Here is a 459,242-nt window from a genome sequence, read left to right as displayed (position 1 = left end):
TGGTCACATCGCCGGCGCCGTCAGGCTGGACTGGAAGACCGAGCTGCAGGACCAGGTCAAGCGCGACTTCGTCGACCAGCAGCAGTTCTCGAAGCTGTTGTCCGACAAGGGAATCAGCAACGACGACACGGTGATCCTGTACGGCGGCAACAACAACTGGTTCGCCGCCTACGCCTACTGGTACTTCAAGCTGTACGGCCACAACGACGTCAAGCTGCTCGACGGCGGGCGCAAGAAGTGGGAGCTCGACGGGCGCCCCCTGGTGACCGAGGTCCCCACCCGTCCCGCCACCTCGTACACCGCCGCGGCACCGAACAACGACATCCGCGCGTTCCGCGACGAGGTCATCGCGGCGATCGGCGAGAAGAACCTCGTCGATGTGCGCTCCCCCGACGAGTTCTCCGGCAAGATCCTCGCGCCCGCGCATCTGCCGCAGGAGCAGAGCCAGCGCCCCGGCCACATCCCCGGCGCCATCAACGTGCCGTGGAGCAAGGCGGCCAACGAGGACGGCACCTTCAAGTCCGATGAGGACCTGGCCAAGCTCTACGCGGCGGCCGGCCTGGACGGCGAGAAGGAGACCATCGCCTACTGCCGCATCGGCGAGCGTTCCTCGCACACCTGGTTCGTGCTGCAGGAGCTGCTGGGTCACCAGAACGTCAAGAACTACGACGGCAGTTGGACGGAATACGGCTCCCTGGTGGGCGCCCCGATCGAGTTGGGAAGTTGATATGTGCTCTGCACCGAAACAAGGTGTGACGCTGCCGGCAGGCGTCGACCTGGAGAAGGAAACCGTCATCACCGGTCGTGTGGTGGACGGATCGGGCCAGACCGTCGGCGGCGCGTTCGTGCGGCTGCTGGACAGCTCGGACGAGTTCACCGCTGAGGTGGTGGCCTCGGCGACCGGCGATTTCCGCTTCTTCGCCGCACCGGGCACGTGGACCGTGCGCGCGCTGTCGCCCGCAGGCAACGGCGACGCCAGCGTGACGCCGTCCGGCGCCGGGATCCACGAAGTCGACATCAAGGTCGCCTGACGCCGATCGAGTGCCGCTGCGCTCGGGCCTCGGTTCGAGCGCAGCGGCTCCCGGCAGTTAGACTCCTGACGTGGTTCTCTTCTTCGAATTCATGCTTGTGGCGGCCGTGGTCGTCATCACCTGGTTTGCGCTCTACGCGCTGTACCGCCTGATCACCGACGAGGCGTGAGCAACGACGACGCCGTCGAGCCGGGGTCGGGCGACCGGGCCGTAGCCGCAGCTGCGGAGCGGGCCAGGATCACCGCCGCCCGCAACATCCCGACGTTCGATGATCTGCCCCTTCCGGCGGATACCGCGAACCTCCGGGAAGGCGCCGACCTCAACCCCGCACTGTTGGCGCTCCTGCCGCTGGTCGGCGTGTGGCGCGGCGAGGGCGAGGGTCGCGACACCCACGGTGACTACCGTTTCGGCCAGCAGATCATCGTCTCCCACGACGGTGGTGATTACCTGAACTGGGACAGCCGCTCCTGGCGGCTCGGCACGGACGGCGAGTTCGAGTCGACCGGGTTCCGCGAGTCGGGATTCTGGCGCTTCGTGAATGACCCAGCCGACCCCTCCGAATTACAGGCCATCGAGCTGCTGCTGGCCCATTCCGCGGGCTACGTCGAGCTGTTCTATGGCCGCCCGCGCAACCAGTCCTCCTGGGAACTGGCCACCGACGCCCTGGCCCGCAGCAAGTCCGGCATGCTCGTCGGCGGTGCCAAGCGGCTGTACGGCATCGTCGACGACGGCGATCTGGCCTATGTCGAGGAGCGGGTCGACGCCGACGGCGGGCTGGTACCGCACCTGTCGGCGCGCCTGAGCCGCTTCGTCGGTTAGCCGCGCAGGCGCATAACCTACGCCCAGGCTAGGGATACCGCGCGCCCAGCAACGGCCCATACCGTCGTCTCCGTCAATTCGAGAACGGAGAATTCATGGCTCTGACAGCACTACGCACCGCGGCGATGGGCATCACCGGTGCGGCCTTGATCGCCGGCGTGGTCGGTTGTTCGTCGGGTGGAACGTCAACGGAATCAACGACTTCGGCGACGGCATCCACCTCCTCCAGCGCGACGTCGGAATCCACGTCGGCGGCGGCCGCACCCGACGGTCACGATGCTTTCACCGCCTGCATGACAGAGCACGGCGTGCCCGCTCCGCCGGAGGGCGGTCCGCCCGCCGGAATGACCCCGCCGCCCGGGATGACGCCGCCGAGCGGTCCGCCGCCCTCGGGCGCTCCCCATCCCGGCGAGGGTAAGACACCGCCGGCCCCTCCGGGCGTCGACCAGGGCACGTGGGATAAGGCCAACGAGGCCTGCGCGTCGCTCGCCCCTGCACCCCCGAAGTAGCCCAGACATGGGGCGGCCCCCGAGCCGTAGTTCTTGGTGGGACAAAACCAAGGGCTCGGGGGCCGGGTGGCTGCTTGGAATTCGCCAGCGCTCGCAGGTGGATTCCTCGCGCCTGCAGCTGCTAGCGAGCAGCCACCTCACTTGTCCGTATGCCAATCAATGTGTCGGACCACCTCCTTCCCTGTGTACCGACGAAAGTACTCGCGCCCCGCGGACCCGACAACCGAATTTCGTCAGGATTCGCGGCCGACGGCGGTGTCCACCCACTCGGCCAGCTGCGCCGCGAGCGGCGCCAGCGGCAGGGCGACACCGTCCAGGGTGTGCACACGCGCGGCCAACGTCACCGCCGAGAGCAGCCAAACACCTTGCGCTGCAAAGAGATCGGCGACGGCCAGCGGACGGTACACGACCCGCGGCGCGGTCTGGAACAACGCGCGCACGGTGGTGCCGGGCAGGATCGCCGGCGTGGCCGGCGGGCTGATCAGGGTTTCGCCCTCAGCGATCACCACCGACGAACGCGGGCCCTCCAGTACCAGCCCGCCGGCGCCGACATAGATCGCGTCGCCGGCGCCGCGGCGGGCGGCCTCCCGTAGCGCCGCGGCGTTATCGGCGTAGGACAACGACTTCGCCGCATGCAGGGGACCGTCCGGTCCACGATCCAGCGTCACCGCAGCCACCCCGTCGCGGCGGGCCGCGGCCACCCGGTCCGGCACCGGCGATATCGCGGCGAAGGCCGCGCCGCGGCCGTACACCAACCGCAGCACCGCGTCGTCCCCGGCCCACCGCGAGACCGCCGTCGCCGCCGCCGTGCGGAACAGCGCGAGGTCGACGGGCGGCAGCGCCGCGATACGCGCGGAATCGGCCAGCCGGCTCAGATGGGCTTCCAGCAGACAGGCCCGCCCGCCGCGCACCAGGGTGGTCTCGAAGACCCCGTCACCGTGGGTCAGCACCGGGTCGGTGACCCGCACCAACGGCTCGTCGAGACCGTGCACGTCGCCGTCGAGCGTCACGACGAGACCGGCGGGCATGACGCCAGAGCCTAGTGACCGCTGCGCCGTAGGCTTGGGGCATGTCTGCAGTTCCCGCCCCTGAACACGGTCCCGACGCCGGCGCCGTCTGGCACTACGGCGATCCCTTCGGCGAGCAGCGCGCCGCTGCCGACGGTGCCGTGGTGGTCGACCGGTCGCACCGGGCGGTGCTCGCACTCACCGGCGGCGAACGCCGCTCCTGGCTGCACACCATCTCCAGCCAGCACGTCAGCGACTTGACCGACGGCACCGTCGTGCAGAACCTCAGCCTCGACGGGCAGGGCCGTGTGGAAGATCACTGGCTGCAGACCCAACTCGACGGTGTCACCATTTTGGACACCGAGCCGTGGCGCGGCGAACCGCTGCTGGCTTATCTGCGCAAGATGGTGTTCTGGGCCGACGTGGTGGTCGAACCCGCCGATCTGGCCGTCCTCTCCCTGCTCGGGCCGGCACTGGCCACGCCCGAGGTCCTGGCCGCGCTCGGCGTCGACGCTCTGCCCGCCCCCTGGACGGCGGTCGGGCTGCCCGGTGGCGGCTTCCTGCGCGGCGTCTACCCGGGCGAATACGACCTGGTGGTGCCGCGTGACATGGTCGGCGACCGGCAGCGCACCCTCGCGGCGGCCGGTGTCCGGCCGGCCGGAATCTGGGCCTATGAGGCCCACCGGGTGGCCGCCCTGGGCCCACGGTTGGGGCTGGACACCGATGAGCGGACCATCCCGCACGAGGTCGGCTGGATCGGCGGCCCCGGTGAGGGCGCGGTGCATCTGGACAAGGGCTGCTATCGCGGCCAGGAGACCGTCGCCCGAGTCCACAACCTGGGCAAACCGCCGCGCGCTCTGGTGCTGGTGCAGCTGGACGGCTCCGGGGACCGGCCCTCGACCGGGGACCCACTGACCGCCGGCGGCCGGCCGATCGGGCGGCTGGGCACCGTGGTGGATCACGTCGACGACGGTCCCATCGCGTTGGCGCTGGTCAAGCGAGGCATCCCGGCCGACACGGAGCTGAGCACCGGCGGCGAGGTGGCCGTGGCCGCGGTGATCGATCCGGATTCGGTGGCCGCCGATGACCACGTCGGCGCGGGCCGAATCGCGCTGCAGCGGCTCCGCGGCGGTGACCGTTGAGCTGCTCGGGCCGCGCCGACGACCTGTGACAGGCAGGGCCTACCAGCGCGGCGCCGCGCGGCACGGTAAAGTGACCGCAGGACAATAAAGACACACAGATCGGAGCCGCCTGCGCGTTGGGCCGCTCCGTTATTGCGCGAGGGGGTCCCCCATGGGCCGCGGCCGGGCGAAGGCGAAGCAGACGAAGGTCGCACGCGACCTCAAGTACAGCTCGCCACAAACCGACTTCGACAGGTTGCAGCGTGAGCTGTCACATGCCGAGTCTGAGAATGACTTCGGGGGCAGTGACGGCTTCGCCGATCAACACGCCGACGAAGACGACTGGCGGCGCTGACTCACGCAGAGGTGTAGCCCCGCGGTTCTGACTTCCGTCAGAACCGCGGATGCTGACCGACGAGGTGTGCGCGGGCCTCACCTTTGCCGCTCTTGGCAACGGTGCCCAGCGTCCAGCAGTTCAGATGACGTGCGGTGAGAATCGCCAGTGCGCGGTCGGTGTCCTCCGGCGCGACGATGGCGACCATGCCGACGCCCATGTTGAACGTCTTCTCCATCTCGGCACGCTCCACGCGACCGCGCTGGGCGATCATGCCGAAGACCGGCGCGGGCGTCCAGGTGCCGCGGTCCAGCTCGGCGACCAGTCCGTTCGGGATGACCCGTTCGAGGTTGCCCGCCAGCCCGCCACCGGTGACGTGGCAGAACGTCCGGACCTGGGTCTCCGATGCCAGCGCCAGGCAGTCCTTGGCGTAGATGTAGGTGGGTTCGAGCAGTTCCTCGCCGAGTGTGCGGCCGAACTCCTCGACATGGCCGGCCAGATCCATCCGGTCGATCTCCAGCAGCACCTTGCGGGCCAACGAGTAGCCGTTGGAGTGCAGGCCCGTGGACGCCATGGCGATGATCACATCGCCGGGCCTGACCAGTTCCGGCCCCAGCAGGTCGTCGGCTTCCACGACGCCGACACCGGTCGCGGAGATGTCGTAGTGGTCGGGCTCCATCAGTCCGGGGTGCTCGGCGGTCTCCCCGCCCAGCAGCGCGCAGCCGGCCAGGACACAGCCGTCGGCGATACCGGACACGATGGCGCTGACCCGCTCGGGGACCGTACGTCCGACGGCGATGTAGTCCTGCAGGAACAGCGGCTCGGCCCCACAGACGACGAGGTCGTCGACGACCATCGCCACCAGGTCCAGCCCGACCGTGTCGTGCTTGTCCATCGCTTGTGCGATGGCCAGCTTGGTGCCGACGCCGTCTGTCGACGAGGCCAGCAGCGGTTCTCGATACCCGCCGCGCAGCGCGAACAGTCCGGCAAACCCACCCAGACCGCCTCGGACCTCCGGGCGGGTGGCTTTCTTGGCCAACGGTTTGAACAGCTCGACGGCGCGATCCCCCGCCTCGATGTCCACCCCGGCCGTTGCATAAGAGATGCCGTGTTGTTCGGCGCGACCCTGACTCATCAGGCTAAAGGCTACCGCTCCCGGTCCGGCCCCGACACCGCTGGTAAGGCCCGGGCATTCTGCCGGGGCCACACGCAACGAGGTGACGTATGACACTCTGGGCGCTCATGAACCGATTTCGCTGGTCGGCGCTGGCCGCCGGGGCTGTCGTGGCGTGTGCCGCGGGCCAGCCCGCACCGGCGTCCGCCACCGCCGGAGTGGGCGTGGAGGCGCAGATCCTGGCGCAGGCCACCCGGGACGGACACGACTACATCACCAAAGAGATCACCATCGCCCCAGGCGGCGGTACCGGCTGGCACTGGCATCAGGGCCGGGTGTTCGGCGTGATCGAGTCCGGGACGCTCACCCACTTCCGGGCGGACTGCTCGGTGGACGGGGTGTACCCGACCGGAGCGCCGATCACCGAGGAGAGCGGTCCGGTGCACAACGGCCGCAACCTGGGTCCGGACCCGCTGGTGATGTGGGTGGTCTACATCGATCCGGCCGGCGCCCCGCCGGCCACCGATGCGCCGGATCCCGGCTGCGGTTTCTAGTGTTGGACGACGGCGGAGCCGTCAGGGCCTTCTGATCGCGGAGGCGTTGTCGTTGGCCGGCTCCAGCGGGATCCCGCTGCGCGCCGCGTTGGCCAGCATGTGCTCGATGACGTTCTTGCCCAGGGCGCTCTCGCCCGGGAGCTCGATCGGGTAGTTGCCGTCGAAGCACGCCGAGCACAGCCGCGATGACGGCTGCTCGGTGGCGGCGACCATGCCCTGCTGGCTGATGTAGCCGAGGGTGTCGGCACCGATGGCCCGACGCACGTCCTCCAGCATCTCGTCCTCGTCGCCGCTGGAACCGTTGGCGATCAGCTCGGCGGGGGTGGCGAAGTCGATTCCGTAGAAGCACGGCCACTTCACCGGCGGCGAGGCGATCCGGACGTGCACCTCGAGGGCACCGGCCTCCCGCAGCATCCGGATGAGGGCACGCTGGGTGTTACCGCGCACGATCGAGTCGTCGACGACGATCAGCCGCTTGCCGCGGATGACTTCCTTGAGTGGGTTCAGCTTGAGCCTGATGCCGAGCTGACGGATGGTCTGCGACGGCTGGATGAAGGTGCGCCCCACGTAGGCGTTCTTCATCAGGCCCTGTCCGTAGGGGATACCCGAACCCTGCGCATAGCCGACCGCCGCGGGGATCCCCGACTCGGGAACCCCGATCACCAGGTCACCCTCCACGGGGTTCTCAGCGGCCAACCGACGGCCGATCTCCACGCGGGTGGCATGCACGGACCGGCCACCGATCACGCTGTCCGGCCGGGCCAGGTAGACGTATTCGAAGACGCAGCCCTTGGGGGTCGGATTCGCGAATCGGGTGGAGCGCACCCCGTCGGCGTCGATGGCCAGCAGCTCGCCGGGCTCGATATCGCGTACGAAGGACGCGCCCACGATGTCGAGTGCCGCGGTCTCCGAGGCCACCACCCAGCCGCGGTCCAGCCGGCCCAGCGACAGCGGGCGCACGCCGTGCGGATCGCGCGCCGCGTACAGGGTGTTCTCGTCCATGAAGGTCAGGCAGAAGGCACCGCGCACGGTCGGCAGCAGGTCCAAGGCGGCTTGCTCCAGGGTGGCATCGGCCGCGCCGTGGGCCAGCAGTGCGCCGAGGATGTCGGAGTCGGTGGTGGCAGCCGGGGCGCCACGGGTTTCGATCAGCCCGGCTTCACGAGCCTGGCGGGCCAGCTCCGCGGTGTTGACCAGATTGCCGTTGTGTCCCAAGGCGACACCGGTGCCGGCGGCGGTGTTACGGAACACCGGCTGGGCGTTCTCCCAGGTGGTGGAGCCAGTGGTGGAGTAGCGGCAGTGTCCGACGGCAACGTGGCCGGGCATGGCCGCCAGCGTCTGCTCATCGAACACCTGACTGACCAGACCCAGATCTTTGAACACCAGCACCTGCGAACCGTCGGCGACGGCGATACCGGCCGCCTCCTGGCCACGGTGTTGTAGCGCATAAAGGCCGTAGTAGGTGAGTTTGGCCACATCTTCGCCGGGAGCCCAGACGCCGAAGACGCCACATTCTTCTCTCGGGTCTTCTTCGGTCTGTTCGATCTGCTCGGCGGTCACGATCAGTCTGCTCCCTAGGGGCTGTGGGTGACGTAACACAGTTTACGGGCAACCCCCGTCATTGGCTGAATCGAACGGCGGATTACCCACTCACGAACGTCAACGTCCTTGGCGGGTGAACACATTCCGGTGCCGGAACCGCACGCCACTACGGTGGACGGACGTGAGCCAAGACACCGTCTCGGGCGACCCGATCACCGGGGAACCCGCCGACTGGCACCCGCTGACCCGGGTCGCGTTCCGGTTCTGCGTCGTGTACTTCGGATTGTTCTGCCTGTGGTTCGCCCAGATCACCTTCGCCTTCGCCGGGCCGGTGGCGATGCTGCTGCCCGAGGGTTCGGTGCAGTGGCAGATGCTGGTGACCGATCCGGTCACCAGTTGGGTGGGCCGGCAGGTCTTCGGTGTCGACGCGCACCTTCGCCCCGGCTCCGGCAGCGGCGATCAGGCCGCCATCTGGATCGCGATGTTCTGTCTGCTCGTCGTCGCCGTGGTGGGCACGGCCGTGTGGTCCGCACTTGATCGGCGAGCCACCGGCTATCCGCGACTGGCCGCCTGGTTCGCCGTCTTCCTGCGGCTCTGCCTGGCCGGGCAGATGTTGTTCTACGGTGTCGCCAAGGTCATTCCGACGCAGATGCCGCAGCCGCCGCTGACCGCCCTGCTGCAACCGTTCGGCGAGTTCAGCCCAGCCTCGGTGCTGTGGCTGCAGGTGGGTAGCTCGCCGCCGTACGAGGTTCTGCTCGGGGCCGTCGAGATGCTCGCAGGCCTGCTGCTGTTCGTGCCGCGCACCGCCACCCTGGGTGCGCTGGTCGCCCTGCTCAGCATGGCGCAGGTGTTCATCCTCAACATGACCTTCGACGTGCCGGTCAAGATCCTGTCCGGACATCTGCTGCTGATGAGTCTGGTGTTGCTCGCACCCCGGGCCCGGCGGTTGTTCGACGCCGTCGTGCTGGAGCGCGCCTGCGGACCCGTCACCGTGACGCCGTTGTTCAGCAGTGCCCGGGCCAATCGATGGACCACCAGAGTGCAACTGGCCCTGTGCGTCTGGGTATTGGCCGGGTTGCTGCTGCAGGGCTGGCAGGCCTGGAGCAGCTACGGCGGCGGGCGACCCGAGCCCGAGCTACACGGCGTCTGGTCAGTCAGCTCGTTCAGTCTGGACGGTCAGCCGCTGCCGCCGCTGACCACCGACGCGAGGCGTTGGCAGAAACTGGTTTTCGATCAGATCGGGGCCGCGACATTCCAGGCGATGGACGGCTCGCTGCATACCGCACCCGCCGATGTCGAGGCCGGCGCCCACACCCTGGTGCTCACGACTCCTCTGCCCCCGCCCGACGGCACGTCCGCCCCCGCCCCGGACCCGACACCGTTCGCGAGGTTCACCTACGCACGGCACGGCCCGGACCGGCTGACACTGACCGGCACGTTGCGGGGCGCACCGGCGATCATCGAACTCGACCGGTTGGACCCGGACAGCTTTCCGCTGCGTAACCGCGGATTTCACTGGGTACAGGAGTACCCGTACTTCCGCTGACTCGTCAGTCCGGTAGCGGCACCAGTGGCAGCCAGCCGGCGATCTCGCGGGCCCGCGAACCGGACATCGTCATCCCGGGCGCCGAGTCGATATCGAGCAGCCCGGTGGCGAGCAGCAGCCAGGTGCGCGGATCCGCCTCGACCACATTCGGTGGGGTGCCGCGGGTGTGCCGGGGGCCGGCGATGCACTGCACGGCGACATACGGCGGCACCCGGACCTCGACGCTGGCGCCGGGGGCCAACGCGGCCAGGGTGCGCGCGGTGAGCCTGACCGCAGCGGCGAGAACGGGCCGCTCCGGGGCCGGACGGCTGTCATCGCGCAGCCAGTCCGCGACCGCGAGCACCGCGGCCCGCGTCTGTTCCGGATCTGCCGTTCGGCGCGCCACCATCCCATTAGTGTCGCAATGTGGCAGCCGAGCGCTTCGCACCGCCGTATCGGGCGGTCGGTGCGGTCGCGCTGGCACTGTTGACCGGCCTGGCCGTCGTCATCTCTCTGCAGTTCCGGGGCGAGTTCCGATACCGCGTGGAACTGACCGTGCTGTCGCCGCGAGCCGGCCTCGGAGTGGATCCGGGATCGAAGGTCACCTTCAACGGGGTGGAGATCGGCCGGGTGCGCGCGATCTCCCCCGCCGATGTCGACGGGACGCCCCGTGCCCGGCTGGCGGTGCAGATCGAACCGCGCTACCTGCCGCTCATCCCGTCGAACGTCACCGCCGATATCAACGCCACCACCGTGTTCGGCAACAAGTACATCGCACTGAGGTCGCCGGAAACCCCTTCGCCACAGCACATTTCACCTGACGGCGAGATCACCGCAACGTGGGTCAGCACCGAGTTCAACACCCTGTTCGAGACGGTGATGGCCATCTCCGAGCAGGTCGACCCGGTGAAGCTGAACCTGACGCTGACCGCGGCCGCGGAGGCGCTGGACGGGATGGGCGCCAAGTTCGGGAACTCCCTGCAGGACGGTAACGCGATCCTCGCGGATTTCATCGCCCGCACCGACGAGTTCGGGCATGGCACCCGGTCATGGGCCACGCTGGCCGATCGCTACACCGACGCCGGCCCCGACCTGTTCGACGGACTGGCCGCCGCGGTGCGCACCGCCGCCACGCTCAACGACCAACGCGGCGCCATCGATCGGGCGCTGCTGGCCGCGGTCGGGTTCGGCGACAACGCCGGCGACATCCTGGAGCGAGGCGGACCGTTTCTGTCGCGCGGCGCCCAGGATCTGATATCGACGTCGAAGGTGTTCGACGTCTACAGTCCGCAACTGCTGTGCACCATCCGGAACTACTACGACGTCGCACCGCTGATGGCATCGACGTTCGGCGGCGACAACGGCTACTCGCTGGACTCGGCGGGCACGGTGTTCGGGTTCGGCCTGCCCAACCCGTACGTGTACCCGGACAACCTGCCCCGGGTGAACGCCCACGGCGGTCCGGAAGGCAAGCCCGGCTGCTGGCAGAAGATCACCAAAGACCTCTGGCCCGCACCATATCTGGTGATGGACACCGGCCTGTCCATCGCGCCGTACAACCATTTCGAGTTCGGCTCGCCGATCTTCACCGACTACGTGTGGGGCCGCCAGGTGGGCGAGCCCACCATCAATCCGTGAGGGTTGACCTCAACCTTCATTGAGCTCCTAGCGTGGGTTCATGACATTCACACCGCACGAGATCGCGTTCCTCGACAACGCGGAACTGGGTCGCCTGGCGACCATCGGGCCGGACGGAACACCGCAGAACAGCCCGGTCGGCTTCACCTACAACGCGGAGCTGGGCACCATCGACATCGCCGGCTACCGGATGTCGTCCAGCCGCAAGTTCCGCAACCTCGCCCGCAACGACAAGGTCGCCTTCGTCGTCGATGACATCGCCTCGCGCGAACCGTGGCGGGTGCGCTGCCTGGAGATCCGGGGCACCGCGGAACAGGCGACGGTCCCCACCCGCACCGGGCCGGCCGGCGACCCGTTGGATTCCGCCATCATCAGGGTCACGCCACGGCGGATCATCAGTTTCGGCATCGCCAATCAGGACACCGAACCGCACGACCTGGTGCCCGATATCCGCGACGCCTAGCGATGACGCCGCTGGACCACCAGCGCGGCCACCGCGCCCGCCTCATTGATGGCCAGGTGCGCCAGCATCGGTGCCAGTAAGCTGCCCGAGCGGCGGTACAGCCAGTCGAAGGCCCATCCAGCGGCGGCCGTCACCAACACGGTGGCCCACACGAGTCCCTCCCCCGAGTCGCTACGCTCCCGCCCGCCGGGGTGCCGGGCGTCGCCGATATGGCTGAGGCCGAACGCGATCGCCTGCACCAGCCGGCCGGTCCGGGGGCCGAAAGCCGCCGCGGTGACGGTACCGAGCCCGCCCCGAAACGCCGCCTCCTCGGCCCAGACGGTGGCCACCGGGATACGCACCAACAGCCAGCGCGCCGGATCGGCGGGTAGTTGCCGCGCCGCCATGCCGGCCCGCACCGGTGGCAGCGCCGCCGCGACCGCGGTACCCACCGCGATCGGGGCGGCCACGGCCAGGCCCAAGCGCATACCGGACCGCACCGCCGGGCCGCGCAGCCCGACCCGGGCCCCGCTCCAGGTCACGAGGGCGGTACCCGCCGCGACGCGCACGGGCGCGCGGGTCAGCGCGGATTTGCCCGCCGCCACGGTGGCCGCCAGCGCAATGGCCCGAATTATTCTGTGGGACATCAGTATTGGTCGGATGCGTCGTCGTGGTGCAGGGCGTCGCGGATCCGCTCGGTGTCCGCCGGGGTCCAGCCCTGCGGTGCGGCGACGGCCACCCAGCCGTCCAGCACCGAGTCGCCGTAGTTGTGGCCATGCCCGCCGGGCACCCCGGACGCATTGGTCATATCGGCACCCACCTGCCAGAACGTCACGATCGGATACCAGCGCATGGACGCCGTGCGATCGGCACCGGGCGGTTCGGTGAGCCAATCCGGCCGGGAGAACAGGAGTTTCGGCGACCACCAGACGATCGGGTCGGATGCGTGCTGCAGGAACAGCACCCGGGTGCCGTCCCACGGTGCCGCGGCCACCCGCGCGATCTGGTCCGCATTCTGCGCCTGCGAGAACCGCACCGTGCGGCCGTTGTCGTAGCGCGGTTCGACCTCGCGGGTGCCCGGGTCGCGCCGCTGCACCAGACCGCTCCACAACGCGCTCTCGTTCGGGGGCCCGACCCACAACACCGAGGAGAAGTCCATCGCGGCGATATCGGGCAACCAGCCGAAGGCGCCCTGCCCGGCCAGCGACCCTAGGCTCTCGCCGTACAACGCCAGCCTGGGCCGGTGCTCCGGCGGCAGTTTCGACCAGCGGTCGTGGATCGCGTCGATCATCATCCGGCCGGTCTGCACCGACTTCTGCCGGTCGCCGAGAAACGAAATCCAGCTCGGCAGATACGAATACTGCATACCGACCAGGGCGGTGTCGCCGTTGTACATCAGCTCGATGGCACGCGCCGCAATCGGGTTGATCCATCCGGTGCCCGTGGTCGGGATGATCACCAGCAGCTTACGGTCGAAGGCATCCGTGCGCTCCAGCTCGCTGAGCAGCACCGCCAGCCGGCCTTCATCGGTGTCGGCGGTCTCCAGACCGGCGTACACCCGGATGGGTTCCTGAGCCGGGGTGCCGTTGACCCGGGTGAGTTCGCCGGCATCGGGGCCGCCGGCGACGAAGTTGCGCCCCTGGTAACCGAGGCCGTCCCAGGACGCGAAAGAGGTGGGGCTGCCCGATCTCTCCGGCTCCAGCGGTTGGCTGACCCCGGCCCGTGTCGCCGAGTTCTGCGGCTGGAAGACGCTGCTCGCGCCGATCAGGAAGCCGCGGTACAGCACACCGTTGACGAGGGTGATGATCAGCACCACGACGATGGCGGTTCCGATGAAGAACGCCACCTCGTGGTGCAGGTGCCAGCGCCGGATCAGCAGCCGGGCCAGCAGTTTGACCGCATCGATGAGCACTCGCCAGGTCCCCACACAGGCCGCGCCGACCAGCAGCGCGATGATCAGCGTGCGCAGGTAACTGGCGGTGCCCGGGCCCGCGATGCCCATCGCCGCCGACACCTGCCGCTGCCACGCCGCGGCCGGGATGAGCACCAGCAACGCGGACCCGACGGACGCGGTCACGATCACGGCCTTGAGCACCCGGGTCACCCGCGGAGACGGCGGCCACCAGGATCGGTGCCGAAGCACGAAGCGGTACAGCAGCTTTCCGACGCCGACACCGATGCCGTAACCGATCGCCGAGTTGATGCCACCGATCAGGCCGGCGAACAGCCAGTCCCGCGGCAACAGTGACGGGGTCAGCGACAGACAGAAGAACAGTGCACCGAACGCGACGCCGACGAAATCGAGGCGGACCAGGCTCCAGGCCCACACCAGAAGGGGGTGGTGGTAACCGGTCCGCTCGATCACCCGAACAACCCGGGCAGCACGCCCTCGGATGTCCTGCGCAGTTCGTCGAGCGTCACGGTGAACTGACCCTGCACCTCCAGCGAGTCGCTGCCTTCGTCGGCCACCCCGATGCGCTGCACCGGCAGGCCACGCGCCTCACACATCGACCGGAACCGGCTCTCCTCGGTGCGCGGCACAGCGACCAGCACCCGGCCCGACGACTCGGAGAACAGGAACGTGAACGGACCCGTGCCTTCCAGGAATTCGTCGGGAATGATGATCCGGCAACCGGTTTCGCCGGCCAGCGACGCCTCCACGACGGCCTGGATCAGACCGCCCTCACTGAGGTCGTGCGCGGCCGAGATCAGTCCGTCGCGCGAGGCGGAGGTCAACACCTCCGACAGCAGTTTCTCGCGGCCCAGATCAACCTTGGGGGGCACGCCGCCGAGGTGGTCGGCGGTGACCTGCGCCCAGATCGAGCCGTCGAACTCGTCATGGGTGTCGCCCAGCAGCAGCAGGGTTTCACCGGGCTCGGCGCCCAGACCGGTGGGGATCCGGCGGGTCACGTCATCGATGACACCGAGCACCCCGACCACCGGGGTGGGCAGGATCGCGGTGCTGCCGGTCTGGTTGTAGAAGCTGACGTTGCCGCCGGTCACCGGAATCCCAAGGGCGGCACAACCATCGGCGAGCCCCCGGACCGCCTGCGAGAACTGCCACATGACACCCGGGTCCTCCGGCGAGCCGAAGTTCAGGCAGTTCGTCACGGCCACCGGCGTGGCGCCGGTGACGGCAACGTTGCGGTAGGCCTCCGCCAGCGCGAGTTGCGCTCCGGTGTACGGGTCCAGCTGGGTGTAGCGCCCGGAGGCGTCGGTGGAGACCGCGACGCCACGGCCGGTGGCCTCGTCGATGCGCAGCACACCACCGTCGGCGTGTTCGGCGAGCACGGTGTTGCCCCGCACGTAGCGGTCATACTGCTCGGTGATGAACGCGCGGCTGCACAGATGCGGACTGCCCACCATCGCAAGCAACGTGGCGCGCAGCTCATCGCCCGTCACCGGGCGGGGCAGCGCGGCGGTGGTGTCGGCGATCAGCGCGTCCTGGGTGTCGGGGCGCGCGACCGGCCGCTGGTATACCGGGCCTTCGTGGGCGACGGTGCGTGGCGGCACGTCGACGACGGTCTCACCGTGCCAGGTGATCTCGAGGCGGTCGCCGTCGGTGACCTCCCCGATGACGGTGGCCAGCACCTCCCACTTGCGGCAGACGGCCAGGAACGCTTCGACGTTCTCCGGTGTGACGACGGCGCACATGCGTTCCTGGGATTCGCTCGACAGGATCTCGGCCGGGGTCATGTTCGCGGCGCGCTGCGGCACCGTCTCGAGCTCCACCCGCATACCCCCGTCTCCGGCCGATGCGAGTTCGGATGTGGCGCAGGACAATCCGGCGCCACCGAGGTCCTGGATACCGACCACCAGGTCGGCCGCGTAGAGCTCCAGGCAGCACTCGATGAGCACCTTCTCCATGAACGGGTCACCGACCTGCACGGCGGGCAGTTTCTTGCGGCCCGGGCCGGATCCCTCGTCGCCGCCGAAGGTCTCCGATGCCAGCACCGACACACCGCCGATACCGTCCAGACCGGTGCGGGCGCCGAACAGGATGATCTTGTTACCGGTGCCCGAGGCGAACGCCAGGTGCAGATCCTCCTTGCGGAGCACGCCCACGCACAGCGCGTTCACCAACGGGTTGCCGGCATACGACGCGTCGAACACCGTTTCGCCGCCGATGTTGGGCAGGCCGAGTGAGTTCCCGTAGCCGCCGACACCGCGGACCACCCCGTCGAGCACGCGCCGGGTGTCGGGCGCGTCGGCCGCCCCGAACCGCAGCTGATCCATCACGGCCACCGGGCGGGCGCCCATCGCCATGATGTCGCGGACGATCCCGCCGACGCCGGTGGCCGCACCCTGATAGGGCTCCACGTACGACGGGTGGTTGTGCGACTCGACCTTGAAGGTGACGGCCCAGCCGTCGCCGATGTCGACGACGCCGGCGTTCTCGCCGATGCCGGCCAGCATCCCGGCCCGCATCTCGTCGGTGGTCGTCTCCCCGAAGTAGCGCAGGTGCACCTTGGAGGACTTGTAGGAGCAGTGCTCGCTCCACATCACCGAGTACATGGCCAGTTCGGCATCGGTGGGTCGGCGGCCCAGGATCTCGCGGATGCGCTGGTACTCGTCATCCTTGAGACCGAGCTCACGGTAGGGCTGCGGATGTTCGGGGGTGGTGGCTGCCCGCTCGACGGTGTCTACTTCGGGACTGTTACCAAAGGTCACCGGCATAGTTTATTCGTTCTTCGCGTAGCGGCCGACCAGCACCGGCCCGAGCACTCCCCAGAGCAGCACGCTGCCGAGCACCACCAGGATGGTGGACAGCAGCACGGCGCGTTCGGCGGCGTCCTCCAGCACGTTGAACGCCAGCAGGCCCAGCACGATGGTCGCAGCTCCACGCGGCGCGAGCACGGCCACCAGCCGCCGTTCCGACCGGCTCAAACCCGACCCGGTCAACGACAGCACCACCGGGACGAACCGGACCACGGTGACCACCAGCACACAGAACACCACCAGCCCGATCGACACACCCTCTTCGAGGACGTACCAGGCCACCGCGCCGAAGACGAACCACAGCACGGCCGACAGCAGGAACGCCACGTCGTCGAGCAGTTCCATTTCCCGCCGCTCATCGGAATAGCGCCGCAACCCGTTGAACGCGATACCGCAAACGAAGGCCGCCACGAACCCGTTCCCGTGCGAGGCCACGTTGAGGGTGTAGGCCAGCACCGGTGTGCACAGCAGGATCAGCCGCCGGGCCCGGTCGGTCATGAACCCGCGGCGGTCCACGGCGTTCGCGGCGACGGCGGCCACCGCACCGATCGCCAGTCCCAGCACGACGGCACTCAGTAGATGCGGGACGGCGTCGCGCACGGCGTGCATCAGACTCTCGGCGCCGGCTTGTTGGCCCCCGGTGATCGCCAGCGCGAAGACCAGGATCGGCGCGACCACGCCGTCGCTGTAGCCCTCCTCGACGTTGAGCAGATTGCGGACCCGCGCCGGGATGCGGTCGTCGTGCAGGAAGGACGCCACCGGCGCGAAATCGATGGGTACCACCACGCAGGCGACCGCAAGCAGTGCGGCCCACGACAGCCCGGGCAGCAGCCAACTGCCCAGCAGCACCGACAGGCCCATGCTCATCGGCAGCGCGATCACGATGAGCCGGAACGCGGGCCCGAACATGCCGCCGAAGAAACCGCCGCGCACATGGGTCGCATGACCGAACAACAGGATGGCCAGGATCACCTCGATGATCGGCAGGATCACATCGGTGTCGAGGCTCGCCGCCAGCGCGTGATGGGTACTGACACCCACCCCCGCACCCACCACGACAAGCACCATTGCGGGCGTGATGCGCCAGCGCTCCAGCTGCCGCGCGAACAACGCCCACACCGCCAGCGCCGCGCCGATACCGACGACCGACCACACCATGCCCGCGGACACCCGTCAGGAAGCGGCAGTCAAGCAGAAGGCGTTTCCGTCCGGGTCCGCGAGCACCACCCAGCGGAACTCCGCGCCGAATTCATGCCGGCCGGTCTCACGAGCGCCCAGCGAGACCAGGCGAGCCACCTCCGCCTCCATATCGGCGGCGCTGAAATCGACGTGCACCCGGTTCTTGCCGGGCGTCGGATCCTCGACCCGCTGGAACCCCAGCCGCAACCCGCTCGGCAAGGCGACGAACACGAATTCCCCTGGCATCACCGGGGTCAACTCACCGCCGGTGGCGGTGGCCCACCACGCCGCGAGGCGATCGGGGTCGAGTGAGTCGACGGTGATCATCTCCACGCCAAGGCCCATACCGGGAGCCTAGCGACTACCCCCGACGTCTACGACTCAGGAGGAACCGGCGGGCGCCAGGAACGCCTGAAGCGCCGCCGAATACGCCGCGACGTCGAGGGCGCCCATCATCTCGCGGGCCGAATGCATGGCCAGCTGCGCCGCGCCCACGTCGACCGTCGGGATACCGGTACGCGCGGACGTCATCGGTCCGATGGTCGACCCGCACGGCAGGTCGGCTCGGTGCTCGTAGCGTTGCAGCGGCACCCCGGCCTGCCGGCACGCGAGCGCGAACGCCGCCGCGGTCCGGCCGTCGGTGGCGTACCGCAGGTTGGGCTGCACCTTGAGCACCGGGCCGGCGTTGACGGCGATGAGATGACCGGGTTCGTGCCGGTCCGGGTAGTTCGGGTGGGTGGCGTGGGCCATGTCCCCGGAGGCCACCATCGACTCGGCGCAGCGGCGCAGGAAATGCTCCCGACCGTGCCCCGCCGCCAGCACGATGCGCTCCAGCACGGTCGGCAACAGCTCGGACTGGGCGCCGTGATCGGACTGCGAGCCGACCTCCTCGTGGTCGAACAGTGCGAGCACCGGGATGTGGCCGGTGGGCTGCACCGCGAGCAGCGCCTCGACCCCGGCGTAGCAGGTGACCTGGTTGTCCAGCCGCGGGGCGCTGACGAATTCGCCACCGGCGCCGGTGATCGCCGACGCCGCCAGGTCGTGCGTCATCAGGTCGAAGCCCAGGACCTCGGAGGCGCGCACCCCGGCGCGTTCGGCGACGAACTCGAGGAACGAACCCTGCTCCCCCAGGCCCCAGATCGCGTTGACGTGGCGCTGCGGGTCGGGGCTGACACCCTTGCGGTCATCGGACAGGTGGATGGCCAGCTGCGGCACCCGCAGGATCGGGTCGTCGATGCGGACCAGCCGGTGCTCCACCCCGCCGGCGGACCTAATCCCCGAGTCGCTGCGCTCCTGCCCGCCGCCGGACCCACTGCCCGCGTCGCTGTGCTCCCCCGCGCCGACGACCGACAGCCGGCCGCTGATCCCGAGATCGCGGTCCAGCCAGGAGTTCAGCCACGCACCGCCGTAGGGCGCCAACGCCACCACCTGCCAGCCCGCGACCGCCCGGTCCGGGTGCTGCTTGACGCGCAGGTTGGGGCTGTCGGTGTGGCCGCCGACGATCCGGAACGGCACATCGCCGGGCGTCGAATCCCAGGCGACCAACGAACCCGCCCGCACCGTGAAATAGCGGCCCGAGGCGGGCCAGGCGTCCGCCTCGGACAGTTCGGTGTATCCGGCGGCCGCCAGCAGGCGCGCGGCCGTCGCGCACACATGGAACGGCGACGGTGAGGCGTCGATGAATTCACACAGGCTCTGGGGGCTAGCTGGCATCTTTTCATCTTGACCGGTGTGCCGAGCGTCGGCCGCGCTAGGGTCTGCGATGTGCCCGATCTTGTCCCGCAGGCGGTGCTTGCGCCTCTGACGCCGGCTGCCATCTTCTTGGTCGCCACCATCGACGACGGTGGCGAGCAGACAGTGCACGATGCCCTCGGCGATATCTCGGGGCTGGTTCGCGCCATAGGTTTTCGCGATCCGGCCAAGCATCTGTCCGTCATCACGTCGATCGGCTCGGACGCCTGGGACCGGTTGTTCAGCGGGCCGCGGCCGGCCGAACTACACCCGTTCGTCGCGTTGGAGGGCCCGCGGCACAGCGCCCCGTCCACCCCCGGAGATCTGTTGTTCCACCTCCGCGCCGAGTCGCTGGACGTGTGTTTCGAGCTGGCCGGCAAGATCGCCCAGGCAATGGACGGCGCCATCACCATCGTCGACGAGGTGCACGGGTTCAAGTTCTTCGACAACCGCGACCTGCTGGGCTTCGTGGACGGCACCGAGAACCCTGGTGGCCAGGTGGCACTGCACGCCAGTCAGATCGGCGACGAGGATCCCGACTTCGCCGGCGGCTGCTACGTGCACGTGCAGCGCTACCTGCACGATATGTCGGCCTGGAACGCGCTGTCGGTCGAGGAGCAGGAGCGCGCGATCGGCCGCACCAAACTCGACGACATCGAACTCGACGACGCCGTGAAGCCCGCGAATTCGCATGTGGCCCTCAATGTGATCGAGGATGACGAGGGCAACGAACTGAAGATCCTGCGCCACAACATGCCGTTCGGTGAGATCGGCAAGGGTGAGTTCGGGACCTACTACATCGGGTACTCGCGCAGCGCCGCGGTCACCGAGCGCATGCTGCGCAACATGTTCATCGGGGATCCGCCCGGTAACACCGACCGGATTCTGGATTTCTCCACCGCGGTCACCGGGTGTCTGTTCTTCACGCCGACCGCCGATTTCCTCGACGATCCACCCCCGTTACCCGGTGACGAGAACGCCGCACCCACCGTGGTCGTCACGCCCCCCGCCCCCGCATACTCCGGTTCACTGTCGATCGGCAGCTTGAAAGGACAACCCCAATGAACAACCTGTACCGCGAACTGGCGCCGGTCACCGACGAGGCGTGGGCCGAGATCGAGCAGGAGGCCACCCGGACCTTCAAGCGCCATATCGCCGGACGCCGCGTCGTGGACTGCAGCGGGCCCAGCGGCGCCACCACCGCCGCGGTGTCCACGGGACATCTGCTCAACGTGGCCTCGCCGGGCGACGGTGTGCTCGCCCACCTGCGGGACAGCCGGCCGCTGGTGCGGCTGCGGGTGCCGTTCACGATCACCCGCGAGGCGATCGACGACGTGGAGCGCGGCTCGCAGGACTCGGACTGGGATCCGGTCAAGGAAGCGGCCAAGAAGCTGGCCTTCGCCGAGGACCGGGCGATCTTCGAGGGCTACGCGGCCGCCAACATCCAGGGCATCCGGGCGTCCAGCTCCAACCCCGGCCTGGCCCTGCCCGAGGATCCCCGCGACTACCCCGATGTGATCGCCCAGGCGCTCTCGGAGCTGCGGCTGGCCGGCGTCGACGGACCGTACTCGGTGCTGCTGTCGGCCGACGCGTACACCAAGGTCAGCGAGACCACCGAACACGGCTACCCGCTGCGCGAGCACCTCAACCGGGTGGTCGACGGGGACATCATCTGGGCCCCCGCCATCGATGGCGCGTTCGTGTTGTCCACGCGCGGAGGCGATTTCGATCTGCAGCTGGGCACCGATGTGTCGATCGGCTACCTGAGCCACGACGCCGAGACCGTGCAGCTGTACCTGCAGGAGACGTTCACATTCCTGAACTACACGGCCGAGGCGTCGGTCGCACTGTCCGCCTGAGTCAGGCGGACAGGACCGCGTCCAACGCGGAGTAGAACAAGCCGAGCCCGTCATCGGACGGGCCGGTGAGCGGTTCGGTGGCGTGCTCAGGGTGCGGCATCAGCCCGACCACGCGGCCGTCGGCCGAGCTGACCCCGGCGATGCCGCGCATCGACCCGTTGAGGTTGTCGCGGTAGCGGAACACCACGCGGCCCTCACCCTCGAGTTCGTCGAGCACCGCCTCGGAGGCGACGTACCGGCCCTCGCCGGATTTCAGCGGCACCAGCAGATCGGCGTCCTGCTCGTAGCGGGTGGTCCACGCCGTCGAGTTGGACGCCACCTGCAGCCACACGTCGCGGCAGATGAAGTGCAGTCCGGCGTTGCGGGTCAGCGCACCCGGCAGCAGGCCGGCTTCACACAGCACCTGGAAGCCGTTGCAGATGCCGAGCACCGGCAGCCCGCCCCGGGCAGCGTCGACCACCGAGCGCATCACCGGCGCGAAGCTGGCGATGGCCCCGGCGCGCAGGTAGTCCCCGTAGGAGAACCCGCCCGGCACCACCACGGCGTCCACACCCTTGAGGTCGGCGTCGGCATGCCACAGGGCGACGGCCTCGCCGCCGGCCAACCGCACCGCCCGGGCCGCGTCGACGTCATCGAGCGTGCCGGGGAAGGTGATCACGCCCACACGCGCGTTGCTCACGACTGTTCCCGGCTCACGACGAAGTCCTCGATGACCGTGTTGGCCAACAGCGATTCGGCGATTTCGGACAGCGCCGCGTCGGATACCGAATCGTCCACCTCGAGCTCGAAACGCTTGCCCTGGCGGACGTCCGAGATACCTGAGTGGCCGAGACGGCCCAGCGCGCCGACGATCGCCTGCCCCTGCGGGTCGAGGATCTCGGCCTTGGGCATCACGTGCACTACGACGCGGGCCACGGGTACTCCTTCGAAAGTTTGCACAAATCGGTCCTGATCGGCTGTAACTCTACCGACGTAGATACAAGCCACAATGGAGCCATGCAACTCGTGCATTTCGGCCACTCCTGCCTGCTGGCAGACTTCCCGAACGTCGGCGGCGGCAGCACCAGGGTGCTGTTCGATCCCGGCAACTTCTCACACGGCTTCGAGGGCATCACGGGTCTGGACGCGATCCTGATCACCCATCAGCATCCCGATCACGCCGACACCGCCAGGCTGCCCGCGCTGCTGGACGCGAACCCGCATGCCAAGCTGTACGCGGATCCCCAGACGGCGGCGCAGCTGGGAGCACCGTGGACGGCGGTACACGCCGGCGACGCCTTCACCGTCGGGCATCTGTCGGTGCGTGGTGTGGGCGGCACGCACGCCACGATCCACCCGGAGATCCCGGTGATCGACAACACGTCGTACCTGATCGGCGACGGCGACCACCCGGCCCGGCTGATGCATCCGGGCGACGCCCTGTTCGTCCCCGGTGAGCCGGTCGACGTGTTGGCCACCCCGGCTGCGGCGCCGTGGATGAAGATCTCCGAGGCCGTCGACTACCTGCGCGCCGTCGCTCCGGCCCGGGCCGTGCCCATCCACCAGGGCATCATCGAGCCGGCCGCGCGCGGTATCTACTACGGCCGGTTGTCGGAGATGACGGACACCGACTTCCAGGTGCTCGCCCCGGAGAACGGAACGACATTCTGAACGCGCGAACCCTGCTGCTCTGGTGGCCGCCCGTCGGCATCACCGCCATGGTGGTGCTGGGCCTTCTGGTCGGTCCGAACAACACCCCCTTCGACACCGCCGCGCTGAATGCGATGAACCGGGTCCTCGGCCCGGATCCCCGCTGGATGCTCTGGTTCACCTGGGGTATCGCGATGGTCGCCCTGCTGTTCTGCGCGGTGGTGGTCGCACTGTGGCAGCGGCGCTGGCGGGTGGCGGTGGCCGCGGCCCTGTGTCCGGTCCTCGCGCTGCTCGGATCGCGGGCGCTCAAGAAGCTGTTCGGTCGTTCCAAAGGGGACGGCGACTACTGGGCCCACGCCTACCCCAGCGGACACACCACGGTGGTCACCACCGTGACGGCGATGTTCGTGCTGGCCATCGGCTACACGGTGTGGCGAGCGGCGCTGGCCGCGGTGATCAGCGTGATCGGTGGCATCGGGATGGCCGCGACCGACTACCACTATCTGACCGATATCTTCGGCGGCTGGCTGTGGGCCACCGCACTGGTGTGCCTGGCGATCCTGGCGGCCGGGCCTCAGGCGGTGTCGCGGGCTGCCGCCCTGCCCGCGGCCCGGCCGGAGAACACGCAGCCACCCAAGAAGGTGCCTTCCAGCGACCGGTAGCCGTGCACGCCGCCCCCACCGAAGCCGGCGGCCTCACCGGCGGCGTACAGGCCGCTGAAGGCGCTGCCGTCGGCGGTGAGAACCCGCGATTCCAGGTCGGTGTGCAGTCCACCCAGCGATTTGCGGGTCAGGATGTGCAGTTTGACGGCGATCAGCGGGCCGGCCTTGGGATCGGTCAACCGGTGCGGGGCGACGACGCGAGCCACCCGGTCCGGCAGATAGTCGCGAGCACCCCGGATCGCGGTGATCTGCCCGTCCTTGCTGAAGCGGTTGACCACCTCGCGGTCGCGCGCGGTCACTTCTGCCTCGACGGTCGCGTAGTCCAGGGACGCCACCCCGTCGACGCCGTTCATTGCGGACACCAGGTCACGCAGTGAGTTCGCGGTGACGAAATCGACGCCCTTGTCCACGAATGCGCGGACCGGGGCGGGGCCGCCGTCCCGGCCACGGGACAGCACGGCGCGGACGCTGCGCCCGGTCAGGTCCGGGTTCTGCTCCTGCCCGGACAGGCCGAACTCCTTGGCGATGATGCGGGCGTTGAGCACGAACCAGGTGTAGTCGTAGCCGGTGGCGGCGATGTACTCCAGCGTGCCGAGCGTGTCGAATCCCGGGTACAGCGGCACCGGCAGGCGTTTCCCGGTGGCGTCCAGCCACAACGAGGAAGGCCCGGGCAGGATCCGGATGCCGTGGTTGGGCCACACCGGGTCGTAATTGGTGATGCCTTCGGTGTAGTGCCACATCCGGTCGGCGTTGATCACCTGGGCGCCTGCGGATTCGGCGATCCCGATCATCCGCCCGTCGACGTGCTCGGGTACACCCGAGAGCATCGTCGTGGGTGGTGTGCCCATCCGGGCCGGCCAATTCTTGCGCACCAGATCGTGGTTGCCGCCGATGCCGCCGCTGGCGACGATCACGGCCTGCGCCCGGAAATCGAATTCCCCCACGGTGTTACGCGAGGACGCGACACCACGTGCGGCGGCCGACGGCTCCAGCACCGCGCCGCGCACACCGACGACGGCGCCCTCGGCGACGACGAGCTCGTCGACGCGGTGCCGGTGCGCGAAGGTCACCTTCGGGTGGCCGAGCAGGCGGCGGGCGAAGATGTCGACCAGCGCCGGACCGGTGCCCCAGGTGATGTGGAAGCGCGGGACCGAATTCCCGTGTCCGCGAGCGCCATAGCCGCCGCGCTCGGCCCAGCCGACCAGCGCGAAGGTCTGCAGCCCGCGCTCGCGCAGCCAGCGGCGCTTCTCCCCCGCGGCGAAGTCGACGTAGGCGTGCGCCCACTGGCGGGGCCAGTGGTCCTCGGTGCGGTCGAAGCCGGCGGAGCCCAGCCAATCCTGTAACGCCAGCTCGTGGCTGTCGCGGATGCCGAGGCGGCGCTGCTCGGGGCTGTCGACGAAGAACAACCCGCCAAACGACCAGTAGGCCTGGCCGCCGATGTTGGCGGCGTTCTCCTGGTCGACGATCAGGACCGTACGGCCCCGTTCGACCAGTTCGCATGCGGCGACCAGCCCGGCCAGCCCAGCACCCACCACGATGACATCGGCGTCCATGACGCCAAGGCTAGCCCGCCTCCAGCGCGTCAGGCCGCGTCGGTGAGCGCCGGATACGGGGTCCAGCGGTACACCGCAGGCACGCACTGGTGCATGAGGGCCAGGTCGATGGCGTCCAGGATGGCCTGCCGAGTCCCGGTACGGCGGAGCTGGCGGGCCGAGACGGCCAGTCGCACCATGCCGCCGCGGCGGGCGCTGCGTTCGGCGGACAGCACCAGGGTGCGGCACCACCATGGTTCGGTCAGAAATCCCTCGCCGATGCCGAGCACCCGGGCCCGCACGGTGGTGTCGCGGATCAGATCGCTGATGCCCGCGACGCCGATGAGCAACCGGAATCCGTTCCGCGGCAAGGCCCCGACGGTGCCCTGCGAGACCGTCCAGCCCGGCGCGGCGAACAGCCGGGTACGCAGGCCGAGATGTTCCAGAACGCGGTCGGCGCCCGTCAGCCGAAGATTCGCCTCGTGCGCGGGCAATACGGCGAACTCGCCACGACGGGTCTTGGTGGCGGCCTCGTCGAAACCATGCAGGACCAGGGCGTCGCCACGGTTGCGACGGTCGCCGAGCCATTCGACACTGGAGCCGTCCTGCTCCAGGCGGTAGTCGCCCTTGAGCCGGGGCGCCACCATCAGCGACACCGGAACACCGCGTGTGTCCAGCTCACCGCAGAACGCGTCGACCTCGGTCAGGGTGCGATCCCTGATACCGGAAATGGAGACGATCAGTTCTCCTGCCACATTCACAGTGTGGCAACGTCAGGTGTCGCGACGGTTGCGAACACCCGGACGCAAGTTGACTTTTGGATCGGCTATTCGGCCAGTACCGCTTCGATCGCCGCGATCACCTCGGGTGCATCGGGTTCGGTGCGGGGCCGGAACCGGTTGACCACCTCACCGCCGGGCGCGAGCAGGAACTTCTCGAAGTTCCACTGGATGTCGCCGGCCGCACCGTCGGCGTCGACGGTCTCGGTCAGCGCGGCGTACAGCGGATGCCGGTCTTCGCCGTTGACGTCGGTCTTGGCCAGCAGCGGGAAGCTGATCCCGTAGGTGGTCGAGCAGAACGTCTGGATCTCCTCGGCGGTGCCGGGCTCCTGTCCCATGAACTGGTTGCACGGCACGCCGACGACGGTGAGCCGGCCGGCGTAGTCCTGTGCCAGCTTCTCCAGCGCGCTGTACTGCGGTGTCAAGCCACACTTGGAGGCGACGTTCACGACGAGCGTTGCGCCGTCGGACAATTCGGCCAGCGTGGTGGGTTCCCCGGCGAGGGTGGTCAGCGGGATCGTGTTCAGGCTCACCGGGACGACGCTAGCCGTCGAACAGGATCGCCGCCAGCCTCTCGACCGTGGCGATCGGATCGCCTGCCATGCGCGTCTTGTCGAAGGCGTCGTTGAGCCACAACTGGGCGAACCCGTGCACCAGCGACCACGCCGCCAGGGCGGCCCCGTCGGGATCGGCTTTGGCGTGCGGATCCGCCAGGGTGCCGACGCCGCGGCTCAGTTCGGCACCCGCGGCGGCCGAGGCGCGTAGCAGGTCGGGGTCATCGTCGTCGTAGAGCGACTTGTCGAACATCACCTCGTAGTGGCCGGGATGATCCAGGGCGAACCGGACATACGCTTTGGCGGCGTCGATGAACTGTGGCCGGGCGTCGGCCAGGGCCGCGGCCAGCAGGCCGAATCCTTCGGCCGCCAGCGCGGTGAACAGCCCGCGCCGATCGGTGAAGTGATGCGCGGGTGCGGCGTGTGAAACGCCTGCGGCTCTGGCCAATTCACGTAGCGAGATGCCGTCCGCGCCACGTTCGGCGACCAGCGCCGCAGCCTGCGAGAGGATCGCCGCCCGCAGGTCGCCGTGGTGATAGGTCTGTTTTCCCACCCCTGCATCCTATCTTGACATCGTCTAGTTTCTCGATATTCTCATCTTGACAATGCCTAGATAAGGGAGGCGCGATGGCGGTTTTCCTCGCGCTGGTGCTCGGCAGCCTCGCGGCCCGCGCCACACTCGCCGACACCTGGCCGGCCGCCATCGCGTGCGGGCTTGCCGTGATGTTCACCCTGACCGGGATCGCGCATTTCGTGCCGGGAATGCGCCGGGACATGATCGCCATCGTGCCGCCACCGCTGCCGGCGCCGGCCCTGCTGGTCACCGTCACCGGCGTGCTCGAACTTGTGGGCGCGGTCGGGGTGGTCTATCCACCCACGCGGGTCGCCGCGGCAGGGTGTCTGTTCGTGCTGATGCTGGTCATGTTCCCGGCCAACATCTACGCCGCCCGCATGCCCGACCCGCCGGCGTCGATCACGGCGAACCTAGGTCTGCGGTCCGCCGAAGAGGCTGTGTACCTGGCCGCTGCCGTAGTTGTCGCGGTCTGCGGTGGCCAGTAGCCAGGCGTACTGGAACGCCGCTTCCTTCCAACGTTCGTAACGTCCGCTGATACCGCCGTGCCCGGCGGCCATCTCCGTCTTCAGCAGCACCGGGTGGTCATCGGTCTTGACATGACGCAGCGCGGCAACCCATTTCGCGGGTTCGACGTAGTACACCCGGGTGTCGTTGAGTGAGGTCATGGCCAGGATGGCCGGGTAGTCCTTGGCCTCGACGTTCTCATACGGTGAGTACGACTTCATGTACTCGTAGACGCTCTTGTCCTCCAACGGGTTTCCCCACTCGTCCCATTCGGTGACGGTCAGCGGCAGGGACGGGTCCAGGATGGTGGTCAGGGGGTCGACGAATGGCACCTGGGCCAGCACCCCCGCAAACGCCTGCGGGGCGAGGTTGGTGACCGCGCCGATCAGCAACCCGCCCGCACTGCCGCCGAGGGCGACGAGATTCTGCGGCCGGGTCACGTCGGTGTCCACCAGATGCGCAGCGACAGCGATGAAATCGGTGAACGTGTTGCGCTTCTGCAACAGCTTGCCGTTCTCGTACCAGGGCCGGCCGAGCTCCCCGCCGCCGCGGACATGTGCCACCGCGAACACCATCCCGCGGTCCAGCAGGGACAGGCGCGCGATCGAGAAGCGGGGGTCCTCGCAGGATTCGTAGGCACCGTAGCCGTACAGCAACGCAGGCGCGGGAAAGGCCAGCCCGGCCCGGTGCACGATCGAAATCGGGATCCGGGCACCGTCTTCGGCCACGGCCCAGTCCCGGCGCTCGACGTAGTCCTGCGGCCGGTAGTCGCCGAGCACCGGCTGCTCCCGCAACAGGGTGCGTTCACCGGAGGTCAGGTCCAGGTCGTAGATGCGCACCGGGATGACGAACGAGGTGGCCCCCACCCGCAGTTTGGGCGACGACCAGTTCGGGTTGCCGGACAGGCCCGCCGACATCAACTCGGATTCGAACGCGATCTCCTCGGGCGCGCCGTAGGTGCCGTCGGCGCCGATGGGCCACAACTGGATTCGCGGTAGCGCTTCGCGCCGATAGCTCACCACCAGGTGCTTCTCGAACGCGTCGACACCGTCGAGGCGGACATCGTCGCGAGCCTCGATCAGGGTGCGGAAGGCGGTCGGGTCACTCACCGGAGCATCGACCAGGGTGAAGTTCATCGCCCCGTCGTTGTGCATGATCAGGAAGCGGTCCTCGCCGCCGACCACGGCGTGCTCCACCGAATACTCGACCAGGTCGCGGCGCGGCAGCACGACGGTGAACGCGGCCTCCGGGTCCGCGGCGTCGGCGTAGTGCACTTCGGTGGTGACCGCACTGCCCGCCGCGATCAGCACATATTTGTTACTTCGGGTACGCCCGACGGCCAGCCAGAAGCGCTCGTCGGGTTCGTGGAACACCTTCTGCGACGGCAGACCTGCAGCCAGCCGGTGCCGCCACACGGTATCCGGGCGCCAGGCGTCGTCGACCGTCACGTAGTAGACGGTGCGGTTGTCGGCGGCCCAGGTGACTCCGGAGCCGATCCCGGTGATGGTGTCCTCGTACAGTTGCCCGGTCCGTAAGTCCTTGAACCGCAGGGTGTACCGCTCGTCACCCTTGACATCCACCGAGTACGCCAGGATGTTCCCGTCGATACTGACACTGATGGCCCCGAGCGAGAAGAAGTCGTGCCCGTGGGCCTCGTCGTTCTCGTCGAGCAGGATCTGCTCACCGGGGATCGCGGTGTTCTCGTCGAGTTCCGGTGGTGTCCAGTCGTCGGGACCGGCGATCGGGCACCGGCACTGCACGCCGTACTGCTTGCCCTCGAAACTGCGTCCGTAGTACCACCATTCGCCGCGCCGGGTCGGGATCGACAGATCCGTTTCCTTGGTGCGGGCCTTGATCTCGTCGAAGATCTTCTGCCGCAACGGCGCCAGATGTTCGGTGGCCTTCTCCGCGTATTCGTTCTCCGCCTCGAGGTGGGCGATGACCTCGGGGTTGTCCTTGTCACGCAACCACTCGTAGTGGTCGACGAAGACATCGCCGTGATGTTCGCGGCGTTTCGCCACCCGCTTGGCGACGGGAGCCCCTGTCATGCGCCGATCCAATCGTTGAAGTTGAGCCCGGAAATACGTTCGTAGGCTTCGATATAGCGCGCCCGGGTCGCCGCGGCGATCTCCTCGGGCAGCGGCGGTGGCGGGGTGTTTCCATGCCGGTCCCAGCCGGAGTCCGGACCGGTCAGCCAGTTGCGGACGAACTGCTTGTCGTAGCTGGGCTGCACCACGCCCGGCTGGTAGCTGTCGGCGGGCCAGTACCGCGACGAGTCCGGTGTCAGGACCTCGTCGGCCAGCACCAGCTCGCCGTCGCCATCCACCCCGAACTCGAACTTGGTGTCGGCGACGATCACCCCCTTGCTCAGGGCGTGGTCGGCGGCTTTTGAGTAGATGGCCAGGGTGCGGTCGCGCAGTTGGGCGGCGCGGTCTTCGCCGACGAGCTTGACGACGGCGTCGAAGGCGATGTTCTCGTCGTGGTCGCCGAGCTCCGCCTTGGTGGCCGGGGTGAAGATCGGCTGGGCGAACTTGCTGGCCTCGACCAGACCGGGGGGTAGCTCGATCCCGCACACGGCCCCGGTCTGCTGGTAGTCGATCAGCCCGGATCCGGTCAGGTAGCCGCGGGCCACGCATTCGACCGGCAGCATCTCCAGCTGGCGCACCACCAGGGCGCGGCCCAGCACCTCGGCCGGGATGCGTTCGTCGTCCGCCGGGCCCGCGAGGTGGTTGGGCACGCCGAGGTGGTCGAAGAAGAACACGCTCATCGCGGTCAGGATCCGACCCTTGTCGGGTATCTCGGTGTCCAGGATGAAGTCGAAGGCCGAGATGCGATCGGAGGCCACAAACAGCAGGTGGCCGTCGTCGATGCGGTACAGCTCGCGAACTTTGCCGCTGGCCAGATGCCGGTAGTCGGTCAGAGCGGGGCGCATCCGCCCACCCTATGTGCTGGGATCAGGGCCATGAGTTCGCGGTACCTCCCCTATGCCACCAAACCCGGCCGATTCCTGGCCCAGCTGCTCAGCGATATCGCGGTGATCATCTGGATCGTCATCTGGGTGATGGTCGGCGGGGCGGTGTACTCGGCGGTCGCCACCATCTCCGAAGTGGGTCGTCGAGTGCAGAGCGGCGCCGACGGGGTATCCGGGAATCTGGCGTCGGCCGGGGACAGCACCGATGACGTGCCGTTCATCGGCGGCACCCTGGCCGGGCCGCTGAAGGCGGCCAGCAAGGCAGCGGGTGAGATCGCCGGCGCCGGTCACAGCCTGGATGTCACCGCGAGCTGGCTGGCGTGGGTGCTGGCCGTGGCCGTGGCCGCGACGCCGATCCTGGCCGTGACGATGCCCTGGCTCTTCCTTCGGCTGCGGTTCTTCCGCCGCAAGCTGGTGGTGCTGTCCCTGGCCTCCAGCCACGCCGGCCAGGAACTGCTGGCCATGCGGGCCCTGGCCAACCGGCCGCTGGCCAAGCTCACCGCGATCGATCCCGACCCGATCGGCGCGTGGCGCCGCGACGATCGGATGGCCATCCGCGGCCTGGCCCTGCTGGAACTGCACGCGGCCGGCATCCGGCTCAAGTCCTGAGCGATTTGTGGAGCGCGAGCCGTAACTATTACGGCTCGCGCTCCACAAATCGCTGAGGTTGGAACCGATCGGCGCTGGACCGCGTCGGAACCGACATGCTCCAGGATCTACTGCGCGACCACGACGGTGTCATCACCCTGGCACAGGCCCGGATGGCGGGGCTCAGTCAGGACGACGTCGACTACCGAGTTCGCAGTGGCCAGTGGCGGCGGTGCGCACGTGGCGTCTTTTTCGCCGACGACCGGCAGTTCACCGACGCCGCGCGTGTCCGTGCCGCCGTCTGGTCGTACGGGGATGACGCAGTCGCCAGCGGGCTTGCCGCAGCCTGGTGGCATCAGCTGACGCGGTACGCGCCCGAAGTGGTCGAGGTGACAGTGTCCAGAAGTCGGCGTCTCCGATTCCAGCCCGGCACCAGACTTAGGCGCCGAGATCTCGACCCGGCCGAGGTCATCGAAAGATCGGATCTCCGCGTCACGGCCCTGCCGCTGACCGTCGTCGAGGCCGCGGCCCGGCGCGGGGGCGGCCCCAAGATCATGGACACCGCCCTGCAACGACATGTGGAATTACCCGAACTGTGGAAAAGCCATCTCAACAACAAGGGCCGGCATGGGTCACCGCGTGCTCGCATCCTCTTGCTCGGAGCTGCAGACGGCACCCGATCCGAAGCCGAAAGGCTGCTCAGGAGGATATTGCGACAGGCCGGCATCGTCGGCTGGATCGCCAACCATCGCGTGGCCGGTTACAAAGTCGACTACGGGTTTTCTGCCGCGAAACTCGCCCTGGAAGTCGATGGCTGGGCCTTCCACAGTGACCCTGATGACTTCAATCACGATCGCGTCCGGCAGAACGCGCTGATTCTCGCGGGCTGGCAGGTGCTGCGGTTCACCTGGCTCGACCTCAACGAGTACCCCGAACGCGTGGTTGCGGAGATCAAGGCAGCGCTGAAGCGGCGATTTGTGGAGCGATAGCCGTAATGGTTACGGCTATCGCTCCACAAATCGCAAGAACAGGTGGCGTATACCGGTGTGCCGGTTGCTGCGGGTCCATTCCACCGGCGACGCCAACTCGGCACCGGAGAACCGCGTCAGCAGCTCTTCGAACATCACCCGCAATTCCAGGCGGGCCAGGTTGGCACCCAGGCAGTAGTGCACGCCGTACCCGAATCCCAGGTGTGGATTGGGCTTACGTGTGATGTCGAACGTGTCCGGATCCGAGAAGACCAACTCGTCGCGGTTGGCCGACCCTTCCCACACCTGGACCTTCTGTCCCGCGGCGATCGTCACACCGCCGAGTGACACCTCTCGGGTGGCGGTGCGCCGCTTCGACGGCGAGGGTGTCGTCCACCGCACCATCTCCTCGATCGCGTTGGGCAGCAACGACATATCCGCACGCAATGCCTGGAATTGGGCGGGGTGCTCGATCAGCGACAGCAACCCGCCGGCGACGGCGTTGCGCGTGGTCTCGGCGCCGGCGCTGAACAACAGGCTGAAGAACAGATACAGCTCGAGATCGGACAGTTCGGCGTCGGTGTCATGCAGGCCGGCGTTGGCCACCACCGAGAGCATGTCATCCGTCGGCGCCGAGCGTTTGGCCGCGATCAACTCCATGCCGTAGGTGTACATCCGCGACCCGGCCTCCTCGGCCGTCAGCTGCCCCACCTCGGCACTGCGCCCGGAGAAGTCGAACTGTGGCTCGATGGCATGAAACAGCCAATGCCGTTCCGATTCCGGGATTCCCAGCAGGATGCAGATCATCTGCATCGGCAACTCGGCGGCCACCTCGACCAGGAAGTCCACAGTGACACCTGGTTGCACCGTGTCCAGCAGGCTCCGGGCCCGCCCGCGCAGGTCGGTTTCGACCCGGCTGATCATCCGCGGGGTCAGCCCGGAGGACACCAACCTGCGGATCTGCGCGTGCCGCGGATCGTCCATCATGTTGAGCACCTGACCCGCGATGGACAGGTCCTGCAGCAGCGTCCCGCCGTACGGCCGGGAACCGCCGGTGACGGACGAGAACGTCACCGAATCACGAAGCACCGCAAGCGTTTCCGCGTGCGTGGCGACGGACCAGAAGCCTTCGCCATCGGGTGTATGTTCGGTCGGCTCGTGCCAGAACACCGGTGCGGAACGCCGATGCTCGGCGAACAACTCATGGGGGAACCCCTGAGCGAAATTATCCAGATCTGTCAGATCTGCGGACGTCACAAGATGGCACCCGAGGTGTACTTGGCCGCCTCCGGGTAGCGGCTCACCAGTTCGTCGACCGCACTCACCACCGCATCCACCTGCGCCGACGCCGCGCCACTGAAGGCGGCACGGTCGGCCAGCGCCGCGTCGAGGGCGACCCGGTCCAGCGGCAGCCGCGGGTCGGCCGCCAACCGATCCAACAGGTCTGGTTCCGCACCCTTTTCCCGCATGGCCAGCGCGACGGCCACCGCGTGTTCCTTGATCACCTCGTGGGCGGATTCGCGTCCCACCCCGGCACGTACCGCGGCGATGAGGATCCGGGTGGTCGCCAAGAACGGCAGATAGCGGTCCAGCTCGCGCTGGATCACCGCCGGGTAGGCACCGAACTCGTCGAGCACCGTCAGGAACGTCTCGGTCTGCCCGTCGATGGCGAAGAACGCGTCCGGCAGCGCGACCCGGCGCACCACCGAACAGAACACATCGCCCTCATTCCACTGGGCTCCGGCCAACTCGGCGGCCATTGACGCATAGCCCCGCAGCACCACCTGCAGACCGTTCACCCGCTCACAGGAGCGGGTGTTCATCTTGTGCGGCATGGCCGAGGACCCGACCTGCCCGGGCGCGAATCCCTCGGTCACCAGCTCATGTCCGGCCATCAGCCGGATGGTGTGTGCGAACGAGGAGGGCCCCGCGCCCAACTGCACCAGCGCCGAGAGCACATCGTGGTCCAGCGACCGCGGATACACCTGCCCGACGCTGGTGAAAACGTCTGTGAATCCGAGGAATTGGGCGACCCGGCGTTCCAGTTCGGCGAGCCGATCGGTGTCGCCGTCGAACAGGTCGAGCATGTCCTGGGCGGTGCCCATCGGCCCCTTGATCCCGCGCAGCGGGTACCGGTCGATGAGCTCACGCAGCCGCTGCAACGCCACCAGCGTCTCCTCGGCCGCCGAGGCGAACCGCTTGCCCAGCGTGGTGGCCTGCGCCGCGACGTTGTGCGAACGCCCCGCCATCACCAGTTCGCGGTACAGCGCCGCCCGCTCGGCCAGCCGCGCGACGACGGCCACCCCGTGGGAGAACACCAGCTCCAGCGACTGCCGGATCTGCAGCTGCTCGACGTTCTCGGTCAGGTCGCGGCTCGTCATGCCCTTGTGCACGTGCTCGTGACCGGCGAGTGCGTTGAACTCCTCGATGCGAGCCTTCACGTCGTGCCGGGTGACGCGCTCGCGCGCGGCGATGGACGCCAGGTCCACCTGCTCCAGCACGCGCTCGTAGTCGGCCACCACGCCGTCGGGCACCGGCACCCCGAGTTCCGCCTGCGCACGCAGCACCGCCAGCCACAACCGGCGTTCGGCGACGATCTTGGCTTCGGGTGACCAGATGGCCACCATGTCATCGCTTGCGTAGCGGCTGGCCAGGACATTCGGGATGCTCACGAACACACAGCTTACGAGTCAGTCGAACGGCGCGAGAACGTCGATCACATCAATCAGGGTCGCGCGGGCGGTCTCACGCGGCGTATCGCCGTCGTCGACGAGCGCGGCGACCACCGCACCGTCGACGGCACGGACCAGCGCGGTGAGCAGTTCGGTGTGCACCGTCCGCCCTGAGCGCTCGACCACCTCGACGACGGCATCGGTGCGTTCGCGCAGGATCCGGCGCTGGATATTGCGCAATTCCGGCTGCCGCGCGCACGCGATATAGCGCTCGTAGCGGGAGATCAGTTCGGGGACCCGGGCCCCCGGGTCGTCACCGACCAGAAGGTCGACCAGCAGGTCGGCGGTGGACTCCGCGCCGCGGCGCCGCCGGGACAGCGTCGCGACCTGTGTCTTGAGATGTTCGGCCTCGCGGGTGCCGACGTGTTCGACGGCTTTGGCGATGAGGTCGTCCAGGGAGGAGAAGTAATACGTCGTCGACGCCAGCGGCAGACCGGCCCGACGCGCCACCGCGCGGTGGCGCACCGCGTCGAACCCGCCCTCGCACAGCAGATCGGCGGCGGCGCTGACGAGAGCGCCCCGCCGCCGCTCTCCCTTGGGGGTCACTGCCGCCGTCACGCCTTGCATGCTGCCAGCAAATGGCCTGCTGTATGGGGGTTTTGCGGCAATCGCCAAGGCACTGCACAAGAACGTCACCGGGCCGATGGCATGATGGCCCGCATGCCAGACGTCACTCGCCGGACTGTTCTACGGCTGGGCGTCGGCGCCGCCGTCGGAGCGGCAGGCGCCTACGCACTGGGCTCGCTGCCCTCCGCTCCGCAGGCCACCACTCCACCGGTGGCGATGACGAGCGTGGGCGCGCCACTCGCGCCGCCTCCCCCGAGCGCACCGGCCCCGACCTACGTCAGCGGATCATTCGTCTCGGCGGCCCGCGGCGGGATCACCACCAACTGGGCCATCGCCCGCCCGCCCGGCCAGACGGCGCCGCTGCGTGCGGTGATCGCGCTCCACGGGAAGGGCAGTGACGCGGCGACGGTGATGGCCGGCGGTGTCGAGGACGGCCTGGCGCAGGCCGTGGCCACCGGAATCCCGCCGTTCGCGGTGGTCGCGGTCGACGGCGGCGGCGGGTACTGGCACAAGCGTGCCGACGGTGACGACGCCGGCGCGATGGTCCTCGACGAGCTGATCCCGATGCTGGCCGGCCAGGGCCTGGACACCTCGCGGGTGGGTTTCCTGGGCTGGTCGATGGGTGGGTACGGCGCACTGCTGCTGGGCGCGCGGCTGGGGCCGGCCCGCACCGCGGCGATCTGCGCCGTCAGCCCGGCGCTGTGGACGTCCTCGGGGGCCACCGCACCGGGCGCATTCGACGGCGCCGACGACTACGCGGCCAACAGCGTGTGGGGTCTGCCCGCGCTGGGGTCCATCCCGATCCGCATCGACATCGGCAACAGCGATCCGTTCGCCTCGGCGACCCGGCAGTTCATCGCGCAGCTGCCGGCACCGCCGTCGGGCGGCTTCTCCCCCGGCGGCCATGACGCCGGGTTCTGGAGCTCGCAACTGCCGGCCGAGGCGGCCTGGATGGGGCCGTTGCTGGTCGCCTAGTTATAGGCTGATCCGGCCCTGCGCCGCGGCCAATCCGATATCGGTACGGAAATGACTGCCCGGCAAGCGGATTGATTCGATCCGCCGGTAAGCATCAGCGCGCGCAGCGGAAAGGTCGGCGCCGGTGCCCACCACCGACAGCACCCGCCCACCGGAGGAGACGATGGCACCGTCGTCACGACGGGTGGTGCCGGCGTGCAGGACACCGTCGGCTTCCGAACCGGTAATCACGTCACCGACGCGCGGCCGGCCCGGATAGTTCTCGGCGGCGATCACCACGGTGACGGCCGAACCGTCCCGCCACTGCAGCGGCGGATGGTCCGCCAGTGTTCCCGTGGCGGCGGCGTGCAGCAGCGTCCCCAGCGGTGATTCCAGCAGGGCGAGCACGGCCTGGGTCTCGGGATCGCCGAATCGGCAGTTGAACTCGACCACAGCGGGCCCGTTCGAGGTGATGGCCAGGCCCGCGTACAGCAGGCCGGAGAATGAGCTCCCGCGCGAAACAAGCTCGGCGGCAACAGGTTTGACAACCTCGTCGACAATCTGCGTGAGAACCTCGTCCGGCAGCCACGGCAGCGGGGTGTAGGCACCCATCCCACCGGTGTTGGGGCCGGTGTCGTTGTCACCGACGCGCTTGAAGTCCTGGGCCGGCAACAGCGGCACCACCGTCTCGCCGTCGACGACACAGAACAGCGACACCTCGGGGCCGTCCAGGAACGACTCCAGCAGCACCGGGTGCCCGGAGTCGAGCAGTGCCGCCGCGTGCGCACGAGCGGCCTCACGGTCGGCGCTGACCACCACACCCTTGCCCGCGGCCAGACCGTCATCCTTGACCACCCAGGCCCGCTGACCGGCGGGCGGCCCGAAGCGGTCCAGGGCCGCGTCCAGGCGGGCGGGGTTGTCGACGATCTCGCTGGTGGCCGTCCGCACTCCGGCGACGGTCATCACGTCCTTGGCGAACGCCTTGGATCCTTCGATGCGGGCGGCGTCCTTGGACGGGCCGAACGTGGCGATACCGGCCTTGCGCAGGGCGTCGGCGACCCCCAGCACCAGGGGCACCTCCGGGCCGATGACCACGAGGTCGGCGTCCAGACGCCGCGCCAGGGCGACGACCGACTCACCGGACGTCGCATCGACGTCGTGCTGCTCGGCGACCGCGGCCGTCCCGGCGTTACCGGGCGCCACGGCCAGATAGTCGACGCCGGGATCGCGGCTGAGCGCCAGTAGCAGGGCGTGCTCACGGGCACCGGATCCGATTACGAGGACGCGCACGAGTGATCACCTTATCGGCCCACCGCGAGGCCCGGCCCGAAAGCCACGGCCATACAGTTGACATTGCAGTGTATGGTCGATGCAACGAGTGCGGTATGTCACACCAGGAGGCCATAATGACGACGCTGGAGAGCGCCTGCCCGTTCGGTAAGGGTTACGACTTCACCGATCCCGACGTGCTGCTGCAGGGCATCCCGGTCACCGAGTTCGCCGCGCTGCGCAAGACGGCGCCGGTGTGGTGGAACGAGCAAGGCGAGTCGATCTTCGACGACGGCGGCTACTGGGTGATCAGCCGCCACGAAGACATCAAGGCCATCTCCCGCAACGGCGGCGATGTGTGGTCCACCAACGCCAAGGGCGCGGTCATGCGCCTACCCGACGGCATCACCGCCGATCAGCTCGACCTCACCAAGGCCCTGCTGATCAACCATGACGCCCCCGAGCACACCCGGTTGCGCAAGCTGGTGTCCCGGTTGTTCACCCCGCGCTCCGTGGCCGCGCTGGAGCACAAGCTCGCGGTGGCCGCGCGCGAGATCGTGGCCGCCGCCAAGGAGAAAGACACCGGCAACTTCGTTGACGATGTCGCGATGGGCCTGCCGTTGCTGGCCATCGCGGATCTGATCGGCGTCCCGGAAGAAGACCGGGAGAAGATCTTCCACTGGTCCAACTGCATCATGAACACCGACGACCCGGATTTCGACGCCGATCCCACCACGGCCAACGCAGAGCTGATGGGCTACGCCTACAACATGGCCGAAGCCCGCCGGAAATGCCCGGCCGACGATATCGTCACCCGGCTGGTGCAGGCCGATTTGGGAGATGAAGCCGGCGAAGGCATCACCGACGTCGAATTCGCGTTCTTCGTGATCCTGCTGGCCGTGGCCGGCAACGAGACAACCCGCAACGCCATGACCCACGGGATGAACGCCTTCTTCGAAAACCCGGACCAGTGGGAGCTTTTCAAGCGCGAGCGGCCCGACACCGCCATCGAGGAGATCATCCGCTGGGCCACACCGGTGCACTGCTTTCAGCGCACCGCACTCGTCGACACCGAGATCGGCGGGGTGACCATCCGCAAGGGCCAGCGCGCCGGGCTGTTCTACAGCTCGGCCAACTATGACGACGAGGTGTTCGAGAACCCGTTCACCTTCGACATCCTGCGCAACCCCAACCCACACCTGGCCTTCGGCGGCAACGGTGCCCATTTCTGCATCGGCGCCAACCTCGCCCGCATGGAGATCAAGCTGATGTTCAACGAGATCGCCGACCAGATCCCCGATATCTCCAGACTCGCCGAGCCACTTCGCCTACGCTCCGGCTGGATCAACGGGGTGAAGGACCTGCAGGTTTCCTACAAATAGTCCTTTAAGATTCCCGGGTGCGAACCCACGGCTGGTCCGGCGCCGCCCCGGCAAGCGATGAGGAGGCGGTCGCGCGCATTCTGGCCGCCGCCGGCAAGGCCATCGACGAGCGTGGCGCAGACTTCTCGATCGCCGATGTCGCGCGCACGCTGGGTGTCACCCGCCAGACCGTCTACCGGTACTTCCCCAGCACCGATGCGCTGCTGATGCAGGCCGGTGTGGTCGCGGCCGCCGATTTCCTGGAGCGCCTCGCGTCCCACATCCAGGGCATGACCAATCCGATGGACGCCGCCGTGGAGGCGATCGCGACCGCATTGGAGTGGCTGCCCAAGGACAAGCACATCGGGTTGCTGCTGGCGCCCGGTCGCTCCCCTGCCCTCACCGAATCGATGACCTCGGATATCGCCCTGCAGTTCGCACAGTCGGTGGTGCGACGTTTCGACGTGGATTGGGCGGCCGCCGGGTTCGACGACGCCGATCTCGACGAGCTCGCCGAGTACCTGCTGCGCATCATCCAGTCGTTCGTCGTCGACCCGGGGCGCCCCCCACGCACCGGGGCCGAGTTGCGCGCCTACCTGCGACGCTGGGTCGCTCCGGCACTGAGGCCGGCGTGATGGACGCCGACGTCTGGCTCACCGTGGGCAAGATCGCCCTGCTGAGCTTCCTCGTGCTGGGCCCCGCGACCGTCGTCATCACCTACATCCGGCGTAGCCGCAGCGGCGTCACCGGATGGCGGCCACCCAACGGCAGTCAGTATCCCGATGCGCTCGGTGGCGCCGTCCCCTCGATACCGTCCCCCGACGGGCGTCCCTGGGAAGAAGTGCCCCACCCGGACGACCAAGCCGTCCTGCTGGACTGGGATTACGACGTCGCTGCGGACCTGATCGCCCACACCGAGGAGGTGATCGCCGCGACCCTGACCAGCCGCCGGGTCCCGGGCGAGGTCGACGGAAACGACATCGGCGGCGGCGCGACGCGCATCTATCTCTACGGGCCGGACTGCCATGCGTTGTGGTCGGCGATCGACGCCGTGGTTCGCGCGCTGCCACAGCCGCCGACATCGGCGGTGTTGCGCCCGGGCGGCCCGGGGAGTCCGAGTCGCACGGTGACTCTGTGATCGCCTGATCACACGACGGTCAGCGGCAGCGACTTACGCTCCTCGAACACCCAGGACGCACCGCCACTGAACTCGCACACCTCGACCTCGGGTTGTTTCTTGGCCGCGGTGTCGGTCTCGATGACGCGCACGGTCCAGTCCGACTCGGTACCGAACACCTCGGCGCGCAGATGAGGATCGACCGCCGCCACGATCGCCTGCAGCGGGGCGTCGGCCACCGGTGAGACCAGCGAGATCCATGAGCCGTCCTCATAGGCCGGCGAGCGGCGCACGTGCACGAAATCCTGGTCGACATCGGCGGACACATAGGCGGCCGGGTTGAGCAGCGGGTGCAGTTCGAGCACCCGCAACGCGCCGCGTACGTCCGTGCTGAGCTTGAGCGCCTTGTGAATTCGCGAGGCGGCCACACCGGCGATACCGATCAACTGCTTCGTACGAATCGACCGCGCGAGGGCCACATCGTCCTTGGCGCGCTTGTCCACCGCAATCGTGAACGACTTGACCAGCAGGTGCATCTGGATGCAGACCTCATCCGCGATCCGGACCAGTGCCGAGTGGGAGAACGCGCCGAAATCGACATCCGCGAGCAACTCACCCGAATAGTCGGCCATACCTTCGTCGTTCGGGTCGATCGGATCCAACTCGCACGCGTAGGCATGGGTCGCACCGACGATGTCCATCGCCGGGATGAACGGCACCTCGGGGTAGGACTCGTCGATGATGACAGTCCAGGCGCAGTGCGGGTGCCGGTCCGACGGCGTCCGCGGAGGCCGATGAATGGGCCGGACCTGCGCCTTGCGGTTGGTGGCCAGCGCGGTGGCATCGAAGGTGGGGTCCTCGATGTCGTGGCACATACCCTTGACGTAGTCCTCGCCCATCGGTTCGACATCGAGCAGCGCACCGCAGTGATCCAGATAGAACTCGCCGTGCCAGCGGTCGTGCACGATATAGCGGAAGTCCATGAACTGCGGCGGCGCACCGATGTCCAGCTGCAGGCCCTTGAACAGGGTGAAGATGTCCACGCCCTCGTACTTGAGCGCCTTCTGCATCCGCTTGGTGTACAGCGGACTGGAGGCCGCCCACTCCTCGATGGCGATCTGCAGCATTTCCTCACGGCCGAACGACGATATGCACCACGCCATTCCGGACCGGTCGATCAACTGGCCGATCAGCAGCAGCTCAGGGACCAGGGTCGCCAGCTCCTCGCGTGTCAGCGCGGCATATCTACTGTTCATCGACGCTGCCCCCGGAATGCATCTTCACCGCGGCGTTGACATTGCCCTTCTTGTCCTCGCCGGCACCGCGCTCGGCCGCCTTCTTACGCTGCCGCACCACCTTGCTCACCGCGCCGTCCAGCTTGGAACCCAACGGGAACCCGAGGTAGTGGGTCAGGAACACCGACACCTCTTTGAGTTCCTCCGCGGTGATCTCCCCGTTGTGCAGCGCGGCGTTGATCTGGATCTCGGCCAGATCCGAATTTCCCACCGCCGTCACCGCGGCGAGCGTCAGCAGGCGCTTGTCCCGCATCGACAACCCCGGCCGGGTCCAGATGGTGCCGAAGAGGTGTTCGACGGTCAGGTCGAAGTACGGGTCGCCCTGGATATCGGGCATCTCCCAGCCGTAGACCTCGTTCATCTTCTGCAGGCCCTGTTGGCGACGATCGTCAGAACTCACTGCGTCACTCCTTCGTGTGCGGTACGCCGAGGCCGTCGGCCAGGCGGTCCAGCGCCACCCTGGCCAGCGGAAGATCCACTCCCACAACCTCGCCCAGTCCGAGTGCGAGCGTCAGGTCCTTCTCCGCCAGACCGCGGGTGTGGATGAACATGTCATATATCCAGTGGTCGGGAGTCAGCTGCTTGGTGTCATCGCGCACCATGATGGCCCCGGGCCCGCCGCTCTGCGCGTCGCTGTGGCGCACCACCCGGCCCAGCTTCTGCAGATCGATACCGGACGCCTCGGCCAGTTGCTGCGCCTCACACGCGGCCGCGAACCCGATGAACGTGAGCATGTTGCGAGCCAGCTTCATCCTGGTACCCGAGCCGGGCTCGCCGGCACGCACCACCATCGACGCCCACTTCTTGAACACGGGCTTGACCAATTCGTAGGCTTCGTCGCTCGCGCCCACCATGACAGCCAGTTCGCCCTTGTCGGCGGCACCCGCACCACCACTGACCGGCGCGTCGACCACATGGATGCCCTTGGGCTGCAACTGCTCGGCGAGCTCAGCTGCGGTAGTCGGCTCGATCGTGGAGTGGATCGCGATCACCGTCCCCGGCGTGGCGTGCTGGGCCAGCCGGCCGACGACGTCACGCACCTGCGCGTCGGTGAGCACGGTGACACTGATGACATCGGCCTTGGCCACCTCGGCGATATCGGCCGCCGCCGTCGCGCCCGATTCGGCGAACGGTGTCATCGCGTCGGTGCGCACATCGAACACCGTGAGTCCGCCTGGCCAGTCGACCAGCCTTCTGGCCATCGGTGCGCCCTGGTTGCCCAGCCCGATGTACCCCAGTCTCAGTTCGCTCATGCCCGGAAGATCTGTCCGCCATCGACGTTGAAGATCTGGCCGGTGATCCAGCTGGCTTGATCGGAGAGCAGGAACAGAAGCATGCCGACCAGGTCCTCGGGCTGCCCCATCCGCGACAGCGGGATGGCCTTGACGATATCCGCGACCATCTCCTGCGGAGTGGTGCTGCGGTTGGCTTCGGTGTCGATCGGTCCCGGGGCGATGGCGTTGATCCGGATGTTCTGGCCGCCGAGCTCGCGGGAGAGCTGCTGGGTGAGACCGTTGATGCCGACCTTGGCCAAACCGTAGAAGTTTGAGTAAAGCCATGCCGCCGTGGAGGACTGGTTGACGATCGCCCCGCCACCGCGCTTGGCCATCTTCTTGTAGACCGCCCGGGTACACCACAACGCACCGTCGAGATTGACGCTCATGAACTTCTTGTAATACTCGGGGTCGACGGTGAGCAGGAAGTCCAGCTTCATTCCGCCGAAGATGGCGGCATTGTTCACCAGGTGGTCGATACCACCGAATTCGGCGAGCGTCTGGTCCGCCATCGCCTTGGCCGACACCGGATCCGACACGTCGACGGGCAGCGCGAGCGCGGTCCCGCCCTCCCCTTTGATACCGTCGGCGACCTTCTGGGCGCCCTCGAGGTTGATATCGGCGACGACGACCGCCGCGCCTTCCCGGGCCAACGCCTCGGCGTAGGCCTGGCCGATACCGCCGCCGGCACCGGTGACGATGGACACTTTATTGTCGAACTGCCCCATGATTTCCTCTCGCCACGCCGGCGGGGCCGGCAATGTTGGTGTGCGTATTCGCTCTAGGTCGCGATGGTCGCGATGAGCTTGGTTTCCAGATATTCCTCGAAGCCGGCCACGCCCATCTCACGGCCGATTCCGGACTGCTTGTAGCCACCGAACGGCGCGTCGGCCGAGTACCAGACGCCACCGTTGACATTGACCGTGCCGACGCGCAGCCGCGAGGCGACCGCCTGCGCACGCGCGTCGTCACCGGAGAACACCGTGCCCGACAGGCCGTAGGGCGAATCGTTGGCGATGCGTACCGCATCGTCGTCGCCGTCGTGGGCGATGACCGTCAGTACCGGACCGAAGATCTCTTCGCGGGATACCCGGGCCGAATTGTCCAGGCCGGCAATGACGGTCGGCTCGATGAAGTAACCGGTGTCCAGGTCCGCGGGCCGTCCGCCACCACAGGCGAACCTGCCACCCTCGGCGATCGCCGAGTCCAGATAGCCCTGGATACGATCGCGCTGCCGGGCCGAGATCACCGGGCCGCAGACGGTGCGCTTGCTGTTGGGATCGCCCGGCTTGATACCACCGAGGGTCGCCGCCGCCGCCTCGACTGCGGCGTCGTACTGGGCCCTCGGCACGACCAGCCGGGTGGTGATCGCGCAGCCCTGTCCGGCGTGCATGGCAACGGTGAAAGCTGCCATCGCGCAGGCGCCACCCAGGTCCGCGTCGTCGAGCACCAAAAACGCCGACTTGCCGCCGAGTTCGAGGAACACCTTCTTGATGGTGACCGCGGCATCGGCCATCACGGCGCGTCCGGTGTTGGTCGATCCGGTGAACGAAACCATGTCCACCCGTGGGTCTTTGGACAGCAGCGCGCCGACACCGTGGTCATCGGAGGTGACGATGTTGAACACGCCGGGCGGGAAATCGGTGTGCTCGGTGACGATCTCGCCGAGCACCGCGGCCGCCCACGGGGTATCCGGGGCCGGCTTGAGGATCAGGGTGTTGCCGGCCGCCAGCGCCGGTCCCACCTTGGCGAGATTGATCTGGTGCGGGAAGTTCCAGGGAGTGATCGCACCGACGACGCCGACAGCCTCCCGGGCGACGGTGCGGTTGGTCGGAATTCCCTGTGGTGTCGCGTATCCGAGCTCGGTGCGCCACTGGTAGTTCTCCGCGGTGTCGGCGCAGAACGCCAGGTCATCGACCGGCCCCTCCAGCTGGGCACCCGAGGTCAGCATGCGCGGCGCACCCACCTCGGAAATCGTCAGCTCCCGCAGCTCTTCTATGTTCGCCTGCAGGGCCTCGCGCAACTGGCGCAGGCAACGCACCCGCAGCTCGGTGTTGGTCGACCAATCGCTGTCGTCGAAGGCCGCACGGGCCGCCCCGATCGCAGCCGACATATCCGCTTGATCGGCGTTCGCCGCCACCCCGAGGACTTCCTCGGTGGCGGGGTTGACGGTCTCGAACGTGCCCGCACTTCCGGTGACCAGCTTGCCGTCGATGAGCAATCGGCTCTCGCGGTCGGCGATCAGCGACATCCGCACTCTCCCCTTACATCCATCCAGCCATCCCAGCCGGTCTGTTCCTGGACAACTGTCCGGTCACACTCCTTCGAACCATAACCTCAGCCGAGTCGCAGTGGCAAGACCGGATTACTTCCACATTGCAAATAGCGCTATTTTCCTGCAACTTTGCCCCTGGAACTTGCCCTAAACCGGCAATATCGGATAACTTGGACATGTGTCCAGCGATGCCGTGGTAGCCGCCACAAGCGAGACGGCGGAGACGCCGCGTAACCGCCGCCAGGAGGAGACCTTCCGCAAGGTCCTGACTGCCGGTATGGAGATGCTGCGCGAGTCGTCCTACTCGGATCTGACGGTGCGCGCCGTCGCCGCCCGCGCCAAGGTCGCCCCGGCCACGGCCTACACCTACTTCTCGTCGAAGAACCATCTGATCGCCGAGGTCTACCTCGACCTGGTCAAGCAGGTGCCCTACTTCACCGACGTCAACGACAGCCTGACCAGCCGGGTACAACAGGCGCTGCGCAGCCTGGCCCTGGTGGTCGCCGACGAACCCGAGGTCGCCGCGGCGTGCACCGCGGCCCTGCTGACCGGTGGCGACCCGACGGTACGCAAAGTACGTGATCGGATCGGTTCCGAGATCCACCGGCGCATCCGGTCGGCCGTCGGACCGGACGCCGACCCCCGCGTCGTCTCCGCCCTCGAGATGACGTACTTCGGCGCGTTGGTCAATGCCGGCAGCGGCGCCTTCACCTACCACCAGATCGCCGATCGCCTGAGCTATGTGGTCGGCCTTCTCCTCGGAGATGACACATGAGCCTCAACACCGTCGAGCCGATCCTCGACCCCTACGATTACGACTTCCACGAGGACCCGTACCCGTATTACAAGCGGCTGCGCGATGAAGCCCCGCTGTACCACAACGAACAGCGCAAGTTCTGGGCGCTGTCGCGACACAGCGACGTGCTGGCGGGTTTTCGCAACAGCGTCACCCTGTCCAACCGCCATGGCGTGTCCCTGGATCCGATCTCACGCAATGACGAAGCCCACCGCGTGATGTCCTTTCTGGCACTTGATGATCCCGGGCATCTCCGACTGCGCACGCTGGTGTCCAAAGGCTTCACGCCACGGCGCATCCGCGAACTGGAGGGCCGGGTCACCGAGATCGCCCACCAGCATCTGGACGCTGCGCTGCAGAGCACCACGTTCGACTATGTCGATGACTTCGCGGGCAAGTTGCCGATGGACGTCATCTCCGAACTGATGGGGGTGCCGGACGAGGACCGGGTGCGGATCCGCGCGCTCGCCGACGGCGTGATGCACCGGGAGGACGGTGTGCCCGACGTACCCGCTTCGGCCATCGAGGCCTCCGGCGAACTACTGGTCTACTACGCCGACATGGTCAAACAGCGCCGCAAGAACATCTCCGACGATCTGACCTCGGCACTGGTCGAGGCCGAGATCGACGGCGACCGGCTCACCGATGACGAGATCATGGCGTTCCTGTTCCTCATGGTGGTTGCCGGTAACGAGACGACCACCAAATTGCTTGCCAACGCCGCATATTGGGGTTACAAGAATCCCGACCAACTGGCCCCGGTGTTCGACGACCACGACCTGGTCACCCCGTGGGTCGAGGAGACACTGCGTTATGACGCCTCCAGCCAGATCCTGGCCCGGCTGGTCAGCGAGGACCTCACCTTCTACGACACCACCGTTCCGGCGGGCGATGTGCTGGTGCTGCTGATCGGCTCCGCCAACCGCGACGAACGCGTCTTCGAGAACCCCGACGAATACCGCATCGACCGTGAGATCGGTCCGAAGCTGGTGAGTTTCGGCAGCGGCGCCCACTTCTGCCTCGGCGCACACCTCGCGCGCATGGAGGCCCGGGTGGCACTGACCGAGTTGTTCAAGCGAATCCGTGGGTACGAGGTGGATGAATCCGCGTCTGTGCGGGTGCATTCCAGCAGCGTCCGCGGATTCGCTCACCTACCCATCACCGTCCAGCCCCGCTGAAAGGCCCGCTGAATGCCTCGTTTCGATCCCCTACCCGCCCGTCGTCCGGCACTGGTCGCCGGCGCCTCCTCCGGTATCGGCGAGGCGACCGCGATCAGGCTCGCCCGCAACGGTTTTCCGGTGGCACTCGGTGCCCGCCGAGTGGAGAAGCTCGATGAGATCGTCGGCAGGATCCGCGCCGACGGCGGCGAGGCCATCGCCGTGCACCTCGATGTCACCGACCCGGATTCGGTGAAGGCCGCCGTCGAGCAGACCACCTCCGACCTCGGCGAGATCGAGGTGCTGGTGGCCGGCGCCGGCGACACCTACTTCGGCAAGCTCGACTCGATCAGCACCGAACAGTTCGAGTCCCAGATCCAGATTCACCTGGTCGGGGCCAACCGGCTCGCCACCGCGGTGCTGCCCGGCATGATCGAACGCCGGCGCGGTGACCTCATCTTCGTCGGATCCGATGTGGCACTGCGTCAGCGGCCGCATATGGGCGCCTACGGAGCCGCCAAGGCCGCCCTGGTCGCGATGGTGACCAACTACCAGATGGAGCTGGAAGGCACGGGCGTGCGCGCCTCGATCGTGCATCCCGGACCGACCAAAACGTCGATGGGCTGGAGCCTGCCCGCCGAGTTGATCGGACCCGCGCTGGAGGACTGGGCCAAGTGGGGTCAGGCGCGTCACGACTACTTCCTGCGCGCAGACGATCTCGCGCGGGCCATCACGTTCGTCGCCGAGACGCCCCGCGGCGGCTTCATCGCGAACATGGAACTCCAGCCCGAGGCTCCGCTGGCCGACGTCAAGGACCGCCAGAAGCTGGCTCTCGGCGAAGAAGGCATGCCTGCTTCCGCGGGCGGGAGCGAACCGACAGGGGGGTCAGCACTGTGAGTGATCTCAAAGAGGTGGAACGCGTTTCCGGTGGCGAGGAGGAACACGGCCATCTGGAGGAGTTCCGCACCGACCCCATCGGGCTGATGTGGCGGATCCGCCAGGAGTGCGGTGACGCCGGCTGGTTCCAGCTTGCCGACAAGCAGGTGGTGCTGCTGTCCGGCGCGGAGGCCAACGAGTTCTTCTTCCGGTCCACCGACAGCGAGCTCAATCAGGCCGAGGCCTACCCGTTCATGACGCCGATCTTCGGCGAGGGTGTGGTGTTCGATGCCGACCCCGAGCGCCGGGCCGAGATGCTGCACAACACCGCCCTGCGCGGTGAGCAGATGAAGGGCCACGCGGCCACCATCGAGAACGAAGTCCGCAAGATGATCCAGGGATGGGGCGAGAGCGGCGAGATAGATCTCCTGGAGTTCTTCGCCGAACTGACCATCTACACCTCGACGGCCTGCCTGATCGGCCAGAAGTTCCGCAACCAGTTGGATTCGCGGTTCGCGAACTACTACCACCTGCTCGAGCGCGGTACCGATCCGCTCTGCTACGTCGACCCCTACCTGCCCATCGAGAGCTTCCGCATTCGCGACGAGGCCCGGGCCAGCCTGGTGGAGTTGGTGCAGGAGGTCATGAACGGCCGAATCGCGAACCCGCCCACCGACAAGAGCGATCGTGATCTGCTGGACGTGCTGGTCTCGATCAAGGATGAAGAAGGCAATCCGCGCTTCACCGCCAACGAGGTCACCGGGATGTTCATCTCGTTGATGTTCGCCGGGCACCACACCAGCTCGGGCACGTCGAGCTGGACACTGATCGAGCTGCTGCGCAACCCCGAGTTCTACACCAAGGTCCAGAACGAGCTCGACGAGCTGTATGCCGACGGCCAGGAGGTGAGTTTCCATGCGCTGCGCCAGATTCCGAACATCGACAACGCGCTCAAGGAGACCCTGCGCCTGCATCCGCCGCTGATCATCCTGATGCGGGTCGCCCAGGACGAGTTCGAGGTCGCCGGACACCCGATCCACAAGGGCCAGATGGTGGCCGCCTCGCCGGCGATCTCCAACCGGATCCCCGAGGACTTCCCCAACCCGGATGCCTTCGACCCGGACCGCTACAACAAGCCGCGCCAGGAAGACCTGATCAACCGGTGGACCTGGATCCCGTTCGGTGCCGGCCGGCACCGGTGCGTGGGTGCGGCGTTCGCGCAGATGCAGATCAAGGCGATCTTCTCGGTGCTGTTGCGCGAGTATGAGTTCGAGATGGCGCAGCCTCCGGAGAGCTACCAGAACGACCACTCCAAGATGGTGGTGCAGCTGGCCCGGCCGGCGAAGGTGCGCTACCGCAAGCGCGTGAAGGACTAGTTCGGTGGGCTGCTACCGAATCGAACTCGACGAGGACCTGTGCCAGGGCCACGCCATGTGCGAGCTGGAGGCCCCCGACGTCTTCAAGGTGCCCAAACGCGGAGTCGTCGAGATCCTCGACCCGGAACCGCCCGACGAGCTCCGCGAGGATGTCGAACGGGCCATCGACATGTGTCCCACCCGAGCACTTTCCCTCATCGAAAAAGACTGAAAGGCAACGACAATGGCGTCATCGTCAACACGCGAGGCACTTGAGGACTGGACCCAGCGCTGGCTCAAGGCCAACCAGGACGCGGAAGCGGCCGGCGACTGGAAACCGTTGGCGGACTTCTACACCGAGGACGCCACCTACGGCTGGAACATCGGCCCCAAAGAAGACGTCATGTGCATCGGCCGGGACGAGATCCGCGATGTCGCCCTCGGTCTGGAGATGGAAGGCCTGGAGAACTGGGTCTACGAGTACCAGAAGGTGCTCATCGACGAGAAGCAGAACGAGATCGTCGGCTTCTGGAAGCAGATCGCCAACAAGTCGGACGGCAGCACCGATGAGATCTACGGTATCGGCGGCAGCTGGTTCCGGCTCAACGACCAGCTGCTCATCGAATGGCAGCGCGACTTCTTCGACTTCGGGCACGTGCAGAAGGCGTTCATGGACCTGATCACCTCGGGCGACCTCACCCCGACCATGCAGAAGCGCATCGAGCGCTCACTGGCCGGCGAGAAGTTGCCCGGCTACTACCCCCTCGGCGAGGCGCCCGTTCCGCTCTGGTGAATCACCACCAAGCAGTTGCTTGGGGGCAGTGTGATGTGGCTAACTAGAGGCTCTAGTCTGGAGTTCGAGGCTCTCGTCGAAAGCAGGAGATATGAAGACCAAAGGCGCTCTGATCTGGGAATTCAACCAGCCGTGGTCGATCGAGGAAATCGAGATCGGTGACCCCGTCAAGGACGAGGTCAAGATCCAGATGGAAGCCTCGGGCATGTGCCATTCGGACCATCACCTGGTCACCGGCGATATCCCGATGGCGGGATTCCCGGTGCTCGGCGGCCACGAGGGCGCCGGCATCGTCACCGAGGTCGGCCCCGGGGTCGACCACATCGCACCCGGTGACCACGTCGTGCTGTCGTTCATCCCCTCCTGCGGTGAATGTCCCGCGTGTCAGGAAGGCCTGCGCAACCTGTGCGACCTGGGCGCGGGACTACTCGCCGGCACCGCGGTGTCCGACGGCACGTATCGCATCCACGCCGCCAAGAACGGCCAGCCGGTCATCCCGATGACCCTGCTGGGCACCTTCAGCCCCTACATGGTGGTGCACAAGAGCTCGGTGGTGAAGATCGACCCGTCCATCCCCTTCGAGGTGGCCTGCCTGGTCGGCTGCGGCGTGACCACCGGCTACGGGTCCGCGGTTCGCAGCGGTGACGTGCGCCCCGGTGACGATGTCGTCATCGTCGGTGTCGGCGGTGTCGGCACCGGCGCCCTGCAGGGTGCGCTCATCGCCGGCGCGCGCAACGTCTTCGCGGTGGACCCGGTTGAGTTCAAACGCGACAACGCACTCAAGTTCGGCGCGACACACGCCTACCCCGACATCTTCAGCGCGATGGCCGGAGTCGCCGAGGTCACCCAGGGCCGGATGGCGCACAAGACCATCGTCACGGTCGGTGAGCTCAAGGGCGAGGATATCGACCACTACATGAACATCACCGCCAAGGGCGGCACCGTCGTGGCCACCGCGGTCGCGAACATGGCCAGCAACGATGTGAAGTTGAACCTGTCGATGTTGACCCTGCTGCAGAAACGCCTGCAGGGCACCATCTTCGGTGGCGGCAACCCGCATCACGACATCCCGCAGCTGCTGTCGATGTACAAGGCCGGCCGGCTCAACCTCGACGACATGGTCACCCGCCAATACAAGCTGGAGCAGATCAACGACGGCTACGCCGACATGCTGGAGGGCCGCAACATCCGCGGTGTCATCCGCTACACGGACGCCGATCGTTAATCGTGATTTCGGCGCGCTTACCTGCGAGGACCGCGGGTAAGCGCGCCGAATCGCTGAAAGGACACCATGACCGAGTCACCCGTCGTCATCGCATCCGAGGCTTCCTGGCGTTGTGTGCAGTCCGGCGACCGCGAAGGCTGGCTGGCTCTGATGGCCGACGACATCCTGGTCGAGGACCCGATCGGGGAGGCGGTCACCAATCCGAGCGGTACCGGGGTGCGCGGCAAGGAAGCGCTGGCAGCGTTCTACGACACCAACATCGGGCCCAACAAGCTGACCGTCACCCGCGAGGCGACGTTCCCGTCCAGCTCGCCGGCCGAGATCGCCTACATCCTGGTGCTGCGCACCGAATTCCCGAATGGCTTCGTCGCCAGTGTGCGCGGCGTATTCACCTACCGGGTGAATGACGCCGGCCTGATCACCAATCTGCGCGGCTACTGGAACATGGACGCCATGGAGTTCACCGAGGCGAAGGCCGATTAGCGCGCTGCTGGCCGGCCGCGCCGCCGTCGTGGTCGGCGGGACCCGCGGGATCGGCCTGGCCGTCGCCGAACTACTGGCATCTCAGGGTGCGTCGGTGGTGGTCAACGGCCGCGACCGGGAAGCCACCGACGAAGCGGCACAGCGTGTCTCGGGCCTCGGCATCGCCGGATCGCCGACCGACCCGGACGTCGCCGACGGCCTGATCGACGCGTGCGTGGCCGCCCACGGACGCATCGACATCCTGGTCAACTGCGCCGGCACGGCAGAGCCCACCGGATCATCCATCCTCAACGTGACCTCGGCGCAGTTCCGCGCACTACTCGACGCACACCTGTTGACGGCATTCGAGACCTGCCGGGCCGCCGCACCGCATATGGTCCGGCAGGGCTCCGGCGCCATCGTTAACACCAGTTCGTTCGCTTTCCTCGGCGACTACGGCGGTACGGGATATCCGGCAGGCAAGGGCGGGGTCAACAGCCTGACGCTGGCCATCGCAGCCGAACTGAAAGAGCATGGGGTGCGGGCGAATGCGGTCTGCCCGGGTGCGCGCACCCGGCTGTCCGAGGGCGCGGACTACGAGCAACACATCGCCGAGCTGAACCGGCGGGGACTGCTCGACGATGTCAACGCCCAGGGTGCGTTGGACGCCGCCCCGCCCGAGTATGTCGCCCCCACCTACGGCTATCTGGCCAGTGACCTCGCCGCGCACATAACCGGCCGGATCTTCATCGCCGCCGGCGGATTCGTCGGTGAGTTCGCCCGGCCCGAAACAGGCTTCATCGGCTACCGGGACCACAAGGACACGCCGCCGTATGCGATCGAGGATGTGCACGCGTTGATCGGCGGTTAGTTCGCACGGATCAACCGGCCGTGCGCGATCAGCGAACCGACCTGTTTGAGCCGTTTGCTGCGGATACTGACGTCATAGGCCAGGATGTGGTCGACGGTGGCCAATCGCTCGGCCAGGTAGCGATATAAGTGCTCGACGTCGCGACATATCACCACGACCATCAGGTTGGCCGAGCCACTGATCGCGACGACCGAGGCCACCTCGTCGTGCACCACGATCTGTTCGGCCGTCGCGGTGAGATGCCGGGGTGGGGTCGAGATCCAAATGGTCGCGTTGAGCGTGTATCCGAGCAGTTCGGGTAGCACATCGAGGTCGTAGGACAGGGTGTCAGAGTCCTGTAGTGCCGCCAACCGGCGCTTGACCCGCGCCGGTGACCATCCGGTGAGTGCGGCCAACGCACTGTCGGAGATCCGCCCGTCATCGGCCAACGCGTCGATCAGCCGTTGGTCATCGGGGGACGGTGCGCCAGGTCGATTCGGGCGTGCGGTCTCCGGTGGTTGCAACGCGGCGATCTGCTCCGCACTGAGCGGGCGGCCGTGGCCGGTCCAGTGACCACTGGATGCCTGCCCGAACACCTTGAGCACCAAGTTCACTCGGACATCGAGAACCGCAGACGTGCGGGGCAACCGGTGCAGCAATCCGTCGCCGGTATCACCGATCGGCGCACGGACAACGCAGATCAGCTCGGTACCGCCGGACAGCACATTGGCGTGCGTCACCTCGGGCCAACGAACCAGCGCCTCCGCCAGCTTGGGGACGTTGTCCGGTTTGGCGTGCACCCGCACGATCCACTGACACTCGCCGTAGACCCTCGGGTTCACCACTGCGATCACCCTGAGCACGCCGTCGCGGCGCAGCGCCCGATAGCGCCGGGCGACCGTCTGCTCGCCGGCGCCGATGACCTCGGCGATCCGCCGGAAGGGCGCCCGCGGAGCGATCTGCAACGCGTGCAGAATTTGACCGTCGAGACGCTCCATGGTGTCAATAACACTACGCATGTGATGTCTTTGTTGCCCATTTTTGCCGTCTCGATGCGAATACCTGGCCTGGATTCGCTCAACCGGCCAATGCTGAACACCATGAATCTGACCGGCAATGCCGCGCTCAACACGATCGAAACGAAGGACGTGCTGTGAAACTGGGAATCGGGTTGCCGAACCACATTGCCGGAGTGGCGGGTACAGGCATCACAGAATGGACGCGCCGCGCCGAAGAACGCGGATTCGAATCCGTCACCACGATCGACCGGCTGCGCTACCCGGGTCTCGACTCGCTCATCGCACTGGCCGCCGCGGCCGGTGCCACCACCGACGTGACGCTGGTGACGAATGTCCTTCTCGCCCCGGTGTATCCGGTGGTGCCGCTGGCCAAGCAGATCGCCGGCGTGGCGCAGATATCCGGCGGACGACTTGTCGTCGGCCTTGGTGTGGGCAACAGACCCGACGACTACGCAAGCACCGGAACGGACTTCGACCGCCGAGGGAAGATCCTCGACGAGCAGGTCGAGCGGATGCGCCGGCTCTGGACCGGCGCCGGCGATGCGCCGTTGTGCGCACCCGTATCGGTTCCTTTGTTGTTCGGCGGACGGTCGGCGGCCACGGTCCGGCGGGTGACGACCGTCGGCGACGGCTGGGCCGCCGGCGCTGTCCGCCACTATGACGTCCAGGCCGAACTGGTCGGCCGCATTCGCTCCGGCTGGGCGGCCGCCGGCCGTAGGGGCCGCCCGTATCTGCAGGCTTCGGTGAACTTCGGGCTCGGACCCGAGCAGGCGATCGCCGCCGGAAAGGACCACCTGGCAAGGTATTACGGGTTCAGCCCGGAGTACGCGCAGGTGAACGTCGACGATATGGTCAGCTCGCCCGATGAGGCCCGTGACACGGTCCGACGGTATCGGGATCTCGGGTTCGACCGGCTGCTGTTCCATCCGACGACCGCCGGGGTCGAGCAGCTCGACCGTCTCGCCGACGCGATTCTCTAGCCCGGCTAGCGCCGATGCACCCCGAACGCCCGGCGCAGCGCGACGAAGCGCACCAGGGTGGCCACCAGGTTCGCCACCACCAACACGGACAGTTCGACTGCCTTGTCCTTGGTGAGACCGAAGTGGTGCAACACCAGCAGTGACCCACTGGTGATCGCCAACCCGAAGAGGAAGACCAGCAGGCCGCCGGCCTGGTGGCGGGCCGCCCCGGCGCGACCACGGATGCCGAAGGTGAACGCCCGGTTGGCCGTCGTGTTCCCGATCGCGGTGAGCAGCAAGGCCGTCAGGTTTGCGGCTTGAGCGCCCATCGCCGCGTGCAGCGCCATGAACAGCAGGGCGTAGGCGACCGTGCTGATCACGCCGACGATGCAGAACCTGGCCAGTTGGCCGACCATGCCGGGCGGCACGCCGGGTACCAGCGGCTCGCGCCCGAGACTGGCCTGCAGTTCGCGCAGCGGCAGGGCACCGGTGGCCAGCGCTCGTCCCACCCGCCAGCAGCCCTTGAGGTCGTCGATCGCGGTCGCGAGGATGTCGACGCGGGAGTCGGGATCGTCGACCCAGTCGACCGGGACCTCGTGGATGCGCAGCCCGGCCCGCTCGGCGATCACCAACATCTCGGTGTCGAAGAACCATCCGGTGTCGGCCACCAAGGGCAGCAGCTGACGGGCCACGTCGGCGCGCACCGCCTTGAACCCGCACTGCGCGTCCGAGAACCGTGCACCGAGGGCGCCGCGCAGGATGAAGTTGTAGGAGCGCGAGATGAATTCGCGCTTCGGGCCGCGCACCACCCGCGCCGACGCGGCCAACCTGGATCCGATCGCCACATCCGAATGCCCGGAGATCAACGGCGCGACCAACGGCATCAGCGCCGAGAGGTCGGTCGAGAGGTCGACGTCCATATAGGCCACCACGGTGGCCGGTGAGGCCATCCACGCGGTGTACAGGGCGCCGCCCCGGCCCTTGCGGTCCAGATGGATCACTTCGACACCGGGCAGTTCGGCTGCCAACCGGCGCGCGACCTCAAGGGTGGAATCGGTACTTGCGTTGTCCGCGACGGTGATCCGGGTGGCGTACGGCACCTGCTCGGCGAGGTAGCGATGCAACCGGGTCACACACCCGGGCAGATCGTGTTCCTCGTTGTACACCGGGATGACGATGTCCAGAACGGGGGTTTCCCGCGCAGGCTGGAACAAGCCCCCGTCCGCCTGGGCGCGAGCCAGCTCGGTCATATCGTTCACACTCCCGTAACGAGCTGCCACGGCACTGCCGTCGGCCTGGGAGCTTGCTGCGCCCTGACTATGCTCGGTACTCATGGCGACCGTCTTCACCATGATCATCAACGGGGATCTGCCCGGCCGTTTCGTCTACGAGGACGACGAGGTGGTCGCGTTCCTGACCATCGAACCGATGACACAGGGGCACACACTGGTGGTGCCGCGGGCCGAGGTGGACAACTGGCAGGAACTGGATCCCGCGGTGTTCAACAAGGTGATGTCGGTGGCGCAACTCATCGGTAAGGCGGTCACCACGGCGTTCGACGCCGAACGCGCCGGCCTCATCATCGCCGGGCTTGAGGTGCCGCATCTGCACGTGCACGTGTTCCCCGCCCGCAATCTCAGTGATTTCGGCTTCGCCGGCGTCGACCGCAATCCGTCGGCCGAGTCGCTCGATGAGGCCCAGGCCAAGATCAAGGCCGCCCTGGCTCAGCTGGCCTGAGCGGTACCCGCGACGGTCGTGGCGGTCACCGCCGGGGCGGCTCCGGCCACCTCCGCGATGCGCGGCAGGTTCACCCGGAACTGACAGCCGTGGCCCGGGGCGGTACGCACCGACACCGTGCCGCCGTGGGCGTGCACCAGCGAGTCGACGATCGACAGGCCGAGCCCGGTGCCGCCGCTGGCGCGCGTGCGCGACGAGTCGGCGCGATAGAACCGCTCGAACACCCGTTGGGCGTCCTCGCTGCTCATCCCCGGCCCTTCGTCGCAGACCTCGAGCACCGCGTGTTGCTCGTCGGTGCCCACCCGCACCGTGATGCCCGCGGATTCCGGGGTGTGCTGCAAGGCGTTGGCCACCAGATTGCTCAGCACCTGACGCAGCCGGGCTTCGTCACCGAGCACCTCGGGTGTGCCCGGTCCGTCGAACACCTCCATCCGGATGTGGCGGGCAGGCGCCACCGATTGGGCGTCGTGCACGGCGTCGCTGGCCAGGGCCAACAGATCGACCCGGTTCTGTTCGAGCGGGCGCTGCACATCCAGACGGGCCAGCAGCAGCAGGTCCTCGACGAGCAGGCCCATCCGTCGGGCCTCGCTCTCGATACGGCCCATCAGCATGTCCACATCTCGTGCGGCACCCTGCCGGTACAGCTCGGCGTAGCCGCGGATGGTGGTCAGGGGCGTCCGTAACTCGTGGCTGGCATCGGTGATGAAGCGCCGCATCCGTTCCTCGGAACCGCGGGCAGCTTCCGCGGAGGAGTCCGACGAAGCCACCGCACGCTGGATCTGCGCGAGCATGCCATTGAGCGCGAGCGAGAGCCGGCCCACCTCGGTACGCGGATCACGTTGCGGCACACGCCGTTCCAATTCACCCGCGGCGATGGCCGCCGCGGTCTGCTCAACCTCGACCAGGGGCCGCAGGCTGCGATGCACCACCGCGAAACCGGCCACACCGAGCACCAGCAGCACCGCCAGGCCGATGCCCACCTGGGCGTAGATCAGGGCGCGAACGGTCGACTGCACCTCGGAGAGGTCGATGGCGACGGTGGTCAGCTCACCATGCGGACCGCGCACGGTCATGGCGCGCCATTCCACTCTGGATCCGTCGACCGAGCCGACCGTGACCGGTACCGGGCCGACGTTGTTGTCATCGGGCAGATCCGGTTCGGCGTCGCGGTCGTTGACCGCCATCCAGGTGCGGCCGTCCGGGCCGATGCCCCGGACATAGAAGTTCGACGGCGGCCGGCCCGGATTCGGATCTTCGGGTGTCAGCGTGGGCTGGCTGGGCATCCGCCGGGGCGCCTGCGCCCAGCTGCGCGAGGCATCCAACAGGGTCTGGTCGATCCGGTCGACCTCGGTGTGCGACATGATCGAGGTGACCGCGATCCCCGAGGCGAGCAGGCCGAACGCCACCAGCACCAGGGTGGCGGCGACCAGGCCCACCCGCAGCGGTACACCGCGGCGGCGTTGTTCGGTCATGTACTCATTGTTGGCCGGGATGGCCCGGCCGTCCGGACGTTGGCGAATCAGCGGGGCTCGCGCAGCACGTAACCCACACCGCGCAGGGTGTGCAGCAGGCGCTTCTCACCGGTGTCGATCTTGCGGCGCAGGTAGGACACATAGGACTCGACGACGTTGACGTCGCCGCCGAAGTCGTAACGCCACACATGGTCGAGGATCTTGGGCTTGGACAGCACCGTGCCGGCGTTGATGATGAAGTAGCGGAGCAGCGTGAATTCCGTCGGCGACAACGAGACGGGCTCACCGGCCTTCCATACCTCGTGGGTGTCCTCGTCGAGTTCGATATCGGCGAACGTCAGCCGGGCATTGCGGGGTTCCTCGATACCGCGGCCGGTGCGGCGCAGGATGACCCGCAGCCGGGCCACCACCTCTTCCAGGCTGAACGGCTTGGTGACGTAGTCGTCGCCGCCGAGCGTGAGTCCGGCGATCTTGTCCTGCAAGGTGTCGCGGGCGGTGAGGAACAGCGCCGGGGCGTCGATACCGTCGGCGCGCAGCCGGCGCAGCACGCCGAAGCCGTCCATACCCGGCATCATCACGTCGAGGATCACCGCGTCGGGCTTGACCTCGCGTGCCTTGTCCAGCGCGGCCGGTCCGTTGGATGCGGTGTGCACCTCGAAGCCTTGGAACTTCAGGCTCACCGAGAGCAGCTCGACGATGTTCACCTCGTCGTCCACCACGAGGATCCGCGCTTCGGGAATGCTTTCAGGTACCGCCGCCATAGCCATACAACTACTGTCCACCCGCCGTTTGGACTCATCCTGCATACCCACTGTGAGATTACTGTGAACCTGGGAGTCCCATGTGAGGATAACCCCCTCGACCGGCCGCGCGGCCCGTGCGCACGCACCTAGACTGGCGCCATGAACCTCGGCAACACCGTCGTGCAGTTTGCCACGGCTCCGGTCCGGCTCGGACTCGCTATTGCCGACCTGGGATTGAGCATTGCCGGCGGGACACTCAAGACCGTCCAACGTTCGCTGAACGACCCGAATCAGATGAGCGGCGCCACCTCGTTCGCCGGCATGCTCGGCCTCGACGAAGCCGTCAACCGGGCCAACCGGCTGGCCAGGCTGATGGATGACGACGCCCCACTCGGTCGTGCGCTGGCCCCCGAGGGCCCGGTCAATCAGCTGCTGCGCCAGGGCGGACTGGTCGACCAGCTCACCGCCCCGGGCGGGCTCATGGACCGGCTCACCGCCGAGAACGGGCCGGTGGCCCGCGCGCTGGCCAAGGACGGGCTGATCGATCAGCTCACCGCGGAGGGCGGCCTGATGGACCGGCTCACCGCCAGCGGTGGCGTGGTGTCCCGGGTGATCGAGCCCGGCGGTCTGGCGGACCGGTTGCTCGCGCAGGACGGTGTGGTCGAACGGGCCTTGCGCCAGGACGGCGTCGCCGATCAGCTGCTGTCCGAGAACGGCCCGGTCGGACGGGCTCTGGCCCCGGGCGGCCTGGTCGAACAGGTGACCGCCGAGGGCGGCCTGATCGACCGGCTCACCACCGACAGCGGAGCGTTGTCACGGCTGATCGCACCCGGCGGCCTGGCCGATCAACTGCTGGCCGACGACGGGCTGATCGAACGGGTACTGCGCGAAGAAGGGGTTGCCGACCGACTGCTCGCCGAAGGCGGCCTCCTGGACACCCTCACCGACCCGGACGGCCCGCTGCTCAAACTGGCCGATGTCGCCGACACCCTGAACCGGTTGACCCCCGGGCTGGAAGCCCTCGCACCCACCATCGATGCGCTGCACGAGGCGGTCATCACGCTGAGCCAGGTGGTCAATCCGCTCAGCAATATCGCCGGCCGCATCCCGTTGCCGCGACAGCGCAACCGTCGTGGCAACACCGGGCCGCGGGCAGTGGTCTCCGAGCGGGTCATCGACGAGGACCGCTAAGCTATCGCGCGTAACAACGCCTCCTTAGCTCAGTGGTAGAGCACTCGCCTTGTAAGCGAAAGGTCGTCAGTTCAATCCTGACAGGGGGCTCAAACTCCACCGAGCTGCCTTGTCGGGCCCACGTCGTAGCGTGCGTTCATGAGACAGTGTCGGGGCTGCGGAGCCGAACTCACACGGCGCAGCCAAAAGCTCTACTGCAGCAATCCATGTCAGATCGCGTCCCGCCGCAGGACGCGCACAGATCTGTGGCTGGAGTCCGGCGAGGGCCGCGCCGGTTCTCTCCCGGGTCATTACATCCGCGCACACGTGGCTGCTGAACAATCCGACTGCTGCGCAATCTGCGGCGGGGCAAGCACGTGGCAGGGCCTCCCGCTGGTCTTGATCCTGGACCACATCGACGGGAACCCCACCAACAATCGCCGCGAGAACCTGCGACTCATCTGCCCGAACTGCGACTCTCAGCTGCCGACGTACAAGAGCCGAAATCGCGGCAACGGCCGCAGTTACCGCAGGCAGCGCTACGCCGACGGGCTGTCGTACTAGCGGTAGTCGATGACAACCCGGCCGTCGATCTGACCGGACTCCATCCGGGCGAAGATCTCGTTGATGTCCTCCAGGCGCGCGCTGTGCACGGTCGGATGAATGAGCCCACGCGCGTAGAAGTCCAACGCCTCCACCATGTCCTGGCGGGTTCCCACGATGGATCCGCGGATGGTCAGACCCTTGAGCACGATGTCGAATATCGGGGCCGGGAACTCGCCCGGAGGCAGCCCGTTGAACACGATGGTGCCGCCACGGCGCGCCAGACCGATCGCCTGGCCGAACGCTTGCGGGTGCACCGCGGTGACCAGCACCCCGTGGACCCCGCCGGTGGCCTTCTGGACTTCGGCCACCACATCGCAGGTGCGGGCATTGACGGCGACCTCGGCACCGAGGCGGGTGGCCAAGTCGAGTTTGGTGTCGTCGATGTCCACCGCCACCACCCGCAAACCCATCGCGCGGGCGTATTGCACGGCGATGTGGCCGAGCCCGCCGATCCCCGAGATGGCCACCCACTGACCGGGCCGGGTGTCGGTGACCTTCAAACCCTTGTACACGGTGACGCCCGCACACAGGATCGGCGCCAATTCCAGCGGGTCGGCACCCTCCGGGAGTCGTGCCGCGTAGGCGGCGTTGACCAGCATGTAGGAGCCGAAGCTGCCGTTGACGCTGTAGCCACCGTTGCGCTGACCTTCGCACAGCGTTTCCCACCCGGTACGGCAGTAGTCGCAGTGCCCGCATGCCGACCAAAGCCAGGCATTTCCGACCTTGTCGCCGACTTTCAGATCCTCGACGCCGTCGCCGATCGCCACGACGGTGCCGCATCCCTCATGCCCGGGAACGAACGGGGGCTGCGGTTTGACGGGCCAATCACCATGTGCAGCATGCAAATCCGTGTGACAGACACCGGAGGTTTCGAGTTTGACCAGCACCTCCCCGAGACCCGGTGTGGGCAGGTCGAGACTCTGCACCTCCAGCGGCTCACCGAACGCGGTGACGACGGCGGCGCGCATCAAGTTGGTGGCTGCACCGGTCGCAGGACTGCTCAGTGTTCTGGTCATGTAGTGATTCCAGCCCGGAACGATCCCGCTGCGTAGGGTCTTTGGGCCTTGGCCGAAGAACCCGAAGGCCTTCCGCGACGAGCGGACGACACCGAATGATTCAGTGGAGGGTCTCACCCAGTCGACCGCCGAGCTGCTCGTCCGCCCGCTCGTAGGTCGACGCGGCGGCCGCCAACTTGGTGGCGTAGCCGGACATGTCATCGGCCACGTGCTGTGCCTGCGCCGCGAACGACTCTCCCGCGAACCGGCACGCCGCACCGGAGGACAGATTCGCCACACCTTCGGCGGCAGCGGCCATAGCACCGCCGACATCAAGCCCGGCGACCGTCGACGCGAGGTGTGCCTGCGCCGCCGACGCGGCCCGCAAGGCCGCAGGATCGACGGACAACGGAGCGGTCATGCACTCGAGTCTAAGGTCGCTGCCGAACCTCGCTGCGCATCGATCGTGTGTAGCTTCGTCGACATCCGACAGAGAGGAACCGTCATGGCCGAGGCCGGATTCTGGGTGGCATGGGGGCTGCCGTCGCGGGGTCGCGAGACCAACGCGTTGGATGTGTTGCGGAAGTCCCGCGACTACCTGCAGGCGGCGGCCCGCGACGGGCGGATCGAGCGGTTCGACACGGTGATCCTGCGCCCACAGAGTGTGGAACTCGGGGGCTTCTTCCTGATCCAGGGCAGCACGGCGCAGCTCGATGCGCTGCGCCGTGATCCGGGCTTCGAAACGTGGGTCAACCAGGTCCAGCTGGTCGCCGACCGGGTCGCGGCCGTGGACGCCTGGGTGGACACCGGCATCGACGAGGCGATCAGCCTGTACGAGGACGCACTGCGCGAAGCCGGCCTGAGTGACTGATGGGATTCGTGTAACAAATGTGGTCTCCGCTGCGAAGATGAAGCGGGTTGCACTGACGAGTGCCCCGCGCGATTGACGGAGGACGCAGGCATGGGCGCAGCGGCGTATATCGGCCGGATCGGCGGCCTGGCCATGGCCTTGGGTGTGGGCACGGCGATCGCCACAGGTCACGGCATCGCGGCGGCCGACGACACGAGCACCGCAGGCACCCAGACCGCCACCTCGGACACGAAGACCGCCGACAACACCGACCCCAAGACCGGTACCGACCCCAAGACTGCCGAGACCAAGGAGTCGACCGACACCGAACCCGCGGGTTCCAAGGACACCGACCCCAAGACCGGTACCACCACCCAGCCCGCCGACGGCGTGGTGGTCAGCGCCCAGACCAATACCGGCTCAAGCACGGGCACCAAGACACCCGAGAAGACGCCCGAGCCCGAGAAGCCGGCCAAGCCGAAGAAGACCGCGCGCACCGCCGCGACCACAACCACCAAGACGGCGAAAACCACCACCGCGACCACCGCTGCCGATCCGGCTCCTGCCGACACGAAGTCCGCAGCCACCACCGCCTCGGCCGTGTCCTCGACGGTGCAACCCGCGGCCTCGGTCGCGGTCTTCGCCAATGCCCTGACCATGGCCTCGCAGACGGCAGCCCCGGCCACGACCGCCCCGGTACCGGTGCCGGCCGTACTGCGCAAGCCCGTCACCGCCGTCCTGAAGGCGGTCGCGGGTGCACTCGACTGGGCGCTGAACAACGCCGCGAATTCCCCGGTCCAGCCGGTACTGAGCTGGACACTGCTCGCGTTCGCCCGCCGCGAGGTCGACCACCTTCTGACGGCCATCAACCCGCGCAGCGCAGCGGCCACCGGCGGTGTCGCCACCGACACCACCAGCCTCGCGCTGGCCGCGACCACCCTGAACCCGCGCCCCGGCTTCCCTTATCCGGGACAGCAATTGAGTCCGTCGACCAGCTTCGTCGACTGGGTCACCGGCAATTTCGCCCCGAACGACACCTACAACCGGTTCGGCATCTGGGGCACCGATGTCGGCACCATGTGGGACAACGGAATCCCCGACGATCCGACCACCCCGATCAACGAACACCAGGTTCTCATCGCCTTCGGCGACACCTTCGGCGGCCCTAACATGACGGGCACGTGGCGGCTCAACACCCTGTTCCGCAGCTCCGACACCAACCTGTCCGACGGGATGACCATTCCGGCCGGACAATGGCTCAACGGCAACATGTTCGGCGGCTCGCCACTGTGGGGTGAGACCTACGCGCGGCAGATCATCCTGCCCGAGCGGCTGCCGTCCGGCCTGCCCACCGGCGTGACACTGATTCCCACCGCGGGCATCTCGGTCCCCACGCCCGGCACGAAATACGGTGCCACGCAATATCTGAGCTTCATGTCGGTCAAGCAGTGGGGCGCGGCCGGGCAGTGGACCACCAACTACTCGGCGATCGCCTACTCCGAAGACAACGGCGAGAACTGGTACATCTCACCCAAGAGCGTGCGGACGAACTTCGGTGGCAACGCGAAATTCCAGCAGGCCGCCCTGATCCGACCCGGTGACGGCTACGTCTACTCGTACGGCACCCCGAACGGCAGGCAGGGTTCGGCCTATGTGTCACGGGTGGCGGAGAAGGACATCCTCGACGCCAGCAAGTACGAGTTCTACAGCAAGGGCAGCAAGGGTGGGATCTTCGGTATCGGCGCCTACAAGGCCGGCTGGTACAAGAACGATCCGTCCAAGGCCACCCCGGTCTTCGGCCAGGAGAAGGGCGCCTGCGGAATCGGCAAGCCGGGCAACCAGGTCAGTGAGATGTCGGTGCAGTACAACCAGACGCTCGGCAAGTACGTGGTGCTGCACGCCGACCAGTTCAACAACATCATCCTGCGCACGTCGGACAGCCCGGAGGGCACCTGGTCGGCGCCGACGGTGCTGATGACCCAGCAGAACGGCGGCATCTACGCCCCCATGCTGCACCCCTGGTCGCCGTCCACCGTCGGCACCGGCACGGACCTGTACTGGAACCTGTCGCTGTGGAGCCAGTACAACGTCATGCTGATGAAGACCGACCTCACCAAGCTGTAGCGATGTCCCGACTCGTCGTGCTCTGCGCCCTGCTCGCCGCCGCGCTGGCTGTCCCGCCGGTCGCGTCGGCCGATCCCGCCGCACCGCAACCGGATTCGCCGTGTCCGGCCGAGTTCACCGGCGCCACCACGATGCCGCCCGGACAATCCCTGCCGCTGGTATGCCAGGGACAACAATGGCAGGCCGTCACCGCGCCCGGAGATCCCAGCGATCGCTGGGTCAGCTTCGGTCCCGCCATGGCGCTGCATGGCGAAGGCCTGCGCAACCCGAACCTGGCCTCCGGCGCCTGGACGGCGACACCACTGGACCCCGATGTCCGGTGCGCCGCCACCCAGCACGCCGTCGTGAGCGCGGGTGTCGTCGGACCCCCGATGACCGCGGAAGGCTCGCCCGGACAACCACTTTCACTTCAGGTGCTGCCCAGCCTGTTCGATATCTCGATGGCCGGGTACTGCCTGTGGACACGTACCGGCTAGCGACAGACGCCGGCGTCGCGATCTGCGCCTCACCCGTCACGAGCGCTTGCCCGCCGTCGCGCACCTAGACTCGGCCTGGTGCGCGAGGTTCTCGACGAGCTGATGACGATATGGCGGGCCGGTGGCACCGCCGGTCTGGCCACCGTCGTGCGCACGATCAGGTCGGCACCCCGGCCGGCCGGGGCCGCCCTGGTGGTCGATCCCGACGGCGCCGTGGCGGGCTCGGTATCCGGCGGCTGCGTCGAGGGTGCGGTCTACGAGCTGGCGACCGAAGTGACCGCCACCGGCAGGCCCGAGCTGCAGCGCTACGGAATCAGCGATGACGACGCCTTCGCCGTCGGCCTGACATGCGGCGGAATTCTCGATGTCTTCGTGGAGCCGGTGTCACAGAAGACTTTTCCGCAACTGGACGAGGTGGCCGACGCCATCGGTGCACACCATCCGATCGCGGTGGCCACAGTGATCGCCCACCCGGACCCGTCCTGGCTGGGCCGCAGGCTCATCGTCGACTCCGAGCGCTGCACCGGATCACTGGGATCCGCACGCGCCGATGCCGCCGTCGCCGACGACGCCCGCGGTCTGCTGCTGGCCGGGAGCACCTCGGTGCTGTCGTACGGGCCCGACGGGCAACGCGTGGACGAAAGCTCCGGCGAGACCGATACCGGCATGGAGGTGTTCGTCGCCAGTTACGCGCCGCGGCCCCGCATGCTGATCATCGGTGCCATCGACTTCGCTGCCGCGCTGTCTCAGCAGGCAACCTTCCTCGGCTACCGAGTGACCGTCTGCGATGCCCGGCCGGTGTTCGCCACACCGGCGAGGTTCCCGTCCGCCGACGAGGTGGTCGTCGATTGGCCCGATCGCTATCTGCGTGGCCAACAGGATCTCGGTGCGATCGACGGCCGCACCGCGATCTGCGTGCTGACCCACGATCCCAAGTTCGATGTGCCCGCACTCGAGGTCGCCCTTCGCCTGCCTTCGGTCGGCTACGTCGGGGCCATGGGCTCGCGGCGCACTCATCTCGACCGTCTCGACCGGTTGACCGCCGCCGGACTCACCGACACGGATCTGGTCCGGCTGTCCAGCCCCATCGGCTTGGATCTGGGCGCCCGCACGCCCGAGGAGACGGCGGTGTCGATCGTCGCCGAGATCATCGCCCGACGCTGGGGCGGTGGCGGCCGCCCGCTGGCCGCCGTCGACGGGCGAATCCACCACGAGCTGGTCGAACGACCCTCGGTCACCAGCGCCGACGGCGCGGGATGATCAGTCGACGACGCCGCGCAGAGCAGCCTCGCCGAACACCGGGCCCAGCATCGAGGACATGTCCGGCCCACGGCGCAGGCAGTGACCGCCGTCGACATTGATCAGCTGACCGGTGATCCACGCGGCGGCGTCGCTGAGCAGGAAGATCGCCGCGTTGGCGACATCGGAGACCTCGCCGGGCCGCGGCAGTGGCGTGCAACTGGCGTAGTCGGCGCTGATCTCCGGTGACTCCAGGATCGGCGCCACCATCTCGGTCTTGATCAACCCGGGGCGAATGCCGTTCACCCGGACCCACGACGGGCCGAGCTCGTCGGCGGCCAGTTGGAGCAGATGGTCGAGCGCGGCCTTGCTCGGTCCGTAGGCGGCGAACCATCGGTGGGTGTTGCTCGACGCGATGGACGAGATACCCACGAACGATCCGCCGCCGCCGCGCACCATCGCGCGGGCGCTGTGCTTGAGCACGTACATGGTGCCGTTGACGTTGAGGTCGACGGTTTGGCGCCACAGCTCGGAATCCACCTGGGTCAGTGGGCCGATCGTCAACGATCCGCCCGCACAGTGCACGACACCGTGCAGGCGCCCGTTCCAGGCCTCGGCGGCGTCGACGACGCCGGCCACCTCGTCCTCGTCGGTGACATCGGCAGGTTCGTAACGGACGCGCCCGGATGCACCGGCGGCCTCGATCTCGTCGACCACCGCCGAGAGACGATCCGCGTTGCGGCCCACCAGCATTGCGTTACCACCGCTGGCGACCACCGCCGCCGCGACGCCCTTGCCGATACCACTGCCACCGCCGGTCACCAGTACCGTCCGACCCGCCAAGGAGAGCTGCACCGCGATCCCTTCGACACCAAAACTGCAACACGTTCTCGCCATAGAACCACGCCGCACCACCGGCGCACAGGAATTCGCCGTCCAGCACTTACGCAGCGATCGTCCAGACCTTTCCCAGAATTGGCACTGGCGCACCAATATTCACGCTCTCGCCAGGGTTTTTCGCCCCCGTCAGCGTATTCTGGCCCCCAGGAGTCACATCCCTCCGAACTGGATCAGCCCGATAGATCCGGCCGGCACATCACAGAAAGCGTGACGCTCATGGCGACCTTCGCGTTCCCTGCCCGACGAATGATCCTTGCCGGCGGATTCGCCGCAGCGGTCATCGCGGCCCCTGCCCTCGCGGCGTTCGCCGTCGAGGCACCCGCACCGGGCCCCGCCCTTGCGTCGTGCCCGTCGGGTGAATCCGAGGACACGTTCACCGGCGCGTGCACTCCGGAGCTGGTGCCCAACTCCCCCGAGTTCGGTAACACCTCGACGGGTGGCGGTGGCCTCCCGTCCGTGGACGGCATCCCCTGCACCGGCGGCAACTCCGGTCAGTGCATCGGCCTGTCCGAGGATCAGCCGCAGTTCGTCGAGCCGCACACCAGCGTGAGCTCCAGCCCCTAGCGCGGTCGCGCAGCGACAGCCGGGGCGCCCTGCCGGGCGTCCCGGCTGTTTTCTTGCGCCCGCACGGTCCACGCCGCGACGACCTGCACTGATTCCGGCTCCCAGACAACTCATGGAACTCATGCAGATTCCTCTCAGCTTCCTTAGACTCGGTCCGACGTGTCGGTCAATAACTACAGAAAGCGTGACGATGGCGAGCTTTGAGTTATTCGTTCCACGACTGGCCCTTGCCGGCGGATTCGTGGTCGCAGCGGCCGCCGCCCCGGTGGTCGCCCTCCTCACCACGGTCGGCCCCGCCGGCACCACGGTCTCGGCCTGCCCATCCGGCGAAGAAGAAGACCTCTACACCAGCGAGTGCCTGCCGCACACCGTGCCCAATTCGCCGGCGTCGCCGTTCAGTTCCATTCCCGGCAACCCCGACCTGCCTGCCATCAACGGCATCCCCTGCACCGGCCACAACTCGGGGCAGTGCATCGGCCTGTCCGAGGACGCGACGCAGTTCCAGCAGCCGCAGACCAGCGTCAGCTCAAGCCCGTAACCATCCGAAGTAGCGCCTGGTGACCTCGCGTTTCGCGGGGTCACCTAGAGTGGGTAGATGCCTGCAAAATCTGAGACCGCCGAAATCGGCGAAGTCGAGCCGGTCGCCGACGACACCGCCAGCCAGGCCCGTCGAGTGGTGGCCGCCTACGCGACCGACGCCGACGAATGTCGGACCTTCCTTTCCATGCTCGGTATCGGTCCGGCGAAGCAAGAGGCCTAGGTGGCGCCCGGAGACGGGAAATTGACCGACTCCGTCCCCGCCGAGGGCGCCTCCGACTTCGTCGTGGTCGCCAATCGGCTGCCGATCGACCAGGTGCGCCTGCCCGACGGCACCACCACGTGGAAGCGCAGCCCAGGCGGTCTGGTGACCGCACTGGAGCCGCTGCTTCGTAAACAGCGCGGTGCCTGGATCGGGTGGCCGGGCGTACCAGACAGCGACCAGGAGCCCATCGTCCAGGAGGGCCTGAAGCTCTTCCCGGTGCGGCTGTCCGCCGAGGATGTCGCCGAGTACTACGAGGGTTTCTCCAACGCCACGTTGTGGCCGCTCTATCACGACGTCATCGTCAAACCCATCTATCGCCGCGAATGGTGGGAGCGGTATGTCGATGTGAACCGGCGCTTCGCCGAAGCCACATCCAAAGCCGCGGCACCGGGAGCGACCGTCTGGGTGCAGGACTACCAGCTGCAGCTGGTGCCGAAGATGCTGCGCATGCTACGGCCCGACCTGACCATCGGGTTCTTCCTGCACATCCCCTTCCCTCCGGTCGAGCTGTTCATGCAGATGCCCTGGCGCACCGAGATCATCGACGGCCTCCTGGGCGCCGACCTGGTGGGCTTCCACCTTCCTGGCGGGGCACAGAACTTCCTCATCCTGGCCCGCCGGCTGGTGGGCGCGAACACCTCGCGCGCGACGGTGGGCGTACGGTCCCGGTTCGGTGAGGTCCAGGTCGGTTTCCGCACCGTGAAGGTCGGTGCGTTCCCGATCTCCATCGACTCGGCCGAACTGGACAGCAAAGCGCGCGAACGGTCGATCAGGCAGCGCGCCAAGGAAATTCGTGCCGAACTCGGCAATCCGCGCAAGATCATGCTCGGCGTCGACCGATTGGATTACACCAAGGGCATCGACGTTCGACTCAAGGCGTTCTCCGCGTTGCTCGCCGAGAAGCGTGCCGACCGCACCGACACCGTGCTGGTGCAGCTGGCCACCCCCAGCCGGGAACGCGTGGAGAGCTACATCGAGATGCGCGAGGACATCGAACGCCAGGTCGGCCACATCAACGGCGAGTACGGCGAGGTCGGCCGGCCCGTGGTGCACTATCTGCACCGCCCGATCCCCCGCGATGACCTCATCGCCTTCTTCGTCGCCGCCGACATCATGCTCGTCACCCCGTTGCGTGACGGCATGAACCTGGTCGCCAAGGAGTACGTGGCCTGCCGCAGCGACCTGGGTGGAGCGCTGGTGCTGTCCGAATTCACCGGCGCCGCAGCGGAACTGCGCCAGGCTTACCTGTGCAATCCGCACCACACGGACGGGGTGAAGGAAGCCATCGAGCAAGCGCTGACCCAGTCACCGGAAGAGGGCAAGCGACGGATGCGGGCCATGCGCCGCCAAGTGCTCGCCCATGACGTGGACCGCTGGGCACGTTCGTTCCTGGACGCGCTGGCCGGGGCGCGCGACAGCTGAACGGTTCTACACCGGCTGGATGTACTTGATCAGCCACCTGCCGTCGATCTTCTGGTAATCGACGCGAAGCCGGCTGCCGTCGTAGACGGGCTGCTTGGACTTGTCGGTGACGGTGCGGTTCATGAACACCAGCACCGAGGCGGAATCCCGTTGCGCGCTCAGCATTCCCGCGCCGACGACATGCGCCTGGCTGACCACCTGGCGGTCGCGCGCCTGGGGGATGATGTCCTTTGCGGCCCGATCCTCGAACTCGCGGCGGTAGTCGGGGGTCAGCAGCGTCGCCGCGTCGGTCAGACTGCGCTCCACCGTCTGATAGTCGTAACCGAAGATCTTCGGTATCTCGTCGGTCGCCTGCGACGGCAGGTCTGCGCTGGCCTCCTGCACGGCGCGGGTCTGCACCCGGTCCCAGTAGAGAGCTCCGCCCACCGCGGACAGCCCGACCAGACCAATCGCGAATACCAGAACCACCAGGGCAATGAGCTTGCCGCGCATCAGTTTCCACCCTCGGGGTACTTCAGGTCGTATCCGGTCATGTGGCCGTTGTCATCCTCGTGCACGATGACCCGCATCCGATAGGCCTGTGACGGTTTGTTGACACCGTCGATATCGGTGACGGTGACGCGTACCGCGACCAGTACCGCGGCATTACTCCCGACGTCGTCGATCTTCTCCAACGCTGCGCCGCTGATGACGGCTTCCGACGTCGCATTGGTGTCGCGGAAGATGGCCTTGAGGTTGTCGACGTTGTTGTTCTGGCTCATCATGTCGCGAAGCGGCCCGCTGATCCCATTCACGAATCGGTTCACGCTGTCGTCGATGTTGTTCTGGTCATAGCTGAACATGTTCAGCACGGTCTGCTCGGCCGTGTCGACGAACCTCTGCTGCCGGGCCGTCGCCGCTTCTGCTTGGCGGTATTGCGTGAGCAGTACGAGGACCACGGTCACGAGGACGGCCGCCGCGACGACCGCCGCGACGGCCGACACCAAGGCCACCCGACCGCGGTTGGGCTGCCGCCGCGCCAGCGGCACCGCCCCCATCGGCTTCCCCGAGGGCACCCCAGCGGGAACGCTCATGACCACCGGTCCAGGCGCCTGCCCGAGCTCGCTACCCGCCGGGCCGGCCGCACGCGAAGCACGCCGACGGACCGGCTTCGTGCCGTCCTCAACCATCTACCAAACCTGCCTAAACCTGCTTCGGCGCCATCATCAAATCCACCCAGTTCTCCGCCGGTGAGAACTTCTCGGCTCCGGAGGCGAATACCCCGGTACCGCCCGCAGGGTCCGCGAACACTCCGGTCCTCGGATCGTAGGTGGTGCTCGTGGGAGCACTGGCCTGGGGTTGGGGCGCCTCGGCCGGCAACGGTGCCGGAGGCGCGTCGGGCGCGGGCGCACCGGCCGGGGGCGGCGGTATGCGCCCATACGGCGGCACCACCTGATCCGGCGGCGCGTAGAACGTCCCGGGCGGCGCCGGCGGGTTGTCATTGGGCGGCACCGGCAGCGGGAACGGCGCGTTCGGGGCCGGGCCTGGCCCTGGCTGCACTCCCGGCGGCAATTGCACCGCCGGCGGTCCCGGGTCGTAATCCGCGCTGGGCGGAATGTTTGGGAACTTGTTGGGCGGCAAGACATTGCGCGGGTCTTCGACCGGGGTGCCGTAGGGCACCGGCGGCCCGCGCCATGGGTTGCTGCCCAACGGCACGTAACCACGGGGGTCGCGGCACAGTTGGACCGTGGGCGCACGCTTGCCCGGGAACTCCTGGCACGGGTAGTTGCGCGCGCCACGCACCACCGAAGGATCGTTCTGCGCGGTCTTGCAATACAGATCGGTGGGCAGATCACGCAGTGTCGTATCGGCCGGTGTCCTGATCTGAGTCGGAGGCAGGAATCCCGTCGCACAGGGCGGTGGATCGCCAAGGTCGACCTTGAAGTCCAGCTTGGCACCCTCATCGGCGGGCACACCTCCAGCGGAGGTGTTCAGCGCCGCGAACAGAGCCGGGAAGATCACCAGAGCCTGTTCGATGGACTTGTGATAGATCACCCCGATCCGGCCGAAGTTGGCCAGATTGGCTGCGAGCTGCGGAAACGTCGGACGGATGCCGGCGAAGGTGGTGTTGGCTTCGGCAACGGCTCCTGGCACCGTCCGCAGCACCGAACGCAGCTGCGGATCGGCCTTGCTCAGCTCGGTGGTGAATCGGGCCAGACCGTCGACACTCGACTTGATGTCGTCGCCGGCGCGGATCTGGGCGTCCAGGAACGGCCCGGCTTGGTCGATCAGCTGGGTGGTTTGCCCGTAGTTCGCGTTGGCCTCGTCCACCAGCTGGCGAGAAGACTGGATAAGCCGGGACAGCTCGGGGCCGGATCCGTTGAACGCCTTGAAGGTCTCCTTGAGCAGATCCTGGATGCGGCTGTCACCGACGCTGCTGACCAGATCGTCAGCCTGCTTGAGCAGACCAGCGATGTCCTGACCGATCGCGGTGTGCGCTACGCCGATATTGGAACCGTCCCGCAACAGCGCCTTGGCGGGCGCCTCGCCGTTTCCCGGCGGAACCAGGTCGATGTACTGCTCACCGACCGCCGACACGCTCTTGACCGTCGCGGTCACGTTCTCCGGGACGCTGGTGTCGGTGTTGAGCCGCATGTGGGCGATGACGCCGTCATTGGTCAACCCGACCGACTCCACCCGGCCGATCGTGACGCCGCGGTAGGTGACGTTGGCGTTCTCGTACAGACCACCGCCGGCCACGAAATTCGCGGTGATGTTGTAGGTGCCGATTCCGAGAGCCGCCGGGACATGCAGATAGAACGCAGAGATCGCAGTCACGGTGAGCACGGTGACGACGGCGAAGATCGACAACTGAAGTCGGGTCAGCCGGTCCAGCATTACGGCGTACCTCCATGCTGCGTGGCGGTGCCCGGCGGGATCTTGAACGGATCGGCAGCCTGACCGGACAGATTCGACATCGCGCCGGTGAGGAAGTCCGGCGGGTTGATTACCTCGTTCAGGTGCTTCATGTTCGGGTCGAAGAACGAGGTGGTGAACACCGATTCGCCGAACCGCCGCACGGTGAGGTCGAACGTCACGAACACGTTCAGGTAGTCACCTCGGACCGCGTTACGCAGATACTTGTAGTGGAACGGGAAGGTCGGCAGAAGTTCCAGATCCTTGATGAAATCGTCGGCATTGTCGTTGAACGCCTTGATGACCGGGAACAGATCCTTCATGTCGGCGGTGAAGTCGGCCTTGGTCTCGGACAACACCCTCGAACCGATCGCCGCGAACTTCTGCAGCGCCCCGAACGCGTCGACGATATTGGACCGGTTGTCGTTGAGCACCTTCAGCGCATTGGGCAAGCTGTCCAACGTGCGGCCCAGGTTGTCCTTGCTGCGCGCCAGCATCGACGCGAACCGGTTCAGTCCTTCGGCCGCCGAGATGATGTCGTTGGTCTGCTGATCCAGCGAAGCCGTCAGCTCAGCCAGCCGGGGGAACAGGTCCGCGAAGCTGCCCGCGCGGCCGGCCACCGCCGCGTAGGCCTCGTCGGTGATATCTTGCAGCGCCCCGAGATTGCCCTTGTTGACCACCACACCAAGCGAGGACAGCACTTCCTCGGTGGTCGGGTACCGGCCGATGCTGCCGAGTGGGATGTTCGAACCCTGCTTCAGCTTGCCGACACCCTTACCCTCCGGGGCGGTCAGCTGCACATGCTGCGAGCCGAGCAGGGAGGTCTGCGCCACGGTGGCCGTCGAGTTGGCCGGCAGGTTCACATCGCCGTCCAGCGAGAGCTTCACCGCGGCGAAAAAGGTGCCGTCCGGACGCTGCACGGCCTCGATACCGGACACGCTGCCGACGGTGACGTCATCCACCATCACCGGTGAGTTCTGCGGCAACGTCGCGACATCCGGCAGCTCGACGGTGATCGTGTAAGACCCGGCACCATGCCCTGCGGTACCCGGCATGTCCAGCGAGTTCAGCCCGCCGAACTGGCAACCGGCCAGCAACAGCGCGCCCGACCCGAGTGCCATACCCCGCACAATCATCGGCGTCATCCCCCTGTTCCTTCCGCCGGGGGCGGTGGTGCTGGTGCCGCAGCCGGTGCGGCGGGTCCGGGAAGCGGACCCGCACCCATCGGCGGCGCCGGGGGAACCGGGCCGGCCGGTGAGATCTGCCCGGTGACTGCCGGCGGCGGCAGGATCAGATCGCTCAGGCTGCCGTCGGGCGCCACCACAGGCGGTGTGACGCCGGGTGCCGGCTGCCACTGGAGATACGGCACCGGGGTCTGGGCCTTGGCCTCGGTCTCCGGGGTGTCGTAGATGATCTGTCCCTTGTACGCGGTGATGCTGTCGATCGGATGGAACAGCACGGGCGGGTAGTTCATCGTGATGCGCTTGAGCACCGGCCCCATCCGCTGCCTGCAGATCTCGGCTCGCTTGTAGTTGTCCGGGTTCGCGCCGATATCGAAGGTGCCTCCACAGATGAACTGCACCGGGTTGGCGAAGTTCGGCAGGGACAACAGGCCACCGACGGTGCCCTGGGCGGGGTTGTAGATGTTGTAGAAATTGGCCAACCCGTTAGGCGTGACGTGCAGAATCTGTTCGATGTCGTCGCTGTGATCCGTGAGTATCTGGGTGAAGTCAGCCAACTTGCCGACAGAGTCGATCAGCGATTTGTTCGAATCATGCAGCAACCCCTTGACATCCCCGAGGGCCTGGTTCAGCGCGCCGAGGGTGGCGTCCAGATCGGCAGAGCTGGCCGCCAGCACCTGCGACACCGAGGCCACATGATTGGTGAACTGCACGATCTGCTCGTTGCTGTTGGCCAGCGCGTTCACCAGCACCTGCAGATTACGCACCGTGCCGAACAGGTCGGTCCGCGAGTCGCCAAGCCGACCTGCGGTCTGCGACAGTTCACGCAGGGCCTGCCGGAACGAGTCGCCGTTGCCGTCGAAGGTGTCGGCGGCCTGGTTGACCGCGGCCACCAGCGGTCCCTGTACACCACCCTGTTTGGGACCCAACTGGGCAGACAGCTGGGTGAGCTGCTCTTTTACCTCGTCCCACTCGACAGGGACGCCGGTGCGATCGAGCCCGATCTGGGCGTTGTCGGCGAGCGCGTCGCCGCCGGTGTAGGCAGGGGTGAGCTGAATGAACCTGGCGGACACCAGGTTCGGCGCGATGATCAGGGCACGCGCGTCAGCCGGCACCTTGATGCCGTCATCGAGCGTCATGGAGATCTTCACATCGGTGGCGCGCGGCTCGATCGAGTCGATGCGGCCGATAGGCACCCCCACCACCCGCACCTCGTCACCGGGATACAGGCCGACCGCAGTGGTGAAGTAGGCGACGATCTTCTGTCCGCCGCGGTTCGGCCAGACTAGATACACGCCTACGGCGAGCAGCGCCACCAGCGCGACGGCAAGTCCGCCACGCAGCCACTTCGCTCGGCGTGATTTCGAATCGGGTCGGTTCATGACGACTTGGGCCTCACCAACAGACGCTCAGAGATCAGGCCACGCAAGTAGTCGGCCAGGCTGTCCGGCAGCTTGCCGGGCTGGAAGTAGGTGTCCAGCAGCACTTCGGAGATGGTCGCCGGGGGCAGGCCGTACAGGTTGATGTTGAAGCCCGATCCGTTGCCGACCACTTCGCCGAGAGCCGTCGCATAGGGCGGCAGCCGCTTGAGCGCCTCGCCGATATGCTCGCGCCGCTCCAGCAGGTTGTCCATCACTGCATTGAGCCTCCGCAGCACCGGCTCGAACTCACGCTTGTTGTCGGCGACGAGGCCCGAAAGCTGGTGCGAAACATCGTCGATGCCGGCGATCAGGGAGCTCAGCGCCTGCCGACGCTCATCGAGTGCGGCGAACAGCAGGTTGCCATCGGTGACCAGCTTGTTCACCTGATCGGCGCGCTGCGCCAGCGTGTCGGACACGTTCTTGGCATGTCGCAGCAGCTCTTCGAGAGCCTCATCGCGTTTGTTCAGGCTGCGGCTCAGGCTAGCCACCCCGTCCAGGGCACCCCGCAATTGCGGAGTCGCGTCGTGCAGCGTGTCGGTCAATGTCTGCAGTGCCTGTTCGAACTTCGGCTTGTCGAGGGCGCTGACATTGCCACCGAGATCCTGCAGCGCAGTGTTCAAGGTGTAGGGAGTCGTGGTGCGCCCCACCGGGATCACCGTCGAATCACCGCCGCCTTTGGGTGTGACCGACAGGGACTTCTGGCCGAGCACGGTATCGGTCTTGATCGCCACCAAAGTCTGGTTGCCGACCTTGATGTTCCGGTCGACGGTGAACCCGACCTTGGCCTGGTCACCGGCCAGCGTGACCGAGGTGACCTTGCCGACCTTGATGCCGGACACCGCCACGTCGTTGCCGGGCGAGATTCCACCGGCGTCGGTGAAATAGGCCTCGTAATTGCGGCCCTGCGGCCACCACGGTAGGCCGGTGTACCCGAAGGAGATCAGCACCAGACACGCCACCACGAAAATACCGAGGATGCCGGTCCGTAAGGGGTTGTCGCCCTTGGGGCTAGCCATTGTCCGAGCACCTCCCCTTGGTCGGATCGGCGGGACCGCCGAACGGGATCAGGATGTCACTGCCGGCCGGCCCGTTGATCTTCAGCCGGATGGAGCAGTAGTAGATGTTGAAGAACGCGCCGTAGGCACCGAGCGCATTGAGGCGTAGGTAATTCTCGGCCAGCGGCTCGATGACCTTGTTGACGTCGGCCTTGCGCTCATCCATCCGTTGCAGGAACGGCCGCGAGTTCTCGATGACCCCCTGCAACGGCCGTCGCGACGCCTGCAGCATCTCGGTCAGGTCGTTCTCGGCCGAGGCCAACGGTCCGATCGCCCCGGCGATCGGGTCACGGCCGTCGGCGAGCCCGGAGATGAGCTTCTGGAGCTCGTCGACGCTGGCGTTGAACTGGGTGCCCTTCGCATCAACGGTTCCCAGCACGGTGTTGAGATTGTTGATCACGTCGCCGATGAGCTGGTCCCGGTTGGCCAGGTTCTGGCTGAAAGAACTGGTATTGGCCAACAGGTTCTGGATGGCACCGCCCTGGCCCTGCAGCAGTTCCATGACGGCACTGCTGATCTCGTTCACCTTGGTTCCGTCGAGACCCTTGAGCACCGGTTTCAGTCCGCCCAGCAGCGCATCCAGATCCAGGGCCGGCTGGGTGTTCTGCCGCGCGATCGTGCTTCCGGGCGGGAGCTTGCGCAGTTCGCCCGGACCGGAGGTGATCTCCAGATAGCGGTCACCGACCAGGTTTTCGTAGCGCACCACTGCCCTGGTCGAGGTGTACAGCTGATAGCGCTTGTTGACGTCGAACGCCACGTCGACGCTGTTGTCCGGATTGAGCTTGACCGCGTTGACGGTGCCCACCGGCACACCGGAGATGCGCACGTCCTGGCCAGCCTTGAGCCGGGAGGCCTCGGCGAAGTTCGCGTGGTACGAGGTGCTGGAGGCGAACCGGAACTGCCCGAACACCACCACCAGGCCCGCGGCGACCAGGACCATCGCCACGGTGAACACCACGACGTTGATCAGCGTGCGTCTCTGGCTACCCATCAGCAGCCCATGTTCTTGGGCATCGACTCTTCGCGTAAACGCTCATCGCGGCGCAACCTGATCATCAGAAATCATCCCGTTCGGCGTACGCACCGTTGAACAGGAACTGCAACGTCGACGGCGCATTGAACTGCACTTCGGTGTTCGGCTGGTACGGCACATAGGCGTTGTCGGTGACCAGGAATGGTGCGCGGTACCACGATCCGCCGTATTGCTTCGTCGGCATATTCGGCAGGCCCCGACAGTTCGGACCGCCGGAGGCGTTCACTATCGGTAGGCTCTCCGGGTAGGTGTAGGCCGGCGCGCCGGGCAGGAAGTTGGAGTCCACGAACAAACCGGGCCGGATGCCACCGATCACCGGTGCGAACCTGTCGACGCCGATCGCGATGCCCTGCAACAGACAGCCGAACTCAGGAGAGTAATCACCCAGCACCTTGAACGGCGCCCGCAATCGCTTGATCGCGGCGATGTAGTCGTCGGCGGCCGGCGCCAGTGTCGCGGTGCCGTTCTCGGCGAATCCGGTGGCGGCCAGCAGTGCGGCGTTGAGGTTGTCCTGTTCGTCGACGATGGTCTTGGACAGCCTGGGCGCGTTGTCCAGGACGGTGGCCAGGTCGGCACCGGCGTCGCCGTAGATATTGGCGACCACGCCGGCCTTGGCGATATCGGACTGCAGGGTCGGCAATTTCGGATTGAGCTGCGCCAGATACGAGTTCAGCCCGGCCATGGTGGCGCCCAGGTCATCACCGTGACCGCGTAGACCTTCGCCCAGGGCGGTCAGCGTGGCGTTCAGGTTGATCGGGTCGATCTTGTGCAGCAGGTCGGTCAGGGTCTGGAACAGCGTGTTGACTTCCAACTGCACACTGCTGGCCTCGATGTTCGCACCCGGCTGCAATGTCGTCTTCTTCGGATCCTGCGGGGGCAGGAATTCGACCGACTTGGCACCGAAAACCGTTGTCCCGCCGATCTTCACCAACGCGTTGGACGGGATGAAACGCATCTGGTTGCGGTCGATGTCCAGGGTCAGCTTGGCCTGCTCGCCGGTGAAGGCGATATTGGTGACCTTGCCGATCTGAATGCCGCGATACTTGACCTTCGCGTCGGTCTCCATCACCAGGCCGGCCCGCTGTGACGTCACAGTGACGGTGTCGGTCTTGGTGAAGGCGGCGGTATAGGAGAGATAGGTGAACACCACCGCGGCGACCACGATCGCGGCGAGGATCGCAGCGGCGATCCTGACATGACTGCGCTTGGCACTTCCGGAGGACACTGGCGGCCTACCCGGAGAGGTTGAAGTTGCCGGACGCGCCGTAGACGGCGAGTGAGATGAACAGCGTGATGGTCACGACGACGATCAGTGAGGTGCGCACGGCTTGGCCCACCGCGATACCCACACCCACCGGACCACCGGAAGCGTTGTACCCGTAGTACGTGTGCACCAGCATCACGGCGATCGACATGACGATCGCCTGCAGGAACGACCACAGCAGGTCGGTCGGGATCAGGAACGTATTGAAGTAGTGGTCGTACAGACCCGCGGACTGACCGTTGATGAACACCGTGGTGAACCGTGCGGCGAAGAACGCGGCCAGGACCGACAGTGAATACAACGGGATGATGGCGATGAGTCCGGCGATCAACCGGGTGGACACCAGATACGAGACGGCATGCACCGCCATGGCTTCCACCGCGTCGATCTCCTCGGCGACACGCATCGCGCCGAGCTGCGCGGTGGTGCCGGCGCCGATCGTGGCGGCCAAGGCGATACCGGCGATCACCGGCGCCACGATGCGCACATTCAGGAAGGCCGACAGGAAGCCGGTGAGGGCCTCGATACCGATATTGCCCAGCGAGGAGTAACCCTGCACGGCGATGACGCCGCCGGAGGCCAGGGTCAGGAACGCCGCGACGCCGACGGTGCCGCCGATCATCACCAGAGCGCCTGCGCCCATGGTCATCTCGGCGACCAGTCGGATGGTCTCTTTGCGGTAGCGGGTCAGTGCGTTGGGGATGTAACGCATCGTCTCGCCGTAGAACAACGCCTGCTCGCCGATGTTGTCGACAGTTCTGGGCACGCCGCGGAAGAACCGGCGCACGCGCAAGGTCACGTCATAACTCATCGGTGGGCCGCCTCACCGCTCCAGGACCCGGACGCCGACAGCGGTCAGGATGACATTGATGACGAAGAGGCAGATGAAGGCGTAGACGACCGTCTCGTTGACGGCAATGCCCACGCCCTTGGGTCCGCCCTGCACGGTGAGCCCGCGATAGCAGCCGACCAGACCGGCCATCAGACCGAACAGGACGGCCTTGAACATGGCGAGCACCAACTCACCCAATCCGGTCAGGATCGTCAGCCCGTTGATGAAGGCTCCGGGATTCACGCCCTGCAGGAATACCGAGAACACGTAGCCACCCGCGAGGCCGATCGCGCAGACCAGACCGTTGAGCAGCAAGGCCACGAAGGTGGAGGCCAGCACCCGCGGGACCACCAGCCGCTGGATCGGATCGATACCGAGCACTCGCATCGCGTCGATCTCTTCACGGATGGTGCGCGCACCCAGATCCGCGCAGATCGCGGTGGCGCCGGCACCGGCGACGACGAGCACCGTCACCACCGGGCCGAGCTGCGTGATGGTGCCGAACGCCGTGCCGGCTCCGGACAGATCGGCCGCGCCGATCTCACGCAGCAGGATGTTGAGCGTGAAGGCCACCAGCACGGTGAACGGGATGGATACCAACAACGTCGGGACCAGCGAGACGCGAGCGATCATCCAGGTCTGGTCGAGGAACTCGCGGAACTGAAACGGCCGCTGGAACATCTTGACGAAGGTGTCGATGGTCATCTCGAAGAATCCACCCACGGCCCGCGCCGGAGCCGCAAGCTGTTCGATCAACCTCGGCTCCGTTCTCGGTGAGGGGCGCGAAACACCCGCGTTGGCGAAGAGCCCGAATATAACGGGAATCTGTTCGCTCCGGCGGCCTTTCCACCCCTGGTCTACACGCTTGGCTTAGTGAGCGGGCTCATAGTAACTAGAACACGTTCACAGTGTCAAAGAACCGCAATCTTCACCAAAACTTCTTATTTATGCAGGTCAAGGACCGTGTGACCGATATCATTTTAGAACGTGTTCTAATCCTCACAGGCCCCATGAATATGGAATTCTCAAATCTAAGAACCCATAAGCGCAGTTGCCGAGAATCCCGTTTCCAGATCCCTCTCAGCAAAGAAACCGCCCAGCGCCGAGCTCAGCGCGGCCGGGTCCCAGGCATCGCCGGTGGCCTCGAAGCGCTGCGCGACCGTCGGCGCGGCCACCAACGTGACCGTCGGGCCGTAGACGATGAACAGCTGTCCATTCACCGCATCGGACGCCGGCGAGGACAGATACGTCACCAGCGTCACCACGTGTTCGGGCGAGAGCGCGTCGACCTGGCCGTCGGACAGCTCCGGAGCGTCGCCGAACACATCGGCGGTCATCGCCGTGCGGGCCCGCGGCGCGATGGCATTGGCCCGCACACCGTAGCGACCCAGGCCGCGCGCGGCCGTGAGCGTCAGCGCCGTGATGCCGGCCTTGGCGGCACCGTAGTTGGCCTGCCCCACCGGGCCCGCCAGCCCGGCCTCCGACGAGGTGTTGACGATCCGCCCGTACACCCGGCCGTCCGCCGAGTCCTTTGCCTTGGCCCGCCAGTAGGTGGCCGCGTTCCGGGTCAGCAGGAAGTGTCCGCGCAGGTGCACGGCGATCACCGCGTCCCAGTCCTCGTCGGACATGTTGAACAGCATCTTGTCCCGGGTGATACCGGCGTTGTTCACGACGATGCTCAAGCCGCCGAGGCCGTCCGCGGTCGACACCAGTTCGTCGGCGGTGCTGCGGGCGCTGATGTCACCGGCAACGGCCACGCCCTTGGCGCCGGCCCCGGCGATCTCGTCGAGCACATCCGATTTGTCCAGCGCGGCGGCGATGTCGTTGACCACGACGGTGGCGCCCGCACGGGCCAGACCCACGGCTTCCGCGCGGCCCAGACCGGCCGCGGCACCGGTCACGACGGCGACCTTTCCGGACAGGTCGAGCGCGGCGGTGTTGTCAGCGGATATCGAAGATGTTTCGGCCAATTTATGAATACCTCTAGTCTTTTCGGATCAGGGCTGCGCGCGGGCACTCGGCGACGGCTTGTTCGGCCAGGTCCTCCTGGTCGGCCGGCACCGGGTCGGCCTTGATCACCGCATAGTCGTCGTCATCCAGATCAAACAGGTCGGGGGCGATACCGACGCAAACCGCGTTGCCTTCACAACGATCGCGGTCGACTTCCACACGCATGACAACCTCCTCGGGCTCTTCATATCCATGCTCGGCTCAACTTCGCCAATGTGCCGGCTAACCATACCGCCCTGGACCTCGAGACTAGAACGTGTTACAACCGGTTGGGAAAAAGGTGCCGTTGAGCACCTTCGATACAACACGGCATGCCAGCGCCGCCCGATAGTGAGGATGTCAAGATGCGGATCGGTTACACCGCCGAGCAGGAGGAGTTGCGCCGCGAACTGCGGTCGTACTTCACCAAACTGATGACACCCGAGCGAGCCGAGGCGCTGGCCGCCAGCGACGGCGAGATGGGCCGCGGCAACGTCTATCGCGAAACCGTGTCCCAGATGGGCAAGGACGGCTGGCTGACGCTGAACTGGCCCAAGGAGTACGGGGGCCAGGCCCGGACACCCATGGAGAGCCTCATCTTCAACGACGAGGCCGCCATCGCCAATGTCCCGGTCCCGTTCCTCACCATCAACAGCGTCGCACCGACGATCATGCACTTCGGCACCGAGGAGCAGAAGAAGTTCTTCCTGCCCAAGATCGCCGCCGGTGATCTGCACTTCTCCATCGGCTACTCCGAGCCGGGCGCGGGCACCGACCTGGCGTCCCTGCGCACCACGGCCGTGCACGACGGCGACGACTACGTCATCAACGGCCAGAAGATGTGGACCAGCCTCATCGCCTACGCCGACTATGTGTGGCTGGCCGTGCGCACCAACCCCGAGGCGAAGAAGCACCGCGGGATCTCGATGCTGATCGTCCCCACCACCGCCGAGGGCTTCTCCTGGACGCCGGTACACACGATGTCCGGTGTCGACACCAGCGCCACCTACTACCAGGACGTCCGCGTTCCCAAGACGGCGCTCGTCGGCGAGGAGAACGCCGGCTGGAAGCTCGTCACCAACCAGCTCAACCACGAACGCGTCGCCCTGGTATCGGCGCAGCCGATCTTTGTGGCGCTCAACGGCGTTCGCGAGTGGGCACAGAACACCAAAGATGTGCACGGCAAGCGGCTGATCGACTCGGAGTGGGTGCAGCTGAACCTGGCCCGCGTGCACGCCAAGGCCGAGGTGCTCAAGCTGATCAACTGGGAGCTCGCCTCCGCCGATGATGTCGCCCCCTCCCCCGCCGACGCCTCGGCGGCCAAGGTGTACGGCACCGAGCTGGCCACCGAGGCCTACCGCCTGCTCATGGAGGTGCTCGGCACCTCGGCGACGCTGCGGACCGGATCACCGGGGGCGCTACTGCGCGGGCGGGTGGAGCGGCTGCACCGCTCCTGCCTCATCCTGACCTTCGGCGGTGGTACCAACGAGATCCAGCGCGACATCATCGGCATGGTCGCACTCGGCCTCCCACGAGTGAATCGATAACGGAGGAGATTTCACATGGATTTTTCTGCAACCGAGGCATCACTCGATCTGGGCGGCTTGGTCCGCACCATCACCGAATCGGTGTGCACGCCCGAACACCAGCGTGTCCTCGACGGACTCGACCAGCGGTTCGACCGCGACCTGTGGGCCAAGCTGATCGACGCCGACATCCTCTCCACCGCTGCACCGGAGTCGGTGGGCGGCGGCGGATTCGGTGTGCTGGAACAGACCGCCGTGCTGACCGCGCTCGGCCGCCAACTGGCAGCGGTGCCCTATCTGGAATCCTCGGTGCTCGCCGGGGGGGCGTTGGCCAGATACGGGTCCGAGACGCTGCGACAGGATTGGGCGGTACCCGCCATCAACGGCGCCAAGATCGTCACCGTCGCCCTCGACGGTGAGATGGGGCAGGGCCCGGTGCAGGCCACCGCTGAAGGCACTGACGGACCCGGATTCCGGCTGACCGGAACGCGCACCCAGGTGAGCTACGGCCCGGTGGCCGACGCCTTCCTGGTGCCCGCCGAGACGCCGTCCGGGGTGGAGGTTTTCCTGATCACCGCCACCGATCCCGGCGTCACGGTGAGCACATTGGACACCACCGGTCACGGCGCCATGGGCCATCTGGAACTCGACGGCACGGGTGTGGATGCCTCCCGTGTCATCGGCGGCCGAGAGGTCCTCGACTGGCTGACCGTGCACACTGCGCTGGGCCGCACCGCGTTCCAGCTCGGGGTGCTGGAGCGCGCACTGGAACTCACCGCCGTCTATGCGCGCGAACGTGAGCAGTTCGACCGGCCGATCGGCAGCTTCCAGGCCGTGTCCGCGCGGTTGGCCGACGGCTACATCGACGTCAAGGCGCTGCGGTCCACGCTGACCCAGGCCGCGTGGCGGCTCTCCGAGGACCTCCCCGCAGATATCGACGTGGCCAGCGCCGCCTTCTGGGCCGCCGACGCGGGACACCGGGTCGCACACACCACGGTGCACGTGCACGGTGGTGTCGGCATCGACATGGATCACCCGATCCACCGCTACTTCCTGGCCGCCAAGCAGACCGAGTTCGCGCTCGGCGGAGCGACCGGGCAGCTGCTGCGGATCGGCCGCGAACTGGCCGACACCCCGGTCTAGATGGCCGACACCGTTGGCGCGTTATTGGCGCCATTGGTCGGCGTCACCGACCGCGGCGTGCACTACGGCGACGAGTTCACCAGCTGGCAGGACCACATCGCCGCCGGGGCTGCGCTGGCGGCCGCGTTGCGGGCCCGACTGGACGCGGACCGGCCGCCGCATATCGGTGTGCTGCTGGGCAATACGCCGTTCTTCTCCAGTGTGCTGGTGGCGGCGGCGCTGTCCGGGCTGGTGCCGGTCGGGCTCAACCCGACCCGGCGCGGGGCGGCACTGGCGGGCGACATCGCCCGCGCGGACTGTCAGCTGGTGCTCGCCGACTCGGGCGCCGAGGTGCCGGACGGGGTCGAGTTCATCGACGTCGAATCCGCGCAGTGGGCCGCCGAACTCGCCGGCCATGCCGGCGCCGCGGTGACCTTCGCCGAGCTGTCCCCGGACGACCTGTTCATGCTGATCTTCACCTCGGGGACCAGCGGTGACCCCAAGGCCGTTCGAGTCACCCAGGACAAGGTGGTTTTCCCCGGAAGGATGCTGGCACAGCGGTTCGGGCTGGGACCCGCGGACACGTGCTACCTGTCCATGCCGTTGTTCCATTCCAACGCGATCATGGCCGGCTGGTCGGTGGCCGTGGCGGCGGGGGCTTCGATCGCGTTGCGGCGCAAGTTCTCCGCCTCTCAGTTCCTCCCGGATGTCCGCCGGTACGGTGCCACCTACGCCAACTACGTCGGCAAGCCCCTGTCCTATATCCTCACCACCCCACCGCAGCCTGACGATGCCGACAATCCGCTGAAGTTCCTGTACGGCAATGAGGGTGCGCCGCGGGATCTGGTGCGCTTCGCCGATCGGTTCGGCGTGCGGGTGGTCGACGGATTCGGCTCCACCGAAGGCGGTGTGGCGATCGCGCGCACCCCGGAGACCCCCGAAGGGTCCCTGGGCCCGCTCACCGATGAGGTGGCCATCGTCGACGTGGAAACCGGGCAACCGTGCCCGCCCGGAGTGGTCGGGGAGATCGTGAATCCGACTGGTGCCGGTTGGTTTCGCGGCTATTACAACTCACCCGAGGCCCAGACCGAACGGATGGCGGGCGGGGTCTACCACTCCGGGGACCTCGCCTACCGGGACGAGGCGAACTTCGTGTACTTCGCGGGGCGCCTGGGCGATTGGATGCGAGTGGACGGTGAGAACCTGGGCACCGCGCCGATCGAACAGATTCTGCTGCGCCACCCCGATATCGCCGAGGCGGCCGTCTATCCGATCCCGGACCCCGCGGTGGGCGACCGGGTGATGGCCGCGGTGGTGCCAGTCCCCGGCGCTGCGTTCGATGTCGAACGGTTCGCGATGTTCTTGGCCGAACAACCCGATCTCGGCCCCAAACAATGGCCGTCTTTCGTCAGGGTCAGCACCGCACTGCCACGTACCGAGACGTTCAAGGTGCTCAAGCGCGAACTCTCGGCCGAGGCCACCGACTGCGCCGATCCGGTGCACACCGTCGAACGGCCAGCGCTGCGCGGTTAGCCCGTCGCCGCTATTGGAGACCTCCGAGAACGGCTGGGATGCGCTGTGCCGCGATACGGATCAATGCCCTGGCCCCTGATTTCTCCATGCCCGAAGGATTGGCCAGAATGGCATCACCGGAACGCCTGAAATTGCCGAACTGATGTCCCTTTGGGGCGCCCCGGCAATGTCGATGAAATGGCCGGAGCCGCGGTATTCCTGGCGTATTATCTGTCGAGCTACGTGACGGGGCGGACCATTCATGCCGACGGCGGCACTCACGCCGCCGGTGGCTGGTATCGGCACCCTGAAACCGGTTCGTACACGCTGGGTCCGGGCTGACTGCGGGCAATCATCGTATGAGGATTTGCTGGCCGCGGTAAGACTTTCTCCACCTCGAATTCGAGTAGTTCTACTCAGCACGGCGAACGCCGCGCTGAGCTACGCTTCCGATCGGAAATGCATGGCGGTGACCTTTGCCGTAATTGCACCGGAAGACTTCGACCTCCGAGGAGTTATGTCATGAGAGCATCTGCGCTCACCGGTTTGGCGGCCGCGGCCACCGCCCTGGCCGTGGTCCTTTCCGGCTGCGGCTCGGACACCAAGACCGCCGCGAGCAGTAGCGAGAAGACCACCGCGTCGTCGTCGGAGAAGACGTCGACCAGTAAGTCCGAGACCCCCACCAAGAAGCCGAAGGTCGCGCCGCGCGACGAGGATGCGGCCGGGCCGAACGAGACCATCGCCGGCTACATCAAGGCGAACAACATCCAGGAGACTCCCGTGCACCGGGGCGATCCCGGCTCACCGACCATCGACCTGCCGCTGCCCGAGGGCTGGGAATCCGCCGGCACCGACACCCCGGACTGGGCCTACGGAGCGATCGTCTACACCGGCCCCGAGGCCGCCGAGTACACCCCGAGCGTCGTCGCGATCGTGTCGAAGCTGACGGGCAACGTCGATCCGCAGAAGATCCTCGATCTGGCTCCGGGCGAACTGCAGAACCTCTCCGGTTACGAGCCACTCAACGAGGGCGCGGCCAGCACACTCGGCGAATACCCCGCCTTCCAACTGGGCGGCACCTGGGTCCAGGACGGCCAGAAGAAGATCGTCGCGCAGAAGACGGTCGTCATCCCCGGCAGCGACGGCCTCTATGTGCTGCAGCTCAATGCCGACGGTCTCGAGGACCAGGTGGACATCGTGGGCGCGGCGACCGACGCCATCGACTCGGGAACCACCATCACGCCCTGACCTGAACGACGACAACGCCTCCACGGGTACGCCCGTGGAGGCGTTGTCATGTTCATCACCGCAGGTCAGGATGACCCGCGGCGGCTTCGTGAACAAATCGGACGGGCACCCTGGTCGATACCGCAGGTACCGGGTAGGTTTGCCCTAGCCGTTTAGTTACTCACCAGTAAGGGAGAGTCGACCATGCCCGCTCCATCCGCCGCGGACTTCGCTCGTCTGCGCACGCTGGTCGCCATCGACGATGTTGACGCGCGCCCGTCCAAGCCGATCGACGAGGTGTTCACCGGCAGGGCACTCACCACCATCCCGGTCGGCAATGCCGACGACGTCGCCGCCGCGTTCGCCAAAGCCCGTGCCGCGCAGGCCAAATGGGCCCAGCGCCCGGTTGCTGAGCGGTCCGCGGTCATCGAACGGTTCCGCGATCTGGTGATCGCCAACCGCGATTTCCTGATGGATGTCGCGCAGGCCGAAACCGGAAAAGCCCGCTCGGCCGCTCAGGAAGAGATCGTCGACATGATCCTCAACGCGCGTTACTACGCGCGGGAGGCGGTCAAGCTGCTGGGCACCAAGCGGGTGCAGGGCCTGTTGCCCGGCCTCGTCAAAACTGTGGTCAACCACCACCCCAAGGGCGTCATCGGTGTCATCTCGCCGTGGAACTACCCGATGGCGCTGTCCATCTCCGACTCGATCCCCGCGTTGCTGGCGGGCAACGCCGTGGTGGTCAAACCCGACAGCCAGACTCCCTACTGCACACTGGCCAACGCCGAACTGCTGTACCAGGCCGGGCTACCGCGCGACCTGTTCGCCGTCGTGCCCGGGCCCGGGTCGGTGGTCGGCACCGCGATCGTGGCCCACTGCGACTACCTGATGTTCACCGGTTCCACCTCCACCGGGCGGACGCTGGCCGAACAGTGCGGCAGCCGGCTCATCGGCTTCTCCGCCGAGCTCGGCGGCAAGAACCCGATGATCGTGACCAAGGGCGCCAACCTCGACGTCGCCGCCAAGGCCGCCACCCGGGCGTGTTTCTCCAACGCCGGGCAGCTGTGCATCTCGATCGAACGGATCTATGTCGAACGTTCCGTCGCCGACGAGTTCGCCGCCAAGTTCGCCAAGCAGGTCAAGGCGATGAAGCTCTCCACCGCCTACGATTTCAGCGCAGATATGGGCAGCCTGATCTCCGAGGACCAGATCAAGACGGTGTCCGGACACGTCGATGACGCGAAAGCCAAGGGCGCCAAGGTGATCGCCGGTGGCAACGCCCGCCCCGACATCGGCCCGCTGTTCTTCGAACCGACCGTGCTCACCGATGTCAACGACGAGATGGAGTGCGGCCGCAACGAGACCTTCGGGCCCTTGGTGTCCATCTACCCCGTCGACTCGGTGGATGAGGCGATCGCCAAGGCCAACGACACCGAGTACGGGCTGAATGCCAGTGTGTGGGCGGGCAGCAAGGCCGAGGGTGAGGCGATCGCGGCCCGGCTGCAGGCCGGCACCGTCAACGTCGACGAGGGCTACGCCCTGGCCTTCGGCAGCACCGCTGCGCCGATGGGCGGGATGAAGGCCTCCGGGGTGGGGCGCAGGCACGGCGCCGACGGCATTCTCAAATACACCGAGTCCCAAACGGTGTCCACCGCGCGGGTGATCAATCTCGATCCGCCGCTGGGCATTCCGTCGGCCTGGTGGCAGAGGGCACTCACCCCGATGATCCAGGCGGTGCAGAAGCTGCCCGGCCGGTGATCCCTTCCGCGCCCAAACGCACGTTTGGGCGCGGAAGGGCGGGTAGATCACGCCATTGCGTCGATCTCGGCGGTTAGGACCCGGCGATATCGTCCAACCGCTTCGTGGCCTGCTCGAATCCCGCCACCAGCTCGGCGATGATGTCGGCGACGGGGCGGATCTCGTTCATCCGGCCCACGATCTGGCCCACCGGCATGGACACCGTATCCGGATTGTCCGACTCGTTCATCCGTTGGTGCGCCTCGCTGACCAGGATGTTCTGCAGCGGCATCGGCAGCGGCTCCGGAGCGTCCGGCGCATCCCAGGCATCGGTCCACTTGGTCTTCAGCAACCGGGCCGGCTTGCCCGTGTAGATCTTGCGGCGCACCGTGTCTGCGGTGGTCGCGCGCAGTAGCGCGTCCTGGATGGTCGACGTGCCACCGGGCAACCGGTGACCCAGATCGTATTCGGCCGCAGTCAGGAAGGCCGAGCCCATCCACACGCCCTGGGCGCCGAGCGCCAGCGCGGCCGCCACCTGGCGGCCGGTGCCGATACCGCCGGCGGCCAGGACGGGCGCCCTGCCGTCCAGTGCATCCACGATTTCCGGCCAGAGCACGACGGAACCGATCTCACCGGTATGTCCGCCGGCCTCATGCCCCTGCGCGACGACGATGTCGACACCGTTCTCGACATGGCGCAACGCGTGCTTGGCGCTGCCGGCCAGTGCGGCCACCGGCACGCCGGCCGCGTGCGCCTGCTCGATGACGTCGACAGGTGGCGAGCCCAGCGCATTGGCGATCAGCTTGATCGGATGCTTGAGCGCCACGTCGACATGGCTACGCGCCACCGAATGCAGCCAGCCCAGCACGCCCTCGTTTTTCTCCTCGTCCTCGGGCAGCGGCGGAACACCCAGATCGGCAAGGGTTTTCGCGACGAAGTCGCGGTGGCTCTGCGGGATCAGCTTGTTGATGTCGACGGCCGTGCCCTCGGTGGGGATCTTGGCCGGCATCACGATGTCCACGCCGTACGGCTTGCCGTCGGTATTGGCGTCCATCCACTGCAGGACTTCTTCCAGATCGTCGGCGTCGTTGAACCGTACGCAGCCCAGCACGCCCAGGCCGCCGGCCTTGCTGACCGCTGCGGCCACCTTCTCCGACGGAGTGAACACGAAGATCGGGTATTCGATCCCAAATCGTTCGCAGAGTTCGGTACGCATCTATATTTCCCGTCGCTTCGCTCGCCCTGGCATCATTTCGCTCCTACATGCTTGGCATGCACCTCGTCGGCCGGACGCTCTTCGGTGGTGTCCTTGGCCCACCGGTAGTCGGGCTTACCCGCCGGGGACCGCTTCACCTCGTCGACCAGCCAAAGACTGCGCGGCACTTTGTATCCCGCGATCTCACTGCGGACGAACTCATCCAGCGAGGCGAGCGTCGGCCGGGTCCCTTCGCGCGGCTGCACCACGGCCGCCACGTGATTGCCGAAGCGTTCGTCGGGCACGCCGACCACCAGCGCGTCGAACACATCCGGATGGCCCTTGAGCGCTGCCTCCACCTCTTCGGGGTAGATCTTCTCGCCGCCACTGTTGATCGACACCGAGCCGCGCCCCAGCATGGTCACGCTGCCGTCGGCCTCGACGGTGGCGTAGTCACCCGGGATCGCGTACCGCACACCGTTGATGGTCCGGAACGTCTCGGCGGTCTTCTTCTCGTCCTTGAAGTAGCCGACCGGGATGTGACCGCGCTTGGCGAGGATGCCGCGCACCCCGGATCCGGGGACCACCGGGTTGCCGTCCTCGTCGAGCACCGCGGTGTTCTTGTCGATGGTGACCCGCGGTCCACCGGTGTGCGACTGCCCCTTGGCCACCACGCTGGTGCCGCCGAAGCCGGTCTCCGAAGAGCCGATCGAGTCGGTGATGACGCGGTTGGGCAGCAGCTCCAGGAACTTCTCCTTGAGGCTGGTGGAGAACAGGGCCGCGGTGCTGGCCAACAGGAACAGGCTGGACAGGTCGTAGGTGTTGCCCTCCTCCTGATGTGCGAGCAACGCATCCAGCAGCGGCCGGGCCATCGCGTCACCGGTGAAGAACAGCAGGTTCACCTTGTGCTCGTGGATGGCCCGCCACACCTCGTCGGCGTCGAACTCCGGCACCAGCAGCACCGTACCGCCGGAGAACAGCGCCATCCACGTGGCGGACTGGGTGGCGCCGTGGATCATCGGCGGAATCGGGTAACGCACCATGGGACCGCTGGTGGCGGCCTGCTTGGACAGGTCGTATTCGTCGGCCAGGGGTTCACCGGTGGCGAAGTCGGTGCCGCCCAGCAGCACTCGGTAGATGTCCTCGTGGCGCCACATCACGCCCTTGGGGAAGCCGGTGGTGCCGCCGGTGTAGAGCAGGTAGATATCGTCCGCGCTGCGCGGTCCGAAGTCGCGTTCCGGGGAGTGCTCGGCAATGGCGGAGTAGAACTCGACACCGCCGTATCTGAGGAAGTCCTCAGCTGGACCTTCTGTGCCATCTTCTACGACCAGCACGGTCTTGATATTCGGTGTCTCGGGCAGCACGTTGGCGACCCGGTCGGCGTAGCGCCGCTCGTGCACCAGCGCGACCATGTCGGAGTTGTCGAACAGGTACTTCAGCTCACCCTCGACATAGCGGAAGTTGACGTTCACCAGGATCGCGCCGGCCTTGACGATGCCCAGCATCGCGATGACGATCTCGATGCGATTGCGGCAGTACAGGCCGACCTTGTCGTCCTTCTGGATGCCCTGCGACTGGAGGTAGTGGGCGAAGCGGTTCGCCTTCTCCTCCAGCTGGGCATAGGTGAGTTGATCGTCCGCACTGATGAGGGCGACACGGTCCGGCACAGCGTCGATGGCGTGCTCGGCAAGATCGGCGATATTCAGGGCCACGGAACCTAAACTAGAACGTGTTACATTTCGTGACAAGTCTGGGGTTGTCGAGCAGAGAGGCTGGGACGGGTGACGGAGAGCGAAAAGGGGCCTGACGCCCTCATTGAGCAGCGCGGACACACGTTGATCGTGACGCTCAACCGCCCGGAGGCGCGCAATGCCCTTTCTGGCGAGATGCTCTCGATCATGGTCGAGGCGTGGGACCGCGTCGACAGCGATCCGGAGATCCGCACGTGCATCTTGACCGGCGCGGGCGGTTACTTCTGCGCGGGTATGGACCTCAAAGGCGCCACCAAGAAGCCGCCGGGCGACTCGTTCAAGGACGGCAGCTACGACCCGTCGCGCATCGACGGTCTGCTCAAGGGCCGCCGGCTCACCAAGCCGCTGATCGCCGCCGTCGAAGGGCCGGCCATCGCGGGCGGGACCGAGATTCTGCAGGGCACCGATATCCGCGTCGCCGGCGAGAGCGCCAAGTTCGGGATCTCGGAGGCCAAGTGGAGCCTCTACCCGATGGGCGGTTCGGCGGTGCGCCTGGTACGCCAGATCCCGTACACCATTGCGTGCGACATGCTCTTGACCGGACGGCACATCACCGCCCAACAGGCGCTGGACTACGGACTCATCGGTTACGTGGTGCCCGACGGCACCGCACTCGACAAGGCCCTGGAGATCGCCGAGGTGATCAACAACAACGGGCCGCTGGCCGTGCAGGCCATCCTCAAAACCATCCGCGACACCGAGGGTATGCACGAGCTGGACGCCTTCAAACCCGATACCGCCAACGGCATCCCGGTGTTCCTCTCCGAGGACGCCAAGGAAGGTCCACTGGCGTTCAAGGAGAAGCGGGCACCTCAGTTCAAGATGCGCTGACCCCGGTCCTCGGCTGTCGGCAGGAACGCGTCCCCCTGCTCCCGGTCGAGGTAGGTGGTGGCCTTGTTCTTGAGGACGAACAGGTACACCGCCAGCGACAACGCGATGCAGACCGTGACGTAGCCGATGAACAGGGGAACCTGGTCGCGGGCCTTGAGCGCCTGATAGATCAGCGGCGCGGTGCCGCCGAACGCCGAATTCGCCAGTGCATATCCGACTCCCACGCCGAGTGCCCGCACGCGGGCGGGGAACAGTTCGGATTTCACCAGGGCGTTGATCGACGTGTAGCCGGTGAGGATCACGTAGCCGACGGCGACCAGCAGGAACGACAGCAGCGGTGAATGCGTCTGCGGCAGATAGGTGTACAGCACGTAGGTGTACACCACACCGCCGAAGCCGAAGAACAGCAGCAGCGGCTTGCGTCCCACCCTGTCGCTGATGATGCCACCGACGGGCTGCAGCAGCATCAGGAAGATCAGACTGATCAGGTTGATCCAGGTGGCCGTCATCGCCTCGTTCTTGTAGGTGGCCTTGACGATGGCCGGGGCATTCACGCTGTAGGCGTAGAACGCCACGGTGCCGCCGAGAGTGATCAGGAAGCACAGCAGCAGCGGCCGCCAGTAGCGCGTGAGCAGTACCCGGATGGACCCGGCGCCCGTGTCCTTGCCCTCCCTGATCGCCTCCAGTTGCTCGGCGGACAGGGATTCATCCATGGTGCGCCGCAGCCAGAACACCACGATCGCGGCCGCACCGCCGACGGCGAACCCGATGCGCCAACCGAATTCGTGCACCTGCTCGGTGCTCAACGTGGTCAGGATGATCAGCAGGGTGAACTGAGCGAGCACATGACCGCCCACCAGCGTGACGTACTGGAACGACGAGAAGAAGCCGCGCCGCCCCCGCGTCGCGGCCTCCGACATGTAGGTCGCCGAGGTGCCGTACTCACCACCGGTGGCGAAACCCTGCACCAGCCGGCACAGGATCAGCACGATGGGAGCGGCGACGCCGATGGTCTCCCGGCCGGGCACCACCGCGATCACCAGGGAGCACAGGGCCATCAGCGAGACGCTGATGGTCAGCGCGGCGCGCCGGCCCCGCCGGTCGGCGAACCTGCCGAAGAACCACGAGCCCAGCGGCCTGGTGAGGAACGTGACCGCGAAGATCGCGTAGACGTAGATCGTCGAATTCTGGTCTGCCGGATCGAAGAACTGCTTCTCGAAGTACGTCGCGAAGACGGTGTAAACGTAGACGTCGTACCACTCGACGAGGTTGCCCGACGATCCCCTGATGGTGTTCCAGATGGCGCGGCGGGTGTCCGCCCTCGATGTGGTCATACCCCATCTTTAGCGTGCACACGTGCCCACAGTGCCGGCTCTACCGGATTTGCCGCCGAATTCTTACCGGTATCTAGTCCAGGAGCCGAGGGGTCGGGGTGAACACCACCGGCATGGCCTCGGGGCCGCTGACGAAGTTGGCCGGCCGCAGCGGAACCTCGGCGCCGTCGGCCAGCCGCAGATCCGGCAGCCGGCGCAGCACCCTCTCGGTCATCAGTTTGAGCTCCAGACGGGCCAGCTGATTGCCCAGGCAGAAGTGGCTGCCGAAGCCGAAGGCCAGGTGGCTGTTCGGGTTTCGGTCGATGTGGAACTCGTGCGCGTTCTCGAACGCCGATTCGTCGAAGTTGGCGGACTCGAACATGAGCATGATCTTCTCGCCGGCTTTGAGCTCGGCGCCGTGGAACTCGGTGTCCGCCGTGACGGTGCGGCACATGTTCTTCACCGGTGAGGTCCAGCGCAGCATCTCCTCGATGGCGCCGGGGAGCAACGACACATCGGCGACCAGTGCCTCCCACTGGTCTCGGTGCCGCAGCAGTTGCTCGGTACCGCCGGACAGGGTGTGCCGGGTGGTCTCGTCACCTCCGATGAGGATCAGCAGCGTCTCGAAGACGATCTCGTCGTCGCTCATCCGCTGCCCCTCCACCTCGGAGTGCACCAGCACGGAGAACAGGTCCTCGGTCGGGTCGGCGCGCCGCTTGGCGATGACGTCCATGGTGAACGCCGTGTATGCGGCGAAGGTCTCCATCAACTTCTGCACGGCCGATTCGTCGACATGCGAAGACAACCCGCACACCAGGTCATCGGACCACTGCAGCAGCATCTCGCGTTCTGTCGGCAGGACGCCGAGCATGTCCCCGATGACCGCCATCGGCAGCGGCGCCGCGATCTCGCGGACGAAGTCGGCCGTACCGCGCTCGCACACACCGTCGATCAAGGTGTCGCACAGCCGCTCGATGGCGGGCAGCTTGTCCATCACCCGCTTACGGGTGAATCCGGCGTTGACGAGCTTGCGTCGCATCAGATGCGCCGGATCGTCCATATCGATCATGTACGGCATGCCCGGCTGGTCGGGCCGGATACCGCCGGCGCTGGAGAACAGTTCCGGGTTGCGTTCGGCGTCGAGCACCGCCTGATAGCTGGCGGCGGCGGCAAGCCCGTTGCGGTCCCGGAACACCGGTTGGTGGGCCCGCATCCAGCGGTAGGCCTCGCGTGCCGCGGGTCCGTCGGCGTAGAAGCGGCCGTCGGCCAGATCCACATCGGGTTTGGCGACGACGGTCGTCATGCGATCTCCTTGGCGTCACCGAAGGTCATGTCCACGTTCTGCGCGGATCCCGAGAACATCGCCCGTCTGGGGAAACCGAGGTCGGCGAGTTCCCTGGCGTAGGGATGGCCACCGAGACGCACCCGCACCCCGCCCGGCCGGTAGCGCACACCGGTCATCCGCATCTCGCCGGAGGTCACGCGGGTGACGCCGTCCAGATGCGAGTAGGTGGGATGGACCTGAGGGCGCGAGGTGAACAACGCGGGCACGGGCAGTCCCGGGCTGAAATCCATGCCGACGGCGTGGATGCCGTCGATGCTGACATCGAAGGAGAACGACCCCCCGTCGCGGATACGGCGGGCAGGAGCGGAGCGACCCGGGGATCGAACAGTGAAGTCCGCCATCACCTTCGGGTAACCCCAGATGGTCCGGCCGGCCTCCAGCGTGAAGGCCTGATCGACGGGCAGGTGGTGAATGAACGCCCCGGCCGACCGCAACGCCTTCCACCCCGAGGCCTGCTGCCCCGGTGGATTGACCATCACGTTGGTGCCGTACTCGTAGTACTGGCCCAGATCGGTGTCGAGGTAGTGCATCAGCATCAGCACGACGACGGCCTTGCCGGGCCGGTAGCGGCAGACCTGCAGGCCGCTGTAGTCGATCATCCGCTGGGCGGCATCGGCATTCACCGAGAACATGGCCATGTGCTGCTGCGCGGTGCGGACCCGCACCGGCATCGTCAGGACGGTGCCGGCGACCGTGTGTTGCGATGAGCGCTCGCGCGCAGAGCCAGTGGCGGGGGTCACACGCCAAATCTAGAACGCGTTCTAGACAACTGCAAGAAAGTGTCTACACCAATGCCGCGAGATCACGGATCTGCTCGACCGACCGGGCGCCGACCACCATCATCGTGACGCCGGACGCTTCCCAGGCCTTGATCTGCTCCTTGACGTAGTCGAGGTTGCCCACGATCGCCGAATCGTCGACGAGTTCGTCCGGGATGGCCTTGGCCGCCTCGTCCTTGCGATCGTTGCGGAAAAGTTTGGTGACGTCGTCGACGACCTCGGCGTAGCCCATCCGGCGGTAGACGTCGGCGTGGAAGTTGGTGTCCTCGGCGCCCATTCCGCCCATGTAGAGCGCCAGGTGCGGCTTCATCAGCTCCATGATGGCCGGGCGGTCGTCGGTCACGACGACCTGCGCGGTCGCGCAGATCTCGAACGTCTCGCGGGTCCGGCGCGCGCCGGGACGGGCGAAGCCCTCGTCGAGCCATTCGTTGTACATACCCGCGATCCGCGGCGAGTAGAAGATCGGCAGCCAGCCATCGGCGATCTCGGCGGCCAGTGCCACGTTCTTGGGTCCTTCGGCGCCCAGCATCACCGGGATGTCGGCGCGCAGCGGGTGGGTGATCGGCTTGAGGTTCTTGCCCAGCCCGGTGGTGCCCTCACCGGTCAGCGGCAGCGGGTAATGCGGGCCGGCGCTGTGCACGGGTGCCTGCCGCGCCCACACCTGGCGCAGGATGTCGATGTATTCGCGGGTGCGGGCCAGCGGCTTGGGGAATTTCGCGCCGTACCAGCCCTCGACCACCTGCGGGCCGGACACGCCGAGACCCAGGATGTGCCGGCCACCGGAGAGGTGATCCAGCGTCAGCGCGGCCATCGCGCACGCGGTCGGGGTGCGCGCGGACAGCTGGATCACCGAGGTGCCCAGCCGCAATTTCGTCGTTTCGCGGCCCCACCAGGCCAGTGGGGTGTAGGCGTCCGACCCCCATGCCTCGGCGGTGAAGACGGTGTCGAAGTCCGCCTCCTCGGCCGCCGCGACGAGTTCGGCGTGGTTGGTCGGCGGCTGCGCGCCCCAGTAACCAAGCTGCAAACCCAGTTTCATTTAGCCCACCTTCCGACCCATGGTTGAAACCATTCTTAGAACCTGTTCTACTCGATGCCGTGACCACAGGCCAAAGCAGCCCGGTGCAGATCGACGAGCATGAGCGGCCTCTCTCGGCGCCGTTGAAGCTCGCATTCGACTACACCCGTTCAGTCGGACCACTCCTGTCCCAGTTCTTCACCGCCCTGCGGATGCGACGCATCGTCGGCGTTCGCGGGTCGGATGGCCGGGTACACGTACCGCCCGCTGAGTATGACCCCGTCACCTACGCGGCCCTGACCGAGGTGGTGCCCGTCAGCAGTGTCGGCACGGTGCAGTCCTGGACCTGGCAGTCCACCCCGCTGGAAGGCCAGCCACTGGACCGGCCGTTCGCCTGGGCGCTGATCTTGCTGGACGGCGCGGACACCGCGCTGCTGCACGCCGTCGATGTCGGAGGCGCCCCGGACATCAAGACCGGTGACCGGGTGCATGCGCACTGGATCGACGAACCGGTCGGCGCCATCACCGATATCGCCTACTTCGTGCCCGGTGAGGAATCCGAGCCGGCGGGCGCACCCGACGCGGGTGATCCCAGGGACCCCGTCACCGTGCAGGTGACGCCCAGCTTCATCGAGATCCAGCACACCGCGTCGCTGCCCGAGACCACGTTCCTCAAGGCGCTCCAAGAGGGCAAGCTACTCGGCGCCCGGACCAAGCACGGCCGGGACGGACAGCCGGGCAAGGTCTACTTCCCCCCGAAGGAAGCCGATCCCGCGACGGGTCTGGAGCTCGACGAGTTCATCGAGCTGCCGGACCGGGGCACCGTCACCACCTTCGCGATCATCAACATCCCGTTCCCGGGGCAGCGGATCAAGCCGCCCTACGTGGCCGCCTACGTGCTGCTCGACGGCGCCGACATCCCGTTCCTGCACCTGGTCGTGGAGATCGACCCGGCGGATGTCCGGATGGGCATGCGGGTGCAGGCCGTGTGGAAGCCGCGCGAGGAATGGGGTCTGGGTATCGACAACATCGACTACTTCAAGCCCACCGGCGAGCCGGATGCCGACTACGACTCCTACAAGCACCACCTGTAAAGGGCCCGAACTGATGACCGAAATCGCAGTGGTGGGCTTCGCACACGCGCCCCACGTCCGCCGCACCGACGGCACCACCAACGGCGTCGAGATGCTGATGCCGTGCTTCCACCAGCTCTACGAAGAGCTCGGCCTCAAGCAGACCGATATCGGCTTCTGGTGCTCCGGATCCTCGGATTACCTTGCCGGCCGCGCTTTCTCGTTCATCTCCGCGATCGACTCCATCGGCGCGATCCCGCCGATCAACGAGTCGCATGTCGAGATGGACGCGGCGTGGGCGCTGTACGAGGCCTACATCAAACTGCTGACCGGGCAGGTGGAGACCGCGCTGGTGTACGGCTTCGGCAAGTCCTCGGCCGGAACCTTGCGGCGTGTCCTGTCGCTGCAGACCGACCCGTACACGGTCGCGCCGCTCTGGCCGGATTCGGTGTCGATGGCGGGACTGCAGGCCCGGGCAGGCTTGGATGCCGGCAAATGGACTGCCGAGCAGATGGCCCAGGTGGCACTCGATTCCTATGCAGCCGGGGGCCGTACCGACCGAGAAGAGGTCACCGGCAGCATTGACGACCTGCTGTCCCGGCCGTACTTCGCCGACCCGCTACGCCGCCACGACATCGCACCGATCACCGACGGCGCGTCGGCGATCGTGCTCGCCACGGGTGATCGGGCCCGCGAGCTGCGCGAGAACCCGGCCTGGATCACCGGTTTCGAGCACCGCATCGAGACGCCGATCCTGGGCGCCCGTGACCTGACCACCTCACCGTCCACGGCGGCGTCCGCGAGGGCGGCAACCGGCGGTGATACGGGTTCGATCGAGGTCGCCGAGATCTACGCCCCGTTCACCCATCAGCAGCTGATCCTCACCGAGGCGATCGGGCTGGGGTCGAAGACGTCGGTGAACCCGTCGGGCGGGGCGCTGGCCGCCAACCCGATGTTCTCGGCCGGGCTGGAGCGCATCGGTTTCGCCGCGCAGCACATCTTCAACGGTTCCGCCCAGCGCGTACTGGCGCACGCCACGAGCGGCCCTGCGCTGCAACAGAACCTGGTTGCCGTCCTGGAGGGAGAAGCCTGATGGCTCCGAAATCGGGTAAGAAACTCGCCGCGGTGCTGGGTACCGGGCAGACGAAGTACGTCGCCAAGCGTCACGACGTGTCGATGAACGGCCTGGTGCGTGAGGCCATAGATAGAGCGCTCCGGGACTCCGATTCCACATTCGACGATATCGACGCCGTGGTGGTCGGCAAGGCGCCCGACTTCTTCGAGGGCGTCATGATGCCCGAACTGTTCATGGCCGACGCGACCGGCGCGACGAACAAGCCGCTGATCCGGGTGCACACCGCCGGTTCGGTGGGCGGCTCCACCGCCATCGTCGCGGCCAGCCTGGTGCAGTCCGGCAAGTACAAGCGCGTGCTGACCATGGCGTGGGAGAAGCAATCCGAGTCGAATGCCATGTGGGCGTTGAGCATTCCGGTGCCGTTCACCAAACCGGTCGGCGCCGGCGCAGGCGGGTACTTCGCTCCCCACATCCGCGCGTACATCCGGCGCTCCGGCGCCCCCAATCACATCGGTGCCATCGTGGCGGTCAAAGACCGGCTCAACGGCGCGAAGAATCCGTTGGCGCATCTGCACCAGCCCGATATCACCGTCGAGAAGGTGATGTCCTCCCCGATGCTGTGGGATCCGATCCGCTACGACGAGACCTGCCCGTCCTCCGACGGCGCGGCGGCCATGGTGATCGGCGATGAAAGCTCAGCAGAAGCTCATATCGCCAAGGGAAATCCCGTCGCCTGGATCCACGCGACCGCGCTACGGACCGAACCGCTGGCCTACGCCGGGCGCGATCAGGTCAACCCGCAGGCCAGCCGGGATGCCGCCGCCGCGCTGTGGCGTGACGCCGGGATCACCTCACCCATCGACGAGATCGACGCCGCCGAGGTCTACGTCCCGTTCTCCTGGTACGAGCCGATGTGGCTGGAGAGCCTCGGTTTCGCACCCGAGGGCGAGGGCTGGAAACTCACCGAGGCCGGCGAGACCGCGATCGGCGGCCGCATCCCGTTCAACGCCTCCGGCGGCGTGCTGTCCTCCAACCCGATCGGCGCCTCGGGCATGATCCGGTTCGCCGAGTCCGCGATCCAGGTGATGGGCAAGGCCGGTGACCACCAGGTGCCCGGTGCGCGCAAGGCACTCGGGCACGCCTACGGCGGCGGTGCGCAGTACTTCTCCATGTGGGTGGTCTCCAGCGACAAGCCGGCGGGTCAGTCCTGATGACGGCCCCGGTGACGGTTGCCGGGCGGCGGTCGCGGGAAGCGGCCGTCGCCCGCGACAAGGAAGCCTGGCTCGCGCTGTTCGCCGATGACGCGATCGTCGAGGACCCGATCGGTCCGTCGCATTTCGACCCCGAGGGCAAGGGCCATCGCGGCAAAGCGGCGATCGCCGCGTTCTTCGACAAGGCGATCGCCCCGAGCCAGCTGGAATTCCACTTCGAGAAGACCTACGTCTGCGGTAACGAGGAGGCCAACGTCGGTCACATCGTGATCGTCGCGGGCGGGTACCGCGTGCAGGCCGAAGGGGTGTTCACCTACCGGGTGAACACCGACGGCAAGATCGCGGCGCTCCGCGCCTACTGGGAGGTGGCGGCGGCCACCGCGGGCGCACGCAAGATCTGAGTGGTTCGCGTACCGTTGGGGACATTCATCGTCCAGTTCCCAAGAGTCAACAGACCACCTTGCGCCGCTTCATTTTCCCCACCGTCCTTTCAGCCCTCACCGCCTTCCTGATCAGCGGTTGCGCCGGTACCGACGGCAGCACACCTGCCGCGACCAGTCTCCCCGGCTTTCCCGCACAGCCCTCGTCATCGACCACCACGCCCTCCTCGAAGAGCAAGGCCGCACCGCAGTACGAGCGCCTGTTGCTCACCGCCGACGACCTCAGTGACGAACAGGACACTTTCCACCAGCAGTCCACGCAGTCACAGCCCGACGGCCAACCCGGCGCCAGCGCGTTCTTCGTCAACGACAAGGACGACCGCGCGATCAGCACCGTGGTGTTGATCTACCCGGACGCTGCCACCGCCGCGGCGACCCTGAAGCAGGCGGAGGCGACGCTGCCCTCGCTGGTGGCAGGCGGCACCCCGCAACCCATCGCGGTGGGCAACGGCGGCGTCGTCGTCAAAGGCGCCAAGCCAGAAGAGGACAAATCGGTCACCTTGATGTTCTTCACCGTGGACCGGGCCCTGGTACGGCTGGAATTCCAGAGCGCGATCGGGGACGTCACCACCGACCCATTCATCACCAAAGTCGGCAAGATGCAGGCGATCGCCCTGCGGACCGGCCTGGCTACACAACCTTGAGGCCCTCGCGGTAGCGGCGGGCCAGATCCTGGTAGGCCTGGGCGTTGGTGTCGATCCAGACCTGCGCGCCGGTGCCGGCGATCGGCCCCCTGACCTTGGCCGGCACCCCGGTGACGAGTACCTCGTCGGGAATCTTGGTGCCACCGACCACCAGCGCGTGGGCGGCGACCAGGGTCCGCGCACCGATGACCGCCCCGTCGAGCACCGTCGCGTGATTGGCGATGAGGGCGTGGCTGCCGATGTGGGCACCGTGGATGACGCAGCCGTGGGCGATGGTGGCTCCCGGGCCGATGTCCACCGGAATCCCCGGCGGTGCATGCAGAACAGATCCGTCCTGCACATTCGCCCCCTCGCGGATGATGACGGGCGCGTAGTCGGCCCTCAGCACCGCGTTGAACCAGACCGATGCACCTGCCGCGACGTGCACGTCGCCGATGAGGGTGGCGGTCGGAGCGACGAACGCCGTCGGGTCCACCACGGGAGTTCGGCCCTCGAATTCATAAAGAGGCATGGTTCACATATACCGCAGGTAGGCGTGCATGCATTGCGCGAACGAGGACCAAAACTGTAACGTGTTCTAGTTAGAAGACTGATACGGGAGGCCCACCGTGACTACTGAAACCACCGGCACTGTCGGTGTCAGGGAGATCGACACCGGAGCGCTGCCGGACCGCTACGCACGCGGCTGGCATTGCCTTGGTCCGGTCAAGGATTTCCTCGACGGCAAACCACACGGCGTCGAGATCTTCGGCACCATGCTCGTCGTGTTCGCCGACTCGAACGGCGAGGTCAAGATCCTCGACGGCTACTGCCGCCACATGGGCGGCAACTTGGCGCAGGGCCAGATCAAGGGCGACACCGTGGCGTGCCCGTTCCACGACTGGCGCTGGGGTGGGGACGGCAAATGCAAGCTGGTCCCCTACGCCAAGCGCACACCGCGCCTGGCCCGCACCCGCGCGTGGGAGACCGATGTGCGCGGCGGCCTGCTGTTCGTGTGGCACGACCACGAGAACAACCCGCCGCAGCCCGAGGTCCGTATCCCCGAGATCCCGGAATTCGCCAGTGCCGAGTGGACCGACTGGCGCTGGAACTCGATGCTCATCGAGGGCAGCAACTGCCGCGAGATCATCGACAACGTCACCGACATGGCGCACTTCTTCTACATCCACTTCGGTCTGCCGACGTACTTCAAGAACGTGTTCGAGGGCCATATCGCCTCTCAGTACCTGCACAACGTGGGCAGACCCGATGTGAACGATCTGGGAACCTCCTACGGTGAGGCTCAACTGGATTCCGAGGCGTCGTACTTCGGCCCGTCGTTCATGATCAACTGGCTGCACAACAACTACGGCGGCTTCAAGGCCGAGTCGATCCTGATCAACTGCCACTACCCCGTCAGCCAGGACTCGTTCATGCTGCAGTGGGGCGTCATCGTCGAAAAGCCCAAGGGCCTGGACGAGGCGACGACCGACAAGCTCGCTCGGGTGTTCACCGAAGGCGTCAGCAAGGGCTTTCTGCAGGATGTCGAGATCTGGAAGCACAAGACCCGGATCGACAATCCGCTGCTGGTCGAGGAGGACGGTGCCGTCTACCAGATGCGCCGCTGGTACCAGCAGTTCTACGTCGACGTCGCCGATGTCACCGCGGACATGACCGACCGTTTCGAGATGGAGGTCGACACCACGGCCGCCAACGAGAAGTGGCATGTCGAGGTGGAGGAGAACCTCAAGGCCCAGGAAAGTCAGAAGGTCCAGGAAGAAACAGTTCAGCCGAGCTGATGACCACCCACGACGAGCGGGCCCAGACGCCGGACGTTGATCGTCTGGCCCGGTCGATGCTGGAGTTGCTCGGTCACGACGACGATCACGATCATCCGGCCGGCGACTCCACTGCACCCGGATCTTGGTCGAAGGCACCGGATTTCGCCGGCGATCCACACCGCGCCGCTGCCATCCGGGAGGCCACCGCGCGCGACCGGGAGCGTTACCTGACCTCTGGCCTGGTGTCGGTGGACTGCCGGTTCTGCCATGTCACGGTGCAGGTCAAGAAGCTCGGCCCGGAACAGACCTCGGTGCAATGGAGTAGCGGGGCAACGCAGCGGTGTGCGGTGTTCAGTGAGATTCGGTCCACCGGTGGGGATCCCGCCCGTGCGCGGTCCTGTCCGAAGCTGACAGATAGCATCAGGCATGCCGTCGCTGAAGGCTGTCTGGAAGAGGTGTCGAGCGCACCGTCGCCCGGTGACGGCTGACGTCGCCGTTGCCCTAGTTCTTGCCGGTGGCCTCACGGTGAGTGGCTGCGCCCGAATCATCGATACCGCGACCCCGCACCCGGCCCCCCGGGTCGGCCCCATCCTCGCCAATCAGGTGGGTGACCTGCTCAGCAAGCAGGCCCAGAACGACAAGGACGGCAACCGGTTCGTCAGCGTGGTGCCCGATTCCTGCGCCGGTGCGGCCCGGGAGAAGGATGCCCCGTTCATCGTCGACCATCATCCCGAGGCCACCGACGGTGGGCACTGGGTGGCCGCCGAGGGCCGGCCGGTGTATGTCGAGGAGATCGTCGCGGTGTACGCCGCAGATTTCGATGCCCGGTCGGCGATCGCCAGCGCCCGCAGCGCGCTGGAAGGGTGCCGCACCCCGTTCACCGTCACCGATATGAAGGGGCGGGAGTACCACTTCAGCATGGGTGTCGCCGGCCAGGGCTCGCCGCATTCGGTGATCTGGTCGTTCCACGCCGCCGACTGGGCATGTGACAACGCGTTCGTCGCTGCCCACAACGCCGCGATCGAGATCACCACGTGCGGATCGGTCGGCGGCTACAACGTGAGCGCCTTGGCCCGCGATGCCCTCAAACTCATTGAGTCGCTGGCCAATACGAAGGCCTAGGGTTACCGCGACTCGTCGGTGTCGAAGCGCCGGCGCGCCTTCTCGATCTCCGGCGTGTGCGTGGCAGCCCAGGCCAGCAGCACCTCGATGGGTGGGCGCAGCGTCTTACCGAGCGGTGTGATCCGGTACTGGACGGCGACCGGTCGTGTGCTCAGCAAGTCACGCGCGACGATGCCGTTGCGTTCCAGCTTGCGCAGCGTCGCGGTCAGTGACTTCTGTGTGACGGCGGGGAGGGCGCGGCGAAGGTCGTTGAACCGGCAAGGCCGTTCGCAGAGCTCGTTGAGAACGCTCAACGACCATTTGTCCAGCACCTGATCCAGCAGTTCGCGGTGCTGAGCGCTGATCACGAAATCCGGTGCGGTATCGGTCATGAAACCTGGTCTCGTTGAAGTGTCCTGCGTATACCAAGTATCAATGCTGCACCACGTCATCACCGATCGGCAGGAGAATTCGATGTCCGTGCACATGTTCAGCCCGCCGGGCCTGCTACAGCCCGTCCCTTATCACCATGTCGCGGTGGGAACCGGTACCCGGCACGTCCACGTCAGCGGTCAGATAGCCAGACTCGCCGACGGAACCCCGGTGGCTCCCGGCGACCTCGCCGGCCAAGTCGCCCAGGCACTACGGAACACCGCGACCGCCCTGGCCGGCGCGGGCGCCGGCTTCGGCGATGTCGTCCGGCTGACTTTCTACGTCACCCAATGGGTTCCCGAGCAGATGGAGGCCTTCATGGCCGGCATGAATCTGGTGGCCACCGATATCGGACTGCCCTCGCCCATACCGCCCGCCTCGCTCATCGGCGTGGACGCGCTCTTCGAACCGGACGTACTGGTCGAGGTGGAAGCCACCGCGATCCTGCCCTGACCCTAGAGTCCCTGGAACCGCTCCTTGACCTGCTCGGCGGTCAGTCCGTAGTCGCTCAGCGAGTAGGTGTGCTTGGGCGCTCGCGGACCCTTCTTGCTCTCTTCATGCGAATCGACCATGGCCTGGCGGGCGGCATCGGTGAAGTCGATGCCGAACGTTCGGTAGATGCCTTCCACCGCGCCGATCGGATCCTTGATGAACTCGAAATAGTCCACATCGCAGAACTGAGCCGGATCATGTTTGGCGCGTTCGGCATCGAAGAGTTCCAGGCCGCGCGACCAGGTTTCCATCGAATCGGCACCGATGACCTCGCCGCGGAACGTGTCCGACCAGCCCTCGGTGGTGTGCTGAGCCAGGGAACACATCGAGGCCATGATGGTCTCGGCGGGCCGGTGGCACTGCACCACCAGCGCGTCGGGGTAGGTCGCGAACAGGGCGTCGAGCGCGAACAGGTGACTGGGATTCTTGAGCACCCAGCGCTTCTCCGGTTCGTTGAGCCCGATCAGCTGCAGATTGCGGCGGTGCCGCTGATACGACTTGGTCCAGTCCTGCCCCGCCAGCCACCGGGAGTAGGTCGGGATGTGGGCCAGCGTCTCGTAGGACACCGAGTGCAGCGACTGACGCAGCAGCTGCCAGCACTCCTCGACCTCGTCGGCGGTCATGTAGTGCAGGCCGGTGTAGTCCGGGTTCTCCTCGTGCGCCTTGGTGAACTGCGCGTCGAGTTGGGCGAATACCGGATTCTGCGACCAGGTTTCGCGCGGCGGGCGGGGTTGCGGAAACTCGGCGAGCCACAGTTCCAGACCCTGGTGCCGCGGGTCCGCGGTGAGCAGCCGGTGGATCACCGTGGTGCCGGTGCGCGGCAGGCCGGTCACGAAGATCGGCCGCTCGATCGGCACGTCGGTGTGCTGCGGGTACTGCTTGAACGCCGCCTCGGAGACCAGACGGGCGACAAGGGCGTTCCGCACGAAGAAGCGCTGCATCTTGCTGCCGAGCTCGGTGAGATCGGCATCGCGTTGATAGGCCTCCAGCAACACGCCGAGCGCCTCTTTGTAGTTGTCGTCATCGGGGCCGAAATCATCGAGGCCGCAGGCCTTCACGGCCGAGGCGTGCAGGTCCTCGACGGTCCCCACATTGGTGCGCGTCATCAGTACTTGTACTCCCCGCAGTTGACATCCAACGTCTGCCCGGTGATACCGCTGGACAGGTCACTGGCCATGAACAGGATGGCCGAGGCCACCTCGTCCTCGGTCGGCAGCTTCTTCAGATCGCTGTTGGCCGCGGCCGCCTTGTAGATCTCGTCCACGGTGGTGCCGTATTTGCCGGCCTGGTGTTCGAAGTAACCCTGCAGGGTTCCGCCCCAGATATAGCCGGGAAGTACTGAGTTAACCCGAATACCGCTGCCGCCCAACTCACTTGCCAGCGACTGGGACATGGCCAACAGCGCCGACTTGGCCAGCTTGTAGGCGCCCTGCTTGGGATCGGAGTGCCGGACCACCATCGAGTTGACGTTGACCACCGACCCCTTGGCCTCGGCCAGCGCCGGAGTGAACCCCTGGATCAGACGCAGCGCGCCCAGCACCGTGAGCTCGATGGTCTCGCGGATATGCTCGAAAGTGGTGTCGGCGAACGGTTTCATGGACGGCACCCGGAAGGCGTTGTTGATCAGCACATCGACCTTGCCGTACGCCTGCACCGACTCCTCGACCAGATTGGCGACCTGCGCCTCATCGGTGATGTCGGTGCCGATCGCGACGGCTCGGCGTCCCAGCCCGGTCACCTCTTTCGCGACGCTTTCCAGCCGTTCCACGGTGCGGGCGGCCAGCACCAGATCGGCCCCCTCCTCGGCACATCGCCGCGCCAGCGTGGTGCCGAGCGCCGGCCCGACACCGCTGATCACCACGACCTTGTCCTGCAGCAGTCCACCCAACGCGCCGGCCATCGTCAACCCACCATTCTTTCGCCGATCAGCTTCTGGCGCAGCGCGATCCGCGCCCGCCAGTCATCGTCTGAGATCTTGTTCGAGTCGTAGTACGGCAGCGCCCCCGCCACGTCGGCCAGGTCGACGATCTGCGCGGTCGGGCCGTCCGCTTCGGTCAGCTGGCGCGACACCCGCTGCCAGCGGAACTGGAGATATCCCTTGCCGTGCCCCAGGGTTTCACACCAGTTCGTCACGCCGGGGTTCGCATCGGAGACCACGATGCGGACCTTGCCGTCCGGATCCGCCTGCGCCTGAGTACCGTTCAGCGACGTCTGATGGTTGATGTAGTCCAGCGAGATGTACCACAGACTGCCCAGCTGGAAGCCCACGTACGGCGCATCGGTGACCGGCACAGTGATGACGACGGCCTGGTCCGGCGCAAGATCATAGTGCCCCACCGAGGAGTACTGGGTGGCCAGCCCGCCCGGTGTCAGCCGCGGTGCGGTCAGCGTGTTGACCGGCAGATTGTCGTAAAACCATTTCGGGAACTGCAGCCACGTCTTGACGCGCTGCACGAGTTGCTTGCCCGCCACCGTATAGCGCTTCTCGAGCAGCTCCTTCGTGAGCGCAGCCGGGGCGGTGCCGGCGGTGTCGGTCCGCGCGATGGCGAACGTGCCGCGCTGGGCCGCCCAGTCGTTGTAGACCTCGCGGATCACCAGTTGTGACGGGGTGGCCGGGGTGAAGCGCCATTCGAAGGTGCCGTCGGCGGCGATGTCCAGCTTGCGGTCGTCGAAGGCCGTCTCACTGTCGGGCACCACCTCGTCGGTGTATTCACCGCCCAGCAGTTGGAAGCTGACGTCGGTCGTGGTGCCGCGCCGCCCCGTCACCACATATTCGTGGCCGGGCTGCACCCGGGTGCCGAAATACATGGTGTCCGGGTTATCCAGCCCCATCTTGGTGAACGGACCGGTGCCGCTGTGCAAGAACGGGTGGTCGCGGTCGTAGTCGAAGGCGACGTGCGTGCAGGCCGCGATGCAGCCGGCCAGATACTGCAGCCCTTCGAGCAGGTCGGCTTCGGATTCGATGAACGGGGCTTCGGTGACGAGACGTTCAGCCTCGGCGACGGCGTCCAGGAAAGGTTGTGCGTACATCCTCACCCCTTCGTTGCGTTCCAATATTGGACCGTAGTGGTAGAGTTTCCGACCTGAGACTAGAACGCGTTCTAGTTCGCGTCAACGATGGGGGCCCAGTAGCGATGCCACTCGGGGAACCGGCCGGGCGCGCCTCACCGCCCACCGCCCGCGTGGTCGCGATCCTGGACTTCCTGGCACGCCATCCGCACGACCGGTTCGGCCTGTCCGAACTGGCCCGCAGGGTCGGGCTGAGCAAGCCCACCTGCCTGGGGATCGTCACTACCCTGGCCGAGGCCGGCTACCTGGTGCGCGAATCATCGGACAAGACCTACCGGCTGGGCCCGGCGCTGATCGCGCTCGGCCATACCGCCCAGGAGTCGATGCGGGTCAGCCCGGCCGCACGCACCGAGTTGGGACGACTCAGCGAGAAGTTCGATGCCACCGCGGCGCTCTCGGGTGTCGTCGACGACCGCATCACCCTGCTGGAACTGGTGGCCCCGACGGGCACGCCACCGGCGGTGCGGGTCGGTCAGAGCTATCCCTTCGCCCCGCCCGTCGGACTGATGTTCGTGCTGTGGGACGAACGAGCCGTCCGCGAGTGGCTGGCCAAGGAACCCACCATCCCGCTGCGCACCGATAGCGAACGCCTGGAACGGGTGATCACCGAATGCCGTGCCGCGGGTTACCTGGTGGAGCGGCTGACTCCCGGTGGCCGCCGGCTGTATGCCCTGATGGCCGGGATGTCGAGCACGCTGCCCGACGAATTACGAGCGCTGCTGGGCGAATTGGTCTCCGATATCGGCGAACGCGTCTACCTGCCTGACGACAGCGAGGCCGGGCCACAGACCCGGCACGACATCAGCGTCATCGCCGCGCCGGTCTTCGACCATCACCGACGCCAGGTCATGGTGGTCTCACTACAGATCGGGCATGCCCTGACCGACAGTGAGATCGCCGAACGAGCCCGCGAGGTGATGACCAGCGCGGCCGCGCTGACCGCCCAGCTCGGCGGGTCGAAGCCGGGTACTGACCGCAGTTCTGGGGCGTAGCGTTCCCGCAACGCGACCGCGACTGGTCTCCCGGCCGAATCATCGTCCAATGGGCGGCAACTCATGGTCTGCCCGGTATCGGCTACGAGGGTCCTTTCAGGTGACGGCGGCGGCAGAGACGACGACTGGATAGACACGCCGGCGGCGGTCATTGGTCAGGTCGACGTGGATGAACTTCGGCTCGGTGTACTCGTCGAGGGCGTCGGATCCGAGTTCTCGTCCCAACCCGCTCTGCTTGACCCCGCCGAACGGGAATGCGGCACTGAGCATGTGCCAATCGTTGACCCACACGGTGCCGGACTCCAGCCGCCGGGCGATGCCGAGCGCACGTGTGTTGTCGGTGCTCCAGACCCCGGCCGACAGCCCGTATTCGCTGTCGTTGGCGATCGCTACGGCCTCGTCGTCGTCACGGTAGGTCAGGACCACCAGCACTGGACCGAAGATCTCCTCACGCGCGATCCGCATGTCATTGGACGCACCGATCAGGATGGTCGGTGCCACCCAATGACCTTCCACCAGTGCGGGATCGGTCGGCGTATCGCCCTGAAAGACGAGCTTGCAGCCCTCCTCCTGCCCGAGCGCGATGTACTTTTCCACCCGCGCCTTCTGCTCGGCCGAGATCAACGGTCCGAGATCGGTGGCCGGGTCCATCGGGTCCCCCAGCACCACTGTTCGGGCACGGGCGACGAGTCGCCGAACGAACTCGTCGTGGATGGATTCGGGTACCAACAGACGGGTCCCGGACTCGCAGGCCTGCCCGCTCATCAGCAGGAAGCCGAACAGCGTCCCGTCCACGGCGAGGTCCAGGCCGGCGTCGTCGAGCACGATGTTGGCGCCCTTTCCGCCCAGCTCGAGGGTGACCTTCTTGACGTTGCTCGCGGCGGCGCGCATGACGCTCTTGCCGACTTCTGTCGAACCCGTGAAGGCAACCTTGCGGACGTCGGGGTGCTCGGCCAGACGGGCACCGACCACCGGTCCGGGACCGGTCACCACATTGAGCACCCCGGCGGGTAGGCCGACTTCGTCTGCGGCCCTGGCGAGTTCGAGTAGCGTCAATGGGGTCTGATCGTCGGGCTTGAGCACGACGGTATTGCCGGCAGCCAGTGCCGGACCGAGCTTCCAGACCGCCAGCAACAGCGGGAAATTCCACGGAATGATCCCCGCGCACACACCCACCGGATCCTTGACGATCAGGCCCGCGGCCAGAGTCGGCGCTTCGGAAAGCGGTCCGCTGGCCTGGAACGCATACGACCGGGCCAACGACGCGAAGTACCTCAGGTGGTCGACCGCGTAGCCGATCAGGAACGCCCCCGCGGCACGGACGGTGGCACCGTTCTCCCTGACCTGAAGGGCGGTGAGTTCGTCGGCGCGGGCGGCCAAGTTGTCGGCGATCGCATCGAGGACGTCGGCGCGCGCCCGTGGCGGAGTCGTTCGCCACACCCCTGACTCGTGCGCGGCCTTGGCCGCCGCCACCGCATCGTCGACGGCACCCAGGTCGCCGTAGGCGACGGTGGCGACCAGTTCACCGGTTGCCGGGGAACGGACCTCGATCGACTCCACGGCGTCACGCCAGGCACCGTCGACATACATCCGGTAGTGCGGAAGGTTCGTCATCTACTGCTCACTCTCACTGATTGGTCAGAACCTGATCAGGCCACGCAGGTTGAGCCCGTTGTGCAGGTCCTCATAACCCTGGTTGATGTCATCGAGGCTGTACTCGCGGGTGATCAGCTCATCGAGTTTGAGCCGGCCGGCCAGATACAGCTCCAGCATCCGGTGAATATCGATGCGCGGGTTGGATGATCCGAAAAGGCATCCTCTGACCTGCTTTTCATACAGGGTGAGGTCGAACAACGACATGTCCACCTGGGTATCGGTGGGGTGTGGAATCGCGGTCATCACCACCCGACCCCGCTTGCCGACGAGGCTCAACGCCTGTGCCACGTACGCACCTTCACCGCTGTCGGTGGTCACCACGCAGACGTCGGCCATGGCCCCCCGTGTCAGATCGGAGATGACCGCGTGCGCCTCCGCCACCGACGTGGCGGCGTGGGTGGCGCCGAATTCGATGGACCGTTCCCGCTTGTAGGCGACCGGGTCGAGGGCGATCACGTGCCGGGCGCCGGCGATCGCCGCGCCTTGTATCGCGTTGATGCCGAGCCCGCCGACGCCCATCACGACCACGGTGTCACCGTCGCCCGCCCCACCGGTGCGGACCGCGGCTCCGTATCCGGTGGTGACGCCGCAACCGACGAGGGCGGCCTTGTCCAGCGGAATGTCCTTGTCCACCTTGACCACCGAAGAGACCGGGACGACGGTGTACTCGGAAAAGGTTCCGAGTACACACATTTGGCCGATGTCCTGGCCGAGTCCGTGGAAGCGGAAGGTTCCGTCGAGCTGCGGTCCGGCGACGATGGCCGCGCCGTACACGCACAGGTTGCTCCTGCCGCGCGCGCACTCGCGGCAACGTCCGCAGGCCGGGATGAAGCTCAGCACCACGTGGTCGCCCACCTCGACCTCGGCGACCCCCGGTCCGACCTCGACCACCACACCGGCACCCTCGTGTCCGCCGACCACCGGCAGGTTCATCGGCATATCGCCGGTGACCAAGTGGTCGTCGGAGTGGCACAGGCCGCTGGCGGTCAGCTTGACGAGCACCTCCTGCGCCTTTGGGCCGTCGAGCTCGAGTTCGGTGACCTCCCACTTCCGGTGCAGTCCCCACAGCACAGCGGCTTTGGTCTTCATGCATTCTTCCTTTCGGGGGTCCAGGTGGCGGGCAGGCTGTTGATGCCGTTGATGAAGTTGGCGACCTGGAAATGTGGCTGAAGCGCCGAGATGTCCGGGATCCTTGTGTAGACCTCCGTCAGCAGCGAACGCAGCATGGTTCGGGCCAGTCCCGCGCCGAGACAGAAGTGTGGTCCACCGCCGCCAAAGGCCAAGTGCGGGTTAGATTTACGTTGGATGTCGAAGGTGAAGGGATCGTCGAAGACCTCTTCGTCGCGGTTGGCGGAGGCGTACCAGAGCACCACCTTGTCGCCGGCCTTGATCTCCGATCCACGAACCGTGACGTCCTGGGTTGCCGTGCGTCGCATGTGGATCAGCGGGGAGGCCCAGCGCAACGCTTCCTCGACCGCGGAATCGACCAGCCCCTCGACGTCGGACACCAGCAGGTCACGCTGCTCGGGAAACTGCGAGAACGCGTAGATCGCCTGTGCCGAGGCGTGCCTGGTGGTGTCGTTGGCCGCTACCGCCAGCAGCGTGAAGAACGCCTTCAGTTCGTCATCGGTCATCTTCTCGCCGTCGAACTCGGCCTGCACCATCCACGACAGCAAGTCGTCGCCGGGGTTGGCCCGGCGCTCCGGAAGCAACGTCGTCACCGTCTCGTGCAGATCCATCACGGCGCCGGCGAACAGCTCGATCGCGGTGCACTCCCCCCGCACCTCGGGGTCGGTCCAGCCCAGCGTCCGCTGTGCGGCGTTGATGGTCTTCTCGTGGATCTCCCCCGCGGGAAGCCCGAAGAAGCTGCCGAAGATACGCCCCGGCAGCTTGATCGAGACCAGCTCGACGAAATCGCCCTCTCCGAGATGGGACATCTCGGAGATCAGGTCACGGGCATGGCCCTGGATCCAGCCCTGCAGCCGGCGCATGTTGCGCGGTTTGAACGCTTCCAACGTGATGCCGCGCAACTGGGTGTGCCGCGGAGCATCCATGGCGATGAACGACTGCGACATCAGCAGGATCTCCTGAGGGAAGTCCTCCATGGTGATGCCCTGCTGTGAGGAGAAGATCTCGGGATGCCGGCTGGCGTAGCGGATGTCCTCGTGTTTGGTCAGTGACCAGAAACCCCTGAGGTTCTGCTCGGGCGGCAGCAGGTCGGATTCGGCGGGCCGGCTCCAGGCCACCGGGTTCTCCCGGCGCAACACCGCAAAGGCCTTGTCACGCTCAGCAGGCGCCTTGGCCCAGAACTCCCGGGCGCTCAGGTCGATGTCGCCATGCGTGGTGGCGGGAAAGACGGCGGTCATCGCATGTCCTTTCGGGATCGTCCGCGGGAGTGTGGTCCAGCTCACTCAGCGGCTCCTTGCCAGTTTTGGCCACGAAGCGCTGCAAAAGGCCCGACGTACGGGCCAACCCGCGGCCCGTGCGGGCCACGTCTGCGCGTGCGCGGGCCGCTATCCGACCGGCACCGTGAACGAGGCGGTCAGCCCCCCGCCGTCCCGCGCGGCAAACCGCAGCGTCCCGCCCAGCGCATCGATGATCTGCTGCACGATCCACAGCCCCAGCCCGGCGGTGCCGCGACGATCGGAGAGGCTGACGAATTTGGCCGTCAGTTCACCGATATCCTCTTCCGCCACACCGGGTCCGCGATCCAGGACGCAGATGTTGAGCTCATCGGCGCGCAGCGCACAGTCCACATCGATGGGTAGTCCGCGGCCGTGCCGGGCCGCGTTCTCCAGCAGGTTCGTCAATACCCGGCGCAGCCCCTGCACATCAACCCGCACCGCGGACACATCACCGGTGATCGACAACCGCAGCCGGAGCGGATCGATACGGGCCGAGTCCGCGGCCTCGGTGATCAGGTCGGTCAGGTCGACGCTGCGGACCCGACCGGTGGAGAAGGCGGGTCGCCTGCTCAGGCTCACATCCGCCAAGGCGTCGAGCATGTCGGAGAGGTGGCGCGCATGCCGGCCGGCGAGCCGCATCGCGGCTTCGCGATCCGCGGGCGTGGCCGCCGTGGTGGCGGTCAGTGCATCGAGTGAGGACACCGGCGTGCGGAACTCGTGCAGCAGGACTTGCAGCCCCTCCTGCTGGGCCTCGTAGGAACGCAACAGACGGGCCCGCAGGTCGCGTTCCTCCTCGGCTGCGGCATGCTCGGCCTCGGCCTCGACGAGAGCGCGCACCCGCGACTGGTGTTCCCCTTCGAGCAGCGTCGCCAAGCCGCCGCTCAGCACCGCGATGAACACTGCGTACAGCGCCCACCACAACCCCAGGACCCAGGGCGCCAGCGCAGCGTCGGCCCGAACTGGGGCGTCGTTCGCGTGCATCAACACAACAGCGAGGTATCCGGCCCCGACGAGCGCGGCCAGCACCAAGCATCCGGTGAACGTCAGCCGGGCCGCCGACGCGATCACCAGCAGTGCCAGCACCGAGACGACCGGACTGGCTGCCCCACCCGTCAGACCGATGAGTGTCAGGGTGAAGGTGGCATCGAGCGCCGATACCAGCCAGCCGAAGCGGGTGCGGCGGACCTCGTAGCGGGGTACGACCATCAGCACGCCGGCATAGCTCAGGGCGGCACCCAGCACGACGGCGGTTCCCAGGGTGTGCTGCCTCATCCACGCCGGTCCGATCACGGCCAGCGCGGCGACCGACAACACCACCGCCAACCGGACCGCGACGACCACGCGGGCCAGCCCGTATCCGTCGGTCGAGGGCATGAACAGAGACCGGAACCGCTGCGAACCGCCCACGCGCCCGACCCTAGACACCGACCGAGCCCTCGTCGGGGGAATCGCCAACGACCGCCGCACCACCGTCACTACGATCCTGCGGATGAGTCGAACGCCCGGCCGGCGACCCAGTGTCGTCGTGATCGTCGACGATCACGAGCTGTTCGCCGAGGGCCTGGAGCTGCTCCTGACGCGCGATTGGGGCGAGGAGTTCGTGATCGGCGGCCGGACGACGTACGTCGAGGAGGCCGCCGAACTCGTCACGTCCTGCGACGCCGACCTGGCCATCGTGGATCTGACCATGCCGCCGCTCGGCGGAGTGGCGGCCATCAGACACATCAAATCCCGTCACCCCCGAACCCGGATCCTGGCCTTGTCCGGCACCGGGGACGCGCAACTGGCCGAGGAGGCGCTGCGTGCCGGCGCCGACGGTTTCCTGTCCAAGACGGTGCGGCCCGAAGCTCTGGTGGGGCCCCTGACCACCATCGCCGCCGGTCTGCGGGTACTCGATCCAGACGTTCTCGACGCGATGCTGTCTGGAACGCGCCGGCCTGCGACCGAGTTGCTCGCCTCGTTGACACCCGCGGATATCAAACTGTGGGTTCTGCTGTCGACGGGCATGGAAACGGGCGATATCGCCGACCGGATGGTCGTTTCCGAGCGCACCGCCAAGCGAATGGTGGCGGCCTTACTACGCAAGATCGGAGTGGCCAACCGGGTTGCGGCGGCCGCACTCGCCGGCCGGTGCGGCCTGCTCGACGACACCTCCGCCGGCTGAGAGCTAGTCGAGGACCTGCAATGCCTGCGCCGGACACATCGCCGCGGCACGCACGACCGCCGCATGGTCACGTTCAGGAGGATTCGCATCCAGTACGACGACCTGATCGGACCCATCAGGGAGATCGAAGACATCAGGCGCGGCCAAGAGGCACTGACCGTGCCCTTCGCACAGCGCGTAATCGACGTTGATCTTCATGGCTGCTCTCCTGTTCTGCTGAGACCCGAGTATGGGGTCGCCGCCGAATCCCAGAGCAGGGCTGCACGCGCCAAATCTGGCCTGCACGTGCCAACCGCCGGCCTAAACTTCGGCCAGCACCGCCAGCGCATCGGTCGGCGCCACCTGCAGACCGCACCGGTCCTTGTAGGCGGTCAGCGGCGCCTGGATGGCACGCAGCTCATCGGCCTCTTGCGGATGATCCTTGAAGTAGCCGTCGAACTGACCGACCGCCACGAATGCCGGCTGCCGGGTGAAGTCGATGAGCGCCGCGTTCACGTCGGGATGCGCGGCGAAGTACGCCGACAGCTCCTTGGTGACCGAACTGATGGTGTCGGCCAGACCAGCCGCGTTGCAGTCGCCGGCTACGGGCGCCGACGTCGTCGGAGTCGCCGGGGCGGGCGTGCTGTCCGAGTCCTCCGGATCAGCCCAGGCGGTCGGCATGCCCAGCATGGCGCCGGCGGCACCGGCAGCGATGAGACCGAAGGTGGCGCGCCGGAAGGTGGCGATACGGGCCATGTGTGTACTCCTTTGCAGCGGATCGGCCGGCATCCCGGCCCTGTAGAGCACGTCGCCTCGGCAAACACGGCTGTTACACACGTGGCGGAAATTCACTTCTGTCCGCACGGCGCGATGTGTTGCGATGGCAGTCATGACGGACCCGATCTGGCCGTTGGCGGACTTGGAAGTGACCACTCCGACCCTGGGCCTGCGCTACATCACCGACGAGCTGGCCACCGAACTCGCGTGCCTGGCGGCCGAGGGGATTCACGATCCTGCCACCATGCCGTTCTCGGTGCCGTGGACCGACGTGCCGTCGCCCCAGCTGGAACGCAACAGCCTGCAGTACTTCTGGCGCTGCCGCGCCGAGGTGACCCCCGAACACTGGGACCTGCCACTCGCCGTGCTCGCCGGCGGGCGGCCCGTCGGGGTGTGCACGGTGCACGCCGAGCAGTTCCCGGCCCGCCGATCGGTGACGACGGGGTCGTGGTTGGGCCGCGCACATCAGGGCCGCGGCCTCGGGCGGGAGATGCGCCAGGCCGCCCTGCATCTGATCTTCGCGGGCTTCGGCGCCAGCGAAGCCACCACCCGCGCGTGGCACGACAACGCCGCATCGCTGGGTGTCACGCAATCGCTGCCCTATGTGCGGACCGGCACCTCGCAGGAACAGCGCCGTGACCGGACCGACACCATGCTTGCCTTCACGATGCGCCGTGCCGCATGGAACCCGATCCGCCGCAACGACATTCATCTGAGCAACGTGCCGGCCGTCGCGGCGCAGCTGGGCTTCTCACCGCACTGCGGCGAGCGCGAACGGGAGAACGGCTGACGCACCGGCCGCCCGCACCACGCGTGCCGCCATGGTCAGCGTCCACCCGGTATCGGTGACATCGTCGACGAGCAGCACCGGTCCCGCATCCACGTGGACCGGCACCTCCCACGCATCCCGCAGTCCCGCCACCCGGTAGGCCGAGTTCGCCGCGGTGACGGGCCGGTGCTGGGGTGTGTACCGCAGCACCCCGAGATCGGTGAGCCTGCCCAGCTGGGCCAGCCGGGCCGCGGTCGAGCGGATCAGCTGCGGCCTGGTGGCCGAGTCCAGCGCCAGCACCGCGGTGGGCCTGGTCTTCCAGTCCCAGGCCTTGAGCACCGCTATGGCGGCCTGCACCAGGTCATCGGGGACTTCACCGTCGGGCTCGTCGAGCAGTCGCCGCAGCCGGGTGCCCCAGCCCAGGTCGGTGAGCCGTCCGATCACCCGGCCGGGTTCCGGGCCGTCCCCGATGCGGCCGGACAGGTCGACACCCAGGGACGCCAGCCCGGTGGGCCATTGGCGGCGCGGGGCGATCTCCACCCCGGGGCGCATCAGCTGCTCGCGGGCCGATTCGGCCGCCGACACGTCGACCGCGTTCGGGTAACGGGAGCCGACACAGTTGTCACAGCGCTCGCACCGATGATCGGCCGCCAGGTCGGGGTCATCGAGCTGACCCCGCAGGAATGCCATCCGGCACCCGGATGTCGACTGGTAGTCGAGCATGGCCTGCTGCTCGCGCTGCCGGGCCTCCGCCAGCTTTCGGTACCGCGGTTCGTCGTAGCCCCACGGTTGGCCGGTGCTGATCCAGCCGCCCTTGACCCGGCGCACCGCGCCGTCGACGTCGAGCACCTTGAGCACCATCTCCAGCCGCGACCGGTTGAGGTCGACCAGCGGTTCCAGCGCGGCGGTGGACAGCGCCCGGTCCGGCTCGAGCGCGCCGATCACGTTGCGCACCATCGCTTCCGACGGGAACGCCACCGAGGAGAAATACCGCCACACGTCGGCGTCCTCGCGACCGGGCAGCAGGATCACCTCTGCGCTGGCGGTGGCACGACCGGCGCGGCCCACCTGCTGGTAGTAGGCGATCGGTGAGGACGGCGCGCCCAGATGCACGACGAACCCGAGATCGGGTTTGTCGAAACCCATCCCCAGCGCCGAGGTGGCGATCAGCGCCTTGACCCGGTTGGCCAGCAGGTCGGCCTCCAACTGCTCGCGTTCGGCGGCCTCCGTCGAGCCGGTATAGGCCGCCACCGGGAATCCGCGTTCCCGCAGCAGCGCGGCGATATCGTGGGCCTGTGACACCGTCAGCGTGTAGATGATCCCCGACCCGGGTAGCGAATCCAGTTGCGCAGCAACCCATGCCGCGCGTTGAGCCGGTCCCCCGGCCTGCACCACCGACAACCGCAGCGACTCCCGGTCCAGTCCGCCGCGCAGCACCAGGGTGTCCGCTCCCCCGACGCCCAACTGGGCGGCGACATCGTCGACCACTCGGTCGTTGGCTGTTGCCGTCGTCGCCAGAACGGGTATATCGGACCCCAATTCGGCGATCAGTGTCCGGATCCGGCGGTAGTCGGGGCGGAAATCGTGGCCCCAGTCCGAGACGCAGTGCGCTTCGTCGACCACCACCAACCCCGCGTCGGCGGCCAGCGCGGGCAGCACGGCGTCCCGGAAGTCCGGATTGTTCAACCGCTCCGGGCTGACCAGCAACACATCGAGTTCACCCGCGGTGACCCGTCGATGCACGTCCTGCCATTCGGTCACATTGCTGGAGTTGATCGTCGCCGCGGCCACCCCGGCTCGCTGCGCCGCCGCCACCTGGTTGCGCATCAGTGCCAGCAGCGGCGAGACGATGACCGTCGGCCCGCGTCCGGCGGCCCGAAGCAGCTTGGCGGCGATGAAGTACACCGCCGATTTGCCCCAGCCGGTGCGTTGCACGACCAGCGCACGCCTGCGCCCGACGACCAACGCTTCGATGGCCGTCCATTGATCATCGCGCAGTACCGCCTCCTGGCCTGCGAGCTGTTCCAGGATGGCCTGCGCGTCAGTACGCGTAGGTGTTGGCAGGCTTGGGGATCGGGGTGGCACGGGTGACCTCCAGGGTCGGGATGAAATGGGTGGAAGGATTCGAGGACCCCGGGATGACACGCCCTTCGATGCGCAGCCAGGTGTCATCGGGATGACCAGAGATGTTGCCGGACAGATGGACCCGGGCAAGCTGCGCATCCGCGGCGCAGCAGATGATCACCACCCGGGCCAGGTCATCGCCCATGACGAAGCCGGTGGTGCTGATCGATCGGTTGTCCAGGCTCTTCGTCGAGTCGGCGGCCGCGCGCATCAGCAGTTCGGGCAGGGAGACGGTGCCGTCCGGGGGCAGCGGCGGGAACGGCCGCAGGTGCGGCTGCGCGGCGGCCGGCGACTCCGGAGTCGCACCGACCACGCCCATGGCCGGTACCGCCACGAATGCGGTGAGCGCCACCGGGAGCAGCAGCAGCCAGGCCGTACCGCCGTGGTGGTGGTGCTCGGCTGCACCGTGGCGCGCATCGGCGAGGAATCCGGCCAGTCCCAGCACCACCAGCAGCACCGCGGCCGCGATCAGCCACGGCAGCAGACCCGGTTTGACGAAGTTGAGGTAGGTGCCTTTCACCACCAGCAATCCCGCACTGAGCCCGATCAGCAGCACCAGCGTGTTCTGCACGACCCGGCTCATGACGCGGTCCCCAGCACCAGCAGTCCGACCACGGTGGCACTGGTGGTGGCCACCAGCAGGGTGAGCGGCGCGAACCGGACCGCGAACGCCCGGCCGAACATCCCGACCTGCATGGCGAACAACTTCACGTCGATGGCCGGGCCGACCACCAGGAACACCAACCGGGGCAGCAACGGCAGCATGGTGAATCCGGCCGCGACGAAGGCGTCGGCTTCCGAACAGAGGGCCAGCACCACCGCCAAGACCGCCATCGCGAAGATCCCGACCACCAGATTTCCGGCCACGTGCTCGAACACCCATGCGGGCACGAACGCCCGCAGCAGGGCCACCGCCGCCGCGCCGATCACCAGGTACCCGGCGGACTGCAGGAAGTCGTGCCGGGCAGCACCGGTGAACACCGCCCAACGCGGGGCCGAATCATCGTGCGGGGTCGGCAGGCTGCGGGTCACCCACGCGGCGCGGCCCCAGCGCTGCCACAGCAAACCCATGGTCACCGCCGTGAGAAGCGAGGCGGCGCAACGGGCCGCCACCATCTGCGGCTGACCGGGGAACGCGACCGCGGTCGCGACCAGTACCACCGGGTTGATGGCCGGCGCCGAGAGCATGAACGTCAGCGCGGCACCGCCGGTTTCGGGGCTGAACAACCGGCGCGCCACCGGGACCGAGCCGCATTCGCAGCCCGGCAGGGCAGCTCCCCCCACCCCGGCGGCGGCCACCGCGAGCACCGGGCGCCGCGGCAGCCAACGCTGCAGCCGCCCAGCGGTCACAAAGGCGGCGACCAGCCCGCTGACGATGACGCCCAGCACCAGGAAGGGCAGCGCCTGGACGAACACCCCGCAGAAGATCGTGGCGGCGGCGGCCAGCCGCGGGTGGGTGGATAACACGCCGCTGACCGTCCCCGCCGACAGCGCCAGCACGATGAGACCGACCAGCAGGAACTCCAGCGAGCCCGCCCTGCGGCGCGTTGTCGCAGTGGTGGCCATGGCCCTATCTTGCCCGGGACTCCTGACAGTTACCCAGATCGACGTTTTGGCCGGTTCTTCTCGACCTTTCACGCCCGTTTGATCAATTGGGCGGATAGGGATCAGGCAGAAGCGGCTTCCTGCTCCCGCTTGATTTCCAGGGCGATGTCGATGAGTTGGTCTTCTTGGCCGCCGATCAGTTTGCGTTGGCCGGCGCGGTGCAGCAGTTGGTGGGCCGGCACGCCGTAGCGTTCGGACTGGCGGATGGCGTGTTTGAGGAAGCTGGAGTACACCCCGGAGTACCCCATGATCAGGGCGTTGCGGTCGAGCAGGCATTCGGCGGGCATCGCGGGGGCGACGACCTCTTCGGCGGCGTCGGCGATATCGAAGAAGTCGATACCGGTCTTGACGCCGATCTTGTCGAACACCCCGATCAACGCCTCGACGGGCGCGTTACCGGCACCGGCACCGAACCGGCGGCACGAGCCGTCGATCTGCTTGGCCCCGGCACGCACCGCCTCGATGCTGTTGGCCACCCCGAGCCCGAGGTTCTCATGCCCGTGAAATCCGACCTGGGCGTCGTCGCCGAGCTCGGCGACCAACGCGGCGACCCGGTCGGCGACCTGATCGAGCACCAGCGCACCGGCCGAATCCACGACGTAGACACACTGGCAGCCGGCATCGGCCATGATGCGGGCCTGGGCGGCCAGCTTCTCCGGGGCGATGGTGTGGCTCATCATCAAAAACCCGACCGTCTCCAACCCGAGTTCACGGGCCAGCCCGAAATGCTGGATCGACACATCGGCCTCGGTGCAGTGGGTGGCGATCCGGCAGATCGAGCCGCCGTTGTTCTGGGCTTCCTTGATGTCTTCCTTGGTACCCACCCCGGGCAGCATCAGGAAGGCGATCTTGGCGTTCGTCGCGGTCTCGGCGGCGAGCTTGATCAGTTCCTGCTCAGGGGTTTTCGAGAAACCGTAGTTGAAACTCGACCCACCCAGCCCGTCACCGTGGGTGACCTCGATGACCGGCACCCCGGCCGCATCCAAAGCGGCGACGATCGCCTGCACTTCGTCTTTGGTGAACTGGTGACGTTTGTGATGGGACCCGTCGCGCAGCGACGTGTCGGTCATCCGCACATCCCACACCGGGTTGAAGAAAATGTCTGCGGTGCTCATGCCTGCGCCCCTTCCGAAACAGAAGCACGTTCCTTGGCTATTTCCTCGCCCACCTTGGTGGCCGCGGCGGTCATGATGTCCAGATTCCCAGCGTACGGCGGAAGATAGTCCCCGGCACCTTCCACTTCCACGAACACGGTCACCACATGGTTGCCGCCGTTGACCACCGACGGCTCGTCGAACTGCGGTTCGTTGAGCAACCGGTAACCCGGCACATAGGTCTGCACCTGCGCCACGACCTCCTTGATCGACGCGGTGATCGCATCATGGTCGGCATCCTCGGGGATGGCGCAGAAAATGGTGTCGCGCATGATCATCGGCGGCTCGGCCGGGTTCAAGATGATGATCGCCTTACCCTTGGCGGCCCCACCGATATCGCGCACCCCGGCGCTGGTGGTCTTGGTGAACTCATCGATATTGGCCCGGGTACCCGGCCCGGCTGACGCCGAGGACACCGACGCCACGATCTCGGCATAAGGCACCTCCACCACACGGGAGACGGCGTAGACCATCGGGATGGTCGCCTGGCCACCGCAGGTCACCATGTTCACGTTCGGCGCATCCAGATGCGCACGCAGATTGGCCGGTGGGATCACCCCGGGCCCGACCGCCGCCGGGGTCAGATCGATCGCCCGGATCCCGGCCGCCTCATACCGCGGCGCGGCAGCACGATGCACATACGCACTGGTCGCCTCGAACACCAGATCCGGCAATTCGCTCTGCCCCAGAAGCCAATCCACACCCTCATGGCTGGTCTGCAGGCCCAGCTTGCGGGCTCGGGCCAGGCCCTCGGACTCCGGGTCGATACCGATCATCCAGCGTGGTTCCAGCCAGTCCGACCGCAACAACTTGTACAGCAGATCGGTACTGATATTGCCCGACCCGACAATCGCCACTGAGGCCTTACCTGAAGCCCTATCGGCCATCTGAACAGCTCCCCTATTCGAAACTCAGTCGGACTGAACCTAGTCCGACGAAATCTGCTACGAAATCGTCACCCGGACGTGCATCTATCGCACGCATGCACGCCCCCGGCAGCACGATGTCGCCGGCCTTCAACCGCACCCCGAACTGGTCGACCTTGCGGGCCAGCCAGGCCACCGACGTGACGGGATTGCCCAGCACCGCGTCGCTGCGACCCTCCGCCACCACCTCACCGTTGCGTTTAAGCACAGCGCTGATGTTCTTGATGTCAATATCCTTGGGCGACACCCGTTCCGGCCCCAGCACCCAACCGGCCGACGACGCGTTGTCGGCGATGGTGTCACATAGCTTGATCTTCCAGTCGGTGATACGCGTGTCGATCAACTCGATCGACGGGGCGAAAGCCGCGGTCGCGGCCAGCACATCGTCCTCGGTGCAACCGGCCCCCGGCAGGTCGTCGGCCAGGATGAAACCCACCTCGACCTCGACGCGCGGGTAGAGATACTTCGCCGTCTTGACCGGGCTGTCCTCGAAGACCTCCATATCAGCCAGCAGATGACCGTAATCGGGCTCATCCACGCCCATCATCTTCTGCATGGCCTCCGACGAAAGACCCACCTTGTGCCCGATCACCCGGGCGCCTTCGGCGACCCGCTGCCGGATGTTGATCAGCTGGATCTCATAGGCATCCACGACGTCGATATCGGCGTAACGGTCGGTCAACGGGGTGGTGGGTATCCGGCTGCGCTCAGCCTGGGCGAGATCCGCCGCGAGTTCATCGCGTACCTGCACACTCAGCATCTAGGTGAATTCCCCTCATTACCTCGTCAAGCCCTCGACCGGCACAGTTACGGGCCTGTTGTCGAAAGGCGCTGCAATTCTATAACGTGTTCTACATGACTGGACAGGAGTACGACGTTGTCGTGGTCGGCAGCGGGGCTGCCGGCATGGTCGCCGCACTTACCGCTGCTCACCAGGGCCTCTCGACAGTAGTCGTTGAGAAGGCTCCGCACTACGGTGGTTCCACAGCGCGGTCAGGCGGCGGCGTGTGGATCCCGAACAACGAGATCCTCAAGCGTGATGGGGTCAAAGACACCGCCGACGCGGCCCGGAAGTACCTGCACACGATCATCGGCGACGTGGTGCCCGCGGAGAAGATCGACACCTACCTGGACCGCGGTCCGGAGATGCTGTCGTTCGTCCTCGCGAACTCCCCGCTGAAGCTGTGCTGGGTGCCGGGGTACTCCGACTACTACCCGGAGACCGCGGGCGGCAAGGCCACTGGACGGTCGGTGGAGCCCAAGCCGTTCAACGCCAAGAAGCTCGGGCCCGACGAGTCCGGCCTGGAGCCGCCGTACGGCAAGGTGCCGCTGAACATGGTGGTGCTGCAGCAGGACTACGTCCGACTCAACCAGCTCAAGCGCCACCCGCGTGGTGTGCTGCGCAGCATCAAGGTGGGCGTGCGTTCGGTCTGGGCCAACGCGACCGGTAAGAACCTCGTCGGCATGGGCCGCGCACTCATCGCACCGCTGCGTATCGGCCTGCGCAACGCCGGGGTTCCGGTGTTGCTGAACACCGCGCTGACCGATCTCTACGTCGAGGACGGCGTGGTCCGCGGGATCTACGTGCGGGCCGACGGCGCACCGGAATCTGCTGAGCCACAACTAATTCGGGCGCGCAAAGGGGTTATCCTGGGCTCCGGCGGCTTCGAGCACAACGAGCAGATGCGGGTGAAGTACCAGCGCGCACCCATCACCACCGAGTGGACGGTCGGCGCCAAGGCCAATACCGGCGACGGCATTCTGGCCGCCGAGAAGCTCGGTGCGGCATTGGAACTCATGGAGGACTCGTGGTGGGGCCCGACGGTCCCGCTGGTCGACGCGCCGTGGTTCGCCCTGTCCGAACGCAACTCTCCCGGGTCGATCATCGTCAACCTCAAGGCCCAGAGGTTCATGAACGAGTCCATGCCCTACGTCGAGGCCTGCCATCACATGTACGGCGGTCAGTACGGTCAGGGTTCGGGCCCGGGCGAGAACGTGCCGGCCTGGCTGATCTTCGACCAGCAGTACCGGGACCGCTACATCTTCGCGGGACTGCAGCCGGGACAACGGATTCCGAAGAAGTGGTTGGAGTCCGGCGTGGTCGTCAAGGCCGACACGCTGGCCGAGCTGGCCGAGAAGACCGGCCTTTCCGGCGAGGCCTTGGCCGCCACCGTCGAGCGCTTCAACGGGTTCGCCCGGACCGGTGTGGATGAGGATTTCCACCGCGGCGAGAGCGCCTACGACCGCTACTACGGTGATCCGACCAACAAGCCCAATCCGAACCTGGGTGAGATCAAGAACGGCCCGTTCTACGCGGCCAAGATGGTGCCGGGTGACCTCGGCACCAAGGGCGGCATCCGCACCGATGTGCACGGCCGGGCCTTGCGCGACGACGGCTCGATCATCGAGGGGCTCTACGCCGCAGGTAATGCCAGCTCACCGGTGATGGGCCACACCTATCCCGGCCCGGGTGGCACCATCGGACCCGCCATGACCTTCGGATACCTGGCCGCCCTCGCCGTAGCCGGAGCCGCCCCGGCGGCGACATCAGAGTCAGGAAGGGTTGGTTAATGCCCATCGATGTCGAAAAGGCGCTCGCCGCCGACCTGGAGCCCATCGAATTCTCCTGGACCAGTAGCGATATCCAGCTGTACCACCTGGGGCTCGGTGCGGGTGCGGACCCGATGGACGAGCGCGAGCTGCGCTACCTGACGGACAACACCCCGCAGGTGCTGCCCACCTTCGGCAATGTCGCGGTCAGCTTTCATATGACCGAGGCGCCGACGGTGCAGTTCCCGGGGATCGACATCGAGCTGTCCAAGGTGTTGCACGCCAGCGAGGGTGTCACGGTGCCGGGTCCCATCCCCACCAGCGGTAAAGCCTGGTCCAAGCAGCGCTTCACCGAGATCTGGGACAAGGGCAAGGCCGCCGTCATCGTCAGCGAGTCGACCGTGACCGACGAATCCGGCGCGGTGCTGTGGACCACGAAGCGCTCCATCTTCGCCCGCGGCGAGGGCGGATTCGGCGGGGAGCGTGGACCGTCGACGTCGGCGGAGCTGCCCGACCGGCCCCCCGACGCCGAGATCGCGCTGCCGACGCTGCCGCAGCAGGCGCTGCTGTACCGGTTGTGCGGTGACCGCAATCCGCTGCATTCGGATCCGGCGTTCGCCAAGGCCGCCGGGTTCGATCGGCCGATCCTGCACGGGCTGTGCACCTACGGCATCGGCGCGAAGGCTATCGTCGATCACTTCCTCGACAGCGACGTGTCGCAGGTGGCTTCCTACGGTGCCCGGTTCGCCGGCACCGTCATCCCGGGTGAGACGTTGCAGGCCAATATCTGGAAGCAGGACGGCAAGTTCCTCGGTGTGCTGACCGCACCCAGCCGGGACAACGCCGTCGTACTGTCCGGAGTGGAACTCATCCCCGCTTGATCACACGCGGCGGGCCGCGTCGTCTCCGGCGGTAGGCCTGCCGTGTTCGTGCGGTGAGACCGGAGCCGGCGCCGCCGTGCCCGGCGCCGGGCCCGCCGCACCGTGCTGCGGCGCCGCCGCATCGCGCGCGTCCTGAGCGGCCTGCCGCTGGTCCTGCTGGTGTTCGCGTTGGTCCTGTTCGGCCTGACGCTGATCCTGCTGCGTCTGGCGCTCGTTCTGCTGCTGCTCGCGCTCGTCCTGCTGCTGACGGTCGTCCGGGCGGCCCTGGTCCGTGGGTATCTGTCCGGCCAGCTGAGAGCCGAGCGACCCGAGCGAACCCAGCCCGCCCGCGCCGCCCCCGGCACCCGACCCCGAGCCACCGCCCTGGCCGGCACTTCCCATGGCCTGCTGCATCATCGAGCCGAAGCTGCCGGTCTGCCCGCCCAGGCCACCGGCCGCCTGCATCGGCGCCTGCATCATCTGACCCATCTGGCCGAGCATGCCGCCCAGCTGCCCGACGGACTGGCCACCCTGCTCATCGGCGTTCTGATAGGCCGACTGCGCCGCGCCGACCTTGCCGGAGAACTGGTTCTCTTTCGCCGACAACGCGGTGACATTGGCCGTCAGGGATGCTTCCAGGGCGGGCAGTACCGACGCGATGGTCATGCTCATCGCGTCGGCGCCGGGCGGGATCGTCGGCATCGGCGGCAGTTCGACCGACGCGGCATCCCAGGTGAGTCCTTCGGGTTTCTCCAGCGGACTCGTCATCGGCGGTCACCATTCATCGTCATCGACCTCGTCCTCCCCGTAGTCCAGGGATGGCGGTAGCGCCAGACCCTGTTTGGTGCCGCCACCCTCGGTTCCGCGGTGGCCCATCATCCCGCCACCCATGCCACCCATGCCACCGCCACCAGCCGCGACGGGCGCGACGCCACCGACGACTGCACCGGCTGCGGCCTCGGCCGGCGCCACCGAGACGGGCAGCGTCTTGCCGACCAGGCTCGCCATCAACGGGGTCTGCGGCGACCCACCGCCGGCGCCCGGCAGCCCCGCTGCACGCACCATGCCCGCGCCGCCACCCGCGCCGGAGCCGCCCGCCAGTGGATGGTTGGAGAACGCCGAGAACGGCGAGGGCCCCATCCCGGCACCGCCGGGCGAGCCGCCCTTACCGAGCATCGAGGTGAGCTGCTGCAGCGGCTGCGTCATCTGCTGCAATGGCTGCATCAGCTGCTGGGGGGCCTGCCCGAGCGCCTGGCCGAGCTGCTGCGGCAGTTGGGTGAGCATGGATCCCATCTGGCCGAGCATCTGCATCGCCTGCTGTGGGTCCTGACCGGCCAACTGCTGCGGGCCCACCGCGGGCGGACCCGAGGCCGGCACACTGGGCGGCGCCCCGATGGTGTTGGCCAGCTCGGTGGCATTGGCGGTCACGGTCGCGGTGTTCTGTGACAACCCCAGTTTGATCCGGGCCTGCACCAGCTCCTGGGCGTTGCTGTAGGGCATGGACTGCAGTGCCATGCATTCCGCGTTCGTCTCTTCGGCCATCGTGTTGACCAGCGTCTTGGTGGCTACGACGGCGGCCTCCATGCTGCGCAGTTTCGCGGCGATGGCGGCGGCCTGGGCGCCGTTGGACTCATGACCGCCGATGATCGTGGTGGCCTCGCCTGCCGCGGCGACCGCCGAGCCGCCCTGCCACACGTCGGCGAGCTTCATCAGCTGACCTGATTGCTGAGGCACCACGGTGCCGGTGATCTTGGCCGCCAGTGCCTCGTACTGTGCGGCCGCGGCACCGAGCGCGTCCTCATCGACGTTCGGCCAGCCCGGTCCGGTGACCGTCTGCGAACCGAACGGGCTCATATCGGGCTGTATGCCCATGCCAAGGCCCCCCTCGAGCGCATATGAACAGCAGTCTCGAGGTTACCGTGCGCCGGGCAGGCGGCTGAACACTTGTCGGGCGAGACGCCTGAACGGCTGCACGCCCCAGCGACGGTCGGACCGCCGCGTCCCGTGGGCTGAGCCTCGCAGCCCGTCATACCTGTCGCAGGTATCCGATAACAGCAAATAATCGAGCCAGGACCGCCAATACTCGGCATTACCGCGCGCGCTGCCGGTCGGCCCGCGTCCGCCGAAGGGATGATTCGGTGCGATTTCGCGACGAAACCAGGCACTCTCTCCTAAAATTGACGCAGCAGTGATCGCAAGGGGGGCCCTCGATAGGGGATATGCGACGCCGCGAAGAGCTGGAGTTCATTCCGTTCAGGTTCGGGGGAACCAATTTCAGCGATCTTTCGGCCTCGCAGATTCGCGTACGGAGACGGGCGCCGCCCCGCAACGGGGACGGGAGCGGACGGGCGTGGACGAGAGGGCTGAGCTTCGACGAGCCGTTGACGCCGCAGCGGATCATGCCCTTGCGCGCCCGACTGCACCCGAACACGAGGGTGACCGGTACCGGTATCGACCGGAACGGTTCGACGTGCACGTCTGATCGGGGGAGGGCAGATGATTTCCACATGGAAGCGCCGCATCGAACAGGTTCGCAGGCGGTGGTGGGTCGTTGCCGCGGTCACCGTGCTTGCCCTGGCCGGCGGGGCGTTGTCTGCGTTGACCACACCCACCACCTATGTGGGGAAGTCGACGCTGGTGTTGTCGGGGCGAACCCCCGAACAAGATGCGGTGATGATGGTGGGCTACCTCACCATCTTCCGGGAGCCGGCGACGATCCCCCGGTTGCGCGCCGGGACGTCCATACCCGCCGATGTCACCTTCGATGCCCAGACGGTCGCATCGAGTCCCATTCTGACCATCGAAGCGACCGCAAGCGACCCTGCGACCGCGCAGAGCGCGGCCACGGCCATGGGAGTGGCGTTCAGCGATGACATCAACGCGGTTCAGAAGGAGGGCATTCAGGACAACGTCACCGATCTGGAGCATCAGCTGGGGCAGATACCCCGGGTGGATCCCAACGGTGCGACGAACCCGTACTACGCGTCGCTGCAGGAACGCATCGACGCGGCCCGGGCCAACCTGGCCGACCAACTGACCGCCCTTCAGCCCGAGGCGGGCGTCACCGAGGTCGCGCCCAACATCGTGTCGGCCCTCGGCCGGGCCGCGATCGGGGGTCTGGTTCTCGGCATCCTCGCCGCGTTGGGCCTGGCGGCAGTGTCGTCTCGCGTGACCAGCGAGGACGAGCTGCGGGAGAAGACCGGGATCGAGCCGTTGGTGGAACTGCCCGGCCCCCGGTCCGGTGAGTCGGCCAGAGTTCACCGAGATCGGTTGCGCACCTTGACCAATCTCATCAGCCTTGAAGATCTTCCCAAGCCGACCGTCATCGCACTGACCGCCGGCCACGGCACCTGGGGATCCCGGAACATCGCCGCCGAGCTCGCCGAGCTGTCGGCCCGACGAGGCGAGCGAACCGTGCTGGTCTACGCGGACAACGAGCCGGTGCAGTCGGGCGGTGAGGCCGGCTTCAACGAGGCACTCGCCGACCCGCGCCGGATACCCGATCTCTTGAAGGACGGCGACATCCCCTCGCTGAAAGTCCTCGCCGCGGGTGCGCATCTCGCCGATCGGTACCCGCTGGCGACCCGCGACAGAATCCTCGCCGTCCTGGACGAACTCCGCTCGCACGGCGACATCGTCCTCGTCGCCGCCCCGGCGATATCGGACGGCGGTGACGCGTCACTGCTCTGTGCCGCAGCAGATGCCGCGCTTCTCGTCGTCGCTGCGGGGTCGCGCGCCGGTGATATCAGCGCGGCCGCCGAGGCACTGGAACGGGCACACGCGGCCGTGCTCGGGGCGGTGCTGATCGACGCCACCCAGATCTCCGCGCACACGGTGGCCCTGGACCCGTCGGACTTGATCGGGTTGGGACAGCGGCCGGCCCACGATTACCGCCCGCCGGTGCACAGCGCCGATACCAGACCACACTCGTGGTCGGTGCCCGAACAAGATCACGCGTGAATCGACGCCTCTGATGACCGGTTCGCCTCGACAGGCGGGATACCGACTCGGGGACGGCCGGCACAGGGCGTGGACGACCGCCCCGATCCTCGCCGCACTTCTGCTCCTGGTGGCGACGTTTCTGCATTCGCCGCTCGCGGACGACCTTCCCGGCAACACCTTCGCGATACTGATAGCTCTGGTCATCGGCGCCACCGTGTTGTGGATGGACGTATCGCCCACCAGGTTGCGCGGTGTCGGCGCGGTGGAATGGGCGATGGCGCTGTACCTGATGTGGAACGCCTACTCGGTGATCGCTCCACACGAGTACTCGACGGTGGTACCGCTGGACGGCTTGGACTACCCGCCCGCCCGGTTCATCATGACCGGCACGGTGATCCCGTTCCTCATGTACGTCGTGGGTCGCTACGCTTTCGACCGGCCGGCGGCCGTCCGGCTGTCGCTGTGGACCGTCCTGGCGTTGGCGGCGTACTCGGCCTGGGTGAGCATCCTCGAATTCACCGGCCCGGCGAGTTGGGTCTGGCCCCGTTCCATCGTCGACGGGTCACTGCCCGCCGATCAGACCTGGGTCGGCCGCGCGGTGGGTGTCGTCAATCAGCCAGTGGTCAACGGTTTGATCCTGATCTTGGGCTTCGCCATCGCGATCACATTGATGGGCCGGCACGGCGAGCCGATGTGGCGCCGGTGCCTGCTGCTCGTGGTGGCGGTGGCTTGCGGATACGGGCTCTACCTGACGCACACCAGGGCCGCCTGGCTCAGCGGCGTGGTCATGCTCGTCCTCGGTGCACTGCTGGCCAAGGGCTACCGTTCCGGATTCACCGCGGCGCTTGGACTCATCGCCGCAGTCGTCGCACTCAACTGGTCGGTGTTCATCAGCTCCGACCGGGCGGCCGGCGGCGTGGGCTCACAAAGCGAGGTGTGGGACCGGCTCAACATGATCCGCACCGCACTGTGGGCTTTCGGCCAAAAGCCCATCGAAGGCTGGGGAATCAACCGGTTCAGAGCGGTCAATACCTTCCACCACCAGCAATGGGCGCCAGAGGTGCCGTGGCGCAACGGCTATGGAATGCCCTCACACATGAATGAACTCGGCATCCTCGCCGAACTGGGCCTGATCGGGCTGGCCCTCTGGATCGGCGTGCTGGCGCTCATCGCCCACCGGTTGTGGGACGCCTACCGAACGCTGCCCGACGGCGATATCTGCGGCAAACCTCTCGCCGTGATCGGGATCATCGCGTTGGCGACGCTGCTGTGCACCGGATCCACCGTGGACCTCCGGTTCCTCGACTTCCCCACCGCCGCAGTCTTCCTGCTCGTCGGAATCGCCGTCGGGTGGTGCGACCGGCACAAGCGGGAGCAAGCGGCGATCCGGGACAAGGCGGTGACTCATGCCGTCTCGGCTGCCCACCCGCGATGAGACCGTCTTCGCCACACTGACGCTCGCCGGATTCTCCTTCTGGTTCCTGCTCGGCTTTCCTTACGCCAACCACAACGAGTCCTTTGCGATCGTCGCACAGCTCAAGGAGATCGGGATGGTGCGCGCGCTCACCAGCGTCGTCGAGCCCGTGGCGAACTACCGTCCCCTCGGCCAGGCGCTCGCCTGGCTCGGCTATCGGTCCGCGGGCGCGATCTACCCCGTCGAGATCTTCAATTATGTTGTCGCCGTGGCCGCCTGGGTGCTCCTGTTCACGGCCTCGCGGGAACGGAAGCTGTTTGCGGTCACGGCATTGATCACCGGCGGGGTGTTCTTCACCGGGTACATCTACCTCTTTCACCTGCACGGGGTGTTCTACAGCCCACTGCTGTTCGTGACGGCGATGCTGTTCTGGCTGGACCGGGACTTCTCCCGCAACCGGTTCGTCGCCCTCACCCTCTGTACACTCGTGGCCGCCTTGTTCCATCCCTATTCGCTGCTGGTCTATCTCGCCGGCGTCGGCGGCATGGCGGTCGAGCGATGGCGAACCCTGGCGGGCCTCAGGGCCATGGTCGCCGGCGGCCTCGCGGCGGCGGTGCTGCTGTTCGTGGCACTGCTCGCCACCCAGTCCAACAAGAACGTCCTCACCGCCGGTGAGATGCTCGACGGATTGCTCGCCTCGTACCGATTTGCCGAGATCAACCTGATCGCCTCGCTGGTCGCCCTGTGTCTTGCCATCGTCACATCGTTGAGCCTGCCTGTCGGTGTCAGACCGCGCAGGATCGTGGCCATCGGTTCAGGCATCGCGGGATTGTTGTTCATCCATGCGGGCCTACCTGTGCTCCTGCTCTGGATCGCCGTCTGCCTCACCAAGACACTGCTGATGCGGAAATGGTGGATGGCGCTCGTATTGGGCTGCGCCACCTTGTTTCCCGCGCCGACCGCGACGGGCTCGCCCACCTATGCGATCTTCGCCCTGATGATCTGTACGGCCATTCTTCCCTATGGCAAGTCGGCGTGGGAAGAACGGCTTCGTGTGCCGGCCCGAAGGGCAGCGGTCGCCGCTGTTGCCGTCGCCACGGCACTCCTGGTGCTTCTGCGTGTCGGGGTGGATCTACCTGTCGTGACACACCTCGCACAGCCCTTGATCGCCGAGCAGGAGAAGACGTTCCAAATGGAGCAGATCGCCCGATGGCTGGCGTCATCGGACTACTCCGGGTACACACCGCGGTTCGTTCGTGCGGTGCGCAACCCGAAGGACGCCTCCGACTCCGTCGACCGGACATTTCGGCCGCCCACCACCGACGAGGATCTGGCCATGTACATGCGCGCGTTGCGCGGCTCCTCCGCGCCGCCGCCGGCGAAGGACAAGATCGTCCTGGTCGGATTCGGCGGCGACGCGATGCCGCCAGGTGCCGTGCTGCTGACGGTGCCGAGCGCACACGCCGGAGTGGCACGGGTGGTACTGCCGGAGAACAGGGCTCGCGATGTCACGTGATGCCGGAACGGTGCGGTGATGTGCGGCATCTGCGGCATCAGCAGTACCTCCGATCGGGCGTCGGCGCGCCTGGACCGGATGCTGGATGCGATCGTGCACCGCGGCCCCGACGGCGAAGGCCGGCTGCAGCGGCCGGGACTCGTGCTCGGCATGCGCCGGCTGGCCGTCATCGACCTCGCCGGCGGTGACCAACCCATCTTCAACGAGGACGGCTCGGTTGCGGTCGTGTTCAACGGCGAGATCTACAACTTCCGCGAGCTGCGCGCCGAGCTGGAACGCCACGGACATCATTTCGCCACCCGTTGCGACACCGAGGTGCTCGTGCACGGTTACGAACAATGGGGCGACGAAGTCCTGCACCGCCTCGTCGGCATGTTCGCGTTGGCACTCTGGGACGAGAACCGCCGCCGGCTGCTGGTCGCCCGGGATCGCTTCGGCAAGAAGCCGCTCTACTACTCACGGGATGCGGGCGAGGTGGTATTCGGATCGGAAATCAAGGCGCTGCTGGCCGCGGGCGTCTCGGCGGATGTCGACGACGCCGCTTTGCAGGACTACCTGGCCCTGCGCTATGTCCCGGCCCCCCGCACTCTCTTTCGGTCGGTCCGCCAGCTCCCCCCGGGGCACAAGTTCGTCGTCGGCGATGACGGATTCGCCATCGAGCGCTGGTGGCAGTTGCGTTATGAGCCCAAGCCGGCGATCACCGTTGTCCAAGCAGCCGACGAGGTCGAAGGCCTGATGCGCACCGCCGTCGAGCGGCGCCTCGTGAGTGACGTGCCCCTGGGTTGTTTCCTGTCCGGCGGCCTCGACTCGTCCACCGTGCTGTCGTTCATGTCGGAGCTCTCGAATGAGCCCGTGCGTACCTTCTCCGTCGGATTCGACGAGAGCTGGGCCGCCGATGAACTGGCGGCCGCCCGCGCCACGGCGCATTCCTTCCACACCGTTCATCACGAGACCCGTCTCGGCCCCGATGAGTTCCTCCGGCTCCTGCCTGCGGCGGTCTGGCACCGTGACGAACCGCTCGCCGAGCCTTCGGAGATCCCCCTGATGGCGCTGTCGCGGATGGCACGCGAGCACGTCACGGTGGTGCTCTCGGGGGAGGGCGGTGACGAGTTGTTCGGTGGGTACCCGAAGTACCGGGTCGACGCGCTCCTGGACCGGGCCGGTCGACCCGCACGCGCAGCCATAGGTGCGCGGCGGCTGCACCGCCTGGCCCGTTGGCACCGGCTGCCTCGACGGACCAGATTGGCCATCCAGGCCCTGGCAACTCCGGCGCCGGCGCAGCGCTGGCCGGCCTGGTTCGGCGCCGACCCCTCGGCCGGCCTGTACGCAGCGGACTTGGGGCCACTGGACTCGGCATTGTCCGAAATCGACGCCGGGCTGGGCCCTTTGGACCGGATGCTCGCGCTCGATATGCACACCTATCTGGCCGACAACCTGCTCATTCGCGGGGACAAGATGACGATGGCGGCATCGGTCGAAGGCCGGATGCCGCTCCTCGATCACCAGCTGGCCGAGTACGCGGCCCGGCTGCCGGCCTCTCTCAAGGCCACACCGAGAGGTACCAAGATCGTCATCCGCGAGATCGCCCGCCGGCGGCTGCCTGCAACACTTCTGTCCCGCAAGAAGATCGGCTTCGCTGTCCCGGTGGCACCGTGGTTCCGAGGGAGTCTCGGAGACGCACTGGAGCGATTGACCTTCGGCCCGCAAGCGCGGCCGGACCCACTGGTGGATCCGGAGCGGGTCCGGCGCGCCCTCGCCCTGCACCGGTCCGGTCACTACGACTTCGGGAAAGAACTGTGGAGCGTGCTCACCCTCGATGTCTGGGCACGGCTGTTTCTCGACGGCGCCGATCCCGCGAGCCTCACGTTCGATCGGTGACCCGGGTCCTACTGCAGCCCGCATCTCCCCACATATGACCACAAGTCATAGCGGTGCTCGCGGAAGATGAAATCGAGATTCGGGTATTCCAGCGTCTCTGCGGTCATCTCGACCCGACTTCTCAAGTCGTTGACGACGGCACATGCCGCAAGAAACGTGGCTTGTTTGATTCGGGAATCCTGGCCCGACAATCGTGCCCAGAGCAGTTGTCCGAACTGGTTCTGCACTTTGTTGAACAGGTTCGCGTCGACCGGCATCGCGAGACGTTCACGTTGTTCGAGGAGGAGGGGAACGAGCCAATACGCATCCAGCGCGGATTGCCGGCCCACGACTTTCCGCGTGATTCCGCAAGGATTGTCGCGATAGTCGTACACAGACTCGCTCAGCGCCACGTAGCGTCCGCACAGCGGAAAGATCACCAGCGCGAAGATCGTGTCCTCGAAGTCCATGCCGTCGGGAAATCGAACCTTCTCGAACAGAGTTCTCCGGATCGCTTTACCCCATGGGTATCCCGAGATACGCGTCGTACGTTCGTCGAGTCTCAGTTGGCTGCAGGCTTCGTACCGAACACGTTCGATCACGCCTCCCGCGGTGTCGATGACGTCGTAACCACCCTGGACGATATCGGCCTGCTCGCGTTCCGCCGCGCCCAGGAGTAACTCGACACTGTTCGTCGCGAGTCGATCGTCGCTGTCGAGGAACACCAGGTACCGGCCCCGCGCCGCGGCGATGGCATGGTTTCTGGCGGTTGCCACCCCTGCGTTCAGAGTGCGAATGACATTGAGATCCTTGTGATCCCGATAGCCATCCAAGATTGCGGGGGTGCCGTCACCGGAGCCGTCGTCGACCACCAGGATCTCGTAACGATAGTTCGTGGCTTGGGCAATGGCGGAGTCCAGGCATTCCTTCACGTGGGATTCAGCGTTGTACGCGGGGACGATGATCGACGCATCCAGGTCGTCGGTTCCCGATACCAGTTCAGGGTGACATCTCGGCACCGCACGAGGCCGGACCGTCGAAATGCAGCTCTCCGGATCGAGGACGGCTCCGTCGTCCCACGATCGCCGCATCAACTTCTTGGCAGCGAATCCGGCGGAGAGCAGCGTCTCGAACGCATCCGCGGCCCATGTCGCTGCGAGCTCCGATCCGGTCGATCTGGCGACCCGCCTGAACACCTTGTCCCGCACGTCGCCTACTCAACAACCAGGCTGCAGGACCGCGCGGGCGTATCCCGCGCTCTGGTAGGCGTACTCGAATGCCCACCTCGGCAAGGGTATCCGCGCCGGGCTGTCCACCATCACCAGGTCACCGCCGAAGCACTGCTCGAGAATGAATCGGGCCCGCGAGATGTGGGGGCGGAAGGTCACCACGATGACGGTGTGCCAACCATATTGCGCTGCCAACCGGCGCAGCTCCCGCCCTTCGCCCTTGGTGGTGCCCGGATCCGGATCGAAGCACAACACCCTCGGTCCCTCGATCGCGGCCCCGCAACGGTGAATCGTGTCGCGATCGGCATCATCCGGGCTGGACACCACCAGGGTCGGTGCCCATCCTTGTGCCTGGAGCTCGCGGCCGTAGGCATAGCGCTGCGCCCCGTACCCGCCCAGCACGAGAATCGCATCCGCGGTGCGCAATCGGTCGATCTGCGGGTGCACGTACACCGGCAGTCCGGCGACGACGATCGCCGCCGGCAGATACGCCAGCGCGGTGAGGGTCCGGACAGTGCCGCGCCACCGGCGGCGCCGCGGTACCAGCTGCGGCGGGGCGGCAGCCCGGGCCGCGCCGCTACAGGCCGTCTGCACTGTCGGCCGCCCGGAAGCCGGTGTGGTAGACGATATCGGTGGAGGTGGTGGGCTTGCGATACATCCCCTCCTTGTAATACACGGCAGCGTCACCAGGTATCAGCGTGCGGACTAAATAGGTGTCGGCACCGTTGACGAACGTCTGCCTTATTCCGTTGTGCCATAACCTGATCCAGCCTTTGTCGTCCGATGCCGACCAATTTATCTGCATCGTCACGTCATGCCACTGTCCGACATCGAGCGGGGTGTCGAAAATCGAGAAGGTGCCCAGCCAGACGCCCGGCGCGGATTGATCCTCGATCGTCAGCGACCAGAAGCCGTTGCGCGAGTCCACCGTCCAACTGATCGGCGGGCTGCCCGCACTACCGTCTTGATGCCACTGGTTGGTCACCCCCCAGCCGAGGTCGCCGTGATTCATCGGGAACGTCTGGTCGAACTTGGTCGAGAATCGATACCAGCGGGTCTGCCCTTCCGAGCCGCCGGCATCGGGGGTATCGCCCTGCACCTCGGCGCGTTCGCCGCCGCCGAACGGGGGCACATCTCCGGGACGGACCTCGAAGCGAGCCACTTTCCCCTTGGTGGGATCGTCGACGATCCGCGCCGAATACCCTGGTACGTAGTCCTTTCCGGCACCGTTGTAACCGCGCACCTGCACCGTGGGCCATTGGGCGAAGTCCCCGGTTGCGTAGTTGCCGGTGAACAGCGCCCCGGCCGCGAGCGCACCCGGCGCCGCCCACAGTGTGAGCCCTAGGACAACGGACGAAACGAATAAACGCATGACGCCTCCGTGAGTCGATGGATGAGTCAGGGACTTGTCTCCCCCGAGGCCCCGGTGCCGTCGTTGCCCACCTGCGCGGTAGACGACTGGCCGACCGGGTCGGCCGGTCCCTGGGTGCTGGTCACCCCACCGGTCTGCGTTGTGCTCGGCTCGGGCGTCGCCGTGGCAGACGGCTGGGCATGCTCGGTTGCGGAACCGCCGGCACTCGACGAGCCGGCCACCGTATCGCCCGGCTCGAACTTGTTGCCCGTCGACATGATGTCCTGGGATGGTTGTGTCGCGCTGGTCGGTGGGACCGACGGCGGCTCCGGGGCCACCGTCGCGGCCGTGAGTGCCGGCACCTGCTCCGAAACCTGCGGTAAGGGCGTCATTTCACTGGTCGGCAACACCATGGTCATGGCGGATATGGTGGGGGTGGCGGGGGTGATGGGATCCGGCGGCGCGGGCGCCGGGAGGGGTTGGATCGCCGGTGTCGCCATGAAGGCTGACATGACCGGGACCGTCGGCGGCTGCGGTACCGGGGCGAGCACCACCACCGTCACCGCAGCGGCCGTCGGCGCGGCCTCGGGGGCTAGCGGATCAGAAGCATCCGGGGTGCGCATCCGCGCGGTGGGCGTGTGTACGACGAATGCGGCGGCACCATTGATTTCGATCACCTCAACCTTCCCGGACGGCGCCGGCACCGGGGTCACGACGATCTTGTCCAACTCCGTCGTGACGTCGGAGAGATCAGAGGTTCCCACGAACACGCCGTCGAGCATTCTGTTCAGGTCCGCCAGATCCGGGTGGCCCATCACCTGCTCCAGCACGGAGTCCGGCATCGCCAACAGGGCTTGGAGTTTCGTCTCCAGCATGGTTTGTTCCGCGTCGGCCGAGTGGAAACTCAACAACATCAGCAGGGCTTGCAGCTTCGCCCGCACCGGAAGGGGTCCGACATCGACCACCGCACTCGGATAGGGCTGCGTCTCCAATTCGGCCGCGGCCGGCTGCCACGACGATATCCTGGCATTCATCAACCTGAATTCGGCTGTCCGCGAGGCATCGAACGTATCGTCGACGACCACCCCGTGCATCGAGGTGATACCGGCCGCAGGTGATGCCGAACGCTCGGGGAGCCCGATCGCGAGTCCGGACTCGACCGTCGAAGGAAACAGCGCCCACGTCGACACCCCGACACCGAAGACGAGCAGCCCCGCGATCTCCCGGCGACCCGCCGGGCGCGAATGAACGAGTTCTCTTCTAGCTCGCATGTGCGATCACCCCTCGGAATCGCTTGAATTGCTTGTTTATTCAGGCTATGCCTTGGTACATGAAGGTGTCAATGAATCCCGAAGACGTTGTCTACGAACGAATTAAGCACAGCACCAATGCTGTTCAACATATACCGGCACCATAAATGGACACCAGAACGGATCCGTTCGATGAATATCATTCAGTGGCACCACCTTTTGTCATCCCAACTGGAGTACACCTCCGCCCCCAGGCTGTGCGCACAGATCACCCGGCATGACGCACCTGCCGCACCACGGCCGACAGTTCACGCCACGCCGCGGGTGCGAACAACGCCAGACCGGCCGCGTAGAGCACCAGGTACCCGACACCCTCGCCCAACAGGATCGCCACACCCGCCAGGAAGCCGCGTTGATCGGAGTGGCTCACCAGGTGCTCGAGAAGGCCGAGCGCGATGGCCGCAGGCGCTGCCACCAGGACCGGCGGCCCCAGTCGGGCGGCCAGCTCACCGAAGGTCACCCCAGCCAGAGGCCGGGCGAGCAGCAGACTGAGCACGCCGGCGACCACGGACGACAACGACAGCGCCAGACCGACTCCCGTCAGCCCGAGGGGCAACAGCGCGAACAGCAGGCAGATCCCCAGCACGCTGGTGAACAGCGTCACCCAGTTGAGCAGGTGAGTCCGGCCCGCCCCCTTGATCGACTCCATTCCGACGGCCATCAGCGCCACCCCCGGCCCGATTCCCGCGAGAGCCACCAGCATCACGCCCGCCCCTCGCCACTTCTCGCCGAGCAGCACCGTCACCCCCGGTTCACCCGCGGCGATCACGAAACCCGCCACCGGGACCATCAGACCCCACAGCAGTCCGAGGGCACGCAGGAACGCCGACCGGAATCGCTCGGGATCTCCGGCCAACCGGGAGAAGGCCGGGAACAACACATATGAGCCGGCGTCGATGACCGCCGTCTCGGGCAGCGATCCGAGTCGCCGGCCGTAGCGGTAGTACCCGAGCGCGGTGGCGCTCAGCGCACCGCCGACCACCGCCGTCTCCAACACGTCCCGGGCCCGATTGACGACGGTCCAGACCACCAGGGGCAGGGAGAACCTGGCCAGTTCCCGCCACAGCGCGAACGACGGCTTACCGCCGTCCGCACCTGGGCGCCAGCCGGCCAGCGTCCACGCCGTGACCAGCCACGCCGCCGTCGAGCAGTAGGTTCCGATGACCAGCCCCCACACCCCGAAACCGTTGACGCACAGAATGATCGACGTGCCGGCGAAGGTCAGCGCCACGACGGGACGGACGATCAGCCGTTCCCGGAAGTCGAAGCGGCGCTGCATGAGCGCGTCCGGCACGTAGGTGAGTGCGTGCAGGACGATCGTTCCCGCCGACACCGCGGCGATCGCCCCCACGATGTCACTGGAGAAGATCCACGCGATCAGAGGGGCACTCGCCAAGGCCACCGCCGCCCAACCCACGCTGGCGAGCAGCGTCGCCCAGAAGACGGTGGTGGCGACATCGGCGATCCGGCCTTCGCGCTGCACCAGCGCGTTGGACATACCGGCCTCGGCGAATGTGGTGAGGAAGCCTGACAGCACCGTGCCGGCGGCGAACCACCCGACCTCGGCCGGTGAGAGCAGTCGCGCCAGCACCAGGGTCTGCAGCAACGACACCAACTGGGTGAAGACCAGCATCCCGGTCGCGATGGCGGCTCCGCGACGCAGTGTGCCCGACAGTGGGCCCACCGATGAGCCCGGCACGCCGGTCACGGGAGCGCCGGTGTCCGCGCCGGCCGGGCTAGGCACTTTCCCCCTGTCCGGCAATGGCTTTCGCGCTGGCCTCCGTCTCCCTGAACAGGGCCTGCCACGGACGACCGGTGACGTGCCAGGGATAGTGCTCGTGCAGTAGTGCGTTGGCATTCGCCCGCAACCTCAGCCGTCGGGCCGGGTCGTCGAGCAGACCCAGCACCGCGGTCACGAACTCGGCACCGCTGTCCGCGACGACCAGGTGCTCGCGGTGGCGCACGCCAGGCAGCGCTTCGACGCCACGTGCCGTCGACACGACCGCGATCCCCAGGCCGAATGCCTCCAGCACCTTGTTCTTGAGCCCACTCCCGGTCTGCATCGGATTGACCATCACCGGATACCGGGACGCCTCCGCGCGCAGATCGGCCACGAAACCCGGCACCCGGACCAGTGGCTCCCGCTCGGCCAGCGCCGCCAGCCACGCCGGTGCGTTTCGGCCCATCACCGCCACCTCCACCCCGGCGGCCCGCAGCGCGGGAAACCACACTTCTTCGAAGAAGTAGCTCAGCGCGTGCGCGTTCGGCTCGAAATCGAGGTTGCCCCAGAACACCACCCCCTGCCGCTGCGCAGGTGGGGGCATGGGTGCCAGGAAGGCGTCGTCGACACCGTTGGGCACCGTGATCACGTTGGCTGCGGTACCGCTGCGCTTGACGATCTCGGCGGTGTCCATGTCACCCACCGTGGTCACCGCGTCGAACAGCGCGGGCAGTCGGGCTTCGGTACGACGGGCCCGGTACAGGTCGAGAGCGTCGCGCCAGTTGCGGCCACCACGAAAGCCACCCGCGTGCGCGAAGGCACGACTCTGCGTCAGCGCTGTGCTGTCACAGACGTCGAGCACCATCGAGCAGGACGGAATATCGCGCACCAGCTCGACGAGGCTCTCGCCGAATACGATGACCCGGCGGACGTCGCGTTCGGCCACCACGGCCGACAGCAGGCGGCGCGTAGCGGCAGCCTCGCGCGGCCTGCTCATGCGTAGGTAGTGATGATTGTCCAGCCGCAGGTGCCTGCGCAGAGCCTGCGCCCCGGTGAGGATCGGCGGACACTCGGTCACGCTGGCGAACAATGCCGAGTTGTCCATCGTGGGCGTGCGGGCCGGCAGCGGGTAATGCGGTGCGACCACCAGGTGCAGCTCGTCGGGAACCAGCGCGCACAGCTGTGCCACCCGCAGGTCGTAGCCGCTGTGCAGCGTGTCCACCCGCGTCGAGGCAAGCACCAGGGTTGTCACGACGATCTACCTCGCTCCCGCCGAGGGCAGTTGCGCGGGGTTTCGGGCCTGTTCCTCGACGAAGCCGGCGAGCGTGCCGATCGTCTCGAACACCTCGCCCCTGAAGTCCTCGTCGTCGATCTCGAACCCGAACTCCCGTTCCAGCGCAACGGCCAACGCGACCACGGCCATCGAATCGAGTTCGGGCATACCGCCGAACAACGGCGTGGAGGCCGTCAGCGTGTCGGCCCGGTCCTGGATACCCAGTGTGCTGACGATGACCGCGGTGACACTGTCGAGGGTCGCCGAGCTGTACTCCATCCTGTTCTCCTTTTCATCGCTCTGTGGTGGCTAGACGAGCACCTCGGCCGGATGCGGATGGCCGAGAAACGCTGTCGGGCTTGCGGTCAGGCCATATGCTCCGGCCTGGAACAGCACGATCAGGTCGCCGATATCGGCAGGTGGGAGCGCGACCTCGTCGCCGAGCAGGTCCAACGGGGTACACAGGCAGCCGACGACGGTGACGGTGCCCGCCGTTGGCTCGTCCATCCGGTTACCGACGGCGATCGGGTAGTTCCTGCGGATCACCTGACCGAAATTGCCCGACGCCGCCAACTGGTGGTGCATCCCACCGTCCACCACCAGGTAGTCGCGTCCACGTGAATGCTTGCGGTCGACCACGCGGGTCACGTAGATCCCGCATTCTCCGACGAGATAGCGGCCGAGCTCGACCACGACCGCTGCCTCCGGCAGGTTCGCGGCGATCCGGGTCGCCATCAGTTCGGCCAGATTCGCTCCGATTGCGTCCAGGTCGACGGGGATGTCCTTGGCGAAGTACGGGATACCGAAACCGCCGCCGAGGTTGACGTAGCGGATGGGCGTGGGAAGCCGCTCGGCCAGCGCCACGATGAGATCGACGGTGCGGCGCTGGGCTTCACCCAGAATCGCCGCGTCGAGGTTCTGGGATCCGGCGAAGACGTGGAAGCCGAGGAAGTCCACATCGGCCGCGACCAGGCGGGCCAGCAGGTGCGGTACCTGTTCCACGTCGACACCGAACTGCTGCGGGCCGCCACCCATGCGCATACCCGATCCCTTGACCCGGAAGTCCGGATTGACCCGCAATGCGACCCTGGGGCGAAAGCCCAGTCGTTCACCGATTTTCACCACCCGATCGACTTCGGTCGCCGACTCCATCTCGATGGTGACGCCGGCGGCGACCGCCTTCTCGATCTCGGCCTCGGTCTTGCCGGGCCCGGCGAAGCTCACCCGTTCCGCCGGGAGGACGGTATCCAGGACCGTCGCCATCTCCCCCGTCGACGCCACGTCCATCGCGTCCACCAGGCCGGCTAGATGTTGGACGACGGCGGGCATGGGGTTGGCCTTGACGGCGTAGCTCAGGTGGATCGCCTTCGGTAACGCCGCACGCAGCCGCTCGACCCGCGCAGTGAGCAGGGCCCGGTCATAGGCGAAGAACGGCGTGGTTCCCACTCGGGTAGCCAACCGCTGCAACGTCATTCCGCCGAGGGTCAACTGGCCGTCAGCGGTGCCGAAGGTGGCGATGGTCGGGTGCTCGGTCACGGTCCGAGTTCCTCACGCAGTCGGGCGCGATCGAACTTGCCGTTGGGTGAGCGCGGGATCTCCGCCAGCACCGAGACCGACGAGGGCACCATGTATCGCGGAACCCGCTTGCTCAATTCGCCGATCAGCGCATCCGTATCGAACCGGCCGGCCGTCGCCGGGGTCACCACCAGCTGGATCCGCTGGCCCAGGTCCTCGTCGTCGACACCGAGGGCCACGGCGTCCCGGACCCGGCCCGTCTCATACACGACATCTTCGATCTCGGTCGGACTCACACGATAGCCGGACGTCTTGATCATCTCGTCCCGGCGCCCGACGAAATACAAGAAACCGTCCTCGTCGGCGATCACGTTGTCACCCGACCAGACCGCCAGTTCCGCTGCACGCCACGGTATTTCCGGTCGTGGCACCGGACGGAACCGCTCCGCGGAGCGCGCCGGGTCGTTCCAGTAACCGAGTGCGACGAGCGCGCCCCGGTGCACCAGCTCACCTTCCTCGCCCGGGTCGCACAACGAGCCATCCGGCCGCACAACCAATATCTGCGCACCAGGGATGGCTTTACCGATGGAGCCGGGCCGGCGATCCAGTTCGGCTGGATCGAGGTACGTCGACCGGAACGCCTCGGTCAGGCCGTACATGAGGTACGGCCGCGCATCGGGGAAGACCGCGCGCAGCTTGTCCAGGGTGGGCTTGGGCATCCGGCCGCCGGTGTTGGCGAAATACCGCAGGGAGCGGATGGCGTGCGGCGGCCACTTCTGCTCGGCGATCTGCACCCACAGCGGCGGGACGCAGGTGAGCCCGGTGACGCCGTGCTGCGCACACAACCGCGGCACATCGCCGGGGAGCAGGTAGTCCATCAACACGACGTGGGCACCGGCACTGAATGCGGTCGTCAACTGGCTGAAACCGGCGTCGAAACTCAACGGCAACACGGCGAGAATGACGTCATCGGCCGAATTGCCCAGGTACTGTGCGACGCTCTCGGCACCGACGATCAGGTTGCGATGACTCAGCACCACGCCTTTCGGCCTTCCGGTGCTTCCCGACGTGTAGAAGATCGCGGCCATGTCGAGATCGATCGCCGCGGTGCGCGGCAGGCCGCCCCGCGCCGGTGCGCACAGGCCTGCCCAGGAGTGCACCGCATACCGGCAGCTCGGCGGGTCGTCCGGCAGCGCACCGACCACCACGACGTGCTCCAGGTCTGGGCATGTCTTCAGGTCGCCCCGAAGCAGCGCCCACCGCTCCGGTGAGGTCACCAGCACCGTGACAGCGCAGTCGACCAGGATGTGCCGCACTTGTGCGGATCGCAGCAGCGGATTCACCGGTACGAATACGCAACCCGCCGCGGACGCTCCGAACACTGCAGCCACGGTCTCGACCCGCTTGTCGAGATAGACGGCCACCCGTTGCTCGGCGGTCACACCGAGGGACGACAATCCGGCCGCCGCACCTCGGATCAAGGTCCACAACTCGCCGTAGCCGATGGTCTGATTCTTGACCGTCAGTGCCGGCGCCGCGGGGTGTGATCGGGCGCGGTCTTCGATCAGATGGTGCACATTGGTTCGCATCAGTCACCACCGCATACATGTGAGTTCGCTGTAGAGATAGTCGATTTGGTCCGCCCGCAGGGTGTCGCTGCGGTACATCTTCGCTCTGGGCGACACCTCCACCGACCCGGTGAAGCCCGCATCGACGACATGCGATTCGATGAGCGTTGCCGGTAGCCCATGGTGCCGGAGGAGATGGCCGAACAGGTGGCGGCCGGTTTCCCGGAACAACCTCTGGTTGCTGACATGAACGAGTGCCGCGAACAACGGCAGGTTCTTCCGCCGAACACGCCGGAACATCACATGACAGGTCTGCGCTCCGCGCACGATGACGGCATGCTCCACGGCAGCCGCTCCGGCATGGTCGAGATACACCGAGAGATCCTCTGCGCAAAGGCTCTTCTTGATGTCCTGGAAGTGCGACAACACCCGGACGCCGTCCGAGCGGACGGGCCACGGCACGTTGGGCACGACCACCGTGGACGTGTCCAGCGCAACGAAGCCGAGCCGGATGTTCAGCGCCTGTACGTCGATTGACGGGGACAGGTCGGTGAAGTGATACCCCTGCTGGCGCAGCAGTGCGCGCAACAGTCGCACACCGTGCGATCGGTACGGCTGCGCCACACACCATGCCGCCAGATTGCAGAACCGCTCTGTTCTGCCGTCGATCCACCGGTCGGAGTAGAAGGCCAGATGAGCACCGACCACCTCGGTGCCGCACCGGAGCAGGAAACCGTGGTTGGGCTGGTCGACCGCCCACGTCGGGATGATCTGCGCGGACCAGCTCTCCACGGGTACCCGCGGGTCGAGCCGATCATGCAGGAACTGGGCCACCTCCGGCAGATCCGCCACGGTGATCGGCCCCAGTTCCACTGCGGACTCGACCACTGCGCCTATTCGCAGTGCCGACCCGTGACCGTCAGACGCCGACATCGGTGCTCACCTTGTTCTGCGCCGGTCGCTCACCGACAGAACTGCGCCGGCGCGGTCGCGGCGCAAAGCCGGAGACCTTGAGCTTGAACACCGCAAACGACTGATGTGCCGCGAACCCCATCCGGGGCAGCGCCAACGGGTCCGAATCGGCATCCGCGAATCCGTCGGTGGTCGCCAAAGCCCACTGGATACCGTTGCGGCGCAGCACCGTTCTCGACCGGTCGTCGAAGTCCTGCGTCCTGCCGTTGGGGTAGGCGAAGATCGTCGGCGCCCGGCCGGAGTTGATCTCGACCGCCCGGCATGATTCCGAGATCTCCTGATCCACCTTGTCGTCATCGCATCGCGACAGGATCGGGTGGGTTACGGAATGCGGATACAGAGTGACCGGCGCGTCAGCGGCCAACGCACGCGCTTCGTTCCAGGACAGCAGCTGGAACGGCCCGCCGTGCGCATCGGATTCCTGTCCCAGAGCGGCGACCAGGGACTCGACCTCCACCAGCCGTTGGGCATCGGGCACCTCTTTCAAACGCTGGGTGATCTCCTCACGAGCCCGGGTGCGGTCACCGTCGGTGCGCAGCGATCGAATGCCCAGCCCCTGCGCGGTGAGGTCGATCTCCGTCCTGGCCGTCTGCGCAAATGCGTGCCACAGCCGGTCCGGCCACAGCAATTCGGCCGTCCCCATCGGCCCGGTCGCCAGAAACACCGCCGCGGGCAACTCGAGATCACGCAACACCGGCGCGGCGTTGGTCAGCAGGTTACGTGTGCCGTCGTCGAAGGTCACCGCCGCTGCCCGGTGGGGCAGCGTCCCGTCGCGCAGCCGCTCCAGCGCCTCCTCCAGCGGGAGGACATGGAAGTGCCGGCGAACGTAACCCAGGTGACGCCGCAGCGCCGCGGTGTCGATCACCCAGTCGCAGGGCGGCCACAACGGCTCGTCGTGCACCCCGTGGAACATCAGAATCGCCAGTTGGCGCGAGTGCTTCCACCGCGCGTACCTCGGCACTCCGAGCGCGCACAGCAGCCGAGCCGCCACATCCCTCGTTCTGGTCATCGTCATGCTCCTATGCCATGGCTTTCCGGTAGGCGTCGACGGTCATCTCGGCGACCGCAGCCGCGGTGTACCGTTGCACCGCAACCTCGTGTGCGCGTCTGCCCATCTCGAGCGACAGCTCTTGATCGGCAAGGAGTTTCACCATTCGATCGGCGAGTGTCAGCTCATCGTCGGGGTCGACCAGAAATCCGGTCTCCCCGTCCTGCACCATTTCCGGCACCCCGCCGACCCGGCTCGCCACGACCGGTTTGCCCGCCGCCATCGCCTGCGCGAGGATCGTCGGCGCGGTCTCTTGGCGAGAGAACAACACGACCGCGCGGGCGGTGGAGATCTCGCGCCGCATCCGTTCGTTGCCGACCAGATCGACGATGTCGACACAGTCTTCGAGACCGAGGTCGCGCACCCGGTCCTCGACGAGTTTCGCGTAAGCCGGGTCGGGCTGCGGGCCGACGAGTGTGAGACGAGCCTGCGGCACGGACACCTGCACGCGCGCGAAGGCACTGACCAGACCGACCGGGTTCTTACGGGGTGTGAAAACACCGGCGAAAAGCAGATGCGGCTGAGTCGGTTTCGGGGGCGCCAATGCGAAGAACTCCGCTCCGGCGGGATTCGGAATGCTCACGCGGGTGCCCCGGATCGGTGCATCCAGCACCTGGGAGTCCCAGTTCGAGATGGAGATGGCGACCTTGGCGCGGCCCAGCACCCGCCTTTCCAACCGGCGGATCAGTCTGTCCCGCAATCTGCCTTGCAGACTGCCGTCGTCGAGGGTGTCCGGCGATGTGTCGGTGAACGTCACACCGTGCACGGTGATCACGGCGTCCGCGCGGCATCGCTGTGCGATATCGCCGTACAGTCCGATCTCCTGTCCGTGCACCACGTCGGGGTTCACCTGCGCCACCAGCCTGCGGGCCTTGCGCACGTCCAAGAAGGATCTGGTGATCGCCCGCAATCGGCGTTGCCCGCGCACACAGTGGACCTCGACCTTGGGACCCTCACGCCGATATTCGGCCGGTGCGTCACCATCGTGGAAACGCAGCACCGTCACACTGTCCACATCGTCGCGCTCCGCCAGAGCCGGGACGAGTGTGCTTGTCACCGATTCGATTCCGCCGCGCACCAGCCCGGGTTCGAGCGGATACGGCCCTACCATGACGATCCTCAGTCCCGGCCTCGTGCTGCTGTCCGGGACGGTGCGCGCCACCGACGGCACCTCGGTCACCAGCCGATACCCTGGTAGTTCGACGCACCCCGCAGTTGCCCGGCGTCGGGCAGCCGCACCAGGTCGATGATGAGCCGGTCCGCCCCGGCCCGTGCGATCGCCTCGACGACCCGGGGCTCCCGCGACCCGATGATCAGCACCTCGCCGTGGTCGAGCACCGCGTCGACATCGTCGGTCAGCAGCTCGCCGAGGTGGGGCAGTTGCTGGCGGATATACGTGCGGTTCGCTCCGGTCAACCGGGACAGCATGACGGTTGCATCGTAGATCTTGACGTGAAATCCTTTGCCTATCAGCCGTTCGGTGAGCTCGACCATCGGACTGTCGCGAAGATCGTCGGTTCCCGGCTTGAAGGACAATCCGAAGATCCCCACCTTGTGCCGACCGTTGGCGAGCACCAGATCGACGGCGCGTCGCATGTGACTCTCGTTGGATGCCAGCAGATTCGCCAGCAGCGGAACATCGAGATCGTTTCGCCGCGCGGCGTGCGTGAGTGCGCGGACATCCTTCGGCAGACAGGAGCCGCCGAACGCGAATCCCGGTCGCAGATACGCGGTACTGATGTTCAGTTTGGTGTCGGCCAGGAAGATATCCATCACTGCATGCGAGTCCAACGCCAGGGAGGAACAGATGGCGCCGATCTCGTTGGCGAAGCCGACCTTGAGGGCGTGAAAGCTGTTGTCGACGTATTTCGTCATCTCGGCCACCGGTATCGGGACCTGGAACCGCGGGCCCGGCAGCCCGTCGTACAGACTCAAGACCATCTCCGAACTCCGAGGATCGGAGTACCCCACAACGGTTTTCGGCGGATCCAGAAAGTCGCGTACGCTCGTGCCCTCGCGCAGGAACTCGGGATTCACGCACACTCCGAAGTCCCGTCCCGCCCGCTTACCCGAAGCCGATTCCAGCCGCGGGATGAGGATGTTCTCGCAGGTACCCGACACCATGGTGCTGCGGTAGACGACGACATGCCACCCTTGTTTCACGGCCAGCGCCGCACCGATCTCGTCGGTGACCTGTTCCAGGTACGCGGTCGACAACCCCCCACCGTGGGCAGAGGGCGTACCGACGCAGACGAGTGAGAGGTCCGTACTCGCGACTGCGGCAACCGGATCAGTGCTCACACTGAGATCTCCCGAGCCGACGACTTCGACGATGAGCTCGCCTATTCGTTCCTCGACCACCGGAGACACCCCCCGGCGGAGCGACTCCGTCTTGTCCGGGTTGACATCCACTCCGATCACCCGATGGCCCAGCCAGGCCAGGCAGGCCGCGCTGATGCACCCGACATAGCCGAGCCCGAACACACTGACCGAATACGACAACGTATCGCTCATCGTTTACTCACCAATCCCATCAACGGTGACAGAGACACACCGGACACAGCACCTCGCCGGCCGGCGTCGATCGTCAATCCGCGCCGGCCGTCCTGCTGGTACCAGCTGACCTTGAGTGCCGAACCTTCTCGGACTATGCGGGGTGCGGCCGTCACCCCGGGGTCGCCGACATGAAGCACCGACAGGATCGCCACCGGCGCGCCGGATCGGCAACGGGCTCCGACCAGCCAGGCCGGTGTTCTGGCCTCGAGCCGGTCCGACCACCACCCCAGATTCGAGGCGCCGTCCGCCCGTACCTGTTCCGGCCAGATCGTCGTCGTTGCGGCGTAACAGAGTTCGAGCACCGGCGTGCCGTCACGGGTGATCCGCTGACCCGTTCGCGTGGGTGTCGAAACCAGATCGGGGTGCAGCGGCCACGACACCGCGACGTCATGATCGGACCGCCCGCAGATCAGGTCGACGACTATCACCGCCGAATCCTCGGCCGGTGCGATGAGCCAGCGCCGGTGCACCACCGGATCGTCGAGCCGGCGGTATCCGTCATGCTCGGCGTCGACGATGCCGCGGTCCAGATCGACCGAGTGCACGGTCGTGTGGGCCCGGCTCCGCCAATAGAACGGTCCGCCGATCAACGATTGGTCGACGTTGTCGATGCACACCGTCGGGTGGGTGCGGGTACCGCGGTGCATGTCGCGCACGGCAGGGTCCCCGTAGAAGCTGGCCGTCCCGGGATCGGTGACCAACTCGCGTCCCTCGACGCTGAGCGTGACGCCGAGTGCGTCGGCGTGCCCGTGCGCCGCCGTCGCCGGATAGCCCAGCGGGCCCACATCCATCGTGAGTCGCCGGCGGCCATGCCGCAACACCACCAGCCCCCCGTTCGGCGCATAGGCGCTGGGCTTCGGATCGTCGCCGCCCGCACCCGGCCGGCCGGTGGACGTGCACAACGCGTTGCCGAACCAGGCGGAGGTGAGGGTGCGGTGTCCGTATCTGGCAGCGGTCGCATTTGCGGTGACCGCCCCGATGATCCCGAGATGCTCGCGGACCGTGCGTTTGTGTTCGGCACCCAGCCGCACCGCGAAACTGTCGTCATCATCACCATACCGGGGATCCGGATCTTCGGTACCGACCAGGGATACCAAGTATGCCGCACCGCGGTCGAGCGCCTCGGTCAACCGGACCGGCACCCTTTCACCACTGAGCTGCAGCAGTGCCACGACCACGGCCAGCAATTCCGCGGTGAAGATCTGATAGGCGACCGACTGCTCGGCGCCGGCGCCGTCGGGCAGGATCAGTCGGTCCGCTTCCTCGGTGAGGGTGTCCATCGCACGCCCGTACAACGCTGCGGGAGCGGACAGTTCGGGGAAGAGCAGATGCACGGTCAGCAATCCGGCCAGTTCACCGACCACATGGTTGTTGGCCGAACTGAACCGCGAGCGCGCATGCCAACAGTGACGTGCACTGGCATCGAGCATCCGGACGATACGGCGGTATCTCGATGTCGTCATTGCCGGTGCGTTGCGGAGTCCCTGTACGGCGAGCGCCACCGAGATCGCCCGAACGCCGACTTCGAACGCGCCCCGCCAGGCGATGCCGGAGCCGACCGGGTTCTGGTCCAGCCACGAGTCGAGGTGTGCGAAGGCCGCTTCGCTGTAGCGCAATTCGTCGGTGTAGAGCCATGCCTGCGCCAACAGCGGAAGGTGCTGTAGGCGGTTGAGTTCCCAGATCCATTTCGGGTCGCGCCGGCCGACCCGGTGGTCGATCCTGCTGCCTGCGACAGCCGGCCAGTGATAATCGGCTATCGGGTCATGGTTCCAATCGACGGCCCGCCCGACATTGACCGTGCGATAACCGAAATAGGTGCGATCGCCGGCAAGTGCACGGTCGGCCTCGACCAGGAGCCGGCCGACCTGCGCGAGGTGTTGGCTCTGCACCTCGCCGGCCCGCTCCTGATCGAGAAGAACCGGCCTGCCGATACCGTCGCGGAAATCCTGCAGCAACGCGGTCCAGTCGGAGTCGAAATTTGTCAGCATCCTGGAGTCGGCGCACTCACGCAATCCATCCCGGTTGGTCAGGGTGTCGACCACGCGCCGGGCGCGCCAGAGCACCTCGCGGGGCGACATCGCCGTCGCGCGGCCGGCATACCAGGTGAGCTTAGACACCTGTCGATTCCTCCAACGCCGCTCCGGCGCGCAGTACGGGCACCCGCGCACCGACCCGTTGTACGGGAATCCTGTTCCGGTGAAGCGGAATCTGCGTCACGGCGGGCCGCAGATCGACGATGGCGCGCTCTTCGCTGGGCTGCTGGACACCCAACAGCTCGGCGTAGAACCGGACCAGCGCCCGACTCGATACCTCCCAGGACAGCTCCTCTTCGACCCTGCGGCGCCCCAACTCCCCCATCTGTCGACACTGCTCGGGATTGCGCAACAGTGCATCGACTGCTCGGGCAAAGGACAGTTCATCGTTACCCGGCACGTATACCGCTGCGTCACCGGCAGATACCCGCGCCTCGGCGAGGTCGAAGGAGACGATGGGGCGCCCCATCGCCATGTATTCGAGCACCTTGTTCATCGTCGACACATCGTTGAGAGGATTCAACGGATCCGGCGACAGACACACATCGGCGGTGGAAAGGCAGCGCTCGACATAGGCATCGGGCACCCGGCCGGGAAACTCGACGATATCGTCGACGCCGAGTTCTGCACTCAGCGAGACCATGTCACCGTACACATCGCCGGCGCCCATGAAGATACAGCGGAAGTCGTCGCGCCCGATCTCGTCGCGCAGCCGCTGCACGGCACGAAGCGCATAGTCGACACCGTCCTGAGGTCCCATCACGCCCAGGTACGCCAGCAGATGGCGCTTGTCCCTGCGCAGGCTGGTGTCCGGGGGCCGGAGGTTGAAACGGTTCAGATCCGGTGCGCTGCGCACCACCGTGACCCGGTCCGGTGACATGCCACCGCGCTCGATCGCCACCCGCCGATAGCTTTCGTTGGTCGAGATGACGGCATCCGCTGCGGCATAGGTCATCCGCTCGACGTAGCGGGTCAACCGGTAGAGCAGCCGTCCACCGTTCGGGAAACGCGAGAGGAACAGTTCCGGCACCAAGTCGTGCTGGTCGAAGACGAAGCGCGCGCCGCCGGGGCGCAGAGCCACGGCGATCAGGAACAGCAGATCCGGCGGGTTGCACGCGTGAACGATGTCGATACGCGCAGTCCGGCGGACTTTGATCGCCAGCCGCAAGGTGTGCCACAGGGCGAGGAGGTACTCGCGCAGATACCCCGCGGGGCCACCGGTCGCCGCCCGCAGCGGGTAGCGCAGAATACGGACGCCCTCGATCGTCTCCTCCGGCTCGGTGTCCTGGTTGGCCCCTTTGGGACAGATGACGGTGACTTTGAACCCCGCCCGCGTCAGGGCCCGGGCTTCCTGCCAGACGCGCCTGTCGAAGGGCACCGATAGGTTCTCGACGAGGATCAGGATGTGTCGCTTCTTCATGCGTGGACTCCCCCTACTTGTGTGTACTCGGCGTTGAGCAGATCCTCGATCTCCCGTTGGGCCGCTTCGACGCTGCGGTCCAAACCGAATTCGGTCTCAACGCGGCGACGCCCCGCCCTCCCCATGCGGCGCGCCCGGTGCGGGTCCGACAGCAGGCCGACGATCTTGGCCGCCAGCTGCGCTGGGTCTTGTTTCGGTACCAGAAATCCCGTGGTTCCGTCCTCGACCACCTCGACGACTCCGCCGACGGCGGTACAGACCGCCGGACGGGCACATGCCATGGCCTCCAGTAGGGCCATCGGGAGACACTCGGTGGTGGAGGTCAGCGCGAAGACGTCCATCGCGCACAGCATTCGGCCCACATCGGCACGGGCACCGACGAAATGCACGTTCGACGCGATCCGCAGTGCACTGCACAATGTTTCGAGTCGGGAACGGCACACGCCGTCGCCGACCACCAGGAACCTCGCCCGAGGCACCTCGTCGATCACGATGCGCGCGGCCCGCAGGAACGTCTCGTGGTCCTTCTCCGGCCGCAACGAACCGAGGATGCCCACCACCGGATCGCCCTGATCCACCCCGAATTCGGTGAGGACGCTGCGGTCGGTGGCGGTGTCGAACAGCTCCGGATCCACGCCGTTGTGGATGGTGCGGATCTTTCCCGCGGGGTATCCGCGCTCCTGGACCAGAAATTCTCGCTGCACCTCGGCGACACCGAAATAGCCGCTCGTCCAGCGGATCAGGCCACGGTCCACGGCGCGATGAAGAACTCCGCGAGGGGTGATCTCACTCGCGTTGTGCACCCACATGATCGTGTGCCGGACCCCGGCGATGCGGGCGGCGATGCGACCGAGAGTCTCTGCGTTGTAACCCGACACCACCACGAGGTCGGGCCGGTCCCGCCGGATGATCGAGATCAGCTCGCGCAGTGCACGAGCGGCTTGCCACTTTCGCAGGTGCAGTGCCGTCGCCGCGATGCCGGCGGTGCCCAGATCGGCGAAGAGATCGCCCTCGCCACCGATGCAGACCACCGACGGTGTGAACCGCGCCGGATCCATCCGCGGCAGCACCGTGGTCAGATGCCGTTCAGCGCCGCCCGCTCCCAACAGTGGAACGACGAACAGTGCCCGGATCGGTCCTCCGCTCATCGGCACACCTGCCGGTAGAGCGCGTCAATCCGACTCGCGACGCGGATGGTGTCGAAGTGATCCCGGACCCTGGCATGGGCGGCCACCCCATATCGGGCACGCAGGTCATGGTCGTAGACGACCGTGCGCAGTGCCATGGCGATCGCCTCGGTGTCCTCCGGCGGGATGAGCAGACCGCATTCCCCGCCGATCATTTCCGGTAGTCCACCGACGTCGGTGGCCACGACGCACACACCGCGGGCCATCGCCTCCAGCACCGCCATCGGTTGGCCCTCGTTTCGTGATGGCAGCACCAACACCTGAGCGCGGTCGAGCAGCTCACCGGTCTGCTGCTCCGACAGCCAGTCGTGCACGTCGACGGTGTCTTCCAGGCAGAGCTCGCGGCTGTACCGACGAGCCTTCTCCACCTCGCCGTCCCCGGCGATCGTCAAGGTCGCCAGGTATCCGCGCGGCGTGCTGAACCCCGGCTCACACACCAGCTTGGCCCAGGCATCGAGCAGTCTGAACGTCCCCTTGTGATCGCCGATGCGGCCCAGGAAGACCACGTTGACGGGCGCACCCGGCGGCGGCTGGTCGTTGCGGTCCGCCAGACGCACGGCGTTGGGAATCGCGACTATCCGCGCGGACGGAGCGGTCACCCGCATCCGGGCTGCCCACAGGTCGCCGAGCGTGACGAAGGCGTCGGCCCGGCGCAGGGTCGCCCCGATCGCCGCCCGGATGAGCCGCGGCGCCTGCTCACAATCCGCTTGGAAAGCCGAACCGTGCATGTGCAGGACGACGGGTACCCGGGCCGGCCGGCTGATCCACAGCAGGAGGGCTTTCCGGATGAAGCTGCCGCGGGCGCTGGAATGCAGGTGGATCACGTTCGGCCGGAACCGGATCAGTTCGATGACGAACCGCACCATCCCGAGCGCGAACGTCGCGATCTTCTGCGTGGTCGAGCCATCGCGGTGGGTGACGACGTGGCGGACCTCCCACTCACTCCACAACGGTGTCTGTTGCATGGCCCGTACATAGGAGGCGATACCGCCTCGGGTCGCGGTACTGGTGGAGACCCACAGTGCACGTCGCGCAGCCGTGTTCGTCATCGGTGCCGGCCCTCCCCCATCTCTACGCCTCGACCAGCTCGGGCTTCGAACCGGCACCCAGCCACTGGAGGGTGCGGCGAATCCCCTCCTCGACGGCGACGACCGGTACCCAGTCGAGTTCCTCCTCGGCCCTGCGTACGTCGAGCGCGATGGCCTGCACTTCTGCCGCCGGGGCCGGTGCGTAACAGGGTTGTGCCGTCGCACCCAGTGCCGAGGAGATCAGGCGATACACGTCGTTGGTGGTCGTCTGCCGCCCGGTCCCGATATTGAAGATTCCCTGAGTCGTCGATGGTGCCCGGCCGGCGCGGACGAACGCCTCGACAACATCGTCGACGTAGACATAGTCCCGGGTGGCTGTCCCGTCCCCGAACACGGTGACCGGTCGACCCTCGAGCATCCTGCTGCCGAAGACGGCGATCACCCCGGCCTCACCGTGCGGGTTCTGTCGAGGTCCGTAGACGTTGGCCAGGGCCAGCCGGATCGCCGACATACCGTACAGCTGGGCATAGCAACCCAGATAGACTTCACCGGCGAATTTCGAAGCGGCATAAGGAGACTGAGGATCGACAGGCGTGGATTCGCTCACCGGAAGAGCGGTCGGTGCCCCATAGCGGGATCCGCCTGATGCGGCGTAGACGATTCGTTCGACACCGGCATGCCGGCAGGCTTCCAGCACACCGATCGTCCCGAGCACATTGCAGCCGGCGTCGTGCAGAGGGTCGGCGACCGAGGCGCGGAGGTCGACCTGGGCTGCGAGGTGAAACACCACGTCGGGCCTGGCCGCCGCCATGATCTCGATCAACTCGGGTGCGCGAATGTCGCTCTGGCGAAAGGTGAACCGGCTCCCGGACGACCCGAAGCGGCTCCGGGCGTGGTCGAGGTTGGCGGCGATGCCGGTGCTGAGGTTGTCGACAGCGACGACCTGGTGCCCCTCGTCGAGCAACCGGTCGACCAGAGTGGAACCGATGAAGCCGGCTGCGCCGGTGACGAGTGTCCGCATTCCCGTCACTCTCCTTTTCCATACACACGTGTGGGTTTCACGATCTCGAACGTCACGTCGACCCCCTCAGTAGGCACCTGTGCGAGCCAAGACGGCTCGCAGAGTCTTCGCGATGATCAGGACATCACCCACCATCGACCAGTTGTCGACATAGGAGAGGTCGAGGCGAACAGACCTGTCCCAGGACAGATCCGAGCGTCCGCTGACTTGCCACAACCCGGTGATACCGGGCTTGACCAGGAGCCTGCGCAGCACATCGCAGTCGTAGGACTCGACTTCGGGCCGCAACGGTGGTCGTGGGCCGACGACACTCATCTCCTGCCGAAGCACATTGATGAACTGCGGCAGCTCGTCGATGCTGAATCGGCGCAGGATACGGCCGACCGGGGTGACCCGAGGATCATCGCGAATCTTGAACAGCAGGCCGTCACTCTCGTTCATCGTCGAGAGGCTCGCGAGCTGTTGATCGGCATCCACGACCATGCTTCGGAACTTCAGCATCGAGAACGGCTTCCCGTTGATGCCGATGCGCTCCGCAGCGTACAAGACGGGTCCTCGGCTGGTGAGCTTGATGGCCGTGGCCGCGACGACGAGGATGGGCAGTGTCGCCGTGAGCGCGGCCAAGGCAAAGCAGAAGTCGAACGCTCGCTTCTGGAAACACTTGGCGCCCCGATATTGCGGTTTCTCGACCTGCAACAGCGGTAGACCTGACATCGGCCGCATCGCCAGACGCGACAATGCCACATCGACGACCCCGGGCGACACCATCAGGTCGACACCCATCGGCTCGAGTTCCCAGATGAGCCGCTGGAGTCGATGGACGCCGAAGTGTCCGGCACCCGCCACTGCGACCGTGTCCGCACCGCATGCCCTGATCGCCGGCAAAGCGCAGTTCTCGTCACCCACGATCGGGATGTCCAGGCCTGCGACCGTGAGGAATTCACCCTGCATGCCCCGGTATCCCGGGATGCACACCCCGACGACGTGATAGCCGTCCGACGGATTGTCGACCAATTCGTCAACCAGGTGCGCCACCGCATCTCGTTCGCCGACCGCCAGAACCGTCGTCCGGCATCTGCCCTTGCCCCGTTCGCGGACAACGACTTTCCGGCAGGCCCACCTGCCCAGCAACAGACCCAACGTCCCGACCGGGAGCGCCACCACCAGATATCCACGGGAAAGCCCGAGCTTGACCACCAGTTCGGCTATCGCCATGGCCCCGAAGGTCGCCAGGGACGCGTTGACGACTCGCCGATACTCCTCGGCCCCTGCACCGACCACCTTGGCGGACCGGGTATGGAAGCCCGCCAGCATCGACAACCACAGCGCGGCAATCACGATCGAGAAGGCGGTCACAAGGTGACTCACTGGTCCGGGTGAGGTGACGGTACTGCCGAATCGCACATACTGCGCCAGCATCACGGCGCCGGCGACGACGGCGGTATCGGTCACACGTAGCCGAGTGACGTACTGCCGCTGCCAACGTAGGCGCTCGGTAACAGCCTCCGGCGGGCTGCCGACTTCGCTGAGCGGTATGACAACTCGTCGGGCCGCCGGTTCCGCCCGTCGGGCTTGTCCGGCGATCGCACGCTTGCCGGGACCCTGACTGACCGTGTTGAGGTGCGCCATGGTCAGCCCACCAAATCCACGATGTGCGAAATACGCTCTGTAGAAGTCTTTTTCCGTGACACTTCTTCGCATTCCGCAGCCGGATCGGTCGCAGTGAGGTCAGTCAGCCAACGAACCGTCCGGGCGATCCCGTCCGGGAGATCGACCAGGGGAGTCCACTCCAGAGGGCACCGGGTGGGAGCGCCGGTGCCGATATCGCACGTGCCGGTGATCTGCACGGGCGCATGACCGGCGCGTACGAGTGCGTCCACCGCGTCATCGATGTACACGTAGTCACTGGCACGAATGTTGTCCCAGCTCCTGATCTGCGAACCGCCGGCGATCATGGCACTCGCCAGAGCCGCGATGGCGTTTCCCGGGTCGCGGTGATTCTGACGCGGGCCGTAGACGCTGCCCAAGGCCAGGCACAGCGGGGCCAGATCGTACATCTCGGCGTAGGCGCACAGATACATCTCGGCGGCGACTTTGGCGACCCCATGTGGTGACACCGGATTGGTCCGGCCGCTCCCCTCAGGCGGCCGTCCCGCACCGATGCCGTACCGGGCTTCCCGGCAACCCGCGTAGACGATTCGCCGAACCCCGGACCGGCGGCTCGCCTCACAGAGATTGATCGTGCCGAGTACGTTACTGCGCGCGTCGAGTTGCGGATCCAAGACCGATACCTGCGGATCCATCTGCGCCGCCAGATGAAAGATGATGTCCGGGTTGGCCCCCGCGATCACTCCCGCGAGCTCCGGTGCCTGAACATCGAGGCAGATCAGCCTGAACTGTCCGGGGCTGCGCTCGTTCCAACTCATCGCGTCCTTCAGGTTCGCGACGGTGCCCGCCGTGAAGTTGTCGATTCCGATGACCTGGTGGCCGTCGGCCAACAGTCGGTCGACGAGCGTGGAGCCGATGAATCCGGCCGCGCCGGTGACTAGAGACCTCATGGCACGTCCGTCCCCGACACCGCGGTGAGCCACGCCGGCGATCCCCCACCGCCGTCAACAGCTAATTCGTCAGGCACCCCTTAACTATCGGGTCCCCCACCGGTCCCGTACATGGACCGTCGGAGCGATCTTTCGGTTGAATCCCGATCTAGTTCCAGGAACTAGCCACGGTGCACCGGAGGGCGCGGAAGTGATTGCAGCAAAACATATTCAGACGCCCGCGGGCAAAGCACCACTCGTCGACGGCGCGCGGATGGACACGGTTGGTATGACGCCAGGTGAACGCACGTCATCGGGCATTGCACCGGATGACCGAAGCACCGAGGTGCGACGGGTCGAATCCGCAGGACGCGAACATGATTTGGTCACGGCGGCGGGATGGCCGACGGATCCGGTTCTCACCCTCCAGAGACCTGGTCCTTCGGGCGATGCGAACTAGATCCTCGCGGATCGTCGACCCGCACGACGACAATCAGATCAGCAGTGCGACGAGTCTGGTTCCCGCTCAACGGCGAACAGCCGCATCGACGCTCAGCAATGCCGCAACTCGGCAACACCGCGTCGCCGAAGGAACCTGGCCTGGTGTGCCGTTCACCACCAATCGGTGGACTCCCACAGCCGGCACTGCGGGATTCTCGATCGAAGACGCAACAGCAGTGCGATGTTGACCGCTATCAGAATCCCGAACACTCCCACGACGGCGATGCCGACCACCGCTACCGCACTCACGACAATTCCCACCACGTCAATCACCCTTCAGCACAGGCGAATTGGCTGACCGGCTACCACGGAACGCACGCAAGCTCGCTGTACAGGTAGTCGATCTGCTTCGGTTCCAGACTCGGGCTGGAGTACATCTTCGGCCTGTTGTTCAGGCTGAACGACAGCAAGGGCCGGTGCTCGATGGTGCGCAACTCAGCCAGGGTCGCCACCAGTCCCCGCCTGACCAACAAGTGGCGGGTCAGCGGGATCAACGAACGGTGGAACAGGTCAAGGTTGCTGACATGCAGGATCATCGCGTAGCCCACTGCGCCCATGTACCGGAACTCCCGGTACATGACGTGGCCGGACTCCTGACCACGGGTCAGGACGAGGTGCCGGGCCGCGAGCGCCTGTGCGTGGTCGCGGTAGAGTGCCAGCCCTGATCCGACCAGTGACCTTTCGATCACGTCCGGATCGGCACTGATCCTCGTGCCACACCGGAAGGTCGGCCACGGCAGATTGGGAATGAGAGCGGCCGAGGTGTCCAGATAGCGAAACTTCAGCCAGGCCAGAATCTCCCGAGGCCCCTCTTTCGGGGACAGACTGGTGAAGTGAAAGCCCTCCTGCGCCAACATCGCGTTGAGCAGAGACATGCTCTCGCCGCGGTATTCGGGCAACACGCACCACGAGCCCATGTTGCAGAACCGTTCCAGCCGGCCCGCCACCAACCGCTCGGAGTACAGAGCCAGAAGGACGCCCACGACGCGCTCCCCGTCGCGGAGCATGAATCCGTGATTGGGGGCCTTATCCTCCCACGGAGCCGAACACGATGCGGTCCATGGAGTTCGGTTGTTGTGATTGGTCCGAAGGAACTCCGCGGCTACCGCGATGTCGGCGTCCGTGATCGGACTCACGCCGGCTGTCATCGGTCCCCGCACACCGTTGACGTCACCGGCCGCACGTGCGGTGAGTCGTTGTCCCGCCACCATGCCTGCCCGGATTCCGGCAGACTGCCCACCGGGTCGTAGAACGGGTATACACGGCTCAGGGCACCGACATCCGCACCGTCCAAACCGGTGCGGTAGTTCTTGGTCCAGTAGGATATCCCCAGGTTGCGGTCGTAACGGACCGCCTGATGAACCCACCGTTTACCGACATACGGCACATCGCAGACGATTCGCGGTGTCGCGAAACCGGGCAGATAGCCCATGATCGACAACTGCAACTGCTGCGCTTGCCACAGCGGGGTCCGCCAGTGCTCGGCACTAGGCACCATGTCACACATGTAGAAGTAGTACGGCAGGATTGCCGCTTCGCCCTGCAGTGCGAAGCACAGGTCGAGCAGATCGTCCGCGGTGTCATTCACTCCGCGCATCAGCACGCCTTGGTTGCGCACATCTCGCAGCCCCGCGCCGAGCAGGGCCCGCGCCGCCGCGGCAACCAGCGGAGTCACCGACTGCACATGGTTGATATGGGTGTGCAGCGCAAGGTTGACGCCACGGGCGGCGGCCAGCTGAGCGATGCGCCCGACGCCGTCGACGACCTTCGGCTGAAGCCAATGCTGGGGCAGCGCGGCCAACGCCTTGCTCGCCAGCCGGATATCACGAATGGTGTCGATGTCGAGTAGCTGCGCGACAAACGATTCCAGCCGCGGCCAGGGCACATTGGCCACGTCACCGCCCGATACCACGACATCACGCACCGACGGTGTGGCTCGCAGATAGTCCAGCATTCGGCCCTGCCGTTCGGCCGGACTGAGCGTCAGCCTGGCCTTGCTGACCGTGGGTGTGGAGTTGCCGACCAGGTCCATCCGGGTGCAATGCCCGCAGTACTGCGGGCAGGTCGACAGCAGCTCGGCGAGCACCTTGGTCGGGTACCGGTGGGTCAGTCCCTCCACCACCCACATATCGCTTTCGTGCAACGAATCCCGTTCGGCGTAGGGGTGCGATTCCCACACCGGCTCACGGTCGCTGAGGACTGGCAGCATGTAACGCCGGACCGGATCGGTGTAGAAGGCCTCCGTCAACCAACGGCGCTCCGGCGCACAGTGCGCGGCCACGGTGTTGAGCATCTGCGGCGGCACCAACATCGACATGGTCGCCCGCTGTTGCTGATCGGCGGCCAGATCGGCGTAGAACCCATCGTCGAGCAGGTCGCCCACCACGGCGCGGAGCTGGCCGATGGTCTTGACCGAGTGCGCCCGCTGCCATTGCGGGTCGTGCCACTGCGCCTCGGTGACCAGTGCCCAGCCCGGGTAGCGCCGCCAGTCCGGCTCCGAAAGACTTCTGCGTACATAGGAATACGGCTGATCCACCGCCGCGGCGAATCCGGCCCGCTCGGGTTCGATGGCTTCGGTCAGTGACGTCATCGGGAGAGCACCTTCTCCGAAACGGGTGTCCGTTCGTCGCCGTGGATAAGCTCGGCCGCGACCCGCCGGCCCGATCTGATCGCACCCTCCATCAACCCGAAGAACTCCAGACTGGTTTCGGTGCCACACCAGTGCACGTAGCCGTGCGGATCGGTCAGCGTCGGCCCCAGGTTCAACCAGTCGCCCGGACCGAACAGGGCGGCATAGCACCCCCTGCTGTACTTCTCGGCAAGCCAGTCCGTCACGGTGCACTGCGTCGGCGCCGGCAACTGCGGGAAGATCCGGCCGATGTGCGCCAGGGCCGCATCCCGTTGTGCTGTCGCCGACAGCGCAGAGAATGCGGTTGCCGCCGCGCCGGTGACGAACCCGGTCAGCACACCGGCTGAGCCATCCGGCGGAGAGTCGTCGACCGTGGACAGCAACGGCCCGTTCGTACTCACCGACCATCCGGACAAGCCGAACTCACGCCACAGCGGGGCCGGATAGCCCAGTTGCACCTTGACCGCGCAACCGCGACCGGTGACCGCCGTCGCGCGCAGCGCACGCAGAGCGGGCCGGAACTCGATTCGCTGCGCCAACAGCGGTGGCACGGCGAGCACCACCCGGTCCGCTCGATACCGAGACCGCGCCCCGGATTCCGGATCACATTGCACCACCACGTCGCCGGCGCTCTGGTCGATCGCGCACACCGGCTGCCCCAACCGAACCCGTGCGCCGAGCCGTTCGGCGAGCGCCTGGCACAGCAGCTGCGCGCCGCCGTCGATCCGCCATTCCTGGGCCCCACCCTCGAAGGCGTTGAGATAGCGGATACCCCCGCCGGACCGCAGATAGAACGCCATGTGCAGGACGGAGATCGCAGCCGGATCGGCCGCCATCATCTCGCCGAGAAACAACGGGAAGAAGGTGCGCGCGTCCGGATGCCGGACCTCGTGGGCAAGCCAGCTCGCCGCAGACAGGCGGTCGAGCACGCCCGCGTCGGCACTCTGCCACGGCGCGTCCGGGCGGACGTCGGCCACGAGTTCGTCGAGCCGTTCGAACATCCCGCCGAGCGCGACCGCGTCAAGCGGGGGCATCCGACTGGCACTGGTGGTCCGGCGGCCCCCCAGCAGAAATGTGCTGTCCCCGGTCATCGTGGCGGGAACCAGTCTGAGCCCGTGCTCGCCTACCAGTGCCAGCAGCTCGGTGTGCCGTGCGCCCAGATATGCAGCTCCTCCGTCGGCCATGACACCACCGGGCATCGGGACGCCATGGATGCGACCACCCACCCGGTCCCTTGCCTCCAGCACGGTCACCTGTGCGCCCGCGGCCACCAGATCGAGAGCCGCCGTCAATCCCGCCAGGCCCGCACCGACCACCAGAATGCGCATGCCGGCCGCTGTGTTCATTGCGCCACCGCGATCACTTTGGTGAACAGCCCTTCCGCCGAGGGGCTTTCGCTGAAATCATCCCATGACAGCTCCACCCCGAAATCCCGCGCGATCGCGCTGAGCACCCGGGTGGCCAACAGTGAATCACCACCGAGTTCGAAGAAGTCGGAGTGCGGACCCACCTCGCGGGTGTTGAGCACCCTACGGAAGATCTCGACGATATGGCCTGCGTTCATCGCTCTGCTCCTTGACTTCGGTGATCCTCGGCGGCCCGCTGCGTTGCCGCTCGATCGACTTTTCCGCTCGTGGTGTACTTCATCGAGGTGACGAATGAGATTCTGCTGGGCACGAATTGGCTGGGCAGGCGCTGACGTAGGTAGTGCCTGAGCTCACCAGAGGTAGTCGGCGCGACCGCGACCACGTACGCCGCCAACGAGGTGCGGCCCAGTACCCGTTCACCGACGACGACCGCGCCTCCGACAGCGGGGTGCGTGATCAACTGCGTCTCGATCTCCGCCGGATGTACCCGCACACCAGAGACTTTCACCTGTTCGTCGATGCGGTTACGCGGATACAGCAGACCATTCTCCCCGCGGGCGACCAGATCCCCGGTGCGGAACCACCGTTGCGGTCCGCAGTCGTGATCGGCGAGCGGGAATGCCGCCGCGGTGAGTTCCGGTGACCCGAGGTATCCGTCTGCCAGGCTGGGGCCTGCCACCAGCAACTCACCTTCGTCGGTGACATGGTCGCGCACATGCGGCAGCCTGCGGCCGAGCGGCGCCTCGGCAGCCTCGGCCGCGACTTCCGGCTCGGTCGCGGGGCCGGCCAGCTGGACGGCATGGGTGATCATGGTCGTCTCGGTGCAACCGTAGGTGTTCAGCAGTGTGACGTGACCGATGCCGAGTTCGCGCCACTGCCGCAGCCGGGTCGGATCGACCCGCTCGCCGCCGATCACGACCAGCCGGACGCAGGCCGGTAACGTCGCGTGTTCTTCGTGTAGGAAGTACACCAGCTCGTGCCAGAATGCCGTCGGTAGGTCGAGCACGGTGATCCCGAGCTCGGCCAGCATGCGCACGAAAGCAGGGAATGAACCGGAGTGCGCAATATCGTCGAAAACCAGTGCCGCGCCGGATGTCAGCGCGGGCAATATCTCCTCCAGGCAGGTATCCCAGCCCAGCGAGGCGAATTGGAGCACACGGTCGTCAGGCGTGAGATCGAAGAGCCGGCGCAACGCCCGTACCGTGACCGACAGCGCGTTTCGTGATACGACGACCGGTTTCGGCACTCCGGTGGAGCCCGAGGTGCAGAGCACGTAGGCCGCGTCAGCCGGCCGCCAGATCGGCTGTGGCGATTCGGTCTCCGCTGCCACCGTCTTCCTGTCAAGGAATTTGACCCGCAGTTCCGCCGTTCCGCACATGCCGGGGACGGTGGCATACAGATGCTCGATACCGAGCACCGCAGCCAGACTCTGTATCCGGGCGTCCGGGAGGGCGGCAGCGATCGGGCTGTACGCTGCGCCGGCCTGCAATATCCCGATCAGGTGCTCCACCATCGCGGGCGTATGGGTGACCAGGGCGCCGACAGGACGGGACGAACTCCCCGCTCCGCCGGCGCGATAGCACTTTGCCGTCTCCCGAATGCGTTCTGCGAGCACCTGGTAGCTGATCGTTGTCCCGTTGTGCAAGATGGCAGTGCGTTCCGGCCAGTCACGGGCCGCGGCGGCGAAGTCGTCGACCACGTCGCGCCACGTGGTCGACGAGCCTGTCACGGTGGCTGTTCCGATCGAATTCATGGCACGGCTCCCGATTCACTCGACCGTTACGGATTTGGCGAGATTTCGCGGCTTGTCCACGTCGTGCCCCAAGGTCAGCGCCATCGTGCGGGCCAGTATCTGTAGCGGTACCGTCGCCGCGATCGGGCCCCACGGCGCGGCGGGATCATCGATGACCGGTATGGCACCACCGACGCAGCCAACCGTGATGACATGACCACCGCGGGCGCGTACCTCGGCGACGTTACCTGCGAGCTTCGGGTCGCCGTTGTCGATGACGACCACGGGCGTGCCCACACCGACCAGAGCGAGCGGTCCGTGCTTGAGCTCACCGGCCGGATAGTGCTCGGCCCACCTGTAGGTGAGTTCCTTGAGTTTGAGCGCACCTTCGGCCGCGTAGGGCAGCCCCAGGCCCCGTCCGATGAAGATGAATCCGGCTTCGGCTGCGAACTGGTCGACGAGCGGCGGGATGACGCATTTGGCGACCGCACCAGCGGCGGCCAGCCGGTCCGGCACGCGACGGAGATCGTCGACGAGCGCCGCAGCCGACCGGGCCGACACCCGATTCATGCTTACCAGAGCCGAGATCATCAGCGCAGAGGCGGAGATGACCTGGCAGATGAAAGTCTTGGTGGCGGCCACCCCGATCTCGGGTCCGGCCGAGCTTCCGACGACGGCGTCCGCCAGCCGGGCCAGCGTGGACTGCGGATTGTTGGTGAGTGCGAGCACGGGCGAGATACCGACCGCGCAAGTCTGCACGCCCCGCAACACATCAGCCGTCTCGCCGGACTGACTCATGGCCACAACCAGCTGCGCCGTATCCGGAACATCATGTGCCGCTTCGCTTCCGGTGACAGTGGTCGTCGGAACCCCGCCGATCCGGCGTGCCAGGTTGGCGAGCACATTCCCGGCGTTCAGGGACGTCCCGCAGCCGATCACCCTTAGCCGCTCGAACGGTGGCAGGTTCAGCTGCTCCCAGAGCGCTCCGTTGGCGATGCCGTCCGCAAGTTCGTCGAGCACCCGGGCTGCCGCCTCGGGTTGTTCGTCGATCTCCTTGGCCATGTAGTCGGTGTAACCGTTCAACTCGACATCCCGGCCGCGCCAAGGGCAGCGGGTGGATGCGGGCGGCGGTATGACGATCCCACCGCGACGCCAACTGTCGGGGCGTGCGAGTTCGACGATATCGCCGTCACCGAGCACCCGGTATTCGTCGACCCAATCCGCGATCGCCGCAATATCGCTCGCGGCGAAGTCACCTTCTGCCGTGTGTCCGACCACCAGTGGGGAACCCTTGGCGGCGACGATGATTCGGCCGCTGCCCTGCTCCAACACCGCAAGTGCCCACGAGCCGTGCACGCGAGCCAGTGCGTTCTGTAGCGCCTGGACCAGATCAGTGCCGTGCCGCCGCTCGTCCTCGATCAAATGGCACAGAACTTCGCTGTCCACCGTGGTGACGAAGGTGTGTCCGGCACCCACCAGTTCAGCTCGCAGGCTTGCCGCGTTCTCCACGATCCCGTTGTGCACCAAGCTGATCTGTCCGGCGCAGTCGACATGCGGGTGGGCATTGCCTTCGGTCACCGCGCCATGGGTCGCCCACCGCGTATGGCCGATCCCGGCCCCGTCGAACCGGGGGCCCGCCCAATCGTCGAGCAGAGCGTCCAGGGCTCCGATGCGGCCGGTCGTTCGAAGTCGGGCGATATCGCCACCGGTCGTCCGCAGCGCCATGCCGACCGAGTCGTATCCCCGGTACTCGAGCCGGCGCAGCCCCACCCGAAGATATTCGACGGCAGAGCCTTCCGTCCGGCATGCGATGATGCCGCACATCATCGGACCCCGCGGTCGGAGTCTGCGCACCTCTGATCGAGTGCCACCAGCGACCATTCGGCGGCCTCCTGAGTTAATCCCCCAAACACCACTTCACTATCAGGTGCCGAAAGGCGTTGGTACATGGACCATCAGAGCGAATTCCAGATTGAATCGGGGACTAGATCCCGGATTGGTACCCGGGGGGATCCTCGGGCTTCAGGAGGGTGCGGGCGACCACCGCGGCCTGCGCCCGGGTACTCACGCCGAGCTTGGTCAACAAGCTGTGCACGTGATTTTTGACGGTGTGGATGGCAATGCAGAGTTCTTCGGCAATCTGCCGATTCGCAAGACCCAGTTCCAGCATCCGCAAGATCTGGATCTCGCGAGCCGTCAGGACTAGTTCCTTGGAGGCCGGCGGTCGCTGCGAGGCCAGCGCAGACAGCCGCCGGAGGAGGATGGCCGAGACCCTCGGCGAACAAAGTGATTCTCCCGCAGCAACTTTGCGGATCAAATCGATGAGATCGTCGAGCGATTCGGTTCGGAGGTGGTAACCCGCCACACCCGCCTCGGCGCAGGCGACGATCTCCGATTCGTCATCCTCCGAGACCCCCAGCACCACCACGCGCAGATGCGGACCCAAGGCCAGCGCATGACGCAACAGCGTCGCGCTGTCTCGCGACGCCATGTTCAGCAGAATCACCCGCGGCAGTGTCGAGTCGAATGCGGCGACCAGCGACGGCAGATCCCAGGCCACTCCCGGCGCCACCGCACCATGTGCGGCAAGGACGCCGTACAGATAGTCGCGGTACAGGGTGCAGTCGTCAACGATCAACACCCGCACGTCATGAAGCAACGTCAGCCCGTCGGCGAGCTCCTGGCGGGTCTCTGCCCACCGGCCGTTCGGCGCCAGATCCCACCCGAGCGGTTCGTCACGACGGACCGGAAATGATCTCGGGTTAGCTGATCGACGGCCGTTTCCCGACGAATGACCTCGCGACGCCTCGGCGAGATCGTCAGCGGCGTCGCCTGGTGCAATCGCTACATGTGGTGCCCCAACGGTCAGATCACCAGTGCTTGAGTCCATTTCACTGGCCTCACTGGCTCGGCCTGTCATGCGCCGGACAGGACGTCCGACTCGGCGCGGCATGCTGCCTGGTCAATACGACCACTCGTGATATTCGATGGACTGCTACCAATGGTCCCACCCCCGTGACCCTTCACTGCATACAGGCCTCACACCTGCGATGGCCAGATTGTAGGCATTTGCCACAATTACGGTCAACGTGCACGTAAATAACGACCGGGCAAGCCTTGCGAGTGCAAACAGTCTCGCCGAGCCAACCGCCATGACGCAAGTCACCGCGTAGCACATCCACCCAGCTAAGTACAGGTTCTCGTCGGATGCTGCCACCAGGGAGTGGCAGAATGCCTGGTCATAGTTTCGCCAAGCCATACGACTGGCCAAATGAGACGTGAGCCGGTGCCCATTGCGTACCCGAAGAGGGGCCAGATCATCCATCGAACGAAATACTGGCCTTCTAAAGAAGCACAGCCAGACGCCAGACCAGCAATTCGGCCAGATACTCTCTAGCTAGACTATTAAGTTTGCTATAAATACTTCGAGATCCCCCCGGCAGCGCCGGCACCCCGATGCCCTCAGCCCAGGATCAGACCCGATGTGGGCACACCGGTACCGGCAGTGACGAGAACATGCTCGACGTTGTCGACCTGATTGACCGACGTCCCACGCAGCTGACGCACGCCCTCGGCGATCCCGTTCATCCCGTGGATATAGGCCTCACCGAGCTGACCGCCGTGGGTGTTGATCGGCAGTCGTCCGCCGAGTTCGATGGCCCCTCCGGCGATGAAATCCTTGGCCTCACCCTTACCGCAGAAGCCCAGCTCCTCGAGCTGGATCAGCGTGTACGGGGTGAAGTGGTCATACAGGATCGCCGTCTGGATATCGGTCGGCGCCAGTCCGCTCTGCTCCCACAGTTGCCGGCCCACCAGACCCATCTCAGGCAGCCCGAGCTCATCGCGGTAATAGGAGTACATGGTGAACTGATCGGCACCCGCGCCCTGAGCGGCGGCCTCGATGATCGCGGGCCGATGCCTGAGGTCCTTGGCCCGCTCGGGGGTGGTCACGACGATGGCCACGCCGCCGTCGGTTTCCTGGCAGCAATCAAGCAAACGCAGTGGTTCGGCGATCCACCGCGAGTTCTGGTGGTCCTCGATGGTGATCGGCTTGCCGTAGAAGTGCGCCTTGGGGTTGTTGGCCGCATGTTTGCGGTCCGCTACCGACACGACACCGAAATCCGCACTGGTAGCGCCGTATTCGTGCATGTATCGCTGGGCGATCATCGCGACCGAGGCAGCCGGTGTGCTCAACCCGTGCGGATAGGACCAGCTGTACTCCACACCGCGGGAGTCGGCATTGATCGTCAGGCCGGTCATCACCTGGCCGAAGCGGAACTCCGAGCGCTCGTTGAAGGCCCGATACGCCACCACGACTTCCGCGACCCCCGTAGCGACCGCGAGGGCCGCCTGCTGCACGGTCGCCGCGGCGGCGCCGCCTCCGTAGCCGATCTGACTGAAGAACTTCAGGTCACCGATTCCGGTCGACCGCGCGACGGCCGTCTCCAGGTTCGAGTCCATGGTGAAGGTCACGAGCCCGTCGACATCTGACGGTTCGAGGCCGGCGTCGGCCAAGGCGTCGAGGACCGCCTCGGCGGCCAGTCGCAGCTCGCTGCGGCCGGAGTTCTTGGAGAAGTCGGTGGCGCCGATACCGGCGATCGCCGCCTTTCCGGACAACCCAGCCTTGCTCGACAGCGTCACTTGTCCCCCAATGTCAGCGTGGACGTGGCGATGACATGGTCGCCAAGGCTGTTGCTACCCACTACTTTCAGCGTCACCCGGTCACCCTCGACCGCGGTCACCTCACCACGGAAGGTGATGGTGTCATAGGCATACCAGGGCACACCGAGGCGCAGCTTGATCGACGTGACGATCGCGTTCGGACCGGCCCAGTCGGTGACATAGCGACCCACCAGACCGGTGTCGGTCAGGATGTTGACGAAGATGTCCTTGGACCCCTTGGCCTGCGCCTTGTCCCGGTCGTGGTGTACGTCCTGGTAATCGCGGGTCGCGATGGCGGTCGACACGATGAACGTCGGGTCGCCATAGATCTGCAGTTCGGGCAGCTTGGTCCCGACCTCGGCCGTCACGCTCATGCTTGCGGCTCCCATGCATACAGCGACCAGGCCGGGCTGACTTCACTGTCCGGGAAGTCGAGATACGTGGCACGCACCGGCAATCCGATCTTCACCTGCTCGGGTTCGATTCCGCGCAGCTCGCCGAGCATGCGGACGCCCTCCTCGAGCTCGACCAGGGCGATGACGAACGGCAAGCTCCGGCCCGGCACCTTCGGCGCATGGTGCACGACGTAGCTGAACACCGATCCCTTACCGGACGCGACGACATAATCCGTGGGCGCGTCCTTGTCGGCCCACACCGCCGGCACCGGCGGATGCTGCAGCGTGCCGTCCGGACGGCGCTGGATGCGTAACTCGTGCGCGTTGACACCGTCCCAGAAGAACTTGGTGTCACGCGACGAGGACGGCCGCATCAGCTTGTCCGGATCGAGATCCTGCGGAATGGCGGTAGTTTCGCCTGAATCCTCCTGGCCAGGCGTCGCTCTCGGTAGGAACTTCATGATGCGCCAGTCCATATCGGCGACTTCCTCGTCAGCCCCGTCTTCCCGAGCAACGTGCCAGCGGATCTTCTGATTGATGAAGTAGCCCTCACCCAGCGCGGTCTGCTTGGGCCCGATGATGCTGACGATCTCGGCGCTCATGGCCACCTGTTCACCCGGCTTCAGGTAGCGGTGATAGGTCTGGTCGCAGTTGGTGGCGACCACACCGACGTATCCGGCATCGTCGAACAGTTTCATGGCCCGCGCCAGCGGATCGTCCTCCGAGCGCGCACGTCCCAGCCCCATCATGGTCCATACCTGGATCATGGCGGGCGGCGCGACGATGCCGTCGTGCCCGGCCGCCCGGGCCGCGGCCTCGTCGACGTAGATCGGGTTGGTGTCGCCGATCGCGTCGGTCCAGTGGTGAATCATGGGCTGGTTCACCGGATCCCGGCCGACCGTCGGCTCACCGCGTCCCGACGCGATGATGGCGTCGATACCGGCCTGCAGATCGCTCGTGCCGGTCACCGGGGAACCCTCGGCACCTTCAACCCGGACGCGGCGATCATCTCGCGCATCACCTCGTTGACCCCGCCGCCGAAGGTGATGACCAGGTTTCGCTTGGTCATCTTGTCCAGCCAGTCCTGCAGATGGGCGGTGTCAGGATCGGCCGGGTTGCCGAATCGGCCGACGATCTCCTCGGCCAGCCTGCCCACCTCTTGAATGCGTTCGGTGGAGAAGACTTTCGTCGCGGCGGCATCGGCGACGGCGATGGTCTCGCCGGATGCGGCGACCTGCCAGTTCAGCAGCTCGTTGATCCGCCAGATGGCCTTGATCTGACCGAGCAGGTGCTTCGCGTCATCGTGTTCGATCGGGGCCACACCGTCGGCGGCCGGCTTCTCGGCCCATGCCCGCACGTGTTCGTAGATCCCGGCGACCCGACCGGCCGGACCGAGACCGACCCGCTCGTGGTTGAGCTGGGTGGTGATCAGTTTCCAGCCGCCGTGCTCCTCACCGACCAGCATGTCGGCGGGTACCCGGACGTCGTTGTAGTAGGAGGCGTTGGTGTGATGTGCGCCGTCGGACAAGATGATCGGGGTCCACGAATACCCCGGATCCTTGGTGTCGACGATGAGGATCGAGATGCCCTTGTGTTTGGCGGCTTCGGGATCGGTGCGGCAGGCCAGCCAGATGTAGTCGGCGTCGTGTGCGCCCGTCGTCCACATCTTCTGGCCGTTGACGATGTATTCGTCACCGTGACGCACCGCGGTGGTGCGCAGCGACGCCAGGTCGGTACCGGCATCCGGTTCTGAGTAACCGATCGCGAAATGTATGTCACCGGAGAGGATTCCCGGCAGGAACTTCTTCTTCTGTTCCTCGGTGCCCAGCACCTGCAGGGTCGGGCCGACGGTCTGCAGCGTCACCATCGGCAGCGGGATGTCGGCGCGGTTCGCCTCGTTGATGAAGATCTGCTGCTCGATCGGGCCGAAGCCCAGGCCGCCGTACTCCTTGGGCCAGCCGACGCCGAGCTTGCCGTCCGTGCCCATCCGCTTGATCACCGCGCGGTAGGCCTCGTTGTGCCGGTCGCTCTCCATCGCCTGTGCTTCTTCGGGCGTCACGAGAGTCGAAAAGTATTCTCGCAGTTCGGATTGCAGCTTGCGCTGCTCCGGGGTCAGATCGATGTACATACTCAATTTCCCGTCGCCTCGCTCGTCCGGCCCCGTTTCCCGTCGCTTCGCTCGCCCATTCAGGCTCCCACCAGATCCAGGCGATACGTCGGACCCCCGAGCAGCCGGGTGACGTCCTTGATCGACGAGTAGTACCGATCCATCGGATAGGTGATGTCCATACCCATACCGCCGTGCAGATGATGGCTCAGACGCATGGCGGGCGGGGCCTGCGAGGTCAGCCAGTAGCCCAGGATGGCCAGATCTTCGGCGGCGTCCAGATCCTCCGCGAGCCGCCAGACCGCCGACGTGGACAGCAGATCGATGGTGCGGGAGGCGATATAGATCTCGGACAGCTGTGCAGCAACGGTCTGGAAGGTGGAGAGCGGTCGGCCGAACTGCTCGCGGGTGGCCACGTAGTCGGCGGTCAACCGCAGCGCGCCAGCGACCAGACCAGCCGCGAACGCACCCGTCGTCGCCAGCGCCAGCTGGTTGACCCGTGCCACGGTGGCGCCGTGGAGGACGTCGGCCGCCGGCACGTCCACGTCGGTGAACGTCACGACATACTCGTCGGACGCGTTGGAGGTCGGCGTCTTGGTGAGCTCCACACCCGCCGCCGTCGGCGCGATGACGACCACCGCGCTGTCGGCGGTGACGAGCAGCCACTGTGCCGACTCGGCATACGGCACACCGATTTTGGTGCCATTGAGCTTCCCGTCGGCAAACCTGGTGGCGGGCCGCTCCGGCAGTGACACGCCCTGCTCGTTCAGCGCCGCCGACAACACCGACCCCTTGGCCACGCCGGCCAGGTAGCGGTCCTGCTGCTCAGCCGAGGCGAGGTCGAGCAGGGGCACCAGCCCGAGACCGAGGGTCGCCAACGCGGGGCTGATGGTGCCGTGCCGCCCGATCTCGGTCAGCGCGGTGGCCACCTCGAGCAGCCCGAGACCGTCACCACCGAGCCGCTCCGGCGTGGCCAGCGCCGTCACGCCACCGGAAACCAGTGCATCCCAACTATTGTCCCGATCGAGCACAGAGGTCACCACATCGGCGACAGCCTGCTGTTCCGGGTTTGGACTGAAATCCACCCGACTCCTCCTTGAGCCTATGCGGCCAGTGACAGACTGGTCACTTACCGGTGTAGTCGACCTGCCAATGCTTAATACCATTGAGCCAGCCGGACTTCAGCCGCTCGGGCTCGCCGATCGGCTTCAGGTCAGGCATATGGTCGGCGACCGCGTTGAAGATCAGGTTGATGGTCATCCGAGCCAGGTTGGCGCCGATGCAGTAGTGGGCGCCGGTGCCGCCGAACCCGACGTGCGGATTCGGGTCCCGAAGGATATTGAAGTCGTGCGGAGCGTCAAAAACCTCGTCGTCGAAGTTGGCCGAGCGGTAGGACATCACCACCCGTTCGCCCTTCTTGATCGCCACGCCGCCCAGTTCGGTGTCCTCGAGCGCGGTGCGCTGGAAGGCCGACACCGGGGTGGCCCAGCGGACGATCTCGTCGGCAGCGGTGCCGGGGCGCTCCTTCTTGTACAGCTCCCACTGCTCGGGGTGCTGCGAGAAGGCGATCATGCCGTGGGTGATGGAGTTTCGGGTGGTCTCGTTGCCCGCGACCGCGAGCATGACGACGAAGAAGCCGAACTCGTCGTCGGAGAGTTTCTCACCCTCGATATCGGCCTCGATGAGCTTGGTGACGATGTCCTCGGTCGGGTTCTTGGACCGTTCCTCGGCCATCTTCATGGCGTAGGTGATGAGTTCGAACGAGGACATCGCCGGGTCGACATCGGCGTACTCGGGATCCTCGCCGGCGGTCATCTCGTTGGACCAGCGGAACAGTTTGTCGCGATCCTCCTGTGGCACACCGAGCAGACCTGCGATGGCCTGCAGCGGAAGTTCACACGACACCTGCTCGACGAAGTCGCCGGAGCCCTCGGCGGCCGCGGTCTGCGCGATCTTCTGGGCCCGCTCGGCGAGTTCGGCCTCCAAGCGGCCGATCGCGCGCGGGGTGAATCCGCGGGAGACGATCTTGCGCAGCCGGGTGTGCTGCGGGGCATCCATATTCAGCAGCACGGCCTTCTGCAGATCGACCGCCTCGCGGGTCATCTCCTGTGGCCACACCGGGATGGCACCGTCGGGCGAGCTGCCGAAGATGTCGTTGCGCTTGGACACCTCTTTGACGTCGGCATGCTTGGTGACGAGCCAGTAGCCCTTGTCACCGAATCCGCCGGTGCCACCGGGCACGTCCACCCAGTGGACGGGCTCGGATTTTCGAAGTTCCGCCAGCTCTTCCACGGGGAGGCGCTCCAGGTTGAGTGCCGCGTCGAGGAGATCGAAGTCGCTCGGAATGATGGATGGCATAGCTTTGCGCTCCTAAGAATGCAACGTGTTCTAGTGTCAGTAAAACATGCCTCCACCGCAGATAAAAGGCACGGGGGCATCGCGGCTTGTCAGACTAATGGAACGTGTTCTAGCCTGGCGACATGGGTAACCCTGTCATCGTCGAAGCCACCCGCAGCCCCATCGGCAAGCGCAACGGCTGGTTGTCCGGCCTGCACGCCACCGAGCTTCTCGGCGCCGTGCAGCGCGCCGTGGTCGAGAAGGCCGGCATCGACGCAGGTGACGTCGAGCAGGTCATCGGCGGTTGTGTCACCCAGTATGGCGAGCAGTCCAACAACATCACCCGCGTGGGCTGGCTGACCGCCGGTCTGCCCGAACACGTCGGCGCCACGACCATCGACTGCCAGTGTGGCAGCGCCCAGCAGGCCAACCATCTGATCGCGGGCCTGATCGCCACCGGTGCGATCGACATCGGCATCGCCTGCGGTATCGAGGCGATGAGCCGGGTCGGGCTGGGTGCCAACGCCGGCCCCGACCGCAGCCTCATCCGCGCCGCGTCGTGGGATATCGACATGCCCAACCAGTTCGACGCCGCCGAGCGGATCGTCAAGCGCCGCGGCATCACCCGCGCCGATGTGGACGCCCTTGGGCTGGCGTCCCAGGCCAAGGCCAAGCAGGCCTGGGCCGAGGGCCGCTTCGATCGTGAGATCTCCCCGATCTCGGCGCCGGTCCTCGACGAGAACAAGCAGCCGACCGCCGAGTGGGCGCCGGTGTCGCGCGACCAAGGCCCGCGGGACACCACCCTGGAGGGGCTGGCGTCGTTGAAGCCGGTCATCGAGGGCGGTATCCACACCGCAGGCACGTCCTCGCAGATCTCCGACGGCGCCGCCGCGGTGCTGTGGATGGACAGCGATGTGGCAAAAGCCCATGGCCTGAAGCCCCGGGCCCGAATCATCTCGCAGGCCAACGTGGGCGCCGAGACCTACTACCACCTCGATGGGCCGGTCCAGTCCACCGCACGGGTGTTGGAGAAGGCCGGGATGAAGCTCGGCGATATCGACCTCGTGGAGATCAACGAGGCCTTCGCCTCGGTCGTATTGTCCTGGGCGCGGGTGCATGACGCCGATATGGACAAGGTCAACGTCAACGGCGGCGCGATAGCGCTGGGCCATCCGGTCGGTTCGACGGGTGCGCGGCTCATCACCACGGCGCTGCACGAGCTCGAGCGGACCGACAAGAGCACCGCGCTCATCACCATGTGCGCGGGTGGCGCCCTGTCCACCGGCACCATCATCGAAAGAATCTGAGCCCGTCGGTGTCACTCTCAGAAGCGGACCGTATCGCGGCGGCCCAGGCGTATATCGATGCCCTGGTGACACACCGCGCCGATGACGTGCCGTTCACACCGGACTGCATCCGGATCGAGATGGGCCTGAAGACCGGCCGTTCCGGAGATCACCTGCGGCGCAGCCTCAACCACGGTCCGCAGTTCAAAATCATCGAAGCGACGACACCACCGGAGTTCACCGTCGACGGTGACCACGTCCGGGCGAAGTTCGACGTGCTGACCAAACCGCGGCTGTTCGGCCGCCGGGTGAACTCGCATGTCGACGAGACCTTCCTGATCCCGGCGTCCGATCCCAGTGGTTCGGCGAAGATCCACCACATCCGCGCCGCACTGACACCGTTCATCAGCCGATAGGGTCCCCACCTCGATGTCCAAGCCTGCCAAGCAGTCGCGTCCACTCAGCCCCAAGCAGATCGAGTCGCTGAACTCGAAGGGCGTTGGCACCGCGATCAAATGGATGTCACGCGCTCAGACCTGGCTGTTCAAGAAGACCAACGGCCGCCTGGGCGACAAGTTCCTACACGGCGCCGAGGTCGGCATCCTCACCACGACCGGCCGCAAATCCGGTGAACTCCGCGACAGCCCGCTGCTGTACCTCCAGGAGGGCGAGCGCATCGTCCTGGTCGCGTCGCAGGGTGGTCGCGACACCGACCCCATGTGGTACCTGAACCTGCGGGCCAACCCGAAGGTGTCGTTCCAGACCAAGCACGAAACGCTGACGCTGACCGCACGTGACGCCACGGACGCCGAGCGCGACGAGTACTGGCCCAAGCTCGACGCCATGTACGCCGACTTCGTGAACTACCGCTCCTACACCGAGCGCAAGATCCCGATCGTCATCTGCGATCCCGCGTAAGCGGGCCCCCGTCGCGCCACGGCGCCGGGGGCCGAGCAGGCGCCCAGGTTCCTAGGCGCCGAACACCGGCAGCGGTGTGCGCGACTTGGCCAGCAGGTCGCTGACCACCGGGCCCAGTTCGGCCGGATCCCATCGTGCGCCCTTGTCGATCTCGGCGCCGCGGGCCCAGCCCTCGGCGACCCGGATGATGCCGCCCTCGACCTCGAACACCCGGCCGGTGACGCCTTTGGCCTCGACACTGCCCAGCCACACCACCAGCGGTGAGATGTTCTCCGGGGCCATGGCGTCGAAATCGGCGCCCTGCGTGGACATCATGTCCGCGAACACGGTTTCGGTCATGCGCGTGCGCGCCGATGGGGCGATGGCGTTGACGCTGACGCCGTATCGGCCCATCTCCGCGGCGGCCACCAGGGTCAGCGCGGCGATACCCGCCTTGGATGCGCTGTAGTTGGCCTGCCCGACACTGCCCTGCAGACCGGCGCCCGAGCTGGTGTTGATGATGCGGGCGTCGACGGTGTTGCCGGCCTTGGACTGGGCTCGCCAGTAGGCCGCGGCGTGCTTCATGGTGGCGAAGTGCCCCTTGAGGTGGACGGCCGTGACGGCGTCGAATTCCTCTTCCGAGGTGTTGGCGAACATCCGGTCCCGCACGATGCCGGCGTTGTTGACCAGCACGTCGAGCCCCCCGAACGCGTCGACCGCGGTCTGGATGAGCCCCTCGGCCTGTGCCCAGTCCGCAACGTTCGCGCCGCTGGTGACGGCTTCGCCTCCGGCAGCGACGATTTCGTCGACGACGCCCTGCGCAGCGCTCCCACCGCCGGCCGCCGAACCGTCCAGGCCGACGCCGATGTCGTTGACCACCACGCGCGCCCCTTCGGCGGCGAAGGCGAGCGCATGCGCCCGGCCGATCCCGCCGCCGGCACCCGTCACGATGACCACGCGGCCGTCAAGCAAACCCATTGTTGTCTCTCCTTTATTTGATGTCGGCGGTCGTGGTGCTCAGGTAGTGCGGCGGCTCGCCACCGCCGTGCACCTGTAGTGAGGCACCACTGATGTAGGAAGCTGCTTCGGAAGCCAGAAACGCTGTTGCCCAACCGATATCGGCCGGCTTGGCGAGGCGGCCCAAGGGCACATTCTTGGAGATGGCCGCGATGGAGTCGGCGTCGCCGTAGAACAGCTCGGACTGTTCGGTCTCCACCATGCCGACCACCACCGAGTTGACCCGCACCTTGGGCGCCCATTCCACGGCCAGGGTGGAGGTGAGGTTGTCGATGCCCGCCTTGGCCGCCCCGTAGGCCGCGGTGCCCGGTGTCGGCCGATGCCCACTGACGCTGGAGATGTTGACGATCGAACCGCCGGTGTCCTGGGTCTGCATCACGGCGTTGGCGTGAGTCGACACCGACAGCGCACCGATCAGATTGAGTTCGATGATCTTGGTGCTGAACTTCGCCGAGGCGTCGGCGGCGAGCACATAGGGCGAGCCGCCGGCGTTGTTGACCACCACATCCAGATGGCCGTGGGCAGCGACGATCGCGTCGACGAGGGCCTTCACCGCATCGTCGTCGCGGATATCGCATGAATGGAATTCATAGGGCGAACCCTCCACCGGGCGGCGCGCACACGTCACGACGGTGGCCCCCTGAGCTGCGAACACCGCACTGATCCCGGCGCCGACCCCACGCACCCCGCCGGTCACCAGGACCACCCGGCCCGCGAGTTGCAGATTGATTCCAGCCGCGTCAGTCACTGTGCTAGCGTACCAAGCAAGTGCTTGCTTAGGTAGCGACCCCTCCAGGAAGTGACTGATGACCATCACCACCGCGACAGTCGAACCGGGCATCGTCTCGGTCACCGTCAACTACCCACCGGTCAATGCCATCCCGTCCCGCGGATGGTTCGAGCTCGGCGATGCCATCACCGCCGCCGGCCGTGACCGCAGCACCCACGTGGTGATCCTGCGGGCCGAAGGCCGCGGCTTCAACGCCGGCGTGGACATCAAAGAGATGCAGAACACCGAGGGTTTCACCGCGCTCATCGATGCCAACCGCGGCTGCTATCACGCCTTCAAAGCCGTGTACGAATGCGAGGTGCCGGTGGTCGCGGCCGTCAACGGCTTCTGCGTCGGCGGCGGTATCGGGCTCGTCGGCAACGCCGATGTCATCGTCGCCTCCGATGACGCGAAGTTCGGCCTCCCCGAGGTGGAACGCGGCGCCCTGGGTGCAGCCACCCACCTGTCCCGGCTGGTCCCCCAGCATCTGATGCGCAGGCTGTTCTTCACCGCCGCCACCGTGGATGCGAACACCCTGCACCACTTCGGCTCCGTGCACGAGGTGGTGCCGCGCGCCGACCTCGACGACTCCGCGCTGCGGGTCGCCCGCGATATCGCCAGCAAGGACACCCGGGTGATCCGCGCCGCCAAGGAAGCGCTGAATTTCATCGACGTACAGCCGGTCACCGCGCGCTACCGCATGGAGCAGGGCTTCACCTTCGAGCTGAACCTCGCGGGCGTGTCCGATGAGCACCGCGACGCGTTCGCCGGGACTGACAAGGGATCCAAATGAGCGATAAGAGAACGACTCTCGACGAAGCCGTCTCGTCCATCGAGAGCGGGATGACCATCGGCATCGGTGGCTGGGGCTCGCGACGCAAGCCGATGGCCTTCATCCGGGCGCTGCTGCGCACCGATGTCACCGACCTGACCGTGGTCACCTACGGCGGACCGGATCTGGGTCTGTTGTGCTCGGCGGGCAAGGTCAAGCGCGTCTACTACGGCTTCGTGTCGCTGGACTCGCCGCCGTTCTACGATCCCTGGTTCGCCAAGGCCCGCACCACCGGTGCCATCGAGGCGCGCGAGATGGACGAGGGCATGCTGCGTTGTGGCCTGCAGGCCGCCGCACAACGCCTGCCGTTCCTGCCTATCCGGGCGGGACTGGGCAGCGACGTCCGCGCGTTCTGGGGTGACGAGCTCAAGACGGTGAAGTCCCCGTACCCCACCGGCGATGGATACGAAGAGCTCATCGCCATGCCCGCGCTCAACCTGGATGCAGCCTTCGTACACCAGAATCTCGGTGACGCGCAGGGAAATGCGGCCTACACCGGGATCGACCCGTACTTCGACGACCTGTTCCTGATGTCGGCCCAGAAGCGCTTCCTGAGCGTGGAGAAGGTGGTCTCCACCGAAGAACTGGTGAAGTCGGTGGTGCCACAGCAGTTACTGATCAACCGGATGATGGTCGACGTGGTGGTCGAAGCGCCCAATGGAGCGCATTTCACCACCAACGAACCCGATTACAAGCGCGACGAGAAGTTCCAGCGCCACTACGCCGAGGCCGCCGGCTCCGAGGAGACCTGGGCCGGGTTCGTGAAGACGTATCTGTCCGGCAGCGAAGCCGATTACCAAGCGGCCGTGCGCAAGTTTGCAGAGGAGAACCAGTGATGTCGGTGACCCGTGCCGAGGTGTGCGCCGTCGCGTGCGCCGAACTGTTCCGCGACGCCGGCGAGATCATGGTCTCGCCGATGACCACCATCGTCCAGATCGGGGCTCGGCTGGCGCGGTTGACCTTCTCCCCCGACATCGTGCTAACCGACGGGGAGGCCCGCATCATCGCCGACACCCCGGCCATCGGTGCGCCGGCGGCCATCGAGGGCTGGATGCCCTTCGGCCGGGTCTTCGAGACCCTGGCTTGGGGGCGCCGCCATGTCGTGATGGGCGCCAACCAGATCGACCGGTACGGCAACCAGAACCTGTCCGCATTCGGGCCGATCCAGCACCCGACCCGGCAGATGTTCGGGGTGCGCGGTGCGCCCGGCAACACCATCAACCACGCCACCAGCTACTTCGTGGGCAACCACTCCAAGAGGGTGTTCACCGATACCGTGGACATCGTGTCCGGGATCGGTTGGGACAAGATCGATCCCGACAATCCCGCCTACCGGTTCGCCAACATCTACCGGGTGGTGACCAACCTAGGCGTCTTCGATTTCAACGGCCCCGATCACCAGTTCCGGGCGGTCTCGCTGCACCCCGGGGTGGAGGCCGATCAGGTCGCCGAGAACACCTCCTTCGAGGTGCACGGCCTGTCCGAGGCCGCCACCACTCGGGTGCCGACCGGCGAAGAGCAGGAACTGCTGCGCGAAGTCATAGACCCGAAGTCGTTGCGCGACAAAGAGGTCAAGGTCTAGCCATGAGCAAGCTCGTCACACCGCTGACCGAACTGGTCGGCATTGAGCACCCCGTCGTGCAGACCGGGATGGGCTGGGTCGCGGGTGCCCGGCTGGTTGCGGCGACCTCCAATGCGGGCGGCCTGGGCATCCTCGCCTCGGCGACCATGACGCTCGCGGAACTGCAGACCGCGGTCACCAAGGTCAAGGCGACCACCGACAAACCGTTCGGCATCAATATCCGTGCCGACGCCGGCGACGCAAATGATCGCGTCGACCTCCTGATCCGCGAAGGAGTCAAAGTCGCCTCCTTCGCCCTGGCTCCCAAGCCGGACCTGATCGCCAGGCTCAAAGAAGCCGGCGTGGTGGTCATTCCATCGGTCGGACTGGCCAAGCACGCCAAGAAGGTGGCGAGCTGGGGGGCCGACGCGGTCATCGTGCAGGGCGGTGAGGGCGGTGGCCACACCGGACCGATCGCCACCACGCTGCTGCTGCCCTCGGTGCTCGACGCCGTCGCCGACACCGGCATGCCGGTGATCGCCGCGGGCGGGTTCTTCGACGGTCGCGGGCTGGCCGCCGCGTTGTCCTACGGTGCCGCCGGAGTCGCGATGGGTACCCGCTTCCTGCTGACCGCCGATTCGACGGTGCCCGACGCCGTGAAGCGGCGCTATCTGGAGGCGGCGCTGGACGGCACGGTGGTGTCCACCCGCGTCGACGGGATGCCACACCGGGTACTCCGCACCGGCCTGGTCGAGAAGCTCGAAAGTGGCTCTCCGGTACGCGGTTTGGCCGCCGCGGTGGCCAATGCCCAGAAGTTCAAGAAGATGTCCGGCATGACCTGGAAGTCGATGGTCACCGACGGTCTGGCCATGCGCCACGGCAAGGATTTGACCTGGTCCCAGGTGGTGATGGCCGCGAACACCCCGATGCTGCTCAAGGCCGGCCTGGTCGAGGGCAACACCGACGCCGGCGTGCTGGCCTCGGGTCAGGTGGCCGGCATCATCGACGACCTGCCGACCTGCGCGGAGCTGGTTCCGGCGATCGTCGCCGAGGCTGTCGAGCACCTGACGTCGGCGACGTCCTACATCCGGGCCTGAAACCCCGGGGCCATCAGCGGTACCAGTCCGGCAGCTCATCCGGCCGAAGATCGGTTGTGTCACCGGGCCGGGTGAGCGTCAGGACGGCGCGCACGATGGTCGATCGTGACTGCAGTTCGTCGGCAATGGCGTTGAGCCGGGCGGCGACATTGGACTCGGCCGCATCGCCGACCAGGTCGACGGCGGCCACCAGGTAGATCCGGTCCGCGCCTACCCATTCCATGTGCAGGTAGCTGACCCGCTCGACATCCTTGTGCTCCAGCAGACTCTCCAGCGCGGCATTGCGTGCCAGTGGCGGGACGGCCTCACCGGTGAGGAAATCCATATTGCGTCCGATGAGGAAGAGCGCGACGCCACCGAGCAGTACACCCACCAGGATCGAGCCGATGGCATCCCAGACCGCGTTTCCGGTGAGCTGATGGGCCAGAATGCCGGCGGCGGCGATCAGGATGCCGATCAGCGCGGAGAGATCCTCGGCGAACACCGACCGCAGCATCGGATTCGACATGACCCGGACATAGCGCAGCGGGTGAATCCGGCGCTGTGCCGCACCGGATCTGGTCTGGTTCAAGGCCTGCAGGAACGAGGTGCCCTCCAGCACGAAAGACACCCCCAGCACCACATAGGCCCAGACATAGGAGGTCGCTTCTGCCTCACCGCCCAGTGACTGCACCCCGTGCCAGACCGACACCGCGGCCCCAACACTGAATAGTCCGAAGGCCGCGAACATCGACCAGATGTAACCGGCCCGGCCGTAGCCGAGCCGGTGCTCGGCATCCGGCGGCTTCTCCGACCTGCGAGTCCCGATCAGCAGGAACACCTCGTTGCCGGTGTCGGCCCAAGAATGCGCCGCCTCGGCCAGCATCGACGCCGATCCGGTCACGCTCGCCACCGCTGTTTTGGCCACGGCGATAAGCACATTCGCTCCGAGCGCGATGACGACGGTCAGCAAGCTCTGGTTCTGCGCCGCGTCCTGCCCAGAATTGCCCATTCCTGCACCCTAGAGCGGCGAACCCGGGCGACGCAGGCCGCGACCTTCCGACCCGGCGATAAAGCCTCCTCTGGACAACTCGGTCAGCCGAGCTCGTAGCCCTCCCGCGACACCTTGAAGTAGTGGCCGGTGTAGGTGTCGCTGCAGGTGATCCCGGTGGTCTTGCTGTAGCAGACCAGGGTGCCGTCGGAGAGGGACGTCCCGTAGGCCAACGTCTGTTCGGGTGCGGGCATCGACTGGCCGTAGCAGGCGAAGCGGGCCGGCAGTGCCTGCTCCAGCCGCAATCTGCTACCCCAGTCGAGGTGGCAGTCGTCGGGCCGGGGCGGAGCAGTCCAGTACTTCTGCGCGATGGCACAGGTGACGGACACGGCTCCGTTGGGGTCGTGCCCCAGGTAACAGGTGATGTTGGACGAGGGCGACTGGAATGCCGCCTGTGCGGTTGCGGGAATCGCGAATGCCGCGACGGCGGTGGCCGCGGTGACGGCGACCGCCGTCTTGACGATGGTGTGCATCGCAGGTCCTTTGTCCGGGAGCCCCGAATGGGCTGTTGAGACAAAGAATGGGCGCGGCGCCTTGATGGAATCTTGGAGGTGGAAACTTGGCGCCGCGCCCCTAGTCGTGCCGGGTCAGAGACGTTCGATGATGGTGACGTTCGCGGTGCCGCCACCCTCACACATCGTCTGTAACCCATAGCGGCCGCCGGTGCGCTCCAGCGTGTTCAGCATGGTGGCGAACAGCTTGGCTCCGGTGGCACCGAGCGGATGACCGAGGGCGATGGCGCCACCACTCGGGTTCACCTTTGCCGGGTCTGCGCCGGTCTCTTTGATCCAGGCCTGAACCACAGGCGCGAAGGCCTCGTTGATCTCAACGGTGTCGATGTCCTCGATCGACAAGCCGGTCTTCTCCAGGGCGTAATGGGTGGCCGGGATGGGGCCGGTGAGCATGTACACCGGATCGGCGCCCCGGGCACTGATGTGGTGGATACGGGCGCGCGGCTTGAGTCCGTGCGTCTTCACCGCATCTTCCGACGCGAGCAGTACAGCGCTGGCGCCATCCGAGATCTGACTGGCCATCGCCGCGGTGAGGCGACCGCCCTCCACAAGGGTCTTGAGGCCGGCCATCTTCTCCAGCGAGGTGTCTCGCGGGCCTTCGTCGGTGACGAACCCGACGCCGTCGACCTGGACGGGGATGATCTCGTTCTCGAAGTAACCGGCTCGAATGGCTTCCTGCGCCCGCTGGTGACTGGTGAGGGCGAACTGCTCCATGTCCTCCCGCGAGAGGTTCCACTTCTCGGCGATCATCTCGGAGCCGCGGAACTGCGAGATCTCCTGGTCGCCGTAGCGGTGCAGCCAGCTCTTGGACTCATTGGTGGGAGAGGTGAAACCGAACTGCTCGCCGACGATCATCGCGGAGCTGATCGGGATCTGGCTCATGTTCTGCATGCCGCCGGCCACGATCACGTCCGCCGTGCCCGACATGATCGCCTGTGCGCCGAAGGAGATGGCCTGCTGCGACGAGCCGCACTGGCGGTCGACGGTCACGCCGGGCACCTCTTCGGGGTAGCCGGCGGCCAGCCATGACAGCCGGGCGATGTTGCCGGCCTGGCCTCCGATGGCATCCACGCAGCCGGCGATCACATCGTCGACCGCGCTGGGATCCAGATCGTTTCGCTCGAACAGCCCGCGCCAGGCGGCGGCACCCAGGTCGACCGGGTGCACTCCGGACAGCGATCCTCCACGCTTGCCGATCGCCGTGCGAACGGCATCGATGACGTACGCCTCAGCCATTACTGATCTCCTTCTTTCGTGATGCCGCCAAGAACGATGGCGAGGTACTGGCGGCCGACTTCCTCGGCCGTGAGAGGTCCTCCCGGTTGGTACCAGCGGACCGATACCCAAGTGGTGTCGCGGATGAAGCGGTAGACCAGGTCGACGTCGAGGTCGGGCCGGAACGATCCGTCGGCGATGCCCTGGTTCAGCAGGTCCAGCCACATGTTGCGCTGTTCGCGGTTTCGTTTGTCGACGAAGGCGAACTGCGGCAGCGATGACAAGCGTTTGGCCTCGTCCTGATAGATGACGACCTGCGCGTGCCGGTGCTCGATGGCCTCGAAGGAGGTCAGGAACAGCCCCTTGAGCCGCTCCAGCGGACTGGCCTCGGTGGCCGCAATCTGTTCATACTTGGCGAACAGCCAGTCCAGGAAGTCCCGCAGCACCTCTTCGACCATCTGTTCTTTGGACTTGAAGTGGTGGTACAGGCTGCCCGAGAGGATGCCCGCGGAGTCGGCGATATCGCGGACGGTGGTCGCCTTCAGGCCGCGCTCCGCGAACATCGTGGCGGCGAGCTCGAGGAGCTCGTCACGCCTGCTCGCCGGCTGCCCGGGCGGTTCCGTCGCCATCATCGCAGCATAGCAACCAAGCGCTTGCTAGGTCGAATATGTGAGAGATGACATGAGGTCCGCACCGAATCCCTAGTCTTCATTCGGTGGAGCACGATCCAAGCAGACTCGAAGTCAGTACAAGTCCGCCTGGTCAGCGACTGCCAGTTCGTAGGCGACTGACGCGCCGCACCAAGATCTTGCTGGCCGCAGACCTTGCCGGCGATCAGCTCAACACCTGGCTTACCGGCAAATGACAAGTGACGTCAGTCTCGTCGTCGCGTTTGTCGGCATGGCTGCAATGGCACTGGCGCCGCGCGGCAACCTCTCCGCAGGACGGCTCCTCTACTGGGCGGGAGCACTGATCACCTGCGTCGCGTCGTATTTCGTCGCCGCAACACAGGGCTGGAAGTCAGCCACTGGCGCTGCCGTATTCGTCTTCGGCGCAGTCACCTTCATCGCCTACGCGTACACGCCCTTTCTCAAGATCAAAGGCCGTCGCGCATCGTTCTACAGCGACCGTCCGCAGCCTTATGGCGCAGCTGTCACGGCCGCCAAGTCCTGGTGGAGGGCGCTGGTGGCCCTGATCATCCTCATGTTCGGCGTCCTGCCCTACCTCACCGGAGGGGGCAATCCTTGGTTGGCTGCCGGGGCGCCCGTCGCCATCATCGTCATAGGTGCGATCTTCGGCCATCGAGACGCAGTACTCGATGCGGGAATCGCGTCAGGACAACGCCTTCAGCTCGTCCTTGCCGCCGTCGTCACCGTGGGCGTTTTCGCCGTTGCCTACTTTTGTGGCTACTACGGAAGCCGACACTGGGCCTCAACTCATCGAGACCACGGCCGACACAGTCGGTAGTAGGTCCCCCACTCAGGCTGCAGTCGCGCCCGCCGCCGCACCGGTCACCGTGACACTCACCGCGGTCGCACCGTCATCCGCGGCAATGACCAGCTTCGCGTCATTGGCAGCCGAGACGACGTGCCCGCCGACAACGCTCACCTGATAGCCGTTCGGGAACTGCACCGCCGGGACCGAGATTGTCGTCTGCGCGCCGGCCGCGAAGGTGCCCGAGCCATCGGCTTTGGCCGTGGAGTAGCTGAACGCGAAGGTGCCGTCGGCGTAGGACCATGACTTCGGGGTGCCCGAGACCGCCTGCGGGTAGGGCGCGGACAGGATGCCCAAGTTGCCGGTGTTGACGTTGTCACCGGTCGGCGGCAGCGCCGGGTCGTAGACGAGCGCCTCACCGTCATGCGTTCCGCTGGTGGTGATATCACCCTTGCCGGTGTAGGCCCACACCGACCAGCTCATCAGGTAGCTGTCGCCGGCTCGCATCTGTTTGGTCAGATCACCCTTTGCGCTGGTGGCCCCGAACTCGTTCATGAACGCCGGGATCCCGTGTTGAGCCGCGTAGTTGTGGGCACCCCGGGCCAGCGCCTTGGCGATGTACCCGCACAGCGCGGACAGGCTCGATCCACCGCAGTAATCATGAAATGCCAGAACGGTATTCGGGTCGCTCACGGTGCCGAGGCTGGTGGGGAACCCGAGGATGTCCAGGATTTCGGACACCGCTGGATTGGCCGGCTCGATATACACCGGAGTGGTCGGGTCGACGGCCCGGATCGCCGAGATGACCTGGTTGTAGAACGGGGTCAACTGCTGATATCCGAAGAACGGGCTTCCGAGCAGGGTTGGCAGCCAGGAGAATCCGGGGAACGGCTCGTTCATGATGTCGTAGCCGATCACTGCGGTGTTGCCGGAGAAATAGCTCGCGACGTTCTCCCACATCTGCGCGTAGGCATCCTGCAGACCCAGCCCCGCCGGTGACTCGGCGTTGTTCCAGAACTGGGTCCAGGCATGGTTCATCGCGAGATTCAGGTAGTAGCTGCCCGGAAAGCCGAAGTTCTGGTTGGGCAGTCCACCGGTCTGCGTCGCCCACTCCGGGGCGCCCTCCCCGGCGAAGGTGCTGCTGTAGAGATCCTGGTGCATGTCGAGCAGGGTGTAGATGCCGTGGTCGGCCAGCATCTGCACCGTCTGCGACAGCGACGCCAGGTACTCCGTGTCATAGACACCGGGCTGGGGCTCGACCGCCGCCCAGATGACGCCGAGGCGCACCACGTTGAACCCGTTAGCCGCGAGGAACTGCGCGTCGTCCTCGCTGAAACCGCTGGCGGCCGGCTCAAAGGGTGCCAGCTTGTAGACCTCGTTGACGCCGTGCAGGATGACGACCTGCCCATCGCTGTTGGTGATCCACGTCCCCGTGGTGGACAAGCCGGTACCGCCCGCGGTGACCTCGACGGTGCCGGAAGCACCGAAATGTCCTACCTCACCGTGTGTTCCGAGCAGACCTGCATTTCCACCGGCCCCACCGAGTGCGGGCAGACCGGTCGGGTCACCCCCGACACCGCTGTCGCCGGCGTCGCCACCGTCGCCGCCGCTGCCCAGCAACCGCGCGCCGTCGCCACCGTTTCCGCCACGTCCGCCGTCCACGCCGTCGCCGCCGTGCCCCCCGGCGCCACCGATCCCGAACAGCAGTCCGGCCCCGTCACCGCCCGCACCGCCGGCGCCACCGGTGGTTGCCGCCCCACCCTGGCCGCCCCCGCCACCGATCCCCATCAGCTGGCCACCGGCCCCGCCGCGGCCACCCACTGCACCGGCTCCGCCCGCTCCGCCCATGCCGCCGTCGCCGACCAACCCAGCCCTGCCACCCGCGCCACCGGCCTGCCCGGCCACGGTGCTGGTCCAGCCGACGCCGCCATCGCCGAACAACCATCCGCCGGCACCGCCGTCGGGGTGTTCGGCGGTGCCCGCCGCTCCGTCACCGATCACATACGATCCGGCCAGTCTGTTGATGGCGCCGTTGACCTGGTGCCCGAGTTCGGTGCCGATCCAGGCTTCGGCCACGGTGTGCACCGGCGTGTAGACGAAGTGCTGGAACAATCCGGCCGGCGACTTGGGAATCGGGCCGGTGGCGACGACCTGCACCGCGTGCACGGCGGCCGCCGCGACGGTGCTGACACCGTTGACGATCACCCGGACCTCGCGCGCGACACCGGCGACGACCGACTGGATCAGTCCGACGACCGCGGGCGTCTTGGGGGTCGAGGTGGCTCCGGCCGCCGCGAGCGGAGCCGCATAGGCGGACACCTTCTGGGCCACAGACTCTTTGGTGGCGGGTGCAGCGGTCACCGCGACAGTGGCCGAGGCCGCTTTGGTCGCCGACTCTGAGGTCGGGGTGGCCGCCGGGGTCACCGTCGGGATTGCGGTCGCCGCTGTCGCGCGTCGCCGGTGCGCGGGCTTTTCCGCGGGGGGTTCCGGGTCGGCGGTGGGGCCTGCCGTGGTGGTCGCCGACTCGCGAGTCGCGGTGACGCGGGTCTTCTTCTTACGCTTGGTGGTCGCAGCGGGCTTGACCGAATTCTCTTCGGCGGCTTCCTCGGTGGGCGCCTTGGTCTCGGCAGGTTCGTGCGTGGTGGGTTTCGGCTCGTTGGTGCTCGCCGAGGACGTGCCGGCGTCCGAACCGGACGGGGTGTCGGCCGCAGCCACGCCCGCGCCCGCGAGCATGGCCGCCGAGACACCCGCCGTCACGAGGCCCGCACCCATCCACGCCGATAGCTGTTGCATGAAATCGGACGCTAACCCACAAATTCACAGAAATCTGCGGAATCGTCACCGGGTGGAGAAAGCTACGCGCGCTGGCTCGACACCGAGATGATCTCGCCGGTCAGGTAGCTGGAGTAGTCGCTGGCCAGGAAGGCGATGGTGGTGGCGATCTCCCACGGTTCGGCCGCCCGGCCGAAGGCCTCGTCGCCGGCGAGACGGTCGAGCAACTCCGCCGACGATGTCTTCTCCAGGAACTTGTGCCGGGCGATACTCGGGGACACCGCGTTGATACGCACCCCGTACTCGACGGCTTCGATTGCACTGCAACGAGTCAGCGCCATCACGCCGGCCTTGGCGGCGGCATAGTGCGACTGTGAATGCTGGGCGCGCCAGCCGAGCACACTGGCGTTGTTCACGATCACCCCGCCTCTGCTGATGTCGCCGGCTTCGCGGCTCCGGCGATCCACCTCACGGAAGTACCGCAGCGCGGCCCGGGTGGCTCGCATCACCGAGGTCAGCGTGACGTTGAGGACGCGGTCCCATTCGTCGTCGGTCATCTCGATGACCGGTGTCTGTCCGCCGAGGCCGGCGTTGTTGACCAGCACGTCGATCCGCCCGGCCTTCTCCACGGCACCGGCGATCAAGGCGTCGACGGCGTCGGTGGAGGTGACGTCGCAGACCACGGAGTCCACCTTGCCCAGGCCCAGTCCAGCCAACTCCTCGCGGGTCTCGTTGAGGCGGCGTTCGTGGAAGTCGGAGATGACGACGTCGGCGCCCTCCAGCAGAGCCCGGCGCGCCGTCGTCGATCCGATTCCGGTGCCGGCGGCGGCGGTCACCAGGACCACCTTGCCCTTCAGAAGTCCATGTCCGTCAATCTCTTTGGGTACTGCTGAGAGGTCCGTCATCCTTTGGCTTCCCTGGGTAGGCCGAGCACCCGCTCGGCGATGATGTTGCGCTGGATCTCGTTGGAGCCGCCGTAGATGGTGTCCGAGCGCGAGAACAGGTACAGCCGCTGCCATTCGTCGAACTCACCATTGTCAAGGGTCAGTCCGGCGACACCTTGCACGTCCATGGCGATCTCGCCGAGCTCGCGATGCCAGTTGGCCCACAACAACTTCGACACATTGTCCTGGCCGGGCTGCTCAACATCCATGGTGGCCAGCGCGTAGGACCGCATGGCCTTCAGGCCGGTCCAGGACCGGGTGAGACGCTCTCGGATCAGCGGGTCGTCAGCCGCGCCGGTGCGCTTGGCCAGCTCGACGAGATTCGAATGCTCACGGGCGTAGCGAATCTGCTGCCCCAGGGTGGACACGCCACGCTCGAAGGTCAGCGTGCCCATGGCCACTCGCCACCCGTCTCCGGGCTGCCCGACGACCAGCGAGGCGTCGGTGCGGGCGTCGTCGAAGAACACCTCGTTGAACTCGGAGTCGCCGGTGAGCTGGATGATCGGACGGATCTCGACGCCGGGCTGCTGCAGCGGCACCAGCAGGTAGGACAAGCCGGCGTGCCGCTTGGAACCCTTCTCGGTTCGCGCCACCACGAAGCACCATTGCGCCCAGTGCGCCAGTGAGGTCCACACCTTCTGGCCGTTAATGATCCACTCGTCGCCCACAAGTTCGGCCGACGTCGACACGTTGGCCAGGTCACTGCCCGCGCCGGGTTCGGAGTAACCCTGACTCCAGAGTTCGGTGACGTCGAGGATCTTGGGCAGGAACCGTGCCTGCTGTTCAGGGGTGCCGAACGCGATCAGGGTGGGCCCGAGCAGTTCCTCACCGAAGTGGTTCACCTTGTCGGGGGCATCGGCCTTGGCGTACTCCTCGTAGAACGCGACCCGGTGCGCGACGGTCAGACCGCGGCCGCCGTGTTCCTCGGGCCAGCCCAGGCAGGTCAGTCCTGCCGCGGCCAGATGCTGATTCCACGCCCGGCGTTCTTCGAATGCCTCGTGCTCGCGACCGGGGCCACCGAGGCCCTTCAGCGCCGCGTATTCGCCGACGAGATTATCGGCGAGCCATTGCCGGACCTCGGCCCGGAAGTCCTCGACCTCTATCACCCTTGTAGGCTAACCTACCAAGCACTTGCTTTGTTAGAGGAGCGTCAATGACGAGCGTGAAGCGGACCGTTCCAGCGGTGCTGGACCGGATTGCCGTACAGCTGTCCGAGCATGACGCGCTGGTCACGCCGGATAAACGCCTCACCTACGGGCAGCTGCGCACCGAAGTCCGCCAGGCCGCCGCGGCGCTCGTCGACCTGGGTGTGGCCCCAGGTGACCCGGTGGCGATCTGGTCCCCCAACACGTGGCACTGGGTGGTCGCCGCGCTGGCCGCCCACTACGCCGGCGCCGTCGTCGTGCCGCTGAACACGAGATACACCGCCAGCGAGGCCACCGACATCCTGGCCCGCACCGAGGCTCCCCTGCTGATCGCGGCCGGCAGATTCCTCGGCGCGGACCGCACCGAACAGCTCGACAGGGACGCGCTGCCGGCGCTGCGCCACATCGTGCGGGTGCCCATCGAGGAACAGGACGGAACCTGGGACGAGTTCGTGGCCCGCGGCGAAAAGAACGGAGCTCTGGCCGAGGTCGACGCACGGGCCGCCGCGGTGCAGCCCGACGACGTGTCCGACATTCTTTTCACCTCCGGCACCACCGGACGCAGCAAGGGTGTGCGATGTGCACACCGGCAGTCGTTGGACGCGTCGGCCGCGTGGGCCGCGTGCGGTGAGGTCACCAGCGCCGACCGCTATCTGTGCATCAACCCGTTCTTCCACAACTTCGGGTTCAAGGCCGGCATCCTCGCCTGCCTGCAAACCGGCGCCACCCTCATTCCACAGCTGACCTTCGATCCGGAACTGGCGATGAAAACCGTTGCCGAGCAGAAGATCACCGTGCTGCCCGGACCGCCGACGATCTACCAGATGCTGCTGGACCACCCGAACCGCGACCAGTACGACCTGAGCTCACTGCGGTTCGCGGTGACCGGCGCGGCGGTGGTGCCGGTGGTGCTCATCGAACGGATGCAGTCGGAGCTCGATATCGACATCGTGCTCACCGCCTACGGCCTCACGGAGGCCAGCGGATTCGGCACCATGTGCCGGGCCGACGACGACGCCGTCACCGTGGCCACCACGTGCGGTCGGCCGATCGCGGAGTTCGAACTGCGCATCGACGACTCCGGCGAGGTGCTGCTGCGTGGCCCGAATGTGATGCTGGGCTACCTCGACGATCCGGAGGCCACCGCGGCCACCATCGATTCCGACGGCTGGTTGCACACCGGCGACATCGGCACCGTGGACGACGCGGGCAATCTGACCATCACCGACCGGCTCAAGGACATGTACATCTGCGGCGGGTTCAATGTGTACCCCGCCGAGATCGAGCAGGTGCTCGCCCGGCTGAACGGCATCGCCGATTCCGCGGTGATCGGGGTTCACGACGACCGGCTCGGCGAAGTCGGCAAGGCATTCGTGGTGGCCAAGCCCGGAACCCAGCTCGACGAGGCGGCGGTGATCGCCCATGCGCGTGAGCATCTGGCGAACTTCAAGGTGCCCCGTTCGGTGGTGTTCCTCGACGTTCTGCCGCGTAACCCAGGAGGCAAAGTGGTCAAACCACAGCTGCGAGAGATGATCTAATGGATCTGAAATTCGACGACGACAGCGAAGAGTTCCGCGCGGAGGTCCGCGAGTTTCTCGCTGCGAACCGGGATTCCTTCCCCACCAAGTCCTACGACACGCTCGAGGGTTTCGAACAGCACCGGCGCTGGGACAAGATCCTGTTCGACGCAGGCCTGTCGGTGATCGCCTGGCCGAAGAAGTACGGCGGCCGCGACGCCACCCTGCTGCAGTGGGTGGTGTTCGAGGAGGAGTACTTCCGCGCCGGTGCGCCCGGCCGGGCCAGCGCAAACGGGACCTCCATGCTGGCCCCCACCCTGTTCGCGCACGGCACGCCGGAACAGTTGGATCGTGTGCTGCCGAAAATGGCCAGCGGCGAAGAGATCTGGGCCCAGGCCTGGTCGGAGCCCGAGTCCGGCAGTGATCTGGCCTCCCTGCGGTCCACCGCCACCAAGGTCGACGGCGGCTGGAAGCTCAACGGGCAGAAGATCTGGAGCTCGCGGGCGCCGTTCGGTGAGCGCGGCTTCGGCCTGTTCCGGTCCGACCCGGAAGCACAACGGCACAAGGGCCTGACGTACTTCATGTTCGACCTGAAGGCCGAGGGCATCACCGTGCGGCCGATCGCCCAGCTCGGCGGTGACACCGGCTTCGGCGAGATCTTCCTCGACGACGTGTTCGTGCCCGACGAGGACGTCATCGGCGGCGTGCATGACGGCTGGCGCGCGGCCATGAGCACGTCGAGCAATGAGCGCGGGATGTCGCTGCGCAGCCCGGCGCGCTTCCTCGCGCCCGCGGAACGACTTGTCGCGCAGTGGAAGTCCAATCCCGATCCGGTGTTCACCGACCGGGTGGCCGACGCCTGGATCAAGGCCCAGGCCTACCGGCTACACACCTTCGGCACCGTCACCCGGCTGGCCGGCGGCGGTGAGCTGGGTGCGGAGTCGTCGGTGACCAAGGTGTTCTGGTCCGAATTGGACGTCGCACTGCACCAGACCGCCCTCGACATGCAGGGCGCAGACGCCGAGATCGTGGACCACTGGACCGAGGGACTGCTCTTCGCCCTCGGCGGCCCGATCTATGCGGGCACCAATGAGATCCAGCGCAACATCATCGCCGAGCGGCTCCTCGGATTGCCCCGGGAGGCAAAGTGAACTTCGAACTCGACGATCAGCAGCGCGATTTCGCGTCCAGTATCGACGCCGCACTGAGCGCCGCCGATGTGCCCGCCGCCGTGCGCGCCTGGGCCGCCGGTGACACCGCCACGGGCCGCAAGGTGTGGGCCCAGCTAGCCGACCTCGGGGTCACGGCGCTGCTGGTGCCGGAGAAGTTCGACGGCATCGACGCGCACCCGGTGGATCTGGTGGTCGCCCTGGAACGCCTCGGCTACTGGGCGGTCCCCGGACCGGTCACCGAATCCATTGCCGTGGCGCCGATTCTGCTCGCCGGCCTGGAGGCGTGGGGCGAGCGGTCCGCACAACTCGCGTCGGGCGAGCTGATCGCCACCGTCGCACTGCCGCCGTCGGTGCCGCGCGCGGTGAATGCCGACGTGGCCGGGCTGACCCTGCTGGCCACCGACGGGCATGTCGCCGAGGCCGGCATCGACATTCAGGCAGGCGCGGCCCACGAGTCCGTGGACCCGACCCGGACGCTGTTCGACGTCACCGCATCCGGTCCGGCGCAGGCCGCGGACACCGCCCGCGCGTATGAGTTCGGCGTGCTGGCCACCGCTGCCCAACTGGTCGGCGCGGGCCAGGCCATGCTCGACCAGTCCGTCGAGTACGCCAAGCAGCGCACCCAGTTCGGCCGGATCATCGGCTCCTATCAGGCGCTCAAACACAAGCTGGCCGATGTGCACATCGCCGTCGAGCTGGCCCGCCCGCTGGTGTACGGCGCGGCGCTGGCCCTGGCCGAGGGTTCGCCGGACACCGCACGCGATATCAGCGCAGCCAAAGTCGCCGCGGCCGACGCCGCACTGCTGGCCGCACGCTCGTCGCTGCAGACCCACGGCGCCATCGGCTTCACCCAGGAACACGACCTGTCGCTGCTGCTGCTGCGGGTGCAGGCGCTGCGCTCGGCCTGGGGCGATCCCACCCTGCACCGACGCCGACTGCTGGAGGCTTTGTAAGACCATGAGTGAAGAACGCGAACTGCTGCGCGACACCGTCGCCGCACTGGTCGAGAAGCACGCCGGACCCGAAGCCGTACGCACGGCGATGGCCTCCGAACAGGGTTATGACGCGTCACTGTGGAAGCTGTTGTGCGAGCAGGTCGGCGCGGCCGCACTGGTGGTTCCCGAAGAACTCGGCGGCGCCGGCGGCGAACTCGCCGACGCCGCAGTGGTGCTGGAGGAACTGGCCCGCAATCTGGTGCCCACGCCGCTGCTCGGTACCACGCTCGCCGAGCTGGCCTTGCTCGCCGTCGACGCGCCGGAGCATGAGGAAGCACTTACAGGGCTCCTTGATGGCACCTCGATCGGCGCGGTGGTGTTCGACCCCGAGTTCGTGGTCAACGGCGATATCGCGGACGTGGTCATCGCGGCGGACGGAGAGCACCTGACCCGCTGGGGCACTTTCACCGCGCAGGCCAAGCCCACCATGGACCTGACCCGTCGGCTATCGGCGGTCACCGCGGGTGAGACGACCGTCCTCGGCGCCGATCCCGGCCTGGCCGATATCGCCGCCCTGCTGGTGGCGGCCGAGCAGATCGGTGCGGCGGCAAGGGCTCTCGACCTCACCGTGGCCTACACGAAGGACCGAGTGCAGTTCGGCCGCCCGATCGGTAGCTTCCAGGCGCTCAAGCACCGGATGTCCGACCTGTACGTGAAGGTGTCCGCCGCCCGGGCCGTCGTCGACGATGCGATCGCCGAGCCGTCACCCGCGTCCGCGGCGCTGGCTCGGGTGCTGGCCAGTGAGGCGCTGTCCGCGGTGGCCGCCGAGGCCGTCCAGATGCACGGCGGTATCGCGATCACCTGGGAACACGACATCCAGCTGTATTTCAAGCGGGCGCACGGCAGCGCGCAGCTGCTGGGTCCCCCGCGCGACCATCTGCGCCGGCTCGAAGCAGAGGTGTTCTAGCGTGAAGGTGTGACCGATCCCGTGGCGCTGCGCGCTGGCATCCCGCCGTTCTATGTCATGGACGTCTGGCTGGCCGCTGCCGAGCGGCAGCGCACCCACGGAGATCTGGTCAATCTGTCCGCGGGGCAGCCCAGCGCGCAGGCCCCGGCACCGGTCCGGGCGGCCGCCGCCGACGCTCTGGAACATCACAACCTCGGCTATACCGTGGCCCTGGGCATTCCGGAGCTCCGCGAGGCCATCGCCACGTCGTACCGCGACCGGCACCGTATCGACGTCGAACCGGACGCCGTCGTCGTCACCACCGGCTCGACGGGCGGCTTCCTGCTGTCGTTCCTGTCGTGTTTCGACGTGGGCGACCGGGTCGCGGTGACCAGCCCGGGCTATCCCTGTTACCGCAACATCCTCTCTGCGTTGGGCTGCGAGGTGGTCGAGGTGCCGTGCGGCCCGGACACCCGGTTCCAGCCGACGGTGGCCATGCTGGAGGCGCTTGACCCGCCGGTGCGGGGGCTGATCATCGCCAGCCCGGCCAACCCGACCGGGACCGTCATCGCCCCCGCCGAGCTGGCCGCGATCGCGACGTGGTGTGACGCCAACCGGGTGCAACTGGTCAGCGACGAGATCTACCACGGCCTGGTGTACCCGGGCGCTCCGGCCACCAGCTGCGCATGGGAGACCTCACGCAATGCCATTGTGGTGAACAGCTTTTCGAAGTACTTCGCGATGACCGGCTGGCGGCTGGGTTGGCTGCTGGTGCCCGAGCCGCTGCGCCGCGCCGTCGACCGTCTGACCGGGAACTTCTCCATCTGCCCGCCCACCCTGCCGCAGCTGGCGGCGGTGGCCGCCTTCGCCCCGGAGTCGCTGGCCACCGCCGACGCCCTGGTGGGCGAGTACGCGGTGAACCGGGGCCTGTTGTTGCGCGGACTGCCCGAGATCGGTCTGGACCGGCTCGCACCGGCCGACGGCGCGTTCTACGTCTACGCCGATATCTCCCGGTACTCGGACGACTCCCTGGCGTTCTGCGCAAAGCTGTTGGCCGACACCGGGGTCGCCATCGCCCCGGGTGTCGACTTCGACACGGTGCACGGCGGCTCGTTCGTCCGGCTGTCCTTCGCCGGGGCGGCGGCCGATATCACCGAGGCGCTGGCACGGATGGGCTCCTGGCTACGCTGAACTTGTCGGTGCCCGCGCGTACAGTCGACGGCATGTTCGAAAGTTTGTTCGATATCGACATCCAGGTCGACACAGAGGCCGACGAGGCGACGCTGCGCGATGTGGTCGAACGACTCGAACACCTCAAGGCCGCCGCGGCCGCGGCGCAGGCCCGCGCGACGGAAGCGTGGGCGACCAAACGCCATGCCGCGGAGACAGCAGCAGGAGTGCCGAAGAAGAAGCTCGGGCGCGGGCTGGCCAACGAGGTGTCCCTCGCCCGGCGGGCCGCCCCCAAGCGCGGTGGCCAACATCTCGGGCTCGCCACCGCCTTGGTCCGAGAGATGCCGCACACCTTGGCGGCGCTGGAACGCGGGATGCTCAACGAGTGGCGCGCGACGTTGATCGTGCGGGAGTCGGCCTGCCTGTCCGTGCCGCATCGTCAGCAGCTGGATGCCGAACTATGCAGCGACACTTCACGACTCGTCAGCTGGGGCGACAAGCGGATCGCGGCCGAGGCCAAGAAGATCACCGTACGCCTGGACGCGCAAGCCGTGGTCGAACGCCATGCGAAAGCGGCCGGGGACCGCGGCGTGTGGATCCGCCCCGCACCGGACACCATGGCCTACCTGACGGTGTTGTTGCCCGTCGCGCAAGGAGTATCGGTGTACGCGACACTCAAGCGGGAAGCGGACACCACTTTCGACGGCCGTTCCCGCGGCCAGGTCATGGCGGACACGGTGGTCGAACGCGTCACCGGACGGCCGGCCGAGCAGCCCGTACCGGTGTCCCTGAATCTGGTGATGGCCGATACCACCCTGGCCGGTGACGATGACGAACCCGCCTGGCTGGAGGGGTACGGTCCGGTGCCCGCCGGGTTCGCGTGCAAGATGGTCGGCGACGCCGCAGTCGACGACGCCACCAAAGCCACGCTGCGCCGGCTCTACCGGCACCCCGAGAGCGGACAGCTGGTCGCGATGGAATCGCGCTCGCGGACCTTCCCGAAAGGGCTGGCGGCCTTCATCGGACTGCGGGACCAGACGTGCCGCACCCCGTACTGTGACGCCCCGATCCGGCACCGGGATCACGCGCGACCGCACCGCGAGACCGGCCGCACGAGCGCGCTCAACGGCTTGGGCGAGTGCGAGGCGTGCAACTACGCCAAGGAAGCACCGGGGTGGCGGGTACGCACCCGGGAGCGGGACGGCCGGCATGAGGCCGACTTCACCACTCCGACCGGTGCCACCTACCGATCCATCGCCCCACCGTTACCGGGGCCACCGATCCGAAGACGGATCAGCATCACCGAGGGCGGGCTCAGTGTCGACCTGGTCATGTTCGACGCTGCGTGACGTACCAGTCCAACAGCGCCGGGTCGTCGACGGCGCTGCGTTCCACCACGCGTTCCGGATCGGCACCCTGGAACAACTTTTTGATGGGCACCTCGAGTTTCTTGCCGGTGCGGGTGTGCGGGATCCCGGGTGCCACGATGATCTCGTCGGGCACATGGCGCGGGGAGACCTCCGAGCGGATGGTCTGCTTGACCTTGTCCACCAGCGCATCGTCGAGCTGCACCCCGTCTGCCAGCACCACGAACAACGGCATCCAGTACCCGCCGTCGGGCTGCTCGGCGCCGATCACCAGCGCCTCGGCGATCTCCGGCAGCCGTTCCACCGACTGGTAGATATCGGCACTGCCCATCCGGATCCCGTGCCGATTCAGCGTGGAATCGGACCGGCCGTGCACGATGACGCTGCCGTGATCGGTGAGGGTGATCCAGTCCCCGTGCCGCCACACCCCGGGGAACATCTCGAAATAGGCTTCGCGGTACCGGGTTCCGTCCGGATCATTCCAGAATGCCACCGGCATGGACGGCAGCGGTTTGGTGATGACGAGCTCACCCACCTCACCGCGCACCGGCTTGCCGGACTCGTCCCAGGCATCCAGGGCCACCCCAAGATAGGGCGCGGACAGCTCCCCCGGCCACACCGGGACGGTCGGCACACCGCCGATGAACGCCGACACCACATCGGTGCCGCCACTGATGGAGGCCACCTGGACCTGCTCACCGACGTTGTCGCGCAACCACAACGCCGACGACGGTGGCAGCGACGAACCGGTGATTCCGACCGTCCGCAGCGCGGACAGATCGTGATCGGCGCGGGGTACCGCGCCGGCTTTGGCACAGCCGAGGACGTAGCCGGGGCTGGTACCCAGCACGGTGACCCCGAGCCGGGCGGTCAGCTCCCAGAGGGTGTCCGGTGCGGGGTAGGACGGACTGCCGTCGTAGCAGACGATGGTGGCGCCCACCAGCAGGCCTGCCACCTGGAAGTTCCACATCATCCAGCTCGGGCTGGTGAACCAGAAGAACGTGTCATCGGGTCCGATATCGCTCTGCAGGGCAACGGCTTTCAGATGCTCGACGAGCACACCGCCGTGACCGTGGATGATTCCCTTCGGCAGTCCGGTGGTCCCCGAGGAGAACAGAATCCACAGCGAGTGGTCGAAGTCCACGGCGGTGGTGGTCAGGGCGTCCGGGCCGGGCGTGGTGACCTCGGCCCAATCCAGGTAGTCAGCCGGGGTGGGTGCCAGCCGGGACACCGACACGGTCGCCTTGAGGGTCGGCAGGCCGGCCCTCAACTCGGCGACGTCGGTGCTCTTGTCGTGTGCTCTGCCGCCGAACCGGTAGCCGTCGGCGGTCACCAGCACCGCCGGTTCGAGCTGACCGAGCCGGTCCAGCGCCGCCTTGGCCGAGTAGTCCTGGCCGCAGGCACTCCAGACCGCACCGATGCTGGCCGTCGCCAGGAACGCGATGACCGCTTCGGCGATATTGGGCAGATAGCCGACGACCCGGTCGCCGGGCCCCACCCCGAGACCACGAAGGGTGGCCGCGAACGCGGCGGTGCGCCCGAGCAGCTCGGCCCAGGACAGTTCGGTATCCGGCGCGTCCTCGCTGATGCACAGGATGGCCGGGCGGTCGGTGCGGGCCTGCCGGGCGATCTGATCGACGTAGTTCAGTGTGGTGCCCGGGAACCATTGCGCCCCAGGCATATCACTGTTGGCCAGCACGGCACCGGGAATCTCGCCCAGCTCGAAGTACCGCCACAGCGCACCCCAGAAGGCGGCGGGCTCGTCGACCGACCACCGCCACAGAGCCGGATAGTCGGCCGGCCGGCCGGCGAAACGCGCGAAGTCGGTGATTCGCGCCGCCTCGATGTCGGCCGCCGTCGGCTCCCACTGGGGTTCGGTCATCGGGCGCTCCACCCGCCGTCCATCGTGTAGGACGCGCCCGTCACCATGCCCGCGTGCGGACCGGCCAACCACCCCACCAGCGCGGCCACCTCTTCGGGTTCGACCAGACGTTTGATGGCGCTCTCCTTCAACATGATCTGCTCCATGACCTGTTGCTCATCGATGCCGTGGGTGCGGGCCTGATCGGCGATCTGCTTGTCCACCAACGCCGTCCGCACATAGCCGGGGTTCACGCAGTTGCTGGTGACACCGTGCTGCCCACCTTCCAGGGCGGTCACCTTGGACAGTCCCTCCAGCGCGTGCTTGGCCGTCACGTACGCGACCTTATATTCCGAGGCACGCAACCCGTGCACCGACGACAGATTGATGATGCGGCCGAACCCCTGGGCGTACATATGCGGCAGCGCGGCACGAACCAGCAGGAAGGGCACCTCGGTCATCAGGGTGAGCAGCGTGCGGAAGGCCGCGGGCGGGAACTCGGCGATCGGCGCAACCTGCTGCACGCCCGCATTGTTCACCAGGATGTCGGCCTGCAACGTCAGGCTCTCCAGAGCGGCGACGTCGAGCAGATCCACCTGCCACGCCGTCCCACCGATCTCGTCGGCCAGTGCCGCAGCACCCTCGCCGTCCCGATCGGCGACCGTGACATGGGCGCCGCGAGTGGCGAGCTCGCGGGAGCAGGCCGCACCGATACCGCTCGCCCCGCCGGTGACCAGGGCAGTTCTACCGGACAGCTCACTCATGCACGCGTCCCGGCGATCTCGCGTGCGTCGGCATCGTCGAGGGTGCGCAGGTCGATACCGTTGGTCTCCCGGCTGTAGAGCACCGCGATCAACGTGATGCCGCATGCGGCGGCCAGGTAGATCGAGATCGGCACCGGCGAGTCGTAGAGCTCGAGCAGTTTCACCGCGATCAGCGGAGCGAGCGAGCCCGCCACGATGGAGGTCACCTGATAGCCCAGGGACACACCGGAATACCGCATCCGGGTCGGGAACATCTCGGCCATGATGGCCGGCTGCGGCGCGTACATGAGGGCGTGGATCATCAGGCCGAGCGTGATCGCCGCGGTGACGATCAGATAGTTGCCGCTGTTCATCATGGGGAAGGCGAAGAAGCCCCAGGTGCCGCCCAGCACCGCGCCCACCATGTACACCGGGCGACGGCCAAACCGGTCGGCCAGATGGCCCACCACGGGCACCACGGCGAAGTGCACGGCGTGCGCGACGAGCAGGTACCACAGGATCGAACTGGTGTCCGCACCCACCGACACCTTCAGATAGGCGATGGAGAACGTGACGACCAGGTAGTACATGATGTTCTCGCCGAACCGCAGGCCCATCGCGGTGAATACGCCACGCGGGTAGCGCTTGAGCACCTCGACGACGCTGAACGAGGTGGCCTTGATGCGCTCGGCCTCCTCCTGCGCCTCCACGAATATCGGTGCATCGGTGACCTTGGTGCGGATGTAGTAGCCGATCAGCACGACCACCGCCGACAGCCAGAACGCGACCCGCCAACCCCAGGCCAGGAACGCCGCGTCCGACAGTGTCGAGGTCAGCACCAGCAGCACGACGGTGGCGAGCATATTGCCCACCGGCACGCCGGCCTGCGGCCAGCTGGCCCAGAAGCCGCGGCTGCGGTCGGGACTGTGTTCGGCCACCAGCAGGATCGCCCCACCCCATTCACCGCCGACGGCGAAGCCCTGGATGAACCGCAGTGTCACCAGCAGAGCCGGTGCCCAGTAACCGATCTGCCCGAACGTGGGCAGGCAGCCCATCAGGAAGGTCGCGGCACCGACGAGCAGGAGCGAGAACTGCAGCAGTTTCTTGCGCCCGAATTTGTCGCCGTAATGGCCGAACACGATGCCGCCCAGTGGGCGGGCCACGAAGCCCACCGCGTAGGTGGCGAAGGCCAGGAAGATCGCGTTGAGCTCGCTGGTCGTCCCGGCGAAGAAGACCTTGCTGAACACCAGCGTCGCCGCGGTGCCGTACAGGAAGAACTCGTACCACTCCACGACCGTGCCGGCCATGGATGCGGCCACGACGCGCTTCAGACCGGTGGTTGGGGCGAGATTGTGATCGGCAGCACACATACGGGTGAGTATTCATGCACGTCATGATCGAAACAATGGTCAGATGTGCAGGACGCGTCTGCAAAAATGCAGATATGGGACCGCCGAGCGCCGATGATCTGTTGATCCTGCTGGCCGTCGGCCGCACCGGGCGCTACATCACCGCAGCCGAACACCTCGGTATCAACCACACCACCATCTCCCGGCGCATCGCCGCCCTCGAGGAGGCGATCAGCGCCCGGGTCCTCACCCGCGTCGGCGGCAGTTGGGAACTCACCGACCGCGGGCGGGAGGTGCTCGCCGCCGCGGAAGCCGTCGAGGCCGCGGTGCAGTCGTTGAGCGGCTCCCCCGGCCAGTCGCCCACGCTGGCCGGCGTCGTACGAATCTCTGCGACCGATGGCTTCAGCGCCTATATCGCCGCACCCGCGGCTGCCCAGGTCCAGCGCCACCATCCGAAAGTCGCCGTCGAGATCGTCGCCGCCACCCGGCGGGCCAGCCAGCAGCGTTCCGGCGTCGACATCGAAATCGTGGTCGGGGCACCCACCGTGCGCCGGGCGCTCGCCATCCGGCTCGGCGACTACTGCCTGGGCCTCTACGGGTCGCGTGACTACCTCGCCGAACGCGGCACCCCGACCTCCATCGACGAGGTCGTGGATCATCCGTTGGTCTACTTCATCGATTCGATGCTGCAGGTCGACGACCTCGATCTGGCCGCGAATTTCGCACCGGCCACCCGGGAGTCGATCTCGTCGACCAACGTCTTCGTCCACGTGGAGGCCACCCGTGCCGCCGCCGGCCTCGGCCTGTTGCCGTGTTTCATGGCCGACCGCTGGCCCGACCTCGTTCGTGTGCTCCCCGAAGCGGTTTCACCGCGGCTGACCTACTGGCTCGTCACTCGGGCCGAGACATTACGCAGGCCCGAGGTGTCCGCCGTGGTCGAGGCGATCCGCCGGCAGATGGCCGACCAGCACGACATCCTGCTCGGTGCGCCGTGAGCGAAACGCTTGTCGCCGCCCGCGTCACCTGATGCAGTGGTGTCATGCCCTTCCTCGAATCCGGCGACACCCGCGCCTACTACCGGCATTGGGCCGCAAGCGATCCCCGCGCCGCCATCGTCTTCCTGCACGGCTTCGGTGAGCACACCGGTCTGTACCACCGGTACGGTTTCACGCTGAATGCCGCCGGGATCGATCTGTGGGCGGTGGATCAGCGCGGTCACGGGCTCAGCCCTGGACCGCGCGGGAACTTCGGCACGTTGGCCGACAGCTCGGCGCTGGGTGAGGAACTGACCGCGATCGTCGAGAGGAACCGGCCGGGCCTGCCGCTGATCGCGGCCGGGCATTCATTCGGTGCGGTGGTCACCCTGCTGCGGGTACTGGAGCAACCCGACCGCTATCGCGCGGCGGTGGTCTCCGGCGCACCACTGATCCCCATCCCCGAATTGCTGGACACCGACTCCGAATTCGATCTCGACCCCAGCTGGCTGTCCGGCGACGCGTTCTACGTCGACTCATTGGAGAACGACCCGCTCGCGTTCGTCGATGCCGATGGCGCCCCACTGGCCCGCGCGTTGGATGCGGCCTGGGACCGGTTCGGAACGGAATTACCTGCGCTGTCGGTGCCCACCCTCGCGGTGCACGGCACCGCCGACCCCATCGCGCCGATCGGCCCGGTGCGGGCCTACGCCGAACAGATCGGCCCGCTGCGCCTCGCCGAGTTCGCCGGGGCACACCACGACGTGCTCAACGACACCGTCCACCGCGAGGTGGCCGCCACGGTGATCGACTTCGTGGGGACGCATATCGACAACTGAGCGCGGCCGAGATGGCATCCTGTAGCGCGATGGCACTCGGATTGAGCAAGGGCGCGCAACGCACCCTGGTGAAGTTACTGGCTGCGGCGGCGCTGATCGCCACCGTGCTCGGCGGATTCGCCGCGTGTCTGTTCACGCTCGGGATGCCCGGTAAGGAAGCCGAAGTCCCGAAAGCCGGCCCCGTCCTGAACGGCTCGTTCAAGGTCGAGATCGGCCCGATCGCCACCCCGGACGGCAAGCCGGTCGCGGGCACCGCGCGCACCGAGACATGGGTGGCACGATCCACCTGCCGTGAGGGTGGCGCCTGCGTGGCCACCGTGGCGATCATCGACCCGCGCAAGCCCGACGCCCCGGCGTCGGACAACCTGGTGTTCGACTATGTCGACGGCGACTGGCTGATGGTTCGCGAAGCACCCGACAAGTGCAAGGTCGGCGATGTCGAGGTCGACGCGCAGGGCTGGACGATCATCAAACTGAAGGCCCGCATCGACGGTTCCTTCGAAGGCGAGTACACCTGGGCGACCGCGCCACCGCTGTGCGCCAACAAACGCGCCATGGCCCTGGCCCCCACCCGCGGTGCGGACAACAGCACCCAGCCTCCGGATCCCGCGGCCGAGCCACCCCTCAAGACCGCGCCTGGAGCGGCATTGCGAGGCACCTACGTCTACACCCAGACCTACCCCCAGACCGGTGAGGTGTTCCCGGCGCACACCTACAACGCGACGACGTTCTGCCTGCGCACCGGCGACCGCTGCATCTCCCTGATGACGAGCCCCGATACCCACAATCTGTTCGTGATGATCTACGGCGACGGGCATTTCACCGCCAACTTCCCCGACGGGGATGCGCACTGCACCGACAACATCGGCAAAGTGCGGCAGTCCTCGCGTGATGACCTGCCGCTGCCGCAGGGCCCGCAGGACCCGCTGCTGGGTCTGGCCGGAAAGTCGTATCAGGACTACACCGGCGACTGCCCGGCCAAGGTCGAGCTCGACGTCACACTTTCGCGCACGGGAGATTAAACGCTTATGCGCACGCTCGCGCCACTACAGCCAGGTGTCTGAGGTGGTGGCGGTGAGGAACGCCTCCAGATCGTCGCGCCACTGCGCCGGGGTGTTCTTGTCCGGTTCTATCCCGGTGTACTCGCCGCGGTAGAACAGCAGCGGACGGGGCTTGATCGCCTGGGGTTCGGACATCGCCTGCACCGCACCGAAGACCACGAAATGGTCCCCGCCGTCGTGCACCGAAGCCACCGTGCAGTCGATGTGCGCCAGCGTGCCGTCGATCACCGGTGAACCCAGTTCGGAAGGCTTCCAGTCGATTCCGGCGAACTTGTCCGGCGTCTTCGAACCGAACTGGGCCGACACGTGCTGCTGGTTCTCGTGCAGCATGTTGACGCAGAACCTGCCACTGGCCTCGATCGCCTGCCAGGCCCGCGACTGTTTGGTGGGACAGAACAGCACCAGCGGGGGATCCAGCGACAGGGCGGCGAAGGACTGGCAGGCGAAACCGATCGGCACCTCGTCATGGACCGTGGTGATCACGGTGACGCCGGTACAGAACTGCCCCAGCACATGACGGAAGGTGCGCGGGTCGATCGGCTGAACAGCCATGGTTACTTGAAGCCGACGCTGAAGTCGTGGCCCCACAGGGAGACGGCGGTACTCTCCCGCGCCACCCAGTTTTCGTCTTCGACTTCGAGCCCTTCACAACCGAATTCGATGTCGAAGCCGCCCGGGGTCTTGATGTAGAAGGACAGCATCTTGTCGTTGATGTGCCGGCCCAGCGTCGCCGACATCTTGACCTTGCGGCGCAACGCGCGATCCAGGCACAGGCCGACATCGTCGGAATTCTCCACCTCGACCATCAGGTGCACGATGCCGGTCGGGTTGGGCATCGGCATGAAGGCCAGCGCGTGGTGGCGCGGGTTACAGCCGTAGAAGCGCAGCCAGATCGGATCGCTGTCGGCGGGGCGGCCTGCCAGCTGCGGCGGCAGGCTCATCGAGTCCCGCAGCCGGAAGCCCAGCACATCCTGGTAAAAAGCCTGCGCCGCAACGTCATCGTCACAGGTGAGCACGACGTGCCCGAGGCCCTGCTCGGCGGTGACGAACTTGTGGCCGTACGGACTGACGAACCGGCGGCCCAGGTACTGGGCGCCGTGGAACGCCTCCAGCACGTTGCCGGCCGGGTCGGTGAAACGGATCAACCCCTCGACCCGGCGCTCGGACTTCTCCTCACGAGTGCCCTCGGCGAAGGTGACCCCGGCCTTGGCCAGGGTCTCGCGCAGGCTCTGCAGAGCGGGCGCGTCGGCCACCTCCCAGCCGGAGATGAGCAGGCGGTCCTGGTCACCCGGCACGATCACCAGGCGGGCCGCAACCTCGTCCATCCGCAGGTAGAGCGCACCCGGGGTGGTGCCGTCACCCTCGACCATGCCGAGCACTTTCAGCGCGAACTCCCGCCACGCCGCGACATCGGTCGACTCGATACGCATGTACCCCAGCGACTTGATGCTCATGGTGCTGCCTTTCTAACCCGTCAGGAAATCGACGGTGAGCTTGTTGAACTCGTCGAACTTCTCCAGCTGCGCCCAGTGGCCGCACTGGCCGAAGACATGCAACTGCACCCGGGGAATCTGTTTGACCGCCACCAGCGCCCCGTCCAGTGGGTTGACCCGGTCCTCGCGCCCCCAGATCAGCAGTACCGGCTGGCGCAGCTTGTAGACATCGCGCCACATCATGCCGAGTTCGAAATCCGGGCCTGCGAAAGACTTCCCCATCGCCCTGGTGGCCGCCAGCGACTCGGGCGTGCTGGCGATCTGGAAGCGCTCCTCGACCAGCTCGGGGGTGATCAGACTCTGGTCGAACACCATGATGCGCAGGAACTTCTCGATGTTCTCCCGGGTCGGGTCCCCGGCGAAGCGGCCGAGCAGCTTCACACCCTCGGTCGGATCCGGCGCGAACAGGTTCACGCTCAGCCCGCCCGGGCCCATCAGCACCAGCCGGCCAGCCCGCTTCGGGTTGTCCAGGGCGAACCGCACCGCGGTACCACCGCCCAGTGAATTACCCACCAGCGCAGCACGTTCGATACCGAGGTGGTCGAACAGATTGAGCAGTGCGGTGGCGCTGTAGCGGTTGTACTGCTCGTGTTCGGTGTGCTTGTCGGAGTGCCCGTAGCCGGGCTGGTCGACCGCCAGCACATGGAAGTGCTCGGCCAGCACCGGGATGTTCTTCGAGAAGTTCGACCAACTGGACGCGCCGGGGCCGCCGCCGTGCAGCAGCACGATGGTGTCGGCCGACGGATCGCCCGCCTCGTGGTAGTGCAGCCGCATGTCCTCGCGGACCTGCGCGTACCGAGAGGTCGACTCGAAGGTGATTTCGGATACCGCAGTCATCAGACCATCGTGTCCGCGGGCGGCAGACCGAACTCGTTGTTACCGAAGATGAGGTAGGCGCGCTCGGGCTCGTTGGCAGCGTGCACCCGGCCGGCGTGCGCATCACGCCAGAACCGTTGCAGCGGAGCCCCGGTCACCAGGGCGGTGGCCCCGGCCGACTCGAAGAGCAGGTCGATCGAGGCGATCGAGCGCGCGGTGGCACGCACCTGATCGCGGCGAGCGCGGGCGCGCAACTCGAACGGGATCTCCTTGCCCGCCTGCAGAAGTGTGTACTCGTCACCGACATTGCCGATCAGCTGGCGCCAGGCGGCGTCGATATCGCTGGCGGCCTCGGCGATGCGGACCTTGGCGAACGGGTCGTCCTTGGACTTCTCGCCGGCGAACGCGGCGCGCACCCGCTTGCCCTGATGCTCGACGTGCGCGGCGTACGCGCCGTAGGCCATACCCACGATCGGCGCGGAGATGGTGGTCGGGTGCATGGTGCCCCACGGCATCTTGTACACCGGCGCGGTGTTGTTCTCGTACCCGCCCGCGGTGCCGTCATTCATCGCCTTGTAGGACAGGAAGCGGTGCGTGGGCACGAACACGTCCTTGACGACGACGGTGTTGCTGCCGGTGCCCTTCAGGCCGACGACATGCCACACATCGTCGATCGTGTACTCGGTGCGCGGGATCAGGAAGCTGCCGAAGTCGACCGGGCGGCCGTCCTTGATCACCGGGCCGCCGAGGAACGCCCAACTGGCGTGCTCGCTGCCGGACGACCACTGCCAGGCCCCACTGACCAGGTAGCCGCCGTCGACGACGATGCCCGCGCCCATCGGCGCGTAGGACGACGACACCCTAACCGACGGGTCGTCACCCCAGACCTCGTCCTGGGCCTTCTGGTCGAACAACGCCAGATGCCAGTTGTGCACACCGATGATCGAGCTGATCCAGCCGGTGGAGCCGCACGCGCTCGCCAGCCGCCGGACCGCCTCGTAGAAGTACGTCGGATCGGCCTGCAGGCCACCCCACTGTTCAGGCTGCAACAGCTTGAAGAAGCCGATTTCGTCGAGTTCGTTGACCGTCTCGTACGGGACCTGACGCTGGTCCTCGGCGAGTTGAGCCCGTTCGCGTAGCTTCGGCAGCAGATCATCGATGCCGGCGAGGACCGCCTGCACGTCACGCTGTTCAATGGACGTCACTGAATTGCCTCCCGGATCGAGATCCACCACTAGACAGAGATTAGAACACGTTACGATTTGTGTCGAGCAGGGCATTGATTCAGCGGCTGGACCTGCGCAAGTTCGTTTTTGTAACATGTTCTAGTTATCGGGGTGAGGAGAGGGGTCCACTGTGGCGGATGAGCCGCGGAGCAGCGTGACGGATGAGCCGCTGGGCAGTCACGTGCTCGAACTGCAGGTGACCCGGGTCGTGGAGGAGACCGCGGATGCGCGGTCGCTGGTGTTCGCGGTGCCGGAAGGCAGCACGGTCCCGGCCGACCGCTTGCGGTACGCACCGGGCCAGTTCCTGACGCTGCGCGTCCCCAGTGACCGGACCGGGTCGGTGGCCCGCTGCTATTCGTTGTCGAGCTCGCCGTTCACCGGTGACGAGCTGACCGTCACGGTGAAGCGCACCGCGCAGGGGTACGCATCGAACTGGTTGTGCGACAACGCCCATGCCGGTATGCGGATGCACGTGCTGGCTCCGTCGGGCACCTTCGTCCCCAAGACCCTGGACACCGATTTCCTGCTGTTGGCGGCCGGCAGCGGTATCACCCCGATGCTGGCGATCTGCAAATCGGCGCTGTCGGAGGGCGCCGGCCGGGTGGTGCTGGTGTACGCCAACCGCGACGAGAACTCGGTCATCTTCGGCGCCACGCTGCGTGAGCTGTCCGCCAAGTATCCGGATCGGCTGACGGTGATCCACTGGCTGGAGACGGTGCAAGGCCTGCCCAGCGCCACGACACTGGCCGGACTGGTGGGCCCCTACGCCGGGCACGACGCCTTCATCTGTGGACCGGGCCCCTTCATGACCGCCGCCGAGGAAGCCCTCAAGGCCGCGGGCGCCGACCGCATTCACATCGAGGTGTTCAAGTCGTTGGACTCCGACCCGTTCGCCGCGGTGGTGCTCGAAGAAGACAGCAGCGATGAGGGTCCGGCCACCGCGGTGGTAACCCTGGACGGCACCACCCACGAGGTGTCCTGGCCGCGCCGGGCAAAGCTGCTCGACGTGCTGCTCGACAAGGGGTTGGACGCCCCGTTCTCCTGCCGGGAGGGCCACTGCGGGGCCTGCGCGGTGGTCAAGAAATCCGGTGACGTCGAGATGCAGATCAACGACGTGCTGGAACCGTCCGATTTGGAGGAGGGGCTGATCCTGGCGTGCCAGGCGCTGCCCACCTCGGATTCCGTGGAAGTCACCTACGACGAATAGCGCCCGGGCTAACATCTGCCGGACCGACCACAGGGAGTGTGCCGTGAAGAAGTTCGCAGGAGTGCTCGCGGCCGCGTGTTCGGTCGCCGCGCTCAACAGTCCGGTGGCCGCCGCAGGGGTGAACACCGCGACGACGTCGATACCGACACCCAACGGCACCGTCGAGATGCACGTCACCGCCAACTGCGCGGGCGGCGAGGGCCGGTGCTTCTTCAACACCCAGGCCAACCTGCTGACGCCGGACGGCCCGGTCGGACTGCCCGGGGACACCTGGGCCCGGCAGACCGTCACGGTCCGCAGCACCGACCGCGACGTCTACCAGAACGCCTGGTACAGCGCCCCGGCCGGCATGCCGCGGGAACTCAAGGGCGCCAACCACGACAACGTGCTGTCCAAGGCCTACAAGTCGATCACCGACTACGAGATCTCGGTGACCTACTTCGGCGGCGGGCCACTGGAGCGTTTCGCCGTCGACGGCGACTCCGTGCAGACCGACTGGCGCACCGGCCAGCCCAACCTGAAAGCCGGGTTCATCGTGTGCTCCGACATTCAGGTGGTGTTCGGCGGGGTGAATGTGAACACCCCTAGCGCCTGCGCGCAGACCACCTTCAACTGACACGTTCCGGTGTCAGGTGCCGGGCCACCAGACGGCGCCAGCGCCACTGCCGATAGGCGAACAGTCCCCGCGCGACGCGCACCACCACCGGGGTGAGTGCACCCGCATCGATGTCCACGGTATCGCTGTAGCGGCAACGGTTTTCGCCAGTCCTTTCCCCGTCGCTTCGCTCGCCCCAGGCGGGCTCGACGTGCAGGGTGTGATTCCAGGCCTTGAGCACTCCGCCGTACTCGTGGGTGGCGATGGTGCGGGTGGCCTCGTCGACGCCCAGGATCTCGAGCGTATGCCGGTAGGCGGGAAACAGGTGGAAGACGAACAGCCAGCCCGATCCCCGCTCGCCCACTCGTAGCGGCGCGCTGCGCCCCGCCAGCGCCGGCATGCCGAACAGTCCGCGGCACACGTAGAGGAACGTCACCAGATAGTGCATTGCCCGCCAGACCTCGTCGGCATCGGTGGGCAGAATGGTCTCGACGTGTACTCGCTGCATGACTTCCATTCTCCGAAGGCCTTGCCGCGGCTGACTACTCGCTTTTCACCCGGAGGTGATGATGGCCCCGACCGACCGGTTCCGGTCGCGTAAGCAGCCGAGACAAGCCCGTTCGATAGAGACCCGGCAGCGGGTGCTGGATGCGGCTGCTCATGTTTTCAGCACCCACGGATACGCCGCGGGAACCACGAATCGCATTGCGGCCGCCGCCGATATGTCGATCGGATCGCTGTATCAGTACTTCCCCAACAAGGATGCGATTCTGTCGGCGCTCACCGATGCGCATCTCGATGCCGGGACGGCGCTGTTGGCCCAGCGCGCGTCAGCCGGGCTGCCCGCCGGTTTGGCGGACACGCTGCGGCTGTTCATCCGGGCCACCATCGACAACCACCGGGACAACCCGGCATTGCACCGGGTGTTGTTCGAGGAGGCACCCCGCTCGCCCACCCTGCTGGCCCGCCTGCGCGAGGCCGAGCAGCGCGCGGTTGCGATCGCCGCCGATCTGCTGCGCACCCATCCGGAGATGACCGCCGCCGACCCGGTTCTCGCCGCCCGGATCACGGTGGCAACCATCGAGTCGCTGGTGCACCGGCTCATCACGGCACCGGTCGACGCCCAGCAGCTCGAGGACGCGATCGTCGAGATGCTGGCGGGCTACCTAACGCGGCAGACCGAGCAGACGCTCCCCGGCCAGGGTGAGCAGGATCTGCTCGGTGCCGCCGGCGATCGACAGGCACCGGGTGTTCAGGAAGTACCGGACATCCGCGGAATCGACGATGCCCGCACCGTCCAGGGAATCCATCACGGCCTCTGAAAGGCCTTGGCGGTAGCGCACACCGATGAGTTTGCGCACACTCGACGGCGCCCCGGGATCGTGTCCGCCGACCGCCAGCCGGGCGATCAGCTGATCCAGCAGCGAACCCACCTGCGCGGCGACGATCAATGTGCCGAGCCGGTCCGCCTCGGCACCGTCGAGCTCGCGGCCGTCCAGGACGGCCAGCAGGTGTTCCATCCCCTTGTCCAGCGCGCCGCCGGTGGCGATGGCGACCCGCTCGTTGGCCAGCGTGGTGCGGGCCAGCGGCCAGCCACCGTCGACCTCCCCGATGACCTGCTCGTCGGGGACGAACAGGTCGTCGAAGAACACCTCGTTGAACAGGGCATCCCCGGTGATCTCACGCAGCGGGCGGATATCGATACCGGGGGCGTCCATCTCCACCAGGAAATAGGTGATGCCTTTGTGCTTGGGCACATCGGGATTCGTTCTCGCCAGGCAGATACCCCAGTTGGAGCGGTGCGCGTTGGAGGTCCACACCTTCTGCCCGGTGAGCAGCCAACCGCCCTCGGTACGAACGGCTTTGGTGCGCAACGCGGCCAGGTCCGAGCCGGCACCCGGCTCGGAGAACAGCTGGCACCAGTAGATGTCCCCGGTCAGCGTGCCGGGGATGAACTTCTCGATCTGTTCGGGTGTACCCGCGGACAGGATCGTCGGCGCGGCCCACCAGCCGATGGAGATGTCGGGCCGCGCCACGTGCGCCGCAGCGAGTTCCTGATCGATCACCAATTGTTCTGCGGGCGTGGCATTGCGGCCGTACGGCTTGGGCCAGTGCGGCGCCAGCAGACCGGACTCGGCCAGCGCGCGCTGCCGCTGCTCTTCCGGCAGCGCGGCGATATCTGCCGCAGCGGCGGCGATCTCGGCGCGCACGGCCTCGGCTTCGGCGACGTCCACGTGCAGCTGGCGACGCACCCCGGCCCGGGTCAGCTCGGCGATACGCCGCAACCAGCGCGACCGGCCGCCGAGGAACTGCGACAGTGAATAAGCCCGGCGCAGGTACAGGTGTGCGTCGTGCTCCCAGGTGATCCCGATACCGCCCAGCACCTGGATGCAGTCACGGGCGTTCTCCTTGGCAGCATCGATTCCCACTGCCGCAGCCACGGCGGCGGCGATGGACAACTGCTCGGGATCGGACCCGTCCGACGCCGCGGCCGCCGCGTCGTCCGCCGCCACCGCCACCTGCTGGCTGCGCAGCAACATCTCGGCGCACATGTGTTTGACGGCCTGGAAGCTGCCGATCGGCTTGCCGAACTGCTCACGCACCTTGGCGTACTCGGTGGCGGTGTTCAACAGCCAGCGGGCGGTGCCCGCGGCCTCGGCGGCCAGGACGGTGGCCACCAGATCCTCGACACGGCGGGCCGGGGCGGACAGCACCTGAGCCGGCACCGAGGTCAGCGTGACTCGCGCCAGCGGCCGGGAGAAGTCGGTGGCCTCCAGGTCCTCGATGGTCACCCCGTCGGCAGCGGCGTCCACCAGGATCCACTCACCGCCGGTGTCTTCCCCCGAGTCGCTGCGCTCCTGCCCGCCGGTGTCTTCCCCCGAGTCGCTGCGCTCCTGCCCGCCGGTGTCTTCCCCCGAGTCGCTGCGCTCCTGCCCCCTGGCGGGCAGCACCAGCACACCCGACGGATCGGCGCCGAGCACCCATTTGGCCGAACCGGATGCCGTCCCGGCGGAGAGCGTGATGTCGGATTCCAGTGCCAGGCCCGCACTGCGCTCGCCGGCCGCCAGCGCCTCCAGCACCTCCGGGTCATCGACGACCAACGTGGCCAGCGCCGTGGTGGCGACCGGTCCGGGCACCAGGGCGGCGGCCGCCTCGTCGATCATGCCCAGCAGATCCTCGATGGTGCTCCCCGCGCCGCCGTGCTCTTCCGGGACCGCGACACCGAACGCCCCTAGTTGCGCGAAACCGTCGTACGGGGCCCGCCAGGCGTCGGGGTCACCGAGCTCCACATCACGCACCGCGGTGATCGAATTCGAGCCGGCGGCCCAGCTCCGCACCAGTTCTCGGGCGGCAAACCGGTCCGACGTGTCGTTCTTCGGCGCCTTCACGGACACGGGCAACTCCTCGCCATTGGGTGAGAAGGCCACGCTTCCCACTAGAACGTGTTCTAATAGTGCCAGCGTTCGAACGTCAAGTCGACCGCCATCACAGCAGGACACGCAGCTTGTTCAAGGTGACCGGAGGTGGGAAATTAACTGTCGGCATGCGTATCTTTCTGATGAAGAACGCCGTACGAAGGAGCACTCCACCCAATGTCGTCACCAGTACAGCCCGGATCGGGTTCTGACTCGCCACGTCAGGTGACGACGGTGGCCGTCCTCGCCGAATCCGAACTGGGGTCAGAAGCACAGCGCGAGCGCCGCAAGCGCATCCTGGACGCCACCCTCGCCATCGCCTCCAAGGGCGGCTACGAGGCAGTACAGATGCGTGCGGTCGCCGAACGCGCCGATGTCGCCGTCGGCACCCTGTACCGCTACTTCCCGTCCAAGGTGCACCTGCTGGTCTCGGCGCTGGGCCGCGAATTCGAGCGGATCGACGCCAAGACCGACCGGGCCTCGCTCACCGGCGGCACCCCGTACCAGCGGCTGAACATGATGGTCGGCCGGCTCAACCGGTCCATGCAGCGCAACCCACTGCTCACCGAGGCCATGACACGGGCCTTCGTTTTCGCCGACGCCTCCGCAGCGGGTGAAGTCGATCACGTCGGCAAGCTGATGGATTCGATGTTCGCCCGCGCGATGAGCGACGGCGAACCGACCGAAGACCAGTACCACATCGCGCGCGTGATCTCCGATGTGTGGCTGTCGAACCTGCTGGCGTGGCTGACCCGGCGGGCCTCGGCCACCGACGTCAGCAAACGCCTCGACTTGGCGGTCCGGTTGCTCATCGGCGACGGGGATCAGCCTAAGGTGTGACGGGAGCGAGCGAAGCGACGGAGGTGTGGTCCAGGGTGGATGATCTGCGGCACGCGCTCACTGCCATCGCCGAGACCCCCCACCTCCTGGTCACCTCCGATTTCGACGGCACCCTCGCGCCGATCGTCAACAACCCGGCCGACGCGCGGGCCCTGCCCGCCGCCGCCGAAGCCCTGGTGGCCTTGTCCGAACTGCCCGACACCACCGCCGCGCTGATCTCCGGCCGCGCCCGCAGTGTGCTGCGCGACCTGTCCGGGATGCCCGACACCGTCGCGCTGATCGGCAGCCACGGCGCCGAGTTCGACACCGGTTTCGTGCGTGCGATAGACACCGAGCTGCTGGACACGATGATCGAGACCCTGCGCGGTATCGCCGCCGGGCGCCCCGGGGTGACCGTCGAGACCAAACCGGCCAGCGTCGCCCTGCATGTGCGCAATGCCGTTGCCGCCGAAGGTGATTCCGCGCTGGCCGAAGCCCGCGCGGCCGCGCAGGCCTGGGATGCGCACCTCACCGCGGGCAAGGCGGTGCTGGAGTTCGCGGTGATCGTCACCGACAAGGGCGAGGCTGTCGACAAGCTGCGCAGCATGCACGACGCGACCGCGGTGGTCTTCCTCGGCGACGATGTGACCGACGAGAAGGCGTTCGCGCGGATGCGGGACTCCGATGTCGCGGTGAAGGTGGGACCGGGCGAGACCCTGGCCCGCTACCGCGTGGACACGCCTGAAGATGTGGCCGAGGTGCTGCGGTTCCTCGTGGCGGCGCGCAGCTGATCAGGACGGGGGCCCCGCGGTGCGACCGCGAATCAGCTCGGTCGCCAGCATGTCGATGACGGGCAGCCCCGAGCGCGGCGGGTTGTGCAGCAGCCGGCCGGCCCGTCGGCCCTTCTCCATACTCGGCTGCACCACCGTCGTCAGACCCCGTCGCAGCGCCTCGGGGACTCCGTCGAAGCCGGTCACCGTCATCTGCCCGGGCACATAGATCCCGCGCGCCCGAAGGGAATCCATCGCGGAGAGCGCCAACACGTCCGCGGTGCACACCAGCGCCGTGATGCGCGGGTTGCGCGCCAGCGCGACGTCGGCAGCCAGCCCGCCCGAGCTGGGCCCGTGGTCGTAGCTTTCGACCACCGTCACCGATGCCGGGTCCAGTCCGGCCGCCGTCATCGCGTCGAACAGTCCGTGCGCACGTTCGCGCTGCACGTGGAAATGCGGGGTGTTCAACCGGTCCCGCTCGGCGACGGCCGGGGCCGGGTCCGGATGTGGCCAGTCCCGACCCAGCCGCATGGTGAGCAACCCGATCTCGCGGTGCCCAAGGCCCACAACGTGTTCGGCGAGCTGACGCATGGCCGCCCGATCGTCGATGCACACCCGGGAACTGCCCGGCACATCCTTGGGCTGATCGACGACGACGACCGGAAGATGACGCTGCAACACCACCGGCAGGTAGGGGTCGTCGTCAGAGGCCGAATAGATGACGAAGCCGTCCACACCGGCCGACAGCACCGCCGCCGACCCGTCCGCCACGCTGCGGTTGGGGCCCGCCGCCACGAGCAGCAGACCCTGCCCGGCCTCTTCACATGACTCGGCAAGCCCGGCAACGAAATCCAGTGCCGCCGGATCGCTGAACGAATAGTCGAGCGGTTCGGTGAGCATCAACCCGACCGCGCCCGCCTTGCGGGTGCGCAGCGATCGCGCCACCGGATCCGGTCCCGGGTAACCCATTTCCTTGGCGGCGGCCAGCACACGCTCGCGCAGTTCCGTGGAAAGCTGGTCGGGACGGTTGTACGCGTTGGAGATCGTCGTCCGCGAAACCTTGAGTTCGGCGGCCAATGAGGCCAGTGTCGCCCGTCGCCTGGGCGCCGGACTTCTGGACATGCTCTCCGAGGTTAGTGGACGTGGGGGCCGACGGCGCCGTGTGGCGGCGCGATTCGCCGATCCGTTCCGGTGCGCTGCGCGATTGCCCACACCACCAACCAGATTCCGCTGACGATCGTGACGATGACGAAGCTCGGCGGAACGTTGAACATCGCAGACAGCGCGAGGCCGGTCCACACCGAGACCACTGCCAGCAGGGTGGAGACCAACATCGCCAGCCCGGGCCGCGCGACCAGCATGATCGCCGTGGCGGCCGGGGTGACCACCAAGGCGAACAGCAGCAGGGTCCCGACGGCCTGCACCGCCATCGTCACCGCCAGCCCGAGCAGCGCCATGAACACGACCGACAGCACCCGGACGGGAACACCCTTGGCCTCGGCGACCTCGGCATTGATCGACGCGAACAACAACGGCCGATAGACGAATGCGACCACCATGGCCAGCACCGCGACGGCCACCCCGAACGACACGAGCTGCTCATGGGTCACCGCGAGCAGGTTGCCGAACAGCACGTTGGTGACGGTGCTGCTGCTCTTGGTGGCCTGCGAGCTGAAGAACAGGCCGAGCCCGGTCGCCGCCGCCAGCACCGTCCCGGTCGCCACCTCCCGTTCGTCGGCGCGCTTGCCCAGGGCGCCGATCACCAGGGCGCCACCGACGCAGAACACCGCGAGGCCCACCGTGACGGGCAGCCCGAGCAAGACGGCCCCCGTCGCACCGGGAAAGCCGATATGCGCCAGGGCATGCGCCGCGAACGCGCTGTTGCGCACCACGATGAAGTAGCCGATCAAACCGGCGGCCAGAGCCACCAGCGTGCCGCCCAGCAGCGCGTTGCGCATGAAGGCCGACGTCAGGATCTGCCACCAGTTGTCCTGATAACCCAGGGCCAGCACCGTGGTGTGCATCAAATGCTCCGCACGTACATGTCGCCCTGCGGGGTGTGCACCACCTGAACCGATGTGCCGTACAGGTGGCTGAGCAGGTCCGCGTCGACCACTTCGTCGGTGGTGTCGAAATGTGCGTGGCCGTCCAGCAGATAGATCGCGCCGTCGAGCACGGCCAGCAGCGGGTTCAGATCATGGGCGACCACGAGGATCGTCACGCCGAGCTCCTCACGGATCTTGGCCAGCAGCCGGACGATATCCCGCTGGTTGCGCACGTCCAGGGCGGTCAGCGGCTCATCGAGGATGAGCAGCTGAGGCTCGGCGACCAGCGCCTCGGCGATGGCGATGCGCTGACGCTGTCCACCGGACAACTGAGACAGTCGGCGGTGGGCGAAGTCTCCTGCATCGACGGCGGCGAGCACCTCGGCCACCCGCGTCCGCTCCGCGGCGCTGGCCCGGCCGAATCCCCACCGGTTGCCGGTCAGTCCCAGCAGGACCGCGTCGCAGGCCCGGATGGCGTTGCCCGCGGCGACGGCATAGTTCTGCGGGACGTAGCCGATCAGTCCGGTGGCGGCGCCCGGTGGTCTGCCGAGAACCCGGATGGTGCCCGAACTCACCGGAATGGTGCCGAGCACGGCGTGCAGCAGCGTCGTCTTGCCCGAACCGCTCGAGCCGATCACCGCGAAGATCCCACCGGCGGGCACGTCGAAGGTGCCTTCCGACCAGATCAGCCGGCCGCCGCGGACAACGCTGACATCCTCGAAGGACAGGGCGGGGGCGGCACGCTCAGGTCTGGACGCGTCAGAGTCAGACACCGAGGGCCTTGGCGAGGGCGGTGAGTTGGTCCACCTGCCAAGCCTCGAACGATTTGGCTCCCGGCGCCACCGTTTCGGTCACGTTCACCACGGGGATGCCTGCCTTCTGCGCCGCATCGCGCAGCTGCTCGGGGACGGATCCCTCGGTTTGGGTGTTGTAGATGAGCACATCGACACCCTTGGCATTCAACAGCTTGAGGAAGGCGTCCAGGTCGGCCGGGGAGGGGTCGGTCTCGTTGTTGGCCGCGGCCTGGTAGCCGGCCGGGGTCTTGTTCTGCAATCCGACGGCAGAGGCCAGGTAGTCGAACACCCCCTCGGTGGCGGCATACGTCTTACCGGACGCGCCGGTCTTGATCTTGGCGATCGTGTCGGTATAGGGCTGCAGCGAGGTGGTGAATGCGCTGCGCCGGGCGGCGAAGTAGTCCTTCGCCGCCGGGGCGAGTTGGCCGAGCTCGGCGGTCACCGCATCCGCGACGGCCGTCACCGTGGCGGGGTTGTACCAGACGTGCGGGTTGACCTCGCCGTGGTCGTGATCGCCAGCCGTGCCGTGATCCTCGTGCGGCTCCTCGCCGCCGGTTTCGGCGGCGTTGATCACCGGAGCGTTCGGTGCCGAGCTCGCGGCCAACTTGCTGGCCCATTCGTCGTAGTGCGCGCCGTTGACCACGATCAGCTTGGCGCCCTGGAACGTCGCGGCATCGGCAGGCGACGGCTCATAGTCGTGGGGGTCCACCGAGGAGCTGGCCAACAAGGTCTTGACGCGGGCGCAGCTGCCGCCGAGCTGCGACACGATATCGCCCCATTGGTCGACGCTGACCACGACGTCGACCGGGGTGGTGGGGCAGTCGCCGGCCACCGTCGTCGACGTGGCGGTGGTGGTTTCACCTGAGCAGGCGGCCAGGGCGAACGGGGTGGCGAGCAGGACACCGGCTGCCAGGGCGCGGAGGGTCTTCGTGGCGGTCATGTCGATAACGATAACCGTTTGCATTAAGTCCCGCGCACCGGGATCATGATTTATTGAAAATCATTTCCATTAAGGAGTTTCATGACATCCGCGGTGCAACTGCCGGTGACGGTGCTGTCCGGTTTCCTCGGCGCCGGAAAGACCACGCTGCTCAACCACATCCTGGCCAACCGGGACGGCCGACGGGTCGCCGTCATCGTCAACGACATGAGCGAGATCAACATCGATGCCGCGCTCGTCGTCGGCCAGGGTCACCTGGAGAGGACCGACGAGAAACTCGTCGAGCTCACCAACGGCTGCATCTGCTGCACGCTGCGCGAAGACCTGGTGGAAGCCGTCGGCACACTCGCCCGGCAGGGCCGCTTCGACCAGCTGGTGATCGAATCCACCGGGATCTCCGAACCCATGCCCGTCGCGGCAACCTTCGAGTGGCAGTTCGAGGACGGTTTCCGCCTCGGCGAGCTGGCCCGTCTCGACACCATGGTGACCGTCGTGGACGCCTCGACGTTCCTGACCGAGCTGGCCCGCGGGCAGGCCCTGGCGGAACGGGATATGAGCGCAGGTGACGGCGACGCCCGCAATATCGCCGACCTCCTGGTCGACCAGGTCGAGTTCGCCGACGTGCTGTTGCTCAACAAGACCGACCTGGTGTCGGCCGCCCGGCTCGGTGCCGTCGAGACACTCCTGCGCCGACTCAACCCGTCGGCGAAACTGATCCACACCGACCACGGCGTGGTCGACCTGGACGAGGTGCTGGACACCGGACTGTTCGACCCGATCGCCGCCGCGAACGCGCCCGGCTGGGACGAGGAGATCGCCGACGGCCACGCCCCCGAGACCGAGGAGTACGGCATCGCCTCGATGACCTTCCGCGCCGATCGGCCGTTCCACCCCCACCGACTGGCGTCGGCGCTCGAGCAGATGCGGGGACTGTTGCGCAGCAAGGGTTTCTGCTGGATCGCCAGCCGTCCCACGATCGCCGCCATCTGGTCGCAGGCCGGCCCGAATCTGGTGATCGAGCCGGCCCAGTACTGGTCGTCCACCGAGATCGCCCCGGGGCAGGAGATCGTGTTCATCGGGGTCCGCATCGACCGGGACCGGATCGACGCGCTGCTGCGAGAGGCGCTGCTCACCGACGCCGAACTGCGCGTCGGGGAACAGCACTGGACCAGGTTCCCCGACCCGCTGCCGGCCTGGGGTGTCACCCACACGCACTGAGTGCGTCGGTCAGTTCCCGGTCTGGACCGGCAACGCCGGGTCGGCACTCCACTGCGACCAGGAACCGGGGAACAGTGCCGCGTCCACACCCGCGGCGGTCAATGCCGCCACCAGGACGGCGGCCGTGACGCCGGAGCCGCAGTACGCCCCGACTGGTCCCTCGAATTCGGGGAGCGCGTCCAGCGCGAAGGTGCCGTCGGCGGCCAGTACCGCGGTGCTCGGTAGGTTGCGTGCGCCGGGGATGTGACCGGCCACCGGGTCCACCGGTTCGGTCTCACCGCGGAACCGTTCCGGAGCGCGGGCGTCGAGCAGCACCGGGGCCTCGGCGGCCTGTTCGGCGGTCAAGGTCGCAAGGGCGCCGGAGTACAGGTCGTCATGCGTGACGGTCACATCGCCCGGCTCGGCGATCGAGGGGCCGGTCGCCAGGTCGCCGCGCCACGCGGCCAGCCCGCCGTCGAGGATGCGCACGTCGCCGATCCCCGCTGCGGTCAACACCCACCAGGCCCGGGCCGAACCCGCGCGGTTCCAGTCGTCGTAGACCACCACCGGCACGCCGGCACACACGCCCCAACGGCGGGCCGCGGCCTGCACGGCCGCGCCGGAGGGCAGCGGGTGCCTGCCGCGGCCGCTCACCCGGTGATCGGACAACTCGTCCTCAAGCGATACGTACACCGCGCCCGGCAGGTGGCCCCGTTCGAAGGCCGCCCGGCCGTCCGGCTCGGACAACTGCCAGCGCACGTCCAGAATCGCCACAGGGGAACCTGATTCAACCCTTTCGGCTAGTTCTGCCGCCGATATCAGAACCTGCGCACGCGTGCTCATCCGACCAGCCTAGGCTGCGATGGTGACCGATCACGCGTTCAGCGACACCGACCGCCAGGCCGTGTACCGGGCCATTGCCGAGCGCCGCGATATGCGCCGGTTCGTCCCGGGCACGGAGGTTCCCGCCGACGTGCTGGCACGCCTGCTCGCCGCCGCTCATTCCGCGCCCAGCGTCGGGCTGATGCAGCCGTGGCGGTTCATCCGGATCACCGATCCGGCCCTGCGCGTACAGATGCACGACCTGGTGGACGAGGAGCGCCGGGCCACGGCGGCGGCGTTGGGCACCCGCAGCGAGGAGTTCCTCGAGCTGAAGGTCGAGGGCATCCTGGAGTGCGCTGAGCTGTTCGTGGTGGCCCTCGGCGAGGGCAGGCAGGCGCACGTATTCGGCCGCCGCACCATGCCGCATATGGACCTGGCCTCGGTGTCCTGCGCGATCCAGAATCTCTGGCTCGCCGCGCGCGCCGAAGGTCTGGGCATGGGCTGGGTGTCCATCTTCGACCCGGCCCGGCTGGCCGCATTGCTGAACATGCCGGCCGACGCCGAGCCGGTGGCCATCCTGTGCCTGGGTCCGGTCCCGGATTTCCCGCCGCGGCCCGCCCTGGAGATCGACAACTGGGCCTTCGGGCGCCCGCTGCCCGAGTTCGTCTCGGAGAACTGTTGGCCGCGTGCGGAGTTGCCGGCATGAGCGACGCTTGCGGAGCGAATCGACAGCCATGAGCGACGCTTGCGGAGCGAATCGACAGCCATGAGCGTAAGAGTCGACCTCAACGCCGACCTCGGTGAAGGTTTCGGAATATGGCGCCTCGGCGATGACGACGCCATGCTCGATATCGTCACGAGCGCGAACGTGGCCTGCGGCTTCCACGCCGGTGACCCCGCCGGCATGGTGCGCACCTGCCGGGCCGCCGTCGAGCGTGGCGTGCGCATCGGTGCACAGGTGAGCTATCTCGACCTGGCCGGATTCGGGCGCCGGTTCATCGATGCCGAGCCCGATGACCTGCGGGCCGACGTCATCTACCAGATCGGCGCGCTACAGGCCATCGCCCAGAGCGCGGGATCGTCGGTGTCCTATGTGAAACCCCATGGCGCACTATATAACTCGATCGTCACCCACCGAGACCAAGCCATGGCCGTGGCCGAAGCGGTGCATGCCGTCGATCCCGCGCTGCCGGTACTCGGCCTGGCCGGTTCGGCGTTCTTCGACGCGGCCACCAAGCTCGGCCTGCGCACCGTGGCCGAGGCGTTCGCCGACCGGGCATATCGCGCCGACGGTCAGCTGGTATCGCGCCGCCAGCCCGATGCGGTGCTTCACGACCCGGATCGGATCGCCGAGCGGGTGACCTCGATGGTGCGAGACGGTCAGGTGACCGCGATCGACGGATCGACCATCGCCGTCACCGTGGAATCCGTGTGCGTACACGGTGATTCACCGGATGCGGTGCGGATCGCGCATGCCGTACGGTCCCGCCTGGAGGCCGAGGGGGCCACGCTCGCGGCGTTCACCGGTTAGGGCAGCAACGCCATCTCGCGGGCGTTCTTGATGGCCGTGGCGACCTGTCGCTGCTGCTGCGGTGTCAGCCCCGTGATCCTCCGCGACCGGATCTTGCCGCGTTCGGACAGGAAAGTGCGCAGCACGGCCACGTCCTTGTAGTCGACATGGCTGACACCGAGCGCCTTGAGCCGGTTCACCTTGGGCCGCTTGAGCTCCGGTGCGGCGGGCCGCTTGCGCTTGTCCGCCATCACCAGCTCGCCTTCCGCACACCGGGCAGCTCGCCGCGATGCGCGAGTTCGCGCACCCGGACCCGGGACAGCCCGAACTTGCGCAGATGCCCCCGCGGCCGGCCGTCGACGGAATCCCGATTGCGCACCCGCACCGGGCTGGCGTCACGCGGTAACCGCTGCAGGGCCGCCTGGGCAGCCGCGCGTTCCTGGGCACTGCTGGACGGCAGCCGGATGGTCTCCTTGAGCGCGGCACGTTTCTCCGCATAGCGTGCCACCGTCGCACGGCGCCGCTCGTTTCCCACGATCTTGGCGGTCTTGGCCATCAGCGCTCCTCCCTGAAATCGACGTGCCGGCGCACGACCGGGTCGTATTTGCGCAGCACCAGCCGGTCCGGGTCGTTGCGGCGGTTCTTGCGGGTGACATAGGTGTAGCCGGTTCCCGCGGTGGACCGAAGCTTGACGATGGGCCGGATCTCGTTGCGGGCCATCAGATCTTCACTCCGTCCCGGCGCAATCTGGCGACGACGGCCTCGATCCCGTCCCGGTCGATGACCTTGATGCCCTTGGCGCTGACCCGCAGCCGGACCCGACGCCCCTCGGAGGGTAGGTAGTAGGTCTTGAGCTGGATATTGGGATTCCAGCGACGGCGGGTGCGCCGCTGCGAGTGTGCCACCCGGTTACCGAAACCCGGTGCGCGGCCGGTGACTTGGCAGTGCGCCGACACGTGAACCTCCTATGCTTAATGGAAATGATTTTCGACAAGTCGATGTCGGCACGGTAGCGTACGGATACGTTAATGGCAATCGTTTTCAATAGTGCAGGAGGCGCGATGCGGACCCCAGTGGTGCTGGTGGCCGGTCAGGGACCAGCAGACGATGTGGCGGACACCCTGATCCGTTCCCCGGGCACGATCAGCGTCGGCTATGCGATCGAAGGACATCTGGCGATTCGGCAGATCACCGAGATGCGTGCCGAGCGGCGGATCATCTCGGTGTGGCCGATCGAGGTGACGGGGTGTCTGAACTGCGCCATCCGCGCCGACCTGTTGCCACTGCTGCGACGGCTGCACCGGCGCGACGACGTGTCCCGGATCGCGGTCGCCCTGCCCACCTGGGCCGACCCCGAGTCGCTGTGCACCGCGATCGAGCGCACTCCCCTTCATATCGGCCCCGGCTACATCGACGGGCCCGCCGGCCGCGATGTCGTCGTCACCGCCGTGGTCACCGGTATCGAGTCCGAAGGCTGGCTCGCCCAAGCGCTCGGCGACGACGACCTGGAGGTGGACCTCGAGCACTCCCAGACCGTCGCGCAGGTGGTGGTGGCCCAGGCCGAGTTCGCCGATGTGCTGGTGCTCACCGCACCCGAGGCCACCACCCTCGCGGTGCTGCGCCGGTTGGCGCCGCGGGCCCGGATCACCGTCGGTACCGACAACGTCGAGCTGGCCCTGGCCAACCTCGATCCGCTGGCCCGCCGGGGCCGACCCGACGATCCACACGATCCACTGCTGGCCGGCCAGCCACCGCTGCGGCCCGACGGGCCCGTGAGCCTGCTGGAGTTCAACGCGCGCAGGCCTTTTCACCCTCTGCGCCTACATCATGCGATCGACGATCTGCTCGACGGCGTGGTCCGCATCCGCGGCCGGGCCTGGATCGCGAGCCAGCCCGACGTGGTCGTCTGGATCGAGTCCGCAGGGGGCGGGCTCGGTGTGGGGCACTGTGGTACCTGGCTGGCGGACATGGACCCGGCCGAACGCGCCTATGTCGACCCGGAGCGCATCGCGCTGGCCGGCTCGATCTGGGACGACCGCTTCGGCGACCGGCACATCGCGATGACGGCACTGGTGTGCGGTGCCGATCCGGATGTCATCACCGGCGCACTGAACCGGGCCCTGCTCACCGATGACGAGTTGGCCCGACCGCGGGACTGGGCGCACTACCCGGATCCCTTCGGAGACTGGCATCACGACCCCTGCGATTCACTGCAGGCCGATGTCGACGCGAACAAGGAGGCAAGCAATGAAGGCTGAGATCCATCCCGACTACCACCCCGTCGTGTTCGCCGACGCCAACACCGGGGCGATGTTCCTGACCCGCTCGACGGCGACCAGCGACCGCACAGTCGATTGGCAGGGCAGCACCTATCCGCTGATCGTCGTGGACGTCACCAGCGATTCGCACCCGTTCTGGACGGGATCGAGCCGGCGTATCGACACCGCCGGCCAGGTCGAGAAGTTCCACCGCCGGTATGGGGCACGTCCCGCCCCCTAGGGTGGAGGGATGCGCCTGAAACCCGGACGCCCGGACCTCGGCGACTACGCGCGGTTCTTCGATCTGCCCGCGGCCGGCCCGGCGCCGTTGACGGTCACCTGGGCCGGCGTCACCACCCTCCTGGTCGACGACGGGACGTCGGCGGTGATGACGGACGGGTTCTTCAGCCGGCCCGCCCTGCTGCGGGTCGGGTTGGCGCGCATCGCGCCGTCGGCTCCGCGCATCGACGGCTGTCTGGCTCGGCTCGGGGTGCGCAGCCTCGACGCGGTGCTGCCGGTACACACCCACTTCGATCACGCGATGGATTCCGCGGTGGTGGCCGAACGTACGGGCGCCGCGCTGGTGGGGTGCGACTCCGTGGCCCACCTCGGCCACGGGCTCGCGCCCGAGAAGATCGTCCTGGCCACTCCCGGTGTTCCGGTGCGCCTCGGTGCTTTCGAGATCACGCTCATCGTCGGTGAGCACTGCCCACCCGACCGATTCCCCGGCCCGATCACCGCACCGGTGCGCCCGCCGGTGCGGGCCGCGGCATATCGGTGTGGCGAAGCATGGTCCACGGTGGTGCACCATCGGCCGTCGGGCCGGCGACTGCTGATCGTCGGCAGCGCCGGTTTCGTCCCCGGTGCGCTGGCCGGGCACCGCGCCGAGGTCGTCTACCTCGGCATCGGCCAGTTGGGCCTGCAGCCCGAGCGCTATCTGCTCGACTACTGGACCGAGACCGTGCGCACCGTGGGAGCACGGCGGGTGGTGCTGATCCACTGGGACGATTTCTTCCGACCGCTGGACGTGCCGCTCCGGGCATTGCCCTACGCCGCGGACGACCTCGACGTGTCGATGCGGGTGCTGGCCCGGCTCGCCGAGCAGGACGGGGTCAGCCTGCACCTGCCGACATTGTGGCAGTCAACGGATCCCTGGATCTGACAGAACCTTGAACACCCCTCTGGTCTTTTCGGCTGCCCTTCTGGCGCTCGTGCTCGTCTTCACCATGGTGCGGCCGCACCGCTGGCCGGAGGTCGCCGTGGCCGCCCCCGCCGCCGGGCTGCTCCTGCTCACCGGCGTGGTGACCATGGACTCGGCTGCCGCGGAGATCGGCGAACTGCTCCCGGTGACCGGTTTTCTGGCCGCCGTGCTGGCGCTCGGGCGGATATGCGATGACGAGGGGTTGTTCCGGGCCGCCGGGACCACGATGGCGCGGCTGAGCCGTGGCGATCCGCACCGCCTGCTCGGCGGGGTGTTCGTGCTCGCCGCGGCGACGACGGCCGTGCTCAGCCTGGACGCGACCGTGGTGCTGCTGACCCCGGTCGTGCTGGCAACGGCCCGGACGCTGGCCGTGTCACCGAAACCGCATGCCTATGCCACCGCGCACCTGTCCAACAGCGCCTCGCTCCTGCTACCGGTGTCCAACCTGACCAACCTGCTCGCCTTCGGCGCCGCGGGCATCTCGTTCGCCATGTTCGCGACCGTGATGGTGCTGCCCTGGCTGGCGGTGATCGCGGTCGAATACCTGTTGTTGCGCCTGATCTTCAGGCGTGAGCTGGCAGCGCCCTCGCCTCATGAGGAACCGCCGCCGCCGGCCGACATCCCGGTGTTCGTCCTGGTCGTGCTCGGGCTCACCCTGGCCGGCTTCGCGGTCACCTCGGCCCTCGACATCGCGCCCGCCTGGGCGGCGCTCGCCGGCGCGGTGGTGCTGGGGGTGCGCAGCCTGGCACGCGGGCGCAGCAGCGTGACCGGCATCGCCAAGGCCGTCGACGTGCCGTTCCTGGTGTTCGTGCTGTGCCTGGGTGTCATCGTCGACGCCGTCATGCGACACGGTCTGGGCGATTTCATGAAGACCCATGTGCCGCTGGGCACTTCGCTGCCGTCGTTGTTGCTGATCGCCACGGTGGCGGCGGTGCTCTCCAATGTGGTGAACAATCTGCCCGCCGTGCTGGTGCTGCTCCCGGTGGTGGCAGCGGCCGGGCCGGCGGCCGTACTGGCCGTGCTGATCGGCGTCAACGTGGGCCCCAACGCCACCTACCCGGGGTCACTGGCGAACCTGTTGTGGCGAAACATCATCCGCCGCGAGGGCATGACCGCGGGCGTCGCCGAGTTCACCCGGGTCGGGTTGCTCACCGTCCCGCTCAGCTTGGGGGTGGCGGTCGTGTGCCTGTGGGCCGGTGTCCGGGTGTTCGGCCTCTAGCGGCGGCGCTGCCGGGCGATCTCGGCCAGCACCACACCTGCGGCCACCGAGGCGTTGAGCGACTCGGTCGGGCCGGCCATCGGGATGGACACGATGGCATCGCAGTTCTCCCGGACCAGGCGCGACAGCCCCTTGCCCTCGGAGCCGACCACCACGACCGTCGGCACCGAGGCATCCCAGTCGTCCAGTTCGGTGTCGCCGCCGGCATCGAGGCCGACGATCTGCAGACCGGCGTCGGCCCAGCTCTTGAGCGTCCGATTGAGATTGGTGGCCCTGGCCACCGGCAACCGGGCGGCGGCACCCGCACTGGTCCGCCAGGCCACCGCACTCACCGAGGCCGAACGTCGTTGCGGGATCACCACTCCGTGCCCGCCGAAAGCCGCCACCGAGCGCACGATGGCACCCAGGTTGCGGGGATCGGAGATGTTGTCCAGCGCCACCAGCAGCGCGGGCGTGCTGTCGCTTTGCGCCGCCTTCAGCAGGTCGTCCGGGTGGGTGTAGCTGTACGGCGGCACCTGCAGGGCCAGCCCCTGATGCAGCCCGTTGCTGGCGATCCGGTCCAGATCATGCTTCTGTACCTCCAGGATGGAGATACCGGAATCCGCGGCGCGCTTCACCGCTTCGGTGATCCGCTCATCGGCATCCACGCCGAGCATCACCCAGAGCGCCGTGGCCGGGACACCGGCCCGCAGACACTCCACCACGGGGTTACGACCGAGGACGACCTCGACCTCATCGGTCTTGCGCTGCTGCCTGCCCTGATTCTGCCGGGCCACCTTGGCGGCCTTCTTGCCCGCCGGGTGGTGCGGCCGCTGATGTGCGGGCGGCGTGGCGCCCTTGCCCTCCAGCCCGCGCCTGCGCACACCGCCGGAACCGACGGTCGGGCCCTTCTTGGTGCCTTCCTTGCGGACGGCGCCGCGGCGCTGTGAATTACCCGCCACTATTCGTCCCGTCGCTTCGCTCGCCCCGCCATTTACTTCGTGTCTCCCTCAAGCAGCGACCACTGCGGTCCGTCTGCGGTGTCGGTGACCTCGATTCCGGCCTCCTTGAGGCGGTCCCGGATTGCGTCCGCGGCCGCCCAGTCCTTATTCTCCCTGGCCTCGGCCCGGCCCGCCAACGCCCAGTGCACCAGTACGTCCACCGCCGCCAGCGCGGCCGACGTCTCATCGCGCGATTCCCAGCGCTCGTCGAGCGGATCGCAACCCAGGATGCCCATCATCGCCCGCACGGATTGCGCTGCCGCCATGGCGGTTTCGTGGTCACCGACATCCAGCGCGCGATTGCCCTCGGCCCGGGCGGAATGCACCTCGGCCAGCGCGATCGGCACCGACAGGTCGTCGTCGAGGGCCGCACCGAACTTCTCGGTCCACGTACCGGGCACCACGGTGCCGACCCTGCTGCGCACCCGGTGCAGGAACTCCTCCACGCCGGTGTAGGCCTTGGCGGCATCGGTCAAGGCGTTCTCGGAGAACTCCAGCATCGACCGGTAGTGCGCACTGCCCAGGTAGTAGCGCAGTTCTGCGGCCCGAACCCGCTGCAGTACGGCCGGAATCGCGAGCACGTTGCCCAGCGATTTGCTCATCTTCTCGCCGCCCATGGTGACCCAGCCGTTGTGCAGCCAGTACTGCGCGAAACCGTCTCCGGCCGCCTTGGCCTGGGCGATCTCGTTCTCGTGGTGCGGGAACACCAGATCCATACCACCGGCATGGATGTCGAACTGCGGCCCTAGGTACGACTCGCACATCGCCACGCACTCGGTGTGCCAGCCCGGCCGGCCCGGGCCCCACGGGGTGGGCCAGGATGGCTCCCCCGGCTTGGCGCCCTTCCAGAGGGTGAAGTCCCGCTGGTCGCGCTTTCCGGTGCCGGCACCCTCACCCTGGTGGACGTCTTCGATCCGGTGCCCGGACAACGCGCCGTACTCGGAGTAGCTGAGCACGTCGAAGTACACATCGCCCTGCGCGGCGTAGGCGTGGCCGCGCTCGATGAGCCGCTCGATCAACTCGACCATCTGGGTGATGTGCCCGGTGGCCCGCGGTTCGGCCGACGGCGGTAGCACCCCGAGCGCGTCGTAGGCCTCGGTGAACGCCCGCTCGAAGGTCGCCGCCCATTCCCACCAAGGCCTGCCCGCGTCGGCGGCCTTGTTCAGGATCTTGTCGTCGATATCGGTGACGTTGCGGATGAACGCCACGTCGAAACCCTTCGCGGTCAGCCAGCGCCGCAGGACGTCGAAGGCGACACCGCTGCGGACGTGTCCGATGTGGGGCAACCCCTGAACCGTGGCCCCGCAGAGGTAGATGGAGGCATGGCCGGGCCGCAGCGGTACAAAATCACGAACGCCACCCGAGAGGGTGTCGTATAGCCGCAGTCCAGTCACCTCGGCCAACCGTTCGTTTCACTCACAACGGCCAACCGTTCGCTTCGCTCACGACGGGCCAGCCTACCGGCCTATTCGGCCGAAACGAGCAACGCCGTCGCAATCGCGGCCAGACCTTCGCCGCGACCGGTCAGACCGAGTCCGTCGGTGGTGGTCGCCGATACCGAGACCGGCGCGTCCAGCAGTTCGGACAGCAGCTGCTGCGCCTCGGTACGCCGCGGCCCGACCTTCGGCCTGTTACCGATCACCTGCACGACGGCGTTACCCACGCGGAAGCCTTCGGCCCGCACCAGGTTGTGCACATGGCGCAACATGTCTGCGCCGGTGACGCCCCGCCACTGTGGTTGATCGGTGCCGAACACGCTGCCCAGGTCGCCGAGACCGGCGGCGCTGAGCAGCGCGTCGCACAATGCATGTGCTGCGACGTCACCATCGGAGTGTCCGGCGCAGCCGTCCGAATCGTCGAACAGCAGGCACAGCAGCCAACACGGCCGCCCCGCCTGGATGGGATGAACGTCGGTACCCAGACCGACGCGCGGCAGCTCCACGTCTAGTAGTCGATCGACGTGAACAACTAGGAAGCTGCGGCCAGCACCTCGTCGAGAATGGTCTCAGCCTTCTCGTCATCGGTGTTCTCGGCGAGCGCGAGCTCGCCGACGAGGATCTGACGCGCCTTGGCGAGCATTCGCTTCTCGCCGGCGGACAGACCGCGTTCCTGATCCCGGCGCCACAGATCGCGAACGACCTCGGCCACCTTGTTCACATCCCCGGATGCGAGCTTCTCCAGGTTTGCCTTGTACCGGCGCGACCAGTTGGTCGGCTCCTCGGTATGCGGCGCACGCAGCACCTGGAATACCTTGTCGAGGCCTTCCTGGCCCACAACGTCGCGCACACCCACATATTCGGCGTTCTCAGCTGGGACTCGAACGGTGAGATCACCCTGGGCGACCTTCAAGACGAGGTACTCTTTCTGCTCGCCTTTGATGGTGCGGGTTTCGATCGCCTCGATCAATGCAGCACCGTGGTGTGGATAGACGACGGTGTCTCCGACCTTGAAAATCATCAGATTAGAGCCCCTTTCACTTCTCAATCTTAGCACGGGGCACCCACACGCGCGGATCAACTATGCAGGTCAGGGGCATAGGAAGTGAAGACTAGGGGTTGACACGGTGGCCAATACGTGCAACGGCACAACGGTTTTCGGACCTCGCGCCGACCCGCGAGCGGTCCATCCGGAGCGCGGCGGGGACCCTCGATCGGCCCTGCCCAACCCTCCGCTACCGCGGCCGATGCCGACCTACTACTGTGCATAGTTGAATTCCGTCGGCCGATCAGGAGGCTCCAGTGGCTGCAGTGGTCTCTAAGAACCGCTTCGATAGGCGCGCAACGGCCCTCACCGGCCTGGCCGCATGCGCGTTGATGGCCAGCGTCGCCCTGACCGGCTGCGGCTCCGGCCAGGTATCCCAGACCGCGAACCAGGAACCGGCCGTCAACGGGGCGGCCGCGACGGCGGGCAACATCGCCCTGCGCAATGTGCACCTGCGCGCCCCGCAGACCTCCGATTACGTCCAGCCGGGCAGCGATGTCGAGCTGCTGCTGGTCGCCGCCAACAACTCGGCGGATGTCAACGACAAGCTCGTGTCGATCACCTCCGACATCGGCGAGGTGACCCTGACCGGCGACGGCACCGTCCCGGCCGCCGGCGTGCTGGTGGTGGGCGAACCGGACGGCCAGCTGAAGGCGCTCGACGCCGCCGAACGCGCCGACGCGGTCACCGCCGAGGTGGCGCTGACCAAGCCGATCACCAACGGGCTGACCTACCACTTCACCTTCGACTTCGAGAAGTCCGGCCAGACCACCGTCGCCGTGCCGATCTCGGCCGGTGAGACCCCGCGCCGCGACGGTGAGCCCAATGCGGGAACCGAGAAGGCACCCGAAGGCGCCGACGCCGACACGGGCGGACACCACTGACGATCTGACGGATCTGTCGCCCCCGGCAGCTACCGTTTGAGCGTGGCTTCGAAAGTACGTTCGCAATTCCGGTGTTCCGAGTGTCAGTACGTCACGGCCAAATGGGTCGGCCGCTGCCCGGATTGCGGCACCTGGGGCACGGTCAACGAAGTCGCCGCACTGACCTCATTCGACGGGAAGTCGATCCGTCGCGCGGTCACCCCGACCTCCCCCGCCGTCCCCATCACCTCGATCGACCCGGGGGTCACCCGGCACCTCCCGACCGGGGTCAGTGAACTGGACCGGGTCCTGGGCGGTGGCCTGGTGCCGGGCTCGGTCACGCTGCTGGCCGGGGATCCCGGCGTCGGCAAATCCACGCTGCTGCTGGAGGTGGCCCACCGGTGGGCCCGCGCCGGCAAGCGGGCGCTCTATCTGTCCGGCGAGGAGTCGGCCGGCCAGATCCGCCTTCGGGCCGAGCGCACCGGGTGCACCCACGACGAGATGTACCTGGCGGCCGAATCCGATCTGCAGACCTCGCTCGGCCATATCGAGGCGGTCCGGCCCAGCCTGGTCGTGGTCGATTCGGTGCAGACGATGTCCACCACCGAGGCCGAGGGCGTGACCGGCGGCGTCACCCAGGTCCGCGCCGTCACCACCGCGCTGACGTCCTACGCCAAATCCGCCGGACCGGACGGCTTGTCCCTGCTGCTGGTCGGCCACGTCACCAAGGACGGAGCCATCGCCGGCCCGCGCTCACTGGAACACCTGGTGGATGTGGTGCTGCACTTCGAGGGCGACCGGGCATCGGCACTGCGGATGGTGCGCGGTGTCAAGAATCGCTTCGGGGCCTCCGACGAGGTGGGTTGCTTCCTGTTGCGCGACAACGGTATCGAATGTGTCGCCGACCCGTCCGGGCTGTTCCGGGACCAACGCCCGGCCCCGGTGTCCGGCACCGCGGTGACGGTCACGCTGGACGGCAAACGGCCGCTGCTCGGTGAGGTTCAGGCCCTCATCGGCAACGCGGCCCAGGGCACCGCGCGGCGCGCGGTCAGCGGTATCGACGCCGCCCGAGCCGCCATGATCACCGCGGTACTGGAGAAGCGGGCCGGTCTGCGGCTGGGAGGCAACGACATCTACCTGTCCACCGTCGGCGGGATGCGGCTGACCGACCCGTCGTCGGATCTTGCGGTGGCGCTGGCCATCGCCTCCGCGCAGACCGACCTGCCCGTCCCGGCCACCGTGGTGGCGATCGGCGAGGTGGGTCTGGCCGGGGACCTACGCCGGGTCAGCGGGATGGAACGGCGGCTGGCCGAGGCTGCCCGGCTCGGTTTCCGGCACGCGGTGGTGCCGCCCGGGGTCACCGATGTGCCGACCGGGCTGCGCATCAGCACCGCGGCCAACATCGGCGAGGCATTGCGGGTTCTGAAGTCCATCACGGACAATGGCGGCCAATCCAAGGAGGCGCGATGTCGGTGAAGTCCAGGGCGGGCCGCACTGTGGTGCATCTGACGCGGCCCACACTGCGCGAAACGCTCGGGCGGCTGGCGCCGGGCACCGACCTGCGTGACGGCCTGGAGCGCATCCTGCGCGGCCGTACCGGGGCGCTCATCGTGCTCGGCTACGACGACGGCGTGGACGCGATCTGCGACGGCGGGTTCGCCCTCGATGTCCGCTACGCACCGACCCGGCTGCGGGAGCTGTCGAAGATGGACGGTGCCGTCGTGCTGTCCAGTGACGGCACCCGGATCCTGCGCGCCAACGTCCAGTTGGTGCCGGACCCGTCCATCCCCACCGAGGAGTCCGGCACGCGGCACCGCTCCGCGGAACGCACCGCGGTACAGACCGGGTATCCGGTGATCTCGGTCAGCCACTCGATGAGCATCGTGACCGTGTACGTCGCGGGCGAGCGCCACGTCGTCCCGGACACCCCGACCATCCTGTCGCGAGCCAACCAGACCATCGCCACCCTGGAGCGCTACAAGTCGCGCCTCGACGAGGTCAACCGCCAGCTCTCGACGGCCGAGATCGAGGATTTCGTCACGCTGCGCGATGTCATGACCGTGGTGCAACGCCTGGAGATGGTCCGCCGGATCAGCCTGGAGATCGACGCCGACGTGGTCGAGCTGGGCACCGACGGGCGGCAGCTGCAGCTGCAGTTGGAGGAGCTGGTGGGTGACAACGGCACCGCCCGAGAACTGATCGTGCGCGACTATCACGCCAACCCGGATCCGCCGAGTGCCGCTCAGGTCACCGCCACCATGGAGGAGCTGGACGCGCTCTCCTATAACGAGTTGCTCGACTTCACTGCTCTGGCAAGGGTTTTCGGCTATCCCTCCACGGTCGAGGCACAGGATTCGGCGATGAGCTCCCGCGGGTACCGCGCGATGGCAGGTATCCCGCGACTGCAGTTCGCCCATGTCGACCTGCTGGTCCGGTCGTTCGGGTCGCTGCAGGGCGTGCTTGCGGCCAGCGCCAGCGATCTGCAATCGGTGGACGGGATCGGCTCGATGTGGGCCCGGCATATCCGCGAGGGCCTGTCGCAGCTGGCCGAGTCGACGATCGCCGACCAGCTGGCCTGACTATCCGCCGGGTGCGGGCGCGGGGGCCGGTGCCGGCTCTGCCGGGGGTGCGGCCGGCTCGGCGGGCGGTGCGCCCGGGTCGGCGGGCTTGGACTCGGCCAGGATGAACGGCACCGGGGCCGACCGCAGATTACCCAGCTGCACCAGCAGGTTGTACGTGCCGGGGCCGATCGGCGAGCGCGGCAGCGGGCAGTTCGGCGCCGAACCCATACCGGTCCAGGTCACCTCGGTGGTGACCTGCTCGCCCGGGTTGAAGGTCTTCACCAGGGTCTCGTTGGACGGGGCGCAGTCCAGGTTCGACCACAGTCGGTTGTTGTCCAGCGAGTAGACGTAGGCCGACAGCACGGCCGCACCCACGTCACGCTTGCACGCCACCAGCCCGATGTTCGTCACGACCATGGTGAACTTCGGCTGATCCCCCATCACATAGTCGGGGGCACTGGTGATGCCCTTGACCGCCAGGGTCGAATCGGGGCAGTCGTCACCCTCTTTGAGCACCGGCGGCGGCGTAACCGCCGCGGTCGGCGTCGGCGTGGGTACCGGTGCCTGCTGGGCGGGCACCACCGGTGTCTTCACGCCCGGGGTCTCACCGGGAAGCGGAGTGGGCGCCGCGTTGGCGCTCGTCGCTGCGGTCTTGTCCGCGGTCGGCGTTCCCGAGCTGGTGCTGTTTGCCACCACGATCGCGACGATGCCGACGACCACCGCGAGTACGACGACCGCGATCCCGATCGCCGCAATCCGGCGCCGCCGGTAGATCTGGGACGGCGTAGGGCCACCATGCGGTTCGACGTCAAGCACGATCTCAACGGTAAGCCGCGCTCACGCGCTGCCGTCCGAGGCGGCCCGGCGTGTCGGCCTCAGGCTTTTATCCGATCCGCGCTTACGCGTCAAGCCTCGCCGATATCACCGAGATGATCTCGCAACACAGCCTTGCCGTCGGACAGCTGGTAGGTGAGGCCGACGATTGCCAGCGTGCCGGCAGTCACCCGTTCGGCGATGGCGGTCGACCGCGCCATCAACTGCGCGCCGGTCTCGGTGACGTGCCGGGCCTCGAACTCGTCGACCCTGGTCAGACCGTCGCGGCGGCCCAGCAGGATGGACGGGGTGACGCGCTCGACGATGTCGCGGATGTAGCCGCCGGGCACCGCACCCTCGTCCAGCGCCGACAGGGTCGCCTTCACCGCGCCGCAGCTGTCGTGTCCGAGCACCACGATCAGCGGCACGTTGAGTACCACCACCGCGTATTCGATGGACCCGAGCACGGCCGAATCGATGACATGTCCCGCGGTACGGACCACGAACATGTCGCCCAGACCCTGATCGAAGATGAGCTCCGCGGCCACCCGGCTGTCACCGCAGCCGAACACCACCGCGGTGGGCTTCTGCGCGGCGGTCAGGCTCGCCCGGTGGGCGATGCCCTGGCTGGGATGCACCGGTTCGCCGGCGACGAAGCGCTCGTTACCCTCCTTGAGTGCCTTCCACGCGGATATCGGGTTCGAGTTCGGCATGACGCACATTCTGCCCGAGATGCCGGCAACGATCGACCCGGCCATCGACTCGCTCGAGCTGATCACCTGGTTCGGTCACGCCCAGCGCGACCTGCCGTGGCGCCGACCGGGGGTGTCGGCGTGGCAGATCATGGTCAGCGAGTTCATGCTGCAGCAGACGCCGGTGTCGCGGGTCGAGCCGATCTGGCTGGACTGGATCGGCCGGTGGCCGACACCGTCGGCCACCGCGGCCGCCGGGCCGGCCGAGGTGCTGCGCGCGTGGGGCAAGCTGGGTTACCCACGACGGGCCATGCGTCTGCACGAGTGCGCGACGACCATCGCGGCCGAACATGGCGACGTGGTGCCCGACGATGTGGAAACACTGCTGACGCTGCCCGGGGTCGGGGCCTACACCGCACGGGCGGTGGCATGTTTCGCCTACGGCAAGCGGGTGCCGGTGGTGGACACCAACGTGCGGCGGGTGCTCTCGCGCGCCGTGCACGCTCGCGACGAGGCACCGGCCCGCGCCCGTGACCTCGACGACGTTGCGGCCCTGTTACCCGAAGAAGATGCTGCGGCCCAACGCTTTTCGGCCGCACTGATGGAGCTGGGCGCAATCGTGTGCACGGCCCGGAGCCCGAAATGCGGGCTGTGCCCGCTGAGCTCCTGCGGTTGGCGCGCTGCGGGCTATCCCACCAGGGAGGCCGGGGAGACACCGGCGCGCCGGGTGCAGAAGTATGCGGGCACCGATCGCCAGGTGCGCGGCAGGTTGCTCGACGTGTTGCGCGGCAGCACCGCGCCGGTCACCCGGGCCGCCCTGGACGTGGCCTGGACCTCCGATACCGCCCAGCGGGACCGCGCCCTGGACTCACTCCTGGTCGACGGGTTGGTGGAGCAGACCGCTGACGGCCTGTTCGCGCTGGCAGGCGAGGGCGAAATTCACGACGCGCGGGCGAAACTGCGCCGGTAGTCCGACGGCGTCACCCCGATGACGCGGCGGAAGTGGTGGCGCAGCAGGGTCGCGGTACCGAAGCCCGACCGGTCGGCGACGCGGTCGATGTCCAGGTCGGTCTCCTCCAGCAGCCGCCGCGCGAAGAGCACGCGCTGGTCGGTGACCCACTGCATCGGGGTGGTGCCGGTCTCCTCGACGAAGCGTCGGGCAAAGGTGCGCGCCGACATGCTGGCGCGGGCGGCCAGGGTCCCGACGGTGTGCGGTTCCTTGAGGTTGGCCAGGATCCAATCCAGTTGCGGGGCAAATCCTTCCGAACATCGGATCGGGATGGGCTGGTCGATGTACTGGCGCTGGCCGCCGTCGCGCTGGGGCGGCACCACCATGCGGCGGGCGATCTTGTTGGTGACCTCACTGCCGAGCTCGCGCCGGACCAGATGCAGGCAGGCGTCGATACCGGCGGCGGTACCGGCACTGGTGATCAGGTTGCCGTCGTCGACGAAGAGCACATTGCGGTCCACCCGCGCGGTCGGATACATGCGTGCGAGTTCGTCGGCGTGCATCCAATGCGTGGTGCACGGCCGTCCGTCCAGCAGGCCCGCCGCGCCGACCACGAACGCGCCCGAGCACACGGTGAGGATGATCGAGCCGGCGGCCGCGGCCGCCCGCAGCGCTTCCAGGGCTTCTTCGGGATATTCGCCGTACCGGGTGGTGACGGCGGGGACGGCGACCAGGTCGGCGCCGACGAGCGCCGAGAAATCGTGATCAGGGGTGATCTGAGCACCCACCGAGGTGCGCAACGGTTCACCGGCGACCGGCCCGCAGATCTTGAAGTCGAAGTTGGGCACACCGTCGGCGGACCGGTCGATTCCGAAGACCTCGCAGATGACCCCGAACTCGAAAACCGCTAGACCGTTCAGCACCATCGCCGATACGCTTTTAATCATGGCAGCATGTTATCCAACTGAGGCAGTGCTGCCACTGTTCGGCTGGATATCGACTGTCGAACAATTACTGCCATGACCGTTGCCCTCGCCATCCTGATCTTGTTGGCCCCCTTCGCCCTCGCGATAACCCTGGGCTGGCTGGCCAATCGCTCCCATGTCCTGCGGTTCCACGTCGACCAATTCCGTGTGCCGACCTCGACCTGGGACCGGCTGTTCGACACCGATCCGGACGTCTCCCGCAGCTCCCACTATGACGCGGCCCGCATCCAACACGAGCTGGATGCCGTGCGTACCCGGTGGGAACAGAGCCCGTCCTGGCCGTCCTCAGGTGTCCTGGGCGAACGTCGATAGGAACGATTCCACGGCGGCGCGATATTCCTTCGGCGCGTCGTCGTGGATGAGGTGTCCGGCGCCCGGTACGTGCAGATATGTGGTGCGGTGCCCGAGCTCTGCCATCCGCTTCATCTGGCCCGGCGGGGCGACGGTGCCCCCGGCCTCCAGTAGCAGAACCGGTGCCCGGACCGCCCGCCACTGCTCCCAGTAGTCACGGGTGCCCCACTGCGCCGCGATCTCGATCCATTTGGCCGGCGGGCCGTGCAGGCGCCAGCCGGACGGCGTCCGGTCGAAGGCATCGAGGAAGTACTGCCCGGCCACCGGGCCGAACTCGTCATGAACCTGCTGCGCCGAGGTGAACTCGAGCGGCAGCGCATGCAGCCACGGCTCCCAGGCCCCCGTGGTCTGGCCTTTGAAGTCCGGCGCCATATCCTCCACCACCACCGCCTTCACCAGCTCCGGCCGCGCGGCGGCCAGACACCAGGAGTGCAACCCACCCATGGAGTGCCCGATCAGGATCGCCGGCCGGCCCAGTTCGGCCACCGCGTCGGCCAGATCCGCCACGAAACGCTCGGTACTGACCGGATGCGGATCCTCGACCTCGTGACCCCGGTGCCAGGGGGCGTCATAGGTGTACACCGCCCCGAACCGGGTCAACCACGGCAGCTGACGAGACCAGGTACTGCCGCGTCCCATCAACCCGTGTACCAGGACCAATGGGTCGCCGACCGAATCGGCCGGACCTCCCCTGGCGGTCAGAAGTGCGGCGCGCATATCGCCATCCTGCCGCGCGGGTGTCCGGGTAGGCGGCCCCAGGTAACCTCAGTCGCATGCCCGTCGTGAAGATCAATGCCATCGAGGTCCCGCCCGACGCCGGCCCGGAGCTGGAGAAGCGGTTCGCGCACCGCGCGCACGCCGTGGACAACCAGCCCGGCTTCCTCGGCTTCCAGCTGCTGCGCCCCGTCAAGGGCGAGAACCGCTACTTCGTGGTGACGCAGTGGGAGTCCGACGAGGCGTTCCAGGCGTGGGCCAACGGCCCCGCCGTGGAAGCACATGCCGGTCAGCAGAAGAACCCGGTGGCCACCGGCGCATCACTTCTGGAGTTCGAGGTTGTGTTGGACGTTGCGGGGACCGGCACCGCGTCCTGACGGTGCTCGAGCAGCCCGCCGCTTCGCGGCGCTGATCAGCACCCTCGCCCTCGCCACCGTATCGCTGGGCGGCTGCACACCGGCCAGCACTCCACCCGCAAACGCGGGTGACGCCGTCATCAAGACGAACACGCCGCCGGGCGTGCGCGCCAAACAGCTGATGGACATGCTGAATTCGGACTGGCCGATCGGTCCGGTCGGTGTGAAAACCCTTGCGGTGCCCTCTCAGGTCGACGATATCGGCACCACGATGGACATGATGTGGTGGGACCGGCCCTACACGCTGGCCGGTGTCGATATCGGAGCCGGTGCCGCCACCCTGCACGTGGTGACCTCTTACGGCGCGCGCCAGGACATCGAGCTGCGCACCGATGACAGCAGCACCCTGGTCGACCGCATGGCGGTGACGAATCAGCCTCTGGCCCTGCATAGTTGGGCCGACGTCGATGCGGTGCTCGCCAAGACCGGTGCGCGGTACGCCTACCAGCTGTCGAAGGTCGACAACGGTAGGTGTGTGAAGGTGGCGGGCACCAACACCACCCAATCCCTGCCGCTGGCATCGATTTTCAAGCTCTACGTGCTCTACGCGGTGGCCGATGCCGTCAAGGCCGGCACGCTGGCGTGGGATGACCAGCTGACCATCACCGCCGAAGCCAAGAAGCTCGGATCGTCGGGTTTCGACAAATTGCCCCCCGGTGCGCAGATATCGGTACGCGACGCCGCCGGAAAGATGATCGCCACCAGCGACAACATGGCAACCGACCTGCTGATCGGGCGACTGGGCCCGGGCGCGGTCGAACGTGCGCTGGCCGCGGCCGGGCACCATGATCCGGCGAGCATGACGCCGTTCCCCACCATGCACGAGATCTTCTCGATCGGTTGGGGCGAGCCCGATCTGCGCGCGCAGTGGCAACACGCCGACGCCGCGGGCCGCGGCGCCCTGCTCCAGCAGACCAGCACCCGGCCCTATGAACCCGATCCGCTGCGCACCCACTCCCCCGCGTCGGCGTACGGAGCCGAGTGGTACGGCAGCGCCGAGGACATCTGCCGGGTGCACGCCGCCCTGCAGACCGCGGCCGTCGGGGTGGCCGCACCCGTGCGCGACATCATGTCGTTCATCCCCGGTATCGATCTGGATCGCACCGAGTGGCCCTATATCGGCGCCAAGGCGGGCAACCTGCCCGGCGAACTCACCTTCAGCTGGTACGCGGTGGACCGCGCCGGCCAGGCCTGGGTGCTGAGCCTGCAGACGAACTGGCCGCGGTTCTACAGTGTGCGCACCGCCGGCTGGCTGATGACGGTCATCAAGCAGATGTGGGCCCTGGCGCATCAGGGTTAGGGGCGCGAGCGCACCGTCCAGGTGTGCCCGCGGAAATGCATCACGGTACGGCTCACCGGCGCGATATCCAGGCGCCAGAACGACTTCGGCGGCGCGTCCAGGGCATTGAGGATCGCCGCCCGGATGACGGCGGGGTGCGTCACGGCGACCACCCGGGCATGGGTGGCGGTCAGGGTGTCCAACCACGTCCGCACCCGGGTGATCAGGTCGACGATCGTCTCGCCACCGTGCGGTGCCTGCACCGGATCGGTGAGCCACACCGCCAGCTCCGCCGGATCGACACCACTGAGTACGTCGCCCCGCCACCTGCCACAATCCAGATCGGCCAGCGCCGTTTCGGTGCGAGCGCGCAGCCCCAGCAGTTCGGCGGTCCGCACCGCCCGTTGCTCCGGGCCGCACACGGCGATGTCCACCGGCCCGAGGTCGATCGTGGCGTCGGCCTGACGGTGCCCGAGGGCGTTGAGCGGTTCGTCGGTGGGGAATCGCCCGGCCGCCATGGCATCGGTCATGGCGTGTGACACCAGGGTCAGCCGGACGACTTCACTCACCGGGTTTCGCTCAGGTGGAAAGACTGGCCTCCGACAGACCGGACCCCGAGCGCTTGCCTTCGAGCAGTCGCGATGCCAAGGCCCCGAACACCAGCCCGATGGTCGCCCACATGGCGACCTGCGTGCCCAGCGAATACAGCCGGAACTCGTAGAGATCATCGGCGGCGAAGCCGGGGAAGACGATCGTGCCCGCCGCGTCGGTGACCGGTCCCGGCGTCTCGTCGATCGTGGGCAGGATCAGGAACACCACCGCCATCGACACGATGTAGTCGGCAGCCCCGATCAGAGTGGCGTTCCAGACCCCGAACCGCGGCGCGAGCCGCCGGCCCAGCAATACCGAGCCGACGAACAGACCCGCGGAGAGCACCACGACGAGCAGATAGAGCAGGGTGCGCTGTTTGATCGTCTCGTCCAGGCTGGTCGCCGGCGGGCTGGGCGGGTACTTCAGCGCAGGGACCACCCAGAGCGACAGCAGCATGCCCCCGGCAACCAGCATCGACAGCGCCCGTGCGGACAGAGTGGTCACCCGTCCGTACGTCACGCAGAAGACGACGGCCAGCAGTGCACCCATGGCCAGACCGAAGGCCAGCACGCCGAAGCCCATACCGATATTGGACTGCACGCCGCGGGTGAACAGTTCGACACCGTGCTCGTGGGCGCCGTGCGCATGGCCCTCCAGGGACTCACGAGCGGCGCCGACACCGTCCTCGAAGTCGATGGCCCGGCCGATCACCGGTTCGATGAAGATCTTTGCAAAGACGAACGCGGCCAAGCCGCCGAGGGCGCCGGCCAGCAGACCGCGCCCGATGAGGTGTTTTTCCATCGGTGTATCCCGTACGCGCTGATCAGTGGCAGGGGAAGCCGAGAAGATGCCGCGCGTCGTGCACGAACTCGTGCACGTAGGTGTTGTTACCGAACACCGAGGTGGCACCTTGGTCCATACCGACGAAGTAGAGCACCAGCAGCGCCAGGAAAGCGGTCGCCGACAACCACACCACGGCGCGCGCGGCGGAGAGGTCGATGGCGGGTACCCGGGTCTGATGCGCCTCAGGAGAAGTCATGTCCAAATTCCTTTCGGGATCTTGCGTCCCAGCGACAAAGGCAACAACGGAGTCGGGTCTGACTTTCACAGTGGCGCGACCGTTCTGGGTTTACACCAGATTCCTCGTCCGTCGATTACAACATGCATGGTAAGCGCCGCAGCCCGCTTCGGTGTACCCAGTACGCGAAATCCGCCCGGCGCGGCGCCGGGCGGGTTTGCTGTTCTCGCCACATGCCGCCCGGCACCTGATGTTTGACCACGCAAAGACCTGTCCGATGTGCCGTCGCTAAGTGTTGCCTGTGAATGAGAGCCCCCACATAATCAGCCGGTGACTCATCTCATACGTCGTCTTCGTACGTGTGCCATCGCACTGCTCGTCGTGATGCCGTTCCTCGCAGCGCCGGTCGCGGCGGCCGACGCCCCGCACATCACCGACATCCAGCATGTCAACGATCGCTGGGACAAGGTCTCGGTGTACTCCCCGGCCATGAACAAGGTCGTCGTCAACGACGTGTTCAAAGCGCGGTCCTCGGGGGCGCCGACCTTCTACCTGCTGCCCGGCATCGACGGTGGCGACAACCTGGACCCCGGCGGCAACTTCGCACCCGGCGCCAAGTCGTGGTTCGGCATGACCGATATCCAGGGTTTCTTCGCGAACAAGAACGTGAACGTGGTGTCCCCGCTGGGTGGTCAGTTCAGCTGGTGGACCAACTGGGTCAACGACGCCGACAAGCAGTACCAGACCTATATGACCCAGGAACTGCCGCCGCTGATCAACAAGCAGTACAACACCAACGGCCGCAACGCCGTCGGTGGTCTGTCCAGCACCGGTGGCACGGCTGTCGACTACGCCGTGCAGGCTCCCGGCCTGTTCCGTGCCGTTGCCTCCTACAGCGGCATGCTCAACCCGTCGGCCGATCCCGGACAGGTGGGGATGACACTGATGGGCGGCGGCCTGAGCGCCGACAACATGTGGGGCCCGGGTGGCGGACCGCTGTGGATCCAGCACGACCCGACGCGCAATGTCGGCGCGCTGAAGGGCACCGCCGTCTACGTCGCCGCATCAGGCTCGGGCAACGTCGGCTCAGTCGACCGGTTACCGGAGGGCTTCGGCCCGAACTTCACCGGTGGGTTGATCGAGCGCATAGTCGCCGACAGCACCAAGGCCTTCGCCGACGCCGCGGGTGCCGCCGGAGTGCCGATCACCTACATCGTCCGTCCGGACGGATCCCACACCTGGGGCCTGTTCGAATCGGAGATGCAGGAGTCCTGGAACACCACCGTCGGCCCGGCGCTCGGAGTCCGGTAGCCAACCCAACAAGAATGGCCCCCCGCTCGCGCGGGGGGCCATTCTGTGGTTCTGACTATTCGCTGCCTGCCGCCGTGGCAGCCAGATCGGGCTCGGCAGACTCCTTGGGCTTGCCGGAGAACGTGAACTTCGCGTTCTCGCCCTGGCCTTCGCCGTCCCAGCCCTCGACATCGACGGTGACGAGCTGACCGGGTCCGACCTCGTCGAAGAGGATCTTCTCGCTCAGTGCGTCCTCGATCTCGCGCTGGATGGTGCGGCGCAGCGGCCGGGCACCCAGCACCGGGTCGAACCCACGCTTGGCCAACAGGGACTTGGCCTGCTCGGTCAGCTCCATGGTCATGTCCTTGGCCGCCAGCTGCTTGGAGACCCGGCCGATCATCAGGTCAACCATCTCGATGATCTCCTGCTGGGTCAGCTGGTGGAACACGATGATGTCGTCGATCCGGTTGAGGAACTCCGGCCGGAAGTGCTTCTTGAGCTCATCGTTGACCTTGAGCTTCATCCGCTCGTAGTTGTTCTCCCCGCCACCGGAGGTGAAGCCCAGACCCACCGCCTTCGAGATATCGGAGGTGCCCAGGTTCGAGGTGAAGATCAGCACGGTGTTCTTGAAGTCGACCGTGCGACCCTGACCATCGGTGAGGCGACCGTCTTCGAGGACCTGCAGCAGGGTGTTGTAGATCTCCTGGTGCGCCTTCTCGATCTCGTCGAACAGCACCACCGAGAACGGCTTACGCCGCACCTTCTCGGTCAGCTGACCGCCCTCTTCGTAGCCGACGTAGCCCGGGGGGGCACCGAACAGCCGCGACGCGGTGAAGCGATCGTGGAACTCGCCCATGTCGATCTGGATGAGCGCGTCGTCATCGCCGAACAGGAATTCCGCCAGCGCCTTGGACAGCTCGGTCTTGCCGACACCGGACGGGCCGGCGAAGATGAACGAGCCCGACGGGCGCTTGGGATCCTTCAGCCCGGCGCGGGTGCGGCGGATCGCCTTGGAGACCGCGCGAACCGCATCCTCCTGGCCGATGATCCGCTTGTGCAGCTCATCTTCCATGCGCAGCAGGCGGGTGGTCTCGGCCTCGGTCAGCTTGAAGACCGGGATACCGGTCCAGTTGCCCAGGACCTCGGCGATCTGCTCATCGTCGACCTCGGCAACCACGTCGAGATCGCCTGAGCGCCACTGCTTCTCACGCTCGGCGCGCTGCGCGACGAGCTGCTTCTCCGAGTCGCGCAGCCGGGCCGCCTTCTCGAAGTCCTGCGCGTCGATCGCGGATTCCTTCTCCCGGCGGGCGTCGGCGATCTTCTCGTCGAACTCGCGCAGGTCCGGCGGAGCGGTCATCCGGCGGATACGCATCCGGGCGCCCGCCTCGTCGATCAGGTCGATCGCCTTGTCCGGCAGGAACCGGTCGTTGATGTACCGGTCGGCCAGGGTGGCCGCGGCCACCAGGGCACCGTCGGTGATCGAGACGCGGTGGTGCGCCTCGTACCGATCCCGCAGACCCTTGAGGATCTCGATGGTGTGCTCGACCGTCGGCTCACCCACCTGCACCGGCTGGAAGCGGCGCTCCAGGGCGGCATCCTTCTCGATGTACTTGCGGTACTCGTCGAGCGTGGTCGCACCGATGGTCTGCAGCTCGCCGCGGGCCAGCTTCGGCTTGAGAATGCTGGCCGCGTCGATGGCACCCTCGGCGGCACCCGCACCGACGAGCGTGTGCAGCTCGTCGATGAACAGGATGATGTCGCCGCGGGTGTTGATCTCCTTGAGCACCTTCTTCAGGCGCTCCTCGAAATCACCGCGGTAGCGGCTGCCGGCCACCAGCGAACCAAGGTCCAAGGTGTAGAGCTGCTTGTCCTTCAGCGTCTCGGGAACCTCGCCGTGCACGATGGCCTGCGCCAGACCCTCCACGACGGCGGTCTTGCCGACGCCCGGCTCACCGATCAGCACCGGGTTGTTCTTGGTGCGGCGGCTCAGCACCTGCATGACCCGCTCGATTTCCTTCTCGCGGCCGATGACGGGGTCGAGCTTGCCCTCCATCGCGGCCGCGGTCAGGTTGCGGCCGAACTGATCGAGCACCAGCGAGGTCGAGGGGTTGCCCGACTCGCCACCGCGGCCACCGGTACCGGCCTCGGCGGCTTCCTTGCCCTGGTAGCCGCTCAGCAGCTGGATGACCTGCTGACGCACGCGGGTCAGCTCGGCGCCCAGCTTCACCAGGACCTGGGCGGCCACACCCTCACCCTCACGGATCAGGCCGAGCAGAATGTGCTCGGTGCCGATGTAGTTGTGGCCCAGCTGCAGCGCCTCGCGCAGGCTGAGCTCGAGCACCTTTTTGGCGCGCGGGGTGAAGGGGATGTGCCCGGACGGGGCCTGCTGGCCCTGGCCGATGATCTCCTCCACCTGGCTGCGCACACCCTCAAGGGAGATGCCGAGGGACTCCAGCGACTTGGCTGCGACGCCCTCGCCCTCGTGGATGAGGCCCAGCAGGATGTGCTCGGTGCCGATGTAGTTGTGGTTGAGCATCCGGGCTTCTTCTTGCGCCAGGACGACGACCCTGCGGGCACGGTCGGTAAATCTCTCGAACATCGGTGCTTACCTGCTCTTCCTGCTAAGGCCTTCTCACGAGGGGCGCGGCTTGAGCTGCCAGCCACACGTTGCCTGACGTCCACTCTAATGGGCCGCTGCGGCGGGTGCGTTGCCTTGGTTGCGCTTCCAGAGAACCTCGGCGAACACGCGCCCCACCCGCAGCGACTGCAACACGCCTTCTGTACGGCTGCGTGCACTTACGTAACGCGCAAGGGGTACCCGGCGTTTCCCGGCCGACACGTTTCACGCTTCGCCTGTAGCGAAACGCCACGGCGGGGCATCCCGCTGCCAGACGTTGCCAGACGGCTCCGCCCGGACGGGCGGAAGACCGTCTGGCAATGATTGCCTAGGTTGCTGCGTGGAACGCGTCGATGACTTCGGCGGGGATCCGGCCGCGGGTCGAGACATTGTGCCCGTTACGGCGCGCCCACTCCCGGATGGCGGCGCTCTGTTCCCGGTCGATCGCGGCGCGACCTCGACCGGACCCGGCGGAACGACCACGGCGCCGGCCACCGACCCGGCGGCCCGCCTCCACCCACTGCTTGAGATCGTTGCGAAGCTTCGCGGCGTTCTTCGAAGAAAGGTCGATCTCGTAGCTCACCCCGTCGATGGCGAATTCGACGGTCTCATCTGCTGCTGCTTCACCGTCGAAATCGTCAACTAACGTGACAGTTACTTTCTTCGCCATTAGCTCACACTGACCCTTCTGTGGCTGTTGTTGTTCGTCCCCGTCCCCAAAGCAATATTTGCATAGGATCCGAATCCGAACAACAACTCACCGACCGCGTCGGATCAGTTAGCCTGTCTGCGCACAATCGGGAACAAAACAGTCTCCCGAATCGACAGGCCCGTCAATGCCATCAACAGCCGGTCGATGCCCATTCCGGTGCCCGTCGTGGGGGGCATCGCATACTCCAATGCGGCGAGAAAATCCTCGTCCAGACGCATTGCCTCGTCATCGCCTGCCGCCGCGGCGCGCGCCTGGTCTTCGAACCGCTCCCGCTGAATCACCGGGTCGATCAATTCCGAGTAACCGGTGGCCAATTCGAATTTGCGGATGTAGAGATCCCATTTCTCGGTCACACCGGGAATGCTGCGGTGAGCGCGGGTCAGCGGGGTGGTCTCCACGGGGAAATCCCGCACGAACGTCGGTGCCCATAGGTGGTCGCCGACGGTGTGCTCCCACAGTTCCTCGACCAGTTTCCCGTGCCCGTAGCCGCGATCGGCAGGAATCTCCACACCCAACCGATCGGCGATGGACCACAAGTGCGCGACACCGGTTTCCGGTGTGATCTCCTCACCCAGTGCCTCGGACAGCGAGGGATACATTTCCAGCGTCTGCCATTCACCGTCGAGGTCGTACGTGCTGCCATCCGGCAATGGGACCGCTCTTGTGCCGATCGCCTCGTCGGCCACTTCCTGAACAATTTCGCGGGTGGTCCGCGCGGAATCGTCGTAGGTCCCGTACGCCTGATAAGTCTCCAGCATCGCGAATTCCGGCGAATGTGTGGAATCGGCACCTTCGTTACGGAAGTTGCGATTCAACTCGAAGACCTTCTCGAAACCGCCCACCAGGCACCTTTTGAGGAACAACTCCGGGGCGATGCGCAGGTACAGATCGGCGTCGAGTGCATTCGAGTGGGTGACGAAAGGCCGAGCCGCCGCTCCGCCGGCCAGCGTCTGCAGCATCGGTGTCTCGACTTCGAGAAAACCCCGGCGCTCCAGGGCGGACCGGACCGCCCGCACCACGGCGACGCGCTGCCGTGCGATGGTGCGTGCTTCCGGACGGACGATGAGGTCGACATAACGCTGCCGGACCCGGGTCTCCTCGCTCATCTCCTTGTGCGCCACGGGTAGCGGCCGCAATGCCTTCGACACGATTTGCCAGGAATCGGCGAGCACAGACAGTTCGCCGCGCCGTGAGCTGATCACCTGGCCATGGACGAACACGATGTCACCGAGATCGACATCGGCCTTCCAGGCGTCCAGCGAATCCTGTCCCACCTCGGCGAGGCTGATCATGGCCTGCAGCTGCGTGCCGTCACCGTCCTGCAGCGTGGCGAAGCAGAGCTTCCCCGAGTTACGGGCGAAGACCACGCGCGCGGCGACGCCGACCTGATCGCCGGTCTGGGTGTCGACCTCCAGGTCCGGATAGGCCGCGCGCAGTTCTGCCAGCGAGTGGGTGCGAGCCACCTCCACCGGGTACGGATCGCGGCCCTCCGCGATCAGGCGCGCCCGCTTGGCCTGACGAATCCGGTACTGCTCCGGAATATCGTCGGACTCGAGCGGAGCTGCCACGGGCGGACCTGGAACATCAGAAGAACTCACGACGTGCCAGCTTAAATGAACAGGTGAACCCACCCACGCACGCTGCCGTCGCAGCACTGTACGAGCAGCGGCTGGATTGGCGTTTCAAGGGCATTCCGGTGGCCTGGCAGGACGCCACCGCCGCCCAGGTACTGGCGGCCGCGCCGCAGTTGTTCGACGCGGGACCGACCGGGCCCGTGTGCGTACTGCGCGAGCCGGCCCTGCGGCACAACCTCGCGACCATGGCGGCGTGGTGCGCCGACCGCGGGGTGACCATCGCCCCGCACGGTAAGACCCACATGTCTCCCCAGCTGTACGCCAGGCAGGCCGCCGCGGGTGCCTGCGCGGTCACGGTGGCCACCATCGGCCAGGCGCGCGTGTACCGGGCGTTCGGCGTGCCTGCCATCGTGCTGGCCAACGAACTCGTCGATGCGCCCGGACTGAGCTGGCTGGCCGCCGAACTGGATGCAGACCCCGATTTCAGCGCGGTGTGCTGGGTTGATTCGGTGCGCGGCGTGCAGCTGATGACCTCCGCGCTGACCGGGGCCGACCGCCGGGTGGACGTCTGCGTCGAGGTCGGGATGGCGGGCGGCCGGACCGGCTGCCGCACCCCTGCCGAGGTGGACGAGGTGGCCCGCGCCGCGGCGGCGTCGCCACGGCTGCGCCTGGTCGGGGTGGCCGGTTACGAAGCAGCTCTCACGGGCGAGCGCAGCGACGGGGGGTTTGGCACGGGCGAGCGCAGCGACGGGGGGTTTGGCACGGGCGAGCGCAGCGACGGGGCCACCGCGCAGGTCCGGTCCTACCTGGCCGAGATGCGCGCCGCAGTGACGCGGCTGTCCGGGCTGTTCGAGACGGACGAGGTGATCCTCACCGCCGGCGGCAGCACCTACCCCGATGTGGTGGCCGACGAGCTGGCGGGGGCGGCGACCCGGGTGATCCTGCGCAGCGGCTGCTATCTGACCCACGACGACGGGCTGTACGCGGCGGCGTCCCCCCTGCCGCTGCACCCGGCCCTGCAGGTGTGGGCGCCGGTGGTATCCCGTCCCGAACCGGAGCTCGCGCTCGTCATGATGGGCCGGCGCGATATCTCGTTCGACGCCGGGCTGCCGGTGCCCCTGCACCTGCCGGGAGCGCGCGTCACCGCACTCAACGACCAGCACGCCTACCTGGCATCCGCGGGTCACCCGGTCGAGGTGGGCGACTGGCTCGGATTCGGCGTCTCACACCCCTGCACAACATTCGACAAATGGCAGCTGATCCCGGTGCTCGACGACACGGACCGCGTCGTGGACCTGGTCCGGACGTTCTTCTAGCTCGGGCGGCGAACCCGCTGGTTGTCGCGGTTGCGTTCGTACACAAGGCGCAGGCCGTCCAGCGTCAGGTTCGGTTCGTAGTGCTCGACGGTGCGCAGATCGGGAAGCACCAGGGGCGCCGTGTGGCCCGTCGCGACGACCGCGACGTCGCTGCCCGCGAAACCGTCGACATCGGAGCGCACCCGGCTCACCAGACCGTCGACCAGTCCCGCGAATCCGAACACCGCCCCGGCCTGCATGCATTCCACGGTGTTCTTGCCGATCACCGACCGCGGCCGGGTCAGCTCGACGCGGCGCAGCGCGGCCGAACGGGCGGCCGCGGCATCGGAGGACACCTGGATACCGGGCGCGATGGCGCCACCGAGGAATTCCCCCTTCGCCGACACCACGTCGACACAGATGGAGGATCCGAAGTCGACCACGATCGCCGCGGTGCCGTACTTGTGGAATGTCGCCAGGCAGTTCACGATCCGGTCCGCGCCGACTTCCTTCGGGTTGTCGACCAGCAGCGGGATCCCGGTGCGCACTCCGGGCTCGATCAGCACATGCGGCACCGCGGGCCAGTACTGGTCGAGCATCAGCCGGATCTCGTGCAGCACCGAGGGCACCGTCGACAGGGCCGTGGCGCCGGTCAGCTGCTCGGTGGCCTCGCCGATCAGCCCGTCGATGGTCAGTGCCAGTTCGTCGGCGGTGATCTCGGATTCGGTTCTGATGCGCCAGGTCTGGGTGACCTTGGCGTGGTCTCGGGACCCCGACACCAGACCGACCACCGTATGGGTGTTGCGGACGTCGATCGCGAGCAGCATCAGCGCGGCGACATCAGGCCGGATGCGTCGGCCGGCACGTGGGCAGGATCGGAGCCCAGGTCGATCTGCCGGTTGTCGGCGTCCACGAAGACGATCCTGGGCTGGTACGCCCGGGCGTGCGCGTCCTCCATCGTGCCGTAGGCGATCAGGATCACCAGATCTCCGGGATGCACCAGATGCGCTGCCGCACCGTTGATCCCGATCACGCCACTGCCCCGCTCACCGGTGATCGCGTAGGTGACCAGTCGGTTGCCGTTGTCGATGTCGACGATGGTCACCTGCTCGCCCTCGAGCAGGTCGGCCGCGTCCATCAGGTCCGCATCGATGGTGACCGACCCGACGTAGTGCAGGTCGGCGTGCGTGACGGTGGCACGGTGGATCTTGGATTTGAGCATCGTGCGTAACATCAGTTCCTCCAGGGCAATTCGTGCTCGTCGTACTCGACGTCCGGACCGGGGCCGGACGGCACACCGATATCGATGGCGATGTTGTCCAGCAATCGGGTGCCGCCGAGCCGGCCTGCCACCAGCATCCGGGCCCGGCCCTGCTCCGGCGGGGGCCCCAGCCAGGGGTCGCGCACCTCCAGGTAGTCGACCTCTATTGCCGGTACCTCGTCGAGCACCGCGCGAGCGGCATCCAGCGCGGACTCCACACCTTCACCCGCGCCGTACATTCCGGCAAGCAGGGCCGCCGACAGCGCGCACGCCTGTTCCCGGTCCGTCTCACTGAGGTAGCGGTTACGCGACGACATGGCCAGACCGTCGGACTCCCGGACGATCGGCACGCCGACGATGCGGGTGTCGAGGTTGAGGTCGTCGGCCATCTGCCGAATCAGCACCAGCTGCTGGTAGTCCTTCTCGCCGAAGTAGGCGCGGTCCGGCCGGACGATCTGCAGCAGCTTCAGAACGACGGTCAGCATTCCGGCGAAGTGCGTTGGGCGCGAGGCACCTTCGAGATCAGACCCGAGCGGACCGGGATGTACCGAGGTGCGCGGACCGGCGGGATACATCTGGGCCGCACTCGGGGCGAACACCACCTCCACACCTTCGCCGCGCAGGGCCTCGAGATCGGCGTCCAGCGTGCGCGGGTAGGCGTCGAGATCCTCCCCCGCCCCGAACTGCAACGGATTGACGAAGATCGACACCACGACCACCGCACCCGGCACCTGTTTGGCGGCGCGGACCAGGCTCAGGTGTCCTTCGTGCAGCGCACCCATAGTCGGCACCAGCGTCACCCGCCGGCCGGTGGTCCGCAGCACCCGGGTCAGGTCGGCGACGTCAGCGGGGCGGGTGTAGACGTTGAGCTGACCGGCGACGAACTTCGGCGGCTTGGTCGCACTCACTGATCGGTCACCTTCCGTGCGAGCACGTCGAACACTTCCTTCGGTGCGTGCGCCCGCTGGGCGGTGCGCAGTGAATTGGCCCGATAGGCTTGTGCCAGTTCGGGATCGGTCTCGATGAGGGCATGCAGGTGGCCGGCCACCGCGGCCGCGTCGCCGCGGGCCACCGGGCCGGTGAGGGCAGACTGCCCACGCGCCAGCGCGTTCTCCAGCGACGCCCGGGCCAGCGGACCCACGATGCGTTCGGCCAGCCCGCCCGGTGCGTCGCCGACCAGTTCCTGGCCGAGCAACTCCTGGCCGCGCAACGCGGTGCGCAATGCCGCAAGCGAGTCCAGCACCACGGTGACGAGATGGTTGCTGGCATGTGCAAGGGCCGCGTGGTAGAGGGTGCGGGCATCTTCCCGCACCCGGAAGGGCTCACCACCGATCTCCAGTACCAGGGCCTGCGCGACGGCGTAGCCGATCTCGTCCGCGGCGGTGATACCGAAACAGGTGTCGGGCAACCGCGCGATGTCCTCATCGGATCCGGTGAAGGTCATCGCCGGATGGATGGCCAGCGGGATACAACCCTGCTCGGTCAGCGGTGCGAGCACGCCGACACCGTTGGCACCGGAGGTATGCGCGACCAGCGTGCCGGGGCGGACCACCCCGGTGGCGGCCAGGCCCGAGACCAGCGACGCCAGTTCGGAATCCGGGACCGCGAGCAGCAGCAATTCGGCGCGGGCAGCGACGTCTTGGACGGGCATCACCGCCGTTTCCGGCAGTCGGCGGGCGGCCCGATCCCGTGACTTGCGCGATATCGCGCTGCAGGCCACCACGACGTGGCCGGCCCGCTCGAGTGCCACCCCGAGCGCGGACCCCACCCGACCTGCGGACACCACGCCGACCGTCAGCCGGGCCGGGCGAAACCCATCCGGGCCCTCCCACGCAGGCTCCGACGCCGAAGCGGACTGCACCATCGCAGTGACCTCGCAAACTTCTCAGAAATATCGTTCCGGTCCTGCTCTGCAGGTACCGGACGGTCGGCATGAGCCTAGCTCACTCGTCACGGCGGCGACGCCGCCCGCCTCCGGTACCGGTACCGTCGCCTCGCTCGCCCTGGAAACGTCCCGCCTGCAGCCGCGACAGCAGCTCCGAGACCGGCTGGCCACCCGCATGCTGACCGGCGGCTTCCTCTGACGTCTCCTCGGGCGGTGCGGTTTCGTCGGCGCTGCGGTGCCGGGCCGAGCGGCTGGGCTCCGGGGGTAGCGGCGGGGTGGCCAGCGTCGGTGACGGCGCAGGTTCGGCGGGCACCGTGTGGCGTGGAGCGCGGGGCGCCATGTCGGCGTCGGCTCCGGAATGGCGACCGCGGCGGGTTTCCACAGGCGGCGGAGTCATCGCCGGACCCGGGTGCACCGGTGGCGGCACTGGTTCGACGGGCGGCGCCACCCAGTTGCTGCCCGGAGCGCCTGCGGGGATCCACTCGCCGTCGGCCGGCGCCGGCCGCCAGTCGGCGGCGGGGCGGCGCGGCGGTGCCTGCGGTGGGGGCGGGGGTGTCCATGCGGGCGGCGGCGGACTCGGTGCCTGAACCGGCGGCTGGGGTGTCGGCTGGGGTGCAACGGGGGGCTGCTGCCACACCGACTCTCGTGCCGGCGGCGGGGGCGGTGCAGGCTCCGGTGCGGGCGGCGCACTCCACGGCGCCGGCTGCTCTGCTTCACCGGCCCTGCGATGGGCGCCACCGGCGGGCTGCGACGGACCCCATTGATACTCGGGCACATGAGGTTCGGCGGGCACGTCGATGATCGGGCTTTCCTCGGTGCGGGGTTCGGCCCTGCGCGAGGCGAAGGACTCCACCCGTTCCTCGATGTCGATCCGGCTGGCGATCACCCGTCCGGCCGGGCGATCGGTTTCCAGTGCCGGCCGCTGATCGAGGTCGGTGTCGAACAGAATCTCCAGATTGTTGCGCAGCGCCGCCAACTCGGCGCGCAGCGCCGCCACCTCATCGGCGGCCTGGGCGCGCAACTCCGCGGCCAGTTCCCGGCGCAGTTGTGACTCCACGGCGAGTTCGTACTCGCGGCGGGCCGAGATCTCCCGGTCCAACTGGAGGTCGTAGACGAGTTTGAGATCACGCACCTTGGCCTGATCGACGTCACTCTGCCTGCGATAGATCACCGAGACGAACGCGGCGACCACTGCCGCCCACAACGCCAGCACGACTGCGAGTTTGAGCAATTCGACCCGGTTGGTGAACACCAGCACCGAGCTGGCGACGATGGCCAGCACCAGCAACACCGACAGCAGGATCCATCCCGGCCTGCGGGAGACGCGTCGAACGCGCATGCCGCGGGACGGATCGGTCATGGGCTGACTGTACCGGTCACAGCTCGCCTAGCGTGTCGACCACCGCGGCGATTCGAGCAGATTCGGCTACTCCGGCGCCGCATCCCGGGGCTGTTCGGGCTCGTCCGGGGACTTGCAGCAATGCTCCAGCCACAGGGCCGCCGCCACCAGCGCCAGCGCGCACAACGCGGCGACCACCGACCCTGGGATGTCCTCGTGCGGGATCCGGATACCCCGACGCGGCAGCAGATAGCCCAGTACCCCCAGCCACCAACCGAACACCAGAGCGCCCAGCCACGCGGACGCCTTCGCCGTCACCACCGAACGCGCCACCGCCAGCGGGTGCAGCCGGCCGCCACCCACCCCGATCCGCCCGTCGCGAACCCGGCCCCGCACCACATAGCCCCAGCCGGCTTCGGCACCCGCCACCACGAGCAACGACACCCCGGTCCACAACGTGATCGGCGGGAACCACCGATACAGCCAGACCACCAGCAGGTATCCCACGATGGCCGCCGCCGCGGCCGCGAACACCAGGTCGCGCCTACGCGTCGGGCCCATCAGTTGCTCAGCACCAGGTCGGTGGGCCGAACCCCGTCCCGCTCGCGGGCGTCCAGTTCGGCGAGCAGCTCTGTCACCGGCCGGTCCAGCCCGGTCACCCAGAGCCGTGCGGCCGGATCGACGGCCAGCCACGGGATCAGCACGAAGGCACGCAGGTGCGCGTAGGGGTGCGGCAGCGTGAGCTCGGGGTCGGAGCTGCGCACCTGCTCCTGACCGTCCCGGCAGGCGACGATATCGACATCCAGAGTGCGTGGACCCCAGTGTATTTCGCGCACCCGTCCGGCTGCGGTCTCGAGTTCCTGGCAGCGCCGCAACCAGCCGGCCGGGCTCAGCCCGGGATCGTCGGCGAGGACGACGGCATTGAGGAACGGTCCCTGCTCGACGCCACCCCAGGCATCGGTCTCGTACACCGGCGAGACCGCGCGCACCGCCACCCCGAGGCCGTCGACCACCGACTGCAGATGCCCGAGACGGTCGCCCAGGTTCGAACCGATGGACAGCACCGCGCGGGTCACGGCCGCTCCCGCATCCCGCGCCTGGACCTGCGCGCCACCACCGCAACATCGTGGAACGTCAACGGGATCGGAGCACTGGGCTTGTGCACCACGACCTCCACCGCATGCACCCGCGGGTCGGTCATCACATCCTCGGCGATCTCCGCCGACACCGTCTCGATCAGGTTCCGCGGCGGCCCGGCGACGATGCCGGCGGCCCGCTGGGCCAACGCGCCGTAATCCAGCGTGTCGGCCAAGTCGTCGCTGGCGGCGGCCACCGCGAGGTCCACCCAGACCGTCAGGTCTATGACGAAGTCCTGCCCGTCTCGGCGCTCATGCTCGAACACTCCGTGGTACCCGCGAACGGTCAAGCCGCGCAATTCGATTCGATCAGCCATCGGACCCTCCCCACGCCGTCACAACCTTCAGCGCATCGACGGATGCCCGCACATCGTGGACGCGGACACCCCAGGCGCCGTCGCGCGCCGCCAGCGCCGAGATCACCGCGGTCGCGGTCTCCCGGCCGGCCGGAGGCCGCGGTTCGCCGTCGGCACCGGCCAGCAGGGCACCCAGGAAACGCTTGCGGGATGCACCCACCAGCACCGGGATCCCGGTGCCGACGAATTCGGGCAGCGCCCGCAGCAGGGCCCAATTGTGTTGGGCCGTCTTGGCGAAGCCCAGCCCCGGGTCGATGATGAGCTTGCCCGGATCCACCCCGGCCTCGACCGCCGCGTCGACACTGCGCATCAGCTCGTCGCGCACCTGCGCCACCACATCGGTGTACCGGGGCGCCTCATGCGGCTCGTCGGCTCCGACCGAACGCCAGTGCATCAGAATCCACGGCACCTTCGCCTCGGCGATCAGGCCGGCCATCGCCGGATCCGCGCGGCCGCCCGACACATCGTTGACGATCTGCGCACCGGCGGCCAGCGCCGCTTCGGCCACCGCGGCGTGCATGGTGTCGATGCTGAGCGTGACTCCCTGGGCTGCAAGATCTTCGATGACGGGCACCACCCGGCCCGTCTCGACCGCGGCATCCACCCGGGTGGCGCCGGGCCGCGTCGATTCACCGCCCACGTCGATGATGGCGGCGCCGTCGGACACCAACGCCAGGGCGTGGGTCACGGCCCGGTCTCGGTCGAGGAACTGCCCGCCGTCGGAGAAGGAGTCGTCGGTGACGTTGACGACACCCATCACCACCGGGGCGAGCGAAGCGACGGGGTGTAGGCCCGGGGAGAGGGAAGCGACGCTCACTTCCGCAGGATCAGTTCCAGTGCCTCGGCCCGGGATGCCTTGTCCGTCTTGAACTGTCCGCGTACCGCCGACGTCGTGGTGACCGCACCCGGTTTGCGCACCCCGCGCATGGCCATGCACAGGTGCTCGGCCTCGATGACGACGATCACCCCGCGCGGATCGAGTTTGCGCATCAGGGCGTCGGCGACCTGTGCGGTCAGTCGCTCCTGAACCTGTGGACGCTTCGCGTACAGGTCGACCAGCCGCGCGATCTTGGACAGCCCGGTGACCCGGCCGTCCAGGCCCGGGATGTAGCCGACATGCGCCACGCCGTGGAACGACACCAGGTGGTGCTCACAGGTGGAGTACATCGGGATCTGCTTCACCAGCACCAGTTCGTCGTGCTGCTCGTCGAACGTGGTGTTGAGCACCGCGTCGGGATCGGTGTACAGCCCCGCGAAGATCTCCCGGTAGGCGCGCGCCACCCGGGCCGGGGTGTCGATCAGACCGTGCCGATCCGGGTCCTCGCCCACTGCCAGCAGGAGTTCGCGCACGGCGGCCTCGGCGCGCGGCTGATCAAAGTCACGCAACGCTGCGGTGACATCACTCGCCGTCATCGGCGCTCCTCGGGTGCCTGTTCTCCGTGCGTGGGCGGGTAGGGCGGGTAGGGCTGCTGCTGATGCGGCGGTGCCGGGTAGCCGGGGGGCTGCTGATGTTGCGGGGGTTGGTTCGGCGGATACCAGTAGCCCTGCTGCGGGGGCTGGTCGCGCGGCGGCCAGCCGGGAGCGTGCCAGCCCGCGGGCGCACCGTAGTCGGGTTGCGCACCGTTGGGGGTCGCGTTGGACGCGCCGTTGGGATGGCCGTGACCGACCCCGGCCCCATTGCCATTGCCATTGCCATTGCCGTTCTGCACCGCGGCCTCGGCACTGGCCTTGGCAATGGCGGCCTTGAATGCCGGTTCGGGCACCGGTGGCGGCCAGGGCTCGCCCCGCTCGATCGCGATCTCGCCCGGGGTCTTGATCGGCGGCTTGTCCGAGGGGATGCGGCCACCGAACTCGTCGAACATGGTGAGCCGGGGCCGCTTCTTCACGTCGACGAGGATCCGCTCCAGATCGGGGCGGTGCAGCGTCTCCTTCTCCAGCAGCTCACCGGCCAGGATGTCGAGGACGTCCCGGTACTGGGTGAGCACCTCCCACGCCTCGGTGTGGGCGGCCTCGATCAGCTTGCGGACCTCGTCGTCGATATCGCGGGCGACCTCGTGACCGAAATCGGCCTGCGTGCCCATGGTGCGACCGAGGAACGGATCGCCGTGTTCGGTGCCGTACCGCACCGCGCCCAGCTTGGGGCTCATGCCGTGCTCGGTGACCATCGCCCGGGCCACCTTGGTCGCGTTCTCGATATCGGACACCGCGCCGGTGGTGGGCTCCCGGAAGATCAGCTCCTCGGCGGCACGGCCACCGACCGCCATCACCAGGCGCGCGATCAGCTCGGAACGGGTCTGCAGTCCCTTGTCGTCCTCGGGGACGGCGACCGCGTGCCCGCCGGTCCGGCCGCGGGCCAGGATGGTGACCTTGTACACCGGATCCAGGTGCGGCATGGCCCAGCCGGCCAGGGTGTGCCCGGCCTCGTGGTAGGCGGTGATCTTCTTCTCGAACTCGCTGATGATGCGGCCCTTGCGGCGCGGGCCTCCGAGCACCCGGTCGACGGCCTCCTCCAGCGCCGCGCCGGTGATGACCGTGCCGTTCTCGCGGGCGGTGAGCAGCGCGGCCTCGTTGATGACGTTGGCCAGGTCCGCGCCGGAGAAGCCGACGGTCCGCTTGGCCAGTCCTTCCAGATCCGCGTCGGGGGCGATCGGCTTGCCCGCCGAGTGCACCTTGAGCACGGCGCGGCGCCCGGCCAGGTCCGGGTTGGAGACCGGGATCTGCCGGTCGAAACGGCCGGGACGCAGCAGCGCCGGGTCGAGGATGTCGGGCCTGTTGGTGGCCGCGATCAGGATGACGCCCTGGCGGTCGCCGAAACCGTCCATCTCGACCAGCAGCTGGTTGAGCGTCTGCTCCCGTTCGTCGTGGCCGCCGCCCATACCGGCGCCACGCTGACGGCCCACGGCGTCGATCTCGTCGACGAAGATGATGCACGGGCTGTTCTGCTTGGCCTGTTCGAACAGGTCGCGCACGCGGGAGGCGCCGACACCGACGAACATCTCGACGAAATCGGAGCCCGAAATCGTGAAGAAGGGCACACCGGCTTCGCCTGCTACCGCACGGGCCAGCAAGGTCTTACCGGTACCGGGCGGCCCGAACAGCAGCACACCCTTGGGGATCTTGGCGCCGAGCGCCTGGTAGCGGCTGGGGTTCTGCAGGAAATCCTTGATCTCGTACAGCTCTTCGACGGCCTCGTCCACGCCGGCGACATCCGCGAAGGTGGTCTTGGGCATGTCCTTGCCCAACTGTTTGGCCTTCGACTTACCGAACCCGAAGCCCATCCGGCCGCCGGTCTGCATCCGGGAGAACATGACGAAGAGGCCGACCAGCAGCAGCAGCGGCAGCATGTAGATCAGCAGCGAGCTGAGCAGGCTGCTCTGGTTGACCACGGTGTTGGTCTTGGCGTTCTTCGCGGTGAGCGCATTGAACAGGTCGACGCCGTACCCGTTGGGGTACTTCGTGATGATCTTGTCACTGTTCTCGGTGTCGCCGTTGCCGGACTTCAGCTCCAGCCGCACCTGCTGTTCGCGGTCGTCGATCTGGGCGCTCTTGACGTTGTCGGCGCTGATCTGCGCCATCGCCACCGAGGTGTCGACAGGCTTGTACCCGCGCGTGTCATCGCTGAAGTAGAAGAAGGACCAACCCAGCAGCAGCACGACCGCGATCGCGGTGAGTGTGCGGATCACGTTTTTACGGTTCATCGATGTCTTTCGCCGGCAGGTGTGAGCCGACCCGGTCCTTCCAATGAGCGCAGTTGAGAACTTTCAGGCTACCGCTAGACCAACGATCGGCAGTTCCCACCATCGGAAATCAAGATGGGTACCGAGTGTGCTTTGGTGGATTGGTGGTCACCCCGACGGAGCGGTCAGTCGACACCAACGGCGTCACCCTTCGGATCACCGAGGCCGGCGACAGGGGCGCACCGGTGGTCGTACTGGCCCACGGCTTCCCCGAACTGGCGTATTCGTGGCGGCATCAGATCCCGGCTCTGGCGGCAGCCGGCTACCACGTAATCGCCCCTGACCAGCGCGGCTACGGCGGCTCCTCGCGGCCGCGGGCGGTCGAGGACTACGACATCGTGGCGCTGACGGGTGACCTCGCGGGCCTGCTCGACGACATCGGTGCCGAACGAGCGGTGATGATCGGGCACGACTGGGGATCCCCGGTGGTGTGCAACTTCGCGCTGCTGCACCCGGACCGGGTGGCGGCCGTGGCGGCCCTGAGCGTGCCGCCGGTGCCCCGGGCCTCGGAACCGCCGACCCGAATCTGGCGCCGGCTCGTCGGCGACGGTTTCTTCTACATCCTGCATTTCCAGGAGCCCGGGGTCGCCGATGCGCAGATGGCCCGCGATGTGCGCGACACCATGGCACGCATGGTCGCGATGCAGGGTTTCACCGCGCCGGTCACCGATCTCACCGAGAGTCCGCCTCCGTCGCTGCCGGACTGGATCAGCGCGGACGAGTTCGAGCACTACGTCGCGGCGTTCGAACGGACCGGGTTCACCGGGCCGCTGAACTGGTACCGCAATTTCGATCGCAACTGGGAGCTCACGGAGGTGACTCCGGCGCGCACCATCACCGTGCCCACCCTCTTCCTGGCCGGCAGCGCCGATCCCGTCCTGACGTTCACGCCGCGGCACCGGGTGCACGACGTGGTCACCGGTGACTACCGCGAGGTGCTGCTGGACGGCGCCGGCCACTGGCTGCAGCAGGAACGCCCCGATGAGGTGAACTCGGCGCTCCTGGAGTTCCTGGCCGGCGTGAGGTGATCTAGCTGGACCGATCCGTCCAGCCGCTAGGGTGCGAACATGCCCCTTGCACTGCGTGCCGCCATCCGTCTGGCCATGGTCGCCGCGACGGTTGTTGTCGGCGTCGCCGCCTGTGATGCGAAACCCGCCTCCCCTGCGTCGTCCGGCACCGACGCGCCGCGTCAGGTGACGGTGGTCGGCAGCGGCAAGGTGCAGGGCACCCCGGACACGCTGACGGTGTCGGCGTCGATGGAGGCCACCGCACCCGATATCACCGCGGCGCTGAACCAGACCAGCCAGCGCCAGCAGGCGGTGATCACCGCCCTCGGTGGCGCCGGTGTCGACAAGAAGGACATCAGCACCTCCCAGGTGTCGCTGCAGCCGCAGTACAACATCGACGGCTCCACCATCTCGGGCTATCGGGCCAGCAACTCGATCGAGGTCAAGATCCGCAAGATCGACTCCGCGTCGAACATCCTGTCGCTCATCGCCAACACCGGCGGCGAGGCCACCCGGATCAATTCGATCAACTACTCGATCGAGGACGACTCCCAGTTGGTCAAGGACGCCCGGACGCGCGCCTTCAACGACGCCAAGGACCGTGCCGATCAGTACGCCCAGCTGTCCGGGCTGACCCTGGGCAAGGTCATCTCCATCTCCGAAACCACCGGTGCCACGCCGCCGCCCCCGCCGACACCGATGCCGCGGGCCGCGATGGCCGAAGCCGTCCCGCTGGAGCCGGGACAGCAGACCGTCGGGTTCTCGGTGACCGTGGTCTGGGAGCTGACCTAGCCGGCAGGCACGATATCGACCGGGATGCCGTTGAGCACGGCGGTCCCCGACAACGGATCCAGCGCACTGCCGTCGTTGAGCTGATTGGCGTTCACGCCGGGCTCGGCCGCCGCGACGCCCAGCCTGGTGTCCGCACGGTCATGACCCCAGCCGTGCGGCAGCGACACCACACCGCGGCGCAGGCCCGGCGTCACCTCGACCGGCACGATCACTTCGCCACCGGGTCCGCGCACCTTCGCCGAATCGGTCAGGCCGAGTTCGGCAGCGTCGTCGGGGTGCACCTGCAATGTGCACCGGTTGCTGCCGCCGGTCAGCGCTGCGACATTGTGCATCCAGCTGTTGTTGGACCGCAGGTGCCTGCGCCCGATCAGCACGTACGCCTCGCGTGCGCGGCCGATCGACTCCCGCAACCGGGCGGTGTCGGCGACCAGCGCCGGTGGCGCCAGCTCCACCTTGCCCGACGGCGTCGAGATCACCTGCGCCAGCCGTGGTTTCAGCGGACCCAAGTCGATCCCGTGCGGCGCCGCCGTGACCTTGTCCAACGTCAGCCCGTCGGGATCGGCACCGAACCCGTCGCCGTACGGACCCAGCCGCAACATCATGTCCAGCCGGCGTTCGTACCCACGCACCCCGGTCAGCACCCCGGCCAGTTCCTCGACCGGCCGGCCGTGCACGGGTGAGTTCGGATCGGTGGTCGCCTTGGCCAGGGTTGCCGCGATCACCTGGTCGTCGACCAGTCCGGGATCGCCGTGCGGGCCCACCCCGTACAGGATCAGGGCCAGCCGGGACAGGATCTCGGCTTCATCGGGCCGGCCGTCGGCCGGGGGCAGCACGGGTGGGGTGTAGCGCACGTTGTTGTGCACGGCCAGGTTGTTGAGCGCGAAGTCGAAATGCGGGCTCGCCGAGGGCGGCGGCGGGGGCAGGATGACGTCGGCGTGCCGGGTGGTCTCGTTGAGGTAGGGGTCGACGGACACCATGAACCCGACACCCGCGAGCGCTCGGTCCAGCCGGGCACCATCGGGCGCCGAGAGCACCGGATTGCCGGCGATCGTGATGACCGCCTTGAGCTGGCCATCGCCCGGGGTGTCGATCTCCTCGGCCAGTGCCGCCGCGGGCAGTTCGGAGAGCACCTCGGGATGCCCGGACACCCGGCTGTGCCAGCGGCCGGTGACGAACCCGCGCCCCGGCCCGGGTTTGCGCGGCGCGGGAGCCGCCGCGCCGAGCGGGAACATCGCTCCGCCGGGCCGGTCCAGGTTGCCGGTCAGGATGTTCACCACGTCGACGAGCCAGCTGCCCATGGTGCCGAATTCGACTGTGGACGTGCCGATTCGGCCGTATACCGCAGCCGAGGGTGCCGCCGCGATCTCGCGGGCCAGCTCCCGGATCTCCGCGGCGGGCACACCGCAGTGTTCGGCGACGGTCTCCGGTGCGAAAGCCTCGGCCAGCGCGCGCACCTCATCGACACCGTCGACCAGCGCGGCGATCTCCCCCAGGTCGGCGAGTCCCTCGTCGAACAGGACGTGCACGACCGCGAACAGCAGCGCGGCGTCGGTGCCGGGTCGTGGCGCGAGATGACGATCCGCCAGCGCGGCGGTCCGGGTGCGCGCCGGATCGATGACGGTGAGGCGGCCGCCGCGGCGGCGCAGGGCCCGCAGCTTGCCGGGAAAATCGGCGGCGGTGGCCAGAGATCCGTTGGACACCATCGGATTGGCGCCGATGATCACCAGGTGGTCGGTGTGATCGATATCGGGCACCGTGAAGGCGACGGGGCTGCCGAACAGGTAGCCCAGCGAGACGTGTTTGGGCATCTGGTCCAGCGTGCTCGCGGAGAACACCTGCCGGGTGCCCAGCGCCTTGACGATCACGGGCGCGTACAGCGCTCCGGCGACGGTGTGCGCATTCGGATTGCCAAGGTAGACACCGACCGATGTCCCACCGTGGGCGGAGAGGACACCACCGAGGCCGGCGGCGACCGCATCGAAGGCCTCGTCCCAGCTCGCGTCGACCAGCACGCCGTCGCGCCGGATCAGCGGGCGGCTCAACCGGTCCGGGTCGTTGTCCAGTCCGGGCAGGCTGGCGCCCTTGGGGCAGATGAAGCCGGCGCTGAACACATCGTCGGCGTCGCCTCGAGCGTGGGTGATGCGGGCCGCGCCGTCAGACCGGTCGATGGTCACGACCAATCCGCAGGTGGCCTCGCACAGCGGACAGATCCGAAGGGCTGATTCGGTCATCACCGCATTCTGCGCCGTCTACGGGTGCTCGTACACCTTGGGTTCCAAGGTGCCGATGAACGGCAGGTCGCGGTAGCGCTCGGCGTAGTCGAGGCCGTACCCGACCACGAACTCGTTGGGGATGTCGAACCCGATGTGGGCGATGTCCACATCGGCGCGGACCGCCTCCGGTTTGCGCAGCAGCGCGCACACCCGCAGCGAGCGCGGGCGCCGGGTCGCCAGGTTGCGCAGCAGCCAGGACAGCGTGAGCCCGGAGTCGACGATGTCCTCGACGATCAGCACGTGACGGTCGTTGATATCGCGGTCGAGGTCCTTGAGAATCCGCACCACCCCCGAGGAGGAGGTCGAGGACCCGTACGAACTGACGGCCATGAACTCCAGCTGGGTGGGCAGCGGGATGGCGCGGGCCAGGTCCGTGACGAACATCACCGCGCCCTTGAGGACCGTGACGAGCAGAAGATCGTCCTCGCCCTCGACCAGCGGGCCGTAGTGCTCGGCGATATCGGCCGCGAGTTCGGCGGTGCGCGTCTGGATCTGCTCTTCGGTGTACAGCACCGACTTGATATCGCCGGGGTACATCTCGGCGGCGGATTGCGCGGGCACGCCCACAGCGTGCCACGTGAACCCGCCGTGCTCCAACGTCACACAGTTTCGGTGTGCATCGTGAGCACCCCGTCGCGGCGGCCCGCGAACAGCCGCGCCCCCCGCAGCGCGGATCCGACGGCCACCCCGCCCTGCCCGCGCCACGCGGTGACCAGCGCGTCCACCCGGCGGATCTGCAGGCTGGTGAGATCGCGGGCACCGCCACCGAGCAGCCACAGCCTGATCACCCGACGTCGCACCGCGGCCGGCAGCGCGGCCAGTGCGGCGGTCTCCAGGCCCTCGCCTCGCCGCACCTCCGGCAGGGTCCGCTCGGCCAGCGCGTCCAGGGCCTCGGTGTCCTCGCGCAGTGCGGCGGCGGTGCGGGCCAGCGCGCCGGCAACCCCGCCGCCGAGCACCTCCTCCAGCAGCGGCAGGACCTCGGTGCGCAACCGGACCCTGGTGTAGCGGGGGTCGGCGTTGTGCGGGTCCTCCCAGGGAGCCAGGCCGAGTTCGGCGCACGCGGCCCGGGTCACCGCGCGGCGTACGGTCAGCAGCGGGCGGCCCCACGGTGCGTCGAACTCGCGCATGCCGGCGATGGACCGGGCGCCCGAACCGCGGCCCAGCCCGAGCAGCACCGTCTCGGCCTGGTCGTCGAGGGTGTGTGCCAGCAGCACGGGCAGCCCGGCACGCGCGTGATCCAGTGCTCGGTAGCGCGCCGTCCGGGCCGCTCCTTCCGGCCCGCCCGCGACACCCACGTCCACCGTAAGAATCTGTGCGTCAACGCATCCCAGCTTCAGCGCCTGTTGACGGGCGGTCTGCGCGACGGTGGCCGAGCCGGCCTGCAGGCCGTGGTCGACGATCAGCGCGACCGTCGGACGCAGCGCCGCCGCCACGGCGGTCAAGGCCAGCGAGTCCGCGCCGCCGGACAGTCCGACGCACCAGCGCTCGCAGTCGTGCGCTGCGGCGAACGCGCCGACCGCGGCGCGCAGTTCGGCTACAGCACCCGGTCGATCCACCGTTGCGGCTCTTCGATTTCCGGGGGCAACGGCAGCGTCTGCGCACTGGTCCAGATGGTGTTGAAGCGGGCCATGCCGACCCGGCCGACCACCTCGTCGACGAAAGCCTTACCGCGGGTGTACTGGTTCATCTTGGCCTCGAAGCCGAGCAGCGCGCGGATGATCCGTTGCAGCGGAGGCTGTTTGCGCTGCCGGCGATGATCGAACCGGGCCCGGATGGTGGCCACCGACGGCACCACCGCCGGCCCGACGGCATCCATCACGTGCTCGGCATGCCCTTCCAGCAAGGTGCCCAGCACCAGCAGCCGGTCCAGCGCCTGGCGTTGCGGTTCGGCCTGCACGGCCCGCAAAAGTCCCACCACACCGCCCGGATTCTGTTCGGCCACTTCGTCTTTGCGCTGATCACGCACATAGGCGGCGAGCCTGCCGGCGACCTCTCCGACCTGCTCGCCGGCATCGTGGGTCAGCGTCGCCAGCGAGGACGACATATGCTCGGCCAGCCACGGATTGGCCCGGAACTGCACCCGGTGCGTCACCTCGTGCAGGCACACCCAGAACCGGAAATCGGTGGGATCGACCTGCAATTGCCGTTCCACGGCAATGACATTCGGGTACACCAGCAGGAGTTCCCCGCCGGTGCCGTCGGGTTCCGGGCCGGCGGCGAAGGGATCGTACTGACCGAGAATGCCCGAGGAGATGAAGGCCAGCACCGCGCCGGTCTGCGCACCGGTGAGTTTCGAGGTCAGGAATCCGCCGGGAGTATCGCTTCCCCCGGTCATCACCCGCATCGATCCGGTGGCGGCCCGGACCCATTGCGGGCGGTCCACCACCCGCGCTTCGGTGATGTCGGCGCCCTCGTTGAGCCCGGTCACCTCGCGGACCGGTTGCTCTGCGCGGCGGGCCAATTCGGCGAGCTGGGCGACGGCCTGATCTCGGGTGTAGTCGGTGGTGGCCGGGGCGGGGCGGGCCAGTTTCGCGCCCACGGTGGCGGCCAACTCCCAGTCGACGGCGCCACCGATGGTCAATTTGGAGGAGTCGCTCATCCGCCGCACCCACAGGACCGCAACACCGCGGCCAGTGCGTCCAGCGACGTCCGGCCGGTCGGCCCGGCGTTGTTGGACATCAGCGCGAACGTCAGCACCCGCCCGCTCTTGTCGGTGACGATGCCGGCCAGGGTGTTCACCGCCGTCAACGATCCGGTCTTGGCCCGCAGCCAGCCCGCGGCGGACTTACCGGCATCGGTGTCCAGGTAGCGGTTGGACAGCGTGCCGCTGCCACCGGCGATCGGCAGCACGTCCACCAGCGGACGCAACCGGGGGTGCTCCCCGCTCACCGCGGCGGCGACGGCACCGTCGAGCGTGTTGGCGGTCAACCGGTCATCGACCGACAGGCCACTGGAATCGACCAGCACGGCGCCCGCGGTATCCACGCCGACGCCGCGCAACTGAGTCAGCACCGCGGCTACGGCGCCGTCGAAGCTCTGCGGGCGGTTCAGCGCCGCGGCAACCTCGCGGCCGGTCGATTCGGCCATCACGTTGTCGGATTCGTTCATCATCTGCCGGAGCCGCTCCAGCAACGGCGGCGACTTCACCGAGGCGATCTCCCGGGCATCCGGGACCGGCCCGGAGGCGACGGTCACGCTCGCGGGATCCACGCCCAGCGCGGCGGCCAGCGCGCGCCCGGCGTCCAGGCCCGGGGTGGTGGAGCGTCTCGACTCGGCGGACACCGGCTGGGTGCGGCCGCCGTCGAGCATCACCGACTCCATCGGGGCGATGTCGCCGCCGTCGATGTCGGCGGGATCCCAGCCCGGCGCCATGGTGGGCCCGCTGTACGCGGACAGGTCGACCTGCACCGCGGTCACGGTGGCGCCGCTGCGCCGGACCTGATCGGCCAGATCGCTGATCCTGGCCGCCCCCTTGTACCAGGTGGGTTTGTCCGCGGGTGCCGCCGACAGCGTCGGGTCGCCGCCGCCGTGCAGCACCACCAGACCGGGTGTCGGGCCGGCCAGCACCGTGGTGGTCAGCGTCGCGTCCCGGTCCAGGGTGGCCAGCGCGGCGACGGTCGTGAGCACCTTGTTGGTCGAGGCCGGCAGCATCGGGATGGTGGCGCCCTGGGCCCACAACTCGGCCCCGGTGCCGGCGTCGGTCACCCGGCCGGTCAACGCCCCCAGGTTGGGGTCGGCCAGCGGACCCGCCAGCGCAGCGGCCAGACCCGCCGGGGACGGCTTGTCGGTGTCGTCGGCCAGGGCCTGCACGCCGGGCGCGGCGGTCGCCGGGGCGGGTTGCGGCCGTACCGCGTCGGTATTGCGGGCCGAGGTGTCACCCGAGGTCAGCACCGCGGCGACCCCGATGACGGCGGCGACGAGCACCAGTACCACCAGGCCGATCACCAGGTGGGTGGATCGGCGCCACCGAGCGGGCCGCATATAGAGCAGGGTATCGGTACCTCTAGGGTGGACCCGCGTCGTCAGGTGGCGACCCCCACAGACACAGTGCCCATGGAGGAGCTTTGAGCGTGCAGTTCGACGTCGTCATCGAGATCCCCAAGGGATCGCGCAACAAGTACGAAGTGGATCACGAGACCGGGCGGGTCAAGTTGGACCGCTACCTCTACACCCCGATGGGCTACCCCACCGACTACGGGTTCTTCGAGAACACCCTCGGCGAGGACGGCGACCCGCTGGACGCGCTGGTGCTGCTGCCCGAGTCCGTTTTCCCCGGCGCGATCGTCGAGGCCCGGCCCGTGGCGATGTTCCAGATGACCGACGAGGCCGGCGGTGACGACAAGGTGCTGTGCGTGCCCGCGGGTGATCCGCGCTGGGATCACATCCAGGACCTCAGCGATGTGTCGTCCTTCGAACTGGACGCCATCAAGCACTTCTTCGTGCACTACAAGGACCTGGAGCCGGGCAAGTTCGTCAAGGCTGCCGACTGGGCCGGACGCGAGGCCGCCGAGGCCGAGCTGGCGCGCTCCGTCGAGCGTTTCAAGACCACAGGTCACTGATCGGCTCGCCGGGCCGAGCCCGCACTTTCGCTTTGGTAAGTGATTTAGCACTGCCGTAACACGGGGTAACGCCGCCGTGCTTTCCGCCTTCGATCATGGGCTTTGTGCTGATGCATCAAGGGATCGGCCTGGACGCGTTCAACGCGTTGCCCGAACGCAAAGCGGTGCACGCACTCTACGAGTGCTGTCACTGCGTGACGCTGGCCGGTGATCTGGCCGGCGGGCGGCCCTATCCCGATCACAACAGCCTGTTCCGGCGCGCGGACGCGCTGCTGTTCGCCCTGTCCGAGCAGTCCGTCGACGCGATCCTGCAGGCCTATCCGTGCTCGGTACGGCCCTGCGACGACACCGAGCGGGCCGCCCTGCGAACCGCCGAGGAGAGCTACCGGGACCGGTTCGGCTTCGATTATGTGATGTACGTCGCGGGCCTGTGCGCGCCGGACGTGCTCACCACCATCGCCGACCGCATGCACAACGATCTCGAGACCGAGCGCAAGGTGGTGCGCAACGAGCTGGCCAAGATCAACCGGACCCGGTTGGAGCGGATGCTCGGGCCCGAGGGCGGGTTCGACAACTGGTGAGCCACTAGGCTCGGTCCGTGAGCAGTAGTACCCCTCCACACTTCCTGGCCTTCCCCGATCTGGCGTCGCGTGCCGCCGGCGGCGCGGTGATATGGGCCAACGACGATCTGTTTGCCGAGAAGGAGAACCTGATCACCCCCGCCGCGGCCGAGTTCCGGCCCGCGACGTTCGGGCACAAGGGCCAGGTCTATGACGGCTGGGAGACGCGGCGGCGCCGCGGCGCCACCGCCGATTCCTGCGATTCGGCGATCGTGCGACTCGGGACCGCCGGCGTGGTGCGCGGTGTGGTCGTCGACACCGCCTGGTTCACCGGCAACTATCCGCCGCACATCTCGGTCGAGGCGGCCAACGTCACGGGTCATCCCTCGGTCGAGGAGTTGGTGCACAAGACCGAGTGGACGCCCATCGTGGAGCGCAGCGCGGTCAACGGCGACACCCGAAACCCGTTCCAGGTCAAATCAACCCAACGGTGGACGCATGTGCGTCTGTCGATGTACCCCGATGGCGGCATTGCGCGGTTCCGGGTACACGGCGAAGGTCTGCTCGATCCCAGCTTCGCCGAGGCGCTACCCCTGGATCTGGCGGCACTGGAGAACGGTGGCCGGATCACCGCCTGCTCCAACATGTTCTACAGCTCGCCGAACAACCTGCTGCTGCCCGGCACGCCGCGGCACATGGGTGAGGGCTGGGAGACCTCCCGGCGCCGTGATGCCGGGAACGACTGGGTGCAGGTGCACCTGGCGAACCAGGGCGTGCTGGCTGCCGCCGAGCTGGACACCTCCTACTTTGTCGGTAATGCCCCGGGCTGGGCGCGACTGTCGGGCCGGGACGGCACCGGCGACTGGTTCGAGTTGCTGCCGCGCACCGATCTGCAACCCGATACCCGGCACCGGTTCCTGATCCAGGACGACCGCCCGGTCACCGAGGCCCGGCTCGATATCTACCCGGACGGCGGGATGGCCCGGTTGCGCCTGTTCGGCACATTGACTTCACAAGGGCTGCAACAGGTTCGACAGATCTGGGCTGCCAGCTCCTGAATCTGGCAGATGATGGCCCGATGACCTTGCAAGGACATTGGGACGACCGCTTCGCTCAGGTGGCCGCGGCGCTGGAGACCGCCATCGCCGAGGGCGAGGAGGTCGGCGCGGCCATTGCCATCGATATCGGTGGCCAGACCGTCGTCGACATGTGGGGCGGTCATGCCGACGCCGCCAGAACCAGGCCCTGGGCCGCGGACACCGTGGTCAACGTGTGGTCGTCGACCAAAACCGTCACCGCCCTGGCCGCGCTGATGCTCATCGATCGCGGGCTGATCGCCGCACACGACCGCGTCGCCGACTACTGGCCCGAGTTCGCCGCCAACGGTAAGGACGGCGTGCAGATCCGCCACCTGCTCACCCACTCCTCCGGTGTCTCGGGCTGGGATCAGCCGGTGGTCCCCGAGGACATCCTGGATTGGGACAGATCCACCGCCGCGCTGGCCGCCCAGGCCCCGTGGTGGGAACCCGGCACCGCGTCCGGCTATCACGCCCTGACCTACGGGCATCTGATCGGTGAGGTGGTGCGCCGTGTCACCGGCAGCCCGCTCAAGGACTTCGTACGGGACGAGATCGCCGGACCTCTGGGCGCGGACTTCCAGATCGGCGCAGCTCCCGAGGACGCCGATCGGATCGCGGAGATCATCCCGTCCACCGAACCTTTCGCGCTTCCACCGATGGATCAGTGGCCGGAGCCGATGCTCAAGACGTTCACCGGGCCGGCCCCCGAGCCGGGTATCGCCAACACGGCGGCCTGGCGCGCGGCCGATATCGGCGCGGTCAACGGACACACGAATGCCCGCGCGCTGGCCAAGATCCTGTCGGTGATCTCACTCGGCGGCACCGTCGACGGCGTCACCCTGCTACGGCCGGAGACCGTCGAGAAGATCTTCGAGGTCCAGCTGGAGGGACCCGATCTGGTGCTCGCGGGCCATCCGTTGCGCTGGGGCCTCGGATTCGGCCTGCCGAAGCCGGAGACGATTCCGTATGTGCCGGACGAGAAGATCTGTTTCTGGGACGGCTGGGGTGGGTCATGGGAGACCATGAACCCCGACCGCCGCGCGACCATCGCGTACGTGATGAACAAGATGGGCCCGGGAGTCGAGGGGTCGCCTCGCACCGACCGGTACTTCCGGCTGATCTACGACGCCCTCTGAGACACCACATTCAGCAGCGGTTCGGCGCGGTACAGCCGGCCGATGTTGGCGGCGATATCGTCGGCCCGGCCCGCGAAGGTGTCCGAGGTGACCCCCGAGGAGTGCGGGGTCATCAGGATGTTGGCCAGCTCGTGGAACGGCAGGTCGGCGGGCGTGCCACCGCCGGTGCCCGGTGCCGGGTAGCGATACCAGACGTCGATCGCCGCGGCGCGGATCTTCTTGTGCAGCAACGCCTCATACAGCGACCGTTCGTCCACCAGCGGCCCGCGGCCCACATTGATCAGGACACCGTCTGGCCCCAGGGCGCGCAACTGGGCGGATCCGATCATGCCCGTGGTGTCTGCGGTCAGCGGCGCGGAGACGACGACCACCTCGGATTCGGCCATCAACCGGTCCAGCGATGCCGTGGTGGCGGCCCAGTCCAGGCCGCACGCAGGGTCGACCCGGCCCGTCCCGGTCACCGCCGCGCCGGTGCATCCCAGGGCGCGCAGCAGTTCCCAGCAGCGCCGGCCGATGTGCCCGAAGCCGACAAAGCCGATCCGGGCCGCACCCAGGGTCGGCAACTGCGGCAGCACATCGTCGTACACCGGGGTGGCCCACACCTGTCGGCGCAAGGCCCGATCCTGAGCCAGGAAGTCGCGCCGCAGCAGGATGGCGGCGCTCAGGACATACTCCGCAATCGAACGTTCATGGTGAAAGGTGTTGGCCACCTGAACATCCGGGCTCAGTGCCGTGAAATCGACCCGGTCGGTCCCCGCGCCGGCGACGTGGACGAGCCGCAGTTTCTCGGCCACAGTCGCCATTTCGGCGGTGAACCGGCCACCCACGAACACCTCCGCCGTGCGCAGCGCCTGCTCGTCCCCCCACACGACGGTGACATCGGCGGGCAGCGCGGCTTCGAAGCGGGCCCGGTGCGGCACCAGGTTGCGGTCGGCGACCAGAATGCACATGCTTACACCTGTCTCACAGATCACGCAGCAGGGCAGGGCGTTTGCTGTCGAAAGTCCAGCCGGGGATCAGGTACTGCATGGCCACCGCATCGTCGCGGGCACCGAGCCCCTCGGCCAGGTAGAGCTCGTGCGCGGCCGCGACGCGGTCCTCGTCGAGTTCGACACCCAGCCCCGGTTTATCCGGCACATCCAGGTACCCGTCGACGATCTGGTAGGGCGCCTTGGTGATCCGCTGACCGTCCTGCCAGATCCAGTGCGTGTCGATCGCGGTGATCGCCCCGGGTGCCGCTGCGGCGACATGGGTGAACATCGCCAGGGACACGTCGAAGTGGTTGTTGGAGTGTGAACCCCACGTAAGCCCCCAGGCGTCGCAGAGCTGTGCGACACGCACCGAACCGTTCATGGTCCAGAAGTGCGGATCGGCCAGCGGGATGTCCACCGCACCCGAGCGGATCGCGTGCCCCATCTCGCGCCAGTCGGTGGCGATCATGTTGGTCGCCGTCGGCAACCCGGTCGCCCGTTTGAACTCGGCCATCACCTCGCGACCGGAGAACCCGCCTTCCGGGCCGACCGGGTCCTCGGCGTAGGCGAGAACCCCGGTCAGTTCCCGGCAGGTGGTGATCGCGTCGGCCAGCAGCCAGCCGCCGTTGGGATCCAGGGTGATCCGGGCGTCCGGGAACCGGTCGGCCAGCGCGATCACGGCCTTGGCCTCGTCGGCCGCGGGCAGCACCCCGCCCTTGAGTTTGAAATCGCGGAAGCCGTACCGTTCGCGGGCGGCCTCGGCCAGCCGCACCACGGCTTCGGGTGTCATCGCCTCGTCGTGCCGCAGGCGCAACCAGTCGTCGGCGCCGGCCTGTTCATCGGCGGCCGACCGGTAGGCCAGATCCGTCTTGGTGCGGTCGCCCACGAAGAACAGGTAGCCCAGCGCCTGCACCCGCGTGCGCTGTTGTCCGTCACCGAGCAGCGCCGCGACCGGAACCCCGAGATACTGGCCGAGTATGTCCAGCATCGCTGATTCGACGGCGGTGACGGCATGCACGGTGACCCGGAGATCGAACGTCTGGGCGCCGCGCCCACCGGCGTCGCGGCCGGCGAACTCACGCCGGATATCGGCCAGCACGGCGTGGTAATCACCGATGGCGCGGCCCTCGATGAGCGGCCGGGCATCGGTGAGGGTGCGCTCGATCGCCGCGCCGCCGGGCACCTCACCGACACCGGTGTTGCCGTCGGAGTCCTGCAGAATCACCAGGTTCCGGGTGAAGAAAGGCCCGTGGGCGCCACTGAGATTCAACAGCATGCTGTCGTGCCCGGCGATGGGTACCACCCGCATCCGGGTGATGACCGGGGTCTTGTGTGTGCTCATCAATCCACCTTTTCGATCGCTACTGCGCAAACCATTTGTCCCCGTTGGCGACCGGGCGCAGCACCCGGCTCACCTTGTCCCCCACCGCGCACAGCGCCTCGACGAGGTCGGCCTCGCGGTCCGGCGTCAGCCGTGCGATGGGCACCGAGACGCTGATCGCGTCCTGCGCGGGGCGGCAGTGCCGCAACGGCACCGCGAAGCACCGCACGCCGGTGGTGTTCTCCTCGTCATCGGTGGCGTAGCCGCGGATCCGGGCGATCTCGAGCGCCTCCTCCAGCGCCACCCGATCCGTCACCGTCCGCGGGGTCAGCGCGACCAGCTCGGTGGGGATGTGCGCATCGCGCTCGGCGCCGACCCGTTCGGCCAGCAGCACCTTGCCCAATGCCGTCGTGTGGGCAGGCAGCCGCCGGCCCACCCGGTTGGTGGTGCGCTGGTACTGGCGGGACTCCCGGGTGGCCAGGTAGACCACGTCGCAGCCGTCCAGGCGCCCCAGATGGAACGTCTCATCCCAGACACCGCGCAGTTCGTCGAGAAAGGGGGTGATACTCGGCAGGTAGGGGTCGGTGTCCAGGTAGCTGGTTCCGACCAGCAGAGCCCGGATCCCGATGCTGTACAACGTGCCCGACTCGTCGCATCGCACCCAGCCCTGCGCGATGAGGGTGCGCAGCAGGGCGTGCGCGCTGCTACGCGGCATATCGAGTGCGACGCTGACATCGCGGACGCGCGTCGGCTGGTCGTGGCGATCGGCCAGGTACTCGAGCAGTTCGACGGTGCGTACCGCCGATTTCACGCCGGACGAGATCTTGCGCACTGCGGGTTCGCTCATATCAGTCCCATCTGCTGGACGACGAGGAGGACGGCGCCGGTGGCCGAGGCGGTGATCGCCGTCCACCGCTGCCGCCGTGGGTTCAACAGCCGGTTCGCGTAGCGGGACAACACATATCCGCCGACGGTCGCCGGTATCAGGACGGCGCATGCCACCACGGTGTGCCGGTCGACGGCACCGGTGAGGGTCAGCATCGTCAGCGACATCAGCGAGCCGATGAGGAAGAAGCCGGCCATTGTGCCGCGCAGCCGGGGACCGCTGCTGCGTTGCCACACCAGCGCCATCGGCGGCCCACCGATGGACGTCGCGGTACCCAGCACCCCCGAGGTGGCTCCGGCCAGCACGAGGTTGCGCCGCCGCGGTGCGGGCACCCAACCCATGCTCGTCAGGGCGACCCCGCCGAGTACCACCGCGGCGATCAACATCGCCAGTGCCCGTTCCGGTATCGCGGTCAGGATCAGGGCACCGGCGATCGTCCCGGGAACCCGGCCGACCAAGGCCCAGCCGGTACCCGTCACATCGATGGCGGTCCGCTCACGCAGGACCACCATGAGCGTGACGATGGCGGCCAGCATGATCAGGGTGCCCGGGATGAGACCTGGATCGACCAGGGCGACGACCGGAGCGGCCAGCATGCCCAACCCGAAGCCGATCGACGCCTGCAGGCAGGACGCGATCAGCACCGCGATCCCGATGATCGCGTAACCGGACAGGCTCAGCTCGCTCACGCGCTGTGTGACAGCGCTGTCGATGCGCCGAGCGGATGGTGGCATTCCGCGGAGTGCCCGGCCACCGTCGGGTCCAGTGCCAGCGGGGGTCGTTGGCTCGCGCAGATCTCGGTGGCATGCGCGCAGCGGGTGCGGAACCGGCAGCCCGACGGCGGGTTCAACGGGGACGGCACTTCCCCCGTGAGCAGGATGCGGTCTGCACGCTGTGCGGCATGCAGTTTCGGGGCGGCCGACATCAGCGCGGCGGTGTACGGATGTTCGGGGTGGTCGAACACCGCTTCGGTGGGCCCGGTTTCGATGATCCGGCCCAGGTACATCACGGTGACCCGGTCGGCGACATGTCGCACCACCGACAGGTCGTGCGAGATGAACACGTAGGAGATCTTCAGTTCCCGCTGCAGGTCGTTGAGCAGGTTGAGCACCTGAGCCTGCACCGAGAGATCCAATGCGGAGACGGGTTCGTCGCAGATGATGATGTCCGGGTTCAGTGCCAGTGCCCGCGCGATGCCGATCCGCTGGCGCTGGCCGCCGGAGAACTCCTGGGGGTATTTGCCGAAAGCCTTGGCGCCCAGCCCGACCATGTCGAGCAGCCCCCGCACCCGCATATCGCGGTCTTTGCGGGACGGGTGGAGCGTCTTGTGGGTGCGCCACGGCTCGGCGATGATCTCGGCCGCCGTCATCCGCGAGTTCAGCGAGGCGTACGGATCCTGGAAGACCATCTGCACGCGTCGACGGAATTTCAGCAGATCCTTGCCGCGCAACCGATACGGGTCGATCCCGTCGAAGCTGACGGTGCCGGCGTCCGGCTGCTCCAGCATCATCAGCGTGCGCGCCAGGGTGGACTTGCCGCAGCCGGATTCGCCCACCAGGCCCAGGGTTTCGCCGCGGCGCAGGTCCAGGTCGATACCGTCCAGGGCGCGCAGCTTCTTGCCCCCTGCCGCCCGGAAGCTCTTGGCCAGCCCGCGCACGGACAGCAGTTGGTCAGACATTCTGGACCTCCCCGGAGAAGTGGCATGCGGATTGCCGCGTCGGCCCGACCGCGGCCAGTTCCGGGCGGGTGTCCCGGCACGGCTCGCGCACCAGGGGGCAGCGGTCCTGGTAGACACAGCCTTGCGGGATGGAATGCAGGTCCGGCGGCGACCCGCCGATGGATTTCAGCTCGGCGCCGCGTTCGGCGCTGACCGGGACGGAGTCCAGCAGGCCCTTGGTGTAGGGATGCTTGGGATCGGCGAACACCTCCGATACCCGCCCGGTCTCGACGACGGTGCCGGCGTACATCACCGCGACCCGGTCGGCCTCTTCGGCGACGAGCGCCAGGTCGTGGGTGATCAGTACGACGGCCATGTCGAACTCAGCGCGAAGGCTTTTCAGCAGCGCCATGATCTGCGCCTGCACCGTGACATCCAGTGCGGTGGTGGGCTCGTCGGCGATCAGCACGCGGGGGTTGAGCGCGACGGCCATCGCGATGAGCAGTCGCTGGCGCATCCCGCCGGAGAACTGATGGGGGTAGGAGTTGATCCGCTCCTGCGGCTGCGGGATACCCACGCGTGCCATCAGCTCGATCGCCTTGCGCCTGGCCTCTTTCGCCTTCATCCCGTGGTGGATCCGGAACGGCTCGGCCAACTGGGTGCCCACGGTGTAGAGCGGGTTCAGCGCCGTCAGCGCATCCTGGAACACGATGGCCAGTTCCGGACCGGCCAGCTTGCGCCGGGTCTTGCGATCGACCGCGAGGACATCCGTGTCGCCGACCCGCGCCGAACCCGCCACCACATCGGCAACCGGCTCCAGCAGCCCGACCAGTGCGGTGGCGGTCATCGACTTGCCACAGCCGGATTCCCCCAGCAGCGCCAGGGTTTCGCCGCGGTGGGCGGTGAACGACACATGGTCGACGGCGCGGACCGTGCCGGTGATGGTGCGGATGTCGACGGTCAATCCGTCGACCCGCAGCGCCGGGTCGGCATCGGGGTGGGTGGCGACGGGCGGCTGTTCTACCACGGCGGTCATCACGGTGCCTTTCATGAGAGGCGCTTTCCGGTTTTGGTGAAGCGGGACAGGCGTTCTCGCCTGGGCAAGCGAAGCGACGGGAACCGGTTCGGCACGGTGAGCCGCCACCGCTGCCCGGGATCGGTGGCGATACGGGCCCAGGCGGCCAGGATGGTGGCCGAGACCGTGGTGATGACGATGGCCACGCCGGGGAAGAACGACAGCCACCAGGCGGTGTGCAGGTAGGTCCGGCCTTGGGCGACCATCAGGCCCCAGCTGACGTCCGGCGGCTGGATGCCGATGCCCAGGAAGCTCAGTGAGCTCTCCGCCAGCATCACGTAGCAGAAGTCCAGGGTGGCCACGGTGAGCAGGGTGGGCAACACGATGGGCAGCACATGCCGGATGATGATCGACGAACCGCTGGCGCCGAATGTCCTTGCCGCGTCGACGAATACGCGGCTGGACAGCTCGGCGGATTCGGCCCGGGCGGTACGCAGATACACCGGGATGCGGGTGATGGCCAGCACCAGCACGATATTGGCCGCGCTCGGCGAGAACACATAGAGCACGACGACTGCCAGCAGCAGCGACGGGAAGCTCATGATGACGTCGGCCACCCGCATGGCCACCGTCTCCCGCCAGCCGCGGTGGTAGCCGGCCCACATGCCGATCACCGAACCGACCACGGCCGAGATCACCACGGCGGGGATCGCCACCGACAGCGTGGTGCGGCAGGCCACCACAAGGCGGGCCAGCATGCTGCGGCCCAGCGGGTCGGTGCCCAGGATGTTGGCCCAGCCGTGCGCCAGGGTGAACGGCGGCTGATTGGAGTTGTCCAGGTCGATGTGGGTGGCCAGCCCGCCCATCAGCATCGGGCCGAAGACGGCGGTGAGGATCACCAGGCCGAGGACCACCGCGGCGACGGTGGCCACCCGGTCGTTGAGCAGCAGGCGCATCCACGTGGAGCGGGCGTTCGGTGTGGTCGCCGGTTCGCCGACGACGGCGGTGGTGGGTTTGACCGGTACGAGATCGATCTGAGTCATGTTGTTGTCCTAAACCTTTGCCGGTTCCCGGACGCGGGCGTCCAGCAGCGCGTAACAGGCGTCGATGAGGATGTTGAGCAGGAAGATGCTGACGGCGGTGAGCAGCACCGCAGCCTGCAGCACCGCGAAGTCGCGTTGCAGGATCGCGTCGATCATCAGCTTTCCGATACCCGGCCAGCCGAAGATGGCCTCGACCACCACCGCACCGTTGATCAGGCCGACGGCCAGGTCGCCGGCCACTGTCAGCGCCGGTGCGGCGGCGTTGCGCAGCGCGTGGTGGGTGACCACCCGGAAATCGCCGGCGCCCTTGCTGCGGGCCAGCCGGACGTACGGGGCCGACAGCGCCGAGACCATGGCGCCTCGCACCACCTGGGTGAGCACGCCGAGCGGACGGATCATCAGGGTGGCGATGGGCAGGATCCAGGACAGCACGCCGGCGTCGGTACCCGAGGTCGGTAGCACCCCGAGCAGCACCGCGAACAGCCAGACCCCGGTGATCGCGAACCAGAAGTCGGGGATGCTGGCCGCCGTCATGGACAGCAGGCTGGAAAAGCGGTCGGCCAAGGAGTTCGGCCGGTACGCCGCCCAGCATCCGACGATGACGGCGCCGACGATCGCGAGCGCCATGGTGGTCACCGCCAGTTGCAGGGTGGCCGGGAAGGCGCGCAGCGCCATCTCCGAGGCGGATTCACCGGTGCGCAGTGAGGTGCCGAAGTCCAGGTGCAGCACGCCTTTGAAGTAGTCCATCAGCTGCGCGATCATCGGTCGATCGAATCCGTGTGACTGCGCGAACGCCTCACGCTGGGCCGCGGTGGCCGACTCCGGGAGGTAGAGGTTGGTGGGATCACCGGTGAGTCGGGCCAGCAGGAACACCCCGAGCAACACGATGACGAGCGGGATGGTGCTGGTGTACATGCGGCGCCTGACGAAGGAGAACATCGGGTTCAGCTCCTGTCGGACAGGTCAGAGCCGTTGCCGGCCTTGGTCATCTCGGCCAGGCGCATCTCGTCACCGGTGGCGGAGTTGGGGGTGTAGTGGATCCGGGGCGCGAGGCCGATGATCCCCTTCATGTGGGCGATATAGGCGAACTGCATGATCTGCTGCGGCTCCTCGGCGAACAGGGTGGCGAACGCGTCCTGGCGGGCCTGACCGGTGAGGGCTTCTGCGGCTCGGATCTTTGCGTCGAATTCCGGTGTGCCGTAGGCGCTCTGCGGGCCGTCGGAGAGCATGTACTGGTCCATGGTGAAGGCGGCGTCACCGGCCTGGTTACCGTGCTGGATCATCAGCAGGTACGGCCCGGTGTTCTCCGGAAAGGGCCGCAGCTGGTACTGCAGCTGGCCCGCGGTGTCCATCATCTCGATCTTGACGTTGAGGCCGATCTCGGTGAACTCACTCTGCAGGACCTCGATGGTCTCGGCGATCTTCGGGAACTGGGCGGTACGCCCGATCAGCCGGATCTGCCTGTCCACCGGCACGCCGTCCGCCTTCGCCTCGGCGACAAGAGCTTTGGCCTTGTCGGCATCGTGTGGCCAGAGGGCCAACCGATCGTTGTAACCGACCACACCCTTGGGGATGAGTTGCGAGGCCGGATCGCCGAGGCCGCGGAACAATGCCTTGACGATTCCGGTCCGGTTGACGGCGTAGTTGACGGCCTGGCGTACCCGGATGTCGTTGAGCGGCGCCTCGCCCGCCTGCATCCGCAGGGCGGTGGTCTCGTTGTTCTGGAACGGGACGCCCCGGTCGCCGGCGCCGTCCTCGGGGCCCAGAGAGGTGGCGATGTCGGCCTCGTCGTTGGTGATCATCGCTGCGCGCACGCTGCCCTCGCTGCGCCACTGATATTCGGCGTGCCCGAAAGCGGGTTTGGCACCCCAGTACCGGTCGTTGCGCGCCAGCACCAGCTTCTGGCCGTACTCCCAGTCGGCGATGGCGTACGGGCCGGTGCCGATGGGTTCGCGCACCTTCTCCGTCATGCTGGTGCCGCGGGGCACGATCTCCACGAACGAGATACGCAGCGGCAGAATCGGATCCGGCTTCTCGGTGGTGATGGTCAAGGTGTTGTCGTTCGGGGTGGCCAGCTTCAGCTTCTCGTCGCCGAACACGTAGCCGTCGACATTGCACTGCAGGTCCGAGTTGACGGCCCGGTCGATCGCGAAGGCCGCGTCCGCGGCGGTGAACGGCGCACCGTTGGAGAAGGTGACCCCGGACCGGATGTCGAAGGTCCATTCGGTGGGCGAATTCTGCCGCCAGCCGGTGGACAGCAGCGGTTGCAGGTCACCGGTGTCGGGCTCGCGTTCGATGAGCGGTTCGGTGATGTTGGAACGCACCACGATGCCCGTCGAGGTCAGCGAGCTCTCACACGGCTCCAACGTCGGCGGCTCCTGCGAGATGACCAGGCGCAGGGTGTCCGGGTCGTATCCGCCGTGGCCCGAGTTGGCGACGGTGCAGCCGCCGGTGAGCAGGACGGCACCCGCCAGGGCCAGCGCGGTCATGCGCAGGCGGGCGGGCGAAGTTGCGGCCATCTGATCCTCCGGTTCGGAAAGGGCTGTTCCGTGTGATGTCCATGTATGTGGACGGAATCTGTGACGGTAGACACACCGTAGGAGTGGGTCCGGAAACCCGTCAACCCCGGCCAAAAGGGCGAATTCAGTGTTTTCCGGTCTCGTCCGACGTCCGTTCGGCGCCGCATTTTTGCCACTTGAACAGGCGCTTTATCCCGAACGAGCGGACTTTGATACCCGCAAGCCACCAGGGTTTGGCCTGTTATGCGGGTTCAGCATCAACCCATGCTATTTCCGTGTTGGACAGGTATTCCCGGGCATCCTTAGCGTGGTGAGCGAAGAGAAAGGCACCACCATGCCCCGTTCCGTTCCCGACAGCGCACGCATCCTGCAGGTCGGACCGCTCAAGCCCTCCCTGGCAGAGACGCTGCGCACCGAGTACGACGCCCTGGTCCTGCCTGAGGACCCCGCCGAACGCGCCGGCTTCCTGACCACCCATGGTGCCCACGTCACCGCCGTGGTGACCTCGGGCCGCACCGGGGTGGACGCCGCCCTGATGTCGGCACTGCCCGCGCTGGGCGCGGTGGTGAACTTCGGGGTCGGGTACGACACCACCGATGTCGATGCGGCGGCCGCCGCAGGTGTCGGGGTGAGCAACACCCCGGATGTGCTCACCGACTGCGTCGCCGACACGGCCGTGGGGCTGATGATCGACGTGCTGCGCCGGTTCACCGATGCCGACCGCTACCTACGGGCCGGCCGCTGGCCCGTCGACGGCAACTACCCACTGACCCGCCAGGTCAGCAACTCCCGCGTCGGCATCATCGGGATGGGCCGTATCGGCGGCGCAATCGCCAAGCGGCTCAGCGCTTTCGGTTGCACCATCAGCTATCACAACCGCCACCGGGTGGCCGATTCGCCGTACCGCTACGCCGTGTCGCCGGTCGAGCTGGCCCGCGACGTCGACGTCCTGGTGGTGGCCGCGGCCGGCGGCAGCGGCACCCGCAGCCTCATCGACGCCGACGTCCTGGAGGCACTGGGGCCGCAGGGTTACCTGATCAACATCGCCCGCGGCAGCGTCGTCGACGAGGACGCACTGGTGGCCGCACTCGGTGCCGGACGGCTGGCCGGTGCGGGCCTGGACGTGTTCGTCGACGAACCGAACGTCCCGGTGGAACTGCTGCGGATGGACAACGTGGTCCTGTTGCCGCATGTCGGCAGCGGCACGGTGGAGACCCGGGCCGCGATGGAAGCCCTCACGCTGCGCAATCTGGACGAGTTCCTGGCCACCGGACAGTTGGTGACACCGGTGCTGCAGCCCGCCGCGCGCGTCTGAGGACGCGCGCAACGCGGTCAGGTGTGCAGTTCCACCAGATCATCGGTGGTCCACTCACGGGCGGGCAGCACATCGCGCAGCAGCCGCAGCAGCGCCGGGTTGGTGCTGTCCCCGCGCCAGGCCGCATCGAGTTCGACCGGGCGCTCCCGGAACGCCCCGATGGACCGGAACACCACGCCCTCGGGATGCAGGGTGGCCGCCGACGCGGGCACCAGCGCTATCCCGATCGCGGAGCGCACCAGTACCAGCATGGTGTGCACCTGTGTCACGAACTGCACGTACCGCGGTGTGGCACCGGCGATGGTGAAGGCGCTGATGAGCAGTTCGTTGAAGTAGCGGGCCTGGATCGGCGAGTACATGATCACGTCCTGGCCGTCCAGGTCGTTAAGGGTCAGCTGACGCGCCTGCCCGACCAGCGGGTGCTCGGCGGGCAGCGCCGCGACCAGCTGCTCGTGCAGCAGTGGCCGGGACACGATGCCCGGCCGTTTCAGCGGTGGCCGGGCCATCCCCAGGTCGATCTCGCCGGTCATCAACCCCTCGATCTGGGCGGCTGAAACCATTTCGCGGAGTTCGAGTTTCACATCGGGAAGCTTCGCCCTGGTGCGTTCCAGCAGGCGCGGCAACACCGCGTGCGCCGACGCCGCGGTGAATCCGACGACCACGGTGCCCAGATCACCCGCGGGCACCCGCTTGACGGTCAGCGCGGCACTCTCGGCCAGTTGCAGGATGCGGCGGGCATCGGGCAGGAACGCGATACCGGCCGGGGTGAGCATGACCGAGCGGGTGGTGCGGTCGATCAACTGCACGCCCAGCTCGGCCTCCAGCTGCTGGATCTGCCGGCTCAGCGGCGGCTGCGTCATGTGCAGCCGTTCGGCGGCCCGGCCGAAGTGCAGCTCCTCGGCGACGGCGATGAAGCAGGACAGCCGGGCCAGCGAGAACATCGATGCAGTCTATGCGGGTCCGGGCCGCTACCAGCGTGGGCTGACCGCCGCGAAGGTCGGGTCGACGCTGCGCATGTAGCCGGTGTCATCGCGGTCGCGGATCCCGCACCGCAGGTACTGCTCATGCAGCGCAGCCAGTGCCTCTCGGTCCAGTTCGACACCCAGACCCGGGGTGACCGGGACGGCCACGCTGCCGTCGCGGATGCTCAGCACGCCCGGCGCGATCACATCTTCGGTCTTCCAGGGCCAGTGCGTGTCGCAGGCGTAGGTGAGGTTGGGCGTCGCGGCGGCCAGGTGCACCATCGCGGCCAGACTGATCCCCAGATGCGAGTTGGAATGCATGGACAACCCGAGCCCGAACGTCTCGCAGATCCCGGCGAGCAGCCGGGACCGGTGCAGGCCGCCCCAGTAATGGTGGTCGGAAAGAACCACTTTCACCGCACCCGCGGCGACGGCCGGGGCCAGCTGGTCGAACGCGACCACACACATGTTGGTGGCCAACGGCATCGGCGCCTGCGCCGCCACCTCGGCCATCCCGTCGATACCCGGCGTGGGGTCCTCCAGGTACTCCAGGATCCCGGCCAGCCCGGTGGCCACCTTCACCGAGGTCTGCGGCGTCCACGCGGCATTGGGGTCCAGCCGCAGCGGGTGGTCCGGGAACGCCTCGTGCAGCGCCTCGATGGCCGCCATCTCCTCCTCGGGCGGGAACACCCCACCCTTGAGCTTGATTGCGGTGAAACCGTATTCGCCGATCATCCGCCGGGCCTGGGCGACCAGACCGTCCGGGTCGAGCGCCTCGCCGAACTGGTCGGGCTCTCCTCCAGGATGCGCCGCCCATTTGTAGAAGAGGTAGGCGCTGAACGGCACCGCGTCGCGCACGGCACCGCCCAGCAGATCCGACACCGGACGGCCGGTGGCATGCCCCTGCACATCCAGGCAGGCCACCTCGAACGGTGAGAACACCTGGTCGACGGCGCTGGCGGTGGTGATCATCCCCGCGGTGCCCACCGCGGCGTCGTCGCCGCGCAGACGGTCGGCGATGGCGGCTCGAATAGCATTGAGGGCGAACACGTCCAGCCCGGTGATCGCCTCGGCCGCGGCGTTCAGCCGGGCCAGGTGCCGGGTGTCGGCGTAGGTCTCCCCCAGACCCACCAAGCCGGCGTCGGTGCGCAGTTCGATGATCGCCCGCAACGCATACGGCTGGTGCACCCCGACGGTGTTCAGCAGGGGCGGGTCGACGAAGGCGACCGGGGTGATGTCAGCGCCGGTGATCCGTATCGTCGCGGGCGCCATCACAGCACCGCGCGGCCGGCTTTGACGATCTGGGTGAGCTCGCTCAGGTGCTCGGGTGAGGGCATCACCAGTGGAGCGCGCACCGGTCCGGCGTCGATACCTTCCATCGTCACCCCCGCCTTGACCAGCGAGACGGCATAGCCCGGCACGGTGTCACGCAGCCGCACCAGCGGATGGAAGAACTCGCGCTGCAGCGCGGCCAGGGTCGCCTCGTCTCCGTCCTCCAGCGCCCGGTAGTAGGCGAGCGCCAGTTCCGGAGCGAAGGCGAAGGTCGCCGACGAGTACAGCGTCACCCCGATCGCGCGGTAGGCCTGCTGGGACACCTCCGCGGTGGGCAGACCGTTGAAGAACTGGAATGCCTTGCCCGACGGCGCAAGTGCGTCGGTGACGGCGCGCACGATACGCGCCACCCGGTCCACGTCACCGGTGCCGTCCTTGAATCCGACGACGTTCGGGATCTGGGCCACCTCGACCGCGGACGCTTCCGTGTAACGGGCGTTGCCGCGGTTGTAGACGATGACCGGTAGCTCGGTGGCGGCGGCGACCTCGCGGGTGTAGTCGACCAGACCCTGCTGCGACATCGTCACCAGATACGGTGGCAGCAGCAGCAATCCGTCCGCACCGGCGTCGGCGGCGGCCTTCGCGAACACCTTGGCCTGCGCCAGCGATCCGCCCGCACCGGCGTACACCGGGATCCGGCCACCGGTGACCACCACCGCGGTACGCACCACCCCGGCGAACTCCTGGGTCTCCAGCGCGTGGAATTCACCTGTGCCACAGGCGACGAAGACCCCACCGGGGCCGGCGTCGACACCCTTGGCGATATGCGCGGCCAGGGCTTCGAGATTGACCTCGCCGTGGGAGGTGAAGGGGGTGACGGGAAAGAACAGGACACCATCAAGCATGGGAGTACTCCTCGAGAGTTCGGTCATTGACGTCAGTCGTGGGTGAGTTGGCCGTCGATCCGGCGCCACACACCGTCGGGATTGCCGTCGGCGATGACGCTGGGCAGCAAGGCGTCGGGGACATCCTGGTAACACACCGGACGCAGAAAACGCTCGATCGCCCTGGCCCCCACCGACGTGGTGCGCGAGTCGGATGTCGCCGGGTACGGCCCGCCGTGCACCATGGCATGCCCGACCTCGACCCCGGTGGGCCAGCCGTTGAACAGAATGCGCCCGGCTTTGAGCTCCAGCACGGGCAACAGCTCGGCCGCCACCTGATAGTCGGATTCCTCGGCGTGCACGGTGGCCGTCAGTTGGCCTTCCAGGCCGGCGGCGACGGCCACCATCTCCTCGATATCGGCGCACCGCACGAGCACACTCGAGGCTCCGAACACCTCGGCCTGCAGCGCCTCGGTGGCCAGGAATGTCGCCGCGTCCGTGCTGAACAAGGCGGCTTGACAATAGGTCTCGCTGGCGGCCGCCTGGCCACGGGCTTCCTCGGTGGACACTGCGCGCAACGTGTCCACTCCCTTGGCGTAACTCGCGGCGATACCCGGAGTGAGCATCGGGGTCGCCGCGGCCGTGGCGAGCGCGGTGCCGGCCGCGGTCAGGAAGTCATCCACGCCGGGACCGTCCACCGCGAGCACCAGCCCGGGGTTGGTGCAGAACTGACCGGACCCCATGGTCAGCGACCCGACGAACGCCGCGCCGATCTCGGCACCACGCGCACGCAGCGCACCGTCGAGCAGGAACACCGGGTTGACGGCACTCATCTCCGCATACACCGGGATGGGCTCCGGTCGAGCGGCCGCCGTGGCCACCAAAGCCATTCCGGCAAAGCGTGATCCGGTGAATCCGACGGCTTTGATGCGCGGGTCGGCGACCAGCGCGACACCCAGCCCGGGGCCTGAGCCGAACAACAGCGAGAAGGTGCCCGCGGGCATCCCGCTCTGTACGACGGCGCGCGCGATGGCCGCCCCGACCAGCTCCGAGGTGCCCGGATGGGCGTCGTGCGCCTTCACCACCACGGGGCAGCCGGCGGCCAGCGCGGAGGCGGTGTCGCCACCGGCGACCGAGAACGCCAGCGGGAAGTTGCTCGCGCCGAACACCGCGACGGGACCCAGCGGCACCTCGCGCTGCCGGATATCCGGACGCCGCAGCGGGCTGCGGTCGGGTTGAGCCGGGTCGATTCGCGCGCCGTTCCAGCTGCCCTCGCGCAGCACCGCGGCGAACAGCCGCAGCTGGCCGGTGGTGCGGCCGACCTCGCCGGCGATCCGCGGCTCGGGTAGCCCGCTCTCGGCGACGGCGCGCTCCACCAATTCGGTCTTGATCGCCTCGATGCTCGCGGCCACCGTCTCCAGGAACTGGGCGCGCTGCTCCGAGGTGGTCGCCCGGTACGGGCCGAACGCCTCGGCGGCGGCGGTGCAGGCGCTGTCCACATGCGATTCGTCGCCGTAGCGGTAGGCGGGCTCCAACGTCTGGCCGGTGGCGGGATTGAATCCGCGGATTTCGGTACCGGTTCCGGCGACGGGGTTGCCGGCGATGAGCATCTGGCCGGTCGGGCGGGCGGTCAGTTGGGTGGTCACGCGTTCAACGCTAGGACCCCAATCAATTCATGTCCAAGACTATTTTGGCGCGCACTAATGCATGAATTGAATTGTCGATGGTGCGGACTCAGGCCGAGATACGACCCCGCTCGGCGAGCCTGCGCAACACGTCCTCGCCCAGCCCGCGCAGGTCCTGCGGGGAGGCCGCCGCGACCAGCGTCACCCCGTCGGCGACCTCGGCCGATTCGATATCGGCAATCAGCCCGGCCAGCCCGTCCACGGTTCCGGCGTACCGGACGCCCGCGGTCTTGCCGTCGAGCGACGCGTAGGCCGCCCGGACATCACCGTGCGCGGCCACGGTGACCTCGATGTCGAGAATCACCGCGACCCGTTCGGGGCCGCCCCGCAACCGGGCTCGGGCCCGCCGGGCCTGCCCGAGGTCGGCAGCCGTCACCCGCACCACCGGCTCGGCACCGGACGTCAACTCGCTCCACGCATCGTCTGCCAGGAATAACCGCACGCCGCCACAGTAGGTGCGGCACGTGAGACTGCATACGGTTGCGATCAGACAGACCACAAAGCAGCCAGACCCAAAGGGAATGTCCCCGCCCCCGTGCGTCATCACCGGCCCGTCACCGGGGCCCAGTAGTTTGTACGGGTGACAGCGGCACCCGTACCGGCCATCCCTCCTCAGTACCTCTTGTCTTCCTCGGCGCCGGAGCCTCGCACGCTGGTCGACATCCTCTACGACACCGCGCGTCGCTACCCCGACGCACCCGCCATCGACGACGGCGAGGTCCAGCTCACCTATGCCGAACTGATCGGCGATATCGAGGAGAGCGTGGCGTGGCTGGCGGCGCGCGGGATCGGCCGCGGCGACCGCATCGGCATCCGGATGCCCTCGGGCAGCTATGCGCTGTACACGGCCATCCTGGCCACCTTGGCCAGCGGCGCCGCCTACGTCCCGGTGGATGCCGACGACCCCGACGAGCGCGCGGCACTGGTGTTCGGCGAGGCCCAGGTGGTCGCGGTGATCACCGAGAAGGGCCTGGTCCGGGCGACCGGCTCATCGCGCGGCTGGCGCGCGGCGCCACCGCTGAACCGCGACGATGCCTGGATCATCTTCACCTCCGGTTCGACCGGCACCCCCAAGGGCGTGGCGGTGACGCACCGCAACGCGGCCGCCTTCGTCGACGCCGAGGCGCGGATGTTCCTCCAGTCCAATCCGCTGGGCCCGGGTGACCGGGTGCTGGCCGGATTGTCCGTCGCCTTCGACGCGTCCTGCGAGGAGATGTGGCTGGCCTGGCGGCACGGTGCCTGCCTGGTGCCCGCCCCCCGCTCCCTGGTGCGCAGCGGGATGGATCTGGGCCCGTGGCTGGTCTCCCGCGATATCACCGTGGTCTCGACGGTGCCGACGCTGGCCGCGCTGTGGCCGGCCGAGGCGCTGGAAGCGGTGCGACTGCTGATCTTCGGCGGCGAGGCCTGCCCGCCCGAACTCGCCGAACGGCTGGCCGTGGAAGGGCGCGAGGTGTGGAACACCTACGGCCCCACCGAGGCGACCGTGGTGGCGTGCGCCGCGCCGCTGGATGGCAAGGGGCCGGTGAGTATCGGCCTGCCGTTGCCGGGCTGGGACCTGGCGGTGGTGGACAAAGAGGGGCAACCCGTCGGCCTCGGCGCAGTCGGTGAACTCGTCATCGGCGGGGTGGGCCTGGCCCGGTATCTGGATCCGGAGAAGGACGCCGAGAAATACGCTCCCATGCCGAGCCTCGGCTGGGACCGGGCCTACCGCAGCGGGGACCTGGTGCGGTTGGAGGCGGACGGCCTCTACTTTCAGGGCCGCGCCGACGATCAGGTCAAGGTCGGGGGCCGCCGCATCGAGCTGGGCGAGGTGGACTCGGCCCTGGTGTATCTGCCCGGGGTCAGCGGCGGCGCGGCCGCGGTGCGCAAGACCGCCAGCGGCACCCCCCTGCTGGTCGGTTATATCGCCAGTGCCGACCCGGCCTTCGATCTGGCCGCAGCGCGGGCCGCACTGGCCGCGGCACTGCCCGCTGCGCTGGTCCCGCGGCTGGTGCTGCTCGACGAGCTACCGACCCGGACGTCGGGCAAGGTCGACCGCAATGCGCTGCCGTGGCCGCCTCCGGGCGCCGGCCCAGAGGACGAACCCGACCTGGGCACCGGCACCACCGGCTGGCTGGCCGGGCTGTGGCGGGATGTGCTCGGCGCGACGGTGGACGGACCCGAGGCGGACTTCTTCGCCCTCGGCGGCGGATCGCTGTCGGCCGCTCAGCTGGTGACCGCGGTGCGGTCGCGCTACCCGCAGGTGACCGTCGCCGACCTCTACGACCATCCCCGTCTGGGCTCCTTGGCCGGCTATCTCGACGAGCTCGCCCCGCCTCCCGAGGTCCACACCCGCGAGGTCGCCCCCACACCGCTGCTCACCCAGCTGGCCCAGGTGGCGATGTCGGTACCCCTGGCCACCTTGACCGGCCTGCAGTGGGTGGTCTGGCTGGGCGTGCTCAACAACATTGCCGCCGCCACACATCTGGTGCCGTGGGCGGTCCACCTGAACTGGTGGATCATCCTGGCCGGCTTCGTGGTGTTCATCACCCCGCCGGGGCGGATGGGGATCGCGGTGCTGGGGGCCCGGACGCTGCTGTCCAACTTGGCGCCCGGCACCTACCGGCGCGGTGGGTCCGAACACCTGCGGGTGTGGTTCGCCGAACGGCTCGCCGACGCCAGCGGCGCCGAGAATCAGGCCGGCGCGCCCTGGCTGGTGTATTACGCACGCGCCCTGGGTAATTCGGTCGGCATGGGCGTCGACCTGCATTCCGCGCCGCCGGTCACCGGGATGCTCACCATCGGCCACCGGGCATCGGTCGAACCCGAGGTGGACCTCACCGGGCACTGGATCGACGGCGATCTGTTCCATGTCGGACCGATCAGCATCGGCAACGACGCCACCATCGGCGCACGCACCACACTGTTCCCCGGCGCGGTGGTGGGCAAGAACGCCGACGTGGCACCGGGATCCGGTGTGATCGGCAAGGTGAAGAACGGGCAGTACTGGAAGGGCTCGCCCGCGGCGAAGTCCGGCAAGGCCCGGCACCCCTGGCCCGACGAACGACCGCCCCGCTCGACGGTCTGGGTGGCGATCTACGGCGTGACGTCGATGTTGTTGGGCGCCTTGCCGTTGACCGGCCTGGCCGCCGGCCTGGCCGTGCTGGCCTGGGGCATCCGCGACACCCCCACCCCCGCGGCGGCGATCGTCCCGGCGCTGCTGTGGACCCCGGTCGCGGCGTTGGCGGCCATGGCGGCCTACGCCGCGCTGACGGTCATCGGTGTCCGGATGCTGTCCATCGGCCTCGACGAGGGCTACCACCCGGTGCGCAGCCGGGTGGGCTGGCAGCTGTGGGCCACCGAACGACTGATGGATGCCGCCCGCAACTACCTGTTCCCGATCTACGCCGGTCTGCTCACCCCATGGTGGTTGCGGGTGCTCGGCGCGAAGGTCGGTAAGGGCACCGAGATCTCGACCGCCCTGCTCACCCCGAAGTTCACCGTGGTCGAGGACGGCGCGTTCCTGGCCGACGACACCATGGTCGCCTCCTATGAGCTCGGTGGCGGCTGGATCCACGTCGCCAGGGCCACCATCGGCAAGCGGGCGTTCCTGGGCAATTCCGGGATCACCCAGCCCGGACGGCGGGTTCCCGACGACGGCCTGGTCGCGGTGCTCTCAGCTGCACCCTACAAAGCCAAGGCCGGTTCCTCATGGCTGGGCAGCCCGCCGATCCGGTTGCGCCGCAACCCGACCGATGCCGACGTAATGCGCACCTTCCAGCCGTCGACGAAGCTGAAGATCATGCGTTCGGTGGTGGAGACCTGCCGCATCATCCCGGTCATCGTGACCTTCGGGATCGGCGTCGCCGTGCTGGCCGGGCTGCAGGCACTGGCCGGCGCGTTCGGATACGCACTCGCCGCCCTGGCCGGCGGGGTGGTGCTGCTGACCGCCGGCGCGGTGGCCGGCGGTATCGCCGTCCTAGCCAAATGGCTTGTCATCGGCCGCATCCGGGCAGTCGAGCATCCGCTGTGGTCGTCGTTCGTGTGGCGTAACGAGGTATCGGACACCTTCGTCGAGACGGTCGCCGCACCGTGGTTCGCCAGGGCCGCCACCGGGACACCGGTGATGAACATCTGGCTGCGCGGGCTCGGCGCCAAGATCGGCCGCGGCGTGTGGTGCGAAACCTACTGGCTACCCGAGGCCGATCTGGTGCGCCTGGGTGCCGGCAGCACCGTCAACCGTGGCTGTGTGGTGCAGACGCACCTGTTCCACGACCGGATCATGCGGATGGATACCGTCGTCCTCGAGGACGGGGCCACCCTGGGCCCGCACTGTGTCGCGTTGCCCGCCAGCAAGATCGGCGCCGGGGCCACCGTCGGTCCGGCGTCACTGGTGATGCGCGGTGACGAGGTGCCCCCGTTCTCGCGCTGGCAGGGCAACCCGATCGCGGTGTGGGATCCGTCGCGCAAGAAGAAGAACGCGTGAGCCCGAAAAAAGCGGCCAGGAAGGCCGCGGGAGCGGCCACCAGCCCGCCCGTCATCGATCCGTACCTGCCGCGCAACGGTAACTTCGGCTACCGGGTGTCGCGGTACGAACTGGATCTGGAGTACAAGGTCTCGGCCAACCGGCTCTCGGGTTCGGCCACCATCACCGCCGTGACACTGGCCGAGTTGCGCACGTTCACCCTGGATCTGGCCGACCCGATGGCCGTCTCCAAGGTCACGGTGAACGGGCGCCGCCCCGACCAGTTCCGATGTTCGAACGGCAAGCTGCACATCATCCTGCCCAACCGACTGCCCGCCGGGGCCGCGATGACCATTGCGATCCGCTACGGCGGAACGCCGCGCCCCATCCGAAGTCTCTGGGGGGAAGTCGGTTTCGAAGAACTCACCAACGGCGCACTGGTCGCCGGGCAGCCCAACGGCGCGGCATCGTGGTTCCCGTGCGATGACCACCCGGCCGCCAAGGCCAGCTTCCGCATCAGGATCGCCACCGACAACCCGTACTACGCGATCGCCAACGGCGAATTGATATCCCGGCAGAACAGGGCCAGCCTCAACATCTGGACCTACGAACTCGCCGAACCCACGTCCACCTACCTGATCACCCTGCAGATCGGGATGTATGAGCGGCTCCGCCTGCAGAAGAGCCCGGTACCGATGTATGCGGTCCTGCCCGACCGCCTGCGCCGCCACTTCGACCACGATTTCGGCCGGCAGGCGCAGATGATGAAGCTGTTCACCAGACTGTTCGGGCCCTACCCGCTCGCGGACGGCTACACCGTCGTCGTCACCGATGACGACCTTGAGATTCCCCTTGAAGCGCAGGGCCTTTCGATCTTCGGCGCCAACCACTGCGACGGCAAACGCACCGCGGAACGACTGATCGCCCATGAGATGGCCCACCAGTGGTTCGGCAATTCGGTGACGGTGCGGCGCTGGCGCGATATCTGGCTGCACGAGGGATTCGCCTGTTACGCCGAGTGGTTGTGGTCGGAGGAGTCCGGCGGACCCAGCGCCGACGAGCGGGCCCGTTCGTATCACCGCAGACTGCAGCATTCGCCGCAGGATCTGCTGCTGACCGATCCCGGCCCCGCTGACATGTTCGACGACCGGGTGTACAAACGGGGAGCGTGTACGCTGCATGCGCTGCGCGGCGTGATCGGCGACCCGAGTTTCTTTGCCCTGCTGAAGGATTGGACGACCCGGTACCGGCACAGCACCGCCGTCACCGACGATTTCACCGGGCTGGCCGCCAACCATGCCACCGTCTCACTGCGTCCGTTGTGGGATGCCTGGTTGTACTCGACGGCCGTGCCGGACCTGTGAGCCACGCATGACAGGGGGGCCGGTCGCACGCAACAGCGTCGCCCGGGTGGGGGTGGCCACGGCGGTGTCCGCGCTGTGCGGCTACGCCGTGCTCTACCTGGCGGCGCGCAGTCTCGAGCCGGCCGGCTTCTCGTTGTTCGGGGTGTTCTGGGGTGCGTTCGGGTTGGTGACCGGCGCCGCCTTCGGCCTGTTGCAGGAGGCCACCCGCGAGGTCCGCGCCGCCCGGCACACCGCCGCCGTCACCGGTCCGCGCACCCACCCGATGCAGGTGGCGGCGGGCCTGGGTGTCGCGGCCGCGGTGTTCATCGCGGTTTCCGCACCGTTGTGGTCGGCCCATGTGTTCGCCCAGTCCCGGCTGCTGTCCGTGTTGTTGTTGAGCATCGGGCTGGCCGGTTTCTGCCTGCACGCCACCCTGCTGGGCATGCTCGCCGGCGTGGACCGCTGGACCCAGTACGGCGCGCTGATGGTCACCGACGCCGGCCTGCGCGTGGTGATCGCGGTGGCCAGCTTCCTGGCCGGGTGGGGGCTGGCCGGCTACCTGTGGGCGACGGTAGCCGGTTCGGTGGCGTGGTTGCTGCTGCTCCTGACATCCCCGGCGAGCCGGGCGGCCGCAGTGCTCGCCACCCCTGGCAGCGTGCGCACCTTTCTGGCCGGCGCGTCGCACTCCATCGCCGCCGCGGGCGCCAGCGCCATCCTCATCATGGGTTTTCCGGTGTTGCTCAAGGCCACCACCGCGCATCTGGGTGCCACCGGCGGCGTCGTCATCCTGGCCGTCACCCTGACCCGGGCCCCGCTGCTGGTGCCGCTCACCGCACTGCAGGGCAATCTGATCGCCTATTTCGTCGACAAACCGCACGAACGCCTGCGTGCGCTGGTCACCCCGGCCCTGGTGGTGTGCGCCATCGGGCTGCTCGGCATCGTTGCGGCCGGCCTGGCCGGCCCGTGGCTGCTGCGGGCCGCGTTCGGCCCGGACTACGTGGCCGGCGGCGGACTGCTGGCCTGGCTCACGGCCGGCGCGGTGGCCATCGCGTTGCTGACACTGACCGGAGCCGCCACCGTGGCCGCCGCGCTGCACCGCGCCTACGCGACGGGGTGGGTGAGCGCGACGGTCGCCGCGACCCTTCTTCTGCTGCTACCCCTCGAACTGGAGACGCGCACGATCGTCGCGCTGCTGTGCGGACCGGTGGCCGGAATCGCCGTGCACCTGGCCGCGCTGGCACGCGGCTCCCGCCGCGGATCGGAGCGGCTGCGGCCACAGCACTGAAGCCGGTGTATTTTGGTGCGCATCGATACCTCGTACCAGGACGTTTGGATCATCGTCCCCGCCTTCAACGAAGCGAGCGTCATCGCCGACGTCGTCGCCGATCTGCGCACCGTCTTTCCTCATGTGGTGTGCGTGGACGACGGCAGCCGCGACGGCACCGCCGATGCCGCGTACGCCGCGGGCGCGCATGTGGTGCGCCACCCGGTGAATCTCGGGCAGGGGGCGGCGATCCAGACCGGCGTGGAGTACGCGCGCTCGCGTCCCGGCGCGGCGGTGTTCGTCACCTTCGACGCCGACGGCCAGCACCGGGTCAAGGACGTCATCCGGATGATCGACCGGCTTGCCAGCGATGACGTCAATGTGGTGATCGGGACCCGGTTCGGCGGTACGGTCACCCACACCCCTCCGCTCAAACGGGTCATCCTGCGGGCCGCGGCGATCATCAGCCCGCACAGCCGCAGCTTGGGCCTGACCGACGCCCACAATGGGCTGCGCGTGTTCGACAAGGTCGTGGCCGACGAACTCAACATCACCATGAGCGGGATGGCGCACGCCGGCGAGTTCATCGCGCTGGCTGTCGAAAACCATTGGCGGGTGGCCGAAGAGCCGGTCGAGATCCTCTATACCGACTACTCGAAGTCCAAGGGCCAACCCTTGCTCAACGGGGTCAACATCCTGTTCGACGGCCTGCTGCGCGGGAGGATGTCCCGATGAACTGGATCCAGGTGCTGTTGATCGCCTCGATCATCACGCTGCTGGTCTACCTGCTGCGGTCGCGGCGCAGCGCGCAGGCCAAGGCGTGGGTGAAGCTGGGCTACCTGCTGTTCGTCATCGCGGCGATCTACGCGATCGTGCGGCCCGACGACACCACCGTGGTGGCCAACTGGCTCGGGGTGAAGCGCGGCGCGGATCTGCTGGAGTATGCGTTGATCATCGCGTTCCTGTTCACCACGATCAGTACCTATATGCGGTTCAAGGATCTTGAGTTGCGTTTCGCGCGGCTGGCGCGTGCGGTGGCGCTCGACGGGGCACGCGCACCGTCCGACGATCCGGCTCAGTAGCCGCCCAGCAGTTTCGCAAGCAGCGCGATCTTGCGGGCCTCGAACTCCGGATCCGACAGCACCGGCCGCAACATGGCCGCGCCGTCGAACGTGTTGGTCAGCAGCCCCGTCACCACCGCGCGGGTCCCGTCCGGGAACTGTTCGGCGGTGGGCGCGGCGCTGGCCGCCTCGAAGATCTTCGCGCTGTATTCGGTGAGGACATCCTGCAGGGTGGCGCGCAGCTTTTCGTCGGTGCGGGCGGCGATCATCAATTCGTAGAGCACCGCATTGGTGTCGTTGCCGGTGATATCGCGCAGGACGGTCAGCACCGCCGGAAGCGCGGGCTCGCCGGTCGGTATCTGGGCCACCTGCTTGCTGAACAGTTCCAGCTGACGGCGCAGCACCTCGTAGGCGGTGGCGGCCATGAAATCCCCGATGGTCGGGTAGTGTCGGAACAACGCGCCCACCGACAGGCCCGCGCGCTTGCAGATGACCGCCGCAGAGGCTCGGGCATAACCGATTTCGATGATCGTCTCGATGCTCGCGTCGAGCAACCGGGCGATGGTCTCCTCGCGTCGCTGCTGCTGGGTCCGCGCCATCTCAGACCGTGGAATGCGTGGTAGCGGCTCCGGCACGCAGGTAGTGCCCGGACCGCACGGTGGCGCCGTAGCCGTCGCGGAACTCACCGCTGCGGAAGACCACCTGCCCGTTGACTCCGGTCGCGACCACGGTCGCGTCGTTGCGGTTCACCATCCGGCTCAGGTCGCCGTAGAACGGGACCGTCGCCTCGTGGTATTCGTTCACCGAATTGTCCAGGGCGGCAGGGTCGATCACCACGAAGTCCGCGCGATCCCCACGGCGCAGAGTGCCCGCATCCAGGCCGAACCAGTCGGCCACCTCGGCGGTGAGCCGGTGCACGGCGTGCTCGGTGGTCAAGAACGGCCGACCGGCGCGGTCGGCATCGCGGACCCGCTTGAGCATGCGCAGGGCGTAGTTGTAGAACGCCATATTGCGAAGGTGCGCACCGGCATCCGAGAAGCCCATGTGCACCGACGGCTCCTTGGCCAGCTTGTCCAACTGCTTGGGCCGGTGGTTGGCCACGATGGTGGTCCACCTGACGCGCCGTTCCCCGTTTTCGACGAGTACATCCAAGAAGGCGTCCAGCGGATGGATACCGCGTTCGTCGGCGATCTGCCCGAAGCTCTTGCCGATCAGTGTGGCGTCCGGGCATTCGACGATGGTGGCATCGTGGAAATCGCGGTGCCACAACGCCGGTCCGAGCTTGCGCCGATCGAAGGAGCGGTGGAAGCGGCGGCGGTACTCGGGATCGGCGAGCAGCGTGTTGCGTTCCAGCTGATCACGCAGATGCAGGGCGGCAGTGCCGGCCCCGAACTCCTCGAACACCGGCAGATCGATTCCGTCCGAATACAATTCGAAAGGCACCGGCAGGTGCTGGAACCGCACCTGCGAGTTCAGGATGCGGTTCAGCAGCCGCACGCCAGGCCCCAGGATGTGCACGGCCCCGGGGGATGATTTGGCGTCGGCGGAGACCAGCAGGCTCATCCGAACCCCGCGGCGCCGGCCGAACCAACCGCTGCTCTCCAGGAAGAAGTTCAGCGCCTCTTGGATTTTGGCGACGTTGGGTGCGCTCTGCAGGATACGGCCGCGCTTGCGCAGCACCTTGATCAGACGACGGCGTTCCCGCCAGGTGGCGAAGGTGGACGGCAACGCCCGGGAACGGAACCGGTCGCCGTCGAGTTTGTCGATCGCCGCGTCCATCCCGGACATGCCCAGCATCCCGGCGTCCAGCGCCCGTTCCAGACGCTGTGCCATGGTCTCCAGTTCGGCATCGGTGGGCACCACATCGCGCGTGGTGGCGCGATCCAGTCCCAGCACCGAGGCGCGCAGATCCGAATGCCCCAGCAGCGACGCCACATTCGGGCCGAGCGGCAGGGCGTCGATGGCATCGACGTAACCGGCCGGGTCGGTCCAGGTCTTGTGGTCGGTCAAGGCACCGAGCACGTACTGGCGCGGCACGGCCTCCACGCGGCTGAACAGGTCGGCGGCGTCCTCGGTGTCGGCGTACACCGTGGACAGCGAGCACATGCCCAGCAGCACGGTGGTGACACCGTGGCGCACCGACTCGCGCAGGCCGGGATCGAGCAGCACCTCGGCGTCGTAGTGGGTGTGCACATCGATGAAGCCCGGGATCACCCATTTCCCGGCCGCGTCGATGACGTCGGGGCAGCCGGTCTCATCGAGTGACCCCGCCGAGATGTCGGCGACGATGCCGTCGCGAATCCCCAGGGTGCGGGTCAGCGGCGGCCGGCCGGTGCCGTCGAACCACAGTCCGTTGCGGATGATCACGTCATAGGGCATGCCGCCACCCTAGGTTAGATAGCGAGCGCTCACAATCTTTTGCCGTTTCAGGCGCGAAAGAACTCGACCGTCCGCTCGATGCCCTCGTCGATGTCCACCTGCGGGCGCCAGCCCAGCACCTCGGCACCCCGGCTGATGTCGAGCTGGGATTTGCGTAGGTCACCCAGGCGCGGCGGGTAGAACTCCGGGTCGTCGGCGGTGCCCACGGCCTTGGCGATCGCGGAGTGCAGATCGCGGACCGTGGTGCTGATCCCGGTGCCCACGTTGAAGCGCTGGCCGCTGCCGGCCTCGCCGGAGGCCTTCACGAAGGCGTCCACCACGTCGTCGACGTAGACGTAGTCCCGGCTGTCGGTGCCGTCGCCGAAGATCTTGGTGGCCTCGCCGGCCAGCAGCGCCTTGGCGAAGATCGCCACCACCCCCGCCTCGCCGTGCGGATCCTGGCGCGGGCCGTAGACGTTTCCGGGCGCGATATGCGAGCAGTCCAGGCCGTACAGGTGGCGGAAGGTGTTGAGGTAGACCTCGCCGGCCACCTTGCTGGCCGCGTACGGCGACGCCGGGTCGGTCGGCACGTCTTCGCCGGTGGGGTACACCGGCGGGGTGCCGTAGATGGACCCACCCGACGAGGTGTGCACGATCTTGCGGACACCGTGCGCGCGAGCGGCCTCGGCGAGCCGGATGGTGCCCACCACATTCACCGTGGCATCGAACTGCGGGTTGTCCACGGAGTGCCGTACCGAGATCTGGGCGGCCAGGTGAAAGATCACCTCCGGTTTGGCCTCGGCAACGATCGCACCGAGGTCGGCGTCGGTGATATCGGCCTCGACGAAGGTGAAGTCGGGATCGGCTTCCGCCGAGGTCAGGTTGACCCGCCGACCGGTACTCAGATCGTCGATACCCACCACGGTGTGCCCGTCGGCGAGCAAACGATCGACCAGGGTAGATCCGATGAATCCGGCAGCTCCGGTGACCAGTGTGCGCACGGGCTCACTTTAGCGACGCAAGATGTGCGTCCGTACAGTCGGCAGCGATGAAATGGGTAACCAGGGCTGCCATCGCGTTGATCGTGGCGCAGCTGGCGATCCGTGGCGTGGTGGCCTTCGGCGGTTACTTCTATTGGGATGACCTGATCCTCATCGGCCGCGCCGGCACCCAGGGACTGCTGTCACCGGGGTACCTCTTCGATGATCACGACGGGCACGTCATGCCGGGCGCGTTCCTGGTGGCCGGAGCCATCACCCGGCTGGCACCGTTCAACTGGGCCTTGCCCGCACTGAGCCTGCTGGTACTGCAGCTGCTGGCTTCCCTGGCGCTGCTGCGGACATGCAAGATCATCCTCGGCCGGCGTCCGGTGTTGTTGATTCCCTTGACTTTCGCCTTGTTCACCCCGCTGACGGTGCCGGCCTTCGCGTGGTGGGCGGCCGGGCTGAACTCGCTGCCGCTGCAGGCCGGGCTGGCGTGGGTGTGCGGCGAGGCGATTCTGTTGGTACGCACCGGCAATCGACGCCATCTGATCTCGGCGGTACTGGTGTACTTCGGCACGCTGTTGTTCTTCGAGAAAGCCGCCGTCATCCCGTTCGTCGCCTTCGCGGTCGCCGCCCTGCTGGCCCACGTCTGCGGCGATTCGGCGCGGGCCGTGTGGCAGCGGGGACGGGCGCTGTGGCTGTCGCTACTGCTTGTCACCGCGGCCTGGATCGGGGTGTATCTGGCGGTGGTCGACCAGAAGCGCTGGACGCTGGATCCCGTCATGACGTGGGACCTGTTGCGGCGCTCGGTGACCCACGCGATCGTGCCGGGCCTGGCCGGAGGACCGTGGGAGTGGCAACGCTGGGCGCCGGCCTCGCCGTGGGCCACGCCGGGTACGACCGTGATGGTGCTGGGTTGGCTGGTGCTGGCGGCGGTGCTGGCGGTGTCGTGGGCCCGCAAGCAGCGGATCGGTGCGGTGTGGGCCGCGGCGCTCGGCTACGCGGTGGCCTGCCAGGTCCCGATCTATCTGATGCGGTCCTCCCGGTTCACCGCACTGGAGTTGGCGCAGACGTTGCGGTATCTGCCCGATCTCGTGGTGGTACTGGCCCTGCTGGCCGCCGTTGCGTTCTGCGCGCCCAACCGCCCGTCACCTCGACTGGACGCCTCCACCACCCGCACGGTGGTGGTCTGTGCCGTCGCAGTCGCCTTCGTGGCGAGCAGCCTGTACTCGACGGTGACTTTCCTGCGGGTCTGGCGGGACAGTCCGGTGCCGGTCTATGTGGCCAATGCCCGGGCCGGGTTGGCCGCGGCGGATACCCCACTGCTGGACCAGGAGGTGGATCCGCTGATCCTGCAGCGGGTGGCGTGGCCGGAGAACCTGGCCAGCCATATGTTCGCACTGGTCCATCCGCGCCCCGAATTCGCCACCGCCACAACTGAACTCCGGATGTTCGACAGCGTAGGCCGGCTGCTGGACGCCAAGGTCACCTGGGTGCGCACGATCACGCCCGGCCCGGCACCGCACTGCGGTTACCTCGTCCAGCCCGACGACGAGGTCACCATGCCGCTGGACGGACCACTGCTGCCCGCCGACTGGACCGCCGAGATCAACTACCTGGCCAACAACGACGGCTCCCTGACGATGACGCTGCCGGAGGGGAACACCGCGAAGGTGCCGGTGCGGCCGGGACTGAACCGGGTGTTCGTCCGGCTGGCCGGCGCCGGTGCGGCCATCAAGGTGCGGGCCAACACCGCGGCGCTGTCGGTGTGTATCGCATCGGGACCCGTCGGGTTCGTGGCACCGAAGTAGTTTCTGCGCGGCCCCGGCGTGTGCCGAGAGGACTTGTCGGTGCCATTCCCTACGCTGCTGCACATGAGTTGGCCAGATTCTCGACCCTCTGTCGTCGCACCGTGCCCGCACTGCGATACCGAGACGGTCTGGTTGCAGTTGGCCTACGGCAGCTGGCAGCTCTTCGACGCCCGGATGCACCCCACCGAGGACAGCGCGGCCGGTAACCGGTTCGCCATCCGGCGGCAGTCCCGCCAGGTGATCGATCTCGACGATGTCCTCGAAAGCCGTTGGCCGGCCACTTGTCTGCAGCTGCACAAATTCGCGTGCCCGGAGAGCTTCGACCAGACGCGCTTCCATCAGCGCAGGCCGCGCCAGGCCAACGATATCGATCTCGAAGACCTGTGGCAGCGCCTCGCGGTGCGCCGGGATGCATTACAGGCTGAGGCCGGCTGAGCGCGTCCGGCGCCGGCAGGCGTCGGTCGGGATATCGTCGCCCGCCCTGTCGTCGTTCTCACAGCCGGTTCATAGCCAGACGAACCAGTTCGTTCGGTAACCTGGAGTCATGACTTCCTCCGCCATGACCAACGTCGACACCCTGATCGACCCACCCGGTCACATCCGGGCCATGCGCCGGGCCGCAGAGACCGCCGCCGACGCCGCCGCACCCCTGGTCGATTTGTACCGACCGTATGTCGACGGGTTGCAGAACCTCCCGCGCGACGGCCGATTCCTGTTGGTGGGCAACCACTCTCAGGCCGGCGTCGAGGGATTTCTGATCCCCTACGTGGTGCGCCGCGAGATCGGCAGCCTGGTCCGGCCACTCACCGACCGCGGATTCGGCAAGATGCCGTTCCCGGTGGCCGACCTGATGGCCGCCTTCGGCGCAACCGTCGGCGCACCCGAATCCGCGCGCGAGTTGATGCGGCACAACCAGCCCATCCTGGTGTTCCCCGGCGGCGGGCGCGAGATCGCGAAATTCAAGGGCGAGCAGAACACCCTGCGCTGGGAGGGCCGCGCCGGCTTCGCCCGACTGTCGGTGGAGAACGACTACCCGATCGTGCCCGCCGCGCTGATCGGCGGGGACGACGTCTACACCAGCCTGACCCGGCGCGACGGCCTATGGGGACGGCTCAGCCAGGGGCTGGCCGAGAGGCTCGGCGGCAAGCCCGATATGGCCATGCCGCTGCTGCGCGGTATCGGGCCGACCCTGATCCCGCGACCGCAACGCATGTACCTGCGCTTCGCCCCGCCGATCGACACCACCAAACCCGCCGGTATCGACGAGCAGGACTGGGTCGCCACGATCCGCGAGGAAACCAAGAAGACGCTGGAGCGCACGCTCGACGAGCTGCTCGCGATCCGGGCCGAGGATCCCTACCGGGAACTCAACCCGCTGGCGTGGCACCGAGCCACGCAACCGACCTGACCTGCAGAGACAAAGAGAGCCGCCCAGGGGAATCGAACCCCTGACCTTCTCATTACGAGTGAGATGCTCTACCGACTGAGCTAGGGCGGCGTTGCCTGGCCGATGAGCGCGTGCGCGAAGCGCGAACGATCTGGCAGGCGCAGGTGAGTCTACGGTAGTTCCCGCCCGCCTCCCAAAAGGTGGGCCCACCTCAGCTCTTGAGGGCCTGCCCCACCGTCGCGACCATGGCGTCGACGGCGAATTTCGGTTTCACATTCGTCTCGAGCGCCTCCCGGCACCCCAGTACCGCTTCGATACAGCGCAGCAGTTTGTCCGGTGGCGCATGCGCCGCCAGGGCCGCGACCTTGTCGTGCATATCGGGATGGTTGGCCGTCACACCGCCCGCACCCGCGGACACCACCAGCGCGTCACGGAAATAGGTCGCCAGGTCCATCAGGGCCCGGTCCAGCGCATCCCGGGAGGCCCGGGTCTGCCGTGACTTCTGCCGCTTCTCCAGGTCTTTGATCGCCCCTGCCGCACCGCGGATCGCGCCGGCCGCACCCTTGCCGGTACCGCCGGCGCCGAGCGCGGTGCGCAGTTCCTCGGTCTCGGTCTCGTTCCGACCGGCCGTCAACGCCTTGGCCTCCGCCTCGGCCGTCGTCACCAGCTCTTCCGCGGCGCCGTACGCCCTGGCCGGGGTGGCCGCATCGCGGGCCAGTCCCAGCGCACGTTCGCGGCGCTGGCGGGCCTCCGGATCGGTCGCCAGCCGGCGCGCCCGGCCGACATGCCCACCGCTGATCGAGGCGGCCCACGCGGCGACCTCGGCGGTCAGGCCGTCATTGTCGACCAGCACCTGCGCGATGGCCTCGGAGCGTGGCGTCACCAGCGCGATGTGCCGGCAGCGCGAGCGCAACGTGACCGCGATGTCCTCGGGATCCACCGACGGGGCACAGAGCAGGAACACCGTCGACGGCGGCGGTTCCTCCACCACCTTCAGCAGCGCGTTGGCGGCGCCCTCGGTGAGCCGGTCGGCGTCCTCGACCACCACGATCTGCCAGCGGCCGGTACCCGGGCGGCGCGAGGCGATCTGCACGATCTCGCGCATCTCCGAGACACCGATGGACAGCCCCTCCGGGATGATGCGACGCACATCGGAGTGGGTGCCCGCCATGGTCGTCGTGCAGGCCCGGCATTCACCGCAGCCGGGTTCACCCTCGGACTGGCACTGCAGGGCGGCGGCAAAACACACCGCGGCGATCGAGCGGCCGGACCCCGGCGGGCCGGTGATCAGCCACGCATGGGTCATCCCACCGGCTGTCAGCCCGCTGTGAGAGGAATCACCACGTGCGGCGCGGGCGGCCGCCACCAACTCCGCCGCCACGGCGTGTTGGCCCACCAATCGCTCGAATACACCACTTCCCACCGCTCAAACAGTAGTGGGACGTCCGGACACGGGGCATCACAGCGGCGCACGAGGTCACACCCGACCGATACGGTAAACGGGTGAGCACGTTAACCAACCCGATCGGACGGATCAGCGCATTCGTCCGTTGGGTGGCGCGCACGCCGTGGCCGGTGTTCACGCTGGGCATGGTGCAGTCCGACATCATCGGCGCACTGTTCGTCCTAGGTTTCCTCCGGTTCGGGCTGCCCGCCGAGGACCGCATCCAGCTACAGGACCTGCCGGCCTTCAATCTGGCGGTCTTCCTGGGCTACCTGTTCGTGGCCTTCACGGTGGGCGCCTACCTCAGTCTGCGGCTGCTGCTCCCGGTCATCCGTTGGCAGCGGCGCGACACCCTGCTCGCCGACGGCGACCCGACCATCACCGGACTGGCCCGCGTCCGCGCGCTGAAGATGCCCTTCTACCGCACGTTGATCAGCGTCTCGAACTGGCTGCTGGGCTCGATCGTGTTCATCGTCGCCAGCTGGCCGGTGGCCAGCAAGTCCGCGCCCGTCGTCGCGGTGGCCACCGCACTGGGCGCCACCGCCACCGCCATCATCGGCTACCTGCAGTCCGAGCGGGTGCTGCGCCCCGTCGCCGTGGCCGCGCTGCGCGGCGGGGTGCCGGAGAACTTCCGCGCGCCCGGGGTCATCCTGCGCCAGGTGCTCACCTGGGTGCTGTCCACGGGGGTGCCGCTGCTGGCCATCGTGCTGGCGCTGGTGGCCAGCAAGTTCGCCATCCTCACCGCACCCGCCGAACGCCTGAACACCCCCCTGCTGCTGCTTGCCATCGCCGCCCTGGTGATCGGGCTGGCCGGCACCGTGCTGGTGGCGATGTCCATCGCCGACCCGCTGCGGCAGCTGCGCTGGGCCCTCGGTGAGGTACAGCGCGGCAACTACAACGCGCACATGCAGATCTACGACGCCAGTGAGCTGGGGTTGCTGCAGGCCGGGTTCAACGACATGGTCCGCGACCTGGCCGAGCGACAACGCCTGCGTGACCTGTTCGGCCGCTACGTGGGCGAGGACGTCGCCCGTCGCGCCCTGGAGCGCGGCACCGAGCTCGGTGGCCAGGAACGCGATGTCGCCGTCCTGTTCGTCGACCTCGTCGGATCGACGCAGCTGGCGTCGACGGTTCCCGCCTCCGAGGTGGTGAACCTGCTCAACGAGTTCTTCCGCGTCATCGTCGACACCGTGAACAGGCACGGCGGCTTCGTCAACAAGTTCCAGGGTGACGCCGCGCTGGCCATCTTCGGCGCCCCGATCGAACACCCCGACGCTCCCGGTGCCGCGTTGGCCGCATCCCGCGAACTGCACGACGAACTGGTGACGGTGCTGGGCCAGACCGAGTTCGGCATCGGAGTGTCGGCCGGGCGGGCCATCGCCGGACACATCGGCGCGCAGGCCCGTTTCGAGTACACCGTGATCGGCGACCCGGTCAACGAGGCCGCGCGGCTGACCGAGCTCGCCAAGCTGGAGGCCGGCCATGTGCTCGCCTCCGCGATCGCGGTCAGCGGCGCACTCGACGCGGAGGCCCTGCGTTGGGATGTCGGCGAGATCGTCGAACTGCGTGGCCGCACCATGCCCACCCAGCTGGCCCGGCCGCTGGTGCGAGCCACCCCGAGCGGGCGTATCCAGATCGGCCACGACGCGGCCACCTGAGACCGGCTCAGGCCTTCTTGGCGGCCTTCTTCGCCGGAGCTTTCTTGGCCGGCGCTTTCTTGGCAGCGACCTTCTTCACCGGCGCCTTCTTCGCGGCCTTCTTCACCGGGCCGCGGGCCCGGCGATCGGCGAGCAGCTCCGACGCGCGGGCATCGGTGATGGTCAGCACGTCGTCGCCCTTACGCAGGCTGGCGTTGGTCTCACCGTCGGTGACGTACGGGCCGAACCGGCCGTCCTTGATCACCATCGGCTTCTCGGACACCGGGTCGGTACCCAGTTCGCGCAGCGGCGGGGTGGCCGCGCCCTGGCGGCCCCGTCGCTTGGGCTCGGCGTAGATCTTGAGCGCCTCGTCGAGGGTGACGGTGAACATCTGCTCTTCGGTGGCCAGCGACCGGGAATCGGTGCCGCGCTTGAGATATGGGCCGTAGCGGCCGTTCTGCGCGGTGATCTCCTCTTTGCTCTCGGGATCGACGCCGACGACGCGCGGGAGCGACAGCAGCTTGAGCGCATCCTCCAGCGTCACCGTCTCCAGGTCCATCGAGCGCAGCAGCGAGCCGGTGCGCGGCTTGGGCCCGGTCGGCTTCTTGCCCTTCTTCGCGGTGACCCCGTCTTCGGGATCCTCCTTGCCCTTCCCCCCAGTCGCTGCGCTCCCGCCCTCCGGAGGCTCCGGGAGCACCTCCGTGACGTACGGGCCGAAACGGCCGTCCTTGGCCAGGATCTCGTGACCCGTCTCCGGATCGACACCCAGCGAGCGACCCTCTTGCGGTGTGGCGAAAAGCTTTTCGGCCAGCTCGAGGGTGAGTTCGTCGGGAGTCAGCTCGTCCTTGAGGTTCGCGCGCTGCGGCTTCAACTCGCCGTCGGGAGATTCCGGATCGACGATCATCCGCTCCAGATACGGACCGTTGCGGCCGACCCGGACGTTGATGGCCCGCCCCTCGGCGTCGTCGAACAGCTTGATGGAGTTGACCACCCGCGCGTCGATGCCCTCGAGGTTGCCGCCCACCAGATGCTTCAGGCCGCCGGCGCGGGCGATCGACCCGTCCACGCCGTGCTCGCCACCGAAGTAGAAGTTGTTGAGCCAGTTAGTCCGTCGCTCGTTGCCGGAGGCGATCTCGTCGAGCTCGTCCTCCATCGCCGCGGTGAAGTCGTAGTCGACCAGCCGCCCGAAATGCTGTTCCAACAACCCGATGACGGCGAACGCCACCCAGGACGGCACCAGGGCGCTGCCCTTCTTGTGCACGTATCCGCGGTCCTGGATCGTCTTGATGATCGAGCTGTAGGTCGATGGCCGGCCGATACCGAGGTCTTCGAGCGCCTTGATCAGCGAGGCCTCGGTGTAGCGGGCCGGCGGGCTGGTGGTGTGCCCGTCGGCGGTCAGACCTGCGGCGTCGACGCGCTGCCCCTGGGTCAGGTTGGGCAGCCGGCTCTCGGCGTCGTCGGCTTCGCCACCGGCCTGCTCGTCGAGGCTCTCGACATAGGCCTTCAGGAAGCCGGCGAAGGTGATGGTGCGGCCGCTGGCGTTGAACACCACCTGCTCTTCGACGGCGGTGCCGTCATTGGACCGAGTACGGGCTGTCCCTGTGATCTTCAGCGACAGCGTGGTGCCACGGGCGTCGGCCATCTGGGAGGCGACGGTGCGCTGCCAGATCAGCTCGTAGAGCCGGAACTCGTCGGTGTCCAGCGCGCTGTGCAGCTGTCCCGGGGTCTGGAAGACGTCACCGGCGGGCCGGATGGCCTCGTGGGCCTCCTGCGCGTTCTTCACCTTGCGGGTGTACTGCCGCGGCGACGGGTGCACGTACTCCTCGCCGTAGAGCTGCCCGGCCTGGGTGCGCGCGGCGTTGATCGCCGACTCCGACAGCGTCGTCGAGTCGGTACGCATATAGGTGATGTAGCCGTTCTCGTACAACCGCTGCGCGATGCTCATGGTGCGCTCCGAGGAGAAGCGCAGCTTTCGGCCGGCCTCCTGCTGCAGCGTCGAGGTCATGAACGGCGGATAGGGCTTTCGGGTGTAGGGCTTCTGCTCCACCGAGGACACCGCGAGCTGCTCGCCGCGCAGGCCGGCGGCCAGGGCGTTGGCAGCGGTCTCGTCCAGGACCATGACCTCGTCGGGTTTGCGCACCGCGCCGAGCGAGTCGAAATCGCGGCCGCTGGCCACTCTGCGGCCGTCGACGCTGTTGAGCTTCGCCGTGAACCTGGGCGGGGATGCTTGCGGGTCGGACACGCTGGCGTCCAGTTCGGCGGTGACATCCCAGTAGCCGGCGCTGCGGAACGCCATGCGTTCGCGCTCGCGCTGCACGATGATGCGCGTCGCCACCGACTGCACACGGCCGGCCGACAGCTTGGGCGCGACCTTCTTCCACAGCACGGGTGAGACCTCGTAGCCGTAGAGGCGGTCCAGGATGCGGCGGGTCTCCTGCGCGTCGACCAGGTCGATGTCCAGGTCGCGAGGGTTCTCCGCCGCCGCGCGGATGGCGGGTTCGGTGATCTCGTGGAACACCATCCGCTTGACCGGGATGCGCGGCTTCAGCGTCTCCAGCAGGTGCCAGGCGATGGCCTCACCCTCGCGGTCACCGTCGGTGGCGAGATAGAGCTCGTCGACACCCTTGAGCAGATCCTTCAGCTCGGCGACGGTGGCCTTCTTATCCGGGCTGACGATGTAGAGCGGCTCGAAGTTGTCGTCGACATTGACCCCGAGTCGGGCCCACGGCTCGGATTTGTACTTGGCCGGGACGTCGGCGGCGTTGCGCGGGAGATCGCGGATATGTCCGCGGGAGGATTCGACGACGTAGTTGGAGCCCAGGTAGCCGGCGATTTTGCGCGCCTTGGTCGGCGACTCGACTATCACGAGCCGCCGAACGTTACCGGCGCCTCCCCGGTTCCGGTCCTCCTCAGCCACCTGCTCTTACTCTCCACTTCTCCACGCCTCGGGGCGCGACAGCAACTGACAATTTCGCACCCCACGCCTACCAACGCAAACCGGCTCGCCCGCCACCTGCCCTTATATTCGTGGCCACTGTGCGAACGCGTCGATATCGCCGGGAGGTTCCCCCACCGTCTCTACCAGCCGTAACAGCCGTCGACGACCACTTATTCGCAGCGCCGGATGCGACCCCCTGGTACCGATCAGAGTGGGCGCAATTCCCACCCTCATCAAGGCCCCCGCCAGCGCCGCGTGGGTGTCCGGCGCGTGCGGGTCCAGACCGAGCAGGTACCGGTCGGCCTCCGGCCGCCCGTCGGCCAGCACCCAGGCCCGCAGCTCCCGGGGGCCCGGCAGCCACTGCGCCGGCACCGTCTTGACCGCGCCCCTGGTCCAGTCTCGGGCGATACCGGCGAGCCGGATGTCCATGCCGGTGCGCACCAGCGGGTTGTTCTCGTCGGTGCGGGCGATCTCGGGCACCAAGCCGGCATCGGTGATCATCTCGGCCAGCCCCTCGGCACGCCAAAGCCGGTCGACGACCACCGACAGCCGCGCCTCATCCCCGGAGATCACCACCTGGCCGGACGCCGCCAGAATCCCCGTGAGGTCGGCCACCTGAGGTGGTATCGACTCAGCCGAGAAGAACGACAGCTGACTCACACGTCCGACACTAACGGCGTCGTAAACGAAAACACCCCCGGCGTGGCCGGGGGTGTTCCGTCAGACTCAGTAGATCGAACAGCGCGTGGCTCAGACGGCGCGAACGCCGGTGGCCTGGGGGCCCTTGGGGCTCTGGCCGACCTCGAACTCAACCTTCTGGTTCTCCTCCAGGGTGCGGAAGCCCGACCCCTGGATCTCCGTGTAGTGGACGAAAACGTCAGCGGAGCCGTCCTCGGGGGCGATGAAGCCGAAGCCCTTCTCCGCGTTGAACCACTTCACAGTTCCCTGTGGCATTTTCCGTACATTCCTTCTCTTACCGGGTGCGGTTCACCGACTTCCGGTGTACCGGGCCCGTTCCGACCGCCAATCCTTCGTGGAGTCGTCGGAACTTGACCCGACTCACAACCCTCGCAGGAACCGCGATCGCAACGACGATCCTGCGAGTGCGAGTACACGAACACAGAAGCTGCGACCGCGATAAGTCAATCATGTTCGGGGCGTCTGCGACAGTGTCGGCACGATCCGGTAGTTAACAATTCACCTGGGGACACATCCCGGGAATCCTCCCGGAATTTGAGAAAGGAAGCAGGTGAGTGGTTCGGTGGCCGAATCGGGGTCGCAGTTCGGGCGCGAACTGCTGGCCCGCGCGATCGACGGCACGCCGGCCGGCGAACATCCGCTGCGGCACGTCACCGATCTGGCACCCCGCCGCGCGCAGCGGCGGCCGTGGCCACAGTGGGCTCCTGACGCCGTGGTGGCGGCCTACGCCGACCGCGGGATCACCGGCTTGTGGTCGCACCAGCTGGCCGCCGCTGAGCTGGCACATCAGGGTCGCCACGTGGTGCTCTCGACCGGCACCGCGTCGGGTAAGTCGCTGGCCTACCAACTGCCGATCCTCACCGCGATGTCCGCCGATCCACGGGCCAGGGCGCTGTATCTCTCCCCGACCAAGGCACTCGGCCACGATCAGTTGCGCAGCGCGCAAACCCTCACCCTGGCGGTCGAGAACCTGCGCGATATCGCGCCGAGCGCCTACGACGGCGACGCCAGCACCGAGGCCCGCCGGTTCGCACGCGAGCGGTCGCGGTGGATCTTCTCCAATCCCGACATGATCCATCTGTCACTGCTGCGCAACCATGCCCGCTGGGCGGTGTTCCTGCGCAACCTCACCTACATCGTCGTCGACGAGTGCCATTACTACCGCGGCATCTTCGGGTCGAACGTGGCGATGGTGTTGCGCCGCCTGTTGCGGCTGTGCGAGCGGTACTCGGGCACGCCCACCGTCATCTTCGCCAGCGCGACGACGGCGCTGCCCGGGGAGACCGCCGCCGAACTGATCGGCCAGACCGTCGCCGCGGTGACCGAGGACGGATCGCCGCAGGGTGGGCGCACCGTAGCGCTGTGGGAGCCGGCCCTGCTGGGCGATCTCGTCGGCGAGAACGGCGCCCCGGTGCGGCGGTCGGCGGGTGCCGAGGCCGCCCGCGTGATGGCAGATCTGATGGCCGACGGGGCGCGCACCCTCACCTTCGTGCGGTCCCGGCGGGGTGCCGAACTCACCGCACTCGGGGCGCGGGCCCGGTTGGAGGAGGTGGCACCGCAGATCGCCGGTCAGGTCGCGTCGTACCGGGCCGGTTATCTGGCCGAGGACCGCCGGGAGCTGGAACACGCGCTCTCCGAAGGGGATCTGCGCGGACTGGCGACCACCAACGCACTCGAACTCGGCGTCGACATCGCCGGGCTGGACGCCGTGGTGCTGGCCGGTTTCCCCGGTACCGTCGCCTCGTTCTGGCAGCAGGCCGGACGTTCGGGCCGACGGGGACAGAGCGCGCTGATCGTGCTCATCGCCCGGGACGACCCGCTGGACACCTATCTGGTGAACCATCCCGCGGCGCTGCTGGACAAACCGATCGAACGGGTGGTGATCGACCCGGCCAATCCGTATGTGCTGGGCCCGCAGCTGCTGTGTGCGGCCACCGAACTGCCGCTGTCCGATGCCGAGGTGCGGGCCTGGAGCGCCGAGGCCGTCGCCGGCGAACTGGTTGACGACGGCTTGTTGCGGCGCAGGGCGGGCGGGTACTTCCCCACCCCCGGTGTCGACCCGCATCACGCCGTCGACATCCGGGGCGGGACGGGCGGGCAGATCGCGATCCTGGAGGACGGCACCGGGCGCATGCTCGGCACCACCGGCACCGGTCAGGCCCCGGCCGCGGTCCATCCCGGCGCCGTCTATCTGCATCAAGGTGAGAGCTACCTGGTCGATTCGCTCGATTTCGACGACGGGATCGCCTTCGTGCACGCCGAGGACCCCGGCTACACCACCTCGGCCCGCGAGATCACCGATATCAGCGTGACCGGCCCCGGTGAACGAAACACGTTCGGGCCCATCACACTTGGCCTGGTTCCGGTATCGGTGACCAATACGGTGACCGGGTATCTGCGTCGCCGGGTCGACGGCGAGGTCATCGACTTCGTCGAACTCGACATGCCGTCACGCACACTGGACACCGTCGCGGTGATGTGCACACTGACACCGGAGTTGTTGGCCGCCAACGGTATAGACATGCTGCAGGTGCCGGGCTCGTTGCACGCCGCGGAGCATGCGGCCATCGGGTTGTTACCACTGGTCGCCAGTTGCGACCGCGGTGACATCGGCGGGGTGTCGACCGCATCCGGGCCGGAGGACGGGTTGCCGACGATCTTCGTCTACGACGGATATCCGGGTGGCGCGGGGTTCGCCGACCGAGGGTTCCGACAGTTCAGCACCTGGTGGGGCGCCACCGCGGCAGCCATCGAGGCGTGCGAATGCCCGTCCGGATGTCCGTCGTGTGTGCAATCGCCCAAGTGCGGCAACGGAAATGACCCGTTGGACAAGGCCGGTGCGATCACGGTGCTGCGCATGGTGCTCGGCATACTGGCTCGCCACGAGCAGTGACGACTCACCCCTCGAGAATCGTGATTTGCTCGTCCCGACGCACCGATGCCGGCATGCCGAGCACATGAACACTGCGACAAACGGTCGGACGACGCGATCCGTTTTCAACCCGGCGAAACCCGGCGCCGACGTAAAATACCCCGAGACCTGGGCACCCGCAAGCCGGCCCGGGCGCAGCGACATCGCATCGACACCGGATCACCGGCGCAGCCCAGCCTCATACGATGGATTTCGTTGCTACCGCAAATTACGGGCGGGCCGCCCACCGCCAGCTAAACTACTCTCCATGGACCACGACTGGCTGCTCGTGGAGACGCTCGGTGACGAGCCCGCAGTGGTTGCCCAGGGGTCACGCACCAAGAACCTGGTGCCCATCACGACGTTTCTGCGACGGAATCCGCACCTGATGGCCATCCAGTCCGCGATCGGCGAAACCGTCCGCGGCGGACAGCCACTGACGAGCATCACCTCCAAACACGACCGCGTGATACGCACCGACGTGGTGCGGATGTCCGACGGGGTGATCCATGGTGTGCAGTTGTGGATCGGACCGCCGGATATCGAGGCGCCGGAACGCCCGTTGATCGGGCCACTCAAATGGGATCTGGATTCCGGTGTGGCAACCGATACGCCCGAATCACTGACCATCAGTGGCCGCGACGCGTCCCGGGAGGCGACGCACGGTCGCGCGTTTGCCGAGGACCTGCCCGCGCACGCACTCAACGCCGACGAATCCAGTGTGCTGTCGATGGTGATCCGCGCCAAACCGGGCAATGTCATGTGCAGCACCTGGAATGTCACCGATTACCGGGGTGCGCCCATCGCCGTCGGCTTCGTGGCCCGGGCCGCGCGTGAACCCCAGGACGACGGCACCGAGCGGCTGATCTGCCGGTCGATGAACTGGCGCGCCGAGCGGGAAGAACCGGTGCCGCGACCCGACGATCTGGCCCAGCGCATCCTCGACGGGCTGGCGACGCCGGGCGTCCACCGAGCCCTGGTGGACCTCAACAGCTGGCGCCTGCTGAAGTGGCTGGATGAGCCGTGCCCGTTCTACGACTGGCGCGCCACCGAGGAGGACGCCCCCATCCTCGATCCTGCAGACGAACACCAGATCCTGTCGATGGCACAGGAATTCGCGGTCGGCCCGACTTCGCGCGTGCTGGGTCTGCGGTCCCACGACGGTGGCTACACCCCGATCCACGTGACGGCCACCCGCGTCGAAATCGACGAGAACACCATCGCCGCGCTGCTGGCGTTGCGGCTGCCGACCGATGAGGAGCTCGCGGCCGCCCAGCAGGGCGCGATGGTGGCCGAGCCCGCCGAGCCCAGCTCCCGGCCCTCCCTGAAAACGCTGTTGCGGCTGGGCAAGACGGCCGATCCGCACGACTGATCACACCGGGCCCGCCCGGGCCTGTGCGCGGGCTCGCCACTGCCGCACCCCGGTGACCGCGTCGACGGTGACCACCGCGTCCAGTCCGTCGATGACACAACCCGACAGTGCCGTCCCCATCGCGGAGGCCACCGACGTCGCCTGCGCACAGGCGACGTGCCGCCCCGATGGCAGTGCGGTGGCCGCGGCGTGGGCGGCCAGATCCGCTGCCGCCTGCGCCCGGTGCCGCGCAATGACCACCGCTGCCACCACCGCCATTCCCATGGTGACCGCGACCAGCACACCCACCATGGCCGCGCCGATCAGCGTCGCCGAACCGCGGTCGTCACTGACCGGGTTCGACGGCGGCCACCGCTTCGGCTGCGACGGTGATACCGGGTAGCAGTGGCGATTTCGCGCTGACCCGGGCCACGACGAACGCACCGTCGCGCCGCAGCGCCACCATCGCACCCCTGGGGCCGACCCGTTCGACGGCCGCGGTCCCATCGGCGCCGCGCGCGGCCAGTCGCGCCGCCTCCCGCGCCGCGTCGACACAGCGCACCTGCATGCCCAACGCGGTGAGGCCGGCCGTACAGAGCACCAGAACCGCCACCAGTGTGGCGACCGCGAACGCGGCCTCGACCGTGACCGCCCCGTCATCGGCGCTCAGACATTGGTGTTGAGCGCCCGAGTGATGATGTTGGACAGCGCGGTGACGATGGAATCGCCGGTCACCACCGAGTAGAGAATGGCCCCGAAGGCCGCGGCGGCGATCGTCCCGATCGCGTACTCGACGGTGGACATGCCGGACTCGTCGGCGGCGATCACCGTCATTCTCGCCTGAAATGACCGAATCATGTTCCTTACCATTGCTTCTCCCCTCGATGGACGTGATCTTCACAGCAGGCCCGACCCCAGCACGTCGCCCGCCAGCCCGGCGACCACCGGCACCACACCCAGGCAGACGAACGCCGGAAGGAAGCACAGACCCAGCGGTCCGGCGATGAGCACCGAAGCCCGTCCGGCGGCGGCCTCTGCCGCGGCACCGGCTTCGCTGCGCACCTGATCGGCCAGTTCGGCAGCCCCCTGAGCCAGCGCCGCCCCCGATTCGGCGGAGCGCCTGGCCATCCGGGCCAGCGACTCGCCATGTGGGTCGGAGGCGGACTCGGCCTGCGCCCAGGCGCTGCCCGGATCCGCGCCCAGCGCGAGCAACCGTGCTGCGCGGGTGAGCCGTTCGGCGAGCTCCGCAGGAGCCAGGGCGGCTGCCGCCGCGGCCGCGGCCGGGGTGGCCATGCCCGCGCCCAGACACGCGGACAGGATGTCGAAACACGAGGCCGCGGCCAGCGGATCCGAGGCCGGACGTACCGGTGTCGGCTCCGCGGGCCGGATCCCGGACCGGACGGGTCCGGTACCGATGAGCAGCGCGGCAGCCAGAAGCAAAGCGGACCAGGTCATTCCAGGGCTCCCGAGGCGATCCGGTCCGACCACCACAACCCCAGGCAGCACAGGGCCACGCCGATGACCAGCAACCAGCCACCGGTTCCGCCCGAAACCAGGAACTGCAGCGAGTCGGCACCGATGAGCTGGCCGAGCGCGATACCGAGCACCGGCAGCGCCGCCAGAATCGTGGCCGTGGCGCGCGCACCGGCCAGGCCGGCATCGAGTTTGGCCGAGAATCGTTCGCGCTCGACGATGTCGCGCTGGGCGGCCCGCATCAGCGTGGCGATGGCCAGGCCATGGGTCTGCGCGAGTTGCCAGCACGCCGCCAGGCGTTCCCAGTGTGCGGGCAGCGCAGATGTCCCGCCGGCCACCCGCAGTCCGGCGGCCACGTCGGCGCCGAGCTGCCCGCGGGCCGCCACACCACGCAACGCCTGCGCCACCGGTCCGTCGACTTCCCCGGCGGCGACGCCGAAGGCCACCACGGGGTGCACGCCCACCCGCAACTCACCCACCAAGACGTCGAGGGCGTCGCGCAATGCCGCCGCTTCCGACCGCATTCGGGTGCGGCGACGGGCCTGATGACGACGCGCGAGCACCGTCGCGCCGATCAGCCCGCCGGCCACCACGGTCCCCAGTGGCAGCACAAGCGCAGCCACCGCGACACCCGCCACCACACCCGCCCACGGCGGGAGGTGGCCGGCGATCCGGCGTCCCGCCACGCCCAGCCGCATCCGTGCCACCGGTGGCGTGATGAGCAGGGCGGCGGCCAGCAGCAGCGCGGCGGTGATCATCGGCCGCTCCTGTCGGCGATGACCTTGTCCAAGACCGGTGCACCGGCACCGAATCCGTCGTCCGCATGCCATACCGTCGCGGCACGCACACATCCGTCGGTGCCGCGCTCCAGCACCGCGATCTCGACGAGCCTGCGGCCGGCGGTCGCGTCTCGGCGCACGTGCAGCACCACCTGGACCGCGGCCGCGAGCTGGCTGTGCAGCGCCGCGCGACTCAGCCCGCCCGAACCTGCCAGTGCTTCCAGCCGGGCCGGCACCTCCGCGGGGCTGTTGGCGTGCACCGTGCCCGCTCCCCCGTCATGACCGGTGTTGAGCGCGGCCAGCAGATCGACGACCTCGTCCCCGCGCACCTCACCGACCACGATCCGGTCGGGACGCATCCGCAGGGCCTGCCGGACCAGGTCGCGCACCGTCACCACGCCCACACCTTCGACGTTGGCGCCCCGGGCCACCAGCTTGACCAGATGCGGGTGCCGGGGCGCGAGCTCCGCGGCGTCCTCGACACAGACGATCCGCTCCCCCGCGTGGACCGCACCCAGCAGCGCCGCCAACAGCGTGGTTTTCCCCGCACCCGTGCCGCCGGAGATCAGAAAGGCCAGGCGCGCCCGCAGGATCTGGTCGAGCAACCGGGCCGCGGGTTCGGCGATGGCCCCGGTGGCGATCAGCGCATCGAGGTCCTGGTCGACCGGGCGCAGCACGCGCAGCGAAAGACACGTCCCGCCGGCGGCGACCGGTGGGAGCACCGCGTGCAACCGCACCGGGTCGGACCCCAGACACGTCAGCTGGCCGTCCACCCACGGCTGGTTCTCATCGAGCCGGCGACCCGCAGCGAGGGCCAGCCGCTGTGCGAGCCGCCGCACCGCTTCTTCGTCGGCGAAGCGTATTTCGCTGCGGTACAACCCGTTTCCGCCATCCACCCAGACCGCATCCGGTGCGGTGACGAGGACATCGGTGGTACCGGGCAGGCGCAGCAGCGGGTCCAGGAGGCCCGCGCCCGTCAGTTCGGTCTGCAGCACCCGCATGGTGGCAAGCACATCGGTGTCGCCGAGCAGACCGCCCGATTCAGCGCGGATGGCGGCGGCGACGACCGCCGGCCGCAACGGAATATCCTCGACGGCCAGCCTTTCGCGGACCCGCTCGATCAACGACGCCGTCATCCCGGCACCGCCACCGGCTGCTGCCGCAGGAGGGCGAGAATCCGGCCGGCCGCTGCCGCCAGCGGCGATCGGGCCCGGACCCGCAGTCCACCGCGCTCCATCGCGCCGTCCAGGCCCGGCTGCGGGCGCATCGACACCAGCAGCGGCAGGCCCACCGTCCGCGCCACATCGTCGGCCCGCAGTCCGCCCGGAGCCGGGCCGCGAACCACCAGGCCGACATTGGGATTGATGGCACCTGCCCACCCACCCGTCACGGCGGCCGCGGCCGTGGATCGCACGTCGGCCGGGGTGATCAGGACGACCAGGTCGGCGGCACGCATCGCGGTTTCGGTGGCCGGGCCCGGCTGCCGGGGCACGTCGCACACCACGGTCACCCCGGCGCGCCGGCCCGCATCGATGACCGCCGCGAGCGGGCCGGGCCTGATCTCGGTACCCATCCGCCCGCCCGACAGCACGGTGACCCCGCGGTGGGTCGGCAGCACGTCGCGCAGGGCGTCATAGCCGAGCCGGCCCTCGCTCAGACGGAGATCGGGCCAGCGCAGCCCCGGCTCACCCTCGTTACCCAACGCCAGATCCAGGCCGCCGCCCCACGGGTCGGCGTCGATCAGCAGCGACTCGGCCGCAGCCTGCGCGATGGCGACCGCCAGCAGCGAGGCACCCGCGCCACCGGTTCCGCCCAGCACCGCCACCGCCGGACCACGCCGCGGACCCGCACCGCGGCCGTCCGGAGCCGCCGACAACATGGCCACCAGCTCCCCGTCCTGTCCAGGCAGGTGCAGCACCCGTTCCGCACCCACAGCGACCGCGGATTCCCAGTCCTCACTGGTCAAGGCGGGCGACAGCAGCAGCACCCGGTCGCGGCGCGGCAGTCCGTGCGCCACGCACCGCTGGGCGGCAACGCGGTCGACGAGCACCACCGGCGCACCGGCCCACACCGCTCGACTGGACGGTTCACCGGCATGCACCACCCGAACACCGGCCGCGGCGGCCACCCGGTCGACGTCATCGCGCATCGGCCCGTCACCGAGCATCGCCAGCACCGAAGCCGTCCCGGAAATGGTCACCCACCCACTGTGCGAACAGCCGGCGACCACACGCCAGAGGGCGGTTGAACATCTGTGGATGAATCGGCAACTGTGGATGAATCCGGCCGGAACTCGACACTGAGAATGACATTCCGCAACGCCGGGAGGATGAGATTGCCCCTGCGGGCCGAAAGAAAAACCCCCAGAAAAGGGACGACCCCCGCCAGGGGGGGAGGAGGCGGAGGTCGTCGTGTATCAGCCCCGGGGGGTCGGGCTGATCCACACCCGACATAAGCCGGGTAATGCTCACTATACACACGAGCGTGTCACGCGGCGCAAGTTGCGCTTGCCAGAGAATGCGTCCGGGAACGGAAAAACCAGCGGTTAGCGATACCGCGTGTGAGCTGCCACTTTCCCAGCTATGGGAGAAGCCTCCCCTGGCACGGGCCTATGCTGGGCGTCGTGACGGTATCCGACGGGACCCCTGACGCACCCGCCGCCGCAGATGGCCGCGCCGAATCCGGGCAACCTGTCCGCACGGCGGCATTCTTCGATCTCGACAAGACCGTGATAGCAAAGTCCAGCACGCTGGCGTTCAGCAAACCATTCTTCGATCAAGGACTACTGAACCGCCGCGCGGTCCTCAAGTCCACCTATGCGCAGTTCCTCTTCCTGATGTCGGGTGCCGACCACGAGCAGATGGATCGGATGCGCACGTACCTGACCGAAATGTGCGCCGGCTGGGATGTCGAGCAAGTGCGCTCGGTGGTCGGGGAGACCCTGCACGAGATCGTCGATCCGCTGGTATTCGACGAAGCCGCGAACCTGATCGCCGACCACAAATTGTGCGGACGTGACGTCGTCGTGGTCTCCGCCTCGGGCGAGGAGATCGTCGCGCCGATCGCGCGCGCCCTGGGCGCCACTCATGCCATGGCCACCCGGATGGTCGTCGAGGACGGCAAGTACACCGGCGAGGTCGCGTTCTACTGCTACGGCGAGGGCAAAGTCGACGCGATCCGGGAGCTCGCCGCGAGCGAGGGGTACGCACTCGAGCACTGCTACGCGTACTCCGATTCGGTCACCGACCTGCCGATGCTGGAAGCGGTCGGCCATCCCACGGTGGTCAATCCCGACCGCGCATTGCGCAAGGAGGCGACCTCGCGGGACTGGCCCGTCCTGACCTTCAGCCGGCCGGTATCCCTGCGAGACCGACTGCCCGCCCCGTCCGGTGCGGCCGTCGCGACGACGTTCGCGGTGAGCCTCAGCGCCCTGGCAGGCGGGGCGCTTACGTATTCGTTGTTGCGCCGGTTCGTATTTCAAAGCAGGTAGTACGACACCCGGTCGTAGGGACACCGAGCCGCGTAACGATCCGGAATCGGCATCAATTGACCCTTGATGTGATCGCGGTCACGGAGTACAAAGGAGTCACGGAAGAGCGGTAAGGCCAAGGCCACACCGGAAGAGAAGGTGTGATCTCCCGAACCGAACTTCCCAGCACGGATCCCGGCACCCACGCGGAGCACATACCGCGATAGAGGTAAAAGTGTTGCGGGCCTGCGGAATTGCGAAAGCGGCTGGCATCGACGATCCCTTGGGTGGGATCGCAGACAGAGCGCAACGGAAGAACGCCGAGGCCACCCACGCAGCCACCAGAGCACGCTTGGTAACCGGAGTCCGTGCTAGCGGGCGGCGAGCCGAATCGGATGCAGGTCCGATACCGGAACGTCGCCCGCTTCGTATGCCCCTACTTCTTCGCCGCCTCGGCGATCGAAAGTGCTTCTCGCGCACCGGAATGCAGTGCCTGACTGCTCAGCACCAGCCAGGCGCCCAGCCCGTTCGGCGTTCCCGAGGCGAATCCGCGCGCGGCCGCGCGGTAATTACCGGACTGTTTCATCCAGAACATCTCCGGCACGCCCAGTCCGTGCGGATCCAGCCCGCTGGCCATGGTGATCAACCGCGACACCGCTCGCGCCACCACGCCGTCGGCCACCCCGAACGGCGCCAGGGTCAGCAGCTCCCCGTGCGCCACCGCCGCCAGCACGAACGCCGGAACCTTGGTGCCGCCCGTCACCAGATCGGCGAGCAACTCCAGGCGCGGGCCCACCTCGGGGTCCGGCCGCGGGCGGCCGAGTTGGTCATCCCCGACCAGATCCGCGGCCGCCAGGGCGTGCAGCCGGGCCAGCGCCTGCAACGGGGCCCGTTTCCACACCCCGATCAGCGCGCCGGCTCCGCCTTCCAGGACTTCGGCCACCCGCAGCGCACCCGCGAGCACCGCATCGGGGTCACCCGACTCGTTCAGGCTCAGCGCTCCGCCGTCGAGCACCGACGAGGCCCGCGCCGCCCGCAATGACGCCTCGGCCGCGGTCGCCGGCCAGCCCCGCAGGTTGGTTCGGTGCCGGTGCGCCCGGCCCAGCGCCTCCCGGGCCTCTTCGCCGGCAGCCGTCACCCCTTCGAGGTCGGCCAGTGGTGCAAGTGGGTCGGTCACAACGAGCACGCTAGCCGACCGTTGGGCGCCGATTCCCCGACCGTTCATCGCAGCGGCCCCGCCGCCCGCAGCACGCTGTGACGCTCCAACACTTGTGCAACGTTCGGTGACTACGCTCACACCCATGACCACACCGCCGCTGACGCATGCCGACGTTCCGTCCGTCTACCCGCCGCCCGCCGATTTCGTGGCGAATGCCAATGCCACGGGTCAGTTGTACGACGACGCCGCGGCCGACCGGTTGGGGTTCTGGGCCACCCAGGCCAACCGGTTGAGTTGGGCAACGCCGTTCACCGAGGTGCTGGACTGGTCGCAGGCGCCGTTCGCGAAGTGGTTCGTCGGCGGCAAGCTCAACGTCGCCTACAACTGTGTGGACCGCCACGTCGAAGCCGGCAACGGTGATCGGGTGGCGATCCACTGGGAGGGTGAGCCCGTCGGCGATTCCCGCGATATCACGTACGCCCAGCTCAAGGATGACGTCTGCAAGGCGGCCAACGCGCTGACCGAGTTGGGGGTGGTGGCCGGGGACCGGGTCGCCATCTATATGCCGATGGTGCCCGAGGCGATCGTGGCGATGCTGGCGTGTGCGCGGTTGGGCGCGATGCACAGCGTGGTTTTCGCCGGGTTCTCGGCGACCGCCCTGGCGGCCCGGATCGAGGACGCCGCGGCCAAGCTGGTGATCACCACCGACGGGCAGTACCGCCGCGGCAAGGCGGCTTCGCTCAAGGATGCCGTCGACGAAGCAGTGGCGGATCAGCCGTCGGTGCAGCACGTGCTGGTGGTGCGCCGCACCGGGATAGAGGTGAACTGGACCGACGGCCGCGACCGGTGGTGGCACGACACCGTCGAGCCGGCCTCACCGGAGCACGCCCCGGAAGCCTTCGACTCCGAGCAGCCGCTGTTTCTGCTGTACACCTCCGGGACCACCGGCAAGCCCAAGGGCATCGTGCACACCTCGGGTGGTTACCTCACCCAGGCGGCCTACACCCACTCAGTCGTGTTCGACCTCAAACCCGAGTCCGACGTGTACTGGTGCACCGCCGATATCGGCTGGGTCACCGGGCACACCTACATCACCTACGGCCCGCTGGCCAATGGCGCCACCCAGGTGGTCTACGAGGGCACACCGACCTCGCCGACCGAGCACCGGCATTTCGAGATCATCGAAAAATACGGTGTCACCATCTATTACACGGCGCCGACGCTCATCCGCACCTTCATGAAGCTGGGCCACCAGATCCCCGCCGCCCACGATCTGTCCAGCCTGCGGCTGCTCGGCTCGGTCGGTGAGCCGATCAACCCCGAGGCCTGGCGCTGGTACCGCGAGTACATCGGCGCGGGTAAGGCCCCCATCGTGGACACCTGGTGGCAGACCGAGACCGGCGCGATCATGATCTCCCCGCTGCCCGGTGTGACGGCCACCAAACCCGGCTCGGCGATGACCCCGCTGCCCGGTATCTCGGCCAAGATCGTCGACGATGACGGCAACGAACTGGTGCCCGGCGCCGACGAAGCCGAGCACGTCACCGGCTACCTGGTGCTCGATCAACCGTGGCCGGCGATGCTGCGCGGGATCTGGGGTGACCCGGAGCGCTTCAAGGACACCTACTGGTCCCGGTTCGCCGAGCAGGGCTGGTATTTCGCCGGTGACGGCGCGCGTTACGACTCGGACGGCAACATCTGGGTGCTGGGCCGCATCGACGATGTGATGAACATTTCCGGACACCGGATCTCCACCGCCGAGGTCGAATCCGCACTCGTCGGGCACTCCGGAGTGGCCGAGGCCGCCGTCGTCGGGGCCTCCGATGACACCACCGGCCAGGCGATCTGCGCTTTCGTCATCCTCAAGGCCAGCGCACACGGCGGCACCGAGGGCATGGTCGAGGAACTGCGCGCCCAGGTGGCCATCGAGATCTCACCGATCGCCAAACCGCGCGAGATCCACGTCGTGCCCGAGCTCCCCAAGACCCGAAGCGGCAAAATCATGCGACGGCTGCTGCGCGACGTGGCCGAGGGCCGCGAGCTCGGCGACACCTCAACCCTGGTGGACCCCAGCGTCTTCGAGGCCATCCGCGCGAGCAAGTAACCGACGGGGAATCGACTCAGGGGACGGGAACGAATCCCGTCCCCGGGCGGTTCTTGGCCGCGATGTCACCCAGCACGGCGTTCATCGACACGGTCACCGCCGGGGTGTGCAAGGGCACGTATTTCACGATGCAGGTCGGCAGGTCCTCGGTGAAGGCACCGTGGATCATGCCGACCAGCCGGTTGTTCACGGTGACGGGTGCGCCGGAGTCGCCGGGTTGTCCGCACACCTGGTTGAGGATGGTGCCCGGATCCTTGCCCGGGCCCCAGGTGACCCCGCAGGAGTAGCCGGTGGTGCGCCCGAGCTTGCACGCGACGTCACCGAACCCCGGATCGGGCCCGATACCGTCGATGCGGAATCCGTTGACGGTGTCGACGGGACGCACCTTCTGCGGGTCGAACTCGATCACCGCGTAATCCAGTCCGTCGTTGCCCGCGACCATGGTGCCCAGCACCCCGGCATCGGGCACGGCTTCCGAGCCGACCTTCGCACCGGGCCCGCCGCAGTGCGCGGAGGTGAATCCGATGAGCTTGCCGGAGGCGTCGTTACCGATTGCGGTCAGCGTGCAGAAGGTGTCCCCCTCGATCACGATGCCGGACCCGCCGCCCAGATCGACCGGGCCGGCGGCGTGGGCCATCGGTGCGGTCACGATCGTCGCAAGGGCTGTCACAGCCGCCGCAACCGCCGCATGCCAGCGGTGTCTCACAAGCATCCTCAATTCGACATGGCCCCGACGACCGGCACCCATTCTATCGTCGGGCTGGATCGATGGATGTGACGCGACATGGCACCATAGCCCCATGACGACAGGGCAAAGCAAGAACGGCGTGCCGACGACGGTCGCATCCATCCCCCTCGTTGACCCGCATGCCCCGAAGGTCGACCCGTCGATCGGCGACCTGGTCAAGGACGCCACCGCACAGGTGTCGACCCTGGTCCGCGCCGAGGTGGAACTGGCCAAGGCCGAGATCACCCGCGACGTGAAGAAGGGCCTCACCGGCAGCATCTTCTTCATCGCCGCGTTGGTGGTGCTGTTCTACTCGACGTTCTTCTTTTTCTTCTTCCTGGCCGAGCTGCTCGACGAATGGATCTGGCGGTGGGTCGCCTTCCTGATCGTCTTCGTGCTCATGGTGCTGACGACCGGTGCGCTGGCGTTGTTCGGCTACCTGAAAGTGCGCCGGATCCGTGGGCCCCAACAGACCATCGAAACCGTCAGGGAGATCCCGGCCGCGCTGACCCCGGGCCACGACAAGACCCCCGACGTGGCGCGCCCGACTCCGACCGACCCGTCGGGCTGGTAAATGCACCCGCCCGATCCGTCGGTGGTCTACATCGACGGCCCGTGGCGTCATCTTCAGGTCCACGCGAACGGCATCCGCTTCCATGTGGTGGAGGCCGAGCGTTCACAGGACGACCAGGCCGACAATCCTGACCGCCCGCTGGTCATCCTGTTGCACGGCTTCGGTTCGTTCTGGTGGTCGTGGCGTCACCAACTGCGGGGCCTGCCCGCCGGAACCAGCGCGCGGGTGGTGGCGGTCGATCTGCGCGGCTACGGCGGCAGCGACAAACCCCCGCGCGGGTACGACGGCTGGACCCTGGCCGGTGACACGGCCGGCCTGGTGCGCGCGCTGGGGCATCGCAGCGCGACGCTGATCGGACATGCCGACGGGGGTCTGGTGTGCTGGGCCACCTCGGTGCTGCACCCGCGCGCGGTGACGGCCATCGGACTGGTCAGCTCACCGCATCCGGTGGCATTGCGGGCCTCCGCCCTGACCCGGCGCGACCAGGGCAGGGCGCTGCTGCCGTCGATGTTGCGCTACCAGGTGCCGTTCTGGCCCGAACGCGAGCTCACCCGCAACGGCGCGGCCGAGCTGGAACACCTGGTCCGCGCCCGGTCGAGCGCGAAATGGCAGGTCTCCGAGGACTTCGCCGAGACCATCGCGCATGTGCGCACGGCCGCCCGGATTCACGGGGCCGCCCACTGCGCACTGGAGTATCAGCGCTGGGCGGTCCGCAGCCAGTTACGCGCCGAGGGCCGCCGGTTCATGCGGTCGATGAAACGGCCGCTGGCCATTCCCGTCCTGCACCTGCGCGGTGACGCCGATCCCTATGTGCTCACCGATCCGGTGCACCGCACTCGGCAGTTCGCGCCGCACGGGCATTTCGTCTCCATCGACGGCGCCGGGCACTTCGCCCACGAGGAGTCTCCGGAGGCCGTCAACGCGCAGCTGACGCGATTCCTGGCTCAGGTGTATCCGCGCTAAGAGATTGCCCGCCGTTAAGAGATACACCGTCCGGTCGGCACCGGCGCGGTGTTACCGACCTTGAGGCGCTGCTGCAGCACTTCCTCGGCGGTGAGCACGAATCCGGTATCGGCATCGTCGACGGCCGCGCCGAACACGACCCCGAGCACCTTGCCGTCGGTGTCGATCATCGGGCCGCCCGAATTGCCTTGTTTGACGGTCCCTCTGATCGTGTAGACGGTCCGGTTCACCGTGGTGGTGTGGTAGATGTCGGGCCCGTTGAGCTCGATGGTCTCGCGGATACGCGCCGGGGTCGCCGTGAATTCGCCGCCACCGGGATATCCCATCACGACGGCGTCGGTCGCCGGTTTGGCCTCGGCGTCGTGGAACAGCAGCGGCGGCGCGGGCAGATCCGGCACCGCGAGAATCGAGATGTCCTCGTCGGGGTCGTAGGAGACGACGGTGGCGTCATAGGACTTGCCGTCCACCTCGACGGTGACGGTCTCGGCACCGGCCACCACGTGCGCGTTGGACATCACCCGGTTCGGGGCGATGACGAAACCGCTGCCCTCCAGCACCTTCTGGCAGCTGGGTGCGACGCCGCGGATCTTGACCACGCTGGCGCGCGCGGCAGCGACGTTGGGGGTGTCGACCAAGGCGCCGTCCGGTGCGTCCACCGCGACGATCGGGGTGCGCCCGAAGGGCGGCAGCAGATCGGGCAGACCGGAGGTGTCCAGCAAGCCGGCCAGCCGGGTCGGCACCTTGCGCATCCACTCCGGCGCGAGCGCGTTCACCTCCGTGAGCACCCGCGAGCCGCGGACCGCCGCGCTCAGACCGGGCTGGCTCGACGAGGTCAGCGGGGCGGCCAGCAGCCAGGCGGCCAACAGCACCGCGACCAGCTGCAGACCCGCACCGACGAGCGAATCGACACCGCGCAGCAGTCGGTTGCGGATGGCGCCGCGCACCGCGCGGCCGAGCACCACCCCGGCGATCTCACCGATCACCACCAGCGCCAGGATCAGGAACAGCGTCGCGAACAGCCGCGTGCGCGCCCCGTCGATATGACTGACGATGTGCGGGGCCAGCAGTACCCCGGCGACGGCACCGAGAACGACGCCGACCAGTGACAGCAACGAGCCGAGCGCACCGGAGCGCAGACCCGACAGCGCAGCGACGACGGCGAAGGCGAGGATGACGAGGTCAAGCCATTGAGACGAGGTCATTATTGCTCTACACCGTACTGGCTGGCCCGCCCAACCAGCGCCATTGCCTCGTCGAGTTCGCGCACGTCGCCGGTGTTCCACGGCTGGGCCCAGCCCGCGACATCCAGCAGCGCCGAGATCACCTGGCCGGTGAATCCCCACACCAGCATCTGGTTGAGCAGGAACGCCGGGCCGGCGAAACGGCTGGTGTTCTGCTGCCGGTAGACCATCAGCCGATTCTCCGGATTGATGAAGGCGCGCACCGGCACCCGCGCCACGATGGCCGTCTCCGCGGGGTCGACGACCTCGACGGGGCCGGGGTCCGGCGAGTACGCCAGCACCGGGACCACGTGGAACCCCGAGGGCGGGATGAACATCCGGTCCAGCGTCGCCAGCGGTGTCAGCCTGCCGGTGTCCACGCCGGTCTCCTCCCTGGCCTCGCGCAGGGCGGTGCCCACCGGGCCGCCGTCCCCCGGGTCGGCTGCCCCGCCCGGAAAAGCGGCCTGGCCGGAATGGTTGCGCAGCGTGGACGCCCGCACGGTGACCAGCAGGTCGGCGTCGTCGGGCAGCCCGCCGGCCGGCGCGTCCTGCGGCCCGGAGAACAACACCAGCACCGCCGCATCGCGTTTGGTGCCGGAGCGGGTCGCCGAGGTGTTGGCGTCCGCGATCGCGGCGAGTACGTCGGCGGGGACCCGGCTCCGATACGCGTCGGGCACCCGGCCGACGTTGTCCACCAGCCCGCGCAGCCACTCGGGCGTGGCCGCCGGCGTCACGCCGGTGTTCTGGCCGGCATCGAGCGTGCTCATCCCGGCACTCCTATCGATGGATTCACCGCCGCGGCGATGTCGTCGGCGTGGGCGAACGGCCGGGGCAGGATTTCGGCCACGCTACCGTCCGCGCGCAGCACGACGGTGGCAGGCATGACGTTGGGCACCTTCAGCGCGGCGGCGACCAGCCTGCGGCCGTCCTGCAGCATCGGCAGGTGCACGCCGAGTTCGGCCATCCGCATCAGGCCGGCCGACTCGTTCTCATCCTGGTGCACGGTCACGACGCTCACCTCGGTTCCCATCCGGCGCTGGTATTCGGCCATCGCCGGCAGTTCGTCGGTGCACGGACCACACCAGTAGGCCCACAGGTTGAGCACCACCGGGCGCCCGGCCAGCGCCGGCGCGAGGTCGACGAGTTCGCCGTCACCGGCGCATTCCAAGGTGATCCCGCGCAGGGCGGGCGATCCCGGCTGGGGGTTGGGACCGGGCCTCGGGCACGGTGGCAGCCCAGCCGCTGCCCGCGGGCCCTGCAGGGCCGCGGGGGTGTCCGCGTCGCGGTGATCGCGGGCGGTGGGTGCCTCCTCGGTGGAGCCCGGCGCCGCGGTCCGATCCGTCCCGATCTCCCGCCACAGCGCGACGGCCAGCGCCACGAAGACGATCAGCACCACCGCGGTCCAGCGCGCAGACCTGCTCACAGCCCGGCGAGCGCCAGCAGATGCTCGGTCTCGGGGCCTTTGACCAGCGCGGCCGCCGTGACCGGATCCGTGGGGCCGGTACCGAACGACGGGCAGTCCTTGGCCAGGACGCACACCCCGCACGCCGGGCGACGGGCGTGGCAGACGCGACGGCCGTGAAAGATCACGCGGTGGCTCAACAACGTCCACTCCCGGCGTTCGATGAGCTCACCGACGATGTGCTCCACCTTGACCGGGTCCTCCTCGGCGGTCCAGCGCCAGCGGCGGACCAGTCTCCCGAAATGGGTGTCGACGGTGATCCCGGGAATGCCGAAGGCGTTGCCCAGCACCACGTTGGCGGTCTTGCGACCCACCCCGGGCAGGGTGACGAGGTCTGCCAGATTGCCGGGCACCTCGCCGTCGAACCGGGCCTCCAGCTCCTGGCCGAGGCTGATCAGCGCGTTGGCCTTGTTGCGGTAGAAGCCGGTGGGGCGGATCAGCTCTTCAAGTTCGGTGCGGTCGGCCTGGGCGTAGTCCAGCGCCGTGCGGTATTTGGCGAACAGCGCCGGGGTGGTCAGGTTGACCCTTTTGTCGGTGCACTGCGCCGACAGGATGGTGGCGACCGTCAGTTCGAGCGGATTGGTGAAATCCAGTTCGCAGTAGACATGAGGGAACGCCGTCGCCAGGGTGCGGTTCATCCGGCGGGCCCGGCGAACCAGGCCGAGGTGGGTCTCGGCATCCCATTTGGTGGCCGATTTACTCCGGCCGGTGCGGACTGTCACCCGAATCAGCGTACTGACGTGCAGCCCCGGGGCGAGCGGAGCGACGGGCAACAAGGGGCCTGGGCGAGCGGAGCGACGGGCAACAAGGGGCCTGGGCGAGCGGAGCGACGGGGAAACGAGGTCCGTAGTGCTGCGCCTACCGGTGGCAAACCGTGATCTGGCTGAGACCTTGGCCGTGTTTACTCATCATTCGTGTCGTGGTTGCTGGTGGCGTTCGTGCCGGGGTTGCTGATGCTGGCAACCTTCGGTCTGGACCGCTTGGAAGCCGGGTTGCGCATCGACACCGAACCCGCCGCGGCCGCGGACAATTTGCTGGACCGGGCACCCGCCCCGCGACCGGCGATGCAGCACGCAGCGGTGCTGCCGACCCGGATCCACGCATCGGCCGGACTGAATCCGCAATTTCCGGCGACTCGCCAGCCAAATCGTGTGTAGCGTTGGCACGTCGCGCTGGAGGCACATTGCCGACAACGTCGGCGGGGCCAGCATCTAGACTGAATTCGCTCACCAGCCAGCGGTTGGTCTGCGCGTGTCATATCAACAATTAGCTTAAGAGGGGCAACGTGGACGAGATCCTGGCCAGGGCCGGAATCTTCCAAGGAGTCGAACCCACCGCGGTGGCGGCGCTGACCAAGCAGCTGCAGCCGGTCGACTTCCCGCGGGGACACACCGTGTTCGCCGAGGGTGAGCCCGGCGACCGCCTGTACATCATCACGTCCGGCAAGGTGAAGATCGGCCGCCGATCTCCCGACGGTCGTGAGAACCTGCTGACCATCATGGGTCCGTCGGACATGTTCGGTGAGCTCTCGATCTTCGACCCCGGTCCGCGTACCTCCAGCGCCACGACCATCACCGAGGTGCGCGCGGTGTCGATGGACCGCGAGGCGCTCCGTGCCTGGATCGCCGACCGTCCCGAGATCGCCGAGCAGCTGCTGCGTGTGCTGGCCCGCCGTCTGCGTCGCACCAACAACAACCTCGCCGATCTGATCTTCACCGACGTGCCGGGCCGCGTGGCCAAGCAGCTGTTGCAGCTGGCCCAGCGTTTCGGCACCCAGGAGGGTGGCGCGCTGCGCGTCACACACGACCTGACCCAGGAGGAGATCGCCCAGCTGGTCGGCGCCTCCCGCGAGACGGTCAACAAGGCGCTCGCCGATTTCGCCCATCGGGGCTGGATCCGCCTGGAGGGCAAGAGCGTGCTGATCAGCGACTCCGAACGGCTGGCGCGCCGAGCGCGGTAGCGCGCCCCCGGGCCGGCGAGCGTCAGCCTCGCAGGTAGTCCAGCTGCGCCTGGGTTGATTTCTCGGCTGCGTCCCACAGCTTCTGGTCGACATCGGTGTAGACGTGTTCGACGATCTGACGTGCGGAGGCGTCCTCGCCGAGGATCCGCAGTGCCGCGCGGACCTGGTTCAGCCGGTCCTCGCGGTGCACGAGGTACGCCGCACTGACCGCCTCGAGATCATCGAGCTCGGGACCGTGGCCGGGCAGCACCCGGCGCCGGCCCAGGCCGTGCAGCCGGCGCAGTGATTCCAGATAGTCGGCGAGGCTGCCGTCTTCGGTGTCGATGACGGTGGTGCCGCGGCCCAACACCGTGTCGGCGGTCAGCACGGCATCGAATCCCCCGCCGCTGCGCTCGCCCCGGGTACCGACGAGGAACGACAGCGAGTCCGCGGTGTGCCCCGGCGTTGCCATCACCTTGATCCGGACCCCGGCGGCATCGATCTCCTCACCGTCGGTGAGTGGGCCGCCCAGGCCGCGCTGGAAACCGCTGCCGACGGAGCGCACCACGGCGCCGGTGCGCTCGACGATGGCGTCGATACCCTCGGTGTGGTCCTCGTGTTTGTGACTGATCAACACCAACGGGATCGGCCCGAGGTCGGCCAGCCGGCCGATGTGCTCGGCATCGTCGGGGCCGGGATCGACGATCACCATCTCGGCACTGCCCGGGCCGCGCAGCACCCAGGTGTTGGTGCCGTCGAGCGTCATGATGCCCGGGTTGTCGCACAGCAGCACCGAGGCCAGTTCGGTCACCGGCCGCAGCACGCCGTACGCCGGATGAATGATGACAACCCCCGTCTCATGCTCGATCGCTCACGCGATCTCTGTCTCATGCTCGATCGCTCACGCGATCTCTGTCTCATGCTCGATCGCTCACGCGATCTCGACGATAATCTCCACCTCGACCGGTGCATTGCGCGGCAGCTCGGACACCCCGACCGCGGAGCGGGCGTGCACGCCGGCATCGCCGAACACCTCGCCGAACAGTTCCGAGGCCCCGTTGATGACGCCCGGCTGACCCGCGAAACCCGGTGCGGAAGCCACGAATCCGACCACCTTGACCACTTTCACCACCGCGTCGATACCGACGAGTGCGTGCACCGCGGCCAAGGCGTTGAGGCCGCTGATCCGGGCCAGCTCCTTGGCCTGCTCCGGGGTGACCTCGGCGCCGACCTTGCCGGTGGCCAGTAGTTCACCATCGGCGATCGGCAACTGCCCGGCGGTGTAGACGAGGTTCCCGGTGCGGGTTGCGGGCACGTAGGCCGCCAGCGGGGCGACCACCGGCGGCAGCTCGATGCCCAGTTCGGTCAGCCTCTGCAGATGGCTCACTTGGGCCGCTTGAGGTAGGCGACGTGCTGTTCACCGGTGGGGCCGGTCAGCACCGACACCAGTTCCCACCCGTCGGCACCCCACTGATCGAGGATCTGCTTGGTGGCGTGTGTCAGCAACGGGACGGTGGCGTACTCCCACCGGGTCGGTTCGCTCATGCTGGAGAGCTTATCCGGAGCACGGATGTTCACAGCTAGCATGCACTGGTGGACCCTGCACCCAACCCGGTCGGCTGGCCGACGCGCCTGACCGAGGCCCGCCTGCACTTCGTATCGGGCAAAGGCGGTACCGGTAAGTCGACGATCGCTGCCGCGCTCGCATTGGCCTTGGCGACGGGTGGCCGCAAGGTGCTGCTGGTGGAGGTCGAGGGACGCCAGGGCATCGCCCAGCTCTTCGATGTGCCGCCGCTGCCCTACAAAGAGGTGAAGATCGCGACCGCCGACGGGGGCGGCCAGGTCAACGCGCTGGCCATCGACACCGAGGCCGCGTTCCTGGAATACCTCGACATGTTCTACAACCTGGGCATCGCGGGCAGGGCGATGCGCCGGATCGGCGCCGTCGAGTTCGCCACCACCATTGCGCCCGGGCTTCGCGATGTGCTGCTCACCGGCAAGATCAAAGAGATCGTGGTGCGCAACGAAAAAGGGAAGTCGGACAGCTACGACGCGATCGTCGTCGACGCGCCGCCGACCGGCCGGATCGCCCGGTTCCTGGATGTCACCAAGGCGGTCTCGGAGCTCGCCAAGGGCGGGCCGGTGCACTCGCAGGCCGACGGCGTGGTGAAGATCCTGCACTCGCAGCTGACCGCCATCCATCTGGTGACGCTGCTGGAGGCGCTGCCCATCCAGGAGACCCTGGAGGCGATCGACGAGCTGCGGGCCCTGGACCTGCCGATCGGCAGCGTCATCGTCAACCGCAACATCCCGACCTATCTGCCCGCCGACGCGCTGAGCAAGGCCGCCGAGGGCGACATCGACGCCGACGCGGTCCATGCCGGCCTCGCCAAGGTTGGAATCACCTTGTCGGACAATGACTTCGCGGGTCTACTCACCGAATCCATCCAGCATGCCACCCGGATCGCTGCCCGCGCGGAAAGCGCCGAGCAACTGGCGGAACTCGACGTGGCCCGCCTGGACCTGCCCGCCATCGCCGACGGCGTCGACTTGGGCAGTCTGTACGAGCTGGCCGAGGCGCTCGCCCAGCAGGGAGTGAGATAGCACCCATGAGCACCACGCCTCCCGCGCTCGATCTGGGCGCGATCCTGACCGACAAGTCCAATCGCGTCGTCGTGTGTTGTGGCGCAGGCGGTGTCGGCAAGACGACCACCGCCGCGGCGATGGCGCTGCGCGCCGCCGAATACGGCCGCACCGTCGTGGTGCTGACCATCGACCCGGCCAAGCGCCTGGCGCAGGCACTCGGCATCGAAAGCCTGGGCAACACCCCGCAGCGGGTGCCGCTGGCGCCCGAGGTCACCGGTGAGCTGCACGCCATGATGCTCGATATGCGCCGCACCTTCGACGAGATGGTGCTGCAGTACTCCTCCGACGCCACCCGCGCGGAGGCGATCCTGGAGAACCAGTTCTACCAAACCGTCGCGACATCACTGGCCGGCACGCAGGAGTACATGGCCATGGAGAAACTCGGCCAACTGCTGGCCGAGGACAAGTGGGACCTCATCGTGGTCGACACCCCGCCGTCGCGGAACGCCCTGGACTTCCTGGACGCCCCCAAACGCCTCGGCAGCTTCATGGACAGCCGGCTCTGGCGGTTGCTGCTGGCCCCGGGCCGCGGTATCGGCAAGCTCGTCACCGGCGCCGTCGGCCTGGCGATGAAGGCGCTGTCCACCGTGCTCGGCTCGCAGATGCTCGCCGATGCGGCCAGTTTCGTCCAGGCCCTGGACGCCACCTTCGACGGGTTCCGGCAGAAGGCCGACAAGACCTACGAACTGCTCAAGCGCCGGGGTACCCAATTCGTCGTGGTGTCGGCGGCCGAACCGGACGCGCTGCGTGAGGCCTCGTTCTTCGTCGACCGGCTCTCCCAGGAACGCATGCCGCTGGCCGGTCTGATCTTGAACCGGACCCATCCGACCTTGAGCAACCTGGCCGGGGAGATGGCTGCTGCCGCCGCCGACGAGCTAGACGCGCAGGAGCCCGGCGGATTGACCTCGGCGGTGCTGAGGATTCACGCGGCCCGCGCGGCGACCGCCAAGCGCGAGGTGCGGCTACTGGGCCGGTTCACCGGCGCCAACCCGCATGTCGCCATCGTGGGGGTGCCTTCGCTGCCGTTCGACGTGTCCGACCTGGAGGCGCTGCGGGCGATAGGCGATCAGCTCACGGGTGTCGCCGAAACCGCCTGAGAAAAGGCGTGTACCCCACGAATCGTGAGGTACACGGTGCTGGAACAGAAGGTCTAGACGGCGCTGCGGTGCTTGCGTTGGGCGGCGAAGAACTCGGCCCAGGACACCACCTCGGGGTGCTGTTTGAGCAAGGCGCGGCGCTGGCGCTCGGTCATCCCGCCCCACACGCCGAACTCGACGCGGTTGTCCAGGGCGTCCGCGCCACATTCGGCGATGACGGGGCAGTGCCTGCAGATCACGGCGGCCTTGCGTTGGGCCGCTCCGCGGACGAACAGTTCATCCGGATCGGCCTGCCGGCAGCGAGCCTGGGAGACCCACGCGATGCGTGCTTCGGCCTCTGCGCAGGGCGCGGCAACGTCGGGTTGCTGGCCCATGCCTGATTTGCGTATTGCAGTCGACGAAACTGACACCAGCAACCCTTTCGCTTCGACGGACCAGACCGCGGGTGCGATCTACGCCACATTGCGTCCAATAGTGTTACCTGAATCGCATTGTGTGTCCAAGCTAGGTGGTCAGAGGGGTTTTACGCAACAGTCAGATCACGATTTTTTGGGACGGGCGTGCAGTCGGGCCGTCCCACGTACAAACGCACCGCTCGCAGGCCACCTCAGAAACGTCTGGTTAGTCTGTTACCCATGGCAGAGCAGCACACCGTGCGCCCACCCGTTGCGGTGACGCTCATCAAGCTCGCATGGTGCTGCTTGTTGGCCAGTGTGATCGTCGCCGGTTTGATGTTTCCCGTGGTGGGCGGCTTCGGCCTGATGTCCAACCGCGCGTCCGATGTCGTCGCCAACGGATCGGCGCAGCTGGTCGAGGGTGAGGTCCCCGCGGTCTCGACGATGACCGACGCCCGCGGCAACCCCATCGCATGGCTGTACAGCCAGCGCCGGTTCGAGGTGCCCAGCGAGCAGATCGCCAACACCATGAAGCTGGCGATCGTCTCCATCGAGGACAAGCGGTTCGCCGAACACAACGGTGTGGACTGGAAGGGCACGCTCACCGGGCTTGCCGGGTACGCCTCCGGCGATATGGACACCCGCGGCGGTTCCACGCTCGAACAGCAGTACGTGAAGAACTACCAGCTTCTGGTGATCGCCCAGACCGACGCCGAGAAGCGCGCCGCGATCGAGACCACGCCGGCTCGCAAGCTGCGCGAGATCCGGATGGCGTTGACCTTGGACAAGACGTTCACCAAACCGGAGATCCTGACCCGCTATCTCAACCTGGTGTCATTCGGTAACGGCGCCTTCGGAATCCAGGACGCGGCCCAGACCTATTTCGGCATCAACGCCTCGGAGCTGAACTGGCAGCAGGCCGCCCTGCTGGCCGGCATGGTCCAGTCGACCAGCGCGCTGAACCCGTACACCAACCCCGACGGCGCGCTGGCCCGGCGAAATCTCGTGCTGGACACCATGATCGACAACATCCCCCAGGAGGCCGAGGCGCTGCGGGCGGCCAAGCAGCAGCCGCTGGGCATTCTGCCGCAGCCCAACGAGCTGCCCCGCGGGTGTATCGCCGCCGGGGACCGCGCGTTCTTCTGCGACTACGTCCTGGACTATCTGGCACGAGCCGGTATCAGCAAGGAGCAGGTGGCCAAGGGTGGCTACCTGATCCGCACCACGCTGGATCCCGACGTGCAGGCCAACGTGAAATCGGCGGTCGACGGTATCGCAGCGCCCGATCTCACCGGTGTCGCCAGCGTGATGAGCGTGATCAGACCCGGCAAGACCGCCCACCCCGTGCTGGCGATGGCCAGTAACCGCACCTACGGCCTGAACACCGAGGCCGGCGAAACCATGCAGCCCCAACCCTTCTCGCTCGTCGGCGACGGTGCGGGCTCGATCTTCAAGGTGTTCACCACCGCCGCCGCCCTCGATATGGGCATGGGCATCAGCGCCACCCTCGACGCCCCCGCACGCTTCGAAGCCAAGGGGCTGGGCAGCGGTGGCGCCAAGGGCTGCCCGGCCGCCACCTGGTGTGTACAGAACGCGGGCAACTACCGCGGACAGATGAGCGTCACCGACGCGCTGGCCACCTCCCCGAACACCGCGTTCGCCAAGCTGATCAGCCAGGTCGGAGTGCAGCGCACGGTGGACATGGCGGTCAAGCTCGGGCTGCGGTCCTATGCGCTGCCCGGGACCGCACGCGACTACGACCCGGAGAGCAACGAGAGCCTCGCCGATTTCATCAAGCGGCAGAACCTGGGCTCCTTCACCCTGGGTCCCGTCGAGGTGAATGCGCTGGAGCTGTCGAATGTCGCTGCGACGCTGGCTTCCTCGGGCACGTGGTGCCCGCCGAACCCGGTCGACAAGGTCTTCGACCGCACCGGCCACGAGGTCGCGGTCACCACCGAGACCTGTGAACAGGTCGTGCCCGAAGGACTGGCCAACACCCTGGCCAACGCGATGAGCCATGACGACCAGGGCAACGGCACCGCCGCCGGTTCGGCCGGGGCCGTGGGCTGGAACCTGCCGATGTCGGGTAAGACCGGCACCACCGAGGCCCACCGGTCGTCCGGGTTCCTTGGCTTCACGAGCGCCTTCGCCGCGGCAAACTACATCTACGACGACTCCAGCACTCCCGGCGACCTGTGCTCGTTCCCGCTGCGCCAGTGCGGATCGGGCAACCTGTTCGGCGGTAACGAGCCGGCCCGCACCTGGTTCACCGCCATGAAGCCGATCACGCCGGACACCGTGCAGTTGCCCCCGACGGATCCGCGGTACGTCGACGGCGGACCGGGCTCGAAGGTACCCAGCGTCGCGGGGATGAGCCAGGACACCGCGCGCCAGCTCCTCAAGGACGCCGGCTTCCAGGTCGCCGATCAGGCCAACCCGGTGAACAGCGTGTCTTCGGCGGGCACCGTGGTGGGGACCTCGCCGTCCGGACAGACCATCCCGGGTTCGATCATCACCATCCAGATCAGCAACGGCATCCCGCCGCCACCGCCGCCACCGCCGGCGGGCATTCCGGGCCTGGATCCGCTCGCCCCACCGCCGCAGGTGGGTTCCACGGTCATCGAGATCCCCGGACTACCGCCGATCACCGTGCCGGTGCTCGGTCCGCCGCCACCGGCACCGCCGCCACCGTGATCACAGGTGTAAGGCAGGTCGTCGTACGTCACGGGCAGTAGTCTGCTGTCATGCCGTACGTCAAGAACACCGCTGCCATCGCCGCAGGCACCCTGGCCGCCGGCATCGGTTATGCGTCCCTCATCGAGCGCAACGCGTTCGCACTGCGCGAGCTGACCATGCCGGTGCTCTCGCCGGGGTCCACCCCGCTGCGGGTGCTGCACTTGAGCGACTTGCACATGCTGCCGCGGCAGCGCCGCAAGCAGGCGTGGCTGCGTGAGCTGGCGGCGCTGGAACCGGACTTCGTCGTCAACACCGGGGACAACCTGTCGCACCAGCGCGCGGTTCCCGCCGTCGTGCAGGCACTCGGCGATCTGCTGTCGGTGCCCGGGGTCTTCGTGTTCGGCAGCAACGACTATTTCGCCCCGAAGCCGAAGAACCCGGCGAACTACCTGGTCAAGAAACACAAGCGGATCCACGGCGCGCCCCTGCCCTGGCAGGACCTGCGGGCCGCGTTCACCGAGCGCGGCTGGCTGGACATGACCCACACCCGCCGGGAGTTCGACGTGGCGGGCCTGCGCATCGCGGCGGCCGGTGTGGACGACCCGCACCTGCGGCGCGACCGTTACGACGCCATCGCCGGGCCGGCCAGCCCGACCGCCAATCTCCGCCTGGGCATCACCCACTCGCCGGAGCCCCGGGTGCTGGACCGCTTCGCCGCCGACGGCTACCAGTTGGTGATGGCCGGGCATACGCACGGCGGACAACTGTGCGTGCCGTTCTACGGCGCCCTGGTCACCAACTGCGAGCTGGACCGGTCCCGCGTGAAGGGCCCCTCGCAGTGGGGGGCCGATATGAAGCTGCACGTGTCGGCCGGGATCGGGACGTCCCCCTACGCGCCGGTGCGGTTCTGCTGCCGGCCGGAGGCCACCCTGCTGACCTTGGTCGCCGCGCCCACGGGCGGCGCGGTGCTCGGCGCCCGGGCCGGACAGGCGCACCCGACCGTCACGGCGCGGTGAACCCCGGGACATCGAGCGAAGGCCAGACCGTCACCCGCAGCCGGCCACGCGCGTGGGTGGACAACGCCGTCCGGCTGATCGAGGCCGACGCACGCCGCAGCGCGGACACCCACCTGCTTCGCTACCCGCTGCCGAGTGCCTGGGCCGGCGGGGTCGACGTGCAGCTGTATCTCAAGGACGAGACGACGCATATCACGGGCAGTCTCAAGCACCGGCTGGCCCGTTCGCTGTTCCTGTATGCGCTGTGCAACGGATGGATCGGTGAACACACCACCGTGATCGAGGCGTCCTCGGGTTCCACGGCGGTCTCCGAGGCGTATTTCGCGGCGCTGCTCGGGTTGCCCTTCATCGCGGTGATGCCGTCCTCAACCAGCGCCAGCAAGATCAAGCTGATCGAATCACAAGGTGGCCGTTGCCATTTCGTGGCAAATTCGGCGCAGGTGTACGCCGAGGCCGAGCGGCTGGCGGCCGAAACGGGCGGGCACTACCTGGATCAGTTCACCAACGCCGAACGGGCCACCGACTGGCGCGGCAACAACAACATCGCCGAATCGATCTTCGATCAGATGCGCGATGAGGCGCATCCGGTGCCGGACTGGATCGTGGTCGGCGCGGGCACCGGCGGAACCAGCGCGACCATCGGCCGGTACCTGCGCTACCGCCGCTACCCGACCGGGTTGTGCGTCGTCGACCCGGAGAACTCGGCCTTCTACCCGGCCTATGCGCAGGGCCGCGGCGATATCGTGACGGGCGCATCGTCGCGGATCGAGGGGATCGGGCGGCCCCGGGTGGAGCCGTCGTTCCTGCCCGGCGTGGTGGATCGGATGGTGACGGTGCCCGACCCGGCCTCGGTCGCAGCGGCGCGCCATGTCAGCCGGGTACTGGGCCGGCGGGTGGGACCGTCGACGGGCACCAACGTATGGGGTGCGTTCGGCCTCCTGGCCGAGATGATCGCGCAGCAGCGCAGCGGATCCGTCGTGACGTTGCTCGCCGACAGCGGCGACCGCTACACGGACACCTATTTCGACAACGAATGGGTGACCAGCCACGGGCTGGACCCCTCGGAGCCGGCGGCGGTGCTCGACGAGTTCGAACGCTCGGGGTATTGGCCCTGACCCTCGGCCCGGCCGGTCACGAACAGCCACAACGCCGCGAGAGCGAAGAATCCGACGTAGACCAATGCTCCCAGTCCGGTCATCTCTGCCTCCCTTTGTCGTGTGAGCGCGATGCCCTGGTGGGTGTAACGCCGGCGACGCTCTAATTCTTTCCTAATCTGGAAAGTGCTGACGATCGCCACGCCGAGGGCACCAAGAAACCGGTCTTGAGCAGGCGTTTGGCTTCGCGGTACCCCGGTGCGATACGCTGTCGTGGCTTCACGCGGGGTGTGGCGCAGCTTGGTAGCGTGCTTCGTTCGGGACGAAGAGGTCGTGGGTTCGAATCCCGCCACCCCGACAGCGTGAAGAAGGCCCCGACCTGGGATGACCGGGTCGGGGCCTTCTTGCTGCGCGGCACAGGTTTGCATGTGCCCGTTTCCGGCGACCCTGCGTACATGGAGCAGAGCAGGATCCACCCGCCGATACCCGAGGACGCCACCGAGTCCACCGCAGAACAGCGTGAGATGCAGGACCAGCTGGATCACCGGAACGAGGATCCCGACGCTCCCGCCCGGTTCCAGAGTCGCCATCAGGTCGCCGACGAGACGTGAGCCGCCGACGCGCGCGGACCCCCCGATGCGCCTAACCTGAACATCGTGTTCGGGGCCGGCAGTCTCGTCGCGGGTTACATCGTCGATGCGCACCTCGGCGGCGGCGCGAGCGCAGACGTCTACCGTGTGCATCGCGCCGGGCAGTCAGCCCCGCTGGCGATGAAGGTGCTGCACACCGACGCGACCACCCATGAGAAGGCGCGTCAGCGGTTCGCCCGCGAGTTCGACATCGCGTCGCTGTTGCGGCATCCGCACATCGTCGCCGTGTTCGAGAAGGGCGAGATCCCGGCCGCGCCCCCGGCGCCTCCCACCTTGTGGATGACGACGCAGTATGTCGACGGCCCGGATTCTTCCGCCCTCGTTCCCGGGCCGGACGCACCATGCGACCCCGCCGCGGTACTTCTGGTGGCCGAGCAGATCGCCGACGCGCTCGACTATGCCCATTCGATGGATGTCCTGCACCGAGATGTCAAGCCCGCCAACATCTTGCTCACGGCCGACCGCAGCTGCGCCTACCTCACCGATTTCGGCATCGCGCAGTTGACCGACGATGTCAAGCCGCTGGCGAGTAACGGCCGGGTCAGCGGTTCCATCGCCTACGCCTCCCCCGAGCTGCTACAGGCCCAGCAGTTGACACCGGCGACCGACCTCTATGCGTTGGCGTGCACCATGTTCGAGTGGCTCACCGGACTGCCTCCGTTCCCCCGCGGCACCGCATTCGCCATCACGTATGCACACCTTCGCGATCCGGTGCCGGCACTGACAACGCGTGTCTCGTGGTTACCCACTTCTCTCAACACCGTTTTCGCGAAGGCACTCGCCAAAGACCCTGCCGGACGCTATCGGTCCTGCGTCGAATTCACCGATATCGTCAGCCGGACGCTGCGCGGCGTCGAGGTACCCCAGGTGCGCGCGGCCAGGCGTCGCCGGCTGCGCCCCTGAATGGCCTTGCCGAACAAGGTGATCACTTTGTTCGGTGCTGACACTTCCGCAAGTTCGTGTTGCGCAATGTTTACATCGCCCAGCTTTCGCTCCCCGGCCACCCAGCCTACTGTCGAGCCAGTACGCACATGTGGACGCAACCGGTTTGCGCCCACGGCGCGTCGCGTGCGAAGTATTTTCAGGGCCCCGGGGAAGAGGCCCACACCTACCGGCGGGGAGTGGTATGACCACAGAATCGACGTACGACAACTCGGCTTTGGCGCACGAGGACGAGGGCTATCACAAGGCACTCAAGCCCCGCCAGATCCAGATGATCGCGATCGGCGGAGCCATCGGTACCGGCCTGTTCATGGGTGCGGGCAGCCGCCTCCACGATGCCGGTCCGGGATTGTTCCTGGTGTACGCAATCTGCGGGATCTTCGTCTTCTTCATCCTGCGCGCCCTGGGCGAGCTGGTGCTACACCGGCCGTCGTCCGGCTCGTTCGTGTCCTACGCTCGCGAATTCTTCGGTGAGAAAACGGCTTTCGTCACCGGGTGGCTCTACTTCTTCAACTGGGCGGCCACCGCGATCGTCGATGTCACCGCGGTCGCGCTCTACGTGCACTACTGGGGGATGTTCGAGGCGCTCCCGCAGTGGCTGATCGCACTCGTCGCCCTCGGCATCGTCCTGACCATGAACATCATCTCGGTGAAACTGTTCGGCGAGATGGAGTTCTGGGCGTCGATCATCAAGGTCGCCGCGCTCATCACGTTCCTGGTGGTGGGCATCATCTTCCTGGCCGGCCGGTTCGAGATCCAGGGCCAGTCCACCGGATTCGGGGTTATCAGCGATAACGGCGGCCTGCTGCCCGTGGGTATCTTCCCGTTGGTGGTGGTCACCTCAGGCGTCATCTTCGCTTATGCCGCAGTCGAACTGGTCGGCATCGCGGCCGGCGAGACCGCGGACCCACCCAAGGTGATGCCACGGGCCATCAACTCGGTGATCGTGCGAATCGCCCTGTTCTACGTCGGGTCCCTGGTCCTGCTGGCATTGCTGTTGCCCTACACCGAGTTCCACAAAGGCGAAAGCCCGTTCGTGACGTTCTTCTCCAAGATCGGAGTGCCCGCGGCCGGTGGCATCATGAACCTGGTCGTGCTCACCGCCGCGATGTCCAGCCTGAACGCGGGGCTGTACTCGACCGGGCGCATCCTGCGATCGATGGCCATGAACGGCAGCGGGCCCGCCTTCACCGGGAAGATGAACCGCAACGGTGTCCCGTTCGGCGGCATCGCACTGACCGGCGCCCTGACCCTGCTGGGCGTCATCCTCAACCTGTTCGTGCCCGAGGACGCCTTCAACATCGCGCTGGATCTGTCCGCCCTGGGCATCATCTCGACGTGGGCGATGATCGTGGCCTGCCAACTGCAGCTGTACCGCTGGGAGCAGAAGGGCATCCTCGAACGACCCAAGTTCCGGTTGCCCGGCACCCCCTACACCGGCTACGCGACGCTGGTATTCCTGGCCGCGGTGACGGTGCTGATGTGCTACGAGAACGTCTGGAATCTCATCGCGATCGTCGTGCTCATCCCGATGCTGATCGGTGGCTGGTACGCGGTGCGCGGCAAGGTGAATGCGATGGCTGCACAGCGCATCGGCTACACCGGCGAGTACCCCGTGATCCCGCAGCCGCCGATCCCGGAGGGCCCCGGCGACAACTGAGGACGGAGCCGCCAAGGCCCCTAAGCACCCGGTTGGGCTGCCCTACCAAGTAGTTGATAGGGTCACGCCGATGACCGGAAAGAGCTGGATCGCCACGCTGCTCGAGTTCGACCGCGACGGTGACCGGTTCATCGCACCTCAGTCGGCCGGCCCGGGCAGCCGGCTGTTCGGTGGCCTCATCGCCGCGCAGTCGCTGGGTGCCGCCGGCGCGACGGTGGACCCCGCCAAACAGCCACAATCACTGCACGCCTATTTCGTGCGCGGCGGCCGGTACGGCGTCGACGTCGAGCTGGAGGTGGAGCGCACCCGCGACGGCAGAGCTTTCGACACCCGCCGGGTGACCGCGCGCCAGGCCGGCAAAGTCATCCTGGAGATGATCGCGTCGTTCCACCTTCCCGAACCGGGCCCCGACTGGCATCCACCTCGCTCCCCCAGTGTCGAACTGACCGACGCAGTCCCCAAGCAGCCGGATCTGGAATCGGTGGACCGGTTCGAGTTGCGCTGCAATCCCGGCGATGATTCCCCATTTGCGGTGCCGCCCTTCTGGATTCGCACCCACGATCCCATCGAGGACGATCCGCTGATCCGGGCCTGCACGCTGACCTATATGTCCGACCTCGGCCCGGTGCCGGCAGCCCGGCCGCCCGGCGCCGACGTCGTCCCCGACGGCGGATTCGCCGCCAGCCTCGATCACGCGGTGTGGTTTCACCGGCCGTTCACCCCGGACCGGTGGCACCGCTACGAGGTCGACCCCCTGGGCAACAGCCACTCACGCGGACTGGTCGCCGGTGGCATCTACGACACCGAGGACAGGCTCATCGCGAGCACCAGCCAACAGGCCCTGTGGCGCCTTTGACCGGTGTCCAGAATCACGTCCACGGCGGTGTCATCCGATTGACCGACTCAAGATCATCTTTCAGACTGGTGAGCGTGGGTAGACGCACGGAACAAGATCAGGTGAACGACGTGGAAACGCGGCTACGCGAGAAGTTTCCCAGCCTGCCGTCCGAACACGTGACCGCCGTGGTCGCCGACGCCCACAAGCACTTCGTCACCAGCACTGTGCGCGACTACATCGCCCTGCTGGTCGAGCGCCGCGCCGTGGCGAACCTACAGCCGCGCTTTGACGGCCGCGGATAGCCGCGACCCGTCCGCTTTGCCCGCCGCGATCACCGTGGCCGCCTTCATGACCTGTCCCATCTTGCGTATGCCGGGCCGCTCCCCGAGTTCCTCGGCGATCTGCGCGATCGCGGTGTCGACGACGTCGGCGAGTTCGGCCTCGGTCAACGGGGTCGGCAGGTACTCGTCGATCACCCGGGCTTCGGCGTGTTCGTTGGCCGCGAGTTCACCGCGGCCGTTCTGGGTGTAGATCTCCGCTGCCTCGGCGCGCTTCCTGGCCTCGCGCGCAAGCACCTTGAGCACCTCGTCATCGGACAGCTCCCGAGTCTGCTTGCCGGACACCTCCTCGGCACCGATGGCGGCGATCACCATGCGCAGGGTGGCCGTCCGCAGCTTGTCCTGAGATTTCATCGCCGCGGTCAGGTCTGCGCGCAGCCGGTCCTTGAGTTCCGCCATGGCCCAGACGCTACGCCTGCCGACTCCCCCGCCGTACGGGATACGTTGTCAATGACACGACTCGCCGACAGGATGGTGGCCATGCACAGCGACTGGGGCGAGGGAAGCGACGGGGCAGTGCCATACCCGTCGTATCCGCCACCCGGGTACGGCCACCCCGGCTACCCACCGCCGGGTTACGGGCCGCCGGGTTACGGCCCACCGGCCTACGGCGCACCGCCAGACCTCAAACCGGGCATCATCGCGCTGCGCCCGCTCAACCTGTCCGATATCTTCAACGGCGCCTTCGCCTATGTCAGGGCAAACCCGAAGGCCACCCTCGGACTGACCACCATCGTGGTGGTCATCGCCCAACTCTTCGCGCTGGTGCTGCAGATCTCCCCACTCATCGCCGGCGGCGGGCTGGACTCGACGTATACCGGTGAAGACGCGCCCGCCACGGCCCTCATCGGTCCCACGCTGGGGAGCATGGCCGGCGTCATCGCCACCTGGGTGTCGGGCATCGTGCTGAGCGGATTGCTCACCGTCATCGTGGGCCGCGCCGTGTTCGGCTCCGGGATCACCATCGGGGCGGCCTGGCAGCGGCTGCGCGGCCGCATCTGGGCGTTGCTCGGATTCACCGTCCTGGAAGGACTGGGCGCGGTGCTGCTCATCGCGGTCGTCGTCGGGATCACCCTCACCGCGGTCCTCATCCGCGACGGCGCCGCCGGCTTCCTCGTCGGCATCCCGCTCACACTCGGGCTGGTCGTCCTCATGGTGTATCTGGGCACCATGCTGGGTTTCGTCCCGACACTCATCGTGCTGGAGCGCCTGCCGATCATCGCCGCGATCCGGCGCTCGTTCGCCTTGATCCGCAACGACTTCTGGCGGGTGTTCGGCATCCGGCTGCTGGCCACCATGGTCGCGGGCATGATCGCCGTCGCGGTCGCCGTGCCGTTCAGCATCGGCGGCCAGGTCCTCATCTTCGCCTCAGACACCTCCACCACCGCGGTGCTGGGGCTGGTACTCGTCGCCGTCGGCGGGGCCATCGGGCAGATCCTCACCGCCCCCTTCACTGCCGGCGTCGTCGTACTGCAGTACACCGACCGCCGTATGCGCGCCGAAGCCTTCGATCTGGTCCTGCGGACCGGCGCCCTCGCCGGTCCCGTCGCACCCGCGGACAGCACCGACTACCTGTGGCTGACCCGCCAACCCTGACGTGTCCGGACTCGAAATCGACAGTGACGCCGCCCACGACGCGGCGCAACGCGAGCTGAGCAAGCCGATCTATCCCAAGCCATCACTGACCGATCAGCTGTGGACCTGGCTCGACGATCTGATCTACCGGATATTCAGCGCGGGGTCATCGGTCCCCGGCGGCTGGATCACCATCGGCCTGTTCGCCCTGGTGCTCGTCATCGCGGCCGTCGTGGCGGTGCGGATTGCCATGCGCACCATGCGAACCCGCCGCAGCGGTGAGACCGCGCTGTTCGACGGCCACGAACTCGATTCGGCCGAGCACCGCGCACTGGCCGAACGGTCTGCCGCGCAAGGTGATTGGGCATTGGCCATCCGACACCGGCTGCGTGCGGTCGCGCGCAGGCTGGAAGAGACCGCAGTGCTGACTCCGGCGCCGGGACGCACCGCAACCGAACTCGCCCGCGATGCCGCCCTGCCACTGCCCGACCTCAAAGACGAATTGCGGCGCGCTGCCGAGATTTTCAACGACGTCACCTACGGTGCCCGACCCGCCACCGAGGCGGGTTACCGGGCGATCGCCGACCTCGACGATCACCTGCACCGCGCCGTCGTCACGCATGGCGACACCCCGAGCACCACGCCCGACGACTGGGCGCCGCTCCGATGACGACTCACAGCTCACCACGCGTTGCGGTAACCCAGTGGCGTACCGCGCGCTGGATCGCCCTGGCCGTGGCCGCCGTCGTCGCGGTCGCGGCACTGACCACCTTCCTCACCGCGCCCCGGCCGGGCGGCCTGATGGAGGCCGACTCCACCTCCTCCGACGGTGCCCACGCGCTGGTGACGTTGCTCGGCGACCACGGAGTGGAGGTGATCGTGGCCGACGACCTGGACGCGGTGGTCCGCGCCGCCCGGCCCGACACCCTCCTCGTCGTGGCCCAGACGTACTTCCTCTATGGCGAGGACACCTTGACCACGCTGGCGAGCCTGCCCGGCGACCGTCTGGTGGTGGCCCCCACCGCCGGGACCCGGGAACGGCTGGCACCCGGGGTCCGCCGCGACGGTGCGACCCCCTTCGGCGGGCGGCCCGGATGCGACCTACCGGAGGCGATGCGCTCCGGTGCAGCCGATCTCGGCGTGAGCGATACCTTCAAGGCCGCCGCCGACGACGTCCCGGTCACCACCTGCTACGACGGCGCCCTGGTCCGCTACACCGAAGCGGGGCGCACGGTCACCGTCGTCGGCAGCAACGATTTCATGACCAATGCGGGTCTGCTCGGGAAGGGCAATGCCGCGCTGGCCATGAATCTGGCGGGCGCCCGCGACCGGGTCATCTGGTATGCCCCCCAGCGCACCGAGGGCACCACCGAGGGCGCGCGCACCATCGCCGACTTGATCCCGGAGCAGGTGTACTGGGCTGTCCTGCAGTTGTGCCTTGCCGTGGTGCTGATCGCCTGGTGGCGCGGTCGGCGCCTCGGGCCTCTGGTGGCCGAGAGACTACCCGTGGTGGTGCGCGCCTCGGAGACCGTCGAGGGCCGCGCCCGGCTATACCGGTCCCGGCGAGCCAGGGACCGGGCGGCGGCGGCGCTGCGTACGGCGACGCTGGCCCGCCTGCTGCCCCGGCTGGGCCTGGGCACGTCGGCAACCGACTCCGCCGTCACCGAGGCGGTCGCGCAGCGCGTATCCCTGGATCCGAATACCTTGGCGTACAGCCTTTTCGGGCCGTCTCCGACATCCGATACCGAATTACATCAGCTCGCCCACCAGCTCGACGATATCGAAAGGCAGGTCGCACAGTCGTGAGTCAGCCCTCCCCCCAGGATGCCGCCCGCGACGCCCTGCTGGCATTGCGGAACGAGATCTCCAAGGCAGTCGTCGGCCAGGAGGCCGTGGTCAGTGGCCTGGTGATCGCCCTGCTCTGCCGGGGACATGTGCTGCTGGAAGGTGTACCCGGCGTGGCCAAGACGCTCCTGGTACGCACCCTGGCGGCGGCCCTGCAACTGGAGTTCAAGCGGGTACAGTTCACCCCCGATCTGATGCCCGGCGACGTCACGGGGTCACTGGTCTACGACGCACGCACCGCCGAGTTCGAGTTCCGGGCCGGTCCGGTGTTCACCAATCTGCTGCTGGCCGACGAGATCAACCGCACACCTCCCAAGACCCAGGCCGCGTTGCTGGAGGCGATGGAGGAGCGTCAGGTCAGCGTCGACGGTGAACCGCGGCCGCTACCAGACCCGTTCATCGTCGCCGCCACCCAGAACCCGATCGAATACGAGGGCACCTACCAGCTACCGGAGGCGCAGCTCGATCGCTTCCTGCTCAAACTCAACGTGCCACTGCCCCCACGCGATCAGGAGGTCGCGATCCTGGAGCGACATGCGCGCGGCTTCGACCCTCGCGATCTGTCGGCGGTGCGCCCGGTCGCCGGTCCGGCAGAACTGGCTGCCGGCCGCGACGGGGTGCGCCAGGTGCTGGTGGCCGGCGAGGTACTCGGTTATATCGTCGATATCGTCGGCGCCACCCGGCAGTCGCCGTCACTGCAGTTGGGTGTCTCCCCGCGCGGCGCGACGGCGCTGCTGGCGACGGCGCGGTCGTGGGCCTGGTTGTCCGGCCGCAACTACGTCACCCCCGATGATGTGAAGGCCATGGCCCGGCCCACGCTGAGGCACCGGATCGCCCTGCGACCCGAGGCCGAGTTGGAGGGGGCCAGCCCGGACGGTGTACTTGACGGCATCCTTGCCAGTGTGGCGGTACCCCGCTAGTGGTGCTGACCGGCCGCACCGGCCTGATCGCCGCGATCGGCGCCCTGCCGGTCCTGCTATCCCCTTGGCCCACGGTGACTTTCGTCGTCATCGCGGTCATGCTGGCCGGTGCGGTGGCGATCGACGTGGTGCTGGCCGCTAGCACCCGGGCGGTGGAGCTGAACCGGTCGGGGGATACCGCGGCGCGCCTCGGTCAGCCGGTACAGACCGAACTGGAGGTCTACAACCATGGCGGCCGACGGCTGCGGGGCCTGATCCGCGATGCCTGGCCGCCGAGCGCGTGCGCACACCCCCGCGAGCACGCAGTGGATATTCCTGCCGGACAACGTGTTCGCGTGGTCACCACCTTGGCACCGGTGCGTCGCGGCGACCAGCGCAGCGCCCACGTCACGGTGCGATCTATGGGTCCACTCGGACTGGCCGGCCGGCAGCGCACCCACCCCACGAGTGGGACGGTGCGCATCCTACCGCCGTTCCTGTCCCGCAAACACCTTCCGTCGCGGCTGGCGAAGCTGCGTGAACTCGACGGTATAGTGCCGGCGCTGATCCGGGGTCAGGGCACCGAATTCGACTCGCTGCGTGAATACGTCGTCGGCGACGACGTGCGCTCGATCGACTGGCGGGCCACCGCGCGCCGCGCCGATGTGGTGGTCCGGACGTGGCGTCCGGAGCGGGACCGCCGGGTGGTCATCGTGCTCGACACCGGCCGGACCTCGGCCGGGCGCATCGGCGTCGACCCCACCTCCGCGGATCCCCACGGCTGGCCCCGGCTGGACTGGTCGATGGATGCCGCGCTCCTGTTGTCCGCACTCGCCTCCCGCGCCGGTGACCACGTGGATTTCCTTGCCCACGATCGCATTTTGCGGGCGGCGGTGTTCAACGCCGCACGTACCGACCTTCTCGCGAAGCTGGTCGAAGCCATGGCACCGCTGGAGCCGGCGTTGGTGGAATCCGATGCCACCGCAACCGTTTCCGCGGTGCAACGCCGCGTCCGGCGCCGTGCCCTGGTGGTGCTGCTCACCGACCTCAACGCCTCCGCCCTCGACGAGGGTCTGATGGCGGTGTTGCCTCAATTGGCCAACCGGCACCATGTGCTCATCGCCGCGGTGTCCGACCCCCGGGTCGACCAGTTGGCCGCCGGGCGAGCCGACGCCGCACAGGTCTACGACGCCGCGGCCGCCGAACGGTCCCGCAACGATCGCCACGAGATCGCCACGCGGTTGCGTCGGCACGGTGTCGATGTCATCGACACCGTGCCTGAGGAGTTGGCGCCGGCCCTGGCCGACCGATACCTGGCCATGAAGGCCACCGGTCGCCTCTAGAACGCTTGGTCGATGAAGCCGTTGGTGGTGCTGACCTCGTCGTGGTTGTCCACGCTGTAGGTGGGGCCGACCGGGGTGCCGACGGCGGCCTGGGCGGGAACGGCCAAGCCCAGAACGGCAGCCGTCATGCCGGTGGCAATCACAGTGGCGAATCCGAACTTCTTCATGTCGATCATCTTCTTCGGTAGTCGTTTTGTCGCTTCTACCGAACTGAACCTGCTGGTCGGCGGCCTCATTCCGGCCGGGCAGGAAATGCGCCATGGTTGGCAGTCCCACAGCGTTCTAACCGGTGGGCAGCACATCGGGTGCCTCGTCGGCATCGCCTGACTCGCCCGCGCGGACCGCCTTGCGCCCGAAATGGACGATGTAGGTGAGGAAGACGATCTCGGCGGCGACACCGATCCCGATGCGCAGGAAGGTCGGCAGCGGCGACGGCGTCACCAGCGCCTCGATCAGCCCGGAGATCAGCAGCACCACCACCAATCCCACGGCTACCGCCACCACGGCGCGGCCCTGCTCGGCCAGCACCTGTCCGCGCGGCCGATCCCCCGGCGCGATCACCGTCCAGCCCAGCCGCATCCCGACCGCCGCGGCCAAGAACACCGCCGTCAGCTCGAGGAGGCCATGCGGAATCAGCAGCCCCAACAACACGTCTGCCTTGCCGGCACCGAACATCAAGCCGCCCGACACCCCCACGTTGAGCGCGTTCTGGAACAGCACATAGGGGATCGGAATCCCCAGCAGGATGGCGAAGCCGATGCACTGCGCGGCCACCCACGAGTTGTTCACCCACACCTGCAGGCCGAAGGACCCCGCCGGGTTCTCGCTGTAGTACGCCGCGAAGTCGTGGTTGATCAGCTGCTCGAGCTCGGCGGGCGTCCCGATCGAGGCCCGGACCTCCGGACTGCCCGCCACCCATGCGCCGATGACCACCGCAACGACGAAGAACGCCACCGCGGTGCCCAGCCACCACCGCCACGAGCGGTAGGCCACCACCGGGAAGGACACCGTCCAGAAGCGAATCAGCTCGCTCCACAGCGGCGCATGCGCGCCGGTGACCACCGAGCGGGCCCGCGCCACCAGACCCGACAGCCTGCCGATCAGCACCGGATCAGCCGATGAGCTGCGCACCATCGACAGATGGGTGGACACCCGCTGATACAGGTCGACCAGCTCGTCGACCTCGGCGCCGGTCAGCGCGCGGTGTCGGGTGAGCAGAAGCTCCAACCGGTCCCAGGACGCGCGGTGGGCCAGCACAAACGCGTCGACATCCACCCCCGCAACCCTAGTAGCGTTAACCGGCATGGTCTCGCAGCCGGAACCGTTGGTGACAGGCGATGCGGTGGTGCTCGATGTGTCGATCGCCCAACTGCCGGTGCGCGCTGCGGCGGCGCTCATCGACCTCACCGTGATGATGATCGGCTACATCCTGGGCGTCACACTGTGGGCGCTGACGCTGGGTGAGTTCGACTCGGCTCTCTCGGCGGCGGTCCTGATCCTCTTCACGGTGCTGATGCTGCTCGGCTATCCGGTGGTGTTCGAGACCGCGACCCGAGGTCGTTCCCTGGGCAAGATGGCCCTGGGCCTGCGCGTGGTGTCCGATGACGGCGGTCCGGAACGATTGCGCCAGGCCATTTTCCGGGCGCTGGCCGGCGTCATCGAGATCTTCATGTTCACCGGCGCGCCGGCGGTCCTCTGCAGCATGATGTCGTCCAAGGCCAAGCGGATCGGGGATGTGTTCGCCGGCACGATGGTGATCAGCGAGCGCGCACCGAAGCTGAGTCCACCCCCGCCGATGCCGCCCACGCTGGCCTGGTGGGCGGGCTCGCTGCAGTTGTCCGGGCTGGCTCCTGCGCAGGCGGATATGGCACGACAGTTCCTGTCCCGCGCGGCACAACTGGACCCGCGGATGCGCGCGCAGATGGCGCACCGCATCGCCGGAGAGGTGACGGCCCGTATCGCACCCCCGCCACCGCCGGGGACGCCACCCGAACTGGTGCTGGCCGCGGTACTGGCGGAGCGACACCGCCGCGAGCTCGACCGGCTGCACGTCTCACGTCCCACCTCCGGTCCGCCTGCCTGGACACCGCCCGTGACGTCCCCACCGCCTCCTGCGACACCGCCTGCCGGCAGCGGGTTCGCGGCGCCCCAGTAACAAAACGGGACAGCAATGTCCCATTTTGGATCAAAACTGCTATATTTTGCTTCATGAGTATGCCCAACTGGACCGATAACGCGGCCGCCAGCGGCCCGCGGGGGCGGACCCGGCGGGCCATCATCGATGCCGCCATCGCGGTGATCGCCGCCAACCCGGCCGCCACGCTCAGCGACATCGCCGAGGCCGCAGGCGTCGGGCGAAGCACCTTGCACCGGCATTTCTCCGAGCGCAGCGACCTGATGCGCGCGGTCGCCCTGCACGTGCACGAGGTGAGTACCGCGGCCATCGCCGCCGCCGACCCAGCTTGCGGGCCGGTCGATGCGGCATTGCGCCGCGTGGTGGAAAGCCAGCTCGACCTGGGCCCGATCGTGCTCTACATCTACACCGACCCGGCCCTGCTGGCCGATCCTGAACTGGCCGCCCACCTCGACACCGGGGACGAGGCCATCGCGGAGGTACTGGCCCGCGCGGCCGCCGACGGACCCGTGTATCCCCCCGGCTGGTCCCGCCGGGTGTTCTGGGCACTGCTGCTGACCGGCTATGACGCCATCAGACAGGACGGTATCCCCCGACACCAGGTCGTCGACGCGATCATGTCCAGCCTCACTCAAGGCACCATCACCTCTCGTTAAGGAAGTTCCATGTCCACCCGGCTCGATGCGGACGCATCGGCAAGCAACACGACCCCGACCACCCCCAAACGCGCCTGGATCGCGCTGGCAGTTCTCGCCCTGCCGGTCTTGCTGATCGCGATCGACAACACGGTGCTGGCGTTCGCGCTACCCATGATCGCCGAGGATTTCCGGCCTGCGGCATCCACCCAGTTGTGGATCGTCGACGTGTATTCCCTTGTGCTGGCCGCACTTCTGGTCGCGATGGGCAGTCTCGGTGACCGGCTGGGCCGGCGCAAACTGCTGCTGATCGGCGCGAGTGGCTTCATGGTGGTCTCCGCCGCTGCGGCCTTCGCGCCCAGCGCCGAGATGCTGGTGCTGGCCCGCGCTGTGCTCGGCGTGTTCGGCGCCATGCTGATGCCCTCGACGCTGTCGTTGATCCGCAACATCTTCACCGAGGCCTCCGCGCGCCGACTGGCGATCGCTATCTGGGCCTCCTGTTTCACCGCGGGAACCACGCTGGGCCCCATCGTGGGTGGCGCCCTGCTGCAGCACTTCCATTGGGGTGCGGTCTTTCTGGTGGCCGTGCCCGTCCTGCTCCCGCTGGTGGTGCTGGCGCCCAAGCTCGTCCCGGAATCGCGTGACCCGAATCCGGGCCCGCTGGATCTGACCAGCGTGGCGCTGTCGTTCGTCGCCATGCTGCCGTTGGTGTGGGCCATCAAGACCGCTGCGCATGACGGCCTGTCGGCCGCCGCGGTGGGTGCGTTCGCCCTGGGCATCACCGCGGGCGTGCTGTTCGTGCGACGGCAGAACCGCAGTGCCACACCGATGCTGGACATGGAACTGTTCCGGTACGGCCCGTTCACCTCGTCGGTGTTGGCCAACTTCCTGTCCATCGTCGGCCTGATCGGGTTCATGTTCTTCACCTCGCAGCACCTGCAACTGGTGCTGGGGCTGAGTCCACTGGCCGCGGGCCTGGTGACGCTGCCGGGTGCAGTCGTCTCGATGATGGCGGGCATGGGTGTGGTACGGGCCGCGAAGCGGTTCACGCCGCAGACGCTGATGATCGTCGGCCTGATCTTCGTGGCACTGGGCTTTACCCTGATCCTGTTCTTCCGGCATGACCTGACGGTCGCGGCGGTCATCGCGTCCTTCGTGGTGCTGGAGTTCGGCGTGGGTGTCTCCCAGACGGTGTCCAACGACACCATCGTGGCGTCGGTTCCGGCTGCCAAAGCCGGTGCGGCATCGGCGGTGTCGGAGACCGCATACGAACTGGGCGCGGTGGTCGGCGCCGCGACGCTGGGCACCATCTTCACCGCGTTCTACCGCTCCAATGTGGTGGTGCCGAGCGGATTGACTCCTGAGCAGGCCGGTGGGGCCGGCGAGAGTATCGGTGGCGCAACATCGGTGGCCGCCGAACTGCCCGCTGGTCTGGCCGAGCGGCTACTCGATTCCGCCCGTACGGCTTTCGACTCGGGCATCGCGCCGACCGCGGCCATCGCCATCGTGCTGACGCTGACCGCGGCGGCCATTGTCAGCGTGTCGTTCCGCCGGTCCACAGCAGCGCCGCTCCCAGCAGAGCGGTGACGGTGCGGGCGTGGTTCCACGCCGTCCACGGACCGAGGTAGGTTTGCCAATCCAGCCCACCGTCGAGCTTGTCGTTCAGCGGAACGTTGAACGCGATGGTGATGAGGGCAGGCAGGACGGCCAGGGCGGCACCTGCGACCAGGTACCCGCTGCCCGGCCGCCCCCACTGCATGATCGCGAGGACTCCGAGCACCATCGCCAGCAGCGTGGTGCCGAAGAACAACGCCAGGAAGGGCGCGTTGGCCTGGGCTTCAGCGTTGACACCGCGCATGGCGGTGGCGGCATCGGCGGCTCCGGTCCGGTCCAGGCCGGGCATCACGAAGCTGGAGAACGCGTAGAAGATGCCGCCGACGGCAGCGCTGCCGATCGTGGTGGCGGCGGCGAGCAGGGCGACTGGGGTGTGTGACATGCGCCCAAGTCAACGACGCCAAGCCCAGACGATCTATGGCTGAAGATCTCATCTTTATACGTGATCGTCTCGATGAATCGACCTAGTTCGCCGTCGGTGGTGGTGGTTCGAAGGGTTGGTACCACCACCATTGGGCGCGTTCGCCGGTCGGTCCGGGGTAGGGCGGGACCGACGGTGGTGCTGTGGTGGGTGGGCGGGCCAGGGCTCCGCCGTCGAGTTTTCGGCCGTCGGTGTCGGTGGCGACCAGCCGCTCTGCCGGGCCGGTGAGGGTGAGGCCGCCGCGGTGATGCAGCCGGTGGTGGAACGGGCACAGCAGAGGGTGTCGCACGAATTGGTGGTGTGAGTCGGTGGTGGCGTGCGGCTGCGGGTCCGCTGTGCGGTTTGTACTCAGGCGGGGATTGCGCGCTGAAGTTTGAGCATGTTGTGGACCGTGCAGATCAGGCGCCACTCACTGTGCACTCCGGCGTGTCCGCGGAGGGAGAACCTGCGGAATCCGAGGTTGGCTTTTATGTTGCCGAAGACGGGTTCGATGCTGACGCCGCGCCTGCGGTAAAGCGCGGCGTTATCAGGATGGGATAGCTTGTCGTTCATCATGTTTCGAGCAATCGTTGGGTCGATGCCTTCGCCTCGGACATGTGCGAGCATCGATTTGACACGCGTGACCGAGACGTCGAGTTGGTCACGGGCGGCGCGCATCGAGATCTCGCCGGCTGCGACGCGTTCGATGACCGGAATCCACTGCGCGGGTTCGGGTTCGGCGCTGCGCGTGATGCGCTGTCCATCACGGCCGAAGTAGCGCTTGGTCATGTCCCGCAACCAGGTGTAGGAGACGCCGAGAATCGCACCGGCCTGACGTTGAGACAGCTCACCGCGATTGACCCTTGCCAGCACCGCCAACTTGTCATCGCCGGGTTTGTCGGCCTTGCGCCACGAGGGCTTTCGCGTCGCGATCAGCACGTCGGCACCGACGTCGGTGGTGCCGTTGGCACTGGTCCAGTAACCCGCATCGGCCACGATGGTGCCCGCACCATCGCGGTGCCCGGCCTTGATGAGATTATCGATCGCCGCAGTGGCCATCGGCACGAAGTGAGGCTGATCGTTGGTGGTGTTGCTGATCTCGGCGGCCACCACAATGTGTCCCGTCGTCGCAGCTGCTTGCGCGTTATAGCCCTGCAGCACGCCTCTGGAGGCGTGCGGGATGATCCGCGAATCCGGATCAGTCGTGTTCGCCCGCCGCGGGCGCGATCGCCGCGCCGCTTCAGCGCTGGGTTTGGGCCCGGTCAGCGAGCGGCCCAGCTCGGCTTCCTTGCGCGAACGATCAGCCATCCGAGCCTCGAAATCCCGCGCCTTCTGCGATTGGAGTTCCTCAAGAGCAGCCCGGATCCGCGAACGTCGATCCCGACCGCCAGCCCATCCCGCCGGCATCCGCCTGAGCTGGTCATTATCGCCGCGCTCGTCTTCGGCGGCATCGACCTGCTCGGCTTCGGCCAAGATTTGTTCGGCCACACGACCAGCCGCCACGGCAGCGTCCTGCGCCACAGATCCGCCAAGTTCGGCGGTGAGAGCGTCCTGATCACGATTGGCCAAGAACGAGGCATTGGCAGCGATCTTCGTCCCGTCGATCGCCACCACGCCGGCATCGACGAGACCAGCGTCCACGCACAGGCCCAGGACCTGCCCGAACAGAGCCGCTATAGCGTCCTGGTGGCGCCGGCGGAACCGCGCCAACGTGGCGTGATCAGGCCGCTGATTGGCCGCGACAACCCGCACAGCGACATCCTCGACCAGTCGGCGCTCAATCCGACGCGAAGACCGTTCCCCGGTGCAATAGGCATACAACAGGACCGACAGCATCATCGCCGGGTCATACACCGACCCGCCCCTACCATCGACGCGATACGCCGCATAAAACGCGCTCAGATCCAGCTCAGCGACGACGTCGAGGACGAAAAACGCCAGATGATCCTCAGGAAGCCACTCCCGCACCGAGGGCGGCATCATCAACAACTGATCGACATCGCCGGCACGCACATTGACAGACACCTCGAATCATCGCACGCAGCAGTAACTTTCACCCGAAATGACACGAACAAAAGCACCTCACACCACCAATTCGTGCGACACCCTCAGCAAGACCAGGTTGTCGAGGTTGGTGGGGCCGCCGTCTTCCCAATGCTGGAGGTGGTGGGTGTGCAGTCCGCGGGTGGCGGCGCAGCCCGGCACGACGCAGCAGCGGTCGCGGTGCTCCAGTGCCCGGCGCAGTCGGCGGCTGATGGTGCGGGTGGTCCGGCCGGCGCCGATCGGTTGGCCGTGGCGTTCGAACCAGACTTCGCAGGTGGCATCACAGAGCAAGTAGCGGCGTTCGCCCTCGGAGAGGACCGGGCCCAGGTGCAGTGCGGCGGCGGGCATGTCGATATCGAGATGCACCACCACGGTGGTGTGCTGGCCGTGCGGGCGGCGGGCCACGTCGGAATCCCAGCCGGCCTCAACCAGGCTCATCAACGCATCCACCCGCGTCGGGAACGCTTCACCGGCGTCGCCCTTGGCTTCGGCGATCAGCGCATCGTGATGAGACTGCAGCGCGGCATCGAACTTCGCAGCCTCCAGCCGCGGCAGCCGAATCCGATAAGTCGTGTACCGCTCCCCGGTGGAGGTTTTCGTGACCTCCGGTCCTGATTCGGGCGGTGTCTCGGGATCGGGTCGCGGTTCCATCGTGACCGCGGTGCGCAACTGGCTGACCGTGGCCACCGCAGCGAGTTCGGCGTAATGCGCATCGGAGCCGGCGGCGGCGCGTTCGGCGATCACCCCGACCTGATCCAACGACAGCCGCCCCTCGCACAGGGCTTCGGTGCAACGCGGAAACTCCTGCAACCGCCGAGCCACCGCCACCACAGTCTCGGCATTACGCGGGGCGACCCCGGTCTTCCACGCCACCAACGCCGACATCGAACGCACGCCGGTCAAACCGGCGAGCTCCTCGCGCTCCAACTCGGCCACGATCTGCACCAGGCGCCCATCGATCGCATTGCGCTGCCCGCACAACTCGGCGATCTCCTCGAACAACACCTCCAGCCGCTGTCCGGCGGCCAAAGATGTTGCGGTACTGGACATGACACCATCATCGCAGAGGGGTACGACAAATGAGCGCTACCGGCACCGTCCGTACAGCTCCGGCAGAAAGCCGGCCAGATGGTTCATCTCCTGTGCGCAATGCACCAGCAGGTCGCGCGGATCGGGGAGCTGCCGGGCTGCGATCGGACGCAAGGCTCGGTCAGCCAACGCCATCCCGCCGCGCAGCGCCACATGCCTGCCGCCCATCCAGAACCGCGAGCGCATCTCCGCACCCTCGGCGGTCGGCCTGACCTGATGCACCAGCCAGCCGATGTCCACCGGAATGTCAGCCGAACCCAGTCGCGCGGTGATGGCCAAACCGGTGTGCCCCAATACCGACGGATCGACGAACTGTATTGCGCCTCTGGTGAATCCCGATCCGATGTACTCGTGCACGATCGACGTGCGCCCGAGATAGGTCGGGTCATCGCGACCGTCGAGCCAGCGCGCCGAGACATGCGCACGCGGATGCCACAGCTTGTACCGCCGGGCGTCGCAGCCATGCCAGCCGAACCACCACTGCCACATCGGCGGCGTCACACCGGGCATATCGGTGCGCACGGCCACCGTGAAGCCGCCGTCACCGACGGTGCCATAACCGTTCTCGGTCTGCTGATAGCCCTGCTTTGCGAGCCGATCCTCGAAATCGGGTAACACCGGACCGGCCTGCGGGCCGTGCTCGAGGGCGTGCACCACATGACGGGGTAGCGGCGCCATCTCCGGACGGAAGAAGGACCCGAACTCCGTCTCGGCGTCGTCGCCCCGGTAACCGAGATAGCCCATCTCAGACCCGGCCCATCCAACTGTGGAAACGACCCTGCGGATCATATTGGGCGCGAATGGCATCGAGGCGCGCCATGCTCGCATCGGTGGCGAACCGCGCCGGTCGCTGACCCAGATTCTCGTCCGCCAACTGCACCCCGGTCGCCAGGTGCGCCATCTCCGCCATGTTCGTACGGGCCCAGTCGCCGTATCGAGTGTCGTCGGCCGGGTCGGACCAGGCGGTGTAGAGCGCAAGATAGATCTCGTCCTCCAGGCTGTAGGCCATGTCCTGGCGGGCGGGTGAGGGTCCCCAGTTCAGCCAGAGGAAATGCGAGGGATGCGGCGGCATGGTCTCGATGATCCGGCGGATGCCCGGCAGCAGTTCGGTCGCCGGGGCGGACGTCCACATGTTGTCCGTGGCGTAGCGGTGCCCGGACGGGTAGTTGCTCATCACCGCCTCGAACCAGCTGGGCAGATCCGCCGGGGCGAACGGGACGGCGACCAGCGCATCGTCGCGCACCGGGCAGGAATCGAGCAGCGCCAGAGCGGCTTTGGCGTCCTCCTCGGTATCGGCGAACACCGGTGAGGCGAGCACGATACCCGGGGCGCGCAGTCCGACGCCGGGGATCTCGGACGAGGTCACGATCTGCAGTTCCACGCGCCGGTCCACGTCGGCACTGATCGCCCGCGCCCAGCCGAACACCTCGTCGGCGGTCTCGATCGGGTACACGTAAAGGCTGCTACCGCACACCGGGGGCAACGGATAGAGCCGCAGGTGGAAGGCCGTCACCACCCCGAAGAAGCCGGGACCCGACCCCCTTGCCGCCCAATAGAGTTCGGGATGATGCCGGGCGTCGCAGTACACCTGCTCCCCGTCGGCGGTCACCACCTCCAAGCCCAGCACGCTCTCGCAGGCCGGGCCCACCACCCGGCTGTTCCAGCCGTAACCGCCTTGCAGCAGATACCCGCCGACCGCCACCCCGCGGCAGTGCCCGGCGGGGAAGAACAGGCCCCGCTCGGCGAGCTCGACGGCCAGCACACTGCCACCTTTGCCCGGTCCGACGACGGCCGTCATGGCCGACTCGTCGACCACGCACGAGTCGAGCCGGCTGACGTCGAGCAGCAGACCGCCGTCACGGACATGGTTGGCCGCCCAACTATGCCCACCCGACCGAATACCCACCAACACGTCGTGCGCGGCCGCGAAGCGCACCGCCGCGACCACATCGGCGACATCGGCCGCCTGCACGATGACGTCCGGAAAGCGCTGCGGCAGGCGTGCATTCCACACCGTCGCCCGGCGGGCGGGCTCATACCCGTCGTCGCCGCGGAAGAAGTGCCGTCCGTCGGGGAGGGCGCTCATGATCACTCCTCAGATTCACAATGCGGCTCGTTGTAGTCCACAATGCGGGTCACTATAGTGAGCGGATGCCCGCAGCGGAACAGAATCGCGAAGACGGAATTCAGGTCCTACGACGGGCCGCCGCAGCGCTCGACGAGATCGCGAACGAGCCCGGCCGGTTACGTCAGGTGGACCTGGAGAACCGGCTGGGCCTGGCGAAATCCACGGTCCGACGGATCCTGCTGGCCCTCACCGATATCGGTTATGCCGCCGTGGACGAGGCAGGCAGGTTCAGCCTGGGCGACCGCCTCGTCGGCCTCGCCGGATCCGACAGCGCCCACCTCGTCGCCGCTTTCCGTCCCACCCTGCAGCGCATCGCCGACGCCACGGGCGAAACCGTCGATCTCTCGATGCTGCGCGGACGCGAGATGTGGTTCATCGACCAGATCGAATCGGGTCACCGGCTTCGTGCGGTATCTGCCGTCGGCGTGCGCTTTCCGATCGACGGAACCGCCAACGGCAAGGCCGCCAAAGCGGTACTGGAGGGTGCTGCCGCCGAGGTGCAGTTCGATCTGGACGAGCACACCCCGGGCATCTCCGCGGCGGGGATAGCCGGCTGGACGCCCGGCGGGCAGGTCGTGGCGATCTCGGTGCCGGCACCCAGCGACCGGTTCCGGGCCAACCGATCCGTGATCGTCAAGGCGCTGCGGGCCGCCCGCGCACCGTTTCAGCACTGACGCGGCGCTCCTGACGCGGAGCCTCCGGCAACGTCCGTGCCGCAGCTCGCCCGTCCTGCGCCCACCGATTACGGACCCCATATCTCCTGTAATGTGAGGTCGAGCAGTGGCCCACAACACATATCGAGATGCACGGAAAGAGTCTTCAGTGAACGAGGTTCTCGCGCGGTCCGGCATCTTCCAGGGGGTTGCTCCCGATGCTGCCGCCGCCCTGATCGCGCAGTTACAGCAAGTCTCATTCCCCCGCGGGCACGCCGTGTTCGTCGAAGGCGAGCCCGGCGATCGGTTGTACATCATCACCGAGGGCAAGGTGAAGATCGGACGCCGTACGGCAGACGGCCGGGAAAGCCTGATCACGGTGATGGGGCCGGCAGACATGTTCGGTGAGCTCGCGCTGTTCGACCCGGGGCCGCGCACCTCCACGGTGACCACCCTGACCGAGGTGAAAGCCGTCACGATGGACAGGGAAGCCCTGCACGCCTGGGTGATGGGTCGCCCCGAGATCGCCGAGCAACTGCTGCGCGTCCTGGCCCGCCGGCTGCGCCGCACCAACAGCGCGCTCTCCGACCTGATCTTCACCGATGTGCCCGGCCGAGTGGCCAAGCAGCTGCTCGATATCGCCAAGCGGTTCGGCCGGCCGGAGGGCAACGTCCTGCATGTCACCCACGAGCTGACCCAGGAGGAGTTGGCTCAGCTCGTCGGCGCATCGCGCGAAACGGTCAACAAGGCCCTCTCGGACTTCGCGCAGCGCGGCTGGATCAAGTTGCAGGGCAAGACGATCCTGATCTACGACTCGGCCCGGTTGGCCCAGCGCGCGAAATGACGCCACGCCGCCACCGCTAAGTCACCACAGCGACGGCGAAACCGTCCCAGCCCTTCGTGCCGACAGTTTGGATCGCCGCGGTGTCCAACCGGGGATGGCGGCCCATCAAGGCCAACATGTCGCGTACGGCGCGCGCCTGGACATCCGAGGGTTCCGGTTCCAGGACGCGGCCCATCCGGGTGACATTGTCGACGACGATGACCGCGCCCGGTGCGGCGAGCCGGACGGCCCACTCGACGTAGGCGCTGTTGTTCTCCTTGTCGGCGTCGATGAAGAACAGGTCGAACGGACCCTGCAACGTCGGCAGGGTGTCCAGCGCCGCACCGACGATCACCTCGACCCGGTCCGCAACCCCGGCGCGCTCGAAGTTCTTTCGCGCGACCTCGGCGTGCCGCGGATCGAACTCCAGCGTGACGACCCGCCCGTCCGGGCCCACACCGCGGGCCAGACAGATCGTGGAATACCCGGCCAGCGTGCCGATTTCGAGCACACGCCGAGCCCCGGCGATCCGCGCCAGCAACTGCAGCAGGTGACCGTGCTGCGCGGACACCTCGATGGCCGGCATGGACTCCAGGGCCGCGGACTCACGCGCCGCGCGCAACGCCTCGTCCTCGGTCTGCAACAACTCACCGAACAAGGCGTCGACCGCCACCGGATCTGCCATCACTGCACCCCTTCTTTCGCATAGAGCACTCGCAGTACATGCTGCACCTCGGGTCCCATCACCACACCGGCCAGCTCACCCATCGTCGTGACGAATTCCCGGCCGTGTGGCGTGCCGTCGGGGCACAGATGGTGGGCGAGCTCGTGTAGCACCACGAGTTCCCGCAGCGCCCAGGTGGTGTGCTGATCCGGAACCGCCATGGTCGCGGTGTCGGCCTCATAGTGCGCGGCCGTCAGTCCCCGTCTGGCCCGGACCGTGACCGGGCCGGCACCGGGCCACCTCTCCCGGACCACGGGCATGGCCAGCACGTCGTCGACGTACCGGCGCACCGAATCAAGCGAGCCGAACCGGCCCTCCGGAGGCAGCGTCAGCGCGGTGCCGAAGAAGTCCACCGAACCGTTGCCGCGCTGGGCGGCACGGTCGAACATCGTGCGGATAAATCCTTCGGCGGCATACACTTTCGCGCGCTGGACATCCCGCGCGGTCACGGCGACGTCATGGCGACAAAGGGGTCCGGGCACCGGGCAACTCCTGGCTGGGCCCCAGCCGGGCCCGCTTCCCGGCGCGGTCACCGGCGCGCCGGGCCGCCGACGAGTAACCCGACGAGGCGCTGCTGGCCCGCCAGGTGCCGCGTGCCGAGGAGCTCTGCCGGTAGAACGATTTCAGTTCGAGATCCTTGTTACGCAAGGCCAGCGCCGTCCCCGGCCGGTCCTGCCGATCGGCTTCACGCTCGGCCTCGGCCTTGGCCTCGGCCAGCCGCTGCCCCACCCGGGCGCCGAAGGCCAGCTGGAAGTTCAGCCGGGCGGTGATGGTCGGTGTCGGCCGGTGCTCGCCCGAGCCGATATAGGCCTCGGATGCCTTGACCATCTGGGTCACCAGGCTGGCGTAGAGCGCATGGGTGGCGTCGATATCCTCGGCGAACCCGTAGGCGTGGACATAGGTCGAGTTGGTGGCGACATCGCATTTCAGATCGTTGGCCAGCCCGATCACCACGAACAGCTGCACGTACGTGCGCAGCCCGCGGGTGCCGGCCGACCCGATGGTGATGGTGCGCTGCTCGGGTAATTGCGCCTTGGTGCGCTGCGCCGAGTGGGCCCGGGCCAGCGCCAGGTCGATCGAGGTCGCCGTGGCCAGGCGCTGCGCGGCCGTCATGAACGCCTCGGCCTCATGCGGATTGTCGGTGCCCTCGGCCTGGCGCAGCAGGGCCGCGATCCGGGCCAGCATCTTGTCGCTCATGGTCGCCAGGTTAACGCTCCAGTCCGACAGCCTATTTCGTGATGAAGGTGTTCAGCGCGTCGGTCAATTGGGGGGATAATGGCGCCTTCTTGGCGTAGTTGGCCACATTGTCGGTCGGGTCGTCGCGCAGCACGTGGTTGACCCCCTTGAGCGCCACCACCGTCAGGGCGGTGTGCTTGAGCGCGCCGATCAGGCCCTGCTCCGCCGGGCAACTGGCCTGATTGTCGGCGTCCGAGCAGGTCAGCAGCACGGGCGTGATCGCGGGGATCTTCGCGGCCAGGGCCACCGGATCGATCGAGTCGGCCTCGACCACGGCCTTCACGTTCTTGGCGTTGAGAATCGCCGACAGGCCCTCGGGCAGGGTGTCCGGCGCGGTGCCCTGCGTCCGGGCTTGGGCCACCGCGGCATTCCAGGCCGCCACCACGGCGTCGGCCTGTGCCCTGGTCTTGGCCCCCGAGCTCACCGCGGCGTCGACGTCCGCGTGAACCCGGCCGGTGATGATGTCCAGATAGCGGGCCGACAGCGGCTGGAACAGACCCAGCGCGTGGATCTTGGGCGCGTCCGGTGCGGTGTCGGTGGCCAGATTCATCGCGTGAATGGTGCCCTCGCCCAACGCATATACCGACAGATGCGCCGCGTCGACGCCGGGCCGGGCGGCCAGGAACCTGATCGCCGCGCGGGCCCCGGCGGTGTAGACGGCGCTGCCGACCTCGGCCGGGTGGTCCTTGAACTTGCCCAGACCGGTCTTGCCGGTGCCGACCTTGTCGTAGCGCAGGGTGGCGATGCCATGGTCGGACAGATACTCGGCGAGCTGGCGCATGTTGCCCACCGGGCCGGCCACCGCGTTGTCGCCGTTGCGGTCGGTCTGGCCGCTCTCGGAGATCAGCAGCGCCGCGGGTCCCGGGGTGTTCTGATGGCGGAACGTGCCGTGGATCGTCAGTCCGTCGGCGTCGAAGCTGATGTCCTCGTCGACCCAGCCCGTAGGCGGCTGTGGGCTCTCGGCCGGGGTCCTGGCCTCCGACGAGCAGCCGGCGACCACCAACGCCAGCGTGGCCAGCAGCAGCAGGGCCCGTCTCACAGCCTGGTCTCGATCCAGGTGGTCACGTCATCGAGCACGAGAGCGCGCTCGGGTTCGTTGAACACCTCGTGGTAGAGCTCGGGATACACCTTGAGGTTGACGTCCTCCGATGCCACGCACTCCACCAGCCGCTCGCTACCCGTCACCGGGATCAACTTGTCCTGACCGCCGTGCACCACGAGCAGGGGCGCGGTCAGCGCGGAGGCCCGCTGCGGCATGCTCTCGCCCACGCCGATCAGGGCCTTGGCGATACCGGCGGGCAGGTTGCCGTGATGGACCAGCGGGTCGGCCTCGTAGGCCGCCACCACCTGCGGGTCGCGCGAGACGGCGTCGGCGGGCAGGTTCTCCACCGGCAGCCCGGGCAGCAGACTTCCGACCACCTTGGCCACCACCGTCATCACCGGGGACACCGCTTCCTGGGCGTAGACCGCCGGCCCGGACAGCACCATCGCCGCGTAATCGTCAGGGTGTTCGACGCCGTAGGAGAAGACCACGCCGCCGCCCATGCTGTGGCCGAGCACCACCCGTTTCAGGTCGGGGTGCGCCGCGGTCGCCAAGCCGACGAGATGGTGGAAATCGTCGGTGTACTCCGAGATGTCCTTGAGGTAGACCCGCTTGCCGCCGGACCGGCCGTGCCCGCGCAGATCGAGGGCATAGGTGATCAGCCCTGCCTCGCCGAACCGCTGTGCGACGTGGTCGTAGCGGCGGGCGTGCTCGGCGTAGCCGTGGCAGAGCACGACGATCCCGTTCGCCTCGGTGGACGGCGTCCAGACGTCGTAGACGATGCGGGTGCCTGCGACACCGTCGAAGCTGCGTTCACTGCGGGTAGTCGCCACCCGACGAGCGTAACGGGGATGGCCCACCGCCGGAGGCGCCGAGGTGGCCCCTGTGTCGGTATCGGTGCGTAAGCTCGTCAGCGTGAGCGTCCTCACAGAGACTCCGAAGAAGTTCGACTCCAATGACGCGTTCCTGGCGGACGCGCAGCAGTACCGGCGCGAGCTGCTGGCGCACTGCTACCGGATGACGGGCTCGGTGCACGACGCCGAGGATCTGGTGCAGGAGACGTTCCTGCGGGCGTGGAAGTCCTACGACGGTTTCGAGGGCAAGTCCTCGGCGCGTACGTGGCTCTACCGGATCGCCACCAACACCTGCCTGACGGCCATCGAGAACAAGCAGCGCCGTCCGCTGCCGTCCGGCCTGGGGACCGACAGTTCCGACCCGACCACCGAGATCCTCGAACACCATGAGGTGCCCTGGCTGGAGCCGCTGCCCGACACCGCCGAGGTGGTGGAGTCCAAGGAGTCGGTGCGGTTGGCGTTTGTGGCGGCGCTGCAGCATCTGTCCCCGCGGCAGCGGGCGGTGCTCGTGTTGCGCGATGTATTGCAGTGGCGCGCAGCCGAAGTCGCCGATGCCATCGGCTCCTCGACTGCCGCGGTGAACAGCCTGCTACAGCGGGCGCGCGCCCAGCTCGACGAGGTGGGCCCCAGCGCGGACAACACGCTGTCGGCACCGGACTCTCCCGAGGCCCAGGAGCAGCTGGGCCGCTACATCGCGGCCTTCGAGGCCTACGACATCGACAAACTGGTGACGCTGTTCACCCAGGAGGCCATCTGGGAGATGCCTCCGTTCGACACCTGGTATCGCGGCCCGGAGGCCATCGGCATGCTCTCGAAGTACAAGTGTCCGGCCGAATACCCCGGCGATATGCGGTTCATCCCCACCACGGCCAACGGCCAGCCCGCGGCGGCGATGTACATGCGCAACCCCCAGACCGATGCGCACGAGGCGTTCCAACTGCATGTCCTCGACATCACCCCAGCCGGGATCTCCCACGTGGTGGCGTTCATGGAGCCGCGGTTGTTCGCGACGTTCGGGCTGCCCGCCCGGCTCTGATTCGGCGGTGGATCAGTAGTTGTCAATGGTGATCAGTGGGTGCAATCGAGCGTGACGTCGATGCTCTTGCTGATCACGATGGTCGTCTGGTGTTTGTCGCCGTAGGAGCCGGGTCCGCCTGGCGAGGTCCCCCCGGAGTTCAACGACGACGTGGTCATCGCGTTGTGCACCTCGACCACCGTGCAGTCCGGAAGCGGGTTGTCGCCGGCACGATCGACGGTCACCCAGTAGCCCGCGGATTGCAGGTCCGCAATGGTCGAGACGGCGTGGGTGTCGGGTAGCCAGTGCAGCTTGCCCTGTTCGTCCACGATGCACCGAAGTGCTCCGCCGTCAGGTGCCGTCGCCGAGTTGCCGATCTGACCCGATCCGCAGTCGGCCCCGACCGCCGGCGGCGCGTCGGCGCCGGCCGGTGTCGCCGGTGCGATCAGAACCGCGGCCGAGGCCAGTCCGGCTACCACCAGAGGGCCTAAGAGAGAACGCTTTTCAGTCATGGTGAACCTTCCCTCGGGAACCCTGGTGAGCCTGTGGCATCGCCAACGTATTCACCTCAAGTTAGGTTCAAGCGGGTTCCTGCGCCGGAGGCCAATGGCACCAGTCGTCGGGCCGAAGGTCCCTCGGTACGCGCCGGCATCCATCGGCTCCACTAGCCACGGGCCGCGGCCTGTAGCCCCGCGATGTCGAATTTGCCGTGGGTGGCCAGCACCGCCGCCATCAGCCGGTCCTGAGACGCGGCATCGCCTTCGGTGACCAGGTCGTAGTACTCCGTGGGGGTGATCTGCCAGGACAGGCCGTACTTGTCCTTGAGCCACCCGCAGGGCTGCGCCGACCCGCCCTCGACCAGCGCCGCCCACAACCGGTCCAGTTCCGCCTGGCCGGTGACCCGCACCTCCAATGACACCGCTTCGGAGAAGGTGAACTGCGGCCCGCCGTTGATCCCGACGAACCGCTGACCGGCGAGCTCGAATTCCACCACCACGGGCACATCCTGCGGGGATGGCGAGTCCGGGTGGGAGGCGATGGTGGTGACGATCCGGCCGTTGCCACCGAACGCGGCGATGTAGTGCGCGGCGGCCTCCTCGGCCTGGCGGTCGAACCAGAGGTTGGGCACGATCTGGGCGTTGATCTGAGTCATGAGGGGGTAGACCCGCGCCGGCCCGCGGATTCATCGAAACCATCCTGAACGATTCAGTAAAGCTATCGAATACGCAGTTCAATCGCGGTACATACGCAATTTCTAGAACCTGTTCTATGATCGCAATCCATGAAGACCAAGGGCGCCCTGCTGTGGGAACTCAATTCGCCGTTCAAAGTCGATGAGATCGAGCTCGGTGACCCCGTCGCCGACGAAGTCCAGATCCGGATGCACGCCGCCGGCATGTGCCATTCCGACTACCACATCACCACCGGCGCCACCCCGATCGGCCTGCCCGCGCTCGGCGGCCACGAGGGCGCGGGTGTGGTCACCAAGGTCGGCAAGAACGTCACCGGGATCGAGGAGGGCGACCACGTCATCCTCGCGTTCATCCCAGCCTGTGGCGTGTGCCCGCCCTGCCTCAAGGGCTTCCGCTCCCTGTGCGACCGCGGCGCCGTCCTGCTCGGCGGCAAGGCGATCGCCGACGGCACCAGCCGTATCCATGCCGGGTCGCATGAGGTGTCGCCGATGAACCTGCTGGGCACCTTCGCGCCGTACATGACGGTCCACAAGGACTCGGTGGTCAAGATCGACAAGGACATCCCGTTCGAGACCGCCGCGATCATGGGTTGCGCGGTGCCGACCGGGTTCGGCTCGGCCACCAATGTGGCCGAGGTGAAGCCGGGCGAGACCGTCATCGTCGTCGGCGTCGGCGGTATCGGGATGAGCGCCCTGCAGGGCGCGGTGATCTCCGGCGCCAAGCACGTCATCGCCATCGACCCGAACGAGTGGAAGCGCGAGCAGGCCATCAAGTTCGGCGCCACCCACGTGTACCCGTCGATGTCCGAGGCGATCATGCCCGTCATCGACACCACCTACGGCCTGATGGCCGACAAGGTCATCATCGCGGTCGGCGAGATGAAGGGCGAGTACATCGAAGAGGCGATGATCCTGACCGCCAAGACCGGCACCTGTGTGGTCACCGGGATGGGATCGATGCTCGACGCCGACGTGAAGCTGAACCTCTTCCTGTTCACCATGTTGCAGAAGACGCTGAAGGGCAACATCTTCGGCGGCGGCAGCAGCCACGTGGAGACCCCGCGGCTGACGGCGCTGTACAAGTCGGGACTGCTGAACATCGACGATATGATCACCCGCACCTACAAGCTGGAAGATATCAACACCGGCTACCAGGACATGTTGGACGGCAACAATATTCGCGGCGTGATCCGGTTCGACGAATCGGACTGGTAACCCTCGCACGCAAAAAGGCCCCCGCAAACGCGGGGGCCTTTCGCTTGCGGGTGACTACTTCGGTGGCATCCGGATGCCGCCGTCGACACGGACCACTTCGGCGTTCATGTAGGAGTTGGTGATCAGCTCGATGATCATCGAGGCCAGTTCCTCCGGCTTGCCCAGGCGGTGTGGGAAGAGCACCGACTCGCCGAGCTTGGCCTTGAAGGCTTCCGACGCCTCACCCTCCCCGTAGATCGGGGTGTCGATCAGGCCGGGGGCCACGGTGTTCACGCGGATACCGACGGCCGACAGGTCCCGGGCGACCGGCAGGGTCAGGCCCACGACGCCACCCTTGGACGACGAGTACGCGGCCTGGCCGATCTGCCCGTCGAAGGCTGCGACGCTGGTGAGGTTGACGATGGCGCCACGCTCGCCGGTGTCGGTGAGCTCGTTGCGGCTCATCGCGGTGGCGGCCAGCCGGATGCAGTCGAAGGTGCCGACCAGGTTGATCGCGAGCACCTTCTTGTACACGTCCAGGTTGTGCGCCGACTCGAACTGACCGTCCTTTCCGATGGTGCGCTGGGCCCAGCCGATACCGGCCGAGTTCACCAGGGCGCGCAGCGGGCCGAGATCGGTGGCCGTGTTCACGGCGTCGATGATCTGGTCGGTGTTGGTGACGTCGACGGTGACGAAGACGCCGCCGATCTCGTGCGCGAGTTCCTGGCCGCGTTCGGCGTTCAGGTCCGCGACGACCACCCTGGCGCCCTTGGCGGCCAGCTGACGTGCGGCGGCGGCGCCGATACCCGACGCGCCACCGGTGACGATTGCACTAGCTCCATTGATATCCACGCCCGCAGACTATCCCTATCCACCGGTGGGTAGGGAAGAGACCACCGACTGGCACCTCGAGTTCACCTGGGCCGCGTACCGTGCCCGCAGTTTTGCGTGGGCACAGACAGGAGTCACCTTGACCGCCAGCCGCACCGATGCCGGCAGCACCAATGCTGTCGATGCGCTCCGTTCCGACTACGACCAGACACCGTATGTCTCGAACTCCTTCCCGCAGTCGGCACCCGGGACGCTGGCGGCCGTGGCCCACCTGTTCGGCTTGGCGCCGGCGGACGTCGGGACCGCGCGCGTCCTCGAGATCGGCTGCGCCGCCGGAGGCAACATCCTGCCGTTTGCCGCCACCCACCCGAACGCCGAGGTGGTGGGGATCGACCTATCCGAGGTGCAGATCGCGCAGGGGCGGGCCCGCGTAGCGGCGCTGGGCCTGGAGAACATGCAGTTGATCGCCGGCGATATCGCCCGGCTGGACCTCACAAGCCTGGGGCGGTTCGACTACGTCATCGCCCACGGTGTGTACAGCTGGGTGCCCGATGACGTGGCCGAGGCGCTGCTGGCCATGATCCGGGCCACGCTGTCCGCGGACGGCGTCGCCTACCTCAGCTACAACTGCTACCCGGGCTGGAAGGCCAAGGAGATCGTGCGCGACGCCATGCTGCTGGCCGGCGGTGGCAGCCAGACGCCGGGCGAGAAGGTGCGGCAAGCCCGTGGGATGGCCGACTTCCTGGAGGAGGTGGTGCCGGCCGGTGGCGTGATGGCGAGCATCCTGGCCGAATGGCGGGCCTCCGACGACGGCTTCGGCGATTCCTACCTACTGCACGACGAGTTGGAGGCCTTCAACACCCCGCGTTACTTCTACGAGGTGCTCGCCCGCACCAGCGCGCACGGGCTGGCGTATCTGGGTGAGGCCCGCCCGGAAGTGATGATCCCGGCCAATCACGGACCCAAGGTGGCCGAATACCTGGCCGCACACTGCGGTGGCGCGCAGGTTCTGGTGGAGCAATACCTGGACTTCGTCACCAACCGCACGTTCCGGCAGTCGTTGTTCGTCCACGCCGAGCGCGCCCAGCAGATCAGCTATGACCCTGACGCCGACCGTTTCCGCCGGCTGCACCTGGCCGCCACGGTCCCGCCCCTCGACGGGCCCACCCGGCTGGACACCTCTCGCCAGGAGTTCCAGCAGGCCGACGGCGCCACCTTGTTCACCAACGCACCGGCCATCAAGGCGGCCCTCGATGCGCTCACCGAACGCTGGCCTTGGACACTGTCCCACGACGAATTGGTGGCGACCGTGCGTGAGCGCCTCATCGCCGCCGGGGAGCATCCGAGTGCCGATCTGCCCGCCCACATCGACGACCTGACCAGCGTCCTCGTCATGCAGGGTCAGGCCCACTACCGCCTCGATCCGGTACTGCCCGAACCGGCCGGCGAACCGGTGAGAATCGACGAATCGGCAAGGCGGATGGCCGAATTGACCCAACTCGACGAGGACGGGTCGACGTTCAACCGCTGGCATGAGACGGTGCCGCTGGAACCCCTGGACCGTCTCCTACTCCCGCTGCTCGACGGCAGCCGCGATGACGCTCAACTGGTCGAGGCGCTGCTCACCGCCGGCGCCGGCACCCGGGAGGCCCTCGTCGAGCACGTGCACACGATGCGGCAACGGTTGTCGGAGATGAAGCTGCTGCGCCGGGGCTAACGCCGGTCCAGCAGCGCGACACCGCCGCCGGCGAGCTCACCTGAAAGGTGTGCGGCGCGCCCCGTCATCGCCAGCAGCAGTGCCTCACCGGTCCCGCGGACCTCGGGCCCGCGCCCGGCCGCCCAATCCAGATCGGTGGCGACCAGACGAAGGCCCCTGGTGCGACGCGCGCCCCTGATCACCGGACTGATCCGCGCGAAGGCCAGCGCGGCGCGCAGCGCCTCGGGATCGACGGCGCGGGGTATCCGCAACGGCCGGCGGATGTCCTGCTGATGGACCAGGCATTCGATCAGCGCCACCCGGCCGCCGTACAACGCGCCCGCACCAGTCGGTTCGGCCTGGCGCATCAGTTCGATCAGCCGCCCGGGCTGAACAGACCCGATGCGGGCAAGGGCATTCGCGTTGAGCCTGCCGACATCCCAGCGCGCGGCGAACATGTTGCGAGCGAGGGCGATACGTCCCTGGCCGAGATAGGCGATGGTGTGCATCGCGACGTCCCGGACGGTCCACCCCGCACACAGGCTCGGCGCATCCCACTGTTCCGGGGTGAGACTTTGCAACAGATCCGCGAACGTCTCGCGTTCCGCGCAGGCGAGGGCACGGACGGTGGCCACTGCCTCAGTGTGCCTGATCGAGCCTGCGCACCGCGCCGGCCAGCCAACGCCCTACGGCGGCGGCCTGGGCGGCGCTCATCTCGTCGAACAGCACCGCGCGCACCAGTGCGACATGACCGGATGCGGCGACCGCCAGCGCCTTCCGGCCCGCGGCGGTGATCTGCACCGTGACCACGCGCCGGTCATCGTCGGCACCGTGGCGGGCCACCAGGGCACGGTCGGTCATCCTGCGCAGCTGATGCGACACCCGGCTCTGTTCCCAGCCGAGCCGCTCACCGAGCTCGTTCATCGCGCAGCCGGGTTGTTCCTCGAGGGCGACGAGCACCTCGTAGTCGGCCAGTGACAACCCGCAATCGACCTGTAACTGCCGATTCATCGCGGCCTGCAGCCGGGCGCTCATGGTCAGGTAGTCACGCCAGATCCGCTGTTCGTCGTCGGTCAGCCACATGGAATACATGACACATCATCTATGTTGTGGTGTCCAGTACCGGCACCTAGGCTGGCATCGAATCGCAAGGAGAACCCGATGAGCAATACCGCAACCATCGACATCCGCCGCGCCGCCGACCGGGCGGCCACGAAGATCTCATGGCTGGACTCCAAGCACTCCTTCTCGTTCAGCGATCATTACGACCCCGCCAACACCCATCACGGGCTACTGCTGGTCAACAACGACGACATCGTCACGCCGGGCGCCGGATTTGAGACCCACCCGCACCGCGATATGGAGATCGTCACCTGGGTGCTGCGCGGCTCATTGGTGCACCAGGACTCGACCGGGCACTCCGGGGTCATCTATCCCGGACTGGCGCAACGAATGTCGGCCGGCCGGGGCATCCTGCATTCCGAGAAGAACGACTCCTGGAACCTCACGGGCGGCGAAACACATTCCGAGCCTGTGCATTTCGTGCAGATGTGGGTCGTCCCGGACGAGTCCGGCATCACGCCGGGCTATCAGCAAATGGAGATCGACGACGAGTTGTTGCGCGGCAAACTGATCACCATCGCCTCCGGCATGCCCGAGCATCGCGACGAGACCGCGATCAGCATCCAGAACCGCTTCGCCGCGCTAAACGGTGCCCGCCTGCAACCCGGCGACTCGGTGGAACTGCCCCAGGCGCCCTATCTGCACCTGTTCGTGCCACGCGGTGAGGTCGTCCTGGAGGGCGCGGGCCCGCTGCAGGAGGGCGACGCCGTCCGACTGACGGCCACCGGCGGCCAGCGGGTGACAGCGACCACCGCGGCCGAGATCCTGGTCTGGGAGATGCATGCGGGTCTGGCCGCATAGCCGACAGCTCCTGTGCAGCGCCGCGGTGGTGCTGCTGGCCGGGTGCGCGGCGGGCACCACGCCGCCGCCACCCGCCGGCACCGCGGCGCCTGCCGGTTTGGTGCCGGTGACCGTCGCCGTCCCGGACGGCCTCGATCAGCGGCCGTTCGACACCGCACGACAGGCATTGGTCCCGCCGGGGTGGACGGTATCGGTCTGGGCCAGGGTGCCCAAGGCGCGGCTGGCGGCGTGGGCACCCGACGGGCGACTGCTGGTCTCGCTGCCCAGCGCGGGCCAGGTGGTGTCGGTAGGACCCGAGCGCGTGACGCCGTTGCTGGACGGCCTCACCCAGCCGCACGGCCTGTCCTTCACCGGTTCCACCCTGCTGGTCGCGGAGAGCGATCGGATCACCGCCTACGACTACCGTGACGGCAGTGCCACCGGTCCCCGGCCGATCGCGGCCGGGCTGCCCGACGCACGCAGCCCGGAGCTGCGCGGGGCGTATTCGCACGCCCTCAAGAGCGTGACCGCCGGATCCGATGGCGCAGTGTACTTTTCGATCGGATCGACCGGGAACATCTCGGCACAGGACCGGGCGGCCGACCCGCCACGGGCGACCATCATGCGCGTTCCGCCCGGCGGCGGTCCCGCGACCGCGTTCGCCACCGGGGTTCGCAACGGCACCGGCCTGGCGACCGCACCTGACGGATCGATCTGGACGGCCATCAACAATCGCGACAACATCGCCGACCCCGCCACCGGAAGGGTCCATCCCGATTACGTCGCCGAGAATCCGCCCGAAGCCATCGCCCGGCTGACCGCGGGCCGCGAACTCGGCTGGCCGTTCTGCCATCCCACCGGCGGCCCCGCCGACGCCCCGTTCATCCGCGACGTCCAGACCAACGCCGACGGCGGCGCGCTCGACTGTGCGTCGCTGCCACCCGTCGAGCAGACCATCGGCGCACATTCGGCACCGCTGGGCATGAGCTTCACCGAGGGCGCGCTGCCGGCGCCGTACGACTCCGGGGCGTTGCTGGGCGTGCACGGGTCCTGGAACCGGCAACCGCCCCGCGCCCCCGAAGTGTCCTTCCTGCCATGGCGCAACGGGATCCTCGGCCCCGCACAGACTCTCCTCGGCGGGTTCCAGTCCGCAGACGGATCCCGCTGGGGGCGCCCGGTTTCCGCGGTGGTCGGCCCCGATGGCGCGGTGTATGTCACGGATGACCTCGCCGACGCGGTGTACCGCCTGGCGCCGCCGGGGCTGCGCTAGCAATTGTCTTGTGGCAGAAGCGTTATGCGGCCGTGACGTAAGTTGACAGTGAGCCGGCTGTGATTATCCTGAGCATCTGACCGAAGTTTGCCAGGAAGGATCGACGTGCTGAGCACAACCCGGTTTCTCCTGCGCATTGGCGCCGGAATCGCGGTGCTCGCGATCACCGCGGCGCTTGCCACGGCCACCGGATCCCCGGTTGCGCGAGCCGCAGACGGCCGCACATTGCTGGCGAACGCGATCGCCACCACCCGCGGTGCGTACCTGGTGTACAACTTCGGCGCCGGCAATCCGGCACCGATGCTCAATGCCGCGGGCAGTTGGTACGAGATGAGCAACGGCGGGCACCTGATGATCATCAAGGGCGCATCGGCGCGGCTCGCACCGCGCCTGCTCGTCGATTCTCATGCCGGATACCAGTCCCGCTGCGAACGCACACCCGGCGCACGTACCGGCGAAGGACTGCTGCAGTCCGCAGAGATCTACACCCCGATCGCGGCGTGGCACGCGCTGGGCCGACCGACGATCGCCGTCAACGCCAATTTCTTCGACATCCGGGGACAGCGCGGCGGCTCCTGGAAGACCACCGGCTGCAGTTCCCCGCTCGGGGCGTACGTCGACAACACCCGCGGGCAGGGCAAGGCCAACGCCGCAGTCACCGGCACCATCGCCTATGCCGGTAAGCAGGGCCTGTCGGGCGGAAACGAGATCTGGACCCCGCTGTCGACGATGGTCCTTCCGGTATCCGGGGCACCGTTCGTGGTAAGTCCCAGCGGTGCAGAGGATTTCGACGCGGCCACCCCCGTCGTCACCGACCTGATGAGCAAGGGCACCCGCTTCGTCGCGGTCAGCGGTCTGGGACTGCTCGCCCCCGGAGATACCGGCCAGATGAACGACCCCGGCCCCTCGGCGGCGCGCACCGCGCTGGCCTATGTGCGCGGCCGCGACGAGATGTACGTGTTCCAGGGCGGCAGCTACACCCCGGACCAGATCCAGGATCTGTTCCGGGGCCTGGGCAGCGATACGGCCATCCTGCTCGACGGTGGCGGATCGTCGGCGATCGTGCTGCGCCGCGAGGCCGGTGGCATGTGGGCCGGAGCCGGCGTGCCCAAGGGGTCGTGTGACACCTACCAGGTGCTGTGCGACTCGCGCGAACGCGCGCTACCGGCCTGGCTCGCGTTCAACTGAAAACCGTTCAGTTAAGCGGCTTCTCCGGTCGAACCTGATCGCGCGCCCTCGGAGCTCTTCTTCGTCGTGCCGGAGTCCTTCGACTCCGACGCGGCGGGCTTCTTCTTCGGGCTGAACGCACGGGTGATATCGCGGACCGCTTTGGTCAATGGGTCGGGCTTCTTGACCGTCGGCTTCGGATTCGCCTGCGCGGCCGGCTTCTCGTTCTTGGCGGTGTCGTCCTTCTTCGAGTCGGCCTTCTTGGAGTCGGCTTTCTTGGAGTCGTCTTTCTTGGAGTCGGCCGTCTTCGAGTCATCGGCCTTGCTGTCATCGGCCTTGCTGTCATCGGCCTCGCTGTCATCGGCCTTCGTGTCGTCGTCCGCCGCGGCATGCTTACCGGTGGACTCAGCGGTCTGGCCGGTGGCGAGCGTCAAGGTCCGTGCCGCGGCCGACGGCAGCGCGTTGGCCTCGGCCAGCCCGGAAGCCGCATCGGTGGCCGTCTTGGTCAGCTCCTTCGCGAAGCTGCCGCTGGTGATGCTCTTCACCACCTTGACGAGCTCGTTGACGATATTCGGCGGCGCCGCCGTCGGATGGCCGCTGAAGAACTCCTTCTGGAATCCCTTGACCAGGGACTTGATCACGTCGTTGACCGCTTGGCCCGGATTCACGTGCGGGAACGTCATGAAAGGCGTTGGGGTGTCGGCGTCGGTGAGCGTCCTGGTGTACGTACCGTCGGCATTGCGCACCACGTCGGTGTACCCGAGGTTCACCAGACTTGTCAGTGCCGGCGCCAGGGCGTTGGCGAGCCGGATAGGCAAGGTGCCCAACGTGCCGAAGCTCACCGCGTTTAGCACATCGCCGGTGAGGTACAGCGGTTCCAACAGCGGCAGCGTCTTCGCCGGCAGCGTGAGATAGATGTTGAGCGCCAGCGGATTTCCGGCGGTCACGTTGCCCACCGCATTGCCGACTTCGTCCCCCACCTGGTTGAGGATGGTGTCGAGCGTCAAGCCGCGAAGAATGTAGGTGGCACCCACCGTTCCGGCCATCAGGTTGTTGGCCAGCGAGAAGGGATTCGGCCACGCAGCGAAGTCGGAGAACGGCTGGTATTGCGCGGTCGCATCGATCTTGATCGGGACCAGATTCGCCCCGCCGACCGCCAACCCGGTGTTGAGCAACGGAATTCCGCCGCTGTGCACAGCCCCCGTTTCCGGGGTCAGCAGGTCGATGCCGAGCAGATCGCCCAACGGGTAGAACCGGGACAACAGACCACCGTTGGCTCGGCCCAGATTGTTCAACAGCACCATCGGCAGAATGGTGAAGCCTCCGACCAGCGGGTGCTGGCTCGCCTTGGAGCCACCGGGCTGGAATCCCAACTCACTCAATATCTTCGAATACGACGCCCCGGTGGAGAAGGCCCCCAGCCCGATGCCAGCGACAATGGGAATGCGCACGTCGGTGACGTCGAGTAGTTCCAGCGGCAGGGCGTCGGTCACCGCGTGCAGCAGATTCACCGCCAGCTGCAGCGGCACTCCGAGCGGCCCCAGCACGTCGAGGGCGTCCTTGGCCTGCTTGAAGACGATGTCGAGTAGACCGTCGCCGCTGATATCCAGGTACGGTGTCGAATTGATGGCCTCGGCAACGGCATTGGGGGTACCGGGTGTCCACCCGATATCCAGCCCCAGCATCTTCAGCAGGCCGAAGGTGGGGCCGGGGGTGATGATCTTGACCCCGGCCACATCGGTGTTCGCCAGATCCACGATGTTCGACACATCAAGCCCGATGAGACCGAGTAGTGCACTGAGTGAGACGTTGCCGGCCGAGTCGGTGATGTTCAGCAGGTCCAGGACCCCGACCAAGGCGTCCGACACCCCGGCGGGCAATGCCCCGTCGAGCAGCGACCCGAGGTCGATCTTCACCGCGCCGAGCACCTGATCGAGCAGGTCCACCGGTATCTGGTTCAGCACATCGCCGATGTTGATGTGCAGACCGCCGGTCAGAGCCGGCACGCTCAGCCTGCCGACCAAGGCCTTTGCGATGGTGGCGTACAGGTCCTGTGCCTCGTTGTAGACCGTATTGCCCAGGCCGCCAGTGATATCCGGTAGTTCGCCCGGCTTCGGGAACAGGCTTGTCGACGCCGTGAGATGCAGCGGTTGATCGTGTACCAGACGCAACTCCGGACGCGTCTGCACCGGCTGGGGCGCGGCCGCTCCCACCGTCAGTGCGGTGACCGTCGCGGTTGCGGCCCCCACGACCGCGAGCCGCTTGGTCCGCTCCCCCGCCGCGCGATGTTTCCCCGTCATGCTTACGTGCCTCCCCGTAGCCTCCCAGCCGACGCACAGGACGGTAACACCCTGCCGTTGCCCGGATACGGTTTTGCCGAGAACTATCGCGTGCGTCGAAGTCCTGCGCGCGTTGGGTTTTGGTCAGGGCTGACGCATCACGACACGAAGAAGCCGATCTCGCAAAGCAGTGGGGATATGAGTCAGCAGGGCAACTTGAGCCTTGGGGCCCAGCCCTACGACATAGCGTGGCCGGGGCCGCCGCGAGGTCAGCGCGGTGGACACCACATCGGCCACCGTCTCGGGTGCGACCGCAAGCCGCTGCGAAATCGGCACGGACCTGCGCATGCCAGCAACGTGACGGGCATAAAGTTCACGGTATTGCGGCGTCAGGCCGGCCTCCACCTCGGACACCATGGTGTCGGCGGTGCGCCACATGTCGGTGTCGGTCTGCGCCGGCTCGACGAGCACCACCGGCATCCGCCACGGCGCCAACTCCATCCGCAGGGCGTCGGCGGCCGCCTCGAGCGCGAACTTGGACGCCGCGTAGGCACCCGTCAGCGGCGTCGACAGCCGGCCGTTGACGCTCGAGATGAACACCACCCGGCCGCGGGACTCACGCAAGCGGGGCAACACCGCCCGAGTGACCGCGAGCTGACCGATCACGTTGACGTCCAACTGCTTTCGCCACCCTTCGGTGGTGACCGTCTCCATCGGACCGGCGACCACGATGCCGGCATTGTTGACCACGGCGTCCAGCCTCGACGGCAAAGCCGCATCCAACGCCGCGAGCTGTTCCTCGTCGGTGACGTCGAGGCGCACCCCCGTTATCCGCTCGTGCGCCGCGCCGACGGCGGCCACGTCGGCGGCCGAGCGGACTCCCGCGATCACCTCCCACCCGCGCTTGGCCAGCTCTTCGGCGATGGTGCGCCCGATTCCGCGTCCGGCGCCGGTCACAAGTACTGATGGCATGTGGCCAGGTTATCCGGAGTCCTCGGGCCCGAAAGCGAAGATCGCTGCCGACGCCGCGAACGCATCGCGCGGCTACAGCCTCGGTGTGAGATCCAGCGACGTGACCGGTGTCATCTCCGTGATGAGCCACTTCGAGTCCCGGCGTTCCAGCGTCAGCCGATAGGACAGGTAGCGCAGCGACGGGATGTTCTTGGTGACCGGGCTGGTGGCCACCGAGTTCGTGTACACCAGCGCGGTGGCCCGGTCCGGACCGATGCTCTCGATGGCCGCGCCGAGCACCTGGGTGCTGTTGGACACCTGGGCCTGCTTGTTCGGCGCCACGATCGCGTCGATGTACTGGCGGTACTGGGCCGCGAAATCGCCGCCCAGATACTTCTGTGCCCGGTCGGGCAGCGATTCCATATCGTCGGGCGTGTAGGTCCACAGCGTGGTGATGGCGCTGGTCGCGGTGCGGGCGACGTCCAGTTTGGTGTGCACCAACGCGCGGTCGGACAGGTACTGCTGCGCCGTCGCACCGGCGAACGCGCCGGCCGCCACGAACAGCAGCGCCGCCACCGCCGCGACGATCTTGAGTGCCTTGCCCGCCGGCCGGTGCGGCACCAGCACGGGTTCTTCGGCGGGCTCCGTGTCACCGGAATCCGCTGGGGCGGCATCCGTCTCGGGGACAGACTCCGGGCCGCTCGCCGAGGCTCTACCCGCCTTGCCCGTCGGCTGGGCCTGGGCTTCGTCGTCCTCGGCCCCGGTGGTCAGATCACCTGAATCAGCCGGCTGATCTTCCACTGGCGCCCTTCCTGAATTGTCGTTGCCAACCAACGGCTTCCGGTTTCGATGGTCTGTTTGCCGTCGGGATTCTTGCTGGTCGTCAGGGTGGCCACCAGGACGTCGGCACTTCCGTCGTCGTTCCAGCGCTGTACACCGGCGGCGAGCACCGCGCCCGTGGTGGGCTCCAGACGCGCCACCTGGATCACGATCTCGTTCTGCTTCTCGGTGAACGCCTTCACGAATTCGCCGGTGGCCTGTGCCTTGATCCGGTCGGCATAGTCGTTGGCATGGAACGGATCCATGGTCGTGTACACGGTCATGAAGTCCCGCACATACGCCAGCGCGGACGCGTCCCTGACGTCGGTGCGGCGATCCGATTCGTGTGCCATCACCATCACCGTGCACAGCCCGATGACAGCGGCCAGTACCAATGCGCAGGCACCACCGATCACCGGCAGACCCCAGCGCCTCGGCGGATTGTCCACTGAGACAAAGAATTCGGGCTCATCCGGGTCGATCTGGCGGCGCGGGCTCAACGGGGACCACCACCCGGGGTGGGCCGGGTGATCACCGTGAGGTTGCCCACCCGCCACTGCCCGCCGGATTTGACGAAGTCCACCTGCACCGTCGCGGTGATGACGCGCAGGGTTTTCGGGTCGGCACCGCGCTGCCCCTGCATGGCCATCAGCATGGTCGCGGTATCCGCGCCGACCTGGGTGACCGCGCTGTTGACGGTCCAGTACTCATTGGCCACGATCGGCGCCTTGCGCACCGACTCCTGTTGGGCCACAAGCTGCGGGCGATAGCCGTCGGTGGCCAGCGACTGCGCCTTCGCGAAATCGTCGGCCAGGGTCTGCGGGGTATAGCTGAGCAACTCCTCGACGATCCGGGGGCCCTGTTCCGAGATCTGCGCCCTGGCCTCGTCCACCGCCCGGTCATGCCGGTATACCGCGCCGTATCCCAGTCCGGCCGCCGCACAACACAACACCACTGTCGCGGCCAGCCCGAGCGCGACCGGCCGGCGCAGATCGCGCGCCGGAGCATCGACTCGCACCACCTCGGTACGCAGCAGCAGATCGGCGAACGTGCGCCCACGCCGGTCCCACAGCGGCCACAGCCACCCGACCAGCACCGCGGCCGTGTCGAGCAGATGTGCGATATCGCGGACGATCAACCGGACGCTGCCCGCCGGGTCGCCGGTGCGGGTGAGCACCCGGATGCCGGTGACCGCGCGCCCCAGGGTCCACCCCGTCCATGCCGGTATCAGCCAGCGATTCACCAGCACCGCCAGCGTGACCGCCGCCCCCAGTACGGCGAACACCCACCACTGCCAGCTCATCCACGGCGAGATCCAGGCCAGCATGGCCATGATGACCACCACGGCGACCCCGAAGAGCACATCGATGGCCAGCGCCCCGGCCCGGCTCCTCCAGGAGGCCACCGGCAAGTCGGGGGTGGCGGTGGCTGCTGCGGTGTCTAGGGCATCGTTCACGTCGAGCACCGCCGTCACGTCGTCACCTGGACGAGGTTGGCGATCTTGTACGTGCCGTCGTCACGCTGCATCGTCACCCGCAACCGGTAGCCCTGCTCCTGGTCCGCGGCTTGCGAATTGGTGACCTTCGTCCGCACCGCCACCAGGATGTCGACGGAGCCGTCGTCGTTGTGACGTTCGACCGCGGCACGCAGGTCCGACACCGCGACCTTCACGTTCGCCGCTTGATACGCCTCCACCATCATCCCGCTGAAGAACCCGGCCTGGGCCCCGAAGTCACCGGTCGAGCACTCGATGATCTTGGCCTGGCTGGCCCCCATCGACGCCGTGTCCGGAGCCTGGGTGGCGGTCACGCAGTCCTTGGCGGCCTGTAGCGCGACGGCGTCATCGCGCCCGATCTGGGCGCTGCGGGCGTTGGCCTGCACGGCCAGGTAGCCGACCACGGACAGCCCGGCGGTCAGCACGAGCAGGCCGGCGGCGATCGTGGCCACCCATCCCGTGCCCAGACGTTCCGGCCTCGGCTGGTGCGCCGGGGTCACCGGATCGGGCTGCGCCTCGGGAAGTGCCGCTATCGGTTCTTCTGAATCGTGGTCATCAGGGGTGGGGTTCAGCCGGCTGGTGCCAGCATCTCCTTCCATCCGCTATCTCCTGGCTTCATCGAGTTGTTGACGGTGTACTTGACACCGTCTGGTCCGACCACCTCGCCGCTGGACGGGCTGTACACCGCCGACGGTCCTGCTGCCGGAGTGTAGATGCAGGGGTTGGGTTGCTGTCCACTGCAGCTGACGGTGCCCTGGCCGGGCGGGGTGAGCGGGTCACTGGTCGGGGCGAAAGCCTGCGGCGGCGGCAGCTGGCTGGCCCCCAGCGGGTTGAGCCCGTTGTTGATCGACGGCGCGGGGATGACCCGGCCCGGCTCGACCGGGTGGGTGCAGCGGGCGCCGGCCGCCGGGCAGTCGACGACCTGGTTGGGGTCGCCGTACCACGGGTTGGTGCCCGCGGGCACATACGGCTCGTTGCTGCGGCACTCGGCCGGGGTGGCTGCACGCTTGCCCGGGAAGTCGGCGCACGGGTAGTTACGCGCGCCGCGCACCGCGTTCGGTGCGTCCTTGGGAATCTTGCAGTACAAACCCGACGGAATCGGCTGGGTGGTGGTGTCGGCCGGCGACCGCCACTGCGAGGCCGGCAGGAATCCGGTCAGGCACGGTGGCGGTGAGTTGATCCCGAGGCCGAAATGCAGCAGACCTTGCGGCGCGAAGATCGTCGCGGTCTGGGCGATGGACGCGCCCTGGGGCAGCACCACCAGCACCTGCTCGACGTTCTTGTTGTACCGCTTGAGCATGTCGATGACGACCTCAAGGTTGGCCAGCGTCTGCGGCAGCGCGTCACGCACATCGCCGAACACGGCGTTGAGCTGATCGGCCGTCGGCGCCGCCTGCTGCAGGCCGCTGCGCAGCGCACCGTCCTGCTCGGCGGTCTGGCTGGTGATGGTGTTCAGGTTGGCCGCCCACCGGGCGATGGCGTCCCCGGAGTTCACCTGACTGTCGATGATCGGCCCCGAATGCTCGACGATGTCGTTCACCGAGGGCAGATTGTCCTTGAAGTCACCGGCCAGCGTCTGGGTGGAGTCCACCAGCCGCTGCAATGACGGACCCAGTCCGCCAACGGCTTTCGCCGTCTCGTCGAGCAGCTGGCCGATCTTCTCCTTGGGCAGCGCGGCAAGCCCCGCCTCCGCGGCGTCCAGAGCGGGACCGACCTCGGATGGCACGGACCCCTTGGTGATGGTCTGCCCCGCGCTGAAGTACTTGCCCTCGTCCTTTTCCGACACGATGTCCAGGAACTGCTCCCCGACCGCCGACACCGAATGCACATTGGCGGACGAGTCGAGCGGGACCTTCTTGTCGTTGTCGATGTCCATGGTGACCCGCGCCCCCTTGGGGGTGGGCTGGACATCGCGCACCTTGCCGATGGTGGTGCCGCGATACGTGACGTTGGCCGTCTCGTACAGGCCTGCCGAGTTCGGCAGATCGGCGTAGAGGCGGTACATCCCGATGCCCGCGGCGGTGGGCAGGCGCAGATAGAACAGCGACAGCACCACCAACCCGATGATGGTCAGGGCGGTGAAGATGAGCAGCTGCATCTTGATGAACCTGGTCAGCAACATGTCTCACTCCCCCCTTTCGACCAGTGGACCACCCGGCGCATTGTGCGGGTTCGGTGTGTATCGGATGTCCGGGATCATGGTCGCCGGATCACGGCCCCAGGCCTGTTCCAGCGCCCGCAGCATGCCCGACACCCCGGTGCCCGACAGCAGGCCGTTGTCCACCGCGGACAGCGTCAGGTCGATGGTGGCCGACGTGTTGATGTAGTCGCCGCGAATGGCTTTCGGCACGTTCTCGATATTGAACGGCACCGTCAACAGCAGCTTCAGCGCGCCCACCAGGTACGGCGAGGCCTTCGACAGCTGCTTGAGCGGACGCTGCAGGTTCACCAGGTTGGTGTGCAGGTTCGCATTGGTGTTGCTCAGCGTGTCGTCGGCGGCCGCCGACACCCGGCCCAGCGCCGTCACTGCGTCGGCGAACAGATCGCGGGTCTCCGCGAAATGCTGGATCAGCGGCGGGAACTCGGTGAGCACCTGGTCCAGCGTGTCGTTGCGTTTGGCGACGACGGCCAGCAGCCGGTTGGTGGAGTCGATGGCGCGGGTGATGTCGTCGCGCTGCTTGTTCATCTCCTGGGTGAAGGTCTCCAGCCGGTTGAGGAACTCCCGGATCTGATCGGCCCGGCCGGTCAGGATGTTGTTGACCTCGTTCTGGATCACCTCGATGTTGGGGATGCCACCACCGGTGAGGATGCCCGAGATGCTGGCCAGCGTCCGCTCGATGGTCGGGTAGGCCGACGAGTTCTTCAACGGCACCGTGTCGCCGTTGCGCAGCGGCGTCGACGAGGGGTCCGGCGGGCTGTCCAGTTCGACGTGCTGCGAGCCCAGCAGGCTGGTCTGGCCGATCTTGGCCAGCACGTTGGACGGCAGTTTGACGCCGGGCTCCAGGTCCACCGTCAAGGTCGGCACCCAGTTCTTCAGCTCGATCGAGCGCACCCGGCCGACGAACACATCGGCCACCCGGACCCGGCTGTTGGCGTTGAGCGCCAGCGTCTCCGGCATCTGGATGTAGATGGTCGAGTACCCGTCCTGCGTTCCCGGTCCACCGGGCAGCGGGACGTTGGCCACACCGCGCCACTGCGAGCAGGAGCTCAGTGCCAGGGCGGCCACCGCCAGTGCGGCGGTGCGCCGGCCGGTCTTCTTCCAGTCAGGTGTGCGCACTAGTTGCCCCCTCCGGCTTCGGCGGGCAGCGGCGGGCCGGCGGGTGCCGGTACGGCGGCCGGGGCCGCCGCGGGCGGCGCTGCGATCGCTCCCAGCGGGTCACCGGGCAGCACGCCCGGGGCCGGCACGGGCGGTGGGCCCGGCTGCGGGTACCACGGCGGCGGCAACGGGGTGTTCTCGCTGTAGGCGTTCGGCGGGCCGGGCAGGTTCCCACCCGGGGGTACGCCGAAGGCCGGCGGTGCGGGCGGCGCCACGATGTCGGGTCCACCCATCAACTCCGCCAACGAATCCGGGGTCAGCATGTTCTGGGTGAACGGCTGCACCGAGATCCCCTGCATTCCGGGCGCCACGATCCAGCCCGGCTCGTGGTTACCGTGCGAGAACAAGGTGTCGCGGGAGAAGATGCCGGGCACCGTGGTGTCCTTGTACCCCGGCGGCGGCTGCAGCCGCGGTTCGGAATAGGCGATCTGCTTGGGCAGCGTCATCGCGGTGCTGGCCATGTTCACCCCGAACGGCAGGAAGTTGAACTTGATGGCATCCAGGATGGGCGCCAGGTACTGGGCACACAACTCCGCGGATTCCTGGTAGCCCAGCCGACTACCGGCCTGGATGGTGCTGCAGATGAAGTTCAGCGGGTTCGAGAAGTTTGTGACACCGGGCAGCACCGGGACGGCCACGATGCCACCCTGGTTGGGCGACACGATGTTCACCACGTTGGACACCAGGTTCGGGTACGCGTGCAGGCCGGTTTCCAGACCGTTACGCGGCTCCGGTTGCAGGATCGTGGTGGTCACATCCGACAGGTTCTTGATATCGGCGGTGAGTGGTTTGCCGTTCTCGTCCAGGAACTTTCGGGTGGTCGCCAGCACGCTGTTGAGATCCTGCAGTGCCGTGGCGACTTCACGATCGGTGTTGGTGAAGGAGTTGGTGAACTGCGCCAGATTGTCGTTCAACGCCACGAACTGCTGGTCGTTCTTGTACAGCGCGTTGACGAACGTGGCGAGACTCTTGATCACCGCGACGATGTCACCGTGGCCTTGATGCAGCGCATCGAGCGCTTCAGACAGGCCCTGGATGGTCTTGTTGAACTGCTCGCCCTTCCCGGCGAACCCGTCGGCGAACGATTCGATGATGTCGCCGAACGGGCCCTTGGGCTGCTCCTTGGAAGGCCCCAGATCGGCCAGGAGCCTGGTCACCTGGTCGCGCAGCTCGTCGTACTCGACCGGAATCTGGGTGCGCTCCAACGGGATCGTCGCACCGTCGGCCATCGCCGGCCCACCGGTGTAGGGCGGCGACAGCTGAATCACGCGGGATGCCACCAGGCTCGGATTGAGCACCGACGCGGACGCGTTCTCCGGAACCTTGTACTTGCTGTTGAAGTGGAAGACGACCTTCATCTTGTCGCCGTCGGTGGTGATCGAGTCGATCTTGCCGACCTGGACCCCCATGATGAGGACCTTGTCCCCGGGGTACAGCGCGAGCACCTCGGGGAAGTACGCGGTCACCGTGGTGGTGGTCAGCTTCTTGTAGACGTTCCAGCCCACCATGCCGGCCCCGATCGCCACCGCCACCACGAGGGCGGTAAGGATCACCGCCGTACGGGAGAAGTGCGGCAGCTTGATGTTTCGGATGTTGAAGACGCTCGACATTACGGAGCCACCCCCTGAGATCCGGGCGGAAGGAACGGCGGGTTACCCGGCAGGGGCTCGGTGCCCACCGGGGACAACTGCTGGCCCGGTCCCGGCGGGGGCGGCGGCCCGGGCAGGATCGGCGCCGGCACCGCGCGACCGGGGATATCGCCGGGGGGCGTGGGCACCCCGGGCGGGCCGATCGGAATCTGGCGCGCGCCGGGCGGGCCGGGCGCGATCGGCACTGGCGTACCTGGCACGTCGGGAGACAACTGGCCGGGGATCGCCGCGGACGGGACACCCGGGTTCGGGCCGATACCTTCCGGATTCGGTGCCGACGTCGCCACATTCGGCGCTCCGTAGTTGGGCCCGTACGGGTTGTCACCGTAGGGACCGACGCCCAGGTGCGCACACGGCAACGGGTCAGCCGGTCGTGGCAGACCGTCGGCGGGAGGCGTGTAGGAGCATGGGGATCCAGGGGGCACCGCAGGTCCGGGATTTTCCGGGGTCCCTTCCAGCGGCGTCGGCGCAGGCGGCGGTGCACCGTTTTCGAACCGGGTGCCGTTGGGGTCCGGGAACTGGAATGCCGGCAGACCGGAGTTGCGCCAGAACTGCTCGGGGTCGATACCGCGCTTCTTGAACGCCGCGTCGACGAACGGCTGCAGCAGCGTCGGCGGCAGCAGGTTGGCCAGCAGCACCTTGAAATACGGACCCGACGCCAGCGCCTCGGCCAGCGAGATGATGAATTTGCCGGCCAGACTGAGGGTGTCGGCCAGGTCGTTGCGGCGCTCGCTGAGGATATCGCTGACCGTCTTCAACTGGGTGAGCACGTGGTTGAGGTTCGGGTTCTCATTGATGAACCCGGTGAGCTGCTGCGACACAGTCGAAATCCGCTCCAACAGCATGCTGACGGCCTGGTGGCGCTCGTTGACGGCGGCCAGCAGCGTCTGCGCGTTGACCAGCAGTGCGTTCACCTGTCCACTGCGGTCGCCGAGGACTGTGGCGATCTTGCCCGCGTTGGACAGCAGCGCCTTGAGCTGATCGTCGCGCTTGCCCAGCGAGTCGGAGAACTCCTGCACACCTTTGAGCGCGGCGCTCAGGTGCGGCGAGGTCTGGTCGACGGTCTCGGAGAGCACGTTCAGCGACTGCTTGACGGCCTTGGTGTCCCAGCCCTGCGAGGCGCGGGTGACATCGAGGAACGCGTCGTAGATCTGGTACGGCGTCTGGGTCTGCTCCACCGGCAGGAAGCCGCGCGGTTTGAGGATCTTGTTGCCCCGGGGCTCCACCTGAATGTTCTTGCGGCCCAGGATCGTATCGGTGCGGATTGCGGCGCGGCTCTCCGTACCGATCTGGCGGCCACCGAGGGTGTAGCCGATCTCGACTTTGTCGCCCTTGATGTCCATGCTCGTGACATCGCCGACGTCGACGCCGGCGATACGCACCTTGTCCCCGACGCTGAGGCCGCCGGTGTCGTTGAACTGCGCGTAATACGTCGGGACCGCGAACAGCATCGGCACGCTGGTCAAGCTGGAGCCGACCCCGATGACCAGCGCCACCGTGATCACACCCATCACGCCTTTTCGGACCCGGTCCGAACCCTGGATGGTCCTCATTTCGGCGTGCACCTGCCCGACGGCTGGGTGACCACCCGGACGGTGCGGACCGGCCCGCCCGGCTGAGCCCCGTTGAGCTTCAGGGAGAGATCGCAGACGTAGAAGTTGAAGAAGTCACCGTAGAGTCCGCCGGCGCGGCCGATGATCTTCAGCGACGCGGGGATCTGCTGCAGGATGCTGTTCACCTCGTCCTTCTGATCGATCAGCGGCTGTTGTGTGGTCTCCAGGTACCCGAGGGTGTCCCGCAGCAGCGGCCGGTTGTCCGCCAGCAGATCGCCGAGCGAACCGGCGGCGTTGCTGATGTCGGCGACCGACGAGGCGATCGGATCGGCCCGGTTCTTCAGGCCGGTGATCAGCGCCTCGAAGTTCTTCAAGGTGTCGTCGAACTGTGTCTGGTGCTTGACGGTGGTCTCGAGGACGGTGTTGAGATTGGTGATCACCTCGCCGATGGCCTGGTCACGGCTGGCCAGTGCTGATGTGAGTTCCGCCGTCTGGTCCAGGATGTCGCTGATGGTGCCGCCCTGACCCTGGAAGATCGTGATGAGCGAGTTGGCGATGTTGTTGACCTTGTCCGGGTCCAGCGATTTGAACAGCGGGCGGAAACCGCCGACCAGGGCGTCGAGATCCAACGCCGGCTCCGTGCGCTCGCGCGGGATGGTGCCACCCGGCGGCAGGATCTTGTCGCTGTCACCGCGGCGCAGCTCCAGGTAGCGATTACCGATCAGATCCAGGTAGCGGATCGCGGCGGTGGACCCCTGGAACAACTGCAGGTCGTTCTGCACCGCGAAGTCGACGCGGACGTGCTGGCCGTCGTCGATCAGCGTGACGTCTTTGACCTTGCCGACCTCCACGCCGTAGGCGCGGACGAACTGGCCGCTGCGCAGCCCGCTGACATTGTCGAACACCGCTGAATAGCTGGTGGTCTTGTCGAAGCGGAGCTGGGCGAACACCACGAAGATGATCGCGGTGAAGGCGAGCAGCACCGCCGAGATCGCTCCCAGTTTGAAGATCGTGCCTTTGATACTCATGCGGCTCCCTCGCAGGCTCGGGTCCCGCATGCCGTTTGATCAATCGTTGCGCAAGCGCCACGCACCTGCTGTCTATTCGCTCCGCTCATGGGTTGATCGTGTTCTCCCCCACTTGGCGACCCCAGACGTACTCGGCGGCCAGCGGCTGGCCGAGTTCGAAGTGGTTGTAGGGCGCGATGCTGGCACCGGTATCCATCACCAGGTACGGCATCGGCCACAGGTCGCGGGTGATCGGCTGCCAGCAACCCGGCCGTCCCTCCGGACCACCACGCGCATTGATCCGCGGGAGATTGTCCGGGTAGACGTAGGGGTTGCCCGCGCCGAGCAGCTCGGTGTTGGTGAGCAGCGAGTAGCCGTTACCACCAAGGGCCGCAGCCAGTTTGGGGGCGGCGTCGTGGAAATTGCGGACGGTGCACAACAATTCGGGGCTGTAGTAGTCCAGCAGCTTGCTGGTGGGCAGCAGGTCCTGCGCACCACGGACCAGATACGGCCCACCACGCTCGAAGATGTCCCCGGCGTTGTTGCCGAACCCGACCGCCGACATCAACGCCTTGTCGATATTGCCGCGCTGGGCATTGAGCGTCCTGGCGGTGACCACCGCATGGTCGAGCCCGTCGAACAGATCCGGAGCCGCATCGGCATACACCCCGGACAGATCCGCCAACCCCTTGGTGTCCCTGCGGATCTGCGGCATCCGGGCATTGAGCTCACCCAGAATGTCATTACCGTTGACCAGCGACTGACCGAACTTGTCCCCCAGACCATCGAGAGCCTGCGCCGCCGCGGTCAACGTCTGGTTCAACTTCACCGGATCCACCTGCTGGGCGATCCCCATGATCGTCTCGAACAACGTGTTGAACTCCGTGGTGGTGCTCGTCGCGTTGATCACCGCACCCGATTTGAGCTTGTCCGACGACGGGTCGGCCGGCGACAGGAACGAGATGTACTTGTTGCCGAACACCGTCGTGGCGCGCAATTCTGCGTCCACATTGGCCGGGATCATGTTCAGGTATTGCGGTTCCACATCGAGGAGCAGTTTGGCCCGCGACTCCTCGCCGTCGCTCACCACGCCCGCGGATTTCAGCCGTCCGATCGGCACCCCGTTGAAGGTCACCTTCGAACCCGGGTCCATCGACAACCCGGCCCGCTCGGCCATCACCACCAGGGAGGCCTTCTTGTCGAAATAGCCGCGGAACTGCGCCCAGGTCAGGCTGAGCACGACGGCCACCACGAGCAGCAGCACCAGACCGGCCAGCTTGTAGGGCGGGGTCTTGGGCTTGTTCACAGATCCAGTGGGTGCGGTGGTCATCGTGCTACACCGTCAGGTTGAAGTTCGGGTCGGTGCCGTACAGGGCCAGTGAGGCCAGCAGCACCACCATCACGATCGCGATGAGCGACGTACGCATCGACCTCCCCACAGCTTCACCGACACCCACCGCACCGCCACTGGCGAAATAGCCGAAGTAGCAGTGGTTGAGCATGATGATGACCGACATGATGATGACCTCCAGGAACGACCACATGACGTCGTCGACCCGCAGGAAGGTGTGGAAGTAGTGGTCGTAGGTGCCCGATGACTGGCCGTAGAACAGCGTCGTCACCGACTGGGCGGACAGGAACGACAACAGGATCGCCATGGCGTAGAGCGGGATGATCACGATCGATCCGGCGATCAGGCGGGTCGACACCAGGTACGAGATCGACTTGATGCCCATGACCTCCAGCGCGTCGATCTCCTCGCTGATGCGCATGGCGCCGAGTTCGGCGGTGGCACCCGCACCGACGGTGGCCGCCATGGCCTGGCCGGTGACCACCGGCGCGACGACGCGGATGTTGGCCAGCGCGGCGAAGAATCCGGTGAACGCCTCCACACCTATGTTGCCCAGCGACGCGAAGCCCTGGATGGCGATCAGCGAGCCGGCAGACAGGGTGACGAAACCGATGATGGCCACGGTGCCGCCGATGACCGCCATGGCGCCGGTGCCCATCCCGATCTCGGCGACCAGTCGCAGGGCCTCGCGGCGATAGTTCTTGAACGCGTGCGGGATATGCCCGACCGCGGTGACGACGAACCAGGCGACGTGCCCGATGCTGTCCAGGAACCGGCCCGGCGCACCCGCGAAACCGGAGGCTCGACCGAACGCCCGGGGAAACCGGGTCCGAAGAACTGCCGCTGTACTCATGCGCAATCCGCCTTCGGCTTCTTGCTGAGGCTCATGCGCAATCCGCCTCCGGCTCCTTGCTGCCCGCTCATGTCGTCGTCCCGAATCGCACGCCGATGGTGGTCAGCACGACGTTGACGGCGAACAGCGCCACCACGCAGAGCACCAGCGTCTCGTTGACCGCGGTGCCCACGCCCTTGGAGCCACCGGCCACCGTCAGCCCGCGGTAGCAGCCGACCAGACCGGCGATGAGCCCGAACAGGGTGGCCTTGATGACCGAGATCATCACCTCGGGAAAACCGGTGAGCAGGGTCAGTGTCGAGACGTAGGCGCCGGCGTTGACGTTCTGGATGTACACACCGAAGAAGTAGCCGCCGACCAGGCCGATCGTGATGACCGCGCCGTTGAGCAGGAAGGCCACGAAAGTGGACGCCACCACGCGCGGGGCCACCAGCCGTTCGATCGGATCGATGCCCAGCACCTCCATCGCGTCGATCTCCTCGCGCACCGTGCGCGCACCGAGGTCGGCGCAGATGGCGGTCGAGCCGGCGCCGGCGACCACGAGCACCGTCACCAGTGGTCCCAGCTGGGTGACCGCACCGAGCGCCGCACCCGCGCCGGAGACGTCCGCGGCACCGAACTCGGCCAGCAGGATGTTCAGCGTGAAGATGATGAGCACGGTCAGCGGGATCGAGACCGCAAGGGTCGGAAGGAAGGCCACCCGGATCAGGAACCAGCTCTGGAGGACGAACTCCTTCCATTGGAAGGGCCGGGTCACCAGAGCCTTGCCGGTCAGCACGCACATTTTGAAGAAGCCACCGACCATGGTCAGGGGCTTCTCCAGCTGATCGCGGACGTAGTCGACCAGGCCGTTGCTCGCGGTCACCGTGGTGCACTCCCCCCGAGATCGTCACGGTCCGCACGGAGCGGCATCACGTGTGGCACATCCCCTCCCTGCCCATTTCCGGCCCCGTCCCCGAACATGTGATTCCCGTCTCCCTACTCGCGGGTAGTAAGACGGACCACAGGACTGTACCCGATCCGGTACCGGCGGTGTTGGGCAACTGATTTATTCACATCGCAACCGTTAGCAAAGCCATGCCGACTGGTTACCTTACCGAAGTTGCACTAGAAACCGTTGCCGCAGTAGAACTTTCGCCTGCGTCAACGACGGTTTCGGTACCGAACTGCACGCGCAGCTCTGTTTTCAGCACTTTGCCCGACGGATTGCGGGGCAATGCGTCGACGATCTCCAGCGCCTTGGGATGCTTGTAGCGAGCTAACCTCTCGGTGAGAAAATCACCGAGATCGGCCAGGGTCAAGCTTTCGCCGGTCACCGTCCCCAGCGCCACGACCGCGACCGGCACCTCGCCCCACTTGTGATGTGGGCGGCCGATGACCGCGACCTCCGCAATCGCGGGGTGAGCAGCCAAAACGTTCTCCACCTCGGCGCAGTAGATGTTCTCCCCGCCGGAGATGATCATGTCCTTCTTACGATCGACGACCCAGATGTAACCTTCGTCGTCCTGGCGCACCAGGTCACCCGAGTGGAACCAGCCACCGGCGAACGCCTCGGCGGTGGCCTTCGGGTTGTTCCAGTAGCCGGCCATCAGGGTGGGCGCCCGGTAGACGATCTCGCCGACCTGCCCCACCGGGACATCGTTCATATCCTCGTCCACGATGCGCGCCGACACCGTCGGGATGACCCGACCGACCGAACCGAGCTTTCGAATTGCGTCCTCCCCCAACAACATACAAGTCACGGGCGACATCTCGGTCTGCCCGAACGCGGCCAGGATGTTCGCCCCCGGGAACGATTCGGCCATCTCCCTCAGCAACGTATCCGAGGCCGGGGCGGCACCCCAGGACAACACGCGCAGGACCAGCTTCCGTGGCCGGGCCCGCTGCGCCGCGCACACGGCCTGCCACTGCGCCGGCACCAGGAAGATGCCGGTGACCTTCTCGGCCTCGAGCACGTCCAGCAGCGCACCGGGATCGAACGCACCCAGCGGGTACAGCACGGTCGGGCGGCCGAGCAGCAGTCCTGCGATCATGTTGCCGATACCGGCGATATGGAACAGCGGGACGCCGATGAAGCCGATGTCGTTGTTGAGATCGGCGCCGTTGGTGAACAGGTTGGTGAGGGCCTGTCCGGCGATGTTCGTATGGGTGAGCACCGCACCCTTGGGACGTCCGGTGGTACCGGAGGTGTACATGATCAGCGCCGGTGAATCGTTGGGGATGTCCACCGGGGCGGGCGGTGCGCCGGCCTCGTCGATGAGGTCCTCGTAGCCCAGCAGACCGTCTTCACTCCCGCCGCCGGCCACGATGATGGTGGCCAGTGTCGCGTCGAGCCCGCGGACCGCCGCCGCGACGGGCGCCAACACGGATTCGGTGATGATCACCCGTGCGGCACAGTCGCTGACCAGGAAGGCGATCTCGGGCGGGGTCATCCGGAAGTTCACCGGTACCGCGATCGCGCCCAGCCGGTTGGCCGCCAGGAACGACTCGATGAACTCGTTTCGGTTGAGCATCAGGATCAGCACCCGGTCGCCGAATTCCACGCCGCGGCGCTGCAGCGCCCCGGCCAGCGCGGTCACCCGCCGGTCCAGCTCACCCCACGTGGTGGTCTGGCCGAGGTAACGCAGCGCGGTCTGTGCCGGCTGCATGAGCGCGTGCCGGGACAGCTGGTTGGACCAGTTCTGCTGGCGGGCGAGGTACGGCTGGTCGGTGGGCAGCGGCTGCGAGGTCAACGGGACGCCTTTTCGGTCGTGGAGTTGCGCGTTCTTGATATTTGATCAAATGTTGTGTCGCCGCGGTCACACTATGACGAGAATGGCCCCTGAACAAACTCGCACAAAGCCGCGACAAACCCGCACCTCCGCGAAAGGCAACCCGCCCGAACTGTGAACGCACCCGCGAAACCCCTCGCGCTCGGCCGTCGCGAACAGCTGTCCGACGAAGTGGCCGCCCACCTGCGGGCGGCCATCATGTCCGGCACCCTGCGGCCGGGCACTTTCGTGCGGCTCGACGAGACCGCCGCCCGGCTCGGCGTCAGCATCACGCCGGTGCGCGAGGCCCTGCGCACGCTGCGCGGCGAAGGCATGGTGCAGCTGGAACCGAACCGCGGTCATGTGGTGGCGCCGTTGACCCGCGACGATATCGCCGACATCTTCTGGTTGCAGGCCACCATCGCCACCGAGATCTCCGCATCCGCCGCCACCCGCATCACCGATGCCGAGATCGACGAGCTGTCCCGGCTGACCGACGAGCTGTCCGATGCCGTCACCGCCGGAGACGCCGAGGCGATCGCCATGGCGGAGTACACGTTTCACCGCGCCTTCAACAGGTCGGCCGGCCGGATCAAGTTGGCCTGGTTCCTGCTGCACGCGACGCGCTACCTGCCGCACCACCTCTACGCCGCCGACCCGACCTGGGGTGCCGGCGCGGTGGTCAACCACCGCGAACTGGTCGAAGCGCTCCGGCGCCGCGATGTCGACGAAGTGGTTCGCCTGACACGCAACCAGTTCTCCGACGGCGCACAGCGGTTGACCAACCGCCTGGACGAACTCGGTCTCTGGACCTGAGTCAGGCGCCCAGTTCTTCGGCCCGCTTCTTGAGGTTGCCCGCCAGATGCTCGAGCGCATCGTTGGCGATCTTCTTCACCATGAGCGACGGCACACCCGGCATCGACACCTCCACATCCATGTCGACGGTGAGCAGCGCCGTCGCACCCATGTCCACCACCGAGAACAGCTGTTCCTGCTTGGAGAAGATGTCGCCCTGCTGCATCACCGTCTGGATCTGAAACTCGGCGGGGTAGTAGACCGCCTGGATGAAGCTGCTGTCCATACCCTGGATCTTGGTGTCCATCCGCAGCTGGCTGGGCCGGCCGTCCTCGTACCGCGCCAGGATCCACAAGCCGGTGATCTCTTCGTTCCACTGTGGATAGGCCTCGAAGTCAGCCACGATCGCCATGATCGCCGCGGCTGGGGCGGTGACCTCTTCGGTCTTGCTCACGATGGGCATCGGGCGATTCTATAAGGCCATGAACCCACCGCTCCGGGTCGCCGTCCTCGACGACTACCAGAACGTCGCCTTGCAGATGACCGACTGGTCACCGGTCACCTCGCGCGCAGAGGTGACGGTCTTCGACGATCACCTGGCCGACGAGGATGCGCTGGTGGCCCGGTTGGCGCCGTTCGATGCCGTGTTCGTGATGCGGGAGCGAACGCCGTTGCCACGCAGCGTGCTGCACCGGCTGCCCCGGCTGCGCATGATCGCCTCCACCGGCAACGCGAATGCGTCGATCGATATGGCGGCGGCCGCGGAGCTGGGCATCCACGTCAGTCACACCGGCGGATCGGTGGCCTCGACGGTGGAACTGACCTGGGCGCTGATCCTCGCGGCCGCGCGCAACCTGGTGGCCGAACGGCAGGCGGTCGCCGAGGGCCGCTGGCAGATCGGCGTGGGCCGTGAGCTCGAGGGTCGTGTGCTCGGGGTGCTGGGACTGGGCCGAATCGGGCCACGGGTGGCGCGGATCGGGACCGCCTTCGGTATGGACGTGGTGGCGTGGAGCACCAACATGACGCCGGAGGACGCGGTCGCGGCGGGCGCCCGCTACGTGCCGCGTGACGAGTTCTTCTCGACCGCCGACGTCCTGACCGTGCACCTGAAACTGGGTGACCGGTCCCGCGGATTGGTCGGTGCCGCCGAACTCGCGGCCATGAAGCCGAGCGCTCTGCTGATCAACACGTCCCGCGGTCCCATCGTGGACGAGGCGGCCCTGATCGAGGCGCTGCGCGGCGGGTCGATCGCCGGGGCCGGTCTGGACGTGTACGGCACCGAACCCCTGCCCGCCGGGCATCCGCTGCGGACGATGCCGAACGTCGTCGCCACCCCGCATATCGGTTATGTGGCTGATCGGCCCTACCGGATCTTCTTCTCCGACGGTGTCATCGCCATCGCGGAGTGGCTGTCACACCACGGCGCCCGAGAGTAGGCCTCTGATCTCGGCCGGGATCGGCACCGGTCTTCTGGTGTCGCGGTCGACGTAGACGTGAACCCAGGTTCCGACGGCGGCAAGTGGTGCACCCGCCTCGAACAGCGCGGTGCGGTAGGTGACGCTGCTGGTGCCCAGCCGGGTGACCGCCAGGCCGACCACCAGATCCGCCGGGAATTTGAGCTCGGCGAAGTACCGGCAGCCCGATTCGGCGACCACGCCCAACCAGGGGGCCGACATCGCGTCGGTGCCGCTGCCCGCGCCGATCCAGGCGTTGATGGCCGTGTCGAACAGCTCGTAGTACACGGCGTTGTTGAGGTGGCCGAACATGTCGTTGTCCGTCCAGCGGGTCTGCACCGGCCAGTGCACCGGGAAGTCGGCGCTCGTCAGATCCATGACGGTCAGTCTGTCAGGCTGGTGCGATGAGGATTCGTGGTGCCGTTCTGGAGACCATCGGGGCGCCCGCCCCCTACGCCGACTCGCGTCCACTGCGCGTGACCGAACTCGACTTGTCCGATCCCGGCGACGGTGAGCTGTTGGTGCGGATCGAGGCGGCCGGCCTGTGCCACTCCGATCTGTCGGTGGTGGACGGCAATCGGGTGCGTCCGGTGCCGATGCTGCTGGGGCATGAGGCCGCGGGGATTGTCGAAAAGACCGGTGGCGCATCCGATCTCACGGTCGGTCAACGCGTGGTGATGACCTTCCTGCCGCGTTGCGGGCAGTGCAGCGCCTGCGCGACGGACGGGCTGGCACCGTGCCTTCCCGGAAGCGCAGCCAATGCCGCGGGCACCTTGCTCAGCGGGGCCGTGCGGCTCGGGGACGGGGTGCGCCACCATCTCGGGGTGTCCGGTTTCGCCACGCACGCGGTGGTGGATCGGCGTTCGGTGGTGCCGGTCGCCCACGATGTCCCCCCGGTCGTGGCGTCGCTGCTCGGGTGCGCGGTGCTCACCGGCGGCGGGGCGGTACTCAATGCGGGTCAGCCGAAGCCGGGCCAGACGGTCGCGGTGGTCGGGATGGGCGGGGTCGGGATGGCCGCCATGCTGACCGCGCTGGCGCACGACGATGTGCGGGTCATCGCGGTGGACCGGCTGCCGGACAAGCTGGTTCGGGCCCACGAGCTGGGTGCGCACGAGGTCTTCACACCCGAACAGGCCGAGGCCGTACGGGCCGAGGTGGTGATCGAGGCGGTCGGGCATCCGGCGGCGCTGGAGACCGCCATCGGGCTGACCGCACCGGGCGGCAAGACCATCACCGTGGGCCTGCCGCATCCCGATGCCCGCATCAGCCTGTCGCCGCTGGCGCTGGTGGCGCAGGGCCGCGCACTGATCGGCAGCTACCTGGGCTCGGCGGTACCCGCTCGAGACATCCCGCGTTTCGTCGACCTGTGGCGGGCCGGGCGGCTGCCGGTGGAGGCCCTGGTGTCCGCGACGGTCTCCCTGGATCAGATCAACGCCGGAATGGACGCGCTGGCCGCCGGCACGGCGGTGCGCCAGATCATCGAGTTCGGCCACGGATGAGGCGAGTGCGTCGAACAACCCGATACCACGTCGGACAGCAAGGGCAGCACACCCGGACCGCCGAGATCGACATTCTGCCGAGAACCACTCGCACTTTGCGACCCAAATGTGCATTTGGGCGGAAGGGGAGGTCAGAACCAGGGGTCGGCCATCTCCAGCGTGGTCCGATCCAGGCTGGCCAGCAGGTCCAGTTGCGGTGCCGTCTTGGGTAATTCGTAGCGGAAGAAGAATGTGGCAGCCTGGCGCTTTCCCGCATAGAAGTCACCGGATCGATCACCGGCGGCCAGGAACTGCTCCAGCCAGATCCAGGCGATCACGATATGCCCGAACGCTTCCAGGTAGATCGCACTGTTGGCCATGGCCGCCTCGATGTCACCGGAGGCGAACAGGCCCGTCGTCACCTCGGTCAGCCGCCGCCATGCGGTGTCGAGCTGCGCACCGAACTCGTGATCGCCGGCCGCTGCCACCGTCGCCGCGATCCGCTCACCGAGGGCCGCCATGCCGGCACCGCCGCGCTGGGTCACCTTGCGCCCCAGCAGATCCAGGCTCTGAATTCCGTGCGTCCCCTCATGGATCGGGTTCAGCCGGTTGTCCCGGTAATGCTGTTCGACATCGTATTCGCGGGTGTAGCCGTAGCCGCCGAGTACCTGGATGGCCAGGTTGTTGGCCTCCACGCACCATTGCGAGGGCCAGCTCTTGGCCACCGGGGTGAGGATATCCAGCAGATCGGTCTCCTCGAGATCGACCAGCCTCGCGCAGTACAGCGCCAGGCCCAGCGCGCCCTCGACATAGGACTTCTGCGCCAACAGCATTCGCTTCACGTCGGCGTGCGCGATGATCGGCACCTGCGGGGTGCTCGGATCCTTGACCAATCGGCCCTGCGGTCGCTCCCTGGCGTACTGCAAGGACTTGAGATAGCCGGTGTAGCCCAGCGATACGGCACCCATCCCCACACCGAGGCGGGCCTCGTTCATCATGTGGAACATGTAGACCAGACCACGGTGCGGCTCACCGACCAGATAGCCCACCGCGCCGTCGAAGTTGAGCACGGTGTTGGTGATCCCGCGCTGGCCCATCTTGTGATTGAGCCCGGAGATCGCGACGTCGTTACGGGTCCCGACAGCTCCGTCGGCACCGACCAGGAACTTCGGCACGATGAACAGCGAGATGCCCTTGGTGCCTGCCGGCCCACCCGGGATCTTGGCCAACACCAGGTTGACGATGTTGTCGCTGAGTTCGTGCTCGGCACCCGAGATCCACATCTTGGTGCCGAAAATCCGGTAGCTTCCGTCGGCCTGCGGTTCGGCACGGGTGGTGATATCGGCCAGCGACGACCCGGCCTGGGTCTCCGACAGCGCCATGGTGCCGGTGAAGCGGCCGGCCAGCATCGGCTTGACCCATGTCGAAATCTGTTCGGCACTACCGAATTTGGCGATCAGATTCGCGTTGGCGATGGTCAGCATGAGGTAACCGGAGGTGCTGACATTGGCCGCCGAGATCCATGCGAATCCCGCCTGGGCCACCGTCGCCGGTAACTGCGCGCCACCGAGTTCGGCGTCGAAACCCATGCCCAGCAGATCCGCGCGCGCGAACGCCTGCAGCGCTTCCTTGACCTCGGGGATGACCGTCACGGTGGTGCCGTCGAAGCTGGGTTCGTGGGCATCGCTGAGCTTGTTGTGCGGGGCGAAATAGCGTTCGGCCAGCTGCTCACACAGATCGAGCACACCGTCGAACGTCTCCCGGGAATGCTCGGCGAATCTGGGCCGGGCCGTCAGCTCCTCGACCCGAAGCCATTCGTAGAGAAGGAAATCCAGGTCGCGTCGGGACAGAATGGTCGACTTCACCGGATCGTGCTCACTCCCCCGTCGACGGGGATCACCGCACCGGTGATGTAGCTGCTGGCCCGGCTGGCCAGGAACACCGCGATACCGGCCATATCGTCGGGTTGCCCGACCCGGCCCAGCGGCAGCAGCGACCCGACGGCGTCTTCGCCGGCCGACAACAGCTCCTTGGTCATCCGGGACGGGAACAGGCCGGGCGCAATGGCGTTCACCAGAATCTTGGGGGCCAGCTCCCCTGCGAGATGCTTGGTGAGCATGTGCACCGCCGCCTTGCTGGCGCTGTAGGAGAAGTTGTCCCTGCCCCGCTCGGGCACCAGGAAGCCGTCGATGCTGCCGGTGTTGATCACCCGAGCCGGATCATCGTCGGTGGCGGCGGCGGTCAGCAGTGGCACGAGCGCGCGGGTCAGCAGGAACACACCCTTGACATTGACGTCGAAGACCTTGTCGAAACCGGACTCCGGGAAATCCTCGAACGGCGCACCCCAGGCGGCGCCGGCATTGTTGAACAGGACGTGGACGGCGTCCTCCTTGTAGGTCACCGCGTCGGCCAGCGCCCGGACGCCCTCGGCGGTGCCGAGGTCGGCGGGGATGCCCTCCACGGCACCCAACGGTGACAACTCGGCCACCGCGGCGTCGAGTTCGGCCGCCTTGCGGGCCGCGAGGTAGACCTTGGCCGCACCGGCCTGCAGCAGCCCGCGCGCGATCATCACGCCGATGCCGCGCCCGCCGCCGGTGACCACCGCGACCTTGCCGTCGAGCCGGAACAGATCACTCATGGCCGGCGCCACCCTCCGTCAATCCCTGGGCTCCCCCCAGGGGTTCCGCGTTGCGCACGGTTTCGTCGCGGATCAGGCCGCGCAGCAGCGCGGTGCTGAACTCCACCGCGATCTCCTGTGCGGTACGGCGGCCGTGGGGTCGCAGCCACCTATAAGCGCCCAGCGTCATGCCGATGTAGCCGAGCGCCAGCACGTGCGAATCGCAGTCATAGAACTCACCGCTGGCGATCCCGCGGTCGATCACATCGCGCACATGCTCGTAGACGGTGGCCTCCGCCCTGCGGATGTAGTCCACCTGTTCCTCGGTGAACCACTCGCTGATGTAGGGGCCCTCCTGGAAATAGACGGCCGCCGCCTCCAGGTCATTGGCGATACCGGTGAGCAACCGCCTGGTGAAGTGGTAGATGGTCTCGCGGGCGGACGCGCTCGGGTCATCGTGCAGCGCGTGCACGGTGAAGTCCGCGGTGGCCTTGTAGATATCCCAGAGGATGAGCGACTTGCTGGCGTAGTAGTGATAGACGGTGGCCTTGTTCAGCCCGACGGCGTCGGCCACGTCATCCATCCGGGTGCCGTGGTACCCGCGGGCGGCGAAGAGTTTGGCGGCGACGGCCAGCAGCTCTTCCCGCCGAGACAACCCGTTGGCGGTGGATGCCCCATTGGACGCCCCGTTCGACGCCTCACTCGACGCAGTGGACATGACAACTCACTATCTGCAGACCGGGAAAACCGGGAACCAATCAACTGGTTGGCCAGTCTAGGCAATCGGCAGGATCCGGTGTCGCACCCCGGCACAATCGCGTTAGACTTTGCACACGCAATGGCCATGCTGGGGAGGCATCGATGGACCCGAATCCGGATTACGACATCAGCGACGAGGGTGAGTTCTTCTTCAGTTGGCTGGCCTGGGGACTGCGTGGCGTGTACCCGCCGCCCGCGTATCCGCCGGTCTGACGGACTCACAGGAAAAAGGCACCCGCCGCGGCGGGTGCCTTTTTGCGCTCCGGCTCGATTCGCGGCTACGCCGCCCCCGGCTCGATTCGCGGCTACGCCGCGGCCGCCTTGACCGCCTCGCCCACCTCATCCTTGAGCTTCAGGAACTCCGGTGAGCGGCGCAGCTCCCCGGCCTCGACTCCGGTGCGGGGCAACTCGGATGGCAGGTCCAGAGCCACCTTGCCGGGGCGCCGGGTCAGCACCACGATCCGCGAACCCAGGAAGGCCGCCTCGTCGGCGCTGTGCGTGACGAACACCGTCGTGCGTCCCGACTCCGCGCTGACCTGACGGACATCCTCCTGCAGACGCTCCCGGGTCAGTGCGTCCAGCGCGGCGAACGGCTCGTCGAGCAGGAACAGGGGTGTCTCGGCGGCCAGTGCCCGGGCGATCGCCACCCGCTGCTGCTGCCCACCGCTGATCTCCCAGATCTTGCGATCACCGGTGCCGTCGAGCCCGACCCGTTCGAGGAGTTGTTCGCGCCGCTCGACGCGCCGCTCCCGCGGCACCTTGGCGTATTTGAGCGCCAGATCGACATTGCCGCCGACTGTCCGCCACGGGAACAGCCGCGGCTGCTGGAACACCACCCCCGACGTGACGCCGGGCGTCGGGGACGTCCCGGCCACCTGCACATCGCCCGCACTGGGCGATTCGAAGCCGGCGATCAGCCGCAGCAGGGTGCTCTTCCCACATCCCGAGGCACCCACCAGGACGAGGAAGGCGCCCGGGTCGACGTCGAGGTTCACCGGCCCCAGCGCGGTGACCGCGCCCGCCCCCTTGCCGTACCGGTGCTCGACGTTCTTGATCAGCAGCCGGCCGGACGGGTCACTTCTTGTCGAGGACATCCGGTAATCCCTTGGTGTAGACGGCATTCTGGAAGGTGCTCAGCGGGGCGGCGGCCGGGATCTGCTTCTGCTCCGCCAGGAACTGCGACGCGCTCTCCAGATTGGCCGCGATGTTGCCGGGCTTCCCGTCGGTACCCAGCCACTGGTTCGAGGTCAACTCCTGCGGAGTCAGGTACACGCCCTGCTTCAGCTGTCCCGCAACATCTTCGGGGCTCAGGCCGATCTCGGCGGCAATCGCCTTGGCCGCCGCGGCGGGATCATCCTTGATGACGTTGAGGGCGCGGGCCTCCTGCTGGCGCCACACGTCCACCACATCGGGGTGCGCCGCGGCGAACTCACCGGACACCACCCCGAGGTCCAGTGTGGGCTTGCCGTCCTCGGCCAGCTGGCGGCTGGTGATCAGGTCCTTGCCGGTCTTGCGCAGCTGATCGAGCGTGGGCAGCCAGGTGTAGGCGGCCGCGATATCCCCGCGGTCCCACGCCGCCAGGATGGCCTGCGGCTGCAGGTCGATCAGCTGAACATCCGCCGGGCTCAAGCCGTTCTGCGCCAGGGCGGCCAGCAGGCTGTAATGCGCGGTCGAGGCGAACGGCGTGGCAACGCGTTTGCCCTTGAGGTCGGCGATGGTGTTGATCCCGGTGCCGTTGCGGGCCACCAGCGCCTCGTTGTCGCCGGCGACGTCCAGCACGAAGCCCACCTGGTACGGAATGTTCAGCGGGGCCGACAGTCCGCGGGCCACCGGGCTGGAACCGATGGCACCGAAATCGAGTTCCTTGGCGATGAACGCGGTGTTGATATCGGCACCGGAGTCGAACTTCGTCCACTTGATGTTGTAGTCGGGCAGCGCGGATTCCAGCCACCTGTTGTTCTTGACGATCAGGTCGCCGCTCGGAAAGGACTGGTAGGCAATGCGGATGGTGGGCTTCGACTGGTCCTGCCCGGAGTGGTCCACCGAGCACCCGGCCAGCGTGAGCGCGGCGGCGACGGCCGTGGCCAACAGTGCCTTCAGTTTCATATCTTTCCTCTCCAGGGAACGGCCCGCCGCTCGGCAGCCCGCAGAATGCCGTCGATGACCAGACCCGAGATCCCGATGGCGAAGATCCCGACCAGCACGACCGGGGTGTTGTTGTAATTGCTTGCGTCCTTGACCAATCCGCCGATCCCGGGGATGCCGTTGAACAGTTCGGCGGCCACCACCGACGAGTAGGCCATACCGACCGCCAGCCGGATGCCGGTGAACGTCTCGGGCAACGCCGATGGCACCACCACATCCCGGATCACCTGAGTGCGGGTGGCACCGAGGGCACGGGCCGCCTCTTGCAACCCGACCGGTGCGGCGACGACCGCCGAGGTGGTGGCCACCGCTGCGGGCGGCAGGGCGGCCAGCGCCAGCAGGGTGATCTTCGGGGCCTCGTCGATACCGAGCCAGATCACCAGCAGGAAGAAGTAGGCCAGCGGCGGAAGTGCCCGCAGAAACGTCAGCCATGGCTCCAGCACGCTGCGCAGCCAGCCGACCGAGCCCATCACCAGACCCAGCAACACGCCCACCGCCACGCCGATGACGACACCGGCGAACACCCGGCGCAGCGTCATGTAGAGGTGCTCCCACAGCAGGTAGCCCGCGTAGCCGCGGGTGCCGTCGTGGGTGGTGGAGACATCGACGAAGGCCCGCCACACCGTGCTCGGATACGGCACGAAGGTCTGGTTCCAGATGCCTGCGGCGGCGACGATCTGCCACACCGCGAAGAACACCAGGACCGACAGCAGCGGCAACCCCGCGCGGGTCAGGACAGCGCGCCCTCGCCCGGAACCTCCGGCGGGCGCATGCACCGGGCCGACCGCCTCATCCGGGGTGATATCGACAAAGACCGACACGTCGGGCCCAACTTTCTTGTGGACGGCTTTCTGTGAACCGGTGATGTCGGGTACACGCCGCCCCTTTTATACGGGCGGCTGAACGCAGGGTGAAGAGCTCTGCTCACAGCGAGTTTTAAGCCGTTGCGCCCACGCCGCCCACCGCCTGCGAAACCGGCCGGAGACTCTCGTGTCCGGCCAGATACGACCGTCTCGCTTTTCGTCGGTGACAATGGGGGGGAGCACGGTAGGAGGCGACGTTGTCGATAGCGCCCGGTGAGCGGTTCGCCGGTTACACCGTCGTGCGCCTCCTCGGTGCGGGCGGTATGGGCGAGGTCTATCTCGCCGCCCATCCGCGACTCCCGCGCCAGGACGCCATCAAGGTGCTGCGCAAGGACGTCAGCGCCGATACCGAGTACCAGGCCCGCTTCGAGCGGGAAGCCGACTTCGCCGCCGACCTCATGCACCCCAACATCGTCCGCGTGTACGACCGCGGCGAGTACGACGGGCAGCTGTGGATCTCGATGGAGTACGTGGACGGCACCGATGCCGGGCAGCTGCTGCGGGGGCGGGGCTCCGGCGGTCTGCCCGCCGATGAGGTGGTGCACATCGTCAGCGCCGTCGCCGACGCCCTGGACTACGCACACCAGCGCAAGCTGCTGCACCGCGATATCAAGCCCGCCAACATCCTGCTCACCGATATCGGCGCCGAATGGCCACGTGTCCTGCTCGCGGATTTCGGGATTGCCCGGCGGATGGGCGATACCAGCCGCCTGACCGCGACCAGCATGACCGTCGGCACCGTCGCCTACGCGGCACCCGAGCAGTTGATGGGTGAACACGTCGACGGCAGGGCCGACCAATACTCACTGGCGGCAACGGCTTTCGAACTCCTGGCCGGGGTGCCGCCGTACCTGCACGACAATCCGGCCGCCGTCATCAGCAAGCACATCACGGCGCCGCCGCCCCCGATCGCCGGACGCCGGCCCGAGCTCGCGGATCTGGACCCGGTGCTGTCGCGGGCGCTCGCGAAATCCCCGGAGGATCGTTTCGGAAGCTGTGCGGAGTTCGCCTCGGCACTGCGCGCCAGCATCGGTGGTCCCGGCGGCCTCACCGTCCCGGCCCAGGCGTACCGCACGCCCAAGCCCCGCCGTCGCCGCACCCGACTGCTGGCGCTGGTGGCGGTGCTCGCGGCGATCGGCGTCGCGGCGGCGGCCTATCTGCTGGGCGAACGTGAGCCGGTGACACGACACGCCGCCCCCGGAACACCCCCGGTACCCGTGGTGCTCATCGGCGCCGACTGCGAAACACTCGGCGCAGCCGGGCAGAGCAGTACCGGCGAGAAGGCCTACTGTGCCCGGCTGCCGAGCACCGGGGACACCATGTGGTCGATCTACTCCGGCACCGTCCCGGTCCCGACGGTCACCCCGGCCGCGACCGATCAGGTGTATCCACCGGGTATCGAAGAGCAGGTGCGGGTGTGCGTCACCGAAACCGGCCAGGACCGCGCGACCTGCCGGGACAACGTCCGGCGCGGCAATCTGGTGGGTCCGCCATGACCGAGGTGCGCGGCCGGATCTGGCGGTCCGGCAAGCCGGTGGACGGGTTCACGTTCGAGGCGATCTCGGATTGCCTGGCGGCCGAGGACACGCTGGTGTGGGCTGACATCTACAACCCCGACCATGACGATCTGCGCAGGCTGGCCATCGAGCTGGGCTTGAACATCTGGGCGGTGGAGGACGCCACCGCACCGATGGAACGCACCAAGGTCTCGGTCTATCACTCGCACACCTTCTTCACCGTGTACGCGGTGAACACGGTCGCTCCCGAGGACGACAGCACGGCCACCCTGGTCAAGTACCGGATCTCGGCATTCGTGCTGCCGCGCGGACTCATCACCGTGCGTCTGCCCGCGGTCGGGCCGGACGGGGCGGCACCGTTCGACATCGACCTGGTGTCACAGCGGTTCGACGAACTCGGCGGGCAGGAGCACGGCACCGGCGCCCTGGTGCACGGCCTGCTCGACGTCGTGGTGGACGGTCATTTCGAAGCGGTGCAGGACCTCGACGACGCCATCGAATCCCTCGAAGACGAACTGTTCGACAACGACGGACCGCGGCGAGGCCTGCAACGGCGCACCTACCGGATGCGCAAGGACCTGGTGCAGCTACGCCGGGTGGTGCTGCCCATGCGCGAAGTGGTGAGCACCATCCAGCACCGCCGGCTGGATTCCCGGACGTCACCCGAGCTGGATCCGCTCTACGCCGACCTGTACGACCACGTGCTGCGCGCCTCGGAGTGGACCGAATCGCTACGCGACATGGTCACGTCGGTGTTCGAGACCAATCTGTCGCTACAGGACGCGCGGCTGAACACGGTGATGAAGAAACTCACCGGCTGGGCGGCCATCATCGCGGTGCCCACCGCGATCACCGGCTTCTACGGCCAGAACGTCAATTACCCGGGGATCAACACCACGATCGGATTCGTCGCCAGTTCCACACTGATCTTCGTTCTGGTGATTCTGCTGTACGTATCGTTCAAGAGACGCGACTGGCTGTGAACATTCGTTCACCGTTGCAGGGGGGCCCGCGCAAACGGGCATTGCGGATGCGAAACTCATGCATGCCAACCAACAGGCCGCATTTCCCGAGAACGGACTTGAGTCGATGATCATCGCGATACCGCGCGAGTCTCTGCCGGGTGAGACACGTGTCGCCGCCACACCGCAAACCGTTGGGCAGATCATCAAGCTGGGCTATTCGGTAGTGGTCGAGTCCGGCGCCGGCGCCGCGTCCAGCTTCGCCGACGCCGCCTACGTGGCGGCCGGCGCGCAGATCGGCGATCCGTGGGCCGGTGATGTGGTGCTCAAGGTCAACGCCCCCAGCGATGACGAGATCGCCGCGCTGCGCGACGGGGCGACCCTGGTGTCGTTCATCTCGCCCGCACTCAAGCCCGAACTGGTCGAGAAGCTGTCCGCGCGCCCGATCACGGTGCTGGCCATGGACGCGGTACCGCGCATCTCGCGGGCCCAGTCACTGGACGTGTTGTCCTCGATGGCCAATATCGCCGGCTACCGCGCGGTGGTCGAGGCCGCCCACGCCTTCGGCCGGTTCTTCACCGGCCAGGTCACCGCGGCGGGCAAGGTACCGCCGGCCAAGGTGCTGGTGGTCGGCGCCGGGGTCGCCGGACTGGCCGCCATCGGCGCGGCGGGCAGCATGGGTGCGATCGTGCGGGCCACCGACCCGCGGCCGGAGGTGGCCGACCAGGTCAAGTCACTGGGTGGGGAGTACCTCTACGTCGACCCTGCGGCGGCCGAGGTGTCGGCCACCGGCTACGCCAAGGAGATGGGCGAGGACTACAAGGCCCGGGAGGCGGAGCTCTACGCCGAGCAGAGCAAAGACGTCGACATCATCATCACCACCGCGCTGATCCCCGGCCGCCCCGCGCCGCGGATCATCACCGCCGAGATGGTCGCCTCGATGAAGCCGGGCAGCGTGATCGTCGACATGGCCGCGGCCAACGGCGGCAACGTCGAGGGCACGGTCAAGGATCAGGCCATCGTCACCGACAACGGCGTGACGATCATCGGCTACACCGACCTGGCCGGCCGGCTGCCGGCGACGGCGTCCCAGCTCTACGGCACCAACCTGGTCAACCTGCTCAAGCTGCTCACCCCGGAGAAGGACGGGCGGCTCGTCCTGAACTTCGACGACGTGGTGCAGCGCTCGGTGACCGTGGTGCGCGACGGCGAGACCACCTGGCCCCCGCCCCCGGTGCAAGTCTCGGCGGCACCCGTTGCCGCCGCCGCGGCAACGGTGGAGCCCAAGCCGGCCAAGGAACCGATGTCCACCGGTCGCCGGCTCGGGCTCACCGGCATCGCCGCGGCAGTGCTGTTCGCGCTGATCGCCATCTCCCCGGTCGCCCTGCAGGTGCACCTGACGGTGTTCGCGCTGGCCATCGTCATCGGCTACTACGTGATCGGGCACGTGCACCACGCGCTGCACACCCCGCTGATGTCGGTGACCAACGCGATCTCCGGCATCATCGTCGTCGGTGCGCTGCTGCAGATCGGCCACGGTGATCTGCCGATCACCGTCCTGGCCACGATCGCGATCCTGCTGGCCTCCATCAACGTCTTCGGCGGCTTCGCGGTGACGCGTCGCATGCTCGCGATGTTCTCCCGCAGCTAGAACCAGCGCCCTTTATTCGAACCAGTTTCGATGCCCATCTTGACTTGAATGGAACGGATTCCATGTTCACGGTAGAGACTGCCGCCACCTCGGCCTACGTCGTCGCGGCCCTGCTGTTCATCCTGGCCCTGGCCGGGCTGTCCAAGCACGAGACATCCAAGGCGGGCAACACCTTCGGCATGGCCGGCATGGCCGTGGCCCTGATCGCCACCATCGCGCTCGCACTGGACCGCAAGATCGAGCCCCTCGGCCTCGGGCTCTTGGTGGGTGCGATGGCAATCGGCGCCGCGATCGGCCTGTGGCGCGCCCGCGTCGTCGAGATGACCGGGATGCCCGAGTTGATCGCGCTGCTGCATTCGTTCGTGGGCTTGGCCGCCGTCCTGGTCGGCTGGAACGGCTACCTGCACGTCGAGAACTCACCGGGCGGCGCCGAGGCGGCACACCTGGCGGGCGAAGGCATGCTCGGCATCCACTCCGCCGAGGTGTTCGTCGGCGTCTTCATCGGCGCTGTCACCTTCACCGGATCCATCGTGGCCAACCTGAAACTGTCGGCCCGGATCAAATCCAACCCACTGATGCTGCCCGGCAAGAACTTCCTCAACATCGGCGCGCTGGTGGTGTTCTTCGCGTTGACGGTGTGGTTCGTCATCTCCCCGGCACTGTGGCTGCTGATCGTCGTCACCGTGCTCGCCCTGCTGCTCGGCTGGCACCTGGTGGCCTCCATCGGCGGCGGCGATATGCCCGTCGTCGTGTCGATGCTCAACAGCTACTCCGGCTGGGCCGCCGCGGCATCGGGATTCCTGCTGTCCAACGACCTGCTGATCATCACCGGCGCCCTCGTCGGTTCCTCCGGTGCCTACCTGTCCTACATCATGTGCAAGGCCATGAACCGGTCGTTCATCTCGGTCATCGCCGGCGGCTTCGGGATCGAGGCCGGCCCGGCCGAGGACAAGGACTACGGCGAGCACCGCGAGATCACCGCCGAAGGCGCGGCCGAACTGCTCGGCTCGGCGAGCTCGGTGATCATCACCCCCGGCTACGGCATGGCCGTGGCCCAAGCCCAGTACGGCGTGGCCGACCTCACCCGCAAACTGCGCGAACGCGGGGTCAACGTGCGCTTCGGCATCCACCCCGTCGCGGGCCGGCTGCCCGGCCATATGAACGTGCTGCTGGCCGAGGCGAAGGTGCCCTATGACATCGTGCTGGAGATGGACGAGATCAACGACGACTTCGCCGACACCGCCGTCGTGCTCGTCATCGGCGCCAACGACACCGTCAACCCGGCGGCCGCCGAGGATCCGGGCAGCCCGATCGCCGGTATGCCGGTGCTCACGGTGTGGAACGCCGAGAACGTCATCGTCTTCAAACGATCCATGGCCTCGGGTTACGCGGGCGTGCAGAACCCGCTGTTCTTCCGGGAGAACACCCAGATGCTGTTCGGTGACGCGCGCGACCGCGTCAACGACATTCTCGCCGCGCTGTAGCGCGAATTCAGCCGGAGCGCTGTAGCGCGAATTCAGCCGGAGCGCTGTAGCGCGTATCCAGCCGGAGCACTGTAGGACCCTGCGGGTTCAGGCCCGCAAACCGTAGGTGAGCAGCGTGGCCAACTCGGCATACGCCTCGGCATCGCTCAGACCTGTCGCCGTGCGGACCTCGCGCTGCTGGATACGGACCATGATCGTCGCGACGAGATCCGCCGCGAACGAGGCGTGCACCTGACGGTACGCACCGTTGCCGACGCCTTCCTCGATCAGTTCGCGCACGCGCTGCGCGGCGGCGCGGGTATTGGCTTCATACACCTCGCGCGCCGGGGCGAACGCGTTGAGATCGGCCATGAACACGTCCGAGGCCACGGCCAACTCCTCGCCGACTGCGGTGAGGTACGCCGCGATGCGCTCGCTCTTGGTCTGCTCCAGGATCGCCTCGACGGCATTGGTCGCACGCTTGAAGAAGTGGATCGTCACCCGCCTGACCAACTCGTCCTTACTGCCGGCCAGGGTGTAGAGGGTGGACTTCGAGCAGCGCAGTCTCGCCGCGATGTCATCCAGTGTGAGGTGACTGAACCCCTCCGACAGGAACAGGACCAGCAGATCGTCGAACAACGCGGTCTGCCGACGTGTCGCGAAACCGTCGTCCGCCAGATCGAACATCACCCAATAGTACTGCAGTGATGCATTCAGTACCCTCAATGATACTGTTGACTCAACTTCAGTACTGTTTTGGAAAGGCGACCTCCCGTGGCTGTCGACCGCCTGCTGCCCACCGCAGAAGCACACGAGCTCATCGCGCTGACCCGCGATATCGCCGATCGCGTGCTCGACCCCATCGTCGACGCCCACGAGAAGGCCGAGACCTACCCCGACGGCGTGTTCGCCCAGTTGGGCGCTGCCGGGCTGCTGAGCCTGCCGCAGCCGGAGGAGTGGGGCGGTGGCGGCCAACCGTACGAGGTATATCTGCAGGTGCTCGAGGAGATCGCCGCGCGCTGGGCGGCGATCGGGGTGGCGGTGAGCGTGCACAGCCTGTCCTCGCACGCACTGCTGATGTTCGGCAGCGACGACCAGAAGCAGCGGTGGCTGCCCGACATGCTGTCCGGAGCGCAGATCGGCGCCTACAGTCTGTCCGAACCGCAGGCCGGCTCCGATGCCGCGGCCTTGCGGTGTGCGGCCGTCCGCGATGGCGATCACTACGTGCTCAACGGTTCGAAAGCATGGATCACCCACGGCGGTAAGGCCGATTTCTACACCCTGTTCGCGCGGACCGGAGAGGGTTCCCGCGGGATCTCGTGTTTTCTGGTGCCGGGCGACACCGAAGGCCTGAGTTTCGGCCAACCCGAGGAGAAGATGGGTCTGCACGCGGTGCCGACCACCTCCGCGTACTACGACAACGCGCGCATCGAGGCCGACCGGCTGATCGGCGCCGAAGGACAGGGCCTGCCGATCGCATTCTCCGCACTGGATTCCGGTCGCCTCGGCATCGCCGCAGTGGCCGTGGGTATCGCCCAGGCCGCCCTCGACGAGGCGCTGCGCTACGCCAACGAGCGAACGACGTTCGGGCGCAAGATCATCGACCATCAGGGGCTGGGCTTCCTGCTTGCGGCGATGGCCGCCGAGGTGGTCAGCGCGCGGGCCACCTATCTGGATGCGGCACGGCGACGCGATCAGGGTCTGCCGTACTCGACACAAGCCAGCGTGGCCAAGCTGATCGCCACCGACGCCGCGATGAAGGTGACCACCGACGCCGTGCAGGTGTTCGGCGGGGTCGGCTACACCCGCGACTTCCGTCCGGAGCGGTATATGCGCGAGGCCAAGATCACCCAGATCTTCGAGGGCACCAACCAGATTCAGCGATTGGTGATCGCCCGCGGGCTCACCGCCTGACGGAGGCCGGTTCCGGCGGGGAGGTCACCGTGACCGTCGTCCCGCGCCCCGGCGCCGAGTCCACATCCATGTCCCCACCCATCGCATCGACCCGAACGAGCAGTGATCCCAGGCCGATATGGCCGGCGGCCACCCGGTCGGCGACCAGGGACGGATCGAATCCGACGCCGTCGTCGGCAACCGTCAGCACCACCCGGTCGCCGAGGCGCACCAGCCTGATCGTCACCACCGTGGCGTGCGCGTGCTTGCCGACATTGGCCAACAGCTCCCGCGCGGCCCGGTAGATCAGCGGCTCCGATTCCGGCTTGCCGACCTCCTCCAGGTCGGCGATCACCTCGCCTTGCCCACGAGATTCGAACTGCCGCGCCAACTCCCGAACCCCGGCCGTCAAACCGAGCTGCGCGAGCACCTGCGGGTGCAGTTCGGTGACGACGGAGCGCAACAGGGCCGCAGTCTGTTGCAGCGCCGAGTGCACCGCATCCAGCGCGGGATCGGGCAGCCGTTCCCGGATCTCGTCGAGCTCCATCCGGGCGGCCAGCAGGTTCTGCAACGGACCGTCGTGCAGGTTCTCGGCCACCTCCCGGTGACGCCGTTCGTCGGCAGCCATCGCCTCCGACACCAGTTGCCGGCGCACCTCCAGCAGTGCCTTGACCCGGGCCGAACGACGCGACAGCACAAGGCACAACGCGGTGGTCGCGACCGCCAGCCACATCAGGAAGCCGAAGTGGGTGTACACCATATTGGGCAGGCCGATGCGGTCGTCGCGCTTGGAGTAGACGATCCACACCGATAAATACGCTGCGGCCGTGAGGGTTCCGATGATGCCGGTCAGCCACGGCCGGTCTTGGAACGCCACCGAGATGGGCAGCAGGAAGAACACCGGCAGCAGCGCCGCGGTGGCACCTCCGGACACCAGGCACAGCACCACGATGACCAGGACGTCGACTCCCGTGGACGCCCAGTCCGCCCAGCGCGGCAGCGGACCCCGCAACGCCACCAGCACCCACACCACGGCGGCGATCGCGTATGTGCCCAGCACCACCGCATAGAGAGCGGGCAGCCAGTGGTCGACCTCCCAGATCCACACCAGCACCGCGATCAGCGCGATCAGCGGTAACCGCAGCACCGCGGAGACCCGGACCGGTTCGGCCGCGAAGAAGTCGACGATGCGCACCACGTCAGTCGAGCAGCTTGCGCCGCATCGCCTCCGCCACCGCGGCCGCCCGGTCGCCGACGCCGAGCTTCTCGTAGAGCCGTTGCACGTGGGTCTTGACCGTGGACGGCGCCAGATACAGCTCCTTGGCCATCGCCGGGATGCTCAGCCCACTGGCGATCATGCCCAGCACCTCCCGCTCGCGGGCGGACAGTGTCGGCGCATCGGGCTCGTGACGGCGCCGGATCTCACCGGCGAGCGACGCGGCCAGCGCAGGGGCGATCACATCGCGTCCCCGCGCACAGTCCAGTACGGCGCTGACCAACTCGCCGCGGGTCGACTCCTTGGACAGGAAGCCGGCCGCGCCGTCCTGCAACGCCTTGTAGACGATGGCCGATTCGTCATGGGCCGAGATCAGCAGCACCCGGGTGGGCAGCTGGTCGCGGGTCACCGCGGCCGCCACCTCGGAGCCATCCATTCCCGGCATCCGGTAATCCAGCAGCGCCACCGCAGGTTTGTGGGTGCGGATGGCCTCCAGCGCGGCCACCCCGTCGTCTGCCTCCGCGACCACCTCGATGGATCCGCTGGCCACCAGTGCCCGGACCACTCCGTCGCGAAACATCGGGTGGTCATCACCGACCACCACGCGCACCTTCTGTGCCGAGTCCTGCATGCGAGTCAGCTTGTCACAGCTTGCGCCGACCGGGAGAGTCATCGGTATGGATTCCGACGAGCTGCGGTGGTTCGTCGTGCTCGCCGAAACCGAACACGTCACCGACGCGGCGGCCGAGCTCGGCATCAGCCAGCCGACCCTGTCGCGAGCGCTGGCCCGGCTGGAGGCCCAGGTCGGTGCACCGTTGTTCGACAGGGTCAACCGCAGATTGGCGCTCAACGCCTACGGCCGGATCCTGCTCGAGCATGCCCGCCGCAGCATCGCCGAAATGCGTTCGGCCACCGAACGTATCGCGGCACTGCGCGATCCGGAGACCGGCCTGGTGCGGCTGGCGTTCCTGCATTCGCAAGCCGGTGGGTTCGTTCCGGAATTGTTGCGGCGGTTCCGGGCCGAGGCACCCCGGGTGCGATTCGAGCTGTTCCAGGGGGCCGCCCACGAGATCGTCGAGCGGCTCACGGCCGGGCAGGCCGATCTCGCGATCACCTCACCGCGGCCGCCGGGCTTCCCGTGGCGCGGCCTCTACGTGGAGCGGCTGTGTCTGGCGGTACCTCGCGAGCACCCCTTCGCCCGACGGACCCGCATCCGGCTCGCCGACGCGGGCGCCGAACCATTCGTCGGGCTGGCACCGGGATTCGGGCTGCGCCAGCTGACCGATGAGCTGTGCGAGGAGGCCGGAATCGACCCGCCGGTGGTCTTCGAGGCCATGGAGATCCCGACGATGGAAGGGCTGGTGGCGGCGGGATTCGGGGTGGCGGTCGTCCCGGTACCCAGACCACAGCGCGCCGAACCCGGTGCGGCCTATGTTCCGCTCACCGAGGCGTCCGCCAAACGGCAGATCGGGCTGACCTGGAACAGCTCCCGGGAGGTGCCGCCCGCCGCGGCGCGGCTGATCGATTTCGTCATACAGAATCGTCATGAACTTGCCTAAATTCATGCATTGGACACATTGTTTTAGGAGTCCTAGCGTCGTCTGAGTGACTTCTGCGACCACCACAGCGACCTGGCGGGGACATGCACGTGGGTCGGCCGAGTACCGCAGGCTGCTGGCCGCGTTGTTCTGTGCGGGCGTCGCCACCTTCGCGCAGCTGTATTCGCCGCAGGCCGTGCTGCCGCTGATCGCCGCCGATCTGGGCACCGGTGCCGCGCACGCCGCGCTGACCGTCTCGGCCGCCACCGTCGGCTTGGCGCTCGGCGTGATCCCGTGGTCGGTGCTTGCCGACCGGATCGGCCGGGTCCAGGCGATGACGATTTCCGTCGCCGCGGCAACGGTTCTCGGGCTGTTGGTACCGTTCGCGCCGACTGCCGACCTGCTGCTCGGCGGCCGGCTGCTCGAAGGACTGATGCTGGGCGGTGTCCCCGCCGTCGCCATCGCCTACCTGACCGAGGAGATCGCATCCGGTCACGCCACCCGCGCGGCGGGCACTTACGTGGCGGGGACGACGATCGGGGGCCTGGCCGGCCGATTGGTCACCGGGCCGGTCGCACAGTACGCCGGCTGGCGGGCCGGCGTGCTCACGGTGGCGGTGCTATGCGCTTTGGCGGCAACGGCATTCGTCAAACTTGCGCCGCGCGCACGCGGCTTCACCCCGTCGCGCAGCCGCGATCTGGGCCACAAACTGCTGGCCAATCTGCGCTCACCCCGGCAGCTGGTGTTGTTCGGCCAGGGTTTCCTGCTGATGGGCGGGTTCGTCGCCATGTACAACTTCCTGGGTTTCCGACTGATGGCGGCGCCGTTCCACCTGCCGCAGACGTTGGTCAGCCTGATGTTCCTGGCCTATCTGGCCGGGACCTGGGCTTCGGCCCGAGCCGGCGCCGAAGCAGGCCGGCACGGCCGCCGCACGGTACTGCTCGCCTCCACCGCGACGATGATCGCCGGCACCGCGATCACGCTCAGCGACAACATCTTTGCCGTACTGGCCGGGCTGGTGCTGGCCACGGCCGGATTCTTCGGCGCACACTCGATCGCGTCGGGCTGGGTGGGGACCGCCGCCGCCGACGGCAAAGCGCAGGCCTCCTCGCTGTACAACCTCTGCTACTACGCCGGCTCCAGCGTGGTCGGCTGGTTCGGCGGGGTGGCCTTCGACACCGCCGGCTGGCCTGCAGTGGCCGGGACAGTCATCGGGCTGGCCGCCCTGTCCGGCCTGCTCGCCGCCGTGACGCTCGGAACAGCGGAACATCCTCGCCGGTCAACCCCTCGCCGAAGGAGGCGGGCGGGGTGCACCCATACCTCCTTCCACTTGTCTAACCAAGTGGCATATCGTGACGGTCATGGACTTCGCGATGTCTGCCAAGGCGGCTGATTACCACAAGCGGCTCTCCGACTTCATGGTCGAGAACGTGTTCCCGGCCGAGGCGTCGTATCACGCCTATCGCGACCACATGGGTCCCAAGGACCACACGGTGCCGCCGGTGGTCGAGGAACTCAAGGTCAAGGCCAAGGCGGCCGGGCTGTGGAACCTGTTTCTGCCCGCCGAGTCCGGACTGACCAACCTGGAGTACTCCCCACTGGCCGAGCTGAGCGGCTGGAGCATGGAGATCGCCCCCGAGGTGCTCAACTGCGCCGCCCCGGACACCGGGAACATGGAGACCCTGCACCTGTTCGCCAACGAGGCGCAGCGTGCGCAGTGGCTCGAACCCCTGCTCAACGGTGAGATCCGCTCGGCGTTCGCGATGACCGAGCCCGCGGTGGCCTCCAGCGATGCCCGCAATATCGAGACCACCATGCTGCGCGACGGCTCGGATTACGTGATCAATGGCCGCAAGTGGTGGATCACCGGGGCCTCCGACCCGCGCTGCAAGCTGCTGATCGTCATGGGCCGCACCAACCCCGACGCCGCCAGCCACGCGCAGCAGTCGATGATCCTGGTGCCCATTGATACACCTGGGGTCACCGTCCTTCGGTCGTTGCCGGTGTTCGGTTGGCAGGACCAGCACGGGCACTGCGAGATCGTGTTCGACAACGTGCGGGTGCCGGTGGAGAACCTGCTCCACGAGGAAGGCAGCGGGTTCGCGATCGCCCAGGCCCGGCTGGGGCCGGGCCGGATCCACCACTGCATGCGCGCCCTGGGTGCGGCCGAGCGGGCGTTGGCGTTGATGATCGACCGGGTGCAGACCCGCATCGCCTTCGGTAAGCCGCTGGCCGAACAGGGCGTGGTGCGCGAGCAGATCGCCAAGTCCCGCAATGAGATCGATCAAGCCAGGCTGCTGTGCGAAAAGGCCGCCTGGACGATCGACCAGCAGGGCAACAAGGCCGCGCACGTGCTGGTCTCCCAGATCAAGTCCGTCGCCCCGCAGGTCGCGTGCAATGTGCTCGACCGCGCGATCCAGGTGCACGGCGGCGCCGGGGTGTCCGATGACTTCCCGTTGGCCCGCCTGTACGCCTGGCACCGCGCCATGCGCCTGTTCGACGGGCCCGACGAGGTGCACATCCGCACCATCGCCCGCGCCGAACTCGGCCGGGAGAAATCGGCGTTTGCGGCGGCTGTGACAAAGTAGTCAGCGTGGAACTGTCGGGTGCCTGGAACTTCCGTGACGTCGCCGAGCAGACCGGGATCCGTCCCGGCCTGCTGTACCGCTCCAGTGAATTGAGCCGGCTCGATGACAGCGGTCGCGCCACTCTGTCCGCGCTCGGTATCGCCGATATCGTCGATCTGCGCTCGCACCGCGAGGTCCAGCGCCGCGGCGGGGGCCTGCTGCCCGCCGGCGTGGCCGTGCATCTGCTGCCGTTCCACTTCGACGACGACAGCGAGCAGGACGCACCGCACGAATCGACCTTTCAGCGGGTGATGTCCGAGTCACCCGCAGACGAGGACGTCGCCGAGGCGGCCAAGCGCTACATGGCCGAGGTCTACGAGGAGTTCCCCGCCCTACCCGGTGCACAGACCGCGGTGCGGCAGGTCATCGCGATGCTGGCCGACCACAAGCCCGTGCTGGCCCACTGCTTCGCGGGCAAGGACCGCACCGGATTCACCGTGGCGACCGTGCTGGAGGCCGTCGGCATCGACCGCGAGGCCATCCTGGCCGACTTCCTGCGTAGCAATGACGCGATCCCCCCGTTGCGCGAGCAGATCCTGGAATCGGTGCGCGCCCGGTCGGACTCCGCCGAGGTGATCACCTTCGCCGAGGCCCGGCTGACCGACGAGGTGCTCGGGGTGCGCGAGGAGTACCTGGATGCGGCGTGGCGGGTGCGCGACGAGAAGTACGGCTCGCTCGGCGGTTTCCTGGACGTCGCGGAAGTGACTCCCGACCAACTCGACCGATTGCGCGCCGCCCTGCATCAGTGATTTCGGCGCGCTGACGCTCGCTGACCGAACGCGAGCGCGCCGAAATCGTCATGGATGGAACCGACGGCGGCGAATCTGCGTCCGAACTCCATGTGCTCGACGAATATTTGCGCAGGCATGACGGCGTCGTCACCCTTGCTCAAGCCGGGGAAGCAGGTCTGAGCCCGCAGTCCGTCCGCAGGCGGGTCCAGTCCGGCCATTGGGTACGGTGCGCACTCGGCGTGTATTTCGTCAACGACCGACCCTTCACCGACGCCGCTCGCATCAGAGCCGCAGTCTGGGGGTACGGGGGCAAAGCCGCCGCAAGCGGACTGGCCGCAGCTTGGTGGCACGGGCTCACTCGCTTCGCACCTGGCATCGTCGAGGTGACAGTGCCGCGGAACAGCCACGGCAGGAGTCGCGAAGGCTGTCGAATCCGCCGCCGCGACCTCGGCGAGAACGACCTCGCGACATATCGCGATCTGACGGTCACAGCGCTCCCGCTCACCATCTGCGAGGCGGCGGTTCGGCGTGGCGGTGCAGGGGCCCACATCATGGACACTGCACGGCAGGGAGATTCGCAACTCCGCGAGTTGTGGCGCGCACATCTGCGCAACAAGGGTCGGTACGGCTCACCGGCCACGCGACGGCTCCTGATGGCCGCCCAGAGCGGTGCCCGTTCCGAAGCCGAACGGCTATTGGTGAGTCTGCTTCGTCAGGCCGGAATCACCGGCTGGCGGACGAACCAACCGGTCGGCCCCTACAAGATCGATATCGCCTTCGGTGTGCAACGCGTCGCGATCGAGGTCGACGGCTGGGCCTTTCACAGCGATCCGGAGGCGTTCAACAATGACCGGCGCCGACAGAACTACCTCATCCTTCATCGTTGGCAGGTGCTGCGATTCACGTGGTTGGACCTCACCGAGTACCCCGAGCGCGTCATCGCCACCGTTCGGTCAGCGATTTCGGCGCGCTGACGCTCGCTGAGCGAACGCGAGCGCGCCGAAATCACCAGGCAAGCACGGCGACGGCCCAGGTGATGGTGGCCAGCAGCGCCCCGGTGAACTCCACCCCGACCGACAGCGCCACACCTTTGACGGCGTGCACGGTGGACGCCCAGGCCCGGCGCTGATCCCGGCGTTTGGCCAGCTCGGCCAGGTACACCCCGAGGACGAAGCCGAGAACCAGGCCCAGCACGGGCACCACGAAGAACCCGATGACACCGAGCACCCCGCCGGCCACCAGGCTCCAGGTGCCGACCTCGGCGGCCCGCATCCGGCGCACCGGCCACGTGTACTTGATCACCTCGGCGACGACGAAGCACGCCGCGGCGATACCGAGGGTCACCCAGCCCACGGCGGTCTGCTCGACCAGCGCCCAGACCAGGATCGCGGCGAAGACCAGCAGCCCGCCTGGCAGGATCGGTATCACGATGCCGGCCAGGCCGATTGCGATGACCACGGCCACCAGGACGACGCCGAGGGTGCTCACCGCTTCAGGCTACGGAACGAGAACGAGCTTGCCCCGGATCTTGCCGTCGGCCAGCGCCTGCAGACCCGCCGCGCCGTCGGCCAGCGGGTAGCTCACCGGTGCGGGCGGGCGCAGGCCCGCCGCCACCAGTTGCGCCAGACCGGCACCCACCTCGGCCTGCGCACCCGGGGACTGCCGGACGAACTCGCCCCACCCGACGCCGACCACGCTGGCATTGCGCAGCAGCAGCCGGTTCACCTTGACCGTCGGAATGCCTTGTCCGGCAGCAAATCCGATGACCAACAGCCGGCCCTCGGGGGCCAGCACCCGGATGGCGTCATCGAACGCATCCCCGCCCACCGGGTCCACCACCACATCCACACCGCGGCCGTCGGTGGCCTCCAGCACCGCCTGGCGCCAGCCGTCGGTCAACGGCAGAGCCACGTCGGCGCCAACGCCGGAGACGAAGTCCAGGGCGTCGGGCCGGTGCACCAGCGCCACCACCCGCGCCCCCATCGCCTTGGCGATCTGGATACTCGCCACGCCGATACCGCCGGCCGAACCGAGGACCAACACCGTCTCCCCGGCCCGCAATGCCGCGCGGCGCGCCAGGGCGAAGTACATCGTGTAGTAGTTGCCCAGCAGAGCTGCCGCCGCCGCATCGTCGATGCCCTCGGGAGTCGGCACCACGCTCGACGGCGCCACCGCCACCTGCTCCGCGTAGCCACCCAGCATGGTGAATGCCGAAACACGCTGTCCAGCAGAAAATCCCGATTCCGCGGGGGCCGAACGCACGGTTCCGGCCACCTCCATCCCCGGGGTGAACGGGGGTTCCAGCCGCAGCTGGTATTCACCGCGCAACAGCAGCAGGTCCGGGAAGCAGACGCCGGCCGCGCCGACGTCGATGATCACCGCATCCGGGGATACGGGGTCGTCGACGTCGGTGTAGGCAAGCCCCTCGGTACCGGTCAGGGATTGTGCGACAAGGGCTTTCATCCGAGCTTGAAGCTCGCCGCCTGCGCAGCGGACATATCGGTGATCTCGCCCCACTTGGCCGCGATCTCGTCGACCGAGGGCACGGTTGAGAACACCACACCTTCGTTCTGGAAGAGCGCTGTCCTCTGTACTTTGCCGCCACCGACGATGAACACCGAATCGGTGTCGGGCAGTTCCTCGGTCATCAGGTAGGCCACCACCGGCGCCACGTATTCGGGGGTGAGCTTCTCGAAGACCTCGGGCGGCAGGATGTCCTGGGTCATCCGGGTGGCCGCGATCGGCGCGACGGCGTTGGTCTTGATGTTGTACTTCGCACCCTCCTGCGCCAGCGTGTTGATCAGCCCGACCAGGCCGAGCTTGGCGGCACCGTAGTTGGCCTGTCCGAAGTTGCCGAACAGACCGCTGGTGGAGGTGGCCACGACCACCCGGCCGAAGCTCTGCTCGCGGAAATGCGGCCATGCGGCGCGGATCACGTTGTAACCGCCGTACAGATGCACCTTCAGCACGGCGTCCCACTGCTCGAAGGTCATCTTGTGGAAGGTGCCGTCACGCAGGATGCCGGCGTTGCTCACCACGCCGTCGACCTTGCCGAACTCGTCGATGGCGGTCTTGATGATGTTCTCCGCACCCGCGGACTCGGCGACGCTGTCGTAGTTGGCCACGGCACGGCCACCGGCGGCCTTGATCTCCTCGACGACCTGGTCGGCCATGTTGTGTCCGGCACCGGACCCGTCACGGGCACCGCCGAGGTCGTTGACGACGACACTGGCCCCTTCACGGGCCAGCGTCAGGGCGTATTCACGGCCCAGTCCACCACCGGCACCGGTGACGACGACGACGCGATCCTGCACTCCGGGCATGGGATTCCTCTCCACGGTTTTCTGTCCGGTTGTCGGACGACAACCTTCTGTATACGGAAGTCGGTTCTGCGGCGGTAGACCGGGTCCGCCGACGACTTGTTCCTGCCAACCGCCGATCAATCACCGCCATCGGGATTACCTCGCTGACCTGTGCGTTTCACCTGTCAGAGGGCGCGAAAAGCACCTAAGACGGCAGAAGAGAGAAGCACGATCATGAAGAACGTCAAGAACATCAGCATCACCGCGATCATCGCCGGCGGACTGACCGCCGCCGTCCTGGGCCTGGCGGCCCCGGCCTCGGCCGATATCAGCCACCACGACTGGATCTACGACATCCAGCCGCACGCATCGGCGCCGCAGGTGGACAACACGGTTCATCAGAGCCACTGACACAGGGGCGTCAGAAGATCTTGCGCGCCAGTTTCCATGCCTTCTCGGTGTAGGGCGGATAGATCATCTTGGCCAGGTCCGGCCGGGTCGGCTTGGTCAGCACCGACTTCCGGTGGCTGAACTCCTCGAATCCGAAACGCCCGTGATAGGCGCCGATACCCGACGGCCCGACACCGCCGAACGGCAGCCGCGTGGTGGCGAAGTGGAAGATCAGGTGGTTGACCACCATGCCGCCGGCCGGCACCTCCCGGATCACCCGCTCCCGGGTGTCCTTCGACCCGGTGAACAGATATGCCGCCAGCGGTTTCGGCCGGGCGTTCACGAAATCGATTGCCTCAGAAAGGTTTTGCACGGTGATGATGGGCAGGATGGGGCCGAAGATCTCGTCGGTCATCAGCGGTTCGTCGAGCGCGGGGTCGAGCACGACGGTCGCGTCGATCTCGAGGGCCTCGGCATCGGATCCGCCGCCGATCACCACCTCACCGGTCGTGACGGCGACCGCCCCGGCCAGGCGATCGAAGTGACGCCGGTTCACGATCCGCTTGCCGCCGGCAGCGTCGGCCTCGAACGTCGTCACGGCCCGTTTGATCCGGTCGACGAGCTCGTCGCGGATGCTGGCGTCGGCCAGCAGGTAATCGGGAGCGATGCAGATCTGGCCGGAGTTGATGAGCTTGGTCCACGCGATGCGCTTGGCGGCCACCTCGATATCGGCGTCGGCGGCGACGATCACCGGGCTCTTGCCACCGAGTTCCAGCGTCACCGGCGTCAGATGCGCGGCCGCACTCTGGTAGACCTTGCGCCCGATCTCGGTACCACCGGTGAAGCACAGCTTGTCGAAGCCCTGGTCGATGAGTTCCTGGCTGACCGCACCGTCGCCCTCGACGACCACGACCGCGCGCGGATCCAGATAGCGCGGCACCAGTTCGGCCATCAGTGCCGACGAGGCCGGCGCCAACTCGGACGGTTTGAGCACGACGGCGTTGCCCGCGGCGATCGCGCCCACCGCCGGCCCGAGGGTCAGCGCGAACGGAAAGTTCCAGGCACCGATGACCAGCACCGTGCCGAACGGCTCGTATTCGATCCAGCCGCGGCCCGGCAACTGCGAGATCTCCAGGCGCCGATACTTGCGGCGGGCCCACTTGGCAACGTGCTTGGCGGCGTCACCGGCCTCGGCGGCCACGCTGGCGACATCGGCGAGCCACGCCTCGAACGGCTTGCGGCCGAGGTCCTCGTCGAGGGCGGCGGCGATCGCCAACTCGTTGTCGACCACGAGTCTCTGCAGGGCCAGCAGCTGCTGCTTGCGCCACCGCAGGTCGCGGGTGCGGCCGGTGGCGAAGGCCGCGCGGACATCGGCGACGATCGCCGGGATATCGGGAGCCGCGACCGGGGTGGTCGCTGGCGTCGCATCGGTCGTGGTCACGGGCGCGTCCTTCCGCATGAGATGCCCCGAATACTAACCACTTGGTTGGGCGGCCAGAAGACCCCGCCGCGCCCGTCTACCGGCGGACCGCGGTGACGAAGTAGGAGAACGCGTCATCGCCGGGGGTGTCGGGGCCGCTGGGCAGCGCCCAGCGGCCCAGCCGGCGCATCTCGTCGGCCGAGGTGACCGCCGTGCTGTCCCAGCCGTGCTCGGCCAGCCAGACGGCGACATCCGCACGGTCCGGGTCGTTGTACATCAGCTCACCCACATCGATGCTCTCGCCCATCCCGAACTTCTCCCGGATGGCGTCGAACCGGGCTCGCATCTCCTCCCGACGCTCCTGGGCCTGGCGGGGCGCGGTCTCGACGGCGATCCGGCTGCCCGGCGCACTCAGCTCGGTGATCTGGCCGAACAGCCGGTCCTGCGCGTCAGCGGGCAGATACATCAACAGCCCCTCGGCCAGCCACGCGGTCGGCGCGGCGACGTCGAATCCCGCGTCGGTGAGCACGCCGGGCCAGTCGTGCCGAAGGTCAACCGGCACCTGATGCAGCGTCGCGGACGGCCGGACGCCGTGTTCGGCCAGCACCGCGGCCTTGTATTCGAGCACCTTGGGCTGGTCGATCTCGAAGACCGTGGTGTCTGCCGGCCAGTCCAGCCGATAGGCCCGCGCGTCCAGCCCGGAGGCCAGGATCACGACCTGCCGGACGCCCGCGTCGACGGCGGCGGCGAAGAACTCGTCGAAGAACTTCGTCCGCACCGCCTGGTAGCTGCCCATGTGGGTGAAGATCGCCGCGGCCTCGGCATCGATCTCGGCCGCCTTGGCCACGAACTCCTTGTCCAGCATGAAGTTCCACACCCCGGCCTCGGTGCCGCCGACCAGGATCTTGGCGTACGGATCGCTGATCAGGGGGTCGTCCCGGTCGGTTTCGGCCGCGCGGGCGGCGGCCACCATGACGGCGGTGGTTCCGACACTGGTGGCGATGTCCCAGGTGTCGTCGTCGGTGCGCAGAGAACTCATTCCGCCATGCTACCGAACAACTTAGATTAGCTATAAGCTAGCGCAGGTGCCAGTTACGTCGGCAGCGACCAGAGCTTGTTAGCCAGCAGCAGTTCGAACTTCTCGATAACACGTTCCAGATCTGCATGCGAGCCGACGTACCCGGCGTAGAAGCCCATCCCCCACATGACCGCGACAAGGAGCTCGACAAGCGTCTCCACGTCGGTGTCGGTGGTTAGCTCCCCACTGCCCATCGCCTCCCGGACCGCCCACGAAATGAACTCCCGCGAACTGGCCAGCGAGTCGTGGGTCTCGTGGGCGAGCTCAGGATGACGCTGCGCTTCCAGCACCGAGGTGACCAGGAAGGCGGCCACCGAGCGATCCTTGGTATCGGTCTGCATGACCACCGAGAAGAATGCCGACAGCCTGGCCAGTAACGTCGACTGAGCCTTGGCTCGCTCGAACCCGGCGCCCACCACCATGGCATTGGTCTGCTCGATCACCTCGCGATAGAGCACCCGCTTGCTCTCGAAGTAGTGATTGATGGCGGGCCTGGTGAGGTCCGAGCGGATGGCGATCGCCTGAAAGGTCGCGGCGTCATAGCCGAGTTCGCTGAACACCTCCCGCGCAGCCTGCAGGATACGCTCTCGGGTGTCTGCTGCTTTGGCTGCAGGCGGGCGACCCGGTCCTCTGCTGGCTATGTGCGGCACAGTCAAATTGTGCCACAGATTACCCACTTCACTACCGCGATCTTCGCCTCGGCGTTATCTACAGCTCGCGCCCAGCAAACGTTGGTTATCGTTGCTCCGGGCGCCGGACCGGCGCAGCCCGGCAGTATCCGTGGACAGACCGAACTAAGGTGTCCCACCATGGGGGTTGGCGTGTCGAGGGATTCATATTTCGAAGCCGGTATCGACATCTTGTCCGACCTCGGCTACGGCGGCCTGAAGCTGGCCGAGGTATGCCAGCGACTCGGTGTCACGACGGGTTCGTTCTATCACTACTTCACCAGCTGGTCGTCCTACACCCGCGCGCTCGTCGACAACTGGGTGCAGGTGAAGACCACCCAGATCATCGACGCGGCCCGAGCCGAGTCCGATCCGCGGCGCAGGATCGGCACGCTGGTCGAGGAGGCGCTCGCCCTGCCGCACGGCGCCGAGGCGGCCATCCGGGTGTGGAGTTCCATCGACCCGACGGTGGGTGAGGTGCAGCGCACCGTCGACCAGCAGCGGTTCGACATCATGAAGGAATCGGCGCTGGAGATCCTCACCAGCGACCGGCAGGCGCATGTGTTCGCGATCGCCGCGGTATATCTGCTGACCGGCTATGAGCAGACCTCGCTGCCCCGCGATTTCGGAGACCTGCGCTGGTTGGCCGACCAACTGCTCGACGGGCTGGACTCCGGGATGTTCGGCACCGTTCCGGACCACCCGTGACCGTCTAACATCGTCGGGCATGCTCACCCCTGCCGGCCTGTGGCTCAGGCTGTGGCGAAGGGTGCATGCGCGCGACCCCGAGTACGACGCGATGCGTCGCGCCGCGCGCGCCGGGCTGATGATGCCGGTGGTCGCCGCCGCCGGGTTCAGCGTCGGTGGCGTGCAGACGCCGCTGTTCGCGATTCTCGGCGCGGTCGCCCTGCTGATCCTCGTCGACTTCCCCGGAAACCGGCCCGCCCGGGCCCTGGCCTACGCCGGGTTGGGAGTCAACGGGGCCATCCTGGTCACCCTGGGCACCGTGGTGGCGTCCGTGCCGTGGTTGGCCGTGGCCGTGATGTTCGTGGTGGCGGCGGCGGTGATGTTCGCCGGCGTGCTCAGTGAGATCGTGGCCGCCGGCCAGCGCTCCACCCTGCTCACCTTCGTTCCGGCCCTGTGCCTGCCGCCGGGCCCGATTCCGGATCGCCTGCTCGGCTGGGTGATCGCGCTCGCCCTGTGCGTGCCCGCCGCGCTCTTCGTGTTCCCTCCGCGCCATCACAACGAACTTCGGCTCTACGCCGCCCGGGTCTGCGCGACGCTCGCCGACACGCTGGACCGGGTCGAGCCGAGCGCCGAGGACCTTGACGCCGTTCACGAGGCGATGGACAAGCTGCGCACCACTTTTCTCGGTGCCGATTTCCGCCCGGTCGGACTGACCGCGGGCAGCCGGGCGCTCGTGCGGGTGATCGACGACCTGCAGTGGCTGTCCGACCTCGTGACGCGATCCCCCGGCACCGCGCTTGCCGAGCTGCGGGACCCGATCGTGGCGGTGCTGCGTGAGTCCGCCGCCGTGCTGGAGACCGGCGGCCCGCAACGCGACGCACATCGCAGCGCGCTGGCCCACGCCCTGGCCGTGCAGCGACTCATCGCGCAGAGCCGGTACCGCGAGGACATCTGCGAGATCCTCGACGCACCCGATGACTCCGCGGCGCTGGGAATCGGACGAAAACTGTTGACCCGCAGAACGATATCGGCGTGCGTCTCCGCGACGGGGCGGGTGATCGGACTGGCCGCCGACGCCGACGCCCGCCCGGTGTGGGCGCGAGTGCTGGGCCTGCGACTGCCGGATTCCGGCGCGGCCGCACGGGTGCTGTCCGAATCCGAGGCCATCGCCAGCATCCCGTCGGGGTTGGTCGCGACGCGGGCCGTGGTGGTGCGCAACAGTCTTCGCACCGGATTGGGGCTGGCCCTGGCCGTCGGGGTGACGCATCTTTTCCCCCTGCAGAACGGGCTGTGGGTGGTGCTGGGCGCCATGTCGGTGTTGCGCAGCAGTGCCCTGACCACCGGGACCCGCGTCGTACGCGCGGTCGCCGGGACGGTGATCGGGTTCGGGCTCGGCGCGGCCTTCATCGCGCTGCTGGGCGTGGACCCGGTGGTGATGTGGCTGGCGCTGCCACTGGTCGCATTCGGGTCGGCGTTCGTCCCGGAGGTGGCGTCGTTCATCGCCGGGCAGGCCGCGTTCACCATGATGGTGGTGATCATCTTCAACCTGATCCACCCGATCGGCTGGCGGGTGGGCCTGATCCGGGTCGAGGACGTGGCGATCGGCGCCCTTGTCGGTGTGGTCGTGTCGCTGCTGTTGTGGCCGCGGGGTGCGGCCGCGGCGGTGACCCGGTCACTGGATGCCGCCCGCGCGGCCGGCACGGCCTATATGAAGGCCGCGGTGCGACGGGTGACGCGGGGCGCCTCGGAGGAGGCCGACGACCGCATCACCACACTCGGCCACGATGCGCTGTCCGCTGCCCGGACCCTGGATGACACGGTGCGCCACTATCTTTCGGAGAGCGGGGGCCCGACCGACCTGCGCGCGCCGGTGATCAGGTCGGCCAACCGAGCCACCCGGCTGAGGGCCGCGGCCGAGCTGATCGCGGATGTCGTCCCACCACCCCTGGCGGTCTACCCCCAGGTCCGTGAAGCCCTCGAATCTCATTGCCACGCAGTATGCGAACGGTTTCGCGGTGTCGAGTCGGTGCACTTCGGTCCGCCGATCAGTGACGACTTCGTGCGGGCCCTGCGCGCCGGCGCCGGTGCGGGCGAACTGGCGATCGCGGCCGCGCTGCCGCTGGTCACCGTCGCCGCCCACCTCGGCGAACTGGAACTGCTTTACCCGGAACCGGTCAGCGATGGGGCCGGAGCGCATTCGGCGGCACCGTCCCGAACCGGCCCGCGTTGAAATCCTCCAGCGCTTCGATCACCTCGGACTTGGAATTCATCACGAACGGCCCGTAGTGGAAGACCGGCTCGCGAATCGGCTGGCCGCCCAACAGCAGAACCTCCATCGCCGGGCGGTGGGAGTCCTGGGAGCCATCCGCGGCCAACGCGATCCGGTCGCCCGGCCCGAGCACGGCCAGCTGACCCTGCTGGATCGGGTGACTCACCGGTCCCACCGAGCCGCGCCCGGACAACACGTACACCAGGGCGTTGAACCGCCTGTCCCACGGCATATCCAGCCGCGCGCCCGGGGCAATCGTGGCGTGCGCCAACGTGATCGGGGTGTGTGTACCACCCGGCCCGGTGTGGCCGTCCACCTCACCGGCGATGACGCGCACGAGCGCCCCGCCGTCGACCGAGGAGAGCAACTGCACCTCACGCCCCTCGATGGCCTGGTACCTGGGCGTGGCGAACTTGTCGGCACGGGGCAGGTTCACCCACAACTGGATGCCGTGGAACACGCCGCCGCTCTCGACGAGTTCGGCCGGTGGCGTCTCGATGTGCAAGATCCCGGCCCCGGCGGTCATCCATTGAGTGGCACCGTCGGTGATCAATCCACCGCCACCGTGCGAATCCTGATGGGCGAAGCGGCCGTCGATCATGTAGGTGACGGTCTCGAACCCGCGGTGCGGGTGCCAGTCCGTTCCCCTCGGCTCACCGGGCTGGTATTCGATTTCGCCCATCTGATCCATGTGGATGAACGGGTCGAGGTCGGCGGCGCTCACCCCGGCGAACGCGCGCACGACGGGGAAGCCCTCCCCCTCGAAACCGCGTGGGCCGGTGGTGATCGAACGCACCGGGCGTTCGGTGTCGGCAGGTTCCGGCCCCGCGATGCGGGGCAGGGTCAGCGTATCGGCTGTGATGGCAGGCATACCACATCTAACCGGACTATGGTCCGATTAATTCCCGCCTACCCCAGGACGGCGCGTGCGGCGGCTCGGGCGTCCGCGGCGCTGGCGGTACCCAGTACGGCCTCGGCGGCGTCGCGGCACTGCTGCAAGGTGACCTGCGCCAGTTTGGCGCCCACGCCCTGGACAGCGGCCGAGGCCGCCGACAGCGAGGTCACGCCGAAGCCGGTGAGCACACACGCCAGCAACGGATCCGCCGCCGCCTCCCCGCACACACCGACCGGCTTGCTCACCGCGGCACCGGCGTTCACCGCCATGGCGACCAGTGCGAGCACCGCGGGCTGCCACGGATCGGTGAGGGTGGCCAGGTCCGCAGACATCCGGTCGGCGGCCATCGTGTACTGCGCAAGATCATTGGTGCCGATCGACAGAAAGTCGACGTGCTCGAGAATCCGGTCGGCCAGCAGCGCCGCGGCCGGCACCTCGATCATCACGCCCGCCATGAGCCCGTGCGAACGGACCTTGGCCGCAAAGCTCTTCGCCTCTTCGGCGGTCGCGATCATCGGCGCCATCACCCAGGGCGCGTTACCGGACCGCTGTGCCGCGGCGGCAATGCCCGCGAGCTGGCGATCGAGCAGCCCCGGGTTGCCCGTCGCGATCCGGATACCTCGCACCCCCAGCGCGGGGTTGGCCTCATCCGGGTGGCCCGCGAACTTGAGCGGCTTGTCGGAGCCGGCGTCGAGGGTGCGGATCACGACTTTGCCACCGGCGAAGGCCTCGAGTACCTCGGCATAGATGCTCGCCTGTTCTTCGACCGTCGGCTCGGTGTCGGTGTTGAGGAAGCACATCTCGGTGCGGAACAGGCCGACGCCCTCTGCGGGTGTCTGGCGGGCGGCCCGCGCCGCGGCACCGTCCTGGACGTTGGCGAGCACCGCGACGGCGTGACCGTCGGCCGTCGCGCCCGGTCCGGACCAGCCGGCCGCGGTCGCGGCGGCACGCTGCGCCTCGGCCACTTCCCCACGGGCGGCAGCATCATCCGGCGAGACGGTCACCGTGCCGCGGGTGCCGTCGACGAGCACCTTGGCGCCGACGGGCACGTCATCGAGTCCGGTGACGGCGACGACGCACGGGATCCCCAGCTGACGGGCGATGATCGCGGTGTGGCTGGTGGGTCCGCCCAGCGTGGTGGCCAGTGCCACCACCAGCGACGGATCCAGGCCCGCGGTATCGGCGGGCGCGAGGTCTTCGGCGCACAGCACCGAGGGCACATCGGGTTGCGGGACCCCCGGCTCGGGCAGGCCCACGAGTTCGGCGATCACCCGATCCCCGATATCGCGCAGATCGGTGACCCGCTCGGCCATCATCCCGCCGATCTGGGTGAACAGCCCGACGAACTGGTCGACGGCGGCGGCCACCGCACGCACGGCCGGGGCACCCTCGGCGATGCGCTTCTCCGCGGCACCCAGCCAGGCCCGGTCCTGCGCCAGACCGGCGGTGGTCGCGAGCACTTCGGAGGCGGCGCCGGTGGCGCGACCGGCCCGCTCCCGCAGCCGTTCGGCCACGGTCGCGGCCGCGGCGGTGAACCTGGCCGATTCCGCCGGGCGCTCGTCCTCGCCCAGCGAATCGGCACCGAGATCGATGACCGGCTTGCGCCCGGGACGGATCACCGGGGCATAGGCCACTCCGGGCACTACCGGGACACCGGTCAGGACGAGGGTCCCGGTGTCCGTCACAGATGGGGAACTCATGTGAGCCACGTTACAAGAAATCGTTGACAAGTCAACACAAACAAGCGTAAAACAACACATACCAACATTCACCACCGGGATAGCACCGGAAAAACCCACCCGATCCCAGACCTCGAGCACCGAGACCGGAGCCATGTACGCCGAAGAACGTCAGCAAGCGATCGCCTCCCTGGTGATCAGGCAGGGGCGCGCGTCCGTGGCCGAACTTGCGCAGGCCTACGACGTCACCACCGAAACCGTCCGGCGCGACCTCGCCGTCCTGGACAAGGCGGGGCTGGTGCGCCGCGTGCACGGTGGCGCGGTTCCGTCGCGAGCCCTGCACCTGGTCGAGCAGGATGTCGACGAACGCGACACCACCCGCTCCGATCAGAAGGACGCGATCGCCGCGGCAGCCGCCGACTTCTTCCCACTGTCCGGTTCCAGCGTGCTGCTGGACGCCGGTACCACCACCAGCCGGATCGCCGCGGCCATGCCCACCGACCGCGACCTCGTGGTGGTGACGAACTCCATCCCGATCGCCGCCCGACTGTCGGCCGTCCCGTCGGTCACGCTGCAACTGCTCGGCGGACGGGTCCGCGGCCTCACCCAGGCGGCGGTGGGCGACGCCACGCTGCAGGCACTCGATCACCTGCGGGTGGACATCGCGTTCATCGGCACCAACGGCATCAGCGTCCGCCACGGCCTGTCCACCCCCGACCCCGACGAGGCCGCCGTCAAACGCGCCATGGTCCGCAGCGCCAATTACGTTGTGGTGGCCTCGGATTCGTCCAAGATCGGCCGCGAGGAGCTGGTCAGCTTCGCACCCCTGTCCAGCGTCGACGCGCTGGTCACCGACACCGAGATCACCGACGCCGACCGCACCGAACTGACCGGTCTCGGCATCGAGATCGTCCTGGCAGGAGCCGCGGCATGATTGTCACCGTCACACCCAATCCGAGCATCGACCGCACGGTCACCCTCGGCACTCCCCTCACCCGGGGGGCGGTACACCGGATCGGATCGGTCACCAACGAGCCGGGCGGCAAGGGGGTCAACGTGGCCCGCGCCCTCGGACTGGCCGGACTGGACACCATCGCCGTGTTACCCGCCTCCGATGCCGATCTCATCCTGGCCGCACTTCGGGCCGCCGGCGTCCCGTTTCGCAACGTGCCGATCCGCGGCCAGGTGCGGACCAATCTGGCCATCACCGAAAGTGACGGCACCACCACCAAACTCAACGAGCCCGGCGCGCCGTTCGAGGCGGCCGCGCTGCAGGAGCTGACACACACCGTGCTGCAGGTCGCCCAAGGTGCCAGCTGGGTGGTGCTGTCGGGCTCGCTTCCCCCGGGCATCCCCGTGCACTGGTACGCCGATATGGTGGCCGCACTGTCGGATTACGACTGCCGCGTCGCGGTGGACACCTCGGACGCACCGCTGGCCGCTCTTGCGGCGGGTTTCGGTACCGCCGCCCCCGATGTGATCAAGCCCAACGCCGAGGAGCTCGCCGGCTTGACCGGGCACTCGGCCGCCGAGTTGGAAAGCGCTGCCGCCCAGGGTGATACCGGACCGGTGGTGGCCGCGGCCCGGCAACTGGTCGACCGTGGCGCCGCCGCCGTCCTGGTCACCCTGGGAGCGGCCGGAGCCGTGCTGGTGGACGGCGACGGCAGTTGGCTCGCCACACCGCCACCCATCGTCCCGCGCAGCACGGTCGGCGCCGGGGACTCGTCGCTGGCCGGCTATGTGCGTGCCGCACTGGAAGGTGCGCCACCCGCGCAGCGGCTGCAGATGGCCGTCGCCTACGGCAGCGCCGCGGCCGCGCTACCCGGTTCGGCACTGCCCGCGCCCGCGCAGATCAACACAGAAGCCGTTGCGGTGAGGTCACTCTCGCCGTCCGCCGCCTGATCCTGAACCCCGACAAGAAGGTCACGTCATGTCACCCACCGATACCGCACAGCCGGTGATCACCACCGACCTGGTGCTGCTCGACACCGATGCCGGCACCAGCAACGAGTCCGTCATCGCCCACATCGCCGCACTGCTCGCCGCCGCGGGCCGCACCGGCGACGCCGACGGCCTGGTGGCCGCCGCGATGGCCCGCGAGGGTCAGTCGGCCACCGGTCTCCCCGGTGGAATCGCCATCCCGCACTGCCGCTCGGCCTTCGTCGACACGCCGACCATCGGGTTCGCCCGGTTGGCGCCGGCCGTGGACTTCGGCGCCCCCGACGGCCCCTCGGATCTGGTCTTCCTCATCGCCGCACCGGAATCCGGTGGTGCCGACCATCTCAAGTTGCTGTCCAGTCTGGCCCGAGCCCTGGTCCGCAAGGAGTTCGTGGAATCGCTGCGGACGGCCAAGACCGCGGGGGAACTCGTGGCACTCGTCGACGGGGTGGTGAACCCGGCCCCCGCCGGCAGTCCCGCCGCCGTTGCGCCCGTCCCCGGCAAGACCACGTCGATCGTGGCGATCACCGCCTGCCCCACCGGTATTGCGCACACCTACATGGCTGCCGACGCCCTCAAGCTGGCCGCAGAACGGGCCGGCGTCACCTTCACCGTCGAGACCCAGGGCTCCTCCGGCAGCACCCCGCTGCCTGCCGACACCATCGCCGGTGCCGACGCCGTCATCTTCGCCACCGATGTCGGTGTCAAGGACAAGCAGCGTTTCGCCGGTAAGCCCGTCATCGCCTCGGGCGTCAAGCGAGCCATCAACGAACCCGACACCATGATCTCCGAAGCCATTGCGGCCGCAACCGATCCGCATGCGGCCCGGGTATCCGGCTCGGTCGAGGAGGCCGGCGCCGCGTCCGCGGCGAACAGCCTGGGCTGGGGCACCCGGTTGCGTCAGATCCTGCTCACCGGCGTGAGCTACATGATCCCGTTCGTCGCCGCCGGCGGCCTGCTGATCGCGCTGGGCTTCCTGTTCGCCGGCTACGACATCGCCAACGCACCCGAGGGGGCCAACGGGCTGTCCTTCGGCATGAACTCACTGGGCGCGCACATCGCGACCGGAAACTCGCTGGTGAACCTGCCGGCCGGCGGGTTCGTCCAGTACCTCGGCGCGGTGTTGTTCACCCTCGGCGGCCTGGCATTCATGTTCCTGGTCCCCGCGCTGGCCGGCTACATCAGCTTCGCCATCGCCGACCGGCCGGGTATCGCACCCGGATTCACCGCCGGCGCGGTCGCCGTCTTCGTCGGTGGTGGTTTCATCGGCGGTATCGTCGGCGGCCTGATCGCCGGGTTCGCGGCGCTGTGGATCAGCAAGATCAATGTGCCGCAGGTGTTCCGGGGTCTCATGCCGGTGGTCGTGATCCCGCTGTTCGCCTCGCTGATCGTCGGCCTGCTGATGTTCATGCTGCTCGGCCGCCCGCTGGCCGCGATCACCTCCGGCCTGACCAACTGGCTCAACGGGCTGACCGGCGCCTCGGTGATCCTGCTCGGGGTGATCCTGGGTCTGATGATGTGCTTCGACCTGGGTGGGCCGGTCAACAAGGCCGCCTACGCCTTCGCCACCGCCGGCCTCAACGTCAGCGATGTCGCGTCCCTTCGCATCATGGCCGCGGTGATGGCCGCCGGTATGGTGCCGCCGCTGGCGATGGCGTTGGCCACCCGGCTGCGGCCAGGGCTGTTCAGTGAGCCCGAACGGGAGAACGGCAACGCCGCGTGGTTCCTCGGTGCCGCGTTCATCTCCGAGGGCGCCATCCCGTTCGCCGCGGCCGACCCGCTGCGCGTCATCCCGTCGATGATGGCCGGCGGTGCCGTCACCGGAGCGCTCATCATGGCCTTCGACGTCACGCTCAAAGCGCCGCACGGTGGCATCTTCGTGTTCTTCGCGATCGGCCACCTGATGTGGTTCCTGGTCGCCCTGGCCGCCGGAACCGTGGTCGCCGCCCTCGCGGTGGTGCTCGCCAAACAGTTCACCAAGACGCCCGTATCCGCCTGATCCGTCCCACCCATCGCACCACCACCGCCAAGAGGAGAACAACAATGCCCAGCAAGACCGTCGTGGTCGGATCCGCCATCGGCCTGCACGCCCGGCCGGCCGCCATCATCGCCGAAGCCGTGGTCAACGCCGGCGTCCCCGTCACCCTGGCCGTCGACGGTGGCGAGCCGGTGGACGCCGGTTCCGCGCTGATGATCATGACCCTCGGCGCCGGCAACGGCGCCCAGGTGACCGTGGCTTCCGACGATGCCGCCGCGCTGGCCACCGTCGCCGACCTGGTCGCCCAGGACCTCGACGCCTGACCGCGCCCGCGCGCCTGACAGAAAGCGCAACTGCCCCCTTCGTCGTCCCCGTAATATTGCTCTGACGTCAGCCTGCGAGACCCATCTGGCAGGCTGACGTTGCGCGAACACGCCGCCAACACGGGGCCTTCGCTTTGCTGCGGTTGTGCCTGCACATCCGCATCCGGGGATTGCAAGGGGGAGTGGACAACGTGCGACGTATCGCCGCGCTGCTGGCCGCGTGCGTGTTGTTGGTGGGTACGGCCCCGCCGGCGGGTGCGGTCGAGCCACCGACGATCGATCCGGCGGCGGTACCGCCTGACGAGACCGGGCCCGATCAACCCACCGAGCAGCGGCGGGTGTGTTCGGCCCCGATCACGTTCCCGAACTCGAACTTCACCGACAAGCCGTGGGCCAACGACTATCTACGGATCGCCGACGCCCAGAAGTTCGCCACCGGCGCCGGTATCACCGTCGCCGTCATCGATACCGGGGTCAACGGCTCGCCGCGGGTTCCCGCCGAACCGGGCGGCGATTTCGTCGACAAAGCCGGCAACGGTATGTCGGACTGCGACTCCCACGGCACACTGACGGCGTCGATCATCGCCGGACGGCCCGCGCCCACCGACGGGTTCGTCGGTGTCGCACCCGATGCCCGCATCCTGTCGCTGCGCCAGACCTCGGACAACTTCCAGCCGGTCGGCTCCCGCAACGACCCCAACGATCCGAACAGCACCCAAACCGCCGGCTCCCTGCGCAGCCTGTCCCGGTCGATCGTGCACGCGGCCAATCTCGGCGCCCAGGTGATCAACATCAGCGAGGCGGCCTGCTACAAGGTCACCCGCCCGATCAACGAGTCCGGCCTGGGCGCCGCCATCAACTACGCCGTCAACATCAAAGGTGTCGTCATCGTGGTCGCCGCGGGCAACACCGGTCAGGACTGCACGCAGAATCCGCCGCCCGAGGCCGACCAGCCCAACGACCCCCGCGGCTGGAAACAGGTCCAGACCATCGTGTCGCCCGCCTGGTATTCGCCGTTGGTGCTCACGGTCGGCGGGATCGGCGAGACCGGACAACCGAGCAGCTTCTCGGTGTCCGGTCCCTGGCTGGATGCCGCGGCACCGGCGGAGAACATCATCGCGCTCGGCTACGACGGCAATCCGGTCAACGCGCTGGCCGGCACCGACGGGCCCATCCCGATCGCCGGCACATCCTTCGCCGCCGCATATGTGTCCGGGTTGGCGGCGCTGCTGCGTCAGCGCTTCCCCGAGCTCACCCCGGCGCAGATCATGAACCGGATCACCGCGACCGCCCGCCATCCCGGCGGCGGGGTCGACAACTACGTCGGTGCCGGCGTCATCGACCCGGTGGCCGCCCTCACCTGGGATGTCCCGTCCGGCCCGTCTGCCGTGCCGTACCGGGTCAAACAGCTTCCGCCCCCGGTCTACGTCGCGCCCCCCGATCGCAGACCCATCACCATCGTGGTGCTCACCGGCACCGCGGTGGCGCTGATCCTCGGGATCGGCGCACTGGCCCGGCGTGCCCTGAGGCGCCGATGAGAGAGTTCTTCGGCCAGTTCGGTTTCCGGTTCACCACCGCCCACCTGCTGTGGGCGGCGGTGCTGATTCCGGCCGTCGTCGTGGTGTCGATCCCGATGAACCTGCTGTGGCTCGGCATCACGCTCGGCGCGCTGATCGCGATCGCCACCACGCTCACCATCCGGGGCCGGCGGCTGACCGGGTGGATCGCGGCCCTGTTCTCCTGGCGCCGGCGGCACACCGTCGCGCCACCGGCACCGTCGGAACCCGATGTCGGCGCCACGGTGCTGCCCGGTGACCACGTGGCAGTGCGGTGGGAGGGCGACGCGCTGATCGCGACCATCGAGCTGGTCCCCCGGGCGTTCACCCCGACGGTGCTGGTCTCGGGTGAGGCGTTCACCGACGATGTGGTGGACACCCGGCTGGTGGAGAAACTCATCGCGGCGCACTGCCCCGAGCTGGAGGCCGATGTCGTGTCGGCGGGTTACCGCGTCGGCAAGACCGCGCCCGCCAATCTGGTGGCGCTCTACGAGCAGGTGGTCGGGCCGTATCCCGTCCCGGCGAACCGACGGACCTGGATCGTGCTGCGCGCCGACCCCGAACGGACCCGGCGACCGGCCCAACGGCGCGAATCCGGAGTCGCCGGACTGGCCCGCTACCTGGTCGCCTCGACCACCCGGATCGCCGATCAGTTGGCGGGCAACGGGATCGACGCACGGTGCGGGCGCAGCTTCGACGACTTCGACCGTGCCACCGAGATCAGCTTCGAACGCGAATCCTGGTCCTCCATCAAGGGCCGCAGCACGTTCACCGCCGCATATGTGGCACCGGGCGGCCCGAATGTGTGGTGGTCGGCCCGCGCCGACCACACCATCACCCGGGTGCGTATCCGGCCGGGCAGCGCCCCGACCACGACAGTGCTGCTGACCACGCTGGCCAATCCGACCACGCCGCGCGGTTTCTCGTGCCTGTTCGGCGGGCAGCGGGCCGCACTGCTGGGCAAGAGCCCGGTCTCCGACCGGCATTACGAACTGCCGATCGGCTCGGCCGGTGTGCTGGTGGGTGAGACGGCCGACCGCTACCCGGTCTACATGCCGTTCGACGATGTCGACGTCAGCATCAACCTCGGTGACGCCCGGCTGTTCACCCAGTTCGTGATCCGGTCCGCCGCGGCGGGGGGTGTGGTCACCTTGGGCCCGCAGTTCCGCGAATTCGCCGGGTTCGTCAACGCCCGCATCGGCAGTGAGGCCAAAGTGACGTGGCCCAATGCCACCACGTATCTGGGGCCGCATCCCGGTGTCGGCCGGGTGGTGTTGCGCAGCAACTTCATCGGGACCCCGCGGCATCGACAGCTACCGATCCGGCTGATCAATCCGCGTGAGGAGAGCCGGTACCAGATGGCGCTGGAGGGGGCGTCGTGACGCCTCAGCGAGAAGCGGAGCGGGATCGCGCATGACAGAGGCCAAGGTCGACACCGCCGCACTCAAAGGCCTTGCGGGCGCCATGCGAAGCGTCTTCTGGTACCAGCCGGAGGCCCAGGCCATGCCACCCGATCAGCTTCCGCTGGCGGTGGCGGCAGCCGCGAATCTCAACGCCAATGCCGCAGCGCTGCAGCAGCATCAGAAGATCGCCGAGGCCGAAGGCCACCGGCTCAGCGAGATGCTGGATTCGGCCGCCACCGCCTACGACAAGGTCGACGAGCAGTACAAGACCGCCCTCGACGACCCGCAGCGCCGCGCGGCGGTCGAGGCCATCACCGTGGCGCCGCCGTCCACGCCGCTGCCGCCCCTGCCGGACGGCCCGGCCGCTCCCGAGGCCCTCGACGGCGGCGGCTACAGCAACATCGAACAGACGCAAGCACTTCTGCTCAGCGGCAACGAGGCCTCCCTGCGGGCGGCCGCCGTGCAATGGGGACTGGCCGCCGCCAGCGCCGAGGGCGCCCGGCCGATGCACGACGCCAACGACTGGGAGGGTGAGGCAGCCGACGCGGCCCACAAACGGCTCAACGACTACGGCGACTGGTGCACCGATCTGGCTGCGGCGTGGCGTCGGCTGGCCGAGGCGGCCACCAAGGTCGCCGATGCCCACGTGACCGCGCTGACCGAGCACACCCCCCTGTACCTCCGGTACCAGGCGGCAAAGGAGGCTCTCGCCCGGTTGCTCGCCGAGGGCGATGCCCGGTCCCAGGTGCAGGCCCAGCACGTCCAGGCCGAGATGACCAAACTGCAGCAGCAATCCGACGAGGTGCGGCAGGACTACGCGGGCCACGCGACCTTCGATCAGGTGAAGGTCCGCGACCCCGGGTTCGCCTCGCGCGGTGGGGGCGGCACCGGTGCGGGCGGTTCCGGTGGCGGCGGCAATACCGGCGGTGGTGGAGGCGCTCCGGGGGCCGGCGGCCAGCCGATGGGAGCCCCGGCGCAGTTCGCCTCTTTCGGTACGCCGCAAGGCACGGATCCGGCATCCGCCGGTCAGTCCCCGTCGGGATCGTCCGGATCCGGTGCCGGCCAATCGGGTTCGGGTGGCAGCCCGTCCGGTAAGGGCGGCGCACCCTCGGGCGGTACGCCGTCGGGAGGTGGCCTGCCCAGCGGTGGGCTACCCGACGGTGGGCTGCCCGATCTCGGGCTCGACGATCCGGGTGTGAGCCCCGCCTCCACCGGGGGTGGCGGCGGATCCGGCGGCGGCGCGGGCGGCGGAGGGGGCGCACCGGCGCTGCCCCTGCAACCCAGTGTCGGGGCCGAGACCGTCGGACCCGCGCCCGGCGGCGGCGCCCGAGGCGGCGGCTCGGGTGCGATTCCGGCGTCGGCCATGGGCGGCGGTATGGGTGGCGGTATGGGTGGCGGTATGGGCGGAATGGGCCACGGTGCGGGTGGCGCCCCACCGGGCAAGGAGAAGCGCCGCGATCCCAACACCGCCCCGGACGAGGACCTCTACACCGAGGATCGGCCCTGGACCGAAGGGGTCATCGGCGCCCGCCGGCGCCGCGATATCCCGGACAAGGACCCCAAGTGAGTTTCGAGCCGACCGACGATATGCACCCCCAGGTCGCCGCGGTACTTCGGCAGGCCGGCCGTCTGCAGGATCTGATGGACAGCCAGCTGCAGAAGATGGCGAGTGAATCCTTCACGGCGGCAGACGAATCCGAGACCGTCGAGGTCACCCTGAACGGACACCACCACCTCGTCGACGTCCATCTGTCCGATGGGGTGCTACGCCTGGGTTCGGACACGGTCTCCCGCCGGCTCAACGAAGCCCTGCACAACGCCACCGAGGTGGCCAGCGAATCCATTGCAGTGGATCAGGATCGGCTCAACGAGGCCATCGCCGACATCACCGGCGATACGCCGGGCATCCGTTGACCAGCGGTGACATGATGCTGACGTGGGCGACACCGACGACGGTCGCGGTGCGGTACCGATAACGGGACCGTGGTGTGGGTCGTGCGGCCGTACGGAGTTGCCGCCGGATTCCCGCTTCTGCAACAAGTGCGGCGCGCCTGTCACATCAGCACCGACGACGGCCGAGTACAAGCAAGTGACGGTGCTCTTCGCCGATGTCGTTCACTCGATGGACATCGCTGCAGCCGTCGGCGCCGAACGGCTGCGTGAGATCATGGGCAACCTGCTGAACCGCTGCACGGCCATGGTCAGCCGCTACGACGGGTCCCTGAGCCAATTCACCGGCGACGGCATCATGGCGGTCTTCGGCGCGCCGACGGCATTGGAGGATCACGCTGTTCGCGCCTGCCTGGCAGCGCTGGCCATCCAAGAAGAGGCGAAGCGGGTGGCGGCCGAGGCCCGCGATCGCGACGGCATCGATCTGTGGCTGCGGGTCGGCCTCAATTCAGGTCAGGTGATCGCCGGTGAGATCGGCTCCGGGTCCAGGTACGCCACGATCGGTGTGCAGGTGGGCATGGCTCAGCGGATGGAATCGGTGGCACCTCCCGGTGGGGTGATGCTCAGTGCGTCGACCGCGCGACTGGTGGCTGACTCGGCTGACGTGGGCGCAGCCGAGTGGGTTCACATCAAGGGTGCCGCCGAGCCGGTGCGCGTCCACCGCCTGCTGAGCATCGGCGAACCGCATCGCGTCGCGGGTGCCGAGTCGGATCTGGTCGGTCGACGGCGGGAGCTGTCGGTCGTCGAAGGCGCACTGCAGCGCGCGATCGACGGGCACGGCGCGATTGTCGGCGTGGTGGGCCCACCCGGTATCGGCAAGAGTCGGCTGGCGCGTGAGGTGGCGGCCACGGCGCGCCGGCGGGGGGCACCCGTGTTCAGCGCCTTCTGCGAGTCGCACGCCGGCCAGGTGCCCTTCCGAGTCGTCACGCAGCTGTTGCGCGCCGCCACCGAGATCGGGGCTCTGGACCCCGCGGTCGCCCGAAATCGAGTGCGCGACCAGATGCCTGGCGCAGACCCCGACGACCTGCTGCTCTTCGATGACCTGCTGGGCATCGCCGATCCGGAGGCAATCCTGCCCCCGATCGACCCCGATGCCCGTCGGCGGCGGTTGAGCGCTTTGGTCGAGGCAGCGATGTTGGCCCGCGCGGCCGCGGCGGTCTACGTCGTGGAGGACGCGCATTGGATCGACGAGGTCAGCGAGTCGATGCTGGCCGATTTCCTCACGGTGGTCCCGCAGACGCCCGCACTGGTGCTGATCACCTACCGGCCCGAGTATCACGGAGCGCTGGCCCACATGGCCGATGATCACACCGTAACCCTTGTACCGCTGAGTGATTCAGACATCGCAACGCTGGTCGCACACCTCCTCGGCGCCGACCCCTCGGTTGAGGGACTGGGCCGCAGAGTCGCCGAAAGAGCCGCCTGCAATCCGTACTTCGCCGAAGAGTTGGTGCGCGACTTGGCCGAACGCGGTGTGCTGCGGGGCGAGCCGGGCGCATACCTGTCGGGGGTGGAGACGGGCGAGGTGACCGTGCCCGCCACGTTGCAGGCGACCATCGCCGCGCGCATCGACCGGCTCACTCCGGCGGCCAAGCGCACGCTGAGCGCGGCAGCGGTGATCGGCTCGCGATTCAGCCTCGACCTGGTCGCGTGGTTGGGCGTGGAGCCGGTCGTGGACGAATTGGTGGCGGCCCAACTCGTCGACGTCATCCGAGAACCCGAGTATGCGTTCCACCATCCGCTCATTCATTCGGTGGCCTACCAGGCGCAGCTCAGGTCGGACCGCTCAGATCTACACCGTCGGGTGGCCGCCGCTATCGAAGCCCGCGACCCGGATTCGGTCGAGGAGAACGCGGCATCCATCGCAGAACACCGGGAAGCCGCCGGCGACCAGCACGCTGCCTACGGCTGGCACATGCGCGCCGCCATCTGGGCGACCAACCGCGATATCACGGCCGCCCTGTCCAGCTGGGAGCGTGCCCAGACGATCGCCGACGCCTTGCCCGCCGATGACCCGGGCCGGGCAGCCATGCGGATCGCCCCGCGCACGATGCTGTGCGGGACCGGCTGGCGTGCCGGCGCCGACTCCGCCGGCGAGCGCTTCGATCAGTTGCGGGAGTTGTGCGCCGCCGCCGGGGACAAGGCGTCACTGAGCATCGCCACGGCAGGCATGGTGGTGAGTTATGCACATCGAGACTGGGTGCGCGAGGCGTCGCAGCTGGCTTCGGAAGCGTGGACCCTCGCCGAGTCGGTAGAAGACGCGACGTTGACGGTGGGGCTGTCGTTTCCGCTCATCTTCGGCAAGATCGAGAGTGGGCAGTGGGGCGACGTCCTGCGGTGGTCGCAGACCGTTATCGATCTGGCAGAAGGGGATTCGTCGAAAGGGAACTTCCTTGTCGGGTCTCCGCTGGCTCTCGCCTGCGCGTCGCGGGGGATGGCCCGGTACTGTCTGGGCCGTCCTGGATGGCGTGCGGACCTGCGCCACAGCCTGCCTCTGGCGCAGCGCTCCGATGCCGCGTCCTACGCGGGAGCGGTCGGCTATGTCTACTTGCTGGGGATACCTTTCGGCGTACTGAAGCCCAATGTTGATGCGCTGCACGAGATCGAGGATGCGCTCCGGACTGCCGAGCGCTCCAGCGATGACGTCGTGGTCGGATACATCCGGATGACGTTGAGCGTTGCGCTGATGCATCGCAGCGCAGCAGCAGAGCGCGACCGCGGGCGAAAGGTCGCCATCGAGGTCGGCGAGGTGCTGGTGAAACGGCGACGCAACCTCTGCGATCTACCGATCATCGAGATGTATGTGGCGCGCGAAAGGGCCAGGGGCGGAGACCGGGCGGGCGCGATAGCGATCATGCGCACCGTCTGCGATCACCTGTTCCGCGACGGCGGACTGCTGCTGTGGGGCATCCCTGCGACCGGCGTTCTGGTGGAGTCTCTGCTCGCCGATTGCACCGCCGCCGATATGGCCGAAGCCCAGGCAGCGATCGAACGCTTGGTGCGGGCGCCCGCCGACGATGCTCTGGCCGTGCGCGAGATCTGGTGGCTGCGGCTGCAGGCGCTGCTGGCCCGCGCTCAGGGCGACGATGCGCGCTATCACCGATACCGGGATCGGTACCGCGATATGGCCGAAGCGCATGGGTTCGAGGGTCACCTCGGCTGGGTAGCCGATATGGCGTGACGCCTCGGGGTGGATCAGACCACCAGTACGCCGGCGGACTCGACACTGACCCGGACCCGGTCCCCCACCGCGAAGGTCTGGCCGCCTCCCACCTGCGCAAGTACCAGCGGCCCCGCTGCCGGGCCATGTCCCAGAGTCACGAAAACCCGTGATATCGCGCCGAGGAACGACACCGACTGCACCGTCGCGGCGCCCGCCGGATCGGCGGTGAGGCGCACCGCCTCCGGCCGCACCAGCGCCGTGCCCGCGCCGGCCACCGACCCGGGCAGCGCGGCCACCGTGCGGTCCCACAGCCGCACCCGGCCGTCGTCCACCTGCGCCGGGATCCGGTTGCTCAGTCCGACGAATTCGGCCACGAACGGGGTGGCGGGCGAGGTGTACAGCTCGACGGGGGCGGCCAGTTGTTCGAGGCGGCCGGCGTTCATCACACCCACCCGGTCGGCGACGGCCAGGGCCTCCTCCTGATCGTGCGTGACGAACAGCGTGGTGATGCCGACTTCCTGCTGGACCCGCCGGATCTCGTCGCGCAACTGCGTGCGCACCTTGGCATCGAGTGCCGACAGCGGCTCGTCGAGCAAGAGCACCCTCGGCCGGATCGCGAGTGCGCGGGCCAGCGCCACCCGCTGCTGCTGACCGCCGGACAACTCTGCGGCATACCGGTCCGACTGTGCCGACAGTCCCACCAGCTCGAGCATGTCCAGCGCACGAGTCTGCCTGTCCCGCTTCGCGACTCCGCGCATCTTCAGCCCGAAGGCCACGTTGTCGCGCACCGTCAGATGCGGAAACAGGCTGTACGCCTGGAACACCATCCCGATATCGCGTTTGTTGGCCGGTGTCCGGCTGATATCGCGTCCGTCGACCCACACGCTGCCCGTGCCGGCCTCGTCGAGACCGGCCAGGATCCGCAGCGCGGTGGTCTTTCCGCAGCCCGACGGTCCCAGGAGTGCCACCAACTCACCGGGCTCCATCCGCAAGGTGAGCCCATCGAGCGCCCGTACGGACCCATAGCGGCGGGTCAGCTCACGCAGTTCCACCGCAACACCGGCGCTCATCCTCGACGCCCCCTTCTGGTCACCATCGAAAGAACAAGCAGCAGAACGAAACCGAACACCAGGGTGGCCAGTGAGGCAGCCACCGACGTCGGCCCGTCGGCCTTGCCGATCGTGACGATCTGCACCGGCAACGTCATATACCCCGACAGCGACGCCACTGTGTACTCGCCGAGCACCACCGCGATCGAGATGAACGCCGCCGCCACGATGCCCGACCAGATATTGGGCACGATGACCCGCGCGATGGTCGTGGTCCAGCCCGCCCCCAGTGAGCGGGCCGCCTCGGCGAGGGTCTGCAGATCGATCGCCGCCAGGGCCGCGTCCAGTGCCCGGTAGGCGAACGGCAGCACCAGCACGACGTAGACGAAGGTGAGGGTCAGCGGAGATTCCCCGAGCAGGTAGGTCACCCACAGGTAGACGTTGCGCAGGCCGACGACGACCACCAGCGCGGGAATCGTCAACGGCAACAGACACAGGAACTCGACCGGCCCACGGGCCCACGGTGTGCGCAACCGCACCCAGATCATCGTCGGCACCAACAGCGCGAGCATCGCCACGACCGTCAGCACGGCCAGCAGAAGTGAGGTGAGGATCGCGCCGGTGAGCTCATCGTCGGTGACCAGACTGCGCCACGCCGCCAGGGTGCGCCCGCCGCCACCCAGGTCCCTGGTGGCGAAATCGGCCATCGCATAGAGCGGAACGAGGAAGAACACCCCGAACAGCATCCAAAGTGCGCCGCGCACAGCCCTGTTCACTGCAACCACCTCGCGGTGCGGCGCACCAGCGCGTTGTAGGCCACCATCACCACCGCGACGACGACGATCATCTCCAGCGCCAGCGCGTAGGCGAACCCGGACTGGCCCAGGACGACTTCACTGGTCAGCGCGGCCCGGATCAACAGCGGCACGATGGGACTGCCCTGGCTGACCAACGCCGCGGCGGTGGCATACGCGGCAAAGGCGTTGGCGAACAACAACAGGACCGAACCGAGGAAGGCCGGAGTCAGCAACGGCACCCCGACCTCACGCCAGTACTGCCACGGCCCTGCCCCCAGACTGACGGCCGCTTCACGCCACTGCACCCGTAATCCGTCGAGGGCAGGCAGGAACACGATGACCATCAACGGGATCTGGAAGTAGCAGTACACCAGGATCAGCCCGGGCAGGCCGAAGAGCCAGCCCGATCCGGCCAGATCCCAGCCGAACGCCTCTTGGGCCCACACCGTCAGCACACCGTTGAGCCCGATGGTGGCCAGGAACGCGAACGCCAGTGCCACCCCGCCGAACTGGGCCAGCACACTGCACAGCGACAGCACCGCCCTGCGCAGCGTCGAGGTGGGCGGACTCCCGACGATCAGCCAGGCCAGCATCGCCCCGAACACCCCACCGATCAGCGCGGTGCTGCCGGACAACACCAGGCTGCGGCCCAGTGCCGCCAGCGGCGCCTCGGTGAACAGCGCCCCGATCCGGGCCAGCGAGAAATGCCCGTCCACGACGACCGCGTTCACCAGAACCGTCCCGGTCGGGATGATCAGGAACACCGCCACCACCGCCAGGAACGGCAGCAGCGGCAACGCCTCTCGGATACGGCGCACCGTCGGGCCCAGAATCAGCCGACTACCTTGGCCCAATTGGCTTTCAGATACTCGGTGGCCTTCTTGTTCTGCTCCACCGACACGAACGTCGCGGCGCCGTCGACCGGCGGCAGCGTGCCGTACACGGCGCGGTCGATGGAGCCCTTGGTCACCATCGAGTCCGCACGCACCGGTCGGGCGCCACCGGCCAGGTACAGGTTCTGCCCCTGGTCGCTGTAGAGGAACTCCTGCCACAGGCGGGCGGCCGCCGGATGCGGCGCATCCTTGTTGATCGCCTGGAAGTAGTAACCGGCGACGGCGGCGTTGTGCGGAATGATCACCTTCCAGCCGGGCACCTTCTTGGATTGCGCGACGTTGAGGTAATCCCAGTCGATCACCACCGGGGTCTGTCCCGAGGCGATGGTGGCCGGGGTCGGATCCACCGGGAGGAAGTTACCCGCCTCCTTCAACTTGCCGAAGAACTCGACACCGGGGGCGATATCGTCCGGCGACCCACCCTGGGACACCGACGCCATCATCACCCCGGAGAAGGCGGAACCGGCTTGGGTCGGATCCCCGTTGAGCGCCACCTTGCCCTTCAACTCCGGCTTGAGCAGGTCGTCCACGCCGGCGATGACCCCCACACTGGTGGAATCGAAACCGATGGACATGTAGCCGCCGTAGTCGTTGACCCAGAGCCCCTTCGGATCCTTGAAGTCATCGGAGATCTCGCCGAAGTGCTCCACCTTGTACGGCGCGAACACGTCGGTGTTGGCCAGCGCGACCGACTGCCCCAGATCGAACACATCGGGTGCGGTGCTACGGCCCTTCTGCTGCTGGGCGGCGTTGATCTCCTCCTGGCTGTTGGCACCGGGCTGGGCCGAGTTCACCTTGATGCCGTACTTGGCGGTGAAGGCCTCGATGATGGCGCCGTAGTTGGCCCAATCCGGCGGCAGGGCGATGACGTTGAGTTCACCCTCCTTCTTGGCGGCCTCGATCAGGCCGTCCATCCCGCCGAAATCGGCCGCCGAGGTCGCAGTGCTCGCCTTGTTCGCGCTCTGCTCCTCGTTCTTCTGCGGCGGCGCGCAGGACGTGACGAGTGCGACGGTCAGCGCGGCGGTGGCGGTCATCGCGACAAGTCCTGATTTCCTCATACGCGAACCCTCCGTTGAACAGACTGCCGCCCGGTGACGTGGTGGTGACAACATCTGCGTTCCGCGATGAATCTGCGATGAACGTAGACCGACCCTACCGGCGCTTTCGCCCCCGCGACGGCCCTTCGCCGAAGGCCGCCGCCCACACCGCGGCGCAGGTCTGTCGGCGTGCCGCTCCGGCCAGAATCGGCGTTTGCGCAGGTCGGCGCATACTATCTGGGGTGTGGCTGAACGCGAGGCCCCAGGGGGAGCAGATTTTCGGGTGGATGAGACCGCCGGTCCGGCCGGTGCCGACGGCGCGCCCGACGCCGACCACCCCAGCTGGGTCGGGCATAACTCCAGCGTGTGGGACGACCCGCGGCTGTATGAACCGGTACCCGCCCCCAGCGACCCCCCGACCGGTCCGTTCGACGCGTTCAACACCGGAACGTGGACCTTCAAACCTCCGCCGGCGCCCTGGTATCGCACCCAGAAGGCGACACTGGCGATTCTTGCGGTGAGTGCCGCGGCCATTGCCATCGTGGTGTCGGTCGTGCTTCTCGTCTTCTCCGGCCCCGGGACCGACGATCCGGCGGATCACGTGGACACCACCCCGTCGGCCACCCCGACGACCACCTCGGCATCGGTGCTGCCGCCTCCAGCACCCCCACCACCTCCGCCACCGCCTCCTCCCCCGCCGGCACCGGAGCCCGAGCAATCCGGCCCGGCACCGCGTCAGCACAGTGAACCGTCCTCGAAGCCGCGGATCAATGTCACCCGGTCGCCGATGAGTGTGGCGCCGCAGCCCCGTACGCGATGACCCTTCCCGCCACCGACCTCTTCGCTGCGGCACCCGTCGCGGTGCTGGCGACCGTCGGGGACGGGGTACCGCACGTGGTGCCGGTGGTCTTCGCCGTCAGCGGCGACACGCTGTACACCGCGGTGGACGCAAAACGTAAGTCCACCCAGCGGTTGCGGCGACTGGCCAATATCGAGGCCAATCCCGCAGTGAGCCTGCTGGTCGACCATTACGCCGAGGACTGGACCCAACTGTGGTGGGTACGCGCCGACGGCACCGCCGAAATCCATTCACACGGCGACCAGATGGCGATCGGTTACGCGTTGTTGCGGGCGAAGTATCGGCAATACGAGCGCACCGCGCTGGACGGTCCGGTGGTGGCGGTCACCGTCAGCCGATGGTCTTCCTGGCACGCCTGAGCACGGATCTAGATCAGTCCGAGCAACTGCAGGTCGGTGATGTACTTCACGATCACCGCGGGGCTGACATGCGGGATGTCCTTGTCCGCACCGATTTTCGCGTCCTGCACGGCAGCGCGGAACACCTCTGTCGGCGCGATCGAACCGTTGAGCGGGGTCTCCGGGTGCTGGTAGTTGTGCAGTAGCGGCAGCAGCGAGGCCTGGCGCTGCTTGTCGGGCAGCCCGCGCAGCGTCGTCTCGAACCGGGACAACCACTCGGCGTAGTCGTCGACGCGTTCGATCTTGTAGCCCGCTTCGACCAGCCAGTCGACGAAGGTGTCCATGCTGATGCCGTCGTCGTACGGATTCATCACGTGGTACGTCGCGAACCCGTCCTGAACGTGCGCACCGAGCGTCGAGATGGCCTCGGCGATGAACTCCACCGGCAGCCCGTCGTAGTGCGACGCCTGCCTCTTGCCCGCGGCATCGCGTTGGTAGAACGATCCGGGTGCGATCCCGGTGGCCACCAGGCTGAACATCATCCGGGTGAACATGTCGGGCAGATTCAGCTGTCCGGCGTAAGTGGTATCGGCCAGGATCATGTCGCAGCGGAACACCGACACCGGCAACCCGGCCAGATCGTGCGCCTCACGCAGCAACACCTCACCGGCCCACTTGCTGGTGCCGTAACCGTTGGCATAGCTGTCGTTGATGGCCCTGGTAGCGCTCATGGTCCGGACATCGGCATCCTCGACGAACGTGCCCGGCTCGATCTGATCGCCGACGCCGATGGTGGAGACGTAGGCGAAGGGTTTGATCTTCGTCGTCAGCGCAATCCGGATCAGCTCCGCGGTCCCCAACGCATTGGGACCGAACAACTCGCTGTAGGGCAGCACGTGATTGACCAGCGCAGCCGGATCGACGATGAAATCCACCGTATCGGCCAACCGCTGCCAGGTGGCCCTGTCCAACCCCAGATCGGCCTCACCCTTGTCACCGGCGATCACCTCAAGATGATCGCCAGCCAGTTCCCGGTAGTGCGCAAGGAGTTTCGGGTCACCACTATCGAACGTCTTGTCCAGCCGAGCCCGCGCCTCCTCATCCGAGCGCGCGCGCACCAGACAGATCAGCTTCCCATCCACCAGATCCATCCGCTCCAGCCACTCCAAGGCCAGATAGCGACCCAGGAACCCGGTCGCACCGGTCAACAACACCGTGCGAATCTCGCTGCCCGCCTTCGGAAGCGACGGCGCCGCCGCCAACGTCGCGGCATCCAGGAACTTGTCCAACGTGAGCTCACTCGCGGTGACCTCGGCCGCATGCCGGCCGTGCACGGAGGAGAAGGTGGGCCGGCCGGTGCCACCGGCGCGCTGCGTCTCGATATGCGCGGCGATGGTCGCCAGATCCGAGGCCGGACTCACGATCACCGACACCGGCACCTCGACCCCGAAGATCTCCTGAAGAAGATTCCCGAACGTCAACGCCGACAACGAATCCCCACCCAGATCGGTGAAGTGCGCATCCGGCGCCACATCCGAGGTCGCCGCACCGAGCAGTGCCGCGGCAGCGCGCGCCACGGTCTCGATCACCGGCGCGTCGGCACCGGCAGATCGGAGCTCTCTCAACTCACGAGCCTGCCCGTCGGCGAGCTCGGCGTACAGTTCCTCGAGTGCGGGTCCGTAATGGGCCTTGAGCTTGGGCCAGGCCAACTTCCGGATCCCGGTCAGCAGACCGTTCTCCACCGTGAACGGCGTGGTCTCCACCAGGAAATCCCGGGGCACCTCGTAGCTCTGCAGCTCCAGCGCCTTGGCGACATCCTGGAACGAGGCGGCGATGTTCCGCTTGAGCTCGTCGTGCGACCAGCGCGCCTGGGCGTCCTCGGTGGGTACCACCACGGCCAGCAGATAAGGCTGAGCGCTGTTGCCGTACACGTAGATCTGCCGCACCAGCGGGCTGTTGTTGCTGAACGCGGCTTCGAGTTTGGCCAGGGTGACGAACTCGCCCTGGGCCAGCTTGAGCACGTTGTTGCGCCGGTCCACATAGCGGACCTCGTCGGGCCCGAGTTCGGCGACGATATCGCCGGTCCGGTAGAAACCGTCCTCGTCGAACACGCCGGCGGTGACCTCCGGCCGCTTGTAGTAGCCGGGGAACAGGTTGACCGTCTTGACCAGAAGTTCGCCGCGCGGATACGGCTGATCGGTGTGGTAGTAACCGAGGTCGGGGACGTCGACCAGCTTGTAGTCGATGGTCGGCGGCCGTTGCACCCGTCCGTCGAAGAACACCATGCCGGCCTCGGTGGAGCCGTAACCCTCGCGAAGGTGGATACCGAGGAACGACTCCACCCAGGACTTCAGCGCATCGGTGATCGGGGCGGAGCCGGTCATGGCGTCCACATAGCGCCCGCCGAGCAGGTTGTCCCGCATGTCGGCGAGGACCGCATCCTCATCGGTGCCGTGCGCGGTGCGGCTCTGGAATTCCTGATAGAGCATCTCCCACACGCGGGGAACGAAGTTCAGCTCGGTGGGCCGGGCCAGTGCCAGGTCCTCCAGGAGGGTGGACAGATCGGCGCGGGCGGCGAAATAGCAGGTGCCACCCGCGGCCAGGGTGCTGTACAGGATGCCGCGGCCCATCACGTGACTCATCGGCATGAAGTTGAGGTTGATCGAGGCGACGCTCGGGCCGAACCACGACTCGCTCGAGCGCTGCCAGAACGACGCGACCTGGCTTTCCAGATACATCGCGCCCTTCGGGGCACCGGTGCTGCCCGAGGTGTAGATCAGCAGGGACAGCGGGTTGGGGTCCTCACCGCTGGGCGCCGGGGCCTGTGCCAGCTCGCTGCCGCGCGCCAGCGCCTCGGACAGGGTTTCGACGACCACGGCTGCCGCGCTCAACGCCTCGACGGCAGCGGCCAGGGCCTCGCGGTGGTCATCGACCTCCGAGTGGTAGTCGAAGACGAGGACGCGCTCGGGTGCGTGACCGGTGAGCGCGAGCTCGACGGCCTCGTCGACATATCCGATACTGGCAGCGATGACCCGCGGCTCGGTCTCGGCCAGAATGGGCGCCAGCGCGGAAGCGGACGAACTCGACTGCAGCGGAACGGAAACCGCACCGATCTGGCCCAGGGCCGTGTCGATGACGGTGTAGTCGGCACTGGTGAAGCCGAGGATGGCCACCCGGTCACCTGCGGCCACACCGGAGTCGTACAGCGCGGCAGCGGCCGAGCGAACCCGGTTCCACAGCTCCCCGTAGGTGACGGTCTCGAACCGAGGGCGGAGCGCGGCCGTCGTCCGGCCGGTGGCCGGATCGGTGACGAACTCGACGGCGCGCTGCCCGAGGGCCGGCCGGTCGGCGTAGCCCTGCAGGACGGTCTGGACGATCTGCGGGAGTCTGATCCCGGGGGCTTCGGCGGCCTCGGCGACGGTGGCGTCGGGTCGCGCCGCGGCGAACTGCGGATCATTGGCGATCAAGTCGGCGATGCGGCGTTCGAGCCGTTCGTCCTGGGTAGCTGTGGACATCACAAAACCTCTGAAACATTCGGTATTTCAAGACAAATCAGGAGGGAGCGCATCATTGAGCTCCACTAGGAATGACGAACGAGAAGGTCGGCGAATTCCCACTCGCGGCTGTCAATGCGCTGAGAAAAGCCCTACAGCAGGCCGAGCAACTGCAGGTCGGTGATGTACTTCACGATCACCGCGGGGCTGACATGCGGGATGTCCTTGTCCGCACCGATTTTCGCGTCCTGCACCGCAGCGCGGAACACCTCGGTCGGGGCCATCGCACCGTTGACCGGGACGCCGGGCCGCTGGTAGTTGTGCAGTAGCGGCAGCAGCGAGGCCTGGCGCTGCCTGTCGGGCAGGGCCCGCAGGGTGGTTTCGAACCGGTCGAGCCAGTCGGCGTAGGCGTCGACGCGCTCGATCTTGTAGCCCGCTTCGACCAGCCAGTCGACGAAGGTGTCCATGCTGATGCCATCGTCATAGGGATTCATCACGTGATAGGTCTCGAAGCCCGCGCCGACATGGGCGCCGAGTGTCGAGATGGCCTCCGCGATGAACTCGACCGGCAGCCCGTCGTAGTGGGCACGCTGCCGATTACCTTGCGCATCAAGCTCATTGAACGACTTAGGCGCCACACCCGTGGCCACCAGACTGAACATCATCCGGGTGAACATGTCGGGCAGGTTCAGCTGTCCGGCGTAAGTGGTATCGGCCAGGATCATGTCGCAGCGGAACACCGACACCGGCAATCCGGCCAGATCGTGCGCCTCACGCAGCAACACCTCACCGGCCCACTTGCTGGTGCCGTAACCGTTGGCATAGCTGTCGTCGACGACCCTGGTGGCACTGATGGTCCGGACATCGGCATCCTCGACGAACCGGCCGGGCTCGATACCCCAACCGACACCGATCGTGGAGACGTAGGCGAACGGCTTGATCTTCGTCGTCAGCGCAATCCGGATCAACTCCGCGGTCCCCAACGCATTGGGACCGAACAACTCGCTGTAGGGCAGCACGTGATTGACCAGCGCAGCCGGATCGACGATGAAATCCACCGTATCGGCCAACCGCTGCCAGGTGGCCCTGTCCAACCCCAGATCGGCCTCACCCTTGTCACCGGCGATCACCTCAAGATGATCGCCAGCCAGTTCCCGGTAGTGCGCAAGGAGTTTCGGATCACCCGAGTCGAACGTCTTGTCCAGCCGAGCCCGCGCCTCCTCATCCGAGCGCGCGCGCACCAGACAGATCAGCTTCCCATCCACCAGATCCATCCGCTCCAGCCACTCCAAGGCCAGGTAACGCCCCAGGAACCCGGTCGCACCGGTCAACAATACCGTGCGAATCTCGCTGCCCGCCTTCGGAAGCGACGGCGCCGCCGCCAACGTCGCGGGGTCGATGAACTTGTCCAGGGTCAGGTCCGCGGCATGGACTTCCTTTGCTCCGGCGCCATGGACCGAGGTGAAGGTGGGCCGGCCGGTGCCACCGGCGCGCTGCGTCTCGATATGCGCGGCGACGGTCGCCAGATCCGAGGCCGGACTCACGATCACCGACACCGGCACCTCGACCCCGAAGATCTCCTGCAGTAGATTCCCGAACGTCAACGCCGACAACGAATCCCCACCCAGATCGGTGAAGTGCGCATCCGGCGCCACATCGCTGCTGGCCGCGCCCAGCAGGGCGACCGCGGCGCGGGAGACCGTCTCCAGCACCGGCGCCTCGGCACCGTGCTGACGCAGGGTCTGCAATTCGTTGGCCTGCCCATCGGCGAGCTCGGCGTACAACGCCTCCAGTTCGGCGCCGTAGCGCTCCTTGAGCTTGGGCCAGGCCAACTTCCGGATCCCGGTCAGCAGACCGTTCTCCACCGTGAACGGCGTGGTCTCCACCAGGAAATCCCGCGGGATCTCGTAGCTCTGCAGGTCCGCGGCCCGGGCGGTGTCCTTCAGCGACTGGGCGATGGCCGCCTTGGTCGCGTCGGGGTCGCTGGGCACGACGACGGCCAGCAGGTACGGCCGAGAGCTGTTGCCGTAGATGTAGATCTGCTGCACCAGCGGGCTGTTGGTGAACGCGGCCTCCAACTTGGAGACGGTGACGAACTCGCCCTGGGCCAGCTTGAGCACGTTGTTGCGCCGGTCCACGTAGCGGACCTCGTCGGGCCCGAGTTCGGCGACGATATCGCCGGTGCGGTAGAAACCGTCCTCGTCGAACATCTGCGCGGTGATCTCGGGCCGCTTGTAGTAACCCGGGAACAGCTGGGTGGATTTGACCAGCAGCTCACCGCGCGGGTGCGGGACGTCGGAGAGCCGGTAGCCCAATTCGGGGACATCGACCAGTTTGTAGTCCAGCACCGGCGGACGGGTGATCCGGCCGTCGACGAACACCGAGCCCGCCTCGGTCGATCCGTAGCCCTCCAGCAGGTGCTGGTCGAGCAGGCGCTCGACCCAGGCCTTGAGTTCGGGCGAGATGGGTGCCGAACCGGTCAGCGCGCTGACATAGCGCCCGCCGAGCACGTTCTCGCGCATATCGGCCAGTACCGCGTTCTCGTCGACGCCTGCCAATCCGGCCCTGCTGATCCGGCTCTGGAATTCCTGGAACAGCATGTCCCAGATACGCGGCACGAAGTTCAGCTGGGTCGGGCGGGTCAGCGCCAGGTCATCCAGGAAGGTCGACAAGTCTGCGCGGGCGGCGAAGTTGACGGTGCCACCGGCGGCCAGTGCGCCGTAGAGGATGCCGCGGCCCATCACGTGGCTCATCGGCATGAAGCTCAGCACGATCGAGGGCACCTTGCCCTGACTGTCGTCCCAGTGTGCGTTGGCGGCCGGTCGCCAGATGTTGGCGACCTTGCTCTCCAGGTACATCGCGCCCTTGGGCGCTCCGGTGCTGCCCGAGGTGTAGATCAGCAGGGACAGCGGGTCGTCTTCGGAGCCGGTGACACCCTCGATATCGGGCAGATCGGCACCGCGCTCGAGGACGTCGGCGAGCGCCTCGACGGTGACGCCGGAGCCCAGCCGGGCCTGTGCGGCCTCGACGGCCTCACGCTGGTCGTCGATCTCGGGGTGGTAGTCGAAGACCACCAGGTGCGCGGTGTTCGCGCCCGCCACCAGAGCGACGGCGTCATCCAGGTAGTCGACGCTCGTGGCGATCAGGACGGGTTCGGTCTCGGCGACGATCGGCTGCAACGCCGCGACCGACGCGCTGGTCTGCAGCGGCACCGAGACGGCGCCCAGCTGGGTCAGCGCGGTGTCGACGGTGGTGTAGTCGACGCTGGTGAAGCCGAGGATCGCGACCCGATCCCCGATGGCGACCGGATGGTTCTGCCAAGCGTTGGCGATCGCCTGCACCCGGTCCCACAGCTGCCGGTGGGTGATGGTCTCGAACCGCGGCAGTAACGAGGCCACCGTCCGCCCCGTCGCGGGATCGGCAACGAATTCGACGGCGCGCTGGCCCAGCGCGGGCCGGTCGCCGTACCCCTGCAACACGGTCTTGACGATGGCGGGCAGACGCAGCCCGGGCTCGTCGACGGCGGCGATCACCTCGGCGCTGGGCGTCGCGGCGGCGAACTGCGGGTCGGTGTCGTACAGGTGGTCGAGGCGGAGCTCGAAACGCTCATCGCTCGTGTCGTTGGTCATGCGGAAACCCCCGATAACTCTTCAGATCAATGAAATTCTGGTGCCATATGCCGGGCTCTGCGGCCCGGTAACCGAAACAACGTTAGCAAAACTAAAGATATGCCCGGTTCGCGGCGACGACCAGTGTGTTGTGAGCCAGCTAACTGGGCGTCGGAGTCTTGCGGGCTTCCAGCTGTGCTTCGTAGGCGCCCTCGTCACGACCCAGCGCGATCGTCGCGGTCGTCATGACCACCACCGCTGCGGTCAGGGCGATGGACTCCCATCCGTTGGCGTCCAGCTGCTCTCCGAGGATGAAAGCGCCCAGCAGCACGGCGGCCAACGGCTCGATCACGATCATGGTGGGCACCGAGGTCTGCAGGGAGCCGGCGTGGAACGCCGACTGCTGCAGCAGGGTGGCCACCACGCCCAGCGCCACCAGGACATAGGGCACCGGGGTGGCCAGCACCTGGGCGACGCTGTCGCGGGCGAGCAGGTGCGTCAGGACCTTGGTCATCACCGCCACCATGCCGAACAGCACGCCGACCCCGACGGCCAGCAGCACCGCGCGCTGCCAGCCCGGTCTGCGCACGGCGATCACCACGCAGGCGATGACGAGCAGGAAGCTGATCACCACCGCCACGGCGATCTGACGGGCGGGCGCGATGTGCTCATTCGCCCGTGGATGCGCCAGCAGGATGAACACCGCCAGCGACAGCGTGAGCAGGATGGCCCACAGCCATTCACCGCGGGTCACCCTGCGGTGCGCCAACCGGGCGCTCAGCGGCAGCGCGAACAGCAGTGCCGACACCAGCAGCGGCTGCACCACCAGCAGTGAGCCGTGCGCCAGGGCGAGCGCCTGGAAGACGAATCCGGCCACGGCCGACGCCGTGCCCGCCCACCACAGCGGGCGGCGCAACAGGGTGGCAACCATGACGGTGCTCACCCCGTGCTCCGGGGGAACGTCGAGGGTGGCGCGCTGGCGCACCACGATGCCGACAGCGGCAAAGATCGCGGCGCACAAGGCGAACAACACCACCAGGGCAGGGCCTAGCACGCCCCAACCCTATGGGGTCAGCGGGCCGGGCGCCTAAGACCGCGGTCAGCGGGTCGGTCTCGACCCCAGTTCGCCGAGCGCATCCGCTGTCTGCAGATCGTCGTACGCGGCCGAATACCGCTGCGCGAGCGCCAGCGCGATATCCGGGCGCTGCCACAGTTCCCCGGCGCTGGCGGTGGCCAGCCACAAGGTCAGCCCATGCGCCACGGACGCGCGGTAGCGCAGCCAGATCTCGTCGGCCGACGGGAGTTCCACCGCAGGCAGCTCGAGCGCCTCGCGATAGACGGCGAGCAGGTCGCGCTCGTGCGCCCGGCGGTCCTCGGTGGTCACCGCACCCTGCAGGAAGTAGCCGAGGTCGAGCGAGAAGTTGCCGCGACGGGCCACCTGCCAGTCCAGGAAGCCCAGCTCCCCGGTCGGCAGGAGGTAGGTGTTGCCCACGTGCGCGTCACCGTGCAGCAGCGTCGGTGCCCCGCCGGACGGGCCGGTCAACGTCCGGACGAAGGGCTTCCAGATACCTTCGATGAGATCCTCGATGCTCAGCGCATGCACGGAGGCGGGCGCATCGTCGCCGAGGCGTTCCAGCGCGGCGGGCAGCGGTGCGTACTGCATCCCGTCCCACTCCTCGAATGGTTCTAGCCAGTCCAGCCCGGGTCGGCCCAGCCGCTCACCCCAGAACCTCCCGTGCAGGCGGGCCAGCCCGCGCACGCCGGCGGCCGCCTGCTCGACGGTCAGCGGCCGGGTCGCGTCACGTGGATCGGCGTCACGCGCGGTCAGGTCCTCCATGACCAGGACGAAGTCTTCGGCCTCTTCGTCGATGGCCGCGGCGAACACCCTCGGGTGCTCCAGCGGCAGGTCGACGTGCGAGGCGAACAGTCGCGGCTCGTGCAGCAGCCCGCTGGTGAGTTTGATCAGTTCCCGGTGTTCGGGATCGACCGCCTTGACGAACACCGCGGGAGGCCCGGTAGGTCCGTCCGCGGTGTACGTCAGCGCCAGCCGGGCCCGCCGGTTGGTGCCGTCATCGCGCATCGCGACGCTGACCTCGCCGACCACCGCACCGGGAAAGTCGCGGGCCAGCGCAGCGGTCATCCAGTCCGCGCGGACCTCATCCCAGGAGCTCGGGACGGTCAGACTCGCGCGGTTGCCTCGCAGGCTCGGCTCCCGCGTGTCATCCATGGTTCGCTCCGCAAGCGTCGCTCACGGTCACGGAATGAAGGCCGGCATCGAATCCCAGCCACGGACCGTCGACGTCGGCGACAACGCCGCGTTGGGCAGGTCGATCTCCCACTCCGGGAAGCGCTTGAGCATCTCCTCCAGGGCGATCCGGCCTTCCAGACGCGCAAGTGCGGAGCCGAGACAGAAGTGAGTGCCGACACTGAACGCCAGGTGCTGACGCTGCTCGCGGTGGATGTCGAAGACCTCACCGTCGGGCGGGAACTGGCGGCTGTCGCGGACCGCGGCGCCGATGAGCATCATCATCGAGCTGCCCGCGGGCACGGTCTGGCCGTAGTACTCGACATCGCGGGTGACATAGCGCGCGACGTGTGGCGCGGGCGGCTCGAAGCGCAGCAGCTCCTCGATCGCCTGCGGGATGAGCGCGGGGTTCTCGACGAGCTGACGCCGCTGGTCCGGGTGCTCGGCGAGCACCTTGGCCGCCCAGCCGATCAGCCGGGTCGTCGTCTCGTTTCCCGCACCCGCCACCACGTTGATGTAGATGAGCAGCTCTTCGCGGGTGAGGTGACGGATCACGCCGTGCTCGTCGGTGAATTCGACGTTGAGCAGGTCGGTCATGATGTCGTCGGACGGGTTGTCCTTGCGCCAGTCGATATAGGTCTCGAAGATCGAGCCGTCGACCAGGCCCTTCTCGGCGGCTTCCATCGGCTTACCCGCCTCCGTGCGCATCTGGGCGTTGCCGTGATCGCGGATCATCTCCTGGTCGTCCTCGGGGATACCCAGCAGCGCACTGATCACCCGCATCGGCATGATGGCGCCGAAGTCGGTGATGAAGTCGATCGTGCCGCTGCCGACCAGGGGGTCCAGCGCCTGGGCGCAGTACTCCCGGATCTTGGGTTCCAGCGCGGCGATCTTGCGCGGCGTGAACATCCGGGCCAACAGCTTGCGGTGCGTGGTGTGGATCGGCGGATCCTCGAAGATCAAGGCGCCCGAGGGAATCTCGATATTGGCCTTGATGAGCTCGATGATGGCGCCCCGCGCCGAGCTGAACGTCTCGTGGTCGATCAGCGCCTTGTTGACGTCGGCGAACCGGCTCAGCGCGTAGAAGTCGAACTGCTCGTTGTAGTAGAGCGGCGCCTCCTCCCGCAGCCGGGCGAACGCCGGATACGGGTTGGCGTTGAGTTCGACGTTGTACGGGTCGAAGTAGACGTCCTCTTTTGTTGCGTCAACCGTCACTGAACACTCACCTTCTCCGGAGGCTGCCGGGGTTACTTACTCGCGTAAGTTACGCGGCTCACAGCCGGGAGGGCAAGCATCAGGTGGAGGCGCGCTGAATCAGATGCGCGACGTTCTCACTGCTGGGCTCTTGGCCGCTGGGATAGCCGAGCTCGGACATCATCGCCGCCACCGACACCTCGACGATGGTCTTGGCATCCAGTCCGACTGAGGTCAGCGGTGGCCCGCTCACCGCGCCCAGCGGGATCGCGTCGACCCCCATCACGGCGAGGTCCTGCGGACAGCGCAACCCGGCCTCCCGGATACCGTGCAACACCACCAGCGCGGTCTCATCGCTCTGCGCGCACACCGCCGTCACCCCGGCGCCCACCCAGTCCCGCACCACCGCGGCCGCGTCACTGCCGTCGGCGGCGACGGCGCCGGTGACGATCTCGGGCAGATCGCGCGCGGCCACCCGCAATCCGGCGAGCCAGTAGTCGCCCAGCGGGCGCAGCGCCTCGGCCTCGGCGTAGGCGAACGCCAGCCTGCGGTGCCCGCGTGACATCAGATGCGCCACCCGCATCTCCCCGATGCTCAGGTGCAGCGCCCCCATCGCGTGCAACTGCGCGCTACCCAGGTGGATCTGCGGAATACCTGCTGCGGCAACCGATTCCAGTGCCGCACCGCTGAGCGGGAACACACTGGTGACGGCGATCGGGTTCAGATCGGCGACCGCGTCGACGACATTGCGGCCGTCGTCGGTCTCGAATTGCAAGGACAGCACGATGCCGTGCCGGCCGAGTTCGGTGGTGAGCCGGCTGCCCACCTCCAGCAGCAGTTCACCCAGCGAGAACCGGGGCACCACGTAGAGCACCACCCCACTGCCACCGCGGGCGAGGTTGCGGGCCGCGAGGTTGGGCCGGTAGCCGAGCTGGCGGGCCGCGTCGTGCACGGCGGCACGGGTCTGCGCCGAGATGGTCTGGCCCTTGACGTCGTTGAGCACATAGCTGACCGTCGCGGGCGAGACGTTGGCCAGACGGGCGACATCGGCCTTCGTCGGGCGTGCCGACTTTTTGTCCGGAGTCGGGCGTGCCGACTTCGGCTGCGCTGTCATCGGCCCATCATGGCAGGTCACCCGGCGCTGGATCCGTCTCCCCGGGGCAGCGTCACCACCGCGCCGAGCGACAGCACCGCGGCGACCATCAGATAACCCGCCGGCGCGACCACACTGCCGACGTTGGCGGTCAGCCACGTCACGGCGTACGGCGTGGTGCCGCCGAACAGTGCCACACACACGTTGTAGCCGACGGAGAAACCGCTGTACCGGACCCGGGTGGCGAACAGTTCGACCCCCGCGGTGACCGCCGCCGACACGTACACCGACTCGATCGCGGCTAGCGCGCAGTGCGCCCCGATCGCCGCCACCAGCGAGCCCGAGTTCAGCAGCAGGAACAGCGGATACGCCAGCACGATGAACCCCGCCGACCCGGCGATCAGCAGCGGGCGCCGCCCGATCCGGTCCGACAATGCGGCCAGCGGCAGGATCAGGATCAACGCCACCAGGCTCGCCAGCGTGATCGACACGAACGACGCCGTCTTGCTGTGGTGCAGCGTCTTGATCAGGTAGCTCGGCAGGAACGTGAACACCACGTAGTAGCCGACGTTGAAGATCAGGAACAGGCCGATCACCGACATGATGGGCCGCCACGACGTGGTGAGCGCTTCGTAGAGCGGCCGGCGCGCGATATCGGCGCGCGTGCGCAGGGCGGTGAACTCCGGGGTGTCGTCCAGGCGCAACCGGATGTACAGGCCGACCAGGCCCAGCGGCGCCGCCAGCAGGAACGGGATGCGCCAGCCGTAGCTGTCCATGGCCGCGGCGGGCAACGTCGTCTGGAGCACGGTCACGGTGACGGATCCGAGCAGGAATCCCAGCACCCCGGACCACGCCATGAACGTCACGGTGAGGCCGCGGCGTTCGGGGTCGGCGTACTCGGCGAGGTAGACCGCACCGCCACCGTATTCGCCGCCGGCCGAGAAGCCTTGCACGCAGCGCAGGCCGAGCAGCAGCAGCGGGGCGGCCACCCCGATCGAGGTGTAGGTCGGCAGCAGACCGATCAGCAGCGTCGCACCGGACATCAACAGGATGACGACGGCGAGCACCTTCTGCCTGCCGATACGATCCCCGAGCGGCCCGAAGACCAGTCCCCCCAACGGTCGCATGAAGAACGCCGCGGCGAAGATGGCGAACGTGTTGAGCAGCGCGGCGGTGTCGTCACCGGCCGGAAAGAAGTGCGTGGCGATGAAGGTGGCGAGGAATCCGTAGATGGCGAAGTCGAACCATTCGACGGCATTGCCGATCGAGGCGCCGACGACGGCTCTGCGCACTGCGCTGGACATGCCGACACACGGTAGTCAGGCACCGACCGCGATGCGCCGTTTACCGATTAGGCGACACGCTTAACCGCGGAGCTCAATCCCCTTGCCGCGAAACAGGCTTCAGGCGGCGTCCGGTTTGTCCGTCTCCGAAGCGGACGGTTTCGGCTGCTGCTTCTCGGGCTCGGGATCGGACTTGCGCCCGGTGAGTGCCCGCAGCGTCGAGGAGATCGCCGCCGTCGACTGCCGGAGCTTGTCCGGGAGCGAGGTTCGGGCAGGTTTCGCCGTCTTCTTCGGTGTCGCCTCGCCCGCGGTCGCCTTGTGCGCCAAGGTGTTCGGTGAGGCCGGCGCCCCGATCGGCGGTACCGCTGCCGTGGTCACACTCTTGCTGTAATCGCTTCTGTCGTAACCGAGTTCGACCACGTTCCGCAGCGGGGCGTCCAACTTGGCCAGCACCGGCTTGGGCAGCAGACCATTCAGCGGCATCAGCAACGGCAGCTGCTTGGTCGGGATCACGTAATAGGTCGTATCGCCGTGCTGCTGGTAGTACCGCGGGTCGTTCTTGTCGACGCCGGCCACCGCATCCGCACCGAGATCCTGGGTGTCGCCGTGCAGATAGATGATCCCGAGCACCGCGTTCGCGGTGGCCAACGGGTTCAGCGGGTAGGCGGGGAAGTCGGCCCACCCGTCGTACTGCCGGGCGATGTCGACCGTGGTGCCGCTGCCCTCCACCGGTTCACGCACCACCGGGGTGGCCCCGTTGAACGTGATGTTCAGCAGCGGCACGTAGAGCCCGTGGAAACGCTCGAGGATGCCGCCGTTGGGCCGGTTGGGGTTTTCCACCAAGACGTAGTTGACGCCGTTGCCCAGATGGTCGCGCTTGTACGCGGTGGCCACCACCGCGCCCTGCGAGAACCCGAACACGGTGTCCCCACGGTGCGGTTGCTCGCCGAGGGCGGCGATGCCCCGGCCGACCGATACGCCCCAGGACGGGTCACGGAACCCGCCGTGGGATAACGGCCCGATCGTGGCGGGATAGTCCACGAAGTGGAAGTCGGCCGCGTCCGGCGCCTGCTCGCCGGCGCCCGTCATCATCCGGTCGGTGAAGAGCAGGGGCGCCGGATGGCTGGTGGTGTCGCCGATCTTGGTGCCCTGCAGGAAATACACGGCCGAGTTTGCCAGTACCGCCGGAGCCGCCGCGACCGCCGGCGTCATCCCGACCAGGACGGCTCCTGCGAGTGCTACGCCCGCGGTACCGAGAACTCCGCTGACCACACCCGCCGAACGGGCACGATGCCGGCCCTGTGCATTCGCCATGAGAGACCTCATTTCGGCCCGGCCGCCGGGACCTCGCGAAAGCGTAGCGCATCGAGTTTGCTGGCGCGGCGATTACGCGCTCTGTTCGGCACCGGGTGAACACGTTCTCGGCCGCCGGTCCGCCGGCCGGGTACAACCGGAGCATTCTATGAGGCATGGACATGCATCTGATCGACAAGATCGCCGTCGTCTCGGGGGCGAGCAAGGGTATCGGCTTGGCGATCAGCCAGGCGTTCGCCGCCGCCGGCGCCTCCGTCATCGCCGGGGCGCGGCACAACTCAGCGGAACTGGAGGCGCTCGAGGCCGCCGGATCCGCGACCTTCGTCGCCGCGGATCTGGCCACGGCCGACGGTGTCGCGTCACTCGTCGCCGCCGCGGCCGCCCGCGGTGGTATCGACATCCTGGTGAACAACACCGGAGCGGTCGTGCCGCACATGGGTGGCTTCCTCACCCTCACCGACGAGGCCTGGCAGGCCTCGATCGAGGTCAACCTGCTCTCGGCCGTCCGCCTCACCCGTGCGGCGCTGCCCCATCTGCTCAAGAACGGCGGATCGGTCGTGATGATCGGTTCGGTGAATGCGGTGATGCCCGACTACCCCATCCTCGACTACAGCGCCACCAAGGCGGCGCTGGCCAATCTCGCGAAAGGGTTGTCCGGAGAGTTCGGGCCCCGGGGTGTGCGCGTGAACGTCATCAGCCCCGGCCCGGTGGCGACCCCGCTGTGGCTGGCCGAGGGCGGTGTCGGCGACCAGTTCGGCGGCGGCAGCGGCGCATCCGCGCAGGACGTGCTGCAGTCCGTGGTCGCGAGATCCGCCACCGGGCGTGCCACCACCGCACAAGAGGTCGCCGACCTGGCACTGTTCCTGGCCAGCGACCGGTCCGCCAACATCACCGGCGCCGACGTGCGTATCGACGGCGGCTTGGTCACGACCACCGTCTAGGGAGCAAGGCGCCACCGACCCGGCAAAACCGTTCTCGTGGTGCAGGATTGAGCACATGTACGACCTCGAAGATGCCATCACTTCGCGCCACTCCAGCCGGCTGTTCCTGCGGGACAAGCCGGTGCCGCAGGAACTGATCGACGAGGCCCTCGAACTCGCCGTGCGGGCCCCCTCGAACTCCAACATCCAGCCTTGGCAGGTGGTCTTCGCCTCCGGCTCGGCCCGCGACCGCCTGGTCGAGGCGCTGCTGGCCGAGGCCGAAGCCTCGGCGCCGAAGGTGCCGAAACTGCCGGAGCACTTCGACCACTACCGCCGTGACACCGGCGCGCTCGTGTACGGGGCGATGGGCATCCCCCGGCACGACACCGAAGGGCGCCGGATCGCGGTTCTGCGCAACTGGGAATTCTTCCGGGCACCGTTGGCCGGCATCGTCTGCATGCACCGCGATCTCGACTTCGTCGACAGCCTCGGGGTGGGCATGTTCCTGCAGACCTTCCTGCTGGCGCTGACCGCGCGCGGGCTGGGGTCCTGTGTGCAGGTGTCGATCGCCGGTTATCCCGAGACCGTGCGCGCCCAACTCGGGATCCCCGAGGAGATGCGCGTGTTGTGCGGACTGGCGATCGGATATCCGGACCCGGACTTCCCGGCCAACGGGCTGCACATCCCCCGCAATCCGCTGGCCGAGAACGTCCGGTTCGTGCAGGACTGAGCTAATCGACGACGGCGTCGTCGGCGGCGGCGGCGGCGGACACGGCCTTCTTCGCGTCGGCACGCGTCTTGTACAGGCTGGCCGCCGTGGTGATCACCAGGGTCACGACGATGACGCCGAGGCTGGCCAGTGTCGGGATCTCCGGCACGTGCACCGACTCGCCGCCGTTGATGAACGGCAGTTCGTTCTCGTGCAGCGCGTGCAGCAGCAGCTTCACCCCGATGAAGCCGAGGATGAACGCCAGGCCCTGGGACAGGTAGACCAGCCGCTTGAGCAGATCGCCGAGCAGGAAGTACAGCTGCCGCAGACCCATCAACGCGAACACGTTGGCGGTGAAGACGAGGTACGGCTCGCGGGTCAGGCCGTAGAT

The 459,242-nt window shown here is 67.5% G+C and carries 450 protein-coding genes, 3 tRNA genes and 4 pseudogenes (2 of these 457 running past the window's edge); 188 read left to right on the top strand and 269 right to left on the bottom strand.

Going from position 1 to position 459,242, the window contains the following annotated elements; translation table 11 throughout:
• The 4 genes from QN239_RS05910 to QN239_RS05895 all read left to right on the top strand — a co-directional run.
• Window positions 1–727 carry the 3' portion of a sulfurtransferase gene (locus QN239_RS05910; protein ID WP_499008656.1) on the top strand. Its footprint begins 107 nt before the window's first position, so only the last 727 of its 834 coding nucleotides appear in the window; its start codon lies off the left edge, out of view; it ends in the stop codon at window positions 725–727.
• A gap of 1 nt (window position 728) precedes the next feature.
• Window positions 729–1,031, top strand: coding sequence for a DUF1416 domain-containing protein (locus tag QN239_RS05905; RefSeq protein ID WP_062655781.1), 303 nt, complete (start codon window positions 729–731; stop codon window positions 1,029–1,031).
• A 165-nt stretch (window positions 1,032–1,196) separates the two neighbouring features.
• The gene (locus tag QN239_RS05900; RefSeq protein ID WP_499008655.1) at window positions 1,197–1,850 is read left to right on the top strand and encodes a heme-binding beta-barrel domain-containing protein; all 654 of its coding nucleotides are present in this window, start codon (window positions 1,197–1,199) and stop codon (window positions 1,848–1,850) included.
• Between the two features lie 95 nt (window positions 1,851–1,945).
• Window positions 1,946–2,359, top strand: coding sequence for a hypothetical protein (locus QN239_RS05895; RefSeq protein ID WP_499008653.1), 414 nt, complete (start codon window positions 1,946–1,948; stop codon window positions 2,357–2,359).
• 233 nt (window positions 2,360–2,592) lie between these two features.
• Here QN239_RS05895 and QN239_RS05890 read toward each other — a convergent pair whose 3' ends face one another.
• On the bottom strand, window positions 2,593–3,387 hold the full coding sequence (locus QN239_RS05890; protein ID WP_499008652.1) for an aminodeoxychorismate lyase: 795 nt from the start codon (window positions 3,385–3,387) through the stop codon (window positions 2,593–2,595).
• Window positions 3,388–3,428: 41 nt separating this feature from the next.
• Here QN239_RS05890 and ygfZ point away from each other — a divergent pair, with 41 nt between their 5' ends.
• Both ygfZ and QN239_RS05880 read left to right on the top strand, forming a co-directional pair.
• The gene (ygfZ, locus tag QN239_RS05885) at window positions 3,429–4,508 is read left to right on the top strand and encodes a CAF17-like 4Fe-4S cluster assembly/insertion protein YgfZ (protein ID WP_499008650.1); all 1,080 of its coding nucleotides are present in this window, start codon (window positions 3,429–3,431) and stop codon (window positions 4,506–4,508) included.
• Window positions 4,509–4,659: 151 nt separating this feature from the next.
• The gene (locus QN239_RS05880) at window positions 4,660–4,842 is read left to right on the top strand and encodes a DUF3073 domain-containing protein (protein WP_090354456.1); all 183 of its coding nucleotides are present in this window, start codon (window positions 4,660–4,662) and stop codon (window positions 4,840–4,842) included.
• A 37-nt stretch (window positions 4,843–4,879) separates the two neighbouring features.
• Here QN239_RS05880 and purM read toward each other — a convergent pair whose 3' ends face one another.
• Window positions 4,880–5,956, bottom strand: coding sequence for a phosphoribosylformylglycinamidine cyclo-ligase (purM, locus tag QN239_RS05875; protein ID WP_090354455.1), 1,077 nt, complete (start codon window positions 5,954–5,956; stop codon window positions 4,880–4,882).
• An 89-nt stretch (window positions 5,957–6,045) separates the two neighbouring features.
• Here purM and QN239_RS05870 point away from each other — a divergent pair, with 89 nt between their 5' ends.
• A complete protein-coding gene (locus tag QN239_RS05870) occupies window positions 6,046–6,489 on the top strand; it encodes a cupin domain-containing protein (protein WP_499008647.1) in 444 nt (147 codons plus the stop codon).
• Window positions 6,490–6,510: 21 nt separating this feature from the next.
• Here the strand turns inward: QN239_RS05870 and purF are convergent, their stop codons facing one another.
• Entirely contained in the window at window positions 6,511–8,046 is a 1,536-nt protein-coding gene (gene purF / locus QN239_RS05865) for an amidophosphoribosyltransferase (RefSeq protein WP_090354453.1), read from the bottom strand.
• Between the two features lie 193 nt (window positions 8,047–8,239).
• On the opposite strand from purF, the gene QN239_RS05860 reads away from it, so the two are divergent.
• Window positions 8,240–9,574, top strand: a complete 1,335-nt coding sequence (locus tag QN239_RS05860; RefSeq protein WP_499016605.1) for a DoxX family protein — start codon at window positions 8,240–8,242, stop codon at window positions 9,572–9,574.
• A gap of 4 nt (window positions 9,575–9,578) precedes the next feature.
• Here the strand turns inward: QN239_RS05860 and QN239_RS05855 are convergent, their stop codons facing one another.
• On the bottom strand, window positions 9,579–9,962 hold the full coding sequence (locus QN239_RS05855; protein WP_499008646.1) for a sterol carrier family protein: 384 nt from the start codon (window positions 9,960–9,962) through the stop codon (window positions 9,579–9,581).
• Window positions 9,963–9,979: 17 nt separating this feature from the next.
• On the opposite strand from QN239_RS05855, the gene QN239_RS05850 reads away from it, so the two are divergent.
• Entirely contained in the window at window positions 9,980–11,191 is a 1,212-nt protein-coding gene (locus QN239_RS05850) for an MCE family protein (RefSeq protein ID WP_499008645.1), read from the top strand.
• A 40-nt stretch (window positions 11,192–11,231) separates the two neighbouring features.
• On the top strand, window positions 11,232–11,654 hold the full coding sequence (locus QN239_RS05845) for a PPOX class F420-dependent oxidoreductase (RefSeq protein ID WP_499008643.1): 423 nt from the start codon (window positions 11,232–11,234) through the stop codon (window positions 11,652–11,654).
• On the opposite strand, the gene QN239_RS05840 is transcribed toward QN239_RS05845, so the two are convergent.
• The 6 genes from QN239_RS05840 to QN239_RS05815 are packed head-to-tail and all read right to left on the bottom strand — an operon-like array spanning window position 11,651 to window position 19,244.
• A complete protein-coding gene (locus tag QN239_RS05840; protein WP_499008642.1) occupies window positions 11,651–12,280 on the bottom strand; it encodes an Rv0804 family intramembrane glutamic endopeptidase in 630 nt (209 codons plus the stop codon). The genes QN239_RS05845 and QN239_RS05840 overlap by 4 nt on opposite strands.
• A complete protein-coding gene (locus tag QN239_RS05835) occupies window positions 12,280–13,998 on the bottom strand; it encodes an alpha/beta hydrolase (RefSeq protein ID WP_499008640.1) in 1,719 nt (572 codons plus the stop codon). The genes QN239_RS05840 and QN239_RS05835 overlap by 1 nt, the downstream gene beginning before the upstream one ends.
• Complete coding sequence (gene purL / locus QN239_RS05830; protein ID WP_499008639.1) at window positions 13,995–16,304, bottom strand: phosphoribosylformylglycinamidine synthase subunit PurL; 2,310 nt, start codon at window positions 16,302–16,304, stop codon at window positions 13,995–13,997. The genes QN239_RS05835 and purL overlap by 4 nt, the downstream gene beginning before the upstream one ends.
• Window positions 16,305–16,313: 9 nt before the next feature.
• Entirely contained in the window at window positions 16,314–17,510 is a 1,197-nt protein-coding gene (locus tag QN239_RS05825) for a cation:proton antiporter domain-containing protein (protein ID WP_090354442.1), read from the bottom strand.
• A gap of 15 nt (window positions 17,511–17,525) precedes the next feature.
• Window positions 17,526–17,876, bottom strand: coding sequence for a VOC family protein (locus QN239_RS05820; RefSeq protein ID WP_090354441.1), 351 nt, complete (start codon window positions 17,874–17,876; stop codon window positions 17,526–17,528).
• A gap of 36 nt (window positions 17,877–17,912) precedes the next feature.
• Entirely contained in the window at window positions 17,913–19,244 is a 1,332-nt protein-coding gene (locus QN239_RS05815) for a M18 family aminopeptidase (RefSeq protein ID WP_499008637.1), read from the bottom strand.
• Between the two features lie 51 nt (window positions 19,245–19,295).
• Between QN239_RS05815 and QN239_RS05810 the strand changes: the two genes are divergently transcribed.
• The gene (locus QN239_RS05810) at window positions 19,296–20,327 is read left to right on the top strand and encodes a Dyp-type peroxidase (RefSeq protein WP_499008635.1); all 1,032 of its coding nucleotides are present in this window, start codon (window positions 19,296–19,298) and stop codon (window positions 20,325–20,327) included.
• A complete protein-coding gene (locus tag QN239_RS05805) occupies window positions 20,324–21,121 on the top strand; it encodes a family 1 encapsulin nanocompartment shell protein (protein ID WP_499008634.1) in 798 nt (265 codons plus the stop codon). Before QN239_RS05810 ends, QN239_RS05805 begins: the two co-directional genes overlap by 4 nt.
• Window position 21,122: 1 nt before the next feature.
• Here the strand turns inward: QN239_RS05805 and purQ are convergent, their stop codons facing one another.
• On the bottom strand, window positions 21,123–21,800 hold the full coding sequence (gene purQ / locus QN239_RS05800; RefSeq protein ID WP_499008633.1) for a phosphoribosylformylglycinamidine synthase subunit PurQ: 678 nt from the start codon (window positions 21,798–21,800) through the stop codon (window positions 21,123–21,125).
• Window positions 21,797–22,036, bottom strand: a complete 240-nt coding sequence (gene purS / locus QN239_RS05795; protein WP_170847117.1) for a phosphoribosylformylglycinamidine synthase subunit PurS — start codon at window positions 22,034–22,036, stop codon at window positions 21,797–21,799. Before purS ends, purQ begins: the two co-directional genes overlap by 4 nt.
• An 81-nt stretch (window positions 22,037–22,117) precedes the next feature.
• On the opposite strand from purS, the gene QN239_RS05790 reads away from it, so the two are divergent.
• Both QN239_RS05790 and QN239_RS05785 read left to right on the top strand, forming a co-directional pair.
• On the top strand, window positions 22,118–22,771 hold the full coding sequence (locus QN239_RS05790) for an MBL fold metallo-hydrolase (protein WP_499008631.1): 654 nt from the start codon (window positions 22,118–22,120) through the stop codon (window positions 22,769–22,771).
• Between the two features lie 47 nt (window positions 22,772–22,818).
• Window positions 22,819–23,412 (top strand): phosphatase PAP2 family protein, encoded by a 594-nt coding sequence (locus QN239_RS05785; RefSeq protein WP_499008629.1) that lies wholly within the window; start codon window positions 22,819–22,821, stop codon window positions 23,410–23,412.
• On the opposite strand, the gene QN239_RS05780 is transcribed toward QN239_RS05785, so the two are convergent.
• From QN239_RS05780 to QN239_RS05765, 4 genes are all read right to left on the bottom strand, one after another.
• Window positions 23,325–24,965 (bottom strand): FAD-binding dehydrogenase, encoded by a 1,641-nt coding sequence (locus QN239_RS05780; protein ID WP_499008627.1) that lies wholly within the window; start codon window positions 24,963–24,965, stop codon window positions 23,325–23,327. The genes QN239_RS05785 and QN239_RS05780 overlap by 88 nt on opposite strands.
• Before the next feature lie 29 nt (window positions 24,966–24,994).
• Window positions 24,995–25,699 carry a DUF2334 domain-containing protein gene (locus tag QN239_RS05775; RefSeq protein ID WP_499008626.1) on the bottom strand — a complete coding sequence of 235 codons (705 nt, stop codon included), beginning with the start codon at window positions 25,697–25,699 and terminating at the stop codon, window positions 24,995–24,997.
• A gap of 71 nt (window positions 25,700–25,770) precedes the next feature.
• On the bottom strand, window positions 25,771–26,256 hold the full coding sequence (locus QN239_RS05770) for a glutathione peroxidase (protein ID WP_499008624.1): 486 nt from the start codon (window positions 26,254–26,256) through the stop codon (window positions 25,771–25,773).
• Between the two features lie 10 nt (window positions 26,257–26,266).
• Entirely contained in the window at window positions 26,267–26,830 is a 564-nt protein-coding gene (locus QN239_RS05765) for a TetR/AcrR family transcriptional regulator (RefSeq protein ID WP_499008622.1), read from the bottom strand.
• 74 nt (window positions 26,831–26,904) lie between these two features.
• On the opposite strand from QN239_RS05765, the gene QN239_RS05760 reads away from it, so the two are divergent.
• Window positions 26,905–27,336: a DoxX family protein gene (locus QN239_RS05760; RefSeq protein ID WP_499008619.1), complete on the top strand. Its 432-nt coding sequence runs from the start codon at window positions 26,905–26,907 to the stop codon at window positions 27,334–27,336.
• Here the strand turns inward: QN239_RS05760 and QN239_RS05755 are convergent.
• Both QN239_RS05755 and QN239_RS05750 read right to left on the bottom strand, forming a co-directional pair.
• Entirely contained in the window at window positions 27,262–29,403 is a 2,142-nt protein-coding gene (locus QN239_RS05755) for a S9 family peptidase (protein WP_499008617.1), read from the bottom strand. The genes QN239_RS05760 and QN239_RS05755 overlap by 75 nt on opposite strands.
• Complete coding sequence (locus tag QN239_RS05750; protein ID WP_090354421.1) at window positions 29,400–30,287, bottom strand: phosphoribosylaminoimidazolesuccinocarboxamide synthase; 888 nt, start codon at window positions 30,285–30,287, stop codon at window positions 29,400–29,402. Before QN239_RS05750 ends, QN239_RS05755 begins: the two co-directional genes overlap by 4 nt.
• Window positions 30,288–30,317: 30 nt before the next feature.
• Here QN239_RS05750 and QN239_RS05745 point away from each other — a divergent pair, with 30 nt between their 5' ends.
• Together QN239_RS05745 and QN239_RS05740 are read left to right on the top strand one after the other, a co-directional pair.
• Window positions 30,318–30,935: a hypothetical protein gene (locus QN239_RS05745; protein ID WP_499008614.1), complete on the top strand. Its 618-nt coding sequence runs from the start codon at window positions 30,318–30,320 to the stop codon at window positions 30,933–30,935.
• A 95-nt stretch (window positions 30,936–31,030) separates the two neighbouring features.
• The gene (locus QN239_RS05740; RefSeq protein ID WP_499008613.1) at window positions 31,031–31,903 is read left to right on the top strand and encodes a PDDEXK-like endonuclease domain-containing protein; all 873 of its coding nucleotides are present in this window, start codon (window positions 31,031–31,033) and stop codon (window positions 31,901–31,903) included.
• Between the two features lie 15 nt (window positions 31,904–31,918).
• On the opposite strand, the gene QN239_RS05735 is transcribed toward QN239_RS05740, so the two are convergent.
• From QN239_RS05735 to QN239_RS05725, 3 genes are read right to left on the bottom strand one after another with little or no spacing between them, the layout of a single operon-like run.
• A complete protein-coding gene (locus tag QN239_RS05735; RefSeq protein ID WP_499008611.1) occupies window positions 31,919–33,139 on the bottom strand; it encodes a cytochrome P450 in 1,221 nt (406 codons plus the stop codon).
• Window positions 33,136–34,554 (bottom strand): adenylosuccinate lyase, encoded by a 1,419-nt coding sequence (gene purB / locus QN239_RS05730; RefSeq protein ID WP_499008610.1) that lies wholly within the window; start codon window positions 34,552–34,554, stop codon window positions 33,136–33,138. Before purB ends, QN239_RS05735 begins: the two co-directional genes overlap by 4 nt.
• Window positions 34,555–34,572: 18 nt before the next feature.
• Window positions 34,573–35,181 carry a TetR/AcrR family transcriptional regulator gene (locus QN239_RS05725; RefSeq protein WP_499008608.1) on the bottom strand — a complete coding sequence of 203 codons (609 nt, stop codon included), beginning with the start codon at window positions 35,179–35,181 and terminating at the stop codon, window positions 34,573–34,575.
• Window positions 35,182–35,262: 81 nt separating this feature from the next.
• Between QN239_RS05725 and QN239_RS05720 the strand changes: the two genes are divergently transcribed.
• Window positions 35,263–36,156 (top strand): alpha/beta hydrolase, encoded by an 894-nt coding sequence (locus tag QN239_RS05720; RefSeq protein ID WP_499008606.1) that lies wholly within the window; start codon window positions 35,263–35,265, stop codon window positions 36,154–36,156.
• Here the strand turns inward: QN239_RS05720 and purD are convergent, their stop codons facing one another.
• Window positions 36,157–37,425 (bottom strand): phosphoribosylamine--glycine ligase, encoded by a 1,269-nt coding sequence (gene purD, locus QN239_RS05715; protein ID WP_499008604.1) that lies wholly within the window; start codon window positions 37,423–37,425, stop codon window positions 36,157–36,159.
• A 116-nt stretch (window positions 37,426–37,541) separates the two neighbouring features.
• Here purD and QN239_RS05710 point away from each other — a divergent pair, with 116 nt between their 5' ends.
• Genes QN239_RS05710 through QN239_RS05700 form a run of 3 tightly spaced genes read left to right on the top strand, consistent with a single transcriptional unit; the run spans window position 37,542 to window position 39,903 of the window.
• Window positions 37,542–38,786 (top strand): cytochrome P450, encoded by a 1,245-nt coding sequence (locus tag QN239_RS05710; RefSeq protein WP_499008602.1) that lies wholly within the window; start codon window positions 37,542–37,544, stop codon window positions 38,784–38,786.
• 17 nt (window positions 38,787–38,803) lie between these two features.
• The gene (locus QN239_RS05705) at window positions 38,804–39,400 is read left to right on the top strand and encodes a TetR/AcrR family transcriptional regulator (RefSeq protein WP_499008600.1); all 597 of its coding nucleotides are present in this window, start codon (window positions 38,804–38,806) and stop codon (window positions 39,398–39,400) included.
• Window positions 39,400–39,903, top strand: coding sequence for a hypothetical protein (locus QN239_RS05700; RefSeq protein ID WP_499008598.1), 504 nt, complete (start codon window positions 39,400–39,402; stop codon window positions 39,901–39,903). The genes QN239_RS05705 and QN239_RS05700 overlap by 1 nt, the downstream gene beginning before the upstream one ends.
• An 8-nt stretch (window positions 39,904–39,911) precedes the next feature.
• Here the strand turns inward: QN239_RS05700 and QN239_RS05695 are convergent, their stop codons facing one another.
• The 5 genes from QN239_RS05695 to QN239_RS05675 are packed head-to-tail and all read right to left on the bottom strand — an operon-like array spanning window position 39,912 to window position 44,702.
• Window positions 39,912–41,138: a hypothetical protein gene (locus QN239_RS05695; protein WP_499008597.1), complete on the bottom strand. Its 1,227-nt coding sequence runs from the start codon at window positions 41,136–41,138 to the stop codon at window positions 39,912–39,914.
• The gene (locus tag QN239_RS05690) at window positions 41,128–41,538 is read right to left on the bottom strand and encodes a carboxymuconolactone decarboxylase family protein (protein ID WP_090354410.1); all 411 of its coding nucleotides are present in this window, start codon (window positions 41,536–41,538) and stop codon (window positions 41,128–41,130) included. Before QN239_RS05690 ends, QN239_RS05695 begins: the two co-directional genes overlap by 11 nt.
• A gap of 43 nt (window positions 41,539–41,581) precedes the next feature.
• On the bottom strand, window positions 41,582–42,430 hold the full coding sequence (locus QN239_RS05685; RefSeq protein ID WP_499008596.1) for an NAD(P)-dependent oxidoreductase: 849 nt from the start codon (window positions 42,428–42,430) through the stop codon (window positions 41,582–41,584).
• Complete coding sequence (locus QN239_RS05680) at window positions 42,427–43,179, bottom strand: SDR family oxidoreductase (RefSeq protein WP_499008594.1); 753 nt, start codon at window positions 43,177–43,179, stop codon at window positions 42,427–42,429. The genes QN239_RS05685 and QN239_RS05680 overlap by 4 nt, the downstream gene beginning before the upstream one ends.
• A gap of 53 nt (window positions 43,180–43,232) precedes the next feature.
• Window positions 43,233–44,702 carry an aldehyde dehydrogenase gene (locus tag QN239_RS05675; protein WP_499008593.1) on the bottom strand — a complete coding sequence of 490 codons (1,470 nt, stop codon included), beginning with the start codon at window positions 44,700–44,702 and terminating at the stop codon, window positions 43,233–43,235.
• A 202-nt stretch (window positions 44,703–44,904) separates the two neighbouring features.
• On the opposite strand from QN239_RS05675, the gene QN239_RS05670 reads away from it, so the two are divergent.
• The 9 genes from QN239_RS05670 to QN239_RS05630 all read left to right on the top strand — a co-directional run bounded on the left by QN239_RS05670 (window position 44,905) and on the right by QN239_RS05630 (window position 52,261).
• A complete protein-coding gene (locus tag QN239_RS05670; protein ID WP_499008592.1) occupies window positions 44,905–45,501 on the top strand; it encodes a TetR family transcriptional regulator in 597 nt (198 codons plus the stop codon).
• Complete coding sequence (locus tag QN239_RS05665; protein WP_499008590.1) at window positions 45,498–46,700, top strand: cytochrome P450; 1,203 nt, start codon at window positions 45,498–45,500, stop codon at window positions 46,698–46,700. Before QN239_RS05670 ends, QN239_RS05665 begins: the two co-directional genes overlap by 4 nt.
• Window positions 46,701–46,712: 12 nt before the next feature.
• On the top strand, window positions 46,713–47,576 hold the full coding sequence (locus QN239_RS05660) for an SDR family oxidoreductase (protein WP_499008588.1): 864 nt from the start codon (window positions 46,713–46,715) through the stop codon (window positions 47,574–47,576).
• Window positions 47,573–48,931, top strand: a complete 1,359-nt coding sequence (cyp51, locus tag QN239_RS05655; protein ID WP_499008586.1) for a lanosterol 14-alpha demethylase — start codon at window positions 47,573–47,575, stop codon at window positions 48,929–48,931. The genes QN239_RS05660 and cyp51 overlap by 4 nt, the downstream gene beginning before the upstream one ends.
• A gap of 4 nt (window positions 48,932–48,935) precedes the next feature.
• Window positions 48,936–49,142, top strand: coding sequence for a ferredoxin (locus tag QN239_RS05650; RefSeq protein WP_090354399.1), 207 nt, complete (start codon window positions 48,936–48,938; stop codon window positions 49,140–49,142).
• 12 nt (window positions 49,143–49,154) lie between these two features.
• Window positions 49,155–49,703, top strand: coding sequence for a nuclear transport factor 2 family protein (locus QN239_RS05645; RefSeq protein WP_499008583.1), 549 nt, complete (start codon window positions 49,155–49,157; stop codon window positions 49,701–49,703).
• 91 nt (window positions 49,704–49,794) lie between these two features.
• Window positions 49,795–50,928 (top strand): NDMA-dependent alcohol dehydrogenase, encoded by a 1,134-nt coding sequence (locus QN239_RS05640; protein WP_499008582.1) that lies wholly within the window; start codon window positions 49,795–49,797, stop codon window positions 50,926–50,928.
• Window positions 50,929–50,994: 66 nt separating this feature from the next.
• The gene (locus QN239_RS05635; protein ID WP_090354393.1) at window positions 50,995–51,411 is read left to right on the top strand and encodes a nuclear transport factor 2 family protein; all 417 of its coding nucleotides are present in this window, start codon (window positions 50,995–50,997) and stop codon (window positions 51,409–51,411) included.
• Between the two features lie 28 nt (window positions 51,412–51,439).
• Complete coding sequence (locus QN239_RS05630; protein ID WP_499008580.1) at window positions 51,440–52,261, top strand: SDR family NAD(P)-dependent oxidoreductase; 822 nt, start codon at window positions 51,440–51,442, stop codon at window positions 52,259–52,261.
• On the opposite strand, the gene QN239_RS05625 is transcribed toward QN239_RS05630, so the two are convergent.
• Complete coding sequence (locus QN239_RS05625) at window positions 52,258–53,259, bottom strand: Lrp/AsnC family transcriptional regulator (RefSeq protein ID WP_499008579.1); 1,002 nt, start codon at window positions 53,257–53,259, stop codon at window positions 52,258–52,260. The two genes, QN239_RS05630 and QN239_RS05625, sit on opposite strands and share 4 nt — an antisense overlap.
• Here QN239_RS05625 and QN239_RS05620 point away from each other — a divergent pair, their 5' ends adjacent.
• Window positions 53,260–53,397, top strand: a complete 138-nt coding sequence (locus tag QN239_RS05620) for a hypothetical protein (RefSeq protein WP_499008577.1) — start codon at window positions 53,260–53,262, stop codon at window positions 53,395–53,397.
• Window positions 53,394–54,239 carry an LLM class flavin-dependent oxidoreductase gene (locus QN239_RS05615; protein ID WP_499008575.1) on the top strand — a complete coding sequence of 282 codons (846 nt, stop codon included), beginning with the start codon at window positions 53,394–53,396 and terminating at the stop codon, window positions 54,237–54,239. Before QN239_RS05620 ends, QN239_RS05615 begins: the two co-directional genes overlap by 4 nt.
• Window positions 54,240–54,244: 5 nt before the next feature.
• On the opposite strand, the gene QN239_RS05610 is transcribed toward QN239_RS05615, so the two are convergent.
• Window positions 54,245–55,468, bottom strand: a complete 1,224-nt coding sequence (locus QN239_RS05610) for a bifunctional glycosyltransferase family 2/GtrA family protein (RefSeq protein ID WP_499016600.1) — start codon at window positions 55,466–55,468, stop codon at window positions 54,245–54,247.
• An 82-nt stretch (window positions 55,469–55,550) separates the two neighbouring features.
• Between QN239_RS05610 and QN239_RS05605 the strand changes: the two genes are divergently transcribed.
• Window positions 55,551–55,955 carry an HIT family protein gene (locus tag QN239_RS05605; protein WP_499008573.1) on the top strand — a complete coding sequence of 135 codons (405 nt, stop codon included), beginning with the start codon at window positions 55,551–55,553 and terminating at the stop codon, window positions 55,953–55,955.
• On the opposite strand, the gene QN239_RS05600 is transcribed toward QN239_RS05605, so the two are convergent.
• Both QN239_RS05600 and QN239_RS05595 read right to left on the bottom strand, forming a co-directional pair.
• Complete coding sequence (locus QN239_RS05600) at window positions 55,943–57,427, bottom strand: sensor histidine kinase (protein ID WP_499008571.1); 1,485 nt, start codon at window positions 57,425–57,427, stop codon at window positions 55,943–55,945. The genes QN239_RS05605 and QN239_RS05600 overlap by 13 nt on opposite strands.
• 47 nt (window positions 57,428–57,474) lie before the next feature.
• Window positions 57,475–58,194 (bottom strand): response regulator transcription factor, encoded by a 720-nt coding sequence (locus QN239_RS05595; RefSeq protein WP_024453738.1) that lies wholly within the window; start codon window positions 58,192–58,194, stop codon window positions 57,475–57,477.
• Between the two features lie 135 nt (window positions 58,195–58,329).
• Here QN239_RS05595 and QN239_RS05590 point away from each other — a divergent pair, with 135 nt between their 5' ends.
• The 3 genes from QN239_RS05590 (at window position 58,330) to QN239_RS05580 (ending at window position 59,904) form a co-directional block, all read left to right on the top strand.
• Entirely contained in the window at window positions 58,330–59,361 is a 1,032-nt protein-coding gene (locus tag QN239_RS05590) for a hypothetical protein (RefSeq protein ID WP_499008569.1), read from the top strand.
• A gap of 18 nt (window positions 59,362–59,379) precedes the next feature.
• A tRNA-Thr gene (locus QN239_RS05585) sits at window positions 59,380–59,451 on the top strand.
• Between the two features lie 48 nt (window positions 59,452–59,499).
• Window positions 59,500–59,904, top strand: coding sequence for an HNH endonuclease (locus QN239_RS05580; RefSeq protein WP_499008567.1), 405 nt, complete (start codon window positions 59,500–59,502; stop codon window positions 59,902–59,904).
• On the opposite strand, the gene adhP is transcribed toward QN239_RS05580, so the two are convergent.
• Together adhP and QN239_RS05570 are read right to left on the bottom strand one after the other, a co-directional pair.
• Window positions 59,901–60,962 (bottom strand): alcohol dehydrogenase AdhP, encoded by a 1,062-nt coding sequence (gene adhP, locus QN239_RS05575; protein WP_499008565.1) that lies wholly within the window; start codon window positions 60,960–60,962, stop codon window positions 59,901–59,903. The two genes, QN239_RS05580 and adhP, sit on opposite strands and share 4 nt — an antisense overlap.
• Window positions 60,963–61,062: 100 nt before the next feature.
• The gene (locus QN239_RS05570; protein WP_499008563.1) at window positions 61,063–61,362 is read right to left on the bottom strand and encodes a type VII secretion target; all 300 of its coding nucleotides are present in this window, start codon (window positions 61,360–61,362) and stop codon (window positions 61,063–61,065) included.
• 84 nt (window positions 61,363–61,446) lie between these two features.
• Between QN239_RS05570 and QN239_RS05565 the strand changes: the two genes are divergently transcribed.
• From QN239_RS05565 to QN239_RS05550, 4 genes are all read left to right on the top strand, one after another.
• Complete coding sequence (locus QN239_RS05565) at window positions 61,447–61,812, top strand: hypothetical protein (RefSeq protein ID WP_090354376.1); 366 nt, start codon at window positions 61,447–61,449, stop codon at window positions 61,810–61,812.
• Window positions 61,813–61,902: 90 nt separating this feature from the next.
• Window positions 61,903–63,915, top strand: coding sequence for a glycoside hydrolase family 183 protein (locus QN239_RS05560; RefSeq protein ID WP_499008561.1), 2,013 nt, complete (start codon window positions 61,903–61,905; stop codon window positions 63,913–63,915).
• A 2-nt stretch (window positions 63,916–63,917) separates the two neighbouring features.
• On the top strand, window positions 63,918–64,391 hold the full coding sequence (locus QN239_RS05555; protein ID WP_499008559.1) for a hypothetical protein: 474 nt from the start codon (window positions 63,918–63,920) through the stop codon (window positions 64,389–64,391).
• Between the two features lie 78 nt (window positions 64,392–64,469).
• Window positions 64,470–65,651: an XdhC family protein gene (locus QN239_RS05550; RefSeq protein ID WP_499008557.1), complete on the top strand. Its 1,182-nt coding sequence runs from the start codon at window positions 64,470–64,472 to the stop codon at window positions 65,649–65,651.
• Here QN239_RS05550 and QN239_RS05545 read toward each other — a convergent pair whose 3' ends face one another.
• Window positions 65,652–66,485: an SDR family oxidoreductase gene (locus QN239_RS05545; protein WP_499008554.1), complete on the bottom strand. Its 834-nt coding sequence runs from the start codon at window positions 66,483–66,485 to the stop codon at window positions 65,652–65,654. It abuts the gene before it with no gap.
• A gap of 261 nt (window positions 66,486–66,746) precedes the next feature.
• Here QN239_RS05545 and QN239_RS05540 point away from each other — a divergent pair, with 261 nt between their 5' ends.
• The 4 genes from QN239_RS05540 to QN239_RS05525 all read left to right on the top strand — a co-directional run bounded on the left by QN239_RS05540 (window position 66,747) and on the right by QN239_RS05525 (window position 69,318).
• On the top strand, window positions 66,747–67,094 hold the full coding sequence (locus tag QN239_RS05540) for an intersectin-EH binding protein Ibp1 (protein WP_499008552.1): 348 nt from the start codon (window positions 66,747–66,749) through the stop codon (window positions 67,092–67,094).
• Window positions 67,095–67,284: 190 nt separating this feature from the next.
• Window positions 67,285–67,632 (top strand): intersectin-EH binding protein Ibp1, encoded by a 348-nt coding sequence (locus QN239_RS05535; protein WP_090354371.1) that lies wholly within the window; start codon window positions 67,285–67,287, stop codon window positions 67,630–67,632.
• A 57-nt stretch (window positions 67,633–67,689) separates the two neighbouring features.
• Window positions 67,690–67,854: a hypothetical protein gene (locus QN239_RS05530; RefSeq protein ID WP_090354369.1), complete on the top strand. Its 165-nt coding sequence runs from the start codon at window positions 67,690–67,692 to the stop codon at window positions 67,852–67,854.
• Between the two features lie 21 nt (window positions 67,855–67,875).
• Window positions 67,876–69,318, top strand: coding sequence for an alpha,alpha-trehalose-phosphate synthase (UDP-forming) (locus QN239_RS05525; protein WP_181953081.1), 1,443 nt, complete (start codon window positions 67,876–67,878; stop codon window positions 69,316–69,318).
• Between the two features lie 6 nt (window positions 69,319–69,324).
• Here QN239_RS05525 and QN239_RS05520 read toward each other — a convergent pair whose 3' ends face one another.
• The 12 genes from QN239_RS05520 to QN239_RS05465 all read right to left on the bottom strand — a co-directional run bounded on the left by QN239_RS05520 (window position 69,325) and on the right by QN239_RS05465 (window position 81,174).
• Entirely contained in the window at window positions 69,325–69,810 is a 486-nt protein-coding gene (locus QN239_RS05520; protein ID WP_187097061.1) for an Rv1363c family protein, read from the bottom strand.
• On the bottom strand, window positions 69,810–70,487 hold the full coding sequence (locus tag QN239_RS05515) for an Rv1363c family protein (protein WP_499008549.1): 678 nt from the start codon (window positions 70,485–70,487) through the stop codon (window positions 69,810–69,812). The genes QN239_RS05520 and QN239_RS05515 overlap by 1 nt, the downstream gene beginning before the upstream one ends.
• A gap of 13 nt (window positions 70,488–70,500) precedes the next feature.
• Window positions 70,501–72,195, bottom strand: coding sequence for an MCE family protein (locus QN239_RS05510; RefSeq protein WP_499008546.1), 1,695 nt, complete (start codon window positions 72,193–72,195; stop codon window positions 70,501–70,503).
• The gene (locus tag QN239_RS05505) at window positions 72,195–73,358 is read right to left on the bottom strand and encodes an MCE family protein (RefSeq protein WP_499008544.1); all 1,164 of its coding nucleotides are present in this window, start codon (window positions 73,356–73,358) and stop codon (window positions 72,195–72,197) included. Before QN239_RS05505 ends, QN239_RS05510 begins: the two co-directional genes overlap by 1 nt.
• Window positions 73,355–74,776, bottom strand: a complete 1,422-nt coding sequence (locus QN239_RS05500; protein WP_499008542.1) for an MCE family protein — start codon at window positions 74,774–74,776, stop codon at window positions 73,355–73,357. The genes QN239_RS05505 and QN239_RS05500 overlap by 4 nt, the downstream gene beginning before the upstream one ends.
• The gene (locus QN239_RS05495) at window positions 74,773–75,831 is read right to left on the bottom strand and encodes an MCE family protein (RefSeq protein WP_499008540.1); all 1,059 of its coding nucleotides are present in this window, start codon (window positions 75,829–75,831) and stop codon (window positions 74,773–74,775) included. The genes QN239_RS05500 and QN239_RS05495 overlap by 4 nt, the downstream gene beginning before the upstream one ends.
• Window positions 75,824–76,861, bottom strand: a complete 1,038-nt coding sequence (locus QN239_RS05490) for an MCE family protein (RefSeq protein ID WP_499008538.1) — start codon at window positions 76,859–76,861, stop codon at window positions 75,824–75,826. Before QN239_RS05490 ends, QN239_RS05495 begins: the two co-directional genes overlap by 8 nt.
• Before the next feature lie 64 nt (window positions 76,862–76,925).
• Window positions 76,926–78,128, bottom strand: coding sequence for an MCE family protein (locus tag QN239_RS05485; RefSeq protein ID WP_499008536.1), 1,203 nt, complete (start codon window positions 78,126–78,128; stop codon window positions 76,926–76,928).
• A gap of 7 nt (window positions 78,129–78,135) precedes the next feature.
• Entirely contained in the window at window positions 78,136–78,978 is an 843-nt protein-coding gene (locus tag QN239_RS05480; RefSeq protein ID WP_499008535.1) for an MlaE family ABC transporter permease, read from the bottom strand.
• Window positions 78,979–78,990: 12 nt separating this feature from the next.
• Window positions 78,991–79,755 carry an MlaE family ABC transporter permease gene (locus QN239_RS05475; protein WP_167163221.1) on the bottom strand — a complete coding sequence of 255 codons (765 nt, stop codon included), beginning with the start codon at window positions 79,753–79,755 and terminating at the stop codon, window positions 78,991–78,993.
• A gap of 275 nt (window positions 79,756–80,030) precedes the next feature.
• A complete protein-coding gene (locus QN239_RS05470; protein ID WP_499008533.1) occupies window positions 80,031–80,969 on the bottom strand; it encodes a 3-oxoacyl-ACP reductase in 939 nt (312 codons plus the stop codon).
• Between the two features lie 13 nt (window positions 80,970–80,982).
• Window positions 80,983–81,174, bottom strand: a complete 192-nt coding sequence (locus tag QN239_RS05465) for a ferredoxin (protein WP_090354353.1) — start codon at window positions 81,172–81,174, stop codon at window positions 80,983–80,985.
• Between the two features lie 179 nt (window positions 81,175–81,353).
• Here QN239_RS05465 and QN239_RS05460 point away from each other — a divergent pair, with 179 nt between their 5' ends.
• The 6 genes from QN239_RS05460 (at window position 81,354) to QN239_RS05435 (ending at window position 88,133) form a co-directional block, all read left to right on the top strand.
• The gene (locus QN239_RS05460) at window positions 81,354–82,535 is read left to right on the top strand and encodes an acyl-CoA dehydrogenase family protein (RefSeq protein ID WP_499008531.1); all 1,182 of its coding nucleotides are present in this window, start codon (window positions 81,354–81,356) and stop codon (window positions 82,533–82,535) included.
• A 15-nt stretch (window positions 82,536–82,550) separates the two neighbouring features.
• A complete protein-coding gene (locus QN239_RS05455) occupies window positions 82,551–83,657 on the top strand; it encodes an acyl-CoA dehydrogenase family protein (RefSeq protein WP_499008529.1) in 1,107 nt (368 codons plus the stop codon).
• Window positions 83,658–85,169, top strand: coding sequence for a long-chain-fatty-acid--CoA ligase FadD17 (gene fadD17 / locus QN239_RS05450; protein ID WP_499008528.1), 1,512 nt, complete (start codon window positions 83,658–83,660; stop codon window positions 85,167–85,169). It begins immediately after the preceding gene.
• Window positions 85,170–85,346: 177 nt separating this feature from the next.
• Window positions 85,347–85,490, top strand: coding sequence for a hypothetical protein (locus QN239_RS05445; protein ID WP_499008527.1), 144 nt, complete (start codon window positions 85,347–85,349; stop codon window positions 85,488–85,490).
• 180 nt (window positions 85,491–85,670) lie between these two features.
• Window positions 85,671–86,396 carry an envelope biogenesis lipoprotein LpqN gene (gene lpqN, locus QN239_RS05440; protein WP_499008526.1) on the top strand — a complete coding sequence of 242 codons (726 nt, stop codon included), beginning with the start codon at window positions 85,671–85,673 and terminating at the stop codon, window positions 86,394–86,396.
• Window positions 86,397–86,579: 183 nt separating this feature from the next.
• On the top strand, window positions 86,580–88,133 hold the full coding sequence (locus tag QN239_RS05435; RefSeq protein WP_499008524.1) for a succinic semialdehyde dehydrogenase: 1,554 nt from the start codon (window positions 86,580–86,582) through the stop codon (window positions 88,131–88,133).
• A 73-nt stretch (window positions 88,134–88,206) separates the two neighbouring features.
• Here the strand turns inward: QN239_RS05435 and QN239_RS05430 are convergent, their stop codons facing one another.
• Together QN239_RS05430 and QN239_RS05425 are read right to left on the bottom strand one after the other, a co-directional pair.
• Window positions 88,207–89,328 (bottom strand): NAD(P)H-dependent flavin oxidoreductase, encoded by a 1,122-nt coding sequence (locus QN239_RS05430; RefSeq protein ID WP_499008523.1) that lies wholly within the window; start codon window positions 89,326–89,328, stop codon window positions 88,207–88,209.
• A gap of 32 nt (window positions 89,329–89,360) precedes the next feature.
• Window positions 89,361–91,019 carry a medium/long-chain-fatty-acid--CoA/3-oxocholest-4-en-26-oate--CoA ligase gene (locus QN239_RS05425; protein WP_499008522.1) on the bottom strand — a complete coding sequence of 553 codons (1,659 nt, stop codon included), beginning with the start codon at window positions 91,017–91,019 and terminating at the stop codon, window positions 89,361–89,363.
• Window positions 91,020–91,088: 69 nt separating this feature from the next.
• On the opposite strand from QN239_RS05425, the gene QN239_RS05420 reads away from it, so the two are divergent.
• Window positions 91,089–91,889, top strand: coding sequence for a crotonase/enoyl-CoA hydratase family protein (locus tag QN239_RS05420; RefSeq protein ID WP_090354341.1), 801 nt, complete (start codon window positions 91,089–91,091; stop codon window positions 91,887–91,889).
• On the opposite strand, the gene QN239_RS05415 is transcribed toward QN239_RS05420, so the two are convergent.
• The 4 genes from QN239_RS05415 to QN239_RS05400 form a co-directional block, all read right to left on the bottom strand.
• Window positions 91,871–93,223 (bottom strand): MFS transporter, encoded by a 1,353-nt coding sequence (locus QN239_RS05415; protein ID WP_499008520.1) that lies wholly within the window; start codon window positions 93,221–93,223, stop codon window positions 91,871–91,873. The two genes, QN239_RS05420 and QN239_RS05415, sit on opposite strands and share 19 nt — an antisense overlap.
• 73 nt (window positions 93,224–93,296) lie before the next feature.
• Window positions 93,297–94,505 carry a cytochrome P450 gene (locus QN239_RS05410; protein WP_499008519.1) on the bottom strand — a complete coding sequence of 403 codons (1,209 nt, stop codon included), beginning with the start codon at window positions 94,503–94,505 and terminating at the stop codon, window positions 93,297–93,299.
• Entirely contained in the window at window positions 94,502–95,218 is a 717-nt protein-coding gene (locus QN239_RS05405) for an acetoacetate decarboxylase family protein (RefSeq protein ID WP_499016597.1), read from the bottom strand. Before QN239_RS05405 ends, QN239_RS05410 begins: the two co-directional genes overlap by 4 nt.
• Window positions 95,219–95,330: 112 nt before the next feature.
• Window positions 95,331–96,362, bottom strand: coding sequence for an LLM class F420-dependent oxidoreductase (locus tag QN239_RS05400; RefSeq protein ID WP_499008518.1), 1,032 nt, complete (start codon window positions 96,360–96,362; stop codon window positions 95,331–95,333).
• A gap of 59 nt (window positions 96,363–96,421) precedes the next feature.
• Here QN239_RS05400 and QN239_RS05395 point away from each other — a divergent pair, with 59 nt between their 5' ends.
• Genes QN239_RS05395 through QN239_RS05375 form a run of 5 tightly spaced genes read left to right on the top strand, consistent with a single transcriptional unit; the run spans window position 96,422 to window position 100,784 of the window.
• Window positions 96,422–97,435, top strand: coding sequence for a Zn-ribbon domain-containing OB-fold protein (locus QN239_RS05395; RefSeq protein WP_499008517.1), 1,014 nt, complete (start codon window positions 96,422–96,424; stop codon window positions 97,433–97,435).
• Window positions 97,436–97,448: 13 nt separating this feature from the next.
• Window positions 97,449–98,507 (top strand): thiolase family protein, encoded by a 1,059-nt coding sequence (locus QN239_RS05390; protein WP_499008515.1) that lies wholly within the window; start codon window positions 97,449–97,451, stop codon window positions 98,505–98,507.
• Window positions 98,507–99,700, top strand: a complete 1,194-nt coding sequence (locus tag QN239_RS05385; protein ID WP_499008514.1) for a thiolase family protein — start codon at window positions 98,507–98,509, stop codon at window positions 99,698–99,700. The genes QN239_RS05390 and QN239_RS05385 overlap by 1 nt, the downstream gene beginning before the upstream one ends.
• Window positions 99,700–100,101 carry a nuclear transport factor 2 family protein gene (locus QN239_RS05380; protein ID WP_499008513.1) on the top strand — a complete coding sequence of 134 codons (402 nt, stop codon included), beginning with the start codon at window positions 99,700–99,702 and terminating at the stop codon, window positions 100,099–100,101. The genes QN239_RS05385 and QN239_RS05380 overlap by 1 nt, the downstream gene beginning before the upstream one ends.
• 59 nt (window positions 100,102–100,160) lie before the next feature.
• Window positions 100,161–100,784, top strand: a complete 624-nt coding sequence (locus QN239_RS05375) for a hypothetical protein (protein ID WP_499008512.1) — start codon at window positions 100,161–100,163, stop codon at window positions 100,782–100,784.
• On the opposite strand, the gene QN239_RS05370 is transcribed toward QN239_RS05375, so the two are convergent.
• Window positions 100,771–101,295, bottom strand: coding sequence for a gamma carbonic anhydrase family protein (locus QN239_RS05370; protein WP_499008510.1), 525 nt, complete (start codon window positions 101,293–101,295; stop codon window positions 100,771–100,773). The genes QN239_RS05375 and QN239_RS05370 overlap by 14 nt on opposite strands.
• Before the next feature lie 97 nt (window positions 101,296–101,392).
• Between QN239_RS05370 and QN239_RS05365 the strand changes: the two genes are divergently transcribed.
• From QN239_RS05365 to QN239_RS05355, 3 genes are read left to right on the top strand one after another with little or no spacing between them, the layout of a single operon-like run.
• The gene (locus QN239_RS05365; protein ID WP_499008508.1) at window positions 101,393–102,562 is read left to right on the top strand and encodes a 3-ketosteroid-9-alpha-monooxygenase, oxygenase component; all 1,170 of its coding nucleotides are present in this window, start codon (window positions 101,393–101,395) and stop codon (window positions 102,560–102,562) included.
• Window positions 102,562–103,032 (top strand): hypothetical protein, encoded by a 471-nt coding sequence (locus QN239_RS05360; RefSeq protein WP_499008507.1) that lies wholly within the window; start codon window positions 102,562–102,564, stop codon window positions 103,030–103,032. Before QN239_RS05365 ends, QN239_RS05360 begins: the two co-directional genes overlap by 1 nt.
• Window positions 103,022–103,666 (top strand): sensor domain-containing protein, encoded by a 645-nt coding sequence (locus QN239_RS05355; RefSeq protein WP_499008505.1) that lies wholly within the window; start codon window positions 103,022–103,024, stop codon window positions 103,664–103,666. Before QN239_RS05360 ends, QN239_RS05355 begins: the two co-directional genes overlap by 11 nt.
• Window positions 103,667–103,668: 2 nt before the next feature.
• Here QN239_RS05355 and QN239_RS05350 read toward each other — a convergent pair whose 3' ends face one another.
• Entirely contained in the window at window positions 103,669–104,037 is a 369-nt protein-coding gene (locus tag QN239_RS05350; RefSeq protein ID WP_499008504.1) for a winged helix-turn-helix transcriptional regulator, read from the bottom strand.
• Between the two features lie 82 nt (window positions 104,038–104,119).
• Here QN239_RS05350 and QN239_RS05345 point away from each other — a divergent pair, with 82 nt between their 5' ends.
• The gene (locus QN239_RS05345; protein WP_499016595.1) at window positions 104,120–104,530 is read left to right on the top strand and encodes a RidA family protein; all 411 of its coding nucleotides are present in this window, start codon (window positions 104,120–104,122) and stop codon (window positions 104,528–104,530) included.
• A 2-nt stretch (window positions 104,531–104,532) separates the two neighbouring features.
• On the opposite strand, the gene QN239_RS05340 is transcribed toward QN239_RS05345, so the two are convergent.
• The 3 genes from QN239_RS05340 to QN239_RS05330 are packed head-to-tail and all read right to left on the bottom strand — an operon-like array spanning window position 104,533 to window position 107,599.
• Window positions 104,533–105,675 carry a sulfotransferase family protein gene (locus QN239_RS05340; protein WP_499008502.1) on the bottom strand — a complete coding sequence of 381 codons (1,143 nt, stop codon included), beginning with the start codon at window positions 105,673–105,675 and terminating at the stop codon, window positions 104,533–104,535.
• Window positions 105,675–106,469, bottom strand: coding sequence for an SDR family oxidoreductase (locus QN239_RS05335; RefSeq protein WP_499008500.1), 795 nt, complete (start codon window positions 106,467–106,469; stop codon window positions 105,675–105,677). The genes QN239_RS05340 and QN239_RS05335 overlap by 1 nt, the downstream gene beginning before the upstream one ends.
• A 2-nt stretch (window positions 106,470–106,471) precedes the next feature.
• The gene (locus tag QN239_RS05330) at window positions 106,472–107,599 is read right to left on the bottom strand and encodes a hypothetical protein (protein WP_499008498.1); all 1,128 of its coding nucleotides are present in this window, start codon (window positions 107,597–107,599) and stop codon (window positions 106,472–106,474) included.
• A 104-nt stretch (window positions 107,600–107,703) separates the two neighbouring features.
• Between QN239_RS05330 and QN239_RS05325 the strand changes: the two genes are divergently transcribed.
• Complete coding sequence (locus tag QN239_RS05325) at window positions 107,704–108,630, top strand: IclR family transcriptional regulator (protein WP_499008496.1); 927 nt, start codon at window positions 107,704–107,706, stop codon at window positions 108,628–108,630.
• A gap of 96 nt (window positions 108,631–108,726) precedes the next feature.
• Here the strand turns inward: QN239_RS05325 and QN239_RS05320 are convergent, their stop codons facing one another.
• From QN239_RS05320 to QN239_RS05305, 4 genes are all read right to left on the bottom strand, one after another.
• A complete protein-coding gene (locus QN239_RS05320) occupies window positions 108,727–110,244 on the bottom strand; it encodes an aldehyde dehydrogenase family protein (RefSeq protein WP_499008492.1) in 1,518 nt (505 codons plus the stop codon).
• A gap of 24 nt (window positions 110,245–110,268) precedes the next feature.
• Complete coding sequence (locus tag QN239_RS05315; RefSeq protein WP_499008491.1) at window positions 110,269–111,375, bottom strand: NDMA-dependent alcohol dehydrogenase; 1,107 nt, start codon at window positions 111,373–111,375, stop codon at window positions 110,269–110,271.
• Window positions 111,372–112,697 (bottom strand): cytochrome P450, encoded by a 1,326-nt coding sequence (locus QN239_RS05310; RefSeq protein WP_499008490.1) that lies wholly within the window; start codon window positions 112,695–112,697, stop codon window positions 111,372–111,374. Before QN239_RS05310 ends, QN239_RS05315 begins: the two co-directional genes overlap by 4 nt.
• 102 nt (window positions 112,698–112,799) lie before the next feature.
• The gene (locus QN239_RS05305) at window positions 112,800–114,098 is read right to left on the bottom strand and encodes a sensor histidine kinase (RefSeq protein WP_499008489.1); all 1,299 of its coding nucleotides are present in this window, start codon (window positions 114,096–114,098) and stop codon (window positions 112,800–112,802) included.
• Between the two features lie 82 nt (window positions 114,099–114,180).
• Between QN239_RS05305 and QN239_RS05300 the strand changes: the two genes are divergently transcribed.
• Window positions 114,181–114,855: a response regulator gene (locus QN239_RS05300; protein WP_499008488.1), complete on the top strand. Its 675-nt coding sequence runs from the start codon at window positions 114,181–114,183 to the stop codon at window positions 114,853–114,855.
• 3 nt (window positions 114,856–114,858) lie between these two features.
• Here the strand turns inward: QN239_RS05300 and QN239_RS05295 are convergent, their stop codons facing one another.
• Together QN239_RS05295 and QN239_RS05290 are read right to left on the bottom strand one after the other, a co-directional pair.
• Window positions 114,859–115,053 carry a ferredoxin gene (locus tag QN239_RS05295; RefSeq protein ID WP_499008487.1) on the bottom strand — a complete coding sequence of 65 codons (195 nt, stop codon included), beginning with the start codon at window positions 115,051–115,053 and terminating at the stop codon, window positions 114,859–114,861.
• 102 nt (window positions 115,054–115,155) lie between these two features.
• On the bottom strand, window positions 115,156–115,590 hold the full coding sequence (locus tag QN239_RS05290; protein ID WP_499008486.1) for a hemophore-related protein: 435 nt from the start codon (window positions 115,588–115,590) through the stop codon (window positions 115,156–115,158).
• Window positions 115,591–115,723: 133 nt separating this feature from the next.
• Here QN239_RS05290 and QN239_RS05285 point away from each other — a divergent pair, with 133 nt between their 5' ends.
• Complete coding sequence (locus tag QN239_RS05285) at window positions 115,724–116,401, top strand: GNAT family N-acetyltransferase (protein ID WP_499008485.1); 678 nt, start codon at window positions 115,724–115,726, stop codon at window positions 116,399–116,401.
• Here the strand turns inward: QN239_RS05285 and QN239_RS05280 are convergent.
• From QN239_RS05280 to QN239_RS05255, 6 genes are all read right to left on the bottom strand, one after another.
• Window positions 116,363–118,465 carry a RecQ family ATP-dependent DNA helicase gene (locus tag QN239_RS05280; protein ID WP_499008484.1) on the bottom strand — a complete coding sequence of 701 codons (2,103 nt, stop codon included), beginning with the start codon at window positions 118,463–118,465 and terminating at the stop codon, window positions 116,363–116,365. The genes QN239_RS05285 and QN239_RS05280 overlap by 39 nt on opposite strands.
• A complete protein-coding gene (locus QN239_RS05275) occupies window positions 118,422–119,087 on the bottom strand; it encodes a TIGR03943 family putative permease subunit (RefSeq protein WP_499008483.1) in 666 nt (221 codons plus the stop codon). The genes QN239_RS05280 and QN239_RS05275 overlap by 44 nt, the downstream gene beginning before the upstream one ends.
• Window positions 119,084–120,070 (bottom strand): permease, encoded by a 987-nt coding sequence (locus QN239_RS05270; protein WP_499008482.1) that lies wholly within the window; start codon window positions 120,068–120,070, stop codon window positions 119,084–119,086. Before QN239_RS05270 ends, QN239_RS05275 begins: the two co-directional genes overlap by 4 nt.
• Before the next feature lie 101 nt (window positions 120,071–120,171).
• Window positions 120,172–121,224 carry a 4-hydroxy-2-oxovalerate aldolase gene (gene dmpG / locus QN239_RS05265; RefSeq protein ID WP_499008481.1) on the bottom strand — a complete coding sequence of 351 codons (1,053 nt, stop codon included), beginning with the start codon at window positions 121,222–121,224 and terminating at the stop codon, window positions 120,172–120,174.
• Window positions 121,221–122,150: an acetaldehyde dehydrogenase (acetylating) gene (locus tag QN239_RS05260; protein WP_499008480.1), complete on the bottom strand. Its 930-nt coding sequence runs from the start codon at window positions 122,148–122,150 to the stop codon at window positions 121,221–121,223. Before QN239_RS05260 ends, dmpG begins: the two co-directional genes overlap by 4 nt.
• A 13-nt stretch (window positions 122,151–122,163) precedes the next feature.
• Window positions 122,164–122,949 (bottom strand): 2-keto-4-pentenoate hydratase, encoded by a 786-nt coding sequence (locus QN239_RS05255; RefSeq protein WP_499008479.1) that lies wholly within the window; start codon window positions 122,947–122,949, stop codon window positions 122,164–122,166.
• A 95-nt stretch (window positions 122,950–123,044) separates the two neighbouring features.
• On the opposite strand from QN239_RS05255, the gene kstD reads away from it, so the two are divergent.
• Together kstD and chsH3 are read left to right on the top strand one after the other, a co-directional pair.
• Window positions 123,045–124,760, top strand: a complete 1,716-nt coding sequence (gene kstD, locus QN239_RS05250; RefSeq protein ID WP_499008478.1) for a 3-oxosteroid 1-dehydrogenase — start codon at window positions 123,045–123,047, stop codon at window positions 124,758–124,760.
• On the top strand, window positions 124,760–125,620 hold the full coding sequence (chsH3, locus tag QN239_RS05245) for an enoyl-CoA hydratase ChsH3 (RefSeq protein ID WP_499008476.1): 861 nt from the start codon (window positions 124,760–124,762) through the stop codon (window positions 125,618–125,620). The genes kstD and chsH3 overlap by 1 nt, the downstream gene beginning before the upstream one ends.
• On the opposite strand, the gene QN239_RS05240 is transcribed toward chsH3, so the two are convergent.
• Window positions 125,621–126,367, bottom strand: a complete 747-nt coding sequence (locus QN239_RS05240; RefSeq protein ID WP_499008475.1) for a hypothetical protein — start codon at window positions 126,365–126,367, stop codon at window positions 125,621–125,623.
• A gap of 6 nt (window positions 126,368–126,373) precedes the next feature.
• On the bottom strand, window positions 126,374–127,471 hold the full coding sequence (locus QN239_RS05235) for a hypothetical protein (protein ID WP_499008474.1): 1,098 nt from the start codon (window positions 127,469–127,471) through the stop codon (window positions 126,374–126,376).
• Window positions 127,472–128,095: 624 nt separating this feature from the next.
• Here QN239_RS05235 and QN239_RS05230 point away from each other — a divergent pair.
• The 4 genes from QN239_RS05230 to asnB are packed head-to-tail and all read left to right on the top strand — an operon-like array spanning window position 128,096 to window position 134,349.
• Window positions 128,096–129,559 (top strand): hypothetical protein, encoded by a 1,464-nt coding sequence (locus tag QN239_RS05230; protein ID WP_499008473.1) that lies wholly within the window; start codon window positions 128,096–128,098, stop codon window positions 129,557–129,559.
• A 13-nt stretch (window positions 129,560–129,572) separates the two neighbouring features.
• On the top strand, window positions 129,573–130,976 hold the full coding sequence (locus tag QN239_RS05225) for an O-antigen ligase family protein (RefSeq protein WP_499008472.1): 1,404 nt from the start codon (window positions 129,573–129,575) through the stop codon (window positions 130,974–130,976).
• The gene (locus tag QN239_RS05220) at window positions 130,948–132,471 is read left to right on the top strand and encodes a hypothetical protein (protein ID WP_499008471.1); all 1,524 of its coding nucleotides are present in this window, start codon (window positions 130,948–130,950) and stop codon (window positions 132,469–132,471) included. The genes QN239_RS05225 and QN239_RS05220 overlap by 29 nt, the downstream gene beginning before the upstream one ends.
• 18 nt (window positions 132,472–132,489) lie before the next feature.
• Window positions 132,490–134,349 (top strand): asparagine synthase (glutamine-hydrolyzing), encoded by a 1,860-nt coding sequence (gene asnB / locus QN239_RS05215; protein WP_499008469.1) that lies wholly within the window; start codon window positions 132,490–132,492, stop codon window positions 134,347–134,349.
• 8 nt (window positions 134,350–134,357) lie between these two features.
• Here the strand turns inward: asnB and QN239_RS05210 are convergent, their stop codons facing one another.
• The 34 genes from QN239_RS05210 to QN239_RS05045 form a co-directional block, all read right to left on the bottom strand.
• The gene (locus tag QN239_RS05210; protein ID WP_499008468.1) at window positions 134,358–135,536 is read right to left on the bottom strand and encodes a glycosyltransferase family 2 protein; all 1,179 of its coding nucleotides are present in this window, start codon (window positions 135,534–135,536) and stop codon (window positions 134,358–134,360) included.
• Between the two features lie 9 nt (window positions 135,537–135,545).
• On the bottom strand, window positions 135,546–136,151 hold the full coding sequence (locus tag QN239_RS05205; protein WP_499008466.1) for a YdcF family protein: 606 nt from the start codon (window positions 136,149–136,151) through the stop codon (window positions 135,546–135,548).
• Window positions 136,135–136,929, bottom strand: coding sequence for a polysaccharide lyase family 20 protein (locus tag QN239_RS05200; protein ID WP_499008465.1), 795 nt, complete (start codon window positions 136,927–136,929; stop codon window positions 136,135–136,137). The genes QN239_RS05205 and QN239_RS05200 overlap by 17 nt, the downstream gene beginning before the upstream one ends.
• Before the next feature lie 26 nt (window positions 136,930–136,955).
• Window positions 136,956–138,179, bottom strand: coding sequence for a hypothetical protein (locus tag QN239_RS05195; RefSeq protein ID WP_499008463.1), 1,224 nt, complete (start codon window positions 138,177–138,179; stop codon window positions 136,956–136,958).
• Window positions 138,180–138,426: 247 nt separating this feature from the next.
• A complete protein-coding gene (locus tag QN239_RS05190; RefSeq protein ID WP_499008462.1) occupies window positions 138,427–139,962 on the bottom strand; it encodes a lipopolysaccharide biosynthesis protein in 1,536 nt (511 codons plus the stop codon).
• Entirely contained in the window at window positions 139,955–141,190 is a 1,236-nt protein-coding gene (locus QN239_RS05185) for a glycosyltransferase (protein ID WP_499008461.1), read from the bottom strand. Before QN239_RS05185 ends, QN239_RS05190 begins: the two co-directional genes overlap by 8 nt.
• Window positions 141,191–141,196: 6 nt before the next feature.
• A complete protein-coding gene (locus QN239_RS05180) occupies window positions 141,197–141,490 on the bottom strand; it encodes an acyl carrier protein (protein WP_167163269.1) in 294 nt (97 codons plus the stop codon).
• A gap of 30 nt (window positions 141,491–141,520) precedes the next feature.
• Window positions 141,521–142,747 carry a pyridoxal-dependent decarboxylase, exosortase A system-associated gene (locus QN239_RS05175; protein WP_499008460.1) on the bottom strand — a complete coding sequence of 409 codons (1,227 nt, stop codon included), beginning with the start codon at window positions 142,745–142,747 and terminating at the stop codon, window positions 141,521–141,523.
• On the bottom strand, window positions 142,744–144,315 hold the full coding sequence (locus tag QN239_RS05170) for an acyl-CoA ligase (AMP-forming), exosortase A system-associated (RefSeq protein WP_499008459.1): 1,572 nt from the start codon (window positions 144,313–144,315) through the stop codon (window positions 142,744–142,746). The genes QN239_RS05175 and QN239_RS05170 overlap by 4 nt, the downstream gene beginning before the upstream one ends.
• 3 nt (window positions 144,316–144,318) lie before the next feature.
• Entirely contained in the window at window positions 144,319–145,227 is a 909-nt protein-coding gene (locus QN239_RS05165; protein WP_499008458.1) for a hypothetical protein, read from the bottom strand.
• Window positions 145,214–146,281, bottom strand: coding sequence for a polysaccharide deacetylase family protein (locus QN239_RS05160; RefSeq protein WP_499008456.1), 1,068 nt, complete (start codon window positions 146,279–146,281; stop codon window positions 145,214–145,216). The genes QN239_RS05165 and QN239_RS05160 overlap by 14 nt, the downstream gene beginning before the upstream one ends.
• A 4-nt stretch (window positions 146,282–146,285) precedes the next feature.
• Window positions 146,286–147,494, bottom strand: coding sequence for a glycosyltransferase family 4 protein (locus QN239_RS05155; RefSeq protein ID WP_499008455.1), 1,209 nt, complete (start codon window positions 147,492–147,494; stop codon window positions 146,286–146,288).
• A complete protein-coding gene (locus QN239_RS05150) occupies window positions 147,491–148,828 on the bottom strand; it encodes a nucleotide sugar dehydrogenase (RefSeq protein WP_499008454.1) in 1,338 nt (445 codons plus the stop codon). Before QN239_RS05150 ends, QN239_RS05155 begins: the two co-directional genes overlap by 4 nt.
• Window positions 148,825–150,987 (bottom strand): heparinase II/III family protein, encoded by a 2,163-nt coding sequence (locus QN239_RS05145; protein ID WP_499008453.1) that lies wholly within the window; start codon window positions 150,985–150,987, stop codon window positions 148,825–148,827. The genes QN239_RS05150 and QN239_RS05145 overlap by 4 nt, the downstream gene beginning before the upstream one ends.
• Window positions 150,980–152,323 carry a glycosyltransferase family 4 protein gene (locus tag QN239_RS05140; protein ID WP_499008452.1) on the bottom strand — a complete coding sequence of 448 codons (1,344 nt, stop codon included), beginning with the start codon at window positions 152,321–152,323 and terminating at the stop codon, window positions 150,980–150,982. Before QN239_RS05140 ends, QN239_RS05145 begins: the two co-directional genes overlap by 8 nt.
• Entirely contained in the window at window positions 152,320–153,471 is a 1,152-nt protein-coding gene (locus QN239_RS05135) for a glycosyltransferase (RefSeq protein ID WP_499008451.1), read from the bottom strand. Before QN239_RS05135 ends, QN239_RS05140 begins: the two co-directional genes overlap by 4 nt.
• The gene (locus QN239_RS05130; protein ID WP_499008450.1) at window positions 153,468–154,559 is read right to left on the bottom strand and encodes a glycosyltransferase family 4 protein; all 1,092 of its coding nucleotides are present in this window, start codon (window positions 154,557–154,559) and stop codon (window positions 153,468–153,470) included. Before QN239_RS05130 ends, QN239_RS05135 begins: the two co-directional genes overlap by 4 nt.
• A 22-nt stretch (window positions 154,560–154,581) precedes the next feature.
• Window positions 154,582–155,559 carry an NAD-dependent epimerase/dehydratase family protein gene (locus QN239_RS05125; RefSeq protein WP_499008449.1) on the bottom strand — a complete coding sequence of 326 codons (978 nt, stop codon included), beginning with the start codon at window positions 155,557–155,559 and terminating at the stop codon, window positions 154,582–154,584.
• A 66-nt stretch (window positions 155,560–155,625) separates the two neighbouring features.
• On the bottom strand, window positions 155,626–157,188 hold the full coding sequence (locus QN239_RS05120) for a sugar transferase (RefSeq protein WP_499008448.1): 1,563 nt from the start codon (window positions 157,186–157,188) through the stop codon (window positions 155,626–155,628).
• Window positions 157,189–157,190: 2 nt separating this feature from the next.
• Entirely contained in the window at window positions 157,191–158,117 is a 927-nt protein-coding gene (locus QN239_RS05115) for an NAD-dependent epimerase/dehydratase family protein (RefSeq protein ID WP_499008447.1), read from the bottom strand.
• Between the two features lie 591 nt (window positions 158,118–158,708).
• On the bottom strand, window positions 158,709–158,861 hold the full coding sequence (locus QN239_RS05110) for a hypothetical protein (RefSeq protein ID WP_499008446.1): 153 nt from the start codon (window positions 158,859–158,861) through the stop codon (window positions 158,709–158,711).
• A gap of 38 nt (window positions 158,862–158,899) precedes the next feature.
• Window positions 158,900–159,580 (bottom strand): hypothetical protein, encoded by a 681-nt coding sequence (locus tag QN239_RS05105; protein WP_499008445.1) that lies wholly within the window; start codon window positions 159,578–159,580, stop codon window positions 158,900–158,902.
• A 161-nt stretch (window positions 159,581–159,741) separates the two neighbouring features.
• Window positions 159,742–161,187, bottom strand: coding sequence for a KamA family radical SAM protein (locus QN239_RS05100; protein ID WP_499008443.1), 1,446 nt, complete (start codon window positions 161,185–161,187; stop codon window positions 159,742–159,744).
• Window positions 161,184–162,572: a flavin monoamine oxidase family protein gene (locus QN239_RS05095; protein WP_499008442.1), complete on the bottom strand. Its 1,389-nt coding sequence runs from the start codon at window positions 162,570–162,572 to the stop codon at window positions 161,184–161,186. The genes QN239_RS05100 and QN239_RS05095 overlap by 4 nt, the downstream gene beginning before the upstream one ends.
• Window positions 162,569–162,790, bottom strand: a complete 222-nt coding sequence (locus QN239_RS05090) for an acyl carrier protein (protein ID WP_499008441.1) — start codon at window positions 162,788–162,790, stop codon at window positions 162,569–162,571. Before QN239_RS05090 ends, QN239_RS05095 begins: the two co-directional genes overlap by 4 nt.
• Window positions 162,787–164,346, bottom strand: a complete 1,560-nt coding sequence (locus tag QN239_RS05085; protein ID WP_499008440.1) for an AMP-binding protein — start codon at window positions 164,344–164,346, stop codon at window positions 162,787–162,789. Before QN239_RS05085 ends, QN239_RS05090 begins: the two co-directional genes overlap by 4 nt.
• Before the next feature lie 15 nt (window positions 164,347–164,361).
• Window positions 164,362–166,149, bottom strand: a complete 1,788-nt coding sequence (gene glmS, locus QN239_RS05080) for a glutamine--fructose-6-phosphate transaminase (isomerizing) (RefSeq protein WP_499008439.1) — start codon at window positions 166,147–166,149, stop codon at window positions 164,362–164,364.
• A 160-nt stretch (window positions 166,150–166,309) separates the two neighbouring features.
• A complete protein-coding gene (locus QN239_RS05075) occupies window positions 166,310–167,215 on the bottom strand; it encodes a LuxR C-terminal-related transcriptional regulator (RefSeq protein ID WP_499008438.1) in 906 nt (301 codons plus the stop codon).
• A gap of 572 nt (window positions 167,216–167,787) precedes the next feature.
• Window positions 167,788–168,960 (bottom strand): 17-hydroxy-3-oxo-4-pregnene-20-carboxyl-CoA lyase, encoded by a 1,173-nt coding sequence (gene ltp2 / locus QN239_RS05070; RefSeq protein WP_187099548.1) that lies wholly within the window; start codon window positions 168,958–168,960, stop codon window positions 167,788–167,790.
• 2 nt (window positions 168,961–168,962) lie between these two features.
• Window positions 168,963–169,376, bottom strand: a complete 414-nt coding sequence (locus tag QN239_RS05065; RefSeq protein ID WP_090354257.1) for a MaoC family dehydratase — start codon at window positions 169,374–169,376, stop codon at window positions 168,963–168,965.
• Window positions 169,358–170,350, bottom strand: a complete 993-nt coding sequence (locus tag QN239_RS05060; protein WP_499008437.1) for a bifunctional MaoC family dehydratase N-terminal/OB-fold nucleic acid binding domain-containing protein — start codon at window positions 170,348–170,350, stop codon at window positions 169,358–169,360. Before QN239_RS05060 ends, QN239_RS05065 begins: the two co-directional genes overlap by 19 nt.
• Window positions 170,347–171,510 (bottom strand): acyl-CoA dehydrogenase FadE29, encoded by a 1,164-nt coding sequence (gene fadE29, locus QN239_RS05055; protein ID WP_499008436.1) that lies wholly within the window; start codon window positions 171,508–171,510, stop codon window positions 170,347–170,349. Before fadE29 ends, QN239_RS05060 begins: the two co-directional genes overlap by 4 nt.
• 59 nt (window positions 171,511–171,569) lie before the next feature.
• The gene (locus QN239_RS05050; RefSeq protein ID WP_499008435.1) at window positions 171,570–172,574 is read right to left on the bottom strand and encodes an acyl-CoA dehydrogenase family protein; all 1,005 of its coding nucleotides are present in this window, start codon (window positions 172,572–172,574) and stop codon (window positions 171,570–171,572) included.
• 40 nt (window positions 172,575–172,614) lie between these two features.
• A complete protein-coding gene (locus QN239_RS05045) occupies window positions 172,615–173,847 on the bottom strand; it encodes a cytochrome P450 (RefSeq protein WP_090354251.1) in 1,233 nt (410 codons plus the stop codon).
• A gap of 122 nt (window positions 173,848–173,969) precedes the next feature.
• Between QN239_RS05045 and QN239_RS05040 the strand changes: the two genes are divergently transcribed.
• From QN239_RS05040 to QN239_RS05030, 3 genes are read left to right on the top strand one after another with little or no spacing between them, the layout of a single operon-like run.
• Complete coding sequence (locus tag QN239_RS05040) at window positions 173,970–175,133, top strand: steroid 3-ketoacyl-CoA thiolase (RefSeq protein WP_499008434.1); 1,164 nt, start codon at window positions 173,970–173,972, stop codon at window positions 175,131–175,133.
• A gap of 8 nt (window positions 175,134–175,141) precedes the next feature.
• A complete protein-coding gene (locus tag QN239_RS05035; protein WP_090354248.1) occupies window positions 175,142–175,528 on the top strand; it encodes a DUF8021 domain-containing protein in 387 nt (128 codons plus the stop codon).
• 13 nt (window positions 175,529–175,541) lie between these two features.
• On the top strand, window positions 175,542–176,030 hold the full coding sequence (locus QN239_RS05030) for a nitroreductase family deazaflavin-dependent oxidoreductase (RefSeq protein WP_499008433.1): 489 nt from the start codon (window positions 175,542–175,544) through the stop codon (window positions 176,028–176,030).
• Window positions 176,031–176,081: 51 nt separating this feature from the next.
• Here the strand turns inward: QN239_RS05030 and QN239_RS05025 are convergent, their stop codons facing one another.
• Both QN239_RS05025 and QN239_RS05020 read right to left on the bottom strand, forming a co-directional pair.
• On the bottom strand, window positions 176,082–176,987 hold the full coding sequence (locus QN239_RS05025) for an SDR family oxidoreductase (RefSeq protein ID WP_499008432.1): 906 nt from the start codon (window positions 176,985–176,987) through the stop codon (window positions 176,082–176,084).
• A gap of 13 nt (window positions 176,988–177,000) precedes the next feature.
• Window positions 177,001–177,774, bottom strand: coding sequence for an SDR family oxidoreductase (locus QN239_RS05020; RefSeq protein ID WP_499008430.1), 774 nt, complete (start codon window positions 177,772–177,774; stop codon window positions 177,001–177,003).
• A gap of 58 nt (window positions 177,775–177,832) precedes the next feature.
• Between QN239_RS05020 and echA20 the strand changes: the two genes are divergently transcribed.
• Genes echA20 through ipdC form a run of 4 tightly spaced genes read left to right on the top strand, consistent with a single transcriptional unit; the run spans window position 177,833 to window position 181,285 of the window.
• The gene (gene echA20 / locus QN239_RS05015) at window positions 177,833–178,588 is read left to right on the top strand and encodes a (7aS)-7a-methyl-1,5-dioxo-2,3,5,6,7,7a-hexahydro-1H-indene-carboxyl-CoA hydrolase (protein ID WP_499008429.1); all 756 of its coding nucleotides are present in this window, start codon (window positions 177,833–177,835) and stop codon (window positions 178,586–178,588) included.
• The gene (gene ipdA / locus QN239_RS05010; protein WP_499008428.1) at window positions 178,585–179,463 is read left to right on the top strand and encodes a cholesterol ring-cleaving hydrolase subunit IpdA; all 879 of its coding nucleotides are present in this window, start codon (window positions 178,585–178,587) and stop codon (window positions 179,461–179,463) included. Before echA20 ends, ipdA begins: the two co-directional genes overlap by 4 nt.
• Window positions 179,460–180,209, top strand: coding sequence for a cholesterol ring-cleaving hydrolase subunit IpdB (gene ipdB / locus QN239_RS05005; RefSeq protein ID WP_187097118.1), 750 nt, complete (start codon window positions 179,460–179,462; stop codon window positions 180,207–180,209). The genes ipdA and ipdB overlap by 4 nt, the downstream gene beginning before the upstream one ends.
• 2 nt (window positions 180,210–180,211) lie before the next feature.
• A complete protein-coding gene (gene ipdC, locus QN239_RS05000) occupies window positions 180,212–181,285 on the top strand; it encodes a (3aS,4S,5R,7aS)-5-hydroxy-7a-methyl-1-oxo-octahydro-1H-indene-4-carboxyl-CoA dehydrogenase (RefSeq protein WP_499008427.1) in 1,074 nt (357 codons plus the stop codon).
• Between the two features lie 13 nt (window positions 181,286–181,298).
• Here the strand turns inward: ipdC and QN239_RS04995 are convergent, their stop codons facing one another.
• From QN239_RS04995 to kstR2, 4 genes are all read right to left on the bottom strand, one after another.
• On the bottom strand, window positions 181,299–182,276 hold the full coding sequence (locus tag QN239_RS04995) for a cation diffusion facilitator family transporter (protein ID WP_499008426.1): 978 nt from the start codon (window positions 182,274–182,276) through the stop codon (window positions 181,299–181,301).
• A gap of 83 nt (window positions 182,277–182,359) precedes the next feature.
• The gene (locus QN239_RS04990; protein WP_499008425.1) at window positions 182,360–182,788 is read right to left on the bottom strand and encodes a DUF6636 domain-containing protein; all 429 of its coding nucleotides are present in this window, start codon (window positions 182,786–182,788) and stop codon (window positions 182,360–182,362) included.
• Between the two features lie 114 nt (window positions 182,789–182,902).
• The gene (gene fadA6, locus QN239_RS04985; protein WP_499008424.1) at window positions 182,903–184,063 is read right to left on the bottom strand and encodes a steroid 3-ketoacyl-CoA thiolase FadA6; all 1,161 of its coding nucleotides are present in this window, start codon (window positions 184,061–184,063) and stop codon (window positions 182,903–182,905) included.
• Window positions 184,063–184,671, bottom strand: coding sequence for a TetR family transcriptional regulator KstR2 (gene kstR2 / locus QN239_RS04980; protein WP_090354231.1), 609 nt, complete (start codon window positions 184,669–184,671; stop codon window positions 184,063–184,065). The genes fadA6 and kstR2 overlap by 1 nt, the downstream gene beginning before the upstream one ends.
• 232 nt (window positions 184,672–184,903) lie before the next feature.
• On the opposite strand from kstR2, the gene QN239_RS04975 reads away from it, so the two are divergent.
• Entirely contained in the window at window positions 184,904–185,509 is a 606-nt protein-coding gene (locus tag QN239_RS04975) for a hypothetical protein (RefSeq protein WP_499008423.1), read from the top strand.
• Window positions 185,510–185,521: 12 nt separating this feature from the next.
• Here the strand turns inward: QN239_RS04975 and QN239_RS04970 are convergent, their stop codons facing one another.
• The 3 genes from QN239_RS04970 to ipdE1 form a co-directional block, all read right to left on the bottom strand.
• On the bottom strand, window positions 185,522–188,269 hold the full coding sequence (locus QN239_RS04970; RefSeq protein ID WP_499008422.1) for a cellulase family glycosylhydrolase: 2,748 nt from the start codon (window positions 188,267–188,269) through the stop codon (window positions 185,522–185,524).
• 62 nt (window positions 188,270–188,331) lie between these two features.
• On the bottom strand, window positions 188,332–189,153 hold the full coding sequence (locus QN239_RS04965; RefSeq protein ID WP_499008421.1) for an SDR family oxidoreductase: 822 nt from the start codon (window positions 189,151–189,153) through the stop codon (window positions 188,332–188,334).
• A complete protein-coding gene (gene ipdE1 / locus QN239_RS04960) occupies window positions 189,150–190,298 on the bottom strand; it encodes an acyl-CoA dehydrogenase IpdE1 (RefSeq protein WP_499008420.1) in 1,149 nt (382 codons plus the stop codon). The genes QN239_RS04965 and ipdE1 overlap by 4 nt, the downstream gene beginning before the upstream one ends.
• 47 nt (window positions 190,299–190,345) lie before the next feature.
• On the opposite strand from ipdE1, the gene fadD3 reads away from it, so the two are divergent.
• The 6 genes from fadD3 to QN239_RS04930 are packed head-to-tail and all read left to right on the top strand — an operon-like array spanning window position 190,346 to window position 197,426.
• Window positions 190,346–191,875: a 3-((3aS,4S,7aS)-7a-methyl-1,5-dioxo-octahydro-1H-inden-4-yl)propanoate--CoA ligase FadD3 gene (fadD3, locus tag QN239_RS04955; protein ID WP_499008418.1), complete on the top strand. Its 1,530-nt coding sequence runs from the start codon at window positions 190,346–190,348 to the stop codon at window positions 191,873–191,875.
• Entirely contained in the window at window positions 191,875–193,005 is a 1,131-nt protein-coding gene (locus tag QN239_RS04950) for an acyl-CoA dehydrogenase family protein (RefSeq protein ID WP_499008417.1), read from the top strand. Before fadD3 ends, QN239_RS04950 begins: the two co-directional genes overlap by 1 nt.
• The gene (locus tag QN239_RS04945) at window positions 193,002–193,979 is read left to right on the top strand and encodes an acyl-CoA dehydrogenase family protein (protein ID WP_499008416.1); all 978 of its coding nucleotides are present in this window, start codon (window positions 193,002–193,004) and stop codon (window positions 193,977–193,979) included. Before QN239_RS04950 ends, QN239_RS04945 begins: the two co-directional genes overlap by 4 nt.
• Window positions 193,980–193,983: 4 nt before the next feature.
• Complete coding sequence (gene ipdE2 / locus QN239_RS04940) at window positions 193,984–194,928, top strand: acyl-CoA dehydrogenase IpdE2 (protein ID WP_499008415.1); 945 nt, start codon at window positions 193,984–193,986, stop codon at window positions 194,926–194,928.
• 9 nt (window positions 194,929–194,937) lie between these two features.
• Window positions 194,938–196,098 (top strand): pyridoxal phosphate-dependent aminotransferase, encoded by a 1,161-nt coding sequence (locus tag QN239_RS04935; RefSeq protein ID WP_499008414.1) that lies wholly within the window; start codon window positions 194,938–194,940, stop codon window positions 196,096–196,098.
• A gap of 32 nt (window positions 196,099–196,130) precedes the next feature.
• A complete protein-coding gene (locus QN239_RS04930; RefSeq protein ID WP_499008413.1) occupies window positions 196,131–197,426 on the top strand; it encodes a 13E12 repeat family protein in 1,296 nt (431 codons plus the stop codon).
• On the opposite strand, the gene QN239_RS04925 is transcribed toward QN239_RS04930, so the two are convergent.
• From QN239_RS04925 to QN239_RS04915, 3 genes are read right to left on the bottom strand one after another with little or no spacing between them, the layout of a single operon-like run.
• Entirely contained in the window at window positions 197,407–199,326 is a 1,920-nt protein-coding gene (locus tag QN239_RS04925) for an acetoacetate--CoA ligase (protein WP_499008412.1), read from the bottom strand. The genes QN239_RS04930 and QN239_RS04925 overlap by 20 nt on opposite strands.
• Window positions 199,323–200,069, bottom strand: coding sequence for a 3-hydroxybutyrate dehydrogenase (locus tag QN239_RS04920; RefSeq protein ID WP_499008411.1), 747 nt, complete (start codon window positions 200,067–200,069; stop codon window positions 199,323–199,325). Before QN239_RS04920 ends, QN239_RS04925 begins: the two co-directional genes overlap by 4 nt.
• Window positions 200,066–201,418 carry an MFS transporter gene (locus QN239_RS04915; RefSeq protein WP_499008410.1) on the bottom strand — a complete coding sequence of 451 codons (1,353 nt, stop codon included), beginning with the start codon at window positions 201,416–201,418 and terminating at the stop codon, window positions 200,066–200,068. The genes QN239_RS04920 and QN239_RS04915 overlap by 4 nt, the downstream gene beginning before the upstream one ends.
• A 74-nt stretch (window positions 201,419–201,492) precedes the next feature.
• Here QN239_RS04915 and QN239_RS04910 point away from each other — a divergent pair, with 74 nt between their 5' ends.
• Genes QN239_RS04910 through QN239_RS04900 form a run of 3 tightly spaced genes read left to right on the top strand, consistent with a single transcriptional unit; the run spans window position 201,493 to window position 204,232 of the window.
• Window positions 201,493–202,392: a LysR family transcriptional regulator gene (locus QN239_RS04910; protein WP_499008409.1), complete on the top strand. Its 900-nt coding sequence runs from the start codon at window positions 201,493–201,495 to the stop codon at window positions 202,390–202,392.
• A 44-nt stretch (window positions 202,393–202,436) separates the two neighbouring features.
• Window positions 202,437–203,210, top strand: a complete 774-nt coding sequence (locus QN239_RS04905; RefSeq protein ID WP_499008408.1) for an alpha/beta fold hydrolase — start codon at window positions 202,437–202,439, stop codon at window positions 203,208–203,210.
• A gap of 29 nt (window positions 203,211–203,239) precedes the next feature.
• Window positions 203,240–204,232 (top strand): hypothetical protein, encoded by a 993-nt coding sequence (locus QN239_RS04900; protein WP_499008407.1) that lies wholly within the window; start codon window positions 203,240–203,242, stop codon window positions 204,230–204,232.
• Window positions 204,233–204,256: 24 nt separating this feature from the next.
• Here QN239_RS04900 and hsaB read toward each other — a convergent pair whose 3' ends face one another.
• The 4 genes from hsaB to hsaA are packed head-to-tail and all read right to left on the bottom strand — an operon-like array spanning window position 204,257 to window position 207,785.
• Window positions 204,257–204,823 (bottom strand): 3-hydroxy-9,10-secoandrosta-1,3,5(10)-triene-9,17-dione monooxygenase reductase subunit, encoded by a 567-nt coding sequence (gene hsaB / locus QN239_RS04895; protein WP_499008406.1) that lies wholly within the window; start codon window positions 204,821–204,823, stop codon window positions 204,257–204,259.
• A gap of 2 nt (window positions 204,824–204,825) precedes the next feature.
• Window positions 204,826–205,725 carry an iron-dependent extradiol dioxygenase HsaC gene (gene hsaC, locus QN239_RS04890; RefSeq protein ID WP_090354194.1) on the bottom strand — a complete coding sequence of 300 codons (900 nt, stop codon included), beginning with the start codon at window positions 205,723–205,725 and terminating at the stop codon, window positions 204,826–204,828.
• A gap of 12 nt (window positions 205,726–205,737) precedes the next feature.
• Window positions 205,738–206,601, bottom strand: coding sequence for a 4,5:9,10-diseco-3-hydroxy-5,9,17-trioxoandrosta-1(10),2-diene-4-oate hydrolase (gene hsaD, locus QN239_RS04885; protein WP_499008405.1), 864 nt, complete (start codon window positions 206,599–206,601; stop codon window positions 205,738–205,740).
• Window positions 206,601–207,785: a 3-hydroxy-9,10-secoandrosta-1,3,5(10)-triene-9,17-dione monooxygenase oxygenase subunit gene (hsaA, locus tag QN239_RS04880; protein WP_499008404.1), complete on the bottom strand. Its 1,185-nt coding sequence runs from the start codon at window positions 207,783–207,785 to the stop codon at window positions 206,601–206,603. The genes hsaD and hsaA overlap by 1 nt, the downstream gene beginning before the upstream one ends.
• Window positions 207,786–207,960: 175 nt before the next feature.
• Here hsaA and QN239_RS04875 point away from each other — a divergent pair, with 175 nt between their 5' ends.
• Window positions 207,961–209,013, top strand: a complete 1,053-nt coding sequence (locus QN239_RS04875) for a 2Fe-2S iron-sulfur cluster-binding protein (protein ID WP_499008403.1) — start codon at window positions 207,961–207,963, stop codon at window positions 209,011–209,013.
• Between the two features lie 43 nt (window positions 209,014–209,056).
• Complete coding sequence (locus QN239_RS04870; protein ID WP_499008402.1) at window positions 209,057–209,629, top strand: hypothetical protein; 573 nt, start codon at window positions 209,057–209,059, stop codon at window positions 209,627–209,629.
• Here QN239_RS04870 and QN239_RS04865 read toward each other — a convergent pair.
• A complete protein-coding gene (locus QN239_RS04865) occupies window positions 209,622–210,116 on the bottom strand; it encodes a hypothetical protein (protein ID WP_499008401.1) in 495 nt (164 codons plus the stop codon). The genes QN239_RS04870 and QN239_RS04865 overlap by 8 nt on opposite strands.
• Window positions 210,117–210,174: 58 nt before the next feature.
• On the opposite strand from QN239_RS04865, the pseudogene QN239_RS04860 reads away from it, so the two are divergent.
• Window positions 210,175–210,780, top strand: a pseudogene (locus QN239_RS04860) (TetR/AcrR family transcriptional regulator); the annotation flags it as partial.
• Here QN239_RS04860 and QN239_RS04855 read toward each other — a convergent pair.
• The gene (locus tag QN239_RS04855; protein WP_499008400.1) at window positions 210,775–213,003 is read right to left on the bottom strand and encodes an acyl-CoA dehydrogenase family protein; all 2,229 of its coding nucleotides are present in this window, start codon (window positions 213,001–213,003) and stop codon (window positions 210,775–210,777) included. The pseudogene QN239_RS04860 and the gene QN239_RS04855 sit on opposite strands and share 6 nt — an antisense overlap.
• A 198-nt stretch (window positions 213,004–213,201) precedes the next feature.
• On the opposite strand from QN239_RS04855, the gene kstR reads away from it, so the two are divergent.
• Together kstR and otsB are read left to right on the top strand one after the other, a co-directional pair.
• On the top strand, window positions 213,202–213,864 hold the full coding sequence (kstR, locus tag QN239_RS04850; protein WP_499008399.1) for a cholesterol catabolism transcriptional regulator KstR: 663 nt from the start codon (window positions 213,202–213,204) through the stop codon (window positions 213,862–213,864).
• 35 nt (window positions 213,865–213,899) lie between these two features.
• Window positions 213,900–214,634: a trehalose-phosphatase gene (gene otsB / locus QN239_RS04845; RefSeq protein ID WP_499008398.1), complete on the top strand. Its 735-nt coding sequence runs from the start codon at window positions 213,900–213,902 to the stop codon at window positions 214,632–214,634.
• Here the strand turns inward: otsB and QN239_RS04840 are convergent, their stop codons facing one another.
• From QN239_RS04840 to QN239_RS04825, 4 genes are read right to left on the bottom strand one after another with little or no spacing between them, the layout of a single operon-like run.
• A complete protein-coding gene (locus QN239_RS04840) occupies window positions 214,635–215,735 on the bottom strand; it encodes an Rv3575c family transcriptional regulator (RefSeq protein ID WP_187097147.1) in 1,101 nt (366 codons plus the stop codon).
• Window positions 215,736–215,746: 11 nt separating this feature from the next.
• Window positions 215,747–216,637, bottom strand: coding sequence for a metal ABC transporter permease (locus QN239_RS04835; RefSeq protein ID WP_499008397.1), 891 nt, complete (start codon window positions 216,635–216,637; stop codon window positions 215,747–215,749).
• Window positions 216,637–217,431 (bottom strand): metal ABC transporter ATP-binding protein, encoded by a 795-nt coding sequence (locus QN239_RS04830; RefSeq protein WP_499008396.1) that lies wholly within the window; start codon window positions 217,429–217,431, stop codon window positions 216,637–216,639. The genes QN239_RS04835 and QN239_RS04830 overlap by 1 nt, the downstream gene beginning before the upstream one ends.
• A complete protein-coding gene (locus QN239_RS04825; RefSeq protein ID WP_499008394.1) occupies window positions 217,424–218,416 on the bottom strand; it encodes a metal ABC transporter solute-binding protein, Zn/Mn family in 993 nt (330 codons plus the stop codon). Before QN239_RS04825 ends, QN239_RS04830 begins: the two co-directional genes overlap by 8 nt.
• Window positions 218,417–218,473: 57 nt before the next feature.
• Between QN239_RS04825 and QN239_RS04820 the strand changes: the two genes are divergently transcribed.
• Window positions 218,474–219,610 carry a GTP-binding protein gene (locus QN239_RS04820; protein WP_499008393.1) on the top strand — a complete coding sequence of 379 codons (1,137 nt, stop codon included), beginning with the start codon at window positions 218,474–218,476 and terminating at the stop codon, window positions 219,608–219,610.
• Window positions 219,611–219,619: 9 nt separating this feature from the next.
• On the opposite strand, the gene QN239_RS04815 is transcribed toward QN239_RS04820, so the two are convergent.
• The gene (locus tag QN239_RS04815; RefSeq protein ID WP_499008392.1) at window positions 219,620–220,432 is read right to left on the bottom strand and encodes a sulfurtransferase; all 813 of its coding nucleotides are present in this window, start codon (window positions 220,430–220,432) and stop codon (window positions 219,620–219,622) included.
• Between the two features lie 22 nt (window positions 220,433–220,454).
• Here QN239_RS04815 and bluB point away from each other — a divergent pair, with 22 nt between their 5' ends.
• Together bluB and QN239_RS04805 are read left to right on the top strand one after the other, a co-directional pair.
• Window positions 220,455–221,117: a 5,6-dimethylbenzimidazole synthase gene (gene bluB / locus QN239_RS04810; protein WP_499008391.1), complete on the top strand. Its 663-nt coding sequence runs from the start codon at window positions 220,455–220,457 to the stop codon at window positions 221,115–221,117.
• 60 nt (window positions 221,118–221,177) lie between these two features.
• Entirely contained in the window at window positions 221,178–221,942 is a 765-nt protein-coding gene (locus tag QN239_RS04805) for a LamB/YcsF family protein (RefSeq protein WP_499008390.1), read from the top strand.
• Here QN239_RS04805 and rpsR read toward each other — a convergent pair.
• Genes rpsR through rpmB form a run of 4 tightly spaced genes read right to left on the bottom strand, consistent with a single transcriptional unit; the run spans window position 221,939 to window position 222,877 of the window.
• A complete protein-coding gene (gene rpsR, locus QN239_RS04800) occupies window positions 221,939–222,172 on the bottom strand; it encodes a 30S ribosomal protein S18 (protein WP_499008389.1) in 234 nt (77 codons plus the stop codon). The genes QN239_RS04805 and rpsR overlap by 4 nt on opposite strands.
• On the bottom strand, window positions 222,172–222,477 hold the full coding sequence (gene rpsN, locus QN239_RS04795) for a 30S ribosomal protein S14 (protein ID WP_499008388.1): 306 nt from the start codon (window positions 222,475–222,477) through the stop codon (window positions 222,172–222,174). The genes rpsR and rpsN overlap by 1 nt, the downstream gene beginning before the upstream one ends.
• Window positions 222,477–222,641, bottom strand: coding sequence for a 50S ribosomal protein L33 (gene rpmG / locus QN239_RS04790; protein ID WP_024451593.1), 165 nt, complete (start codon window positions 222,639–222,641; stop codon window positions 222,477–222,479). The genes rpsN and rpmG overlap by 1 nt, the downstream gene beginning before the upstream one ends.
• Window positions 222,641–222,877, bottom strand: a complete 237-nt coding sequence (rpmB, locus tag QN239_RS04785) for a 50S ribosomal protein L28 (RefSeq protein WP_090354172.1) — start codon at window positions 222,875–222,877, stop codon at window positions 222,641–222,643. The genes rpmG and rpmB overlap by 1 nt, the downstream gene beginning before the upstream one ends.
• A 105-nt stretch (window positions 222,878–222,982) precedes the next feature.
• On the opposite strand from rpmB, the gene mrf reads away from it, so the two are divergent.
• Genes mrf through QN239_RS04765 form a run of 4 tightly spaced genes read left to right on the top strand, consistent with a single transcriptional unit; the run spans window position 222,983 to window position 226,599 of the window.
• Window positions 222,983–224,179 carry a ribosome hibernation factor-recruiting GTPase MRF gene (gene mrf, locus QN239_RS04780; RefSeq protein WP_499008387.1) on the top strand — a complete coding sequence of 399 codons (1,197 nt, stop codon included), beginning with the start codon at window positions 222,983–222,985 and terminating at the stop codon, window positions 224,177–224,179.
• Complete coding sequence (locus QN239_RS04775) at window positions 224,169–224,420, top strand: type B 50S ribosomal protein L31 (protein WP_090354170.1); 252 nt, start codon at window positions 224,169–224,171, stop codon at window positions 224,418–224,420. The genes mrf and QN239_RS04775 overlap by 11 nt, the downstream gene beginning before the upstream one ends.
• Window positions 224,421–224,429: 9 nt before the next feature.
• On the top strand, window positions 224,430–225,341 hold the full coding sequence (locus QN239_RS04770; RefSeq protein WP_499008386.1) for an MBL fold metallo-hydrolase: 912 nt from the start codon (window positions 224,430–224,432) through the stop codon (window positions 225,339–225,341).
• Between the two features lie 7 nt (window positions 225,342–225,348).
• Window positions 225,349–226,599, top strand: a complete 1,251-nt coding sequence (locus QN239_RS04765) for an SLC13 family permease (protein WP_499008385.1) — start codon at window positions 225,349–225,351, stop codon at window positions 226,597–226,599.
• Here the strand turns inward: QN239_RS04765 and rlmB are convergent.
• From rlmB to carD, 4 genes are all read right to left on the bottom strand, one after another.
• Window positions 226,596–227,540 carry a 23S rRNA (guanosine(2251)-2'-O)-methyltransferase RlmB gene (rlmB, locus tag QN239_RS04760; protein WP_090354165.1) on the bottom strand — a complete coding sequence of 315 codons (945 nt, stop codon included), beginning with the start codon at window positions 227,538–227,540 and terminating at the stop codon, window positions 226,596–226,598. The genes QN239_RS04765 and rlmB overlap by 4 nt on opposite strands.
• A gap of 32 nt (window positions 227,541–227,572) precedes the next feature.
• The gene (gene cysS / locus QN239_RS04755) at window positions 227,573–228,982 is read right to left on the bottom strand and encodes a cysteine--tRNA ligase (RefSeq protein WP_499008384.1); all 1,410 of its coding nucleotides are present in this window, start codon (window positions 228,980–228,982) and stop codon (window positions 227,573–227,575) included.
• A 62-nt stretch (window positions 228,983–229,044) separates the two neighbouring features.
• Complete coding sequence (gene ispF, locus QN239_RS04750; protein ID WP_499008383.1) at window positions 229,045–229,521, bottom strand: 2-C-methyl-D-erythritol 2,4-cyclodiphosphate synthase; 477 nt, start codon at window positions 229,519–229,521, stop codon at window positions 229,045–229,047.
• A gap of 26 nt (window positions 229,522–229,547) precedes the next feature.
• Window positions 229,548–230,036 carry an RNA polymerase-binding transcription factor CarD gene (carD, locus tag QN239_RS04745; RefSeq protein WP_024451602.1) on the bottom strand — a complete coding sequence of 163 codons (489 nt, stop codon included), beginning with the start codon at window positions 230,034–230,036 and terminating at the stop codon, window positions 229,548–229,550.
• A gap of 356 nt (window positions 230,037–230,392) precedes the next feature.
• Here carD and QN239_RS04740 point away from each other — a divergent pair, with 356 nt between their 5' ends.
• From QN239_RS04740 to disA, 3 genes are read left to right on the top strand one after another with little or no spacing between them, the layout of a single operon-like run.
• Window positions 230,393–230,944, top strand: a complete 552-nt coding sequence (locus QN239_RS04740; protein WP_499016594.1) for a copper chaperone PCu(A)C domain-containing protein — start codon at window positions 230,393–230,395, stop codon at window positions 230,942–230,944.
• A gap of 42 nt (window positions 230,945–230,986) precedes the next feature.
• Entirely contained in the window at window positions 230,987–232,399 is a 1,413-nt protein-coding gene (gene radA / locus QN239_RS04735; RefSeq protein WP_499008382.1) for a DNA repair protein RadA, read from the top strand.
• Entirely contained in the window at window positions 232,390–233,502 is a 1,113-nt protein-coding gene (disA, locus tag QN239_RS04730; protein ID WP_499008381.1) for a DNA integrity scanning diadenylate cyclase DisA, read from the top strand. Before radA ends, disA begins: the two co-directional genes overlap by 10 nt.
• On the opposite strand, the gene QN239_RS04725 is transcribed toward disA, so the two are convergent.
• Together QN239_RS04725 and QN239_RS04720 are read right to left on the bottom strand one after the other, a co-directional pair.
• Window positions 233,503–234,300 (bottom strand): hypothetical protein, encoded by a 798-nt coding sequence (locus tag QN239_RS04725; protein WP_090354155.1) that lies wholly within the window; start codon window positions 234,298–234,300, stop codon window positions 233,503–233,505.
• Window positions 234,301–234,389: 89 nt separating this feature from the next.
• Entirely contained in the window at window positions 234,390–235,010 is a 621-nt protein-coding gene (locus QN239_RS04720; RefSeq protein ID WP_499008380.1) for a carbonic anhydrase, read from the bottom strand.
• Window positions 235,011–235,029: 19 nt separating this feature from the next.
• On the opposite strand from QN239_RS04720, the gene QN239_RS04715 reads away from it, so the two are divergent.
• Window positions 235,030–235,959, top strand: a complete 930-nt coding sequence (locus QN239_RS04715) for an iron-sulfur binding domain-containing protein (protein ID WP_499016592.1) — start codon at window positions 235,030–235,032, stop codon at window positions 235,957–235,959.
• Here QN239_RS04715 and QN239_RS04710 read toward each other — a convergent pair.
• Complete coding sequence (locus QN239_RS04710) at window positions 235,929–236,885, bottom strand: GlxA family transcriptional regulator (protein ID WP_090354151.1); 957 nt, start codon at window positions 236,883–236,885, stop codon at window positions 235,929–235,931. The genes QN239_RS04715 and QN239_RS04710 overlap by 31 nt on opposite strands.
• 72 nt (window positions 236,886–236,957) lie before the next feature.
• Between QN239_RS04710 and QN239_RS04705 the strand changes: the two genes are divergently transcribed.
• A complete protein-coding gene (locus tag QN239_RS04705) occupies window positions 236,958–237,236 on the top strand; it encodes a hypothetical protein (RefSeq protein ID WP_499008378.1) in 279 nt (92 codons plus the stop codon).
• Here QN239_RS04705 and QN239_RS04700 read toward each other — a convergent pair.
• Complete coding sequence (locus QN239_RS04700; RefSeq protein WP_499008376.1) at window positions 237,210–237,992, bottom strand: alpha/beta fold hydrolase; 783 nt, start codon at window positions 237,990–237,992, stop codon at window positions 237,210–237,212. The genes QN239_RS04705 and QN239_RS04700 overlap by 27 nt on opposite strands.
• A gap of 56 nt (window positions 237,993–238,048) precedes the next feature.
• Here QN239_RS04700 and mhuD point away from each other — a divergent pair, with 56 nt between their 5' ends.
• Together mhuD and QN239_RS04690 are read left to right on the top strand one after the other, a co-directional pair.
• Entirely contained in the window at window positions 238,049–238,366 is a 318-nt protein-coding gene (mhuD, locus tag QN239_RS04695; RefSeq protein WP_090354146.1) for a mycobilin-forming heme oxygenase MhuD, read from the top strand.
• A complete protein-coding gene (locus QN239_RS04690; protein WP_499008375.1) occupies window positions 238,341–239,705 on the top strand; it encodes a serine hydrolase in 1,365 nt (454 codons plus the stop codon). Before mhuD ends, QN239_RS04690 begins: the two co-directional genes overlap by 26 nt.
• On the opposite strand, the gene QN239_RS04685 is transcribed toward QN239_RS04690, so the two are convergent.
• The 3 genes from QN239_RS04685 to QN239_RS04675 are packed head-to-tail and all read right to left on the bottom strand — an operon-like array spanning window position 239,702 to window position 241,314.
• Window positions 239,702–240,253: a histidine phosphatase family protein gene (locus QN239_RS04685; protein ID WP_499008373.1), complete on the bottom strand. Its 552-nt coding sequence runs from the start codon at window positions 240,251–240,253 to the stop codon at window positions 239,702–239,704. The two genes, QN239_RS04690 and QN239_RS04685, sit on opposite strands and share 4 nt — an antisense overlap.
• A gap of 10 nt (window positions 240,254–240,263) precedes the next feature.
• Window positions 240,264–241,076 carry a CbtA family protein gene (locus QN239_RS04680; RefSeq protein ID WP_499008372.1) on the bottom strand — a complete coding sequence of 271 codons (813 nt, stop codon included), beginning with the start codon at window positions 241,074–241,076 and terminating at the stop codon, window positions 240,264–240,266.
• A gap of 22 nt (window positions 241,077–241,098) precedes the next feature.
• Window positions 241,099–241,314, bottom strand: coding sequence for a CbtB domain-containing protein (locus QN239_RS04675; RefSeq protein ID WP_167163360.1), 216 nt, complete (start codon window positions 241,312–241,314; stop codon window positions 241,099–241,101).
• A 309-nt stretch (window positions 241,315–241,623) separates the two neighbouring features.
• Here QN239_RS04675 and QN239_RS04670 point away from each other — a divergent pair, with 309 nt between their 5' ends.
• Window positions 241,624–242,604: an alpha/beta hydrolase gene (locus QN239_RS04670; RefSeq protein WP_499008371.1), complete on the top strand. Its 981-nt coding sequence runs from the start codon at window positions 241,624–241,626 to the stop codon at window positions 242,602–242,604.
• Window positions 242,605–242,659: 55 nt separating this feature from the next.
• On the opposite strand, the gene clpC1 is transcribed toward QN239_RS04670, so the two are convergent.
• The 3 genes from clpC1 to lysS form a co-directional block, all read right to left on the bottom strand.
• Window positions 242,660–245,182 carry an ATP-dependent protease ATP-binding subunit ClpC gene (gene clpC1, locus QN239_RS04665; protein WP_499008370.1) on the bottom strand — a complete coding sequence of 841 codons (2,523 nt, stop codon included), beginning with the start codon at window positions 245,180–245,182 and terminating at the stop codon, window positions 242,660–242,662.
• Window positions 245,183–245,528: 346 nt separating this feature from the next.
• Complete coding sequence (gene lsr2 / locus QN239_RS04660; RefSeq protein ID WP_090354136.1) at window positions 245,529–245,870, bottom strand: histone-like nucleoid-structuring protein Lsr2; 342 nt, start codon at window positions 245,868–245,870, stop codon at window positions 245,529–245,531.
• Between the two features lie 104 nt (window positions 245,871–245,974).
• On the bottom strand, window positions 245,975–247,480 hold the full coding sequence (gene lysS, locus QN239_RS04655) for a lysine--tRNA ligase (RefSeq protein WP_499016590.1): 1,506 nt from the start codon (window positions 247,478–247,480) through the stop codon (window positions 245,975–245,977).
• 53 nt (window positions 247,481–247,533) lie between these two features.
• Here lysS and QN239_RS04650 point away from each other — a divergent pair, with 53 nt between their 5' ends.
• Window positions 247,534–248,802: an alanine racemase gene (locus QN239_RS04650; RefSeq protein ID WP_499008369.1), complete on the top strand. Its 1,269-nt coding sequence runs from the start codon at window positions 247,534–247,536 to the stop codon at window positions 248,800–248,802.
• On the opposite strand, the gene QN239_RS04645 is transcribed toward QN239_RS04650, so the two are convergent.
• From QN239_RS04645 to ftsH, 11 genes are all read right to left on the bottom strand, one after another.
• A complete protein-coding gene (locus QN239_RS04645) occupies window positions 248,799–249,608 on the bottom strand; it encodes a type III pantothenate kinase (protein WP_090354131.1) in 810 nt (269 codons plus the stop codon). The genes QN239_RS04650 and QN239_RS04645 overlap by 4 nt on opposite strands.
• Complete coding sequence (gene panD / locus QN239_RS04640) at window positions 249,608–250,015, bottom strand: aspartate 1-decarboxylase (protein WP_090354130.1); 408 nt, start codon at window positions 250,013–250,015, stop codon at window positions 249,608–249,610. Before panD ends, QN239_RS04645 begins: the two co-directional genes overlap by 1 nt.
• The gene (gene panC / locus QN239_RS04635; RefSeq protein WP_499008367.1) at window positions 250,015–250,950 is read right to left on the bottom strand and encodes a pantoate--beta-alanine ligase; all 936 of its coding nucleotides are present in this window, start codon (window positions 250,948–250,950) and stop codon (window positions 250,015–250,017) included. Before panC ends, panD begins: the two co-directional genes overlap by 1 nt.
• Window positions 250,947–251,906: a Rossmann-like and DUF2520 domain-containing protein gene (locus tag QN239_RS04630; protein WP_499008366.1), complete on the bottom strand. Its 960-nt coding sequence runs from the start codon at window positions 251,904–251,906 to the stop codon at window positions 250,947–250,949. Before QN239_RS04630 ends, panC begins: the two co-directional genes overlap by 4 nt.
• Before the next feature lie 79 nt (window positions 251,907–251,985).
• Window positions 251,986–253,287 (bottom strand): DUF6779 domain-containing protein, encoded by a 1,302-nt coding sequence (locus QN239_RS04625; RefSeq protein WP_499008364.1) that lies wholly within the window; start codon window positions 253,285–253,287, stop codon window positions 251,986–251,988.
• A gap of 66 nt (window positions 253,288–253,353) precedes the next feature.
• Window positions 253,354–253,827, bottom strand: a complete 474-nt coding sequence (locus QN239_RS04620) for a DUF3180 domain-containing protein (protein WP_499008363.1) — start codon at window positions 253,825–253,827, stop codon at window positions 253,354–253,356.
• A complete protein-coding gene (gene folK / locus QN239_RS04615; RefSeq protein WP_499008362.1) occupies window positions 253,827–254,342 on the bottom strand; it encodes a 2-amino-4-hydroxy-6-hydroxymethyldihydropteridine diphosphokinase in 516 nt (171 codons plus the stop codon). Before folK ends, QN239_RS04620 begins: the two co-directional genes overlap by 1 nt.
• Window positions 254,339–254,719, bottom strand: a complete 381-nt coding sequence (gene folB / locus QN239_RS04610; RefSeq protein ID WP_499008361.1) for a dihydroneopterin aldolase — start codon at window positions 254,717–254,719, stop codon at window positions 254,339–254,341. The genes folK and folB overlap by 4 nt, the downstream gene beginning before the upstream one ends.
• The gene (folP, locus tag QN239_RS04605) at window positions 254,712–255,515 is read right to left on the bottom strand and encodes a dihydropteroate synthase (RefSeq protein ID WP_090354972.1); all 804 of its coding nucleotides are present in this window, start codon (window positions 255,513–255,515) and stop codon (window positions 254,712–254,714) included. The genes folB and folP overlap by 8 nt, the downstream gene beginning before the upstream one ends.
• A gap of 56 nt (window positions 255,516–255,571) precedes the next feature.
• A complete protein-coding gene (gene folE / locus QN239_RS04600) occupies window positions 255,572–256,171 on the bottom strand; it encodes a GTP cyclohydrolase I FolE (RefSeq protein WP_167163371.1) in 600 nt (199 codons plus the stop codon).
• Window positions 256,168–258,456 carry an ATP-dependent zinc metalloprotease FtsH gene (gene ftsH / locus QN239_RS04595; protein ID WP_499008360.1) on the bottom strand — a complete coding sequence of 763 codons (2,289 nt, stop codon included), beginning with the start codon at window positions 258,454–258,456 and terminating at the stop codon, window positions 256,168–256,170. Before ftsH ends, folE begins: the two co-directional genes overlap by 4 nt.
• Window positions 258,457–258,599: 143 nt before the next feature.
• Between ftsH and QN239_RS04590 the strand changes: the two genes are divergently transcribed.
• The gene (locus QN239_RS04590; RefSeq protein WP_499008359.1) at window positions 258,600–259,523 is read left to right on the top strand and encodes an alpha/beta fold hydrolase; all 924 of its coding nucleotides are present in this window, start codon (window positions 258,600–258,602) and stop codon (window positions 259,521–259,523) included.
• Between the two features lie 39 nt (window positions 259,524–259,562).
• Window positions 259,563–260,294 (top strand): SIMPL domain-containing protein, encoded by a 732-nt coding sequence (locus QN239_RS04585; protein ID WP_499008358.1) that lies wholly within the window; start codon window positions 259,563–259,565, stop codon window positions 260,292–260,294.
• Here the strand turns inward: QN239_RS04585 and QN239_RS04580 are convergent.
• The 5 genes from QN239_RS04580 to dacB form a co-directional block, all read right to left on the bottom strand.
• Window positions 260,291–262,525 (bottom strand): molybdopterin-dependent oxidoreductase, encoded by a 2,235-nt coding sequence (locus QN239_RS04580; RefSeq protein ID WP_499008357.1) that lies wholly within the window; start codon window positions 262,523–262,525, stop codon window positions 260,291–260,293. The two genes, QN239_RS04585 and QN239_RS04580, sit on opposite strands and share 4 nt — an antisense overlap.
• 18 nt (window positions 262,526–262,543) lie before the next feature.
• On the bottom strand, window positions 262,544–263,104 hold the full coding sequence (gene hpt, locus QN239_RS04575) for a hypoxanthine phosphoribosyltransferase (RefSeq protein ID WP_170847137.1): 561 nt from the start codon (window positions 263,102–263,104) through the stop codon (window positions 262,544–262,546).
• Between the two features lie 62 nt (window positions 263,105–263,166).
• Window positions 263,167–264,123: a tRNA lysidine(34) synthetase TilS gene (tilS, locus tag QN239_RS04570; RefSeq protein ID WP_499008356.1), complete on the bottom strand. Its 957-nt coding sequence runs from the start codon at window positions 264,121–264,123 to the stop codon at window positions 263,167–263,169.
• On the bottom strand, window positions 264,102–265,166 hold the full coding sequence (locus QN239_RS04565) for an Rv3626c family coenzyme F420 biosynthesis-associated protein (RefSeq protein ID WP_499008355.1): 1,065 nt from the start codon (window positions 265,164–265,166) through the stop codon (window positions 264,102–264,104). Before QN239_RS04565 ends, tilS begins: the two co-directional genes overlap by 22 nt.
• Window positions 265,163–266,548, bottom strand: a complete 1,386-nt coding sequence (gene dacB / locus QN239_RS04560) for a D-alanyl-D-alanine carboxypeptidase/D-alanyl-D-alanine endopeptidase (RefSeq protein WP_499008354.1) — start codon at window positions 266,546–266,548, stop codon at window positions 265,163–265,165. Before dacB ends, QN239_RS04565 begins: the two co-directional genes overlap by 4 nt.
• Before the next feature lie 89 nt (window positions 266,549–266,637).
• Here dacB and QN239_RS04555 point away from each other — a divergent pair, with 89 nt between their 5' ends.
• The 4 genes from QN239_RS04555 to QN239_RS04540 all read left to right on the top strand — a co-directional run bounded on the left by QN239_RS04555 (window position 266,638) and on the right by QN239_RS04540 (window position 269,901).
• Window positions 266,638–267,126: an inorganic diphosphatase gene (locus tag QN239_RS04555; RefSeq protein ID WP_090354106.1), complete on the top strand. Its 489-nt coding sequence runs from the start codon at window positions 266,638–266,640 to the stop codon at window positions 267,124–267,126.
• 110 nt (window positions 267,127–267,236) lie between these two features.
• Window positions 267,237–267,707: a 2-oxo-4-hydroxy-4-carboxy-5-ureidoimidazoline decarboxylase gene (locus tag QN239_RS04550; protein WP_499016587.1), complete on the top strand. Its 471-nt coding sequence runs from the start codon at window positions 267,237–267,239 to the stop codon at window positions 267,705–267,707.
• 17 nt (window positions 267,708–267,724) lie between these two features.
• The gene (gene alc / locus QN239_RS04545; RefSeq protein WP_267292240.1) at window positions 267,725–268,744 is read left to right on the top strand and encodes an allantoicase; all 1,020 of its coding nucleotides are present in this window, start codon (window positions 267,725–267,727) and stop codon (window positions 268,742–268,744) included.
• A gap of 20 nt (window positions 268,745–268,764) precedes the next feature.
• Window positions 268,765–269,901, top strand: a complete 1,137-nt coding sequence (locus QN239_RS04540) for a serine hydrolase domain-containing protein (protein WP_499008353.1) — start codon at window positions 268,765–268,767, stop codon at window positions 269,899–269,901.
• Here the strand turns inward: QN239_RS04540 and QN239_RS04535 are convergent.
• From QN239_RS04535 to QN239_RS04495, 9 genes are read right to left on the bottom strand one after another with little or no spacing between them, the layout of a single operon-like run.
• On the bottom strand, window positions 269,886–270,851 hold the full coding sequence (locus QN239_RS04535; RefSeq protein ID WP_499008352.1) for a 2-hydroxyacid dehydrogenase: 966 nt from the start codon (window positions 270,849–270,851) through the stop codon (window positions 269,886–269,888). The genes QN239_RS04540 and QN239_RS04535 overlap by 16 nt on opposite strands.
• A gap of 13 nt (window positions 270,852–270,864) precedes the next feature.
• Window positions 270,865–272,214, bottom strand: coding sequence for an enolase C-terminal domain-like protein (locus QN239_RS04530; RefSeq protein ID WP_499008351.1), 1,350 nt, complete (start codon window positions 272,212–272,214; stop codon window positions 270,865–270,867).
• A gap of 19 nt (window positions 272,215–272,233) precedes the next feature.
• Window positions 272,234–273,040, bottom strand: a complete 807-nt coding sequence (locus tag QN239_RS04525; protein WP_499008350.1) for an IclR family transcriptional regulator — start codon at window positions 273,038–273,040, stop codon at window positions 272,234–272,236.
• Complete coding sequence (locus QN239_RS04520; RefSeq protein ID WP_499016585.1) at window positions 273,037–273,759, bottom strand: sulfite exporter TauE/SafE family protein; 723 nt, start codon at window positions 273,757–273,759, stop codon at window positions 273,037–273,039. Before QN239_RS04520 ends, QN239_RS04525 begins: the two co-directional genes overlap by 4 nt.
• A gap of 5 nt (window positions 273,760–273,764) precedes the next feature.
• Window positions 273,765–274,757: an ABC transporter ATP-binding protein gene (locus QN239_RS04515; protein WP_499008349.1), complete on the bottom strand. Its 993-nt coding sequence runs from the start codon at window positions 274,755–274,757 to the stop codon at window positions 273,765–273,767.
• Entirely contained in the window at window positions 274,750–275,772 is a 1,023-nt protein-coding gene (locus QN239_RS04510; protein ID WP_499008348.1) for an ABC transporter ATP-binding protein, read from the bottom strand. Before QN239_RS04510 ends, QN239_RS04515 begins: the two co-directional genes overlap by 8 nt.
• 11 nt (window positions 275,773–275,783) lie before the next feature.
• On the bottom strand, window positions 275,784–276,794 hold the full coding sequence (locus QN239_RS04505; RefSeq protein ID WP_499008347.1) for an ABC transporter permease: 1,011 nt from the start codon (window positions 276,792–276,794) through the stop codon (window positions 275,784–275,786).
• 9 nt (window positions 276,795–276,803) lie between these two features.
• On the bottom strand, window positions 276,804–277,733 hold the full coding sequence (locus QN239_RS04500; RefSeq protein WP_499008346.1) for an ABC transporter permease: 930 nt from the start codon (window positions 277,731–277,733) through the stop codon (window positions 276,804–276,806).
• A gap of 5 nt (window positions 277,734–277,738) precedes the next feature.
• Window positions 277,739–279,313 (bottom strand): ABC transporter substrate-binding protein, encoded by a 1,575-nt coding sequence (locus tag QN239_RS04495; RefSeq protein WP_499008345.1) that lies wholly within the window; start codon window positions 279,311–279,313, stop codon window positions 277,739–277,741.
• Window positions 279,314–279,647: 334 nt separating this feature from the next.
• Between QN239_RS04495 and QN239_RS04490 the strand changes: the two genes are divergently transcribed.
• The gene (locus tag QN239_RS04490) at window positions 279,648–280,628 is read left to right on the top strand and encodes a 2-hydroxyacid dehydrogenase (protein ID WP_499016583.1); all 981 of its coding nucleotides are present in this window, start codon (window positions 279,648–279,650) and stop codon (window positions 280,626–280,628) included.
• Between the two features lie 17 nt (window positions 280,629–280,645).
• Here QN239_RS04490 and QN239_RS04485 read toward each other — a convergent pair whose 3' ends face one another.
• From QN239_RS04485 to QN239_RS04465, 5 genes are all read right to left on the bottom strand, one after another.
• Window positions 280,646–281,569 (bottom strand): LysR substrate-binding domain-containing protein, encoded by a 924-nt coding sequence (locus QN239_RS04485; RefSeq protein ID WP_499008344.1) that lies wholly within the window; start codon window positions 281,567–281,569, stop codon window positions 280,646–280,648.
• A 27-nt stretch (window positions 281,570–281,596) separates the two neighbouring features.
• Entirely contained in the window at window positions 281,597–282,862 is a 1,266-nt protein-coding gene (locus QN239_RS04480) for a glucarate dehydratase family protein (RefSeq protein WP_499008342.1), read from the bottom strand.
• Window positions 282,862–283,767 (bottom strand): 5-dehydro-4-deoxyglucarate dehydratase, encoded by a 906-nt coding sequence (locus QN239_RS04475; protein ID WP_499008341.1) that lies wholly within the window; start codon window positions 283,765–283,767, stop codon window positions 282,862–282,864. Before QN239_RS04475 ends, QN239_RS04480 begins: the two co-directional genes overlap by 1 nt.
• A gap of 32 nt (window positions 283,768–283,799) precedes the next feature.
• A complete protein-coding gene (locus QN239_RS04470; RefSeq protein ID WP_499016581.1) occupies window positions 283,800–285,356 on the bottom strand; it encodes an aldehyde dehydrogenase (NADP(+)) in 1,557 nt (518 codons plus the stop codon).
• 124 nt (window positions 285,357–285,480) lie between these two features.
• Window positions 285,481–285,873, bottom strand: a complete 393-nt coding sequence (locus QN239_RS04465; RefSeq protein ID WP_499008340.1) for a hypothetical protein — start codon at window positions 285,871–285,873, stop codon at window positions 285,481–285,483.
• A gap of 138 nt (window positions 285,874–286,011) precedes the next feature.
• Here QN239_RS04465 and QN239_RS04460 point away from each other — a divergent pair, with 138 nt between their 5' ends.
• Genes QN239_RS04460 through QN239_RS04440 form a run of 5 tightly spaced genes read left to right on the top strand, consistent with a single transcriptional unit; the run spans window position 286,012 to window position 293,564 of the window.
• Window positions 286,012–289,896, top strand: coding sequence for a Pls/PosA family non-ribosomal peptide synthetase (locus tag QN239_RS04460; protein ID WP_499008339.1), 3,885 nt, complete (start codon window positions 286,012–286,014; stop codon window positions 289,894–289,896).
• A complete protein-coding gene (locus QN239_RS04455) occupies window positions 289,893–291,239 on the top strand; it encodes a M1 family metallopeptidase (protein ID WP_499008338.1) in 1,347 nt (448 codons plus the stop codon). The genes QN239_RS04460 and QN239_RS04455 overlap by 4 nt, the downstream gene beginning before the upstream one ends.
• A gap of 7 nt (window positions 291,240–291,246) precedes the next feature.
• Window positions 291,247–292,503, top strand: coding sequence for a polysaccharide biosynthesis protein (locus QN239_RS04450; protein WP_499008337.1), 1,257 nt, complete (start codon window positions 291,247–291,249; stop codon window positions 292,501–292,503).
• A 15-nt stretch (window positions 292,504–292,518) separates the two neighbouring features.
• Entirely contained in the window at window positions 292,519–293,217 is a 699-nt protein-coding gene (ppgS, locus tag QN239_RS04445; protein ID WP_499008336.1) for a polyprenyl-phospho-N-acetylgalactosaminyl synthase PpgS, read from the top strand.
• Window positions 293,214–293,564: a DUF2304 domain-containing protein gene (locus QN239_RS04440; RefSeq protein WP_090354082.1), complete on the top strand. Its 351-nt coding sequence runs from the start codon at window positions 293,214–293,216 to the stop codon at window positions 293,562–293,564. Before ppgS ends, QN239_RS04440 begins: the two co-directional genes overlap by 4 nt.
• Here the strand turns inward: QN239_RS04440 and QN239_RS04435 are convergent.
• The 3 genes from QN239_RS04435 to QN239_RS04425 are packed head-to-tail and all read right to left on the bottom strand — an operon-like array spanning window position 293,558 to window position 296,902.
• Window positions 293,558–294,142 (bottom strand): TetR/AcrR family transcriptional regulator, encoded by a 585-nt coding sequence (locus tag QN239_RS04435; RefSeq protein WP_499008335.1) that lies wholly within the window; start codon window positions 294,140–294,142, stop codon window positions 293,558–293,560. The two genes, QN239_RS04440 and QN239_RS04435, sit on opposite strands and share 7 nt — an antisense overlap.
• Before the next feature lies 1 nt (window position 294,143).
• Entirely contained in the window at window positions 294,144–295,922 is a 1,779-nt protein-coding gene (locus QN239_RS04430; protein WP_499008334.1) for an N-acyl-D-amino-acid deacylase family protein, read from the bottom strand.
• 47 nt (window positions 295,923–295,969) lie between these two features.
• Entirely contained in the window at window positions 295,970–296,902 is a 933-nt protein-coding gene (locus QN239_RS04425; protein WP_499008333.1) for an SDR family NAD(P)-dependent oxidoreductase, read from the bottom strand.
• A gap of 47 nt (window positions 296,903–296,949) precedes the next feature.
• On the opposite strand from QN239_RS04425, the gene QN239_RS04420 reads away from it, so the two are divergent.
• The 3 genes from QN239_RS04420 to QN239_RS04410 all read left to right on the top strand — a co-directional run bounded on the left by QN239_RS04420 (window position 296,950) and on the right by QN239_RS04410 (window position 300,103).
• Window positions 296,950–298,695 carry a hypothetical protein gene (locus QN239_RS04420; RefSeq protein ID WP_499008331.1) on the top strand — a complete coding sequence of 582 codons (1,746 nt, stop codon included), beginning with the start codon at window positions 296,950–296,952 and terminating at the stop codon, window positions 298,693–298,695.
• Window positions 298,696–298,758: 63 nt separating this feature from the next.
• Window positions 298,759–299,130, top strand: coding sequence for a hypothetical protein (locus QN239_RS04415; RefSeq protein ID WP_187097187.1), 372 nt, complete (start codon window positions 298,759–298,761; stop codon window positions 299,128–299,130).
• 109 nt (window positions 299,131–299,239) lie between these two features.
• Window positions 299,240–300,103, top strand: coding sequence for a lysophospholipid acyltransferase family protein (locus QN239_RS04410; protein WP_499008329.1), 864 nt, complete (start codon window positions 299,240–299,242; stop codon window positions 300,101–300,103).
• Between the two features lie 17 nt (window positions 300,104–300,120).
• Here the strand turns inward: QN239_RS04410 and QN239_RS04405 are convergent.
• Both QN239_RS04405 and QN239_RS04400 read right to left on the bottom strand, forming a co-directional pair.
• Window positions 300,121–300,193, bottom strand: a tRNA-Thr gene (locus tag QN239_RS04405).
• Between the two features lie 100 nt (window positions 300,194–300,293).
• Entirely contained in the window at window positions 300,294–301,505 is a 1,212-nt protein-coding gene (locus tag QN239_RS04400; RefSeq protein ID WP_090364668.1) for a DNA polymerase III subunit delta', read from the bottom strand.
• An 80-nt stretch (window positions 301,506–301,585) separates the two neighbouring features.
• Here QN239_RS04400 and QN239_RS04395 point away from each other — a divergent pair, with 80 nt between their 5' ends.
• Window positions 301,586–303,184 carry an adenylate/guanylate cyclase domain-containing protein gene (locus tag QN239_RS04395; RefSeq protein ID WP_499008328.1) on the top strand — a complete coding sequence of 533 codons (1,599 nt, stop codon included), beginning with the start codon at window positions 301,586–301,588 and terminating at the stop codon, window positions 303,182–303,184.
• Between the two features lie 7 nt (window positions 303,185–303,191).
• On the opposite strand, the gene topA is transcribed toward QN239_RS04395, so the two are convergent.
• The 3 genes from topA to QN239_RS04380 form a co-directional block, all read right to left on the bottom strand.
• The gene (gene topA, locus QN239_RS04390) at window positions 303,192–306,080 is read right to left on the bottom strand and encodes a type I DNA topoisomerase (protein WP_499008327.1); all 2,889 of its coding nucleotides are present in this window, start codon (window positions 306,078–306,080) and stop codon (window positions 303,192–303,194) included.
• A gap of 102 nt (window positions 306,081–306,182) precedes the next feature.
• A complete protein-coding gene (locus QN239_RS04385) occupies window positions 306,183–306,761 on the bottom strand; it encodes a hypothetical protein (protein WP_499008326.1) in 579 nt (192 codons plus the stop codon).
• A gap of 90 nt (window positions 306,762–306,851) precedes the next feature.
• Window positions 306,852–307,055, bottom strand: a complete 204-nt coding sequence (locus QN239_RS04380) for a cold-shock protein (protein WP_006243848.1) — start codon at window positions 307,053–307,055, stop codon at window positions 306,852–306,854.
• Between the two features lie 295 nt (window positions 307,056–307,350).
• On the opposite strand from QN239_RS04380, the gene QN239_RS04375 reads away from it, so the two are divergent.
• Together QN239_RS04375 and QN239_RS04370 are read left to right on the top strand one after the other, a co-directional pair.
• On the top strand, window positions 307,351–309,693 hold the full coding sequence (locus tag QN239_RS04375) for a DNA 3'-5' helicase SftH (RefSeq protein ID WP_499008325.1): 2,343 nt from the start codon (window positions 307,351–307,353) through the stop codon (window positions 309,691–309,693).
• A gap of 286 nt (window positions 309,694–309,979) precedes the next feature.
• On the top strand, window positions 309,980–311,083 hold the full coding sequence (locus QN239_RS04370; RefSeq protein WP_499008324.1) for a PAS domain-containing protein: 1,104 nt from the start codon (window positions 309,980–309,982) through the stop codon (window positions 311,081–311,083).
• Here QN239_RS04370 and QN239_RS04365 read toward each other — a convergent pair whose 3' ends face one another.
• The 7 genes from QN239_RS04365 to ssd are packed head-to-tail and all read right to left on the bottom strand — an operon-like array spanning window position 311,084 to window position 315,481.
• Window positions 311,084–311,374 (bottom strand): Rv3654c family TadE-like protein, encoded by a 291-nt coding sequence (locus QN239_RS04365; protein WP_499016579.1) that lies wholly within the window; start codon window positions 311,372–311,374, stop codon window positions 311,084–311,086.
• A gap of 34 nt (window positions 311,375–311,408) precedes the next feature.
• Window positions 311,409–311,732 (bottom strand): TadE family type IV pilus minor pilin, encoded by a 324-nt coding sequence (locus QN239_RS04360; RefSeq protein ID WP_499016577.1) that lies wholly within the window; start codon window positions 311,730–311,732, stop codon window positions 311,409–311,411.
• Window positions 311,729–311,920 (bottom strand): DUF4244 domain-containing protein, encoded by a 192-nt coding sequence (locus tag QN239_RS04355; RefSeq protein WP_499008323.1) that lies wholly within the window; start codon window positions 311,918–311,920, stop codon window positions 311,729–311,731. The genes QN239_RS04360 and QN239_RS04355 overlap by 4 nt, the downstream gene beginning before the upstream one ends.
• A gap of 39 nt (window positions 311,921–311,959) precedes the next feature.
• Entirely contained in the window at window positions 311,960–312,517 is a 558-nt protein-coding gene (locus tag QN239_RS04350) for a type II secretion system F family protein (RefSeq protein ID WP_499008322.1), read from the bottom strand.
• The gene (locus QN239_RS04345) at window positions 312,514–313,293 is read right to left on the bottom strand and encodes a type II secretion system F family protein (protein WP_499008321.1); all 780 of its coding nucleotides are present in this window, start codon (window positions 313,291–313,293) and stop codon (window positions 312,514–312,516) included. The genes QN239_RS04350 and QN239_RS04345 overlap by 4 nt, the downstream gene beginning before the upstream one ends.
• Entirely contained in the window at window positions 313,290–314,450 is a 1,161-nt protein-coding gene (locus tag QN239_RS04340; protein ID WP_499008320.1) for a TadA family conjugal transfer-associated ATPase, read from the bottom strand. Before QN239_RS04340 ends, QN239_RS04345 begins: the two co-directional genes overlap by 4 nt.
• Window positions 314,447–315,481 (bottom strand): septum site-determining protein Ssd, encoded by a 1,035-nt coding sequence (gene ssd, locus QN239_RS04335; protein ID WP_499016575.1) that lies wholly within the window; start codon window positions 315,479–315,481, stop codon window positions 314,447–314,449. The genes QN239_RS04340 and ssd overlap by 4 nt, the downstream gene beginning before the upstream one ends.
• Before the next feature lie 444 nt (window positions 315,482–315,925).
• Here ssd and QN239_RS04330 point away from each other — a divergent pair, with 444 nt between their 5' ends.
• A complete protein-coding gene (locus tag QN239_RS04330; protein WP_499008319.1) occupies window positions 315,926–316,804 on the top strand; it encodes an HAD-IB family hydrolase in 879 nt (292 codons plus the stop codon).
• Window positions 316,805–317,219: 415 nt separating this feature from the next.
• Here QN239_RS04330 and QN239_RS04325 read toward each other — a convergent pair whose 3' ends face one another.
• The gene (locus tag QN239_RS04325) at window positions 317,220–317,960 is read right to left on the bottom strand and encodes a Fic family protein (protein ID WP_499008318.1); all 741 of its coding nucleotides are present in this window, start codon (window positions 317,958–317,960) and stop codon (window positions 317,220–317,222) included.
• A gap of 124 nt (window positions 317,961–318,084) precedes the next feature.
• Between QN239_RS04325 and acs the strand changes: the two genes are divergently transcribed.
• The gene (gene acs / locus QN239_RS04320) at window positions 318,085–320,046 is read left to right on the top strand and encodes an acetate--CoA ligase (RefSeq protein ID WP_499008317.1); all 1,962 of its coding nucleotides are present in this window, start codon (window positions 318,085–318,087) and stop codon (window positions 320,044–320,046) included.
• Window positions 320,047–320,062: 16 nt separating this feature from the next.
• Here the strand turns inward: acs and QN239_RS04315 are convergent, their stop codons facing one another.
• The gene (locus QN239_RS04315; RefSeq protein ID WP_187097197.1) at window positions 320,063–320,758 is read right to left on the bottom strand and encodes a S1 family peptidase; all 696 of its coding nucleotides are present in this window, start codon (window positions 320,756–320,758) and stop codon (window positions 320,063–320,065) included.
• 88 nt (window positions 320,759–320,846) lie between these two features.
• Here QN239_RS04315 and QN239_RS04310 point away from each other — a divergent pair, with 88 nt between their 5' ends.
• Both QN239_RS04310 and QN239_RS04305 read left to right on the top strand, forming a co-directional pair.
• Entirely contained in the window at window positions 320,847–321,347 is a 501-nt protein-coding gene (locus tag QN239_RS04310) for a phage holin family protein (RefSeq protein ID WP_090364641.1), read from the top strand.
• On the top strand, window positions 321,348–322,310 hold the full coding sequence (locus QN239_RS04305) for an alpha/beta fold hydrolase (RefSeq protein ID WP_499008316.1): 963 nt from the start codon (window positions 321,348–321,350) through the stop codon (window positions 322,308–322,310). It abuts the gene before it with no gap.
• Between the two features lie 14 nt (window positions 322,311–322,324).
• Here QN239_RS04305 and marP read toward each other — a convergent pair whose 3' ends face one another.
• From marP to nth, 4 genes are read right to left on the bottom strand one after another with little or no spacing between them, the layout of a single operon-like run.
• Entirely contained in the window at window positions 322,325–323,512 is a 1,188-nt protein-coding gene (gene marP / locus QN239_RS04300) for an acid resistance serine protease MarP (RefSeq protein WP_499008315.1), read from the bottom strand.
• Entirely contained in the window at window positions 323,512–324,297 is a 786-nt protein-coding gene (locus QN239_RS04295; RefSeq protein ID WP_499008314.1) for an NUDIX hydrolase, read from the bottom strand. Before QN239_RS04295 ends, marP begins: the two co-directional genes overlap by 1 nt.
• Window positions 324,294–324,953 (bottom strand): TlpA family protein disulfide reductase, encoded by a 660-nt coding sequence (locus QN239_RS04290; RefSeq protein WP_499008313.1) that lies wholly within the window; start codon window positions 324,951–324,953, stop codon window positions 324,294–324,296. Before QN239_RS04290 ends, QN239_RS04295 begins: the two co-directional genes overlap by 4 nt.
• Window positions 324,950–325,714, bottom strand: coding sequence for an endonuclease III (gene nth / locus QN239_RS04285; protein ID WP_499008312.1), 765 nt, complete (start codon window positions 325,712–325,714; stop codon window positions 324,950–324,952). Before nth ends, QN239_RS04290 begins: the two co-directional genes overlap by 4 nt.
• A 192-nt stretch (window positions 325,715–325,906) precedes the next feature.
• Here nth and QN239_RS04280 point away from each other — a divergent pair, with 192 nt between their 5' ends.
• A complete protein-coding gene (locus QN239_RS04280; protein WP_499008311.1) occupies window positions 325,907–326,149 on the top strand; it encodes a hypothetical protein in 243 nt (80 codons plus the stop codon).
• A 128-nt stretch (window positions 326,150–326,277) separates the two neighbouring features.
• Window positions 326,278–326,952, top strand: coding sequence for a cAMP-activated global transcriptional regulator CRP (gene crp, locus QN239_RS04275; RefSeq protein WP_019510750.1), 675 nt, complete (start codon window positions 326,278–326,280; stop codon window positions 326,950–326,952).
• Between the two features lie 22 nt (window positions 326,953–326,974).
• On the opposite strand, the gene QN239_RS04270 is transcribed toward crp, so the two are convergent.
• The 3 genes from QN239_RS04270 to sp36 all read right to left on the bottom strand — a co-directional run bounded on the left by QN239_RS04270 (window position 326,975) and on the right by sp36 (window position 328,476).
• Window positions 326,975–327,775, bottom strand: a complete 801-nt coding sequence (locus tag QN239_RS04270; protein ID WP_499016573.1) for an MBL fold metallo-hydrolase — start codon at window positions 327,773–327,775, stop codon at window positions 326,975–326,977.
• Between the two features lie 87 nt (window positions 327,776–327,862).
• Window positions 327,863–328,318 (bottom strand): RidA family protein, encoded by a 456-nt coding sequence (locus QN239_RS04265; RefSeq protein WP_090364627.1) that lies wholly within the window; start codon window positions 328,316–328,318, stop codon window positions 327,863–327,865.
• Window positions 328,315–328,476 (bottom strand): Sp36 family protein, encoded by a 162-nt coding sequence (sp36, locus tag QN239_RS04260; protein ID WP_090364625.1) that lies wholly within the window; start codon window positions 328,474–328,476, stop codon window positions 328,315–328,317. The genes QN239_RS04265 and sp36 overlap by 4 nt, the downstream gene beginning before the upstream one ends.
• Before the next feature lie 48 nt (window positions 328,477–328,524).
• On the opposite strand from sp36, the gene bagA reads away from it, so the two are divergent.
• Both bagA and bagB read left to right on the top strand, forming a co-directional pair.
• On the top strand, window positions 328,525–329,535 hold the full coding sequence (gene bagA, locus QN239_RS04255; RefSeq protein WP_499008310.1) for an ATPase BagA: 1,011 nt from the start codon (window positions 328,525–328,527) through the stop codon (window positions 329,533–329,535).
• A 5-nt stretch (window positions 329,536–329,540) separates the two neighbouring features.
• Window positions 329,541–330,674, top strand: a complete 1,134-nt coding sequence (bagB, locus tag QN239_RS04250; RefSeq protein WP_187097202.1) for an ArsA family ATPase — start codon at window positions 329,541–329,543, stop codon at window positions 330,672–330,674.
• 53 nt (window positions 330,675–330,727) lie between these two features.
• On the opposite strand, the gene QN239_RS04245 is transcribed toward bagB, so the two are convergent.
• Entirely contained in the window at window positions 330,728–331,048 is a 321-nt protein-coding gene (locus QN239_RS04245) for a WhiB family transcriptional regulator (RefSeq protein ID WP_499008309.1), read from the bottom strand.
• Between the two features lie 261 nt (window positions 331,049–331,309).
• Here QN239_RS04245 and ponA2 point away from each other — a divergent pair, with 261 nt between their 5' ends.
• The 9 genes from ponA2 to QN239_RS04200 all read left to right on the top strand — a co-directional run bounded on the left by ponA2 (window position 331,310) and on the right by QN239_RS04200 (window position 340,247).
• The gene (ponA2, locus tag QN239_RS04240) at window positions 331,310–333,763 is read left to right on the top strand and encodes a transglycosylase/D,D-transpeptidase PonA2 (protein WP_499008308.1); all 2,454 of its coding nucleotides are present in this window, start codon (window positions 331,310–331,312) and stop codon (window positions 333,761–333,763) included.
• A 50-nt stretch (window positions 333,764–333,813) separates the two neighbouring features.
• Window positions 333,814–334,761, top strand: coding sequence for a metallophosphoesterase (locus QN239_RS04235; RefSeq protein WP_090364616.1), 948 nt, complete (start codon window positions 333,814–333,816; stop codon window positions 334,759–334,761).
• Window positions 334,758–335,876: an L-cysteine desulfhydrase Cds1 gene (gene cds1 / locus QN239_RS04230; protein WP_499008307.1), complete on the top strand. Its 1,119-nt coding sequence runs from the start codon at window positions 334,758–334,760 to the stop codon at window positions 335,874–335,876. Before QN239_RS04235 ends, cds1 begins: the two co-directional genes overlap by 4 nt.
• 263 nt (window positions 335,877–336,139) lie before the next feature.
• A tRNA-Pro gene (locus QN239_RS04225) sits at window positions 336,140–336,213 on the top strand.
• Between the two features lie 4 nt (window positions 336,214–336,217).
• On the top strand, window positions 336,218–336,466 hold the full coding sequence (locus tag QN239_RS04220) for a hypothetical protein (protein WP_499008306.1): 249 nt from the start codon (window positions 336,218–336,220) through the stop codon (window positions 336,464–336,466).
• 45 nt (window positions 336,467–336,511) lie between these two features.
• Window positions 336,512–337,408 (top strand): serine/threonine-protein kinase, encoded by an 897-nt coding sequence (locus QN239_RS04215; protein WP_499008305.1) that lies wholly within the window; start codon window positions 336,512–336,514, stop codon window positions 337,406–337,408.
• 223 nt (window positions 337,409–337,631) lie between these two features.
• A complete protein-coding gene (locus QN239_RS04210) occupies window positions 337,632–339,107 on the top strand; it encodes an amino acid permease (protein ID WP_499008304.1) in 1,476 nt (491 codons plus the stop codon).
• Between the two features lie 70 nt (window positions 339,108–339,177).
• Window positions 339,178–339,963: an acyl-CoA thioesterase gene (locus tag QN239_RS04205; RefSeq protein ID WP_499008303.1), complete on the top strand. Its 786-nt coding sequence runs from the start codon at window positions 339,178–339,180 to the stop codon at window positions 339,961–339,963.
• Between the two features lie 74 nt (window positions 339,964–340,037).
• Window positions 340,038–340,247, top strand: a complete 210-nt coding sequence (locus QN239_RS04200) for a three-helix bundle dimerization domain-containing protein (RefSeq protein WP_499008302.1) — start codon at window positions 340,038–340,040, stop codon at window positions 340,245–340,247.
• Here the strand turns inward: QN239_RS04200 and QN239_RS04195 are convergent.
• On the bottom strand, window positions 340,218–340,682 hold the full coding sequence (locus QN239_RS04195) for a GatB/YqeY domain-containing protein (protein ID WP_499008301.1): 465 nt from the start codon (window positions 340,680–340,682) through the stop codon (window positions 340,218–340,220). The genes QN239_RS04200 and QN239_RS04195 overlap by 30 nt on opposite strands.
• 81 nt (window positions 340,683–340,763) lie before the next feature.
• On the opposite strand from QN239_RS04195, the gene QN239_RS04190 reads away from it, so the two are divergent.
• Genes QN239_RS04190 through QN239_RS04170 form a run of 5 tightly spaced genes read left to right on the top strand, consistent with a single transcriptional unit; the run spans window position 340,764 to window position 345,945 of the window.
• The gene (locus QN239_RS04190; RefSeq protein WP_499016571.1) at window positions 340,764–341,879 is read left to right on the top strand and encodes a glycerophosphodiester phosphodiesterase family protein; all 1,116 of its coding nucleotides are present in this window, start codon (window positions 340,764–340,766) and stop codon (window positions 341,877–341,879) included.
• A gap of 1 nt (window position 341,880) precedes the next feature.
• On the top strand, window positions 341,881–342,528 hold the full coding sequence (locus QN239_RS04185; RefSeq protein ID WP_499008300.1) for a DUF4129 domain-containing protein: 648 nt from the start codon (window positions 341,881–341,883) through the stop codon (window positions 342,526–342,528).
• A complete protein-coding gene (locus tag QN239_RS04180) occupies window positions 342,525–343,664 on the top strand; it encodes a DUF4350 domain-containing protein (protein WP_499008299.1) in 1,140 nt (379 codons plus the stop codon). The genes QN239_RS04185 and QN239_RS04180 overlap by 4 nt, the downstream gene beginning before the upstream one ends.
• A complete protein-coding gene (locus tag QN239_RS04175; protein WP_499008298.1) occupies window positions 343,661–344,623 on the top strand; it encodes an AAA family ATPase in 963 nt (320 codons plus the stop codon). The genes QN239_RS04180 and QN239_RS04175 overlap by 4 nt, the downstream gene beginning before the upstream one ends.
• Complete coding sequence (locus QN239_RS04170) at window positions 344,623–345,945, top strand: DUF58 domain-containing protein (RefSeq protein WP_499008297.1); 1,323 nt, start codon at window positions 344,623–344,625, stop codon at window positions 345,943–345,945. Before QN239_RS04175 ends, QN239_RS04170 begins: the two co-directional genes overlap by 1 nt.
• On the opposite strand, the gene QN239_RS04165 is transcribed toward QN239_RS04170, so the two are convergent.
• A complete protein-coding gene (locus tag QN239_RS04165; protein WP_499008296.1) occupies window positions 345,942–346,112 on the bottom strand; it encodes a hypothetical protein in 171 nt (56 codons plus the stop codon). The genes QN239_RS04170 and QN239_RS04165 overlap by 4 nt on opposite strands.
• A 115-nt stretch (window positions 346,113–346,227) precedes the next feature.
• Entirely contained in the window at window positions 346,228–347,220 is a 993-nt protein-coding gene (locus QN239_RS04160) for a stage II sporulation protein M (RefSeq protein ID WP_499008295.1), read from the bottom strand.
• A gap of 28 nt (window positions 347,221–347,248) precedes the next feature.
• Here QN239_RS04160 and QN239_RS04155 point away from each other — a divergent pair, with 28 nt between their 5' ends.
• Genes QN239_RS04155 through lfrA form a run of 3 tightly spaced genes read left to right on the top strand, consistent with a single transcriptional unit; the run spans window position 347,249 to window position 350,301 of the window.
• Complete coding sequence (locus tag QN239_RS04155; protein ID WP_499008294.1) at window positions 347,249–348,100, top strand: RDD family protein; 852 nt, start codon at window positions 347,249–347,251, stop codon at window positions 348,098–348,100.
• Window positions 348,101–348,153: 53 nt separating this feature from the next.
• Window positions 348,154–348,735 (top strand): TetR/AcrR family transcriptional regulator, encoded by a 582-nt coding sequence (locus QN239_RS04150; protein WP_235633133.1) that lies wholly within the window; start codon window positions 348,154–348,156, stop codon window positions 348,733–348,735.
• Between the two features lie 9 nt (window positions 348,736–348,744).
• On the top strand, window positions 348,745–350,301 hold the full coding sequence (gene lfrA / locus QN239_RS04145; RefSeq protein WP_499008293.1) for an efflux MFS transporter LfrA: 1,557 nt from the start codon (window positions 348,745–348,747) through the stop codon (window positions 350,299–350,301).
• Here the strand turns inward: lfrA and QN239_RS04140 are convergent.
• From QN239_RS04140 to QN239_RS04110, 7 genes and pseudogenes are all read right to left on the bottom strand, one after another.
• Window positions 350,249–350,710, bottom strand: coding sequence for an anthrone oxygenase family protein (locus QN239_RS04140; RefSeq protein WP_499008292.1), 462 nt, complete (start codon window positions 350,708–350,710; stop codon window positions 350,249–350,251). The two genes, lfrA and QN239_RS04140, sit on opposite strands and share 53 nt — an antisense overlap.
• Window positions 350,711–350,792: 82 nt before the next feature.
• Window positions 350,793–351,026 (bottom strand): annotated as a pseudogene (locus QN239_RS04135) (hypothetical protein); the annotation flags it as partial.
• Window positions 351,027–351,097: 71 nt separating this feature from the next.
• On the bottom strand, window positions 351,098–352,342 hold the full coding sequence (locus tag QN239_RS04130) for a transposase (RefSeq protein WP_499016568.1): 1,245 nt from the start codon (window positions 352,340–352,342) through the stop codon (window positions 351,098–351,100).
• Window positions 352,343–352,429: 87 nt separating this feature from the next.
• A pseudogene (locus QN239_RS04125) lies at window positions 352,430–352,708 on the bottom strand (transposase); the annotation flags it as partial.
• A 117-nt stretch (window positions 352,709–352,825) separates the two neighbouring features.
• Window positions 352,826–353,821, bottom strand: a pseudogene (locus tag QN239_RS04120) (HNH endonuclease signature motif containing protein); the annotation flags it as partial.
• Between the two features lie 36 nt (window positions 353,822–353,857).
• On the bottom strand, window positions 353,858–354,604 hold the full coding sequence (locus QN239_RS04115; RefSeq protein ID WP_499008291.1) for a DAPG hydrolase family protein: 747 nt from the start codon (window positions 354,602–354,604) through the stop codon (window positions 353,858–353,860).
• 1 nt (window position 354,605) lies between these two features.
• A complete protein-coding gene (locus tag QN239_RS04110) occupies window positions 354,606–355,946 on the bottom strand; it encodes an FAD-binding oxidoreductase (protein ID WP_499008290.1) in 1,341 nt (446 codons plus the stop codon).
• A 65-nt stretch (window positions 355,947–356,011) separates the two neighbouring features.
• Between QN239_RS04110 and QN239_RS04105 the strand changes: the two genes are divergently transcribed.
• Complete coding sequence (locus QN239_RS04105; RefSeq protein WP_499008289.1) at window positions 356,012–356,662, top strand: IclR family transcriptional regulator; 651 nt, start codon at window positions 356,012–356,014, stop codon at window positions 356,660–356,662.
• Window positions 356,663–356,810: 148 nt separating this feature from the next.
• The gene (locus QN239_RS04100; protein WP_499008288.1) at window positions 356,811–357,485 is read left to right on the top strand and encodes a Crp/Fnr family transcriptional regulator; all 675 of its coding nucleotides are present in this window, start codon (window positions 356,811–356,813) and stop codon (window positions 357,483–357,485) included.
• 16 nt (window positions 357,486–357,501) lie between these two features.
• Here QN239_RS04100 and QN239_RS04095 read toward each other — a convergent pair whose 3' ends face one another.
• From QN239_RS04095 to QN239_RS04075, 5 genes are read right to left on the bottom strand one after another with little or no spacing between them, the layout of a single operon-like run.
• Window positions 357,502–358,149 carry an O-methyltransferase gene (locus QN239_RS04095; protein WP_499008287.1) on the bottom strand — a complete coding sequence of 216 codons (648 nt, stop codon included), beginning with the start codon at window positions 358,147–358,149 and terminating at the stop codon, window positions 357,502–357,504.
• The gene (locus tag QN239_RS04090; RefSeq protein WP_499016566.1) at window positions 358,149–358,637 is read right to left on the bottom strand and encodes a TIGR04338 family metallohydrolase; all 489 of its coding nucleotides are present in this window, start codon (window positions 358,635–358,637) and stop codon (window positions 358,149–358,151) included. The genes QN239_RS04095 and QN239_RS04090 overlap by 1 nt, the downstream gene beginning before the upstream one ends.
• Window positions 358,638–358,644: 7 nt before the next feature.
• A complete protein-coding gene (locus QN239_RS04085) occupies window positions 358,645–359,385 on the bottom strand; it encodes a DUF2786 domain-containing protein (protein ID WP_090359037.1) in 741 nt (246 codons plus the stop codon).
• A 31-nt stretch (window positions 359,386–359,416) separates the two neighbouring features.
• Window positions 359,417–360,463 carry an alpha/beta hydrolase family protein gene (locus tag QN239_RS04080; protein WP_499008286.1) on the bottom strand — a complete coding sequence of 349 codons (1,047 nt, stop codon included), beginning with the start codon at window positions 360,461–360,463 and terminating at the stop codon, window positions 359,417–359,419.
• Window positions 360,460–361,299: an alpha/beta hydrolase gene (locus QN239_RS04075; RefSeq protein ID WP_167155409.1), complete on the bottom strand. Its 840-nt coding sequence runs from the start codon at window positions 361,297–361,299 to the stop codon at window positions 360,460–360,462. The genes QN239_RS04080 and QN239_RS04075 overlap by 4 nt, the downstream gene beginning before the upstream one ends.
• 52 nt (window positions 361,300–361,351) lie before the next feature.
• Between QN239_RS04075 and QN239_RS04070 the strand changes: the two genes are divergently transcribed.
• Complete coding sequence (locus QN239_RS04070) at window positions 361,352–362,356, top strand: sigma-70 family RNA polymerase sigma factor (RefSeq protein ID WP_499008285.1); 1,005 nt, start codon at window positions 361,352–361,354, stop codon at window positions 362,354–362,356.
• Between the two features lie 32 nt (window positions 362,357–362,388).
• Here the strand turns inward: QN239_RS04070 and QN239_RS04065 are convergent, their stop codons facing one another.
• Window positions 362,389–362,847 (bottom strand): hypothetical protein, encoded by a 459-nt coding sequence (locus QN239_RS04065; protein WP_499008284.1) that lies wholly within the window; start codon window positions 362,845–362,847, stop codon window positions 362,389–362,391.
• A 152-nt stretch (window positions 362,848–362,999) separates the two neighbouring features.
• Window positions 363,000–363,488, bottom strand: a complete 489-nt coding sequence (locus tag QN239_RS04060) for a VOC family protein (RefSeq protein WP_499008283.1) — start codon at window positions 363,486–363,488, stop codon at window positions 363,000–363,002.
• 129 nt (window positions 363,489–363,617) lie between these two features.
• Here QN239_RS04060 and QN239_RS04055 point away from each other — a divergent pair, with 129 nt between their 5' ends.
• Window positions 363,618–364,742: an NDMA-dependent alcohol dehydrogenase gene (locus QN239_RS04055; RefSeq protein WP_167155397.1), complete on the top strand. Its 1,125-nt coding sequence runs from the start codon at window positions 363,618–363,620 to the stop codon at window positions 364,740–364,742.
• 54 nt (window positions 364,743–364,796) lie between these two features.
• On the opposite strand, the gene QN239_RS04050 is transcribed toward QN239_RS04055, so the two are convergent.
• A complete protein-coding gene (locus tag QN239_RS04050) occupies window positions 364,797–365,573 on the bottom strand; it encodes an SDR family NAD(P)-dependent oxidoreductase (RefSeq protein WP_090359049.1) in 777 nt (258 codons plus the stop codon).
• Window positions 365,574–365,691: 118 nt separating this feature from the next.
• Between QN239_RS04050 and QN239_RS04045 the strand changes: the two genes are divergently transcribed.
• Complete coding sequence (locus tag QN239_RS04045) at window positions 365,692–367,269, top strand: class I SAM-dependent methyltransferase (RefSeq protein ID WP_499008281.1); 1,578 nt, start codon at window positions 365,692–365,694, stop codon at window positions 367,267–367,269.
• Here QN239_RS04045 and QN239_RS04040 read toward each other — a convergent pair.
• Both QN239_RS04040 and QN239_RS04035 read right to left on the bottom strand, forming a co-directional pair.
• Window positions 367,266–367,883, bottom strand: a complete 618-nt coding sequence (locus tag QN239_RS04040) for a maleylpyruvate isomerase family mycothiol-dependent enzyme (RefSeq protein ID WP_499008280.1) — start codon at window positions 367,881–367,883, stop codon at window positions 367,266–367,268. The two genes, QN239_RS04045 and QN239_RS04040, sit on opposite strands and share 4 nt — an antisense overlap.
• Before the next feature lie 4 nt (window positions 367,884–367,887).
• A complete protein-coding gene (locus QN239_RS04035; RefSeq protein WP_499008279.1) occupies window positions 367,888–368,340 on the bottom strand; it encodes a MarR family winged helix-turn-helix transcriptional regulator in 453 nt (150 codons plus the stop codon).
• A gap of 69 nt (window positions 368,341–368,409) precedes the next feature.
• Between QN239_RS04035 and QN239_RS04030 the strand changes: the two genes are divergently transcribed.
• The 3 genes from QN239_RS04030 to QN239_RS04020 all read left to right on the top strand — a co-directional run bounded on the left by QN239_RS04030 (window position 368,410) and on the right by QN239_RS04020 (window position 371,608).
• The gene (locus tag QN239_RS04030) at window positions 368,410–369,171 is read left to right on the top strand and encodes a pirin family protein (protein ID WP_499008278.1); all 762 of its coding nucleotides are present in this window, start codon (window positions 368,410–368,412) and stop codon (window positions 369,169–369,171) included.
• A complete protein-coding gene (locus QN239_RS04025) occupies window positions 369,152–370,420 on the top strand; it encodes a PQQ-dependent sugar dehydrogenase (protein ID WP_499008277.1) in 1,269 nt (422 codons plus the stop codon). Before QN239_RS04030 ends, QN239_RS04025 begins: the two co-directional genes overlap by 20 nt.
• A gap of 87 nt (window positions 370,421–370,507) precedes the next feature.
• Window positions 370,508–371,608: a phosphodiester glycosidase family protein gene (locus QN239_RS04020; protein ID WP_499008276.1), complete on the top strand. Its 1,101-nt coding sequence runs from the start codon at window positions 370,508–370,510 to the stop codon at window positions 371,606–371,608.
• 11 nt (window positions 371,609–371,619) lie between these two features.
• On the opposite strand, the gene QN239_RS04015 is transcribed toward QN239_RS04020, so the two are convergent.
• From QN239_RS04015 to fadD5, 15 genes are all read right to left on the bottom strand, one after another.
• Complete coding sequence (locus QN239_RS04015; RefSeq protein ID WP_499008275.1) at window positions 371,620–373,887, bottom strand: alpha/beta hydrolase family protein; 2,268 nt, start codon at window positions 373,885–373,887, stop codon at window positions 371,620–371,622.
• Between the two features lie 123 nt (window positions 373,888–374,010).
• Entirely contained in the window at window positions 374,011–374,838 is an 828-nt protein-coding gene (locus QN239_RS04010; RefSeq protein WP_499008274.1) for an SDR family NAD(P)-dependent oxidoreductase, read from the bottom strand.
• A 72-nt stretch (window positions 374,839–374,910) separates the two neighbouring features.
• Complete coding sequence (locus QN239_RS04005; protein ID WP_499008273.1) at window positions 374,911–375,618, bottom strand: mammalian cell entry protein; 708 nt, start codon at window positions 375,616–375,618, stop codon at window positions 374,911–374,913.
• Window positions 375,585–376,136 carry an Rv1363c family protein gene (locus tag QN239_RS04000; RefSeq protein WP_499008272.1) on the bottom strand — a complete coding sequence of 184 codons (552 nt, stop codon included), beginning with the start codon at window positions 376,134–376,136 and terminating at the stop codon, window positions 375,585–375,587. The genes QN239_RS04005 and QN239_RS04000 overlap by 34 nt, the downstream gene beginning before the upstream one ends.
• Entirely contained in the window at window positions 376,133–377,110 is a 978-nt protein-coding gene (locus QN239_RS03995) for an RDD family protein (RefSeq protein WP_499008270.1), read from the bottom strand. The genes QN239_RS04000 and QN239_RS03995 overlap by 4 nt, the downstream gene beginning before the upstream one ends.
• Window positions 377,107–377,730 carry an Rv1363c family protein gene (locus QN239_RS03990; RefSeq protein ID WP_499008269.1) on the bottom strand — a complete coding sequence of 208 codons (624 nt, stop codon included), beginning with the start codon at window positions 377,728–377,730 and terminating at the stop codon, window positions 377,107–377,109. Before QN239_RS03990 ends, QN239_RS03995 begins: the two co-directional genes overlap by 4 nt.
• Window positions 377,700–379,250, bottom strand: a complete 1,551-nt coding sequence (locus QN239_RS03985) for an MCE family protein (RefSeq protein ID WP_499016564.1) — start codon at window positions 379,248–379,250, stop codon at window positions 377,700–377,702. The genes QN239_RS03990 and QN239_RS03985 overlap by 31 nt, the downstream gene beginning before the upstream one ends.
• 6 nt (window positions 379,251–379,256) lie before the next feature.
• Window positions 379,257–380,408, bottom strand: a complete 1,152-nt coding sequence (locus QN239_RS03980) for a virulence factor Mce family protein (RefSeq protein WP_499008268.1) — start codon at window positions 380,406–380,408, stop codon at window positions 379,257–379,259.
• Complete coding sequence (locus QN239_RS03975) at window positions 380,408–382,057, bottom strand: virulence factor Mce family protein (RefSeq protein ID WP_499008267.1); 1,650 nt, start codon at window positions 382,055–382,057, stop codon at window positions 380,408–380,410. The genes QN239_RS03980 and QN239_RS03975 overlap by 1 nt, the downstream gene beginning before the upstream one ends.
• Window positions 382,057–383,649: an MCE family protein gene (locus QN239_RS03970; RefSeq protein ID WP_499008266.1), complete on the bottom strand. Its 1,593-nt coding sequence runs from the start codon at window positions 383,647–383,649 to the stop codon at window positions 382,057–382,059. Before QN239_RS03970 ends, QN239_RS03975 begins: the two co-directional genes overlap by 1 nt.
• On the bottom strand, window positions 383,646–384,677 hold the full coding sequence (locus tag QN239_RS03965) for an MCE family protein (protein ID WP_499008265.1): 1,032 nt from the start codon (window positions 384,675–384,677) through the stop codon (window positions 383,646–383,648). Before QN239_RS03965 ends, QN239_RS03970 begins: the two co-directional genes overlap by 4 nt.
• Window positions 384,678–384,762: 85 nt before the next feature.
• A complete protein-coding gene (locus tag QN239_RS03960; RefSeq protein ID WP_499008264.1) occupies window positions 384,763–385,986 on the bottom strand; it encodes an MCE family protein in 1,224 nt (407 codons plus the stop codon).
• Window positions 385,987–385,990: 4 nt separating this feature from the next.
• Window positions 385,991–386,860, bottom strand: a complete 870-nt coding sequence (locus tag QN239_RS03955) for an MlaE family ABC transporter permease (protein WP_090359085.1) — start codon at window positions 386,858–386,860, stop codon at window positions 385,991–385,993.
• Between the two features lie 67 nt (window positions 386,861–386,927).
• Entirely contained in the window at window positions 386,928–387,725 is a 798-nt protein-coding gene (locus QN239_RS03950; protein WP_090359087.1) for an MlaE family ABC transporter permease, read from the bottom strand.
• 223 nt (window positions 387,726–387,948) lie between these two features.
• Window positions 387,949–389,592, bottom strand: coding sequence for a fatty-acid--CoA ligase FadD5 (gene fadD5, locus QN239_RS03945; RefSeq protein ID WP_499008263.1), 1,644 nt, complete (start codon window positions 389,590–389,592; stop codon window positions 387,949–387,951).
• A gap of 153 nt (window positions 389,593–389,745) precedes the next feature.
• Here fadD5 and QN239_RS03940 point away from each other — a divergent pair, with 153 nt between their 5' ends.
• A complete protein-coding gene (locus QN239_RS03940) occupies window positions 389,746–390,426 on the top strand; it encodes a GntR family transcriptional regulator (protein ID WP_499008262.1) in 681 nt (226 codons plus the stop codon).
• A 1-nt stretch (window position 390,427) separates the two neighbouring features.
• On the opposite strand, the gene QN239_RS03935 is transcribed toward QN239_RS03940, so the two are convergent.
• Window positions 390,428–390,868: an SRPBCC family protein gene (locus QN239_RS03935; protein WP_167155331.1), complete on the bottom strand. Its 441-nt coding sequence runs from the start codon at window positions 390,866–390,868 to the stop codon at window positions 390,428–390,430.
• Window positions 390,869–390,887: 19 nt separating this feature from the next.
• Here QN239_RS03935 and QN239_RS03930 point away from each other — a divergent pair, with 19 nt between their 5' ends.
• Window positions 390,888–391,841 (top strand): D-2-hydroxyacid dehydrogenase family protein, encoded by a 954-nt coding sequence (locus tag QN239_RS03930; RefSeq protein ID WP_499008261.1) that lies wholly within the window; start codon window positions 390,888–390,890, stop codon window positions 391,839–391,841.
• On the opposite strand, the gene QN239_RS03925 is transcribed toward QN239_RS03930, so the two are convergent.
• On the bottom strand, window positions 391,818–392,237 hold the full coding sequence (locus tag QN239_RS03925) for an acyl-CoA thioesterase (protein WP_090359093.1): 420 nt from the start codon (window positions 392,235–392,237) through the stop codon (window positions 391,818–391,820). The two genes, QN239_RS03930 and QN239_RS03925, sit on opposite strands and share 24 nt — an antisense overlap.
• Window positions 392,238–392,263: 26 nt before the next feature.
• Between QN239_RS03925 and QN239_RS03920 the strand changes: the two genes are divergently transcribed.
• Window positions 392,264–393,358, top strand: coding sequence for an alcohol dehydrogenase catalytic domain-containing protein (locus QN239_RS03920; protein WP_499008260.1), 1,095 nt, complete (start codon window positions 392,264–392,266; stop codon window positions 393,356–393,358).
• Between the two features lie 131 nt (window positions 393,359–393,489).
• Here QN239_RS03920 and QN239_RS03915 read toward each other — a convergent pair whose 3' ends face one another.
• The 3 genes from QN239_RS03915 to QN239_RS03905 are packed head-to-tail and all read right to left on the bottom strand — an operon-like array spanning window position 393,490 to window position 396,672.
• Window positions 393,490–395,202: an acyl-CoA dehydrogenase gene (locus QN239_RS03915; RefSeq protein ID WP_499008259.1), complete on the bottom strand. Its 1,713-nt coding sequence runs from the start codon at window positions 395,200–395,202 to the stop codon at window positions 393,490–393,492.
• On the bottom strand, window positions 395,199–395,975 hold the full coding sequence (locus tag QN239_RS03910) for an SDR family oxidoreductase (RefSeq protein WP_499008258.1): 777 nt from the start codon (window positions 395,973–395,975) through the stop codon (window positions 395,199–395,201). Before QN239_RS03910 ends, QN239_RS03915 begins: the two co-directional genes overlap by 4 nt.
• Window positions 395,968–396,672: a TetR/AcrR family transcriptional regulator gene (locus QN239_RS03905; protein ID WP_499008257.1), complete on the bottom strand. Its 705-nt coding sequence runs from the start codon at window positions 396,670–396,672 to the stop codon at window positions 395,968–395,970. Before QN239_RS03905 ends, QN239_RS03910 begins: the two co-directional genes overlap by 8 nt.
• A gap of 143 nt (window positions 396,673–396,815) precedes the next feature.
• Here QN239_RS03905 and QN239_RS03900 point away from each other — a divergent pair, with 143 nt between their 5' ends.
• The gene (locus QN239_RS03900) at window positions 396,816–396,926 is read left to right on the top strand and encodes a hypothetical protein (protein WP_019514171.1); all 111 of its coding nucleotides are present in this window, start codon (window positions 396,816–396,818) and stop codon (window positions 396,924–396,926) included.
• 92 nt (window positions 396,927–397,018) lie between these two features.
• On the opposite strand, the gene QN239_RS03895 is transcribed toward QN239_RS03900, so the two are convergent.
• From QN239_RS03895 to QN239_RS03885, 3 genes are read right to left on the bottom strand one after another with little or no spacing between them, the layout of a single operon-like run.
• Window positions 397,019–397,807 carry an ABC transporter ATP-binding protein gene (locus QN239_RS03895; protein WP_499008256.1) on the bottom strand — a complete coding sequence of 263 codons (789 nt, stop codon included), beginning with the start codon at window positions 397,805–397,807 and terminating at the stop codon, window positions 397,019–397,021.
• The gene (locus QN239_RS03890) at window positions 397,788–398,819 is read right to left on the bottom strand and encodes a taurine ABC transporter substrate-binding protein (protein ID WP_499008255.1); all 1,032 of its coding nucleotides are present in this window, start codon (window positions 398,817–398,819) and stop codon (window positions 397,788–397,790) included. The genes QN239_RS03895 and QN239_RS03890 overlap by 20 nt, the downstream gene beginning before the upstream one ends.
• Window positions 398,816–399,679, bottom strand: coding sequence for an ABC transporter permease (locus QN239_RS03885; protein WP_499008254.1), 864 nt, complete (start codon window positions 399,677–399,679; stop codon window positions 398,816–398,818). Before QN239_RS03885 ends, QN239_RS03890 begins: the two co-directional genes overlap by 4 nt.
• 239 nt (window positions 399,680–399,918) lie before the next feature.
• Between QN239_RS03885 and QN239_RS03880 the strand changes: the two genes are divergently transcribed.
• From QN239_RS03880 to pntB, 4 genes are all read left to right on the top strand, one after another.
• Entirely contained in the window at window positions 399,919–401,217 is a 1,299-nt protein-coding gene (locus tag QN239_RS03880; protein WP_499008253.1) for a serine/threonine-protein kinase, read from the top strand.
• Window positions 401,214–402,221: a magnesium transporter CorA family protein gene (locus tag QN239_RS03875; RefSeq protein WP_499008252.1), complete on the top strand. Its 1,008-nt coding sequence runs from the start codon at window positions 401,214–401,216 to the stop codon at window positions 402,219–402,221. Before QN239_RS03880 ends, QN239_RS03875 begins: the two co-directional genes overlap by 4 nt.
• Before the next feature lie 106 nt (window positions 402,222–402,327).
• The gene (locus tag QN239_RS03870; protein ID WP_499016562.1) at window positions 402,328–403,851 is read left to right on the top strand and encodes a Re/Si-specific NAD(P)(+) transhydrogenase subunit alpha; all 1,524 of its coding nucleotides are present in this window, start codon (window positions 402,328–402,330) and stop codon (window positions 403,849–403,851) included.
• 62 nt (window positions 403,852–403,913) lie between these two features.
• Window positions 403,914–405,335, top strand: coding sequence for a Re/Si-specific NAD(P)(+) transhydrogenase subunit beta (gene pntB / locus QN239_RS03865; RefSeq protein WP_499008251.1), 1,422 nt, complete (start codon window positions 403,914–403,916; stop codon window positions 405,333–405,335).
• An 87-nt stretch (window positions 405,336–405,422) separates the two neighbouring features.
• Here the strand turns inward: pntB and QN239_RS03860 are convergent, their stop codons facing one another.
• A complete protein-coding gene (locus tag QN239_RS03860; protein WP_499008250.1) occupies window positions 405,423–406,001 on the bottom strand; it encodes a TetR/AcrR family transcriptional regulator in 579 nt (192 codons plus the stop codon).
• An 87-nt stretch (window positions 406,002–406,088) separates the two neighbouring features.
• Between QN239_RS03860 and QN239_RS03855 the strand changes: the two genes are divergently transcribed.
• On the top strand, window positions 406,089–407,228 hold the full coding sequence (locus tag QN239_RS03855) for an acyl-CoA dehydrogenase family protein (protein ID WP_499008249.1): 1,140 nt from the start codon (window positions 406,089–406,091) through the stop codon (window positions 407,226–407,228).
• Here QN239_RS03855 and QN239_RS03850 read toward each other — a convergent pair.
• Both QN239_RS03850 and QN239_RS03845 read right to left on the bottom strand, forming a co-directional pair.
• Complete coding sequence (locus tag QN239_RS03850; protein ID WP_499008248.1) at window positions 407,218–408,402, bottom strand: sensor histidine kinase; 1,185 nt, start codon at window positions 408,400–408,402, stop codon at window positions 407,218–407,220. The genes QN239_RS03855 and QN239_RS03850 overlap by 11 nt on opposite strands.
• A 4-nt stretch (window positions 408,403–408,406) precedes the next feature.
• Entirely contained in the window at window positions 408,407–409,054 is a 648-nt protein-coding gene (locus QN239_RS03845) for a response regulator (RefSeq protein WP_170847301.1), read from the bottom strand.
• A 46-nt stretch (window positions 409,055–409,100) separates the two neighbouring features.
• Here QN239_RS03845 and QN239_RS03840 point away from each other — a divergent pair, with 46 nt between their 5' ends.
• Genes QN239_RS03840 through QN239_RS03825 form a run of 4 tightly spaced genes read left to right on the top strand, consistent with a single transcriptional unit; the run spans window position 409,101 to window position 413,337 of the window.
• A complete protein-coding gene (locus QN239_RS03840) occupies window positions 409,101–409,982 on the top strand; it encodes a LysR family transcriptional regulator (RefSeq protein WP_499008247.1) in 882 nt (293 codons plus the stop codon).
• 46 nt (window positions 409,983–410,028) lie between these two features.
• Complete coding sequence (locus tag QN239_RS03835) at window positions 410,029–411,354, top strand: MFS transporter (RefSeq protein WP_499008246.1); 1,326 nt, start codon at window positions 410,029–410,031, stop codon at window positions 411,352–411,354.
• The gene (locus tag QN239_RS03830) at window positions 411,323–412,549 is read left to right on the top strand and encodes an acyl-CoA dehydrogenase family protein (protein ID WP_499008245.1); all 1,227 of its coding nucleotides are present in this window, start codon (window positions 411,323–411,325) and stop codon (window positions 412,547–412,549) included. Before QN239_RS03835 ends, QN239_RS03830 begins: the two co-directional genes overlap by 32 nt.
• A gap of 5 nt (window positions 412,550–412,554) precedes the next feature.
• On the top strand, window positions 412,555–413,337 hold the full coding sequence (locus QN239_RS03825) for a tyrosine-protein phosphatase (protein WP_499008244.1): 783 nt from the start codon (window positions 412,555–412,557) through the stop codon (window positions 413,335–413,337).
• Here the strand turns inward: QN239_RS03825 and QN239_RS03820 are convergent.
• On the bottom strand, window positions 413,331–413,537 hold the full coding sequence (locus QN239_RS03820) for a hypothetical protein (RefSeq protein ID WP_499017034.1): 207 nt from the start codon (window positions 413,535–413,537) through the stop codon (window positions 413,331–413,333). The two genes, QN239_RS03825 and QN239_RS03820, sit on opposite strands and share 7 nt — an antisense overlap.
• Between QN239_RS03820 and QN239_RS03815 the strand changes: the two genes are divergently transcribed.
• On the top strand, window positions 413,445–414,293 hold the full coding sequence (locus tag QN239_RS03815) for a PDDEXK-like endonuclease domain-containing protein (protein ID WP_499016560.1): 849 nt from the start codon (window positions 413,445–413,447) through the stop codon (window positions 414,291–414,293). The genes QN239_RS03820 and QN239_RS03815 overlap by 93 nt on opposite strands.
• Before the next feature lie 31 nt (window positions 414,294–414,324).
• Here the strand turns inward: QN239_RS03815 and QN239_RS03810 are convergent, their stop codons facing one another.
• The 3 genes from QN239_RS03810 to QN239_RS03800 are packed head-to-tail and all read right to left on the bottom strand — an operon-like array spanning window position 414,325 to window position 416,642.
• Complete coding sequence (locus QN239_RS03810; protein ID WP_499008243.1) at window positions 414,325–414,807, bottom strand: DUF456 domain-containing protein; 483 nt, start codon at window positions 414,805–414,807, stop codon at window positions 414,325–414,327.
• A gap of 9 nt (window positions 414,808–414,816) precedes the next feature.
• On the bottom strand, window positions 414,817–415,782 hold the full coding sequence (locus QN239_RS03805) for an NADPH:quinone oxidoreductase family protein (RefSeq protein ID WP_499008242.1): 966 nt from the start codon (window positions 415,780–415,782) through the stop codon (window positions 414,817–414,819).
• Window positions 415,779–416,642 (bottom strand): SDR family oxidoreductase, encoded by an 864-nt coding sequence (locus tag QN239_RS03800; protein WP_499008241.1) that lies wholly within the window; start codon window positions 416,640–416,642, stop codon window positions 415,779–415,781. Before QN239_RS03800 ends, QN239_RS03805 begins: the two co-directional genes overlap by 4 nt.
• Before the next feature lie 213 nt (window positions 416,643–416,855).
• On the opposite strand from QN239_RS03800, the gene QN239_RS03795 reads away from it, so the two are divergent.
• Window positions 416,856–417,032 carry a hypothetical protein gene (locus QN239_RS03795; RefSeq protein WP_090359132.1) on the top strand — a complete coding sequence of 59 codons (177 nt, stop codon included), beginning with the start codon at window positions 416,856–416,858 and terminating at the stop codon, window positions 417,030–417,032.
• 10 nt (window positions 417,033–417,042) lie between these two features.
• Here QN239_RS03795 and QN239_RS03790 read toward each other — a convergent pair whose 3' ends face one another.
• The 3 genes from QN239_RS03790 to QN239_RS03780 all read right to left on the bottom strand — a co-directional run bounded on the left by QN239_RS03790 (window position 417,043) and on the right by QN239_RS03780 (window position 420,159).
• Window positions 417,043–418,452 carry an aldehyde dehydrogenase family protein gene (locus QN239_RS03790; protein WP_499008240.1) on the bottom strand — a complete coding sequence of 470 codons (1,410 nt, stop codon included), beginning with the start codon at window positions 418,450–418,452 and terminating at the stop codon, window positions 417,043–417,045.
• A 76-nt stretch (window positions 418,453–418,528) separates the two neighbouring features.
• Entirely contained in the window at window positions 418,529–419,470 is a 942-nt protein-coding gene (locus tag QN239_RS03785; protein ID WP_499008239.1) for a class I SAM-dependent methyltransferase, read from the bottom strand.
• 53 nt (window positions 419,471–419,523) lie between these two features.
• The gene (locus tag QN239_RS03780; protein WP_090359138.1) at window positions 419,524–420,159 is read right to left on the bottom strand and encodes a TetR/AcrR family transcriptional regulator; all 636 of its coding nucleotides are present in this window, start codon (window positions 420,157–420,159) and stop codon (window positions 419,524–419,526) included.
• A 159-nt stretch (window positions 420,160–420,318) separates the two neighbouring features.
• Between QN239_RS03780 and QN239_RS03775 the strand changes: the two genes are divergently transcribed.
• Complete coding sequence (locus QN239_RS03775) at window positions 420,319–420,885, top strand: TetR/AcrR family transcriptional regulator (RefSeq protein ID WP_090359140.1); 567 nt, start codon at window positions 420,319–420,321, stop codon at window positions 420,883–420,885.
• Between the two features lie 19 nt (window positions 420,886–420,904).
• Entirely contained in the window at window positions 420,905–423,094 is a 2,190-nt protein-coding gene (locus QN239_RS03770) for an FUSC family protein (RefSeq protein ID WP_499008238.1), read from the top strand.
• Here QN239_RS03770 and QN239_RS03765 read toward each other — a convergent pair.
• Complete coding sequence (locus tag QN239_RS03765; RefSeq protein ID WP_499008237.1) at window positions 423,039–424,004, bottom strand: pirin family protein; 966 nt, start codon at window positions 424,002–424,004, stop codon at window positions 423,039–423,041. The two genes, QN239_RS03770 and QN239_RS03765, sit on opposite strands and share 56 nt — an antisense overlap.
• Window positions 424,005–424,042: 38 nt before the next feature.
• Window positions 424,043–425,788 (bottom strand): phosphoenolpyruvate--protein phosphotransferase, encoded by a 1,746-nt coding sequence (locus QN239_RS03760; RefSeq protein ID WP_499016557.1) that lies wholly within the window; start codon window positions 425,786–425,788, stop codon window positions 424,043–424,045.
• 73 nt (window positions 425,789–425,861) lie between these two features.
• Between QN239_RS03760 and QN239_RS03755 the strand changes: the two genes are divergently transcribed.
• From QN239_RS03755 to QN239_RS03715, 9 genes are all read left to right on the top strand, one after another.
• Window positions 425,862–426,641 (top strand): DeoR/GlpR family DNA-binding transcription regulator, encoded by a 780-nt coding sequence (locus QN239_RS03755; protein WP_090359147.1) that lies wholly within the window; start codon window positions 425,862–425,864, stop codon window positions 426,639–426,641.
• Window positions 426,638–427,609 (top strand): 1-phosphofructokinase family hexose kinase, encoded by a 972-nt coding sequence (locus QN239_RS03750; protein ID WP_499008236.1) that lies wholly within the window; start codon window positions 426,638–426,640, stop codon window positions 427,607–427,609. Before QN239_RS03755 ends, QN239_RS03750 begins: the two co-directional genes overlap by 4 nt.
• Window positions 427,610–427,637: 28 nt before the next feature.
• The gene (locus tag QN239_RS03745; protein WP_499008235.1) at window positions 427,638–429,644 is read left to right on the top strand and encodes a PTS fructose transporter subunit IIABC; all 2,007 of its coding nucleotides are present in this window, start codon (window positions 427,638–427,640) and stop codon (window positions 429,642–429,644) included.
• Between the two features lie 44 nt (window positions 429,645–429,688).
• Entirely contained in the window at window positions 429,689–429,946 is a 258-nt protein-coding gene (locus QN239_RS03740) for an HPr family phosphocarrier protein (protein WP_090359152.1), read from the top strand.
• Between the two features lie 191 nt (window positions 429,947–430,137).
• Window positions 430,138–431,484: a type VII secretion-associated serine protease mycosin gene (gene mycP, locus QN239_RS03735; protein ID WP_090359638.1), complete on the top strand. Its 1,347-nt coding sequence runs from the start codon at window positions 430,138–430,140 to the stop codon at window positions 431,482–431,484.
• Window positions 431,481–432,884, top strand: a complete 1,404-nt coding sequence (gene eccE / locus QN239_RS03730; protein WP_499008233.1) for a type VII secretion protein EccE — start codon at window positions 431,481–431,483, stop codon at window positions 432,882–432,884. The genes mycP and eccE overlap by 4 nt, the downstream gene beginning before the upstream one ends.
• Window positions 432,885–432,915: 31 nt before the next feature.
• Window positions 432,916–434,472, top strand: a complete 1,557-nt coding sequence (locus tag QN239_RS03725; RefSeq protein WP_499008232.1) for a PPE domain-containing protein — start codon at window positions 432,916–432,918, stop codon at window positions 434,470–434,472.
• 20 nt (window positions 434,473–434,492) lie between these two features.
• Complete coding sequence (locus QN239_RS03720) at window positions 434,493–434,819, top strand: YbaB/EbfC family nucleoid-associated protein (RefSeq protein WP_499016555.1); 327 nt, start codon at window positions 434,493–434,495, stop codon at window positions 434,817–434,819.
• A gap of 22 nt (window positions 434,820–434,841) precedes the next feature.
• Window positions 434,842–438,036: an AAA family ATPase gene (locus QN239_RS03715; RefSeq protein WP_499008231.1), complete on the top strand. Its 3,195-nt coding sequence runs from the start codon at window positions 434,842–434,844 to the stop codon at window positions 438,034–438,036.
• A gap of 14 nt (window positions 438,037–438,050) precedes the next feature.
• Here QN239_RS03715 and QN239_RS03710 read toward each other — a convergent pair whose 3' ends face one another.
• The 4 genes from QN239_RS03710 to QN239_RS03695 are packed head-to-tail and all read right to left on the bottom strand — an operon-like array spanning window position 438,051 to window position 441,815.
• On the bottom strand, window positions 438,051–439,088 hold the full coding sequence (locus tag QN239_RS03710) for an ABC transporter ATP-binding protein (RefSeq protein WP_499008230.1): 1,038 nt from the start codon (window positions 439,086–439,088) through the stop codon (window positions 438,051–438,053).
• A complete protein-coding gene (locus QN239_RS03705; RefSeq protein ID WP_208410341.1) occupies window positions 439,085–439,813 on the bottom strand; it encodes an ABC transporter permease in 729 nt (242 codons plus the stop codon). The genes QN239_RS03710 and QN239_RS03705 overlap by 4 nt, the downstream gene beginning before the upstream one ends.
• Before the next feature lie 26 nt (window positions 439,814–439,839).
• Window positions 439,840–440,682: an ABC transporter permease gene (locus QN239_RS03700; RefSeq protein ID WP_499008229.1), complete on the bottom strand. Its 843-nt coding sequence runs from the start codon at window positions 440,680–440,682 to the stop codon at window positions 439,840–439,842.
• A gap of 14 nt (window positions 440,683–440,696) precedes the next feature.
• Window positions 440,697–441,815, bottom strand: coding sequence for an ABC transporter substrate-binding protein (locus QN239_RS03695; RefSeq protein WP_167155213.1), 1,119 nt, complete (start codon window positions 441,813–441,815; stop codon window positions 440,697–440,699).
• Between the two features lie 223 nt (window positions 441,816–442,038).
• On the opposite strand from QN239_RS03695, the gene QN239_RS03690 reads away from it, so the two are divergent.
• Entirely contained in the window at window positions 442,039–442,614 is a 576-nt protein-coding gene (locus QN239_RS03690) for a hypothetical protein (protein ID WP_499008228.1), read from the top strand.
• Window positions 442,611–443,012 carry a TIGR03668 family PPOX class F420-dependent oxidoreductase gene (locus QN239_RS03685; protein WP_187097685.1) on the top strand — a complete coding sequence of 134 codons (402 nt, stop codon included), beginning with the start codon at window positions 442,611–442,613 and terminating at the stop codon, window positions 443,010–443,012. Before QN239_RS03690 ends, QN239_RS03685 begins: the two co-directional genes overlap by 4 nt.
• Before the next feature lie 8 nt (window positions 443,013–443,020).
• Here QN239_RS03685 and car (QN239_RS03680) read toward each other — a convergent pair whose 3' ends face one another.
• From car (QN239_RS03680) to QN239_RS03645, 8 genes are all read right to left on the bottom strand, one after another.
• Window positions 443,021–446,506 (bottom strand): carboxylic acid reductase, encoded by a 3,486-nt coding sequence (gene car / locus QN239_RS03680; RefSeq protein WP_499008226.1) that lies wholly within the window; start codon window positions 446,504–446,506, stop codon window positions 443,021–443,023.
• A 131-nt stretch (window positions 446,507–446,637) separates the two neighbouring features.
• Complete coding sequence (gene car, locus QN239_RS03675) at window positions 446,638–450,114, bottom strand: carboxylic acid reductase (RefSeq protein WP_499008225.1); 3,477 nt, start codon at window positions 450,112–450,114, stop codon at window positions 446,638–446,640.
• A 139-nt stretch (window positions 450,115–450,253) separates the two neighbouring features.
• Complete coding sequence (locus QN239_RS03670; protein ID WP_263988203.1) at window positions 450,254–451,147, bottom strand: DMT family transporter; 894 nt, start codon at window positions 451,145–451,147, stop codon at window positions 450,254–450,256.
• Between the two features lie 45 nt (window positions 451,148–451,192).
• The gene (locus tag QN239_RS03665) at window positions 451,193–452,320 is read right to left on the bottom strand and encodes a phosphotransferase (protein ID WP_499008224.1); all 1,128 of its coding nucleotides are present in this window, start codon (window positions 452,318–452,320) and stop codon (window positions 451,193–451,195) included.
• A gap of 27 nt (window positions 452,321–452,347) precedes the next feature.
• Window positions 452,348–453,553 carry a cytochrome P450 gene (locus QN239_RS03660; protein WP_499008223.1) on the bottom strand — a complete coding sequence of 402 codons (1,206 nt, stop codon included), beginning with the start codon at window positions 453,551–453,553 and terminating at the stop codon, window positions 452,348–452,350.
• A 79-nt stretch (window positions 453,554–453,632) separates the two neighbouring features.
• A complete protein-coding gene (locus QN239_RS03655) occupies window positions 453,633–454,646 on the bottom strand; it encodes a LacI family DNA-binding transcriptional regulator (RefSeq protein WP_499008222.1) in 1,014 nt (337 codons plus the stop codon).
• Window positions 454,647–454,663: 17 nt separating this feature from the next.
• A complete protein-coding gene (locus QN239_RS03650; RefSeq protein ID WP_499008221.1) occupies window positions 454,664–455,929 on the bottom strand; it encodes an MFS transporter in 1,266 nt (421 codons plus the stop codon).
• A gap of 99 nt (window positions 455,930–456,028) precedes the next feature.
• On the bottom strand, window positions 456,029–457,222 hold the full coding sequence (locus QN239_RS03645; protein ID WP_499008220.1) for a PE-PPE domain-containing protein: 1,194 nt from the start codon (window positions 457,220–457,222) through the stop codon (window positions 456,029–456,031).
• Window positions 457,223–457,377: 155 nt separating this feature from the next.
• Here QN239_RS03645 and QN239_RS03640 point away from each other — a divergent pair, with 155 nt between their 5' ends.
• On the top strand, window positions 457,378–458,163 hold the full coding sequence (locus QN239_RS03640; protein WP_187097678.1) for an SDR family NAD(P)-dependent oxidoreductase: 786 nt from the start codon (window positions 457,378–457,380) through the stop codon (window positions 458,161–458,163).
• 55 nt (window positions 458,164–458,218) lie between these two features.
• On the top strand, window positions 458,219–458,872 hold the full coding sequence (locus QN239_RS03635) for a nitroreductase (RefSeq protein WP_499008219.1): 654 nt from the start codon (window positions 458,219–458,221) through the stop codon (window positions 458,870–458,872).
• Window position 458,873: 1 nt separating this feature from the next.
• On the opposite strand, the gene QN239_RS03630 is transcribed toward QN239_RS03635, so the two are convergent.
• Window positions 458,874–459,242: the 3' end of a TerC family protein gene (locus QN239_RS03630; RefSeq protein WP_499008218.1), read on the bottom strand. The gene runs 651 nt beyond the window's last position; 369 of the gene's 1,020 nt are visible here — the last part of the coding sequence; the start codon falls outside the window, past its right edge; its stop codon occupies window positions 458,874–458,876.

This window comes from Mycolicibacterium sp. Y3 (assembly GCF_051188035.1).
Taxonomy (GTDB): domain Bacteria; phylum Actinomycetota; class Actinomycetes; order Mycobacteriales; family Mycobacteriaceae; genus Mycobacterium; species Mycobacterium fluoranthenivorans.
This window is presented reverse-complemented; position numbering and strand designations above follow the sequence as displayed.

Coding starts and splice junctions, on each gene's coding strand:
- QN239_RS05905 (WP_062655781.1), top strand. CDS start 729: ATGTGCTCTGCACCGAAACAAGGTGTGACGCTGCCGGCAGGCGTCGAC.
- QN239_RS05895 (WP_499008653.1), top strand. CDS start 1,946: ATGGCTCTGACAGCACTACGCACCGCGGCGATGGGCATCACCGGTGCG.
- QN239_RS05890 (WP_499008652.1), bottom strand. CDS start 3,387: ATGCCCGCCGGTCTCGTCGTGACGCTCGACGGCGACGTGCACGGTCTC.
- ygfZ (WP_499008650.1), top strand. CDS start 3,429: ATGTCTGCAGTTCCCGCCCCTGAACACGGTCCCGACGCCGGCGCCGTC.
- QN239_RS05880 (WP_090354456.1), top strand. CDS start 4,660: ATGGGCCGCGGCCGGGCGAAGGCGAAGCAGACGAAGGTCGCACGCGAC.
- purM (WP_090354455.1), bottom strand. CDS start 5,956: ATGAGTCAGGGTCGCGCCGAACAACACGGCATCTCTTATGCAACGGCC.
- QN239_RS05870 (WP_499008647.1), top strand. CDS start 6,046: ATGACACTCTGGGCGCTCATGAACCGATTTCGCTGGTCGGCGCTGGCC.
- QN239_RS05855 (WP_499008646.1), bottom strand. CDS start 9,962: ATGGTGGCGCGCCGAACGGCAGATCCGGAACAGACGCGGGCCGCGGTG.
- QN239_RS05845 (WP_499008643.1), top strand. CDS start 11,232: ATGACATTCACACCGCACGAGATCGCGTTCCTCGACAACGCGGAACTG.
- QN239_RS05840 (WP_499008642.1), bottom strand. CDS start 12,280: ATGTCCCACAGAATAATTCGGGCCATTGCGCTGGCGGCCACCGTGGCG.
- QN239_RS05825 (WP_090354442.1), bottom strand. CDS start 17,510: ATGGTGTGGTCGGTCGTCGGTATCGGCGCGGCGCTGGCGGTGTGGGCG.
- QN239_RS05820 (WP_090354441.1), bottom strand. CDS start 17,876: ATGGGCCTTGGCGTGGAGATGATCACCGTCGACTCACTCGACCCCGAT.
- QN239_RS05815 (WP_499008637.1), bottom strand. CDS start 19,244: ATGCCAGCTAGCCCCCAGAGCCTGTGTGAATTCATCGACGCCTCACCG.
- QN239_RS05805 (WP_499008634.1), top strand. CDS start 20,324: ATGAACAACCTGTACCGCGAACTGGCGCCGGTCACCGACGAGGCGTGG.
- QN239_RS05790 (WP_499008631.1), top strand. CDS start 22,118: ATGCAACTCGTGCATTTCGGCCACTCCTGCCTGCTGGCAGACTTCCCG.
- QN239_RS05785 (WP_499008629.1), top strand. CDS start 22,819: ATGGTGGTGCTGGGCCTTCTGGTCGGTCCGAACAACACCCCCTTCGAC.
- QN239_RS05780 (WP_499008627.1), bottom strand. CDS start 24,965: ATGGACGCCGATGTCATCGTGGTGGGTGCTGGGCTGGCCGGGCTGGTC.
- QN239_RS05760 (WP_499008619.1), top strand. CDS start 26,905: ATGGCGGTTTTCCTCGCGCTGGTGCTCGGCAGCCTCGCGGCCCGCGCC.
- QN239_RS05755 (WP_499008617.1), bottom strand. CDS start 29,403: ATGACAGGGGCTCCCGTCGCCAAGCGGGTGGCGAAACGCCGCGAACAT.
- QN239_RS05750 (WP_090354421.1), bottom strand. CDS start 30,287: ATGCGCCCCGCTCTGACCGACTACCGGCATCTGGCCAGCGGCAAAGTT.
- QN239_RS05745 (WP_499008614.1), top strand. CDS start 30,318: ATGAGTTCGCGGTACCTCCCCTATGCCACCAAACCCGGCCGATTCCTG.
- QN239_RS05740 (WP_499008613.1), top strand. CDS start 31,031: ATGCTCCAGGATCTACTGCGCGACCACGACGGTGTCATCACCCTGGCA.
- QN239_RS05725 (WP_499008608.1), bottom strand. CDS start 35,181: ATGCAAGGCGTGACGGCGGCAGTGACCCCCAAGGGAGAGCGGCGGCGG.
- QN239_RS05720 (WP_499008606.1), top strand. CDS start 35,263: ATGATGGCCCGCATGCCAGACGTCACTCGCCGGACTGTTCTACGGCTG.
- QN239_RS05710 (WP_499008602.1), top strand. CDS start 37,542: ATGACGACGCTGGAGAGCGCCTGCCCGTTCGGTAAGGGTTACGACTTC.
- QN239_RS05700 (WP_499008598.1), top strand. CDS start 39,400: ATGGACGCCGACGTCTGGCTCACCGTGGGCAAGATCGCCCTGCTGAGC.
- QN239_RS05695 (WP_499008597.1), bottom strand. CDS start 41,138: ATGAACAGTAGATATGCCGCGCTGACACGCGAGGAGCTGGCGACCCTG.
- QN239_RS05690 (WP_090354410.1), bottom strand. CDS start 41,538: ATGAACGAGGTCTACGGCTGGGAGATGCCCGATATCCAGGGCGACCCG.
- QN239_RS05685 (WP_499008596.1), bottom strand. CDS start 42,430: ATGAGCGAACTGAGACTGGGGTACATCGGGCTGGGCAACCAGGGCGCA.
- QN239_RS05680 (WP_499008594.1), bottom strand. CDS start 43,179: ATGGGGCAGTTCGACAATAAAGTGTCCATCGTCACCGGTGCCGGCGGC.
- QN239_RS05675 (WP_499008593.1), bottom strand. CDS start 44,702: ATGTCGCTGATCGCCGACCGCGAGAGCCGATTGCTCATCGACGGCAAG.
- QN239_RS05665 (WP_499008590.1), top strand. CDS start 45,498: ATGAGCCTCAACACCGTCGAGCCGATCCTCGACCCCTACGATTACGAC.
- QN239_RS05660 (WP_499008588.1), top strand. CDS start 46,713: ATGCCTCGTTTCGATCCCCTACCCGCCCGTCGTCCGGCACTGGTCGCC.
- QN239_RS05645 (WP_499008583.1), top strand. CDS start 49,155: ATGGCGTCATCGTCAACACGCGAGGCACTTGAGGACTGGACCCAGCGC.
- QN239_RS05640 (WP_499008582.1), top strand. CDS start 49,795: ATGAAGACCAAAGGCGCTCTGATCTGGGAATTCAACCAGCCGTGGTCG.
- QN239_RS05635 (WP_090354393.1), top strand. CDS start 50,995: ATGACCGAGTCACCCGTCGTCATCGCATCCGAGGCTTCCTGGCGTTGT.
- QN239_RS05625 (WP_499008579.1), bottom strand. CDS start 53,259: ATGCGTAGTGTTATTGACACCATGGAGCGTCTCGACGGTCAAATTCTG.
- QN239_RS05610 (WP_499016600.1), bottom strand. CDS start 55,468: ATGACCGAGCTGGCTCGCGCCCAGGCGGACGGGGGCTTGTTCCAGCCT.
- QN239_RS05605 (WP_499008573.1), top strand. CDS start 55,551: ATGGCGACCGTCTTCACCATGATCATCAACGGGGATCTGCCCGGCCGT.
- QN239_RS05600 (WP_499008571.1), bottom strand. CDS start 57,427: ATGACCGAACAACGCCGCCGCGGTGTACCGCTGCGGGTGGGCCTGGTC.
- QN239_RS05595 (WP_024453738.1), bottom strand. CDS start 58,194: ATGGCTATGGCGGCGGTACCTGAAAGCATTCCCGAAGCGCGGATCCTC.
- QN239_RS05590 (WP_499008569.1), top strand. CDS start 58,330: ATGAACCTCGGCAACACCGTCGTGCAGTTTGCCACGGCTCCGGTCCGG.
- QN239_RS05580 (WP_499008567.1), top strand. CDS start 59,500: ATGAGACAGTGTCGGGGCTGCGGAGCCGAACTCACACGGCGCAGCCAA.
- adhP (WP_499008565.1), bottom strand. CDS start 60,962: ATGACCAGAACACTGAGCAGTCCTGCGACCGGTGCAGCCACCAACTTG.
- QN239_RS05570 (WP_499008563.1), bottom strand. CDS start 61,362: ATGACCGCTCCGTTGTCCGTCGATCCTGCGGCCTTGCGGGCCGCGTCG.
- QN239_RS05565 (WP_090354376.1), top strand. CDS start 61,447: ATGGCCGAGGCCGGATTCTGGGTGGCATGGGGGCTGCCGTCGCGGGGT.
- QN239_RS05560 (WP_499008561.1), top strand. CDS start 61,903: ATGGGCGCAGCGGCGTATATCGGCCGGATCGGCGGCCTGGCCATGGCC.
- QN239_RS05555 (WP_499008559.1), top strand. CDS start 63,918: ATGTCCCGACTCGTCGTGCTCTGCGCCCTGCTCGCCGCCGCGCTGGCT.
- QN239_RS05540 (WP_499008552.1), top strand. CDS start 66,747: ATGGCGACCTTCGCGTTCCCTGCCCGACGAATGATCCTTGCCGGCGGA.
- QN239_RS05535 (WP_090354371.1), top strand. CDS start 67,285: ATGGCGAGCTTTGAGTTATTCGTTCCACGACTGGCCCTTGCCGGCGGA.
- QN239_RS05530 (WP_090354369.1), top strand. CDS start 67,690: ATGCCTGCAAAATCTGAGACCGCCGAAATCGGCGAAGTCGAGCCGGTC.
- QN239_RS05520 (WP_187097061.1), bottom strand. CDS start 69,810: ATGCGCGGCAAGCTCATTGCCCTGGTGGTTCTGGTATTCGCGATTGGT.
- QN239_RS05515 (WP_499008549.1), bottom strand. CDS start 70,487: ATGGTTGAGGACGGCACGAAGCCGGTCCGTCGGCGTGCTTCGCGTGCG.
- QN239_RS05510 (WP_499008546.1), bottom strand. CDS start 72,195: ATGCTGGACCGGCTGACCCGACTTCAGTTGTCGATCTTCGCCGTCGTC.
- QN239_RS05505 (WP_499008544.1), bottom strand. CDS start 73,358: ATGACGCCGATGATTGTGCGGGGTATGGCACTCGGGTCGGGCGCGCTG.
- QN239_RS05500 (WP_499008542.1), bottom strand. CDS start 74,776: ATGAACCGACCCGATTCGAAATCACGCCGAGCGAAGTGGCTGCGTGGC.
- QN239_RS05495 (WP_499008540.1), bottom strand. CDS start 75,831: ATGGCTAGCCCCAAGGGCGACAACCCCTTACGGACCGGCATCCTCGGT.
- QN239_RS05490 (WP_499008538.1), bottom strand. CDS start 76,861: ATGGGTAGCCAGAGACGCACGCTGATCAACGTCGTGGTGTTCACCGTG.
- QN239_RS05480 (WP_499008535.1), bottom strand. CDS start 78,978: ATGAGTTATGACGTGACCTTGCGCGTGCGCCGGTTCTTCCGCGGCGTG.
- QN239_RS05465 (WP_090354353.1), bottom strand. CDS start 81,174: ATGCGTGTGGAAGTCGACCGCGATCGTTGTGAAGGCAACGCGGTTTGC.
- QN239_RS05460 (WP_499008531.1), top strand. CDS start 81,354: ATGCGGATCGGTTACACCGCCGAGCAGGAGGAGTTGCGCCGCGAACTG.
- QN239_RS05455 (WP_499008529.1), top strand. CDS start 82,551: ATGGATTTTTCTGCAACCGAGGCATCACTCGATCTGGGCGGCTTGGTC.
- fadD17 (WP_499008528.1), top strand. CDS start 83,658: ATGGCCGACACCGTTGGCGCGTTATTGGCGCCATTGGTCGGCGTCACC.
- QN239_RS05445 (WP_499008527.1), top strand. CDS start 85,347: ATGGCCGGAGCCGCGGTATTCCTGGCGTATTATCTGTCGAGCTACGTG.
- lpqN (WP_499008526.1), top strand. CDS start 85,671: ATGAGAGCATCTGCGCTCACCGGTTTGGCGGCCGCGGCCACCGCCCTG.
- QN239_RS05435 (WP_499008524.1), top strand. CDS start 86,580: ATGCCCGCTCCATCCGCCGCGGACTTCGCTCGTCTGCGCACGCTGGTC.
- QN239_RS05430 (WP_499008523.1), bottom strand. CDS start 89,328: ATGCGTACCGAACTCTGCGAACGATTTGGGATCGAATACCCGATCTTC.
- QN239_RS05415 (WP_499008520.1), bottom strand. CDS start 93,223: ATGACCACATCGAGGGCGGACACCCGCCGCGCCATCTGGAACACCATC.
- QN239_RS05410 (WP_499008519.1), bottom strand. CDS start 94,505: ATGACGACCGTCGTCGCCAAACCCGATGTGGATCTGGCCGACGGCCGC.
- QN239_RS05405 (WP_499016597.1), bottom strand. CDS start 95,218: ATGCCGGTGCGGGTCCGCACCGCGCAGCAGCACATGGCCATGTTCTCG.
- QN239_RS05400 (WP_499008518.1), bottom strand. CDS start 96,362: ATGAAACTGGGTTTGCAGCTTGGTTACTGGGGCGCGCAGCCGCCGACC.
- QN239_RS05390 (WP_499008515.1), top strand. CDS start 97,449: ATGACCGAAATCGCAGTGGTGGGCTTCGCACACGCGCCCCACGTCCGC.
- QN239_RS05385 (WP_499008514.1), top strand. CDS start 98,507: ATGGCTCCGAAATCGGGTAAGAAACTCGCCGCGGTGCTGGGTACCGGG.
- QN239_RS05380 (WP_499008513.1), top strand. CDS start 99,700: ATGACGGCCCCGGTGACGGTTGCCGGGCGGCGGTCGCGGGAAGCGGCC.
- QN239_RS05370 (WP_499008510.1), bottom strand. CDS start 101,295: ATGCCTCTTTATGAATTCGAGGGCCGAACTCCCGTGGTGGACCCGACG.
- QN239_RS05360 (WP_499008507.1), top strand. CDS start 102,562: ATGACCACCCACGACGAGCGGGCCCAGACGCCGGACGTTGATCGTCTG.
- QN239_RS05350 (WP_499008504.1), bottom strand. CDS start 104,037: ATGACCGATACCGCACCGGATTTCGTGATCAGCGCTCAGCACCGCGAA.
- QN239_RS05345 (WP_499016595.1), top strand. CDS start 104,120: ATGTCCGTGCACATGTTCAGCCCGCCGGGCCTGCTACAGCCCGTCCCT.
- QN239_RS05340 (WP_499008502.1), bottom strand. CDS start 105,675: ATGACGCGCACCAATGTGGGGACCGTCGAGGACCTGCACGCCTCGGCC.
- QN239_RS05335 (WP_499008500.1), bottom strand. CDS start 106,469: ATGGCCGGCGCGTTGGGTGGACTGCTGCAGGACAAGGTCGTGGTGATC.
- QN239_RS05330 (WP_499008498.1), bottom strand. CDS start 107,599: ATGTACGCACAACCTTTCCTGGACGCCGTCGCCGAGGCTGAACGTCTC.
- QN239_RS05325 (WP_499008496.1), top strand. CDS start 107,704: ATGCCACTCGGGGAACCGGCCGGGCGCGCCTCACCGCCCACCGCCCGC.
- QN239_RS05320 (WP_499008492.1), bottom strand. CDS start 110,244: ATGACGAACCTTCCGCACTACCGGATGTATGTCGACGGTGCCTGGCGT.
- QN239_RS05315 (WP_499008491.1), bottom strand. CDS start 111,375: ATGAAGACCAAAGCCGCTGTGCTGTGGGGACTGCACCGGAAGTGGGAG.
- QN239_RS05300 (WP_499008488.1), top strand. CDS start 114,181: ATGAGTCGAACGCCCGGCCGGCGACCCAGTGTCGTCGTGATCGTCGAC.
- QN239_RS05295 (WP_499008487.1), bottom strand. CDS start 115,053: ATGAAGATCAACGTCGATTACGCGCTGTGCGAAGGGCACGGTCAGTGC.
- QN239_RS05290 (WP_499008486.1), bottom strand. CDS start 115,590: ATGGCCCGTATCGCCACCTTCCGGCGCGCCACCTTCGGTCTCATCGCT.
- QN239_RS05285 (WP_499008485.1), top strand. CDS start 115,724: ATGACGGACCCGATCTGGCCGTTGGCGGACTTGGAAGTGACCACTCCG.
- QN239_RS05275 (WP_499008483.1), bottom strand. CDS start 119,087: ATGAGCCGGGTCGTGCAGAACACGCTGGTGCTGCTGATCGGGCTCAGT.
- QN239_RS05270 (WP_499008482.1), bottom strand. CDS start 120,070: ATGGCCACCACTGCGACAACGCGCCGCAGGGCGGGCTCGCTGGAGTTC.
- dmpG (WP_499008481.1), bottom strand. CDS start 121,224: ATGAGCACCGCAGACATTTTCTTCAACCCGGTGTGGGATGTGCGGATG.
- QN239_RS05260 (WP_499008480.1), bottom strand. CDS start 122,150: ATGGCCGATAGGGCTTCAGGTAAGGCCTCAGTGGCGATTGTCGGGTCG.
- QN239_RS05255 (WP_499008479.1), bottom strand. CDS start 122,949: ATGCTGAGTGTGCAGGTACGCGATGAACTCGCGGCGGATCTCGCCCAG.
- kstD (WP_499008478.1), top strand. CDS start 123,045: ATGACTGGACAGGAGTACGACGTTGTCGTGGTCGGCAGCGGGGCTGCC.
- chsH3 (WP_499008476.1), top strand. CDS start 124,760: ATGCCCATCGATGTCGAAAAGGCGCTCGCCGCCGACCTGGAGCCCATC.
- QN239_RS05240 (WP_499008475.1), bottom strand. CDS start 126,367: ATGACGAGTCCGCTGGAGAAACCCGAAGGACTCACCTGGGATGCCGCG.
- QN239_RS05235 (WP_499008474.1), bottom strand. CDS start 127,471: ATGGGCATACAGCCCGATATGAGCCCGTTCGGTTCGCAGACGGTCACC.
- QN239_RS05230 (WP_499008473.1), top strand. CDS start 128,096: ATGATTTCCACATGGAAGCGCCGCATCGAACAGGTTCGCAGGCGGTGG.
- QN239_RS05225 (WP_499008472.1), top strand. CDS start 129,573: ATGACCGGTTCGCCTCGACAGGCGGGATACCGACTCGGGGACGGCCGG.
- QN239_RS05220 (WP_499008471.1), top strand. CDS start 130,948: ATGCCGTCTCGGCTGCCCACCCGCGATGAGACCGTCTTCGCCACACTG.
- asnB (WP_499008469.1), top strand. CDS start 132,490: ATGTGCGGCATCTGCGGCATCAGCAGTACCTCCGATCGGGCGTCGGCG.
- QN239_RS05200 (WP_499008465.1), bottom strand. CDS start 136,929: ATGCGTTTATTCGTTTCGTCCGTTGTCCTAGGGCTCACACTGTGGGCG.
- QN239_RS05195 (WP_499008463.1), bottom strand. CDS start 138,179: ATGCGAGCTAGAAGAGAACTCGTTCATTCGCGCCCGGCGGGTCGCCGG.
- QN239_RS05180 (WP_167163269.1), bottom strand. CDS start 141,490: ATGGAGTACAGCTCGGCGACCCTCGACAGTGTCACCGCGGTCATCGTC.
- QN239_RS05170 (WP_499008459.1), bottom strand. CDS start 144,315: ATGCGAACCAATGTGCACCATCTGATCGAAGACCGCGCCCGATCACAC.
- QN239_RS05165 (WP_499008458.1), bottom strand. CDS start 145,227: ATGTCGGCGTCTGACGGTCACGGGTCGGCACTGCGAATAGGCGCAGTG.
- QN239_RS05160 (WP_499008456.1), bottom strand. CDS start 146,281: ATGACGATGACCAGAACGAGGGATGTGGCGGCTCGGCTGCTGTGCGCG.
- QN239_RS05150 (WP_499008454.1), bottom strand. CDS start 148,828: ATGAGCGATACGTTGTCGTATTCGGTCAGTGTGTTCGGGCTCGGCTAT.
- QN239_RS05140 (WP_499008452.1), bottom strand. CDS start 152,323: ATGAAGAAGCGACACATCCTGATCCTCGTCGAGAACCTATCGGTGCCC.
- QN239_RS05135 (WP_499008451.1), bottom strand. CDS start 153,471: ATGAGCGGAGGACCGATCCGGGCACTGTTCGTCGTTCCACTGTTGGGA.
- QN239_RS05130 (WP_499008450.1), bottom strand. CDS start 154,559: ATGACGAACACGGCTGCGCGACGTGCACTGTGGGTCTCCACCAGTACC.
- QN239_RS05125 (WP_499008449.1), bottom strand. CDS start 155,559: ATGCGGACACTCGTCACCGGCGCAGCCGGCTTCATCGGTTCCACTCTG.
- QN239_RS05120 (WP_499008448.1), bottom strand. CDS start 157,188: ATGGCGCACCTCAACACGGTCAGTCAGGGTCCCGGCAAGCGTGCGATC.
- QN239_RS05115 (WP_499008447.1), bottom strand. CDS start 158,117: ATGAGGTCTCTAGTCACCGGCGCGGCCGGATTCATCGGCTCCACGCTC.
- QN239_RS05100 (WP_499008443.1), bottom strand. CDS start 161,187: ATGACGTCACTGACCGAAGCCATCGAACCCGAGCGGGCCGGATTCGCC.
- QN239_RS05095 (WP_499008442.1), bottom strand. CDS start 162,572: ATGAACACAGCGGCCGGCATGCGCATTCTGGTGGTCGGTGCGGGCCTG.
- QN239_RS05090 (WP_499008441.1), bottom strand. CDS start 162,790: ATGAACGCAGGCCATATCGTCGAGATCTTCCGTAGGGTGCTCAACACC.
- QN239_RS05085 (WP_499008440.1), bottom strand. CDS start 164,346: ATGAATTCGATCGGAACAGCCACCGTGACAGGCTCGTCGACCACGTGG.
- glmS (WP_499008439.1), bottom strand. CDS start 166,149: ATGTGCGGCATCATCGCATGCCGGACGGAAGGCTCTGCCGTCGAATAT.
- QN239_RS05075 (WP_499008438.1), bottom strand. CDS start 167,215: ATGGACTCAAGCACTGGTGATCTGACCGTTGGGGCACCACATGTAGCG.
- QN239_RS05065 (WP_090354257.1), bottom strand. CDS start 169,376: ATGGGAGCCGCAAGCATGAGCGTGACGGCCGAGGTCGGGACCAAGCTG.
- fadE29 (WP_499008436.1), bottom strand. CDS start 171,510: ATGTACATCGATCTGACCCCGGAGCAGCGCAAGCTGCAATCCGAACTG.
- QN239_RS05045 (WP_090354251.1), bottom strand. CDS start 173,847: ATGCCATCCATCATTCCGAGCGACTTCGATCTCCTCGACGCGGCACTC.
- QN239_RS05040 (WP_499008434.1), top strand. CDS start 173,970: ATGGGTAACCCTGTCATCGTCGAAGCCACCCGCAGCCCCATCGGCAAG.
- QN239_RS05030 (WP_499008433.1), top strand. CDS start 175,542: ATGTCCAAGCCTGCCAAGCAGTCGCGTCCACTCAGCCCCAAGCAGATC.
- QN239_RS05025 (WP_499008432.1), bottom strand. CDS start 176,987: ATGGGTTTGCTTGACGGCCGCGTGGTCATCGTGACGGGTGCCGGCGGC.
- echA20 (WP_499008429.1), top strand. CDS start 177,833: ATGACCATCACCACCGCGACAGTCGAACCGGGCATCGTCTCGGTCACC.
- ipdA (WP_499008428.1), top strand. CDS start 178,585: ATGAGCGATAAGAGAACGACTCTCGACGAAGCCGTCTCGTCCATCGAG.
- ipdC (WP_499008427.1), top strand. CDS start 180,212: ATGAGCAAGCTCGTCACACCGCTGACCGAACTGGTCGGCATTGAGCAC.
- QN239_RS04995 (WP_499008426.1), bottom strand. CDS start 182,276: ATGGGCAATTCTGGGCAGGACGCGGCGCAGAACCAGAGCTTGCTGACC.
- QN239_RS04990 (WP_499008425.1), bottom strand. CDS start 182,788: ATGCACACCATCGTCAAGACGGCGGTCGCCGTCACCGCGGCCACCGCC.
- fadA6 (WP_499008424.1), bottom strand. CDS start 184,063: ATGGCTGAGGCGTACGTCATCGATGCCGTTCGCACGGCGATCGGCAAG.
- kstR2 (WP_090354231.1), bottom strand. CDS start 184,671: ATGGCGACGGAACCGCCCGGGCAGCCGGCGAGCAGGCGTGACGAGCTC.
- QN239_RS04975 (WP_499008423.1), top strand. CDS start 184,904: ATGACAAGTGACGTCAGTCTCGTCGTCGCGTTTGTCGGCATGGCTGCA.
- QN239_RS04970 (WP_499008422.1), bottom strand. CDS start 188,269: ATGCAACAGCTATCGGCGTGGATGGGTGCGGGCCTCGTGACGGCGGGT.
- QN239_RS04965 (WP_499008421.1), bottom strand. CDS start 189,153: ATGACGGACCTCTCAGCAGTACCCAAAGAGATTGACGGACATGGACTT.
- fadD3 (WP_499008418.1), top strand. CDS start 190,346: ATGACGAGCGTGAAGCGGACCGTTCCAGCGGTGCTGGACCGGATTGCC.
- QN239_RS04950 (WP_499008417.1), top strand. CDS start 191,875: ATGGATCTGAAATTCGACGACGACAGCGAAGAGTTCCGCGCGGAGGTC.
- ipdE2 (WP_499008415.1), top strand. CDS start 193,984: ATGAGTGAAGAACGCGAACTGCTGCGCGACACCGTCGCCGCACTGGTC.
- QN239_RS04930 (WP_499008413.1), top strand. CDS start 196,131: ATGTTCGAAAGTTTGTTCGATATCGACATCCAGGTCGACACAGAGGCC.
- QN239_RS04925 (WP_499008412.1), bottom strand. CDS start 199,326: ATGACCGAACCCCAGTGGGAGCCGACGGCGGCCGACATCGAGGCGGCG.
- QN239_RS04920 (WP_499008411.1), bottom strand. CDS start 200,069: ATGAGTGAGCTGTCCGGTAGAACTGCCCTGGTCACCGGCGGGGCGAGC.
- QN239_RS04915 (WP_499008410.1), bottom strand. CDS start 201,418: ATGTGTGCTGCCGATCACAATCTCGCCCCAACCACCGGTCTGAAGCGC.
- QN239_RS04910 (WP_499008409.1), top strand. CDS start 201,493: ATGGGACCGCCGAGCGCCGATGATCTGTTGATCCTGCTGGCCGTCGGC.
- QN239_RS04905 (WP_499008408.1), top strand. CDS start 202,437: ATGCCCTTCCTCGAATCCGGCGACACCCGCGCCTACTACCGGCATTGG.
- QN239_RS04900 (WP_499008407.1), top strand. CDS start 203,240: ATGGCACTCGGATTGAGCAAGGGCGCGCAACGCACCCTGGTGAAGTTA.
- hsaB (WP_499008406.1), bottom strand. CDS start 204,823: ATGGCTGTTCAGCCGATCGACCCGCGCACCTTCCGTCATGTGCTGGGG.
- hsaC (WP_090354194.1), bottom strand. CDS start 205,725: ATGAGCATCAAGTCGCTGGGGTACATGCGTATCGAGTCGACCGATGTC.
- hsaD (WP_499008405.1), bottom strand. CDS start 206,601: ATGACTGCGGTATCCGAAATCACCTTCGAGTCGACCTCTCGGTACGCG.
- QN239_RS04865 (WP_499008401.1), bottom strand. CDS start 210,116: ATGCAGCGAGTACACGTCGAGACCATTCTGCCCACCGATGCCGACGAG.
- kstR (WP_499008399.1), top strand. CDS start 213,202: ATGTCGTCACCAGTACAGCCCGGATCGGGTTCTGACTCGCCACGTCAG.
- QN239_RS04840 (WP_187097147.1), bottom strand. CDS start 215,735: ATGTCCAGAAGTCCGGCGCCCAGGCGACGGGCGACACTGGCCTCATTG.
- QN239_RS04835 (WP_499008397.1), bottom strand. CDS start 216,637: ATGCACACCACGGTGCTGGCCCTGGGTTATCAGGACAACTGGTGGCAG.
- QN239_RS04825 (WP_499008394.1), bottom strand. CDS start 218,416: ATGCAAACGGTTATCGTTATCGACATGACCGCCACGAAGACCCTCCGC.
- QN239_RS04820 (WP_499008393.1), top strand. CDS start 218,474: ATGACATCCGCGGTGCAACTGCCGGTGACGGTGCTGTCCGGTTTCCTC.
- QN239_RS04815 (WP_499008392.1), bottom strand. CDS start 220,432: ATGAGCACGCGTGCGCAGGTTCTGATATCGGCGGCAGAACTAGCCGAA.
- QN239_RS04805 (WP_499008390.1), top strand. CDS start 221,178: ATGAGCGTAAGAGTCGACCTCAACGCCGACCTCGGTGAAGGTTTCGGA.
- rpsR (WP_499008389.1), bottom strand. CDS start 222,172: ATGGCGGACAAGCGCAAGCGGCCCGCCGCACCGGAGCTCAAGCGGCCC.
- rpsN (WP_499008388.1), bottom strand. CDS start 222,477: ATGGCCAAGACCGCCAAGATCGTGGGAAACGAGCGGCGCCGTGCGACG.
- rpmG (WP_024451593.1), bottom strand. CDS start 222,641: ATGGCCCGCAACGAGATCCGGCCCATCGTCAAGCTTCGGTCCACCGCG.
- mrf (WP_499008387.1), top strand. CDS start 222,983: ATGCGGACCCCAGTGGTGCTGGTGGCCGGTCAGGGACCAGCAGACGAT.
- QN239_RS04775 (WP_090354170.1), top strand. CDS start 224,169: ATGAAGGCTGAGATCCATCCCGACTACCACCCCGTCGTGTTCGCCGAC.
- QN239_RS04770 (WP_499008386.1), top strand. CDS start 224,430: ATGCGCCTGAAACCCGGACGCCCGGACCTCGGCGACTACGCGCGGTTC.
- carD (WP_024451602.1), bottom strand. CDS start 230,036: ATGATTTTCAAGGTCGGAGACACCGTCGTCTATCCACACCACGGTGCT.
- QN239_RS04740 (WP_499016594.1), top strand. CDS start 230,393: ATGGCCAGCGTCGCCCTGACCGGCTGCGGCTCCGGCCAGGTATCCCAG.
- disA (WP_499008381.1), top strand. CDS start 232,390: ATGTCGGTGAAGTCCAGGGCGGGCCGCACTGTGGTGCATCTGACGCGG.
- QN239_RS04720 (WP_499008380.1), bottom strand. CDS start 235,010: ATGCCGAACTCGAACCCGATATCCGCGTGGAAGGCACTCAAGGAGGGT.
- QN239_RS04715 (WP_499016592.1), top strand. CDS start 235,030: ATGCCGGCAACGATCGACCCGGCCATCGACTCGCTCGAGCTGATCACC.
- QN239_RS04710 (WP_090354151.1), bottom strand. CDS start 236,885: ATGATTAAAAGCGTATCGGCGATGGTGCTGAACGGTCTAGCGGTTTTC.
- QN239_RS04705 (WP_499008378.1), top strand. CDS start 236,958: ATGACCGTTGCCCTCGCCATCCTGATCTTGTTGGCCCCCTTCGCCCTC.
- QN239_RS04700 (WP_499008376.1), bottom strand. CDS start 237,992: ATGCGCGCCGCACTTCTGACCGCCAGGGGAGGTCCGGCCGATTCGGTC.
- mhuD (WP_090354146.1), top strand. CDS start 238,049: ATGCCCGTCGTGAAGATCAATGCCATCGAGGTCCCGCCCGACGCCGGC.
- QN239_RS04680 (WP_499008372.1), bottom strand. CDS start 241,076: ATGGAAAAACACCTCATCGGGCGCGGTCTGCTGGCCGGCGCCCTCGGC.
- QN239_RS04675 (WP_167163360.1), bottom strand. CDS start 241,314: ATGACTTCTCCTGAGGCGCATCAGACCCGGGTACCCGCCATCGACCTC.
- clpC1 (WP_499008370.1), bottom strand. CDS start 245,182: ATGTTCGAGAGATTTACCGACCGTGCCCGCAGGGTCGTCGTCCTGGCG.
- lsr2 (WP_090354136.1), bottom strand. CDS start 245,870: ATGGCGAAGAAAGTAACTGTCACGTTAGTTGACGATTTCGACGGTGAA.
- QN239_RS04645 (WP_090354131.1), bottom strand. CDS start 249,608: ATGCTGCTCGCGATCGACGTCCGCAACACCCATACGGTGGTCGGTCTG.
- panD (WP_090354130.1), bottom strand. CDS start 250,015: ATGTTACGCACGATGCTCAAATCCAAGATCCACCGTGCCACCGTCACG.
- QN239_RS04630 (WP_499008366.1), bottom strand. CDS start 251,906: ATGGTGCAGTCCGCTTCGGCGTCGGAGCCTGCGTGGGAGGGCCCGGAT.
- QN239_RS04625 (WP_499008364.1), bottom strand. CDS start 253,287: ATGACCGATCCGTCCCGCGGCATGCGCGTTCGACGCGTCTCCCGCAGG.
- QN239_RS04620 (WP_499008363.1), bottom strand. CDS start 253,827: ATGGGCCCGACGCGTAGGCGCGACCTGGTGTTCGCGGCCGCGGCGGCG.
- folB (WP_499008361.1), bottom strand. CDS start 254,719: ATGGCTGATCGAATCGAATTGCGCGGCTTGACCGTTCGCGGGTACCAC.
- folP (WP_090354972.1), bottom strand. CDS start 255,515: ATGGGTGTCGTCAACGTCACCGACGACTCCTTCTCCGACGGCGGGCAG.
- folE (WP_167163371.1), bottom strand. CDS start 256,171: ATGACGGCGAGTGATGTCACCGCAGCGTTGCGTGACTTTGATCAGCCG.
- ftsH (WP_499008360.1), bottom strand. CDS start 258,456: ATGAACCGTAAAAACGTGATCCGCACACTCACCGCGATCGCGGTCGTG.
- QN239_RS04585 (WP_499008358.1), top strand. CDS start 259,563: ATGCCCCTTGCACTGCGTGCCGCCATCCGTCTGGCCATGGTCGCCGCG.
- QN239_RS04580 (WP_499008357.1), bottom strand. CDS start 262,525: ATGACCGAATCAGCCCTTCGGATCTGTCCGCTGTGCGAGGCCACCTGC.
- hpt (WP_170847137.1), bottom strand. CDS start 263,104: ATGTACCCCGGCGATATCAAGTCGGTGCTGTACACCGAAGAGCAGATC.
- QN239_RS04565 (WP_499008355.1), bottom strand. CDS start 265,166: ATGAGCGACTCCTCCAAATTGACCATCGGTGGCGCCGTCGACTGGGAG.
- dacB (WP_499008354.1), bottom strand. CDS start 266,548: ATGCGGCCCGCTCGGTGGCGCCGATCCACCCACCTGGTGATCGGCCTG.
- QN239_RS04550 (WP_499016587.1), top strand. CDS start 267,237: ATGCATCAAGGGATCGGCCTGGACGCGTTCAACGCGTTGCCCGAACGC.
- QN239_RS04540 (WP_499008353.1), top strand. CDS start 268,765: ATGACCTTGCAAGGACATTGGGACGACCGCTTCGCTCAGGTGGCCGCG.
- QN239_RS04535 (WP_499008352.1), bottom strand. CDS start 270,851: ATGTGCATTCTGGTCGCCGACCGCAACCTGGTGCCGCACCGGGCCCGC.
- QN239_RS04530 (WP_499008351.1), bottom strand. CDS start 272,214: ATGAGCACACACAAGACCCCGGTCATCACCCGGATGCGGGTGGTACCC.
- QN239_RS04525 (WP_499008350.1), bottom strand. CDS start 273,040: ATGAGCGAACCCGCAGTGCGCAAGATCTCGTCCGGCGTGAAATCGGCG.
- QN239_RS04515 (WP_499008349.1), bottom strand. CDS start 274,757: ATGTCTGACCAACTGCTGTCCGTGCGCGGGCTGGCCAAGAGCTTCCGG.
- QN239_RS04510 (WP_499008348.1), bottom strand. CDS start 275,772: ATGACCGCCGTGGTAGAACAGCCGCCCGTCGCCACCCACCCCGATGCC.
- QN239_RS04505 (WP_499008347.1), bottom strand. CDS start 276,794: ATGACTCAGATCGATCTCGTACCGGTCAAACCCACCACCGCCGTCGTC.
- QN239_RS04500 (WP_499008346.1), bottom strand. CDS start 277,733: ATGTTCTCCTTCGTCAGGCGCCGCATGTACACCAGCACCATCCCGCTC.
- QN239_RS04495 (WP_499008345.1), bottom strand. CDS start 279,313: ATGGCCGCAACTTCGCCCGCCCGCCTGCGCATGACCGCGCTGGCCCTG.
- QN239_RS04490 (WP_499016583.1), top strand. CDS start 279,648: ATGCCCCGTTCCGTTCCCGACAGCGCACGCATCCTGCAGGTCGGACCG.
- QN239_RS04485 (WP_499008344.1), bottom strand. CDS start 281,569: ATGTTCTCGCTGGCCCGGCTGTCCTGCTTCATCGCCGTCGCCGAGGAG.
- QN239_RS04480 (WP_499008342.1), bottom strand. CDS start 282,862: ATGGCGCCCGCGACGATACGGATCACCGGCGCTGACATCACCCCGGTC.
- QN239_RS04475 (WP_499008341.1), bottom strand. CDS start 283,767: ATGCTTGATGGTGTCCTGTTCTTTCCCGTCACCCCCTTCACCTCCCAC.
- QN239_RS04470 (WP_499016581.1), bottom strand. CDS start 285,356: ATGCTCATCGCCGGCAACCCCGTCGCCGGAACCGGTACCGAAATCCGC.
- QN239_RS04450 (WP_499008337.1), top strand. CDS start 291,247: ATGACAGGGGGGCCGGTCGCACGCAACAGCGTCGCCCGGGTGGGGGTG.
- QN239_RS04440 (WP_090354082.1), top strand. CDS start 293,214: ATGAACTGGATCCAGGTGCTGTTGATCGCCTCGATCATCACGCTGCTG.
- QN239_RS04435 (WP_499008335.1), bottom strand. CDS start 294,142: ATGGCGCGGACCCAGCAGCAGCGACGCGAGGAGACCATCGCCCGGTTG.
- QN239_RS04430 (WP_499008334.1), bottom strand. CDS start 295,922: ATGCCCTATGACGTGATCATCCGCAACGGACTGTGGTTCGACGGCACC.
- QN239_RS04420 (WP_499008331.1), top strand. CDS start 296,950: ATGAAATGGGTAACCAGGGCTGCCATCGCGTTGATCGTGGCGCAGCTG.
- QN239_RS04415 (WP_187097187.1), top strand. CDS start 298,759: ATGAGTTGGCCAGATTCTCGACCCTCTGTCGTCGCACCGTGCCCGCAC.
- QN239_RS04410 (WP_499008329.1), top strand. CDS start 299,240: ATGACTTCCTCCGCCATGACCAACGTCGACACCCTGATCGACCCACCC.
- QN239_RS04380 (WP_006243848.1), bottom strand. CDS start 307,055: ATGCCACAGGGAACTGTGAAGTGGTTCAACGCGGAGAAGGGCTTCGGC.
- QN239_RS04370 (WP_499008324.1), top strand. CDS start 309,980: ATGGACCACGACTGGCTGCTCGTGGAGACGCTCGGTGACGAGCCCGCA.
- QN239_RS04365 (WP_499016579.1), bottom strand. CDS start 311,374: ATGGTGGGTGTGCTGGTCGCGGTCACCATGGGAATGGCGGTGGTGGCA.
- QN239_RS04355 (WP_499008323.1), bottom strand. CDS start 311,920: ATGATTCGGTCATTTCAGGCGAGAATGACGGTGATCGCCGCCGACGAG.
- QN239_RS04350 (WP_499008322.1), bottom strand. CDS start 312,517: ATGACCTGGTCCGCTTTGCTTCTGGCTGCCGCGCTGCTCATCGGTACC.
- QN239_RS04345 (WP_499008321.1), bottom strand. CDS start 313,293: ATGATCACCGCCGCGCTGCTGCTGGCCGCCGCCCTGCTCATCACGCCA.
- QN239_RS04340 (WP_499008320.1), bottom strand. CDS start 314,450: ATGACGGCGTCGTTGATCGAGCGGGTCCGCGAAAGGCTGGCCGTCGAG.
- ssd (WP_499016575.1), bottom strand. CDS start 315,481: ATGCTCGGTGACGGGCCGATGCGCGATGACGTCGACCGGGTGGCCGCC.
- QN239_RS04330 (WP_499008319.1), top strand. CDS start 315,926: ATGCTGGGCGTCGTGACGGTATCCGACGGGACCCCTGACGCACCCGCC.
- acs (WP_499008317.1), top strand. CDS start 318,085: ATGACCACACCGCCGCTGACGCATGCCGACGTTCCGTCCGTCTACCCG.
- QN239_RS04315 (WP_187097197.1), bottom strand. CDS start 320,758: ATGCTTGTGAGACACCGCTGGCATGCGGCGGTTGCGGCGGCTGTGACA.
- QN239_RS04310 (WP_090364641.1), top strand. CDS start 320,847: ATGACGACAGGGCAAAGCAAGAACGGCGTGCCGACGACGGTCGCATCC.
- QN239_RS04305 (WP_499008316.1), top strand. CDS start 321,348: ATGCACCCGCCCGATCCGTCGGTGGTCTACATCGACGGCCCGTGGCGT.
- marP (WP_499008315.1), bottom strand. CDS start 323,512: ATGACCTCGTCTCAATGGCTTGACCTCGTCATCCTCGCCTTCGCCGTC.
- QN239_RS04295 (WP_499008314.1), bottom strand. CDS start 324,297: ATGAGCACGCTCGATGCCGGCCAGAACACCGGCGTGACGCCGGCGGCC.
- sp36 (WP_090364625.1), bottom strand. CDS start 328,476: ATGAGCGAACCGACCCGGTGGGAGTACGCCACCGTCCCGTTGCTGACA.
- bagB (WP_187097202.1), top strand. CDS start 329,541: ATGAGCACCACGCCTCCCGCGCTCGATCTGGGCGCGATCCTGACCGAC.
- QN239_RS04245 (WP_499008309.1), bottom strand. CDS start 331,048: ATGGGCCAGCAACCCGACGTTGCCGCGCCCTGCGCAGAGGCCGAAGCA.
- ponA2 (WP_499008308.1), top strand. CDS start 331,310: ATGGCAGAGCAGCACACCGTGCGCCCACCCGTTGCGGTGACGCTCATC.
- QN239_RS04235 (WP_090364616.1), top strand. CDS start 333,814: ATGCCGTACGTCAAGAACACCGCTGCCATCGCCGCAGGCACCCTGGCC.
- QN239_RS04210 (WP_499008304.1), top strand. CDS start 337,632: ATGACCACAGAATCGACGTACGACAACTCGGCTTTGGCGCACGAGGAC.
- QN239_RS04205 (WP_499008303.1), top strand. CDS start 339,178: ATGACCGGAAAGAGCTGGATCGCCACGCTGCTCGAGTTCGACCGCGAC.
- QN239_RS04195 (WP_499008301.1), bottom strand. CDS start 340,682: ATGGCGGAACTCAAGGACCGGCTGCGCGCAGACCTGACCGCGGCGATG.
- QN239_RS04190 (WP_499016571.1), top strand. CDS start 340,764: ATGCACAGCGACTGGGGCGAGGGAAGCGACGGGGCAGTGCCATACCCG.
- QN239_RS04180 (WP_499008299.1), top strand. CDS start 342,525: ATGACGACTCACAGCTCACCACGCGTTGCGGTAACCCAGTGGCGTACC.
- QN239_RS04165 (WP_499008296.1), bottom strand. CDS start 346,112: ATGAAGAAGTTCGGATTCGCCACTGTGATTGCCACCGGCATGACGGCT.
- QN239_RS04155 (WP_499008294.1), top strand. CDS start 347,249: ATGGTCTCGCAGCCGGAACCGTTGGTGACAGGCGATGCGGTGGTGCTC.
- QN239_RS04150 (WP_235633133.1), top strand. CDS start 348,154: ATGAGTATGCCCAACTGGACCGATAACGCGGCCGCCAGCGGCCCGCGG.
- lfrA (WP_499008293.1), top strand. CDS start 348,745: ATGTCCACCCGGCTCGATGCGGACGCATCGGCAAGCAACACGACCCCG.
- QN239_RS04140 (WP_499008292.1), bottom strand. CDS start 350,710: ATGTCACACACCCCAGTCGCCCTGCTCGCCGCCGCCACCACGATCGGC.
- QN239_RS04115 (WP_499008291.1), bottom strand. CDS start 354,604: ATGGGCTATCTCGGTTACCGGGGCGACGACGCCGAGACGGAGTTCGGG.
- QN239_RS04110 (WP_499008290.1), bottom strand. CDS start 355,946: ATGAGCGCCCTCCCCGACGGACGGCACTTCTTCCGCGGCGACGACGGG.
- QN239_RS04105 (WP_499008289.1), top strand. CDS start 356,012: ATGCCCGCAGCGGAACAGAATCGCGAAGACGGAATTCAGGTCCTACGA.
- QN239_RS04095 (WP_499008287.1), bottom strand. CDS start 358,149: ATGGCAGATCCGGTGGCGGTCGACGCCTTGTTCGGTGAGTTGTTGCAG.
- QN239_RS04085 (WP_090359037.1), bottom strand. CDS start 359,385: ATGAGCGACAAGATGCTGGCCCGGATCGCGGCCCTGCTGCGCCAGGCC.
- QN239_RS04065 (WP_499008284.1), bottom strand. CDS start 362,847: ATGACTGAAAAGCGTTCTCTCTTAGGCCCTCTGGTGGTAGCCGGACTG.
- QN239_RS04060 (WP_499008283.1), bottom strand. CDS start 363,488: ATGACTCAGATCAACGCCCAGATCGTGCCCAACCTCTGGTTCGACCGC.
- QN239_RS04055 (WP_167155397.1), top strand. CDS start 363,618: ATGAAGACCAAGGGCGCCCTGCTGTGGGAACTCAATTCGCCGTTCAAA.
- QN239_RS04035 (WP_499008279.1), bottom strand. CDS start 368,340: ATGTATTCCATGTGGCTGACCGACGACGAACAGCGGATCTGGCGTGAC.
- QN239_RS04030 (WP_499008278.1), top strand. CDS start 368,410: ATGAGCAATACCGCAACCATCGACATCCGCCGCGCCGCCGACCGGGCG.
- QN239_RS04025 (WP_499008277.1), top strand. CDS start 369,152: ATGCGGGTCTGGCCGCATAGCCGACAGCTCCTGTGCAGCGCCGCGGTG.
- QN239_RS04015 (WP_499008275.1), bottom strand. CDS start 373,887: ATGACGGGGAAACATCGCGCGGCGGGGGAGCGGACCAAGCGGCTCGCG.
- QN239_RS04010 (WP_499008274.1), bottom strand. CDS start 374,838: ATGCCATCAGTACTTGTGACCGGCGCCGGACGCGGAATCGGGCGCACC.
- QN239_RS03990 (WP_499008269.1), bottom strand. CDS start 377,730: ATGGAAGGAGATGCTGGCACCAGCCGGCTGAACCCCACCCCTGATGAC.
- QN239_RS03975 (WP_499008267.1), bottom strand. CDS start 382,057: ATGTCGAGCGTCTTCAACATCCGAAACATCAAGCTGCCGCACTTCTCC.
- QN239_RS03970 (WP_499008266.1), bottom strand. CDS start 383,649: ATGAGGACCATCCAGGGTTCGGACCGGGTCCGAAAAGGCGTGATGGGT.
- QN239_RS03965 (WP_499008265.1), bottom strand. CDS start 384,677: ATGAGTATCAAAGGCACGATCTTCAAACTGGGAGCGATCTCGGCGGTG.
- QN239_RS03960 (WP_499008264.1), bottom strand. CDS start 385,986: ATGACCACCGCACCCACTGGATCTGTGAACAAGCCCAAGACCCCGCCC.
- QN239_RS03955 (WP_090359085.1), bottom strand. CDS start 386,860: ATGAGTACAGCGGCAGTTCTTCGGACCCGGTTTCCCCGGGCGTTCGGT.
- QN239_RS03935 (WP_167155331.1), bottom strand. CDS start 390,868: ATGCCCATCGTGAGCAAGACCGAAGAGGTCACCGCCCCAGCCGCGGCG.
- QN239_RS03930 (WP_499008261.1), top strand. CDS start 390,888: ATGAACCCACCGCTCCGGGTCGCCGTCCTCGACGACTACCAGAACGTC.
- QN239_RS03925 (WP_090359093.1), bottom strand. CDS start 392,237: ATGGATCTGACGAGCGCCGACTTCCCGGTGCACTGGCCGGTGCAGACC.
- QN239_RS03920 (WP_499008260.1), top strand. CDS start 392,264: ATGAGGATTCGTGGTGCCGTTCTGGAGACCATCGGGGCGCCCGCCCCC.
- QN239_RS03910 (WP_499008258.1), bottom strand. CDS start 395,975: ATGAGTGATCTGTTCCGGCTCGACGGCAAGGTCGCGGTGGTCACCGGC.
- QN239_RS03905 (WP_499008257.1), bottom strand. CDS start 396,672: ATGTCCACTGCGTCGAGTGAGGCGTCGAACGGGGCGTCCAATGGGGCA.
- QN239_RS03900 (WP_019514171.1), top strand. CDS start 396,816: ATGGACCCGAATCCGGATTACGACATCAGCGACGAGGGTGAGTTCTTC.
- QN239_RS03895 (WP_499008256.1), bottom strand. CDS start 397,807: ATGTCCTCGACAAGAAGTGACCCGTCCGGCCGGCTGCTGATCAAGAAC.
- QN239_RS03890 (WP_499008255.1), bottom strand. CDS start 398,819: ATGAAACTGAAGGCACTGTTGGCCACGGCCGTCGCCGCCGCGCTCACG.
- QN239_RS03875 (WP_499008252.1), top strand. CDS start 401,214: ATGACCGAGGTGCGCGGCCGGATCTGGCGGTCCGGCAAGCCGGTGGAC.
- QN239_RS03870 (WP_499016562.1), top strand. CDS start 402,328: ATGATCATCGCGATACCGCGCGAGTCTCTGCCGGGTGAGACACGTGTC.
- pntB (WP_499008251.1), top strand. CDS start 403,914: ATGTTCACGGTAGAGACTGCCGCCACCTCGGCCTACGTCGTCGCGGCC.
- QN239_RS03860 (WP_499008250.1), bottom strand. CDS start 406,001: ATGTTCGATCTGGCGGACGACGGTTTCGCGACACGTCGGCAGACCGCG.
- QN239_RS03845 (WP_170847301.1), bottom strand. CDS start 409,054: ATGCAGGACTCGGCACAGAAGGTGCGCGTGGTGGTCGGTGATGACCAC.
- QN239_RS03840 (WP_499008247.1), top strand. CDS start 409,101: ATGGATTCCGACGAGCTGCGGTGGTTCGTCGTGCTCGCCGAAACCGAA.
- QN239_RS03830 (WP_499008245.1), top strand. CDS start 411,323: ATGGACTTCGCGATGTCTGCCAAGGCGGCTGATTACCACAAGCGGCTC.
- QN239_RS03820 (WP_499017034.1), bottom strand. CDS start 413,537: ATGGCCGGACTGGACCCGCCTGCGGACGGACTGCGGGCTCAGACCTGC.
- QN239_RS03805 (WP_499008242.1), bottom strand. CDS start 415,782: ATGAAAGCCCTTGTCGCACAATCCCTGACCGGTACCGAGGGGCTTGCC.
- QN239_RS03800 (WP_499008241.1), bottom strand. CDS start 416,642: ATGCCCGGAGTGCAGGATCGCGTCGTCGTCGTCACCGGTGCCGGTGGT.
- QN239_RS03795 (WP_090359132.1), top strand. CDS start 416,856: ATGAAGAACGTCAAGAACATCAGCATCACCGCGATCATCGCCGGCGGA.
- QN239_RS03785 (WP_499008239.1), bottom strand. CDS start 419,470: ATGAGTTCTCTGCGCACCGACGACGACACCTGGGACATCGCCACCAGT.
- QN239_RS03775 (WP_090359140.1), top strand. CDS start 420,319: ATGGGGGTTGGCGTGTCGAGGGATTCATATTTCGAAGCCGGTATCGAC.
- QN239_RS03770 (WP_499008238.1), top strand. CDS start 420,905: ATGCTCACCCCTGCCGGCCTGTGGCTCAGGCTGTGGCGAAGGGTGCAT.
- QN239_RS03765 (WP_499008237.1), bottom strand. CDS start 424,004: ATGCCTGCCATCACAGCCGATACGCTGACCCTGCCCCGCATCGCGGGG.
- QN239_RS03760 (WP_499016557.1), bottom strand. CDS start 425,788: ATGTGTTGTTTTACGCTTGTTTGTGTTGACTTGTCAACGATTTCTTGT.
- QN239_RS03755 (WP_090359147.1), top strand. CDS start 425,862: ATGTACGCCGAAGAACGTCAGCAAGCGATCGCCTCCCTGGTGATCAGG.
- QN239_RS03750 (WP_499008236.1), top strand. CDS start 426,638: ATGATTGTCACCGTCACACCCAATCCGAGCATCGACCGCACGGTCACC.
- QN239_RS03745 (WP_499008235.1), top strand. CDS start 427,638: ATGTCACCCACCGATACCGCACAGCCGGTGATCACCACCGACCTGGTG.
- QN239_RS03740 (WP_090359152.1), top strand. CDS start 429,689: ATGCCCAGCAAGACCGTCGTGGTCGGATCCGCCATCGGCCTGCACGCC.
- eccE (WP_499008233.1), top strand. CDS start 431,481: ATGAGAGAGTTCTTCGGCCAGTTCGGTTTCCGGTTCACCACCGCCCAC.
- QN239_RS03725 (WP_499008232.1), top strand. CDS start 432,916: ATGACAGAGGCCAAGGTCGACACCGCCGCACTCAAAGGCCTTGCGGGC.
- QN239_RS03720 (WP_499016555.1), top strand. CDS start 434,493: ATGCACCCCCAGGTCGCCGCGGTACTTCGGCAGGCCGGCCGTCTGCAG.
- QN239_RS03710 (WP_499008230.1), bottom strand. CDS start 439,088: ATGAGCGCCGGTGTTGCGGTGGAACTGCGTGAGCTGACCCGCCGCTAT.
- QN239_RS03705 (WP_208410341.1), bottom strand. CDS start 439,813: ATGCTGTTCGGGGTGTTCTTCCTCGTTCCGCTCTATGCGATGGCCGAT.
- QN239_RS03695 (WP_167155213.1), bottom strand. CDS start 441,815: ATGAGGAAATCAGGACTTGTCGCGATGACCGCCACCGCCGCGCTGACC.
- QN239_RS03685 (WP_187097685.1), top strand. CDS start 442,611: ATGACCCTTCCCGCCACCGACCTCTTCGCTGCGGCACCCGTCGCGGTG.
- car (WP_499008226.1), bottom strand. CDS start 446,506: ATGTCCACAGCTACCCAGGACGAACGGCTCGAACGCCGCATCGCCGAC.
- car (WP_499008225.1), bottom strand. CDS start 450,114: ATGACCAACGACACGAGCGATGAGCGTTTCGAGCTCCGCCTCGACCAC.
- QN239_RS03665 (WP_499008224.1), bottom strand. CDS start 452,320: ATGGATGACACGCGGGAGCCGAGCCTGCGAGGCAACCGCGCGAGTCTG.
- QN239_RS03655 (WP_499008222.1), bottom strand. CDS start 454,646: ATGACAGCGCAGCCGAAGTCGGCACGCCCGACTCCGGACAAAAAGTCG.
- QN239_RS03650 (WP_499008221.1), bottom strand. CDS start 455,929: ATGTCCAGCGCAGTGCGCAGAGCCGTCGTCGGCGCCTCGATCGGCAAT.
- QN239_RS03645 (WP_499008220.1), bottom strand. CDS start 457,222: ATGGCGAATGCACAGGGCCGGCATCGTGCCCGTTCGGCGGGTGTGGTC.
- QN239_RS03640 (WP_187097678.1), top strand. CDS start 457,378: ATGGACATGCATCTGATCGACAAGATCGCCGTCGTCTCGGGGGCGAGC.
- QN239_RS03635 (WP_499008219.1), top strand. CDS start 458,219: ATGTACGACCTCGAAGATGCCATCACTTCGCGCCACTCCAGCCGGCTG.